The organism is Sinomonas soli (assembly GCF_054782415.1).
Map to the genome: position 1 here is coordinate 57,672 of NZ_BAAGSN010000011.1, position 400,810 is coordinate 458,481.

The 400,810-nt window shown below is 72.0% G+C and carries 368 protein-coding genes, 12 tRNA genes, 1 pseudogene and 1 riboswitch (1 of these 382 running past the window's edge); of the genes and pseudogenes, 131 read left to right on the top strand and 250 right to left on the bottom strand.

What is annotated here, in order from left to right:
* Together recO and ACYVKZ_RS10060 are read left to right on the top strand one after the other, a co-directional pair.
* Window positions 1–15: the 3' portion of a DNA repair protein RecO gene (gene recO / locus ACYVKZ_RS10055; protein ID WP_460992070.1), read on the top strand. 750 nt of this gene lie to the left of the window's left edge; the window shows 15 of its 765 coding nt (coding positions 751–765); its start codon lies beyond the left edge, outside the window; its stop codon occupies window positions 13–15.
* A gap of 70 nt (window positions 16–85) precedes the next feature.
* The gene (locus ACYVKZ_RS10060) at window positions 86–904 is read left to right on the top strand and encodes an isoprenyl transferase (RefSeq protein WP_460992447.1); all 819 of its coding nucleotides are present in this window, start codon (window positions 86–88) and stop codon (window positions 902–904) included.
* Here the strand turns inward: ACYVKZ_RS10060 and ACYVKZ_RS10065 are convergent.
* Window positions 901–1,881, bottom strand: coding sequence for an alpha/beta hydrolase (locus ACYVKZ_RS10065; protein WP_460992072.1), 981 nt, complete (start codon window positions 1,879–1,881; stop codon window positions 901–903). The two genes, ACYVKZ_RS10060 and ACYVKZ_RS10065, sit on opposite strands and share 4 nt — an antisense overlap.
* A 64-nt stretch (window positions 1,882–1,945) precedes the next feature.
* Here ACYVKZ_RS10065 and ACYVKZ_RS10070 point away from each other — a divergent pair, with 64 nt between their 5' ends.
* On the top strand, window positions 1,946–3,028 hold the full coding sequence (locus ACYVKZ_RS10070) for a quinone-dependent dihydroorotate dehydrogenase (protein ID WP_460992074.1): 1,083 nt from the start codon (window positions 1,946–1,948) through the stop codon (window positions 3,026–3,028).
* A gap of 134 nt (window positions 3,029–3,162) precedes the next feature.
* On the opposite strand, the gene ACYVKZ_RS10075 is transcribed toward ACYVKZ_RS10070, so the two are convergent.
* Complete coding sequence (locus ACYVKZ_RS10075) at window positions 3,163–3,747, bottom strand: DUF3043 domain-containing protein (protein ID WP_460992076.1); 585 nt, start codon at window positions 3,745–3,747, stop codon at window positions 3,163–3,165.
* A 105-nt stretch (window positions 3,748–3,852) separates the two neighbouring features.
* Here ACYVKZ_RS10075 and ACYVKZ_RS10080 point away from each other — a divergent pair, with 105 nt between their 5' ends.
* The 6 genes from ACYVKZ_RS10080 to ACYVKZ_RS10105 all read left to right on the top strand — a co-directional run bounded on the left by ACYVKZ_RS10080 (window position 3,853) and on the right by ACYVKZ_RS10105 (window position 9,921).
* Window positions 3,853–5,259 (top strand): M20/M25/M40 family metallo-hydrolase, encoded by a 1,407-nt coding sequence (locus ACYVKZ_RS10080; RefSeq protein ID WP_460992078.1) that lies wholly within the window; start codon window positions 3,853–3,855, stop codon window positions 5,257–5,259.
* A 118-nt stretch (window positions 5,260–5,377) separates the two neighbouring features.
* A complete protein-coding gene (gene erpA / locus ACYVKZ_RS10085) occupies window positions 5,378–5,743 on the top strand; it encodes an iron-sulfur cluster insertion protein ErpA (protein WP_066497818.1) in 366 nt (121 codons plus the stop codon).
* Window positions 5,744–5,955: 212 nt separating this feature from the next.
* Window positions 5,956–6,813: an aa3-type cytochrome oxidase subunit II gene (gene ctaC, locus ACYVKZ_RS10090; RefSeq protein ID WP_460992080.1), complete on the top strand. Its 858-nt coding sequence runs from the start codon at window positions 5,956–5,958 to the stop codon at window positions 6,811–6,813.
* Window positions 6,814–6,818: 5 nt separating this feature from the next.
* Window positions 6,819–8,543 (top strand): aa3-type cytochrome oxidase subunit I, encoded by a 1,725-nt coding sequence (ctaD, locus tag ACYVKZ_RS10095; RefSeq protein WP_460992082.1) that lies wholly within the window; start codon window positions 6,819–6,821, stop codon window positions 8,541–8,543.
* Entirely contained in the window at window positions 8,540–8,941 is a 402-nt protein-coding gene (locus ACYVKZ_RS10100; RefSeq protein WP_460992084.1) for a cytochrome c oxidase subunit 4, read from the top strand. The genes ctaD and ACYVKZ_RS10100 overlap by 4 nt, the downstream gene beginning before the upstream one ends.
* A 242-nt stretch (window positions 8,942–9,183) precedes the next feature.
* Window positions 9,184–9,921: a GntR family transcriptional regulator gene (locus ACYVKZ_RS10105; RefSeq protein WP_307007789.1), complete on the top strand. Its 738-nt coding sequence runs from the start codon at window positions 9,184–9,186 to the stop codon at window positions 9,919–9,921.
* A gap of 106 nt (window positions 9,922–10,027) precedes the next feature.
* Here ACYVKZ_RS10105 and qcrB read toward each other — a convergent pair whose 3' ends face one another.
* The 4 genes from qcrB to ctaE all read right to left on the bottom strand — a co-directional run bounded on the left by qcrB (window position 10,028) and on the right by ctaE (window position 14,349).
* Window positions 10,028–11,710: a cytochrome bc1 complex cytochrome b subunit gene (gene qcrB / locus ACYVKZ_RS10110; RefSeq protein ID WP_460992086.1), complete on the bottom strand. Its 1,683-nt coding sequence runs from the start codon at window positions 11,708–11,710 to the stop codon at window positions 10,028–10,030.
* Complete coding sequence (gene qcrA / locus ACYVKZ_RS10115) at window positions 11,707–12,753, bottom strand: cytochrome bc1 complex Rieske iron-sulfur subunit (RefSeq protein WP_460992088.1); 1,047 nt, start codon at window positions 12,751–12,753, stop codon at window positions 11,707–11,709. Before qcrA ends, qcrB begins: the two co-directional genes overlap by 4 nt.
* Window positions 12,754–12,851: 98 nt before the next feature.
* Entirely contained in the window at window positions 12,852–13,637 is a 786-nt protein-coding gene (qcrC, locus tag ACYVKZ_RS10120) for a cytochrome bc1 complex diheme cytochrome c subunit (protein WP_307007730.1), read from the bottom strand.
* A gap of 73 nt (window positions 13,638–13,710) precedes the next feature.
* Window positions 13,711–14,349 carry an aa3-type cytochrome oxidase subunit III gene (gene ctaE, locus ACYVKZ_RS10125; RefSeq protein WP_460992091.1) on the bottom strand — a complete coding sequence of 213 codons (639 nt, stop codon included), beginning with the start codon at window positions 14,347–14,349 and terminating at the stop codon, window positions 13,711–13,713.
* 179 nt (window positions 14,350–14,528) lie between these two features.
* Here ctaE and trpD point away from each other — a divergent pair, with 179 nt between their 5' ends.
* Window positions 14,529–15,605, top strand: a complete 1,077-nt coding sequence (gene trpD / locus ACYVKZ_RS10130; protein WP_460992448.1) for an anthranilate phosphoribosyltransferase — start codon at window positions 14,529–14,531, stop codon at window positions 15,603–15,605.
* A gap of 81 nt (window positions 15,606–15,686) precedes the next feature.
* Here the strand turns inward: trpD and ACYVKZ_RS10135 are convergent, their stop codons facing one another.
* Together ACYVKZ_RS10135 and ACYVKZ_RS10140 are read right to left on the bottom strand one after the other, a co-directional pair.
* Complete coding sequence (locus ACYVKZ_RS10135; RefSeq protein ID WP_307007728.1) at window positions 15,687–15,965, bottom strand: Lrp/AsnC family transcriptional regulator; 279 nt, start codon at window positions 15,963–15,965, stop codon at window positions 15,687–15,689.
* A gap of 39 nt (window positions 15,966–16,004) precedes the next feature.
* Entirely contained in the window at window positions 16,005–16,436 is a 432-nt protein-coding gene (locus ACYVKZ_RS10140; protein WP_460992093.1) for a DUF3054 domain-containing protein, read from the bottom strand.
* 150 nt (window positions 16,437–16,586) lie between these two features.
* Here ACYVKZ_RS10140 and ACYVKZ_RS10145 point away from each other — a divergent pair, with 150 nt between their 5' ends.
* The 3 genes from ACYVKZ_RS10145 to ACYVKZ_RS10155 all read left to right on the top strand — a co-directional run bounded on the left by ACYVKZ_RS10145 (window position 16,587) and on the right by ACYVKZ_RS10155 (window position 18,760).
* Window positions 16,587–17,063, top strand: a complete 477-nt coding sequence (locus ACYVKZ_RS10145) for a VOC family protein (RefSeq protein WP_460992095.1) — start codon at window positions 16,587–16,589, stop codon at window positions 17,061–17,063.
* Between the two features lie 118 nt (window positions 17,064–17,181).
* Complete coding sequence (locus ACYVKZ_RS10150; RefSeq protein ID WP_460992097.1) at window positions 17,182–17,547, top strand: YciI family protein; 366 nt, start codon at window positions 17,182–17,184, stop codon at window positions 17,545–17,547.
* Entirely contained in the window at window positions 17,540–18,760 is a 1,221-nt protein-coding gene (locus ACYVKZ_RS10155; RefSeq protein ID WP_460992099.1) for an RNA polymerase sigma factor, read from the top strand. Before ACYVKZ_RS10150 ends, ACYVKZ_RS10155 begins: the two co-directional genes overlap by 8 nt.
* 395 nt (window positions 18,761–19,155) lie before the next feature.
* On the opposite strand, the gene ACYVKZ_RS10160 is transcribed toward ACYVKZ_RS10155, so the two are convergent.
* The gene (locus ACYVKZ_RS10160) at window positions 19,156–20,460 is read right to left on the bottom strand and encodes a cytochrome P450 family protein (RefSeq protein WP_460992101.1); all 1,305 of its coding nucleotides are present in this window, start codon (window positions 20,458–20,460) and stop codon (window positions 19,156–19,158) included.
* Window positions 20,461–20,560: 100 nt separating this feature from the next.
* Window positions 20,561–20,722: a DUF4236 domain-containing protein gene (locus ACYVKZ_RS10165; protein WP_460992103.1), complete on the bottom strand. Its 162-nt coding sequence runs from the start codon at window positions 20,720–20,722 to the stop codon at window positions 20,561–20,563.
* A 150-nt stretch (window positions 20,723–20,872) separates the two neighbouring features.
* Between ACYVKZ_RS10165 and ACYVKZ_RS10170 the strand changes: the two genes are divergently transcribed.
* On the top strand, window positions 20,873–21,151 hold the full coding sequence (locus ACYVKZ_RS10170) for a DUF2277 domain-containing protein (RefSeq protein WP_460992105.1): 279 nt from the start codon (window positions 20,873–20,875) through the stop codon (window positions 21,149–21,151).
* A 10-nt stretch (window positions 21,152–21,161) separates the two neighbouring features.
* Here ACYVKZ_RS10170 and ACYVKZ_RS10175 read toward each other — a convergent pair whose 3' ends face one another.
* The 7 genes from ACYVKZ_RS10175 to ACYVKZ_RS10205 form a co-directional block, all read right to left on the bottom strand.
* Entirely contained in the window at window positions 21,162–23,531 is a 2,370-nt protein-coding gene (locus ACYVKZ_RS10175; RefSeq protein WP_460992107.1) for an ATP-binding cassette domain-containing protein, read from the bottom strand.
* Window positions 23,532–23,567: 36 nt separating this feature from the next.
* Complete coding sequence (locus ACYVKZ_RS10180) at window positions 23,568–24,626, bottom strand: LCP family protein (RefSeq protein ID WP_460992109.1); 1,059 nt, start codon at window positions 24,624–24,626, stop codon at window positions 23,568–23,570.
* 119 nt (window positions 24,627–24,745) lie between these two features.
* Window positions 24,746–24,922 (bottom strand): hypothetical protein, encoded by a 177-nt coding sequence (locus ACYVKZ_RS10185; protein WP_169803067.1) that lies wholly within the window; start codon window positions 24,920–24,922, stop codon window positions 24,746–24,748.
* 134 nt (window positions 24,923–25,056) lie between these two features.
* Entirely contained in the window at window positions 25,057–25,854 is a 798-nt protein-coding gene (locus ACYVKZ_RS10190; protein ID WP_460992112.1) for an SDR family oxidoreductase, read from the bottom strand.
* A 69-nt stretch (window positions 25,855–25,923) separates the two neighbouring features.
* Window positions 25,924–26,949: a PHP domain-containing protein gene (locus ACYVKZ_RS10195; protein WP_460992114.1), complete on the bottom strand. Its 1,026-nt coding sequence runs from the start codon at window positions 26,947–26,949 to the stop codon at window positions 25,924–25,926.
* Between the two features lie 2 nt (window positions 26,950–26,951).
* Window positions 26,952–27,905 (bottom strand): DMT family transporter, encoded by a 954-nt coding sequence (locus ACYVKZ_RS10200; protein ID WP_460992116.1) that lies wholly within the window; start codon window positions 27,903–27,905, stop codon window positions 26,952–26,954.
* A gap of 58 nt (window positions 27,906–27,963) precedes the next feature.
* Window positions 27,964–29,463 carry an arylsulfotransferase family protein gene (locus ACYVKZ_RS10205; protein WP_460992118.1) on the bottom strand — a complete coding sequence of 500 codons (1,500 nt, stop codon included), beginning with the start codon at window positions 29,461–29,463 and terminating at the stop codon, window positions 27,964–27,966.
* Window positions 29,464–29,553: 90 nt separating this feature from the next.
* On the opposite strand from ACYVKZ_RS10205, the gene ACYVKZ_RS10210 reads away from it, so the two are divergent.
* Genes ACYVKZ_RS10210 through ACYVKZ_RS10220 form a run of 3 tightly spaced genes read left to right on the top strand, consistent with a single transcriptional unit; the run spans window position 29,554 to window position 32,023 of the window.
* Window positions 29,554–30,441: a LysR family transcriptional regulator gene (locus tag ACYVKZ_RS10210; protein ID WP_307007705.1), complete on the top strand. Its 888-nt coding sequence runs from the start codon at window positions 29,554–29,556 to the stop codon at window positions 30,439–30,441.
* Window positions 30,442–30,459: 18 nt separating this feature from the next.
* Window positions 30,460–31,314, top strand: a complete 855-nt coding sequence (locus ACYVKZ_RS10215; RefSeq protein WP_460992120.1) for a hypothetical protein — start codon at window positions 30,460–30,462, stop codon at window positions 31,312–31,314.
* A 28-nt stretch (window positions 31,315–31,342) separates the two neighbouring features.
* Window positions 31,343–32,023: a peptide deformylase gene (locus tag ACYVKZ_RS10220; RefSeq protein WP_460992122.1), complete on the top strand. Its 681-nt coding sequence runs from the start codon at window positions 31,343–31,345 to the stop codon at window positions 32,021–32,023.
* Between the two features lie 8 nt (window positions 32,024–32,031).
* Here ACYVKZ_RS10220 and ACYVKZ_RS10225 read toward each other — a convergent pair whose 3' ends face one another.
* A complete protein-coding gene (locus ACYVKZ_RS10225; protein ID WP_460992124.1) occupies window positions 32,032–34,053 on the bottom strand; it encodes a S9 family peptidase in 2,022 nt (673 codons plus the stop codon).
* Between the two features lie 42 nt (window positions 34,054–34,095).
* On the opposite strand from ACYVKZ_RS10225, the gene ACYVKZ_RS10230 reads away from it, so the two are divergent.
* Window positions 34,096–34,944: a methyltransferase domain-containing protein gene (locus tag ACYVKZ_RS10230; protein WP_460992126.1), complete on the top strand. Its 849-nt coding sequence runs from the start codon at window positions 34,096–34,098 to the stop codon at window positions 34,942–34,944.
* Here the strand turns inward: ACYVKZ_RS10230 and yczE are convergent.
* Window positions 34,922–35,611, bottom strand: coding sequence for a membrane protein YczE (gene yczE, locus ACYVKZ_RS10235; protein ID WP_460992128.1), 690 nt, complete (start codon window positions 35,609–35,611; stop codon window positions 34,922–34,924). The two genes, ACYVKZ_RS10230 and yczE, sit on opposite strands and share 23 nt — an antisense overlap.
* Before the next feature lie 61 nt (window positions 35,612–35,672).
* On the opposite strand from yczE, the gene yczR reads away from it, so the two are divergent.
* From yczR to ACYVKZ_RS10255, 4 genes are all read left to right on the top strand, one after another.
* Entirely contained in the window at window positions 35,673–37,070 is a 1,398-nt protein-coding gene (yczR, locus tag ACYVKZ_RS10240; RefSeq protein WP_460992130.1) for a MocR-like transcription factor YczR, read from the top strand.
* A 114-nt stretch (window positions 37,071–37,184) separates the two neighbouring features.
* Window positions 37,185–37,649, top strand: coding sequence for an NfeD family protein (locus tag ACYVKZ_RS10245; protein ID WP_310076530.1), 465 nt, complete (start codon window positions 37,185–37,187; stop codon window positions 37,647–37,649).
* A gap of 30 nt (window positions 37,650–37,679) precedes the next feature.
* The gene (locus ACYVKZ_RS10250) at window positions 37,680–38,810 is read left to right on the top strand and encodes an SPFH domain-containing protein (RefSeq protein WP_460992133.1); all 1,131 of its coding nucleotides are present in this window, start codon (window positions 37,680–37,682) and stop codon (window positions 38,808–38,810) included.
* 149 nt (window positions 38,811–38,959) lie between these two features.
* Window positions 38,960–39,295 (top strand): RNA polymerase-binding protein RbpA, encoded by a 336-nt coding sequence (locus ACYVKZ_RS10255; RefSeq protein ID WP_307007688.1) that lies wholly within the window; start codon window positions 38,960–38,962, stop codon window positions 39,293–39,295.
* A 114-nt stretch (window positions 39,296–39,409) separates the two neighbouring features.
* Here ACYVKZ_RS10255 and ACYVKZ_RS10260 read toward each other — a convergent pair whose 3' ends face one another.
* From ACYVKZ_RS10260 to ACYVKZ_RS10345, 18 genes are all read right to left on the bottom strand, one after another.
* The gene (locus ACYVKZ_RS10260; protein ID WP_460992135.1) at window positions 39,410–40,147 is read right to left on the bottom strand and encodes a polyprenol monophosphomannose synthase; all 738 of its coding nucleotides are present in this window, start codon (window positions 40,145–40,147) and stop codon (window positions 39,410–39,412) included.
* A gap of 357 nt (window positions 40,148–40,504) precedes the next feature.
* Window positions 40,505–42,133, bottom strand: a complete 1,629-nt coding sequence (locus ACYVKZ_RS10265; protein WP_460992137.1) for an amidohydrolase — start codon at window positions 42,131–42,133, stop codon at window positions 40,505–40,507.
* 48 nt (window positions 42,134–42,181) lie between these two features.
* Window positions 42,182–45,142 carry a DEAD/DEAH box helicase gene (locus ACYVKZ_RS10270; RefSeq protein WP_460992139.1) on the bottom strand — a complete coding sequence of 987 codons (2,961 nt, stop codon included), beginning with the start codon at window positions 45,140–45,142 and terminating at the stop codon, window positions 42,182–42,184.
* Between the two features lie 26 nt (window positions 45,143–45,168).
* Entirely contained in the window at window positions 45,169–45,963 is a 795-nt protein-coding gene (gene tatC / locus ACYVKZ_RS10275) for a twin-arginine translocase subunit TatC (protein WP_460992449.1), read from the bottom strand.
* A 43-nt stretch (window positions 45,964–46,006) separates the two neighbouring features.
* On the bottom strand, window positions 46,007–46,288 hold the full coding sequence (tatA, locus tag ACYVKZ_RS10280; protein WP_460992141.1) for a Sec-independent protein translocase subunit TatA: 282 nt from the start codon (window positions 46,286–46,288) through the stop codon (window positions 46,007–46,009).
* A gap of 24 nt (window positions 46,289–46,312) precedes the next feature.
* Window positions 46,313–46,666, bottom strand: coding sequence for a hypothetical protein (locus tag ACYVKZ_RS10285; RefSeq protein WP_460992143.1), 354 nt, complete (start codon window positions 46,664–46,666; stop codon window positions 46,313–46,315).
* A 10-nt stretch (window positions 46,667–46,676) separates the two neighbouring features.
* Window positions 46,677–48,668, bottom strand: coding sequence for a helix-turn-helix transcriptional regulator (locus ACYVKZ_RS10290; protein ID WP_460992145.1), 1,992 nt, complete (start codon window positions 48,666–48,668; stop codon window positions 46,677–46,679).
* An 81-nt stretch (window positions 48,669–48,749) separates the two neighbouring features.
* Window positions 48,750–49,145: an FKBP-type peptidyl-prolyl cis-trans isomerase gene (locus tag ACYVKZ_RS10295; RefSeq protein ID WP_460992147.1), complete on the bottom strand. Its 396-nt coding sequence runs from the start codon at window positions 49,143–49,145 to the stop codon at window positions 48,750–48,752.
* A gap of 27 nt (window positions 49,146–49,172) precedes the next feature.
* Complete coding sequence (locus ACYVKZ_RS10300; RefSeq protein WP_460992149.1) at window positions 49,173–50,105, bottom strand: FKBP-type peptidyl-prolyl cis-trans isomerase; 933 nt, start codon at window positions 50,103–50,105, stop codon at window positions 49,173–49,175.
* Window positions 50,106–50,184: 79 nt separating this feature from the next.
* Window positions 50,185–51,561: a Pup--protein ligase gene (pafA, locus tag ACYVKZ_RS10305; protein WP_460992151.1), complete on the bottom strand. Its 1,377-nt coding sequence runs from the start codon at window positions 51,559–51,561 to the stop codon at window positions 50,185–50,187.
* 2 nt (window positions 51,562–51,563) lie between these two features.
* Window positions 51,564–52,271, bottom strand: coding sequence for a proteasome subunit alpha (gene prcA / locus ACYVKZ_RS10310; protein ID WP_460992153.1), 708 nt, complete (start codon window positions 52,269–52,271; stop codon window positions 51,564–51,566).
* Window positions 52,272–52,273: 2 nt separating this feature from the next.
* On the bottom strand, window positions 52,274–53,083 hold the full coding sequence (gene prcB / locus ACYVKZ_RS10315) for a proteasome subunit beta (RefSeq protein ID WP_460992154.1): 810 nt from the start codon (window positions 53,081–53,083) through the stop codon (window positions 52,274–52,276).
* Between the two features lie 7 nt (window positions 53,084–53,090).
* Complete coding sequence (locus ACYVKZ_RS10320; protein WP_307007666.1) at window positions 53,091–53,300, bottom strand: ubiquitin-like protein Pup; 210 nt, start codon at window positions 53,298–53,300, stop codon at window positions 53,091–53,093.
* A gap of 122 nt (window positions 53,301–53,422) precedes the next feature.
* Complete coding sequence (dop, locus tag ACYVKZ_RS10325; RefSeq protein WP_460992450.1) at window positions 53,423–55,009, bottom strand: depupylase/deamidase Dop; 1,587 nt, start codon at window positions 55,007–55,009, stop codon at window positions 53,423–53,425.
* Between the two features lie 60 nt (window positions 55,010–55,069).
* Complete coding sequence (arc, locus tag ACYVKZ_RS10330) at window positions 55,070–56,821, bottom strand: proteasome ATPase (RefSeq protein WP_460992157.1); 1,752 nt, start codon at window positions 56,819–56,821, stop codon at window positions 55,070–55,072.
* 180 nt (window positions 56,822–57,001) lie between these two features.
* Entirely contained in the window at window positions 57,002–58,006 is a 1,005-nt protein-coding gene (locus ACYVKZ_RS10335; RefSeq protein ID WP_460992159.1) for a tRNA (adenine-N1)-methyltransferase, read from the bottom strand.
* Window positions 58,007–58,057: 51 nt separating this feature from the next.
* Entirely contained in the window at window positions 58,058–59,206 is a 1,149-nt protein-coding gene (locus ACYVKZ_RS10340; RefSeq protein WP_460992161.1) for a site-2 protease family protein, read from the bottom strand.
* Complete coding sequence (locus ACYVKZ_RS10345; RefSeq protein ID WP_460992163.1) at window positions 59,203–59,949, bottom strand: HAD family hydrolase; 747 nt, start codon at window positions 59,947–59,949, stop codon at window positions 59,203–59,205. The genes ACYVKZ_RS10340 and ACYVKZ_RS10345 overlap by 4 nt, the downstream gene beginning before the upstream one ends.
* Window positions 59,950–60,007: 58 nt before the next feature.
* Between ACYVKZ_RS10345 and ACYVKZ_RS10350 the strand changes: the two genes are divergently transcribed.
* A complete protein-coding gene (locus ACYVKZ_RS10350) occupies window positions 60,008–60,910 on the top strand; it encodes a PAC2 family protein (protein WP_307007660.1) in 903 nt (300 codons plus the stop codon).
* A 55-nt stretch (window positions 60,911–60,965) separates the two neighbouring features.
* On the opposite strand, the gene mshC is transcribed toward ACYVKZ_RS10350, so the two are convergent.
* The 3 genes from mshC to ACYVKZ_RS10365 form a co-directional block, all read right to left on the bottom strand.
* Window positions 60,966–62,243: a cysteine--1-D-myo-inosityl 2-amino-2-deoxy-alpha-D-glucopyranoside ligase gene (mshC, locus tag ACYVKZ_RS10355; RefSeq protein WP_460992165.1), complete on the bottom strand. Its 1,278-nt coding sequence runs from the start codon at window positions 62,241–62,243 to the stop codon at window positions 60,966–60,968.
* 9 nt (window positions 62,244–62,252) lie between these two features.
* A complete protein-coding gene (locus ACYVKZ_RS10360; protein WP_460992167.1) occupies window positions 62,253–63,092 on the bottom strand; it encodes an undecaprenyl-diphosphate phosphatase in 840 nt (279 codons plus the stop codon).
* Between the two features lie 104 nt (window positions 63,093–63,196).
* Entirely contained in the window at window positions 63,197–63,484 is a 288-nt protein-coding gene (locus tag ACYVKZ_RS10365) for a hypothetical protein (RefSeq protein ID WP_460992169.1), read from the bottom strand.
* An 89-nt stretch (window positions 63,485–63,573) separates the two neighbouring features.
* Between ACYVKZ_RS10365 and ACYVKZ_RS10370 the strand changes: the two genes are divergently transcribed.
* A complete protein-coding gene (locus tag ACYVKZ_RS10370; RefSeq protein WP_066497726.1) occupies window positions 63,574–63,822 on the top strand; it encodes a DUF5703 family protein in 249 nt (82 codons plus the stop codon).
* Window positions 63,823–63,871: 49 nt separating this feature from the next.
* On the opposite strand, the gene ACYVKZ_RS10375 is transcribed toward ACYVKZ_RS10370, so the two are convergent.
* A complete protein-coding gene (locus ACYVKZ_RS10375) occupies window positions 63,872–64,570 on the bottom strand; it encodes a hypothetical protein (protein ID WP_460992171.1) in 699 nt (232 codons plus the stop codon).
* 331 nt (window positions 64,571–64,901) lie between these two features.
* Between ACYVKZ_RS10375 and ACYVKZ_RS10380 the strand changes: the two genes are divergently transcribed.
* On the top strand, window positions 64,902–65,642 hold the full coding sequence (locus ACYVKZ_RS10380) for an AfsR/SARP family transcriptional regulator (RefSeq protein ID WP_460992173.1): 741 nt from the start codon (window positions 64,902–64,904) through the stop codon (window positions 65,640–65,642).
* Window positions 65,643–65,714: 72 nt separating this feature from the next.
* On the opposite strand, the gene ACYVKZ_RS10385 is transcribed toward ACYVKZ_RS10380, so the two are convergent.
* Both ACYVKZ_RS10385 and ACYVKZ_RS10390 read right to left on the bottom strand, forming a co-directional pair.
* Complete coding sequence (locus tag ACYVKZ_RS10385; RefSeq protein ID WP_460992175.1) at window positions 65,715–66,908, bottom strand: chitinase; 1,194 nt, start codon at window positions 66,906–66,908, stop codon at window positions 65,715–65,717.
* Window positions 66,909–66,922: 14 nt separating this feature from the next.
* Entirely contained in the window at window positions 66,923–69,316 is a 2,394-nt protein-coding gene (locus tag ACYVKZ_RS10390; protein ID WP_460992177.1) for a bifunctional polysaccharide deacetylase/glycosyltransferase family 2 protein, read from the bottom strand.
* 407 nt (window positions 69,317–69,723) lie between these two features.
* On the opposite strand from ACYVKZ_RS10390, the gene ACYVKZ_RS10395 reads away from it, so the two are divergent.
* Window positions 69,724–70,998: a helix-turn-helix domain-containing protein gene (locus ACYVKZ_RS10395; RefSeq protein WP_460992179.1), complete on the top strand. Its 1,275-nt coding sequence runs from the start codon at window positions 69,724–69,726 to the stop codon at window positions 70,996–70,998.
* Window positions 70,999–71,024: 26 nt separating this feature from the next.
* Here the strand turns inward: ACYVKZ_RS10395 and ACYVKZ_RS10400 are convergent, their stop codons facing one another.
* Together ACYVKZ_RS10400 and ACYVKZ_RS10405 are read right to left on the bottom strand one after the other, a co-directional pair.
* Window positions 71,025–72,185 carry an acyl-CoA dehydrogenase family protein gene (locus tag ACYVKZ_RS10400; protein ID WP_460992181.1) on the bottom strand — a complete coding sequence of 387 codons (1,161 nt, stop codon included), beginning with the start codon at window positions 72,183–72,185 and terminating at the stop codon, window positions 71,025–71,027.
* A gap of 83 nt (window positions 72,186–72,268) precedes the next feature.
* Window positions 72,269–73,591: a M20/M25/M40 family metallo-hydrolase gene (locus ACYVKZ_RS10405; protein ID WP_460992183.1), complete on the bottom strand. Its 1,323-nt coding sequence runs from the start codon at window positions 73,589–73,591 to the stop codon at window positions 72,269–72,271.
* A gap of 168 nt (window positions 73,592–73,759) precedes the next feature.
* Between ACYVKZ_RS10405 and ACYVKZ_RS10410 the strand changes: the two genes are divergently transcribed.
* The 3 genes from ACYVKZ_RS10410 to ACYVKZ_RS10420 all read left to right on the top strand — a co-directional run bounded on the left by ACYVKZ_RS10410 (window position 73,760) and on the right by ACYVKZ_RS10420 (window position 75,257).
* A tRNA-Leu gene (locus ACYVKZ_RS10410) sits at window positions 73,760–73,843 on the top strand.
* Between the two features lie 179 nt (window positions 73,844–74,022).
* Window positions 74,023–74,106: transfer RNA gene (locus ACYVKZ_RS10415), tRNA-Leu, on the top strand.
* Between the two features lie 197 nt (window positions 74,107–74,303).
* A complete protein-coding gene (locus ACYVKZ_RS10420) occupies window positions 74,304–75,257 on the top strand; it encodes an alcohol dehydrogenase catalytic domain-containing protein (RefSeq protein ID WP_460992185.1) in 954 nt (317 codons plus the stop codon).
* Window positions 75,258–75,408: 151 nt separating this feature from the next.
* Here ACYVKZ_RS10420 and ACYVKZ_RS10425 read toward each other — a convergent pair whose 3' ends face one another.
* The 4 genes from ACYVKZ_RS10425 to ACYVKZ_RS10440 all read right to left on the bottom strand — a co-directional run bounded on the left by ACYVKZ_RS10425 (window position 75,409) and on the right by ACYVKZ_RS10440 (window position 80,778).
* Window positions 75,409–76,872 (bottom strand): HNH endonuclease, encoded by a 1,464-nt coding sequence (locus tag ACYVKZ_RS10425; RefSeq protein WP_460992188.1) that lies wholly within the window; start codon window positions 76,870–76,872, stop codon window positions 75,409–75,411.
* Window positions 76,873–77,069: 197 nt separating this feature from the next.
* A complete protein-coding gene (locus ACYVKZ_RS10430; RefSeq protein ID WP_460992190.1) occupies window positions 77,070–78,008 on the bottom strand; it encodes a MaoC family dehydratase in 939 nt (312 codons plus the stop codon).
* Window positions 78,005–79,435: a 3-oxoacyl-ACP reductase gene (locus ACYVKZ_RS10435; protein WP_460992192.1), complete on the bottom strand. Its 1,431-nt coding sequence runs from the start codon at window positions 79,433–79,435 to the stop codon at window positions 78,005–78,007. Before ACYVKZ_RS10435 ends, ACYVKZ_RS10430 begins: the two co-directional genes overlap by 4 nt.
* Before the next feature lie 20 nt (window positions 79,436–79,455).
* Window positions 79,456–80,778, bottom strand: coding sequence for an acetyl-CoA C-acetyltransferase (locus tag ACYVKZ_RS10440; RefSeq protein WP_460992194.1), 1,323 nt, complete (start codon window positions 80,776–80,778; stop codon window positions 79,456–79,458).
* 67 nt (window positions 80,779–80,845) lie between these two features.
* Between ACYVKZ_RS10440 and ACYVKZ_RS10445 the strand changes: the two genes are divergently transcribed.
* The 3 genes from ACYVKZ_RS10445 to ACYVKZ_RS10455 all read left to right on the top strand — a co-directional run bounded on the left by ACYVKZ_RS10445 (window position 80,846) and on the right by ACYVKZ_RS10455 (window position 84,165).
* Window positions 80,846–81,556 carry a TetR/AcrR family transcriptional regulator gene (locus ACYVKZ_RS10445; protein ID WP_460992197.1) on the top strand — a complete coding sequence of 237 codons (711 nt, stop codon included), beginning with the start codon at window positions 80,846–80,848 and terminating at the stop codon, window positions 81,554–81,556.
* Complete coding sequence (locus ACYVKZ_RS10450; protein WP_460992199.1) at window positions 81,553–83,637, top strand: acyl-CoA dehydrogenase family protein; 2,085 nt, start codon at window positions 81,553–81,555, stop codon at window positions 83,635–83,637. The genes ACYVKZ_RS10445 and ACYVKZ_RS10450 overlap by 4 nt, the downstream gene beginning before the upstream one ends.
* 84 nt (window positions 83,638–83,721) lie before the next feature.
* Window positions 83,722–84,165 carry an Hsp20/alpha crystallin family protein gene (locus tag ACYVKZ_RS10455; protein WP_460992201.1) on the top strand — a complete coding sequence of 148 codons (444 nt, stop codon included), beginning with the start codon at window positions 83,722–83,724 and terminating at the stop codon, window positions 84,163–84,165.
* 94 nt (window positions 84,166–84,259) lie between these two features.
* On the opposite strand, the gene glgA is transcribed toward ACYVKZ_RS10455, so the two are convergent.
* The gene (glgA, locus tag ACYVKZ_RS10460) at window positions 84,260–85,456 is read right to left on the bottom strand and encodes a glycogen synthase (protein WP_460992203.1); all 1,197 of its coding nucleotides are present in this window, start codon (window positions 85,454–85,456) and stop codon (window positions 84,260–84,262) included.
* Between the two features lie 169 nt (window positions 85,457–85,625).
* Between glgA and ACYVKZ_RS10465 the strand changes: the two genes are divergently transcribed.
* Window positions 85,626–87,011 (top strand): glucose-1-phosphate adenylyltransferase, encoded by a 1,386-nt coding sequence (locus ACYVKZ_RS10465; RefSeq protein WP_460992451.1) that lies wholly within the window; start codon window positions 85,626–85,628, stop codon window positions 87,009–87,011.
* 84 nt (window positions 87,012–87,095) lie between these two features.
* Window positions 87,096–88,559, top strand: coding sequence for an SDR family NAD(P)-dependent oxidoreductase (locus tag ACYVKZ_RS10470; protein WP_460992205.1), 1,464 nt, complete (start codon window positions 87,096–87,098; stop codon window positions 88,557–88,559).
* Between the two features lie 133 nt (window positions 88,560–88,692).
* On the opposite strand, the gene ACYVKZ_RS10475 is transcribed toward ACYVKZ_RS10470, so the two are convergent.
* The 4 genes from ACYVKZ_RS10475 to ACYVKZ_RS10490 form a co-directional block, all read right to left on the bottom strand.
* The gene (locus ACYVKZ_RS10475) at window positions 88,693–89,613 is read right to left on the bottom strand and encodes a hypothetical protein (protein WP_460992207.1); all 921 of its coding nucleotides are present in this window, start codon (window positions 89,611–89,613) and stop codon (window positions 88,693–88,695) included.
* 167 nt (window positions 89,614–89,780) lie between these two features.
* Window positions 89,781–90,632, bottom strand: a complete 852-nt coding sequence (locus tag ACYVKZ_RS10480; protein WP_460992209.1) for a transglutaminase family protein — start codon at window positions 90,630–90,632, stop codon at window positions 89,781–89,783.
* Window positions 90,629–91,555, bottom strand: coding sequence for an alpha-E domain-containing protein (locus tag ACYVKZ_RS10485; RefSeq protein WP_307006141.1), 927 nt, complete (start codon window positions 91,553–91,555; stop codon window positions 90,629–90,631). Before ACYVKZ_RS10485 ends, ACYVKZ_RS10480 begins: the two co-directional genes overlap by 4 nt.
* Before the next feature lie 72 nt (window positions 91,556–91,627).
* A complete protein-coding gene (locus tag ACYVKZ_RS10490; RefSeq protein WP_460992211.1) occupies window positions 91,628–93,184 on the bottom strand; it encodes a circularly permuted type 2 ATP-grasp protein in 1,557 nt (518 codons plus the stop codon).
* A gap of 135 nt (window positions 93,185–93,319) precedes the next feature.
* On the opposite strand from ACYVKZ_RS10490, the gene pepN reads away from it, so the two are divergent.
* Entirely contained in the window at window positions 93,320–95,959 is a 2,640-nt protein-coding gene (gene pepN, locus ACYVKZ_RS10495) for an aminopeptidase N (RefSeq protein ID WP_460992213.1), read from the top strand.
* Window positions 95,960–96,064: 105 nt separating this feature from the next.
* On the opposite strand, the gene ACYVKZ_RS10500 is transcribed toward pepN, so the two are convergent.
* The 5 genes from ACYVKZ_RS10500 to ACYVKZ_RS10520 all read right to left on the bottom strand — a co-directional run bounded on the left by ACYVKZ_RS10500 (window position 96,065) and on the right by ACYVKZ_RS10520 (window position 100,077).
* On the bottom strand, window positions 96,065–97,123 hold the full coding sequence (locus ACYVKZ_RS10500) for a lipoate--protein ligase family protein (RefSeq protein WP_460992214.1): 1,059 nt from the start codon (window positions 97,121–97,123) through the stop codon (window positions 96,065–96,067).
* A 98-nt stretch (window positions 97,124–97,221) separates the two neighbouring features.
* On the bottom strand, window positions 97,222–97,479 hold the full coding sequence (locus ACYVKZ_RS10505) for a type B 50S ribosomal protein L31 (RefSeq protein WP_307113937.1): 258 nt from the start codon (window positions 97,477–97,479) through the stop codon (window positions 97,222–97,224).
* A 135-nt stretch (window positions 97,480–97,614) separates the two neighbouring features.
* Window positions 97,615–98,448 carry a TrmH family RNA methyltransferase gene (locus tag ACYVKZ_RS10510; RefSeq protein WP_460992215.1) on the bottom strand — a complete coding sequence of 278 codons (834 nt, stop codon included), beginning with the start codon at window positions 98,446–98,448 and terminating at the stop codon, window positions 97,615–97,617.
* On the bottom strand, window positions 98,441–99,238 hold the full coding sequence (locus ACYVKZ_RS10515) for a sulfite exporter TauE/SafE family protein (RefSeq protein WP_460992216.1): 798 nt from the start codon (window positions 99,236–99,238) through the stop codon (window positions 98,441–98,443). Before ACYVKZ_RS10515 ends, ACYVKZ_RS10510 begins: the two co-directional genes overlap by 8 nt.
* Entirely contained in the window at window positions 99,238–100,077 is an 840-nt protein-coding gene (locus tag ACYVKZ_RS10520) for an ABC transporter ATP-binding protein (RefSeq protein WP_460992217.1), read from the bottom strand. Before ACYVKZ_RS10520 ends, ACYVKZ_RS10515 begins: the two co-directional genes overlap by 1 nt.
* Window positions 100,078–100,166: 89 nt before the next feature.
* On the opposite strand from ACYVKZ_RS10520, the gene serB reads away from it, so the two are divergent.
* Entirely contained in the window at window positions 100,167–101,048 is an 882-nt protein-coding gene (gene serB / locus ACYVKZ_RS10525; protein ID WP_460992218.1) for a phosphoserine phosphatase SerB, read from the top strand.
* A 134-nt stretch (window positions 101,049–101,182) separates the two neighbouring features.
* Here the strand turns inward: serB and ACYVKZ_RS10530 are convergent, their stop codons facing one another.
* Both ACYVKZ_RS10530 and ACYVKZ_RS10535 read right to left on the bottom strand, forming a co-directional pair.
* Window positions 101,183–101,926, bottom strand: coding sequence for an SDR family oxidoreductase (locus tag ACYVKZ_RS10530; protein ID WP_460992219.1), 744 nt, complete (start codon window positions 101,924–101,926; stop codon window positions 101,183–101,185).
* Between the two features lie 155 nt (window positions 101,927–102,081).
* Window positions 102,082–102,807 (bottom strand): beta-ketoacyl-ACP reductase, encoded by a 726-nt coding sequence (locus tag ACYVKZ_RS10535; RefSeq protein WP_460992220.1) that lies wholly within the window; start codon window positions 102,805–102,807, stop codon window positions 102,082–102,084.
* A 115-nt stretch (window positions 102,808–102,922) separates the two neighbouring features.
* Between ACYVKZ_RS10535 and ACYVKZ_RS10540 the strand changes: the two genes are divergently transcribed.
* The 4 genes from ACYVKZ_RS10540 to ACYVKZ_RS10555 are packed head-to-tail and all read left to right on the top strand — an operon-like array spanning window position 102,923 to window position 105,055.
* A complete protein-coding gene (locus tag ACYVKZ_RS10540) occupies window positions 102,923–103,447 on the top strand; it encodes a DUF3099 domain-containing protein (RefSeq protein ID WP_460992221.1) in 525 nt (174 codons plus the stop codon).
* A complete protein-coding gene (locus ACYVKZ_RS10545; RefSeq protein ID WP_460992222.1) occupies window positions 103,444–103,698 on the top strand; it encodes a hypothetical protein in 255 nt (84 codons plus the stop codon). The genes ACYVKZ_RS10540 and ACYVKZ_RS10545 overlap by 4 nt, the downstream gene beginning before the upstream one ends.
* Window positions 103,683–104,570 (top strand): SURF1 family cytochrome oxidase biogenesis protein, encoded by an 888-nt coding sequence (locus ACYVKZ_RS10550; protein ID WP_460992223.1) that lies wholly within the window; start codon window positions 103,683–103,685, stop codon window positions 104,568–104,570. Before ACYVKZ_RS10545 ends, ACYVKZ_RS10550 begins: the two co-directional genes overlap by 16 nt.
* A complete protein-coding gene (locus tag ACYVKZ_RS10555) occupies window positions 104,570–105,055 on the top strand; it encodes a YbaK/EbsC family protein (RefSeq protein ID WP_460992224.1) in 486 nt (161 codons plus the stop codon). Before ACYVKZ_RS10550 ends, ACYVKZ_RS10555 begins: the two co-directional genes overlap by 1 nt.
* A gap of 6 nt (window positions 105,056–105,061) precedes the next feature.
* On the opposite strand, the gene ACYVKZ_RS10560 is transcribed toward ACYVKZ_RS10555, so the two are convergent.
* The 5 genes from ACYVKZ_RS10560 to ACYVKZ_RS10580 all read right to left on the bottom strand — a co-directional run bounded on the left by ACYVKZ_RS10560 (window position 105,062) and on the right by ACYVKZ_RS10580 (window position 113,472).
* Complete coding sequence (locus ACYVKZ_RS10560; protein ID WP_460992225.1) at window positions 105,062–106,663, bottom strand: ABC-F family ATP-binding cassette domain-containing protein; 1,602 nt, start codon at window positions 106,661–106,663, stop codon at window positions 105,062–105,064.
* A gap of 43 nt (window positions 106,664–106,706) precedes the next feature.
* Window positions 106,707–107,645, bottom strand: coding sequence for an NrfD/PsrC family molybdoenzyme membrane anchor subunit (gene nrfD, locus ACYVKZ_RS10565; RefSeq protein WP_460992226.1), 939 nt, complete (start codon window positions 107,643–107,645; stop codon window positions 106,707–106,709).
* Complete coding sequence (locus tag ACYVKZ_RS10570; RefSeq protein ID WP_460992227.1) at window positions 107,642–108,460, bottom strand: 4Fe-4S dicluster domain-containing protein; 819 nt, start codon at window positions 108,458–108,460, stop codon at window positions 107,642–107,644. Before ACYVKZ_RS10570 ends, nrfD begins: the two co-directional genes overlap by 4 nt.
* Window positions 108,457–111,699, bottom strand: a complete 3,243-nt coding sequence (gene fdh, locus ACYVKZ_RS10575) for a formate dehydrogenase (RefSeq protein WP_460992228.1) — start codon at window positions 111,697–111,699, stop codon at window positions 108,457–108,459. The genes ACYVKZ_RS10570 and fdh overlap by 4 nt, the downstream gene beginning before the upstream one ends.
* A 108-nt stretch (window positions 111,700–111,807) precedes the next feature.
* The gene (locus ACYVKZ_RS10580) at window positions 111,808–113,472 is read right to left on the bottom strand and encodes a RecQ family ATP-dependent DNA helicase (RefSeq protein WP_460992229.1); all 1,665 of its coding nucleotides are present in this window, start codon (window positions 113,470–113,472) and stop codon (window positions 111,808–111,810) included.
* A gap of 131 nt (window positions 113,473–113,603) precedes the next feature.
* Between ACYVKZ_RS10580 and ACYVKZ_RS10585 the strand changes: the two genes are divergently transcribed.
* The 3 genes from ACYVKZ_RS10585 to ACYVKZ_RS10595 all read left to right on the top strand — a co-directional run bounded on the left by ACYVKZ_RS10585 (window position 113,604) and on the right by ACYVKZ_RS10595 (window position 116,156).
* Complete coding sequence (locus tag ACYVKZ_RS10585) at window positions 113,604–114,641, top strand: zinc-binding dehydrogenase (protein ID WP_460992230.1); 1,038 nt, start codon at window positions 113,604–113,606, stop codon at window positions 114,639–114,641.
* A 121-nt stretch (window positions 114,642–114,762) separates the two neighbouring features.
* Complete coding sequence (locus tag ACYVKZ_RS10590) at window positions 114,763–115,536, top strand: energy-coupling factor ABC transporter ATP-binding protein (RefSeq protein ID WP_460992231.1); 774 nt, start codon at window positions 114,763–114,765, stop codon at window positions 115,534–115,536.
* A complete protein-coding gene (locus ACYVKZ_RS10595; protein ID WP_460992232.1) occupies window positions 115,536–116,156 on the top strand; it encodes an energy-coupling factor transporter transmembrane component T family protein in 621 nt (206 codons plus the stop codon). Before ACYVKZ_RS10590 ends, ACYVKZ_RS10595 begins: the two co-directional genes overlap by 1 nt.
* Before the next feature lie 35 nt (window positions 116,157–116,191).
* Here the strand turns inward: ACYVKZ_RS10595 and ACYVKZ_RS10600 are convergent, their stop codons facing one another.
* Window positions 116,192–117,406 (bottom strand): thiolase family protein, encoded by a 1,215-nt coding sequence (locus ACYVKZ_RS10600; RefSeq protein WP_460992233.1) that lies wholly within the window; start codon window positions 117,404–117,406, stop codon window positions 116,192–116,194.
* Window positions 117,387–118,796, bottom strand: coding sequence for a class I adenylate-forming enzyme family protein (locus tag ACYVKZ_RS10605; protein ID WP_460992234.1), 1,410 nt, complete (start codon window positions 118,794–118,796; stop codon window positions 117,387–117,389). Before ACYVKZ_RS10605 ends, ACYVKZ_RS10600 begins: the two co-directional genes overlap by 20 nt.
* Window positions 118,797–118,861: 65 nt before the next feature.
* On the opposite strand from ACYVKZ_RS10605, the gene ypfJ reads away from it, so the two are divergent.
* Entirely contained in the window at window positions 118,862–119,767 is a 906-nt protein-coding gene (ypfJ, locus tag ACYVKZ_RS10610; RefSeq protein WP_460992235.1) for a KPN_02809 family neutral zinc metallopeptidase, read from the top strand.
* 109 nt (window positions 119,768–119,876) lie between these two features.
* Here ypfJ and ACYVKZ_RS10615 read toward each other — a convergent pair whose 3' ends face one another.
* Genes ACYVKZ_RS10615 through ACYVKZ_RS10635 form a run of 5 tightly spaced genes read right to left on the bottom strand, consistent with a single transcriptional unit; the run spans window position 119,877 to window position 124,593 of the window.
* On the bottom strand, window positions 119,877–120,206 hold the full coding sequence (locus tag ACYVKZ_RS10615) for a metal-sulfur cluster assembly factor (RefSeq protein WP_307006170.1): 330 nt from the start codon (window positions 120,204–120,206) through the stop codon (window positions 119,877–119,879).
* 39 nt (window positions 120,207–120,245) lie between these two features.
* Entirely contained in the window at window positions 120,246–121,022 is a 777-nt protein-coding gene (gene sufC, locus ACYVKZ_RS10620; protein ID WP_460992236.1) for a Fe-S cluster assembly ATPase SufC, read from the bottom strand.
* Between the two features lie 48 nt (window positions 121,023–121,070).
* Window positions 121,071–122,351 carry a Fe-S cluster assembly protein SufD gene (gene sufD, locus ACYVKZ_RS10625; RefSeq protein WP_460992237.1) on the bottom strand — a complete coding sequence of 427 codons (1,281 nt, stop codon included), beginning with the start codon at window positions 122,349–122,351 and terminating at the stop codon, window positions 121,071–121,073.
* Window positions 122,351–123,838 carry a Fe-S cluster assembly protein SufB gene (gene sufB, locus ACYVKZ_RS10630; protein WP_460992238.1) on the bottom strand — a complete coding sequence of 496 codons (1,488 nt, stop codon included), beginning with the start codon at window positions 123,836–123,838 and terminating at the stop codon, window positions 122,351–122,353. Before sufB ends, sufD begins: the two co-directional genes overlap by 1 nt.
* Complete coding sequence (locus tag ACYVKZ_RS10635) at window positions 123,838–124,593, bottom strand: helix-turn-helix transcriptional regulator (RefSeq protein ID WP_460992239.1); 756 nt, start codon at window positions 124,591–124,593, stop codon at window positions 123,838–123,840. The genes sufB and ACYVKZ_RS10635 overlap by 1 nt, the downstream gene beginning before the upstream one ends.
* 217 nt (window positions 124,594–124,810) lie before the next feature.
* Between ACYVKZ_RS10635 and ACYVKZ_RS10640 the strand changes: the two genes are divergently transcribed.
* Genes ACYVKZ_RS10640 through ACYVKZ_RS10650 form a run of 3 tightly spaced genes read left to right on the top strand, consistent with a single transcriptional unit; the run spans window position 124,811 to window position 127,409 of the window.
* Window positions 124,811–125,734, top strand: coding sequence for an ABC transporter ATP-binding protein (locus tag ACYVKZ_RS10640; RefSeq protein WP_460992240.1), 924 nt, complete (start codon window positions 124,811–124,813; stop codon window positions 125,732–125,734).
* Window positions 125,731–126,474, top strand: a complete 744-nt coding sequence (locus tag ACYVKZ_RS10645) for an ABC transporter permease (protein ID WP_460992241.1) — start codon at window positions 125,731–125,733, stop codon at window positions 126,472–126,474. The genes ACYVKZ_RS10640 and ACYVKZ_RS10645 overlap by 4 nt, the downstream gene beginning before the upstream one ends.
* A gap of 5 nt (window positions 126,475–126,479) precedes the next feature.
* A complete protein-coding gene (locus ACYVKZ_RS10650; protein ID WP_460992242.1) occupies window positions 126,480–127,409 on the top strand; it encodes a COX15/CtaA family protein in 930 nt (309 codons plus the stop codon).
* Window positions 127,410–127,508: 99 nt separating this feature from the next.
* Here ACYVKZ_RS10650 and ACYVKZ_RS10655 read toward each other — a convergent pair whose 3' ends face one another.
* Window positions 127,509–128,456, bottom strand: a complete 948-nt coding sequence (locus tag ACYVKZ_RS10655) for a heme o synthase (protein WP_460992243.1) — start codon at window positions 128,454–128,456, stop codon at window positions 127,509–127,511.
* A 431-nt stretch (window positions 128,457–128,887) separates the two neighbouring features.
* On the opposite strand from ACYVKZ_RS10655, the gene tkt reads away from it, so the two are divergent.
* The 6 genes from tkt to pgl all read left to right on the top strand — a co-directional run bounded on the left by tkt (window position 128,888) and on the right by pgl (window position 137,148).
* Window positions 128,888–131,020 carry a transketolase gene (gene tkt, locus ACYVKZ_RS10660; RefSeq protein ID WP_460992452.1) on the top strand — a complete coding sequence of 711 codons (2,133 nt, stop codon included), beginning with the start codon at window positions 128,888–128,890 and terminating at the stop codon, window positions 131,018–131,020.
* Between the two features lie 20 nt (window positions 131,021–131,040).
* On the top strand, window positions 131,041–132,162 hold the full coding sequence (gene tal, locus ACYVKZ_RS10665; RefSeq protein WP_460992244.1) for a transaldolase: 1,122 nt from the start codon (window positions 131,041–131,043) through the stop codon (window positions 132,160–132,162).
* Complete coding sequence (locus ACYVKZ_RS10670; RefSeq protein WP_460992245.1) at window positions 132,159–133,769, top strand: glucose-6-phosphate isomerase; 1,611 nt, start codon at window positions 132,159–132,161, stop codon at window positions 133,767–133,769. The genes tal and ACYVKZ_RS10670 overlap by 4 nt, the downstream gene beginning before the upstream one ends.
* 85 nt (window positions 133,770–133,854) lie before the next feature.
* Complete coding sequence (zwf, locus tag ACYVKZ_RS10675; protein ID WP_460992246.1) at window positions 133,855–135,414, top strand: glucose-6-phosphate dehydrogenase; 1,560 nt, start codon at window positions 133,855–133,857, stop codon at window positions 135,412–135,414.
* Window positions 135,411–136,352, top strand: a complete 942-nt coding sequence (locus tag ACYVKZ_RS10680; RefSeq protein ID WP_460992247.1) for a glucose-6-phosphate dehydrogenase assembly protein OpcA — start codon at window positions 135,411–135,413, stop codon at window positions 136,350–136,352. The genes zwf and ACYVKZ_RS10680 overlap by 4 nt, the downstream gene beginning before the upstream one ends.
* Window positions 136,342–137,148 (top strand): 6-phosphogluconolactonase, encoded by an 807-nt coding sequence (gene pgl / locus ACYVKZ_RS10685; RefSeq protein WP_460992248.1) that lies wholly within the window; start codon window positions 136,342–136,344, stop codon window positions 137,146–137,148. The genes ACYVKZ_RS10680 and pgl overlap by 11 nt, the downstream gene beginning before the upstream one ends.
* Window positions 137,149–137,246: 98 nt before the next feature.
* Here pgl and secG read toward each other — a convergent pair whose 3' ends face one another.
* The 13 genes from secG to ACYVKZ_RS10750 all read right to left on the bottom strand — a co-directional run bounded on the left by secG (window position 137,247) and on the right by ACYVKZ_RS10750 (window position 151,640).
* Entirely contained in the window at window positions 137,247–137,504 is a 258-nt protein-coding gene (gene secG, locus ACYVKZ_RS10690) for a preprotein translocase subunit SecG (protein ID WP_307006185.1), read from the bottom strand.
* A 59-nt stretch (window positions 137,505–137,563) separates the two neighbouring features.
* Window positions 137,564–138,376, bottom strand: a complete 813-nt coding sequence (tpiA, locus tag ACYVKZ_RS10695) for a triose-phosphate isomerase (protein WP_460992249.1) — start codon at window positions 138,374–138,376, stop codon at window positions 137,564–137,566.
* Between the two features lie 72 nt (window positions 138,377–138,448).
* Complete coding sequence (locus ACYVKZ_RS10700; protein WP_460992250.1) at window positions 138,449–139,693, bottom strand: phosphoglycerate kinase; 1,245 nt, start codon at window positions 139,691–139,693, stop codon at window positions 138,449–138,451.
* A gap of 41 nt (window positions 139,694–139,734) precedes the next feature.
* Window positions 139,735–140,742 carry a type I glyceraldehyde-3-phosphate dehydrogenase gene (gene gap, locus ACYVKZ_RS10705; RefSeq protein ID WP_460992251.1) on the bottom strand — a complete coding sequence of 336 codons (1,008 nt, stop codon included), beginning with the start codon at window positions 140,740–140,742 and terminating at the stop codon, window positions 139,735–139,737.
* 241 nt (window positions 140,743–140,983) lie between these two features.
* Complete coding sequence (locus ACYVKZ_RS10710; protein ID WP_373457990.1) at window positions 140,984–141,607, bottom strand: superoxide dismutase; 624 nt, start codon at window positions 141,605–141,607, stop codon at window positions 140,984–140,986.
* A gap of 124 nt (window positions 141,608–141,731) precedes the next feature.
* Window positions 141,732–142,712 carry a DNA-binding protein WhiA gene (gene whiA, locus ACYVKZ_RS10715; protein WP_307006192.1) on the bottom strand — a complete coding sequence of 327 codons (981 nt, stop codon included), beginning with the start codon at window positions 142,710–142,712 and terminating at the stop codon, window positions 141,732–141,734.
* A 43-nt stretch (window positions 142,713–142,755) separates the two neighbouring features.
* Complete coding sequence (locus ACYVKZ_RS10720) at window positions 142,756–143,802, bottom strand: gluconeogenesis factor YvcK family protein (protein WP_460992252.1); 1,047 nt, start codon at window positions 143,800–143,802, stop codon at window positions 142,756–142,758.
* On the bottom strand, window positions 143,799–144,722 hold the full coding sequence (gene rapZ / locus ACYVKZ_RS10725) for an RNase adapter RapZ (protein WP_460992253.1): 924 nt from the start codon (window positions 144,720–144,722) through the stop codon (window positions 143,799–143,801). Before rapZ ends, ACYVKZ_RS10720 begins: the two co-directional genes overlap by 4 nt.
* 13 nt (window positions 144,723–144,735) lie before the next feature.
* Window positions 144,736–146,664, bottom strand: a complete 1,929-nt coding sequence (uvrC, locus tag ACYVKZ_RS10730; protein ID WP_460992254.1) for an excinuclease ABC subunit UvrC — start codon at window positions 146,662–146,664, stop codon at window positions 144,736–144,738.
* A 79-nt stretch (window positions 146,665–146,743) separates the two neighbouring features.
* Window positions 146,744–147,394 (bottom strand): lysophospholipid acyltransferase family protein, encoded by a 651-nt coding sequence (locus tag ACYVKZ_RS10735; protein WP_460992453.1) that lies wholly within the window; start codon window positions 147,392–147,394, stop codon window positions 146,744–146,746.
* A gap of 8 nt (window positions 147,395–147,402) precedes the next feature.
* Window positions 147,403–148,101: an HAD hydrolase-like protein gene (locus ACYVKZ_RS10740; RefSeq protein WP_460992255.1), complete on the bottom strand. Its 699-nt coding sequence runs from the start codon at window positions 148,099–148,101 to the stop codon at window positions 147,403–147,405.
* Window positions 148,102–148,216: 115 nt separating this feature from the next.
* The gene (gene uvrA, locus ACYVKZ_RS10745) at window positions 148,217–151,096 is read right to left on the bottom strand and encodes an excinuclease ABC subunit UvrA (protein ID WP_460992454.1); all 2,880 of its coding nucleotides are present in this window, start codon (window positions 151,094–151,096) and stop codon (window positions 148,217–148,219) included.
* A 148-nt stretch (window positions 151,097–151,244) separates the two neighbouring features.
* Entirely contained in the window at window positions 151,245–151,640 is a 396-nt protein-coding gene (locus tag ACYVKZ_RS10750; protein WP_460992256.1) for a GntR family transcriptional regulator, read from the bottom strand.
* A gap of 36 nt (window positions 151,641–151,676) precedes the next feature.
* On the opposite strand from ACYVKZ_RS10750, the gene ACYVKZ_RS10755 reads away from it, so the two are divergent.
* Window positions 151,677–152,327, top strand: a complete 651-nt coding sequence (locus tag ACYVKZ_RS10755) for an MBL fold metallo-hydrolase (RefSeq protein ID WP_460992257.1) — start codon at window positions 151,677–151,679, stop codon at window positions 152,325–152,327.
* A gap of 5 nt (window positions 152,328–152,332) precedes the next feature.
* A complete protein-coding gene (locus ACYVKZ_RS10760; RefSeq protein WP_460992258.1) occupies window positions 152,333–153,241 on the top strand; it encodes an amidohydrolase family protein in 909 nt (302 codons plus the stop codon).
* Here the strand turns inward: ACYVKZ_RS10760 and ACYVKZ_RS10765 are convergent.
* Complete coding sequence (locus tag ACYVKZ_RS10765) at window positions 153,238–154,044, bottom strand: trans-aconitate 2-methyltransferase (RefSeq protein WP_460992259.1); 807 nt, start codon at window positions 154,042–154,044, stop codon at window positions 153,238–153,240. The genes ACYVKZ_RS10760 and ACYVKZ_RS10765 overlap by 4 nt on opposite strands.
* Window positions 154,045–154,078: 34 nt before the next feature.
* On the opposite strand from ACYVKZ_RS10765, the gene ACYVKZ_RS10770 reads away from it, so the two are divergent.
* From ACYVKZ_RS10770 to ACYVKZ_RS10785, 4 genes are read left to right on the top strand one after another with little or no spacing between them, the layout of a single operon-like run.
* Window positions 154,079–156,640, top strand: a complete 2,562-nt coding sequence (locus ACYVKZ_RS10770) for a DEAD/DEAH box helicase (protein WP_460992260.1) — start codon at window positions 154,079–154,081, stop codon at window positions 156,638–156,640.
* Window positions 156,641–156,650: 10 nt separating this feature from the next.
* On the top strand, window positions 156,651–157,175 hold the full coding sequence (locus ACYVKZ_RS10775; RefSeq protein ID WP_460992261.1) for a GNAT family N-acetyltransferase: 525 nt from the start codon (window positions 156,651–156,653) through the stop codon (window positions 157,173–157,175).
* 8 nt (window positions 157,176–157,183) lie between these two features.
* Window positions 157,184–158,536: an alpha/beta fold hydrolase gene (locus ACYVKZ_RS10780; protein ID WP_460992455.1), complete on the top strand. Its 1,353-nt coding sequence runs from the start codon at window positions 157,184–157,186 to the stop codon at window positions 158,534–158,536.
* A gap of 44 nt (window positions 158,537–158,580) precedes the next feature.
* Window positions 158,581–160,110 carry an HNH endonuclease signature motif containing protein gene (locus ACYVKZ_RS10785; protein ID WP_460992262.1) on the top strand — a complete coding sequence of 510 codons (1,530 nt, stop codon included), beginning with the start codon at window positions 158,581–158,583 and terminating at the stop codon, window positions 160,108–160,110.
* A 112-nt stretch (window positions 160,111–160,222) separates the two neighbouring features.
* Here the strand turns inward: ACYVKZ_RS10785 and ACYVKZ_RS10790 are convergent, their stop codons facing one another.
* The 3 genes from ACYVKZ_RS10790 to coaE all read right to left on the bottom strand — a co-directional run bounded on the left by ACYVKZ_RS10790 (window position 160,223) and on the right by coaE (window position 164,438).
* Window positions 160,223–161,629: an MFS transporter gene (locus ACYVKZ_RS10790; protein WP_460992263.1), complete on the bottom strand. Its 1,407-nt coding sequence runs from the start codon at window positions 161,627–161,629 to the stop codon at window positions 160,223–160,225.
* On the bottom strand, window positions 161,622–163,730 hold the full coding sequence (uvrB, locus tag ACYVKZ_RS10795) for an excinuclease ABC subunit UvrB (RefSeq protein WP_460992264.1): 2,109 nt from the start codon (window positions 163,728–163,730) through the stop codon (window positions 161,622–161,624). Before uvrB ends, ACYVKZ_RS10790 begins: the two co-directional genes overlap by 8 nt.
* Before the next feature lie 90 nt (window positions 163,731–163,820).
* Window positions 163,821–164,438, bottom strand: coding sequence for a dephospho-CoA kinase (gene coaE / locus ACYVKZ_RS10800; RefSeq protein WP_460992265.1), 618 nt, complete (start codon window positions 164,436–164,438; stop codon window positions 163,821–163,823).
* Window positions 164,439–164,497: 59 nt separating this feature from the next.
* Here coaE and ACYVKZ_RS10805 point away from each other — a divergent pair, with 59 nt between their 5' ends.
* Window positions 164,498–165,175, top strand: a complete 678-nt coding sequence (locus ACYVKZ_RS10805) for an IMPACT family protein (protein WP_460992266.1) — start codon at window positions 164,498–164,500, stop codon at window positions 165,173–165,175.
* A 226-nt stretch (window positions 165,176–165,401) separates the two neighbouring features.
* Here the strand turns inward: ACYVKZ_RS10805 and rpsA are convergent, their stop codons facing one another.
* The 5 genes from rpsA to polA form a co-directional block, all read right to left on the bottom strand.
* Window positions 165,402–166,865 carry a 30S ribosomal protein S1 gene (rpsA, locus tag ACYVKZ_RS10810; protein WP_460992267.1) on the bottom strand — a complete coding sequence of 488 codons (1,464 nt, stop codon included), beginning with the start codon at window positions 166,863–166,865 and terminating at the stop codon, window positions 165,402–165,404.
* A gap of 184 nt (window positions 166,866–167,049) precedes the next feature.
* Window positions 167,050–167,682: a polysaccharide deacetylase family protein gene (locus tag ACYVKZ_RS10815; RefSeq protein ID WP_460992268.1), complete on the bottom strand. Its 633-nt coding sequence runs from the start codon at window positions 167,680–167,682 to the stop codon at window positions 167,050–167,052.
* Window positions 167,679–167,957: a hypothetical protein gene (locus ACYVKZ_RS10820; RefSeq protein WP_460992269.1), complete on the bottom strand. Its 279-nt coding sequence runs from the start codon at window positions 167,955–167,957 to the stop codon at window positions 167,679–167,681. The genes ACYVKZ_RS10815 and ACYVKZ_RS10820 overlap by 4 nt, the downstream gene beginning before the upstream one ends.
* A gap of 164 nt (window positions 167,958–168,121) precedes the next feature.
* Window positions 168,122–169,462 (bottom strand): GNAT family N-acetyltransferase, encoded by a 1,341-nt coding sequence (locus tag ACYVKZ_RS10825; protein WP_460992270.1) that lies wholly within the window; start codon window positions 169,460–169,462, stop codon window positions 168,122–168,124.
* A gap of 53 nt (window positions 169,463–169,515) precedes the next feature.
* Window positions 169,516–172,164: a DNA polymerase I gene (gene polA, locus ACYVKZ_RS10830; RefSeq protein ID WP_460992456.1), complete on the bottom strand. Its 2,649-nt coding sequence runs from the start codon at window positions 172,162–172,164 to the stop codon at window positions 169,516–169,518.
* 133 nt (window positions 172,165–172,297) lie between these two features.
* Here polA and ACYVKZ_RS10835 point away from each other — a divergent pair, with 133 nt between their 5' ends.
* Window positions 172,298–172,858, top strand: coding sequence for a hotdog fold thioesterase (locus ACYVKZ_RS10835; protein WP_460992271.1), 561 nt, complete (start codon window positions 172,298–172,300; stop codon window positions 172,856–172,858).
* Here the strand turns inward: ACYVKZ_RS10835 and ACYVKZ_RS10840 are convergent.
* Window positions 172,843–173,382 (bottom strand): dihydrofolate reductase family protein, encoded by a 540-nt coding sequence (locus ACYVKZ_RS10840; protein ID WP_460992272.1) that lies wholly within the window; start codon window positions 173,380–173,382, stop codon window positions 172,843–172,845. The genes ACYVKZ_RS10835 and ACYVKZ_RS10840 overlap by 16 nt on opposite strands.
* Before the next feature lie 89 nt (window positions 173,383–173,471).
* Here ACYVKZ_RS10840 and ACYVKZ_RS10845 point away from each other — a divergent pair, with 89 nt between their 5' ends.
* Window positions 173,472–173,783, top strand: coding sequence for a hypothetical protein (locus ACYVKZ_RS10845; protein WP_460992273.1), 312 nt, complete (start codon window positions 173,472–173,474; stop codon window positions 173,781–173,783).
* 60 nt (window positions 173,784–173,843) lie between these two features.
* Here the strand turns inward: ACYVKZ_RS10845 and ACYVKZ_RS10850 are convergent, their stop codons facing one another.
* The 3 genes from ACYVKZ_RS10850 to ACYVKZ_RS10860 form a co-directional block, all read right to left on the bottom strand.
* Entirely contained in the window at window positions 173,844–174,068 is a 225-nt protein-coding gene (locus ACYVKZ_RS10850) for a hypothetical protein (protein WP_460992274.1), read from the bottom strand.
* A complete protein-coding gene (locus ACYVKZ_RS10855; RefSeq protein ID WP_460992275.1) occupies window positions 174,065–175,258 on the bottom strand; it encodes an inorganic phosphate transporter in 1,194 nt (397 codons plus the stop codon). Before ACYVKZ_RS10855 ends, ACYVKZ_RS10850 begins: the two co-directional genes overlap by 4 nt.
* A 161-nt stretch (window positions 175,259–175,419) precedes the next feature.
* A tRNA-Leu gene (locus tag ACYVKZ_RS10860) sits at window positions 175,420–175,501 on the bottom strand.
* Window positions 175,502–175,629: 128 nt separating this feature from the next.
* Here ACYVKZ_RS10860 and ACYVKZ_RS10865 point away from each other — a divergent pair.
* Complete coding sequence (locus ACYVKZ_RS10865) at window positions 175,630–176,211, top strand: ANTAR domain-containing response regulator (protein ID WP_460992457.1); 582 nt, start codon at window positions 175,630–175,632, stop codon at window positions 176,209–176,211.
* 94 nt (window positions 176,212–176,305) lie between these two features.
* On the opposite strand, the gene pyk is transcribed toward ACYVKZ_RS10865, so the two are convergent.
* From pyk to hisI, 10 genes are all read right to left on the bottom strand, one after another.
* Window positions 176,306–177,814 carry a pyruvate kinase gene (pyk, locus tag ACYVKZ_RS10870; RefSeq protein ID WP_307006221.1) on the bottom strand — a complete coding sequence of 503 codons (1,509 nt, stop codon included), beginning with the start codon at window positions 177,812–177,814 and terminating at the stop codon, window positions 176,306–176,308.
* 99 nt (window positions 177,815–177,913) lie between these two features.
* A complete protein-coding gene (locus ACYVKZ_RS10875; RefSeq protein ID WP_460992276.1) occupies window positions 177,914–179,374 on the bottom strand; it encodes a glutamate synthase subunit beta in 1,461 nt (486 codons plus the stop codon).
* Window positions 179,367–183,986, bottom strand: a complete 4,620-nt coding sequence (gene gltB / locus ACYVKZ_RS10880) for a glutamate synthase large subunit (protein ID WP_460992277.1) — start codon at window positions 183,984–183,986, stop codon at window positions 179,367–179,369. The genes ACYVKZ_RS10875 and gltB overlap by 8 nt, the downstream gene beginning before the upstream one ends.
* Window positions 183,987–184,482: 496 nt before the next feature.
* Window positions 184,483–185,289: a tryptophan synthase subunit alpha gene (gene trpA / locus ACYVKZ_RS10885; RefSeq protein ID WP_460992278.1), complete on the bottom strand. Its 807-nt coding sequence runs from the start codon at window positions 185,287–185,289 to the stop codon at window positions 184,483–184,485.
* Complete coding sequence (gene trpB / locus ACYVKZ_RS10890) at window positions 185,286–186,701, bottom strand: tryptophan synthase subunit beta (protein ID WP_460992458.1); 1,416 nt, start codon at window positions 186,699–186,701, stop codon at window positions 185,286–185,288. Before trpB ends, trpA begins: the two co-directional genes overlap by 4 nt.
* A 79-nt stretch (window positions 186,702–186,780) precedes the next feature.
* Window positions 186,781–187,623: an indole-3-glycerol phosphate synthase TrpC gene (gene trpC, locus ACYVKZ_RS10895; RefSeq protein ID WP_460992279.1), complete on the bottom strand. Its 843-nt coding sequence runs from the start codon at window positions 187,621–187,623 to the stop codon at window positions 186,781–186,783.
* Window positions 187,623–187,886, bottom strand: a complete 264-nt coding sequence (locus ACYVKZ_RS10900; RefSeq protein WP_307006226.1) for an HGxxPAAW family protein — start codon at window positions 187,884–187,886, stop codon at window positions 187,623–187,625. The genes trpC and ACYVKZ_RS10900 overlap by 1 nt, the downstream gene beginning before the upstream one ends.
* 70 nt (window positions 187,887–187,956) lie before the next feature.
* Window positions 187,957–188,595 carry a Trp biosynthesis-associated membrane protein gene (locus ACYVKZ_RS10905; RefSeq protein ID WP_460992280.1) on the bottom strand — a complete coding sequence of 213 codons (639 nt, stop codon included), beginning with the start codon at window positions 188,593–188,595 and terminating at the stop codon, window positions 187,957–187,959.
* On the bottom strand, window positions 188,588–190,198 hold the full coding sequence (locus ACYVKZ_RS10910) for an anthranilate synthase component I (protein WP_460992281.1): 1,611 nt from the start codon (window positions 190,196–190,198) through the stop codon (window positions 188,588–188,590). Before ACYVKZ_RS10910 ends, ACYVKZ_RS10905 begins: the two co-directional genes overlap by 8 nt.
* An 89-nt stretch (window positions 190,199–190,287) precedes the next feature.
* Window positions 190,288–190,683, bottom strand: a complete 396-nt coding sequence (hisI, locus tag ACYVKZ_RS10915; RefSeq protein WP_066497590.1) for a phosphoribosyl-AMP cyclohydrolase — start codon at window positions 190,681–190,683, stop codon at window positions 190,288–190,290.
* 101 nt (window positions 190,684–190,784) lie between these two features.
* On the opposite strand from hisI, the gene ACYVKZ_RS10920 reads away from it, so the two are divergent.
* The gene (locus ACYVKZ_RS10920) at window positions 190,785–191,429 is read left to right on the top strand and encodes a TIGR03085 family metal-binding protein (protein ID WP_460992282.1); all 645 of its coding nucleotides are present in this window, start codon (window positions 190,785–190,787) and stop codon (window positions 191,427–191,429) included.
* 43 nt (window positions 191,430–191,472) lie between these two features.
* Window positions 191,473–191,934 carry a hypothetical protein gene (locus ACYVKZ_RS10925; RefSeq protein ID WP_460992283.1) on the top strand — a complete coding sequence of 154 codons (462 nt, stop codon included), beginning with the start codon at window positions 191,473–191,475 and terminating at the stop codon, window positions 191,932–191,934.
* On the opposite strand, the gene hisF is transcribed toward ACYVKZ_RS10925, so the two are convergent.
* The 15 genes from hisF to ACYVKZ_RS11000 all read right to left on the bottom strand — a co-directional run bounded on the left by hisF (window position 191,931) and on the right by ACYVKZ_RS11000 (window position 203,751).
* On the bottom strand, window positions 191,931–192,704 hold the full coding sequence (gene hisF / locus ACYVKZ_RS10930; protein ID WP_460992284.1) for an imidazole glycerol phosphate synthase subunit HisF: 774 nt from the start codon (window positions 192,702–192,704) through the stop codon (window positions 191,931–191,933). The two genes, ACYVKZ_RS10925 and hisF, sit on opposite strands and share 4 nt — an antisense overlap.
* 13 nt (window positions 192,705–192,717) lie before the next feature.
* Complete coding sequence (gene hisG, locus ACYVKZ_RS10935) at window positions 192,718–193,563, bottom strand: ATP phosphoribosyltransferase (RefSeq protein ID WP_460992285.1); 846 nt, start codon at window positions 193,561–193,563, stop codon at window positions 192,718–192,720.
* Between the two features lie 79 nt (window positions 193,564–193,642).
* Entirely contained in the window at window positions 193,643–193,906 is a 264-nt protein-coding gene (locus ACYVKZ_RS10940; protein WP_307006235.1) for a phosphoribosyl-ATP diphosphatase, read from the bottom strand.
* Between the two features lie 99 nt (window positions 193,907–194,005).
* A complete protein-coding gene (gene ribH, locus ACYVKZ_RS10945) occupies window positions 194,006–194,479 on the bottom strand; it encodes a 6,7-dimethyl-8-ribityllumazine synthase (RefSeq protein ID WP_460992286.1) in 474 nt (157 codons plus the stop codon).
* 75 nt (window positions 194,480–194,554) lie between these two features.
* The gene (gene ribA / locus ACYVKZ_RS10950; RefSeq protein ID WP_460992287.1) at window positions 194,555–195,241 is read right to left on the bottom strand and encodes a GTP cyclohydrolase II; all 687 of its coding nucleotides are present in this window, start codon (window positions 195,239–195,241) and stop codon (window positions 194,555–194,557) included.
* Window positions 195,238–195,891 (bottom strand): 3,4-dihydroxy-2-butanone-4-phosphate synthase, encoded by a 654-nt coding sequence (gene ribB, locus ACYVKZ_RS10955; RefSeq protein ID WP_460992288.1) that lies wholly within the window; start codon window positions 195,889–195,891, stop codon window positions 195,238–195,240. The genes ribA and ribB overlap by 4 nt, the downstream gene beginning before the upstream one ends.
* Window positions 195,888–196,541, bottom strand: coding sequence for a riboflavin synthase (locus ACYVKZ_RS10960; protein WP_460992289.1), 654 nt, complete (start codon window positions 196,539–196,541; stop codon window positions 195,888–195,890). The genes ribB and ACYVKZ_RS10960 overlap by 4 nt, the downstream gene beginning before the upstream one ends.
* The gene (gene ribD, locus ACYVKZ_RS10965) at window positions 196,541–197,578 is read right to left on the bottom strand and encodes a bifunctional diaminohydroxyphosphoribosylaminopyrimidine deaminase/5-amino-6-(5-phosphoribosylamino)uracil reductase RibD (RefSeq protein WP_460992459.1); all 1,038 of its coding nucleotides are present in this window, start codon (window positions 197,576–197,578) and stop codon (window positions 196,541–196,543) included. The genes ACYVKZ_RS10960 and ribD overlap by 1 nt, the downstream gene beginning before the upstream one ends.
* 47 nt (window positions 197,579–197,625) lie before the next feature.
* Window positions 197,626–198,351 carry a nicotinamide riboside transporter PnuC gene (pnuC, locus tag ACYVKZ_RS10970; RefSeq protein ID WP_460992290.1) on the bottom strand — a complete coding sequence of 242 codons (726 nt, stop codon included), beginning with the start codon at window positions 198,349–198,351 and terminating at the stop codon, window positions 197,626–197,628.
* A gap of 75 nt (window positions 198,352–198,426) precedes the next feature.
* Window positions 198,427–198,567, bottom strand: a riboswitch (FMN riboswitch).
* 147 nt (window positions 198,568–198,714) lie between these two features.
* Window positions 198,715–199,380: a ribulose-phosphate 3-epimerase gene (gene rpe / locus ACYVKZ_RS10975; protein ID WP_460992291.1), complete on the bottom strand. Its 666-nt coding sequence runs from the start codon at window positions 199,378–199,380 to the stop codon at window positions 198,715–198,717.
* Window positions 199,381–201,003: an RsmB/NOP family class I SAM-dependent RNA methyltransferase gene (locus ACYVKZ_RS10980; protein WP_460992292.1), complete on the bottom strand. Its 1,623-nt coding sequence runs from the start codon at window positions 201,001–201,003 to the stop codon at window positions 199,381–199,383.
* Entirely contained in the window at window positions 201,000–201,920 is a 921-nt protein-coding gene (gene fmt / locus ACYVKZ_RS10985; protein ID WP_460992293.1) for a methionyl-tRNA formyltransferase, read from the bottom strand. The genes ACYVKZ_RS10980 and fmt overlap by 4 nt, the downstream gene beginning before the upstream one ends.
* Complete coding sequence (def, locus tag ACYVKZ_RS10990; protein WP_460992294.1) at window positions 201,917–202,513, bottom strand: peptide deformylase; 597 nt, start codon at window positions 202,511–202,513, stop codon at window positions 201,917–201,919. Before def ends, fmt begins: the two co-directional genes overlap by 4 nt.
* Before the next feature lie 73 nt (window positions 202,514–202,586).
* Window positions 202,587–203,573, bottom strand: a complete 987-nt coding sequence (locus tag ACYVKZ_RS10995; protein WP_460992295.1) for a cytochrome — start codon at window positions 203,571–203,573, stop codon at window positions 202,587–202,589.
* 103 nt (window positions 203,574–203,676) lie between these two features.
* Window positions 203,677–203,751: transfer RNA gene (locus ACYVKZ_RS11000), tRNA-Val, on the bottom strand.
* Between the two features lie 239 nt (window positions 203,752–203,990).
* On the opposite strand from ACYVKZ_RS11000, the gene ACYVKZ_RS11005 reads away from it, so the two are divergent.
* The 7 genes from ACYVKZ_RS11005 (at window position 203,991) to ACYVKZ_RS11035 (ending at window position 204,699) form a co-directional block, all read left to right on the top strand.
* A tRNA-Gly gene (locus ACYVKZ_RS11005) sits at window positions 203,991–204,063 on the top strand.
* 38 nt (window positions 204,064–204,101) lie between these two features.
* Window positions 204,102–204,172 (top strand) — tRNA-Cys (locus tag ACYVKZ_RS11010).
* A gap of 33 nt (window positions 204,173–204,205) precedes the next feature.
* Window positions 204,206–204,277, top strand: a tRNA-Val gene (locus ACYVKZ_RS11015).
* 23 nt (window positions 204,278–204,300) lie between these two features.
* A tRNA-Gly gene (locus ACYVKZ_RS11020) sits at window positions 204,301–204,373 on the top strand.
* A 49-nt stretch (window positions 204,374–204,422) separates the two neighbouring features.
* A tRNA-Val gene (locus tag ACYVKZ_RS11025) sits at window positions 204,423–204,494 on the top strand.
* A 23-nt stretch (window positions 204,495–204,517) separates the two neighbouring features.
* Window positions 204,518–204,590 (top strand) — tRNA-Gly (locus tag ACYVKZ_RS11030).
* 34 nt (window positions 204,591–204,624) lie between these two features.
* A tRNA-Val gene (locus ACYVKZ_RS11035) sits at window positions 204,625–204,699 on the top strand.
* 443 nt (window positions 204,700–205,142) lie between these two features.
* Here ACYVKZ_RS11035 and zapE read toward each other — a convergent pair.
* On the bottom strand, window positions 205,143–206,177 hold the full coding sequence (zapE, locus tag ACYVKZ_RS11040; protein ID WP_460992296.1) for a cell division protein ZapE: 1,035 nt from the start codon (window positions 206,175–206,177) through the stop codon (window positions 205,143–205,145).
* Window positions 206,178–206,448: 271 nt separating this feature from the next.
* Between zapE and ACYVKZ_RS11045 the strand changes: the two genes are divergently transcribed.
* The 3 genes from ACYVKZ_RS11045 (at window position 206,449) to ybaK (ending at window position 208,451) form a co-directional block, all read left to right on the top strand.
* Window positions 206,449–207,363: a sulfurtransferase gene (locus ACYVKZ_RS11045; RefSeq protein ID WP_460992297.1), complete on the top strand. Its 915-nt coding sequence runs from the start codon at window positions 206,449–206,451 to the stop codon at window positions 207,361–207,363.
* A gap of 97 nt (window positions 207,364–207,460) precedes the next feature.
* Window positions 207,461–207,934 (top strand): SufE family protein, encoded by a 474-nt coding sequence (locus tag ACYVKZ_RS11050; RefSeq protein WP_460992298.1) that lies wholly within the window; start codon window positions 207,461–207,463, stop codon window positions 207,932–207,934.
* Window position 207,935: 1 nt separating this feature from the next.
* On the top strand, window positions 207,936–208,451 hold the full coding sequence (gene ybaK, locus ACYVKZ_RS11055) for a Cys-tRNA(Pro) deacylase (protein WP_460992299.1): 516 nt from the start codon (window positions 207,936–207,938) through the stop codon (window positions 208,449–208,451).
* Window positions 208,452–208,538: 87 nt separating this feature from the next.
* On the opposite strand, the gene ACYVKZ_RS11060 is transcribed toward ybaK, so the two are convergent.
* Complete coding sequence (locus ACYVKZ_RS11060; RefSeq protein ID WP_460992300.1) at window positions 208,539–209,777, bottom strand: alpha/beta hydrolase family protein; 1,239 nt, start codon at window positions 209,775–209,777, stop codon at window positions 208,539–208,541.
* 112 nt (window positions 209,778–209,889) lie between these two features.
* Between ACYVKZ_RS11060 and ACYVKZ_RS11065 the strand changes: the two genes are divergently transcribed.
* From ACYVKZ_RS11065 to ACYVKZ_RS11110, 10 genes are all read left to right on the top strand, one after another.
* Window positions 209,890–210,381 carry a hypothetical protein gene (locus ACYVKZ_RS11065; protein WP_460992301.1) on the top strand — a complete coding sequence of 164 codons (492 nt, stop codon included), beginning with the start codon at window positions 209,890–209,892 and terminating at the stop codon, window positions 210,379–210,381.
* Between the two features lie 14 nt (window positions 210,382–210,395).
* Window positions 210,396–210,830, top strand: a complete 435-nt coding sequence (gene msrB, locus ACYVKZ_RS11070; protein ID WP_460992302.1) for a peptide-methionine (R)-S-oxide reductase MsrB — start codon at window positions 210,396–210,398, stop codon at window positions 210,828–210,830.
* A gap of 185 nt (window positions 210,831–211,015) precedes the next feature.
* Complete coding sequence (locus tag ACYVKZ_RS11075) at window positions 211,016–212,422, top strand: DUF6421 family protein (RefSeq protein ID WP_460992303.1); 1,407 nt, start codon at window positions 211,016–211,018, stop codon at window positions 212,420–212,422.
* Window positions 212,419–213,189 (top strand): SDR family NAD(P)-dependent oxidoreductase, encoded by a 771-nt coding sequence (locus ACYVKZ_RS11080; protein WP_460992304.1) that lies wholly within the window; start codon window positions 212,419–212,421, stop codon window positions 213,187–213,189. Before ACYVKZ_RS11075 ends, ACYVKZ_RS11080 begins: the two co-directional genes overlap by 4 nt.
* Window positions 213,190–213,241: 52 nt before the next feature.
* Window positions 213,242–214,342 carry a threonine aldolase family protein gene (locus ACYVKZ_RS11085; protein ID WP_460992305.1) on the top strand — a complete coding sequence of 367 codons (1,101 nt, stop codon included), beginning with the start codon at window positions 213,242–213,244 and terminating at the stop codon, window positions 214,340–214,342.
* A gap of 213 nt (window positions 214,343–214,555) precedes the next feature.
* Window positions 214,556–214,882 (top strand): alcohol dehydrogenase catalytic domain-containing protein, encoded by a 327-nt coding sequence (locus ACYVKZ_RS11090; protein ID WP_460992306.1) that lies wholly within the window; start codon window positions 214,556–214,558, stop codon window positions 214,880–214,882.
* Between the two features lie 295 nt (window positions 214,883–215,177).
* The gene (locus ACYVKZ_RS11095) at window positions 215,178–215,768 is read left to right on the top strand and encodes a DUF3000 domain-containing protein (RefSeq protein ID WP_460992307.1); all 591 of its coding nucleotides are present in this window, start codon (window positions 215,178–215,180) and stop codon (window positions 215,766–215,768) included.
* Window positions 215,769–215,823: 55 nt separating this feature from the next.
* Entirely contained in the window at window positions 215,824–217,209 is a 1,386-nt protein-coding gene (locus ACYVKZ_RS11100; RefSeq protein WP_460992308.1) for a ribonuclease D, read from the top strand.
* A gap of 108 nt (window positions 217,210–217,317) precedes the next feature.
* A complete protein-coding gene (locus ACYVKZ_RS11105) occupies window positions 217,318–218,532 on the top strand; it encodes a thiolase family protein (protein WP_460992309.1) in 1,215 nt (404 codons plus the stop codon).
* An 8-nt stretch (window positions 218,533–218,540) separates the two neighbouring features.
* On the top strand, window positions 218,541–220,688 hold the full coding sequence (locus ACYVKZ_RS11110; RefSeq protein WP_460992310.1) for a 3-hydroxyacyl-CoA dehydrogenase NAD-binding domain-containing protein: 2,148 nt from the start codon (window positions 218,541–218,543) through the stop codon (window positions 220,686–220,688).
* A 107-nt stretch (window positions 220,689–220,795) separates the two neighbouring features.
* On the opposite strand, the gene ACYVKZ_RS11115 is transcribed toward ACYVKZ_RS11110, so the two are convergent.
* From ACYVKZ_RS11115 to ACYVKZ_RS11170, 12 genes are all read right to left on the bottom strand, one after another.
* Window positions 220,796–221,410 (bottom strand): hypothetical protein, encoded by a 615-nt coding sequence (locus ACYVKZ_RS11115; protein WP_460992311.1) that lies wholly within the window; start codon window positions 221,408–221,410, stop codon window positions 220,796–220,798.
* A gap of 73 nt (window positions 221,411–221,483) precedes the next feature.
* Window positions 221,484–223,085: an ABC transporter ATP-binding protein gene (locus tag ACYVKZ_RS11120; RefSeq protein WP_460992312.1), complete on the bottom strand. Its 1,602-nt coding sequence runs from the start codon at window positions 223,083–223,085 to the stop codon at window positions 221,484–221,486.
* On the bottom strand, window positions 223,082–223,882 hold the full coding sequence (locus tag ACYVKZ_RS11125; RefSeq protein WP_460992460.1) for an energy-coupling factor transporter transmembrane component T family protein: 801 nt from the start codon (window positions 223,880–223,882) through the stop codon (window positions 223,082–223,084). Before ACYVKZ_RS11125 ends, ACYVKZ_RS11120 begins: the two co-directional genes overlap by 4 nt.
* Window positions 223,875–224,693, bottom strand: a complete 819-nt coding sequence (locus ACYVKZ_RS11130; protein WP_460992313.1) for an ECF transporter S component — start codon at window positions 224,691–224,693, stop codon at window positions 223,875–223,877. The genes ACYVKZ_RS11125 and ACYVKZ_RS11130 overlap by 8 nt, the downstream gene beginning before the upstream one ends.
* A 104-nt stretch (window positions 224,694–224,797) precedes the next feature.
* Window positions 224,798–225,808, bottom strand: a complete 1,011-nt coding sequence (locus tag ACYVKZ_RS11135) for a nucleoside hydrolase (protein WP_460992461.1) — start codon at window positions 225,806–225,808, stop codon at window positions 224,798–224,800.
* Window positions 225,809–225,882: 74 nt separating this feature from the next.
* Window positions 225,883–226,860, bottom strand: coding sequence for an aldo/keto reductase (locus ACYVKZ_RS11140; RefSeq protein ID WP_460992314.1), 978 nt, complete (start codon window positions 226,858–226,860; stop codon window positions 225,883–225,885).
* A 77-nt stretch (window positions 226,861–226,937) separates the two neighbouring features.
* Window positions 226,938–227,495, bottom strand: coding sequence for a hypothetical protein (locus tag ACYVKZ_RS11145; protein ID WP_460992315.1), 558 nt, complete (start codon window positions 227,493–227,495; stop codon window positions 226,938–226,940).
* Window positions 227,492–228,076 (bottom strand): DUF402 domain-containing protein, encoded by a 585-nt coding sequence (locus ACYVKZ_RS11150; RefSeq protein ID WP_460992462.1) that lies wholly within the window; start codon window positions 228,074–228,076, stop codon window positions 227,492–227,494. Before ACYVKZ_RS11150 ends, ACYVKZ_RS11145 begins: the two co-directional genes overlap by 4 nt.
* Before the next feature lie 38 nt (window positions 228,077–228,114).
* Window positions 228,115–230,103, bottom strand: a complete 1,989-nt coding sequence (gene dxs / locus ACYVKZ_RS11155; protein WP_460992316.1) for a 1-deoxy-D-xylulose-5-phosphate synthase — start codon at window positions 230,101–230,103, stop codon at window positions 228,115–228,117.
* 180 nt (window positions 230,104–230,283) lie between these two features.
* On the bottom strand, window positions 230,284–233,109 hold the full coding sequence (locus ACYVKZ_RS11160) for an aconitate hydratase (protein WP_460992317.1): 2,826 nt from the start codon (window positions 233,107–233,109) through the stop codon (window positions 230,284–230,286).
* A gap of 165 nt (window positions 233,110–233,274) precedes the next feature.
* Window positions 233,275–234,645, bottom strand: coding sequence for a class I SAM-dependent RNA methyltransferase (locus ACYVKZ_RS11165; protein WP_460992318.1), 1,371 nt, complete (start codon window positions 234,643–234,645; stop codon window positions 233,275–233,277).
* A complete protein-coding gene (locus ACYVKZ_RS11170; protein ID WP_460992319.1) occupies window positions 234,642–236,615 on the bottom strand; it encodes an APC family permease in 1,974 nt (657 codons plus the stop codon). The genes ACYVKZ_RS11165 and ACYVKZ_RS11170 overlap by 4 nt, the downstream gene beginning before the upstream one ends.
* A gap of 56 nt (window positions 236,616–236,671) precedes the next feature.
* On the opposite strand from ACYVKZ_RS11170, the gene ACYVKZ_RS11175 reads away from it, so the two are divergent.
* Both ACYVKZ_RS11175 and ACYVKZ_RS11180 read left to right on the top strand, forming a co-directional pair.
* Window positions 236,672–237,346, top strand: coding sequence for a potassium channel family protein (locus tag ACYVKZ_RS11175; protein WP_460992320.1), 675 nt, complete (start codon window positions 236,672–236,674; stop codon window positions 237,344–237,346).
* A complete protein-coding gene (locus tag ACYVKZ_RS11180) occupies window positions 237,343–238,074 on the top strand; it encodes a potassium channel family protein (RefSeq protein WP_460992321.1) in 732 nt (243 codons plus the stop codon). The genes ACYVKZ_RS11175 and ACYVKZ_RS11180 overlap by 4 nt, the downstream gene beginning before the upstream one ends.
* 65 nt (window positions 238,075–238,139) lie before the next feature.
* On the opposite strand, the gene ACYVKZ_RS11185 is transcribed toward ACYVKZ_RS11180, so the two are convergent.
* From ACYVKZ_RS11185 to dut, 5 genes are all read right to left on the bottom strand, one after another.
* On the bottom strand, window positions 238,140–239,456 hold the full coding sequence (locus tag ACYVKZ_RS11185) for a hypothetical protein (RefSeq protein ID WP_460992322.1): 1,317 nt from the start codon (window positions 239,454–239,456) through the stop codon (window positions 238,140–238,142).
* Between the two features lie 52 nt (window positions 239,457–239,508).
* A complete protein-coding gene (locus ACYVKZ_RS11190) occupies window positions 239,509–240,249 on the bottom strand; it encodes a DUF3159 domain-containing protein (RefSeq protein ID WP_460992323.1) in 741 nt (246 codons plus the stop codon).
* 1 nt (window position 240,250) lies between these two features.
* Window positions 240,251–240,568 carry a single stranded DNA-binding domain-containing protein gene (locus ACYVKZ_RS11195; protein WP_307006289.1) on the bottom strand — a complete coding sequence of 106 codons (318 nt, stop codon included), beginning with the start codon at window positions 240,566–240,568 and terminating at the stop codon, window positions 240,251–240,253.
* Window positions 240,561–241,286 (bottom strand): DUF3710 domain-containing protein, encoded by a 726-nt coding sequence (locus ACYVKZ_RS11200; RefSeq protein ID WP_460992324.1) that lies wholly within the window; start codon window positions 241,284–241,286, stop codon window positions 240,561–240,563. Before ACYVKZ_RS11200 ends, ACYVKZ_RS11195 begins: the two co-directional genes overlap by 8 nt.
* A 68-nt stretch (window positions 241,287–241,354) precedes the next feature.
* Entirely contained in the window at window positions 241,355–241,864 is a 510-nt protein-coding gene (gene dut / locus ACYVKZ_RS11205; protein WP_460992325.1) for a dUTP diphosphatase, read from the bottom strand.
* Window positions 241,865–241,957: 93 nt separating this feature from the next.
* On the opposite strand from dut, the gene ACYVKZ_RS11210 reads away from it, so the two are divergent.
* On the top strand, window positions 241,958–242,446 hold the full coding sequence (locus ACYVKZ_RS11210; protein ID WP_460992326.1) for a DUF3093 domain-containing protein: 489 nt from the start codon (window positions 241,958–241,960) through the stop codon (window positions 242,444–242,446).
* A gap of 67 nt (window positions 242,447–242,513) precedes the next feature.
* Here the strand turns inward: ACYVKZ_RS11210 and ACYVKZ_RS11215 are convergent, their stop codons facing one another.
* Window positions 242,514–242,813: a DUF4193 domain-containing protein gene (locus tag ACYVKZ_RS11215; RefSeq protein WP_066497506.1), complete on the bottom strand. Its 300-nt coding sequence runs from the start codon at window positions 242,811–242,813 to the stop codon at window positions 242,514–242,516.
* Between the two features lie 295 nt (window positions 242,814–243,108).
* Here ACYVKZ_RS11215 and sepH point away from each other — a divergent pair, with 295 nt between their 5' ends.
* A complete protein-coding gene (gene sepH, locus ACYVKZ_RS11220; RefSeq protein WP_460992327.1) occupies window positions 243,109–244,620 on the top strand; it encodes a septation protein SepH in 1,512 nt (503 codons plus the stop codon).
* A gap of 21 nt (window positions 244,621–244,641) precedes the next feature.
* Here the strand turns inward: sepH and ACYVKZ_RS11225 are convergent, their stop codons facing one another.
* The 4 genes from ACYVKZ_RS11225 to ACYVKZ_RS11240 are packed head-to-tail and all read right to left on the bottom strand — an operon-like array spanning window position 244,642 to window position 250,029.
* Window positions 244,642–245,313 carry a thymidine kinase gene (locus ACYVKZ_RS11225; protein WP_460992328.1) on the bottom strand — a complete coding sequence of 224 codons (672 nt, stop codon included), beginning with the start codon at window positions 245,311–245,313 and terminating at the stop codon, window positions 244,642–244,644.
* Window positions 245,306–246,544, bottom strand: coding sequence for an alkaline phosphatase family protein (locus ACYVKZ_RS11230; RefSeq protein WP_460992329.1), 1,239 nt, complete (start codon window positions 246,542–246,544; stop codon window positions 245,306–245,308). Before ACYVKZ_RS11230 ends, ACYVKZ_RS11225 begins: the two co-directional genes overlap by 8 nt.
* Window positions 246,545–247,234 (bottom strand): DUF5998 family protein, encoded by a 690-nt coding sequence (locus tag ACYVKZ_RS11235; protein ID WP_460992330.1) that lies wholly within the window; start codon window positions 247,232–247,234, stop codon window positions 246,545–246,547. It lies immediately after the preceding gene.
* Between the two features lie 53 nt (window positions 247,235–247,287).
* The gene (locus ACYVKZ_RS11240) at window positions 247,288–250,029 is read right to left on the bottom strand and encodes a bifunctional acetate--CoA ligase family protein/GNAT family N-acetyltransferase (protein WP_460992331.1); all 2,742 of its coding nucleotides are present in this window, start codon (window positions 250,027–250,029) and stop codon (window positions 247,288–247,290) included.
* 52 nt (window positions 250,030–250,081) lie between these two features.
* Here ACYVKZ_RS11240 and ACYVKZ_RS11245 point away from each other — a divergent pair, with 52 nt between their 5' ends.
* The 3 genes from ACYVKZ_RS11245 to ACYVKZ_RS11255 all read left to right on the top strand — a co-directional run bounded on the left by ACYVKZ_RS11245 (window position 250,082) and on the right by ACYVKZ_RS11255 (window position 253,789).
* Entirely contained in the window at window positions 250,082–252,607 is a 2,526-nt protein-coding gene (locus tag ACYVKZ_RS11245) for a DNA gyrase/topoisomerase IV subunit A (protein ID WP_460992332.1), read from the top strand.
* Window positions 252,608–252,741: 134 nt separating this feature from the next.
* Window positions 252,742–253,260, top strand: a complete 519-nt coding sequence (locus ACYVKZ_RS11250) for a DinB family protein (RefSeq protein WP_460992333.1) — start codon at window positions 252,742–252,744, stop codon at window positions 253,258–253,260.
* A gap of 13 nt (window positions 253,261–253,273) precedes the next feature.
* Window positions 253,274–253,789, top strand: a complete 516-nt coding sequence (locus ACYVKZ_RS11255; protein WP_460992463.1) for a DinB family protein — start codon at window positions 253,274–253,276, stop codon at window positions 253,787–253,789.
* A 75-nt stretch (window positions 253,790–253,864) separates the two neighbouring features.
* Here ACYVKZ_RS11255 and cydD read toward each other — a convergent pair whose 3' ends face one another.
* Genes cydD through ACYVKZ_RS11270 form a run of 3 tightly spaced genes read right to left on the bottom strand, consistent with a single transcriptional unit; the run spans window position 253,865 to window position 259,997 of the window.
* Window positions 253,865–257,278, bottom strand: coding sequence for a thiol reductant ABC exporter subunit CydD (cydD, locus tag ACYVKZ_RS11260; protein WP_460992334.1), 3,414 nt, complete (start codon window positions 257,276–257,278; stop codon window positions 253,865–253,867).
* A gap of 15 nt (window positions 257,279–257,293) precedes the next feature.
* Complete coding sequence (cydB, locus tag ACYVKZ_RS11265) at window positions 257,294–258,346, bottom strand: cytochrome d ubiquinol oxidase subunit II (RefSeq protein ID WP_460992335.1); 1,053 nt, start codon at window positions 258,344–258,346, stop codon at window positions 257,294–257,296.
* Window positions 258,347–258,359: 13 nt separating this feature from the next.
* Complete coding sequence (locus tag ACYVKZ_RS11270; RefSeq protein WP_460992336.1) at window positions 258,360–259,997, bottom strand: cytochrome ubiquinol oxidase subunit I; 1,638 nt, start codon at window positions 259,995–259,997, stop codon at window positions 258,360–258,362.
* Window positions 259,998–260,214: 217 nt separating this feature from the next.
* On the opposite strand from ACYVKZ_RS11270, the gene ACYVKZ_RS11275 reads away from it, so the two are divergent.
* Window positions 260,215–260,577, top strand: a complete 363-nt coding sequence (locus ACYVKZ_RS11275) for a BlaI/MecI/CopY family transcriptional regulator (RefSeq protein WP_460992337.1) — start codon at window positions 260,215–260,217, stop codon at window positions 260,575–260,577.
* A gap of 22 nt (window positions 260,578–260,599) precedes the next feature.
* Window positions 260,600–261,577, top strand: a complete 978-nt coding sequence (locus tag ACYVKZ_RS11280) for a M56 family metallopeptidase (RefSeq protein ID WP_460992338.1) — start codon at window positions 260,600–260,602, stop codon at window positions 261,575–261,577.
* Window positions 261,578–261,643: 66 nt separating this feature from the next.
* Here ACYVKZ_RS11280 and ACYVKZ_RS11285 read toward each other — a convergent pair whose 3' ends face one another.
* On the bottom strand, window positions 261,644–263,749 hold the full coding sequence (locus ACYVKZ_RS11285) for a DNA gyrase/topoisomerase IV subunit B (RefSeq protein WP_460992339.1): 2,106 nt from the start codon (window positions 263,747–263,749) through the stop codon (window positions 261,644–261,646).
* Window positions 263,750–264,047: 298 nt separating this feature from the next.
* Here ACYVKZ_RS11285 and ACYVKZ_RS11290 point away from each other — a divergent pair, with 298 nt between their 5' ends.
* From ACYVKZ_RS11290 to ACYVKZ_RS11305, 4 genes are all read left to right on the top strand, one after another.
* On the top strand, window positions 264,048–264,269 hold the full coding sequence (locus tag ACYVKZ_RS11290) for a DUF7455 domain-containing protein (protein WP_307006309.1): 222 nt from the start codon (window positions 264,048–264,050) through the stop codon (window positions 264,267–264,269).
* A gap of 254 nt (window positions 264,270–264,523) precedes the next feature.
* On the top strand, window positions 264,524–264,901 hold the full coding sequence (locus ACYVKZ_RS11295) for a hypothetical protein (protein ID WP_460992340.1): 378 nt from the start codon (window positions 264,524–264,526) through the stop codon (window positions 264,899–264,901).
* A gap of 5 nt (window positions 264,902–264,906) precedes the next feature.
* Window positions 264,907–265,062, top strand: coding sequence for a hypothetical protein (locus tag ACYVKZ_RS11300; RefSeq protein WP_460992341.1), 156 nt, complete (start codon window positions 264,907–264,909; stop codon window positions 265,060–265,062).
* A complete protein-coding gene (locus ACYVKZ_RS11305) occupies window positions 265,059–265,256 on the top strand; it encodes a hypothetical protein (protein WP_460992342.1) in 198 nt (65 codons plus the stop codon). Before ACYVKZ_RS11300 ends, ACYVKZ_RS11305 begins: the two co-directional genes overlap by 4 nt.
* Before the next feature lie 85 nt (window positions 265,257–265,341).
* Here ACYVKZ_RS11305 and ACYVKZ_RS11310 read toward each other — a convergent pair whose 3' ends face one another.
* The 12 genes from ACYVKZ_RS11310 to ACYVKZ_RS11365 form a co-directional block, all read right to left on the bottom strand.
* A complete protein-coding gene (locus ACYVKZ_RS11310; protein ID WP_460992343.1) occupies window positions 265,342–265,821 on the bottom strand; it encodes a hypothetical protein in 480 nt (159 codons plus the stop codon).
* Window positions 265,822–266,052: 231 nt separating this feature from the next.
* Window positions 266,053–269,133 (bottom strand): phage tail tape measure protein, encoded by a 3,081-nt coding sequence (locus ACYVKZ_RS11315; protein WP_460992344.1) that lies wholly within the window; start codon window positions 269,131–269,133, stop codon window positions 266,053–266,055.
* Window positions 269,130–269,411 carry a hypothetical protein gene (locus ACYVKZ_RS11320; protein ID WP_460992345.1) on the bottom strand — a complete coding sequence of 94 codons (282 nt, stop codon included), beginning with the start codon at window positions 269,409–269,411 and terminating at the stop codon, window positions 269,130–269,132. Before ACYVKZ_RS11320 ends, ACYVKZ_RS11315 begins: the two co-directional genes overlap by 4 nt.
* Before the next feature lie 130 nt (window positions 269,412–269,541).
* The gene (locus ACYVKZ_RS11325; RefSeq protein ID WP_460992346.1) at window positions 269,542–269,730 is read right to left on the bottom strand and encodes a hypothetical protein; all 189 of its coding nucleotides are present in this window, start codon (window positions 269,728–269,730) and stop codon (window positions 269,542–269,544) included.
* Window positions 269,727–269,927: a hypothetical protein gene (locus ACYVKZ_RS11330; RefSeq protein WP_460992347.1), complete on the bottom strand. Its 201-nt coding sequence runs from the start codon at window positions 269,925–269,927 to the stop codon at window positions 269,727–269,729. Before ACYVKZ_RS11330 ends, ACYVKZ_RS11325 begins: the two co-directional genes overlap by 4 nt.
* Window positions 269,924–270,082 carry a hypothetical protein gene (locus tag ACYVKZ_RS11335; RefSeq protein WP_460992348.1) on the bottom strand — a complete coding sequence of 53 codons (159 nt, stop codon included), beginning with the start codon at window positions 270,080–270,082 and terminating at the stop codon, window positions 269,924–269,926. The genes ACYVKZ_RS11330 and ACYVKZ_RS11335 overlap by 4 nt, the downstream gene beginning before the upstream one ends.
* Before the next feature lie 52 nt (window positions 270,083–270,134).
* Complete coding sequence (locus ACYVKZ_RS11340; protein ID WP_460992349.1) at window positions 270,135–270,470, bottom strand: hypothetical protein; 336 nt, start codon at window positions 270,468–270,470, stop codon at window positions 270,135–270,137.
* Window positions 270,467–270,889 carry a hypothetical protein gene (locus ACYVKZ_RS11345; protein ID WP_460992350.1) on the bottom strand — a complete coding sequence of 141 codons (423 nt, stop codon included), beginning with the start codon at window positions 270,887–270,889 and terminating at the stop codon, window positions 270,467–270,469. The genes ACYVKZ_RS11340 and ACYVKZ_RS11345 overlap by 4 nt, the downstream gene beginning before the upstream one ends.
* Before the next feature lie 3 nt (window positions 270,890–270,892).
* Window positions 270,893–271,705 (bottom strand): hypothetical protein, encoded by an 813-nt coding sequence (locus tag ACYVKZ_RS11350; protein ID WP_460992351.1) that lies wholly within the window; start codon window positions 271,703–271,705, stop codon window positions 270,893–270,895.
* Entirely contained in the window at window positions 271,695–271,859 is a 165-nt protein-coding gene (locus ACYVKZ_RS11355) for a hypothetical protein (protein WP_460992352.1), read from the bottom strand. The genes ACYVKZ_RS11350 and ACYVKZ_RS11355 overlap by 11 nt, the downstream gene beginning before the upstream one ends.
* 431 nt (window positions 271,860–272,290) lie before the next feature.
* Entirely contained in the window at window positions 272,291–272,443 is a 153-nt protein-coding gene (locus tag ACYVKZ_RS11360; RefSeq protein ID WP_460992353.1) for a hypothetical protein, read from the bottom strand.
* Between the two features lie 239 nt (window positions 272,444–272,682).
* Window positions 272,683–273,360 carry a recombinase family protein gene (locus ACYVKZ_RS11365; RefSeq protein WP_460992354.1) on the bottom strand — a complete coding sequence of 226 codons (678 nt, stop codon included), beginning with the start codon at window positions 273,358–273,360 and terminating at the stop codon, window positions 272,683–272,685.
* Window positions 273,361–273,956: 596 nt separating this feature from the next.
* Here ACYVKZ_RS11365 and ACYVKZ_RS11370 point away from each other — a divergent pair.
* Window positions 273,957–274,673, top strand: a complete 717-nt coding sequence (locus ACYVKZ_RS11370; protein ID WP_460992355.1) for a hypothetical protein — start codon at window positions 273,957–273,959, stop codon at window positions 274,671–274,673.
* 75 nt (window positions 274,674–274,748) lie between these two features.
* On the opposite strand, the gene ACYVKZ_RS11375 is transcribed toward ACYVKZ_RS11370, so the two are convergent.
* On the bottom strand, window positions 274,749–274,907 hold the full coding sequence (locus tag ACYVKZ_RS11375) for a hypothetical protein (RefSeq protein ID WP_460992356.1): 159 nt from the start codon (window positions 274,905–274,907) through the stop codon (window positions 274,749–274,751).
* A gap of 44 nt (window positions 274,908–274,951) precedes the next feature.
* Between ACYVKZ_RS11375 and ACYVKZ_RS11380 the strand changes: the two genes are divergently transcribed.
* A complete protein-coding gene (locus ACYVKZ_RS11380) occupies window positions 274,952–275,494 on the top strand; it encodes a hypothetical protein (RefSeq protein WP_460992357.1) in 543 nt (180 codons plus the stop codon).
* A 5-nt stretch (window positions 275,495–275,499) separates the two neighbouring features.
* On the opposite strand, the gene ACYVKZ_RS11385 is transcribed toward ACYVKZ_RS11380, so the two are convergent.
* The 13 genes and pseudogenes from ACYVKZ_RS11385 to ACYVKZ_RS11445 form a co-directional block, all read right to left on the bottom strand.
* Window positions 275,500–275,811, bottom strand: coding sequence for a hypothetical protein (locus ACYVKZ_RS11385; protein ID WP_460992358.1), 312 nt, complete (start codon window positions 275,809–275,811; stop codon window positions 275,500–275,502).
* Window positions 275,808–276,029, bottom strand: coding sequence for a hypothetical protein (locus ACYVKZ_RS11390; protein WP_460992359.1), 222 nt, complete (start codon window positions 276,027–276,029; stop codon window positions 275,808–275,810). The genes ACYVKZ_RS11385 and ACYVKZ_RS11390 overlap by 4 nt, the downstream gene beginning before the upstream one ends.
* Window positions 276,026–276,205 carry a hypothetical protein gene (locus ACYVKZ_RS11395; RefSeq protein WP_460992360.1) on the bottom strand — a complete coding sequence of 60 codons (180 nt, stop codon included), beginning with the start codon at window positions 276,203–276,205 and terminating at the stop codon, window positions 276,026–276,028. The genes ACYVKZ_RS11390 and ACYVKZ_RS11395 overlap by 4 nt, the downstream gene beginning before the upstream one ends.
* A 36-nt stretch (window positions 276,206–276,241) precedes the next feature.
* Complete coding sequence (locus ACYVKZ_RS11400) at window positions 276,242–276,625, bottom strand: hypothetical protein (protein WP_460992472.1); 384 nt, start codon at window positions 276,623–276,625, stop codon at window positions 276,242–276,244.
* Between the two features lie 402 nt (window positions 276,626–277,027).
* Window positions 277,028–277,279, bottom strand: a pseudogene (locus tag ACYVKZ_RS11405) (helix-turn-helix domain-containing protein); the annotation flags it as partial.
* A gap of 252 nt (window positions 277,280–277,531) precedes the next feature.
* Entirely contained in the window at window positions 277,532–277,795 is a 264-nt protein-coding gene (locus ACYVKZ_RS11410) for a hypothetical protein (protein ID WP_460992361.1), read from the bottom strand.
* Window positions 277,792–277,995, bottom strand: coding sequence for a hypothetical protein (locus ACYVKZ_RS11415; protein ID WP_460992362.1), 204 nt, complete (start codon window positions 277,993–277,995; stop codon window positions 277,792–277,794). The genes ACYVKZ_RS11410 and ACYVKZ_RS11415 overlap by 4 nt, the downstream gene beginning before the upstream one ends.
* A gap of 114 nt (window positions 277,996–278,109) precedes the next feature.
* Entirely contained in the window at window positions 278,110–278,544 is a 435-nt protein-coding gene (locus tag ACYVKZ_RS11420; RefSeq protein WP_460992363.1) for a hypothetical protein, read from the bottom strand.
* Entirely contained in the window at window positions 278,541–279,446 is a 906-nt protein-coding gene (locus tag ACYVKZ_RS11425) for a tyrosine-type recombinase/integrase (RefSeq protein ID WP_460992364.1), read from the bottom strand. Before ACYVKZ_RS11425 ends, ACYVKZ_RS11420 begins: the two co-directional genes overlap by 4 nt.
* 115 nt (window positions 279,447–279,561) lie before the next feature.
* A complete protein-coding gene (locus ACYVKZ_RS11430; RefSeq protein ID WP_460992365.1) occupies window positions 279,562–280,854 on the bottom strand; it encodes an RNA polymerase sigma factor in 1,293 nt (430 codons plus the stop codon).
* 303 nt (window positions 280,855–281,157) lie between these two features.
* Window positions 281,158–282,516 (bottom strand): DUF4192 family protein, encoded by a 1,359-nt coding sequence (locus ACYVKZ_RS11435; protein WP_460992366.1) that lies wholly within the window; start codon window positions 282,514–282,516, stop codon window positions 281,158–281,160.
* A gap of 91 nt (window positions 282,517–282,607) precedes the next feature.
* Window positions 282,608–283,921, bottom strand: coding sequence for an MFS transporter (locus ACYVKZ_RS11440; RefSeq protein WP_460992367.1), 1,314 nt, complete (start codon window positions 283,919–283,921; stop codon window positions 282,608–282,610).
* 9 nt (window positions 283,922–283,930) lie between these two features.
* Window positions 283,931–285,004, bottom strand: a complete 1,074-nt coding sequence (locus ACYVKZ_RS11445) for a proteasome assembly chaperone family protein (RefSeq protein WP_460992368.1) — start codon at window positions 285,002–285,004, stop codon at window positions 283,931–283,933.
* Between the two features lie 238 nt (window positions 285,005–285,242).
* Here ACYVKZ_RS11445 and ACYVKZ_RS11450 point away from each other — a divergent pair, with 238 nt between their 5' ends.
* The 5 genes from ACYVKZ_RS11450 (at window position 285,243) to ACYVKZ_RS11470 (ending at window position 291,336) form a co-directional block, all read left to right on the top strand.
* Window positions 285,243–286,772 (top strand): leucyl aminopeptidase, encoded by a 1,530-nt coding sequence (locus tag ACYVKZ_RS11450; RefSeq protein WP_460992369.1) that lies wholly within the window; start codon window positions 285,243–285,245, stop codon window positions 286,770–286,772.
* Between the two features lie 261 nt (window positions 286,773–287,033).
* Complete coding sequence (lpdA, locus tag ACYVKZ_RS11455; protein ID WP_460992370.1) at window positions 287,034–288,416, top strand: dihydrolipoyl dehydrogenase; 1,383 nt, start codon at window positions 287,034–287,036, stop codon at window positions 288,414–288,416.
* A 51-nt stretch (window positions 288,417–288,467) separates the two neighbouring features.
* The gene (sucB, locus tag ACYVKZ_RS11460) at window positions 288,468–290,252 is read left to right on the top strand and encodes a 2-oxoglutarate dehydrogenase, E2 component, dihydrolipoamide succinyltransferase (protein WP_460992371.1); all 1,785 of its coding nucleotides are present in this window, start codon (window positions 288,468–288,470) and stop codon (window positions 290,250–290,252) included.
* Between the two features lie 139 nt (window positions 290,253–290,391).
* A complete protein-coding gene (locus tag ACYVKZ_RS11465; RefSeq protein ID WP_460992372.1) occupies window positions 290,392–290,772 on the top strand; it encodes a hypothetical protein in 381 nt (126 codons plus the stop codon).
* A gap of 135 nt (window positions 290,773–290,907) precedes the next feature.
* Window positions 290,908–291,336, top strand: coding sequence for an OsmC family protein (locus ACYVKZ_RS11470; protein ID WP_460992373.1), 429 nt, complete (start codon window positions 290,908–290,910; stop codon window positions 291,334–291,336).
* A 109-nt stretch (window positions 291,337–291,445) separates the two neighbouring features.
* On the opposite strand, the gene ACYVKZ_RS11475 is transcribed toward ACYVKZ_RS11470, so the two are convergent.
* Both ACYVKZ_RS11475 and ACYVKZ_RS11480 read right to left on the bottom strand, forming a co-directional pair.
* Window positions 291,446–294,985 (bottom strand): S41 family peptidase, encoded by a 3,540-nt coding sequence (locus tag ACYVKZ_RS11475; RefSeq protein ID WP_460992374.1) that lies wholly within the window; start codon window positions 294,983–294,985, stop codon window positions 291,446–291,448.
* 75 nt (window positions 294,986–295,060) lie between these two features.
* A complete protein-coding gene (locus tag ACYVKZ_RS11480) occupies window positions 295,061–296,773 on the bottom strand; it encodes a protein kinase domain-containing protein (RefSeq protein ID WP_460992375.1) in 1,713 nt (570 codons plus the stop codon).
* Between the two features lie 109 nt (window positions 296,774–296,882).
* Here ACYVKZ_RS11480 and lipB point away from each other — a divergent pair, with 109 nt between their 5' ends.
* The 3 genes from lipB (at window position 296,883) to ACYVKZ_RS11495 (ending at window position 299,440) form a co-directional block, all read left to right on the top strand.
* Window positions 296,883–297,572, top strand: coding sequence for a lipoyl(octanoyl) transferase LipB (lipB, locus tag ACYVKZ_RS11485; RefSeq protein ID WP_460992464.1), 690 nt, complete (start codon window positions 296,883–296,885; stop codon window positions 297,570–297,572).
* On the top strand, window positions 297,569–298,579 hold the full coding sequence (lipA, locus tag ACYVKZ_RS11490) for a lipoyl synthase (RefSeq protein WP_460992376.1): 1,011 nt from the start codon (window positions 297,569–297,571) through the stop codon (window positions 298,577–298,579). The genes lipB and lipA overlap by 4 nt, the downstream gene beginning before the upstream one ends.
* Before the next feature lie 120 nt (window positions 298,580–298,699).
* Complete coding sequence (locus tag ACYVKZ_RS11495; protein WP_460992377.1) at window positions 298,700–299,440, top strand: DUF4191 domain-containing protein; 741 nt, start codon at window positions 298,700–298,702, stop codon at window positions 299,438–299,440.
* Window positions 299,441–299,549: 109 nt separating this feature from the next.
* Here the strand turns inward: ACYVKZ_RS11495 and ACYVKZ_RS11500 are convergent, their stop codons facing one another.
* The gene (locus ACYVKZ_RS11500; protein WP_460992378.1) at window positions 299,550–299,984 is read right to left on the bottom strand and encodes an RDD family protein; all 435 of its coding nucleotides are present in this window, start codon (window positions 299,982–299,984) and stop codon (window positions 299,550–299,552) included.
* Window positions 299,985–300,261: 277 nt separating this feature from the next.
* Between ACYVKZ_RS11500 and glnA (ACYVKZ_RS11505) the strand changes: the two genes are divergently transcribed.
* Window positions 300,262–301,686 (top strand): type I glutamate--ammonia ligase, encoded by a 1,425-nt coding sequence (gene glnA, locus ACYVKZ_RS11505; protein WP_307006324.1) that lies wholly within the window; start codon window positions 300,262–300,264, stop codon window positions 301,684–301,686.
* A gap of 112 nt (window positions 301,687–301,798) precedes the next feature.
* On the opposite strand, the gene ACYVKZ_RS11510 is transcribed toward glnA (ACYVKZ_RS11505), so the two are convergent.
* The 3 genes from ACYVKZ_RS11510 to glnA (ACYVKZ_RS11520) are packed head-to-tail and all read right to left on the bottom strand — an operon-like array spanning window position 301,799 to window position 306,555.
* Complete coding sequence (locus tag ACYVKZ_RS11510) at window positions 301,799–302,125, bottom strand: cupin domain-containing protein (protein WP_460992379.1); 327 nt, start codon at window positions 302,123–302,125, stop codon at window positions 301,799–301,801.
* A 44-nt stretch (window positions 302,126–302,169) separates the two neighbouring features.
* Window positions 302,170–305,205: a bifunctional [glutamine synthetase] adenylyltransferase/[glutamine synthetase]-adenylyl-L-tyrosine phosphorylase gene (locus ACYVKZ_RS11515; protein WP_460992380.1), complete on the bottom strand. Its 3,036-nt coding sequence runs from the start codon at window positions 305,203–305,205 to the stop codon at window positions 302,170–302,172.
* 9 nt (window positions 305,206–305,214) lie between these two features.
* Window positions 305,215–306,555, bottom strand: coding sequence for a type I glutamate--ammonia ligase (glnA, locus tag ACYVKZ_RS11520; RefSeq protein WP_307006328.1), 1,341 nt, complete (start codon window positions 306,553–306,555; stop codon window positions 305,215–305,217).
* Window positions 306,556–306,632: 77 nt separating this feature from the next.
* Between glnA (ACYVKZ_RS11520) and panB the strand changes: the two genes are divergently transcribed.
* On the top strand, window positions 306,633–307,517 hold the full coding sequence (panB, locus tag ACYVKZ_RS11525) for a 3-methyl-2-oxobutanoate hydroxymethyltransferase (RefSeq protein WP_460992381.1): 885 nt from the start codon (window positions 306,633–306,635) through the stop codon (window positions 307,515–307,517).
* A gap of 2 nt (window positions 307,518–307,519) precedes the next feature.
* On the opposite strand, the gene ACYVKZ_RS11530 is transcribed toward panB, so the two are convergent.
* Entirely contained in the window at window positions 307,520–307,708 is a 189-nt protein-coding gene (locus ACYVKZ_RS11530) for an SPOR domain-containing protein (protein WP_066497450.1), read from the bottom strand.
* Between the two features lie 65 nt (window positions 307,709–307,773).
* On the opposite strand from ACYVKZ_RS11530, the gene map reads away from it, so the two are divergent.
* Complete coding sequence (map, locus tag ACYVKZ_RS11535) at window positions 307,774–308,652, top strand: type I methionyl aminopeptidase (RefSeq protein ID WP_460992382.1); 879 nt, start codon at window positions 307,774–307,776, stop codon at window positions 308,650–308,652.
* 41 nt (window positions 308,653–308,693) lie between these two features.
* The gene (gene ppgK / locus ACYVKZ_RS11540; RefSeq protein ID WP_460992383.1) at window positions 308,694–309,497 is read left to right on the top strand and encodes a polyphosphate--glucose phosphotransferase; all 804 of its coding nucleotides are present in this window, start codon (window positions 308,694–308,696) and stop codon (window positions 309,495–309,497) included.
* Between the two features lie 88 nt (window positions 309,498–309,585).
* Here ppgK and nrdR read toward each other — a convergent pair whose 3' ends face one another.
* The 26 genes from nrdR to dinB form a co-directional block, all read right to left on the bottom strand.
* Window positions 309,586–310,059 carry a transcriptional regulator NrdR gene (gene nrdR, locus ACYVKZ_RS11545; RefSeq protein WP_460992384.1) on the bottom strand — a complete coding sequence of 158 codons (474 nt, stop codon included), beginning with the start codon at window positions 310,057–310,059 and terminating at the stop codon, window positions 309,586–309,588.
* Between the two features lie 111 nt (window positions 310,060–310,170).
* A complete protein-coding gene (gene hisD / locus ACYVKZ_RS11550; RefSeq protein ID WP_460992385.1) occupies window positions 310,171–311,553 on the bottom strand; it encodes a histidinol dehydrogenase in 1,383 nt (460 codons plus the stop codon).
* Window positions 311,554–311,562: 9 nt separating this feature from the next.
* On the bottom strand, window positions 311,563–312,126 hold the full coding sequence (locus ACYVKZ_RS11555; RefSeq protein ID WP_460992386.1) for a hypothetical protein: 564 nt from the start codon (window positions 312,124–312,126) through the stop codon (window positions 311,563–311,565).
* A complete protein-coding gene (gene dnaE / locus ACYVKZ_RS11560; protein WP_460992387.1) occupies window positions 312,119–315,652 on the bottom strand; it encodes a DNA polymerase III subunit alpha in 3,534 nt (1,177 codons plus the stop codon). Before dnaE ends, ACYVKZ_RS11555 begins: the two co-directional genes overlap by 8 nt.
* A 94-nt stretch (window positions 315,653–315,746) precedes the next feature.
* Window positions 315,747–316,673: an RluA family pseudouridine synthase gene (locus ACYVKZ_RS11565; RefSeq protein WP_460992388.1), complete on the bottom strand. Its 927-nt coding sequence runs from the start codon at window positions 316,671–316,673 to the stop codon at window positions 315,747–315,749.
* Window positions 316,666–317,256 carry a signal peptidase II gene (gene lspA / locus ACYVKZ_RS11570; protein WP_460992389.1) on the bottom strand — a complete coding sequence of 197 codons (591 nt, stop codon included), beginning with the start codon at window positions 317,254–317,256 and terminating at the stop codon, window positions 316,666–316,668. The genes ACYVKZ_RS11565 and lspA overlap by 8 nt, the downstream gene beginning before the upstream one ends.
* A 74-nt stretch (window positions 317,257–317,330) precedes the next feature.
* Entirely contained in the window at window positions 317,331–317,981 is a 651-nt protein-coding gene (locus tag ACYVKZ_RS11575; RefSeq protein WP_307006338.1) for a DivIVA domain-containing protein, read from the bottom strand.
* 136 nt (window positions 317,982–318,117) lie between these two features.
* The gene (locus ACYVKZ_RS11580; RefSeq protein WP_307006340.1) at window positions 318,118–318,405 is read right to left on the bottom strand and encodes a YggT family protein; all 288 of its coding nucleotides are present in this window, start codon (window positions 318,403–318,405) and stop codon (window positions 318,118–318,120) included.
* A gap of 13 nt (window positions 318,406–318,418) precedes the next feature.
* Window positions 318,419–318,934, bottom strand: a complete 516-nt coding sequence (locus ACYVKZ_RS11585) for a cell division protein SepF (RefSeq protein WP_307006341.1) — start codon at window positions 318,932–318,934, stop codon at window positions 318,419–318,421.
* Between the two features lie 81 nt (window positions 318,935–319,015).
* Window positions 319,016–319,726 carry a YggS family pyridoxal phosphate-dependent enzyme gene (locus ACYVKZ_RS11590; protein ID WP_460992390.1) on the bottom strand — a complete coding sequence of 237 codons (711 nt, stop codon included), beginning with the start codon at window positions 319,724–319,726 and terminating at the stop codon, window positions 319,016–319,018.
* Window positions 319,719–320,444: a polyphenol oxidase family protein gene (locus ACYVKZ_RS11595; protein ID WP_460992391.1), complete on the bottom strand. Its 726-nt coding sequence runs from the start codon at window positions 320,442–320,444 to the stop codon at window positions 319,719–319,721. Before ACYVKZ_RS11595 ends, ACYVKZ_RS11590 begins: the two co-directional genes overlap by 8 nt.
* On the bottom strand, window positions 320,441–321,673 hold the full coding sequence (ftsZ, locus tag ACYVKZ_RS11600; RefSeq protein WP_307006344.1) for a cell division protein FtsZ: 1,233 nt from the start codon (window positions 321,671–321,673) through the stop codon (window positions 320,441–320,443). The genes ACYVKZ_RS11595 and ftsZ overlap by 4 nt, the downstream gene beginning before the upstream one ends.
* A gap of 249 nt (window positions 321,674–321,922) precedes the next feature.
* Window positions 321,923–323,038 (bottom strand): cell division protein FtsQ/DivIB, encoded by a 1,116-nt coding sequence (locus ACYVKZ_RS11605; RefSeq protein ID WP_460992392.1) that lies wholly within the window; start codon window positions 323,036–323,038, stop codon window positions 321,923–321,925.
* Entirely contained in the window at window positions 323,028–324,443 is a 1,416-nt protein-coding gene (gene murC, locus ACYVKZ_RS11610; protein ID WP_460992393.1) for a UDP-N-acetylmuramate--L-alanine ligase, read from the bottom strand. The genes ACYVKZ_RS11605 and murC overlap by 11 nt, the downstream gene beginning before the upstream one ends.
* Window positions 324,440–325,588, bottom strand: coding sequence for an undecaprenyldiphospho-muramoylpentapeptide beta-N-acetylglucosaminyltransferase (murG, locus tag ACYVKZ_RS11615; protein ID WP_460992394.1), 1,149 nt, complete (start codon window positions 325,586–325,588; stop codon window positions 324,440–324,442). Before murG ends, murC begins: the two co-directional genes overlap by 4 nt.
* A gap of 2 nt (window positions 325,589–325,590) precedes the next feature.
* Window positions 325,591–326,988 carry a putative lipid II flippase FtsW gene (gene ftsW, locus ACYVKZ_RS11620; protein ID WP_460992395.1) on the bottom strand — a complete coding sequence of 466 codons (1,398 nt, stop codon included), beginning with the start codon at window positions 326,986–326,988 and terminating at the stop codon, window positions 325,591–325,593.
* Between the two features lie 3 nt (window positions 326,989–326,991).
* The gene (gene murD, locus ACYVKZ_RS11625; RefSeq protein WP_460992396.1) at window positions 326,992–328,584 is read right to left on the bottom strand and encodes a UDP-N-acetylmuramoyl-L-alanine--D-glutamate ligase; all 1,593 of its coding nucleotides are present in this window, start codon (window positions 328,582–328,584) and stop codon (window positions 326,992–326,994) included.
* Entirely contained in the window at window positions 328,581–329,690 is a 1,110-nt protein-coding gene (gene mraY / locus ACYVKZ_RS11630; protein WP_460992397.1) for a phospho-N-acetylmuramoyl-pentapeptide-transferase, read from the bottom strand. The genes murD and mraY overlap by 4 nt, the downstream gene beginning before the upstream one ends.
* A gap of 1 nt (window position 329,691) precedes the next feature.
* Window positions 329,692–331,191: a UDP-N-acetylmuramoyl-tripeptide--D-alanyl-D-alanine ligase gene (locus ACYVKZ_RS11635; protein WP_460992398.1), complete on the bottom strand. Its 1,500-nt coding sequence runs from the start codon at window positions 331,189–331,191 to the stop codon at window positions 329,692–329,694.
* Window positions 331,188–332,873 carry a UDP-N-acetylmuramoyl-L-alanyl-D-glutamate--2,6-diaminopimelate ligase gene (locus ACYVKZ_RS11640; protein WP_460992465.1) on the bottom strand — a complete coding sequence of 562 codons (1,686 nt, stop codon included), beginning with the start codon at window positions 332,871–332,873 and terminating at the stop codon, window positions 331,188–331,190. The genes ACYVKZ_RS11635 and ACYVKZ_RS11640 overlap by 4 nt, the downstream gene beginning before the upstream one ends.
* Window positions 332,874–332,979: 106 nt before the next feature.
* Entirely contained in the window at window positions 332,980–334,764 is a 1,785-nt protein-coding gene (locus tag ACYVKZ_RS11645; protein ID WP_460992466.1) for a peptidoglycan D,D-transpeptidase FtsI family protein, read from the bottom strand.
* A gap of 157 nt (window positions 334,765–334,921) precedes the next feature.
* Window positions 334,922–335,566 (bottom strand): hypothetical protein, encoded by a 645-nt coding sequence (locus ACYVKZ_RS11650; RefSeq protein ID WP_460992399.1) that lies wholly within the window; start codon window positions 335,564–335,566, stop codon window positions 334,922–334,924.
* Window positions 335,563–336,564: a 16S rRNA (cytosine(1402)-N(4))-methyltransferase RsmH gene (gene rsmH / locus ACYVKZ_RS11655; protein WP_460992400.1), complete on the bottom strand. Its 1,002-nt coding sequence runs from the start codon at window positions 336,562–336,564 to the stop codon at window positions 335,563–335,565. The genes ACYVKZ_RS11650 and rsmH overlap by 4 nt, the downstream gene beginning before the upstream one ends.
* A gap of 154 nt (window positions 336,565–336,718) precedes the next feature.
* Entirely contained in the window at window positions 336,719–337,150 is a 432-nt protein-coding gene (gene mraZ / locus ACYVKZ_RS11660) for a division/cell wall cluster transcriptional repressor MraZ (RefSeq protein ID WP_307115059.1), read from the bottom strand.
* A 577-nt stretch (window positions 337,151–337,727) separates the two neighbouring features.
* Window positions 337,728–338,087, bottom strand: coding sequence for a DUF3040 domain-containing protein (locus tag ACYVKZ_RS11665; protein ID WP_307006355.1), 360 nt, complete (start codon window positions 338,085–338,087; stop codon window positions 337,728–337,730).
* Window positions 338,088–338,300: 213 nt separating this feature from the next.
* Complete coding sequence (gene dinB / locus ACYVKZ_RS11670) at window positions 338,301–339,509, bottom strand: DNA polymerase IV (protein WP_460992467.1); 1,209 nt, start codon at window positions 339,507–339,509, stop codon at window positions 338,301–338,303.
* Window positions 339,510–339,642: 133 nt separating this feature from the next.
* Between dinB and ACYVKZ_RS11675 the strand changes: the two genes are divergently transcribed.
* Window positions 339,643–340,221 carry a hypothetical protein gene (locus tag ACYVKZ_RS11675; RefSeq protein WP_460992401.1) on the top strand — a complete coding sequence of 193 codons (579 nt, stop codon included), beginning with the start codon at window positions 339,643–339,645 and terminating at the stop codon, window positions 340,219–340,221.
* A gap of 18 nt (window positions 340,222–340,239) precedes the next feature.
* Window positions 340,240–341,349 carry a polyprenyl synthetase family protein gene (locus ACYVKZ_RS11680; protein ID WP_460992402.1) on the top strand — a complete coding sequence of 370 codons (1,110 nt, stop codon included), beginning with the start codon at window positions 340,240–340,242 and terminating at the stop codon, window positions 341,347–341,349.
* A 98-nt stretch (window positions 341,350–341,447) separates the two neighbouring features.
* Here ACYVKZ_RS11680 and ACYVKZ_RS11685 read toward each other — a convergent pair whose 3' ends face one another.
* On the bottom strand, window positions 341,448–341,801 hold the full coding sequence (locus tag ACYVKZ_RS11685; RefSeq protein ID WP_066497409.1) for an Rv2175c family DNA-binding protein: 354 nt from the start codon (window positions 341,799–341,801) through the stop codon (window positions 341,448–341,450).
* A gap of 210 nt (window positions 341,802–342,011) precedes the next feature.
* Here ACYVKZ_RS11685 and ACYVKZ_RS11690 point away from each other — a divergent pair, with 210 nt between their 5' ends.
* Both ACYVKZ_RS11690 and pknB read left to right on the top strand, forming a co-directional pair.
* Window positions 342,012–343,172: a lytic transglycosylase domain-containing protein gene (locus ACYVKZ_RS11690; protein ID WP_460992403.1), complete on the top strand. Its 1,161-nt coding sequence runs from the start codon at window positions 342,012–342,014 to the stop codon at window positions 343,170–343,172.
* A gap of 76 nt (window positions 343,173–343,248) precedes the next feature.
* Window positions 343,249–345,219: a Stk1 family PASTA domain-containing Ser/Thr kinase gene (gene pknB, locus ACYVKZ_RS11695; protein WP_460992404.1), complete on the top strand. Its 1,971-nt coding sequence runs from the start codon at window positions 343,249–343,251 to the stop codon at window positions 345,217–345,219.
* Between the two features lie 40 nt (window positions 345,220–345,259).
* Here the strand turns inward: pknB and ACYVKZ_RS11700 are convergent, their stop codons facing one another.
* Window positions 345,260–346,654 (bottom strand): class II 3-deoxy-7-phosphoheptulonate synthase, encoded by a 1,395-nt coding sequence (locus ACYVKZ_RS11700; RefSeq protein WP_460992405.1) that lies wholly within the window; start codon window positions 346,652–346,654, stop codon window positions 345,260–345,262.
* A gap of 34 nt (window positions 346,655–346,688) precedes the next feature.
* Window positions 346,689–347,411, bottom strand: coding sequence for a lysophospholipid acyltransferase family protein (locus ACYVKZ_RS11705; protein WP_460992406.1), 723 nt, complete (start codon window positions 347,409–347,411; stop codon window positions 346,689–346,691).
* A gap of 97 nt (window positions 347,412–347,508) precedes the next feature.
* Between ACYVKZ_RS11705 and ACYVKZ_RS11710 the strand changes: the two genes are divergently transcribed.
* Both ACYVKZ_RS11710 and ACYVKZ_RS11715 read left to right on the top strand, forming a co-directional pair.
* Window positions 347,509–348,270 (top strand): alpha/beta hydrolase, encoded by a 762-nt coding sequence (locus ACYVKZ_RS11710; protein WP_460992407.1) that lies wholly within the window; start codon window positions 347,509–347,511, stop codon window positions 348,268–348,270.
* Window positions 348,267–348,842 (top strand): hypothetical protein, encoded by a 576-nt coding sequence (locus ACYVKZ_RS11715; RefSeq protein ID WP_460992408.1) that lies wholly within the window; start codon window positions 348,267–348,269, stop codon window positions 348,840–348,842. Before ACYVKZ_RS11710 ends, ACYVKZ_RS11715 begins: the two co-directional genes overlap by 4 nt.
* A gap of 10 nt (window positions 348,843–348,852) precedes the next feature.
* On the opposite strand, the gene ACYVKZ_RS11720 is transcribed toward ACYVKZ_RS11715, so the two are convergent.
* Window positions 348,853–349,887, bottom strand: a complete 1,035-nt coding sequence (locus ACYVKZ_RS11720; RefSeq protein WP_307006365.1) for an ROK family glucokinase — start codon at window positions 349,885–349,887, stop codon at window positions 348,853–348,855.
* A gap of 139 nt (window positions 349,888–350,026) precedes the next feature.
* On the opposite strand from ACYVKZ_RS11720, the gene ACYVKZ_RS11725 reads away from it, so the two are divergent.
* Window positions 350,027–351,847: an AMP-dependent synthetase/ligase gene (locus tag ACYVKZ_RS11725; protein WP_460992409.1), complete on the top strand. Its 1,821-nt coding sequence runs from the start codon at window positions 350,027–350,029 to the stop codon at window positions 351,845–351,847.
* 113 nt (window positions 351,848–351,960) lie between these two features.
* Here the strand turns inward: ACYVKZ_RS11725 and ACYVKZ_RS11730 are convergent, their stop codons facing one another.
* Together ACYVKZ_RS11730 and ACYVKZ_RS11735 are read right to left on the bottom strand one after the other, a co-directional pair.
* A complete protein-coding gene (locus ACYVKZ_RS11730; RefSeq protein ID WP_460992410.1) occupies window positions 351,961–353,313 on the bottom strand; it encodes a MinD/ParA family ATP-binding protein in 1,353 nt (450 codons plus the stop codon).
* Window positions 353,314–353,461: 148 nt separating this feature from the next.
* Window positions 353,462–356,863, bottom strand: a complete 3,402-nt coding sequence (locus ACYVKZ_RS11735; RefSeq protein WP_460992411.1) for a pyruvate carboxylase — start codon at window positions 356,861–356,863, stop codon at window positions 353,462–353,464.
* A 221-nt stretch (window positions 356,864–357,084) separates the two neighbouring features.
* Here ACYVKZ_RS11735 and ACYVKZ_RS11740 point away from each other — a divergent pair, with 221 nt between their 5' ends.
* The gene (locus tag ACYVKZ_RS11740) at window positions 357,085–357,909 is read left to right on the top strand and encodes a ParA family protein (RefSeq protein WP_460992412.1); all 825 of its coding nucleotides are present in this window, start codon (window positions 357,085–357,087) and stop codon (window positions 357,907–357,909) included.
* A 116-nt stretch (window positions 357,910–358,025) separates the two neighbouring features.
* On the opposite strand, the gene ACYVKZ_RS11745 is transcribed toward ACYVKZ_RS11740, so the two are convergent.
* The 5 genes from ACYVKZ_RS11745 to gcvH form a co-directional block, all read right to left on the bottom strand.
* Window positions 358,026–358,619, bottom strand: coding sequence for a MerR family transcriptional regulator (locus tag ACYVKZ_RS11745; protein WP_460992413.1), 594 nt, complete (start codon window positions 358,617–358,619; stop codon window positions 358,026–358,028).
* Window positions 358,620–358,858: 239 nt separating this feature from the next.
* Window positions 358,859–359,359, bottom strand: a complete 501-nt coding sequence (locus tag ACYVKZ_RS11750) for a bifunctional nuclease family protein (RefSeq protein WP_066497392.1) — start codon at window positions 359,357–359,359, stop codon at window positions 358,859–358,861.
* Window positions 359,359–360,084, bottom strand: a complete 726-nt coding sequence (gene ftsR / locus ACYVKZ_RS11755; protein ID WP_460992414.1) for a transcriptional regulator FtsR — start codon at window positions 360,082–360,084, stop codon at window positions 359,359–359,361. Before ftsR ends, ACYVKZ_RS11750 begins: the two co-directional genes overlap by 1 nt.
* Before the next feature lie 11 nt (window positions 360,085–360,095).
* The gene (locus ACYVKZ_RS11760) at window positions 360,096–360,581 is read right to left on the bottom strand and encodes an FHA domain-containing protein (RefSeq protein ID WP_307115022.1); all 486 of its coding nucleotides are present in this window, start codon (window positions 360,579–360,581) and stop codon (window positions 360,096–360,098) included.
* A 33-nt stretch (window positions 360,582–360,614) separates the two neighbouring features.
* Entirely contained in the window at window positions 360,615–361,001 is a 387-nt protein-coding gene (gene gcvH / locus ACYVKZ_RS11765; protein WP_307008337.1) for a glycine cleavage system protein GcvH, read from the bottom strand.
* A gap of 179 nt (window positions 361,002–361,180) precedes the next feature.
* Between gcvH and ACYVKZ_RS11770 the strand changes: the two genes are divergently transcribed.
* Window positions 361,181–362,101 carry an Fpg/Nei family DNA glycosylase gene (locus ACYVKZ_RS11770; RefSeq protein ID WP_460992415.1) on the top strand — a complete coding sequence of 307 codons (921 nt, stop codon included), beginning with the start codon at window positions 361,181–361,183 and terminating at the stop codon, window positions 362,099–362,101.
* Between the two features lie 20 nt (window positions 362,102–362,121).
* On the opposite strand, the gene ACYVKZ_RS11775 is transcribed toward ACYVKZ_RS11770, so the two are convergent.
* The 12 genes from ACYVKZ_RS11775 to ACYVKZ_RS11830 form a co-directional block, all read right to left on the bottom strand.
* Window positions 362,122–362,697 carry a dienelactone hydrolase family protein gene (locus ACYVKZ_RS11775; RefSeq protein ID WP_460992416.1) on the bottom strand — a complete coding sequence of 192 codons (576 nt, stop codon included), beginning with the start codon at window positions 362,695–362,697 and terminating at the stop codon, window positions 362,122–362,124.
* Window positions 362,698–362,753: 56 nt separating this feature from the next.
* Window positions 362,754–363,803 (bottom strand): LLM class flavin-dependent oxidoreductase, encoded by a 1,050-nt coding sequence (locus ACYVKZ_RS11780; RefSeq protein WP_460992468.1) that lies wholly within the window; start codon window positions 363,801–363,803, stop codon window positions 362,754–362,756.
* 89 nt (window positions 363,804–363,892) lie between these two features.
* Window positions 363,893–363,969: transfer RNA gene (locus ACYVKZ_RS11785), tRNA-Pro, on the bottom strand.
* A 135-nt stretch (window positions 363,970–364,104) separates the two neighbouring features.
* A complete protein-coding gene (gene betT / locus ACYVKZ_RS11790) occupies window positions 364,105–366,345 on the bottom strand; it encodes a choline BCCT transporter BetT (RefSeq protein ID WP_460992417.1) in 2,241 nt (746 codons plus the stop codon).
* Between the two features lie 195 nt (window positions 366,346–366,540).
* Window positions 366,541–368,091, bottom strand: a complete 1,551-nt coding sequence (der, locus tag ACYVKZ_RS11795) for a ribosome biogenesis GTPase Der (protein WP_460992418.1) — start codon at window positions 368,089–368,091, stop codon at window positions 366,541–366,543.
* Window positions 368,092–368,125: 34 nt separating this feature from the next.
* Window positions 368,126–368,941, bottom strand: coding sequence for a (d)CMP kinase (cmk, locus tag ACYVKZ_RS11800; protein ID WP_460992419.1), 816 nt, complete (start codon window positions 368,939–368,941; stop codon window positions 368,126–368,128).
* A complete protein-coding gene (locus ACYVKZ_RS11805) occupies window positions 368,923–370,023 on the bottom strand; it encodes a prephenate dehydrogenase (RefSeq protein ID WP_460992420.1) in 1,101 nt (366 codons plus the stop codon). Before ACYVKZ_RS11805 ends, cmk begins: the two co-directional genes overlap by 19 nt.
* Before the next feature lie 9 nt (window positions 370,024–370,032).
* Complete coding sequence (locus ACYVKZ_RS11810) at window positions 370,033–371,046, bottom strand: pseudouridine synthase (RefSeq protein WP_460992421.1); 1,014 nt, start codon at window positions 371,044–371,046, stop codon at window positions 370,033–370,035.
* 113 nt (window positions 371,047–371,159) lie between these two features.
* Entirely contained in the window at window positions 371,160–371,717 is a 558-nt protein-coding gene (gene scpB, locus ACYVKZ_RS11815; protein ID WP_460992422.1) for an SMC-Scp complex subunit ScpB, read from the bottom strand.
* Window positions 371,704–372,570, bottom strand: coding sequence for a segregation and condensation protein A (locus ACYVKZ_RS11820; protein WP_460992423.1), 867 nt, complete (start codon window positions 372,568–372,570; stop codon window positions 371,704–371,706). The genes scpB and ACYVKZ_RS11820 overlap by 14 nt, the downstream gene beginning before the upstream one ends.
* Window positions 372,557–373,468 carry a ParA family protein gene (locus tag ACYVKZ_RS11825; protein WP_460992424.1) on the bottom strand — a complete coding sequence of 304 codons (912 nt, stop codon included), beginning with the start codon at window positions 373,466–373,468 and terminating at the stop codon, window positions 372,557–372,559. Before ACYVKZ_RS11825 ends, ACYVKZ_RS11820 begins: the two co-directional genes overlap by 14 nt.
* 237 nt (window positions 373,469–373,705) lie before the next feature.
* The gene (locus tag ACYVKZ_RS11830; protein WP_460992469.1) at window positions 373,706–375,091 is read right to left on the bottom strand and encodes a cation:dicarboxylate symporter family transporter; all 1,386 of its coding nucleotides are present in this window, start codon (window positions 375,089–375,091) and stop codon (window positions 373,706–373,708) included.
* A 133-nt stretch (window positions 375,092–375,224) separates the two neighbouring features.
* On the opposite strand from ACYVKZ_RS11830, the gene ACYVKZ_RS11835 reads away from it, so the two are divergent.
* From ACYVKZ_RS11835 to ACYVKZ_RS11850, 4 genes are all read left to right on the top strand, one after another.
* Window positions 375,225–376,874 carry a sensor histidine kinase gene (locus tag ACYVKZ_RS11835; protein WP_460992425.1) on the top strand — a complete coding sequence of 550 codons (1,650 nt, stop codon included), beginning with the start codon at window positions 375,225–375,227 and terminating at the stop codon, window positions 376,872–376,874.
* Window positions 376,871–377,596: a response regulator gene (locus ACYVKZ_RS11840; protein WP_460992426.1), complete on the top strand. Its 726-nt coding sequence runs from the start codon at window positions 376,871–376,873 to the stop codon at window positions 377,594–377,596. Before ACYVKZ_RS11835 ends, ACYVKZ_RS11840 begins: the two co-directional genes overlap by 4 nt.
* Window positions 377,597–377,668: 72 nt before the next feature.
* A complete protein-coding gene (locus tag ACYVKZ_RS11845; protein ID WP_460992427.1) occupies window positions 377,669–377,875 on the top strand; it encodes a hypothetical protein in 207 nt (68 codons plus the stop codon).
* 225 nt (window positions 377,876–378,100) lie between these two features.
* The gene (locus ACYVKZ_RS11850; RefSeq protein WP_066497363.1) at window positions 378,101–378,304 is read left to right on the top strand and encodes a cold-shock protein; all 204 of its coding nucleotides are present in this window, start codon (window positions 378,101–378,103) and stop codon (window positions 378,302–378,304) included.
* Window positions 378,305–378,429: 125 nt separating this feature from the next.
* Here ACYVKZ_RS11850 and ACYVKZ_RS11855 read toward each other — a convergent pair whose 3' ends face one another.
* Both ACYVKZ_RS11855 and ACYVKZ_RS11860 read right to left on the bottom strand, forming a co-directional pair.
* Window positions 378,430–379,275, bottom strand: coding sequence for an NAD-dependent epimerase/dehydratase family protein (locus ACYVKZ_RS11855; protein ID WP_460992428.1), 846 nt, complete (start codon window positions 379,273–379,275; stop codon window positions 378,430–378,432).
* 82 nt (window positions 379,276–379,357) lie between these two features.
* Window positions 379,358–379,933 (bottom strand): NADPH-dependent FMN reductase, encoded by a 576-nt coding sequence (locus ACYVKZ_RS11860; RefSeq protein ID WP_460992429.1) that lies wholly within the window; start codon window positions 379,931–379,933, stop codon window positions 379,358–379,360.
* Window positions 379,934–380,030: 97 nt separating this feature from the next.
* Here ACYVKZ_RS11860 and ACYVKZ_RS11865 point away from each other — a divergent pair, with 97 nt between their 5' ends.
* Window positions 380,031–380,549, top strand: a complete 519-nt coding sequence (locus ACYVKZ_RS11865; protein ID WP_460992430.1) for a MarR family winged helix-turn-helix transcriptional regulator — start codon at window positions 380,031–380,033, stop codon at window positions 380,547–380,549.
* A gap of 9 nt (window positions 380,550–380,558) precedes the next feature.
* Window positions 380,559–381,968 carry a DUF1731 domain-containing protein gene (locus tag ACYVKZ_RS11870; RefSeq protein ID WP_460992431.1) on the top strand — a complete coding sequence of 470 codons (1,410 nt, stop codon included), beginning with the start codon at window positions 380,559–380,561 and terminating at the stop codon, window positions 381,966–381,968.
* A 17-nt stretch (window positions 381,969–381,985) separates the two neighbouring features.
* Here ACYVKZ_RS11870 and ACYVKZ_RS11875 read toward each other — a convergent pair whose 3' ends face one another.
* Genes ACYVKZ_RS11875 through ACYVKZ_RS11885 form a run of 3 tightly spaced genes read right to left on the bottom strand, consistent with a single transcriptional unit; the run spans window position 381,986 to window position 386,323 of the window.
* Window positions 381,986–383,821: a gamma-glutamyltransferase family protein gene (locus ACYVKZ_RS11875; RefSeq protein ID WP_460992432.1), complete on the bottom strand. Its 1,836-nt coding sequence runs from the start codon at window positions 383,819–383,821 to the stop codon at window positions 381,986–381,988.
* 15 nt (window positions 383,822–383,836) lie between these two features.
* Window positions 383,837–384,379: an acyl-CoA thioesterase gene (locus ACYVKZ_RS11880; protein WP_460992433.1), complete on the bottom strand. Its 543-nt coding sequence runs from the start codon at window positions 384,377–384,379 to the stop codon at window positions 383,837–383,839.
* A 33-nt stretch (window positions 384,380–384,412) separates the two neighbouring features.
* Entirely contained in the window at window positions 384,413–386,323 is a 1,911-nt protein-coding gene (locus ACYVKZ_RS11885; protein WP_460992434.1) for a propionyl-CoA synthetase, read from the bottom strand.
* Window positions 386,324–386,506: 183 nt separating this feature from the next.
* Here ACYVKZ_RS11885 and ACYVKZ_RS11890 point away from each other — a divergent pair, with 183 nt between their 5' ends.
* Genes ACYVKZ_RS11890 through ACYVKZ_RS11905 form a run of 4 tightly spaced genes read left to right on the top strand, consistent with a single transcriptional unit; the run spans window position 386,507 to window position 390,790 of the window.
* Window positions 386,507–387,148, top strand: coding sequence for a GntR family transcriptional regulator (locus tag ACYVKZ_RS11890; protein ID WP_460992435.1), 642 nt, complete (start codon window positions 386,507–386,509; stop codon window positions 387,146–387,148).
* 20 nt (window positions 387,149–387,168) lie between these two features.
* A complete protein-coding gene (locus ACYVKZ_RS11895) occupies window positions 387,169–388,689 on the top strand; it encodes an MmgE/PrpD family protein (protein ID WP_460992436.1) in 1,521 nt (506 codons plus the stop codon).
* Window positions 388,689–389,606: a methylisocitrate lyase gene (gene prpB / locus ACYVKZ_RS11900; protein WP_460992437.1), complete on the top strand. Its 918-nt coding sequence runs from the start codon at window positions 388,689–388,691 to the stop codon at window positions 389,604–389,606. The genes ACYVKZ_RS11895 and prpB overlap by 1 nt, the downstream gene beginning before the upstream one ends.
* Window positions 389,607–389,638: 32 nt before the next feature.
* Entirely contained in the window at window positions 389,639–390,790 is a 1,152-nt protein-coding gene (locus ACYVKZ_RS11905) for a bifunctional 2-methylcitrate synthase/citrate synthase (protein WP_460992438.1), read from the top strand.
* 38 nt (window positions 390,791–390,828) lie between these two features.
* Here the strand turns inward: ACYVKZ_RS11905 and ACYVKZ_RS11910 are convergent, their stop codons facing one another.
* The 10 genes from ACYVKZ_RS11910 to ACYVKZ_RS11955 all read right to left on the bottom strand — a co-directional run.
* Window positions 390,829–391,311 (bottom strand): 8-oxo-dGTP diphosphatase, encoded by a 483-nt coding sequence (locus tag ACYVKZ_RS11910; protein WP_460992470.1) that lies wholly within the window; start codon window positions 391,309–391,311, stop codon window positions 390,829–390,831.
* A 28-nt stretch (window positions 391,312–391,339) separates the two neighbouring features.
* The gene (xerD, locus tag ACYVKZ_RS11915) at window positions 391,340–392,320 is read right to left on the bottom strand and encodes a site-specific tyrosine recombinase XerD (RefSeq protein ID WP_460992471.1); all 981 of its coding nucleotides are present in this window, start codon (window positions 392,318–392,320) and stop codon (window positions 391,340–391,342) included.
* Window positions 392,321–392,352: 32 nt separating this feature from the next.
* The gene (locus tag ACYVKZ_RS11920; RefSeq protein WP_307008384.1) at window positions 392,353–393,036 is read right to left on the bottom strand and encodes an NUDIX domain-containing protein; all 684 of its coding nucleotides are present in this window, start codon (window positions 393,034–393,036) and stop codon (window positions 392,353–392,355) included.
* A 4-nt stretch (window positions 393,037–393,040) separates the two neighbouring features.
* A complete protein-coding gene (locus tag ACYVKZ_RS11925; protein ID WP_460992439.1) occupies window positions 393,041–394,810 on the bottom strand; it encodes a CTP synthase in 1,770 nt (589 codons plus the stop codon).
* Window positions 394,811–394,871: 61 nt separating this feature from the next.
* A complete protein-coding gene (recN, locus tag ACYVKZ_RS11930; RefSeq protein ID WP_460992440.1) occupies window positions 394,872–396,620 on the bottom strand; it encodes a DNA repair protein RecN in 1,749 nt (582 codons plus the stop codon).
* Window positions 396,617–397,636 (bottom strand): NAD kinase, encoded by a 1,020-nt coding sequence (locus ACYVKZ_RS11935; protein WP_460992441.1) that lies wholly within the window; start codon window positions 397,634–397,636, stop codon window positions 396,617–396,619. The genes recN and ACYVKZ_RS11935 overlap by 4 nt, the downstream gene beginning before the upstream one ends.
* On the bottom strand, window positions 397,633–398,475 hold the full coding sequence (locus ACYVKZ_RS11940; protein WP_460992442.1) for a TlyA family RNA methyltransferase: 843 nt from the start codon (window positions 398,473–398,475) through the stop codon (window positions 397,633–397,635). The genes ACYVKZ_RS11935 and ACYVKZ_RS11940 overlap by 4 nt, the downstream gene beginning before the upstream one ends.
* Window positions 398,476–398,477: 2 nt before the next feature.
* A complete protein-coding gene (locus ACYVKZ_RS11945; RefSeq protein WP_460992443.1) occupies window positions 398,478–398,648 on the bottom strand; it encodes a hypothetical protein in 171 nt (56 codons plus the stop codon).
* Window positions 398,649–398,698: 50 nt separating this feature from the next.
* The gene (locus tag ACYVKZ_RS11950) at window positions 398,699–399,679 is read right to left on the bottom strand and encodes an HAD-IIA family hydrolase (RefSeq protein ID WP_460992444.1); all 981 of its coding nucleotides are present in this window, start codon (window positions 399,677–399,679) and stop codon (window positions 398,699–398,701) included.
* A 1-nt stretch (window position 399,680) separates the two neighbouring features.
* Window positions 399,681–400,810, bottom strand: a 1,130-nt coding sequence (locus tag ACYVKZ_RS11955; RefSeq protein WP_460992445.1) for a tetratricopeptide repeat protein, incomplete at its 5' end; no start/stop codon positions are given.

Sequence of the window (400,810 nt, forward strand, 5' to 3'; positions counted from 1 at the left end):
CCCGCCGATCCCTGACAGCCGGCCGAGCGGCGTCGTCCGCGGCCGAGAAGACGCCCACAACCCGACCCGGACGGTGACCGCCCTCGTGACCCCCCTCTCCCCGCGACGCACCCGCACGGGCCGCCCGGCCCCTGCCGCGCCCTTCCCGCACCCCTCGGGCGCGACCCCGCCCGCCATCCCGCGTGAGTTCGTGCCCCGGCACGTCGCGATCGTCATGGACGGCAACGGCCGCTGGGCCAACCAGCGCGGCCTCCCGCGCATCGAGGGGCACAAGGCCGGGGAGCCGGCGCTGCTGGACGTCATGGCGGGCGCGATCGAGCTCGGCATCGAGTACGTCTCCGTGTACGCGTTCTCCACCGAGAACTGGAAGCGCTCGCCCGAGGAGGTGCGGTTCCTCATGGGGTTCAACAAGGACGTCCTGCGGCGCCAGCGCGACACTCTGGACTCGTGGGGCGTGCGCATCCGCTGGGCAGGGCGGCGGCCCCGCCTCTGGGGCTCGGTGATCAAGGAGCTCGAGGAGGCCGAGGCGTACACCCGCGAGAACACGGTCTGCCACCTGACGATGTGCGTGAACTACGGGGGCCGGGCCGAGATCGCGGATGCCGTCGCGGCGATCGCCCGCGACGTCGAGGCCGGCCGCCTGCGCGCGAGCAGCGTCGGGGAGAAGACCATCCAGCGATACCTCGATGAACCGGACTTGCCGGACGTGGACCTGTTCCTGCGCAGCTCGGGCGAGCAGCGCCTGAGCAACTTCCTGCTGTGGCAGTCGGCGTACGCCGAGATGGTGTTCCTCGACACGCTGTGGCCGGACGTCGACCGGCGGACCCTCTGGGAGGCCGTGGAGATCTACGCGCGGCGCGACCGCCGCTATGGGGGCGCGGTCGACCGGGCCCCACTGGGCTAGCCGGTCTGCCAGCCGAGCTGTTCGAGCCAGCGCCCCAGTCTGCCGTAGGCCTCGTTGCGGACGGGCGCGGGGGAGAGCAGCACATCGTGCAGGCCGCCCTCCACGAGCGCCTCGTCGAGCTGCACGCAGAGCTCCGCAGCCGCCCGGCGCATGGGCGCGATGGAGAGCACCGCGTCCCGCTCGCGCATCCGCTCCCGCCACACCGGCCCGACGTCCGAGGTGGTGGAGGCGAGCAGCAGGGACGGCAGCTCGATCCGCGGCCCCGACCGCAGGAGGCGCTGCCCCTGGAGGACGCCATGGAGCCACCCCACCCGCACGGGGAAGGCGTTGCGCGGGCGCAGGTCCTCGCGGAGCTCCCACTCGCCCCCGGCCTCCTTCGCGACCGCGCGCCAGAAGTAGCCGCGGGACGGCAGGGGAAGCTGCTGCCGCGGCCACCGCAGCGACGCCGGGCGCAGGGCGGCCTCCAGGACCCGGCCGGCCGCCGCACCGCCGTGCGCGACGAGCCACGGGCTGCTCAGGACGAGCCCGGTGAGCTGCTCCCCGGACCGCTGCGCGTACAGCGCCGCCGCGAGGCCGCCTGTCGAGTGCCCCATGAGCACCGGCCGTGTGCCCGAGTCGGCGTAGACCGCGGCAACCGCTGCGTCCAGGCTCTCGAGGTAGTGCTCGGCCGAACCGACGAATCCGGGCATCTCGCCTCCCGCCAGGCTCCGCCCGTGCTCGGGAAGGTCGAGGGCGTAGAACCGGTAGCCGCGGGCAGCGGCGAAATGGGCGAGTTCGAGGTTGAAGAAGTAGTCGCTCCAGCCGTGCACGTACAGCAGCGCCCCCTCCGCCGGCCGCGGGGCCGGGCCTCCGGGGCCCGCTGTTCCCTCCGCCGGGTCGAACCTGATGAGCGTGCCGAGCTCGCCGTGGCGCCCGCGGCCGAGCGGGGCCGACTCGACACCGCGGCCCAGGAAGTCCTGGGTCCAGTGGAGCGGCATGGGGCCTCCTGATCGTGGCGTCAAGAACGAGAGTAGAGAGCAGCGGGCATGGGAGACTAGACCCATGCGCTTCTACCCCCTGTTCTTCCGTGCTGCCTTCTCCTGGATGGACGCCGAGCGGGCCCACCGGATTGGGTTCGGAGCGATCCGGGCTGTGCACTCCTGCGGGCTCGGCCGGGTCCTCGCCAGGTACACGGCGCCTGCGCCGTCGCTGCGGACCGAGGCCCTGGGGCTCGCCTTCCCCTCTCCCTTCGGCCTCGCGGCTGGCTTCGACAAGGAGGGCCGGGGGATCGAGGCCCTCGCCGAGCTGGGCTTCGGGCACATCGAGGTCGGCACCATCACCGGGCAGGCGCAGCCGGGCAATCCGCGGCCGCGGCTGTTCCGCCTCATCGAGGACCGCGCTGTCGTGAACAGGATGGGCTTCAACAACGACGGCGCCGCCGCCGTGGCACCCCGCATCGCCGCCGCGCGGGCCGCCCTCGAGGCGCGCTACGGCGCGGGCCGGCCGGTCATCGGGGTCAACATCGGTAAGACCAAGGTCGTGGAGCTCGAGGACGCCGCCGACGACTACCGCGTCAGCGCGCGGGCACTGGCCCCGGTGGCGGACTACCTGGTGGTGAACGTCAGCTCGCCGAACACGCCGGGGCTGCGCCTCCTGCAGAGCGTCGAGACCCTGCGGCCGCTCCTGGCCGCGGTGCGCGAGGAGTCGGAGGCGGCCGCGGGCCGCCGGGTGCCGCTGCTGGTGAAGATCGCCCCGGACCTCTCCGACGCCGACGTCGACGACGTGGCCCGGCTTGCGCTCGAGATGGGGCTCGACGGCATCATCGCCACCAACACCACCATCTCCCGGGACGGCCTCGCCAGCCCCGCCGAGGCCGTCGACGCCGCGGGCGCGGGCGGCCTCTCGGGCGCCCCGCTCAAGGTCCGCTCCCTCGAGGTGCTGCGCCGCCTCAAGGCCGCGGTGGGGGACCGGCTCGCCCTCGTCGCGGTGGGCGGGGTGGAGACTGCGGACGATGTCCGCGAGCGCCTCGACGCCGGCGCCACCCTCGTCCAGGGCTACACCGCCTTCCTCTACGAAGGGCCCTTCTGGGCGGCGGCCGTCAACCGCGGCCTCGCCCGCCGGCCCGCCCCCGCACGGACGCGCTGACCCCCAGCCTGGGCCGCGCGCGCCGGGTCCGGACCGGGAGACGGACGACGGCGGCGCGGCACCTGGGTGGGTGCCGCGCCGCCGTCGTGGTCAGGGCTGCCGGGGAATGCCCCGCAGCTGTGGGGCCCGGGCCGTCAGGCCGGGTACTGGCCGCGCTTCGCGAGCGCCTTGGGCAGCCGCAGCGGACGGAACTGCAGGGCCCGCATGCTGCCGTACCACACGGTGCCGCGCTCGACGTCGCCGAACTTGGCCTGCAGCGCGCGCTTGAGGCGGCGGGAGAGCCAGAAGGTGTCCACGAACACCAGGAGGAAGACGATCCAGAAGGCCCCGAGGATGAACACCTGGGCGGCGGCGGCCTGCGGGACGATGAACGAGATGACCACGAAGGCGAGGGCCGCGAACATCAGGTACTCGCCGAGGTTGAAGCGCGCATCGACGAAATCACGGGCGAACCGCTTCTGCGGGCCCCGGTCGCGGAACGGCATGTTCCGCTCGTCGCCGGTCTCGAGGGCCCGGCGCACGCGCTGGCGCTCCTCGACGGCGGCCTGCCGCTCGGCGGCCCTGGAGGCCTTGCGGTCCGTGGGGACGAGGGGACGCCGCCGCGCCGCCTCCTGGTCTCTGCGCCTCGGGGTCGGGGTCCCCTTGCCCACGACCGGGACCTGGGGCTCGGCGGGCTGCGGGGTCGTCTCGGCAGCTGGCTCGTTCTTGCGTCCAAACACCCTCCAAGGATAGCGGCCGGTGCCGGGTGCGGCCGCCGCGGACGCCCCGGCCCCGGGGACGTGCCGCCCATTGATGGGGGAGGGGCTCCCTTGTAATGTCAAGCCATGCCTTCACATCTACCCCAGCCCGTGCCCGCCGCCGACGTCGCAGCGCTGCGGGCCGCCGTCGGCCGCCGCTTCGCCGACACCGTCGCCGAGCTGACCCGGCTCGTCGCGATCCCCGGGATCGCGTGGCCGTCCTTCCCGCCCACCGAGATCGAGCGCAGCGCCGAGGCCGTGCTCGAGCTCGTCCGCGGCGCCGGCATCCAGGACGCCGAGATCCTCCGTGCGCCCCGCCCCGACGGTACCGAGGGCGGCCCCGCCGTCGTCGCGCGGCACCCCGCGAAGCCCGGCCAGCCCACGGTCCTGCTCTACGCCCACCACGACGTGCAGCCGCCGGGGGACCTGGACCTCTGGGACACCGAGCCGTTCACGGCCACGGAACGCGACGGGCGGCTGTACGGCCGGGGGAGCGCGGACGACAAGGCCGGCATCCTGGTCCACCTCGCCGCCTTCCGCGCCGTCTCCGAGGTCCTCGCCGACAGGCTCGGGATCGGCGTCACCCTCTTCATCGAAGGCGAGGAGGAATTCGGTTCCCCGTCCTTCCGCTCATTCCTCGAGGCGCACCGCGAACGGCTCGCAGCGGACGTGATCGTCGTCGCCGACTCGAGCAACTGGGCGGTCGGCCAGCCCGCGCTCACGGCGAGCCTCCGCGGTCTCGTCGACGGCACGTTCGAGGTGGCCGTGCTCGACCACTCGGTCCACTCCGGCGTGTTCGGCGGCCCGATCCTCGACGCGCCCACCATCCTCGCCCGGCTGATCGCCACGCTGCACGACGACGCCGGCAACGTCGCCATCGAGGGGCTTGTGGCCCACGACGACGCCGACCTCGACTATCCCGAGGAGCAGTACCGGCAGGACGCCTCCGTGCTGGAGGGGGTGCGCCTCGCGGGGACGGGCAGCATCGCCGCCCGGCTGTGGCGCCGGCCCGCGCTGTCCATCATCGGCATCGACGTCCCCGCCGTGGACGTCGCGTCCAACACCATCCAGGCCCGGGCGCGCGCCAAGTTCAGCCTCCGCCTCGCCCCCGGGCAGGACCCGGACGCCGCGATGGACTGCGTCCGCGAGCACCTCGAGGCCCATGTGCCGTTCGGCGCCCACCTCACGTTCACACCCAAGGAGAAGGGCAGCGCGTACCAGGCCGACACCGGCTCCGCGGCCGCTGGCACCGTCCTGTGGGCGCTCGGCGAGGCGTGGGGCACGCCTGCGGTCCACACCGGCATGGGCGGCTCGATCCCGTTCATCGCAGACCTCAAGGAGATCTTCCCCGCCGCCGAGGTCCTCATCACCGGCGTCGAGGACCCCGACTCGCGGGCCCACAGCGCCAACGAGTCGCTCCACCTCGGCGACTTCGAGAAGTGCATCGTGGCGGAGAGCCTGCTCCTGGCCGGACTGCACCGCGACGGAGTGTGAACTCGCCCTCAGAGGGTTGGCAGGGCCTGCCGCCTCGGTCGTAGCATGGAGGGAAGGCCCAACGAGGCCGGGCGGGCACTCCGCCGGCCACGCCGGACGGCACGAGAGAAGGTACGGAATGAGCACTGCAATCAATGAGCCGGCCGAGGCCCTGGCCTCGCACGAGGTGCAGCTGACCGAGGTCGCGGCCGGGAAGGTCCGCAGCCTGCTGGAGCAGGAGGGACGCACTGACCTGCGCCTGCGTGTCTCGGTCCAGCCCGGGGGCTGCTCGGGACTCATCTACCAGCTGTACTTCGACGAGCGCCTCCTGGACGGCGACGCCGTGCGGGACTTCGACGGCGTCGAGGTGGTCGTGGACAAGATGAGCGTGCCGTACCTCGCGGGCGCCACCATCGACTTCGAGGACTCCATCTCGAAGCAGGGCTTCACGATCGACAACCCCAATGCGCAGGGCTCGTGCGCATGCGGTGATTCCTTCCACTGAGCCGCTTCGGGCACGGCGTCGGCCGCGCCTCGACAGGACTGCCAACGGTCCCGTCGGGGCGCGGCCGACGCGTCTGCGGGACATGTGGGATATTGGCCGATGTTCGCTGTAAGCTCTACACCGAGTAGTAAAACTATGTCGCCCGGTCGCGTGCACGGGAGCTCGTCTGCCGTGCTGCCACCGGAGAGAAGCACCAAGAGGAAGGGCCGTCTGTGAGGTCGCAGAACCGAACCAGCAGGCAGCGCGCACGCATCATCACGGTCTCGGCAGTAGCCGCGGCCGGCGCGCTCGCGCTGTCTGGATGTTCACCCGAGGTCCAGCGTGGCTGGCTACCCACTGATCGGGATACCACGAGCAATACGCCGATCCTGACGGACCTCTGGGTGAATTCCTGGATTGCGGCCATGGCCATCGGCTTGATCACCTGGGCCCTCATCCTCTGGTGCATCGTCGCGTACCGCCGGCGCAAGGGCACGACGGGCTTCCCCCGCCAGACGAGCTACAACCTGCCGCTCGAGATCTTCTACACGGCGATCCCGCTGTTCCTCGTCTTCACGTTCTTCTACTTCACTGACCGTGACCAGCGCGCGATCGACACCCCGAACGCGAACCCGGACGTGACCGTCAATGTGGTCGGCAAGCAGTGGTCCTGGGACTTCAACTACAAGCAGGGCGGCGTCGTCAAGGACGACGTGCACGAGGCCGGCACCCAGGCGCAGCTGACGGGCCAGGCGATCGACCTCAACACGCTGCCGACCCTCTACCTGCCGGTCGGCAAGTCGGTGACCGTCGAGCTCACCTCCCGCGACGTCATCCACTCGTTCTGGGTCCCCGCGTTCCTCCAGAAGCGCGACATGATCCCGGGCAAGCCGAACTACATGTACTTCACGCCGCAGAAGGAAGGCACCTACGACGGCAAGTGCGCCGAGCTCTGCGGCGAGTACCACTCGGAGATGCTGTTCCGCGTGAAGGTCGTCTCCGAGGCGGAGTTCCAGGCGCATCTGGCGGGCCTCGACAAGGGCCTCCTGGACACGAAGTACGACCGCAACCCTAACCAGAACCAGAAGTAGGGACCATGGCTACCTATACCCAGTCGCCTTCTGCCGGTGCTGTAAGCGCACCGGTGGTGCCGACGTCCAAGGGGCGCATCGTCGTCAACTGGATCACCTCGACCGACCACAAGACCATCGGGTACATGTACCTGATCGCGTCGTTCGTGTTCTTCTGCCTCGGCGGCGTGATGGCGCTGCTCATCCGCGCGGAGCTCTTCGAGCCGGGCATGCAGATCCTGCAGACCAAGGAGCAGTACAATCAGCTGTTCACGATGCACGGCACGATCATGCTGCTCATGTTCGCGACCCCGCTCTTCGCGGGCTTCACGAACGTGATCATGCCGCTGCAGATCGGCGCCCCCGACGTCGCGTTCCCGCGTCTGAACGCCCTCGCGTTCTGGTTCTTCCTCTTCGGCTCCACCATCGCGACCGCCGGCTTCATCACGCCCCAGGGCGCCGCCTCGTTCGGATGGTTCGCCTACGCACCGCTGTCGAACACGACGTTCACGCCGGGCGTGGGCGGTGACCTGTGGGTCTTCGGGCTCGCGCTCTCGGGCTTCGGCACCATCCTCGGCGCCGTCAACTTCATCACCACCGTGATCTGCATGCGCGCCCCGGGCATGACCATGTGGCGCATGCCCATCTTCACGTGGAACGTGTTCATCACCTCGATCCTGGTGCTGATGGCGTTCCCGCCGCTCGCCGCGGCCCTGTTCGGCCTCGGAGCGGACCGTCGGTTCGGCGCCCACATCTTCGACCCGGAGAACGGCGGCGCCATCCTCTGGCAGCACCTGTTCTGGTTCTTCGGCCACCCCGAGGTGTACATCATCGCGCTGCCGTTCTTCGGCATCGTCTCGGAGATCTTCCCGGTCTTCAGCCGCAAGCCGATCTTCGGCTACAAGGGCCTCGTCTTCGCGACCATCTCCATCGCGGCCCTCTCGGTCAGCGTGTGGGCACACCACATGTATGTGACCGGCGCGGTCCTGCTCCCGTTCTTCTCGTTCATGACGATGCTGATCGCGGTGCCGACCGGCGTGAAGTTCTTCAACTGGATCGGCACGATGTGGCGGGGCTCGCTGACCTTCGAGACGCCCATGCTGTGGAGCCTCGGCTTCCTCATCACGTTCCTCTTCGGTGGCCTCACGGGCATCATCCTCGCGTCGCCGCCGCTGGACTTCCACGTCTCGGACACCTACTTCGTGGTGGCGCACTTCCACTACGTCGTCTTCGGTACGGTCGTGTTCGCGATGTTCGCCGGGTTCTACTTCTGGTGGCCGAAGTTCACCGGCAAGATGCTCAACGAGCGTCTCGGCAAGATCCACTTCTGGCTGCTCCTCATCGGCTTCCACGGCACCTTCCTGATCCAGCACTGGCTGGGCGTCATGGGCATGCCGCGCCGCTACGCCGACTACCTCCCGCAGGACAACTTCACCTGGATGAACCAGTTCTCCACGATCTTCTCCTTCGTGCTGGGCGCTTCGCTGATCCCGTTCTTCTGGAACGTGTACATCACGGCACGCCACGGCAAGAAGGTCCTCGTGGACGACCCGTGGGGCTTCGGCGGATCGCTCGAGTGGGCCACCTCCTGCCCGCCGCCGCGGCACAACTTCACGTCGCTGCCGCGCATCCGTTCCGAGCGTCCTGCGCTTGACCTCCACCACCCGGAGCTCTCGAGCGTTGGAGCAGTCCAGCACGCGGGGGCAACCGCCGCCGTCGCGGCCGCCGACCGTAAGGACACCGCCAAGTGAAAATCGAGACGATGATCTTCGCGATCGTGGGGCTGTTCTTCCTGCCCGTGGCGATCGTCTATGGGTTCATGACCCACTGGACCGAATGGGTCGGCATCATCGGCCTCCTGCTCGCGTTCGGGCTGGGCGTCATGATCAGCTCGTACATCATGGTCACGGGTCGCCGCGTCGGACTCCGTCCCGAGGACCGCGAGGATGCCGAGATCCACGAGGGTGCTGGCGAGCAGGGCCACTTCAGCCCCTGGAGCTGGTGGCCGCTGGTCCTGGGCGCCTCGGCGGCGATCAGCTTCCTCGGTGTCGCAGTCGGCTGGTGGATCCTCTTCATCGGGGCGGGCATCGCCATGGTCGCCCTCGTCGGCTGGGTCTTCGAGTACAGCCGCGGAGACCACGCGCACTGAGCTCGCTCGGCCTTCACGCCGGTGGCCGGCACCCTCACGATGAGGGTGCCGGCCACCGGCGTTTCTGCCCTCGGCCGAGAGCGTGGGGCGGCGTGCGCGCACGCCGTGGGCGTGTGTCAGGATTGAAGCGCGACACGTGCCGCCCGCCCCTGCCGGGGCACGCGGCCCCGCGGCTCACGAGGAGGACTGTGCACAACGCCGAGGGCATCGACGGCGAGCTCGACCGCTCGTCGAAGACCGCCATGTACATCCAGCTGCGGGAGATCCTCCGTTCGCATATCGCCGTGAAGCTCGCTCCCGGCGCGCCGCTGCCGTCCGAGCGGGACCTCTCGCTGCGCTTCGGCGTGGCCCGGATGACGGTGCGCCAGGCGATCGATGCGCTCGTGGCGGAGGGCGTGCTGGACCGCATCGTCGGGCTGGGGACGTTTGTCAGCCGCCCGAAACTCGACCTCCAGATGAAGCTCACCTCCTATTCGGAGGAGATGCAGCGCCGTGGAATGGTCCCGGACGCCAAGGTCCTCAGCTTCGAGCAGATCGGCGCCTCCGCCTACCTCGCCCGGGAGCTCAAGGTCGACGAGGGCACCCCAGTGGTCCGCTTCCGGCGGCTCCTGCTGGCGGACAAGGAGCCGATGAGCGTCGACGAGAACTACATCGTGGCCAGCCGGGTCCCCGGCTTCACCGACGGCCCGCCGCCCAACTCGCTCTACCAGGTGCTCAGCGAGAAGTACGGCCTCGTCATGGAGTGGGGGGAGGACACCATCGAGGCGACTGCTGCCTCCCCGTCCACAGCCCGCCTCCTCAACGTCGAGATGGGCTCGCCGCTTCTGAAGATCCAGCGCCATGCCTACGTCTCGAAGTCGATCGTGGACTACTCGGTGTCCTACTACCGAGCTGACCGCTACAAGCTCTGGGTGCCGCTCCAGCGCCCGGGAGTCCGTACCCCCCGCAGCTACTCGCCGAAGCGTTTCCGCGCGCTCTGAGCCGCCCTGGTGGGCGCTCAGCCCCGCATCCGGGGAAGCGCACATATGGGAAGGACCCCGCACCATGATGGTGCGGGGTCCTTCCCCGTTGAGGAGGCTGCCAGCGTCAGTGGCTGATGCTCTTGGCCTCGTCGTGCGACTCGATCGCCTCGTGGTGCCCATGGGCATGGGCGGCCTCGAGCTCGGCAGGCGTCACGGGAGCGACGCGGTCCTCGAAGAACCACTTGGAGAGCTTCGCGCGGCGCTTCTCCTTGCGGTCCACGACACCCTTGGCGTTCGGCTGTGCCGGAAGGGCGTGCGGCGACTCGAAGCCCACCAGACGGTAGCGCTTGTATTCGTCGACCGGGGCGTGCACCTCGATGAACTCGCCGTGGGGGAGCCGGACAATACGGCCCGTCTCCCGGCCGTGGAGGGCGATCTCACGGTCCTTGCGCTGGAGCGCCAGGGCGATCCTCTTCGTGACCACGAACGCGATGATCGGGCCTGCGAAGAACAGCGCGCGGAGCCAGTAGGTCACATCGTTGAGCGCCACGTGGAAGTGGGTCGCGATGAGGTCGGAGCTGGCTGCAGCCCACATGACGCAGTAGAACGTGAACCCGGCCATGCCGATCGCGGTGCGCGTCGGGGCGTTCCGGGGACGATCCAGGACGTGGTGCTCGCGCTCGTCCTTGGTGATCCACCGCTCGATCCAGGGGTACGTGAACAGCACGGTGAAGACGATGCCGGCAGGGACGAGGGCGGGCAGGAGCACATTGAGCGTGAGCGTCTGGTCGAAGATCATGAACTCGAAGTGCTGCCGGTACCCGCCGATCGGCCCGAGGACGCCCGGCATGAGGCGCAGTGCGCCGTCGACCCAGCCGATGTACCAGTCCGGCTGCGTGCCGGCCGAGACGGGGGAGGGGTCGTAGGGACCGTAGTTCCAGATCGGGTTGATCGTGAAGGCCGAGGCCATCGCGGCGATCACGCCGAACACGATGAAGAAGAAGCCGCCCGCCTTGGCCGCGTAGACCGGGCCGAGGGGGTAGCCGACGACGTTGCCGTCGTTGCGGCCCGGGCCGGGGTACTGCGTGTGCTTGTGCACCACGACGAACATCAGGTGCATCGCCACGAACAGCAGGATCATCGCGGGGATGAGCAGGATGTGCAGCACGTAGAGGCGCCCGATGATGGCCGAGCCCGGGAACTCGCCGCCGAAGAGGAACATCGAGATCCAGGTGCCGATGATCGGGATGGACTTGATGACGCCGTCGATGATGCGGAGGCCGTTGCCCGAGAGCAGGTCGTCCGGGAGGGAGTAGCCGGTGAAGCCGGCTGCCATGCCCAGGATGAGGAGCACGCCGCCGATGACCCAGTTCATCTCACGCGGCTTGCGGAACGCGCCGGTGAAGAAGACGCGCAGCATGTGCACGCTCATCGAGGCCACGAACAGCAGGGCGGCCCAGTGGTGGACCTGGCGCATGAAGAGCCCGCCGCGCACCTCGAAGGAGATGTGCAGCGAGGACTGGTAGGCGACCGACATCTCCATGCCGCGCAGCGGCACGTAGGCGCCGGCGTAGTGCGTCTCCGCCATCGACGGATCGAAGAAGAACGTCAGGAAGGTGCCCGACAGCAGCAGGATGACGAAGCTGTAGAGGGCAACCTCGCCGAACATGAACGACCAGTGGTCGGGGAAGACCTTGCGGCCGAACTCCCGGACCACGCTCGACGCGCCGGTGCGCTGGTCGACGAAGCTGGCGATCCGGCCGACCTTGGTCGGCGGCTGATAGGTGGAGGCGGTAGTGCCGCTCACGAGTACTCACGCTCCCAGTAGCTAGGTCCAACAGGTTCGTGGAAGTCCGACGTGGCCACCAGGTAGCCGTCGGCGTCGACCTCGATCGGGAGCTGCGGAAGCGGACGGCTCGCAGGACCGAAGATGACCTCGCACTCGTGGGTGAGGTCGAAGGTCGACTGGTGGCACGGGCACAGCAGGTGGTGGGTCTGCTGCTCGTAGAGTGCCACCGGGCAGCCGACGTGCGTGCAGATCTTGGAGTACGCGACGATGCCGTTGTAGCTCCAGGTCTCGCGACCGGGCGAGATGTGCAGGTCCGTCGGGTTGAGGCGCATGAGCAGGACGACGGCCTTGGCCTTCTCGTTCAGCTTGCCCTCGGTGAGGTCGTTCAGACCCTCGGGAATGACGTGGAACGCGGAGCCGATGGTGACGTCCGAGGCCTTGATCGGCGTGCCGTCCGGGTCACGGGTGAGGCGGACCTTCTTGCCGTTCTTCGGGGCCCACATCGTGTGGCGCAGCTTGTCGTTCGCGTTCGGTCCCAGGTCGCCGAAGACGGCGAGGGCCGGGAGCGGGGCAAGCGCGAGCGCGCCGATGAGCGTGTTCCGGATGAGGGGACGGCGCTTGATGCCCGTCTCCTCGATGATGTCGTCGACGATCTTGACCGCGGCGACGCGGTCCTCCTCGGAGCTGATCGCGTGCCGCGACTCCGAGACCTCATGGTCGGGCATGAGCGCCTTGGCCCAGTGCACGATCCCCGTGCCGATGCCGAGCATGGCGAAGGTGGTGCCGAGGCCGAGCAGGATGTTCTGCAGGCGGATCGTCGGGATCGTCGAGTCGCTGCCCAAGTCGATGGCGAAGTACGCGACGAGGAACACGATGGTGCCGATCACCGAGATGATGAACAGAATCGTGACCTGGCGCTCAGCGCGCTTCGCAGCCCTGGGGTCGGTGTCAGCCAGACGGAGGCGGTGCGGCGGGAGTCCCGGATCCGCGAACTTCTCTGTCTGACCAGCCGTAGCTACGGCGCCCCCGGTCTGGGGAGAACCGTCACTATGGTTGCCCATATTTCCCCTCATCCTTCCTGGCCCCCGGCAGCCGGGGGACGATGTTCAAATCTATGCCGCCACTCGTTGGGCGGCCCATACTGCGATGCGCTGGCGCGTCAGGACGTGCGGGACGTGAGCCAGATCGTGAAGCCGATGATGACGCCGAGGCCAGCAACCCACACGAAGAGGCCCTCGGAGACCGGACCGAGCGAGCCGAGGGTGGCACCGCCGGGCGAGCCCTGGGTCTCGATCGTCTTGAGGAACGTGATGATGTCGCGCTTGCCCTCGGGGGAGATGTTGGCGTCGGAGAACACCGGCATGTTCTGCGGGCCCGTGGCCATGGCCTCGTAGATGTGCTTCTCGGTGACGCCCGCGAGGGACGGAGCGAACTTGCCCTGGGTCAGGGCACCGCCGGCCGCTGCCGCGTTGTGGCACATGGCGCAGTTGACGCGGAAGAGCTCGCCGCCGTGGGTGGCATCTCCCTTGTCATCGAGCATGGCCGAGTCCGGCAGGGCCGGCCCGGGGCCGAGCGAGGCGACGTAGGCCGCAAGCTGCTTGGTCTGGTCATCATTGAACTGCACCGGCTTCTTCTGCGCCTGCGGGCCGTTCATCTGCATGGGCATGCGGCCGGTGCCGACCTGGAAGTCCACCGCTGCTGCGCCGACGCCGACCAGCGACGGGCCGGCGGCCGTGCCGGAGGCGCCCATGCCGTGGCACGTGGCGCAGTTCGCCACGAAGAGCTTCTGCCCTTCGCTGACGTCCGACGCCGAGAAGCTGGTGTCCGCCTTGGCCTGATTGGCAGTGCTGAACATTGCGTACATTCCGCCGGTCAGCAGCAGCCCCATGACCAACAGTGCGATGACTGCCATCGGGTGACGCCGCTTCTGCGAGAGTGCCTTCACGAATCCGTTCCTATCCGTTTGCTGCCGCCGCCGTCCGGGCGCGGTCCGAAATCTGCTGCTGTGCTCCTGGGGACTACCTGAGGACGTAGATGACCAGGAAGAGCCCGATCCACACGACGTCCACGAAGTGCCAGTAGTACGAGGTGACGATGGCCGAGGTGGCCTCGTAGTGGCCGAAGCGCTTGGCCGCGAAGGCACGGCCGATGATGAACAGGAAGGCCACGAGGCCGCCCATCACGTGGAGGCCGTGGAAACCGGTGGTCATGTAGAACGCGGAGCCGTAGGCATTGGCATTCAGGGTCACGTGCTCCGCGGTGAGGTTCGCGTACTCAGTCGCCTGGCCGGCGACGAACCAGGCGCCCATGAAGAACGTGAGGATGAACCACTCCACCATGCCCCACTTGGCGAACGCGAAGAGGCCGCCGCTACGGCGGGGCTGGAGCCTCTCCGCCGCGAAGACGCCCATCTGGCACGTGAAGGAGCTCGCCACGAGGACGATCGTGTTCACGAGCGCGTAGGGGAAGTCGAGCTTGGCCGTCTCCTCAGCCCACAGGCCGCCCGAGGCGGCGCGCAGGGTGAAGTACATGGCGAAGAGGCCGGCGAAGAACATCAGCTCACTGGACAGCCACACCACGGTCCCGACCGAGACCATGTTGGGGCGATTCAGCGTGGGATGTGCCGGGGTTGTCGGGGCATGAGTCGCTGTCGTCACAAGGACATTATGTCTACAAACCTCGGGTTCGCCCAACGCGAACCGCACCTTCTGGGAACTTTTTCTACAAACCCTCGAAAACATGCGGATCCGCGGCCACGCGCGGGCTCGGCCCGTCTCATGGGCGGAGGTTTCGGCACCACTCGTGCGGGGTCGATAGCATCAGAGGCGTGAACACCGTGGCTTCCGGCAATGAATCTGCCCCTGGAGAATCTGCCCCTGTGACCGCGCCCACGTGGCGGTCCCTGATCGGCGCCCTCGTCGCGGGGCGCGATCTGAGCCAGGCCGAGACGGCCTGGGCCATGGACACGATCATGGCCGGTGACGCCACCGACTCCCAGATCGCCGGGTTCCTCGTGGGCCTGCGCGCCAAGGGGGAGACCGTCGACGAGCTCGCGGGCCTCGTCAAGGGCATGGTGGCCCGTGCCACTCCCATCACGGTCTCGGGGGAGAAGCTCGACATCGTGGGCACCGGCGGGGACCAGCAGAACACGGTGAACATCTCGAGCACGGCAGCGCTCGTCATGGCCGGCGCGGGCGCCAAGGTCGTCAAGCACGGCAACCGCGCCGCGTCGTCGTCCTCCGGCTCCGCGGACGTCCTGGAGGCGCTCGGGGTCCGGCTGGACATGGGCGTCGACCGCGTGGCGGCGGCCGCGGAGCAGGTGGGCATCACCTTCTGCTTCGCCCAGGTCTTCCATCCGTCGTTCCGGTACACCGCCGTGCCGCGCAAGGAGCTGGCGATCCCGACGGCGTTCAACATCCTCGGCCCGCTCACGAACCCTGCGCACGTGCAGGCCTCGGCGGTCGGGGCGGCGGATGCGCGGATGGCGCCGCTGATCGCCGGCGTCCTCGCCGAGCGCGGGAGCCGGGGGCTGGTGTTCCGCGGCGACGACGGGCTCGACGAGCTCACCATCACGACCACCTCGCGCGTGTGGGAGGTCCGGGACGGGGAACTCGCGGAGTCGGTCCTCGATCCGCTCGACCTCGGCATCCCGAGGGCGACGCTCGACGACCTGCGCGGGGGAGACGCTGCGCACAACGCAGAAGTCGTCCGCCGCACCCTCGCCGGCGACCGGGGCCCGGTGCGCGACGCCGTGGTGCTCAACGCAGCCGCTGGGCTCGTGGCCTACGACCTCTCCGCGGAGGGCCCGCTGGTCGAGCGGCTCGCCGCCGCAAAGCGGCGCGCCGAAGACTCGATCGACTCCGGCGCCGCGGCCCGGGTGCTCCAGGCGTGGGTGGACTTCACCCGCTCCTGATTCCCGCTCCTTCGGGCAGAACGGGGGCCGGGCCACATGGCCCGGCCCCCGTTCTCCACCCTGCTGGTGGCCCGCCTGGAGTCAGGACAGACCGAGGGAGAAGGCCGCGTCGAGGTCGTGCCGCGAGTACGCGCGGAACGCGATGTGGGTCGTCGTCTCGATGACGCCGTCGACCTTGGACAGCCGGTCGGCGACAACATCGGCGAGCTCCTCGTGCTCGCGCACGCGCGCGATCGCAATGAGGTCCCAGTCGCCGGTGACCGAGTACACCTCGCTGATGCCCGGGATCGCGGAGATCTCCTCGGCCACCTCGGGGATCTTCTTTGAGTCCGTCTGGATGAAGACGAATGCGGTGATCATGGTCCTCCGTTCGAAGAAGGGGCGTTCCCTGGATTCAGCCTAGTGCCCTGCCGCCCGGTGCCGGGCAGCCCGCACCCCGAGGGCAACGGCGCGCCATCCGATGAGTGCGACGCCGAGGACGCTCGCGGCCACGATGAGGAAGGGCACCGCCGTGCCCTGGCCGGTCACGGCCCGCAGCAGCATCCCGACCGCATAGGTGCCGAGCCAGGCCAGGACGCCGGCCGGCCACACGGACAGTGGCCTGCGGCGGACAAGGGGCACCGCCCAGGCGAGCGCAAGGCCCACGGCGAACGGCCACGCGGTGGCGAGTGCTCCGAGCACGGGATCGGCCTCGCCGTGGCTCGCACGTCCGGTGGCAGCGAAGGCGAGGACGATGACCGCGTCGGCGATGGCGGCCGCGATGCCCGGGCGGATCCCGGGGGCGCCGGCCCGGGGAGCCGAGGGCGCGGAAGAGGAAGGGGAGGGACGCATGCCTCCAGCCTACGCGCGGGAGGCGACCGGCCGGCGTCGTGCGTCCCGACCCCAGCGTGCGGGCGGTGCCGGCCCAGGCCCTTCCGCCCCGGCGCGGTGCGCGGAAGAATGCGGGGCAGCAGGGGACGCCCAGGATCGCCCGGAGGAAGCATGCCCGAGATGACCACCTGCCTGTGGTTCGACACGCAGGCAGAGGATGCCGCCCGGTACTACACGGGCATCTTCCCCCGTTCGCGCATCACGGGGATCGAGCGGTACGGCGAGGCCGGCCCGCGGGAGCAGGGGACGGTCATGACCGCCGCCTTCGAGCTCGACGGGCGGCCATTCCTGGCCCTCAACGGCGGACCGGAGTTCACCTTCACGGAGGCGGTCTCGATCCAGATCTTCTGCCGGGACCAGGACGAGGTGGACCACTACTGGAACGCGCTCACGGCCGACGGCGGCATGGAGAGCCAGTGCGGCTGGCTCAAGGACCGCTTCGGGTTCTCGTGGCAGGTCATCCCGACCCGCCTCGAGGAACTGCGCGCCGACCCGGACCGCGCCCGCGCGCAGCGCGCCTTCGCCGCCATGCTCTCCATGCGGAAGATCGTGATCGCGGACCTCGAGGCGGCAGCCGACGCCGGCTGAGCAGCTGCGCGGGCAACTCGCCGGACGCCCTTTCCGCCAGCCGTGTCGAAATCCGCCCCGGCCGTTCGTCCAGTAGCTGAGGGGCCGCACGGGCCCCCACAACAGGAGGCGAGAAGCCATGACCCAGTACCTGATCAGCATGTACCAGCCCGACGGCGTTGTGCCGCCGCCCGAATTCCTCGCGCCCATCATGGCCAGGCTCGCGCAGCTGACCGAGGACCTCAAGGCGGCGGGGGCCTACGTCTACGGGAACGGGCTCGCCGACGCCTCGTCCGCGACGGTACTGCGCGCGGACGGGGGAGAGGTGATCGTCACCGATGGGCCCTACCTCGAGGGCAAGGAGCACATGGGCGGCTTCGACATCATCGAGGCCCCCGACCTCGATGCGGCCCTCACCTGGGGGCGCCGGTTCGCCGAGATCACGGGCCTGCCGATCGAGGTCCGCCCCTTCGCCGGCGTCCCCGCGCCGAGCACGGGTGGCTGAGGCAGGGGACGGCGGGGCCGTCGCTGCCGTGTTCCGGGAGGAGTACGGCAGGGCGGTCTCGGTGCTCGTGCGCACCACGGGCGACCTCGGCCTCGCGGAGGACGCGGTGCAGGAGGCCTTCGCCGCGGCCGCCGAGCGCTGGGCCGCCGATGGCATGCCGGAACACCCCGGCGCGTGGATCATCACGACGGCGCGGCGACGCGCCGTCGACCGCTTCCGCCGGGAAGCGGCCCGCGGAAGCCGGGAGGCCGCGGCGTCAGCCCTCGCCGACGACGCGCCCCCATCGGAGCCCTTCGGCGACGAGCGGCTCGCGCTGCTGTTCGTGTGCTGCCACCCGGCCCTGGCCATGCCGGCCAGGGTGGCCCTCGCCCTCAGGATCATCGGCGGACTCACGACGGCGCAGATCGCCGCCGCCTTCCTGGTCCCCGAGGCGACGCTCGCCCAGCGGATCTCGCGCACCAAGGCCAAGATCCGCGACGCGGGCATCCCGTACCGGGTGCCGCCGGCCGACGAGCTCCCCGGGCGGCTCTCGGGGGTTCTCGCCGTGATCTACCTCATCTACAACGAGGGGTACTCGGCCGGGCTGGGGGAGCCGCCCGCACGGGCCGGGCTGTGCTCCGAGGCGGTGCGGCTCGCCCGCGTGCTGGTCCGGCTCCTGCCGGGCGAACCGGAGGCCGTCGGGCTGCTCGCGCTGCTGCTGCTGTCCGAGTCGCGGCGGATGGCGCGCTCCGGGCCGGGCGGGGTCCTCGTCCCGCTCGCGGAGCAGGACCGGTCGCTCTGGGACGCTGCGCTCATCGGCGAGGGCACGGCGCTCGTGCGGGAGTGCCTCGCGCGTGGCCGTCTGGGGCAGTACCAGCTCCAGGCGGCCATTCAGGCGGTGCATGCCGTGGCCGGATCGGCCGAGGCCACGGACTGGCGGCGGATCGTGAGGCTGTACGACCTGCTCGCTGAGGTGGCGCCGGGCCCGGTGGTGGCGCTCAACCGGGCGGTCGCGGTGGCCGAAGCCGAGGGCCCGGCGGTCGCCCTCGCGCTCGTGGACGGGCTCGGCCTCACGGGATACCACGTGTTCCACGCCGTGCGCGCCGACCTCCTCGCGAGGACGGGCCGCGGCGCCCAGGCGGCCGCCGAGTTCGCCCAGGCTGCCCGGCTGGCGCCGGGCGCAGGGGAGAGGGCCTATCTCGAGGCGCGCGGCAGCCGGCTCACCGGGACGTGACGGCCGGACCTGTGGCGGCTTCCCGGCGTGCGAACCGAACATGAACTCCCACCGGCAGATTCCGCCGCAGTTGACATAATCGACGGGCCCCGAAGAACGGGGCGCCCGCGCGGGGGCCCGAAAAACGTGAGAGGTACCTCTCGCCGATTTAGGGGTTTTCAGGGCTGCGCGCCGACCGGGGTCCCGGACGCCGCCGAGCGGGGCCCGACGCTGCCGAGCACCGGGGAGGCGGCGGAACGATGCAGCCGGTGCATACGGCAGCCCTCCGGACCATTAGTTGACATAATGTCGATTATCGGCGCACGAGTTGAGAGAGTGGAGCGATGCCGCGCCCAACGATTCCTCGTGCGTGCAACGCAGGCTGACGAGTCCATCGCTGCTCCAGTCCGTGGGTTTCAGTACGTCAGCGGCAGAGCATCGATTCCGCGCAAGGGGATGACTCTCTGGCGGATCTGATCGCCAGGGACTGCGAGTCGGAGATCCGGGCAGCGTCTGAAGAGCGTCCCGACGGCGATCCGGCCCTCGAGCCGGGCCAACGGCGCGCCCAGGCAGGCGTGCACCCCCTTGCCGAACGCCAGATGGCGACGGGCGTCCGGGCGGGCAAGGTCGAACCGGTCGGGGTCGGCGAACCGGACCGGATCCCGGTCAGCGGCTGCGAGGATCGGCAGCACCAGATCACCGCGCCGGACGTCGATCCCGCTCAGCTCGAGGTCTTCGAGGGCGTACCGCTCGCTGGCCAGTTCGGCCGGCCCCCAGCATCGCAGCGTCTCCTCGATCGCGCCGTCAACGAGGTCGGGGTCGTCGGCCAGGAGGGCCCGCTGATCCGGATGGGTGAGCAGGGCGTACGCGGCGGAGGCGATGAGGTTCACCGTGGTGACATGCCCGGCAAGGATCAGCAGGAAGATCATCGCCACCAGCTCGTCCTGGTCCAGGCTGTCGCCGTCCTGGGCGGCGTGCACCAGCTGCGTGAGCAGGTCCTCCCCCGGTGCGGCCGTCTTGGCTGCGACGAGCTCCCGTCCGTAGGCGGCGAATGCACGCATGCCGGCTCCCGTGCGCTCGTCGGGCTCCAGGCCGGAGCGGAAGAGATCATCGGTCCAACCGTGGACGCGGGTACGGTCCGATTCCGGGATGCCCAGGAGCTCGAAGATCACCGCAATGGGAAGCGGATAGGCGTAGGCGGACACGAGCTCGAGTCCCCGCCGCGGAGCGGTCTCGCGACGGGCTGCGGCCTCCGCCTCAGCGGTGTCGAGGAGGCGGTCGGCGATCTGCTGGATCCGCGGCGCCCACGCCGCGATCGCCCGCGCGGTGAAGCTCGGCTGCACCAGCTTGCGCAGCCTGGTGTGTTCGGGCGGGTCCAGCGAGAGCATGTTGCGCAGGAGCACGCGCGTCTCGGGCTCGTTCCCGCCGGGCATCGCCGCAAGGTCCTCAGCGGTGAACCCGATGCGCGGATCCACGCTGAGGCGTTCTTCGACCAGCGCTGCCACGGCGGCGTCGTATCCGGTCACCGCCCAGAGCGGGCGATCGCGGAGGGGCGCCGGCACCGACCCGAGCGTGCTGTCTGCGAGCAGCGCACGGTGGACAGGGCAGGCGGCACGCAGGGCCGCGTAGCGCTCGAAGGCGCGCTGGGGGAAGTCGGGGTCCCCCAGATCGAGCCGGCCGTCCTCCGGCACGAAGGCATCCGGTGCCGCTGCGTCGCCCATGATGACCAGTCCTTCCGCGTGCAGGGATTGCCCTGCCAGCGCACCGCCGCGCCGGGTGGACGAGTAGGGCCGAAGGTCCCGCGCACGCCCGACTGGCCCGTCACGGCCTCCAGGACAGGCCCTTGCCGAGCCTGATCCTGATCTTGCCGCGGCTGTTGACCGTCACCGGGCCGATCCGCCGGCTGACCGAGGCTCCGCTCTTGGAGATGTTCAGCCAGGTGTTCTTCCCGAGCTTCGCGGTCCTGCGGAAGATGAATCCCATGGTCTGTGCCCTTCCTCGGCGCTCCCCCGGCGACGAGTCCATCGCCTGCCGCCAGTGTCCCGCACCGGACCGACAGAACAGCCGACGGACACGGCACCCGGGCGTCGGTGCACCAGTGACCCAGGCGGCCCTGCCGCGTATCGTCGAGGCATGTGCCGGAACATCCACACCCTCCACAACTTCGAGCCCGCGGCCACCTCGGAGGAGGTCCACGCAGCGGCCCTGCAGTACGTGCGCAAGATCGCGGGCACCACGAGGCCGTCCAAGGCCAACCAGGACGCGTTCGATCACGCCGTCGCCGAGATCGCGCACATCACCGCGCACCTGCTCGACGATCTGGTGGCCACGACCCCGCCGAAGAACCGCGACGAGGAGGCGGCCAAGGCACGCGCCCGGGCCGAGCGCTCCGGGCGGTACGCTACGGCCTAGCCGAGGATGCCTACCGCCCGGCCTCCCGGCCCGCGGGCTGGGCCCCGACATATCTGGCGAGGTACTCCCCCGTCAGGGTCGACCGGCTCGCCACGAGGTCGGCGGGGGTGCCCTCGAAGACGACTCGGCCGCCGTCGTGCCCGGCACCGGGTCCGAGATCGATGATCCAGTCCGCGTGCGCCATGACCGCCTGATGGTGCTCGATCACGATCACCGACTTGCCGGCGTCCACGAGGCGGTCGAGCAGGCCGAGGAGCTGCTCGACGTCGGCCAGGTGCAGGCCGGTGGTGGGCTCGTCGAGGACGTAGACCGTGCCCTTCTCCCCCATCTGGGCGGCGAGCTTGAGCCGCTGCCGTTCGCCGCCCGAGAGCGTGGTGAGCGGCTGCCCGAGCGAGAGGTACCCGAGCCCGACGTCGGCCATCCGCGCCAGGATCCGGTGCGCGGCGGGGATCGCGGACTCCCCCGCGGAGAAGAACTGCTCGGCGTTCTCGACGGACATGGCCAGCACCTCGGCGATGTCCCGGCCGCCCAGCGTGAACTCGAGCACGGCCGGCTGGTAGCGCTTGCCCTCGCACTCCTCGCACGGCGTGGTGACCGTGTCCATGAAGCCCAGCTCGGTGTAGATCACCCCGGCGCCGTTGCACACCGGGCAGGCGCCCTCGGAGTTCGCGCTGAAGAGTGCCGGCTTGACGCCGTTGGCCTTCGCGAAGGCCTTCCGGATCGGCTCGAGCAGGCCCGTGTAGGTGGCCGGGTTGCTGCGCCGCGAACCCTTGATCGCGCTCTGGTCGATGGTGACGACGCCCTCGGCCGGCGCCACCGAGCCCTGGATGAGGGAGCTCTTGCCTGAGCCGGCGACGCCGGTGACGACGGTCAGCACGCCGAGGGGGATGTCGACGTCGACGTCCTTGAGGTTGTGCGTCGAGGCGCCGCGGACCTCGAGGCGGCCCTTCGGGGACCGCAGGGCGTCCTTGGTGCGCGCCCTGTCGTCGAGGTGCCTGCCGGTGCGGGTGCCGCTCCCCCGCAACGCCTCGACCGTCCCCTCGAAGCAGACCTCCCCGCCGGCGACGCCCGCGCCGGGCCCGAGGTCCACGACATGGTCCGCGATCTCGATCGCCTCGGGCTTGTGCTCCACGACGAGGACGGTGTTCCCCTTGTCGCGCAGTTGGAGGAGCAGTTCGTTCATGCGCTGGATGTCATGGGGATGGAGGCCGATGGTCGGCTCGTCGAAGACATAGGTGACGTCCGTGAGCGAGGAGCCGAGGTGGCGGATCATCTTGGTCCGCTGGGCCTCGCCGCCCGAGAGGGTCCCCGAGGGCCGGTCAAGCGAGAGGTAGCCGAGCCCGATGTCCACGAAGGAGTCGAGCAGGTGCTGCAGGCCCTTCAGCAGCGGCGCCACGGACGGCTCCTCGAGCGCGCGGACCCACGCGGCGAGGTCCGTGATCTGCAGGGCGCAGGCGTCGGCGATGCTGAGGCCCCTGATCTTCGACGAGCGCGCGCCCTCGGCGAGGCGGGTGCCGCCGCACTCAGGGCACGCCTGGAAGGTGATCGCCCGCTCGACGAAGGCCCGGATATGGGGCTGCATCGATTCGGGGTCCTTCGACAGCATCGACTTCTGGATCTTCGGGATGAGGCCCTCGTAGGTGAGGTTGATGCCCTCGACCTTGATCTTGGTCGGCTCGCGGCGGAGCAGGTCGTCGAGCTCCTTCTCCGTGAACTGCCCGACCGGCTTGTCCATGTCGAAGTACCCGGACCCGGCGAAGATGCGCCCGTACCACCCGTCCATGCTGTAGCCGGGGACCTTGAGCGCACCGCCAGCGAGGGACTTGGTGCCGTCGTAGAGGGCGGCCAGGTCGAAGTCGCTGACCTGGCCCGTGCCCTCGCAGCGCGGGCACATCCCGCCGACCACCGTGAAGGAGCGCTTCTCGGTGCGGCCGGTGGCCGTCCTGATCGCCCCGGCGCCGCTCACCGACGGGACGTTGAACGAGAACGCCTGCGGAGAGCCGATGTGCGGCTCGCCCAGCCGACTGAAGAGCATGCGCAGCATCGCGTTGGCGTCGGTCACGGTGCCGACCGTGGAGCGCACGTTGGCGCCCAGGCGCTCCTGGTCGACGATGATCGCGGTGGTGAGTCCCTCGAGGAGGTCGACGTCGGGGCGCGCCATGGTGGGCATGAACCCCTGGACGAAGGTGGAGTACGTCTCGTTGATCATGCGCCGCGACTCGGCAGCGATGGTCGCGAACACGAGCGAGCTCTTGCCGGAGCCGGAGACACCGGTGAAGACGGTGAGCCGGCGCTTGGGCAGCTCGAGGCTCACGTCCTTGAGATTGTTCTCGCGCGCACCCTGGACACGGATCACGTCGTGGGAGTCGGCAGCGTGCATGGGGCCAGTGTAGGCGGGAGCCGGGCCAGGAACCGGCTAGGAGAGGCCGTGGAGGGCGGCGTACTGCCCGAGGCTGTCGGTGGCGAGCGCCGCCGCCACGGCGGCGATTCCGGCCCGGTCCGCGATCACGATGGACTGCCCGTCAGGTGAGGTGCCCGTGCCGGACGTCGGCAGCGTGAAGAAGACGTCCGCCGACGGATCAACGTGCCGCAGCCCGAAGGCGAGAACGGGCAGGCCGTCTGCTCCGAGCCCCGGGTCCGTGACGAGGTGCGGGCCGGCGAGCCCGATCAGGGCGAGCACCCCGGTGGGGTTCCCCACGCGCCCCTGGGCGAGGAGCTCGGCGACAACGGAGCGGACGAAGGCCTGCTGGTCGCGCACGCGCTGGTAGTCGCCGTCGGGGAAGGCGTAGCGCTCGCGCACAAACTCGAGGGCCGCCTGGCCGTCGAGGTGGTTGATGCCCCGTGTGAAGGCGTGGCGGGTGCCGAACGTCGCGGTGAACGCGACCGGCACGTCGACGTCGACCCCGCCGAGTGCGTCCGTGATCGCCGTGAAGCCGGCGAAGTCCAGCAGGGCCCAGTGGTCGATGTGGACCGAGAGGATCGAGCCGACGGTCGCGGCGGCGAGCTGCGGCCCGCCGAGGGCGAGACTCGCGTTGATCTTGGATTCCCCGTGCCCGGGCACCGTCACCCACGTGTCGCGCATGATCGAGATCCCGAACAGCCGGCGGTGGTCAGCCTGGACGTGCAGGAGCATCATCATGTCGGCGCGCTGGTCGGCGGTGCCGCCGGAGGCGGCCTGGCGCGCGAGGGCGTCCCGGGCACTGCCCCGGATGTCGCTGCCGATGAGCAGGATGTTCAGGGGGCCAGGGCCAAGGTCGGGCAGCGAGGCGACAGCCGTCGGGCTGGCGCTCGCTGTCGGGCGCACCGAGGCGATGGCGGGCGCACCGGGCCCGGTACCCGGCGGACGGGTGAGCGCGAGCCAGCCGACGGCCGAGCCGACCAGCACGAGGAGCGCCGCGGCGGCGAGCAGCACGCGCGAGCGGGCGCGGCGCCGTCGTCGTGCGGCGCGGTCGCCTCCGGTGCCGGCTCCGGCCATGCCCCCACCGTCTCCCCCGGGCGGGCGGCCGCGGAAGTGCCATTGGCCCCGGCATGCAGGAGGCGCCGCCCCAGCTGTGCTGGAACGGCGCCCCTGTCAGGTCCTCCGAGGGGCTTCCCTCAGGCGAGGTCCCCGACGTGGACGGTGAAGACGTCCGGGCCGCTGCGGCTGACCTTGACGTGGTCGCGGTGCGCGCCGGCGAGCGTGGACACGTGCGAGATGGCCTCCTCGAGCGTGTGGTCGACGGTCGAGGGATCCCAGATCTTGAGGGTCACGGAGTGAGAGTCGAAAGTCATGCGCTGAATGCCTTCTCTGGTATCAGGGGTGGCCCTGGCAGCCTCCTCGTTGAGCCTGCCCCGCCATCATAGCTAGACCGGTACGCAGACGCAGCGCTTCTGTGATGCACCCGACACCCCTGCATTAGACCGGTCTACCCCTCGCGCCAGGCGTCGTCGGTGAGGTGGGACCCCGCCTGCGGGCCCATCTGCAGCATCCCGCCGTCGACCGTCCACGAGGCTCCCGTCACGTAGGCGGAGGCGGGCGAGGCGAGGAAGGCGATGACGGCCGCGACCTCGCGGGCGTCCCCGGGCCGGCCGAGTGGCACGCCCGGGCGGTGGACCGTGCGCGGGTCCTCGTCCTCCTGCCCCGTCATCGGCGTGGCGATCTCCCCCGGGGCCACGGAGTTGGCGGTGATCCCCTCGGCCCCGAGCTCGAGCGCCATGGTCTTGATGAGGCCGCCGAGGCCGTGCTTGGCGGCGTCGTAGGCGGAGGACCCCACGCGCGGCTGGTGCTCGTGCACGCTCGTGACGGCGATCAGGCGCCCCCCGGCGCCCTGGGCGACCATCCGGCGTGCGGCGCGCTGGAGGCACACGAAGGGTCCGTCGAGGTCGGTCGCGACGATCCCGCGCCAGCGCCCGTAGTCCATCTCGAGGAAGGGCACGTTGGCCCCCGTGCCCGCGTTGTTGACGAAGACGTCGAGCCGCCCGAGCTGGTCCGCGAGCGTGTCCACGGTGTCCGCGCAGCGCGGGGCGTCGGAGGCGTCGAACTGCTCGACGACGGCGCGCCGGCCGGCGGCGCGCACGGCGTCGGCGGTGCCCTCGGCGCCGTCCCGGTCAGTGTGCCAGGTGATGCCGACGTCGAGCCCCGCCTCGGCGAGCGCGACGGCGGTGGCCCGGCCGATCCCGGAGTCCGAGCCGGTGACGATGGCGGTGCGCGGTTCGAAGGGCATGGTGTTCCTCCTGCTGGTCGGCATGCCCCTCGCCTACCCGCGGGCGCGGTCGGCAAACCGCGCCGGCGGTCAGCGCCGCCTGCCGGTCCAGTCGAGCAGGTCCTCGAGCGGCCACGTCGTGACGATCCTCTCGGCCGGGACGCCGTTCGCCTCGGCGCGCGCGGCGCCGTACTGGAGGAAGTCCAGCTGGCCCGGCGCGTGGGCGTCGCTGTCGATGCTGAAGAGGCAGCCGGCGTCGAGCGCGGTCTGGATGAGCCGGTCGGGGGGATCCTGGCGCTCGGGACGCGAGTTGATCTCGACGGCGACGCCCGCCTCGGCGCACGCGGCGAACACCCGCTCGGCGTCGAACTGGGACTCCGGGCGCGGGCCGCGGCCTCCGCGCAGCAGGCGGCCCGTGCAGTGGCCGAGCACGTCCGTGTGGGGGTCCTCGACCGCGGCGAGCATGCGCCGCGTCATCGGGCCGGACTCCGAGCGCAGCTTGGAGTGCACGCTCGCGACCACGACGTCGAGGCGGCCGAGCAGCTCCGGCGTCTGGTCCAGGGCGCCGTCCTCGAGGATGTCCACCTCGATGCCGGTGAGCAGCCGGAATCCTTCCAGGTCGGGGGACGCGTTCGCCTCGGCCACGGCGTCGATCTGCCGACGGAGCCGTTCGGCGTCGAGCCCGTGCGCGATGGTCAGGCTCGGCGAGTGGTCGGTGAGGGCCTGGTACTCGCGGCCGAGCCAGCAGGCTGCCTCGGCCATCTCGGCCAGCGGGGAGCCGCCGTCGGACCAGTCGGAATGCGCGTGCAGGTCGCCGCGCAGCTGCCCGCGGATCCCCTCGCCGCCCTCGGCCAGGGGCGCCGCCGCCCGCTCCCTGAGCTCGGCGAGGTAGGCGGGGACGCCGCCGTCGACCGCCTCGCGGACCACCGAATAGGTGCGCTCGCCGATCCCCTTGACCCGCCGCAGGCTGCCGCCGCGTGCCCGCGAGGCCACCTCGTCCGGAGGCATCGCGGCCACGATGCCGGCGGCCGACCGGAAGGCCCTGACCCGGTAGGTCTCGGCCTGCTCTCGCTCGAGCCAGAACGCGATCTCGCGGAGTGCCCCGACAGGGTCCATTGCTATCCCTCCACCCTCGCCACGTCCGCGGGCGAACGACGCCGCCCCGCCAGCGCGGGGACGGGCACAGTGAGCACGGCGAGGCCCGCCACGATCAGCGCCATCCCCGCCCAGCCCGCGGGCGTCAGCCGCTCCCCCACCACCGCGACGGCGAGCACGGCGGCCACCACTGGCTCGGCCAGGGACGCCGTGGTGGCGACGCTGGCCGGGACGCGGGCCAGGCCCCAGCCGAACAGGAGGTAGCCGAGGAACATCGGCACGACGGCGAGGTAGGCGCCCACGGCGACGTTGCCCCAGGAGGCGAGGAAGGCCGCGCCGGTGAAGGCGAGCACCACGAGCAGCCCCAGCGCCGCGAGGGCGAACGTGGCCCCCACGGCGGCCCGGGAGCCGATGCCGGCCCGGATCAGCCGATGGCACGTGAACGAGTAGAGGGCGTACGACGCCGCGGCCGCGGCTCCGAGCGCGACCCCCGCCAGCGTCTGGGCTGCTCCGTGTGCCCCGGGCGCGCCGCCGGCCGCCCGGGAGAGGCACAGGAGCACTGCGCCGCTGATCCCGGCGGCCGCTCCTGCGGCCCACCGTCCGGAGAGGGGCCGCCCGTCCACGAGGCGCTCGAGCAGCGCGGCGGCGACGGGGGCGCCGCCGATCGACACGGCGGTGCCGACCGCGACGCCGGCGAGGCGCATCGAGGAGTAGAAGGTGAGCGCGTAGGCGAGCACAGCCGCTCCTCCCGCCGCGATGGCGGGCCAGGAGCGGACCAGCGTATGACGGTGCCGGGCAAGCTGCCTGTGGGCGGTCGCGGCGAGCAGGAGGCCACCGAACCCCATGGAGGCCGCGCCGACGGCGAGCGGCGTCACGGACGGGGCGAGCGCGGACGCCGTGCCGGTGGTGCCCCACAGCACGGACGCACCGAGCACGCAGGCGACGCCGAGCGCAGCGTCGCGGCGTGCACGGCTCACCTGGCACCTTCCGTTCGGGCGGGGCCGCTCCCGGAGCGGAGGGCCCGTGGCCCCCACGCTACGCCGCGATGACCGCGGATGTCGCCAGGACGGTGCCCTTCGCGTCGAGGGCCTGGACTGCGAGGTGCGCCGCCGCGGCCACAGCCGCATTCGTCTCGAATCCGCGCTTCTTCACGAGGGCGGCCTCGCTGAGCGTCTGGGGGCTGCTTCCCGTGAGGAACCTCCAGCTCGCCACCTCGGTCGCGCCGTTCCAGCTGGCGTAGGCCTGCATGGTGGAGCCGTTCCCCGTCACGACGGCGACGTCGGGCGGCGTCGTCGGCGTCGCGGACCAGACGTGGCGGTAGGCCCGGTAGCACCCGCCGCCGATCCCGGTGGCCTCGGCGACGGGAGTGCCGTCGGCCGTGAACTCGGTGGCGGCGGGGTCCGATCCCCACCCGACGAGGTAGTGGCCGTTGTCGAGGAACTGGACGTTCCCCATGGCGTTGCCGCGGTGGCCTCCGCGCTCGAGGGCGAGCCGGAGGGTGACCTTCCTGGCACCCTCGTCGACGGCGAGGATGAGGCCTCGGGAGGTGCCGGTGGTGCCGTCCTTGTAGTGGTTGTCGAACATGCTGATGAGGCCGCCGGGCCGCTGGCGGACGTCGTGCTGCCAGGCGAACGCCGCAGCATCGGGGATGGAGAAGTCGTTCCGGGCCCCGCCCAGCCGCCACCGCACCGAGCCGTCCGGGCCGACGAGGTACGCGGCGTGGGTGTGGCGGGCGGAGACGAGGTATCCGTCTGCGCGGCGGTCGACCGAGTTGACGTGGAACGGGTCGAAGGCCGTCGCTGCGCTCGCCCCGTTGGCCGTGGGGTCGTCGGCGGGCCTGACGAAGGACTCAGTGAGGCCGACGTGCTGGGAGGCCGTCCAGTCGAAGAGCACGGCCCCGCTCGCGACGTCGACCTCCTGGACGTGGCAGTCGTACATGTAGCCCGCTGCGGGGCCACCGAGCGGCGTGAGGTCGGCCTGCACCGTGGGGTACGAGGTCAGCAGCGCGGTGCCGGCGGGGGTGAGGGTGAACTCGTGGAGGTCGGCCTTGAGCCCGGCCCCGGCGGACACCTGGGCGATGGTCGTGTAGCCCGTATCCTTGATGACCCCCACCCCCTCGCCATGGCCGCCGATCCCCTTGCCCGACCAGTAGGTGAGGACCGTGTGGCCCCTGTACGTCTGCACGCGCAGGTCCGTGACGCCGGCGCCGGTGGGTTCCATCCAGACCGGCGCCCCGGAGTTGTCCATGATGAGGCCGTTCGTCCCGTGCCCCATCGGCCCGGTGAACAGCAGGCCAGGGGCCGTGGCCGCGGCGGTCCAGATGCTCACCCGGGGTGCGGTCAGCTTGGTGGTGGTGAAGGTCCGGTCTGGGAGTCCGGCGCCCGCGGAGGGCGACGGGCTGGGCGTGGGCGCGGCGGCCGCGGCGCTCGGCGGGAGGGGGAAGATGCTCGACCGGGCGACGCCCGCCCCGGCGAATGCACCGGCGACGGCGATCCCCGCGCCCTGGAGGAAGTGGCGGCGGCTGACCCTGATCATGCGTCCAGTCTAGGAATCGGTGCCTGTGCGCCATAGGGTTCCCAGCTGTGTCCCAGCTGAGCGCCGGACCGGGCACCATATGCTGGCGATATGTCTGTGCGGGATTGGGAGCTGCGGCACTACCGGTTCCTCGCGGCGCTCGCCGAGGAGGGCAGCATCGGCGGCGCCGCGCGCCTGATCGGTATGGCCCAGCCTAACGCCTCGCGCCTGCTTGAGCAGATGGAGCGCGAGGCCGGGTTCCCGCTCGCGCGGCGCACTCCCCGGGGGACGCAGCTGACGGACCGGGGCCGGGTGGTCGCGGGGCTGGCCGCCGAGGTCGTCGGCGCCGCGGAGAACGTGGGCCGGGCCGTCGGCGCGCTCGAGGGCGGCCGCGGGACCCTGCACCTGTGCGCGTCGCTCACGGTCGCCGAGCACCTGATGCCGGGGTGGCTGGCCGCGGCCCAGCAGCGGCTGCGCGGGGTGAGCACCACGCTCGACGTCGGGAACTCGGACGAGGTGTTCGACCGCCTCCGCTCCGGAGCCGCCGACCTCGGCTTCGTGGAGGGCCCGACGGTGCAGACGGGCTTCCGGTACCTGGACGTGGGGCGGGACGAGCTGGTCGTCGTCGTGCGCCCGGACCATCCGTGGGCGGCCGACGGCGAGGTGTCCCCCGCCGGGGTCGCCTCGGCGGGACTCGTGGTGCGGGAGCCCGGATCGGGGACGCGGCAGATCACCGACCTGGTGCTCGCCCCGCACGGTTCCGGTGAACGGTTCGAGGTCGGCAGCAACGCGGCGCTGGCGGCGAGCGTCGCGGCGGGGCTGGGGCCCGGGGTGGTCAGCCGGCTCGCGGTGCAGGCCGCGCTGCGGGGCGGACGCCTCGTCGAGGTGGCCACGCCCGGCCTCAAGCTCGGCCGCGTGCTGCGCGCGGTGTGGCGGGCGTCGGGGCCGCTCGATCCGGCCGCCGGTGACTTCCTGCGCGTCGTCGTGGGCCGGCACTAGCGGACGTACGCTGGGGGCATGCCCCGGTCAATGGCGGCCGTCCGGACGCTGCGCGCGCTCGCAGCGCTCGTCTGCGCCGCAGGCTGCTCGCCCGCGGCTCCCCCTGCCGCACCGGGGCGGGACGTGCCGGTCGCCGCCGCCGTCGACCAGTTCCGTGACGAGTACGCCGCGGGCTCCATCGTCGTCCAGCTCACCGACACCGGCACCGTGCCGCTCACGGTGGTCGAGGCCGAGCTCGCCGACCCGCGGTTCGTCGACGGCACGGCGTGGGCCGGCTCCGCGGAGCTCGCCGCCGGCCAGACCCTGAGCCTTCCCGCGGCGCTCGCGGCGGCCCGCTGCGGCGCGGGGGCGTCCGATGCCGCGCCCTCCGTCCGCCTCCGGCTCGCCGACGGTACGGAGCGCACGGTGGCCGCGGCCGACCCGCACGGGGTGCTGGTCCGGCTCCACGGGGAGCAGTGCTTCGCCCAGGAGGCCGCCCGCGCGGTCCGACTGCGGCTCGAGGACGCGCTCGCTGGGGGCACCACGGCCGGGACCGCCGTCCTCACACTCGTCGCAGACCCGCCGGCCAGCCCGTCCGGCGTGCCGCCTCGGACCGCCCTCACCTCGGTGGAGGGCACCACGCTCCTCGGCGAGGACCCTGCGCGGCCGTGGCCGCGCGCGCTCGTCCTGACCCCGGGGACGAGGATCGCGCTCGCGGTGCGACCGGCCCGCTGCGACCCGCACGCGGTGGCCGAGGACAAGGTCGGCACCCTCGTCCCCGTCGTGCTCGAGGTCGGAGGGGCCGCCGGGGTGGTGAAGGTGGCGGCCTCGCCCGCGCTGCGGGCGGCCCTCTACCGCTTCGTCGCCCGGGCCTGTGGCTGGCCGGCGGCCTAGCGCCACGCGCCCAGCCTAGGCTTGGCCCATGAGCACCCCATCCTCAGCCCACCGCCGCGCCGGGGCCCCGGAGAGCGACTGGACCGCGGCGCGCCTCGCCGAGGCGGCCGCCGAGCTCGTGGCCGCCGACGGCCCCCCGCCGATCGTGCAGGCGGGACACCCGGTCCTGCGGGCCCGGGCCGTCCCCTTCGAGGGCCAGCTCGACGCCGAGCTGCTCGATGCGCTGGTCCTCCTCATGCGCCGCACCATGCACGCGGCGCCGGGTGTGGGGCTCGCCGCGCCCCAGATCGGGCTCCCGCTGCGCCTTGCGGTCCTGGAGGACACGTGGGGCGCCGACGAGGAGGCGGCCCGTGCCCGCGACCGCGTGCCCCTGCCGTTCGTCGCCATGCTCAATCCGGCCTACGCGCCGCTCGGGGACGGGCGCGCGGGCTTCTACGAGGGCTGCCTCTCGGTGCGCGGCTACACCGCCGTGGTGCGCAGGGCCTCCGCCGTCCGGGCGCAGTGGACCGCACCGGACGGCAGCGCCCGCTCGGCGGACTTCACGGGCTGGCAGGCCCGTATCGTCCAGCATGAGACCGACCACCTCGCCGGGACCCTCTACCTTGACCGCGCGGAGCCCCGGTCGCTGTGCGCCAACGAGGAGTACACGGCCCGCTGGGCCCAGCCGACCCCGGAGCGGGCCGCCCGGGCCCTCGGCTTCTCGGCCTAGGCCGCCCGCTAGAGGTACTGCGCGAACCACCGCAGGATGTGCTCGAACCGCGCCCTGCGGTGGTGGGGCGTGCCCGCGCGGGAGAGCTCGTGGTTCTCGCCCGGGAACACCAGCAGCTCCGCGTCGACGCCGCCGAGCCGGAGGGCCGCGTAGTACCGCTGGGCCTGCTCGATCGGGCACCGCCAGTCCTCCTCGGAGTGCACCACGAGGGTCGGCGTGCGGACGTCGCCCACCCGGGCCATGGGGCTCTGCGCCGTCATGGCCGCCGGGTCCCACCCGGTGTACTCGCTCGCGAAGAACCACCCGATGTCGCTCGAGCCCACGAAGCTGACCGGGTCGAGGAAGCCTCGCTCGACCACTGCGGCCTTGAACCGGTGGTCGTGCGCGATCGTCCAGGCGGTGAGGTAGCCACCGTAGGAGCCGCCGAGGATGCCGAGCCGTCCCGCGTCGAGCTGGGGGAAGGCGGCGAGCGCGGCGTCGAGGAAGCCCAGGACGTCCTCGAGGTCCACCGTGCCCATGCGTCCGCGGATGGCGCGCGCGTGCTCCTCGCCGTAGCCGGCCGCCCCGCGCGGATTGCACATCACCACGGCGTACCCGGCGCCCGCGTAGACCTGGGCCTCGTCGAACCAGGCCCCGGTGTACTGCGCGAAGGGGCCGCCGTGGATCATGAGCAGTGTCGGGTGCGGCCCGTCTCCCTCGGGGAGCACCACCCAGCCGTGCACCTCGCTCCCGTCCGCGCTCGCGCCCGTGAACTCCCGGGGCGCGCGCGGCGGCGCCGCCGCGCGCAGGGGCGCGTTGACGTCGGTCAGCTGCTCCAGACCCCCGTCCTCGGTGAGCCGGTAGAGCTCGCCCGGCCCGTCGGCGTCGGCCGCGGCGAGGACGACGGCGCCGCGCGCCTCACCCGCGCCGGTCACCACGAGGGGACCGGACGTCAGCGGCTCGCGGCCGCCGTCGGGGGCGAAGGCGGTCAGCTGCACGGTCCCCCGCGCGCGGGCGAGGACGAGGGCCCGTCCGTCCGAGCTGACCTGCAGGGCCCCGGCGGCCTCGCCGAGGTCGTCTCCCTCCGCGGAGAGGCGGACCGTCGCGCCGTCGGCCGGGGTGTGCCAGAACAGGTGGGTCGCGCGTCCCACGAAGTCGGCCCCGGACTCGCCGAGCGACGAGGCCAGGACGAACACGCCAGAGCCGTCGGGCGCCTCCGCGGCCACGTCGACCGAGGCGGCGTCCGGGGTTCCGAGGTCGAGGGCCTCGCTCGCGCCGCCGGTGACGGGGGTGCGGACGGCCCGGCTGCCCAGGGTGTCGACGGCGGCGGGGTCGAAGCCGGACACGGTGTAGACCCAGGCGCCGTCGGCGCTGAAGCGCGGCTCGCTGTGGTCCACGCTGCCGTCCGTGAGCTGGCGGGCCTCCGGCAGTCCCTTCTGCGCGCCGTCCTGGCCGGCGGCGGGGCCCTGCTCCTTGGCGCCCTCCTCTGCCGCCGCCCGCCCGCGGGCGGCCACGAAGGGCTCCGCGTCGAGGGCGGGGACGTCGAGGATGAACAGGCGCGTGCGCTGGTCGCCGGTGTAGCCCACGCCGTTCATGCGGTAGTTCAGGTCGCGGATGAGCCGGGGGTCCTCGGCGCCTGCCGCCACGCCGTCGGTGGAGCCGTAGCGGCCGGGGTCGGGAACGCGCGCCGTGTAGGCGATCCGGGCGCCGTCCGGGGAGAAGGCGAACTGCGCCACGCCGAGCGGGGCGTCCGTGAGGACCCGCGGCTCGCCCCCGCGGGCGTCCACGATCGCCAGCTGCGGCCGGCCCGCGGGTGCGGCGCGCAGGAACCCCAGGACGGAGCCATCAGGCGAGTACTGCGGGGCGGTATCGCGGAAGCCCCGGGTGAGCAGCCGGGCGGCGCCGCTGTGCAGGGGCACCTCCCAGAGCTGGCCCACCGCGGCGTCGGCACGGAAGTCGGGCCGGGTCACCGCGACGGCGCAGTGGCCGGCGGCAGGGTGCACGGAGGGGGCGGACAGCGAGCGGACGAGGTCAAGGTGCGCAGGGAGCATGCGCCGAATCCTACGCAGGGGGACCCCGATACGATGGGAGGCATGCTCGCCGACGCCCTGGACCTGCTGATCTGCCCGCACTGCGGCGCCGACTGGGACGCGGCCGCCAGCAGTGCCAGGGCGCTGGTCTGCGCCGAGGGGCACCGCTACGACGCCTCGCGGCACGGCTACGTCAACCTCCTCACGGGCCGCCCGAGCCGCTCCACGCCGGACACGGCGGACATGGTCGCCGCGAGGGAGGCCTTCCTCGGAACCGGCCACTATGCGCCGATCGCCGAGGCGCTGGCAGGCGCGTGCTCGGCGCTGCCGGAGGACGCCGCGGTCCTCGACGCCGGTGCCGGGACCGGGTACTACCTGGAAGCGGTGCTCGAGAGGCTGGCCGCCGCCGGTCCCCGGCGTGCGCGCGCCGTCGCGCTCGACCTCTGCCCGCCGGCCCTGAGGCGTGCTGCACGGCTGGAGCGGGTCGCGGCGCTCGTCTGGGACCTGTGGAAGCCCCTTCCCGTGGCCGCGGCCGCGGTCGACGCCGTGCTCGACGTCTTCGCCCCGCGGAACCTCCGGGAGTTCGCACGCGTCACCCGGCCCGGGGGCCTCCTCGTCGCCGTGACGCCCCTCCCCCAGCACCTCGCCGAGCTCCGGGCCACGCTGCCCCTCCTGGACGTGCCGGAGGGCAAGGCCGAGGCCCTGGAACTGGCCGCCGCCGGGGACTACGAGCCCGTCTCGCGCACGCAGCTGTCCTTCGAGCTCGTCCTCAGCCCGGCCTCGGCGGCGGACCTGGCCCAAATGGGCCCGGCCGGCCACCACACCGAGCGCGCCGAGCTCGAGCGGCTCGCCGGGGCAGAGGATCTGGCCGCCACGGCGGCCGTCGAGCTCAGCGTGCTGCGGCGCCGCTGATCCCCTGGCCCGCGGGGGCGCGGCCGGCCTCCCGGACACGGGGTGGGTGCGGCCCGAGGTCCACCCGCAGGAGGCGCATGGCGGCCTGGATGAGCGGACCGATCCCGAAGGCGAACACCGCTGTGCCGATCCCGACCGTCCCTCCCAGAAGCCACCCGGCCAGCACCACCGTCAGCTCGATCGCGCAGCGCACCAGCCACACGGGACGGCCCGTGCGGGCCACGAGCCCGGTCATGAGGCCGTCGCGCGGGCCCGGGCCGAGCCTCGCGCCGATGTAGAGGGCCGAGGCGAGGGCGAGCAGCACGAGGCCGCCCACGAGGGCCGCGGACTGCCAGAGGAGGTGGAGCGCCCCGTCCGCCGGTGCGGGGATCCATGCCAGGCCGAGGTCGGCGAACACGCCGATGAGCAGGGTGTTCGAGAGCGTCCCCCAGCCCGGCCGCTGCCTCAGCGGGATCCATGCGGCGAGCACGAGGACGCTGACCGCCACCGTGGTCGCCCCGAAGCTGAGGCCGATACTGCGCGCCACGCCCTGGGAGAGCACATCCCAGGGAGAGGATCCGAGGCCCGAGCGCAGGAGGAGAGCGATGGCCACGCCGTACGCGGCGAGCCCCACGTAGAGCCGGACGAGCCGGATGGGCAGGCGGCGGCTGTCGAGAAATGCTTTCACGGGATCACCCTCCCGCAGTATTGGCATCATCCGACAGTGCCAATTCGGGTACCGTGGCCTTATGGTCACGGTCACACCCCAGAGGCTCGGGCGGATGCTGGGAGCACTGCCGGGCCACGGGCCCCTGTATTCAGAGCTGGCAGAGAGGCTCCGGCTCCTCGCCGTCGACGGCCGCCTCCCCGATGGGGTCCGGCTGCCGGCCGAGCGGGAGCTCGCGGCGGCGCTCGGGATGTCCCGCACCACGGTGGCCGGCGCCTACGCCCTGCTGCGTGAGCTCGGCTGCCTGCGCAGCGTCCGCGGCTCCGGAAGCTACGTGGTCCTCCCCGATCGTCCCGCGGGCGCCGCACCAGACGAGGCCGGCGTGCTGGACCTGACCAAGGCAGCGATGCCCGCAGCGAGCCCGGTGGCGGACTGCGTCCGCCGCGCCGCGGAGGCGCTCGGCCCGGAGCTGGCCCGCTCCGGCTATGAGGTCATCGGACTGCCGCGGCTGCGCATCGCGATCGCCGAGCACTATGCCGCACGGGGCGTCCCCACCGACCCGGACCAGGTGATGGTCACCACCGGGGTCCAGCACGCCATCGCCCTCGTGGCGCGCACCCTCCTCTCCCCCGGCGACCGCGCAGTGGTCGAACAGCCCACCTACCCGCACGCGATGGACACCCTCCTGGCCGCGCGGGCGCGGCTCGTGGCGCTGCCGGTCACGCCCGGCGGGTGGGACCTCGAGGCGGCGGCCGCCGCCTTCCGGGCAGCCTCGCCGGCGCTCGCGTACACCATGCCCGACTTCCACAACCCCACCGGCGTGAGCCTCGACCCGGCCGGGCGCGAGCAGCTCGCCCGGTTGGCCGAGCGGCACCGCACGGTCCTCGTCGCCGACGAGACGACGGCCCTGCTGGACATCAGCCGGGGGCCGCTGCCGCCGCTCGCCGCCTTCGCCCCGGCCTCGCTCACGCTCGGCGGGCTCGCCAAGCTCGCCTGGGGCGGCCTGCGGGTCGGCTGGATCCGGGCGCCGCGGGCCATGGTGGCCCGGCTTGCCCAGGCCAGGACCAGCCTGGACCTCGGCACGCCCGTGCTCGAGCAGCTCGTCGCGGCCGAGCTGCTCGAGTGCCAGGAGGTCCTCGTGGCCGAGCGGCGCCAGCGACTCGGTGAGGGCCTCGCCGGCCTGGCCGGGGCGCTCGCCGAGCACTTCCCCGACTGGACGTGGACCGCGCCCGAGGGCGGCATGTCCGTGTGGGCGGACTGCACCCCGCTGTCCTCGTCGCGGCTCGTCGTCGCGGCCCGCGCCCGGGGCGTGGCCCTGACCGCCGGACCCCGGTTCGGGATGGACGGCGCCTTCGAGCAGCGCCTGCGCCTGCCCTTCACGGCGTCGCCCCAGGAGCTGCGGCAGGCCGTCGCCGCGATCAGGGCCGCTGCCTCCGACGCCTCCGTGGGCCCGGCGAGGCCGCCCCTCGTGGCGGTCTGACCATCCTGCCGCTGGGCTGCCGCCCGGTTGCTGAACCGCAATCGGCCAGACGGCCCCGTGCAGGGTGCGCTGGGCTAGTGTGGGAGCACAGGGGCGTGCGCGAGGAGGGGCGGGATGGACTGGTTCGAACACAACGCCTGGATGGTGTGGCTCGTGCTCGCGCTCGTGCTGGGGGGCATCGAGATGCTCAGTCTGAGCCTCGTGTTCGTCATGCTCTCCGGCGGCGCGCTCGCCGCCCTCGTCACAGCGCTCCTCGGCGGCCCTGCCTGGCTCCAGGGTCTCGTCTTCGCGGCCGTGTCCGTGGCCATGATCGCGTTCGTCCGTCCCGTCGCCGTCAAGCACATGCGCCCCTCCATCGAGGATGTCCGCACCAACGTCGACCGCCTCGTCGGCGCGCCGGCCACCGTGGTCGAGCCGGTCGACTCCGCCCGCGGGCTGGTCAAGATCGGCGGCGACGTCTGGACGGCCCGCGCGGAGCGCGGCGAGTTCCTCCCGGGCGACGTCGTCAAGGTCGTCGCGATCGACGGCGCCACCGCCGTCGTGGCCCCCAGCGGCACCACGTCGCCCTACCGAAGCTAGGCACACCACTACCAGTCAAGGGGGAACACCATGGACGCCGGAAGCATCCTTCTGCTCGTGGTCGTCATCGTCGTCATCCTGTTCGTGGGCACAGTGCTCGGCCGCTCTGTGCGGATCATCCCGCAGGCGCGGGCCGGCGTCGTCGAGCGGCTCGGGAAGTACCAGCGCACGCTCAATCCGGGCCTGACGCTCCTCATCCCGTTCGTCGACAGGCTGCTGCCGCTGCTCGACCTGCGCGAGCAGGTCGTGTCCTTCCCCCCGCAGCCGGTCATCACCTCGGACAACCTCGTCGTCTCGATCGACACCGTGGTCTACTTCCAGGTGACGGACCCGCGTGCGGCGACATACGAGATCGCGAACTACATCCAGGCGGTCGAGCAGCTCACCATCACGACGCTCCGCAACGTCGTCGGCGGCCTCAACCTCGAGGAGGCGCTCACCTCCCGCGACCAGATCAACGGCCAGCTGCGCGGTGTGCTCGACGAGGCCACCGGCCGCTGGGGCCTGCGGGTCTCCCGCGTGGAGCTCAAGGCCATCGAGCCGCCGCACTCGATCCAGGATTCGATGGAGAAGCAGATGCGCGCCGAGCGTGACCGCCGCGCGGCCATCCTCACCGCCGAGGGCACCAAGCAGTCGGCCATCCTCACCGCCGAGGGCGAGCGGCAGTCCCAGATCCTCAAGGCCGAGGGCCAGGCCAAGGCCGCAGTGCTCAAGGCCGACGGTGAGGCGCAGGCGATCCAGAAGGTCTTCGACGCGATCCACCAGGGCAACCCGGACCAGAAGCTGCTCGCCTACCAGTACCTCCAGACCCTGCCGAAGATCGCGGAGGGCGGCTCGAACAAGCTGTGGATCATCCCCAGCGAGATCGGCGAGGCCCTCAAGGGCATCGGGGGCGTGCTCGGGAACGTGTCCCAGACAGGGGGCTCCGAGCGGGCACGGCCCGCCGGGGCCGTCGGTGCCTCGCCCGAGGAGTCCGCCGACCGGCTCGAGGAGGATGCCCGCGCCTTCGAGGAGGAGGCCGCCAAGCCCTCGGAGCTGGACGCCGAGGCCCAGGGGATCCTCCGCCACGGTGTCCACCGGGGCCTCGGGGCGCTCGAGGGCGATCCGGTCGGCCCCGTGGAGCCCGGCCCGCTCCCCGGCGAGGACGGGCCCCAGCACTAGCGCGGCGGCCGCCGCGCCCGGGACTCGCCTATAATGGGAGGTCGGTCAAGAGAGCGTGCAGACCGGTGGGTGGGAACACCGCTGCCCTGGCACGCGTTGGCATAGGGGTCGGGCCCCTTCCAGGTCCGGCAGAACGCGAGGGAGAAGAGATGAGCGACCGCAGCCTGCGCGGCATGCGCCTGGGTGCACAGTCCATGGAGACGGAGGCGGGCGTCGAGCCGGCACCGCGCCAGCGCGTCGAGTACCGCTGCGAGGACGGCGAGCAGGTGTTCGTCACCTTCTCGTCCGAGGCGGAGATCCCTCCGGTCTGGACCTCCAAGACCGGCAAGGAGGCGTTCCTGGTCGACGGAGAGCGTCCCACTGACACGAACGAGAAGGCTGTCCGCACGCACTGGGACATGCTCCTCGAGCGCCGCTCGATCCCCGAGCTCGAACAGATCCTGGCCGACCGCCTCGAGCTCCTGCGGAGCAAGCGCGGCGCCTGACGCCCGCACCGTCGCCGCGGGCGCGGCATCCGGCCGCACACACGACACAGGAGGAGGGCGGGAACCGTTCAGGTTCCCGCCCTCCTCCTGTGTCCGGGTGCGGCCGCCAGGCGCCTAGCGCTGCCGGCCGTGGCGTGTGAGCTGGGACCACCGCTCCCGCAGGCCCCAGCGGGTCACGTTGATCATGGCCTCGACGACGATGTTGCCGCTCATCTTGGAGCTGCCGAGCTCACGCTCCACGAAGGTCACGGGCACCTCGACCACGGAGAGGCCCATCTTGGCCACGCGCCAGGCGAGGTCGACCTGGAATCCGTAGCCCTTCGACTCGATCGAGTCGAAGTCGAGCTTCTCGAGTGTGGCGCGCCGGAAGGCGCGGTACCCCGCGGTGATGTCGCGCAGCCCGAGGCCGAGCATGAGGCGGGCGTAGGTGCTGCCGGTGCGGGAGATGAGCTGGCGGTAGAAGGGCCAGTTCACCACGGACCCGCCGCGAACCCACCGGGAGCCGATGACGAGGTCGGCGCCGTCCTCGACGGCGGACAGGAGCGCCGGGAGCTGCTCGGGCTGGTGCGAGCCGTCCGCGTCCATCTCCACGATGACGTCGTAGTTGCGCTCGAGGGCCCAGCGGAACCCGGCGATGTACGCCGCGCCGAGACCCTCCTTGCCGCGCCGGTGCATCACGTGCACCTGGGGATCCTCGGCCGCGATCCGATCGGCGAGGGCGCCGGTGCCGTCGGGGCTGTTGTCGTCCGCGACGAGGACGTCCGACGCCGGAACGGCCGCCCGCAGCCGGCCCAGGGTTCTGGGCAGCGAATCGAGCTCGTTGTACGTCGGAATGATCGTCAGGATGCGCACGAAGTGGGCCTTTCGGGGCGGGGTCGTCAAGCGCCTCGAAGGCGCAAGAGCCCATTATAGCCAGCCGATCCGGGCCGCTCGGGGATTCCGGGGAACAGACAAGCCCGTGCGTCTTCGGGCCAGTCGCGCGGGGCCGGCAGCTGGTCGGTCCCCCGGACTGTTTTCTACGGACGCACGGGCCTGTCGTGACGCCTAATCCCCCGAATGCTCGGTGAACCGGGCCCTACCGGGCAGTTCACACCCGTTGTCCTCGATCCTACGGGGTCATACTCACGTGTCAACCGTCTGTTCATCTGCGGTTTCTCGTGTTGCCGCCGATGAGGGCCGATCCCCGGAGGCTGCCGGGAGTCGCGTCGATCAGGCGCCCCGATGTCCGGGCGCCACGGCTCCGCTGCTGAACAGCTGGCGCCCCTCGTGCACCGTGAGGAGGCATTCGGGCAGCTGCTCTGTGTCCAGCGCCGGAAGCAGCGGGGTGCGGGCCCTCGGGTCGGTGCTCCAGGCCTGCACCCGCTCGTCCGCGACCTGCACCATGAGTTCGTCGGCGCGCCAGACTGCGAAGCTCGCGGGGGCGCCGGGGACCAACTGTCCCATCAGGGGGTTGGGGTGCCTGACGGCGCGCCATCCGGAGCGCGTGTGCCCGAGGAACGCTGCGCGGGCCGAGATCCGCTGGGACGGGTCCGAGTGCGTCAGGCACGCGCGGACGCTCTCCCACGGCGAGAGCGCGCAGACCGGCGAGTCGGAGCCGAAGGCCAGGGGGACGCCGGCCGAGTAGAAGCGGATGAACGGGTTCATCCCCTCGCGGCGGCGGCCGAGGCGCTGCTCGTACAGGCCGCCTGGGTGGCCCCAGGCGGTGTCGAAGAGGGGCTGGGCGCTCACCGTGACGGCATACTCGGCGAGGGCGGCGGCCTCGGCGTCGCCGGCCATCTCGACATGCTCGAGCCGGTGTCCGGCGGCGCGCACAGCGTGCTGCCCCACCCGCTCCGCTGCGAGCCGGAAGCCGTCGAGTGCGAGCTGCAGGCCGGCGTCGCCGATCACGTGGAAGCCTCCCTGGACTCCGATCTCCGACACGGCCGCGAGGTGGGCACCGATCTGCTCGGCCGTCAGGAAGGCCGTGCCGCGGTGGCCCGGGGCGTCGTCGTAGTCCGCTTCCAGCAGCGCGGTCCGGCTGCCGATCGAGCCGTCGATGTTCAGGTCGCCCGCGAGGCCGCGCACGGGGACCCCGAGGCCCTCGAGGACCGCCCGGGCCTCGTCCGGCGAGGAGACCGCCTGGCCCCAGTAGGCGATCACCTCCGGCTCCGAGGCGGTCCCACGGCCGAGGAGGAGCCTCAGGTCCTCGACGCCGCCCAGCTGGGGCGCGGCCTGTTCGACGAGCGCGACGTAGCCGCGGGAGGCGGCGTGGCGCAGCGCCAGCCGGTGCAGGCGCCCCAGCTCCTCCGGGGCGGACGGGCGCGTTCCGGCTCTGGCAGCGTGCAGCGCGTCGCCGACGACGAGGGCGGTCTCCCCGGCGGTGCCGCCGCCGGCGAGGTCCGGGGAGACGAGTGCCGAGTGGACGTCCACCCGCGTGAGGAAGGTGCGGCGTCGGCCGGCGGCCCGCGCGAGCTGCTCGGCGCCCGGCAGTGCGGGGTCAGCCCATCGGGATTCGTCCCAGCCGTGGCCGCGCAGCACGGCGTCGGCGGGCAGCCCCTCCGCCGCCCGCGCCACAGCGTCAAGCAGGTCCGCCGCCGAGGCGGCCGCGGAAAGGTCCAGCGAGGAGAGCGCGAGGCCGGTGTCCGCCACGTGCACGTGCGAGTCCACGAAGCCCGGCGCCACGAGTGCCCCGTCGAGGTCCACCACCGTCATCCGGTCGTCGGCGAGGGAGGCGGCCGCCTGCTCTGATCCGACCCAGGCGACGGTTCCGCCGTCCACCAGCATCGCCGAGGCGAACGGGTCGGCGGCGGAGTAGACCGAGCCGTTGCGGTACAGGGTGAGCGCGCGCTCCTCGGGCATGGATGGGTCCCCTTGCATCGTTCGCGGTGTCCTTGCTGGTGAGGTGTTCTAGTCGGAGAGCGTCGAGTACGCGACCACGCCGCGGCGCAGGAGGCCGATCGCCTCGTGGCACAGCCGCGAGAGCCGCCGGTCCGTCCCGGGCACGTCGGCGAGCTGGTCGAGCAGGTCGATGACCTGCCGGACCCACCGCACGAAGTCGCCCGCCGCGAGCTCGGTGCCCGAGAGGACGTTCTGCAGCTCGCGGCCGCGGGCCCACTTGTAGATGGGCCAGACGAGGCCGAAGTCCGGCTCGGACGTGTGCGGCAGCCGGTGCTGCTCCTCCGCGTCCTCGAGCTGGGACCACTCGCGTAGGACGACGTCGACGGCGACGTCGAGGGAGATGCTGGGCATCTTGGGCGTGAGGCCGCGCTCCTCGCGCTTCGCCTGGTACACGAGCACGCTCACGAGCGCGGCGAGCTCGGCCGAGTCCACGTCGTCGAAGGCGCCCTCGCGCAGCGCGAGGGCGGTGAGCATGTCCTTGTCGCCGTAGATGCGGCGCAGCTGCTGCCCGAAGGCCGTGACCTCTGGACCGGAGGCGCCCTGGGCCAGGGCCCCGTAGGACTCGAGGACCTCGCACACCCGGTCGAAGGTCTTCGCGATCGTATTGGTGCGTCCCTGGATCTGCTCGACCAGGCGGTCGGTCTCGCGGCGCAGCTTGATCCAGCGCTCGGCCCAGCGCGCGTGGTCCTCGCGCTCGGCACAGCCGTGGCACGGATGCGTGCGGAGCTGGCGGCGGAGATCGGTGATGCGCTTCTCGGTGTCCTGGTAGCCGCCCGCGAACGCGAAGTCCCGCCGGGACCGGCGTCCCTGGGCGCCCGCGTCGGGGCCTTCGAGGCGTGCCCGCTCGGTCGCGTGCCGCAGGGACGCAGCGAGGTCGCGGCGGTCCTTGGGCCTCTTCGCGTCGAAGTGCTTCGGGATCCGGATCCGCGCGATCGGCTCGAGGGGGCCGTCGACGTCGTGCAGGCCGATCCGGCGGATGTTCCGGTCGAAGGTGAGGACCTGCGGCCTCGGCTCGCGGCCGTTCGGGTCCGAGGTGAGCACCACCGCGCTGCCGGCGAGCCGGCCCTGCCCGATCTCCACGACGTCCCCCGGGGCGAGGCGGGCGAGCGAGTCCACTGTCATGGACCGCCGGGCGCGGCCCGCCTGACGGGAGGCTGCCTTCTCGGCTTCGGAGAGCTCATGCCGGAGCCTCGAGTACTCGGTGAAGTCCCCGAGGTGGCAGGTCATGGCCTTCTCGTAGCCGGCGAGCGACTCCTCGCGGCTGCGCACCTGCCGGGCGAGGCCGACCACCGAGCGGTCCGCCTGGAACTGGGCGAAGGAGCTCTCCAGGATCTCGCGTGCCCGCTCCCGGCCGAACTGCGCCACGAGGTTGATGCTCATGTTGTAGGTGGGCCGGAAGCTCGAATTCAGCGGATACGTGCGGCGGGAGGCGAGGCCCGCCAGGGCGGAGGGATCGAGCCCCGGGCGCCACTGGACCACCGCATGCCCCTCGACGTCGATCCCGCGCCGCCCGGCGCGGCCGGTCAGCTGGGTGTACTCCCCCGCGGTGATGTCGACGTGGGCCTCGCCGTTGAACTTCTCGAGCTTCTCGATGAGCACGCTCTTCGCGGGCATGTTGATGCCGAGGGCGAGGGTCTCCGTCGCGAACACGACCTTGACGAGCCCGGCGGCGAACAGCTTCTCGACCGTCTCCTTGAAGGTGGGCAGGAGGCCTGCGTGGTGGGCGGCCAGGCCCCGCTGGAGCCCCTCGCGCCAGGCCCAGAAGCCCAGCACCGGCAGGTCGGCGGGCGGGATGTCGGCGGCCGAGGCCTCGACCGCCGCCGTGATCTCGGCCTTCTCGGCGGGAGTCGTCAGGTCCAGGCCCGCATCGAGGCACTGCTGGACGGCGGCATCGCACCCGGCCCGGGAGAAGATGAAGTCGATGGCGGGCAGGAGTCCGCGGCGCTCGAGCGCCTGGACCATCTGGGGACGGCTTGCCCGTGTCCCCGGGAGCGGCGGCGCGTCGCCGGGCCGGCCGGTGCGCGGGGACTGCTTCTCGCCCCGCTGGCGCTCCTCGCGCCGGCGCGCGCGGCCGCCGTGCCCGAACCGGCCGCGGTAGAGCTGCTGCGACTCGCGGCGGCCGAGCTCGACGAGCTCCGGGTTGACCGCGGTGATCCCGGAGACGCTGGCCTCGGCACGGGGCACCGCGCCCGGCGGGGCCGACGGCGGCTCCCCCGCCTCGCGCGCCCCGGCGTCGCGGTCGTGGACGTCCGCGAGGGCCTCGAAGGACTGCCTCGTCGCGAACAGGTCCACGAGCTGCCGCCCCACGAGGACGTGCTGCCAGAGGGGCACTGGCCGGTGCTCGGAGACCACGATCTCCGTCTCGCCGCGGACCGTGTCGAGCCACGCGCCGAACTCCTCCGCATTGGAGACGGTGGCGCTGAGGGAGACGAGCCGGACGTCGCGCGGGAGGTGGATGATGACCTCTTCCCACACGGCCCCGCGGAAACGGTCGGCGAGGTAGTGGACCTCATCCATCACCACGTAGCCCAGGCCCGCGAGGGTGTCGGAGTCCGCGTACAGCATGTTCCGCAGGACCTCGGTGGTCATCACGACCACGGGCGCCTCGCCGTTGATGGTCGTGTCCCCGGTGAGGAGCCCGACCCGCTCAACGCCGTGGATGGCGCACAGCTCGGCGTACTTCTGGTTCGAGAGCGCCTTGATCGGCGTCGTGTAGAACGCCTTCAGGCCCTGCTGGAGGGCCAGGTGGATCGCGAACTCGCCGACGATGGTCTTGCCGGCGCCGGTGGGTGCCGCGACGAGGACGCCGCGTCCCGCCTCGAGGGCACGGCACGCCTCGACTTGGAACGGATCGAGGGGGAAGTCCACCGTGGCGGCGAAGGCTCCCAGTTCAGTCTTGGCCAACGCCCTGCGCCTCGCGTCCGCGGCGTAGCGTTCGGCCGGTGACAGGCTCTCGGCGGGGGTGGACATGGGTCCAGCCTAGTCCGCCGCAGGGGTCAGAGGTTCTCGAGGTCCGCCCTGGAGGTGGGGGTGTCCGCGATGGCGTCGGTCTCCGCCGCCACCTTCTCGATGCGCCGGGCCCGGCGCCGGTCGTTGGCCATGCACACCCCGATCGCGGCGAAGAACAGCCCCAGGAGCGGGATGGCGAGCATGAACATCGAGATCGCGTCCGCCCCGGGCGCCGCCACGGCGGCGAGGACGAACACGAGGAACACAGTGATGCGCCACGCCTTGAGGATGGTCCTGCCGGGCAGGATCCCGGCCATGTTGACCCCGACCAGGATGACCGGAACGAGGAATGCCACGCCGAGGAAGAGGAGCATGTGCGTGACGAAGTCGATGTACTCGCGCCCGTCGATCATGTTGGAGAAGCCCGCGGGCGTGAACTGCGTGAGCGCGCGCACCACCTGCGGCACCACGCTCCAGCCGACCCAGACGCCGGCGAGGAACAGGGGTACCGCGGCGACCATGAAGCCGAGCGTGTACTTGCGCTCCTTGGCGGTCAGCCCGGGCATGATGAACGCCCAGACCTGGTAGATCCAGACGGGGCTCGAGATGACCAGGCCGATCTGGATGGCCAGCTGGAGCTTGAAGTCGAACGGCGAGGCGATCGTGGAGAAGTTGACCGAGGAGAGCCCGCCGGTCTGGTGGGCGATGTTCTCGACCGGCTTCTCGAGCTCCCGGAGGATCGGGTCGTACAGGAACCAGCCGGCCACCGCGCCGACGGCCACACCGATGGCCGCCTTGATGAGCCTGTTCTTCAGCTCCCGCAGGTGCTCGAGGAGGGGCATCCGCCCCTCGGGGTTGGCCTTCCGCCCCTTCCCGGCGGCCACCTCAGGCGTGCGAGGAAGGACCGGCGTCCCCGTCGGCCCGGCCAGCGCCCTTCGGCGGGATGACCTTGCCCTCGACGGGCTGCTCGGCGCCGGAGGAGGCGGACTGGCCGGAGGCCGTGGTGTCCTTGCCGTCGTTCTTCATCTCCTTGACCTCGGACTTGAGGATGCGCATCGACTGCCCGAGGCTGCGTGCCATGGCCGGCAGCTTCGGAGCGGCGAACAGGAGCAGCGCCACGATGATGATGATGACGATGGGCCAGGGGCCATCGAAGAGTCGTCCCACGGGAATCCTTTCGTTGGTACAAGTCTAGTTGAGGCCGAGGTCGCGGAGGGACTGCGCCTGGCCCCGTTCGCGCCGCCGTGCCACCCGCCGGTCACGCCGGTCGAGGCGCCGCTGCTCGCGTCCCTGCTCGTACTCCTCGCGCAGGCGTTCCGGGTCGGCGAACACGGCACTGCCGGGGACGCGCACGACGGCGGCGGGGCCGGCGTCGTCCGTCGTCCCGCCTGCCGCGGGCCGCGCCGTGACCCGCTCGAGGTCCGCGGAGGCGCTGCGCAGGACCGCCATGCCCTTGCGGAACAGGTAGATCCCGCCCAGCAGGAGGACGACGAGGGTGCAGGCCACCAGGGCCACCCAGATGAGGATCCACGACCACCACGGCACGGGACCCAGCCTATCGGGTCGCCGCGGCGGCCCCGTACAGTGCCAGTGCCCGGTCGAACCAGGCTCGGGCGGCCTCGACGGCGGCGGCCGGGCCTTCCAGGGCCGCGGCGCCGCCGAACTGGGCGAGGAAGGAGGGCAGCCAGGCCAGGTCGAGGACTGTGAGGCGGACCCGGCGGCTTCCGTCCTCAAGATCCGTTCCGTCGTGGGCGTCGAAACTCGCCTCCGCCCAGCGGGCCTCGGGGGCGAGGCGCACCGTCACCTCCAGGTCACTCGGCCGGCGCATGAACAGGGATCCGTCCCCGGGCTCGAATCCCTCGGGCAGCGGCAGGGGCTCGGCCGCCTCCACCGCCTCGATCCGGTCGATGCGGAAGACCCGGCGGTCCCCGGCACGGTGGCAGTAGCTGTTGACGTACCACCGGTCAGCGTCGGAGAAGACCCCGAGCGGGTTGATGAGCCGTTCGGTGACCTCGTCCTTGGTCGGATTGAGGTACCGCAGCCGGAGGGTGCGGCCTGCGACGGCCGCCTCCGCGAGCACCGGGACGAGGTCCGCATTGTGCTGGGGCTCGGACCGCAGGTCCACCTCCGGCAGGGCCCGGCCGCCTTCGACCGCTGCCGCGCCGACCCTGTCGGCGAGGCGCAGGATGGCCTCGGCCGACGCCGCATCCGCGAGCGGCAGGAGGGCCTTGAGGCCGAGCTGCAGGGCCACGGCCTCTCCGGGGCTGAGCCGGCGGGGGCGCGAGAGCTCCTCGGCGTTCGCGACCGTCACGACGTCGTCGTCCACCGAGATCTCGATGTAGCTCTGGAAGCCGGCGGAGTCGATGGGACCGGCGTCCCTGAGGAGCTCGAGCTCGCGCAGCACGGCCTTCCGCGTCAGGCCGAACTCCTCGGCGATCTCCTGCACCGTGACGGGACCGGAGAGGAGGAACGGCACGAGGTCCATGAGCCGTTCGAGGCGCTCCTGGCCGGTGGTGATCCGACGGCCCGGCCTCTGTCCGGGCGTCTCGGCCGCTCCGTCGGACCCGATGGCCTCCCGGGCGCCGCGCAGCCGTCCGAGGACCTCGTCGATGAGGTCCTCGGGCCCGAGGACCTTCACCGCGTCGCCGAAGCCTGCGAGCCGCTCGGCGGCGACGGAGACGTCGCGGAAGGGGAACTCGCCGGCGTCCCAGCCGGAAGGCCCCGCGCCGGCCGGCTCCCAGTGCCGGCGGAGGTCCAGCGCGCGGTCCTCCGCGATGAGGAGGCTCGCCCGCCGCTCGGCGAGGGCGTCGAACCCGTTGAGGGCGTCCCGGACGGCGCCCTCACCGGGCGGTTCGAAGGTGCCGGGCTCCCCTGCGGCCACGGTGCCGTGGATGCGGGAGAGCCGGAAGACCCGCAGTCCGCCGCGGTCCAGGTCGTTGCCGGCGAGGTACCACTGCCCGTAGCGCTGGCCGAGCCCCCACGGCTGGACCCGCCGCCTGCGTGTCTCTCCCGTGCTGGTCGCGTGGTAGTCGAAGGTGACCTCGGCGCCGCGCGCCGCCGCGTCGGTCAGGGCCACCCAGTGGGTGTCGAGCCGCACCCGGGGCTGCACCTGCGACGGCGGCGTCTCGGGCAGGGCGCCCGCCGCCTCGAGCCGCCGGAGTGCGCGCTGCGCATCGGCGCCGGCCACCGCGTCGTCGCACGCGAGCGCGGCGAGGGCCAGCCATGTGGACTCCTCCGCGCTGAAGCGCTGGGGCGGCAGCCGGAAGCCCGCGGGGTCGATCCGGTATTTGGCGACCTCCTCGTCGCTCTCCATGCGCTCGTAGCCGATCTCCTCGAGGATGACCGCGCCCATGGCCCGCAGGTCCGCCTTGTCGCGCTCGAACTTGCGTAGGACGGCCTCGGTCTCGGAGTCGGCCTCCGCGGCGTCCGCGGAGAGCGGGGTGTGCCCGTAGACGTCCCGCAGGATCCTCTCGCGGGAGATCCCGAGCTCGGTGTGGAGCAGGGCGATGAGGAGGTTCAGCAGGCGCGAGGTCTTGGCTTCGGACACAGTGAAGAGCCTAGACCGAAACGGGCGGCGACCAGCCGAGGCTGGTCGCCGCCCGCAGTGCGCGCGCCGAGGGCGGCCGGGTCAGCGGACGCCGACGAGGTCCACGACGAAGATGAGGGCCTCGTTGGGCTTGATGGCCCCGCCGGCCCCACGGGAACCGTACGCGAGGTCGGAGGGTATCTCGAGCCGGCGGCGGCCGCCGACCTTCATGCCGAGCAGTCCCTGGTCCCAGCCCTGGATGACCTGGCCGACGCCGACGCGGAAGTCGAGCGGGGTGCCGCGGTTCCAGGAGGCGTCGAACTCCTCGCCGGTGGACCAGGCCACGCCGACATAGTGGGTCGAGACGGTGTCCCCGGCGACGACCTCGCGGCCGTCGCCCTCGATGAGGTCGACGATCTTGAGCTCAGCCGGGGTCTCGCCCTCGGGGAACTCGATCTCGGGCTTGCTGCGGTCGTACTGGCGCTGTCCGAAGGACATGGTGCCTCCTGAGGTGGATGTGGTGGGTTACTTGATGCCGAGGATGTCGACGACGAACACGAGGTCGCCCTTGGCCTGGCCCTGGCCCTGGTCCCCATAGGCCTGGGCCGCGGGGATCACGAGGAGCACACGCGAGCCGACCGTCTTGCCCGTGAGGCCCTTCGTCCAGCCGGGGATGACGCCCTGGAGGCTGAAGGTGGCCGGCTGGCCCTTGTCGTAGCTCGAATCGAACTTGGTCCCGTCGGAGAGGTTCACGCCGACGTAGTTGGCAACGATGGTGTCGCTGGCCTTGACCTTGTCCCCGTGGCCCGTGATGAGGTCCTGCGCGACGACGTCCTTGGGCTTGTCGGCACCCTTGACGTCGATCTGCGGGACGCCCTTGCCGTCCACGGAGACCTTGGGAAGGCCGGCCGGGAGGTTGGTCACCGCATCGCCCTCGGGCTTGCTGAGGGCAGTGGGGGTGTCCTTCACCGAGAGGATCTTGATCACGAGGAGGGTCGACGCCGCCGACTCCGGGTTCTCGCCGGCCGACTGGGCGGGGGTCGCGTAGGCGAGGTAGGAGCCGACCTTGGCCCCGACGAGGCCGTTGTACACGACCGAGCTGCCCTGCTTGAGCTGGTCGGAGAGCTCGACCTTCTCGGAGGTGCCCTTGCTGAAGGTGTCCTCGAGGACCGAGCCGTCACCGCCGTTGAGGGCCACGTAGCCGATCTCGACGGTCTGCCCGGCCTTCGCCGCGGGGCCGTCGCCGGCCTGGACCATCTTGATCGTCTCGTCCTTGACCGCGAGGGGCTTCGGGAAGTCGACCTTCGGCGCCTTGTCGCCGGGGGTGACCTTGAGCTGGTCGAGGGCTGCGACCTGCCCGGCGTTGGAGGGCGTGGGGTCCGAGGAGGACGGGGCTGAGCTGCCACAGCCGGCCACGAACAGGGCGAGCGGCAGCAGCAGGGCGATGAGACGGCGCACTGGTCAACTTCCTGTGGGGGATCCCGCCACGGGTGTGTGGCGGCGGACGGGCCGCGCGGGCCCCCACAAGCCTACCGGGTCAGCCTGTGAAGGGCCTGAGGCTGTCGAGCAGCTCGTCCACGCGGGGGTCCTCGTTGGCGAACGGGTCCTTGCACAGGATCGTGTGGTGGGCCCGGTCATTGAGCTTGAGGTGGACCCAGTCCACGGTGTAGTCCACGCCTGCGGCCTGGGCAGCCTTCACGAAGCGGCCCCGCAGGCGGGCCCGCGTGCTCTGCGGCGGGTTCGCGACGGCGCCCGCGATGGCCGCCTCGTCGACGACCCGGGCTGCAGCGCCGCGGCGCTGGAGCAGGTAGAACAGGCCGCGGTCCGGGCTGATGTCGTGGTAGGTCAGGTCGAGCTGGGCCACGCGGGCGGAGTCGAGGTCCACGTCGTGGCTGCTGCAGTAGCGGTCGATGAGCTTCTTCTTGATCGCCCAGTCGACCTCGGTGTCGATCGCGCGCGTGTCCTGCGACTCGACCGCCTCGAGAGTGCGCTGCCACAGGTCGAGGATGCGTTCGATGTGCGGGGTGTGGGCCCCGTTCGCCGCGACGAACTCCTGCGCCTTCTCGAGGTACATCTGCTGCAGGGCGAGGGCGCTCGACTGCTGCCCGTTCGCGAGGCGCACCGGGGCCTTGCCGGTGAGGTCGTGGGAGATCTCCCGGATGCTCCGGATCGGGTTCTCCATCCGGGCGTCGCGCATGATCGTGCCGGCCTCGATCATCCGCAGCACCAGGTCCACGGTGCCGAGCTTCATCATCGTGGTCGTCTCGGACATCGTCGAGTCGCCGACGATCACGTGCAGGCGGCGGTAGTGCTCGGCGTCCGCGTGCGGCTCGTCCCTCGTGTTGATGATCGGCCGGGAGCGCGTGGTGGCCGAGGACAGTCCCTCCCAGATGTGGTCCGCACGCTGGGAGAACGCGTAGACGGGGCCCTGGGCGGTGCGCAGCACCTTGCCCGCTCCGCAGAGCAGCTGCCGGGTGACGAGGAACGGAATGAGCACCTCGGCCAGGCGGGAGAACTCGGTGCGGCGGGGAATGAGGTAGTTCTCGTGGCTGCCGTACGAGTTGCCTGCCGTGTCGGTGTTGTTCTTGAAGAGGTAGACGCGGCCGTCGAAGCCCTCCTCCGCGAGGCGGTGCTCGGCCTCGGCAATGAGGTCGACGAGGATCCGCTCCCCCGCCTTGTCGTGGGCGACCAGCTGCGCCACGTCGTCGCATTCCGCGGTCGCGTACTCGGGGTGCGAGCCGACGTCGAGGTACAGGCGCGAGCCGTTCGCCAGGAACACGTTCGAGGACCTGCCCCAGCTGACGACCTTGCGGAAGAGGTACCGGGCGACTTCCTCCGGCGCGAGGGGACGGCCCTGGGGACTCGAGTAGGCGATGCCGAACTCGGTCTCTACTCCGTAGATGCGCCGGTCCATGCTCAGCCCTGCCGTTCCGCGCGGCCGTCGAGCATGCCCGCGAGCTCGTCCGGGCCGATCCGGCGGAAGGCGCGGCGCGCGCCGCGGGTCGACTCCGAGTCGCGGTCGAGGACTCCGACCTCGAGCGTGATCGGCTCGGTGCGGTCCTCGCGGAGCGCACGGGCGGCAAGCCGGATGGCCTCCGGGAAGTCTGCCTCGGCCGTCCAGCCGTCGATCACGCCCTCGGCGACGCGTTCGGCGGCGCCGCCCATCACCACGAAGCGGCGCTCGTCGGCGATGGACCCGTCGAACGTCAGCCGGAAGAGGTGGTCGCCCTCGACGTCGCTGCCGACCTCGGCCACGGTGAGCTCGACCTCGAAGGGCTTCTGTTCGGCGGTGAACACCGCGCCGAGGCTCTGGGCGTACACGCTCGCGAGGCCCCGGCCGGTGACGTCCTCACGGTCGTAGGAGTAGCCGCGGACGTCGGCGTACCGCACCCCGGCCTGGCGCAGGCTCTCGAACTCGTTGTACTTGCCAACGGCTGCGAAGGCGATCTTGTCGTAGATCTCCCCGATCTTGTGCAGCGAGGGGGACGGGTTCTCGGCCACGAGGGCGATCCCCTCCCGGCAGCTCAGGACGACGACGGAGCGGCCGCGGGCGATGCCCTTCCGGGCGAAGTCCGCCCGGTCCTTCATGAGCTGTTCGGGTGAGACGTAGAACTGCTGGGTCATGCTCAGGCCTCCCGTCCAGCGACACTGCGCTCCGCGATGATTCCGCTGGCGATGGCGGCCAGCTGCCGCTCGGCGACGCGCCGGCTCCCGAGGCGCGTGACCGTGTAGACCACGGGCCAGAGCTGCCGGACCGGATCGGGCCCTCCGGTGGCGGAGTCGTCGTCGGCGGCGTCGTAGAGCGCCTCGACGGCGACCCGCACGGCGTCGTCCTCGGCGAGGCCGGGGCGCCAGAGCTTCTTCAGGGCCCCGCGGGCGAAGACCGAGCCGGAGCCGACCGAATGGTGCTCGAGCTCCTCGTAGCGGCCGCCGGTCACGTCGTAGGAGAACAGGCGCCCCGCGGCCGTCTCGAGGTCGAAGCCCGCGAACAGGGGGATGGCAGCCAGCCCCTGGAGGGCCAGAGGGAGGTTGCCGCGCACCATCGCGCCGAGACGCGTCGCCTTGCCCTCGAGGCTCAGGAGGGTCCCCTCGATCTTCTCGTAGTGCTCGAGCTCGACCTGGAACAGGCGGGCGATGTCGATGGCGATGCCCGCCGTCCCCGCGATGCCGAGCACGGAGAAGCGGTCCGCTGGGAACACCTTCTCGATGTGCCGGCTGGCGATCATGCTCCCCATGGTCGCCCGCCGGTCCCCCGCCATGATGACGCCGCCGGCGAACGCGAGGGCCACGATCGTGGTGGCACGCGGGGCAGCCGCCGAGGCGTCGGCCGGCAGGCTCCGGTGGAAGGGGAGGAGGTCCGGCCGGGTCGCTGCCACGTGCTCGGTGAAGGATGAAGTGGCGGCGGACACGACACGCTCGGCGAGGAAGTCGTTCATCTGGGTCCTACTGCCCGCCCTTCTGGACGAACCCCCGCACGAACTCCTCGGCGTTGGTCTCGAGGACGCCGTCGATCTCGTCGAGGAGGTCGTCGACGCCCTGGGTGCTGGCGGTGTCCTGCGCCGCCGCGTCCGGTGCCGCGGGGGCCGGGACGTCGACCTCGACGGCCTCGTCCTCGCCCCGCGGCTGCGTGCTCTTCTGCTCCTGACCGGCCATGGCCGCCTCCTTGCGTCGGGCGCCGTGAGGGCGCCGGGTCTGGATCCTTCTGGTCCCTATACTGTCACCTTTCGGCCGCGTGTCACGGGTGGCGGCCGCGGTGTCGGACGCCCTGCCGCGCCCTACGTCCTGCGCTCCCCGAGCAGGGCCGCGAGGAAGTCCTCGATGCGGGCGTGCTCGTCGAACAGCCCCTGGGTCAGGGCCCTGGTCCCCCGCAGGGGCTCGCGGGTGGGGACCCGCTGGAGCCGGTAGCTTCCGGGGGTCGCGAAGACGACCGAGTCCCAGCTGGCGCTCACCACGGAGCCGGGGAACCGCTTGATGCTCGTGCCCCGGAACCAGGCCCGGGTGTCGGGCGGCGGTTCGGCGACGGCGGCGGTGACGGACCCGGCATCGACCAGGGTCTCGAGCGATCCCCGGGCCGCGAGCCGCAGGGCGATCCCCCGCTCGGGCCGCACGTCCGACCACTGGATGTCCACGAGGCCGAGGCGCGCGTCGCCCCACGCGAGGCCGTCCCGGGTGCGGTAGCCCTCGAGCACCCGCAGCTTCGCGAGCCATTCGACGTAGCCGGCGGCCGCGTCGCGGTCCCCTCCGAGGTCGGTGAGGGCCCGCTCCCAGCGGGCGAGGACCTCGGCGGTGTGCCCGTCGCCGCCGTCGGCGGAGGCAACGCCGGAGTCCGCCGCGAGCTTCGCCGCCGCCTCGAAGTACATCCACTGCAGCTCGAGCCCGGTGACGTGGCGGCCGTCGAGCAGGCGGACCTTCTCCCCCAGGGAGGTGTCGTGGCTGAGCCGGTGGAGGGCGGAGACGGGCTCGTGGACCTCCACCTGCGGTGCCCTGCCGGCCTCGATGAGGCTCAGGACGAGGGCGGTCATGCCGAACTTGAGGTAGTTCGCCACCTGGCTCACGTTGGCGTCCCCGATGATCACGTGGAGCCTGCGGTACTTGTCCGCGACCGCGTGCGGCTCGTCCCGCGTGTTGATGATGGGGCGGCGCATGGTGGTCTCGAGCCCCACCTCGGCCTCGAAGTAGTCGGCCCGCTGGCTGATCTGGTAGCCGGGACCCTTGCCGTCCTGCCCGAGGCCGACGCGCCCGGCGCCGCAGACGAGCTGGCGGGAGACGAAGAACGGGGTCAGCCCCCGGACGAGGTCGGAGAACGGCACCGAGCGCGGCACGAGGTAGTTCTCGTGCGAGCCGTAGGAGGCGCCCTTGCCGTCGGTGTTGTTCTTGTAGAGGTTGATGGGGCCGCGGGCCTGGTCCTCGGCGAGGGTGCGCACCGTGGCGAGGGCCACGGCGTCCCCCGCGACGTCCCAGAGGACGGCATCGCGGGGGTTGGTCACCTCGGGGCTCGAGTACTCGGGGTGGGCATGGTCGACGTACAGGCGGGCCCCGTTCCCTAGCACGAGGTTCATCAGCGCCGGCTCCTGGTCGCCGTCGAGCTCGATCTCCGCGGGCCCGTGGGCCAGTGCCACCGCCTCGGCGGTGAGGACGGGCTCGGCGTCCGTGAGCTGGTCCGGATGGGCCTCCGACCGCGCGACGGAGAAGCCCCGCGCGTCGCGCAGGGGCGTCTCGTCGGTGTAGTCCCACCCGGTCTCGGCGCGGCTCGCCGAGCGGGTCAGCCGCGCGTACGCGGCAATGACCTGCGAGGACAGGTAGGTGGCGTTGGCTCCGGGCGAGTTCGGCGCATGGATGCCGAACTCCGTCTCGGAGCCCATGACGCGCTGGGTTCCCCCGGCCGCGAGGCCGGGGCTCGGGTCGCTGCTCACTGCTCCCCCTTACAGGTACTGGCCCGTGCTGGGGGTCGTCTCGATGGTCCGGCCGGGCTCGGCGCCGCCCTTGCCCTGGACGATGGTCCGGATGTACGTGATGCGCTCGCCCTTCTTGCCCGAGATGCGCGCCCAGTCGTCGGGGTTGGTGGTGTTGGGCATGTCCTCGTGCTCGCGGAATTCGTCGGCCACGGCCCGCAGCAGGTGGTCCATGCGGAGGCCCTTGGCGCCGGTCATGAGCAGTTCCTTGATCGCGGCCTTCTTGGCGCGGTCGACCACGTTCTGGATCACGGCGCCGGAGTTGAAGTCCTTGAAGTAGAGGATCTCTGTGTCCCCATTCGCGTACGTCACCTCGAGGTACTCCGTGGACTTGTCCGTGGCGTACATCGCCTCGACGGTGCGCTGGATCATCGTGGCCACCGTGGCGCCGGGGTCCCCGCCGCACTCGGCGAGGTCCGCCGCGTGGATCGGCAGGTCCTCGGTGAGGTACTTCGAGAAGATGTCGGCGGCGGCCTCGGCGTCCGGGCGGTGGATCTTGATCTTCACGTCGAGCCGGCCCGGGCGGAGGATCGCCGGGTCGATCATGTCCTCGCGGTTGGAGGCGCCGATGACGATCACGTTGTCGAGCCGCTCCACGCCGTCGATCTCGCTGAGCAGCTGCGGCACGATTGTGGTCTCGACATCCGAGGAGACCCCGGTGCCGCGGGTGCGGAACAGGGAGTCCATCTCGTCGAAGAACACCACCACCGGGCTGCCGTCGGAGGCCTTCTCCCGCGCACGCGAGAAGATCAGCCGGATGTGCCGCTCCGTCTCGCCCACGTACTTGTCGAGCAGCTCCGGGCCCTTGATGTTCAGGAAGTAGCTCTTGACGTCCGCGCTGCCGGCGCGCTCCATGGCGCGCGCCGCGAGCGAGTTCGCCACGGCCTTGGCGATGAGGGTCTTCCCGCACCCCGGGGGGCCGTAGAGCAGGATGCCCTTGGGAGCCTTGAGTCCGTGTTCCCGGTAGAGGTCCGGGTGCAGGAACGGCAGCTCGACGGCGTCGCGGATCTGCTCGATCTGCGACGCGAGCCCGCCGATGTCCGCGTAGCTGATGTCCGGCACCTCCTCGAGGACGAGGTTCTCGACCTCCGACCGCGGCACCTTCTCCAGCGCGTACCCGGTCCGGTTGTCCACCGAGACGGCGTCGCCCACGCGGAGCCGCTCGAGCTGGAGGGGGCCCGAGAGCCGCAGCACGCGCTCCTCGTCGCCGCGGCCGATCACGAGCACCCGGTCCTGGCCGAGGAGCTCCTTGATCGTGACGAGCTCGCCGGAGCGCTCGTAGCCGAGCCCGGCAACGACCTCGAAGGCCTCGTTGAGGAGCACCTCCTGGCCCACGCTGAGCTCCGCCAGGCTCACGAGCGGGCTCAGGCCCACGCGCATCTTCCGGCCGCTGGTGACGACGTCGACGCTCTCCTCCGTCACGGCCGCGGACGCGCCGCCGGCGGGGCGCCTGCGGTTGAGCTGGACGATGCTGCCGAAGGAGTACGGGGGCTGGCCCTCATGCTCGAGGGCGGCCTTGAGGCGCACGATCTCCGCCTTGGCGGTCTTGAGCATCTCCGTCATGCGGGAATTGTTGCCCGTGGCGGCGGCGAGCTGACGGTCGACGGCGCGCAGCTTGTCCCGCAGCACGTTGATCTGGCGCTCGGCAATGCTCAGCTGCTCAGCCGGGGCCGACGGGGGCACCGCCTCGGGGCCGGTGCCGGGCTGTCCGTTCTCCACCATCGCAACCACGTCCTCTTCGATCCGTGCCGCCCATGCGGGCTGCCGGGGCGCCCGGCGCGGACGCCGGAGCCACTCCCCTCTTGCATCGACACTAGCGCGGCATGCACCTCACGTACCCCACCGACGGGCCTTGGAAACCGAACAGTTACATGGCGGTTCCGCAGCGTGGAAACGGGGTGGTCAGGACTCGGGGCTGCCGGCCCGGGCGTCCCGGGCGACGCGCCGGAGGCGCCGATCGGAGACCGTCTTCTCGCCGACCGACTCCGGCGTCCAGGCGTTGAGGTCCTCCTCGCTGAACTCCGCCTTGTTGCGCTTCTTGCGCACGAGCGGGGCGACGCCCTCGGCGAGGCGGCGGGTGGTCAGGAGGAAGCCGGTGTGGCCGACCATGCGGTGCTCGGGGCGGACTGCGAGGCCCTCGAGGTGCCATCCGCGCACCATCGATTCCCAGGCGTCCGGCTCGGTGAAGCGGCCGTCGGCGCGGATCGCCTCCGCGGTGCGGGAGAGCTGGGTCGCGGTGGCGACGTAGTTGATCCAGACCCCACCCGGGGCCAGGACGGTGGCGACGGCCTCGAGGCACTCCCACGGTGCCAGCATGTCCAGGACCACCCGGTCGACGCTGCCGGGCTCCTCCGCGGCGACGACCTCGTCCTGGAAGTCGCCGAGCGAGATCCGCCACGCCGGGTGCGGGCCGCCGAAGATGGTCTCGACGTTCCCGCGGGCGATGTCCGCGAACTCCTGCCGGCGCTCGAACGAGTGGAGGTAGCCGCGGTCGCCCACCGCCCGCAGGAGCGAGATCGACAGGGCCCCGGACCCGACGCCGGCCTCGACCACGCGCGCGCCGGGGAAGATGTCCGCCATCGTGACGATCTGGCCGGCGTCCTTGGGGTACACCACCGCGGCGCCGCGCGGCATCGACAGCACGAAGTCGGACAGGAGCGGGCGCAGCGCCTGGTACTGGTGGCCTGCGGTGTTCGTCACGACGGAGCCGTCCGGCCTGCCGATGATCTCGGAGTGGTTGAGGAAGCCCTTGTGCGTGTGGAAGGCGCCGCCCTCGGCGAGGGTGATGGTGTTCATCCGCCCGCGCTCGTCGGTCAGCTGCACGCGCTCCCCGGCGCGGAAGGGGCCTCGTCGGTACGCCGCACCGGTGGGTCCGTCCGCCGCGGCGGGCTGGGCGCTCAAGCTCATGGGGGTCCTCTCTGGTCCCGCCGCGTCGCGGCGGAACGGTGAAATGGGCTGCTACCTGGCCGGCCGCAGGGGCCGGCCGGAGATCACGGCGACGACGTCGCGCTGGCTCAGGAGCCCGGTGACCCGGCCGGCCGCGTCGACCACGGCGTACTCCGTGCCGGCGAGCTGCGCGAGGTACTGGATGAGCTCCTGGCCCGCCGCGGAGTCCGGGACGTAGGCGCCCGGGGCGAGGGCATAGCCGACGGCGGTCACCGGCGTCGTCGCCCTCGCGGGGGCGGGCACGCGCTCGATCGCCGACGGATCGACGACCCCCTGCGGCTTGCCGTCGGGTGAGCAGAGCACGACGGCGACGCCGGCCTCCGCGCCGGCCCGCACGGCCTCGTCGACGCTGGCGAAATTGGGGATCCCCACGGCCGGGCGCGCGAGGCGTCCGGCGACCACCTCGGGCAGGCGCGAGCGGAACCCGGCGTGCCGGATCGACGCGGAGGCGCCCTGCCAGAGGAAGACGGCGACGAGGAGGGTCACCATGGTGAAGGGCAGGTCGAGCTGCTGCCCCTGGGCGAGCGGCACCACGACTGCGAGGAAGACGATCCCCGCGACGATCGCGCGGCCGGTCCAGCCTGCGGCGATGGTGCCCTTCTCCTGCGAACCCGTGGCCTTCCAGACGGCGCTCTCGACGATGCGGCCGCCGTCGAGCGGCAGGCCCGGGAGCACGTTGAAGACGGCGATGAGGAAGTTCGCCCACATGAAGATGTTCACGAGGATGTCCGCGACGCCGGTGAGGTGGACGCCGAAGACGATCAGCCACGCGGCGCCCGCCAGCACGAAGTTCGCGGCGGGGCCGGCGAGGGCCACGGCGACCGAGCGCGCCGGCGTGGCGGTGAAGGCCTCGAACTGTGTGTGGCCGCCCCAGAGGTTGAGCACGATCTTCTGGCTGGGCCAGCCGAACGCGCGGGCCGTGAGGGCGTGGGCGAGCTCGTGGACGAGGACGGACAGCAGGAGGAGGACCGAGTAGGCGAAGGCCACGAGGTACGCGCCGATCCCGAGCTGCGGCTGGCGCAGCTGGAGCGTGGGGCCGTAGACGATGACCGTGAAGGCCGCGATGACGAACCAGGAGTAGGCGAGGACCACGGGCACGCCGGCGATCCGGCCGAGCGGGATTCCCTCGCGCCGGCCCCCGGACTCGTGGCTGCCGCTCATGCCGCACCGCCGGCCGTGGTGCCGGCAAGGGAGGCCGCCAGGGCCGCGGCGAGGTCGCGCGGTGTCCGTCCGGCGAGCGTCTCCCAGTGCGCCACCCCGAGGTGGACGGGCACGGCGAGGGCGTTCGGCACGACGACGGTGGCGAGTCCGGCGGCGTTGGAGGAGGTGGCGCCGGGGGTCGAGTCCTCGACGGCGAGGCACTCGGTCAGCGCGAGCCCCGGGAGGCCCTGCGCGAGCAGTTCGACGCCCCGGACGTAGGGCTCCGGGTCGGGCTTGCCGCGGCTCACCGAGTCGCCGGTGACGATGGCGGAGAACGTCCCCTCCGGGAGGTGGTCGACGATGCGGTGCGCCATGGGCTTCTCGGACATCGTCACGAGGGCGCAGTGGACGCCCTCGGCCCGCAGCGCCGCGAGGAGCTCCCGCGCGCCGGGACGCCACGGCACGGCTGCCCCGAGCTGCTCGACGACGCGCCCGGTGAGGGCGTCGATGATCTCGCGCACGCCCATCTGCACCCCGCCCTCCTGGAGCATGCGCGCGGAGGTGGTCAGTGCCTGGCCCACAAGCCGCATCGCCTGCTCGTGGGTCCACTCCCCGCCGAAGTGCTCGACGAGCTCGCGCTCCGCGGTGATCCAGTACGGCTCGGTGTCCACGAGCGTGCCGTCCATGTCCCACAGGACGGCTCGCAGCGGCTCGACACTGCCGAGGGCAGGGCTGGTGGCGGGATTCTCGGCCGGCAGACGCATATGCACCAGTCTAGGGTGCCGGCCGGGCCCGCACGGGCGCGCGCGTTAGTCTGGACCGATGAACGAGTTCGACGCCGATGCCCCGGCTCCCCACCCCGGCCTCTTCCCGGTTCCTGCCGAGGGCGAGCGGGTCACGGTGATGCTGGCCGCGTTCGAGGGCTGGAACGACGCCGGCGAGGCCGCGAGCGATGCGCTGCGCTACCTCCGGCGCGCCTTCGGGGCCCAGCGCGTCGGCTCGATCGACGCCGACGACTTCTACGACTTCCAGTTCACCCGGCCCACCGTGCGCCAGACCGGCTCGGGGCGCCGGCGGATCAAGTGGCCCACCACGAAGATCTCGACGGCGCGCGTGGAGGGCCATCCGGTGGACCTGGTGTTCGTCCAGGGCACCGAGCCCTCGTACCGCTGGCGGGCGTTCACGGACGAGCTGGTGGAGTACCTCGACGACCTCGAGGTCGACTACCTGATCGTCCTCGGCGCGCTCCTGGCCGATGTGCCGCACTCGCGGCCGATCCCGGTGACCGCCACCAGCGAGAACGACGACGTGCGCGAGCGCCTCAACCTCGAGGCGTCCCAGTACGAGGGGCCCACCGGAATCGTGGGCGTCTTCGCGGACGCCGCGGACCACCACGGGACCCCGACCGTGTCCGTGTGGGCGGCAGTCCCCCACTACGTGGCGCAGGCCCCCTCCCCGAAGGCCCAGCTCGCGATCCTGCACCGGATCGAGGAGCTGCTCCAGATCCCGCTCGACACGAACGAGCTCGCGGAGGACGCCGAGGCGTGGGAGCGCGGGGTGAACGAGCTCGCCACCGAGGACCCCGAGGTGGCCGCCTACATCCACCAGCTCGAGGAGGCCAAGGACACGGCCGACCTCCCCGAGGCCTCGGGCGAGTCGATCGCCCGCGAGTTCGAGCGCTACCTCAAGCGGCGCGGCAAGGACAACCCGCCGGCCGGCGGCTGAGGCCGGCTCCCCCGGCTGAGGCGGCCCAGTCGCGGCCGCCCCAGCTGCGGTCGGCCTAACCGAGGTCGACGCCGAGCAGCGCGTCGATCGCGGCGGCGGCCAGCGCGCCGTCGTCCGCGCTCGCGGAGCTGCCGGCGAGCGAGTCCTCGGCCCACTTGTCCACGGCGGCGAGGGCGCGCGGCGCGTCGAGGTCATCGGTGAGCGCGCCCCGGATCTCGCCCAGCAGGGGTTCCGCCGAGCCGGGCAGGGCACGGGCGACGGCGCGGCGCCAGGTCTCGAGCCGGCGCACCGAGGCGTCGAGCAGCTCGCCCGTCCACTCCCAGTCGGAGCGGTAGTGGTTGGCGAGGACCGCCAGCCGGATGGCTGCGGACTCGACGCCGGCGGCCCGCAGGGTGGAGACGATCACGAGGTTCCCGCGCGACTTGCTCATCTTCTCGCCGTCCAGGCCCACCATGCCGGTGTGGGCGAAGTGCCGCGCGAGCGGCACGTGGTGGAGGCTCCACGCGTGCCCGGCGCCCATCTCGTGGTGCGGGAAGGCGAGGTCGGAGCCGCCGCCCTGCACGGTGAAAGGGGCGGGCAGGAACTTCTGGGCGATCACGGTGCACTCGATGTGCCAGCCGGGACGGCCGGGGCCGAGGGTCCCGCCGTCCCAGTGGGGCTCGCCGAGCCTGGCCTCGCGCCAGAGGATCGGGTCGAGGGGGCTGTGCTTGCCGGGCCGCTCCGGGTCGCCGCCGCGCTCGCCGAAGATCTCGATCATCTCGGCCACCGTCAGGTGGGAGACCTCGCCGAGGCGCCACGCATCGGGGCTGTCGGCGCGGCGCGTCGCCTCGGTCACGTCGTAGTAGACGTCGCTGTCGGGCTCGCCCTCTGCGCCGGCGAGCTGGTAGGCGAGGCCCTCCGCGAGGAGCCGCTCGACCTCGGGGACGATCCACGGGATCGACTCAACGGCCCCGACGTAGTGGTCGGGGGCCAGGACGCGCAGGGCCTCCATGTCCGACTGGAAGAGGTTGATCTGCTGGTGGGCGAGGGTGCGCCAGTCCACGCCCGTCGCGTCTGCGCGCTCGAGGAGCGGGTCGTCGACGTCGGTGGTGTTCTGCACGTAGGCGACGGTGCTGCCTGCGTCGCGCCAGATGCGGTTGAGGAGGTCGAACGCGAGGTAGGTGGAGGCGTGGCCGAGGTGGGTCGCGTCGTAGGGGGTGATCCCGCACACGTACATCGATTGCTGAGGGGCCGTCGGAATCTCCACGGTGTCCCGCAGCCGCGTGTCGAAGAGCCGGACCGGGCCGGCCGAGCCGGGCAGCTGTGGGACGGGTGTCTGCCTCCAGGTTTTCACCTGACCACTCTAGTGCCCGGCCGTGATGACCCCGAATCCGAGCAGCACGTAGAGGGCCGCGCCCAGGCCGATGCGGTACCAGACGAAGAGCCGGTAGGAGTTGTTCGAGACGTACTTGAGGAACCAGCCGATGATGACGTAGCCGACCACGAAGGCCACCACGGTCGCGACGGCCGTCTCCCCGAGCCCGTACGGGCCGCCGTCGAACCCGCCCTTGAGCGACTTGAACAGCTGGTACAGGCCTGAGCCGAACACCGCGGGGATCGCGAGCAGGAAGGAGTAGCGGGCCGCGGCCTCGCGCGTGTAGCCCATCGAGAGGCCCGCCGTGATGGTGCCGCCCGAGCGGGAGACGCCGGGGATGAGGGCGAGGGCCTGGGCGAAGCCGTAGGCGATGCCGTGCCGGGTGCTGAGGTGGTCGAGGGTGCGGGCGTGCCGGCCGAGGGCGTCGGCCACGGCGAGGATGAGGCCGAACACGATCAGCGTGGTGGCCGTGATCCACAGGGAGCGGAGCACCGTCTCGATCTGGTCCTGGAACAGGAGCCCGAGCACCACGATCGGGATGCTCCCGAGGATCACGAGCCATCCCATCCGGGCGTCCGGGTCGCTGCGCGGCACCCGCCCGTTCAGCGAGCGGCCCCAGGCCCCGATGATCCTGACGATGTCCCGCCAGAAGTAGATGATGACCGCGGTCTCCGTGCCCAGCTGGGTGATCGCCGTGAAGGCCGCGCCGGGATCCTGGGCATTGGGCAGGAACTCCCCCACGATCCTGAGGTGGGCGCTGGAGGACACGGGGAGGAATTCCGTCAGACCCTGGACGAGCCCGAGGAACGCGGCTTCGAGGAGATTCACGCGTGCCACTCTACGTGGACACCCGCACCTTGCTGGGAATTCCCTGACAGCGGTGTCCCGGGGCTCAGCCGAGCGCGGCGGCGTGGCGGGTCGTCCGGGCCGCCCTACTCCTCCGCCTCGTCGTCGTCCTCGTCCTCTTCGTCATCGCCGTCATCGCCGTCATCGTCGTCGTCGTCATCATCGTCGTCGTCCGAGTCGAGGAGGTCGAGCGGCAGATCCTCGCCGTATGAGTCGTAGAGGGCGTCGGAGTACGCCTCGAAGGCGTCGGCGACCGCGAAGAAGGCGGCCTCGACCGCGGGGTCGTCGTCGCCGCGCCGCGAGGCTGCCGCGACGAGGTGCTCCTCCAATGCAGCCGTGAGCGAACCGAGGGCCACGCGCGGATCAATGCTCATGGTGCAACGGTAGTCTGAAACCATTGGGCGCGCCTAGGTACCCGGTCGGGCACCGGCGGGCGCGGCAGCAGCATGAGGAAGCGAGGGCCATGAAGGAGCGGATCCTCTCCACAACGCAGTCGCTCGCCGCGGGGGGCCGCCCCGCGGGACCGGGGCGGCAGTACGAGTACCTGGTCCTCTCGGTGGGGCCGGGAGACTCGCTCGCGGACGCCCGCCAGCGGGTGCGCGAGCACTCCGAGTACGGCCGCTGGGAGCTCGAGCGGAGCCGCCTGTACATGGGCGGGGGCCGTCAGTACTGGCTCCGCCGCAAAGTGATGCTGGTCGAGCGGACGGCGTAGCCGGGGCCCCCGGCACGTGCCGTCGGCTCTCGGAGCCCGGCGCGCGCTGTCACGAATGCGGGGCGACGTAGGGCAGCGGCACGTTGATCTTCCCGTGGTTGCGGGGAACGGTGATCCCGGGGGCCAGCGCATCGATCGTCCGGTCCGCATGGTCCAGGGCCGCGAGCACTCTGGCATAGTCGGTCTCGGAGTGGGTCACGTGCCAGGCATCGGCGGCCGTCTGGAACTCGCCCAGATCGCCCATGATCACGCTCCAGTCGTCCACCGGCTGGGGCTCGTTCCCGCCGTAGGCGTCGGCTGCGTCGCCGAACGCCGTCTGGGCGGTGGAGACCAAACCGCCCTGGCTCATGATGTTCCACCACAGCTCGTACCTGTCCGTCTGCTGCGCGAGCAGATACTGGTGGCCCTGATCGAGGCGGTCCCTGTACCAGTTGGCGCTCGTCTTCAGGATCGCGACCGCGCGGGCCGCCGGGCTCTGGAACTGGGACGGATCCGTGAGCGGCCCAACGGCGGCAGGGGCAGAGGTGTCCGTCGCGCTGGGTGAATCAGCCGACGTCGCCGACGGGCTCACCGCAGAGGCCGACGCCACGGGAGTGGGCTCGCCCTCTGCGCCGGGCCCGGTCGGGAGCGGCTGCGGCGTCCCGCACGCGGCAATGCCGAGGGAGCCTGCGAGAGCAGCGGCCAGCAGGCCGGCGCGCAGGGCGGAGGGCGGCCCGTTGGATACCGTGCCGGAGCGGCGCTTCCCCATGCAGACCTCCCTGGAACTGGCGTCCGGTGGACAGATAGTGCGCGCCCTCCCGGGGCGAGGTCAAGGGCCTTTCGCAGCCCTTCCGGGCGGCAGATCCGACCCGAGTAGTCGGCCGCGCGCGGGTGCGTACCGTTCGAGTAGTGGCCGCCCAGCAGCCCCCGCCCATTCGCGTGGACACCACTCGTGACCGCGGCGGAGCGGCGGTTGTCTACTGGAGCCGGGCCCCGAGTTTCACACACGGATGTGATGCGGGAACGGAGGGCCCGACGAGCCCGGGACGGCACCGGCCGACCTGGCTCCCGTGCTAGTCGGCGAAGGGGGTCGAGCATCCATGGTGGCGTGGGAACTGCATCTCTTGGGGTCCTGGGAGCTGCTCAGGGACGGCACTCCGCTGCCGATCGGCAGGCGCCAGCAGCGGCTCGTCGCCTCGCTGGCACTCATGGGCAGCCGCCCCCGCAGCTATCTCGCGGGGCTGCTGTGGCCCGAGAGCAGCGAGCACCAGGCCGCGGGCAATCTCAGGTCCTCCGTCTTCAAGCTCCGCCACCAGCTGCCGGACCTGCTGGACCGCAGCCTTGACCCGCTCCGGCTCGCCGACGGCATCATCGTCGATCTCGACCGGCTCCGCTGGGTGGCCCAGAAGGCGCTCTCTGGCGGCCTGCCGGGACCGGGCGCCGAGGACCTCCTCTTCGGCTCCGAGCTGCTGCCGGGGTGGTACGACGACTGGGTCATGTACGAACAGGAGCGTCTCCGCGGGCTGCGGGTGCTGGCGCTCGAGGCGATCGCCAGGAGCCATCTCGCAACGGGCAACTACGAGGCTGCGATCTCGGCCGCCCGGTATGCGGCCGCGCTCGAGCCGCTGCGCGAGTCGGCGCACAAGCTCATCAGCCGCGCCCAGACCGACAGCGGGAGCCGCGCGGACGCCCAGCGCACCCTGCTCGAGTTCCGGCGCAGGCTGTGGACCGAGATGGGAGTGGCCCCTGCCGAGCGGCAGGTGGTCAACCGCGGCCCGGCCGCCGCGCGCCCCCAGGCCGGATGGGCCGCGAGGGCAGGTGCCTCCCGTACCGAACGGTGAGTGCCGCCTCTGAAGCACGACGACGGCCGGTGCCTTCCCCGCGGAGGGCGCCGGCCGTCGTCGTGCTCCTTGTCAGGAGGACGCGGCAGCCGCGGGCGCTGAGGGCAGGAGGCCGGAGGAGAGCGCCGCTGCGAAGGCACCGCTGCTATGGGCCACGCCGCTGCAGGTGTCCGCGGCCTCGGGCGCGCCGGTGCCGTCCTGGCTCGGGCTCTCCCCCGGGGAGCAGGGGCGGTCCCGGTTGAGGGACCACATGGACAGGCGGGCGATCCCGTGGTCGTGGATGAACTTGTTCAGGCCCTGGGCCGCCTGGAGGTCGAACGTCTCCCCCTGGACGTCGTTGGCTCCGATCATCGGGGTGAGGCCGAGCTTCTGCCAGGCAGCATCCTCCTGGCCCTGCCCCAGACCGAACAGCTGCGCGAGCTGACCGTGCGTGCTGGTGGCAGCCTGGATCGAGGTCGCCAGCATCTTCTGGCCCGACGCGGGGCCCTCGTAGTCCATGGTCATGATGTTCACGCCCGCCACGTCGACGCCTCCGCGGAGCGTCTGGAGGACGACGGCGGACGCTTCGGCGGTCAGCCCCTGGGCCGTGACGGGCAGGGTCAGCCACACCTGGGGCATGCCCGCCGCGCCCACCTCGCCGGCGACCAGGCGCAGGGCCTGGGCGCGCCGTTCGGTCGCGTCGACGTCGGAGAGGTTCTTCGCCTCGATGTCGAAGTCGAGGACATCGGGGGCGTACCGGTCGATCACCTTCTTGTAGGCCTGCGCGAGCGCCTGCGCGTCCGGGCAGGCCCTCGCGAGCTCGTCGCCCGCGGCTCCCCCGAACGAGAGCGCCACGCCGTGTCCCTTCTGCCGCAGCCGGCTCACGCGCTGGTCGAGGTCCAGCTCGGCCGCTGCCCTGTCCAACGAGTACTGGCCGCCCCAGGACGGCTCGCACGGGTTGCCCGGGTCCGCGATGACGAAGGCGAGGACGGCCCTGCCGTCCGAGGTGGTGTCGTCGAAGGGGTAGAGCGGCTTCAGGGTCACGTCGGCATAGCCGCCGAACCACGGAGCGCTGCCGTGGGCGGACGACGAGGGCGAGGGCGACGCGGAGCCGGTTGGCGGTGCCGGGTTCCCCGCTGTCTGGCCGTCCGATGGTTGGGTACCGGCCCCACCGGTGGCGCCGGCCGAGCAGGAGGCGAGCGCCGTGCCCAGCGCCACGGCGGCGGCCAGGAGTTCCAGCTTGAGCAGGAGGAAAGGGGCTCTGGGCCGTGAAGACCGAGGGGCCATGGGTCAGACCGTGCTCATCGGTGGTCCTGGGACATCCTGGGCAGGGCTGCTTCCGTGGACAGCACGGTGGCGACAGCGGGCTTGCCGGCGCGGGGCTTCTCGCGCGCCGGTGCCTGGACGGTCTGGCTCGCCGCCGGCGACGAGGGGACCTGCACACTGTTGGTCCGCTCGGGCCGGTACCAGCCGACCATGCGGCCGCGTGCGGCGTGCAGCAGCGACCCGTAGAGAACGTAGGCCCGCAGCGGCTCGTAGATGAGCCTGTAGACCGGCACCATGAGGAGGTGGCGCGGGCTCTCGCGGACCATGACCACGGCCACGGTGGAGATGACCAGATGGGCCCCCGCCACGAAGGCTGCGAAGATCGCGATCGGCGCCCACTGCCCCTGGGCCAGGATGATGCCCGCCACAATGAAGGTCATGGGCATGAACAACAACGGGATGAGCACCGAGATCAGTGCGTAGGGCATGCTCACGAGTCCCAGCACCCCATACCGGGGGTTGAACAGCATGCGCCGGTGCTTGTACAGCGCCTGGATGTTGCCGTAGGTCCACCGGAGGCGCTGCTTGGCCAGGCCCTTGAGGGTCATCGGCGCCTCCGTCCACGCGACGGCCTTGTTCTCCTGCACAATGCCGTATCCGAGGCCCTGGATGGTCAGGGTGAGGTCGGAGTCCTCGGCCAGCGTGTCATGCGAGTAGCCGCCCGCGCGGACGAGCGCCTCCCGCCGCCAGGCGGCGCAGGCCCCCGGCACGATCGAGATGGCGCCGACGGCGCCCTCGGCCATCCTCGTGACGCAGATGCCCGAGATGTACTCGAGGGCCTGCCAGGCCGTGACAATGTTGTGCCGGTTGCCGACCTTCACGTGGCCGGCGACGGCGCCGAGCGGCTTCTTGTGCGACGGGTCCAGGAAGTGCCGGGCGAACATCCTGATCGTCTTCGGCTCGAAGATCGTGTCGCCGTCGAGCGTGACGATGACCTCGCCGCGGGAGTGGGCAATCCCGTTGTTGCTCGCCGCAGACTTGCCGCCGTTCGGCTGGTCCACCACCCGCAGCTGCGGCCAGGAGCGGGCATACTCCCGCAGGATGGCCAGGGTGCGGTCGGTCGATCCGTCGTTCACTGCCACGACCTCGAAGGCCGGATAGTCGCTGGCCCGGAGCGCATCGAGGGTCTTGGTGACCACGGCTTCCTCGTTGAAGACCGGGAGGATCACGCTCACGAAGGGGAGCTGGGCGTCGGGGAAGGCGTCCCACCGCTTCCGGTGCTGCCGGCCGTTGGAGATGAGGGCGAGGATCACGTACAGGACGGACATGATGCTGAGCGAGCCGATCCCGAACCAGAAGAGCCACGAGATCACGATGTCCGGGACGAGGGTCACCGAGGCCGCGACGGCGACCGTCGTCAGGTCGTCGGCATTGGGCGTGATCTTCTGGGGCAGCTCCTGCGGCGTGAGCAGAGGTGCCAGCGTCGTGAAGGTGTAGCCCTCGGCCTTGGCCTTGGTGATGAAGTCCTTGAGCATGTTGACCGTGGCCTGGCGGTCGCCGCCGCCGTCGTGCATGAGGACCACGTGGCCCCTGCCGTCCAGCTGCGGGGTGGGGACGGGCACGCCCGGAGGGTACGTCCAGTCCTCCGTGTCGAGGTCGAAGTCGACATGGATGTACCCGAGCTGCTGGGCCTGGAGGACCCCGACGGGGTTGCCCTGCGGATTGCCCTCGGGAAGGCGGAAGATGCGCGACGCATAGCCGGTGAGGCCGCGGATGAGATGGTCGTTGCCGATCAGCTGCTCCCGATTGATGACGTCGGGGTTGTCCGAGAAGCTCGCATGCGTGAGGGTGTGGTTCCCGACCATGTGGCCCTCGCGGACCTCCCGCTGGACCAGCTCGGGATAGGTGGACATGTTGTAGCCGACGTTGAAGAAGGTCGCGGGGACCTTCTCCTGGGACAGCAGGTCCAGGAGCGCTGGAGTGTTGCGCGGATCGGGGCCGTCGTCGAACGTGAGGATCAGCTGGTGGTCCTCCGGGACCCCCCAGTTGTCGATGACGTAGTGGCTGTACTCGATAGTGGACGCCTCGTCCGGAGTCGCCTCTCGGAAGATGGTGTTGCTGAAGGGGTCCTTGAGGTAGACGTGCCGGCCGACGCGCTGGACGACCTCGATCCTCTGGAAGATGCCGTTCGGATCTCCGACGACGGGGATGCTCTCCGAATCGTCCTGGGCCAGCAGCTGGCGCGGGTACGACGGGTCGCTGTTCTGGGAGACGGCCCACAGCGGCGCCATGGCACTGGGCAGGATCCACACGAGCGGGACGGTCAGGACGATGAGCACCGTCACGAGGGTGCCCAGCACCCGCGACCACCGGTTTCCGCTCGGGTCGAAGAAGACGGGCTTCCCTGCGCCGGGTTGCGGACGTCTCATGGAGGAACCCCCAAGAAGTAAGGCAGCACGGTTGGATTGGGGAGGGCCCTCGGCGCGTGCACTGCACGCCCCGGAGTGAACTGGCTGTCCGGTCTCCCAGGTGGCCCGGTGAGCTTTTGGCTCCGTAGAAGGAGTAGAGCGGGAGGGCCGTTGCGTCGCCGTTATCGCTCGGGGGCAGGGGTGTCCGCTCGGCTCCGGCAGCCGATAACGCGTGCGCAACGGGTGCTGGGATTCACTCGTCTGCGATAGCAGGGGGGACCGGGAATGGCCCGTCGTCGAGCCGTCCGGAGAGGAGCCATCGCGGAGGCAGGGCGGGAGCGGAACCGCCGGCCCCGCTCTCGTGCCCGGTGCCCTCGGAGCACCCTGTCTCAGAAGAGGTACAGCTGATGGGGATCGAATTCGGAAGGATGCTCCGGACCGAACGCCTCCGGCGCGGACTCACCCAGGCACAGTTGGGCGAAGGCGCCTACGAGCCGAGCTACATCTCGATGCTGGAGACCGGCCGCCTCGAGCCCTCGGCGCAGGCGATCCAGGAGCTCGCGGGACGGCTGGCCAGCGCACCCCACGCCATGCCGTGGTGGAGCGGGCCGCCCATGGCCGGGGAGGCCGAGTACGTCTTCTCGAGCCTGTGCGCGCAGGCGGCCTGCGACGTCCGCGAGTACGCGCGGGCCTCGTCCCACGCCGCGATTGCAGCGCGTCTGGCCCAGGAAGGGTCGGACACGTCCGGCTGGTGGGAGATGACCTTCATCCAGGCCGAATGCCTCATGCGGGAGGGCCGGCTCACGAGGTCCCTCCGTACGGCGCGCGACCTGCTCGAGCACTCCGCGCTCGCCGGCGACCGGGAACTCGAGGCCCGCGCCCACCAGCTCTACGCCGAGATCTGCCACCGCCACGGGCGGCTCGAGGCCGCGGTCGAGCACGCCCACCGCGCCACCGAGCTCTCCGAGGGCCTCCCGGCCCGCTCCGCGACCCGCGTCGCGTCGCTGTGCACGCTCATCCACGCGCTCGCGGACAGCGGCAGGACCGAGGCGGCGTGGGAGTGGTGCGCGAACCTCGGTGCGCTCGTGGCGAAGGCCGCCATGGACCGCCTGGTCTGCCGGGCGGAGTGGGTCATCGGGAAGGTCGCCTTCGTGCGGTCCGACGAGGCCGAGGGGGTACGGCACCACGACCGGGCCGCCCAGTTCCTGCTGGCCCTCGAGGACATCGAGCTATGGGCCTGCTTCAACAGGAGTGCTGCGGCGGCGCGGCTCGATGGAGGCATCCTCGGCCCGGACACCATCACGGCGATCGAGCGCGCCGAATTGGCGCTTGCTATCGCTGGCGGCAGCGATGCTGACCAGCTCGAGACCGCACTGGTCCGTGCCCGGTGGCTCTACCTGACCGGGCAGCTGGCGCAGTCGGCCCAGATCCTCCAGGGCGTCCACCGAGAGAGGAACCTCCTCGGCCCGCACGTCACGGCGGAGGCGTGCCTCCTGTACGGGCAGTGCCTGAAGGACCTCGGCCAGGACGACGAGGCGCTGCGGGCCCTCGAAGAGGCGCACGAGCAGTTCAGGTACGCGGGCATCCCCCTCAAGGCCGAGCGGGCCAGGGAACGGATCCTCGAGCTCCGGCAGTCCGCGCACGGCCAGGCCGACGCCCCTCAGGCCGTCCCAGACCCCGTCGGGCCCGTGGGCGCCGGATAGCCGGGTCCCTGGAGCTGCCCGGCCGGCTAATCCTCGAGCGGCCCCAGGAGGTTCGTCGCGACGGTCGAGTGCGCCGACTCGGGATCGGAGGGGTGGTAGAGGCCCGCGAGGACGTCCCGGTACAGCCGTTCGAGCTCGTGCCCGCGGAAGTAGCCGCCGCCCCCGCCCACGCGCATCGCGCCGTCCACCACGGCCTTCGCGGTCTGGGTGGCGCGGTGCTTGAGGCCGCTCAGGTGCCGGAACCAGGCGCTCCCCCGGTCCGCCCCAGCGTCCAGGTCCGCGGCCACGGCGTCGAGCTGCGGGAGGATCGAGTCGACGGCCATGGCGAGCTCCGCAATCTGCCACCGGATGTCCGGGTCCTGGGAGTAGGGCCGGCCACCGCTGCGGTGCGAGCGGCGGCGGTGGGCGGCGTCGACCGCGAGGTCCAGGGCCCGCTCGGCGATGCCGGTGTACACGGCCGCGAGCAGCGTCTCGAACACCGCGAAGATGCCGAACACGAGCAGGTCGGGGTGCGGGCCCACCGGCAGCCGGCGCACAATCCTGTCAGACGGCGCCACGGCGCCCTCAAGGATCGTGGTGCGCGACTGGCTCGCGCGCATGCCGAGCGTGTTCCAGTCGTCGAGGTGCCGCCAGCCCGGCCGGTCCCGGCGGATGAAGCCCCACACGAGGGCAGGCTCCTCCCCTGTCGTGTCCTTGCCGAACGTCCCCATGCGGGTCCAGGCCGGAGCGAGGCTCGTGAAGACCTTCGTACCCGTGAAGCTGTAGCCGCCGTCGGGCTGCGGGACGGCCTCGGTCACGGAGTCGAAGAGCACGGCGTCGTTGCCGGCCTCCGAGACGCCGAAGGCGAACACCTCCCCCGCGGCCGCCTCGTCGAGGACGAAGGCGAGGCTCGCGTCCCCCCGATCCGCCAGTACCTTCGCCACGCCGGTCCACACGAGGTGCATGTTGACGGCGAGGGCTGTCGCGGGCGCGGCCTGGGCGAGGCGCCGCTGGAGACGGACGACGTCGGCCACCCCGCCTCCCAGCCCGCCCTCGCCCTCTGGGACGAACGCCTTCAGGTACCCGGCCGCGACGAGGGCGTCCAGGTCCTCCTGGAAGAACTCGTTGCGCTCGTCGTAGCCGGGCGCGCGCGAACGGATCTCCTCCAGGAGCCCGTCGGTCAGCACTGCGGCAGGGTCAAGGGCCACGCTGCTCCCCCTCCTCTTGTTGTGGGGTCTCTGGCAGACCGTTGCGGGGTCTCTGGCAGACCGTTGCGGGGTCTTCGGCGCGGTCAGTACGTGGTCAGCAGGCGGCGCAGCACGCGCGCGCCGAACTGCAGCGAGTCCGCGGGGACCCGCTCGTCCACGCCGTGGAACATGGCGGGGAAGTCCAGCTCGGCCGGGAGCCGGAGCGGTGCGAAGCCGTAGCCGGTGATGCCGAGCCTGCTCAGCGACTTGTTGTCGGTTCCGCCGGAGAGCGTGTACGGCAGCACCACGGCGTCCGGGTCCTCGGCGGCGAGGGCGCCGACCATCGCGTCGACGAGGGGCCCCTCGAACGGGGTCTCGAGGGAGACATCGTGGTGGATGTAGCTGAAGTCGACGCCGTCGCCCGCGAGTTCCTTGAGCTTGGCCAGGACGAGCTCGTCCTGGCCGGGGAGCGTCCGGGTGTCGACGCGGGCCTCGGCGGTGCCGGGGATGACGTTGTCCTTGTAGCCGGCCTTGAGGACGGTGGGGTTGGAAGTGTTCTGGAGGGTGGCACCGACGAACCGGGCCACCGTGCCGAGCTCCTTGAGGAGGATCTCCGGGTTCTCCGGATCGAACTCGACCCCGGTGAGCTCGGTGACGCCGTCGAGGAACCGCCGCGTGGTGTCGGTCAACTCGATGGGCCAGGTGTAGTCGCCGATGCGGGACACGGCCCGCGCCAGCCGCGTCACGGCGTTGTCATCGTTGACCTGGGATCCGTGGCCGGCGCGGCCCTGCGCCTTGAGGCTCAGCCAGCCGAGGCCCTTCTCGGCGGTCTGGAGGAGGTAGGCCCGCTTGCCGCCGATCTGGGCCGAGAAGCCGCCCACCTCGCTGATGGCCTCGGTGGCGCCGTCGAACAGCTCAGGCCTGTTGTCGACGGCCCAGCTCGCCCCGTAGGCACCGCCGGCCTCCTCGTCGGCGAACATGGCGATGACGAGGTCCCTGCGCGGCCGGGTGCCGGTGCGCTGCATCTCGCGGACCACGGACAGGATCATGGCGTCCATGTCCTTCATGTCCACGGCGCCGCGGCCCCAGATGAGACCGTCCTTGAGCTCGGCCGCGAAGGGGTCGACGCTCCAGTCCTCCTTCTGGGCGGGGACCACATCGAGGTGGCCGTGGACCACGAGGGCTCCGGCGCTCGGATCCGTGCCCTCGAGGCGCACCACCACGCTCGCCCGGCCCGGCGCGGACTCGAACAGCTCCGGCTCGAGCCCGACCTCGATGAGGAGGCCGGCGGTGTACTCGGCCGCGGCCCGCTCCCCCGGCCCTGAGCCGTCTCCGAAGTTGGAGGTGTCGAAGCGGATGAGGTCCTGGCAGATCCCCACCACCTCGTCCTCGGCGGTGGTCTGGCCCTGGGCGGCATGGTCGGTCATGGGTCCTCCTCAGCGTCTCCGGTGCTCCCAGCCTAGCCCTGCGCCCCTGCGGGCCCTGTGCGCTGGGGCCGCAGGCGCCGATTTCGGCTTGGGACGTGGATCGTGTAGAGTCTTTCTCGCTGCCCGGGAGGGAAACGAGTGATCGCTTCGCTTCCGAGGTTGCTGCCTGCGCGGGTGGCGGAATGGCAGACGCGCTAGCTTGAGGTGCTAGTGCCCGAATAGGGCGTGGGGGTTCAAGTCCCCCTCCGCGCACAGATGGAGCCCCGGTCTTCTGACCGGGGCTCTTCGTGTCTGTCCGGGTGGTCTGGCCGCCTTCTCACTGGCCTGTCCGCTCCGCCCCGCGTGCGCGCAGCAGGGACTGGAATGGTGTATGGTTATATACCGCTGCCGAGGACGGAAACCGTGGTTTCCGAGGTCTTCGGAGGCTGCCTGCGCGGGTGGCGGAATGGCAGACGCGCTAGCTTGAGGTGCTAGTGCCCGAATAGGGCGTGGGGGTTCAAGTCCCCCTCCGCGCACAGACGGAGCCCCGGTTTTCTTGACCGGGGCTCCTTGCTTTTAATCCGGGCGGCAGGGATTGCCCCTGTACGTGATCGACGGGGCGCTTCGCCGCGCCCAGACGCGGCCTCCACCGGGCGTAGGATCCGGAGTGTCCCCGCCGAGTGCGTACCGGCGCCCGACGAGGGCCCGACGAAGGCACTCGAAGGAGATTTCCATGAAGGCATGGCAGTTCACCGGCACCAATCGTCCGCTCGAGCTCAACGAGGTCCCGGAGCCCCACGCCGGTCCCGGCCAGGTGGTCGTCGACGTCAAGGCCGCAGGCGTCTGCCACTCGGACGTCACCGCGATCGATGATCCAGGCTGGATGCCCCTCTTCCCCGTCCTCCCCCGCACCATGGGCCACGAGAACGCCGGGGTCATCGCCGAGGTGGGCGAGGGCATGGAGCAGTGGAGCGTGGGCGACCGCGTGGGACTTGCCCCCGTGATGGCCGACGGCGACGCCCTCGGCTACGGCCAGTGGGACGGCGGCTTCGGCCCCAAGCTCCTCGCCACCTCGGACAACCTCGTCAGGCTCCCCGACGAGGTCCCGTTCGATCTCGGCGCGATGGCCACCGACGCCGGCCTCACGTCCTATCACGCGATGATGGCTGCCGGCGGGGCCAAGGCCGGGATGAAGGTCGGAGTGATCGGGCTCGGCGGCCTCGGGTACATCGGCGCACGCGTGGCCGTGCTGACGGGCGCCGAGGTCTACGGAGCCGAGATCAACCCGGAGACGCAGAAGCTGTCCGAGGAGATCGGGCTGGCGGGCGTGGCCGACTCGATCGAGGCGTTCAAGGACAAGAGGCTCGATCTCATCGTCGACTATGCGGGCTTCGGCACCACCACCGCTGCCGCGGTCGAGACCCTCGGCGAATTCGGCACCCTCGTGCAGGTCGGTATGGGGCGGCTGGAGGCGACCATCAACACGTACCCGGTGATCATCAACCAGCTCACCATCAAGGGCTCGAAGTCGGGCACCCGGGAGGACCTCGAGGGGATCTACGAGCTGATGAAGACGGGCAAGCTCAATCCGCCGATGAATCTGATCACCCAGGCGGACATCCCCGGCGCGGTCGACAAGCTCCGGGCGGGCGGCGTGGTCGGCCGGTTCATCGCCATGTACGAGTGATCGCCCTGTCCGTGATCGCGCTCTCGGAGTAGGTTCCAGGCCGCCGCGCGCACGACGGCGCCGCTCGCCCCGGGTGGGCCGGCGCCGTTGCGTTTCCTCCACCTTCGTAGAGGCGACGCCGCCGGGCGCCGCCTGACGCCTGCTGGCCGCCTCACGCGGCCGTGTGGAAGACGTACTCTCCGCCGGGGAACTCGACCCTGTGGCCGATCAGCTCCCGCGTCCCGGGCAGCGGGGGCGCGGTCGATCTGTACCGGTGCCCGGTCGGCGTGGTGACCGGGACGGTATGCCGGATCGCCGGCGTGGTCGCGTGTCCCCAGCCGGGTGCTTCCTTCGCCTGATTGCAGTGTTCGCACAGGCCCTGTCCGTTGACGGCGCTGGTGGGGCCGCCTCGTGCCGCCGCGATGACGTGGTCGTGATGGCGGATCGGGGCATCGCACCAGGGGTTCCGGCAGGTGTGGTCCCGCAGGGCAATGAAGTCTTTGAGCCCCGCCAGGAACGCCCGGAACCTCGATTCGAGGGCCGTCATCGATCCAGTGGCGGGTGACGCGTAGACACGACGGAGCGTCGCGTCCGGGGAGGCGAGGACGAGGTCCCGGGCGATCTGGGCCGGCAGGACTCCAGAGCCCGCGAGCGCGGCGGGTTCCGGTGTTCCGCCGATCAGGGCGGCGTCTGACATCACGAGGTTCACAGCGATCCGGATGTTCCCGGCGCTGCCCTGCCCGGTGAGCCGTTCGACGAGCGTGTCCGCCATGGCCTGGTCCCTGGTTCGGCCGTGGCCATCCTGCGGGGTGCGCGGGCCGCCGGCCGGCGCCTGAGTGCAAGAGGTCCGGGCAGAATCAGCGGCGGCGCACAGGGCCTTGTAGGCGGCCACCGTCTGGGCAGCGGGAAGCAGGCAGGACAGCACCGCCATGGAATCCGGGGCGGGCCTGAGCCAGACGCGGCGCTCCGCGACAGCCCGACGGGCCCGCTTCACTGCGGCCGCAGGATCGAGCCGCTGCGCGTGGGCCCGTGCTTCGGCGGCGAGCTGCCGGTCGCCGACACCACCCCGCGCGTAGGCGGGTACGAGCGCCTCGTAGACGCGGGCCCGGTCCCCGGCCTCGAGGCAGGCGGTCTCGCGGGCCACCAGCGTGGCGCGCCACTCGTTGATCCGGCCGGCCGCGAGCGCGTTGAGGGTGTGCGGCATCTCGTGAACGAGGGCTTTGGCGAGCCCCAGGAGCCGGCCGCCCCGCGAGGGTGATTCGCCGCGCGCCAACGCGATCGTCTGCCCTGCCTCGGTCGAGGGATCGACGACCCGCGGTCGTATGCCCTCGGCTTCTCCGAACTCCACCGACGAAGACTCAGCCTCATCGCCACCCGCACGCCTCTCGCGGATGCGCGTCTCGAGCAGGACGCTGTAGCGGGCCTGGCTCGCCGCGGCAGCGGCCTTCAGCCGTTCCAGGGCCCCGATCCGCTCGAGGAGCTCCGTCTCGTCCAGCTGCAGATCATCGTCACCGACCGGCCCGAGCGCCGTGGCCCAGACTCCGGTGGCCGCAGCGCTCGGCGATCCACTCCCCACGGCCACGAGGACCTCGGCGATGAGCCGCGAGAGATCGGCCGCATCCTGTGGCCCTCCCACTGCTACCGGCCCCCCGCCGCTGATTCGAACATAGTTTCGATTCTATAGAACGAGCGCTCATCCGCCCAGCCCTGGGGAGGGCCAATGGCACGGCTCTCAGGACAACGGCGCCGCCCGCCCCAGAAGGAGGACGGGCGGCGCCGTGTCGGGACGAACGCGGTGGCGACCACGCGCCGTCGTACGCCAAGCCACCAGCCTCAGGCGAGCCGCGACACCGACCCGACGAAGTGCCGCCGGCCGGACTTCGCGTGCCACCCCACGAACTCCGACCGCTCCCACGCGCCCTCGCCGTCCACCGAGTCCGAGATGTTCAGCGCCACCCGCGCGGGCAGGAACACCGGCGCCTCGAACGCCACGTCCCACACGAACGCGTCGCCCTTGGCGGGCCCCACCTCGGCCAGCGCGCGGGAGGCGGTGTACATCCCATGGGCAATGGAACGCCGCATCCCGAGCGCCCGCGCCGAGATCGAGCTCAGGTGGATCGGATTGAAGTCCCCGGAGACTGCCGCGTACTCGCGCCCGGTCTCGGACCCGAGCCGCCACAGGGCCGTGGGCAGCGGCGCGCGGAAGTCCTCGCGGGCGCCGTTCGCGAGCGGCTTGTCCACGCCCGGCAGGAACACGCCCTTGGCGAGGTAGGTCGAGACCCCGCGCCACACGGGCTCCCCTCCCCCGCCGTGGGCCCCGCCGCGGCGCACCTCGGCCACGACGTCCACCTGCGTCCCGGCCCGGTGCCCCGTGAGGTTCTCGGCCCAGGCCATCACGTCGAGCTCGTCGGCGTAGGAGATCGGCTCGCGGTACTCGATGCGGTTGCGCAGGTGCACCATGCCCAGCAGGGGCAGCGGGAAGTCCTCCCGCCCCATGAAGCTCATCGCCACCGGGAAGGCGAGCGCGTGCACGTACCCGGCGGGCACCACGTCCCGCGCCGAGTCGCCGAGCAGGTGCTGGTACTCGGTGACCTTGGCGAGGTCCGGACGCACGACGGCGGCGTGGTGCCGGGCGGCGGGCAGCCTCGGGGCGGTCTTCCGCGGCGCGACGAGGGCCCGGGCCGCCTCGGCGGCGGCGGCGACGTAGAGCTTGGACAGGGACGGGACCTCGGTGAGCTCGACCGTCTCGATCCCCCGTGCCGGCGCGCTCACTGCCCCACCAGGTTCTGCCCGCACACCCGCAGCACGTTGCCGGAGATGCCCCCCGCCGCGTCGGAGGCGAGGAACGCGATCGCCTCGGCCACATCGAGCGGAAGCCCGCCCTGCTGGAGCGAGTTCAGGCGCCGGGCCACCTCGCGGGTCGCGAAGGGGATCTTGGCCGTCATCTCGGTCTCGATGAACCCAGGGGCCACGGCGTTCGCCGTCCCGCCGGAGGCGGCGAGCCGGGCCGCGGTGGAGCGGACCATCCCGATGACGCCGGCCTTCGAGGCCGCGTAGTTCGTCTGGCCGCGGTTGCCCGCGATCCCCGAGGTGGACGCGACCGAGACGATGCGGAACCCCTCGCCCAGCCGGCCGGAGCCGAGCAGCGCGTCGTCGATGCGCAGCTGGGCCGCGATGTTCACGGCGATGACCGAGTCCCAGCGCCCGGCGTCCATGTTGGCCAGGAGCTTGTCCCGGGTGATGCCGGCGTTGTGCACGAGGATGTCGAGGGCGCCGTGCCGGCCGAGGGCGTGCTCGAGGATCCGCTCGCCGGCCTCGGGCTTGGTGATGTCGAGCTGGAGGGCGGTGCCGCGGACCTCGTTGGCGACCTTCGCGAGGGAGTCGCCGGCCGCGGGCACGTCCACGACGACGAGCCGGGCCCCGTCGCGGGCGAGGGTCCGCGCGATGGCCGCGCCGATCCCCCGCGCGGCCCCGGTGACCACTGCAACCTTTCCGGCGAGGGGCTTCTCGGGATCTGCGGGCAGCTCCCCCTTGGCCGTGCCGACGGTCAGGAACTGGCCGTCGACGAAGGCGGACCGCCCGGAGAGCAGGAAGCGCAGCGCCCCGAGCGCGCTGGGGGCGTCCGCCCCGACGCCCTCGGCGAGCAGGATGCCGTTGCCGGTCGCACCGCTGCGCAGCTCCTTGGCCAGCGAGCGCAGGATGCCGTCCACGCCGGCCCGGGCGGCGGCGAGCGCCGGCTCGTCCGCGGAAGAGGACCGCCGCGAGACCGTGACGACGCGCGCGTTCGGGGCCAGCGAGCGCAGGGCGCGGCCGGCGGCGAGGATCGGCGCGGACAGGTCCTCGGGCCGGGCCACCGTGTCGAGCGCGAGCACGATCCCGCCGAGCTTCGCCCCCGCTCCCCTCCCGGTGCCGGCCGAGGCGGCGGGCGAGGCGGACGACGCCGGCGAGGCACCGGCGTCGTGCGTCCCACCGTCGGCGGGGACCACGGCGGGGACCCTGAGCACCTCGACGTCCCAGCCCTTCAGCGCCGTCTCGAGGGCGTCCGCCCCGGCGCCGGCGCCGATGAGCAGGACGGGCCCGGGCACGAGCGGCGCGCCTGGCTCGTAGCGGCGCAGGGCCACGGGCTGCGGGAGCCCGAGGCGCTTGGCGAGGTCCCGGCCCCAGCCGCGCGAGACGAAGTCGGTGTACTTGTCAGCCATCCCTGTCCCCTTCCCCTGCCTCAGCGTCCCTCGAGGACGGCGACGACGCCCATGCCGCCGGCCGCGCAGACGGAGATGAGCCCGCGGGCCGGCCGGCCGAGGTCGCCGGCGGCGGTGCGCTCGTGGAGCTGCTTGGCCAGGCTCGCGACGATGCGGCCGCCGGTCGCGGCGAAGGGGTGGCCGGCGGCGAGCGAGGAGCCGTTGACGTTGAGCTTGGCGCGGTCCACCTTGCCGAAGGCGCCGTCGAGACCGAGGCGCTCGCGGCAGAAGTCGGCGTCCTCCCACGCGGCGAGGGTCGCGAGCACGGTGCCGGCGAAGGCCTCGTGGATCTCGAAGTAGTCGATGTCCTCGAGCGTCAGGCCGAGGCGGCCGAGCAGGCGCGGCACCGCGAACACCGGCGCCATGAGGAGGCCGTCCTTGCCGTGCACGAAATCCACGGCCGCGGCCTCGCCGTCCACGATGTCGGCGAGGATGGGAAGGTCTCGCTCGGCGGCCCAGTCCTCGGAGGCGAGCAGCACGGTCGAGGCGCCGTCTGTGAGCGGGGTCGAGTTCCCCGCGGTCATGCTGGCCCCGGAGCCGAGCTGGCGGCCGAAGACCGGCGAGAGCTTGCCGAGCTTCTCCATCGAGGTGTCGGCGCGCAGGTTCGAGTCCTTCGTGAGGCCGCGGTACGGGGTCACGAGGTCGTCGAAGAATCCGCGCTCATAGGCCGCGGCCAGGTTGCGGTGGGACGCGAGCGCCAGCTCGTCCTGGGCCTCGCGGGTGATGCTCCACTGTTTGGTGGTCAGGGCCTGGTGCTCGCCCATGGACAGGCCGGTGCGGGGCTCGTTGGTGCCCGGCGCCATGGGCGCGAGGTCCTTGGGGCGCAGCTTCGAGACGGCCTTGAGCTTCTGCTGGAGGGTCTTGGCGCGGCTGAGCTCGAGGATCACATCGCGCAGGCCCTCGCTGACCACGATCGGGGCGTCCGAGGCGGAGTCGACGCCGCCGGCGATCGCCGAGTCGAGACGGCCGAGCTTGATCTTGTCCGAGAGCTGGAGGACGGTCTCGAGGCCTGTCGCGCAGGCCTGCTGCACGTCGTAGGCCGGGGTCTCCGGGCGCAGGGCCGAGCCGAGGACGGACTCCCGGGTGAGGTTGAAGTCGCGGCTGTGCTTGAGGACCGCGCCCGCGGCGACCTCGCCGATCTGCTCGTCCTGCAGGCCGAAGCGGGCCACGAGCCCGTCGATCGCGGCGATGAGCATGTCCTGGTTAGAGGTCCGGGTGTAGGCGCCGTTGGCCCGCGCGAACGGGATGCGGTTGCCGCCGACGACGACGGCCTTGCGGATGCCGGGCGAGGAAGAGGTGGGCATAGCGTCCTCCGGTCGAGAGCTGTGATCTGAATTACCGATACCTAGCGTACCTGATACGCTGAGTACCGTGAACCAATCCACCGCGAATGACGCCGCGCCCTCACCCGGCGTCGACGGCCGCACCGCACGCTGGGCGAGCCACCGCGAGGAACGGCGGGCCGACCTCGTCCGCGCGGCGCGCCGGGCCGTGCACCGGCTCGGCCCGGACGTGCCCATGGAGGACATCGCTGCCGCGGCCGGCACGTCGAAGTCCGTCTTCTACCGGTACTTCCGGGACAAGGCCGGCCTGCAGGCCGCCATGGGCTCCCTCGTCCTGGCGCAGATGCAGGAGCGCATCGGAGCAGCGGCCGCCGCCGCGCAGACGCCCTACGAGGGGCTGCGGGCCATGGTCGCCGCCTACCTCGGCATGGCCGCGCGCTCGCCGCACGTGTACGAGTTCGTCACGCGGGTCCCGGCGGACCCGGACCGCGCCTTCGGCAGCTTCTTCGATGCCGTGGGGTCGATGATCCAGGCCCCCATGGCCCGGTACCTCGGCCCCGCCGCCTCCGCGACGCTCGACTACTGGCCCCCCGCCGCGATCGGCCTCGTCCGCGCCGCCGGCGAGCGCTGGCTCACCGCCGCGCCGTCCGACCACAAGCCCTCCCTCGACGACATGGCAGGCCTGATCGCCGACTGGCTCTTCGCGGGAATCGCCGCCCAGGCGGCCGTTCCCGTCGGATCAGCCGCCGACGCCGACCGCAGGCAGGCCCCACCCCTTCCACCACAGGAGACACGATGACCCACCAGACCACTGGCCTCTCCACCTCCCCCTCCGCCTCCGCCGAGGCGGAGACGGACGTTGCCGACCTCGAGCAGTCGCCGAAGATCGACGTCGCCGCGCTGGGCGATCTGCTGCTGGGCACCTGGGCCGACGTGCGCCGGCAGGCGCGCGAGCTCGCCGCCCGCCCCGAGCTGCACAAGCTCGAGGGACTGACCCACACCGAGCACCGCGAGCGCGTCTTCGGCCAGCTCAAGTACCTCGTGGACCACCGCGCCATCCAGCGGGCCTTCCCGAAGGCGCTCGGCGGGGAGGACAACCACGGCGGCAACATTGCCGGCTTCGAGGAGCTCGTCACGGCCGACCCGTCGCTGCAGATCAAGTCCGGCGTGCAGTGGGGCCTGTTCGGCGCCGCCGTCCTGCACCTCGGCACCACCGAGCACCATGCCAAGTGGCTCCCGGACATCATGGACCTCACGGTGCCGGGCGCCTTCGCCATGACCGAGATCGGCCACGGCTCCGACGTCGCGAGCATCGGCACCACCGCCACCTACGACCCTGAGACCGGCGAGTTCGTCCTCAACACCCCGTTCCGGGCCGCGTGGAAGGAGTACCTCGGCAACGCGGCCAAGGACGGCATCGCCGCCGTGGTGTTCGCCCAGCTCATCACCCGCGGCGTCAACCACGGCGTCCACGCCTTCTACGTCCCCATCCGCGACCCCCAGACCAAGGAGTGCCTGCCCGGCGTCTCGAGTGAGGACGACGGCATCAAGGGCGGACTCAACGGCATCGACAACGGCCGGCTGGCGTTCGACCACGTGCGCATCCCGCGCACCAACCTGCTCAACCGCTACGGGGACGTGGCGGAGGACGGCACCTACAGCTCGCCCATCGCCACCCCGGGCCGGCGCTTCTTCACGATGCTCGGCACCCTGGTGCAGGGCCGCGTCTCGCTCGACGGCGCCGCCGTCGCCGCCTCCAAAGTGGGCCTCACGGCCGCCATCCGGTACGCCGCCGAGCGCCGCCAGTTCAACGCCTCCTCGGACACCGCCGAGGAGGTGCTGCTGGACTACCAGCGCCACCAGCGCCGCCTCTTCCCCCTGCTCGCCGCGACCTACGCGATGAGCTTCGCCCACGAGGAGCTCCTGGCGAAGTTCGACGGCGTGTTCTCCGGCGCGCAGGACACGGACGAGGACCGGCAGGACCTCGAGACGCTGGCCGCGGCCCTCAAGCCCCTGTCCACGTGGCACGCGCTCACCACGCTCCAGGAGTGCCGCGAGGCGTGCGGGGGCTCCGGGTTCATGATCGAGAACCGCTTCGCGTCCCTGCGCGCGGACCTCGACATCTACGTGACCTTCGAGGGCGACAACAACGTGCTGCTGCAGCTCGTGGCCAAGCGGCTCCTGAACGACTACGCCAAGGAGTTCCGCACGATGAACGTCGGGGCGCTGGCGAAGTTCGCGCTCGGGCAGGCCCGCGGCGTGGCCCTCAAGACGGGCCTGGGCGCGGTGGCGCAGTTCGTGGCCGACTCCGGCCGCGCGCAGCGCTCCGCCCTCGCGCTGCGCGACCCCGACATGCAGCGGCTCCTGCTGGCCGAGCGGGTCCAGACCATGGTGGCGCAGGCCGCGCAGGCCCTCGCCGGGGCCACCAAGCTCCCCCAGGCCGAGGCCGCCGCCCGCTTCAACGCCCACCAGAACGAGCTCATCGAGGCCGCCCGCGCCCACGGCGAGCTGCTCCAGTGGGAGGCATTCACCGAGGCCCTGGAGAAGGTCGAGGACCCGGGCACCCAGCAGATCCTCACCTGGCTGCGCGACCTGTTCGGCCTGACCCTCATCGAGGCGCACCTCGAGTGGTACCTCATGAACGGACGGCTCTCCATGCAGCGCGGGCGCACCGTGGGCGAGTACATCAACCGGCTGCTCGCCCGGCTGCGCCCGCACGCCCTCGACCTGGTCGAGGCGTTCGGCTACACGCAGGACCACCTCCGGGCCACCGTCGCGAGCGGAATCGAGGCCCGCCGGCAGGAGGAGGCCGCGGCCTACTACGCCGCGCAGCGCGCCTCGGGCGAGGCGCCCGCCAAGGAGAAGGACCTCAAGAAGTAGGTCCCTTCCCCCTCCCCGCGGCCGGGTCTAGCCTGAAGGCAGGACCCGGCCGCACCGGTGCCCGGGGCACGTCAGGAGGAATCCATGGTCGAGGGATGGGGCCGCAGGGGCCCGTGGGACATGATGCCGGAGGGCATGCGCAGGTTCGGGTTCCCCGAACAGTTCAAGCGCTTCGTCGACGAGTGGGAGACGACGTGGCTGCGCACCGAGCAGTTCCGCGACGGCGACTACCTCGTGGTGCGCGCCGAGCTGCCGGGGATCGACCCCGAGCGGGACGTCGAGGTCACGGTCCAGGACTCGACCCTCTCGATCAAGGCCGAGCGGCGCGAGGACACGGCCAACCGCACCAGGGGCGGGTACCGCAGCGAGTTCCGCTACGGCTCGTATGCGCGGACCGTAGACCTCCCGCGCGGCGCGCGCGGCGAGGACGTCAGGGCGAGCTACCACGACGGCGTCCTCGAGGTGCGGGTTCCCGTCGCCCCGGAGGCCGGGCCCGGGCCCACCAAGGTCAACGTGAGCCGGGACTGAATCCCGACGCCACGGCTGCAGGCACAGCGACGGCGGCGACGCTCCCCTCGCGGGGTGCGCCGCCGCCGTCGTGCGCTCGCTTCTCGCCTCCAGCCTACGCGAGTACCGACCGGTAGACCTCGAGGGTGGTCTCGGCGATGCTCTCCCACGAGAAGTTCGCCTCGGCCCGGACGCGGCCGGCCTCGCCCATGGCGCGGGCCCTGTCCGGGTCGGCCACGACCTCGGTGAGCGCCGCCGCGAAGTCGGCCACGAACTTCTCCGAGTCCAGCGGCGTGCCGGTACCGTCGCTGACCTGCTCGATCGGGACGAGCAGGCCAGTGTTGCCGTGGTCGACGACCTCGGGGATCCCGCCGGTGGCGGTGGCCACGACCGCCGCGCCGCACGCCATGGCCTCGAGGTTCACGATCCCGAGGGGCTCGTAGATGCTGGGGCACGCGAACGCCGTCGCGTGGCTGAGGACCTGGATGAGCTCGGCGCGCGGGAGCATCCGCTCGATGAGGACCACGCCCTCCCGCTCGGCGCGCAGGCCGTCGATCAGCGCGGCCGTCTCGGCCGCGAGCTCCGGGGTGTCCGCGGCCCCGAGGCAGAGGACGAGCTGGACGTCCGCGGGGAGCTTCGACGCCGCGCGCAGGAGGTATGGCACGCCCTTCTGGCGCGTGTTGCGGCCCACGAACACGACCGAGGGCTTCGCCGGGTCGATCCCGAGGCCGGCCAGGTGCTCGGTGCCCTCGTCGCGGCCCCACAGCGAGACGTCGATGCCGTTGTGGACCACCTTGACCTTCGCCGGGTCCACCTCCGGGTAGCAGCGCAGGATGTCGGCGCGCATGCCGTGCGAGACGGCGATGATGGCATCCGCAGCCTCATAGGCCGTCTTCTCCACCCAGGACGAGAGGCGGTAGCCGCCACCGAGCTGCTCCGCCTTCCACGGGCGGAGGGGCTCGAGGCTGTGCGCCGAGAGCACGTGCGGGATGCCGTGCATGAGCGAGGCGAGGTGTCCCGCCATGTTCGCGTACCACGTGTGCGAATGGACGAGGTCGGCGCCGGCGACGTCGGGCACGATGCCGAGGTCGATCCCGAGGGTCTGGAGCGCGGCGTTGGCGTCGGAGAGGTACTCCGGGACCTGGTACGAGGTGACCGCCGCCCCGTTGACCTCGGCCTCGCGGGGGGCTCCGAAGGCATGGACATGCAGGTCCACCTCCCGGGCGAGGACCCTGCTGAGCTCGGCCACATGCACCCCAGCGCCGCCGTAGATCTCCGGGGGGAATTCCTTGGTCACAATGTCGATTCGCACGGTTTCAACGTAGTCGGTCATTGGAACCTGAACTAGTGTGAAGGGGACCGCGTTTCGCATCCGCGGAGGCCGGGAAAACTGGTCTTGAACGAGAGATGACGGGGGTTGCGCAGTGGCAGCGAAGAAGGTATTAGCGATCGTCCTCGCAGGTGGGGAGGGCAAGCGGCTGATGCCCCTGACGGCTGACCGGGCCAAGCCCGCAGTGCCGTTCGCCGGAGGGTACCGGCTCATCGATTTCGCGATGTCGAATCTCGTGAATTCCGGCTACCTGCAGATTGTGGTGCTGACGCAGTACAAGTCGCACTCCTTGGACAGGCACGTTTCAGAGACGTGGAGGCTCTCCCCCCAGCTGGGCAACTACGTGGCGTCCGTGCCCGCCCAGCAGCGCGTCGGGAAGAGCTGGTTCCTGGGCAGCGCCAACGCGATCTACCAGTCCCTGAACCTCATCTACGACGCCCAGCCCGAGATTGTGGTCGTGGTCGGCGCCGACCACGTGTACCGGATGGACTTCGAGCAGATGGTGGCCTCGCACGTGGCCTCCGGCGCCAAGGCGACCGTTGCCGCGGTCCGCCAGCCGCTGGACATGGCCAACCAGTTCGGCGTCATCGAGACGGACTCCTCCAAGCCGTCCATGATCTCCGCGTTCGTCGAGAAGCCGGCAACGACGCCGGGGCTGCCCGACGATCCCGAGCAGTTCCTGGCCTCGATGGGCAACTACGTCTTCGACGCCGATGCCCTCGTCGAGGCGCTCAAGAGCGACGCCGAGCGGCTCGACACGAAGCACGACATGGGCGGGGACATCATCCCCTACTTCGTGGACCGCGGCGAGGCAGGCGTCTACGACTTCACCAAGAACGAGATCCCGGGTGCCACGGAACGCGACCGCACCTACTGGCGCGACGTCGGCACCCTGGACTCGTTCTACGACGCCCACATGGACCTGATCTCCCCGCTGCCGGTGTTCAACCTCTACAACTCCCGGTGGCCGATCTACACCCACCAGAGCGTCTCGCCGCCGGCGAAGTTCGTCCGCGGCGAGGGCGGCACCGTCGGCATCGCGCTCGACTCCCTCGTCTCCAGCGGCGTGGTCATCACCGGCGGCATCGTCGAGGGGTCCGTGATCTCGCACGACGTCCGGGTCAACTCCGCCGCGCGCGTCCTCGACTCGGTCATCATGGACGGAGTCCAGATCGGGGCCGGGGCCGTGGTGAACCGGGCCATCGTCGACAAGAACGTCGTGGTGCCCCCGGGCGCGACAATCGGGGTGGACGAGAAGCTCGACCGGCGCCGCGGCTTCGAGGTGACCGCCTCGGGGATCACGGTCCTCGCCAAGGGCCAGCTCGTCCCCGAGCCCGACGCGGACGAACGCCGCCTCGCCGCAGCCTGGCTGTCGAAGATGCCGACCGCCCTCGAGGACGTCGCCGCGGAGATGCCCGAGGTCGCCGAGAAGATCCAGGAGCGTCACGCCACGGCCGCGGCCCAGGCCGCCGCCGGTGACGGCATCGCCGACGGCGCGTCCTCGCCGTCGTCCGCGTCCCGCCGCTCCGCGGTCTGAACCGCCCGCGCCAACCTGGCCGACGGCGCGGGGCCCGCAGCCCGGGCCCCGCGCCGCTGCGCGCGCACCGTAGAATGGGAAGCCATGAGCTCCCCTGATATGCCCGCCGAACTGACCCCTGAGGAGATCCAGGCCGCCCTCAAGGTGCTCGGCACGATCCACACGTACGACGAGGAGCACCCGGACTACGTGGCCGTGCGGCGCGCCACGGGCAAGATGTTCAAGGCGCACCGCCGCTTCACGCGCACCCAGAAGCGCGATGCGATCGCCGAGGCGGACAGGGCCGTCATCGCGCAGACCGCGACCGCCGCGCCGGACCGGATCGACGACGAGACGAAGGGCAACAAGCTCGCATCCTCCGCGACCGGCGAGATCGCGGGGCACCTCCTCCGCTCGCGGCCGTGCTACATCTGCAAGCAGCACTACACCCAGGTGGATGCGTTCTACCACCAGCTGTGCCCCGAGTGCGCCGCCATGAGCCACGCCAAGCGCGATGCGCGCACGGACCTGACGGGGCGGCGGGCGCTGCTCACCGGCGGCCGGGCGAAGATCGGCATGTACATTGCCCTGCGGCTCCTCCGCGACGGCGCGCACACCACCATCACGACCCGCTTCCCGAAGGACGCAGCCCGCCGGTTCGCCGCGATGGAGGACTCCGCCGAGTGGCTCGACCGGCTCACGATCGTGGGCATCGACCTGCGCGACCCGTCCCAGGTCATCTCGCTCGCTGACGCGCTCGACGCCGCGGGGTCGCTCGACATCATCATCAACAACGCCGCCCAGACGGTGCGCCGCTCCGGGAACGCGTACAAGCCCCTTGTGGACGCCGAGTCCGAGCCGCTGCCGGCGGCGCTGCTCCCGGGCAACGGGGGTCCCGAGCTGCTCACGTTCGGGCACGCGCACGACAAGCACCCGCTCTCGATCGCGGGGTCCGTGGCCGAGCACCCTGCGCTCGCGGGCGACGCCGTGACCGCCCTCGCGCTCTCGACCGGCTCCGCGTCGCTGGACCGGATCGCCGCGGGGACCGCGATCGACGCCGGCGGCCTAGTTCCGGACCTCGCGGCGATCAATTCGTGGACCCAGGTCGTGGACCAAGTGGACCCGCTCGAGATGCTCGAGGTGCAGCTGTGCAACGTCACGGCGCCGTTCCTCCTCGTCTCGAGGCTGCGGCCCGCCATGCGACGTTCGACCGCGCGGCGCAAGTACGTGGTCAACGTCTCCGCGATGGAGGGCCAGTTCGGGCGCAAGTACAAGGGGCCGGGGCACCCGCACACGAACATGGCCAAGGCGTCCCTGAACATGATGACCCGCACGTCCGCTGGCGAGATGTTCGAGACGGACAGGATCCTCATGACGGCCGTCGACACGGGCTGGATCACCGACGAGAGGCCGCACTACACCAAGGTGCGGCTCGCCGATGAGGGCTTCCACGCGCCGCTGGACCTCGTTGACGGCGCCGCCCGCGTGTACGATCCGATCGTCATGGGCGAGGCAGGGACCGATCTGTACGGGGTGTTCCTGAAGGACTACCGGCCCAGCCCGTGGTGACCTGGGCTCACTTCTGCTCCTGGGCGGCTGCGCTCCGCTGAGCCTCTGCCCCGTTGAGGGGTCTCTGGCACCCGCCTGAGGGGTCTCTGGCACCCGCTTGAGGGGTCTCTGGCAGTCGGCGAAGTGCAGCGACTCAGGCCGCTCTTGCCGCCAGGAGAATCCTCAGCTCGCGCCGCACACGGGCGAAGTCATCGTGCAGATCCTCGGCCCCCGCGTAGATGAGGCCCCAGCCCCTGCGCCGGAAGGCGGTATCCCGGCGCGCATCGCTCAGTCGCTGCTGAGGCTCCTGATGGTGGACGCCTTCGTAGTGGATGCCGATGCGTTCTCGATGGTAGCCAATGTCAGCCGTAGGCGATCTCAGGTCGTCCGGGTTGAGCTTGATCTGAAGCTGCGGCTCTGGGAACCCGTGGGCCACGAGACTGAGCCTCAGCATGGTCTCCGGCACGGAGTCGGAGCCGACCCGCATGTCAATGAGGGCTTCTTTGCACTTCCCGACCCCTTTGACCTTCGGATGCGCCCTGAGAAGCCGGGCGAGGGACGCCTTCGTCTCGTAGGGAGCACTGCGGCCCTCGAACTCCGGCCGAGGACTTCGGATCAGCTGGTCGCCGAGCGCAACCAACGAGGCGACGCTCAGTTCATGACCCAGGTCCAGCCACGTCCGGCCCCGACTCGTCAGCCGGATCCCCTCGCGGACCACCACCTCCCCCTCGAGGATCCGCACTCGATGCCCCACCACCTTGGGCCGCCGGACCCTCGGCAGGTGGGACGGCTTGCTCAGGTGAACGCACGAGTGGTCGTCCATCCAGGGCGGTAGCCACAGACCATCCAACGCACCCGCCGTGCGATGCGACGCCCAGGCATCCGGGTTGAGGTCAAGATGCGCGCGAACCAAGCTGTCCAGAACGGGCGGACCGGCGTGGGGAACGAAGATTCCGCGACTGATCTGACGGATGTCCTCGATCCGCAGGTCCGCTGCGCTGAGACCGCGGGCCTTCGCCTCACTTGCGGAGAACGGCCGCAGGATGAGGCTCTCGCGGGGCGTCTGTCCACTCATGGCCCCATGCTGGCACAAGTCCTCGAGGAGGATCTCAAGTTATCCACAGGCGGCCGCCACAGACCCCACAACCGGGCGCCACAGACCCCACAACCCGGCGCCAGAGACCCCACAAACGGGGGCGGGGCAAGCGGGGGCGGGGCAAGCGCGGCGCGGGAGGGGTTGGGTCAGGCGAGGCGGGTGATCTCCACGCCGACGTCGAGGTGGGAGCCGCCGCCGCCCGAGAGGATGCCCTTGAGCGGGGGCACGTCCCGGTAGTCGCGTCCGCGGGCCACGGTCACATGGAAGTCGCCGGCCGGCTTGTGGTTGGTGGGGTCCCACGAGCGCCACTCGCCGTCCCACCACTCGAGCCACGCGTGGGACTGGCCGGCGACGACCTCGCCGATGTCCGCGCTCGAGCGCGGGTGCAGGTAGCCGGAGATGTAGCGGGCGGGGATGCCGAGGCTGCGCAGCGAGCCAATCGCGAGGTGTGCGAGGTCCTGGCAGACCCCCTCGCGCTGGTTCCAGGCCTGCTCGGCGTCCGTCGTCACGGCCGTGGAGCCGGGCCTGTAGCGCATCTCGCCCCGCAGCCAGTCGAACACGGCGTGGGCGGCGCGGTGCGGGTCGAGGCCGTCGACGATCCCCGGGAGCGTCCCGAGGACCTCGTTCCCTGGGCCGGACAGCCGGGACTGCGGCAGCCAGTCGCTGAACTGGTCCTCGAGCTCGGGGCTGCGCAGCCGGTCCCAGGCGACGATGTCGCCCTCGGCCGGCACGCGCTCGACCCGGTGCACCTCGACCGTGGTCGAGGAGACGACCTCGAGGAACTCGTGCGGGAGCTGCATGTCGAAGGCAGTCACGCGGGTGCCCCAGTAGTCCTTGTAGGAGCTCACCGCGGCCTGCGTGGGGGTGACGCGGACCTGCGACTCGAGCACCACCTGCTGCGGCTCGGTCAGCGGCGTCATGCGCGCCTCGTTGTACGAGAGGGTCACGCGCCGGTTGTACCGGTACGCGGTGTGGTGCAGGATCCTCAGCCTGGTCATGAAACCTCTCCCACCCAGGCCTGCTCGTCGGCCCTGTTGAAGTACTTGCGCGAGACCGCGTCGGACGTCTGGGCCACGGCCTTCTGGACCCGTTCCATGTGCTCGGGGAGCTCGACCATCAGGTCGTCCGTGCGGTGGAACTCGAGGAACGTGCGGGCCTGGCCGACGATGCGGCGCGCGTCGTTGATGAACCCAACCCGGGTGTCCGAGGGGTCGAGCTTCGCGAGCGCGTCGTCGGCGTCGCGCAGCGCGTACACGATGGAGCGCGGGAACAGCCGGTCCATGAGGAGGAACTCGGCGGCGTGGCGCTCGTCGAAGGCGGTGCGGCGGGTGCGCAGGAACGACTCGTACGCGCCGGCGCAGCGGAGCATGTTGACCCACGACATCCCCGCCGTGTGCACCTCGCGGGTCGAGAGCATGCGCGCGGTCATGTCCGCCCGCTCGAGCGAGCGGCCCAGCACGAGGAACAGCCAGCCCTCGTCATGGCTCATCGTGGTGTCGGCGAGGCCGCGGACCATCGCCGTGCGCTCGAGGACCCAGTTGCAGAAGCGGTAGGTGCCCACCACGTCCTTGCGGTGCTGGCTGAGGCCGTAGTACGTGGTGTTGAGGCACTCCCACAGGCTCGAGGAGACGGTCTCGCGGGCGCGCCGGGCGTTCTCGCGCGCGGCCGCGAGCGAGCCGGCGATGCTCGTGGCGTTCGTGCGGTCGAAGGCGAGGGACTGGAGCAGGTCTGGCAGCCCGAACTCGTCCGCGTCGGACCGCGAGCCCATGACGCCGAGGAGCTCCTGGGCGACGCTGCGCTGGTCGGCGGCGGGCAGGTGGTTGAGCCTTTCGAGGTGCACGTCCAGGATGCGGGCAGTGCCGTCGGCCCGCTCGACATAGCGGCCGATCCAGAACAGGGATTCAGCGATGCGGCTGAGCACGTCGTCCTCCTCGAGGGGTCGTGGTGCGGGCGGGAATGGAGCTGGCGGGGCTGGCCGGCCGACGGCGCAAGGTCACTGCTGCTGCTCGGCCTGGCGGTCGCGCCAGTTGCTCTCGACCGGCCACACGCTCGTGCGCTCCCGAATGCTGATCGAGTGCCGGGGCTCCGCCTCGACGGGGACGTCCGGGGACTGGGCGAGCACCCACGTGTCCTTCGACCCGCCGCCCTGGCTCGAGTTGACGATGAGGGAGCCCTCCTTGAGCGCCACCCGGGTGAGACCGCCGGGCAGGACCCACACGTCGTCGCCGTCGTTGAGCGCGAACGGGCGCAGGTCGACGTGGCGCGGCCCGAAACGGTCTCCGGAGAGCGTCGGGACGGTGGAGAGCTGCAGCACGGGCTGGGCGATCCATCCGCGGGGATCGGCGAGGACCCGCTTGCGGAGCGTGTCCAGCTCCTCGCGCGTGGCGCTCGGGCCGATGACAAGGCCCTTGCCGCCCGAGCCGTCGACGGGCTTGACGACGAGCTCGTCGAGGCGGTCGAGGACCTCCTCGCGCGCGTCGTCCTCCTCGAGCCGGTAGGTGTCCACATTGGCCACGATCGGCTCCTCGCCGAGGTAGTAGCGGATCAGGTCCGGGACGTAGGAGTAGACGAGCTTGTCGTCCGCGACGCCGTTGCCCACGGCGTTCGCGATCGTGACGCCGCCGGCCCGGGCCGCGTTGACCAGGCCGGGGCAGCCGAGCATCGAGTCGGAGCGGAACTGCAGCGGATCGAGGAAGTCGTCGTCGATGCGCTTGTAGATGACGTCCACGCGCTGCTCGCCCGCCGTGGTGCGCATGTACACGCGGTTCCCGCGGCAGATCAGGTCGCGGCCCTCGACGAGCTCCACGCCCATGAGGCCGGCGAGCAGGGTGTGCTCGAAGTACGCCGAGTTGTAGACGCCGGGGGTCAGGACCACCACGGTCGGCTCCTCCACGCCGGCGGGGGCGGTCTTGCGCAGGGTCGAGAGCAGCCGGCGGGGGTATTCCTCGACGGGGCGGATGGGCTGCTGGCTGAAGACCTCGGGCAGGCCCTTGGCCATGGCTCGGCGGTTCTCGAGCACGTAGCTCACGCCGGAGGGGACGCGGACGTTGTCCTCGAGGACGCGGAACGTGCCGGCGGCGTCGCGCACGATGTCGATGCCCGAGATGTGCACCCGGACCCCGCCCGCGGGCTCGAAGCCGTGCACCTGGCGGTGGAAGTGCTTGCTCGTGGTGATCAGCCGGCGCGGGACCACGCCGTCGGCGACGACTGCCATCTTCGAGTACACGTCGTTGAGGAACGCCTCGAGGGCGCGGACGCGCTGGGCGACGCCCCGCTCGAGGACGTCCCACTCGCCGGCGGAGATGATGCGCGGGACGAGGTCGAGCGGGAACGGCCGCTCCTCCCCCGCGTAGTCGAACGTGACCCCCTTGTCGAGGAAGGTGCGCGCCATCGAATCGGCGCGGGAGGTCACGTCGGTCAGGTCGAGTCCCGCGAGCGCCTGCGCGAGATGGCCGTAGCTGGGCCGCGCCGCCTGGCGGGGGGCGAACATCTCGTCGTACGCGCCGGTACGTTCGGCGGCGACGGAGTAGTCCTCGAAGAGATCCGACATAGGGAACAGCTTTTCACCAATCCGGCCCGGGCGCATATCGGGTCCCCGGACCCGGCGATTTCGGCCTGGCGCCTGCCCTCCACTGCCCCGTCCGGGCGCGGTGGGCGCCGGCCGGGGCATGGTTGAATGGGCCGTGTGCCAACTCACAACCTGAGCCGCGACGAGGCCGCCGGGCGCGCTGGGCTGCTCGCCGTCGAGTCGTACCACGTCACCCTCGACCTCCGCGCTGCGGCCGATCCCGCCGCCACGGCCTTCCCGACGACGAGCGTCATCGAGTTCCGCGCCGTGGCCGGCGCAGAGACCTTCGCGGACTTCCTCGGGGAGTCCGTGGACCGCCTGGTCCTCAACGGACGCACCCTCGATCCGGCCTCCGCCTACGACGGCGCGCGGATCCTCCTCACGGGCCTGGCCGACCACAACCGGCTCGAGGTCGCCGGGCACGCGCGGTACTCGCGCAGCGGCGAGGGCCTCCACCGCTTCGTGGACCCGGCCGACGGCGAGACCTACCTGTACACCCAGTGCGAGCCCGCGGACGCCCGCCGGTACTTCGCCAACTTCGAGCAGCCCGACCTGAAGGCTGGCTTCGCGTTCACGGTGCTCGCGCCGTCGTCGTGGGTGGTCAGCGCGAACGGCGGGGCGACGGCGGAGGCCGTCCCGCTCGACGACCACCCCGCCGCGGCGCGCTGGGAGTTCGCCCCCACGCCTCCCATGCCCACCTACCTCGCGGCGGTGCTCGCCGGCCCGTACCACCGCGCGTCGGATGCCTGGACCGGGACGACGCGCGAGGGCGGGACCCTCACGGTGCCGCTCGCGGCCTACTGCCGGGCGTCCCTCGCCGAGCACTTCGATGCGGAACGGATCTTCGACCTCACCAGGCGCGGCCTCGATTTCTACCACTCGGTCTTCTCCCCCGCCTACCCCTGGGGCAAGTACGAGCAGGCGTTCGTGCCCGAGTACAACCTCGGCGCGATGGAGAACCCCGGGCTCGTGACCTTCACGGAGCAGTACGTGTTCGCCTCCCGCGCCGCCGACTCCCAGTACGAGGGCCGCGCCAACACGCTCCTGCACGAGATGGCGCACATGTGGTTCGGCGACCTCGTGACCATGCGCTGGTGGGACGACCTGTGGCTCAAGGAGTCGTTCGCCGAGTACATGGGCACCCTCGCCGTGGACCGGGCGACCGGCTTCAGGACGTCCTGGGTGAACTTCGCCAACCGGCGCAAGGCCTGGGCCTACCTCCAGGACCAGCTGCCCACGACCCATCCGATCGTCGCCGACATCACCGACCTCGAGGCCGCGGAGCAGAACTTCGACGGGATCACCTACGCCAAAGGCGCCTCCGTGCTCAAGCAGCTCGTGGCGTATGTGGGCGAGGACGCGTTCCTGGCCGCCGCCCGCGACTACTTCGCCCGGCACTCCTATGGCAACACGACGCTCGCCGACCTCCTCGGCGCGCTAGAGCGGTCCTCGGGGCGGCCCCTGCAGGACTGGGCCGCGGCGTGGCTCCAGACCGCCGGGCTGCCGGTGCTCGAGCCGCTCGTCGAGCACGCCTCGGAGGACGACGGCGGGCGGCTCGCCCGGGTGGCCATCCGGCAGCGTGCCACGGACCCGGTCACGGGAGCAGAGGCGCCGCGGCCCCACCGACTCAAGGTCGGCCTCTACTCGCGCACGGCCTCGGGGGCCATCGAGCGCTCGGCGAGCGTCGAGGTGGACCTGCCGGCCGACGCGTCCGGCGGCGTGACCGAGGTGCCGGAGCTCGCGGGGCGCCCGGTCCCCGATCTCCTCCTCGTCAACGACGAGGACCTGACGTACGCCAAGGTGCGCCTCGACCCGCGCTCGGAGGCGACCGTCCGGGACGCCCTCGGCGACATCGCGGACCCGCTCGCGCGGGCCCTCGCCTGGACGGCGCTGTGGCATGCCACGCGCGACGGCGAGACGCCCGCCGCGGACTACGTGCGCGCCGTCGAGCGCTTCGCGCGGGCCGAGACCACGGTCGGCGTGCAGCTGACGGTGCTCGACAACGCCCGGACCGCGATCGAGCGGTACACCCACCCGGAGGGCCGCGGCGCCCTGCGGGAGGACTACCTCGCGGTCGTCGCCCGCGCGCTGCGGGCCGCCGAGCCCGGCTCCGACCAGCAGCTCGCGTGGGCCCGGGCGCTCGCGGCGGGCAGCAGGCACGGCGGCGGGCAGCATGCGATGCTCCGGGCGCTCGTGGACGGCGCCGAGACACTCTCCGGCCTCGCCGTGGACCAGGACCTGCGCTGGTCCCTGTGGCAGGCCCTCGCCGCCCAGGGCCGCGCGACCGCCGCGGAGCTGGACGCGGAACTCGCCCGGGACCGCACCGCCAAGGGCAGCGTGGGGCACGCCCTCGCCATGGCGGCCCGGCCCGATCCCGCGGTCAAGGAGGATGCGTGGCGCGCCGCCGTCGACGGCCACGGACTCTCCAACGACCTCCTCGGCGCCACCGTCGCCGGCTTCATGCTCGGCCCGGAGGAGCTGCGGCAGCCGTTCCTGGACCGCTACTTCTCGATGCTCACACGGGTCTGGGAGGAGCGGTCGCAGGAGATCGCGACGCGCCTCGTCGACGGCCTCTACCCGGCGGGCTCGTCCCTCGCCCCGGGCCAGGACCCGCTGGAGCACCCGGTGCTCGGCCGCACGGACGCGTGGCTCGCCGAGCATGCCGAGGCGCCGGCGGCGCTGCGGCGCCTCGTCATCGAGGCCCGCGACCACCTGCACCGGGCGCTCGTGGCCCAGGCCCGCTCCCGGAAGGGCTGACCGCCCGGCAGGGCTGACCGCGTCGCAAGCCGGACCGCGGGGCGGACCTGCGCACGACGGCGACCACTCGCCGTCGTGCGCCCGCTCACCCCGGGCGCGGGCCGGCTACGGGACCCGGTGGAGCCACGCGCGGGTGGCGAACTTGCGCCCGGCGAGGGCGCGCGCGTCCGCGAGCGAGTCCTCGGACAGGGCGACGCGGCGGGCGCCGTAGCGGGCCTCGAAGGTGCCCATCATGGCCTCGAAGAGGTCCGCGCGGTCCATCCCCGTCTGCCGCTTGAGCGGGTCGACCCTCTTTTGCGCGCTCGCGATGCCCTTGTCGGAGATCTTCTCCCGCCCGATGCGCAGGACCTCGGTCATCTTCGCCGCGTCGATGTCGTAGCTCATGGTCACGTGGTGGAGCATCGCGCCGTTGCCGAGCCGCTTCTGCGCGGCGCCGCCGATCTTGCCTGCCTCCGTGGCGATGTCGTTGAGCGGCTTGTAGAACGCCGAGACGCCGACCTTGGCGAGGGCCTCCATGACCCAGGCGTCCAGGAACGGGTACGACTCCGCGAAGGAGAGCCCGTCCACGAGCGAGGTCGGCAGGTAGAGGGAGTAGGTGACGCAGTTGCCGGCCTCCATGAACATGGCGCCGCCGCCGGAGATGCGCCGCACCACAGTCACGCCGTGCTTCTCGACCCCCTCGGGGTCCACCTCGTTGCGGTAGGACTGGAAGGTCCCGATCACCACGGAGCGCTCGTCCCAGTCCCACAGGCGCAGCGTCGGACTGCGCCGGCCCTCTCCGACCTCGCGGGTCAGAACCTCGTCGAGGGCCACGTTCTCCGTGATCGTGAGCGTGCTCGGGGGGATGACCTCCCAGTCGTGGTCCGCCCACGTGGTCGCGTGGCCGAGGGCGCGGCGGACCGCGACCGCGACGGAGTCGGCGTCGAACCCGAACATCACGGCCGAGGGGCCCACGGCGTCCGCGATGGCCTGGCTGATGACTGTGTTCGGCGCGTGCGTGGAGAGGCCGACGAGGGCCTCGTTGATGTCCGCGAGGGCCTCGTCCGGCTCGAGGAAGAAGTCGCCGTTGATGCTCGCCCCGGTGATGACGCCGTCGTCGGCCGCGAGGTCCGCGACCACGAGCTTGCCGCCCGGAACCTTGAATTCACCGTGATAGTCCGCCACGGATCCAGCCTAGACCCGTTCCGGAGACGCCGAAGGCGCCGTCCCGGGGGACGGCGCCTTCAGCGTGGCAGCGGCCTGCGACTGGTGGACCAGTCGGGTCAGGCCTTCTTGCCGAAGTTCTTGAAGCGAGCGTTGAAGCGCTCGACGCGGCCGGCCGAGTCCATGATGCGCTGCTTGCCCGTGTAGAACGGGTGCGACTCGGAGGAGACCTCGACGTCGATGACGGGGTAGGTGTTGCCGTCCTCCCACTCGGTGGTCTTGTCGGAGGAGACCGTGGAGCGCGTGAGGAACTTCTTGCCGGAGGCGAGGTCGTTGAAGACGACGTACTCGTACGACGGGTGGATATCAGACTTCACAATAGGCCCTTTGCTTGCGCCCCTGGATTTTGCCAGAGGCCAGGTGTGAACGCCCTCCCGGTCGGAGGGCCAGCAGTCAATGGTACCAGCTCAGCGCCCGACGCAGCTCCCAGTCAGCGCGGGCGCAGCTCCCAGTCAGCGCGGGCGCAGCTCCCAGAACGCCACGGCGCTCGCGGCCGCGACGTTGAGCGAGTCCACGCCGGGCCGCATGGGGATCTTCACGGCGAGGTCGGCGGCCTCGAGCGTCTCGGGGGCGATGCCGGCGCCCTCGGTCCCGAGCACGAGCGCGAGCCGGTCGATCCGACGCGCGGCGAGCTCGTCGACGTCGACCGCGTCCTCGGCGAGCTCGAGGGCGGCGACGGTGAAGCCGAGGCGCCTGAGCTCCTCGACGCCGCCGGGCCAGGAGTCCAGGCGGCCCCACGGCACCTGGAAGACGGTGCCCATGCTCACCCGGATGCTGCGGCGGTACAGGGGGTCGCCGCAGCGGGGGCTGACGAGGACGGCGTCGATGCCGAGAGCGGCGGCCGAGCGGAAGATCGCGCCAACGTTGGTGTGGTCCACGATGTCCTCGAGCACGGCGACGCGACGGGCCCCGGCCAGGAGCTCGGCGACCGGCACCGGGGCCGGCCGGTGCATCGCTGCCATCGCGCCGCGGTGCAGGTGGAAGCCGGTGATCTCCTCGAGCAGCTCCGGCGGCCCCACGAACGCCGGCACGTCCGGGTGCGCCGCGAGCACGTCCGCGAGCCCGTCGAGCCACTTCTCGGCGAGGAAGAACGAGCGCGGCCGGTGCCCGGCGGCCAGGGCCCTCCGGAGCACGCGCGAGGACTCGGCGATGTAGAGCCCCTCTGCCGGCTCGCGCAGGAGGCGCAGGCGCACGTCGGTCAGGTCGGTGTAGTCCGCGATGCGCGGATCATCCGCCGAGTCGAGGCGGACGACCTGCCGCCCCTCCCCCCCCGGCGTCTCAGCCATTGACGAGCTTGGCGAGCAGGTTCACGAGCGCGACGATGCCGAGGATCACGATCACCGTCCGCAGCACCATCGGCTTCAGGCGCCGGCCGATGCCCGCGCCGAGGAACCCGCCGAGGGTGGAGCCGACCGCGATGAGCAGGACCACGATCCAGTTGATGCGGTCGAACGCGAAGAGGAGGTAGGCCACGGCGGCGACGAGGTTCACCACGAGGCTCAGGACGACCTTGATCGCGTTGGACTGCTGGAGCGTGCCGTGGAAGAAGATCCCGAGCACGCCCATGAGGAGCACGCCCTGCGCGGCCGTGAAGTACCCGCCGTACACGCCGATGAGGAACACCAGCAGGTAGAGGATGAACGGGACCTTCTGCAGGTCCGCCTGCTCGGGCGTGATGTGCTCGAGGGCCTGGCGCGCCTTGGCCCAGGCCGAGAGGCGGGGCTGGAAGATGACGAGCAGGATCGCGACGACGATCAGCACCGGGGCGACGAACCCGAACACGCTCTCCGGCAGGTGCAGGAGCAGGAACGCGCCGAGCAGGCCGCCCACGAGGGAGACCGGCACGAGCTTCAGGAGGGTGCGCTTGGCGCTCACGGCCTCGCGGCGGTACCCGTAGGCGCCGGAGAAGCCCCCGGCCACCAGGCCCATCGCGTTCGAGATGATCGAGTTGACGGGACTGTAGCCGAGGGCCACGAGGACGGGGAACGTCACGAGCGAGCCGGAGCCGACGATCGTGTTGATCGTGCCGGCCCACAGGCCCGCGAGGAAGATGAGGACGTCGCCCCAGAACCCCATCACGCGCCCGGGGCGGCAGCTGCGCCGGCGGAGGCCAGGCCCTCCGTGGCCGCGCCGTCCTTGGCCGTCGCGGTGTAGCGGCCGTCCTTGGCGCGCACGTCGAGCGGCAGGCCGAAGGTCGCGCTGAGGTTCTCCTCGGTGAGGGTCTCGGCGATGGGTCCGGCGGCCACGACCGTGCCCTCGCGCAGCAGGAGCGCGTGGGTGAAGCCGGGCGGCACCTCCTCGAGGTGGTGCGTGACGAGGACGACGACGGGTGCGGCGTCGTCCTGCGCGAGGTCCGAGAGCTTGTACACGAGCTCCTCGCGGCCGCCCAGGTCGAGGCCGGCCCCGGGCTCGTCGAGCAGCAGCAGCTCAGGGTCCGTCATGAGGGCACGGGCGATCTGCACGCGCTTGCGCTCGCCCTCGGAGAGCGAGGCGAAGACCCGTCCGAGGAGCGGACCCATGCCCCACTCGTTCAGGAGACGGAAGGCGCGGCGCTCGTCGTCCTTCTCGTAGCGCTCGAGCCACCGGCCGGTGACGCCGTACGCGGCGGTCACGACGACGTTGAGGACCTTCTCGCCCTCGGGGATCTGGTTGGCCAGGGCTGCGGAGGACAGGCCGATGCGCGGGCGGAGCTCGAAGACGTCGACCTTGCCCATCGTCTCGTCGAGGATGTCGACGCGGCCGCTGCTCGGGTGCAGCCGGGCCGCGGCCAGCGAGAGGAGTGTGGTCTTGCCGGCGCCGTTCGGGCCCAGGACCACCCAGCGCTCCCCCTCGTTCACCTGCCAGTCGATGCCGTCCAGCAGCTTCTTCGTCCCGCGGACGACGCTGACCCCAGACAGCTGGAGAACATTGCTCATGACCTCTGACACTAGTCCAGATACTTCGCCGTCGGCGAACCAACCCGGCCCGGCGCCGGCCGCGGGGGCGCTCGGTAGAATCAGGGCTTATGCCAGCACACTTCGCCGCAGTCCTCCATGCCGTCACGCTGACCGACGACGACGCGGCCTCGGCCGCCCGCGTCCTCGAAGGTGCGGGGGCCGCCGTCGGACCCTTCGAGCGCCCCGCCGAAGCGGACGGCCGCTACGCCGTGCTCACCGCGGACGTGAAGGTCGACGCCGGCCAGGCGGCGGCCGCGCGTGCCGCACTCGCGGGCCTGGGGTTCGCCGCGGCGCTCGTGCCGGCCGGGCTGCGGAAGGCCGAGCGGAAACTGCTCATCATGGACGTCGACTCGACGCTCATCCAGCAGGAGGTCATCGAGCTCCTCGCCGACTACGCGGGCAAGCGCGAGGAGGTCACAGCGGTCACCGAGGCCGCCATGCGCGGCGAGCTCGACTTCGCGCAGAGCCTGCACGCGCGCGTCGCGACCCTCGCGGGCCTCCCGGTGGATGTCATCGCGAAGGTGCGGGACGCCGTCGTGCTCTCGCTCGGTGCCGAGGAGCTGATCGGAGCGTTCCACGCGGCCGGCCACCTCGTGTGCGTGGTCTCGGGCGGCTTCGAGCAGATCCTCACCCCGCTCGCCGAGCGCCTGGGGCTGGACCACTGGCGTGCGAACGAGCTCGAGGTGGCCCACGGGAAGCTCACGGGCCGGGTGCTCGGCGAGGTGGTGGACCGGGCGGTCAAGGAGCGGATGCTGCGCGAGTGGGCCGGCCAGCACGGCATCCCGCTCGAGCACTGCATCGCCGTGGGCGACGGGGCGAATGACCTCGACATGCTCGCCGCGGCCGGCCTAGGGGTGGCGTTCAACGCCAAGCCGAAGGTCCGTGCGGAGGCCGACGCCGCCGTCGACCTTCCTTACCTCGACGTAGTGCGCCACCTCGCGCGAGTCTGACCCCACAACACAGCGCCAGAGACCCCACAACACAGCGCCAGAGACCCCACAACACAGCGCCAGAGACCCCACAACCTCGGGGAGGGGTTGTGGGGTCTCTGGCAGCTGCTTGCGGGGTCAGGCCCGGTGCGGGGTCAGGCCTGGAAGTGCTCGGCCCCGCCCACGTACTCGGTGTGGCCCGTCGGCACGTCAGCGGTGACCATCTTCGCGACCTCGGCCCCGAACTCCTCGACGGAGTACAGCTTTCCCGCGGCCTCGCGACGGGACGCGATCGCCCCCGGCGCGGCGCGCTCGAGCAGCGTGGCCGTGATGGTGCCCTCGATCATGTCGCCCGAGACGACCACGAACGTGATCCCCTTCTCCTCGAGCCACGGGACGAGCTCGCGCAGGGCGGTCTCGCCGGCCCGCTTGGACCGGGCCACGGGCTCGTAGGCGTCCATCGTCTGGACGCTGTCGATGAAGTGGGCCTGGTGGCTCGTCACGAACACGACGCGCGAGCCGGGCTTCATGCGCTCGGCGGCGGCCTTGAGCATCGAGACCTGGGCATCGCGGTTGAGCCGGAGCGCGTAGTCCTCGCCGAGGCCTGACTCCATGCCGCCCGAGGCGTTGAGCACCAGGATGTCGAGGGAGCCGAACGCGTCCACGGCCGCCTGGGCGAGGGCGTCGACGTCCGCCTCGTTCGTGAGGTCGCCGCCGACCGCGATCGCGCGGCCGCCCGCGGCCTCGATCTCGGCCACCACCTTGTTGGCGCGCGGCGCCTTCTGCCGGTAGTTGATGACGACGGCCGCGCCCTCGCCGGCGAGGACCTTGGCCGTCGCGGCCCCGATCCCCCGCGACGACCCCGTGACGATCGCCGTCTTGCTGTCCAGGACTCCCATGCGTGCTCCCCTTCGTCTGCGCCGGCCACTTTGTGTGACCCCGCCAAGTTTTCGGTGACTGCGCACCATCATGCCAGCCCAGAAGCGGACGGGCCGTTGTCGGATTCCTCCAACAACAGCCCGTGGCCCGCGCGCCGCGTGCAGCGAGGTGCAGCTCAGTGGCCCATGCCGAGGCCGCCGTCCACGGGGATGACCGCCCCCGAGATGTACCCCGCCTCGTCGCTCGCGATCCAGCGGACCACCTTGGCGACCTCGTCGGCGTCCGCGAACCGGCCTGCGGGCACGCGCGACAGGTAGTCCTTCTGGGTCTCCGCCGGCAGCTCCGAGGTCATGTCCGTCTTGATGAAGCCCGGCGCCACGACGTTCGCCGTGATGCCGCGCGAGCCGAGCTCGCGGGTCAGCGACCGTGCGAGGCCCACGAGGCCGGCCTTCGAGGCGGAGTAGTTGATCTGCCCGGGGGCCCCGTACAGCCCGGAGACCGAGGAGATGAGGATGACGCGGCCGTGGCGCAGGCGGATCATGCCCTTCGAGGCCCGCTTGACGACGCGGAAGGCGCCCGTGAGGTTCGTGTCGAGGACCGAGGTGAAGTCCTCCTCGCTCATGCGCAGCAGGAGCGTGTCCTTGGTGATGCCCGCGTTGGCCACGAGGACCTCGACCGGGCCGTGGGCCTCCTCGACGGCCTTGAAGGCGGCGTCGATGCTGGCCTCGTCGGTCACGTCCGCCTGGACCCCGAGGATGCCCTCAGGCAGCTCGGCGGCGGTCCGGTAGGTCACGGCGACCTTGTCGCCGTTCGCGAGGAACGCCTTGGCGATCGCGAGGCCGATGCCCCGATTGCCTCCGGTGACGAGGACGCTGCGGGGGGACGGTGCTTCCGGGCTCACTGGCGCTCCTAGGGAAGATGGGGGGACGCCGCTGGTCGGCGCCGGTTCAGGGTGCATCCTAGCCAAATTGGCCCGTACACGCGGTGGTGGGAGAATGGGCCTGCTTGGGAGTGTGATGACGAGAGAACGAGACGGCCGCGCGGCCAGCGACAGCGACGGCGAGTACGCCGTGGACGGTGCCGACGGCGCCCCTGAGGTCCACAGCATTACCTCGGCCGCGCCCGGACACAGCGTTGACATGCACCAGCGCATGGTCCGCTATGCGGTGGCCATGGGCATCCGCGTGGTCTGCATCGTGGCCCTGTTCTTCCTCGACGGCTGGTTCAAGCTCATCGCCATCGCCGGCGCGGTGTTCCTTCCGTGGGTCGCCGTGGTGATCGCCAACGCCCAGACCAAGGGCGAGGACTACGACACCGAGCTTATGGACCACATCGCCTACGGCGAGATCGATGCGGGCCGGCCCGCGGACGGCGGCGCCGGCGGCCCGACGCCGCACGGCGAGACGATCGTCGGGGAGATGGTCGACGACGAGCCGGGCGACGACGGGCGACCCGACCACGGGCCGGCCGACGACAGGCGCGACGCGCCCGCCCCGCCACCCCGGAACGGCTCCGAGCCCCCGGAGGCCGGCGCCGCATGAGCCTCTTCAGCCTCCTGCCTGGCGACCCCGAGCTCCCCCAGACCCCGGTCTGCTCCCGCAAGGGATGCCGGGCGCCCGCGCAGTGGCGCCTGCAGTGGAACAACCCCAAGATCCACACGCCCGAGCGCCGCAAGACGTGGCTGGCGTGCGCCGAGCACCGCGACTGGCTCGAGGACTACCTGCGCACGCGCCTGCTCTGGCGCGAGACCCTGCCGCTGACGGAAGCACCCTCCTCATGTACCGATTCCTGATCTCCCGGCGGTGGCTCACCTACCTCGGGCTCGCCATCGTCTTCGCGATCGCCTGCGTGCTGCTGAGCCGCTGGCAGATGGCCCGGCTCGACGAGGCCAAGGCGAACGTGGACCTCGTGACCCGGAACTACGACGCGCCGCCGGTCCCGTTCGCCCAGGCCGCCCCCGAGTTCGCTTCCCTGCCCTCCGGCAGCGAGTGGAAGCAGGTCGCGCTGCACGGGTCGTACGACACCGCCCGGACCCGTGTGGTGCGGAACCGGCCCAATTCGGGCCAGCCCGGCTACGAGGTCGTCGTCCCGTTCAGGGTCGACTCCGGCCAGACGGTGATCGTGGACCGCGGCTGGCTGCCGATCGGCAACAAGGAAGCCGGGCGGCCGGACTCCGTCCCGGCACCCCCCTCAGGCGAGGCGACCGTCGTCGTGCGGCTGCGCCCGAGCGAGCCGGCCCTGGACCGCGGCGCGCCGGACGGCCAGCTCGCCTCGATCGACCTGCCCGCGTACGCCCAGCAGCTGCCCTACCCCGTCCTCACGGGCGCCTACGGCATGCTCGCGAGCGAGAATCCCGCCCCGTCGCAGCCGGCCCCGGCCTCGCTGCCCAAGCCGGCGCCGGACGAGGGCATGCACCTCTCCTACGCGCTCCAGTGGCTCGCCTTCGCGGTGCTCATGTTCATCGGCTTCGGCTATGCGGCGCGCCAGCAGGCCCGCAACGACGCCATCGACGCCGCGGCGGAGGCCGCAGAGGCGCCCGATGCGTCCCCGGCCGAGGTCGCCGAGGCGGCGGCGCGGGCCGCACGCTTCGCGCCGCGCCGGAAGCGCAGGCCCACCGCCGAGGACGAGGAGGACGCCATCCTCGACGCGCAGGGCTTCCACTGATGCCGCACCACGCGGCCGGCGACCACGACGCCGTGGGGCGCGTCCGTGCCGCCCTCGTCGCCGCGGGGCTGGCGGACACCGTGCGGACGTTCGACGACGAGGTCCCCACCGCCGCGGCGGCGGCCGGAGTGCTCGGGTGCGACGTGGGCGCGATCGCCAACAGCCTCGTGTTCGAGCTCGACGGCGGACCGCTGCTCATCCTCGCGAGCGGCGCCGCGCGCGTCGACACGAAGCTCGTCGCCGAGCGGATCGGCTCGGCGGAGATCCGGCGCGCCTCGCCGGACTTCGTGCTCGCGCACACCGGCCAGCGCGTGGGCGGCGTGGCACCCGTGGGCCACCCAGCGCCGCTGCGCACACTGCTCGACACGCACCTTGCCGCGTATCCGGTTCTGTGGGCGGGCGCCGGGGACCACCGGTCGATGCTGTCGATCTCCTATGAGGACCTCGCCCGGGTCACCGGCGCGCGGGCCCTCGAGGTGCGGTAGGCGCCGTCAGGCCAGCGTGATGAGGTCCAGGTAGTCCGCGCTCCACAGGTCCTCGACGCCGTCGGGCAGGAGGACCACGCGCTCCGGGTTGAGCGCCTCGACCGCGCCCTCGTCGTGGCTGACCATGACCACGGCCCCCTTGTAGGTCTTGAGGGCGCCGAGGATCTCGCGGCGGCTCGCCGGGTCGAGGTTGTTGGTCGGCTCGTCCAGGAGCAGCACGTTAGCGCTCGAGGCGACGATCGTGGCCAGGGCGAGGCGGGTCTTCTCGCCGCCGGAGAGGACCCCCGCGGGCTTGTCGACGTCGTCGCCGGTGAAGAGGAACGAACCGAGGATCCCGCGGACGTCGGCATCGCCGAGGTGGTCCGGCGCCGCGCTGCGCATGTTCTCCAGGACCGTGCGGTCATGGTCGAGCGTCTCGTGCTCCTGGGCGTAGTACCCGACCTTGAGTCCGTGGCCCGGGACCACCTCGCCGGTGTCCGGGGTGTCGACGCCGGCCAGCATGCGCAGGAGCGTGGTCTTGCCCGCGCCGTTGAGGCCGAGGATCACGACGCGGGAGCCGCGGTCCACGGCGAGGTCGACGTCGGTGAAGATCTCCAGCGAGCCGTAGGACTTGGACAGCCCTTCCGCGGTCAGCGGAGTCTTGCCGCACGGTGCGGGCTCCGGGAAGCGCAGCGCGGCCACGCGGTCGGCTACCCGCTCGTCCGCGACCCCGGCCAGCAGGCGCTCGGCCCGCTTGGCCATGTTCTGGGCGGCAACGGCCTTGGTGGCCTTCGCGCGCATCTTGTTGGCCTGGTCGAGGAGCACCTGGGCCTTCTTCTCCGCGTTGGCGCGCTCGCGCCTGCGGGCGCGCTCGTCGGTCTCGCGCTGGGCGAGGTAGCGCTTCCAGCCCATGTTGTAGATGTCGATCACGGCGCGGTTCGCGTCGAGGTGGAACACCTTGTTCACGGTCGCCTCGAGCAGGTCGACGTCGTGGGAGATCACGATGAGGCCGCCCTGGTGCGCCTTGAGGAAGTCCCGCAGCCAGCCGATCGAGTCGGCGTCCAGGTGGTTCGTGGGCTCGTCGAGGAGGAGCGTGTCCGCGCCCGAGTAGAGGATGCGGGCCAGCTCGACGCGCCGGCGCTGGCCGCCCGAGAGCGTCCTGAGCGGCTGGTTCAGGATCCGGTCCGGGAGGGCGAGGTTCGCCGAGATGGCGGCCGCCTCGGCCTCCGCCGCGTAGCCTCCGCCTGCCAGGAACTCGGCCTCGAGCCTGTCGTACCGGGCCATCGCCTTGCGCTGGACCTCCGCGTCGTCGCTCGCCATGTCCGCCTGCGCGGTGCGCAGCTTGCGCACGACGACGTCGAGCCCGCGCGCCGAGAGGATGCGGTCGCGCGCGAGCTGCTCCATGTCCGGGGTCCGGGGGTCCTGCGGGAGGTAGCCGATCTCGCCGGCCCGGGTCACGGTCCCTGCCGCGGGCAGGCCCTCCCCCGCGAGCACGCGGGTGAGCGTCGTCTTGCCCGCCCCGTTGCGACCCACGAGCCCGATCTTGTCCCCCTTGTCGATCCGGAAGCTCACCTCGTCCATGAGGAGGCGTGCGCCGGCGCGCAGTTCGAGGTTGGAGACAGTGATCACTTCGGCAGGGGCCTTTCGGGGGGAGGCGGCCCGGACGTGGGCCTCATCCCATGGTATCGGCCCCGGCGGGGTCCTCCTGACGCGCCGCAAGCCGCTCCCGCTGGGGCACGACCACGTACTTCGGATCGAGGGTGGAGGCACGGCCGGCCTCGAAGATGCCGAAGCGGAGCAGCGCCGATCCCGCGGCCACGGCGAGGCCGCTCAGCGCGCTCACGGCGCGCGACGACCGGCCGCCGAGGGCAAGGCCGACGGCTCCGCCCACCGTGAAGGCCTTCGACAGCCGCAGCAGGGTGCCCGCGCGGCCCTCGTGGAAGGTCTCGGCGGAGAGCTTCCCGCTGCGTTCCATCGCGAGGCTCACCGCGGTCTCCACGGCCGCGCCGCCGATCGCCATCCGCCGGGCCGGGCCCGCCTCGGCCAGGGGCGCGAGGGCCGCCCCGAGGCCTCCCGCCGAGGCCGCCGCGGACCCTGCGAACACGAACGGCATCACGGCGTGGGCGTCATGCCACGTGGGCACCGCCGTGTCGGAGACGAGCACGGCGGTGTAGGTGGCGACGGCCGAGCCGGTCAGGGCCGCGCCGAGGCCGGCGGCCTTGCCCGCGCGCGGGAAGATCCCGAGGACGCTGGCGGCCGCGCTCGCCCCCGCGAGCGGCCCATAGGCGGAGAGGATCCAGGAGCCGACGCTCATGGGCGAGGTGGGCTTGGCGACCCGGAGCATGTTGACGAAGCGTTCCGGACGCCCCAGGTCGTGCACGAGGGCGACGACGGAGGCCGAGATCGCGGTGAGGGCGGTGAGCTTCGCGGCACGCTCGAGGCGGGGCCGGTCCGTGTGCTGGGCGCCCGCGGCCAGGACGGAGGACGCTCCCGCGAGGCCGCCGGCGAAGATGTAGCCGGCGATGTCCAGTGCCTCCCAGGTCGGTTCCTTGAGGATGGGGCGCCCGTAGTACGAGGTGAACTCCTCGGTGCGCCGGCGGCGCGGGCTCACTTGCGGCCTCCCCAGAACACGAGGGCGGCACCGGCCAGGAGGCCGGCGGCTGCGCCGGCGGCCCGCTTCCACATGGCCGGCAGGTCCCGCGTGGTCACGATCGGGTCGGGCGGGAGCCCGTAGGTCTCGGGCTCATCGAGCAGGAGGAAGAACGCGCCGTCGCCGCCCACGCCGTCCTCGGGGTCGCGTCCATAGAGCTGGGCGTTCTCCTCGCCGCGTTCGTGCAGCTCGGCGAGGCGGGCGTCCGCGCGTTCGCGCAGCTCGTCGAGCTCGCCGTACTGGATGGACTTGGTCGGGCACGCCTTGGCGCAGGCGGGCTCCTCCCCGGCCTCGAGACGGTCGTAGCACATGGTGCACTTGAAGACGCGGCCGTCGTCCTTGCGCTGGTCGATCACCCCGTAGGGGCATGCGGACACGCAGTACCCGCAGCCGTTGCACACGTCCTGCTGGACGACGACGGTGCCGTGCTCGGTGCGGAAGAGCGCCCCGGTGGGGCAGACGTCGAGGCACGCCGCGTGGGTGCAGTGCTTGCACACGTCGGAGGACATGAGCCACTTGACCCCATCGTGGCCGCCCGGGTCAGTCGCCGGGACCTGCTTCTCGATGAAGGCCACGTGGCGCCACGTGTCGGCACCGAGCGCCGAGGTGTTGTCGAACGACTCGCCCGTCAGCGTGAGGGTGGAGTCGGCCGGGACCTGGTTCCACTCCTTGCAGGCCACCTCGCAGGCCTTGCAGCCGATGCACAGGCTCGTGTCGGTGAAGAAGCCCTTGCGCGGGACGCCGACGGTGGGCATCCCCAGCGATGTGACGCTCATTTCCTGATTCCCTCCAGTCCGGTGCGCTCATCGATCCCCGCGCGTCGCTGATACTCCTCGACCAGGGCCAGCAGGTCCTTCCCGCGCGGCCTGCGGCCGGGCCGGATGTCCACCGTGAGGGCCTTGACCTCCTGGATGTGGACGTTGGGGTCCATGGCAATCGAGGAGAGCTCGTTCATCGAGTCGCCCTTGCTCAGCCCGTTCGGGCCCCAGTGGTACGGCATGCCGATCTGGTGGGCGGTCCGGCCGCCGACGGTGAGGGGCCTCATGCGGTCGGTGACGAGGACGCGGGCCTCGATGGCCCCCCGCGCCGAGACCAGCGTGGCCCAGCCCTTGTGGGTGAGCCCGCGCTCGGCAGCGAGCGCCGGCGAGACCTCGCAGAAGCTCTCCGGCTGCAGTTCGGCGAGGTAGGGCAGCCAACGGGTCATGGCGCCGGCGGTGAAGTGCTCCGTGAGCCGGTAGGTGGTCAGCACGTAGGGGTAGACGTCGGCCCCGGGCTCGCGGCCGCTGGGGTGGTACCGGTTGCCTTCGCGCAGAAGGAGCTTCCTCAGCGGGTTCCGGCCCTGCCCGTAGAGCTCATTCTCGAACGGTGACTCCTGCGGCTCGTAGTGCGTGGGGATCGGGCCGTCCGACAGCCCCGCCGGGGCGTACAGCCAGCCTCTGCCGTCTGCCTGCATGATGAACGGGTCCGTCCCGGAGAGGGCATCCGGCCCCCGGGCGCCTTCCGGCGGCCTGTAGCTCGGTGGCTTGGTGGGCTCGAAGTCGGGCACGTCGCCGCCGGTCCACTTGCCGGCGCCCTCGTCCCACCAGATGAGCTTCTTCCGCTCGCTCCACGGCCGCCCCTCGGGGTCGGCGGAGGCCCTGTTGTAGAGCTCGCGGCGGTTGGCGGGCCACGCCCAGCCCCATTCGAGGCCCGCGAGGGTCTGCTCCTGGTGGGGCTTGCGCCGAGCTGCCTGGTTGACGCCGTCGGCCCTGACGCCGCAGTAGATCCAGCATCCGCACGTCGTCGAGCCGTCGTCCTTGAGCTCCGTGTAGGCCGAGAGCGGCGAGCCGTCGGGGCCTGCCCCGTTGATCTCGGCGAGCACGCCCTCGGCGTCGGGCTCGTCGAGGGCGCCGCCGTGCGGATAGTCCCAGGTCAGGTCCAGGACCGGGCGGTCTGCCTCATCGTGCGACCCACCGAGGAGCGCCCGCACCCGATTGCCGAGGTGCCAGACGAACCAGAGGTCGCTCCGGCGGTCAGCCTCCGGCTCGACGGCCTGGTCCCGCCACTGGAGGAGGCGGTTGGTGTTGGTGAAGCTGCCGGCCTTCTCGGTGTGCGCGGCCGCCGGGAAGAAGAAGACCTCGGTGGCGATGTCCTCGGTCTTCAGCTCGCCGGTGGCGATCTCGGGGCCGTCCTTCCACCACGTCGCGCTCTCGATCTGGGAGAAGTCGCGGACCACGAGCCAGTCGAGGTTGGCCATGCCCATGCGCTGCAGGTGGGTGTTCGCGGAGCCCACGGCGGGGTTCTCGCCGAAGAGGAAGTAGCCCTTGCAGGTCCCCTCGAGCTGCGCCTCGACCGTGTCGTAGGTGCTGTGGCTTCCCGTGATCCGGGGCAGGTAGTCGAAGCAGTAGTCGTTCTCCGCCGTGGCCGCATCCCCCCACCAGGCCTTCAGCAGGCTGACCATGTAGGCGCGGGAGTTGCCCCAGAAGCCAGCCTGGGGCGAGTCCGCCTCGATGTAGGAGTCGAGGTCGAGGTGGTGCTCCGCGTGCGGGCTGGGGAGGTAGCCGGGAAGGAGGTCGTAGAGGGTCGGGATATCGCTCGAGCCCTGGATGCTGGCATGGCCCCGCAGCGCCATGATCCCGCCCCCGGGACGGCCGATGTTCCCCAGGAGCAGCTGCAGCACCGAGGCGGTGCGGATGTACTGCGTTCCGGTGGTGTGCTGGGTCCACCCCACCGCGTAGGCGAAGGCCGTGGTGCGTTCCCGGCCCGAGTTGGCCGTGATCGTCTCCGCGACCTCGCGGAACAGGTCCTGCGGGACGCCGCACACCCGCTCCACCATCTGGGGGGTGTAGCGGGAGTAGTGCCGCCTGATGATCTGGAACACGCACCGCGGGTCCTGCAGCGTCTCGTCCCGCTGCCATTCGCCCTGGACAGACGCGCCGCCGGAACCGTGCGACTGGGCGTGGGACGACCCGCCGACGGTGCTGCCGCCCTGGAAGTCGGAATCCCGCTCGCCGGACGACGGCGCGGCGTAGCCGCCCCGGTACTGCCACGAGTCGGTGTTGTAGGCGCGGTTCTCGGGGTCGAAGCCCGAGAAGAGCCCGTCGAGGTCCTCTGTGTCCTGGAAGTCCTCCGAGATGAGGGTGGCCGCGTTGGTGTACGCCACGACGTAGTCGTGGAAGTAGGCATCGTGCTCGAGCACCCAGTTGATCAGGCCGCCGAGGAAGGCGATGTCGCTGCCGGCCCGGAGGGGCACGAACGTGTCCGCCATGGCGCTCGTGCGGGAGAACCGGGGGTCGACGTGGATGATCTTCGCCCCGCGCTCCTTGGCCTCCATGACCCATTGGAAGCCGACCGGGTGCGCCTCGGCGAAGTTGGAGCCCTGGATGATGATGCAGTCGGCGTTCGAGAGGTCCTGCAGGTAGGTGGTCGAGCCGCCGCGGCCGAAGCTCGTCCCGAGGGCTGCCACCGTCGAGCTGTGGCAGACCCGGGCCTGGTTCTCGACCTGGACGATGCCCAAGGCCGTGAACAGCTTCTTGATGAGGTAGTTCTCCTCGTTGTCGAGCGTGGCGCCGCCGAGGCTCGCAATGCCGAGGGTGCGCCGGGTCCGCCGATCCCGGGCCTCCCACTCCCACGTGTCCCGCCGCGTGTCGACGACGCGCTGGGCGACCATGTCCATCGCGGTGTCGAGGTCGAGCCGTTCCCAGTCCCGGCCGTGCGGGCGGCGGTAGAGCACGTACTTCTCGCGGGAGTCGCCCGTGGTCAGCTGGAGCGAGGCGGACCCCTTGGGGCACAGTCTGCCGCGGCTGATGGGCGAATCGGGATGGCCCTCGATCTGGACGACCTTCTCGTCCTTGACGTAGACCTTCTGGGCGCACCCGACGGCACAGAAAGGGCAGACCGAGTCGACAACCCGGTCTGCCGTCTCGGTCCGCGCCCTGAGGTTCTCGGTGGCCCGCGACTTGGCCGCATGATGGCGGCCTGTCACGTCGTGTTCCAAGAACTGGCGCAGTACGGGCCACTCGAGCGGACGTGCCATGGGGAACCCCTCCCGGTCTCAATGCCGCCGCCGCGTGACCTGCGCCACGCAGCGCACGGGAGCCATAGTAGCCCCGCCCCCTCCATGCCCCGCCAGAGCCCGAGTCAATCAGGCATCTGGGATGCGGATGCGGACCAGCAGCTCCTCGTCTGCGTCGATGGCCGAGAGCGCGAGCTCCTTGTATCCGACGGAGTCGAACAGCACCGTGATCCTGTCCGGCTCGACGCCCATCACCAGGCCTTCGCCCCAGTCCCGGTGCCGGACCGGGTCCTGCATCGCCCAGCCCTCCGGGGCATCGGCCGCGCGCTCGCGGGCCTGCTGCAGGCTTCCGTCCTCCTCGCAGCGGTCGCAGTTGCCGCACCAGGACGGGGCGTCCTCGCCGAAGTAGTTGAGGAGCCACTGGCGGCGGCAGCCGTCGGTCTCCGCATAGCCTCGCGCCATCTCGATGCGGGAGGCGTCGACGCGCTGGCGGGACTCCTCCTCGGCGAGCGCCCGCTCGACCGCGCTCGGCGAGTCCACGCCGTCGGACGCGCGGTAGCCGGCCCGGCCCGCCTGGACGCAGCCGCTGCGCACGAGCAGGTTCAGGATGCGCGACTGCGCGCGCGGCGACAGCCCGGTGAGCTCCCCGAGGGCGCCCGCCCGGACCGGGCCGTGGGCGCGGACGGCCTCGAACACGCCCGCGACCTGCTCCCGGGGGGCGCGGCCGCCCACGAAGAACCGCCGGAGCCCGAGGTCTTCGGGCCGGTAGTGGAGGACCGCGAGGGCCGGGCCGCCGTCCCGGCCGGCCCTGCCGATCTCCTGGTAGTAGCTGTCCAAGGAGTCGGGGACGTCGGCGTGGACCACGTAGCGGACGTCCGGCTTGTCGATCCCCATGCCGAACGCGGTCGTGGCGACGACGACGTCGAGCCGCTCCCCGGCGCCGCCGTCGAGGAACCGTTCGTGGACTGCGGCGCGGTCTGCCGCAGCACGGCCGGAGTGGTAGGCGGCCGCAGCGATGCCCCGGTCGGCGAGCGCCGCCGCGATCTCCTCGGTCTCCCTCCGCGTGGCGACGTACACGAGGCCGGGTCCCTCGAGCGAGGCGGCCTGGTCGAGCACGGCGGCCCTCTTGTCGTCCTCGCTCGTGTGCCGCTGGACCCGGAGCCCGATCTCGGGCCGATCGAAGCTCTGGAGGAGGACCAGCGGGTCCGCCAGCCCGAGCCTGTCGACGATCTCGGCGCGCGTGTGGGGTGACGCGGTGGCTGTCAGGGCCACCGCCGGCGGGCTGCCCAGCCGGCGCCGCACCTCCCCCAGCACCAGATAGTCGGGGCGGAAGTCGTGTCCCCAGGCCGAGATGCAGTGGGCCTCGTCCACGACGAACAGCTTCGGCTCCAGGTCCGCCAGGCGCGCCACCGTCTCCTCGCGTGCGAGCTGCTCCGGCGCCAGGAAGACGAACCGGGCCCTGCCGTCTGCGAGGCGCTCCCAGGCCTCCCGCTCGGCGCGCGCCCGCACGGTCGAGTTGAGCACGACGGCGGCTCCGTCACCGAGGGCGGCCCCGAGGGCCCGGGCCTGCTCGGCCTGCAGCGCGACGAGGGGGCTGACCACCACGGTCACGCCCGGCCGGGCCGCTCCCGGGACCTGGTAGATCGCCGACTTCCCGTGCCCCGTGGGCATGACTGCCAGGACATCGCGGCCCTCGGCCGCGGCCCGGACCGCCTCGAACTGGCCCTCCCGCCACATGTCGATCCCAAAGGCCTCGCGGGCGATGCGCCGCAGCGCGCCGGTGATGTCCTCCATCCGCTCGCCCTACCCCAGGGGCGGCCCGGGGAAACGCCGGGCCGCGGCGTGAGACGATGCCGCTGGAACGGACGCGGCCGCCCCGGAGCCGCCCGCCACTGCAGATCAGGCCAGACCCGTCTAGGAGGACCATGCTCGCCATCGTCATGGAGGAGATCGCCGGACCGCTCGCTGTACGCGAGGTCGGCGAGCCCGAGGTGCCGGAGGGCGGCGTCGTCGTCTCGGTGGCCGCCACCGGGCTGTGCCGCAGCGACTGGCATGCCTGGGCCGGGCACGACGACATTGCGCTCCCCCACGTTCCCGGACACGAGTTCGCCGGGGTCGTCGCCCGGGTGGGCGCCGGCGTCACGAAGTGGCGCGTCGGCGACCGCGTCACGGCCCCCTTCGTCGAGGGCTGCGGGACGTGCACCTGGTGCCTGTCGGGGAATGCGCAGGTCTGCCCCGACCAGGAGCAGCCGGGCTTCACGCACTGGGGGTCCTTCGCCGAGCAGGTCGCCATCCACGCCGCCGACACCAATCTCGTCGCAATCCCCGAGGGCGTGGACTTCGAGGCGGCGGCGAGCCTCGGGTGCCGGTTCGCGACGGCCTTCCGGGCGCTCACCCGCCGGGCCCGCTGTGCGGCCGGCGAGTGGGTCACCGTGGTCGGGGCGGGCGGCGTGGGACTGAGTGCGGTCATGATCGCGAAGGCCCTCGGTGCCAGGGTCATCGCCGTCGACCGCAACGCGGGAGCGCTCGCCGCGGCCGCAGCGCTCGGCGCCGACCATGTCCTCGTGGCAGACGGCTCCGATGTCCCGGCCCGCGTGCACGCCCTCACGGGCGGGGGAAGCCAGGTCTCGATCGACGCGGTCGGCAGCGAGCAGACCTGCGCCGACGCCATCCTGAGCCTGGCCCGCCGCGGCCGGCACGTGCAGATCGGCCTCCTGCCCCCGGTGGACGGCCACCCCCGCGTCCCCATGGCGCGGGTGATCGCCTGGGAGCTGGACGTCTTCGGCAGCCACGGCATGGCCGCCGCCGACTACCCCGGCATGCTCGGGCTCATCGGCTCGGGTGCGCTGCGCCCCCAGGACCTCATCGAGCGGGTGGTCGGGCTCGAGGAGGCCGCCGCCCTGCTGCCCCGCTTCGATTCGGCGCAGGTTGCAGGCATCACGATGATCCGCCCCGGCCGTTAGGGGGCTTTGTAGCCACCCGCCAACACCGCGCCCGCGCGGATGGTGGGGCGCCGACAAAACGGGCCGGGGTCCCGCTCCGTAGCCTTCTGACAGGGCCCCATTCCCGCCGCCAGGAGGAACCTTGAGCCATCAGACGACCCAGCACGGACAGCGCAGCGGGATCGAGCTGGCCGACGTCAGCGTGGTCGTGCCCGTCGACGATCCCCTGCCCGGGTGCCCCGCCCACAAGGTGCTCCTCGACGGCATCGACCTCGCGCTCACCGAGGCGCGCATCGCCGTCATCGGCGCGAACGGCTCCGGCAAGTCCACGCTCCTGCGCCTGCTCAACGGGCTCGTCGCCCCCAGCACCGGGGCCGTGGCGGTGCACGGCCTCGACACGGTCCACGACGTCCGTGCCGTGCGCCAGCGCGTCGGGTTCGTGTTCACGGACCCGCTCTCGCAGCTCGTCATGCCCACCGGACGGGAGGACGTCGAGCTCTCGCTGCGGCGCCGGCATCGCGGGCGGCCCGAGCGCGCGGGGGCCGCGCAGGCGGTCCTGGACCGCTTCGGCCTCGGCCCGCTCGCCGACCAGAGCGTGCACGAGCTCTCGGGCGGCGAGCGCCAGCTGATGGCACTCGCCGCGGTGCTCGCGGTCGGTCCCGAGGTGCTCGTGCTCGACGAGCCCTCGACGCTGCTCGACCTGCGCAACCGCGAACTGCTGCGGCGCACGCTGGCCTCGCTCGGCGAGCAGGTCATCCTCTCCACCCACGACCTCGAGCTCGCGGCTGACGCCGACCGCGTGCTCGTGGTCGAGGACGGGCGGATCGCCTTCGACGGTGCACCGGGACCCGCCATCGGCTTCTACCGGCAGCTGTGCCTGCACGCGCCGGCCGGATCCGAGCGCGGAGGCGCCTGATGCGCCGCCCCGCCCCCGGGCTCCTCGCCGGCTACATCCACGGCGATTCCTGGCTCCACCGCACCCCGCTGGCGGCCAAGTTCGCCGGCGCGGTCGCAGCCGGCGCTGCCAGCTTCGTGCTCCTGGACTGGCGCGCCTCGTGCGCCGCGCTGGCGGCCGTGGTCCTCGCGTGGCTGTCGGCGGGCCTGGGCGTCCGCCGGCTCGCGGCCTCCTGGCGGCTCGTGCTTCCCCTCGCCGCCGTCCTGTTCGCCTTCCAGTGGTGGCAGCAGGGCCCCGCCGCGGCCGGGCGGATCGTGGCCAATCTCCTCCTGTGCTTCGTGGCGGCCGGACTGCTTACCGCGACCGTCCCGCTCCAGGACCTGCTCGACGCCGTCGCCTCCCTGGCACGGCCGTTCCGGCGCCTGGGCGCCGACCCCGAGAGATTCGCCCTCGCGATCGCGATCATGGTGCGCAGCATCCCCGTCCTGGCCGGATCGTTCGCAGAGGTGGGGGACGCCGCCCGCGCCCGCGGGCTCGAGCGCAGCGTGCGGGCCCGGACCGTGCCCGTAGTGCTCGCTGCCGTGGCCTACGCCCGGCGCACCGGCGATGCCCTCGCCGCCCGGGGACTCGGCGACGACTGAGCGCCGCCGGGACGGGCGCCGAGGAGTCCGGCCTGTCAGCGACCGCGCACGGTCGTGAAGAGCGCGGCGGTGCCGATGCCCCCGGCGGAGCTGATCATCGCCAGGCAGAGGGTCCCGTCCGGCAGGCTCTGGGCCCGGGCCAGGAGCCGGACCACGGAGACCGCGCCCGAGGCCCCGTAGGCGTGCCCGAGGGCGAGCGCGCCGCCCTCGGTGTTCAGGGCCCGATCCAGGTCCTCCCCGGTGAGACCGAGCCGGTCGGTGCACGCCAGGACCTGTCCCGCGAAGGCCTCGTTGAACTCGATCGCCCCGAGCTCCGCCGCCCGCACCCCGTGCCGGGCCAGGAGCTGCTCGGCGGCGGCCGCGGCCCCCAGGCCGAGGCGGCGCGGATCGACCCCCACGGTCTCGGCGCCGAGGAAGGCCAGCGCGGCCCGGCCCTCACGGGGCGCAGGGCCGCAGCCTGGGCCGAGCACGAGCGTGGCGGCGGCGCCGTCCGCGTCGCCGCAGGAGTTGCCGGCGGTCACGGTGCCCCCGGGCACGAACGCCGCGGGGAACCGGGCGAGCAGCCGGGCGTCGAGCCGGGGCCTCGGGCCGTTGTCCGCCGTGACCCAGTCCTCGGTGCCGGGAACGCGGACGGGGACCAGCTCGCCGTCGAACGCGCCGGACGCCGCCGCCCGGAGCGCACGCGCGTGGCTGCGCAGTGCGAAGTCGTCCTGGCGCTCGCGGCCGATGCCGCCTTCGCGGGCCACGGTCTCGGCGGCGAACCCCATGTCGGGATCAGACGGCTCGGCCGCTGCCGGGTCACGGGGGGCGTGCTGGGCGCGCCGGTAGAACTCCACGGAGCCGTCGGGGCGGCGCCGCCCGCGCACCGGGGCCGTGCTGACGGACTCCGCTCCCCCGGCGAGGTACGCGGCGCCCGCGTCGGCCTGCACGAGCCGGCAGGCGAGCACGATCGCATCGAGGCCCGAGCCGCACTGCCGGTCCACCGTGATGCCCGGCAGCCGCTCGGGCAGCCCGGCAGTGAGCGCGCCGAGGCGGGCGAGGTTGCCGCCACCGCCGGCGGCGTTGCCGACGACGACGTCGGCGAGGTCCCCGGGCTCCACCGCGGACCGGTCCACGACCCCACGCAGGACCGTCCCCAAGAGCTCGTGGACCGGCACGCCGGCGAGCTCGGTCCCGGCCCGGGCGAGCGGCGTCCGCAGCCCCTCGACGATGAGCGGGGCCCCCTCCGGGCTACGCGAGGCGGCGGGCACGCGGGTCCCCCTCGAGCACCCATCGCTGGAACTCGGTCCGGGAGAGCTTGCCGCGCTCGGTGACGGGCAGCTCGGCCAGCTCGACGTACTCGAGCGGGCGCTTCGCCGGGGCGAGGCGGCCCTCGAGTCCTGCCCGGAGCTGGAGCTGGCACAGCCCCGCGTGGGCCGGGACGATGCCGGCCACGATGCGCTGGCCGCGGACGTCGTCCGGGATCCCCGCGACGACGACCTCCGCGACGCCGGGGATCATGGCCAGGGCCGCCTCGACCTCGTGCGGGTACACGTTGTGGCCGCCGGTGTTGACCATGTCCTGGGTCCGTCCGAGGACGTGGAGCTCGCCGTCGGCGAGGAAGCCCTGGTCGCGCACCGTGCACCAGTCGCCGAGCCGGGTGAACGCGTTCCCGTCGTCGCCCCACACGTAGCCGTCGGAGACGAGGGCGCTCCGCACGCAGATGTTCCCGGTCCGGCCCTCGGGGACGGGCGCTCCGGAGTCGTCGAGGATGGCCACCTCGACGCCCTCGAAGGCACGGCCGACGCCGGTCCCCACCTCCGTCCCGGCGGTGCCCGGATCATGGCGGCTCGAGGCGACGAAGCTCAGCTCGGAGGCGCCGTAGTACTCCCACACGACGGCGCGCGGGGCCCAACGGCGCACCGCCTCGAGGGTGCGGCGGTCCAGCTTCTGGCCCGAGCACACCACGGCGGCCAGCCCGCTCGCGTCGACGTCCCCGGCCAGGCCGCGCTCGGCGAGGACCCGGAGCATGGTGGGCACGAGGACGAGGCGCGTGATGCCGCGCAGGGTGATCTCCGCATGCGCGTCCCCCACGTCGAACCCCGGCAGGGTGTGGAACGCCGCTCCGGCCCACAGGCATTCGGAGAGCGTGTAGAGGTTCAGGCTGGCCGAGAGCGGGCCGGGGGCGAGCACGCGGTCGCCGGAGGTGAGCCCGAACGCCGCGGCCGACGCCTCGAACGAGCGCGCCCACGACCCGCGGGAGCGGCTGAAGCCCTTCGGCACGCTCGTGGTACCCGAGGTGAGGCCCACGAGGAAGCTCGAGGCGGCGCTGCCGTCCCTGAGCTCCGCGGGCCCCAGGCGGCGCCGGACCGGGGCGCCCCAGCGGTCCGCCAGGCGCGCCTCGACGTCCCGGGCCAGCTCGTCAGACCAGATCGGGTCGAGCACCGCGCACTCGCGCTCGCCGGCCACCCCGGCCGCCCAGCGCACGGCGAAGTCCACGCTGTTGGGCGCGCGGAGCACCCCGGTGGGTTCACCAGAGGCGGCGAGCTCCGCGGCGGCGGCATGCAGCTGCGCCCAGGAGAGCCGCTCGGGCCCGCACACCACTGCGGGCTCATGAGGCTTCTCGGCGGCCCACCGCTCGAGCCGGTCCAGGAAGGGCATGGGGAAATCCTATCGGCGCGCCGGGGGCGCGGACCGGATCGTGACGCGGCGGCTAGCGTAGGTCCATGAGCTTCAACGAAGGCAGCCAACTGGACCCGTCCCAGGTCGAGGACCGGCGCGGCGGCGGTGGCGGGCTGGGCCGCGGGCCGCTGATCGGCGGCGGCGTGGGCGGGGCCCTCCTCGTGCTCGCGCTCACCCTCCTGGGGGTGAACCCGGGGCTCCTCGGCGACCTCACCGGCGGCTCCGGCCAGCCCGGGACGGCCGGGGGCCCGGCCAGCGTCGGCACGGGCCAGTGCCGCACGGGCGCCGACGCCGCACAGCGGCTCGACTGCCGCATCGTCGGGACGGTCAACAGCGTCAACGCCTTCTGGGCGGGCTACCTGCCGTCGCAGGGCGTCCGCTACACCCGGCCCAAGGCGGTCGTGTTCAGCGGGCAGACCTCGACCGCGTGCGGGCCTGCGACGACGGCCGTCGGCCCGTTCTACTGCTCCGGCGACGTCACCGCGTACTTCGACCCGGGCTTCTTCGACGAGCTCGTGACCCGGTTCGGGTCCTCGGGAGGGCCGCTGGCCCAGGAGTACGTGGTGGCCCACGAGTTCGGGCACCACGTCCAGGACCTCGTCGGCACCCTCGGCTACGCCCAGAAGGACCCGCAGGGACCCGAGTCCGGGAGCGTGCGCGTGGAGCTCCAGGCGGACTGCCTCGCCGGCATGTGGGCCCACCACGCGAGCACCACCGACGACCCCTCCACGGGCAAGCCGTACCTGCAGCCGATCACCCAGAAGGACGTCCAGGATGCGCTCTCCGCCGCGGCCTCCGTGGGAGACGACAGGATCCAGAAGTCCGCGACCGGCCGCGTGGATCCCGAGAGCTACACGCACGGGACGAGCCAGCAGCGCCAGACGTGGTTCATGCGCGGCTTCAGCGGCGGGGACCTCAAGCAGTGCAACACCCTCACCGGGCGCGTCTAGCGTCCTTCCGCCGGCTGGACGCACCACGGCGGCCGGTCGCCTTCCGCAGGGAAGGTGACCGGCCGCCGTCGAGCTTTCGCGGGGGCGGGCCCTGAATGGGCCCTCTGCCTCAGATGTTGAAGCCGAGGGCGCGCATCTGGTCGCGGCCGTCCTCGGTGATCCGCTCGGGACCCCATGGCGGCATCCACACCCAATTGAGGCGCCACTCGTCAACAACGCCGTCGAGGACCTTGCCGACCTGTTCTTCGAGGATGTCCGTGAGCGGGCATGCGGCGGTCGTGAGCGTCATGCTGATCAGCAGCGCCCCGTCCTCACCGTACTCGAGCCCATAGACGAGCCCCAGGTCCACGACGTTGACGCCGAGCTCGGGGTCGATCACGTCCTTGAGACGCTCCTCGACGTCCTCGAGCGATGTCGGTGCGGGCTGGATCTCTGTCATCACTGCCTTCCCAGTGTCGAAGTGGTGGCCGTGGCCGGGTCAGGCCGTGGCCGTCGCGGAGCCGGCGCCCGTGAGGAAGCGGTCGTAGCCCTCGTCCTCGAGGCGGTCGGCGAGCTCCGGGCCGCCCTGCTCGGCGATGCGGCCGTCCACGAACACGTGCACGAACTGCGGCTTGATGTAGCGCAGGATCCGCGTGTAGTGGGTGATGAGGAGGGTACCCATGTTGCCCTCGGCGTGGGCGCGGTTGACGCCCTCCGAGACGACCTTGAGGGCGTCGACGTCGAGGCCGGAGTCGGTCTCGTCGAGGATCGCGAACTTCGGCTTGAACAGCTCGAGCTGGAGGATCTCGACGCGCTTCTTCTCGCCGCCGGAGAAGCCCTCGTTGACGTTGCGCTGGGCGAAGTCCGCGTCGATGCGCAGCTGCTCCATGGCCGCCTTGACGTCCTTGGTCCAGTGGCGGATGGCCGGGGCCTCGCCGTCGATCGCGGTCTTCGCGGTGCGCAGGAAGTTCGTCATGGTGACGCCCGGGACCTCCACCGGGTACTGCATCGCGAGGAAGAGGCCCGCGCGGGCGCGCTCGTCCACGCTCATCGCGAGGACGTCCTCGCCGTCGAGCGTGATCGAGCCCGAGGTGACGGTGTAGCGCGGGTGGCCGGCGATCGTCGAGGCGAGGGTGGACTTGCCGGAGCCGTTCGGGCCCATGATCGCGTGGGTCTCCCCCGTCTTGACGGTGAGGGTGACACCCTTGAGGATCTCCTTGACGCCCTGCTCGGTCTCGATCGAGACGTGCAGGTCCTTGATCTCCAGTGTGGACATGTGTGTTCTCCTACTGCCCGGCGGGCCGGGCTGGCCTAAAGGTCGTTGTCAGTTCTCGCCGGCTTCGAGCTCGCGCTCGACGGCTTCGGTCAGGTGGTCCTCGATGCCCTGGACGCCGATCTTCTGGATGATCTCGTTCAGGAAGCCTCGCACCACGAGCCGGCGGGCCACATCCTCGGGGATGCCGCGCGCCATGAGGTAGAACAGGTGCTCGTCGTCGAAGCGGCCGGTCGCGCTCGCGTGGCCGGCGCCCTCGATGAGGCCAGTCTCGATCTCGAGGTTCGGCACGGAGTCGGCGCGGCAGCCGTCGGTGAGGACCAGGTTCTGGTTCTTCTCGTAGCTGTCGGTGCCCTCGGCCTGCTTCTGGATCAGCACGTCGCCGACCCACACCGCGCGAGCGTCCTTGCCCTGGAGGGCGCCCTTGTACAGGACGTTGGAGACGCAGTTGGGCTGGGCGTGGTCCACGTAGGTGCGGTGCTCGAGGTGCTGGCCGGCGTCTGCGAAGTAGAGGCCGTAGAGCTCGACCTCGCCGCCGGGGGCCGCGAACCGGGCCGTCGGGGTCATGCGGACGAGCGAGCCGCCCAGGCTGACGACGATGTGCTTCAGGTGCGCGTCGCGGCCCACCTTGACCTGCTGGCTCGAGGCGTGGACCGAGGTGTCGGCCCACTCCTGCAGGGTCACGAGCGTCAGGTCGGCGCCGTCCTCGAGGACGACCTCGACGTTCTCGGACACGACCGCCTCGCCGACGTGGTTGAGCACGACGACGGCTCGGGAGCCCTGCTCGGCGACCACGACGAGGTGCTGGGCGGCGGGGGCGGAGCCCGCCCCGGTCAGGGTCACGAGTACCCGCTCGGCCAGTTTGGCGCCCGCGGGCACCGTGACGACCGTGGCCTCGGTGAAGTGCGCCCACGCGTTGGCGGAGACGCGGTCCTCGGGGATGCCGGCCGAACCGATGCGGGCGTCGTCGCGGCCCACGGTCTCGACGCGGACCTGCTCGGGTCCCTCGACGGCGACGGCGGGGGCGGCGCCGTCGAGCGCCGCGCTGTGCAGCCCGCCGAGCCGCTTGAGGGGCGTGAAGCGCCACTCCTCCTCGGTGCCCTTCAGCGCGGGGAAGTCCTCGAGCCGGTAGGACGTCAGGCGCCCGGCGCGCGAGCTGTCGGGGATGCCGTAGCCCCCGCCGTGCGAGTGGGCCTTCGACGCTGCCCCGCCCAGCGGGGAGGCGACGGCCTCGACCGGGCTCAGGCTCTCGCCCTCCTCCGTGAGGCCGGGGATCGACGGGGTGCCGATGCGGGCCTTCTCTGTGGTCTTCTCTTCGGTCATCTCAGTCATCAGCCGACGGACCCTTCCATCTGCAGTTCGATCAGGCGGTTCAGCTCGAGGGCGTACTCCATGGGGAGCTCGCGGGCGATCGGCTCGATGAAGCCGCGCACGATCATCGCCATCGCCTCGTCCTCGGGCAGCCCGCGGGACATGAGGTAGAAGAGCTGCTCCTCGGACACCCGCGAGACGGTCGCCTCGTGGCCGAGCACGACGTCGTCCTCGCGGATGTCGATGTACGGGTACGTGTCCGAGCGCGAGACCGTGTCGACGAGCAGGGCGTCGCAGCGGACCGTGTTGGCGGAGTGCTTGGCCCCCTCGCGGACCTGGACGAGGCCGCGGTACGCCGCGCGGCCGCCGCCGCGGGCCACGGACTTGGACACGATCGAGGACTTCGTGTTGGGCGCGATGTGCACCATCTTCGAGCCGGTGTCCTGGTGCTGGCCCTCGCCCGCGAACGCGATCGAGAGCGTCTCGCCCTTCGCGTGCTCGCCCACGAGGTACACCGCCGGGTACTTCATGGTGACCTTCGAGCCGATGTTGCCGTCGATCCACTCCATCGTCGCGCCCTCGTGGCAGATGGCGCGCTTGGTGACGAGGTTGTAGACGTTGTTCGACCAGTTCTGGATGGTCGTGTAGCGCACGCGGGCGCCCTTCTTCACGACGATCTCGACGACGGCCGAGTGCAGCGAGTCGGACGTGTAGATCGGGGCGGTGCAGCCCTCGATGTAGTGGACGTAGGAGTCCTCGTCCGCGATGATGAGCGTCCGCTCGAACTGGCCCATGTTCTCGGTGTTGATGCGGAAGTAGGCCTGCAGCGGGATCTCGACGTGGACACCCTTGGGGACGTACACGAACGAGCCTCCGGACCACACGGCCGTGTTGAGGGAGGCGAACTTGTTGTCGCCCACCGGGATCACGGTGCCGAAGTACTCCTGGAAGAACTCGGGGTGCTCCTTGAGGGCGGTGTCCGTGTCGAGGAAGATCACGCCCTGGGCCTCGAGGTCCTCGCGGATCTGGTGGTAGACGACCTCGGACTCGTACTGGGCCGCGACGCCGGCCACGAGACGGGACCGCTCGGCCTCGGGGATGCCGAGCTTCTCGTAGGTGTTGCGGATGTCCTCGGGGAGGTCCTCCCAGGACTGCGCCTGCTTCTCGGTGGAGCGGACGAAGTACTTGATGTTGTCGAAGTCGATCCCGGACAGGTCGGCGCCCCACAGCGGCATCGGCTTGCGGTCGAAGTACTTCAGGCCCTTGAGGCGCGTCTCGAGCATCCACTCGGGCTCGCCCTTCTTGGCGGAGATGTCCCGGACCACGTCCTCGTTGAGGCCGCGGCGCGCGTTCGCGCCGGCGTCGTCCTTGTCGGCCCATCCGTACTCGTAGGTGCCGATCCCGTGGAGCTCGGGGTTCTTCTCCAGGATCTCCGCGATCACCGTTGACCCGGCGCCGGCCTGGCCCCCGGCCGTCGCGGCGCGGTTCTCAGCTAATTGATCCGTCATCACGGCCTCTCTTGCTGGTTGGTTGCGGTCTCCGCGCCGGGCAGCTTCAGCTGGCCCCGCCCGGTAGGTATGTGGGTCGTGCACACGTGGCCGCCCTGCGCAAGGGTGGAGAGCCTGCGGACGTCCACGCCGAGGAGGCGTGAGAACGCCGCCGTCTCACTGTCGCAGAAGACGGGGAACTCCGCGGCGAGCTGCTGCACGGGGCAGTGCCCCTGGCACAGCTGGACGCTGCCCAGATGGACCGGCAGCGGCGCCTTGCCCTGGACGGAGGCGGAGGAGGCCACGAAGCCGTCCGCCGTGAGCGCCTCGGCGAGGGCCCTGGCCCGCGCCGCGATGTCCTCGCCCGCCGCGTCCACGAGCGGCTGGTAGCGCCGCTCCATGGCGGCGAAGCGCTCGTGCGCGAAGTCCTCGACGGCGCCGGGGCCGCCGAGCTCGCCCAGCCGCTCGAGCGCCTTGCGGGCGATCGCCAGGTAGTCGTCGCCGATCGTGGACTGTCCCCTCGAGGTCAGCACGTACCGCCGGGCGGGCCGCCCCGCGCCGGCGCCGGACGTCGCGACGCGCTTGACCTCCACGACGCCGGCCCCGGTGAGGGCGTCGAGGTGGCGGCGGACCGCTGCGGGCGTCACGTTGAGCATCTCGCCCAGCTCGGCGGCGCTGACGGGCCCGTGCTCGAGGACCGCGCTCAGGACGCGGTCCCGCGTGCGGTCCTCAGCGTCGGCCCGGGCATCGGGCTTCGGGGAGGTCACGGAATACACAAGACAATCATTGCCTAATATGCCCCGGGTCTCCAGTAAGGAGATGCTTATCACGCCGTCGGCGGAAAATGCCCTCCCCGCGGGCGGCGTCCGCCGTCCACAGGGAACGCACTACTACCTTGCGTAGAATGGCCGGGTGCTACAGACCGGTACTCCCTGCCTCGAAATAGAAGGCCTGGTGAAGGACGTCGGCCCGCTCCCCTCTCTCGAAGGACGCATGAAGAGGGTGCTGGCAGGAGTCGACCTCACGGCGAACGCCGGTGAGATCACCGTGATCCTCGGCGTCAACGGCGCCGGGAAGACCACCACCCTCGAGTGCGCGCAGGGCCTCCAACGGCGCACCGCCGGCGTCGTCCGCCTCCTCGGCGAGGACCCCGAGAGGGCCGGCGCGGAACTGCGCGCCCGCGTGGGCATCATGCTGCAGGAGGGGGGCCTGCCCCCTGCCGCGCGGCCCCTGGCCCTGCTCGCACACGTGGCCGGCATGTACACGGACCCCCGCCCTGTCGACGAACTCGCGGAGCGGCTCGGGATCCACGAGTTCGCCTCCACCACGATCCGGCGGCTCTCCGGCGGGCAGAAGCAGCGGGTCGCCCTCGCCGCCGCGCTCATCGGACGGCCGGAGGTCGTCTTCCTCGACGAGCCCAGCGCCGGCCTCGACCCGCAGTCGCGCCAGCTCGTGGTGGACCTCATCGACGAGCTGCGCCGGGACGGGCTCGGCATCATCCTCACGACGCATCTCCTGGACGACGCCGAGCGGCTCGCCGACGTGGTCCACATCCTCGACCGCGGCCGGGTGGTCACGAGCGGGACCGTCGGCGAGATCCTGGCCGGCCGCGAGGGGACGCGCTCGCGGCTCACGCTGAGGGCACGGCCCGGGCTCGACCTCGCGCAGGCGTTCGCCGGCCGCTCGGGCCAGGGCCCCGACGTAGCGGTCGCCGAGGCCTCGGCCGGCCACTACACGGTCGACGGCGAGCTCACCCCCGCGGACCTCCTCGCCGTCGCGCAGTGGCTGCACGCGCGGGACATCATGCCGCAGTCGCTCGAGCTCGGCACCGCCAACCTCCAGGACGTCTTCCTCTCGATTGCCGCCGAGTCTGCCGCCGAGGACGAGGGCGCCCGGCCCGACGGGAGGGCCGCATGAGCGCCGCAGCGGGGCTCGCGCGCCGCGTGTGGCAGCAGGGCCGGTACGAGACGGGTGCGATGCTGCGCAACGGCGAGCAGCTGACGCTCATGGTCGTCCTCCCGCTGCTCGCGCTCGTAGGCCTCGCCGTGACCCCGGTGCTCGACGGGCTGGGGCCGAGCCGGATCGCAGTCGCCGCGCCCGGCGTGCTCGCCCTGTGCACCATGAGCGTCGGGTTCACCGGCCAGGGCATCGCGACCGGATTCGACCGCCGCTACGGCGTGCTCCGCTTCCTCTCGACCACGCCGCTGGGGCGCGGCGGCCTCATTGCCGGCAAGGTCCTCGCGGTCCTGGTGGTCCTCGCCGTCCAGGTCGTCGTCATCGGGGGCGTCGCGCTCGTCCTCGGCTGGCGGCCTGGAGCCGTCGGACTCCTCCTCGGGCTGCCGCTCCTGGCCCTCGGTGCGGCCGCCTTCACCGCGCTCGGCCTGCTCATCGCGGGCACGGCCCGGCCCGAGGCAACCCTCGCGGTCACGAACCTCGTCTGGATCCTCCTCGGCGTCCTCGGCGGGATCGTCCTGCCCGTCCAGCGGGTGCCCGCCGCGCTGGCCCCCGTGGTCGGCTTCCTCCCCTCCGGAGCGCTCGGCGACGCCGTGCGCTCGGCCTTCCTCGAAGGCTCCCTGAATGTCCCTGCCGCCGCCGTGCTCCTCGCGTGGACCGTGCTCGCCGGCGCCGCCGCCACCCGCTGGTTCCGATGGAGCTGAAAACCATGACAGATACCGCACTCACCCGCCTCACCGCCCGGCTGCCCCGGGAGGTGGACGGTCGCATCCGCGCCATGGCGATCGCCTCCCTGGTCGGGCAGATCGTGCTCATCCTCACCGGCGGCGCGGTGCGGCTGACCTCCTCCGGGCTCGGCTGCCCCACGTGGCCCCGCTGCACCGCGCAGTCGATCACCACCACCCCGGAGATGGGGATGCACGGGATCATCGAGTTCGGCAACCGCCTGCTGACCTTCGCGCTCATCGCGGTCGCCGTCGTCATGCTCGTGATGCTGTGGAACCTGCGCAAGGAGCGCAAGGACCTGTTCTGGCTCGCCCTCGGGCTCCTCGCGAGCGTCCCCGCGCAGGCGGTCATCGGAGGGATCACGGTGCTCACGCATCTGAATCCGTGGGTGGTGGGGCTGCACTTCCTCGTCTCGATGGCCCTCGTGGTGCTGTCGATGCTCCTCGTGAACCGGGCCTATGGGCGCACCGGCCGCTTCATGGACCGGGTGCACCCCGCACTGCCGGGCTCCATGGCGCCGGCCATGCTCGCCACGACCGTGGCCGCAGCCGCGGCCGTGGTCCTGGGCGTGACCGTCACCGGTGCCGGCCCGCACGCCGGGGACGCCAACGCGCCGCGCAACGGGCTCGACTGGGACCTCTTCTCCCACATCCACGCGGTTCCCGCCTACCTCGTCCTGTTCGGCGCCCTCTTCGCCGTCGTCGTCGCCCTCTCCCGGCGGATCCGCGGTGCCTTCCGCAACGGGGCGCTCGCGCTCCTCGGCCTGACGGTCCTGCAGGCGGCCCTCGGGATCACCCAGTACTACACGGGCATCCCTGCCCTCCTCGTCGCAGCCCACATGCTCGTCTCGGCACTGCTCATGGCGGCCGCCGTCAACGCGGCCGACGTCGCGCGGTACAGCCCCAAGGCGTAGCCCGCCGCCGCGCCGACACGCAGGAGGCCCGCAGCATCCGTGCTGCGGGCCTCTTCCGTGTCTGGAGGTGCTCGGCGGTGTCCGAAGGTGCCGGCCGGCTCAGCCCAGGAGCGGGCCCCCCACGAACGGGTCGACGGCGAGCGCGAGGAAGAGCAGCGTGAGGTAGCTGATGGAGCCGTGGAAGACCTTCATGGCCTTCTTGTCCTGGATCTCCTCGCGCTGGGCGCGGGCGTAGAGGGCGTGCGACTCGTACAGGAACCACGCACCGGAGGCGACGGCGGTGAGGGTGTAGACCCAGCCGGCGTGGCCGAGCGGGACGAGCAGCAGCGAGGCCATCACCATGGCCCAGGCGTACAGGACCACCTGCACGGCGACGATCTTGGCACCCGCGACGGCGCCCAGCATGGGCACCTGCGCGTTGCGGTAGTCCTCGCCGTACCGCATGGACAGCGGCCAGTAGTGCGGAGGGGTCCACAGGAAGATCACGAGGAAGAGGATGACGGCCGGCCACTCGATGGTGTTGGTGACGGCAGACCATGCGATGAGCACGGGGAAGCAGCCCGCGGCCCCGCCCCAGACGATGTTCTGGGCGGTCCTGCGCTTGAGGACGAGCGTGTAGACCACCACGTAGAAGAAGATCGCGCCGGCGCCGAGGACCGCCGAGAGCGGGTTGGCGCCGAACCACAGGATCGCGAGCGAGGCAATGCCGAGGACCCACGAGAAGACGAGCGCCTCCCGCGGCGTCACCTCTCCGGTCACGAGCGGGCGGTTCTCAGTGCGCCGCATGAGCCGGTCGATGTCCCGGTCGATGTAACAGTTGAAGGCGCCGGCGCTGCCCGCGGCGAACGCCCCTCCCACCAGGGTGGCGATGATGAGCCCAAGCGAGGGGAAGCCGCGTTCGGCGTAGATCATGGTCGGCAGCGTGCTCACGAGCAGCAGCTCGATGACGCGGGGTTTGGTGAGGGCGACGTACGCCTTGATCTTGCGGCGCAGGCCGAGCTTCGCTGGCCTGGACGGTGCGGTGGCGGGTGCGTCTGCTGTGCTCACGGATGCGCGACTCTTCTACTCGGGATCGTCGGCCCCCGCAAGGGGTGCTCGGGGACCGCCTCCATGATACCCGCCGCCCGTGCGCGCCCCGGCTGGCTCCGCACCCCCCCCGGGGGTGCGGCCCCGCGTGGGCGCGGAGCGTTCACAGAGCGGAATATCGGTGGCAATTTCCTGAAACACCTCTCCCCCGGCCACGACCCGTGGATAGTATGAATGCTGGATGCCCTGCTGCTGGGACGCGCCCCGCGACGATATGCCAGCCAGACCGGTGGCCGGATATGTGTAGGGAAAGGCGCATGAGGGCAGTAGGCAGACACCGACAAACGTTTCGATGGTGAACGGCTGGCAGGATGCATTGCAGGGCCCACCATTCGCGTGCCCCGTAGGCTCCCTGCCGCCAGCAATGGAGAGGGGCCGTGTACGTGCCTGCTGTGGATGTGCAAGAACTGACCTGGACCGACCTGGACCGCAAGGCCGTCGACACCATCCGCGTGCTCGCGGCGGACGCGGTGCAGAAGGTGGGCAACGGCCACCCCGGCACGGCGATGAGCCTGGCACCGGCCGCGTACCTGCTGTTCCAGAAGCTCATGCGCCACGATCCGGCGGACCCGACGTGGATCGGCCGCGACCGGTTCATCCTCTCCCCCGGGCACTCCTCCCTGACGCTGTACATCCAGCTGTTCCTGGCCGGCTACGGCCTCGAGCTGAAGGACCTCGAGTCGCTGCGCACGTGGGGCTCGCTGACCCCGGGCCACCCGGAGTACGGCCACACCAAGGGCGTGGAGATCACCACGGGCCCGCTCGGACAGGGCCTGGCCTCCTCGGTCGGGTTCGCCTACTCCGGCCGCCGCGAGCGGGGCCTCTACGACCCGCAGGCCGCCACCGGCGAGTCCCCGTTCGACCACACGGTGTGGGTCATCGCCTCCGACGGCGACCTGCAGGAGGGCGTGACCTCCGAGGCGTCCTCGCTGGCCGGCCACCAGGAGCTGGGCAACCTCGTGGTGATCTACGACGAGAACCACATCTCCATCGAGGACGACACCGACGTCGCCTTCACCGAGGACGTCCTCAAGCGGTACGAGGCCTACGGCTGGCACACCCAGCGCGTCGACTGGACCGCGACGGGCGAGTACAAGGAGGACGTCCCCGCTCTCTACGACGCCCTCGTCGCGGCCAAGGCCGAGACCGGCCGGCCCTCGATCATCTCCCTGCGCACCATCATCGGCTGGCCCGCCCCGACCAAGCAGAACACCGGCAAGGTCCACGGCTCGGCCCTGGGCGCCGAGGAGGTCGCGGCCCTGAAGGAGATCCTCGGCTTCGACCCGGAGAAGTCCTTCGACGTCGACCCCGAGGTCCTCGAGCACACCCGCAAGGCCGTCGAGCGCGGCGAGCAGGCCAAGGCCGCCTGGCAGGAGTCCTTCGACGCGTGGAAGGCCGCCAACCCCGACGCCGCGAAGCTGCACGAGCGGATCCAGGCGCGCCGCCTGCCCGAGGGCTGGGACGAGTCGCTGCCGGAGTTCCCGGCCGGCAAGGACGTCTCCACCCGCGCCGCCTCGGGCAAGGTCCTCAACGCGATCGGCCCCGTCCTCCCCGAGCTGTGGGGCGGGTCCGCGGACCTTGCGGAGTCGAACAACACCACGATCGAGGGCTCGCCCTCGTTCATCCCGGCCTCCCGCTCGACCCACGCCTGGGAGGGCAACCCCTACGGGCGCGTGCTCCACTTCGGCATCCGCGAGCACGCGGCCGCCGCGATCGTCAACGGCATCACCCTCGGCGGCAGGACCCGGGCGTTCTCCGGGACGTTCCTGATCTTCTCGGACTACCAGCGTCCGGCCATTCGCCTCTCGGCGCTCATGGGGATCCCGTCCACCTACGTGTGGACGCACGACTCGATCGGCCTCGGCGAGGACGGCCCCACCCACCAGCCGGTCGAGCAGCTCGCCTCCCTGCGCGCCATCCCGGGCCTGGACGTGGTCCGCCCCGCCGACGCGAACGAGACCGCCCAGGCCTGGAAGGCCATCCTCGAGCACACCGACCGCCCGGCCGGGATCGTGCTGACCCGCCAGAACCTCCCCACGTGGGAGCGCGGCCAGAACGGATCGGGCCAGAACGGATCGGGCCAGGGCGGCTTCGCCTCGGCGGCGAACGTCTCCAAGGGCGGCTACGTCCTCGCCGAGGCCCAGCGCGACGGCGCCGACGTCGCCCCGGACGTCATCCTCATCGCGACCGGCTCCGAGGTCCAGCTCGCCGTCGCAGCCCGCGAGGCGCTGGCCGCCGAGGGCATCGCGGCCCGGGTGGTCTCGATGCCGTGCGTGGAGTGGTTCGACGCCCAGGACGCCCAGTACCGCGAGTCCGTGCTGCCCGCCGCCGTCCGGGCGCGCGTCTCGGTCGAGGCCGGCCTGGCCCTGACCTGGCACCGCTTCGTCGGCGACGCCGGCCGCTCGGTCAGCCTCGAGCACTACGGCGCCTCCGCCGACTACAAGACCCTCTTCACCGAGTTCGGCATCACCGCCGAAGCGGTCACCGCCGCCGCCAAGGACTCCATCGCCGCCGCCGCGGCCTGATCCCCCGAGGAGCACCTCACATGACTACCCCTACCCAGGCCCTCTCCGACGCGGGCGTGTCCATCTGGCTCGATGACCTCTCCCGGCTCCGCCTCCAGGACGGCTCGCTGGCAGCGCTCATCTCCGAGAAGAACGTGGTCGGCGTGACCACCAACCCGACGATCTTCCAGGCCGCGATCACCAAGGGCCACGGCTACGACGCCCAGCTGCGCGAGCTCGTCGCGGACGGCGCCGACGCCGAGAAGACCGTCTTCGAGATCACCACGGCCGACGTCTCCGACGCCTGCCGGCTCTTCGCCCCCGTCGCCGAGGCCACCCGCGGCGTCGACGGCCGGGTCTCCATCGAAGTCGACCCGCGCCTGGCGTGGGACACCGCCGCCACCATCGCCGAGGCCAAGCGCCTGCACGCCAAGGTCGCCGAGCCGAACGTGCACATCAAGATCCCCGCGACGCTCGAGGGCCTCGAGGCCATCTCCGCCACGCTCGCCGAGGGCATCAGCGTCAACGTGACCCTGATCTTCTCCCTCACCCGCTACCGCGCCGTCATCAACGCGTTCATGACCGGCCTCGAGAAGGCCAAGGCTGCGGGGCACGACCTGTCCCAGATCCACTCGGTCGCCTCGTTCTTCGTCTCCCGCGTGGACACCGAGATCGACAAGCGCCTCGAGAAGATCGGCACCGAGCAGGCCACGGCCCTCAAGGGCAAGGCCGGGCTCGCCAACGCCCGCCTCGCCTACCAGATCTACGAGGAGGAGTTCACCACCGAGCGGTGGAAGCTCCTCGCCGACGCCGGCGCCCTCCCGCAGCGCCCACTGTGGGCCTCGACCGGGGTCAAGGACCCGGCCCTGCCCGACACCCTGTACGTCACGGGCCTCGTCGCCCCGGGCGTGGTCAACACGATGCCCGAGAAGACCCTCGAGGCGACCTTCGACCACGCCGAGGTCACCGGGGACACCGTGACCGGCACCTACGCCGAGGCCAACGCCCACCTCGACGCCCTCGCCGAGCTCGGCATCGACTACAACGACGTCGTCGCCGTCCTCGAGTCCGAGGGCCTGGACAAGTTCGTCGCCTCCTGGAACGACCTCCTCGCCGACGTCGAGCGCACCCTCTCCGAGACCGCCCACGGAGCCCGCGCATGAGCGCGCTGACCTTCGGGGCGACGGGCGCTGCCCGGGCGGCCGTCGACGCGCACGTCCCCCAGCTGGCGGCCGACGCCGTGGCCAGCCGCATCTTCGCCAAGGACGCCGCCCTGTGGGGCCCGGACGCGGAAGAGGAGTCGGGCAAGCGCCTGGGGTGGACGGAGGCCGCCACGGTCTCCCAGCCCCTCGTCGCCGAGATCACCGCGCTGCGCGACGCGTTCCGCTCCGAGGGCGTGGACCGGATCGTCCTGTGCGGCATGGGCGGCTCCTCCCTGGCGCCCGAGGTGATCGCGGGCACCGCGGGGGTCCCCCTCGTGGTCCTCGACTCGACCGATCCCGAGCAGGTCGCCGCGGCCCTCGCCGAGCGCCTCGAGAACACCGCCATCGTCGTCTCGTCCAAGTCCGGCTCCACGGTCGAGACCGACTCGCAGCGCCGGGCCTTCGAGGCGGCGTTCACGGCGGCCGGCATCGACGCGGCCTCCCGCATCGTGGTCGTGACCGATCCCGGCTCGCCGCTCGAGAGCGCCTCCCGCGAGGCCGGGTACCGGGCCGTGTTCAAGGCCGACCCGACAGTCGGCGGCCGCTACTCGGCGCTGACCGCCTTCGGCCTCGTCCCGGCAGGGCTCGCCGGCGTCGACCTCCAGGCGCTCCTCGACGAGGCCGAGGAAGCAGTGGAGCTCCTGCGGGACGACTCGGAGGAGAACATCGGCCTGCAGCTCGGGGCGGCCCTCGGCGGCACGGCCCCCCTGCGGGACAAGATCGTGATCGTCGAGGACGGCTCCGGCATCGCCGGCTTCGCGGACTGGGCCGAGCAGCTCATCGCCGAGTCGACCGGCAAGATCGGCCGCGGCGTCCTCCCTGTGGTCGCCGGCGCGGACGCCCCCGAGGTCACCTCGGGAGCGGAGGACGTGCTCGTCGTCCGGCTGGTCTCCGCGGACGGGGAGCCCTCGCTCGGGGCCAACGAGGCGGCGGTCGGCGGCTCGCTCGCCACGCAGATGCTCGTCTGGGAGTTCGCGACCGCCGTGGCCGGGCGCCTGCTCGGCATCAACCCGTTCGACCAGCCCGACGTCGAGGCGGCCAAGGCCGCGGCACGGGGACTCCTGGACGCCCAGCCGGAGCCCACGCCCGCGCTCTTCACCGAGGGCGCGATCGAGGTGCGCGGCGGCGACTGGCTCGAGGGTGCCTCGACCGTCGAGGAGGCGCTCAGGGCGCTGCTGTCCCAGCTCGGCTCCGCCGGCTACCTGAGCGTGCAGGCCTACCTCGACCGGCTCGCCTACCCGAAGCTCGAGTCGGTCCGCGACGAGCTCGCCGCGGCCACTGGACGCCCGACGACGTTCGGCTGGGGCCCGCGCTTCCTGCACTCGACCGGGCAGTTCCACAAGGGTGGGCCCGCCGTCGGCGTCTTCCTCCAGATCACGGCGGACGCCGAGCACGACGTCGAGATCCCCGAGCGCCCCTTCACCTTCGGGCGGCTCATCGCCGCGCAGGCCGCCGGCGACGCGCAGGTGCTGCGCGACCACGGGCGCCCCGTGCTGCAGCTCCATCTCACCGACCGCGCGGCAGGCGTCGCGCAGCTGACCGGTCTCATCTCGGCGCTCGCGCGCTGACGCCCACGAGCGGCCGGCCCGGACGCACCGGGTCGGCCGCTCGTGTCCGCTGCGCGGACCGCCTCCGATGGACTAGAAAGGCATCATGCCAGAGAACGACAACGGCGCGACCGGGACGAAGCGGCGCTCGAATCCGCTGCGCGACCCGCGCGACCGGCGCCTGAACCGCATCGCGGGGCCCTCGTCCCTCGTGCTCTTCGGGGTGACCGGCGACCTCGCGCGCAAGAAGCTCATGCCCGCGGTGTACGACCTCGCCAACCGCGGCCTCCTGCCCCCGAGCTTCGCCCTCGTGGGCTTCGCCCGCCGCGAATGGGAGCACGAGGACTTCGCGGAGGAGGTCAAGGCCTCCGTCAAGCAGTACGCCCGCACTCCGTTCGACGAGACCGTCTGGGCGCAGCTGAACGAGGGCGTCCGGTTCGTCCAGGGCTCCTTCGACGACGACGAGGCGTTCGAGAACCTCAAGACCACCCTCGAGGAGCTCGACGCGAAGCGCGGCACGCGGGGCAACCATGCGTTCTACCTCTCGATTCCCCCCAAGGCGTTCGAGCAGGTGTGCCGGCAGCTCTCCGACCACGGCCTCGCCCAGCCGGAGGAGGGGAAGTGGCGCAGGGTCGTCATCGAGAAGCCGTTCGGGCATGACCTGGCCTCGGCCCGCGCCCTGAACGACATCGTGGAGTCCGTCTTCCCGCCGGATGCCGTCTTCCGCATCGACCACTATCTCGGCAAGGAGACGGTCCAGAACATCCTCGCGCTGCGGTTCGCGAACATGCTGTTCGAGCCCATCTGGAACGCCAACTACGTGGACCACGTGCAGATCACCATGGCCGAGGACATCGGCACCGGCGGCCGCGCGGGCTACTACGACGGCGTCGGCGCGGCCCGCGACGTCATCCAGAACCACCTCCTCCAGCTCCTCGCGCTGACGGCAATGGAGGAGCCGATCTCCTTCAACGCGGACGACCTGCGCGCCGAGAAGGAGAAGGTCCTCGCCGCGGTGCGGCTGCCCGAGGACCTCTCGACCCATTCGGCCCGGGGCCAGTACCTGGGCGGGTGGCAGGGCGGCGAGCTCGTCAAGGGCTACCTCGAGGAGGACGGCATTCCCGCCGACTCGACGACGGAGACCTACGCCGCGATCCGCGTGGACATCCACACCCGCCGCTGGGCGGGCGTCCCGTTCTACCTGCGCGCGGGCAAGCGGCTCGGCCGCCGCGTGACCGAGATCGCCGTCGTGTTCAAGCGCGCCCCCAACCTGCTGTTCCAGGACCAGGAGGAGGCCGAGTTCGGGCAGAACGCCGTGGTGATCCGGGTCCAGCCCGACGAGGGCGCGACGATCCGGTTCGGCTCCAAGGTCCCGGGCACGCAGATGGAGGTCCGGGACGTGAGCATGGACTTCGGCTACGGGCACTCCTTCACCGAGTCCTCCCCCGAGGCCTACGAGCGCCTGATCCTCGATGTCCTCCTCGGCGAGCCCCCGCTGTTCCCCCGGCACCAGGAGGTGGAGCTGTCCTGGAAGATCCTCGACCCGTACGAGGAGCACTGGGACAGCACGGGCGAGCAGCCCGAACCGTACGAGCCGGGCAGCTGGGGCCCCCGCAGCGCCGACGAGCTCCTCGCCCGCGACGGACGCACCTGGAGGCGACCATGATCATCGACCTGCCGAACACCACGACGTCGAGGATCTCCAAGGAGATCACCAACCTGCGCCACCGGGGCGGCGTCGTCGCCCTCGGGCGCGTCCTCACGCTCGTGGTCATCACCAAGCACGGGTTCGAGGAGGAGGCGATCGAGGCCGCCAACCAGGCCAGCCGGGAGCACCCCTGCCGCATCATCGTGCTCGTCGACTCGGGCCAGGACGCGGCGGACCGCCTCGACGGGCAGATCCGGGTCGGCGGGGACGCCGGCGCCTCGGAGGTGATCGTGCTGCGCGGCTACGGCCGGCTGGCCGAGGAGAGCGAGTCGCTCGTCGCGGCGCTGCTCCTGCCGGACGCGCCGATCGTCGCCTGGTGGCCGCACGGCGCCCCGGACAACGCGAGCGCCACCTCGATCGGGTGCATCGCCCACCGCCGCATCACGGACTCGGGCAACGAGCCCGACCCCACCGCGGCGCTCTTCCACCTGCGTCAGACGTACCGTCCCGGCGACACGGACCTCGCATGGACGCGCCTGACGAACTGGCGCATCCAGCTGGCCGCCGCGCTGGACCAGGTCGACCCCGAGCCGGTCACCGCCGTCACGGTGGAGGGTGCCTCGGACTCGCCCAGCACCGTGCTGCTCGCCGCGTGGCTCGGGCTCACCCTCGACAGCCCCGTGACGATCGTGGCCGATCCGGCGGGCACCGGCATCCGGCGGGTCCGCCTCCGGCGCTCCACGGGGGACGTCCAGCTGCACCGGCCGGGGTTCACGGTCGCGGAGCTCACCCAGCCCGACCAGCCCACGCAGCGCATTGCCCTGCCGCGGCGCAGTCTGCAAGACTGCCTCACCGAAGAGCTGCGCAGGCTCGACCCGGACGAGGTCTTCGGCGAAGTCCTCACCTCCGGCCTGCCGCGCACGAACCTGAGGAGTGTGCAGCCGAGTGAGCGCTGATCCCCGTGTGAGCATCCATCCCGACTCCTCCGTGCTGCTGGCCGCGATCGCGGCCCGCCTGATCACGAAGCTCGTGGACACCCAGGACCGGTACGGCGAGGCGACGATCGTGCTCACCGGCGGGACGATGGGCATCGGCACCCTGCGCGCCGTCGCCGACTCGCCGGCGTGCCGCGCCGTCGACTGGTCGAAGGTCAACGTGTGGTGGGGCGACGAGCGCTTCGTCGAGGCCGACTCCCCGGACCGCAACACCGTCCAGGCGGACGAGGCGCTGCTCGGGAGGCTGGCGGTGGACCCGGCGCGTGTGCACCGCCCCGGCGCGGCGGGAGACTTCGCGACGGCTGACGATGCCGCGGCGGACTACGCCCGCAGGCTGGCCGAGGCCGCCTCCGCCGAGCACGAGTCCGAGCTGCCGGGCGGCGTCCGCGGGGTGCCCCGCTTCGACGTGCTGCTCCTCGGGGTGGGGCCCGACGCGCACGTGGCCTCCCTGTTCCCCGAGATGGCGGGGATCCGGGAGACCGAGCGCACGGTGGTCGGCGTCGAGAACGCGCCCAAGCCGCCGCCGTCCCGCATCTCACTGACGCTGCCGGCGATCAAGTCCGCGGACGAGGTGTGGATGCTCGTAGCCGGCGAGGACAAGGCCGGCGCCGTGGGCCTTGCCCTGGCCGGGGCGGGCGCCGTGCACGTGCCGGCCGCGGGAGCGAGGGGCCGGACGCGCACGCTCTGGCTCATCGACGCCGCGGCCGCCGCCAAGGTGCCCCAGGAGCTGGTCCGCAAGGAGCCGGCGTCGGCCTAGGGACGCGGGGCCGGGCGGGCCCATAGCTGATACGACGAGGCCGGGACCAGCGGATGCTGGTCCCGGCCTCGTCGTGCTGGGAAGGCGCGCTGCCCGGGTCAGGACGCCCCGGTGCTGGAGAAGCGCATGATGAGCCCGAGGGCGATGATCACCACGCCCCAGGTGATCCCCAAGATGATCGTGAAGCGGTTGAGGTTCCTCTCGGCGACACCGGAGGACGCCAGGCCGGAGGACATGCCGCCGCCGAACATGTCCGACAGGCCACCGCCGCGGCCCTTGTGCATGAGGATCAGCATGGTGAGCAGGAGGCTCGTGATGCCCAGGATGATCTGCAGGATGATCTGGAGTACTTCCACAGGTTTGCCTCGTGGCCTTCCGTCAGCTCTCGTACGTGGTCGCGGCGATGCCGACGCTGCTAGGCGCCCGCGTGGCTCTCGAACCTGACAATGCTAGCAAACTCGGCGACGTCCAGGCTCGCTCCGCCCACGAGCACGCCGTCGACGTCCTGCTCGGCGAGGATGGCCGCGGCGTTGGCCGCCTTGACCGATCCCCCGTACAGGAGGCGGGCGGCGCGGGCGGCCTCGTCGCCGAACAGCACGGCGAGCTCGGCGCGCAGGGCCGCGCACATCTCCTGCGCGTCGCCGGGGCCGGCGACCTCGCCGGTGCCGATGGCCCACACCGGCTCGTAGGCGACGACGAGCTGGGCGGCCTGCTCGGCCGTGAGGCCCTCGACGTCGGCCCGGAGCTGGGCCAGGGTGTGCTCGACGTGCGTGCCCGCCTGGCGGACCTCGAGCCCCTCGCCGACGCACAGGATCGGGACGAGCCCGTGCTTGTACGCCGCCTTGACCTTCGCGCCCAGGACCTCGTCTGACTCGCCGTGCACGGTGCGCCGCTCGGAGTGGCCCACGAGGACGTAGCGGCAGCCGAGCTTGGCGAGGAAGGCGCCGCTGATGTCGCCGGTGTAGGCGCCCGAGTCGAACTGGGAGAGGTCCTGGCCGCCGTAGGCGATGGCGAGGTCGTCGCCGGCCACGAGGGTCTGGACGCCGCGGAGGTCGGTGAACGGCGGGAACACCGCGACCTCGACGCGCGCGTAGTCGTGCTTCGCGTCATCGAGGGTCCAGGCGAGCTTCTGGAGCAGGGTGATGGCCTGGACGTGGTCCATGTTCATCTTCCAGTTGCCGGCGATGAGGGGGGTGCGCTCGAACGTGCCGTTCGCGGAGGTGGTCACGGGTGGCTCCTGACGAGGTGGTGGGGTGGGCACAGGGAGGCCCCGCCGCCGGGCGGCGGCGGGGCCGGGGGCTCAGGCTCCGAGGGCGGTCAGGCCGGGGAGCTCCTTGCCCTCGAGGTACTCGAGGCTCGCGCCGCCGCCGGTCGAGATGTGCCCGAACTGGGCATCGACGAAGCCGAGCGTGCGGACGGCCGCCGCGGAGTCGCCGCCGCCGACGACGGTCAGGGCGCCGGCCGCCGTCGCGTCGACGAGGCCCTGGGCGACGGCCTTGGTGCCCGCCGCGAAGGCCGGGAACTCGAACACGCCCATCGGGCCGTTCCAGAACACGGTCTTCGCCCCGGCGATCTCCTGGGCGAACGCCGCGGCGGTGTCGGGCCCGATGTCGAGGCCGATGCCGGCGGCACCGAAGGACGTGTCCTCGATCGCGTCGGCTGCGGCGACCTCGTGGTCGGCGTCGGCTCCGAACTTCGAGGCGACCACCACGTCGGTCGGGAGCACGAACTGGGTCCCGGCGGCCGCGGCGCGCGCGAGGTAGTCCTTCACCGTGGCGATCTGGTCCTGCTCGAGCAGGCTCGCACCGACCTTGTGCCCCTGGGCCGCGAGGAAGGTGAAGAGCATGCCGCCGCCGACCAGGAGCTTGTCCGCCTTGCCGATGAGATTGGCGATGACGGCGAGCTTGTCGGAGACCTTGGAGCCGCCCAGGACCACGACGTAGGGGCGCTCGGCGCCGTCGGTGAGGCGGCGGAGCACCTCGACCTCGGTCCGGACAAGCTCGCCGAGGTAGGCGGGCAGGACGCCCGCGATGTCGTACACGGAGGCGTGCTTGCGGTGCACGGCGCCGAAGGCGTCGTCCACGTAGGCGCCGTTGTCTCCGGTGAGGGAGGCGAGCTCGCGGGCGAAGGCGGCGCGCTCGGCGTCGTCCTTGCTCGTCTCGCGGGGATCGAAGCGGACGTTCTCGAGGACGAGCACCTGTCCGTCCTCAAGCGAGCCGGCGAGGGCCTTGGCGCTGTCCCCCACCGTGTCCTCGGCGCGCAGGACGGTGACGCCGGCGGCCGAGGCGAGCTCCGCCAGGCGGTCGGCGGCGGGCTTGATCGTGTACTTGGGGTCCGGGGCGCCCTTGGGCCGGCCCAGATGGGCCATCACCAGGACGCGGGCCCCGGCTTCGGCGAGCTTCTGGATCACGGGCAGGGAGGCGCGGACGCGTCCGTCGTCGGTGACGGTGGAACCGTCGAGCGGCACGTTCAGATCCGAACGGACCAGAACGTGCCGCCCACGGACACCATCGGCGAGCAGGTCGTCGAGAGTGCGTGCAGTCATGGACTCAGGCTATCCGAGTTCTTCGTGCGTTACGGCGCGGGTCAGAGCTTGGACGCGACGAGCTCGGTCAGGTCCACGAGGCGGTTCGAGTAGCCCCACTCGTTGTCGTACCACGAGACGACCTTGACCTGGTTGCCGATCACCTTGGTGAGGCCGGAGTCGAAGATCGACGACGCCGGGTCCCCGACGATGTCGGAGGACACGATCGGGTCCTCCGTGTAGGTGAGGAAGCCCGCGAGCGGGCCGGACTCGGAGGCGGCCCTGACCGCTGCGTTGACCTCGTCCTTGGTGACCTCGCGGGAGACCGTGACGGTCAGGTCGGTGGCGGAGCCGGTGGGGACGGGCACGCGGATGGCGTAGCCGTCGAGCTTGCCCTTGAGCTCGGGCAGGACCAGGCCGATGGCCTTCGCCGCGCCGGTCGAGGTGGGGACCATGTTGATGGCGGCGGCGCGGGCCCGGCGGAGGTCGCGGTGCGGGCCGTCCTGGAGGTTCTGGTCCGCGGTGTAGGCGTGGACCGTGGTCATGAGGCCCCGCTCGATCCCGAACGCGTCGTTGATGGCCTTGGCCAGCGGGCCGAGGCAGTTGGTGGTGCAGGACGCGTTGGAGATGATGTTGTGGTTGGCCGGATCGTAGATCGCGTCGTTGACGCCCATGACGATCGTGACGTCCTCGTCCGTGGCAGGGGCCGAGATGATGACCTTCTTCGCGCCCGCGGCGAGGTGCTTCTTGGCGCCCTCGGCCTTGGTGAAGAAGCCGGTGGACTCGATGACGATGTCCACGCCGAGCTCGCCCCACGGCAGGTTGGCCGGGTCGCGCTCGGCCAGCACCTTGATCTCCTTGCCGCCGACGACGATGATCCCCTCGCGGACCTCCACGGACTCGGAGAGGCGGCCGGTGATCGAGTCGTACTTGAGCAGGTGGGCGAGGGTCTCGGGGCTCGTCAGGTCGTTGACGGCCACGATCTCGAGGTCTGCGCCCTGGGAGAGAGCTGCGCGGAAGAAGTTGCGCCCGATGCGGCCGAAGCCGTTGATGCCAATTCGAGTGGTCACTCTGGTCGATCTCCTTGATGCTCAGTCGAGCATCCGCGAAGACTGCTCGAACTGTTAGACGGTCACCGCACGTCGTTGGGCAGAGATTTGCACAGGGAAAGGCCGACAGCCCAAGTCTCCATTGTCATGGCTGAAAGGCCGCACGGGCCTTTCCGGTCCCCATCCTACGGCGAAAGGGCCCGTCCGGGAACAGACGGACCCTTTCGCACTGAAAGTCACAAAATGTGACGCAGATCTCCGGTCAGGAGAAGGTGATGAGGCCCTTGGCGCCGGCGCGGGCGGCCTCGAAGCGGCGGGCCACGTCGGCCCAGTTGACGATGTTCCAGAAGGCCTTGACGTAGTCGGCCTTGACGTTCTGGTAGTCGAGGTAGAACGCGTGCTCCCACATGTCGAGCTGGAGGAGCGGGGTCGTCGCGACCGGAACGCCGTTCTGCTGGTCGTACATCTGCTCGATGACCAGGTTCCCACCGATGGGCTCGTAGGCGAGGATGGCCCAGCCCGAGCCCTGGATGGTCGTGGCGGCCGCCGTGAAGTGGCTGCGGAAGGCGTCGAACGAGCCGAAGAACTCGTCGACCGCGGAGGCCAGCTCGCCCTCGGGCTTGTCGCCGCCGTCCGGGGAGAGGTTGTTCCAGAAGATCGAGTGGTTGAGGTGGCCGCCGAGGTTGAACTGGAGGTCCTTCGAGAGCTTGGCGGCGGCCGCGCCGTCGCCGTTCGACCGCGCCTCGGCCATCTTCTCGAGGGCCGTGTTGGCACCGGCGACGTAGGCCGCGTGGTGCTTGTCGTGGTGGAGCTCCATGATCCGGGCCGAGATGTGCGGCTCGAGGGCGGCGTAGTCGTACGGGAGCTCTGGCAGTACGTAGGTCACAACATCCTCCATCGGTTGGCTCCCCGCGCGCGCTGGTCGCGGCACGCGGGCTGGTGACGGCTCCATCCTAAGCAGATGCGCCGGATGGGATACCGATCATTGCGGTACCCGCGACGGGGGACGGTCAACCGTCGAGCATCTCCGGCGTCACGTTGGCCTCGGTCCCGGGGACGCCCTCCTCGGCGGCCTTCTTGTCCGCCATGGCCAGGAGGCGGCGGATCCGGCCCGCGATCGCGTCCTTCGTCATGGGCGGGTCCGCGAGCCGGCCCAGCTCGTCGAGGCTCGCCTGCTTGTGGGCCACGCGCAGCTCGCCGGCGTAGCGGAGATGCTCCGGGACGTCGGTGCCGAGGATCTCCAGGGCCCGCTCCACGCGGGCGCCGGCCGCCACGGCGGCCTGGGCGGACCGGCGCAGGTTGGCGTCGTCGAAGTTGGCCAGCCGGTTCGCCGTCGCCCGGACCTCCTTGCGCATGCGCCGTTCCTCCCACGCCATGAGCGCGTCGTGGGCGCCCATACGCGTCAGCAGCGCGGCGATCGCGTCGCCGTCGCGCACGACGACGCGGTCCACCCCGCGCACCTCGCGCGCCTTCGCCGCGATCCCCAGCCTGCGGGCGGCGCCCACGAGGGCGAGCGCGGCCTCCGGCCCCGGGCAGGTGACCTCGAGGGAGCTCGAGCGCCCGGGCTCGGTGAGCGATCCGTGGGCGAGGAAGGCCCCGCGCCAGACTGCCTCCGCGTCCGCGGCGGAGCCATTGACGACCGTGGACGGCAGGCCGCGGACCGGGCGGCCGCGGTTGTCGAGGAGCCCGGTCTGGCGGGCGAGGGCCTCGCCGTCGCGCACCACCCGCACCACATACCGGCTCCCGCGCCGGAGCCCGCCCCCGGAGACGACGATGATCTCGCTGGGGTGCCCGTAGACCTCGGCGATGGCGGCCCGGAGCCGGCGCGCCGTGGCGGCGAGGTCCACCTCGGCCTCGATGACGATCCGCCCCGAGATGATGTGGAGGCCGCCGGCGAACCGCAGCATGGCCGAGACCTCCGCCTTGCGCTCGGAGGACTTCTTGACCGTCAGCCGCGACAGCTCGTCCTTGACGCTCTGGGTCAATGCCATGGCTGTCCTTCCTGCTCCCGCGGCGCCCGCACCGGACCCACGCTCAACGTCCCGCCGCGGGGGTCCCGCCCCCGGTGAAGACCTCATGGTACGCACCGGCCAGCCGGAGCGCGTCGTGCACCGGCCGTCGGCCGGAAGACCTCACTCTATCGAAGAGGACCTGCGCTCCGAGTTCCGCGGCGACCCGCTCGAACTCGCCGCGGTCCGCCACGGAGGCATGGTCCGCGATCACGGCGTCGACCCGGAACCCGGGGGCGACCCGCTGGAGGGCGCGGAGGTGGTCTGCCGCGCTCATCCCCGAGGTCTCCTTGGTGTCGACCGCGAGGTTCATGGTCAGGCAGCGGCGCGCCGGGGTGTCGACGAGGGCCTGGCGCAGCTGCGGCAGGAGCAGGTGCGGCAGGACCGAGGTGTACCAGGAGCCCGGACCGAGCACCACCCAGTCGGCGAGCTCGATCGCGCTGAGGGTCTCGGGGCACGCGGGGGCGTCGTCGGGCTCGAGCCGCACGTCCTCGAGGCGCCCGGCCACCGCGCACGCCGCCTGCCCGCGGATGGTCTCCACCCGCGTGGGGCCCCCGTGGGCGCCCCCGCCGGTGACAAGGACGTCGCCCTCGATGGTCAGGGGCACGCGGGACATCGGCAGCACCTGGCCCCGGGCACCGAGCAGGGCACCGGCCCAGCGCAGGCCGTCGACGACGTCCCCCAGCAGCTCCCACAGGGTGACGATGAGCAGGTTGCCCATGGCGTGGTTGTCGAGGCCGCTCGTGCCCGCCGGGGAGCGGAACCGGTGCTGCATGACGTCGCGCCAGGTCCTCCCCCAGTCGGTGTCGTCACACAGCGCGGCCAAGGCCATCCGGAGGTCGCCCGGGGGGAGGACGCCGAAGTCGGCCCGGAGGCGGCCGGAGGACCCGCCGTCGTCCGCGACGGTGACGACGGCGGTGAGCTCCGTGGTGAGCAGACGCAGGGCGGACAGCGAGGCGGCGAGGCCGTGGCCGCCCCCGAGGGCGACGACGGAGGGGCCCTTGGGCTTGCCGCCGTCGGTGCCCGCGCCGGGGCGGATGAGGGGCAGCGGCCCCGTGAAGAGCGTGCTCACTCGCGGCCGAGGTCCCGGTGCGCCGTGGTGACCGTGACCCGGGGCTGCTGGGCGAGGCGCTTGGAGATCTCCTCGGCGATCGCCACCGAGCGGTGCTTGCCGCCGGTGCAGCCGATGGCGATCGTGGCATAGTGCTTGTTCTCGCGGCGGTAGCCCGCCAGCACGGGCTCGAGGGCGTTCACGTACCGCTCGACGAACTCCTGCGCCCCGTTGGCCACGAGCACGTAGTCACGCACGTCCGGGTCGAGGCCGGTGTGCGGGCGCAGCTGGGGCACCCAGTGCGGGTTGGGGAGGAAGCGCACGTCGGCGACGAAGTTGGCGTCGGCCGGGAGCCCGTACTTGAAGCCGAAGCTCATGACGTTCAGCCGGACCGTCACCGGGCCCTTCTCCGAGAAGAGCTCGGTGATGGCCGTCGCGAGCCCGTGCACGTTGAAGTCGGAGGTGTCGAGGACGATCGTCGCGTGGTCCCTGAGCTCGCGCAGGAGGGTCCGCTCCTCGGCGATGCCGTCCGAGATGCGCCCGCCCTCCTGGAGGGGGTGGGGGCGCCGCCCCTGCTCGAACCGGCGGATGAGCACGTCGTCGCTCGCGTCGAGGAACAGCATGCGGTACTCCGTGCCGCTCGAGGCGAGCTGGGCGAGGGCATCGCGGATGTCGGCGAAGAGCGCCTTGCTGCGCACGTCCATGACGACGGCGAGCTTGGGGATCCGGTCCGGCGAGTGGCGCACGAGGTCGGAGAGGGTGCCGAGCAGCTGCGGCGGGAGGTTCTCCACGACGTACCACCCGTGGTCCTCGAGGGCGTTCGCCGCGGTGCTCCGGCCCGCGCCGGACATGCCCGTGACGATGAGCAGCTCGGACGCGGGCGGCCTGACCGGGGTCAGGTCTGTCTCGTGGCCGGCCTCGGCCGCGCTCGTCTCCGTCATGGTGCCAGCCTAGCTAAGACTCCACGATTTCGCCGGTGGCGTAATTGACCGCGGGTGCGGGCTGCTCCACGCCGTGGAGGCGGCCGTGGATGGCCGCCGCGAGGGACGGGCCCACCCCGTTCACATCCGTGATCTCGGTGACCGACGCTGCGCGGAGGCGCTTGAGCGAGCCGAAGTGGGCCAGCACGGCCTTCTGCCGGGCGGGGCCGAGCCCGGGGACCTCGTCGAGGATCGACGCGGTCATCGACTTCGCGCGCCGCTGCCGGTGGAACGTGATGGCGAAGCGGTGCGCCTCGTCGCGGATGCGCTGGAGCAGGTAGAGGCCCTGCGAGGCCCTGGGCAGGATGACGGGGAAGTCGCCCTCCGGGAGCCAGACCTCCTCGAGCCGCTTGGCGAGGCCCACCACGCGGACCTCGTCTCCGATGCCGAGCTCGGCGAGGGCCCGGACCGCGGCCGTCACCTGGGGCTGGCCGCCGTCCACCACGACCAGGTTGGGCGGGTAGGCGAACTTGCCGCTGTCCCTCTCCTCGACCGGCCGTTCGCGCTCGGCGAGGTAGTTGCGGAAGCGGCGGGTCAGGACGTCGTGCATCGCCGCCGTGTCGTCACGGGCGGCCTCGCCCGTGATCGTGAACTTGCGGTACTCGCTCTTCTTCGTCAGGCCGTCCTCGACCACGACCATCGAGGCCACGACGTTGGTGCCCTGGACGTGGGAGATGTCGAAGGACTCGATGCGCAGCGGCGGCTCGGGCAGCTCGAGGGCCTCCTGGAGCTCCTGAAGGGCGAGGGAGCGGGTCGTGATGTCCCCCGCGCGGCGGCTCTTGTGCAGCCGCAGTGCCTGGACCGCGTTCTCGCGCACGGTCCCCAGCAGGGCGGCCTTGTCGCCCCGCTGCGGCACCCGGACCTCGACGCGGGCCCCGCGCAGGCCCGTGAGCCACAGGCCGAGCTCGTCGGCGTCCTCGGGCATGACGGGGACGAGCACTTCCCGCGGGAGCCTCCCGTTCGTCTGCTCCTCGTCGCCGTAGACCTGCTGGAGCAGGTGCCCCACGAGGGCCTCGGGGGTGGTGTCCTCGACCTTCTCCACGATCCACCCACGCTGGCCGCGGATCCGGCCGCCGCGGACGTGGAACACCTGCACGGCGGCCTCGAGCTCGTCTTCCTCGACGGCGAAGACGTCCGCGTCGGTCTCCTCGGAGAGGACCACGGCATTGCGCTCGAACACCTTCCGCATGGCCACGATGTCGTCCCGCAGCCGCGCGGCGTTCTCGTAGTCGAGGTCGGCGACGGCGTCCGCCATCTTCCGCTCGAGCCCGGTGATGAAGCGCCGGGCCTCCCCGCCCATGAAGGCGCAGAAGTCGTCGGCGAGGGCCCGGTGGTCCTCCTCGCTGATGCGGCCCACGCAGGGGGCGGAGCACTTGTCGATGTAGCCGAGCAGGCACGGGCGTCCGCTCTGCTCGGCGCGGCGGAAGACGCCCGCGCTGCACGACCGCACCGGGAAGACGCGCAGGAGGGTGTCCATGGTCTCGCGGATGGCGCCCGCCGTGTAGGGCCCGAAGTAGCGGGTGCCCTTGCGCCGCTCGCCCCGCATGACCATGACCCGGGGGTACTTCTCCCCCATCGTGACCGCGAGGTAAGGGTAGGTCTTGTCGTCGCGGAAGGCGAGGTTGTAGCGGGGCCGGAACTCCTTGATCCAGGTGTACTCGAGCTGGAGGGCCTCGAGCTCGCTCCCGACCACCGTCCACTCCACGCTCGCGGCCGTGTGGACCATCGCATAGGTCTTGGGCAGGAGCGTCGCCGGCCGGGCGAAGTAGGAGGTCAGTCGCTGGCGGAGGTTCTTGGCCTTGCCGACGTAGATGACCCGCCCATGCGGGTCCCGGAAGCGGTAGACGCCAGGGTCGGTGGGGATGTCCCCGGTCCTGGGCCGGTAGCTCGCTGGATCTGCCACCGCTCCAGTCTAGGAGAGTCTGCGCGCCCTCCCGTCCGCGTGGCCGGGCTCGCGAGGGCGGGGTGCGGTGCCGCGCCCGCTAGTGCGCCGGCGGCTTGTTGTAGCCGGCAGCCCGCTCCTGGCCGCTGAGCGCCGCGATGGCGTCCATGATCTGGTCGGTGGCCTCGCGGCGCAGCGGCAGGGAGTGGTCCGGGCCGGTCTTCTCGAACCACAGGGGCTCGCCGACGCGCATCTCGAAGTGCTGGGGCCGGATGGCGTTCCTGCCGGCGGGCTGGAGGTTCTCCGTGCCGACGAGCCCGACCGGGACCACGGGGGCCCCGGTCGTGAGCGCGAGCCAGCCCACGCCGGTCCGGCCGCGGTAGAGGAGCCCGTCGCGGGAGCGGGTGCCCTCGGGGTAGATGCCGATCGCGTCGCCCTGGTCGAGGATGTCGAGCAGCGTCTTGAGCGCGGCCACGCTCGCGGCCTGCTCGCCGCGCTCCACCGGGATCGATCCCACGCCCTCGAAGAAGGCCTTCATGAGCTTGCCCTTGACGCCCTTGCCGGTGAAGTACTCGGCCTTCGCGAAGAACGCGACGCCGCGGGGCATGAGCGCCTGGATGATGACGGAGTCGAGGAAGGAGAGGTGGTTGGAGGCCACGATGAAGGGACCGCTCTCCGGGACGTTCTCCAGTCCCGTGACGGTGGGGCGGCAGAGGCCGCCGATGAGGCCCCGGATGCTCTGCCGGGTCATGGAGTAGATCAGCACGTGGCGGCCTCCGGTGCGCGGTGGAGCACGACGTCGATCGCCCGCCCGAGCTCGTCGGCGTCGCCGACCGCGGCGGCCAGGTCGAGGGACGCGAGTTCGCCCTCGGGCGCAAAGCCCCAGCGGACGCCGATGCAGGGAACGCCGTTGGCGGCCGCGCCGGCCGCATCGTGCCGCCGGTCCCCGATCATGACCGAGCGCCTGGGGCTGCCGTGGTTGGTCTCGAGGGCCGCCCGGACGATCCCGGCCTTCCCGTCCGTGGCGGGCGGGAGCGTCTCGTCGTCGGGCGCGCCGTGGATGCTGTGGAAGTGGACATCGAGGCCGTGGGTGCGCAGGAGGCGCTCGGCGAGGTTCTGCGGCTTCTGGGTGGCGACCGCGAGGTGCACGCCCTCGGCGCGCAGGCGGACGAGCAGCTCGGGGATGCCGGGGTAGGGCCGGCTCTGGCCCATCCCGTGCGAGATGTAGCGCTGCCGGTAGCTGTGGACGACCGCCGGGAGCGTCTCCTCGGGCACGTCGGCGAGCCGGTGCAGGGACTCCTGCAGAGGCGGTCCCACCATGCTCGAGAGGGTCTCGTCATCGGGGACGGGCAGGCCCTGGGCCCCGAGGGCGAAGGCGATGCCGCCGGTGATGCTCCCCGCCGGGTCGATGAGGGTTCCGTCCAGATCGAAGATCGCGAGCGCGGGGCTGTCAGTCACCGGGACAGTCTCGCACATCGTCTCCGCCGGACCGAAACCAACACCCGCATGCCATGAACGCCGCGGCATGGACCATCCGGTCCATGCCGCGGCGCTCATGTTCGGGCCTGGGTGGCTAACCTTCGCCGCCGAGGATCTCGGCGAGGAACGTGCCGGTGTAGCTGCCCTCCACCCGCGACACCTGCTCGGGCGTGCCGGTGGCCACGATGCGGCCGCCGCCCGAGCCGCCGTTCGGGCCGAGGTCGATGATCCAGTCCGCGCTCTTGATGACGTCGAGGTTGTGCTCGATCGTGATGACCGTGTTGCCCTTCTCGACGAGGGACTGCAGGACGAGGAGCAGCTTGCGGATGTCCTCGAAGTGCAGGCCGGTGGTCGGCTCGTCGAGGACGTAGGCGCTGCGCCCGTTGGAGCGCTTCTGGAGCTCGGCGGCGAGCTTGACACGCTGGGCCTCGCCGCCGGAGAGGGTCGTGGCCGGCTGCCCGAGCCGGACGTAGCCGAGGCCCACGTCGACCAGGGTGTTCAGGTGCCGCGCGATCGGGGTGAATGCCGAGAAGAACTCGGCGGCCTCGTCGATCGGCATGTTCAGCACGTCCGCGATGGTCTTGCCCTTGTAGTGCACCTCGAGGGTCTCGCGGTTGTAGCGGGCACCGTGGCACACCTCGCAGGGCACGTACACGTCCGGGAGGAAGTTCATTTCGATCTTGATGGTGCCGTCGCCGCTGCAGGCCTCGCAGCGGCCGCCCTTGACGTTGAACGAGAAGCGGCCGGGCATGTAGCCGCGGACCTTCGCCTCGTTCGTCTCGGCGAACAGCTTCCGGATGTGGTCGAACACACCCGTGTAGGTCGCGGGGTTGGACCGCGGGGTGCGCCCGATCGGGCTCTGGTCGACGTGGATGACCTTGTCGAGGTGCTCGAGGCCCTCGACGCGCGTGTGGCGGCCGGCCACCTGCTTGGCACCGTTGAGGCGGTTGGCGAGCACCTTGTAGAGGATGTCGTTGACGAGCGTGGACTTCCCGGACCCGCTCACGCCGGTGACCGCGGTGAGCACCCCGAGGGGGAAGGCGATGTCGACACCCTGCAGGTTGTGCTCGCGCGCCCCCACGACCTTGAGCTGGCGCTTGCGGTCCACCTTGCGGCGCTTGGCCGGGATTTCGATGGAGCGCCGCCCGGAGAGGTAGTCCCCGGTGAGGGACGCCGTGTTGGCCTTGAGGTCCTCGAGAGTGCCGGAGTGGACGACCTCTCCCCCGTGCTCGCCCGCGCCCGGACCGATGTCGACGATCCAGTCGGCCTCGTGGATCGTGTCCTCGTCGTGCTCGACGACGATGAGCGTGTTCCCGAGGTCGCGGAGCCGGGTGAGGGTCTCGATGAGCCGGCGGTTGTCGCGCTGGTGCAGGCCGATGCTGGGCTCGTCCAGGACGTACAGGACTCCGACGAGGCCGGAGCCGATCTGGGTCGCGAGCCTGATGCGCTGCGCCTCGCCGCCGGAGAGCGTTCCGGCCGCGCGCTCGAGGTTGAGGTACTCGAGCCCCACGTCGAGGAGGAAGCGGAGGCGCGCGTCGATCTCCTTGAGCACCTGCGCCGCGATCTGCTCCTCGCGCCGCGTGAGGTCGAGCGTGGCGAGGAAGGTCCTCGCCTCCTGGAGCGGCAGCCTGCTGACGTCGGCGATGGACCGCCCGCCGACCAGGACCGAGAGCGAGGCGGGGTTCAGCCGCGCGCCACCGCACTCGGGGCACGGGATCTCCCGCATGTACTCCTCGTACCGGTCGCGGGCAGAGTCCGACTCGGTCTCGAGGTGCTTGCGCTGGATGTAGGCGACGGCCCCCTCGAACCCGGTGCTGTACTTGCGCTCCCGGCCGAACCGGTTGCGGTACTGGACGACGACCTTGTGGTCCTTGCCGAACAGCACCGAGTCGCGGGCGTACTCCGGCAGGCTGTGCCACGGGGTGGTCATCGAGAAGCCCAGCTCGTCGGCGAGGCCCGCGAGGAGCCTCGTCCAGTACTCCTGGGTCGCCGTGCCCAGCGACCAGGGGGCGATCGCGCCCTCGGAGAGGCTCAGCTGCGCGTCGGGCACGACGAGGTCGACATCGACCTCGAGCTTGGTGCCGATGCCGGTGCACGCCGGGCAGGCGCCGAACGGGTTGTTGAAGGAGAAGGAGCGCGGCTCGATCTCGTCGATCGCGAGGGGATGCTCGTTGGGGCACGCGAGGTGCTCCGAGAACGCCCGCAGCCGCACGTCGTCGTCCTCGTCGAGGTCCACGAAATCGGCGAGGACGCGCCCCTCGGCAAGCCCGAGCGCCGTCTCCACCGAATCGGCGAGGCGCTGGCGGACGCCCTCCTTGACCACGAGCCGGTCGATGACGACCTCGATGGTGTGCTTGAACTGCTTGCCGAGCTTGGGGGGATCGGAGAGCTGCACGAGCGAGCCGTCGACCCGGGCCCGGGAGTAGCCCTTGGCGGCCAGCTCCTTGAACAGGTCCACGAACTCGCCCTTGCGGCCGCGCACCACGGGGGCGAGCAGCTGGAAGCGGGTGCCCTCCGGCATCTCGAGGAGCTGGTCGACGATCTGCTGCGGGGTCTGGCGGGTGACCGGCTCGTGGCAGATCGGGCAGTGCGGGCGCCCGACGCGCGCCCAGAGGAGGCGCATGTAGTCGTAGATCTCGGTGATCGTGCCCACCGTCGAGCGGGGGTTCTTGCTCGTGGACTTCTGGTCGATCGACACGGCCGGGGAGAGGCCCTCGATGAAGTCGACATCGGGCTTGTCCACCTGGCCGAGGAACTGGCGGGCGTAGGCGGAGAGGGACTCTACGTACCGGCGCTGGCCCTCGGCGAAGATCGTGTCGAAGGCGAGCGAGGACTTCCCCGAACCCGAGAGCCCGGTGAAGACGATCATCGCGTCGCGCGGCAGGTCCAGGCTGACGTTGCGGAGGTTGTGCTCGCGGGCGCCCTTGACGACGAGGCGGGACTGGTCGTGCGGCGTCAGGCTGTCCTGCAGCACGGCAGCGGCCGTGGCAGGCCCCGTCCGCTCGCCATCCAGGACGTTCTCCTGCTCGGACGTGGACTCGTTGAGTGTGGGCAGACTCTGCACCTGACTATGCTAGTGGACCGGATCGAAATTCGAAAATGTCTTCGATGTGACCTTGGGCTCACCCGGCCTGCGGGCGGTCCCTGGCGGCATAGGCCGCGGTGACCAGGGCGACCGCCTCGGCGAGCGAGCAGCCCCGCGCTGCCGCGGTGCCCGCGAAGGCCGCCGCGGCCGCCGCGAGCTCCTCGTCCCGCTGGCCCCGGGGGGCCACCGTGGTGCCTGCCCGCCCTGCCGTCGCGAGGACGCCGGCCTCCTCGAGTTCGCGGTAGGCGCGCGCCACGGTGTGGGGCGCGACCCCGAGCTCGCCCGCGAGCGCGCGCACCGACGGGAGCTTCGCGCCGACCCCCAGGCCGCCCTCGTCCACGAGCGCCAGGATGTGCCGGCGGAGCTGCTCGAAGAGCGGCACGGCCAGCTCCGCGTTGGGGCGCCACCACCCCGGGAAATCACCCACTGCCATTGGCCCAGCGTAGCGAAGCCGCCTAGGGTGGCGTCCATGAGCACCCTCGTGAAAGACCTCGGGCGCGTCACGGTGCGCCGGATCTCCGTCAGCGACATGGACAACAACGTCTACCTCATCACGGCGAAGGCCTCCGGGGCCCAGGTCCTCATCGACGCCGCCGACGACCTTCCGGCCATCCGCACCCTGCTCGCGGAGGGCGCGGCGGACGCGGACGCCCCCGCGAAGCTCGCCCTGATCGCGACGACGCACCAGCACTGGGACCACGTGCGCGCGCTCGAGGGGCTCGTCGAGGAGACGGGCGCCCCGGTCGCCGCCGGCCGGCAGGACGTGGCCGGGATCCCTGCCCCAGTGGGCGTGGTCCTCGACCACGGCGACGTGGGCACCTTCGACGGGTTCGAGCTCACCGCCGTCCACCTGCGCGGGCACACGCCGGGATCGATCGCCTATGTGCTGTCCGAGGCCGGCTCTGCGCCCCTCATCTTCTCGGGCGACTCGCTCTTCCCCGGCGGCGTGGGGAACACGCAGAAGGACCCCGACCGCTTCGCGCTCCTCTACGGCGACGTCGTCGAGCGCCTCTTCGGCGCCTACCCGGACGAGTCCGAGGTCCACCCCGGGCACGGGAAGCCCACCACGCTCGGCGCCGAGCGGCCGCACCTGGCCGAGTGGAAGGAGCGGGGCTGGTAGTCCGCATGCGCGCCGCTCCCGGTCCGGCCACGGACGCCGAGATCCCCGCCTACCTGGAACGCCTCGGCATCCCGGCACTCGCCGACGTCCACGTGCACTTCCTCCCCCCGACCATGCTGGAGAAGGTCTGGGCCTACTTCGATGCGGCGGAGGACCGGTACGGCTGGGCGTGGCCGATCGCCTACCGGGCCGACGAGGAGGAGCGCCTGCGGGTCGCGCGCAGCCTCGGAATGGCGGCGATCCCCGCGCTCACGTACGCGCACAAGCCGGGCATGGCCGCCTGGCTCAACGACTGGTGCGCCGACTTCGCCCGGCGGATCCCCGACGCGGTCCACTGCGGCACGCTGTACCCGGAGCCGGAGGCGGGCGACTACGTCGGCCGCGCGCTCGCGGCGGGGGCGCGCCTGTTCAAGGTCCACCTGCAGGTGGGCGGGTTCGGACCGGATGATCCGCTGCTCGAGCCGGCCTGGGCCCAGCTCGAGGAGGCCGGGGTGCCCGTGGTCATGCACGCGGGGTCCAGGCCGCTCCCCGGGGAGTTCACCGGGCCGCAGCGGGTCCGGGTCCTCCTGGACCGGCACCCCCGGCTCACCCTCGTGGTCGCGCACCTGGGCATGCCGGAGTACTGGGAGTTCGCCGACCTCGCGGCCGCCTACCCCAACGTGCACCTCGACACGACTATGTCCGCCACGGACTTCACCGAGCGGTTCGCGCCGCTCCCGGACGGCTTCCCGGACCGGCTCGCCGAGCTGGCGGACCGGGTGGTCCTGGGCTCCGACTTCCCGAACATCCCGTATCCCTACGCCCACCAGCTCGACGCGCTCGCGCGCCTGGGCCTCGGCGACGAGTGGATGCGCAAGGTCCTGTGGGAGAACGGCGCGCGGCTCCTGGGCCTCGGAGGGCAGGCCGGGGCCTAGTGCCGCCCGGGCCGGCGCCCCACGCAGAAGATCCGGCGGAAGGGGTAGACGGTCGTGAGGACCCCGTCCCGCTCGGACGAGGGGTACGCGTCGTAGAGGAGCTGGTTGTACTGCTCCTCGAACTGGGCGGCCTCGTCGGGAGAGAGCGCATCGAGCACCGGGCGCAGGCCCGTCCCGCGCACCCAGTTCAGGACGGCGTCCTCCCCGGTGAGCACCTGGCAGTACGTCGTCTCCCACACGTCTGCCTCCCACCCTGCGTCGAGCATGAGCCCGAGGTAGGTGCGCGGCTCGGACACGGGGTCGGTGTGGCGGAGCACCCCGCGCAGGCGGTGGTCCCACTGCGAGGACTCTGCCAGCTCGCGCATGAGGGCGTGGGAGGGGGCCGCGAAGTTGCCGGGCACCTGGACCGCCAGCCACGCGCCGGGCCCCAGCTGCTCGAGCCAGCGGCCCATGAGGCCCTGGTGGCCGGGCACCCAGTGGAGGGCGGCGTTCGAGACGACCACGTCGACGTCGTCCTCCGGCTCCCAGTGCAGGATGTCGCCCTGCCGGAACGAGAGCCGGTCGTGTCCCGCGAAGCGCGAACGGGCGGCGTCGAGCATCTCCTGCGAGCTGTCCAGCCCCTCCACGAGCGCGTCAGGCCAGCGCTCGGCGAGGGTGGCGGTGAGCTCGCCCGGACCGCAGCCGAGGTCGACGACGCGGCGGGGCGCCTCGGCCGCGATGCGTCCGGTGAGGTCGTGGAAGGGCCTCGAGCGATGGTCCCCGAAGGCGGTGTAGAGGGCCGGGTCCCACGTGGGCGAACTCATGGGACCACGCTAATCCGGATAGTCTGGGGGCGCCATGCGACTCGACACCCTGATCCCCGCGCCGTCCTCCCGCCCCGACTCCGGACAGTCCATGCCAGACGAGGTCTACGACGCGTTCGTCGGATGGGCGGAGGCCCGCGGGCTCTCCCTCTATCCCGCGCAGGAGGAGGCGGTGCTCGAGATCGTCTCCGGCTCGAACGTTATCCTCGCGACGCCCACGGGTTCCGGCAAGTCCCTCGTGGCCGTCGCCGCGCACTTCCACGGCCTCGCGACGGGCCAGCGCAGCTACTACACCGCGCCGATCAAGGCGCTCGTGTCGGAGAAGTTCTTCGCGCTGTGCGAGATCTTCGGCGCCGAGAACGTCGGCATGGTCACGGGCGACTCCTCGGTGAACCCGGATGCCCCGATCATCTGCTGCACCGCCGAGATCCTCGCCAACCATGCCCTCCGCCTCGGCGACGCCGCCGAACTCGGGCCGGTGGTCATGGACGAGTTCCACTTCTACTCGGACCCGCAGCGCGGCTGGGCCTGGCAGGTGCCCCTCCTCGAGCTCCCCCAGGCCCAGTTCCTCCTCATGAGCGCCACCCTCGGGGACGTGGCCCGCTTCGAGCGCGAGCTCACCGAGCGCACCGGGCGGACGACGACGGTGGTCGCCCACGCGGAACGGCCCATCCCGCTGCACTACTACTACGAGGAGAAGCCCGTCCACGAGACGCTCGAGGAGCTGCTCGCGACGAAGCAGGTCCCCGTCTATGTGGTGCACTTCAGCCAGCTCGAGGCGATCGAGCGGGCCCAGCAGCTCATGAGCGTGAACATGTGCACCCGCGAGGAGAAGGACCGGATCGCCGAGCTGATCGCCGGATTCCGGTTCGCAGCCGGCTTCGGCAAGGCCCTCAACCGCCTCGTGCGGCACGGCATCGGCGTCCACCACGCGGGCATGCTGCCCAAGTACCGCCGCCTCGTCGAGCAGCTCGCCCAAGCCGGCCTGCTCAAGGTCATCTGCGGCACGGACACCCTCGGCGTCGGCATCAACGTGCCCATCCGCACCGTCCTGCTCACCGCGCTGAGCAAGTTCGACGGCACCCGCACCCGCCACCTCAACGCCCGGGAGTTCCACCAGATCGCCGGGCGCGCGGGGCGGGCCGGGTACGACACGGCGGGGACCGTCGTCGTGCAGGCCCCGGAGCACGTCGTGGAGAACAACCGGGCCATGGAAAAGGCCCGGGCGAAGTTCGGCGACGATGCGCGCAAGCTCCGCCAGGTCGTGAAGAAGAAGCCGCCCGAGGGGTTCGTCTCCTGGGGCCGCCCCACGTTCGAGAAGCTCGTCGAGGCCGCCCCCGAGCCGCTGACCTCGAGCTTCACTGTGACCCACGCGATGCTCCTGAACCTCATGGCGCGGCCCGGCAATCCCTTCACGGCGGCGCACCGGCTCCTCACCGAGAACCACGAGCCCCGGCCCGTCCAGCTGCGCCTCATGCGCCGGGCCCTCGGCATCCTCCGCGAGCTCCTGGCCGCCGGAGTGGTCGAGCGGATCCCCGAGGACGAGCTCACCGACGCCCAGCGCGCGAGCGGGCACACGCTGCGGCTGACCGTGGACCTGCAGGAGAACTTCGCCCTCAACCAGCCGCTCTCCCCCTTCGCGCTCGCGGCGCTGGACCTCCTGGACCCGGAGTCGCCGTCGTACGCGCTCGACGTGGTCTCCATGATCGAGGCGACCCTCGAGAAGCCGCGGCAGATCCTCTCGGCCCAGCTCAAGCGCGCCAAGACCGAGGCGGTCGCCGCGATGAAGGCCGAGGGCATGGAGTACACGGAGCGGATGAACGCGCTCGACGCCGTCACCTACCCCGAGCCGCTCAAGGAGCTGCTCGAGGCCGCGTTCGAGACGTACCGCCGGCACGCGCCCTGGGTGGGCGACTTCGAGCTCGCGCCCAAGTCCGTGGTCCGCGACATGTACGAGCGGGCCATGGACTTCGGCGAGTTCGTCCAGTTCTACGGGCTCGCCCGCAGCGAGGGGATCGTGCTGCGGTACCTCACGGACGCGTTCAAGGCCCTGCGCCAGACGGTCCCGCAGGACGCGCTGCGGGAGGACCTCGAGGACCTCATCGCCTGGCTCGGCGAGCTGGTCCGCCAGGTCGACTCCTCGCTCCTGGACGAATGGGAGGAGCTCACGAGCGGCAAGGACCTGCACGCCCACGATGCGCCGCCCCCTCCCCCGCCGGCACTCACCTCCAACGTCCGGGCCTTCCGGGTCATGGTGCGCAACGAGCTCTTCCGCAGGGTCGAGCTCTTCGCCGACGAGGACTCCGACGCGCTCGCCGCGCTGGACAGCGAGGCGGGCTTCGGCGTCGCGGAATGGGAGAGCGCCCTGGACGGCTACTTCGACGAGCACGAGGACATCGGCACCGGACCGGATGCGCGCGGCCCGCAGCTGCTCATCATCGACGAGGGGCCCGGCGTGTGGCACGTGCGGCAGATCTTCGACGACCCCGCCGGGAACCGGGACTGGGGCTTCTCTGCCGACGTCGACCTGGCCGCGAGCGATGCGGCGGGCAGCGCCGTCATCCGTCTGACCTCCGTGGGGCGGCTCGGGGGCTAAGTTGGGAGGCATGAGCGTTTCCACCACCGCCCTCCTCCGGCCAGCCGAGGCCGCCGACATCCCCATCATCCTCGAACTCATCCACGAGCTCGCGGTCTACGAGAAGGAGCCGGACGCGGTCAAGAACACCGCCGAGGCCCTCACCGCGCAGCTCTTCGGCGAGAACCCGGCGATCTTCGCCCATGTGGTCGAGGACAGCGCCGGCGCCGGCTCGCCGGAGGTCATGGGCTTCGCCCTGTGGTTCCTCAACTACTCCACGTGGGAGGGCACCCACGGGATCTACCTCGAGGACCTCTACGTGCGCCCCGCCGCCCGCGGCCGGGGCTACGGGAAGGCGCTGCTGGCCGAGCTCGCGCGCATCGCCGTGGAGCGCGGCTACGCGCGCGTCGAGTGGGCCGTCCTGAAGTGGAACGAGCCCTCGATCGGCTTCTACCGCAGCCTCGGGGCCGTGCCGATGGAGGAATGGGACACGTTCCGCCTCACCGGCGGGGCGCTCGCGGAGTTCGGGGCCTCCGCCGCGGGGTCGGCGGGGTGAGCGCTACGGTGGGTGACCGGCGCCGCGGCGGCGCGGTGGCGGCGTCGTCCGCCCACCGCGTCCTCGGAGCGCACGCATTCCGCGGGATGCGCACCGTGGAGCACCTCTTCGCGGTGCCGCTGGACCACGGGCGCCCCGACGGGGAGCTGATCGAGGTGTTCGCCCGCGAGTACGTCTCCGCGGCCCACCCCGCCGACTCCGTGGAGCGCCTGCCGTGGCTCGTGTTCCTCCAGGGCGGCCCCGGCGGTCGGGGCGGACGCGTGACCGGCCTGAGCGGCTGGATGAAGGCCGCGGCGCGGGACTTCCGGATCCTCATGCTGGACCAGCGCGGCACCGGTCTCTCGACCCCCGCAGACCGGACCACGCTCCCCCGCCGGGGCGGCCCGGCCGAGCAGGCGGCCTACCTCGCACACTTCAGGGCCGACTCGATCGTGCATGACTGTGAGGCGGTCCGCCGCGAGCTCGGGTCGGGGCCGTGGACCGTGTTCGGGCAGAGCTTCGGCGGGTTCTGCACCCTCAGCTACCTCTCCTTCGCCCCGCAGGGCGTCCGGCGCGCGATCATCACCGGCGGGCTCGCGCCCCTGGACGGACCCGCCGAGCAGGTCTACCGCGCCACCTATGCGAGGGTCGCCGAACGCAATGCGGAGTACTTCGGCTGGTACCCGGACGACAGGGCACGGGTGGGCGAGGTCATGTCGCACCTGGGATCGGCCGACGAGCGGCTCGCGTCCGGCGAGCGGCTCACGCCCGAGCGGTTCCAGCTCGTCGGCAGCCTGCTGGGCGGCAACACGCGCGTGGACCAGCTCCACTACCTGCTCGAGGACGCCTTCACCCTCGGCGTGGGCGGCCCGCGCCTCTCCGACGGGTTCCTGGCCCAGGTGCACGCCCTCGTGACGCGGGCCCCGAACCCGCTCTACGCCGTGCTCCACGAGGCCATCTACGCCCAGGGCCAGGCCAGCGACTGGGCCGCGTGGAGGGTCCTGGAGGAGCATCCCGGATTCCGGCCGGACGCCGCGGAGCCGCTGCTGCTCGGCGAGATGGTGCTGCCCTGGTACTTCGAGCAGGACCCCGCGCTCGTGCCGCTCGCGGAGACCGCGCGGCTCCTGGCCGAGAAGTCCGACTGGGGCCCGCTGTACGATCCGGGCCGCCTCGCCGCGAACGACGTGCCGGTCGCCGCCGCCGTCTACCGCGACGACATCTTCGTGGACCGCGCCCTCTCCCTCGAGACGGCCGCCCGGGTCCGCGGAATCGACGTCTGGGAGACCGGCGACTTCCACCACGACGGGATCTCCGACGATGGCGAGGGCATCTTCGATCGCCTGCTGTCGATGGCCGATCCAGATCCCGCGCAGGGCGGGTGAGGGGGCCGCCGAGGAATGTCGGACCCCCGTGATGGGATCGCTCCATGGAGGGACACTGCGGTTCGGCGCACGACGGCGAGTGGTCGCCGCGGCAGGACCGTGCGCCGTGGTCACTCCCGCCGGAGGAGGCGGGCGATGATCCACGGGGCTGGGCGGAGGCATGGGACCCTGCTCCGGCCGGTGCTGAGGTCCTGACCGAGCCGGCTCGCCGGGCGGCCGAGCGGATATTCCGGGTGGACTCGCTCGTGGGCGGGCTCTCGGTGTGCCGGGCGATGGAGTCCCAGCTGCACGCCGACCGGGCCAAGGGCATCCGACGGATCGCGGTGCTGCTGGGCGCTGAATCGGCGGATCCGATGGAACGGCTCGAGGCCCCTTCGCTCACCGCGGCCGAGGTCGCCGCCGAGTTGTCACTGCCCGCACGCGCCGCCCGGGCGCTGGTCGCCGAGTGCCTGGCGCTTACGGAGCCGGTGGCCGAGCCTCTGCTCGCCGCACTCGACGACGGGCGCGTGGACCGGGAGCGGGCCAAGACTATCCTGGGCGCGGCGGCTCCGGTGCCCGAAGCAGCGGCCGCGGAGTTCATCGCTCGGGCTGTCCGCCTCGCCTCGGCGGACCGCTCGCCGGCCGAGGCTGCGGTCCGCGATGCGGTGCCATTATCGGTGCCGGCACTGCGGCGGTCCCTGCGGCGGCTCGCGGAGGAGTACTCCGCCGGCACCCTCGCCGCGCGGTCGCATGCGGCGCGCGAGCATCGTCGTGTCGAGATTGATCCCTGCGACGACGGGATGTGCTGCCTCACCGCTTATCTTCCGCTAGCCGACGGCGCCATGATCGACACCAGGCTGCAGGCCATCGCCCGCGCCCAGCGCCCCGACGACCCCCGAACCGCGGCCCAGAAGCGCGCGGACGCGTTCACGGGCCTACTCCTCGCGCCGGTGTCGGGAGGCGGCAGTGCGCCCTTGGATACGGCGGCGGAGGGGTCGAGGAACACGTCCGAGCCGCGCGGCGGCGTGCGCATGGAGATCGTCGTGACTGTCCCGTACGGCACCGTCCTTCCCTGCGCCGGTCCCGCTGCACCTGGCTCCGCCACACCCGGCTCCTCGGCGGCAGGGCTGACCCTGGCGGATGCTCCTGCTGAGATCCAGGGCTACGGGCTCGTCGATGCCGAGACGGCGCGGTCAGTGGCGGCCCACGCGGCCACGTGGGTGGGCGCTGTCGTCGATCCGGACTCCGGCGTCCCCCTGGGGCTCGGCCGCACCCGCTACACGCCCCCAGCCGCACTGCGCCGCTATCTCGCGCTCAGAGACACCTGCTGCACCTTCCCAGGGTGCGACGCCCCGCACCCGCGCACGGAGGCAGACCACATTCACGAGTGGTCACACGGCGGCAGCACAGATCCGGACAACCTCGCCCTTCTCTGCCCCGAGCACCACCGCCTCAAAACGCTCGGGCAGTGGACCGCGGAGCACGACGCCACGGCGGGCACGACGGTCTGGACCTCGCGCCTCGGCCGCACCCACATCACCCGCGGCAGACCCCCGGCACCACCGCCCCGGAAGGCGCTGCCTCCCCCGTTCTGAACTGCAGGAGGCCGGAAGAGCGCCGGCCGGTCCCTGCCCCGATCCGCGCGTTCCCTCTGGGGCTGGCCGGTCCGTCGGGCCGCGTCGGTCCGCGTGAGCGGCAAGCCGTCCGTCAGGCCGGGTCGAAGCGGCGGCGCCGCGCCATGGACCTCGTGACGGCGAGGGCGAGCACGGCGACGCTCAGGACACCGGCTGCCAGAGCGAGTCCCTCGAACCCGATGAGTGCCATCGCGACGCCCGAGAGGGCGCCGCCGGCGGCGCCCGCGAGGCCCATGGCGGTGTCGCTCGCGCCCTGCGCCTGGACCCGGTGGACCGGTTCCACGCTCTCCGCCAGCAGCGCGGAGCCGGCGATCGTCGCCGCCGACCATCCGAGCCCGAGCAGCACGAGGCCCACGGCAACGGCCGCAGGACTCGGCGCCCCGACGGCCGCGACGGCGACGGCGAGCACCAGCACGCCATGGCCGCCTGCGAGCACCCGGCGCCGGCCGTAGCGGTCCGAGAGCCACCCCATGACCGGGGAGAGCGCATACATCCCGGCGATGTGCAGCGAGATCGTGAAGCCGATGAGAGCGAACGAATCGGTGCTCACGTGGCCCTCGTGGCCCATGCCCGCCATGGCGCCGACGGTGACCTGTTGGAGGTGCAGCGGAGTCATTGACATGACCGAGACCATGACGGCATGGGCGGCCACGACTCCGACGACGCCGAGGACGGCGTCGGGCGATGTCCGGATGGCGTGCACGCCGCCCCTGAGCGCGGCGGCCCACGGTTGGCCGCCCAGGCGCGCCGACCGGGGGTGGCCCCCGTCGGCGACGCCTTCCTGGACGCCGGCGCGGCGCCGGGCCTCGAGCAGCGGGTCGGGGCGCAGGCCGAACAGCAGGATCACGGCGGCCAGGGCCATGCCGGCGACGGAGATGACGAACGGCCCGGCCGTCTCGGGCAGGTGGAGGGCTGTGCCGAGGGCGGCGCCCGGCCGGATGAGGTTGGGGCCCGCGACCGCGCCCACGGTGATCGACCAGACGACGAGCGAGAGGTCCCGGCCGCGGTGGGCCGCCCCGGCGAGGTCGACGGCCGCGAAACGCGACTGGAGGTTCACGGCTGTCCCCACCCCGAGAAGCGCCCCTCCGGCCAGGAGCAGCGCCAAGGACGAGGTGACGGTCGAGAGCACGACCGCGAGCGAGCCGGCCATTGCGAGGGCGAGTCCCGAGACGAGCGCGGTGCGGCGGCCCCTCGCGGCGGCTAGGCCTGCCAGGGGCAGCGCCGCGACCGCGGCCGTGAGGGTCAGGACGGTCGTCACCGACCCGGCCCACGCGTCGGAGCCGCCGTACTGGACCGCGAGCAGGGAGCCGATCGCGAGCGTCGCCCCGTTCCCGAGACCGCTCAGCAGCTGTGCGGAGGCCAGCACTCCCACGGTCCTGCGCTGCACCCGGCGGTGCGCTGGGGAGGCCGGCTCGGCCGTGCCCGGCTGTGGCGTGGCCGGGCGGGCGGTACCCGGCTCCGGCGCGGCCGGCTCAGGCATGTCCGGCCGCCTGCATCTGGCGCAGCTCCTTCTTCAGGTCGGAGACCTCGTCCCTCAGCCGGGCCGCGAGCTCGAACTGGAGCTCCGCGGCGGCGCCGTGCATCTGCTCGGTCAGCTGAGCGATGAGCCCGATGAGGTCCTCGGCAGGGGCGGCCGCGACCCCGTCCTTGCGGACGGTCTCCTGCCCGGCCGCGACGGCCCGGGCGGCGGAGTACCCGCGCTTGCCCTTGCCGTAGTCGAACTGCTTGATCAGCTTCTCGGTGTCCTGGTCCTCGCGTGCGAGCTGGTCGGTGATGTCGGCGATCCGCTTGCGCAGGGGCTGGGGGTCGATCCCCCGCTCCTTGTTGAACGCCATCTGGATCTCGCGGCGGCGATTCGTCTCGTCGATCGCCTGGGCCATGGAGTCGGTGATCTTGTCCGCGTACATGTGCACCTGGCCGGAGACGTTGCGCGCCGCGCGGCCGATCGTCTGGATGAGCGACGTCGCGGAGCGCAGGAAGCCCTCCTTGTCGGCGTCGAGGATGCTCACGAGCGAGACCTCGGGCAGGTCCAGGCCCTCGCGCAGGAGGTTGATGCCCACCAGGACGTCGAACGTGCCGAGCCGCAGTTCGCGCAGGAGCTCGACGCGGCGGAGGGTGTCGACGTCGGAATGGAGGTACTGGACCTTGACGCCGTGGCCGAGCAGGTACTCCGTGAGGTCCTCGGCCATCCGCTTGGTGAGGGTCGTGACGAGCACGCGCTCGTCCCGTTCGACCCGGTCGCGGATCTCGCCGAGGAGGTCGTCGATCTGGCCCTTCGTCGGCTTGACCACCACCTCGGGGTCCACGAGGCCGGTGGGCCGGATGATCTGCTGCACCACGCCGTCGGCCTTGCCGAGCTCGTACTTCCCGGGGGTGGCGGAGAGGTAGATGGTCTGGCCGATCCGCTCGAGGAACTCGTCCCACTTCAGGGGGCGGTTGTCCATGGCGGAGGGCAGCCGGAAGCCGTGCTCGACGAGGGTGCGCTTGCGCGACATGTCCCCCTCGTACATGGCGCCGATCTGCGGGACGGTCACGTGGGACTCGTCGATGACGAGCAGGAAGTCGTCCGGGAAGTAGTCCAGGAGGCAGTGCGGGGCGGTGCCGGGGCCGCGGCCGTCGATGTGCCGGGAGTAGTTCTCGATGCCGTTGCAGAACCCCATCTGCTGCATCATCTCGAGGTCGTAGGTGGTGCGCATGCGCAGCCGCTGGGCCTCGACGAGCTTGTTCTGCGACTCGAGCAGCTGCAGCCGCTCGGCGAGCTCGTCCTCGATGCCCTGGATCGCCTTGGCCATCCGCTCGGGTCCGGCGACGTAGTGGCTCGCGGGGAAGACGTACATCTCCGTCTCCTCGCGGATCACCTCGCCCGTGAGGGGGTGCAGGGTGTGGATCGACTCGATCTCGTCGCCGAAGAACTCGATCCGCAGCGCCTGCTCCTCGTACATCGGGATGATCTCGACCGTGTCGCCCCGCACGCGGAAGGTGCCGCGGTGGAAGTCCATGTCGTTGCGCACGTACTGCATCGCGACGAACCGGCGCAGGAGCGCGTCCCGGTCCATCTCCATCCCGCGCCGCAGGGTGACCATCCCGGCGACGTACTCCTCGGGAGTGCCTAAGCCGTAGATGCACGAGACGGTCGCGACGACGACCACGTCGCGGCGCGTGAGCAGCGCGTTCGTCGCCGAGTGGCGCAGCCGCTCGACCTCCTCGTTGATCGAGGAGTCCTTCTCGATGTAGGTGTCCGACTGCGGCACGTAGGCCTCGGGCTGGTAGTAGTCGTAGTAGGAGACGAAGTACTCGACGGCGTTGTTGGGCAGGAGCTCGCGGAATTCGTTGGCGAGCTGCGCCGCGAGGGTCTTGTTCTGCACCATCACGAGGGTCGGGCGCTGGAGCTTCTCGATCACCCAGGCTGTCGTGGCGCTCTTGCCGGTGCCGGTGGCGCCGAGGAGCACCACGTCCTTCTCCCCGTTCTGGATGCGCTCCGCGATCTCGGCGATCGCGGTCGGCTGGTCCCCTGCCGGCTGGTACTCGCTGATCACCTCGAAGGGCGCGACGACGCGGTTGATCTCCTGGGCAAGGCTCATGGTCCCAATCTACGCCGGGCAGCGGACAGCCGGTGTCCGCAGGGCGGCGCGATCGCCGTGGGCTGACACCGGGGCCCGGGGGGCCGGTGCTCAGCCCTCCCGGGCAGCCGCGGGCGCGAGCACCTCGTCCCAGAGCCGGTCCACGGCTGCACGCAGGGCGGGGAGGGAACCGGTGTTGGCCACCACGTGGTCGGCGGCGGCGAGGCGCTGCTCCCGCGTGGCCTGGGCGGCCATGCGGGACCTCGCCTCGGCCTCGTCCATCCCGTTGCGGGCGAGCAGTCTGGCCAGGCGGACGTCGTCCGGGGCGTCGACGACCACGACGACATCGAACGCGCCCGCCTGTCCGGTCTCCACCAGCAGGGGGATGTCCTGGACCACGACGGCGTGCGGGTCGGCGGCAGCGGCTTCGCCCGCGAGCTGCGCGGCACGGGCCCGCACGCGCGGATGGATGATCGCGTTGAGCATCTCCCGGCGGGACGGGTCGGCGAACACGACGGCGCCCAGTGCGGCGCGGTCGAGTGTGCCGTCGGGGGCGAGGATCCCGTCCCCGAACGCCTCGACGACCTCGGCGAGCCCGTCGCTGCCGGGCGCCACGGCCTCGCGCGCCAGGACGTCCGCGTCCACGATCACGGCCCCGCGCTCTGAAAGCCGGCGCGACACCTCCGACTTCCCCGCGGCGATGCCGCCCGTCAGGCCCACTCTCAGCACGGGACCAGCCTAGTGGAGCCGGGCACGCCCCGCGGCGCACGCCTCCTAGACTGGGGCCGGTGACCGATACGCCGAGCCATGCCACGACCTACACCACCGTCGACGGGGAGCACCGGCACGAGCTCGAGGTCAAGCGGTCGCGCTTCATCACGGTGCTGCGGCGGGTGGCGGCCGAGGACGAGGCCCGCGCCCTGGTCGCCGATCTGCGGCGCGAGTACCACGATGCCCGCCACTACTGCAGCGCGTTCGTCCTCGGCCCGGACCGCACGACCCAGCGCAGCAGCGACGACGGCGAGCCCTCGGGCACGGCGGGAATCCCGATGCTGGAGGCGCTCCTGCGGCGGCAGACGCACGACGGCGTCGCCGACCTCAGCGACGTCGCTGCGGTGGTCGTGAGGTACTTCGGCGGGATCCTCCTGGGCGCCGGCGGCCTGGTGCGGGCGTACTCGGAGTCGGTCTCGGCGGCGCTGGACACCGCCCCGCTCCTGAGCCGCCGGAGGCTCAGGCTCGTCGGGATCGACGTGCCGCATGCTGCGGCACCGCGCCTCGAGAACGAGTTCCGCGCCGCAGGCGTGCTGGTGGTCGGCACCGACTACGGCGCCGCGGGGGCGACGCTGCGGGTGGCTCTGACGGATACCGACGCCCACGCCGCGGAGTTCACGGCGAGGCTCGCCGCCCTGACGGCCGGGACTGCCGAGGCCGTGGGCCTCGGGACCTCGTGGGTCGATGTGCGCTGAAGCAGCGGGCCCAGAGCCGGGGTGCGCTGACGCTGGCGGGCCCGGGACGCTGAGGCGGGGGCGGGTGCTGGGGTTGAACCCGCCCCCGCAGCCACCGTAGGGACCAGGCCGGCAGCACCGTCAGGGGAAAAAGGCCCGGGGACGCGGCGAGGGCGGGCCCTGCCTGAGCAGGACCCGCCCTCGTCAGCGGTGTCGGTACCGACGGCCTAGGCGGCCGCGGTCACGATCAGTTGCCGGTCAGCTTCTCGCGGAGCGCGGCGAGTGCCTCGTCCGAGGCGAGCGTGCCGTGCTCGGTCGCCGGGGCCTCGGAGGAGTAGGTGGTCGGCGCCGCCTCGTGGCCGCCGGACGCGGCGACCGCGTCGTCGGCCAGGTGCTGCAGGACCTGCTTCTTGTGCGCCTCCCAGCGGGACTGGGCGTCGGCGTACTGCTGCTCCCACGCGGCGCGCTGCGTCTCGTAGCCCTCGAGCCACTCGTTGGACTCCGGGTCGAAGCCCTCCGGGTACTTGTAGTTGCCCTCCTCGTCGTACTCGGCAGCCATGCCGTAGAGCGCCGGGTCGAACTCGGTGGAGTCCGGGTCCACGCCCTCGTTGGCCTGCTTGAGCGACAGGGAGATGCGGCGACGCTCAAGGTCGATGTCGATGACCTTGACGAAGAGCTCGTCGCCCACAGAGACAACCTGCTCGGCGAGGTCCACGTGGCGGACCGCCAGCTCGGAGATGTGCACGAGGCCCTCGATGCCGTCCTCGACGCGGACGAACGCGCCGAACGGGACGAGCTTCGTGACCTTGCCCGGGACGACCTGGCCCAGCGCATGCGTGCGGGCGAAGGTCTGCCACGGATCCTCCTGGGTCGCCTTGAGCGACAGGGAGACGCGCTCGCGGTCCAGATCCACCTCGAGGACCTCGACCGTGACCTCCTGGCCGACCTCGACAACCTCGGACGGGTGGTCGATGTGCTTCCAGGACAGCTCCGAGACGTGCACGAGGCCGTCGACGCCGCCGAGGTCCACGAACGCGCCGAAGTTGACGATCGAGGACACGACGCCCGTGCGGACCTGGCCCTTCTCGAGCTTGTTGAGGAAGGAGGAGCGGACCTCGGACTGGGTCTGCTCGAGCCACGCACGGCGGGACAGGACCACGTTGTTGCGGTTCTTGTCGAGCTCGATGATCTTCGCCTCGAGCTTCTGGCCGATGTACGGCGCCAGGTCGCGGACGCGGCGCATCTCGACCAGCGAGGCCGGAAGGAAGCCACGGAGGCCGATGTCGAGGATGAGACCACCCTTGACCACCTCGATGACGGTGCCGGTGACGACGCCGTCCTCCTCCTTGATCTTCTCGATGTCGCCCCAGGCGCGCTCGTACTGGGCGCGCTTCTTGGACAGGATCAGGCGGCCTTCCTTGTCCTCCTTGGTGAGAACGAGGGCCTCGACCTGATCACCGACGGCGACGACCTCGGACGGGTCGACGTCGTGCTTGATGGAGAGCTCGCGGGAGGGGATGACACCCTCCGTCTTGTACCCGATGTCAAGGAGGACCTCGTCGCGGTCAACCTTGACAACGGTGCCCTCGACAAGGTCGCCGTCGTTGAAGTACTTGATGGTGGCGTCGACGGCGGCGAGGAACTCCTCGGGCGTGCCGATGTCGTTGATGGCGACCTGCGGCGTGGAGGAGGTCGTGGAGGTGATGGTCATGTAGTAGGGGCTCCGATGTGGATAGTTGGTCGGTCAGCCAGACACGTGCGGCCGCACGGACTCCGGCTGAAGTGTTGGTGGTGGTGCTGCGCACTACGCGCCCCACCAGTTTAGTTGGCAGGCTCAACACGGGTCAAAACGCCTCCGCGCGCGGCCGCCCCCGATTCTACCCGCGGAGCCGGCGCTATTCCCATGGCAGGCCGGCACGCGACAGCGTGGTGAAGGTGATCCCCATGCCCATCAGGCGCGGCAGTGCCGCCTCGTAGCCCGGGGCGGTCCCCCCACCCGGGTGGTTCATATGGCTGATCACGATGTCGCCGGCGCGCGCCCTGGCGACCTCCGTGGCGACCTGCGCGGGCGAGAAGGTCGCCCCGCCGTCGCCGTTGATGGAGAAATTCACGGGAACGAGGCCGACGGCGCGGACCACATCGGCCGCCACGTCGTCGTAGTAGGCGGTGCCCGGCCGGTACCAGGGCCCCGGGGCGTGGGCGAGTCCCTCGAGGTGCGCCCTGTTGGACAGGATCTCCTGGTAGACGGCGGCGACGGACGCGGTGCCCGGGATGCCGTAGGCGGCCCGGCCCGTGACCGAGAGCGGCCGATGGGCCGTGCCGTGGTCCGCGAGCTCGAACAGGGGGTCCGCGGCCAGTTCGGCGGCCGTCCCAGGGTTCGCGGCGATCCACCGGGCGTTGAGGAACAGGGTTGCGGGGACCCGGTGCTTCCTCAGGGTCCCGATGAGCCGGCCGTCGTACCCCGCGCAACCCGGGCCGCCGCAGGCATCGAAGGTGAGGGCCACTGATCCCACGGCGACGCGGGTCACGACGCCGGGGACCTGGAGCCCCCACGCGGCCGGCACGCGGCCGGCACGCGGCCGGCGAACTGGCGCTCGACCTGCTCGAGTGCGGGGCGCGGCCGCCGCGCAGGGCCGGTGGGGGCCGGGGCATCCTGCCGCGCGTGGGCCGGGACTGCCCCGGGGCCTGCGGCGATGGCCGCGCCCGCAGCCCTCGCACCCGCGGGCAGCGTCGACGCCGGCGCGGCGCAGGCCGCCAGTGCCAGGGCGGGGAGGGCGGTGAGCACACTGCGGCGCGCGAGCATGGACGCTCCAAGGGAGGAGGAACAAGGGGCGGGCTCGTCCCGGATGGCCCGACGACGTCCCGAGGGGAGGATACCCCCGCAGGACGGCGGCCGGGTGAACGCGCGGCCGCCGCCCGGCGTCGGGCCGTGCGGTGGGCCTCCCCCCGGCCGGCGGAACCCCGCGGCTAGAAGTGCGTGAGGCAGTGGGCCGCGCGCTCCACGGCGAGCATTCCGGCGAGCTCCGCAGCGGCTCCCGGCCGATGTTCCCCGACCTGGATGCGGCCGGCCTCCGCGAGCGTCACCGGGCTCACTCCGCCCACGTAGACCGAGGAGAGCTCGGCGATGTCCATGACGAGGTCGTCCTGCGCGGGGTCGTCGTCGCCGAGGCGTGTCACCCGGGCGGTGCCCGCCGTGGCCTCCGCCGGGGAGGACAGGCGGTACCTGCCGTCCGTGAACCCGAGCGGGTCGTGGACGCGGAGGACGAGGTCGCCGCCGTGCGCGAGCCTGCGGGCGGACAGCGCGGCCTCGACGTCGAGGATCCTCAGCCAGAGCATGTCCCGCACCGAGCCGGTCCTCACCACCCGCGGGTCCTCGAGGGCCCACACGAGGGGGTCGTCCACGGGCGCGTCCTCCCAGTCGACGCGCTCGATCAGATCGAGCGAGCCCAGGAAGTCCCACAGCCCGAGATAGGCCTCCGGCGTCGCGGCGACGAGGTCGCGCAGCGCCATGGTGGGCGGCTCCGTCTCCCAGCCGCGGAAGGCGTACGCCGCGTAGCCGTCGGGGGTGCCCTGCTCGTCGAGGTGGACCGCGACGCGGACTGCCTGGTCCGGGCCCCCGGTCTCGTCGTCCCACTGCCCCGCCGCCCGCAGCCGGTAGCGCTCCTGCCGGCCCAGCGAGCCCGGGATGGCGCGGTGGGCTCGGGCGAAGATCTCCGGGGCCAGCTCGAGCATGGCCGACGGCTCGGCGGCGACGACGCGGCCGCGCACGGGCGCCGCCAGCCGGAACCGCGGTCCCGTCTCAACGCTCACACTGCGCTCGTGGGTCGCGACGCCATAGCCGAAGCGCCGGTAGATGGAGGCCTCGGACGCCGTCAGTGCGGCGACCGGCACGCCGTCGGCCTTCGCCCGGGCGAGGTCCTCGGACATCAGGCGGCGGAGGAGCCCGCGGCGGCGGTGGTCCGTCCGGACGGTGACCGCGGTGACCAGGTGCGCCGGGACGAGCACCCCGTGGCCCACGTTGAGGGTCTTGCGGAAGGTGGCGAAGGTCGCTACGGGCCGGCCCGCGTCCAGTGCCGGGGCCGCGGCGGGCGCCGCCTCGTAGGCCCCGGTGAGCTCGCGGCCGTCGGCCACCGACGCCTCGGCGATCCGTGCCGTGAGCTCATCCCGCCCGGGCTTCTGGTAGAAGCCGTAGTGCACGGCCTCGATCCACCGCTCGGTCTCCGCGTAGTCCGACGACGACGCCGGCTGCGGCCCGAACCGCCGGATCTCGTAGTCGCCGCCGCGCATGGTCCCTGTCTCGGAGCTCATTGCCGGATTCCCCCTCGTGTCGGTGCAGCCTCGGGTCAGTGCAGCGCCGGGGCTCAGTGGCCGGCGTCGTTCCAGGTGCGTCCCACGCCGATCTGGACGTCGAGCGGGACGCTCAGCTCGGCGGCCGAGCCCATCTCCTGCTCGACGATGCCGCGCACGGCCTCCTCCTCGCCCGGGGCGACCTCGACGACGAGCTCGTCGTGGATCTGCAGGAGGAGCCGGGAACCGAGTCCGCTCTCCCGCAGCTGCCCCTCCACGCCGATCATGGCGCGCTTGATGATGTCCGCCGCCGAGCCCTGGATGGGCGAGTTCAGCGCGATCCGCTCGGCGAGCTCGCGGTGCACCCGGTTGGTGCTCGTGAGGTCCGGGAGGTAGCGGCGCCGGCCGAAGATCGTCTGCGTGTACCCGTCCTGCCGGGCCTGCTCCACCACGCCCCGGAGGTAGTCGCGCACGGCGCCGAAGCGGTCGAAGTAGTCCTTCATGAGGGTCCGGGCCTCGTCCACGGAGATCTCGAGCTGCTTGGACAGCCCGAAGGAGGACAGGCCGTAGGCGAGTCCGTAGCTCATGGCCTTGACCTTGGAGCGCATCTCGCTCGTGACGTCCGCGGGGGCCACGTGGAAGATCCGCGAGCCGACGAAGCGGTGCAGGTCCTCCCCCTGCCGGTACGCGTCGATGAGGCCCTCGTCGCCCGAGAGGTGGGCCATGATGCGCATCTCGATCTGCGAGTAGTCCGCCGACAGCAGTGACTCGTAGCCCTCCCCGGCGACGAACACGTCGCGGACCCGCCGGCCTTCCTCGGAGCGGATCGGGATGTTCTGCAGGTTCGGGTTGTTCGAGGACAGGCGGCCCGTCGCGGCGATGGTCTGGGCGTAGGTCGTGTGGATGCGGCCGTCGGCCGTGACCGCCTTCTTGAGCGTCTCGACCATCTGGCGCAGCTTGCTCGACTCGCGGTGGGCCATGAGCGCCTCGAGGAAGGGGTGCCCGGTCTTGTCGAGGAGTTCCTTGAGCGAGGCCGCGTCCGTCGTGTAGCCGGTCTTGATCTTCTTGGTCTTGGGAAGCTCGAGCTCCTCGAAGAGCACGGTCTGCAGCTGCTTGGGCGAGCCGAGGTTGACCTGGTGGCCGATCGCCTCGTAGGCCGCCGCGGCCGCCTGCTCGCTCGCCGTCCCGAGCTCCTCGAGCAGGGCGTCGATCTGGCGCTGGTCCACAGTGATGCCGGCCCACTCCATGTCGAGCAGCACGCGCGAGAGCGGCAGCTCCATGTCCTGCAGCAGCCCGCTCGCCCCGACCTCCTCGAGCTTGGGGGCGAGGGCCTCGTGGAGGGCGTGGACGACGGCGGCCTTCCGGGCGAGCGCCGCCGCGGCGGCCTCGGCTCCCTCGAGGTCGAGCGCGAGCTGTCCGCTCGCCGGCGCGCCGGCGGCGAGCTCGATGCCGAGGTGGTGCTGGGCCAGGTCCCCGAGCGCGTAGGAGCGGCGGTCGGGCTCGGCGAGGTAGCCGGAGATCGAGACGTCGTCCACGACCCCGGCGAGTTCGGCCCCGAGCCCGCGCAGGGCCTTCGCCGTCTCCTTGAACTCGGCGGTCGCCTTCGGCACGGAGGCGTCCGCGAGCCAGGCGGTGAGGGGGGCCGGGACTGCGGCCGCGTCGCTGGCGACCGGGACCACGACGGCGGCGGCCGCCGTCGCGAGCGCGACGGCCTCGGCGCGCGGCCGGGGCCCGGCGCCGTCGGTGCGGACCGCGACCGCGACCGGCTGTCCCCCCGCACCCTCGGCGAGGCCCGCGAGCGCGGCGGCCAGTTCGCCGTCGTCCGCCGGCACGGAGTGGGCCGGCACGTGGAAGGCGTCTGCGGTCTCCTCCGGGCCCTCCGTGCCGAAGACGTCGTAGACGCGGGCGCGCAGCGCCTTGAACTCGAGCTCGTCGAAGAGCGCCTCCACGGCCGCGCGCTCGGGACGCGGGTCGGCGAGGTCCTCGAGGGCAAGCGGCAGCTCGAGGTCGGTCAGGAGCCGGTTGAGCTGGCGGTTGCGCCGCACGGCGTCGATGTTCGCGCGGAGGCTCTCCCCCGCCTTGCCCTTGATCTCGTCGGCGTGCTCGAGCACGCCGGCGAGGCCCCCGTACTGGGTGATCCACTTCGCCGCGGTCTTGGGGCCGACACCGGGGACGCCGGGGAGGTTGTCCGCGGACTCGCCCACGAGCGCGGCGAGGTCGGGGTAGCGGGCGGGCGGGACGAAGTACTTCTCCTCGATCGCGGCCGCGTCCATGCGCGGGATGTCGCTCACGCCCTTGCGCGGGTAGAGGACGGCCACGTGGTCGTCGACGAGCTGGAACGTGTCGCGGTCGCCGGAGACGAGCAGGACCTCGAAGCCGGCGGCCGTGCCCTGCGCGGCGAGGGTGGCGAGGATGTCGTCCGCCTCGTGGCCGGGCAGCTCCATCGTGCGGACGCCGAGGGCCCCCATGACCTTCTTGATGTACTCGATCTGGCCGGCGAACTCCGGTGGCGTCGCGTTCCGGCCGCCCTTGTACTCGCTGTAGACGGCCTTGCGCTGCGTGGTCTCGTCGCTGACGTCGAACGCGACGGCGACGTGCGTGGGCTCCTGGTCCCGCACGAGGTTGATGAGCATCGATGTGAAGCCGTGCACGGCGTTCGTGTGCTGGCCCGCGGCGTTGACGAAGCTGTCCGCGGGCAGCGCGAAGAAGGCGCGGAAGGCCATGGAGTGGCCGTCCAGGACCAGCAGCCGCCCCTGCCGTCCCGCGGGGGCCCCGGCTGCTGCCGTCGGGGCGGCCGTGGGTGCAGGAGGGGCGAGGGTTTTGCTGGTTTCAGTCACGGGTGCCAGCCTAGTGGGCATGCAGGACAATTTCACCGCGATGGACCGGGCCCGGGCGGCCGAGGGCGACCCCCGCGCAGGGGCCGGACATGAGGGCGCAGCCGGGCCCGACGCCGCTGCCGAGCTCGAGGCCGCCGGCATCCCCGAGCGGCTGCGCCCGTGGCTCGCCGCCCGCGGCGTGGGGGCGCTCGTGGTCAAGATGGGGATCGTGTTCGAGGAGCTCACGGCGGAGCGCGCGGTCGCGACGATGCCGGTCGAGGGCAACACCCAGATCGCCGGGATCCTGCACGGCGGGGCCCACGCGGTGCTGGCCGAGACCCTGGGGTCGTTCGCGGCCTCGCTCCACGCGGGCGAGGGCCGTCACGCCGTCGGGGTCGACCTGAACGCCACCCACCATCGCGCGGCGGCGCGCGGCAGGGTCCGGGGCACGTGCACCGCGCTCCACCTCGGCCGCACCCTCGCGACGCACGAGATCGTCATCACCGATGAGGACGGCCGCCGCCTGTGCACCGCCCGCATCACGAATCTGCTCCGGGACGATCCCACGGGACCGAAGGCGCCGGGTCAGGCCCGCGCGTAGCGCAGCTCCACGGTCCCGCCCCGTTCGGCCACGCCCTCGAGCCGGAAGCCCGCGGGGACGCCGAGGGGTGTGCCGCCGAACAGGGGCACTCCCCCGCCGAGGGCCACGGGGACGATCGTGAGGACGATCCGGTCGATGAGCCCCGCCGCGAGGAACTCGCCGGCGAGGGAGCCCCCGCCGACGACGTAGACGTCCTTCTCCCCGGCATCCCGGCGGAGCTCGTCCGCGAAGGTGCCGACGTCCCCGCGCACGAGGACCACGTCGGCGCCGTCGTCCGTGCCGAGCTCGTGGTGGGTGAACACCCAGCAGGGCACGGCGTACGGCCAGGCGCCGGGCTGGTGCGCCCTGATCCACTCGTACGTCTCGCCGCCCATGACGACGCAGCCCACGCCGGACTCGAACGACCGGTACGACTCCCCCAGGCCCTCGACGTCGTTGAACCTCTCGAGCCAGTCGAGCCCGCCGTTGTCCTGGGCGATGTAGCCGTCGAGGCTGCTTCCCACGAAGTAGACGAAGTCAGACATGGCGCCCAGCCTAGCCACGGCCCGGCGGCTTTCCCAGAACCCGCCGCGGCGCGTGGACCTGGCCCGCGGGCGGCGCTAGCGTCGGGACCATGGATGCCGAGAACCCGAACGCCAGCAGCCCGTCCGCCGACCGCGCCCCGCACGAGGGCGGCTACGGCAGCCCGACCCCCGAGGAGGAGGTGCCCCAGGGGACCGCGGCCGGAGAGGCCGCGGGGCAGGACCAGACGGCCGCCGACTCCCGCGGCCAGGCCGACGAGGGGCTCGCAGAGCCGGAAGAGGCCCCCTCGACGGACGCCGACCTCGACGAGGGCAACACCGAGGACCACGGGCACCGGGAGTCGTTCTCCTCGGAGTCGGACGAGGACGGCTCGGGCCTGCCCGAGGGCGGCGAGCCCGCCTGACTCCCGCCGGGGCCCGGGGCGGCCGCGCCGCCCCGGGCCCCGGCGGAAGGGCGGGATGGCCTAGTGGAAGTACGGGATGACGAGGTAGACGCCGTACAGCACAGCGGCTCCGGCGAGCGCATAGCTCACGCCCGATCCGGTGCGGAGCAGGGCCCGGCGGCGCTGCCGCTCGGGGTCCCGTGCCTCGCTGCCGAGCCGGATGGCGAGCGAGAAGAACAGCACGATACTGCCCGCACCGAGGATGGTCGCGATCGCGACCACGACGAAGGCTCCCCAGTCGATCACCGGACTTCCCCCTTCTGACGGCGCTTGCGCTTGCGCGGGAACTCCACGGCGTCGCCCGCCTCCTCGACCTCGACGACGTTGCGGTGGCCCACCCGCTGGCGGTTGTTGAGGTAGAACATCCAGGCGATGGCGGCGACGCCGACCACGACGACCAGGATCACGCCGGGCGCCCCCAGCCCCATGAGCAGCGCGGCGGCGGCACCGACCACGGCGGCCGCAGGGAGCGTCAGGACCCAGCCGAGGGCGATCCGGCCCGCGGTGCCCCACTTCACGGAGGTGCCCCTGCGCCCCAGCCCGGACCCGATGACCGCGCCGCTCGTCACCTGCGTGGTGGACAGCGCGAAGCCGAGGTGCGAGGAGGCCATGATGGCAGCGGCCGTGCTGGACTCGGACGAGAACCCCTGGGCCGGGCGCACCTCGGTCAGGCCGGTCCCGACCGTCCTGATGATGCGCCAGCCGCCCGCGTAGGTCCCGACGGCGATCGCGGCCGCACAGGCGACGATGACCCAGGCCTGGGGACCGGTCCCCGGCTTCTGCAGGCCCCCAGAGATGAGGACGAGGGTGAGGATGCCCATCGTCTTCTGGGCGTCGTTGGTGCCGTGCGAGAGGGCGACGAGGCTCGAGGTGAACACCTGCCCGATGCGGAAGCCGCCCCTGCCCTGCCTGAGCTTCTCCCCGGTCTCGCTGTCCCGCCGCGCCGTCACGGCGTAGGCGATGCGGGTGCACAGCCATGCCGAGGCGCCGGCGATCAGCGGCGCGGCGACGGCCGGGAGGATCACCTTGGCGAACACGGTGCCGAAGTTCACGGAGTACAGCCCGATGCCGACGACGGCGGCGCCGATCAGGCCGCCGAAGAGCGCGTGCGACGAGCTCGAGGGCAGGCCGCGCAGCCAGGTGAACATGTTCCACAGCACGGCGCCGATCAGGCCGGCGAAGATGATCTGCGGGGTGATGTGCACGCCGTCGGCGCCCTCGCGGATGAGGCCGCCGGAGATGGTCTTGGCGACCTCGGTGGACAGGAAGGCCCCCACGAGGTTCAGCACCGCCGCGAGGGCGACCGCCTTGCGCGGGGTGATCGCCCCGGTGGCGATGGGGGTGGCCATCGCATTGGCGGTGTCGTGGAAGCCGTTCGTGAAGTCGAAGAAGAGCGCCAGTACGATGACCAGCACGATCATGGTGGTGATGTCCACCCGTCGTCCCCTCAGGTTGTGGTGAGGCTGATGCGCGACCCCGGTCACCATCTGTTCATCCGATGTTCGGCGCAGATCTGTTGACGGGCGGCGGGAATCGCTCCGGACCATCCTATACAGCGCCGGGCGCCCCGGCCGTGCCGGGGCGCCCGGCGCCCGGGTGCCCGAGGTGGGACTCGAACCCACACACCTTCCGATACCGCATTTTGAGGGCGGCGCGTCTGCCAATTCCGCCACTCGGGCCCAGGGCCTCCCCATGGCCTGCCCGTCCACTGTACCCGGTAGGATCTGAGGCAGGAACATCCGTCTGCCCCCAAGGAGCCAGCGTGTCAGACAAGACCCCCCAGACGGCGCCGGCCGCCGAGAAGGCGATCGCCGCAGCCCCCGCCCGCCGTGTCGTCGTGGCCGAGGATGAGACGCTCATCCGCCTCGACATCATCGAGATCCTCCGCGGGGAGGGCTACGACGTGGTCGCCGAGGCCGACAACGGGGAGCGCGCGGTGGAGCTTGCCGAGGAGCTCAAGCCCGATCTCGTCCTGATGGACGTGAAGATGCCCGTCATGGACGGCATCACGGCAGCCGAGAAGATCGTGAAGGCCCGCATCGCCCCCGTGGTGCTCCTCACGGCCTTCAGCCAGAAGGAGCTCGTGGAGCGCGCGCGGGACGCCGGAGCGATGGCCTACGTCGTCAAGCCGTTCACGCCCAATGACCTCGTCCCTGCCCTCGAGATCGCGCTCTCGCGCCACGAGGAGATCAAGGCGCTCGAGTCCGAGGTCACGGACCTCAAGGAGCAGTTCGCCACGCGCAAGCTCGTGGAGCGGGCCAAGAGCCTCCTCATCACCAAGATGGGCCTGACCGAGCCCGAGGCCTTCCGGTGGATCCAGAAGACCTCGATGGACCGCCGCCTGAGCATGCGCGAGGTCTCGGAGACCATCATCAACCAGGTCACCTGACCAGCGGCCGACACGCCACGAGGGCGGCACCCGGGATCCGGGTGCCGCCCTCGTGCTGTGGGAGCGCCGCCCGCGGAGCGGGCGGCGCGGCCCCCTAGAGCTTCTCGCGGCGGGGCTCGGTGGGCAGCGGCCAGGGGCCGACCTGCTCGCGTACCGGCGCCGGGGCGCCGTCGAAGGCCTGCCCGGCGTCGGCGACGTCGCCCACCTTGTGCACCCGGAGCATATTGGTCGAGCCGGCGACCCCGGGCGGGGAGCCAGCTGCGACCACCACGATGTCGTTGAGCTCGGCGAGGTCGGCCCGGAGGAGGTACTCGTCGACCTGGGCGATCATCTGGTCCGTGTGCGCGGCAAAGTCCACCATGCGGGGCTGGATCCCCCAGCACAGGCTGAGGGTGTTCAGCGTCGACGTCAGCGGCGTGAACGCGAAGACGGGCTTCTGCGGGCGCAGGCGGCTGAGGCGTCGGGCGGAGTCGCCGGTCTGCGTGAAGGTGCAGATGTACCTCGCGTCCAGCTGGTCCGCGATCGCCACCGCGGCCCGCGTGATCGCACCGCCGCGCGTCTTGGGCTGCGAGCCCAGCGGGGGAACCCGCTCGAGGCCGTGCTCCTCGGTCGATTCGATGATCTTCGCCATCGTCTGGACGGTCTCGACCGGGTAGGCGCCCACGCTGGTCTCGCCCGAGAGCATGACCGCGTCGGCGCCGTCGAGGACGGCGTTGGCGCAGTCCGAGGCCTCGGCCCGGGTCGGGCGCGGGTTCTCGATCATGGACTCGAGGACCTGGGTCGCGACGATGACGGGCTTGGCCCAACGGCGGGCCAGCTCGATCGCGCGCTTCTGCACGAGCGGGACCTGCTCGAGCGGGAGCTCGACACCCAAGTCACCACGGGCCACCATGATCGCGTCGAACGCGTCGATGATCTCGTGCAGCTGCTCGACGGCCTGCGGCTTCTCGATCTTGGCGATGACCGGGACCCTGCGGCCCTCCTCGTCCATGATCGCGTGCACGCGCTCGACGTCGCGGGCGTCCCGCACGAACGAGAGCGCCACGAAGTCGACGCCCCGCTTGAGCGCCCAGCGCAGGTCGGTCTCGTCCTTCTCGCTCAGCGCCGGCACGTTCACGGCCACGCCGGGGAGGTTGATGCCCTTGTTGTTGGACACCGTCCCCCCGACTGTCACCTCGGTGACGACCTTGACATCGTCGACCGCCGTGGCGCGCAGGGCGACCTTGCCGTCGTCGATCAGGAGGGCGTCGCCGACCTTCACGTCCTCGGTCAGGCTCTTCAGCGTCGTCGAGCAGATGTCCTTGGTGCCGGGCACGTCCTCGGTCGTGATCGTGAAGACGTCGCCGACGGCGAGCTCGTGCGGGCCGTCGACGAAGCGCCCGAGGCGGATCTTCGGACCCTGGAGGTCGGCCATGATGCCCACGGCCTTGCCGAGGTCCGCCGCAGCCTTGCGCACCGTCTCGTAGGTCTTGTCGTGCACCGAGTGGTCGCCGTGGCTCATGTTCATGCGGGCCACGTCCACCCCCGCCTTGATCACGGCGACGGTGTTCTCGTAGCTGGAGATGGCCGGTCCGAACGTGGCCACGATCTTCGCGCGTCTCATATACCTACCCTAGGTCTTGTCCGGTGGACAGCGGTTGCTGGGGATGTGAACAGCTGGGGAGGAGCGCGGCTCCCGGCGCGGGGCCGGGAGCCCCGCGCCTCACAGGACCGTGATGGCCCGATCGGACGGCGCGACGGGCGCCGGCAGGATGGTCGAGCCCATGAGGTGGCGGTCCACGGCTGCCGCAGCGGCGCGGCCCTCCGCGATCGCCCAGACGATGAGCGACTGGCCGCGGCCGGCGTCGCCCGCCACGAAGATGCCGGGCACCTCCGTCATGTAGTCGGCGTCGCGGGCGACGTTCCCGCGGTCGTCGAAGCCGGCCTCGACCTGCTCGGCGATGCCGGCAGGCTCGGCGCCGGTGAAGCCGAGCGCGAGGAGCACGAGGTCCGCGGGGATGATCCGCTCCGTGCCGGCCTTGGGCAGGCGGCGGCCGTCGACGTACTCGGTCTCGGCGACCTTGATGCCGGCGAGCCGGCCGTTCTCTCCCACGAACTCGACGGTCGAGGCGAGGTAGGTCCGCTCGCCGCCCTCCTCGTGGGCTGTGGCGACCTCGAAGAGGGTCGGGAACATCGGCCAGGGCTGGTGGGCGGGCCGCTCGGCCGGGGGCTGCTTGCCGATGGCGAGGGTCGTCACCGAGGCGGCCTGCTGGCGGTGGGCGGTGCCGATGCAGTCGGCGCCGGTGTCGCCGCCGCCGAGGATGACCACGTGCTTGCCCCGGGCGTCGATCTGGCCGGGCACGGTGTCCCCCGCGACTGCCCGGTTGGACTGCACGAGGTAGTCCATCGCGTAGTGGACCCCGTCGAGGTGGCGGCCGGGGATCGGCAGGTCGCGCGGCACGGTGGCGCCGGTCGCGATGACGACGGCGTCGTAGCGCCTGCGCAGCTGGTCCCAGCTGACGTCCTTGCCCACCTCGACGCCCGTGCGGAATCGGGTCCCCTCCGCCTGCATCTGGGCGAGGCGGCGGTCGATGACGTCCTTCTCCATCTTGAAGTCCGGGATGCCGTACCGCAGCAGTCCGCCGATGCGGTCGTCCCGCTCGTAGACCGCGACGGTGTGGCCGATCCGGGTGAGCTGCTGGGCGGCGGCCAGCCCGGCCGGGCCGGAGCCGACGACCGCGACGGTCTTGCCCGTGAGGCGAGCCGGCGGGAGCGGCTCGACCCAGCCGGCGTCGAACGCCTCCTCGGCGATCGAGACCTCGATCTGCTTGATGGTCACGGCCGGCTGGTTGATGCCGAGGACGCAGGCGCTCTCACAGGGGGCCGGGCAGAGCCGTCCGGTGAACTCGGGGAAGTTGTTGGTCGCGTGCAGCCGTTCCGAGGCGTCCTGGCCCTCGCCGCGCCGGGTGAGGTCGTTCCACTCGGGGATGAGGTTCCCGAGCGGGCACCCGTGGTGGCAGAACGGCACGCCGCAGTCCATGCAGCGGGAGGCCTGCCGGCGGAGGACGGTGCCCTCCTGCCGGGCCTCGTACACTTCCTTCCAGTCCATGATGCGGACCGGGACGGGGCGCCGCTGCTGCGTTTCACGCTGGCGCACTTTCATGAATCCGCGTGGGTCAGCCACCGGTCACCTCCAGGATGCGAGACCAAACTTCTTCGCCGTCCGGATCCAGGCCCTCCTCGAGGGCCGTCAGACGGGTCTGCAGCACCGCTGCATAGTCGCGCGGGAGGACCTTGGTGATCCTGGCCGCGGTGTCGTCGAAATTGTCGAGGAGCCGCTGGGCGTGGGCGGATTCGGTCTCCTCGATGTGCTTGACGAGCAGGTTCCGGACGATGTCGCGGTCCTCGTCGTCGAGCTCGATCAGCTGCAGGTCCCCGGAGTCGAGGGCCTGCTTGTTCACGCGGCTCGGCTTGAGGTCGAGCACGAAGGCGGTGCCGCCGGACATGCCGGCGCCGAAGTTCCGCCCGGTGCGTCCGAGGATGAGCGCCTGGCCGCCGGTCATGTACTCGCAGCCGTGGTCGCCGATGCCCTCGACGACGGCGGTCGCGCCGGAGTTGCGCACCAGGAACCGCTCGCCGACCTGTCCGCGGAGGAACAGCTCGCCGCCGGTGGCACCGTAGCCGATCACGTTGCCCGCGATCACGTTGTGCTCCGCGGGGAACACGTTGGTGCGGTCGGGCCGGACGATGATCCGGCCGCCGGAGAGGCCCTTGCCGACGTAGTCGTTGGAATCGCCGAACAGGCGCAGCGTGATGCCCGTCGGGAGGAACGCGCCGAGGGACTGGCCCGCCGTGCCGGTGAGCGTGACATCGATCGTGTCGGTGCCGAGGGTCTCGATGCCGAACGTCTTCGTGACGCGGTGGCCGAGCATCGTGCCGACCGAGCGGTCCGTGTTGACCACGGGCAGGCTGATCTTGACCGGGGTGCGGTCCGCGAGCGCCTCGGCGGCGAGCTCGATGAGCCTCACGTCGAAGTGCTTCTCGAGCTCGTGGTTCTGGCCGGTCGTGTTCCGCAGGGGCGCGTCCTCGTCGAAGTCGAGGCCGGCGAGGATCGGGGTCAGGTCCAGGCCCTCGGCCTTCCAGTGGTCGATCGCGTCCTTGGCCTCGAGGACCTCGGAGTGGCCGATGGCCTCCTCGATCGAGCGGAAGCCCAGACGGGCGAGGATCTCGCGGATCTCCTCGGCGATGAACTCGAAGAAGTTGACCACGAACTCCGGCTTGCCGGTGAAGCGGGCCCGCAGCTCGGGGTTCTGTGTCGCGACACCCACCGGGCACGTGTCGAGGTGGCAGACGCGCATCATGATGCAGCCGGAGACCACGAGGGCGGTGGTGGCGAAGCCGAACTCCTCGGCGCCCAGGAGGGCGGCGATGACGACGTCGCGGCCGGTCTTGAGCTGCCCGTCGACCTGGACGACCACGCGGTCCCTCAGCCCGTTGAGCATGAGCGTCTGCTGGGTCTCGGCGAGGCCGAGCTCCCAGGGCACCCCCGCGTGCTTGAGCGAGTTCAGCGGCGAGGCGCCGGTCCCGCCGTCGTGCCCGGAGACGAGCACGACGTCGGCCTTCGCCTTCGTCACGCCGGCGGCAACGGTGCCGATGCCCACCTCGGAGACGAGCTTGACGTGCACGCGGGCGCTCGGGTTGGCGCGTTTGCAGTCGTAGATGAGCTGGGCGAGGTCCTCGATCGAGTAGATGTCGTGGTGCGGCGGGGGCGAGATGAGGGCCACGCCCGGGGTCGAGTGGCGCGTGCGCGCCACCCACGGGTAGACCTTCTGGGCCATGAGCTGGCCGCCCTCGCCGGGCTTGGCGCCCTGGGCCATCTTGATCTGGATGTCGTCCGCGTTGGTCAGGTAGAGGCTCGTCACGCCGAACCGGCCCGACGCGACCTGCTTGATGGCCGACCGGCGCTCGGGGTCGAGCAGCCTGTCGACGTCCTCGCCGCCCTCGCCCGTGTTCGACTTGCCGCCGAGGCGGTTCATCGCGATCGCGAGCGTCTCGTGGGCCTCCTTGGAGATCGAGCCGTAGCTCATCGCCCCGGTGGAGAAGCGCTTGACGATCGAGGAGACCGGCTCGACCTCCTCGATCGGGAGGGCCGGGCGCAGGCCCTCCTTGAACCGCATGAGGCCGCGCAGGGTCATGAGGTTGCGGGACTGGTCGTCGATCCCCTCGGTGTAGGCCTTGAAGACATCGTAGCGGCGCTCCCGGGTCGAGTGCTGGAGCCGGAACACGGTCTCCGGATTGAACAGGTGGGGCTCACCGTCGCGGCGCCACTGGTACTCGCCGCCGCCCAGGAGGGGCCGGTGCGGCTGCTCGATGCCGGAGGGCGGGTAGGCCATCTCGTGGCGCGCCGCGACCTCGGCCGCGATCACGTCGAGGCCGACGCCGCCCAGCTGGCTGTGGGTGCCGGCGAAGAACTCGTCGACGAGGTCCTGCGACAGGCCGAGGGCCTCGAACGTCTGGGCCCCGCAGTAGGAGGCTACCGTCGAGATGCCCATCTTGGACATGATCTTCAGGACGCCCTTGCCCAGGCCCTTGATGAGGTTGTAGACGCCGTCCTCGGCGCTCACGCCCGGCAGCTCGCCGCAGCGGATGAGCTCCTCGACGCTCTCCATGGCGAGGTAGGGGTTGACCGCGGAGGCGCCGTAGCCGAGGAGGACCGCGACGTGGTGGACCTCGCGGACGTCGCCGGCCTCGACCACGAGGGCGGTCTTGGTGCGGTTGGCGCTGCGGAGGAGGTGGTGGTGGACCGCGGAGAGGAGCAGGAGCGACGGGATCGGGGCCCACTGCGCGTTCGAGTCGCGGTCCGAGAGGACCACGTACTGCACGCCGCGGTTGATCGCGCCGGAGACCTGCTCGCAGATCTCGGTGAGCCGGGCGCGCAGGGCGGCCTCGCCGCCGTCGGGCCGGTAGAGCCCGCGGATCTTGATCGCGATGCGGTCTCCCGCGTTCTCGCCGGTCTCGGAGACCATGTTGGCGATCTTCGCGAGCTGGTCGTTGTTGATCACGGGGAACGGCAGGACAACCTGCCGCTCCTTTACGCGGCCGGTGCCCAGGAGGTTGCCGTTGGGTCCGATCGCCCCGTTGAGGCTCGTCACGAGCTCCTCGCGGATGGCGTCCAGCGGAGGGTTGGTCACCTGGGCGAACGACTGCACGAAGTAGTCGAAGAGCAGGCGGGGGCGCTTCGACAGGACGGCGACCGGGGTGTCGGTGCCCATGGCGCCGATCGGTTCCGCACCGGTGCGGGCCATCGGCCCGACGAGGATGCGCAGCTCCTCCTGGGTGTACCCGAAGGTGCGCTGGCGCACGTTGACCGACTGCGGGGTGTGGACCACGTGCTCGCGCTCGGGGAGCTCGTCGAGGCGGATGACGTTGCCCTTGAGCCACTCGGCCCAGGGGTTGGTACCGGCGATCTCGGCCTTGACCTCCTCGTCGTCGATGATGCGGCCGGCCTCCGTGTCGACCACGAACATCTTGCCCGGCGAGACGCGGCCCTTCTTGACCACGTTGGCCGGCTCGACGTCGACCACGCCGACTTCCGAGGCGAAGACGACAAGGCCGTCCTCGGTCACCCAGTAGCGGCAGGGGCGCAGGCCGTTGCGGTCCAGGGTGGCGCCCACGAGGGTGCCGTCGGTGAAGGAGACGGCGGCCGGGCCGTCCCACGGCTCCATGAGGAGCGAGTGGTACTCGTAGAACGCGCGGCGGGCGGGATCCATGGAGACGTGGTTCTCCCACGCCTCGGGGATCATCATCATGATCGAGTGCGTGATCGGGCGGCCCGAGAGCCACAGCAGCTCCGCGACCTCGTCGAACGAGGCCGAGTCGGAGGCTCCCGGGGTGCAGATCGGGAACAGCTCCTCGGGCACATCACCGAGGAGGGGGCTGCTCAGCTGCGACTGGCGCGCGCGCATCCAGTTGCGGTTGCCCTTGACCGTGTTGATCTCGCCGTTGTGCGCGATCGTGCGGAACGGCTGCGCGAGCGGCCAGGACGGGAAGGTGTTCGTGGAGAACCGCGAGTGCACGATGGCGAGCTTCGTCGCGAAGCGCTGGTCGGACAGGTCCGGGTAGAACGGCTCAAGCTGGGCGGTGGTGAGCATGCCCTTGTACACGATGGTGCGCGAGGACAGCGACGGGAAGTAGACCCCGTACTTGTTCTGGGCGCGCTTGCGGATGCGCCACGCGCGGGCGTCCAGGTCGTTGCGGCCGAGATCTTCGCCGGTGGCCGAGGCCAGGAACGGCTGCTCGAAGCGCGGCATGCAGGCGCGCGCCATCGCGCCGACCAGCTCGCCGACCACGGGGACGCTGCGCCAGCCGAGGACCGCCAGGCCCTCGGCCTCCGCGAGCGACTCGATGCCGGCGCGGGCGGTGGCCGCCTCGCGGTCCTCGGTGGGGAGGAAGGCGATGCCGACGGCGTACTGTCCCGGGGCCGGGAGTTCGAAGTCGACGACGGCGCGGAAGAACTCGTCCGGGATCTGGCTCAGGAGGCCCGCGCCGTCGCCCGTGCCCTCGTCGGCGCCGACAGCACCGCGGTGCTCGAGCGCGCGCAGGGCGTGCAGCGCGGCGTCGACGATGTCATGGCCGGCCTCGCCGCGCAGGGTCGCGACGATCGCGAGACCGCAGGCGTCCTTCTCGGCGTCGGCGTTGTAGAGCCCCGAGGAGGGAGGCAGTGCGGCGAAGCGCTCGAAGGGCGAGATCACCGTCTCGGGCTCCTGCGCTGCGGCGCCGTGGGTCGGGTGAGTCATGACGTAACGTCCTTCCTCCTGGTCGATTCGCGACAGGGGACAACGTTGGCCCCGCAATGCTGGCCGCGGTGAGGGCACAGCAAGGCGCTGATTACTGGAATTGTATGGCCGGCCCGTACGGGGCGAAACGGCCCGCCGGCAGCACGGCAATACGCTGGCGTCCTCCCTGCGCTGTGCGGAAGGACCGGTTGGCCCACGTCATTGTGGGGGGACGAGCCGCCCGGGCGGTGGCCCGGTATGGAGCGGCCGCGGCTCCCCCCTGCCAGTCGGCCGGTCGGCTGCCGCAGGACTCGCGGGCGGCCTCAGGTGCGGGCCGCCGAGCGTTGGAGCCGTCTCGACTAGCCGCTAGACTACCACGCTGCCGCATGCCGAGACGGAAGTGTCCGGATGCCGGACTGAAGATGACGCGCGGCCGTCTCAGTGGGTGGAGGGGCCGCCGCGCTCCCCCGGGAGACCGGCGCGGCCGGCCCCTCATGGGGCGGCCGCGCCGGCCCGCTCAGGCCTGGGCGGCGGTGCGCGCGAGGCCGGCGCTCAGCTCGGCCGCGAGGGCGCCGACCGCGTCGGGGCCGCCGTCCCGCAGCGCGGCCACGAGCGCCGTGCCGACGATCACGCCGTCGGCGTAGGCGCCGATCTCGCGGACCTGCTCGGCGTTCGAGACGCCGAGCCCGACGCACACGCGGGGCGCGCCGGCCGCCCGGGCCGCGTCGACGACAGCCCGCGCCGCGGAGTCGACGGCGGTGCGGGCCCCCGTGACCCCCATGAGGGAGACGGCGTAGGTGAATCCGCGGGTCGCCGCGACGGTCTTGGCCATGCGCTCGGGGCTCGTGGACGGCGCGACGAGGAAGACCCGGTCGAGGCCGTACTGGTCGGAGGCCTCGAACCACTCCTCGGCCTCGTCAGGGACCAGGTCGGGCGTGATGAGGCCCGATCCCCCCGCCTCCGCGAGCCGTCGGGCGAAGTCGGCGACGCCCATCCGCATGACCGGGTTCCAGTAGGTCATCACGAGCACGGCAGTCCCCAGGTCCGCGGTGGCCTCCGTGACGGCCTTGACGACCTCGAACACGCTGGCCACATGGAAGCCCTTGGCCAGCGCCTCGGTGGTGGCCGCCTGGATGACGCTGCCGTCCATGACCGGATCGGAGTAGGGGATGCCGATCTCGATGATGTCGGCGCCGTTGCGGGCGAGGGCGATCGCGGCGTCGATGCTCTCCTGCACGCTCGGGTAGCCGGCGGGGAGGTACCCGACGAGGGCGGCGCGGCCCTCCGCCTTGGCCCTGTCGATGACGTCGGCGACCTTGCTCACGCGATGCCCTCCTCGGTGTCGTCCTGATCGCCGGCCTCGCCGACGGCGTCCTCTCCTGCATGTGCGACGGTCCCCTTGGGGCGGCGGGTGGACAGGGTGGTGCCCTTGACCTGCCCGTTCTCGTCCAGCATGCCGAACCACTCGGCGGCCGTCTGCACGTCCTTGTCGCCGCGGCCCGAGAGGTTCACGATCACGATCCGCTCGTGCGGGTCGCCGCCCTCCTCGGCGAGACGCTGGCCGACCTTGATGGCCCCGGCCAGCGCATGCGAGGACTCGATGGCGGGGATGATCCCCTCCGTGCGGCACAGGAGCCTGAAGGCGTCCATGGCCTCGGCGTCGGTGATCGGCTCGTAGGTGACCCGGCCGATGTCGTGCAGGTAGGAGTGCTCGGGACCGACGCCCGGGTAGTCCAGGCCCGCCGAGATCGACTCGGACTCCACCGTCTGGCCGTCCTCGTCCTGCATGAGGTACGTGCGGGCTCCGTGGAGCACGCCCGGGCGGCCGAGCGTGATGGTTGCGGCGTGGTGGCCGGTCTGGACGCCGCGGCCGCCGGCCTCGAGGCCGTACAGCCTGACGGACGGGTCGTCGAGGAACCCGTGGAAGATGCCGATCGCGTTCGAGCCCCCGCCCACGCACGCGCACACGGCGTCCGGCAGGCGCCCGGTCTGGGCGAGGATCTGCTCGCGGGCCTCCTCGCCGATCACTTCGTGGAAGAAGCGGACCATCGCGGGGAACGGGTGGGCACCCGCCGCGGTGCCGAGGAGGTAGTGGGTGGTCTGGACGTTGGCCACCCAGTCGCGCAGGGCGTCGTTGATGGCGTCCTTGAGCGTCTGCGAGCCGTTCGTGACCGGAACGACCTCCGCGCCTAGCAGCTGCATCCTGGCCACATTGAGGGCCTGGCGACGGCAGTCCTCGGCGCCCATGTAGACGACGCACTCCATGCCCATCAGCGCCGCCGCGGTGGCGCTCGCGACGCCGTGCTGGCCGGCGCCCGTCTCGGCGATGAGGCGCGTCTTGCCCATGCGCTTGGCCAGGAGCGCCTGCCCGAGGACGTTGTTGATCTTGTGCGAGCCGGTGTGGTTCAGGTCCTCGCGCTTGAGGAAGATCCGGACGCCCCCGGCGTGCTCGGAGAACCGCTTGGCCTCCGTCAGGAGTGACGGGCGGCCCGAGTAGTTGCGGTTCAGGTCGGCGATCTGGGCCAGGAACTCTGGGTCGGCCTTCGCCTTCTCGAACGTGTCGTCCAGCTCGTCGAGGGCGGCGATGAGCGATTCGGGCATCCATCGGCCGCCGTAGGATCCGAAGTACGGGCCCGGGGCGTGCCGCAGGCTGCCGGAGAGGAACTCCTCCGCCACGGCGGCCTCGGCCCCGGTCCTCGTCGTGTCGTCCCCGCTGCCGGGGCTGCCTGCTGGCATGGTCTCGCCCACCAGTCCTACCTTCCTTCCGGCGCCCGCCGTGGCTGCGCCGTGTCTCCTAGTGCGCTGTCTCCTGCTGCTAGTGCGCTGTCTCCTGCTGCGCCGCGAGTCGTCCGGCGATGGCCGCCGCGCCCGCGCGCTTGAAGTCCTGGATCCGCGCCAGGGGGTCACCGTGCGTCACGAGCGCCTCGCCCACGAGCACGGCCCCGGCGCCGAGGCCGGCGTAGTAGGCGATGTCCTCGGGGCCCTGCACGCCCGACTCGGCCACAGCGACCGCGCCCTCGGGGAGCCGGCCCGCGAGCCGTCCGAAGACGGTCCGGTCGACGTCGAGGGTCTTGAGGTTGCGCACGTTGACGCCGACGATGCGGGCGCCCGCGGCGGCCGCCCGGTCGATCTCCTCGTCGGTGTGGGTCTCGACGAGCGCGTTCATCCCCAGGGCGTGGGTGAGGTCGAGCAGACCGCGCAGCCGCGCGTCGTCGAGCGCCGCGACGATGAGGAGCACGAGGTCGGCCCCGTGGGCCCGGGCCTCGTGGACCTGGTACTCGTCGACGGTGAAGTCCTTGCGGAGCACCGGGATCGTGACGGCAGCGCGGACGGCGTCGAGGTCGGCCAGGCTGCCGTTGAAGCGGCGCTGCTCCGTCAGGACGCTGATCACCGAGGCGCCGCCATGCTCGTACTGGGCCGCCAGGGCCGCGGGGTCGGCGATGGCCGCGAGGGCGCCCTTGGACGGGCTCTTGCGCTTCACCTCGGCGATGACGCGCAGCTCCCCCGCCGGAATCCCGCCGCCGAGCGCCGCCCACGCGTCCAGGGCTGCGGGGCGCGCGGCCGCCGCGGCCTCGACCTCGGCGCCCGGGACCTGCCGGACCCGCTCCGCGAGGTCCTCGCGGACGCCGTCGATGATGTCGTCGAGGACCGTGGGCATCAGTGCTGGTTCTTGAGCTTGCTGCCGCCGACCCCGTAGCCCGCCTTGCGCATGGCCCAGCCGACGATCAGCCCGATCGCGATGACCACGACGCCGCCCCAGAAGACGGGGTTGGACGCAATGACGAAGCCGATGCACGAGACGATCGCGCCGATCATCATGACGAAGACGCACGTCCAGGCCGCGGGGCTGTTGCCGTGCCCGAGGTCCTCGCTCGACGTGACCTCGTTGGCGCCGGCCTGCGAACTGTGCGTGTTGCTCATCTCTTCTCCTCCATTGCGGTACTACGGCCATTCTGCCATCTCCGGCGTCGTGCAGACGCCATGTGGCGGCTCAGTCGGTCGGGTCCTCGCCGCGCGAGAGGCTGTCCCATCCATCGATGCCGTCGACGGCCCCGGCGCGGTCCGCGTCCGCTCCGGCGGCGCCGCGGGCGGTGCCGGCGGCCGGGGTGCGGCCGGCGTCGTACCGCGTGCGCAGCGGCCAGCGGCGGGCGGCGATGACGAGCAGGATCCCGGAGAGGGCCAGCAGCGCCCCGGCGGCCGCGGCAAGGGCCGGGTACGGGGTGAGCGCCACGGAGGCCTGGGACCCGGCCAGGCCGGTGGCCTGGGCGATCGACCCCTCGGCGGCGCCCCGCGGATCCGCCAGGACCGCGGCGCAGGCGGCGGCGACCCCGGCGCCGGCGAGGACGACGACGGCGCTCGCCACCGCGCGGCCGACCCGTCCCGCGACGGCGGCCGCGAGTGTGCCCGCGAGGCCCACGAGGGCGAGCGCCGAGACCGACGTCGCCGCCTTGCTGCCCTGCACGCTCAGGTGCGCCGTGCGCACCGCCGAGCCCTGCACCTCGGCGTCGACCCAGACCTGGGTGGTCGCGCCGAAGGCAAGGAGCGCGAAGGCGAGCGCCACGACGACCACGATCGGCTTCCTCGCCCACCGGGGCACGGGCCTGGGCGACCGCACAGACGTCTCAGCCACGGACGGTACCCGCCTCTGCGGCGTGCGCGGCGGCCCTCGAGGCGGCCTGCCGGGCTTCCCGGACGCCGGCCGCGGTCTGCGCGGGGCGCAGGGCGGAGGCAGTGTGGACGGCCCGCAGCGGGGCCGCGGCCTTGTTCACTGATTCCTGCGCCTCGGCGGCGGGGTCGGAGTCCGCGACGATCCCTCCCCCGGACTGCACGTAGGCCCTGCCGCCGCGCAGGAGCGCCGTGCGGATCGCGATCGCCATGTCCAGGTCGCCCGCGAAGTCGAAGTAGCCGACCACCCCTCCGTAGACGCCCCGGCGCACCGGCTCGACCTCGTCGAGGAGCCGCAGGGCACGCGGCTTGGGCGCACCGGAGAGGGTGCCGGCGGGGAAGGTCGCGGCCAGCACGTCGTACGCGCTGGCGTCGGGGCGGAGCTTGCCGTCCACGGTCGAGACGAGGTGCATGATGTGGCTGAACCGCTCGACCTCCATGAACTCGCTCACCTCGACCGTTCCCGGGCGGCACACCTTCGAGAGGTCGTTGCGGGCCAGGTCCACGAGCATGAGGTGCTCGGCCCGCTCCTTCTCGTCGGCGAGCAGCTCCTCCGCGAGGGCCTTGTCCGCCTCCACGGTCGCCCCGCGGGGGCGCGATCCTGCGATCGGGTGCGTCACGACCTGCTCCCCCGTGACCGTCACGAGCGCCTCCGGGGAGGAGCCGACGATCGAGTACTCGCGGCCCTCCGCGTCCTCGAGGCTGAGAAGGTACATGTACGGGCTCGGGTTCGTGGCGCGGAGCACACGGTAGACATCGAGGGGATCGGCGTCGCACTCGAGCTCGAAGCGGCGCGAGATGACGACCTGGAAGACTTCGCCGTCGTAGATGGCCCGCTTGCCCCGCTCGATCGCATCCAGATAGCCCTGTTCGGCCCATTGGTGGACGACCTTGTCCTGGTAGTCCCCGTTCGGGCCGAGGATGCTCAGGGCCGGAGCTGCCGGCTCGGCGAGGGCGGCGAGCATCCGCCGCAGCCTCGCGGTGGCGTCGTGCCACGCCTCGTCCACGCGCTCGTCGCTGTTGTCGAAGTTGATCGCGTTGGCCACGATCGTGAGGGTCCCGTCCACGTTGTCGTGGGCCACGAGGTCGGTGACCAGGTTCATGGCGAGCTCGGGCAGGTCGAGGTCGTCCTCGGGCGGGGAGACGAGCCGCTCCCAGCGGCGCACCGCCTCCCAGCCGACGAACCCGACCATGCCGGAGGTCAGCGGCGGCAGGCCTTCGAAGCGCTCGGTCTGCAGCGCGGCGACCGTCTCGCGCAGGGCCTCGAGCGGGTTCCCCGTGGTCGGGACGCCGACCGGGGGCTCCCCGATCCAGTGCGCCTGGCCGCCCCGGCTCGTCAGGGTGGCCCGGGACGCGGCCCCGATGAAGGAGTAGCGCGACCAGGAGCCGCCCACCGACGCGGACTCGAGCAGGAACGTCCCCGGCCGGCCCGCGGCGAGCTTGCGGTAGAGGCTGATGGGCGTCTCGGCGTCCGCGAGGACGCGCAGGTGCACGGGGACCACCCTGCGGTGGGCCGCCACGGCGCGGAACTCTTCGAGCGTGGGGCTGATCACTCCGAGGTCGTTCATGGGGTGCGGGCTTCGCTTTCGGGACGTGGGGTCGATGGGTTCCGGGGCGGGGCGGTCAGGCGCCGCGGGCGGCCAGGTGCGGGACCGGGTCAGGCGGCGGGGCCGACGACCGCGTCGAGCCGGCGGCCGTCGAAGCAGGTCCGGGTGCCGGTGTGGCAGGCCGCGCCGACCTGGTCGACACGGACGAGGAGCGCGTCGCCGTCGCAGTCGAGGTCGACCGACTTGACCCACTGGACATGCCCGGACGTGTCGCCCTTGCGCCAGTACTCCTGCCGGGACCGGGACCAGAAGGTCACCCTGCCGGAGGTGAGGGTGCGGTGGAGGGCCTCGTCGTCCATCCACCCGACCATGAGCACCTCGTGCGTGTCGTGCTGCTGGATGACGGCGGCGACCAGACCGGCGTCGTCTCTCTTCAGGCGTGCTGCCACGGCCGCGGGAAGCGCGCTGGCAGGGGCGTCGGCGGGCAGGGGCTTCTCTTCAGACATCCCCCCAAGTCTAGTCGTCCGCGCCGGGGCCACGCACCGGGGCGGCGCGCTCGCGAGGGCGGCCGGGCGCATCGCGCCCGCGCGTGCTAGTTTCGCCAGTGATGCACTTCGTAGAACCGTCGCGTGAAGTCCTGGCCGAGACGCTGCTCGCGGCCGGCCCCGACGCGCCCACGCTCTGCGAGGGCTGGAGGACCCGCCACCTCGCTGCCCACCTGTTCCTGCGGGAGCACAGCCCCCGCGTGGCCCTGGGACTGCTGATGACCTCGCGGGCCAGGACCTCCGACCAGGTCACGGACAGGCTCGCGGCCACCCTGTCCTCTGAGGCCCGCTACGCACGGCTCGTCGAGGACTTCCGGGCCGGTCCCCCGGCACTCTCCCCCCTGCGCCTCGGGCCACTCGACGAGGCCGCCAATCTGGCGGAGTTCTTCGTGCACACCGAGGATGTTCGCCGCGCCGGCGACCGCTGGGCGCCCCGCGCGCTCGACGGCGCGTACGCGGATGCCCTCTGGGACGAAGTGGTGCGGCGGGCCGCCTTCCTCTACCGCGGCGTCGACCTCGGGGTCGTGCTCGTGAGCACCCTCGGCCCTCGGCACGTGGCCAAGCGCGCCCCCGTCTCCGTGGCGATCGTCGGGGATCCGGGCGAGCTGCTCCTGCACGCCTTCGGGCGCCGCGCCCAGGCCCTCGTGACGTTCGAGGGCCAGCCGGACGCGATCGCGCTCCTGGACAGCGCCGACATCGGACACTGAGTCCCCTGCGCGAAGCGCAGCGGCGTGGTGGCAGGATGGAGCCATGACTGACTTCGAGCTCAGCTGGGACACCGTCGCACCGCTCTTCGCCGCGCTCGGCGACGACCGGGCGCTCGCCCCGCACGCCGGCGCCGGCCCCGCCGACGCCACCGTGCTGGCCATCGCGACCGGGGACGTGCCCCAGCCGCCGAAGCTGCCCGAGGGCGGCGGCCTCTCGGAGGCGCCGCTCGGCGAGTACGACGCCGTGGAGCTCACCGTCTGGGGCCGGCCGGCCGCGAAGGGGCTGATCGCCTTCGGCGACGGCGTGGCAGCGGTCGGCGGGTTCGAGTTCGCCGCGGACGACGCCGACGGACGGCTCGGTGCGGCGGTGGTCTCGGCCCTCGCCGAGGAGGCCTTCCTCGAGGGCGCCGAGTGGCTCGTCACCCTGGTCTCCGGGGATCCGGCCGAGGTCCCCGCGTACCTCGCCGAGGGCTGGCGCGAGGCCGCGAAGGTCAGCGCCTCCTAGCGGACCGGGTAGCCGGCCTCGCGGATCGCCGCCTTGACCTGGCCGATCATGTCGGCGGGGCCGAAGTGGAACATCGACGCGGCCAGGACCGCGTCCGCGCCCGCTGCGATCGCCGGGGGGAAGTGCTCGGGGGCGCCGGCCCCGCCGGAGGCGATGATCGGCACCTTGACGGCCGCGCGGATGAGGCGGATGAGCTCGAGGTCGAAGCCCTCCTTGGTGCCGTCGGCGTCGATCGAGTTGAGCAGGATCTCCCCCACGCCCCGGTCGGCGGCCTCCTTGGCCCAGGCGACGGCGTCGAGGCCCGTGCCGCGCCGGCCGCCGTGGGTGGTGACCTCGAAGCCGGAGGCGGTGGCCACGTCGTCCTGGACGCGCCGGGCGTCGACGGAGAGCACGAGGACCTGGGAGCCGAAGTGGCGGGTGATCTCGTCGATCACCTCGGGGCGGGCGATCGCCGCGGTGTTGATCGACGCCTTGTCCGCCCCCTCACGGAGGAGGCGGTCGACGTCGGCCACTCCCCGGACGCCACCCCCGACGGTGAGCGGGATGAAGACCTCCTCGGCGGTGCGCCGCACCACGTCGAACGTCGTCTGGCGGTCGGCGGAGGAGGCGGTGACGTCGAGGAACGTGAGCTCGTCCGCTCCCGCAGTGTCGTAGCGGTGGGCGAGCTCGACGGGGTCGCCGGCATCGCGCAGGTTCAGGAAGTTCACGCCCTTGACGACGCGGCCGGCGTCGACGTCGAGGCATGGGATGACGCGGACGGCAACACTCATGGCGGCCTCTCCCCTAGATGCGGCAGGCGTGGATGCTGCTGACCAGGATGGCGCGGGCGCCCAGGTCGTACAGCTCGTCCATGATGCGGTTGGTCTCGCGCTTGGGGACCATCGAGCGCACGGCAACCCACTCGGAGTCGCGCAGCGGCGACACGGTTGGCGACTCGAGGCCCGGCGTGAGCGCGGCGGCCTTCTCGACGAGGTCCTTGCGGATGTCGTAGTCCATGAGCACGTACTGGCGCGCCACGAGCACGCCCTGGAGCCGGCGGATGAGCACGTCGATCCCCGGGAGGGTGTGCCCGGGGCGGCCGATCAGGACCGCCTCCGACTGCAGCAGGGGCTCGCCGAAGACCTCCATCCCGGCGGCCTTGAGTGTGTTGCCGGTCTCCACGACGTCGGCGATCGCGTCGGCGACGCCCAGCCGGACCGAGGACTCGACGGCGCCGTCGAGGCGGACCACGTGGGAGGCAGCGATGCCGCGCTCGCCGAGGTAGCGGCGCACGAGGCCGTCGTAGCTCGTCGCGACGCGCTTGCCCTCGAGGTCCGCGAGGCTCGAGAACGTGCCGACGGGGCCGGCGAACCGGAACGTCGAGGCGGCGAAGCCGAGGGCGAGCAGCTCGTCGGCATCCACCTCGGCGTCGAGCAGCAGGTCACGCCCGGTGATGCCGACGTCGAGCGTGCCGTGGCCCACGTAGACCGCGATGTCGCGCGGGCGCAGGAAGAAGAACTCGATGTCATTGTCGGGGTCGACCATGACGAGTTCGCGCCCTTCTCGGCGCTGGCGGTAGCCGGCCTCGGCGAGCATCGACGAGGCGGCTTCGGACAGTGATCCCTTGTTCGGGACGGCTACACGGAGCATGGGGGGCTTTCTGGGTGTGGGGCTTCAGGCGGAGGCGGCCGTGCCGCGGTGGCCTGCCGTGGCCGGGCAGGTGCCGCGGCTACAGATGGCGGTAGACGTCCTGCAGCGAGAGGCCCTTGGCCAGCATGAGCACCTGGAGGTGGTACAGCAGCTGGGAGATCTCCTCGGCCGCTTCCTCGTCCGACTCGTACTCGGCGGCCATCCACACCTCGGCGGCCTCTTCGACGATCTTCTTGCCGATGCCGTGCACTCCGGACTCCAGTTCGGCGACGGTGCGCGATCCGGCCGGGCGCTTCTCGGCCTTCTCGCTGAGCTCGGCGAACAGTGTCTCGAAATCCTTCACGGCCTCAAGCCTACTGGAGAGCGGGACGCCGCCCGCACCGGCACCGGGTCTGTGACCGCCGATCTGTGACGAATCCGACAGCCCGGCGCGGGCGGCCGGCTACAGCGCGCGGAGCGTGGCGGCGGTCAGCAGCGCCGCCGTCGTCGCCTCGTGGCCCTTGTCCTCGCTCGATCCGGGAAGGCCGGCGCGGTCGATGCCCTGCTCCTCGGTATCGCACGTGAGGACGCCGAACCCGACCGGGACGCCGGTGCAGACGCTCACGTCGGTCAGGCCCACCGTGGCCGCCTCGCACACGTACTCGAAGTGCGGAGTGCCCCCGCGGATCACGACGCCGAGGGCCACCACGGCGTCGTGCGTCCCGGCGAGCCGCGCGGCGGCGACCGGGAGCTCGAAGCTTCCCGGCACGCGCACGAGGGTGGGGTCGGCGATGCCGGCCTCGGCCGCGGCGCGCAGGGCGCCGTCGACGAGCCCGTCCATGATCTGGGTGTGCCAGCTGGCAGCGACGACCGCGAGCCGGAGGCTGGCGAGGTCGGGGTTGTCGAGGGACAGTGTGGGGGCGCCGTGGCCGCTCATGCGATGGTCTTCCTTCGTCGGTGGTGCTCCGGTGGCCGGAGCGCTGGATGGGCCCGCGGGGGCGTGGGGTCGGGGTCAGTCGGGCTGGCCGATGGCCCGGAGGCCGGTGTGCTCGAGGTCGAGCCTGAGGAGGTGGTCCATGCGCTCCTTCTTGGTCCTGAGGTAGCGCAGGTTCTCGGCGCGGGAGGGCACTTCGGTGGGCACCATCTCCACCACGTGCACCCCGGCCTTGGCGAGGCGGTGCCTCTTGTCGGGGTTGTTGCTCAGGAGCCGGATGCTCGTCAGGCCCATCTCGGCCAGGATGAGCGCCGCCGCGGTGTAGGAGCGTGCGTCCACGGGCAGTCCGAGCTGCTCGTTGGCCTCGACCGTGTCGAAGCCGTCCTCCTGCAGCGCGTAGGCCCTGATCTTGTTGGCCAGGCCGATCCCCCGGCCCTCGTGCCCGCGGAGGTAGAGCAGCGTGCCGCCCTGGGCCTTGATGAGGCCGAGGGCGTACGCGAGCTGCTCGCCGCAGTCGCAGCGGTAGGAGCCGAAGACATCCCCGGTGAGGCACTCCGAATGGAGGCGCACCAGCGGGGCGGACCCGCCGGCCGGCGGCTCGGGCGAGCTCACGGCGAGGTGCTCGGCGCCCGTCGTCTCGTCCACCCAGGCCTGGGCGATGAACTCGCCGAACGCCGTGGGCAGCTTCACGACCGGTCCGCCGGAGACCGTGGCTTGAGGTGTGCCGTCCTGCTGCGCGGGGTGGTGCGGGGTGTTCGTGCTCATCCGTCTCCTCCTCGACCGCCCCGGAGGGCTGCCACGTGCGCTGCAAGGTCCTCGATCGAGATGAGCGGGCACCCGTGCTCGTCGGCGAAGGCCCGCAGGGCGGGGAGCCGCATCATCTCGCCGTCATCGTGGACCACTTCGGCGATCACCCCGACGGGGGCGAGGCCGGCGAGGCGGCACAGGTCGACGGCCGCCTCGGTGTGGCCCTGACGGACCAGTACACCACCGTCAACTGCACGCAGCGGGAATATATGCCCCGGCCGGGCGAAGTCGCCCGGGTCTGCCCCGGGGTCGGCGAGGGCGAGGACGGTGCGGGCCCGGTCGGTGGCGCTGATTCCGGTCGAGATGCCGGCCCTCGCGTCGCACGAGACGGTGTACGCGGTGCCCTTGGCGTCCTGGTTGTCCTCGACCATGGGCGGGAGGGCGAGGCGGTCGGCCGTCTCGGCGGGCAGCGGCACGCAGATGACACCGGACGAGTGGCGGATGGTCCAGCCCATGAGTGCCGGGGTGGCGTGCTGGGCCGCGAAGACGATGTCGCCCTCGTTCTCCCGGTCCTCGTCGTCGACCACCAGCACGGGGCGGCCGGCGCGGAGCGCGTCGAGGGCGGCCTGGACGGGCTCGAGCCTGATGTCCTCGGCGGTGCGGGTCACGGGCGGGCCTCCTCTGGCGTCGCGCGGGGCTGTTCCAGGGCGGTCTGGCCGAAGGACAGGAGCCGCGCGGTGTACTTGGCGAGGACGTCGACCTCGAGGTTCACGGGCGCCCCGACGGCCTTGTCGCCGAGGCCCGTCTCGGCGAGGGTCGCCGGGATGAGCCCGACCTCGAACCAGGGCTCCGGCTCTGCGGGACCGCTCACCGCCGTCACGGTGAGGGAGACGCCGTCGACGGCGATCGAGCCCTTCTCCGCGATGTACCGGGCGAGGTCCGCGGGCACGGCGAACCGGAGCCGGTTCCAGTTCTCGAGCGGCTCGCGCTCGAGGAGCGTGCCGACGCCGTCGACGTGCCCCTGCACGACGTGGCCGTCGAGCCGGCCGCCGGCGGGGACGCAGCGTTCGAGGTTCACCCTGTCCCCGGCGGCGAGGGCGCCGATCGTGGTGCGGGCGAGGGATTCCCCCATCACATCGACCGCGAACCGCGTGCCGTCGTTCGTGACGGCCGTGAGGCAGCATCCGTCGACGGCGATCGAGCCGCCGAGGGGCAGGTCCCGGGCGAGGGTGGGCGCGGTGAGGGTGAGGACGGCGCTGTCGCCCGAGCGCCGGACCTCCTCGACGGTGCCGCGTTCGGCGATGATTCCGGTGAACATCAGTGGGTCTCCTTCTCGGATGCGGTGGCGGTGGCGGCGGGGACGAGGTGCAGCCTGACGTCGGCGCCCAGGCGGCGGACAGCGCCGCCGTCGGACTCGTCCCAGTCCCAGTGCTGGGCGTCGGCGAGGGTGCGGACGCCCAGGTCCGCGACCGCGTTCTTCCCCGAGCCGAGGATGGTCGGTGCCTGGTAGACGATGAGCTCGTCGACGAGGCCGGCGGCGAGGAACGCCGCGATGATCCGCGCGCCGCCCTCGACCATGAGGTGGCGGACGCCGCGGGCGAACAGCGCCGAGAGGGCCTCGGCGGGATCCTGGGTGGGCAGGTGCACGAAGCGGCCGTCGGTGCCGCGGACCGCGGCGTCCTCGGGCACGGTGCTCAGCCCCATGACCGCGCGGAGGGGCTGGTGCGCCAGGAGGGCTCCGTCTTCCGCCCGGGCGGTGAGGCGCGGGTTGTCGACGGCGACGGTCTGGCTTCCGACGAGGATCGCGTCGATCCGCGCGCGGAGGGCGTGGTTGTCCGCGAGGGACTCGTCGCACGTGATCCACTGGCTGGTGCCGTCCTCGGCCGCGATGCGGGAGTCCAGCGTCTGGGCCATGTGGAGCGTCACGAAGGGCCGCCGGGCCGAGACCGCGGCCAGCCACCGGCGGTTGAGCTCCGCGGCCTGGGCGGCCCGCACCCCGGACGTGACGTCGATGCCTGCGGCGCGGAGGGTGGCGGCTCCCCCGCTCGCCACGTCGTGGGGGTCGTCGATCGCGTACACGACGCGGGCGACGCCGGCTGCGATGAGCGCCTGCGCGCACGGCCCGGTGCGGCCCGTGTGGTTGCAGGGCTCGAGGGTGACGTACATCGTCGAGCCGGTCAGGTCGATGCCCCGCTGGGCGGCCTGGGCGATCGCGTCCCCCTCCGCGTGGGCGGTTCCGGCGCCGCGGTGCCAGCCTCTGGCGAGGACCTCGCCGTCGGCCCCGACGGCGATCGCGCCCACGAGCGGGTTCGCCCCGCGCACGCCGCGGGCGGCCAGGGCGAGGGCGTCGTCCATGACGTCCGCATCGGCTGGCCGGGCCGCGGGAGCCACGTGCGCGGCGCTCACGCGGCCGCCGCCGCCGGCTCGCCGGCGCCCCGGCGCGCGGTCTGCCGGTGGGCCCGCGCCCAGACGAAGAAGCCGATGAGGGTGAATGCGCCGTAGAACGCGTACATGACAGCGCTGGCCACGTAGCCGGCGCTGAAGAGGAGCGGGACCCCGACGAGGTCGACCGCGACCCAGATGAGCCAGAACTCGGTCCAGCCGCGGGCCATCCCGTAGGTTGCCAGGAGCGAGCCCATGAACGTCCACGCGTCCGCCCACACCGGCGGGTAGGAACCCAGGGCAGAGAACAGCGGGGTGAGGGCGGCCGTGCCGGCGACCATGGCCAGCGCGAGACCGAGCCGGCTGCGCCTCCCGGCCCAGCGCGGCGCGATGGCGCCGGCAGACGCCGCGTGGTCACCCGCAGCCCCCTCGGATGCGCTGCGGCCGCGGTGCCACTGCACCCACCCGTACGCCGAGACGGCCAGGAACATCACCTGCCGCCCGGCCTGGCCGAACAGGGCCACGGACCCGACGCCGGACTCGGGGGCGAGCCCCACGGCCGCCCCGGCGAAGACCGTCAGGAGTACCAGATTGCCCGCGATTCCCACGGGCCACGCCCACACGCGGCGGGCCATCCCGCCGAGGGCGCTCGCGAGGCCGAACGCATTGCCGACCACCTCGCGGAGGAGGAGCGCGGATCCCGCCACCGGGATCTGCGCCGACAAGAGCCACTGCATGAAGTCCATCGCAACCATCCTTCCCTTCACCGCAGCGGCTCCGGGGTTGCGACAGAAGCGGTGCGCGCAGCGCACCGCAGACTGCACGTGCTTCTCCCATCCAGACTTTGACTGTCGGTGCCGGAATTCCACCGGCTCAACCGGCGTCCCGCTTGGAGTCAAGCGGACCGCCGGGTCGCGGACTATCACCGCCGGTTCGGACTTTCACCGACCCCGGAGCACGTTTTCGTTGGTTTCGGCCGCAGGCGGTGCTGTCCCAGCGACGACTCGCGTCATTGATGACAGTTCAACCAAACGGCCAGTGCCCATTGTGCCACAACGCCACGGCGGACGGCGCGGCGAGCGTCACACGGGGACTGCGGCCGGGTGGGCTCAGGCGCTCGCCGCGCCGTCGGCGAGGGACCTCAGCTTCTCGACGGCCGCGCCGGCGTCGTCCGCGCCGTAGACCGCGGAGCCTGCCACGAAGACATTGGCCCCGGCCTCGGCCGCACGCTCGATCGTCGAGAGGGAGATGCCGCCGTCGACCTGGATCGCGAGGCCCGTCCCGGCACCGTCCACGGCCTCGCGGGCACGCCGGATCTTGGGGAGCGTCACGTCGAGGAAGGCCTGCCCGCCGAAGCCGGGCTCGACGGTCATGATCAGCAGCATGTCCAGCTCCGCGAGCAGGTCGAGGTACGGCTCCACCGGCGTCGCCGGGCGCAGGGCCATGCCGGCCTTGGAGCCTCGGGCCCTCAGCTCGCGGGCGAGCTTGATGGGGGCGATCGCGGCCTCGGCGTGGAAGGTGACGGACGCGAGGCCGAGGTCCGCATACAGCGGCGCCCAGCGGTCGGCGTCGGAGATCATGAGATGGGCGTCGAGCGGGATGGGGCTGACGGCCTGGATCCGCTCGACCACCGGGAGCCCGAGCGTCAAGTTCGGCACAAAGTGGTTGTCCATGACGTCGACGTGGACGGCGTCGGCCGTGGCGATCCGGCCCAGCTCCGCCTCAAGGTTCACGAAGTCGGCGGACAGGATGCTCGGGTGGATGCGGCAGGTCACTCAGGTCTCCTTCGGCGGCGTGGCGCCCGGCAGCTTGCGGAACAGGGCGAGGAACATGGCGTCCGTCCCGTGGACGTGCGGCCAGAGCTGCGCCGTGCCTGCGTGCCCGGCGCCGAGGGGGCGCAGCGCGACGGCGTCGAGCGCGGCGCCGGCGTCGAGCAGTTCGATGTCCCGGCGCCGCTTCAGGGCATCGGCCACGACCACGGTGGTCTCGGCCGGATGCGGCGAACAGGTGATGTAGCCGACGACGCCGCCCGGCGCCGCCGCGTCGATGGCCGAGCCGAGGAGGGCGCGCTGCAGGGGGCCCAGCTCCGCCAGATCGGCCGGCGAACGCCGCCACCGGGACTCCGGACGCCGACGGAGCGCCCCGAGGCCGGTACAGGGCGCGTCGACGATCACGCGGTCGAAGACGCCGGGGCACTCGCGGCCGAGATCGCGTCCGTCGCCGGTGCGCACCTCCCAGACGGACCCGGGGACCGGGGCCAGTGCCTTGCGCACGAGCTCGGCCCGGTGGGGCGCAACCTCGTTGGCGAGGACGGTTGCACCCTGCTGCGCCGCGAGGGCGCCCAGCAGCGCGGCCTTGCCCCCGGGGCCGGCACAGAGGTCGAGCCAACGCTCCGGGCGCGCGCCATCGCCGGAGGCCTCCCCAGTCCCCGTCCGGCTGCTGCCCTCCATGGGGGCCGCGGCCACGGCCCGGGCCACGAGCTGCGAGCCGACGTCCTGGACCCGCAGGGTGCCCTGGCGGACGCCGGGCAGACGCCCGAGGTCCCCGCCTCCCGAGAGCACGGAATCCTCGACGAGCTCGCCTGGCTGGGCGCCCGCGTCGAGCGCCTCCTCGAGGTGGCCGAGGCCCGGGAGCGCGACCATGTTCACCACGGGCGCGGCGTTGTCGGCATCGAGGAGCTCGGTGATCTCCTCAACGGGGCGCCCGTGCGCCACGAGCGACTGCCGCAGGGCCCGGACGATCCAGGCCGGGTGCGCGTGGGCCAGCGCGTCCCGCTCGGTCGCGTCCGGCTGGGAGGCACTGAGCTCCGCGAGCCACTCGTCCGAGGTCTTCGCGCTCACGCGGCGGAGCACGGCGTTCACGAGCGAGGACGGTCCCGCGCCGACCGCGGCGCGGGTCAGGGCGACCGTCTGGTTGAGGGCCGCGTGCGGCGGGACGCGCATGGCGAGCAGCTGGTGGGTGCCGAGACGCAGGACGTCGAGGACCGCGGGATCGAGCTGGGACAGCGGGCGGTCGACGTTGAGGGCCAGGATCGCGTCGTAGGTGCCCTGGCCCCGCAGCGCACCGTAGGCGAGCTCGGTGGCGAAGGCCGCGTCGCGGCGGTCCAGCCGGTGCTTGCGGATGCTCTGGGGCATGACGAGGTTCGCGTACGCGTCGTCCCGCGAGACGGCGCGCAGGACCTCGAACGCCACGAGCCGGGCCGGGTCTGCCGCGCGGGAGCGCTGGCTCGGCGCCTGCGAGCTGAACTGCCGGGGGCCGCCCCGGCCCCGGTTGCGCTCGCGCCCGTGGGTGTCGCGCCGCGGCCCCGAACCCCCTCCCTCCGGGCGCCCGCGTCCGCCGGGCTCGCGCTCGGATTCTCCGCGGCGACCGGTTCCGCCCGGTCCTCGGCGGTCGCTCATCCGAGCACCGTCCCTTCGATGTTGCCGGCCCCGCGGGCCCAGTCTGCAGCTGCCATCATCTTCTTCCCCGCCGGCTGGACCCTCGTCAGTTCGAGGGCATGGGTTCCCGTGCCGACCACGGGGACCTTGCCGGCCCACGCGAGGTGTCCGGGCTCGAGGCCCTCCACGTCCGGCCGCATCCGGGGCGGCTCGAGCTTGAGCCGCTGTCCATCCAGAAGCGTCCATGCGCCCGGCTCGGGCGTGACGCCGCGCGCCCTGCGGTGCACGGCCAGTGCCGGCTGGGTCCAGTCGAGCCTCCCGTCCTCCAGTGTGAGCTTCGGAGCGAAGGTCGGCTCGCCGGCCTGCGGACGCGGCTCGAGCCGGCCGGCGTCGATGCCGGAGAGCGTCTGGCACAGCAGCTCGGCCCCGCTGACGGCGAGCTCGGCGAACAGGTCCCCGCTCGTCGCCCCGGGCTCCGGTGTCAGAGCGAGCGTCCCGTACACGGGTCCTGTGTCGAGGCCCTCCTCGAGCCGGAAGGTCGAGGCGCCGACCACCTCGTCCCCGTGGATGACCGAGTACTGCAGCGGCGCCGCGCCGCGCCAGGCGGGCAGGAGGGAGAAGTGCAGGTTGACCCAGCCGTGGGCGGGGACGGAGAGGGCCGACGGCGGGACGATGCCGCCGTAGGCGACGATGGCGGCCACGTCCGGCGACCACGCGGCCAGCTGGGCGACGACCTCGTCGGTGATGCGGGCAGCCCTGATGACCGGGAGCCCGAGCTCCTCGGCGCGGGCGGCGACCGGGGAGGGCGTGAGGATGCGCTTGCGGCCGAGCGGTGCGTCCGGGCGGGTGAGGACCCCGACGACCTCGAAGCCGGCGTGGACGATCCGGTCCAGGGAGGGGACCGCGACCTGCGGGGTGCCCGCGAAGAGCACTCTCATCGGCGCGGCCCGGCTCCGAAGGCCGACCCCGGTGCTGCCTGGCCGGCCCCGAACGCGGAACCGATGCGGGCTGCCCGCTTGCCCACGGTCTTGTCGACCTGGGAGCTGTAGTCGATCGAGCGGATGGCCCGGAGCGCGGCCCTGCGGTCATCGCCCTCGAGGCGGTCGGGGAACAGCACGCCGTCGAGGTGGTCGGTCTCATGCTGGGCGATCCGCGCGAGGAGGCCCTCGGCCTCGAACTCGATCGGAGCGCCGTGCGCGTCGGACCCCCGCACCACCGCGCGGGCACGCCGGCGGACGGGGAAGGCGACCCCCGGGATGCTCAGGCAGCCCTCGACCATGTCCTCCTGGAACTCGTCCGAGAGCTCGAGCACCGGATTGACGACGTGGCCCCGCACCCCGTCCATCTGGTAGGTGAAGACGCGCTGGCTGACTCCGACCTGCGGCGCGGCGAGGCCGGCGCCGTCGACGTCCTCCATCGTCTCGAGCATGTCCGCCACAAGCCGCCTGAGGCCGGGACCGAAGTCCGTCACCGGTTCGGCGACGGTGCGCAGCACTGGGTCGCCGATGATCCTGATGGGCAGGACAGCCATGGTCGGTGCCTTTCTGGTCGAAGTGGGTGCCGATCCGGTGCCGTGGGAAGGGCGCGCCCGGAGCGCCTCAAGTCTAGTGGCCGGGGGTGGCGTGGCCAGATACCGGAAGGTCGGGCACCGGAACGCCTTCAACCGGAAGGTCGGGCACCGGAACGCCTTCAACCGGAAGATCAGGGACGGGGCCGCCGGCGGGCGGCCGGGACGCCATGGCAGGGACGGGCGGCGGGGCCAAGGGCAGCAGGGTGCGGCCGGCGGAGGCCGCCTCCACCCGGGCACCCCACACGCGGCGCAGCTGGCAGAACGTGGACCACTGGTGCCGGCGCACCTCGGGATTGACGCGGACGGCCGCGTGCTCGGTCTCTCCCACCGCCACGGCGATGAGCAGGGGGTCCTCTCCGTGGGCCCAGGGCTCCCACGCACCCGCTTCGGCGTCGACAAGGCTTTCCTCGGCCTTCATCCCAGCCACGAGCTGCATGGCCACCTTGTTGTCGAGGGCCTTCACCCGGCCGTCCCTCGACGTGCCCTTGGTCTTGTAGTCGACGAGGCAGATGCGCCCATTGACCTTCGCCACGAGGTCCAGGGTGCCCGCGTACCCGAGGGAGTGGTTCCAGACGGTGAGCTCGGCGGCAACGGGTTCGACCCCGAAGGCCTGCCACCAGTGGTCCACGCTGCGGGCAAAGCCCTCTTCACCGTGCTCCTGCAGGGCCTGGAGCGTCTCCTCGAGGCGGTGCGGCCGGCCCAGCGCCTGCAGCGCCAGCTGCTCGGCGTAGCTGTGGACCCGGTCGCCGCGCTCGGCCGCCGAGCGCGCGTAGGCCTCGGAGGCGTCGACGGCAGTCCGCACGAGCCGCCGCATCCGGGAGGGGTCCGATGCCACGTCCCGGAGCTCCGGGTGGTCGGCAATGTGCTTGGCGGCCATGTAGCTGCGCCACCCGTCCAGCTCGACCGGCTGCTGGGCGATGACGGTGGTGATCGAGGGCACCGTCGGCGGTTCCTGGAACGAACGCCGGTACATGCGTCCGAACCCGTCAGGAGAGGCTGATGCGAGTTCAGGGGCTGTCATGCTGAAAGCCTTTCACGGGGGTCCGACAGTCTCGGTGCGCCGAGCGGAACTGGTGGCCCGTGCACAGAGCAAAGGACCCCCGGACACAGTCCGGGGGTCCTCATGGTGGGCGATACTGGGTTCGAACCAGTGACCTCTTCGGTGTGAACGAAGCGCGCTACCACTGCGCCAATCGCCCGTTCCCTGCCCGTCCGGTTTCCCGGCCCGAGCGCTTTACGACTCTAGCCCAGACGTGCCCCGCGTGCCAAATCAGTGCCGGATCCGTGGAGGCGGCACCTGACCGCAGACGGTGCCGCCGGATTTGTGCAATGAGCTCACGGTCCTATAGAGTCGTTACTCGTTGAAGCGGGCCTGAGGTCGGCGCACTGCACTCCGCGAGGAAGGCATGGCCGGGCATGGGTTTCGCGGAAAACCCCCGCGGACGTAGCTCAGTTGGTAGAGCACCACCTTGCCAAGGTGGATGTCGCGAGTTCGAGTCTCGTCGTCCGCTCGCAGGACACTGTCGAAGCATCATGCAGATGCCTACACGGTGGGGTGGCCGAGAGGCGAGGCAGCGGCCTGCAAAGCCGTATACGCGGGTTCGAATCCCGTCCCCACCTCGGTGGACACAACCTGCTCCCGCATGGGAGTGAGGGCGATTGGCGCAGCGGTAGCGCGCTTCCCTGACACGGAAGAGGTCACTGGTTCGATCCCAGTATCGCCCACGGAGGAGCACCAGCTCCCCCGCGCGGACGTAGCTCAGTTGGTAGAGCACCACCTTGCCAAGGTGGATGTCGCGAGTTCGAGTCTCGTCGTCCGCTCTCTTCCCGTTAAGCCCAGCTGGGCTCGGGAGGACACTTGAAGGGCCCCGGGCGATTGGCGCAGCGGTAGCGCGCTTCCCTGACACGGAAGAGGTCACTGGTTCGATCCCAGTATCGCCCACGGAGGAGCACCAGCTCCCCCGCGCGGACGTAGCTCAGTTGGTAGAGCACCACCTTGCCAAGGTGGATGTCGCGAGTTCGAGTCTCGTCGTCCGCTCTCTTCCTCCAGGGGAGCACAAGTGAACAGCCCCGGGCGATTGGCGCAGCGGTAGCGCGCTTCCCTGACACGGAAGAGGTCACTGGTTCGATCCCAGTATCGCCCACCATCGGCGCCCCCTCGTGGGGCGCCTTTCGTGTCTGCCCGCCTCCACCCGCGGATCCGCTGGCGTCCGCTCAGAGCGCAACCCCATTAGCGGGAAACCGGTTGGAAAGCCCTCGGTCCGTGGCTACGATCGAGCACAGCAGGGGCGATCTGGCCCCGGAGTCAGGAAAGGAGGTGGCCGTGTTCCTTCTCGACGACATGAAGGGCAAGGCTGAGGACCCCACCAATGACAGGACCGGCGGCAGAGCCGCCGAGAACGTCGTGGGAGTCCAGTAGGCCGCCTCGATCCTGTGAACGGCCTGGACACCGGGACATGGTCCCGCGCCAGGGCTGCTCCACCGGTCGAGCAATCGGCCTACGGCTGAGGGCTTCAGCCTGATCAGCCTGATCATCGTCACTGGGTGCCGGTACCGCCGCGAGGCGGGACCGGCACTTGGCGTCTGTGGGTCAGGACGGCTCGTGTGCCTGGCCCTCGCGGGCCAGGGCCGTCAGCCGCGACACGGCCCGGAAGTACTTCTTCATGTAGCCGCCCGCCATCATCTCCTCGGTGAAGAGCCGGTCGAACGGCACGCCGGAGGCGAGGATCGGGACGTCCCTGTCGTAGAGGCGGTCGGCAAGGACCACGAAGCGCAGCGCGGTGGCCTGCGACTCGATCGTGTGGACGTCCTTCCACACCACCCCGTCGATGCCGTCGATGAGCTGGCGGTACCGGCTCGGGTGGACCCCGGCGAGATGCTTCAGGAGGGCTCCGAAATCGTCGACGGCGACCAGACCGCCGTCGAACTCCGCATTCATCCGGGCGTCGAGCTCATGGTTCTCCAGGGGTGCGCGGGCGGCGGGGAGCCCCCGGTGGCGGTAGTCTTCCCCGTCGATCCGCACCACGTCGAACTGGTCGGCCAGCACCTGGATCTCCCGCTGGAAGTCGACCGCGGCGAACCGGCCCTCGCCGAGCGAGCCCGGGAGGGTGTTCGAGGTGGCCGCGAGCTTCACGCCGGCGTCGGCAAGCTCGCGCATGAGCCTCGACATGAGCACGGTGTCGCCGGGGTCATCGAGCTCGAACTCGTCGATGCACACGAGCTTGTACGAGCTGAGGGCGTCGACGGTCTTGCGGAACGACAGCGCCCCGACAAGGTTCGTGTACTCGACGAACGTGCCGAAGGCCTTCGGTCCGGGAGCGGCGTGCCAGAGCGAGGCGAGCAGGTGGGTCTTGCCGACGCCGAAGCCGCCGTCGAGGTAGATGCCGGCGCGGGTGGCCGGCTTGGAGCCGAAGAGCCGCGAGAGCAGGCCGCCGGCCGACGCGCCGATCCCGTCGCCGAAGGCCTCGAGTTCCTTCACGGCAGCGGCCTGGGTGGGCTGCGCCGGGTCCGGGCGGTAGCTCGAGAAGGACACCTCCCCGAACCGGGCGGACGGCCGCAGGCCGGTCAGGAGTTCCTCGACGGACACTCTGGGCGTGCGGGTGGTGAGGTGTTCGACAGTCGCCAAGGAATCCGTCCGTGGTCAAGGGGTCGGTGGGCCACCGGCCAGCTTACCGCCGCTGGCCGCTAAGCGGGCCACGGTGTGCCCGACCGCACAGGCGGGTGCGCCCCGTCCCGCCGTCGCGCATATTGCTCCGCGTGTCCTGGACCGCCACGGGTCGCGCCCGCTCCCCCGCGGGCGTGGCTACGCTGGTGGTGACCACTCAGGAGCGCGGCGGCCGCGGTCAGGCCCTCCCATCCGCCCGCGCGCCCTGGCTCAGCCGAGCGAAAGGCACACCATGAGCTACCCCGCCGACAGCAGCGAGAAGTTCGCCGCATACGCCCACCCAGAGCGCCTCGTGTCCACCGAATGGCTGGCCGAGCAGCTGGCCGCCGGTGCGGTCGGGACCGGCAGGCTCGCCGTCGTCGAGTCCGACGAGGACGTGCTCCTCTACGAGACCGGGCACATCCCCGGCGCCGTGAAGATCGACTGGCACACCGATCTGAACGACGAGGTCACCCGGGACTACGTGGACGGCGCCGGGTTCGCCGAGCTCCTCGGAGCGAAGGGGATCTCCCGCGACACGACCGTGGTCATCTACGGCGACAAATCGAACTGGTGGGCCGCCTACGCACTCTGGGTCTTCACGCTGTTCGGCCACGAGGACGTGCGCCTGCTCGACGGCGGCCGCGACAAGTGGATCGCCGAGGGCCGCGAGCTGACCACGGAGGCGCCGGCTCCCGCGCGGGCCGAGTACCCCGTCGTCGAGCGCAACGACGCGCCGATCCGCGCCTTCAAGGAGGACGTGCTCGCCCACCTCGGCAAGCCCCTCATCGACGTCCGCTCGCCCGAGGAGTACTCCGGCAAGCGCACCCACATGCCGTCCTACCCGGAGGAGGGCGCGCTGCGCGGGGGCCACATCCCGACCGCGGCGTCCATCCCGTGGGCACGGGCGGCCGCCGAGGACGGCACATACAGGTCCCGGCAGGAGCTCGAGGCGCTGTACCTCGGGGAGGCGGGGCTCGCGGCGGGCGACGAGGTCGTGGCGTACTGCCGCATCGGGGAGCGCTCGAGCCACACCTGGTTCGCCCTGAAGTACCTGCTCGGCTTCGACAGTGTGCGCAACTACGACGGCTCGTGGACCGAGTGGGGCAACGCGGTGCGGGTGCCGATCGTGAAGGGCGAGGACCGCGGCACCTGGCCGCTGAGCTGACGCGCGGCGCCCGGGCTGACGCAACCCGGTGTCACACGGGCCCCGCTGACGGCGAACGCGTGCCGTCCAGCGGGGCCGTGGGCTTAGGCTGGAGGAGATGAGCACGAACACCTTGCCCGCCGCCCTGGCGGAGATCGTCGAAGACTTCCAGGCCATCGAGGAGCGTGAGCGGCTCCAGCTGCTGCTGGAGTTCTCGCAGTCGCTGCCCGACCTTCCGGAGCGCTACCACGACCACCCCGAGATGCTGGAGCAGGTCGTCGAGTGCCAGTCGCCGCTGTTCATCTCCATCGAGACCGAGCAGGCCCCGGAGGGCACACCCTCCGCGGCAGGGCCCGTGGTCCGGCTGTTCTTCTCGGCTCCGGCCGAGGCTCCCACCACGCGCGGCTTCGCCTCCGTGCTCCACGAGGGGCTGGACGGCCTGACCGCCGCCGAGATCCTCGCCGTGCCGGACGACATGCCCGAGGAGCTCGGCCTCACCCGCCTGGTGAGCCCGCTGAGGATGCGCGGCATGGCGGCGATGCTCGGGCGCATCAAGCGCAAGGTGCGCGGGGAGTGCCCCCTGGGCGCCTGACGTGGCGAAGAAGGCGAAGGACTCCCAGGGCCCCGGCACCCCCGCCACGAAGGCCCTCGAGGCCGCCGGCGTGCCGTACACGGCACGCGCCTACAGCCACGACCCTGCCGTCTCGAGCTACGGGGCCGAGGCCGCCGAGGCGCTCGGCGTCGATCCCGGGCGCGTGTTCAAGACCCTGATGGTGGACGTCGCGACGGCCGGCGGGAGCACTCTGTGTGTGGCCGTCGTCCCCGTGACGGGAAGCCTCGACCTCAAGGCCGCCGCCGCGGCGTTCGGCGCGAAGAAGGCGGCGATGGCGGATCCCGCCGCAGCGGAGCGGCGCACCGGCTACGTCCGCGGGGGCATCTCGCCCCTCGGGCAGCGCCAGCCCTCCCCCACGGCCGTGGACGCCTCCGCCCTCGACCACCCGACCGTCCTCGTCTCCGGCGGCCGGCGGGGCTTCGACATCGAGCTCGCCCCCACGGACCTCGTGCGCCTCACCGGCGCGGTGGTCACGCGCCTCCGCTCCGGGGACTGACCCGCTCCCGGGAGGGGGCGGCACGGCACCGGCTGTGCCTCCCGGACCGCGGCCCGGAGCGCCGCGCGCCCGCAGCCGTTCGCGGCGTCAGACGGCCCCGCCCGGTGCCCTGCGCGGGGCGAGCACGTCGGCGAGCCAGGAGCGCACCACGGACTCCCACCGCTCGGGGTCGACGTTCCATTCCTTGGTGTGGCGGGCGTGCCGGAAGGTCTCGAGCGTCACCATCTCGGGATTGCGCTTCGCAAGTTCGAGCGAGGGCCCGACCGGGACGAAGTCGTCGTCGACGCTGTGCAGGACCAGGGTCGGCGTGCGCAGCTCGACGGCCCGGGTGACCCAGTCCATCGCCTTGAAGTCCAGCGGCGCGGCGAGGCCCGTCAGGCGCCGTCCCCACGGGCGTCCGAGGAGCAGCTGGCCCAGCCGGCCCACCCGGGACGGGATGCGGTTGAGCCGGGCCTGGTAGGCGAGGACGTCGACCCAGTCGACCACGGGCGCGTCGAGCACGAGCGCGCGCACGTGCTCACGCAGGAGGGACGAGTCGGCGGCGAGCAGGCTGATCGCCCCGCCCATCGACCAGCCGAAGAGCACCACGTCGCGGGCCCCGGCGTCGAGGGCGTACTGGATGGCGATCTCGACGTCGCGCCATTCGGTCATGCCGAGCCCGTAGCGCCCGTCCGGGGTGGCCGGCGCCTCGCCGTCGTTGCGGTAGGAGACCAGGAGCGAGGGCATCCCGAGGGCCTGCGCGGTCGGAAGCGCGCGCAGCCCTTCCCCGCGGGTCGCCCCACGGCCGTGCACCATGATGGCCCACGTGGCTCCGGGGGCGGGAACATACCAGGCGGGCCCGGGGCCGACGTCGAGCGGCAGCACGACCTCCTCGTACGCGAGGCCGAGGTCCGCGGGAGAGCTGTAGACGTACCCGCTCCAGCGGGCCCGGACCGCCTTGGTGAGGTCCCCCGAGTACTCGACCAGGACGGGCCGCGTCACGGTCGATTCCTCGGGCGCATAGTCGACGGGCGCCCCGAGGCGCACGTGTCCGGCACCGCCGTCGAAGAAGAGACTGTACTCCCCCTCCGCCCTCGTCTCTGGGGTCGCCCTCAGGATCACCCTGCGGGAGGGGCCCTCGCCCTGGACTGCCAGGACCTCCTGGTCCTCGGCCTTGATCCGTTCCGGGGTGACGATGCGGCGGGCGAAGTACGTCGCGAGCGCCGAGCTCGAGGCCGCGGCGGCCGAGGCGAGCCCCAGGGCAGCCCCGGCTCCGGCGAGCGCCCACACGGCACGGGGCAGCGGCTCGGACTCGGACGACGGGGCGTGGGCTGCTCGGGCGGGCATGTCCCCATTGTGGCAAAGGGCTCTGGGAGAAGCTGTGAGGCGACACCGCAGGCCGGACGCGGACGCGGGGCGCCTCTCCCGCTCCCGGCGAGCGCTGCCCTAGTCTGGGTCCATGAGCGCGCCGATCCTCATCCTGACCGAAGTCGCACTGGGCCCCAGCGAGCGCAAGGCCGTCGAGGGCCTCCTGAGCGGTGAGGCCGCGAAGATCGACGTCCTCGTCCCCGCGGGCCGCAAGCGCCGCCTCGTGGTCGACTTCCTCGACCACCTGTCCATGCTCGAGTTCAGCAAGGCCGTCGAGGGGCTCTCCGAGCAGCCCGCCGACCCCGCCGCACAGCGGTCCGCCGCGCAGGCCGCGCTGGATGCCTCGCTCGCCGCGCTCGAGGGGCTCGGGGCGGAGCTCGCCGGAACCATCATCGAGGGAGACCCGGTCCAGGCCCTGGCCGAGCAGGCCGCGGCCTCCGGCGCGGAGCAGGCCGTCGTGGTGACCCTGCCGCACGCGATCGAGGACACGTTCCACACCGACTGGGCCAACCTCGCCCAGCGCAAGCTCGGCATCCCCGTGCTCCACCTGTACGCCGGGACGGGATTCATCGGGGACTCCTGAGCGTTGGAGTGGACATGGACACCACCCCCACACCTGATCCGGGCCGGGCGCCGGCCACCCTCACCGAGGGCGAGTGGCGCGCCCGCCTCACCCCCGAGGAGTACCGCGTCCTGAGGCAGGCCGGCACCGAGCGTGCCTACACGGGCGAGTACTGGGACACCCACACCCAGGGGTCCTACCGCTGCCGGGCCTGCGGCGCCGAGCTCTTCACGAGCAGGACGAAGTTCGACTCGCACTGCGGCTGGCCCTCGTTCTGGGCGCCGCTGGCCGAGGGGGCGGTCGTGTACCTGCACGACCGGACGCTGGGCATGGACCGCATCGAGGTGCGGTGCGCCTCCTGCAACTCGCACCTCGGCCATGTGTTCGAGGGCGAGGGCTACGGGACACCGACCGACCAGCGCTTCTGCATCAACTCGATCTCCTTGACCCTCGTGCCCGACGGCGACTGAGCCTTCCGGGACCGTTCGCGTCTGGGCCGGCTGCTGGCGAGGGCCAGCGGCCGGCCCTCCTCGTTCGCGACAGCAGGGACCTGAGCACAAGAGTTTCTGATGCATCGCCACTTCCAGACCTCGGCCCCGCTTTCTCTCGCTACGCTCGGATCACACCCCGGCCCCTCACAGAGAGCGAGAGTGACATGTCCGCCACCGCCGCCGCGACCGCCGTCGCGTCCACCCCGAACCTGCCCGTCCAGGACGATCCGGCGTGGCACGCCCTCAAGGCCGCGGCCGTCGAGTTCCAGGGGCTGCAGGCTCAGGACGGCTCCGTGCCGGACGCGGCGGACCATGGGCGCGCCGCTGCCCTCGTCGAGACCATCACCGCAGCCGTGGAGGCGCTGGCCCCGCGCTTCCCGCACGACGCCGAGTACCTCCGCCTGCTCGGCGCCGACTTCCGCGCCTGGGCCGCGGGAGGGTTCGGCGTGCCCGACTTCCTGGACTCGCTGAGCGCCTTCCAGCCGCAGCAGCACCGCGTCGACGGGCTGGCGCACCTCGTGGTCTTCCCCATGTACACGCAGAACGGGAGCCGCAACCGGTACGTCGAGGCCGTCCTCGTCGAGGTGGTGTGGCCCGAGTTCGTCGCCGAGCTCGAGGCCGGCGAGTACAGCAACCGGCTCTTCGTGCCGATCCGCTTCCTCGACTTCACGCCCGGCTACACAACCAACTCGGCGGTGCTCTTCCCGGAGACCGTCGCCATGCGCGAGGTCCCGACCTTCACGTGGGGCGCCATCTTCGCCGACCGCGAGGCGGCCCGCTTCCGCCGCGTGCTCGACGCCGCAGCCAAGGTCACCAACCTCGAGCTGCCCGCGGACGCCGCCGAGCTCGTCACAGACCAGAAGCTCGCCCAGGAGACGTTCGTGATGTGGGACCTCATCCACGACCGCACCCACATGCGCGGCGACCTGCCCTTCGACCCCTTCATGATCAAGCAGCGCATGCCGTTCTTCCTCTACTCCCTCGAGGAGCTCCGCTGCGACCTCACCGCCTTCCGCGAGTCGGTCAAGATCGAGCGGGATCAGAAGGCGGCGCCCGAGGCGCGGCGCCACGCGAAGCTCGTCCAGTACGCGGTGATCTTCGACCGGATCTTCCGGTTCGCGATCACCGGCTCACGCGTGCGCAACTACGACGGGCTCGGAGGCCAGCTCCTCTTCGCCTGGATGCACCAGCACCACGTCCTCCACTGGACGGACACCAAGCTCGCGATCGACTGGGACCAGGTGCCCGAGGTGGTCAGCGCCCTCGGGGACGCCATCGACGAGCTGTACTGGCGTTCCATCGACCGGCCCAAGGTGGCACACTGGCTCGCAGCGTACGAGCTCGTCGCCGGGACCGTCACGCCGCACCCGGCCTCGGTGTGGGCCAAGGGCCCTGACGCCCTGCCCCTGACCGGGACGCCGCGTGAGATCACCGACCAGGTCCTCGACGACGAGTTCCCGCTTTCCATGTTCTACGAGGCACTGGAGAAGAAGATGCGCCCAGTCATCACCTCGACGGCCGGCATCACGGGCGAGACAGCCCTGTCGGCCGGGCCGGAGGCCGCCGCGTGACGCCCGCGCCGGAATCCGGCACGAGGGGCGCGGCCGTGGTCGTCGCGGGGGCCACCTCGGCCTCCGGACGTGCCGCCGTCCGCGCCCTGCGCGCCGCAGGCGCCACCGCGATCGCCGTAGGGTCCGACGCCGGCCGCCTCGCCGAGGCCTTCGGCGCACCGCCCACGGACGCCGGCGCGGGCGGGAACGCCGTTCCCCAGCACGTGTGCGACCTCGCCGACTTCGCCGCCACCGAGCGCCTCGCGGACGAGGTGCGGGACCGGTTCGGGCGCGTGGACGGCGTGATCCACCTCGTGGGGGGCTGGCGCGGCGGGGGCCCCTTCGCCGCGCAGAGCGATGCCGACTGGGACTTCCTGGCCCGGGGGGCGATCACCACGCTGCGGAACACGTCCCGGGCGTTCTTCGACGACATCGCCGCGTCCCCGCGGGGCCGGTTCGCGATGGTCTCCACGACGACGCTCGCCCGCCCCAGCGCGGCGAACGCCAACTACCAGGCCGCCAAGGCCGCCGCCGAGGCCTGGACCCGTTCCATGGCGCAGGGCCTCGCACTGGGCCAGTCCCAGCGCAAGGAGGACCCCGCGCCCCAGACGAGCGCCGCCGTCGTGCTCGCGGTGAAGGCCCTCCTCGACGACGCGATGCGCGCCGCAGCACCGGAGCGGAAGTTCCCCGGCTACACCCACGTGGACGTCCTGGCCGCGCGCGCGGTGGCCCTCTTCTCCGAGGACGCCGCCGAGCTCAACGGCGCCCGCCTCGACCTGACCGCCTGAGCCCGGCCTGGACGGCCGGGCACCCCGAGACCTGAAATGAGTGCGCCATACTGTGACTGTGACTTCCCCTTCTTCCTCCGTGCACTCCCCTGCCGCGCCCGCGGGCTGGCCGCTCCACGACGCCGCGGTGCGGGGCTTCGCCTCCGACAACTACTCCGGCGCCCACCCGGAGGTCCTCGCGGCCCTGGCCGCCGCCAACGGCGGCCACCAGGTCTCGTACGGGCAGGACGAGTACACCACGCGGCTCCAGGCCGAGATGGAGGCGCTGTTCGGCGAGGGCGTCGAGGCGTACCCCGTGTTCAACGGCACGGGGGCGAACGTCGTCTCGCTGCAGTCGCTCGTGCCGCGCTGGGGCGCCGTGGTGTGCGCGACGACGGCCCACATCAACGTGGACGAGAACGGCGCCCCCGAACGGGTCGGCGGCCTCAAGCTCCTCGGTGTCCCGACCCCCGACGGCAAGCTCACACCCGAGCTGATCGACCGTGAGGCATGGGGCTGGGGCGACGAGCACCGCGCCCAGCCGCTGGCCGTCTCCCTCACGCAGACGACCGAGCTGGGGACGCGGTACTCGGTCGGCGAACTGCGCGCCATCACGGAGCACGCCCACGCCCGCGGAATGAAGGTCCACATGGACGGGGCACGGCTCGCGAACGCCGCCGCCGGCCTCGGCGTCCCGGTGCGGGAGTTCACCTCCGATGCCGGGATCGACATCCTCTCCTTCGGCGGAACCAAGAACGGCATGCTCTTCGGCGAGTGCGTCGTGGCCCTGGACCCCGAGGCGGCCCAAGGACTGACCTACCTGCGCAAGATGGACATGCAGCTCGCCTCGAAGATGCGCTTCGTCTCCGCCCAGTTCCTGGCCCTGCTCGAGGACGGCCTGTGGCTGCGCTCGGCCGCCCACGCGAACGCGATGGCCGCGCGTCTCCGCGCGGCGGTGGAGGGGCTCGACGGCGTCGAGCTCACCCAGGCCACCGAGTCGAACGGGGTCTTCGCGATCCTGCCCGAGGGCGTCGCAAACAGGCTGCGCGAGCGGTTCCGCTTCTACGACTGGGACGCGGCGCGCCGCGAAGTGCGCTGGATGTGCTCCTTCGACACCACGGAGGACGACGTCGACCGCTTCGCCGAGGCCCTCCGGGAGGAGCTCGCGCGCTAGCCGCCCGGCCGCCGGCCCGGATCTGTGTGGGCCAGGCCCGGCCGCGGGCAGTACGCGGACCACGAAGGCAGTGGTCCGGCATGGCAGTGGCGATATCCGACTCGACGACGTTCCCGAGCCCACCCTCAGGGACCCCCACGACGCGATCGTGCGGATCACCCGCTCGGCGATCTGCGGCACCGACCTGCACATGGTGCGCGGCGCGATGCCCGGATGCGGGAGGGCACGGTCCTCGGCCACGAGGCGGTGGGCGTCGTCACCGAGGTGGGCGACGCGGTGAGCGGCTTGAGCCCCGGCGACCGGGCACTGGTCAACTCGACGATCTCCTGCGGGGCGTGCCGGTACTGCCGCAGGTGGCACACCGCCCAGTGCGACGTCGCGAACCCGAACGGCCCCCAGATGGGGACGAGCTTCTTCGGCGGCCCCGAGATGACCGGGCCGGTGGACGGCCTGCAGGCCGAGTACGCGCGCATCCCGTGGGCGCAGAACACCCTGCATCCGCTGCCGCGTCCGCGTTCAAGCAGGGCGCAGCGCGGGTGACCGTGGTCGACGGCGAGGAGACGCGCCTCGCCGTCGGAGTCGACGCGGAGCGTCCCACGCGCGGACCCGCGGCGGCGCCGAAAGAGCAGGCGGAGGTGTGCCGGCCAGTTCGACCCGACCGTGCTCATCACCGAGCACGAGCCGCTGGGCTCGGCCATCGGCGCGCACGGGGCGTTCGACCTGCGCGAGCCGGGCTGGATCAAGGTCGAGCTGGCCGCCACCCGGGGACGAGCGGCGCGGCCGCCCCGGCGTGCCGTTCCTGCCCGGGAAAAGGGCGCCAGCGTACTCTGGGACCGTGACCGCACTAGCACACCTGCCTGCGGACTTCTTGACAGCCCTCCGCTCCATGCGGAGCGCCACGGGCGCGCTCCGCCAGGGAGACTTCCGCCTCGAGGAGATCCCGGCACCCGCGAGGCTCGCTCCCTACGCCGTTGCCCTCGAGGCCGACGTCCGCGACGGGGACGAGGAGCTCGCCACCGGCCGCTTCATACTCCTCCACGACCCGGAGCCCCCCGCCGTCTGGGACGGGACCTTCCGCGTCGTGACCTACATCAGGGCTCAGCTCGAGCCTGAGATGGGCAACGATGCCCTCCTCGGCTCGGTGGCGTGGACCTGGCTCGTCGAGGCCCTCGAGAAGCACCACGCCCGCTACACCGCCGCTGGCGGGACGGCCACGCGAGTGCTCTCGGAGAGCTACGGGACGCTCGCCGACCGGCACGACACGATCGACATCGAGCTGCGCGCCTCCTGGACCCCGGACGGCCCGGACCTCCGTGACCACCTCGAGGCCTGGTGCGACATGGTCTCCACCTTCGCCGGGATCCCACCGCTGCCGGAGGGCGTGGCGGTGCTGCCGCGGCGCCGGCGCAGGGACGATCCCCGCTGAGCCGGCGTCGCTCGAGGCGGGCCGCAGCGGGCGGCGGCGATAGACTGGCGCCATCATGACCGCACAGCCCCACGACGCCACCGGGACGGGATCGGGCAGCGGACCCGACCAGGGCCCGGAAGCGACCCAGGTCCCCCCGCCCGCCACGACGACGCCGGAGAACATCCTGGTGGAAGGCTTCGGGGTGCCGGTCCCCGCGGTCATCCAGCTCGACGAGCCCCGCGACGGCGTTCCCCTCGTGATCTCGACCCAGGAGGGCCTGCAACGGGCCGCGGCGTCCCTCGCCCGGGGCACCGGGCCCGCAGGAGTGGACGCCGAGCGCGCCTCCGGATTCCGCTACGGCCAGCGCGCCTTCCTCGTCCAGATCCGCCGTGAGGGGTCCGGGACCTGGCTCATCGACCCGGAGCCCTTCGAGGACCTCGCCGTCCTGAACGACGCCCTCGCGGGGGTCGAGTGGATCATCCATGCCTCCACGCAGGACCTCCCCTGCCTCTCGGAGCTCGGCATGTGGCCGGACCGGCTCTTCGACACCGAGCTCGCGGCCCGGCTCGCCGGCCTCCCGCGCGTGGGGCTGGCCGCCGTCGTCGAACAGCTCCTCGGCTTCAGCCTCGCCAAGGAGCACTCGGCGGCGGACTGGTCGACGCGGCCCCTCCCCGAGCCCTGGCTGCGCTACGCGGCCCTCGACGTCGAGGTCCTCGTGGAGCTGCGGGACGAGCTCGCCGACCTGCTCGAGTCCCAGGGCAAGCTGGAGTACGCGGCCGAGGAGTTCGCGGCGATCCTCGCCGCCGGCGTGGCGGAGCCCAAGGCCGATCCGTGGCGGCGCACGTCCGGGCTGCACCAGATCCGCGACCGCCGCCAGCTCGCCGCCGTGCGCGAGCTCTGGCTCGAGCGCGATGCGCTGGCGGAGAAGCGGGACATCGCTCCCGGCAAGCTCATCCCGGACTCGGCCCTCGTCGCCGTGGCCCGGGAGATGCCCGCGACTGTGCCCCAGCTGCTCGCCACCAAGGGCTTCCACGGCCGCGCCGCCCAGCGCGAGGCGCCGCGCTGGCTCCGCGCCGTCGCCGCCGCCCGCCGCCTCGAGGCGGGCGAGCTGCCGCCCCTGCACCTGCCGAGCTCCGGCCCGCCCCCGCCGCGTGTGTGGGACGACCGCGACCCCGAGGCGGCCGCGCGGCTCAAGACGGCCCGGCCGCGGATCGCCGCCCGCGCCGAGGAACTCGGCATGCCCACCGAGAACCTCCTCACGCCGGACCACCTGCGCCGCGTCGCGTGGCGCCCGCCGGAGCCCCTCTCGCCGGACACGCTCGCCGACGCCCTGCGGGGCCTGGGTGCCCGGCCGTGGCAGCTCGCCGAGACCGTGCCGCTCCTGCTGGAGGCGTTCACGCACCCCCGTCCGCCCAAGGCGGCCGCCGGGGCCAGGACAGCAGCCTCCGGGCGCGACTGAGGGCCGGCTCCCGGGCCGACGGGGGTGCCGCCTTTGCAGACCAAGTTACTGCTCAGTAACATGACTGTGAGGGCGGTCACCGCCCGCCAGAGACCCAAGGAGCTGCCCATGTCCAGCAGGCACATCCGGGACGTCGTCTTCGTTGACGGCGTCCGCACCCCGTTCGGCAAGGCCGGAGAGAAGGGGATCTACCACGGCACGCGCGCCGACGACCTCGTCGTGAAGACCATCCGCGAGCTGCTGCGCCGCAACCCGTCCCTCCCGGCCGAGCGCGTGGACGAGGTCTCCATCGCCGCGACCACCCAGACCGGCGACCAGGGCCTCACCATCGGGCGCACGGCCGCGCTCCTCGCGGGCCTGCCCCGCTCGGTGCCGGGCTTCGCGGTGGACCGCATGTGCGCCGGCGCCATGACCGCCGTGACCGCCACGGCGAGCGGGATCGGCGTCGGCGCGTACGACGTCGTCATCGCCGGCGGCGTCGAGCACATGGGCAACCACCCCATGGGGCAGGGCGCCGACCCCAACCCGCGCTTCATGTCGGAGCGCCTCGTCGACCCGGCGGCCCTGAACATGGGCAACACCGCGGAGAACCTGCACGACCGCTTCCCCGCCATCACCAAGGAGCGCGCCGACGCGTACGCGGCGGCCTCCCAGGCCAAGCTCGCCGCCGCCTACGCCGACGGCAGGATCCAGCCCGACCTCGTGCCCGTCGCCACCCACCGCCCCGGCGAAGGGTTCGGCCTCGCCACCGCCGACGAGCCCCCTCGCCCCGGGACGACCGTCGAGGACCTCGCGGCGCTGCGCACCCCGTTCCGGCCGCACGGGCGGGTCACCGCCGGCAACGCCGCAGGGCTCAACGACGGCGCCACCGCCTGCCTCCTGACCTCCGCCGAGACCGCCGAGGAGCTGGGCCTCGCCCCGAAGATGCGCCTGGTCTCCTATGCATTCGCCGGCGTCGAGCCGGAGGTCATGGGCATCGGGCCGGTGCCGTCCACCGAGAAGGCCCTCGCCAAGGCCGGCCTCACCATCGCGGACATCGGCCTGTTCGAGGTCAACGAGGCGTTCGCCGTCCAGGTCCTCAGCTTCCTCGACCACTTCGGCATCGCCGACGACGATCCCCGCGTCAACCGCTACGGGGGCGCGATCGCCGTCGGGCACCCCCTCGCCTCCTCGGGCGTGCGCCTCATGACCCAGCTCGCGCGCCAGTTCGACGAGGACCCCGGCGTCCGCTACGGCATCACCACCATGTGCATCGGCCTCGGCATGGGGGGCACCGTCATCTGGGAGAACCCCCACCACGCCGACTACGGAAAGGGCGAGTGAACACCGCCATGACTGCCCAGTCCACCTTCGACGCGTTCTCAACGCTCGCCGCCCAGGTGCCCGACGAGATCGTCACCCACTCGCTCGTCAACGAGGTCGAGGTCCCCGCGGGCGGCAGGTCCTTCCGCATCGCCCTCATCACCCTCGACAACGGCCTGGACCACACGAAGCCGACTACCCTCGGCCCCCGGACGCTCATCGAGCTCGGTCGCACGCTCGAGGGCCTCCGCGACCGGGCCGCCGCCGGGGAGATCCACGCCGCCGCCGTCACGGGCAAGCCATACTTCCTCGTGGCCGGCGCGGACCTGACGACCGTCAAGACCCTGCGCGATCCGGCCGCGGGCGAGCAGATGGCCCGCCTCGGCCACGCTGCCTACGACCTGCTGGCCGACCTCGGCGTCCCCACGTTCGCCTTCATCAACGGCGTGGCGCTCGGCGGCGGCCTCGAGATCGCCCTCGCCTGCACCTACCGCACCGTCTCATCCGGTGCGCAGGGCATCGGCCTGCCCGAGGCCTTCATCGGCCTCGTCCCCGGATGGGGCGGCGTCTGGCGCCTCCCCCGGCTCACAGGGCCCGAGGCCGCCCTGAAGGTCATGATCGAGAACCCCCTGAACAACAACCGCACGATCGGCGGCCAGGAGGCGTTCCGGCTCGGTGTCGCGGACGCGCTCTTCGAACCGGCGGACTTCCTCGAGCGCTCGCTCGCCTGGGCCGCGTCCGTCCTCTCCGGCGGGACCGCCGTCGAGCGGCCGAACGCGGTCGAGCCCCGCACCAACCCTGCCGTCGCGGAGCGCTGGGCCGCCGCCGCAGCCGCCAGCAGGGAGTTCGTCTCCGCCAGGACCTCCGACGCCGCGCCTGCCCCCGGCAAGGTCCTCGACGTGTTCGAGGCCGGCGCCACGGCGACGCAGAAGGAGTCGGCGGAGCTCGAGGTCGCCGCCCTCACGGGGCTGATGCAGACCCCGCAGTTCCGCGACACGGTGTACGCGTTCCTCGACCTCGTCCAGAAGCGCGCCAAGCGGCCCGCCGGTGCACCGGACGCCAAGCTCGCCCGCCCCGTCACGAAGGTGGGCGTGGTCGGCGCCGGACTCATGGCGGCCCAGCTCGCGCTCGTCTTCGCCCGCCAGCTCAAGGTCCCGGTGGTCATGACCGACGTGGACCAGGCCCGGGTGGACAAGGGCGTCGGCCACGTGCACGGCGAGGTGGACCGGCTCCTGGCCAAGGGCCGGATCTCCCGCGACGCCGCGAACCGCACCAAGGCCCTCGTGACCGGCTCCATCTCGAAGGCCGAGTTCGCGGACGCGGATTTCGTCATCGAGGCCGTGTTCGAGGAGCTCTCCGTCAAGAAGCAGGTCCTCGCCGAGGTGGAGGCCGTGGTGAAGCCCGAGTGCATCCTCGCGACCAACACCTCCTCGCTGTCCGTGACCGCCATGGCGGAGGACCTCGCCCACCCCGAACGCGTGGTCGGGTTCCACTTCTTCAACCCCGTGGCCGTCATGCCGCTCATCGAGATCGTCCGCGCCCCCGCAACGGACGATGCCGTGCTCGCCACCGCCTTCGTCCTCGCCAGGGGCCTGAAGAAGACAGCGGTGCTGGTCAAGGACGCCGCGGCCTTCGTGGTGAACCGCGTGCTCCTGCGGCTCATGGGCGAGGTCACGGCGGCGTTCGACGAGGGCACCCCTGCCGAGGTCGCCGACCACGCCTTGGCCCCCATGGGCCTGCCGATGACGCCGTTCGTGCTCGCCGAGATGGTGGGCCTGCCGGTCGCCCAGCACGTCGCCGAGTCCCTCCACGCCGCCTTCGGCGACAGGTTCCACGTCTCGGCGAACCAGCAGGCGCTCATCGACGCCGGGGTCAAGGGCCTGTGGACGACCGGGCCGGACGGCCGGCGCGAGCTCCGGGCCGAGGCCCTCGAGGTGCTCTCCTTCGGGCAGTCCCCGTCCACGTCCGAGCAGGTCCTCGCACGCTGCCAGGACGCCCTCGCCGAGGAGATCGGGCTCATGCTCGCCGAGGGGGTCGTCGCCGGGCCCGAAGACGTGGACCTGTGCATGATCCTCGGTGCGGGCTGGCCGATGCACCTCGGCGGCATCACCCCCTACCTGGACCGGGTCGGTGCCTCCGAGCGGGTCAACGGGACACCGTTCCACCGGGAGTCCTGAGCGCCAGAGACCCCTCAACGCTGCGCCAGAGACCCCTCAACCGCTCCCACGGTTGCGGGGTCTCTGGCCGTCCGTTGCGGGGTCTCTGGCCGTCCGGTGCGGGGGGGTCAGGCGGGTGCGAAGCCCTCGGCCAGGAAGGCGCCCAGGCGCCCGTCGGTGCCGACGAGTGCGTCCTCGCCCGAGGCGGCCGCGAAGCACAGGGCGCCCGCCCAGGCGCTGCGGACCACGGCGCCGCCGTGGGTCCAGTACGACGCGACGCGCTGGCCGCCGGCCGTCACGTCGAAGCGCTCTGCCGCCACGGAGCGCCCCTCGGGGAGGTCCACGGGCTCGGCCGGCGACCGGCGGATCTCGGCGGGCGCAGGCAGCCCGTCCGGTGCTGCCTCCTCCACCCGCCGGTACGCGGCGCCCTCGCGGGCGGACGCGGCCAGCTGCGCGACGAGCAGGTACTCCCCGCTCGCCGGGAGGGTGTCGGGGCCGAGGTCGGTCTCCTCGCGGCGCGCGCCCTCCTCGAGGCCGCCCGGCTCCTGCCGGTACCGGAAGGCGTGCCAGGTCTCCCCGGACGGGGCGAGCCGCAGGAGGGACTCGGACGCGAAGAGGGTCCCCGCGCCGTCCTCGAACGCGACGCGGGTGGTGAGCAGCTCGCCGTCGAAGGTCCGGCACACGGCGCCCCGGTGCACGCCGGCCACCCAGAAGCCCTCCCAGCGCTCCCACGCTGCGCCCACGCGTCCTCCTCCTGCTTCCGGGCCGCCGCTGCCGCGCGGCCCGAGATCGACCCTACCGGAACCCGGTCGCACCTCAGGCGGGCACGAAGCGCCCCTCCTCGAGCGCGAGCACGCGGTGAGCGCGGCGCCTCGCCCAGGCGAGGGCATGGGTCGAGAGCACGACGCCGGCCCCCGCCTCCGCGGCCCGCGCCACGACCGCTTCGAGGCGGGCGAGAGCGGGCCCGTCCAGCCCCACCGTAGGCTCGTCGAGCAGGAGCACGCGCGGCCGGCGCGCGAGGACCGTCGCGAGCGCGAGCAGGCGCTGGGCGGAAGCGGGCAGGTCGTACGGGTGCGCCCCGGCGTCGGCGGCGAGGCCCACCGCCTCGAGCGCAGCGAGCGCGCGGGAGCGGGCAGCCTCCGCGTCCAGGCGGCGGCGCCCGGGCACCCGCAGGCGCAGCCCGAAGGACACCTCGCGCAGGGCCGTGCGCTCGAAGAGCTGGTCGCGGGGTTCCTGGAACAGGGTCCCCACCTGGTCCGCGACACGGCCGGCGGGGCTCCCCGCGATGTCGGCACCGGCGACGCGGACGCGCCCGGCCCGCGGACGCAGCAGTCCGGCGAGATGCCGCAGCGCGGTGGACTTTCCCGCGCCGTTGGGCCCGGTGAGGGCGACGATCTCGCCGGGGGCCACGGACAGGTCGGCACCGTCGAGGACGCGCCGCCCCGCGCCCGGGTAGGCGAAGGCGACCTGCTCGAGGGCCGCGAGCGGCCCCGCCGCTTCCGGGCGCTGGACCGGGCCGGAGCCCGCGGCGCGGGCCACATATCCCGGCTCGGCGGCCTCCTCCTCCCCCGGGTCGCGGGCGAGCACGCCCGAGGCGGCGAAGGAAGCGGACGCGAGGACTTCCGCCGGGGTCCCTTCGGCGGCGGTGGCCCCGGCGCGGAGGAGGACCCAATGGTCGGCGCGCCGGGCGATCGCGTCGGCGCAGGCCCCCGCGAGCACCACGGCGGCGCCCCTGGCCCGCTCGGCCGCGATGAGGCGCCAGAGGGCCGCGCTGCCCGCCGCGTCGAGGGAGGCCAAGGGGTCATCGAGGATGAGGACCGCGGGCTCGGCGATGATCGCGCAGGCGAGGGCGAGGCGGCGCTGCTCGCCCCCGGAGAGCCCGGCCGGATCCCTGCCGAGCAGGTGTCCGAGGCCCACCGCCTCGGCCGCGCGCGCGGTGCGCTCGCGCAGGGGCCCGCGCGGCACGGCCCGCTGCTCGAGGGCGAACGCGATCTCCTCGCCGACCGTCGCGGACGCGCCCGTCAGCAGGTCCGCGGGCCGCTGCGGGACGTAGGCGACGTGCTGCCCCCACGCTCCCAGGCGCAGCCGCGGATCGTCGGCGCGACCGCGGAACACCAGCCGTGCGGGACGTCCGCCCCCGCCCTCGGAGCCCGGAGGGGCCTCGGAGCCCGCGGCCCGCTGCCACGCCGCACCCGTGCCGAGCTCGAGGTAGCCGGCGAGGGAGTTCTGGCCGCCGGCGACGGCCCAGCCGGCGAGGACCCGGGCGAGCGTCGACGTCCCGCTGCCGGAGGCGCCCAGCACGGCCGTGAGGGTTCCCGGCCCGAGCGCGAGCCGGACGTCCCGCAGGACGGGCGGCCCGTCGTCGTACGCGAAGCGCTCCACGTGCGCCGAGAGCACGGGCGCGGCGGCCGCGCTCATCCCCCGCCGCCCGTCGCGGCGGCCGCACGGGCCACCCCGGGGACGAGGGCCGCGACCACGAGGGCGGCCGAGACGGCGACGAGGGCCCACCGCAGGGCGCGCTGGGCCGCCGAGTCGGGCTCGTCCACGTACGCGGTGCGGGGGCCGGGAAGCGCCTGGCCCCGCGCGTCGAGGGCCAGCGCGCGCTCCCCCGCCTCCTCCACGAGGGCGAGCACGAGCGGGACGGCCTGCAGCCGGGCTGCGAGGACACGGCCGCCGGGCCCGGGCCGGACCACAAGGCCGCGGGCTTCCTGCGCCTGGCGGATCCGGCGCATCCGGTCGGAGACGGTGGCCGCGAGGCCGAGGGCCGAGGCGAGCACGTAGCCGAGCTGCGCCGGGACCCGGCGCCGGACGAGGGCCGCCCGGAGCACCGCCACGTCGGCCCAGACCGAGAAGGCGAGCATCGTGCCGACGAGGGCCGCGGTCCGCAGCACGAACCCGGCGGCGTAGGCGAGCCCCTCGACCGTGACCCGGGCCGGGCCCCAAGCGGCGAGCACCGTGGCACCCTCGGGGAAGAAGAGCCCGTGGATCAGGAACGCCCAGAGCGCGAACGGCGCGACCACGACGGCCGCCGCGGCGGCGACGCGCCGCAGGGTGCCCGCACGGGCGGACAGGGCGGCCGCCACGACGAGCGCTCCGGCCCACACCGCCCAGTGGGTGGCCGCGAGGCACGCGAGCGCCCCCGTCCCGGCCAGGGCGAGCCCCGTGAGCGGATTGAGGCGGCGCCCGTCGGCGGGCGCCGCGGGATGCTCAGGCAGCGCGGGCCGCCTCGGCGGGGCCGCGCCGGGCGAGCACGCGGTGCGCCCGGACGAACTCGAATCGGGCCGTCGCGCGCCGCGGGAGCGCGTAGGCCAAGGCCGCCGCGACGACGAACGTGACGAGCTTGTCTGTCAGGTCGGAGGCGATCGAGCCCTTCACGACCGAGTCGACGAGGCTGTCCCCGGCGGCCCGGAAGACCGCGATCACGGCCCCGGTCGCGCCGGTGGAGGTCCCGCCGAACACCGCGACGGCCACCGTCGAGCCGATGACCGCCGCGACGGCGCCGGTGACGAGTCCGGCGACGGGGACCCACCAGAACCGCCGGACGGCCCCGATCCGCGCGGCGAGGCCGGCGAGGGCGCCGATGACCGCGGCCCCGGCGGCGAACGGGATGAGAGTCGGGTTGAAGAAGGACCACACGATGGTGCTCAGCAGCCCCGTGGCCGCCCCGGCCGCCGACCCGGCGAGGAAGCCGACGAGCACCGTGCCGATCGAGTCGAGGTAGATCGGCACGAGCGTGGTCCCGACGAACTGGCCGAGCACGATGTTCAGCACGAGGGCCACCGGGATGAGCGCGAGGGTCGTGGTGGGCAGGGTGGGCAGGATGCCCGCGAAGAGGAGGACGGCCGCGATGCCGTAGCCCGTGAGCGCCACGAGGGCTGCGGAGGCCGAGGGCGTGTCCACGGGCTCCGCGGGAGAGGTGGCCACGAGGTAGATGAACGTCGCGAGGATGGCGGCGGCCCCGAGGACGATGAGGACCGTCCTGAGCGGGGAGCGGCGCGGGGCGTCTTCTGTCAGGGGGTGCGACATGGCCAGGGCACGTCCTTCACGGATGCAGCGGTTGCGGAAAGTGGATTGCCTCCCGCCTATGTCACCTCGGCGGTCGCCGCCGGCCGGGCCGGGGCACAGAAATTCTAGCCCACCCGGCGCGCGAGGGCGCCGAGCGAGGCGATGAGCTCCGCGAACGCCTCCTCGGGGTGGTTGGCGCTCACGATGCGCGCCGAGGGGGGCTCCTCCCACAGGCCCCGGTAGTCGGCGACTGTGGTGCCCAGCAGGCGCGGCGCCCGAGTCTCCACGTGCACGGCGGCCGCCCGCGCGGCGTAGCGGGCCGTCCCGGCGGCCACGCTGGCGGCGAAGTAGTCGTGGATGTGCGCCACGTAGCCCTGGTCGTAGAGCCGGTGGAACTCGAAGTAGAAGCGCAGCATGTCGCTCACGTGCCGCACGAGCCGGTTCGAGGCGGTGGAGCGCTGCCCCTGGGGCTGGTCGGGGAGCACGAGCTCGGGCTCGCGGCAGCCGGCGGCCTCGGCCAGTGCGGCCAGGTGGCCGGGGTGCATCTCGATCCGTTCGGTGGTCTCGAGCGCGCACACGGTGGGCAGCCGGTCCGCGGGCTGGCCGGAGAACGCCGCGAACACCTCGGCGGCGGCGTGCGGGTCCACGTGCGTGTTCCACTCCGCCGTGGGCGTCGTGTTGCCCTGGTAGTAGTAGGCGCCGCCCATGATCACCACGTCCGCGAGCAGCTCGGGAAGGCGGGGCTCGGCCCGCAGGGCGAGGGCGAAGTTGGTCAGCGGGGCCGTGATGAGCGCCGTGAGCTCGCCCGGGCGCGAGCGGGCGGCCTCGACCCAGAGGTCGACCGCATCCCCGGCCTCAGGGGCCCGGCGCGCCGCGGGCAGCTCGGCATAGCCGATCCCCTGCGGGCCGTGCGTCTCCGGGGTCGTGACGAGCGGGACCTCGAGGGGCGTCCGCGCCCCGATCGCCACCGGCACGTCCGGCCGCCCGCACAGCTCGAGGAGGGCGAGGTTGTTCGCCGCGACCTGGTCGGCGTCGACGTTGCCCGGGGTGCTCGTGACGGCGACGAGCTCCACCTGCGGCTGGCTGCACAGGTAGAGCAGGGCGAGCGCGTCGTCGATCCCGGTGTCGCAGTCCATGAGGACCGCCCGGGGCGGACGGCCCGGCTCGTGGGCCACCGGGCGGGAGTTCTCGTGCACAGGCTGCGGTGCCCCTAGAACAGCGCGACGCGCGGCGTCTTGGGGAAGATCTCGTCGAGCTCGGCGAGGTCCTCGGCGCTCGGCTCCCACGAGGCCGCCTCGGCGTTCTGGCGGATCTGCTCGGGCCTGGTGGCGCCCGCGATGACGCTCGCGACCGAGGGCTGCGCGGCAAGCCACGAGAACGCGACCTCCAGCTCCGTCAGCCCGCGCTCCTCGGCGAACGCTGAGAACTTCTCGAGCTGGTCCCAGTCGGCGTCGTGGACGAGGTTGGTGCGGGTGTGGGACAGCCGCGAGCCCTCGGGGGCGCTCCCGCGGGAGTACTTGCCGGTGAGGAGGCCGTTCGCGAGCGGGAAGTAGGGCAGCACGCCGAGGCCGTACGCCTCGGCGGCCTCCGTGACCTCCAGCTCCGCGCGCCGGTCGAGGAGGTTGTAGTGGTTCTGGCTCGAGATGAACGGGGTGAATCCGCCCATGCGCGCCGTGAACTCCGCCTCGGCGATCTGCCAGCCGGTGCGGTTCGAATGCCCGATGTAGCGCACCTTGCCCTCGCGCACGAGGTCGTCGAGCGCCGAGAGGGTCTCCTCGATCGGGGTCTCGGCGTCCGGGGTGTGGTACTGGTACAGGTCGATCCAGTCGGTCCCCAGGCGGCGGAGGGAGGCCTCGACCGCGGTGCGGATATAGCGCCGCGAGCCGCGCGCGCCGAAGTCCCTGCCGTTCGCCCCGTGCATGTCCATGCCGAACTTCGTGGCGACGACGACGTCGTCGCGGCGGCCCTTGAGCGCCTTCCCGAGCATCTCCTCGCTCAGGCCGGGCCTGCGGCCGTAGACGTCGGCGACGTCGAAGAGGGTGATGCCGGCATCGATCGCGGCGTGGACGACGGCGTCAGTGCCCTCCTGCGTCTCGGTCGGGGTGTTGGCGCGGCCAAGGTTGTTGCACCCGAGGCCGACGGTCGAGACGGTCAGGCCGGAGTGGCCGAGGCGGCGGTAGTCAGTCATGGGGCCAGACTACCCGTGCCGCGCGGGTCGCCGGGTCCGGGGAGGGCGCCCGGGGCGGGCTCAGAGGGAGGGCGGGCTCAGAGGGAGAAGCCGCGCACGCCAGCGGGAGCGTGCTTGAGCTTGAAGGCATCCGGATCGCTCAGGGGGGCGACGGCGACCGAGAGCTTCGTGTAGTCGCTCGTGGCCTCGCGCAGGCACGTCTTCACCGCCGCCACCGCCTTCGCCGGGTCGACGCACGTCGCGAAGACGTTGAGCCGGCCGTTGCCGATGGCGCTGCCCTCGACCGTCCCGAGCCCGCGCCAGGCGAGGTGGGCCGAGAGGGCCTGCACGGCCTGCCGCTCGAGGGCCCGGTCCCGGTCGGTGCCCTCGGCCGTCTTGAGCGCGAACTGCGCCACGACGCGCCACAGGTCATCGTCGCCGATCGGGCCGTAGCCGTCCTGCCCGCACTGGGCAGCGAAGGCGGCCATGAGCCCCTCGGCGGCGGCAGCGTCGACGTCGTGCGTGGCCTCCGTCGCGGACTGGTGGCCCACCACCCCGTGGTTCACCACGAACTGGCCGCCGTCCTCGTCGTGCCACGCCTCCCGGAACTCGAGCGTGCCGTCGTCCCGGCGCCGGTAGACGCGCGCGTAGCTCATGGGTTCTCCTTCCGTCCCAACGCCATCCAGGCGTCGGCGATGCCGTCAAAGGGGCCGGTGCCCTCGAGCACGGCCCGGTGCAGCCGCGCGCATTCGGACCGGACGGCAGCGGCCAGCCCGTCCGGGTAGGCCATCGTGGCCGCGTGGTCCGCGAACTCGTCCTCGTCGTCGACGAAGACTCCGTGGTGGGCGGTGCGGATCACGTCCAGGTCCATGTCGACCATGTGGAACTCGACGACGCCGGGGTGTCCCTCCCCCGCCGGGGCGCCGATGCGGTGCCAGGCGAGGTCCCACGCGAGGTCCACGTACACGCGGAAGCCGCCGGGGTTGGTGTCGTCGTAGAAGGTCGCGGCATAGCCTCCCGCACGCGGGATGAGCAGGACCGCGTCCGAGCGGGTGTGGAGCGCGGCGCCGGGGCGGGAGATGAACTCGCCGCGCCCCTGGTACACCCACCAGCCGTGCTCGTCCTCGCCCAGCCCGACGCCGGGGACGACCCAGTGGGCGGTGCCGTCCCATTTGCGGTTCCGTGCGACGACGAGCTCTCCGGGCCGCGGCGCGTCGTCCGGCGCGGTCGGCTGGATCGGCCACGCTCCGCGGGCCGCTCCGGGCGCGGGCCCGCTCACAGCTTGGGGAGCGTGCCCGTGGTGGGGGCAGCCTGGCCGGGCAGCGGCCGCGCGAACGGGACCTTGGTCCCGAGGACCTGGGCCACGATGTCGTGCGCGACCTGCTGGGCCGTCAGGCCGACCCGCGCGAGCACCTGCGACCGCGACCCGTGGTCGAGGAACTCCACCGGGAGGCCGACCTCGTTCAGCGCCGTGTCCACGCCGACGGCGCGCATCTCCTGGCGGATCCTCGAGCCGACGCCGCCCGCGCGGACCCCGTCCTCGAGGCACACGACGATGCGGTGGCGGGCCGCGAGGCGGATGATGCTCCGCGGCACGGGCAGCACCCAGCGGGGGTCCACGACGGTGGAGCTGATCCCCTGGTGGTCCAGCCGCTGGGCGACCTCGAGCGCGAGGTCGCTCATGGCGCCGACGGCCACGAGCAGGACGTCGGGCCCGGCCTCGCCGTCGGCCTCGGCGTCGTGGCCCGTGCGGCCGAGGACGTCGACGCCGTCGTCGAGGCGCTCGAGCGCCTCCGTCTCGGCCCCGACGGTCCCCTTGGAGAAGCGCACGACCGTCGGGGCGTCGTCCACCGCGATCGCCTCGCGGAGCTCCTCGCGCAGGCGCGTCGCGTCCCGCGGCGCGGCCAGGTGCAGCCCGGGGACGCTCTGGACGAGCGCCATGTCCCACTGGCCGTGGTGGCTCGCGCCGTCGGGGCCCGTGACCCCGGCGCGGTCCAGCACGAGGGTGACGCCCGCCTTGTGCAGCGCCACGTCCATGAGGAGCTGGTCGTAGGCCCGGTTGAGGAAGGTCGCGTACAGCGCCACGACGGGGTGGAGTCCGCCGAACGCAAGGCCCGCGGCGCTCGTGACGGCGTGCTGCTCGGCGATGCCGACGTCGATCACCCGGTCCGGATGCCGCTGGGCGAACGTGGCCAGGCCGACCGGGATGAGCATGGCGCCGGTGATGCCGACGACGTCCTCGCGCTCGTCGGCGATCGCCGCGATCTCCTCGGCGAAGACCGACGTCCACGAGGGCCCGGAGCCGGGTCCTGTGGGCTGCCCCGTCTCGGGGTCGATCACGCCGACGGCATGGAACTGGTCGGCCTCGTGGTTGCGGGCCGGGGCGTAGCCGTGGCCCTTCTCGGTGATCGCGTGGACGATCACGGGGCCGGCGAAGTTCCTGGCCGTCGCGAGCGCCTCCTCGAGCGCGCGCTGGTCATGGCCGTCCACCGGGCCGACGTACTTGAGCCCGAGGTCCTCGAACATGCCCTGGGGGGCCCACCAGTCCTTGATGCCCTTCTTGGTGGCGTGCAGGCCCTTGTACACGAACTGGCCGACGGGGCCGCCGTTCTGCAGCCGCTTCTTGGCGACCTCGAGCATGCCCTCGTAGGCTGGCGCGGTGCGGACCTTGTCGATCGCCGTGCGCAGGGATGCGAGGTAGTCCGCAAGGCCGCCGACCGTCGGCGCGTACGAGCGGCCGTTGTCGTTGACCACGATCACGACGCGGCGGTCCTTGTCGGAGGCGATGTTGTTCAGCGCCTCCCAGGCCATGCCGCCGGTGAGGGCGCCGTCGCCGACCACGACCACGGTGTAGCGGTCGCCCTGGCCCGTGAGCCTGCGCGCGCGGGAGATGCCGTCCGCCCAGGACAGGGAGGAGGAGGCGTGCGAGGACTCGACGATGTCGTGCTCGCTCTCGGCGCGGGAGGGGTAGCCGGACAGGCCGCCCTCCTGACGGAGGGTGGAGAAGTCCTTGCGGCCGGTCAGGAGCTTGTGGACGTAGGACTGGTGCCCGGTGTCGAAGATGACGCTGTCGTACGGGGACCGGAAGGTGCGGTGGATCGCGAGCGTGAGCTCGACCACGCCGAGGTTCGGCCCGAGGTGGCCGCCGGTCTGGGCGACATTGCGGATCAGGAACTGCCGGATCTCCCCCGCGAGGTCCTCGAGCTCGGCGGGGCCGAGGCGGGCGAGGTCCTTCGGCCCCTCGATGGAATCCAAGATGCCCAAGGGCGACTCCTTGCTCGAAACGTGCACGAACCACTGTAACGCCTCCGGGCACGGGAGTGTTTCCCTCCCTACCCGCGCGTAAGGCCGGACATGGTGCAGGACCGGACACGGCGGAGGGCCCCACCGGATGGTGGGGCCCTCCTTGCTGCCGGCCCGCGCCGGTGCTGTCGCCGTGGGGCGTCAGCGCGCCGAGATCTGGCGCAGCACGTACTGCAGGATGCCGCCGTTGCGGTAGTAGTCCGCCTCGCCGGGGGTGTCGATGCGCACGACGGCGTCGAACGAGATCTCGCTCCCGTCCTCCGCCGTCGCGGTCACCTTCACGGTGGACGGGGTGGTGCCGTCGTTGAGGGCCGTGATGCCCTGGATCGAGAACACCTCGTTGCCGGTCAGGCCGACGGTCGCGGCGGACTCGCCCTCGGGGAACTGCAGCGGCAGGACGCCCATACCGATGAGGTTCGAGCGGTGGATGCGCTCGTAGCTCTCGGCGATGACGGCCTTGACGCCCAGCAGGGCGGTGCCCTTCGCGGCCCAGTCGCGCGATGACCCCGAGCCGTACTCCTTGCCCGCGATGACCACGAGCGGCGTGCCGGCCTTCTGGTAGTTCACGGCGGCGTCGTAGACGTAGGCCTGCGGGGCGCCCTCCTGCGTGAAGTCCTTCGTGAAGCCGCCCTCGACGCCGTCGAGGAGCTGGTTCTTGATGCGGATGTTCGCGAAGGTCCCGCGGATCATGACCTCGTGGTTTCCGCGGCGCGAGCCGTAGGAGTTGAAGTCCTTGCGCTCCACGCCGTGGGCCAGGAGGTACTGGCCCGCCGGGGTGTCCGACTTGAAGGAGCCGGCCGGGGAGATGTGGTCGGTGGTGACCGAGTCGCCGAGCTTGAGCAGCACCCGGGCGCCGTCGATGTCCCCGACGGGCTCCGGCTGCGCCTTCATGCCCTGGAAGTACGGGGGCTTGCGGACGTAGGTGGAGTCCTCCGCCCACTCGAAGGTGTCGCCGGTGGGCGTGGGCAGGGACTGCCAGCGCTCGTCGCCGTCGAAGATCGTCGCGTAGGACTTGGTGAACATGTCCTGGTCGATCGAGGCGTCCATGACTTCCTGGACCTCGTTCGGGTTGGGCCAGATGTCCTTGAGGAAGACGTCGTTGCCGTCACCGTCCTTCCCGAGGGGGTCGGACTCGAAGTCGAAGTCCATGCTCCCGGCCAGGGCGTAGGCGATGACGAGCGGCGGCGAGGCCAGGTAGTTCATCTTCACGTCCGGGTTGATCCGGCCCTCGAAGTTGCGGTTGCCCGAGAGCACCGCGGTCACGGCAAGGTCGTTGGACTGGATCGCCTCGGAGATCTCAGTCTCGAGCGGACCCGAGTTGCCGATGCAGGTGGTGCAGCCGTAGCCGACCGTGTAGAAGCCGAGCTTCTCCAGGTACGGCACGAGCCCCGACTTCTCGTAGTAGTCCGTGACCACCTTCGAGCCCGGCGCCACCGAGGTCTTCACCCATGGCTTGGAGACCAGGCCCTTCTCGACCGCATTGCGGGCGAGGACGGCGGCGGCCAGCATGACCGAAGGGTTGGAGGTGTTGGTGCACGAGGTGATCGAGGCGATCGTGACAGCACCGTGGTCGAGGTCGAACCGACGTCCGTCCTCCATCGACACGGAGACCGGGTTGGACGTCCGGCCGGCAGCACCGTGCGCCGCGGAGTACACCGGGGGCACGCGGTCCGAGTCCGTCACGTGGGAGGCACCCGTCGTGAAGGACGGCGCGTCCGACGCCGGGAAGGTCTCCTCGAGCGACTCGTCGAGGGAACCCGCGTCTGCCTCGTGGGCGACGTAGTTCAGCAGGTCGTTGCGGAACTCGTCCTTCGCCTCGGTGAGGACGATGCGGTCCTGGGGACGCTTCGGGCCTGCGATCGAGGGGACCACGGTCGAGAGGTCGAGCTCGAGGTATTCCGAGAAGCGCGGCTCGTGCGAGGGATTGTGCCAGAGGCCCTGCTCCTTCGCGTACGCCTCCACGAGGGCCACGTTCTCCTCGGGGCGGCCGGTGAGGCGCAGGTAGTCCAGGGTGACGCTGTCGATCGGGAAGATCGCCGCCGTGGAGCCGAACTCCGGGCTCATGTTGCCGATGGTCGCGCGGTTGGCGAGCGGCACGGCCGCGACGCCCTCGCCGTAGAACTCGACGAACTTGCCCACCACGCCGTGCTTGCGCAGCATCTCGGTGATCGTGAGCACGACGTCGGTCGCGGTCGCCCCGGCGGGGATCTCGCCGGAGAGCTTGAAGCCGACCACGCGCGGGATGAGCATGGAGACCGGCTGGCCGAGCATCGCGGCCTCGGCCTCGATGCCGCCGACGCCCCAGCCGAGCACGCCGAGGCCGTTGACCATCGTGGTGTGGGAGTCGGTGCCGACGAGGGTGTCGGGGTAGGCGCGCAGCTTGCCGTCGACCTCGCGGGTCATGACGGTGCGGGCCAGGTACTCGATGTTGACCTGGTGCACGATGCCCATGCCCGGGGGGACGACCTTGAAGTCCTCGAACGCGGTCTGGCCCCAGCGCAGGAACTGGTACCGCTCGCCGTTGCGCTGGTACTCGATCTCCATGTTGCGCTCGATCGCGCCGGCGTTGCCGAACACGTCGATCTGGACCGAGTGGTCGATCACGAGCTCGGCCGGGGCCAGCGGGTTGACCCGCGTCGGGTCGCCGCCGAGCTCCTTCACGGCCTCGCGCATCGTGGCGAGGTCGACGACGCAGGGCACGCCCGTGAAGTCCTGCATGATGACGCGGGCGGGGGTGAACTGGATCTCGGTGCTCGGCTGGGCGTTCTCGTCCCAGCCGGCCAGGGCGCGGATGTGGTCCGCCGTGATGTTCGCACCGTCTTCGGTGCGGAGAAGGTTCTCCAGGAGGACCTTGAGGCTGAACGGGAGGCTTTCGGCGCCTTCCACAGAATTCAGCCGGAAAATTTCATACTCGGTTCCGCCGACGTTCAGGACGCCTTTGGCTCCGAAGCTGTCCACAGTGCTCAATGCAGGACTCCTCTCGCAACACTGCCATCTTTGTCCCGGCCTCGCGGGCGGTGCTAGTTAGGCATGCCTAACCGCAGGGCCCTCCGCACACCGGGGCCATCGCCGCCCATCCTAGTTCGCGCAGGCCCGGCGGGCGATGGTTGCCCGCGGAGCGATGCCGCCGGCCTAGGCGCGTGGAGGCGTGAGCCGGGCGACGGTCTCGACGTGGTGCGTCATCGGGTAGAGGTCGAACGCCCGGAGGCCCTCGAGCTGCCACCCCGCCTTCCGGAACCAGCCGAGGTCGCGCGCGAACGACGCCGGGTCGCAGGCAACGTAGGCGATGGCCCGGGGCGCCGCCTCGACGAGCTGCTGCACCGCCTCCCGCCCCGCGCCGGCCCTGGGCGGGTCGAGGACGACGGCGTCGAACGCCCCCGCGCCGCCGTGCCGGCGCAGCACCCGCTCGACCCGTCCCTGCACGACGGCGACCTCGGGGCGGCGCTTGAAGGTGCGGCGCGCGTCGTGGCTCGTGCCGGGGGCGCCCTCGACTGAGAGGACATGCCCCGAGGGCCCTACGGCGTCCGCGAGGGGCGCGGTGAAGAGGCCCGCCCCGGCGTAGAGGTCGGCGGCCTGGCCGCCCGGGGCGAGCGCGCCGTCGAGCGCCTCGAGCGCCGCGGTGACGAGGGTCTCCGGGGCGCGCCGGTGGATCTGCCAGAACCCCTCCCCCGTCACGGTGTAGTGGCGGCCGAGGACGCGCTCGGAGACGGAGCCGCGGCCCCGCACGGTGAGGGGCGCCTTGCCGCCGTCCTGCCCGACCGCGCCGGCCGAGACCTCGGGCGCCAGGCGGGCGAGGATGTCGGTGAGCCGCGAGGGGGCCACCCCGTCGGCGAGGGTGAAGACGGCCAGCGGCGCGGAGCCGCACGCGGGGGCCGCGATCTCGAGCCGCTCGACGCCGTCGAGGTCGAGCTCCCACAGGCGCAGCCGGTTGATTTCCTCGGTCGCGAGCGGCATGGGGCCGACGGGGACGAGCGTCTCGGAGCGGTGGGCGTGCATCGCGAGCCGGCCCTCGGCGGTGACCGAGAAGCTGCAGCGCGTGCGCCACGCGAGGCCGGCGCCGTCGTCGTCCGAGCCCTCGCGGAGCGCGACCGGCTCGACCTCGACGTCCAGTTCGAGGCCGGCGAGCCGTTCGAGCTGCTCCCGGATCACCGCGGCCTTGAGCCGCCGCTGCTCGTCGAGGGCGATGTGGCCGAACTCTGCCCCGCCCACCGGGGGGCGCCCGGCGCGGTGGGCCAGGAGCGAGTCGGCGAGGTCCCACACGTGCTCGCGCCGGTGCGGCGAGGGCTCGAGCACGTCGACGACGTCGGCGCGCCAGAAGGTCGCCTCGGGTGCGGCGTCGGTGAGTTCGGCGCGCACGAGCTCGCCGGGCAGGCCGTGGCGGACGAACACGACCCTGCCCTCGTGTCTGGCCACCATGTGGCCGCCGTGGGCCACCGGCCCGAGGCGCAGCTCGAGGGTGCGGCCGGCGGCGTTCTCCTGCGCGGTTCCGGGGGACGTGGTCACAGCTCCTGCAGCCTCCTGGCTTCCTCACTCGACTTCAGCTGCCACGGGACCGAGGCCACCATGACGCCCGGCTCGAAGTGGAGCCGGGCCTTGATCCGCAGGGCGGTCTGGTTGTGCACGAGCTGCTCCCACCACTTGCCCACCACGTACTCGGGGATGTAAACGACGATCAGGTCGCGTGGGGAGTCCCGGCGCATGCCGCGGATGTAGTCCATGAGCGGGGTGATCGTCTCACGGTAGGGGCTCGCGAGCACCGTGAGGGGCACGGGGATCTCGAGCTTCTCCCAGTCCGCGACGGTCTGCGCGGTCTCCTCCGGGCTGATGTCCACCGTCACGGCGTCCAGCCTCGACGGCCTCGAGGCGCGGGCGTAGGCCAGCGCCCGCAGCACGGGCTTGCGGATATGGGAGACGAGCAGGACGGCGTGGACCCGGCTGGGCAGCGCGCGGGCCGAGGCGTCGTCGCCCACTGCGAGCTCGCGCGCGACGTTCGTGTAGTGGGCGTGGATGCTCCACATGATGAGGAAGATCACGAACATCGCCAGCAGCGCGATCCAGGCGCCGTGCTCGAACTTGGTGATGAGGACGATGACGAGCACGGTCGCCGTCATGGCGAACCCGATGCCGTTGATGATGCGGGAGCGCTGCATGCGCACCCGGACGCCGCGGTCCTTCACCCGCTTGAGCTCGCGCGTCCAGTGCCGGATCATGCCCAGCTGGCTGAGGGTGAACGAGACGAACACCCCGACGATGTACAGCTGGATGAGCCGGGTGACGTCGGCGTCGAACGCGACGATGAGCACGATCGCGCCCGCGGCGAGGGCGAGGACGCCGTTGCTGAACGCGAGCCGGTCGCCGCGGGTGCGCAGCTGGCGGGGCAGGTAGCCGTCCTGGGCCAGGATCGAGCCGAGCACGGGGAAGCCGTTGAAGGCGGTGTTCGACGCGAAGACGAGGATCACGCCGGTGGCCGCCACGACGATATAGAAGGGGATGGTGCCGCCGCCGAACACCGAGTCGGCGATCTGCCCGATGACCGGGGTCTGGATGTAGCTGCCGGAGAGCGGCTTGCCGTCGAGGAGGAGCTCGCTCGCGGGATCCTGCACGAGATGCACGTGGGTCGCGTTGGCGAGGAAGATGATGCCGGCGAGCATCGACGCGGCGACGGCCCCGAGCAGCAGGAGCGTCGTGGCGGCGTTCTTGCTCTTGGGCGGGCGGAAGTTCGGCACGCCGTTGCTGATCGCCTCGACGCCGGTCAGGGCGGCGGCGCCGGAGGAGAAGGCCCTCAGGAGCAGGAAGGCGCCCGCGATCCCCACGAGGCCCTGGTCGAACTCCGGCGAGGCCACGATGGTGAAGTCGGCGCTCTGCGAGGGGCGCAGCGTGCCCGTGAGCCACTGCACGAAGCCGACCGCCGTCATCCCGAGGATGGAGAGCATGAACAGGTAGGTCGGCACAGCGAAGACCGTCCCGGCCTCCCGGATGCCCCTCAGGTTCACGAGGGCGAGGACCACGACGGCGGCGACCGCGATGACGGCCTGCATCCCGTGGAGCGAGGGCACCGCGGTGGTCAGGTAGGACGCGGCGGAGGAGATGGACACCGCGACGGTGAGGACGTAGTCCACGAGGAGTGCGCTGGCGACGGTGAGGCCCGCGAAGCGGCCGAGGTTCTCGGTGGCGATCTCGTAGTCGCCGCCGCCCGACGGGTACGCGTGCACGTTCTGCCGGTAGGAGGCCACCACCGTGACGAGCACGAGCATGACGGCGATCCCGACCCAGGGCGAGAAGGACACGGCCGACACTCCGGCGAGCGCGAGGGTCAGGAGGATCTCGTCCGGCGCGTAGGCGACGGACGAGAGCGCGTCCGAGGCGAAGATCGGAAGCGCGATGCGCTTGGGCAGCAGCGTGTGCGTGAGCCGATCGTTGCGCAGAGCGCGGCCCACAATCACGCGCTTGACCGCATTGAGAATCGTCAGCACCCTGACACGTTATGCGACAACCGCGGGCGGTGTCATCGCGCGGTAGATTGGGGGCCATGGCGCACTACGTGATCATGGGCTGCGGGCGTGTCGGCGTGACACTGGCCCACACCCTCGAGGACTCCGGCCACTCGGTCGCGATCATCGACCAGGACGACCGCGCCTTCCGGCGCCTCCGCCGGACGTTCTCCGGACGCAAGGTCACGGGCATCGGCTTCGACCGAGACACGATGAAGCAGGCCGGCATCGAGGAGGCCTACGCCTTCGCCGCCGTCTCGAGCGGGGACAACTCGAACATCCTCGCCACCCGCGTCGCCAGGGAGACGTTCCACGTCCAGCACGTCGTGGCGCGCATCTACGATCCGGGCCGCGCCGAGATCTACCAGCGACTGGGCATCCCGACCGTCGCCGCCGTCCGCTGGAGCGCGGACCAGGTCCTGCGCCGGATCCTGCCGGAATCGGGCGTAGCCGGCGACTTCCGCGAGCCCTCGGGCCGGCTCGTCCTCTCGGAGGTCACCCTGGACCCCTCGTGGCTCGGGCGCCCGCTGGCCTCGATCGAGCGCGCGGCGGGGATCCGGGTCGCCTACATCACCCGCTTCGGCGAGGGCGTGCTGCCCACGCCGGCCACGGCGTTCCAGGAGGGCGACACCGTGCACGCCATGATGGACATCTCCGACGCCGCCGAGGTCTCCCGCATCCTGTCCGCTCCGCCCGCGAAGGAGTCCGAGTGAAGGTCATCATCGCAGGGGCCGGGAGCGTGGGCAGCTCGATCGCCCGCGAACTGCTGGCGCACCGCCACGAGGTCCTCCTCGTCGACCCCAAGCCCGAGGTGATCGGCCGCAGCGGCCTGCGCGGGGCGAAGTGGCTCATCGGCGATGCGTGCGAGCTCTCGACGCTCAAGGAGGCCCGGGTGGACGAGGCCGACGTCGTGGTGTCCGCCACGGGCGATGACAAGGTCAACCTTGTGGTCTCGCTGCTGGCCAAGACCGAGTTCGGTGTGGGCCGCACCGTGGGGCGGGTCAACAATCCGAAGAACGACTGGATGTTCGACGGCTCCTGGGGGGTCGACGTCGCGGTCAACACCCCGCGCCTCATGACGGCCCTCGTGGAGGAGGCCGTGGAGATCGGCGACGTGGTGCGCCTGCTGACGCTCCAGACCGGCGTCTCCTCCCTCGTCGAGTTCACCGTTCCGGCGGACTCGCATGTGGTGGGCCGCACCGTGGGGCAGATCGACTGGCCCGAGGACTGCACGCTCGTGGCGATCCTGCGGGACCAGAAGCCGCTGGCCCCGAGCCGCGACGACGTCGTGGACCACCGCGACGAGCTGTTCTTCATCTCCACGATCGCCGCGGAAGACGAGCTGCGGCGCCTGCTCGCCCCGCAGACGGAGTCGGCCGGCGAGGGCCAGGTGCGCCCGGCCGAAGCGGGCCAGGACGAGGACGACGCGTTCGACGGCTGAGTCTGTTTGGGCCCCGGCGCGTCGCCGCGCCCGTTCCCTCCTGGCTGTCCTGCTGACGCGAGCTGCTACCCGGCGGGCGCCGGCGGCACGGGCGGAACGGCGGGCGGAGTCCTCGGCGGCCGGGTGCCCCTCGGCGCCCTCGGCCCCCCGCGGACGAAGCGCCGGTACCCCACGAAGACCACGACGGCGACCGCCACCGCAAGCGCGACGAACACGACCCCCTGCTCCCCCGCGACCGCGGCCGGCGCCACCCCGGCGACGAGGGTGAGGAGCCCGCTGACGACGAGGGCGTTGCCCACAGCGGGCGTGCGGCGCTCGAGCACGAGGCTCGCCAGGAGGAGCACGACGGCGACGACCGTGGCGCTCAGGCTCACCGTGCGGAGCCAGTCCGCGGACGGCTCGGCGTTCTCGGGGGCCGGGTAGAACGCGAAGAAGCCGACGAAGAAGACCACGACGCTGAGCGCGCCGGCGGCTACCGGATGCAGCACGGCGAACACCTTCGAACCGGCCCGCGAGCCGCCCGCTGGGGCGCCCTCCGGGGACGGCCGCGTACCGGAGAGCCGGACGTGGCCCGCCGCGAGGGAGCCAAGGAAGCCGAGGACGCCGGCCGCGACCGAGGCCATCGAGGTCTTCGGGCTGATCGCACCCGCCGACGCCACGACCAGGGTGACGATCCCGCCGAGGAGCAGGGCGTCGGCCGGGATGGACGCCCTGTGCAGCAGCGCGAAGCCGCCGGCGACCAGCGCCGCAGCCGCCGCGGTGGCGATGAGGCCCGAGTCCCGCCCGTAGGCGGCCAGCACGTCCGGGTAGCCCGGACCGCTGTAGCCGGGCACGAGCGGGGGCGGGTAGAAGGCCTGCAGGCCGAGCGAGACGACCGTGGCCGCAAGGGGGGCGGCCGCGAGCGGGAAAAGGACAGCGAGGGCGGGCTCGTCCGCGGCCCGCTCGTGGTACTCCCCCGCGCGGCGGACGGGCAGCAGGCCGGACTGGCGCAGGGCCAGGGCTGCGAGCGCGAGGACCAGGCCGGCCCCCACCGCGGCGAAGGCGGGCGCGGAGGCCAGGCCGGGCCCGGCTCCCGAGCCCCGCGCGGCGGCGTAGAGGAGCGTGAAGACCCCGCCCAGCAAGAGGCCGTCTGCGAGCGCCGCGGCGCGCACAGGGAGGAGCGAGCCGGCGGCGAGCAGGACTGCGGCGAGCCCGGACAGGATCGCGGCCGCGACGCGCTCGTAGGTCTGGAGCGAGGCGATGTACGCCTCGTACGGGGCCTCGTAGCCTGGGGAGGGCGACTCGGGCTGCGGGTAGGCAGCCTGGAGGCCGAACCCCAAGAGGAGTGCCAGCAGCACGCCCAGGAAGACGGGGAAGACGATGCGCAGCGCCTTGTTCTCCACACTCCGACGCTACGCCGGCGGCGGGACCTGCCCTAGGGGCTTGTGTCCCGCCTCAGTCCGAGGCGGCCGGCTCGGCGGCCACCGGGCGCGTGATGAGCCACGCGACCCACAGGCCGAGGGCGTACAGCGGCACGCCCATGATGAGGCGCGTGGCCCCCAGGGCGACGAGCCCGCCGTCGCCCATCAGGTAGAGGGGAACCTGGACGAGCAGCCGCAGCCCCAGGACCGCGACCATGATCCACGTGCCGAGCCGGTACTGCCGCGCCCGCACGGGCTCCTTGCGCCAGTGCACGCCCTCGTTGCGGAGGAAGCCGAAGATGACGCCCATGAGCGGCCACTTCACGAGGATCGAGGCCACGAGCGCCACGATGTAGCCAGCATTCGTGAGGAAGCCCGAGAGGTAGAAGTTCTCGGCACGGCCGGAGAACACCGCGAGCGCGGCCGAGACGGCCACCCCGATGATCCCCGCGAAGGCCTGCGTGGGCGGCGTGCGCCCCACGAGGCGGATGACGACGAACGCCGCCGCCACCGCGAGGGACAGCACGGCGGCGAGGATGAGGTCCTGGACGAGGGTGAAGCAGACGAGGAAGACCAGCCCCGGCAGGATGCTCTCGAGGAGCCCGCGGACGCCGCCGGCGCTGCGGAGCACGTCGATGCGGCCGTCCTCGTGGCGGTGGAGGCCGGCCCTCGCGGCGTAGGCGCCGGCGAGGTCGGCGCCGGTGGGCACACGGCCGGGGCGCGGGCCGGGGCCCTCGTCGTCGCGGGGTGCGGCGGGGCCGGGTGCTGAGTTCACGTCAGTCCTCCTGGGCCAGGATCTCGTAGCGCGGGTTGTAGATGGTGGGGACGCCGTGGAAGTGGGCCAGCATGCCGGAGAAGCGCAGGCGCGTCCCGGCGTTGACCCCGCTGATCCGCCGGCGCCCGAGCCAGACGAGGCACAGGGCCGGCCCGCTGCCGGGCCGCTCGCGCTCGTCCTCGATGACTGCGGTGAGCCGCGGCGCCTCGTCGACGGGCACGAACGTGAGGGACCGTACGAGGCCTTCGCCGGAGACGAGGCCGCGTTCGGGGAGCCCGCCGAAGCCCTCGAGCCTCACGGGCGCGGTGGCCTCAGCCAAGATGGGTGGTCTCCGGTCCACGTTCCGGCGTGTGCGGGGCGTGCTGTCCATGGCCTGCGCCGTTCTCGTGCGGCGCGGCCTCGACCGGGATGCGCAGCGGGAGGAGCTCGCGCGGGGGCAGCGGGGACTCGCCGCGGTCCACGACCACGTGGCGGAAGAGGTCCTCGAGGGCGGCGGAGGCCTCGTGGCTCTCCGCGGCCTGGCCGCCGATCACTCCGCGCAGGAACCACCGCGGACCGTCAACGCCCATGAACCGGGCCGCGCGGTAGCTGCGGCGCTCGCCGGAGGCATCGGCAGGAAGCCGCGCGAGCAGCTCCGGGCCGAAGCTGCCCTCGACCTCCTCCACCATGCCGCCCTGGCTCGCGACCGACTGGGCGATCTGGGCGCGGATCTCGCCCCAGAGCCCCTCGGAGCGGGGCGCGGCGAAGGCCTGGAGCTGCAGGCTGGATCCGGCGAGGTCCATCGTGACGGCGACGACGCGCTGGGTGGCCTCCTCGAGCTCGAGGCGCAGCTGGAGGCCCTCGGTGGGCCGCACGAGGATCGAGCCGAGGTCCACGTAGCCGCTCTCGGTGCGCGCCTCGCTCGCATCGAACGGTCCCTTCTGGGCACGCCCGTAGCCGCTCTTGTCGGGCTCGGGACGCTTCTTCGTCAACTCCCCGAGGACCGAGGGGTCCTCGGAGGTCAGCTTGGCGTTCTTGCCGCGTCCGAACAGTGCCACACACACTCCTTTGTCTTGCCGGGTGTCCCGGCAGCCCGCTTCCGCCGAACGCCCGGTCGGGCGGGGCGCTAGGGGGCGGTGAATCCGCCCGTCGAGCCGAAGCCCCCCGAGCCGCGCACGGAGTCGGACAGGTCCGCGACGGGCACGAAGCGCGCATGTTCGACGCGCTGGATCACCATCTGAGCGATTCTATCGCCGCGGCGGAGGGCGATCGGTTCGGACGCGTCCGTGTTGAGCAGGGTCACCGCGATCTCGCCGCGGTAGCCCGCGTCCACCGTGCCCGGGGCGTTGACGACCGTGAGGCCGTGCCGCGTGGCGAGGCCCGAGCGCGGATGGATGAGGGCGACGTAACCGAACGGGAGTGCGATGCTCACCCCCGTGGGCACGAGCGCGCGCTCACCTGGGCCGAGCGTCACGTCCACGCGTGCCCGCAGGTCGGCTCCGGCGTCGCCGGGGTGGGCGTACGCGGGCGGCTCGAGGCCGTCGTCGAGCATCTTGAGCTGGACGTCGAGGGTCGGCGCCCAGGCCGGGGACTGGTCCGGGGCCGCGTGGTCGGGGGCTGTCTGCTGCGCGCTCACCCGTCAACTCTAGCGGGCCTGCAGCCGCTCCCCGGTGCCCGCGGACGGCCGGCGCTTTTGTCCTCGCGGGCGCCGGGGTGGAAAGCTTGACCCATGCCTGACGCCACGACGCCCGCCTCCGGGCCGAGCACCGCCGATCCCATCGTCTACTCCGAGAAGCTCTGGCCGGCCTGGTGGGTGTGGATCGTGGTCCTGGGCGTCTCCGGCGCGGGCATCCTGGTCTTCGCCCCGATCAGCATGGCTGCCGGGTACACGGGCGCGGCCGTGCTGCTCGTCATCCTCGCCGGAATCCTCGTGGCCTCGACGCCCGCCATCGTGGTCACGCGGACCTCCTTCCGCGCCGGCCGGGCCGTCCTCCCGCGGACCTTCACCGGCGCCGTGGAGGCGTTCGACGGCGACGAGGCCACAGCGGAGCGGGGCCCGCGCCTGAACGGGCTCGCCTACCTGTGCATCCGGGGCTGGATCCGCCCTGTGGTCCGCGTCGAGCTCACCGATCCGGAGGACCGCACGCCGTACTGGCTCGTCTCGAGCCGCCATCCGGACCGTCTGGTCGCCGCGCTCAGCGAAGTGCCGCGCCGCTGAAACGGAGGCGGCCCCGACGCCGTCGCGTCGGGGCCGCCTCGAGCGTGGCCGCCTGGAGCCGGAGGCATCAGCCTTCGCACTCCTTGCAGTAGAGCAGGCCGTTCTTCTCCCGGGCGATCTGGGAGCGGTGGCGGACGAGGAAGCACGAGGCGCACGTGAATTCGTCGGCCTGCGCGGGCAGCACCCGCACCAGGAGCTCCTCGCCGGAGAGGTCGGCTCCGGGGAGCTCGTAGCTGTCCGCCGCCTCCGCCTCGTCCTCGTCCACCGCAGCAGACTGCTTGTCGGTACGGCGGGACTTCAGCTCCTCGATCGAATCCTCGTTGAGCTCTTCCTCGTTCTTGCGCGGCGCATCGTAATCGGTCGCCATAATTCTTCGTTCACGCTCCGGTAGCTAGCCATGTCACGTGGCATCCCACGTAGTCCACTCCAACGCACTCGGCCCCCATTTTGTGCCCAGTGACGGGGAGATTGTTCCCGATGAGCAGGCAAAACGCCACTCAGCTCCGGAACATTCCCGACATGAGCGCTGCTCCCGGCTACTGCGCCGCGGCCCGCGCCGCGCCCGGGCGCCCCTTTTTCGCGGCACACCGGGAGCCTGCAGGCCTTCGGCGCCCGCGGATGGCACAGTTCTACTCAGACCTAGAGCAAGCTGGAGGGCGTCCATGCGGGAGCGAGCGCACGATCAGGCGGAAGAGCTGCGCCTCGTCGGGGTCCACGAGGACGGTGCACACCTCATCGTGAGCGCCGCGAACGGGGACATGTTCCGGCTGCCTCTCGACGAGGCGCTGCGCCGCGCCGTGGCCCGCCCGGCGCCCCAGCGTCCTGCGCCCTCCGGCGCCGACGGCGCCGGCATGACCCCGCGCCAGATCCAGGCCGAGATCCGCGCGGGCGCAACCGCCGAGGAGGTCGCGGCGTCCTCCGGCGTCCCGCTGGCCCGGGTGCAGCGCTTCGAGGGCCCCGTCCTGGCCGAGCGCGAGCACATGGCGCGCCGCGCGCAGGCGGTGGAGGTCCCGGGGCGGCTGCCCACCCAGGAGGCGCTGCGCGGACCCGCGGCCGACCGCGCGGTGACGCTCGGCGAGATGGCCGCATACCGGCTCTCGCTCCACGGCGTGCCGGCCGGGGCCGTCGAATGGGACTCCTGGCGCCGGCCCGACGGCCAGTGGACCGTGGTGGCCCGATTCGCCCTCCCGGAGGGCGCGCCGTCGTCCATCGGCGAGGAGCCGCCTGCCGTGTGGACCTTCCATCCCGGCCACCGGACGGTGGCCAATGCCAACCGGTGGGCGCAGCAGCTCAGCGAGCTCGAGCCGCTCGATGGGCCCGCTCCCCGCCGCCGGCTCGCAGCCGTCTCGGACCGCCCGTTCGACGTCGAGGCAGCCGAGGAGCACCCGGGCGGCGAGCTGGACCGCGAGGGGGAACTGCTGGACATGCTGCGCGCGCGCCGCGGCCAGCGGCTGGGTGTCGACGAGGACGGCGACGACGCCCTCGCGCTGCTCCTCACCCACGGCATCCCCGCGGCCCACCCGCGGTCGCCCGAGGCCGAGGAGCCGGAGCCCGAGGCCGCCCCGGCCGAGCACCGCAGGGCCGGCGAGCGGGAACGCGGTGCGTGGCAGGCCGCGGAACGGGACGAGGAAGCCGAGGACGACGACGGCGCCCCGGCTCCGCGCGGCGGCATCACCTCGCTGCTCTCCCGCCTCAACGTCCGCACGGTCCCGGAGGCTGATTCGCGGCTCGACCTGCGGCCGGGCGTGAGCACTGCCACCACGGAGATGACGGTCGTCCCATCGGCGCGGCCCTCGGGCGACGGTTCGCACGACGGTCCCGCCGACGGCGCGGCGGGGCGTGAGGACGGCGGCACGGCGCACACCGCTCCCCAGCAGCGGGACACGCCCCAGCAGGAGGAGGGGCCGGACCAGCCGGACTTCCCGCAGGAGGAAGGGCCGCACGGACCGGACAGCCGTCAGGACGCGGAACGCCCGCACGGAGAGGAGCGCCCGCACCGGCCGGAAGGCCTGCACGGAGCGGGAACCCTGGCCCGGGAGGCCTCACCCGAGGACCGGGAGCCGCCGCGTCCCGAGACCGGGGGCCAGGGCGAGCCCACGCGCAGGTCCTCGCGGCCCAAGCGGTCCTCAGTCCCCAGCTGGGACGAGATCGTCTTCGGCACGAAGGGCGACTGACCGGGCTCCCGCGGGCGGGCCCTAGTCGCCGAACGGGAGCAGCTGCTCCCCCTCCCCCATCACGGGCACGGACGCGGCCGTCTTCCCGGCCATGTAGTGGCGCCTGCACAGGGTCTCGTACTCCACCTCACTCCAGAGGCCCTCGTCGTCGGGCGTGCCACGGCCGGAGACGTCCGCCACGACCACCTGCTCCCCCGTCAGGACCATCTCGCCGCCCACGGTGCGGGCGTTGTGCGTCGCGCGACGCCCGCACCAGCACAGCGTCGGGACTTGGAGCGTCTCGATCCGGTCGGCGAGCTCCACGAGCCGACGCGAGCCCTCGAAGAGGCGCGCGCGGAAGTCCGTGCCGATCCCGAACGCGTACACGTCGACCTCAAGCTCGTCGACGACCCTGGCCAGCTCGTCCACCTGCTCGTGGCGGTAGAACTGTGCCTCGTCGCAGATGAGGTAGTCGACCTCCTCTGCACGGGTCCGCCGGGACACGACCTCGTTCCAGAAGCTCGACTCTGCCGTGACCTCGATCGCCGGGGTGCTCAGGCCCAGGCGGCTCGTGATGACGGCGCGCCCGGACCTGTCGTGGCTCGTGAAGAGGAGCCCCTTCCGGCCGCCAGCACGGTGGTTGTAGTCCATCTGCAGCGCGAGCGTGGACTTGCCGCTGTCCATGGTGCCGGTGAAGAAGACGAGCTCAGCCACGCCGCTGCCGCTTCCCGCGGACGCGTCCGCGCGCGGTGAAGGCCACGAGCGGGACCTGCCGCTCGGCCTTGGTCCACGAGCCGTGCTGGCCCACCATCTCGAACGCCTGCGGCCGGGCCCGCCGCCCGTCGTAGAGGGCCAGGTCGCCGTGGACCGCGACGATGAGGTCGCCGATCCGGGGATGGACCCTCTCGGAGACGACCGGGCCGAACAGGCCGTGCCCCACGGCCTCGGCCCGCGTGAGGATCCAGGCCTGGCTGCCGAAGCGCTCGCGCCATCGCGCGGCGACGGCCGCCACCGCGGACGCGTCCGGGGCCCCCTCCCCGTCGGCGCCCTCGAGGTGGAGGTGCACCATGCGCGGCTCGCCGGCGGTGTGCCGCACCCCCTCCGTCAGCTGGGGATCCGCCGAGATGTCGATCCGGCGGGCCGCGGCGACGTCGACCATCCCGTGGTCCCCGACGACGAGGACGAGCGTCCCCGGCGGGAGCTGGCCGTCGAGGCGGCGCAGGCACGCGTCGACCTCCTCGAGCGCCTCCTCCCATGCGGCGGAGGCGACGCCAAACTGGTGACCGGCCTTGTCGAGCTCGTTGAGGTAGAAGTAGGCGAGCATGCGCGGCCGCGCGGCCATGGCCTCGGCGGCGGCGGTCGTGCGCGCGTGCAGACTCACGGCACCGATGAACTCGCCGCCCCGGAGCGCGGCCCGCGTCATCGCGGAGCCCTCGAACTGGGGAAGGCTCACGGTGGCCACCGGGATCGCGGGATGGAGGCGCTCGAAGACGGTCGGGCAGGGCTGCCACCGCTGCGGGTCGACATCGGGGTCCCAGCCGTTGAGCTGGTTGACCACCCGGTCCAGGTGCGGGGCATAGACGTCGTAGCCGACCATGCCGTGCTGCCCCGGCGGGACGCCGGTGCCGAGGCTCGCGAGCGAGGCCGCAGTGGTGCTGGGGAACGCGGCGTCGAGCGTTCCCGGGACCGCCCCCTGGCCCTGGGCGAGCTTCTCGCGCAGGAAGGGCGTGTGCGCGGTGCGCCTGGACAGGAGGGTGCGGCCCAGGCCGTCCACCATGACGAGGCAGATGCGCACGGCGGCGGGGAGCCCGAGGGTGTTCTCGAACCCCTCGGCCCCGAGGGCCGCAGCGCAGGAGGGCAGAACATCCGCCACGGAGCGCGAGCCGAACGCGGGCGGGGGCGGAAGGGGCGGAGCGCCGGCCGCGGCGCCGGGGGCGGCCGTCATCTAGCGGCTGCCGTGGCCGCGCAGCGTCCGCGACGAGAACGCCGAGAGCCGGGGCCGCTGGGCCGCCTGGGAGGGGCGCGATCCGGTGTTCACCGCACGCAGGAGCCGCGCGAACTGCTTGGCGGCGTCGACCGCGCGGGGGCCGTCGGCGTCGGCGCTGATCCTGAGCACGATGTCCTCCTGCGCCATCGTGCCGGTGTAGCCGTGGTCGGCCTCGCATTGGGGGTCGCCGCATCCGGCCGGCACGATGTCCAGCCGCTGGCCGCCGCTCCACGAGATGGCGAGGGTGACCTCCCGGACCGGGTCGCCCGGGGCGTAGTCCGCCGGCTGGGCGTAGACGTAGGAGAGCACGACCGTGGCGATCTGGTCGACCGGCACGGACTCGGTGGACACCTGGGCCCCCATCTGGCTGCCGCTGTCGTCGAGCGGCGCCTCGTCCACGTGGGTGATCACGAGCATGTCCTCGGTCAGGACGAGCACGGTCACGTGCCGGCGGACCTCGGCCCGCTCGAAGTGGGTCTCCAAGTGTGTCAGGTGTGCGATCGCCGCCCGGCCGTCGAGGGCGTCGGCCACCACGTCGCCGACGAGCAGCGGGTAGAACCCCGTCCGCTCGAGCGCCGCGGTCAGCGATTCCCCCGGGCCTGGGACCCGGTGCTCGCCTGCAGGTGCCCCGGACGCGTTGTGGCTCATGGGCGCCATTCTCCCAGACCGGCGCCCGGCGTCCCAAAACCGGGACGCCGCGGTCACTGGGCGATGAGGGCGCGCCGGGCGCTGTCCATGCGCTGGGCGGCGTTGCCGATCCAGACCTGCGCCGAGAGCACGGTCAGGCCCCGGGAGCTCACCACCACGGGCTTGAGCTCGAGCAGCGACACCTCCGGGTGGCGGTCCTTCAGCAGCGAGACCCGTCCGATGAGGTCCTCGAGCGCGGGCACGTCCAGGGCGGGCAGGCCCTCGTGCCCGAACAGCTTCACGGAGGTGCGCGGCGAGCGGACGATGTCGTGCACGTCGCCCGTGGTGAGCGGGGTGATCCGGTGCGCCCAGTCGTCGAGGAGGGAAACGGCGTCGCCCGCGAGCCCGAAGGAGAGGACGGGGCCGAGGAGGGGGTCCTCGATCGCCCGCACCACGCACGCCTGCCCGAGCGGAGCCATGCGCTGCACCTCGAAGTGGCCGCCGCCGTAGGGGGCGAGGGCGCGCCCCATCTGCTCGAATTCGGCGCGGAGGTCGGCGGCGTCCCGGACGTCCAGGCGGACGGCGCCGAGGTCGAGGCGGGAGCGGAGGTTGTCCGCGGCGGACTTGATCGCCACCGGCCAGCCGAGGGCGTCCGCGGCCGCGACGGCCTCCTCGGCGGTCCCGACCGGCCGGGACGCGAGGACCGGGATGCCGTAGCAGCCCAGCAGCCGCGCGGCGTCGTCGCCCGAGAGCTGCACGAGCTCCGTGCCCTGCACGCCGGCGAGCCGGGCGCCGATGAGGGCCGCGGCGGCGCCGTCGTCCGCGTCGGCCTCGAACAGGGCGCCCTGGTCCCGGGCGAGCCACTCGCTGTAGCGGGTGACGGCGGCGAGCGCCGCCACGGCGTCGCCCGCGCTCGTGTAGCACGGGATGGCCGCCGGCCACTCCTCCGGCCGTTCGCCCACCCTGGGCGCGGGAAGGAGTCCCTCGGTGTCCGTCTGCCGGTCCAGCACCCCCGGGAACGCCGCGATGACGGCCTTCCCGAGCGGCTCCGCGGTCTCCGCGAGGGTCTGGGCGAGCGCCGGCACCCGCACGCCCGCCGAGGGCAGGAGGGCGACGACGACGGCATCCACGTCGTCGCGGGCTGCGGCCTCGCGCAGGCGCCGGGCCAGCTCGGGGAGCGCGAGCGACTGCCCCAGGGCGAGGTCGAGGTCGCCCTCGGCGCCGGTCACGGTCAGCCCCTCCCCCTCCGCGCTGTCCGCCACGACGCGGGCCAGGGCGAGGGAGTTGCTCAGGACGGCGACCCTCGGGCCGGCCGGCAGGGTCCCGACGGCGATCTGGGCGACGTCGACGAGCTGCTCGACCGTGCCGACGCGGATGACGCCGGACTGGCGCAGCACGGCGTCGAGCGCCCCCTGGGGGGCCTGGGTCGTGCGCACGGAGTGTCCCGGCGGGAGCCGCAGCCCGGTGACCTCGCTCTTGGCGACGATGACCGGCTTGCTGCGGGCGAGGCGGCGGGCGATGCGGGAGAACTTGCGCGGGTTCCCGAACGACTCGAAGTACAGGCCCACGGCGCTCGTGGCGACGTCGTCCTCCCAGTACTGCATGAGGTCGTTGCCGGAGACGTCGGCCCGGTTGCCCGCCGACAGCACGGAGGAGAAACCAAGGTAGCGGCGCTCGGCGGCGGCATAGAGCGCCACCCCGATGGAGGCGGACTGGCTGAACAGGCCGAGGCTGCCCTGCCGTGGCAGCCCGGGGGCGAGGGAGGCGTTGAGCCGGATGTCCGGATCCGTGTTGGCGATGCCGAGGGACTCGGGTCCGACCACCCGCATGCCGTGGGCCCGGGCGTGGCGGACGATCTGCCGCTGGAGCGCGAGGCCCTCCTCGCCGCGCTCGGCGAAGCCGCCGGAGGCGATGACCACGCCCTTGACGCCCGCGGCCGCGCAGTCGGCGACGACGCCCTGGACCTCGGCGTACGGCACGGCCACCACGGCGAGGTCCACCGGCTCCGGGACCTCCCCGATCCGCCCGTAGGCCATCATGCCGCCGAGCTCGAGCGCCTCGGGGTTGACGGCGTAGACGCTGCCCGCGAAGCCGCCTTCGACGATGTGCTCGAGCAGCTGGTAGCCCAAGGTCCCCCACGTGCGGCTGGCGCCGACGACGGCGACCGAGGAGGGGGCCAGGAGGCCCATGATGCTGCGCGCCTCGGCGCGGTGCTCGCGCGACTCCATGACGGCGCGCGACTTCTCCGTCGGGTCGATCTCGAAGGCGACGGAGACGACTCCGTCGTCGAAGTGCCGGGTGACGGCGTAGCCGGCCTCGGCGAAGACCGTGAGCATCTTGCGGTTCTCGGGCAGGACCTCGGCCGTGAACCGGCGGATGTGGTTCTCGCGGGCGGCGGCGGCGAGGTGCTCGAGCAGGATCGAGCCGATCCCCCGGCCCTGGTGCCTGTCGGCGATGTTGAAGGCGACCTCCGCCTCGGCCGGGTCCGTGAGGCGGTCGTAGCGGCCCACGCCGATGATCTCGTCGCCGATGGTGATGACCAGCGCGACCCGGTCGTGGTGGTCCACCTCGGTGAACCGCTTGAGTTCGCCGGGCGTGAGGCGCGCCTTGTAGCTGAAGAAGCGCAGGTAGATGGACCCCTCAGACTGGTGGGTGTGGAAGTCCTGCAGCGCCTGGGCGTCCTCGGGGCGGATCGGGCGCAGGTGGGCCGTGCCGCCGTCGCGCAGGACCACGTCGGCCTCCCAGCCGTGCGGGTAGGACGCGCCAGTGGTGGATGCGCGGGTCGAGGGTGCGCCGTCCGAGGCCGATTCCACCATAGGGTTAGCCTAGTTCAGCCCCCGCACCACCACACGAAGGACCCACGCTCTCTTGGCACGTCGACAGAACCCGCGCTCCTCCTCGGGGGCGGACATCCTCCCGGGCACCGACGACTTCGCGGAGAACATCACCGACATCGACGTTGCCGAGGAGATGGAGACCTCCTTCCTCGAGTACGCCTACTCGGTCATCTACTCGCGCGCGCTCCCGGACGCCCGCGACGGCCTCAAGCCGGTCCAGCGCCGCATCCTGTACATGATGAGCGACATGGGGCTGCGGCCGGACCGCGCCCACGTCAAGAGCGCCCGTGTGGTGGGCGAGGTCATGGGCAAGCTGCACCCGCACGGCGACGCCGCCATCTACGACGCGATGGTGCGCATGGCCCAGGGCTTCGCGCTGCGCCTGCCGCTCATCGACGGGCACGGCAACTTCGGCTCGCTCGACGACGGGCCGGCCGCTGCCCGGTACACGGAGGCCCGCATGGCGGCGGCCTCCCTCGCGCTCACCGGCGACCTGGACGAGGACGTCGTCGACTTCATCCCCAACTACGACGGCCAGCTCACCCAGCCCGAGGTGCTCCCGGCCGCGTTCCCCAACCTGCTGGTCAACGGCACCACCGGCATCGCAGTGGGCATGGCCACCAACATGGCCCCGCACAACCTCGTCGAGGTCATCGCGGCGGCCCAGCTGGTGATCGCCAACCCCGAGGCCACGCTCGAGGAGGTCATGGAGCTCGTGCCGGGCCCGGACCTGCCCTCGGGCGGCCGGATCGTCGGCCTCGAGGGTATCCGCGACGCGTACCGCACGGGGCGCGGCTCCTTCAAGACCCGCGCGAAGGTCTCCATCGAGCAGATCTCCGCACGGCGGACCGGCATCGTCGTGACCGAGCTGCCCTACATGGTGGGCCCCGAGAAGGTCATCGAGAAGATCAAGGACGCGGTCAACGCGAAGAAGCTCGCGGGCATCTCCGACGTCACCGACCTCACCGACCGCCAGCACGGGCTCCGGCTCGTGATCGAGATCAAGAACGGCTTCAACCCGCAGGCCGTCCTCGCCCAGCTCTACCGGTACACGCCGCTCGAGGACTCCTTCGGCATCAACAACGTCACGCTCGTGGACGGGCAGCCGCAGACCCTCGGGCTGCTCGAGCTCCTGCGCGTCTACGTGGGCCACCGGATCGACGTTGTGCGCCGCCGCACCGCGTTCCGGCTCCGCAAGCGCAAGGACCGCCTGCACCTCGTCGAGGGGCTCCTGGTCGCGATCATGGACATCGACGAGGTCATCCAGATCATCCGGACCTCGGACGAGGCCGCCGCCGCGCGCGAGCGGCTCATGTCGATCTACGACCTGACCGAGATCCAGGCGAACTACATCCTCGAGCTGCGCCTGCGCCAGCTCACCAAGTACTCCAGGATCGAGCTCGAGAAGGAGCAGGACGAGCTGCGCCGCGAGATCGCCGAGCTCGAGGCCATCCTCGGCTCGGACTCGCTCCTGCGCCAGCTCGTCTCGGGCGAGCTCGGCGAGGTGGCCGAGAAGTACGGCACTCCGCGCCGCACGGTGCTCCTGGAGCGCGACGACGCGCCCGCCCTCGGGAGCAAGGCCTCCGCCGCTGTCGCCGGCGCGTCCGGCGCGGCGAAGGGCAAGGCCGCGCCGCTCCAGCTCGAGATCGCCGACGAGCCCTGCTGGGCCCTCCTCTCGGCGACCGGCATCGTGGCCCGGACCGTGCACGCCGAGCCGCTCACCGAGGGCGGCCCGCGGGTGCGGCACGACGTCTTCCGGTCCGTGGTGCGCACGACGGCGCGCGGCGAGGTCGGTGCCCTGACCTCCGCGGGGAGGATGCTGCGCCTGCAGGTCGTGGACCTCCCCCAGCTCCCGCCCGCGTCCGGCCTGCCCAACATGGCCGGCGGCGTGGCCGCGAAGGACTTCCTCACGCTCGCCAAGGGCGAGGCGCTCGTGGCCCTCGTGCCGCTGGACGCGGTCGTCGCGATGGGCACCGCCCAGGGCGTGGTCAAGCGGGTCTCCCCCGACTACCCGCTCAATCGCGAGGACTGGGACGCGATCGCGCTCAAGCCCGGCGACGCGGTGATCGGGGCGGCCCCGGCGGCCGACGGCGATGTGCTGGTCTTCGTGACCGGCCAGGCCCAGCTCCTGCGCTACGACGCGTCCACCGTGCGCCCCCAGGGCCGCACCGCGGGCGGCATGGCCGGGATCAAGCTCGCCGCGGGCGACGCGGCCGTGTTCTTCGGCGTGGTCTCCGCCGCCGACGCCGAGGAGAGGGCCGTGGTCGTGACGATCGCGGCCGGCTCCGATGCGCTCCCCGGCACCTCGGCGGGCAGCGCCAAGGTGACCCCGTTCGCCGAGTACCCCGCCAAGGGCCGGGCGACGGCCGGCGTCCGCGCCCACCGCTTCCTCAGGGGCGAGGACCGGCTCATGCTCGCCTGGGTAGGCCGCGGCCCGGCGCGCGCCTCGTCCTCGGCGGGGGTGGCCCGCTCGCTGCCCTCGGAGTTCGGCCGCCGGGACGGCTCGGGGGTCACGCTCGCCCAGTCGGTGGACGAGGTCGGCCCCAGCTTCGCCTAGCTGCCGCCTCTCCCCCCACCCCCGTTTCGGGTACGCATCTCGTCGCCCTTTCGCGGTTTCGGGTACGCATCTCGTCGCCCTCGTGGCCTTCCGGGTACAGGCAGGGCGTCGGTGTGCGCCGTTAGACTGCAGCCATGGCGATCACCCCTGACCTGAAGGACTGGACCTGGGTCCTCGAACGGCCCTGCCCCGAGTGCGGGTTCGACGCGGACGCCCTCACGCCGCACGAGGTTGCGGCGCGGATCGACACGGCGCTGCCGCGCTGGGACGCCGTGCTCGGCCGCGCCGACGTGCGCGGGCGTCCGGACGAGTCCACGTGGTCCCCGCTCGAGTACGCCTGCCATGTGCGGGACGTGTTCGAGCTCTTCCGCGCCAGGCTGGGCCTCATGCTCGCCGAGGACGGGGCGGCCTTCGACGACTGGGACCAGGACGCCACGGCGCTCGAGAAGGACTACGCGCGCGCGGACCCCGAGGTGGTGCGGCCCCAGCTCGCGGAGCAGGGCGCCCGGGCCCGCGACGCGTTCGCCGCTGTTCCCGCTGAGGCGTTCGGCCGGCGGGGCCTGCGTAGCAACGGCAGCGCGTTCACCGTGGTGACCCTGTCCCGCTACTTCCTGCACGACGTCGAACACCACCTCCACGACGTGGCGGGCTGACGGCGTGAAGACGATGGAGCCGGCCCTGTTCGCCGCGCCGCTGAAGTCCCAGTTCGAGGCCTTCCTCGACGAACACCGTGCCGCCCTCGCCGCGAGCCTCGACGGGCTGACCGAGGCCGAGGCGCGGGCGGCCCTCGTGCCCTCGCGCACCACGCTCCTGGGCCTCGTGAAGCACGGGGCGTTCGTCGAGCGGGTCTGGTTCGACGAGGCCGTCACCGGCCGGACGCGCGCCGAGATCGGCATCCCGGCCACTCCGGACGATTCCTTCGTCCTCGCCCCGTCGGACACGATCGGCAGCGTCCGCGCGGACTACCTTGCGGCGTGCCGGGACGCGAGGCTGGCCACTGCGCCGCTCGGGCTCGACGACGTCGTCTCCGGGAACCGCCGCGGACCGCTGCCCCTGCGCTGGGTGTACCTCCACATGCTGCGCGAGCTCGCCCAGCACTGCGGGCACGCGGACATCCTGCGCGAGCAGGTCCTGGCCGCCCGCGCCGGCAGCCCAGCCACCCCGGGTCCGCCTGCCCGCTGAATCGGCTGCTTGACTCGATCAGCGCACAGCCGCCGGGTCAGCCCGCGTGCGCCGCATCAGCGCAGACCCGCCGGTTCAGCCCACCGGCACGGCGGTGCGCACCGCGCCCTGCGGGGCGGCGAGCCGCACGAGGACGTCCCCGGGCATCAGCTCCGTGGCGTGGTGGGTGACCATGACGACGGTCCTGTCCGCGAGCGCCTCGTGCAGGGCGGCCACGAGAGCGAGGCCGGATTCGGGGTCCAGGTGCGCAGTCGGCTCGTCGAGGAGCACTACCTCCGCGCCGGCGAGGAGGGTCCGCGCGACCGCGAGACGCTGTCGCTGCCCCCCGGAGAGGAACGCCCCGCGGCTGCCGATGCGCGCGTCGAGGCCGCCCGGCAGCGAGCGCACGTGCTCGAGGAGCCCGACCTTGGCGAGGACCGCTTCGAGCTCGGCGTCCGACGGCGCGTGGTCCCGGTCGCGGGCGACGGCGAGGTTCCCGCGCACGGTCGAATCGAAGAGGTGCGACTCCTGCGGGCACCACGCGACGGGACCGGCGACCTCGGCCGTGCCCGCCCGTGGGGCGAGGAACCCGGTGAGCAGCGCGAGCAGCGTCGACTTGCCGCTCCCCGAAGGCCCGGCGACGACGACCCAGTCCCCCGGGCGCGCCGTGAGGTCCAGGCCCGTCAGGACGTCGGGGCCGTCGGCCCAGCCCACGGTGACGCCGCGGAGTCCGAGGCCCGCGCCCCGTCCAGCGGCGCCCGGCTCGGAGGTGCCTGGGGATGCGGCACGCCGCCCGACCGCGTCCTGCACGGCCCGCTCCTCGGCCGCGACCCGGACGAGGGCGGCGCGGAGGGCCGGGAGCTGCTGGACCGCCGTGCTGGCGGCAGCGAGCGGCTCGGCGAGGGCGAGCTGGAGCAGGAGGACGGCCGCGGCGGTCGCGGCAGGGGTGCCCGCGGCCTGCGCGGCCCCCAGGGTCAGAGCGGCGGCGGTACCCGTCGCGGCGACGACGACCGCGCGCGCGAGCCCCTCCGCCGCCGCGCCCCGCCGCTCGAGGCGGGTGAGCGCGGCGTCTGCGGAGCGGATCGACCGCAGCACCGCCCCGTCGCGGGCGTTCGCCCTCAGATCCGCCCCGGCCGCCAGGGCCTGGCCCATCCGCGCGAGCAGGCCAGCCCGACCGGTCTGGACCCGGGCGGCCGCACGCCGGTCGGCCGCCCTCGCGACCGCGGGCGCCACGACCAGCGCGACGGCCACCGCCGCCGCCAGGACGGGCGTCTGGCCGGGCAGGAGGATCCCGACGGCCACCAGGGCGCCGGCCGCGACCAGGACCGCCGTGGTGATCGGCGCCAGGACGCGGGGCAGCTGGTCCCGCACCGACTCGGCGTCCCCGACGAGCGCCTCCAGGGCTGCCCCGGGCACGAGGAGCCTGCGCGCGGAGAGCCCCCGTACCGACAGGAGGGTCCACAGCCGCTCACGCAGCACGGTGAGCGTCGACAGGACGGCGGAGTGGAGGACGAGCCGCTCGCGGTAGCGCAGCACGGCCCGGGCGATCCCGAAGAACCGCACGCCGGTGATCGCGGTGAGCAGGTAGAGGATGGGCGGCTGCTCGCTCGCCCGCACGATCAGCCACCCGGAGAGGGTGGAGAGGGCGACGGCGGCCGCGGCCGCGCCCAGCCCGGCGAGCGCCGCCCGGGCGTAGGTGCCCGCGTCAGGGCGCAGCAGCGAGGCCAGGGTGCGCAGCCACGCCCCGCGCCGGACCGCCGCCGGGGCGGGCAGCACGCGGCGGGCGGGCGCGTCCGGCAACTCGGCGCGGAAGCGGGCCGAGGCCGCGGAGGACGACGGGGCGAGCTCGACGGTGCGGTCCGCGAGGGCCGCCGTGCGCGGCTCGTGCGAGACGAGCAGCACCGTGACCCGTCCTTCGAGCGCGGCGATGGCGCGCTCCACGAGGGCCGCGGACGCGTCGTCGAGGTGCGCCGTCGGCTCGTCGAGCAGGAGCAGGTCCGCCCCGTCGGCGACGCGGGCGAGCCCGCGGGCGACGGCGACGCGTCGCTGCTGGCCGGGGCTCAGCTCCGCCGGGTCCGCGGCGCCCAGCCCCCCGAGGCCGAGCCGCGCGAGGAGCTCCCCGACCAGCGGGCCGTGCTCCCCTGGCGCGGCATCCTCCCCCGCGGCCCCGGCGTAGAGCAGGAGCTCCGCGGCCACGGTGCGCTGGGTGAACTGCGGGTGCTGCGGGACCCAGGCCACCCGGCGTGGGTCGGGCCCGTGCACCGAGCCGTGCACCGCAGCCCCGGCGCCGTCGCGGACGAGGCCGGCGATGGCGGCCAGGACGGTGGTCTTTCCCGAGCCGCTCGGTCCAGCGAGCACGGTCACGCAACCGGCCGGGGCGGTGAAGTCCACCGGTCCGACGGCCCCGGCCGCGCCGTCGTACTGTACGGCGAGCCCAATGACGCGGACCACCGACGGTCCGGCCGCCTCGGGCACCCCCGGCGCGACGTCCCCGTCGCGGCGGCTGCCCGCGGACAGGAGCGCGGCACCCCGCGGGGCGCCGATGCGGGCGCGGGCCCGCCGCAGGGCCTCCGCGCCGTCCTCGCTCGCGTGGTGGGCGGTCCCCAGGTCGCGGAGGGGCTGGAAGCACTCGGGGGCGAGGATGAGCGCGAGGAGCCCGGCCTCGAGCGTCATGTCCCCGTGGACGAGGCGGATGCCGATGAATACGGCGACGACCGCCACGGAGATGGTCGAGATGAGCTCGAGCGCGAGGGCCGAGAGGAAGGCGACCCTGAGGGTGGCCATCGTCCGGGACCTGTAGGCGCGGGAGAGCTCGCCGAGAGCTCGTCGCTGCTCGGCGGCGCGGCCGAGGCCGACAAGCACGGGCAGCCCCTGGGCGAGCTCGACGAGGTGCGCGCCGAGCCGCAGGAGGGACTGCTGGGCCTCGGCGACGGCCTCGAGCGTGTGGCGTCCGATCAGGACCATGAACAGCGGCACGAGCGGGAGGGTGAGCACGAGGATGAGCGCGCTGACCCAGTCGGCCCCGAGGATGCGTGCGCCGACGAGGAGCGGCAGGACCGCGGTCTGGACGAGGGCGGGGAGGTACTGGGTGTAGAGCGCGTCGAGGCCGTCGAGGCCCCGGCCGGCGAGCACGGCGGTCGCCGCGGGCGAGGACGCGACCCGGGCTGCGCCGTCGTCCGCGGGATCCCCCGGGGAGGCGGAGGCCGGGGCGCCGCCGAGGCCCGCTTCGAGCAGCTGCGCGCGCAGCTCCTCCTTGACCCCCACGGCCGCCCAGCGCCCCACCGCCGAGGTGCCCCACTCCGCGGCGGCCCGGATCAGGACCCCGGCGGCCGCGGCGAGCGTGGACGCGGAGAGCGTCCCGGACTGCGCGGCCCCGGCAGCGAGCGCTGCGAGGCCGGAGGCGACCCCCTGGGCGACGAGGGCCAGGCCCACGGCCTTCGCCGCGGCGAGCACGCCCAGGAGGACGAGCGCGCGGCGGCTGGTCGGTCCCAGCGGGATGTCCGGCCTCATGCTGGTGCCCCTTCCCTAGGCTTGCTTGCCGCTGACCAGGCGCACCACGATCGCGGGCACCACGGAGTGCGCGGTGGGGATGCTGTCCACGCTCAGGCGGCGGCGGAAGACCCAGTACGTCCAGGTCTGGTAGGCGAGGACGAGCGGGAGACCGATCAGCGCGACGACTGTCATGAGCCCGAGCGTGTAGTCGGACGACGACGCGCTGGACACCGTCAGGCTGTTGGCCGGGTCGAGCGTCGAGGGCAGCACCACGGGGTAGACGGCCGAGAAGATGGCGGCGGCACCCGCGGCGAGCGTCAGGGCGAGCCCGATGAAAGCCCGGCCCTCGGAGCCGCGGCGTGCCAGCGCCCAGGCTGCGAGCGCCGCCGCGGCGGCGACGAGCGTCAGGAGCCAGCTCCACCATGCGCCCGTCCGCAGCTGGACCGCGACGACCCACGCCACGAGCGGGAGGATCGCGAGCGGGAGCCAGCGGACGAAGGCACCGTGGGCGCGGGAGCGGATGCCGCCGTCGGTCTTGAGGGCGATGAAGGCCAGCCCGTGCACGAGGGCGAACGCAACGACCGCCACCCCGCCGAGGACGGCGTACCAGGTCAGCCAGGCGAACGGGCCGCCGACCCGGTCGCCGTTGGCGTCCAGCGGCAGCCCCGTAGTCGTCAGGGCGAGCATCGCCCCAACGCAGAACGCCGCGACGGCGGAGCCGAGGGCCAGCGCCCAGTCCCAGGCGGCGCGCCAGCGGTCGGAGTGGACCTTCCCCCGGTACTCGATGGAGACGGCCCGGAAGATGAGCGCCACGAGGGCGAGCGTGAGCGGGAGGTAGAGCGCGGAGAAGAGGGAGGCGTACCAGCGCGGGAACGCGGCGAACGTCGCGCCGCCGGCGGTCAGCAGCCATACCTCGTTGCCGTCCCAGACGGGGCCGATCGTGTTCAGCAGCACGCGGCGCTCGCCCTCGCCGCGGGCGAAGAGCTTCATGTGCATGCCGACGCCGAGGTCGAAGCCCTCGAGGAAGAGGTAGCCGACCCACAGGACGGCGACCGCGCAGAACCAGACGGTGGGGAGGGTATCCATGGTGGTGATGCTCCTAGTAGGCGAAGGCCAGGACGTCGTCCGCGGGCTTGGCGTCGCCGGCGCCGCCGGCCGGGCCGCCGTCGTCGTCCGCCGGCGGCTCGGGCGGTGCCGCGTGGGCGAGCTCCGGCATGGCCGAGGCGACACCGCCGCGGGTGTAGGTCCACAGCAGCCGGACCTCGACGACCATGAGCGCGGCGTAGAGCAGGGTCAGGATGATGAGCGAGGTGAGGATCTCGCCGGCGCTGACCCCGGGCGAGACGGCCGCGGCGGTGAACATGAAGACCTGGTCGACGCTGCCCGCCATCGAGGGGTTGGGCGCGACGACGAACGGCTGGCGTCCCATCTCCGTGAAGATCCACCCGGCGGCGTTGGCGCCGAAGGGGGCGAGGATGCCGACGACGGCGAGGCGCATGAGCCAGCGCGCCTGCGGGACGGTGCCCTTGCGGGTGGCGATGAGCGCCGCGAGCGCCGCGAGGGCGGCGAGGGCGCCGAAGCCGATCATGGCCCGGAAGCCCCAGTAGGTGACCTCCATGACGGGGACGTACTGGATGGCCTCTCCGGCACGGTCCCCGTACAGCGGGTTGTCCGGCAGGTTGGTCCCGTAGGCCTTCTCGTACTCGGGGATAAGGGTGTTCACGCCCTTGACCTCGGTGGTGAAGTCGCCCTTGGCCAGGAAGGAGAGCAGACCGGGGACCTCGATGACGGCGGCGACGTCGCTGCAGTCGCGCGAGCCCACGTTGCCCACGGACAGGACGGAGAAGCCGGTGCCGTCGTGGCACGCAGCCTCGGCGGCCGCCATCTTCATGGGCTGCTGCTCGAACATGAGCTTGCCCTGGAGGTCTCCAGTGACGGCGGTGCCGGCGAAGGAGATCATGGCGACCACGGCGCCGATCCGCAGGGACTTGAGCCAGACCGCATGGTCGGTGCGGTCGCGTCCGGGGACGCCCGGCGCCTCGCCGACCACCACGCGCTCGCGCCGCCGGCGGCCGGTGCCCTGGATGACCTCGACCGTGTCGATCCCGTCGTGGCGCCGCTGCCACAGGTGGTACCAGGAGATGCCGAGGAGGAAGGCGCCGGCCACGCCGAGGGCGCCCATGAGGGTGTGCGGCACGGCGACCAGGGCCGTGTTGTTGGTGAAGACGGCCCACGCGTCCGTCATGACCGGATGCCCGTCCACCACCTTCACGCCGACGGGGTGCTGCATCCAGCTGTTGGCCACGATGATGAAGTACGCAGAGACCGCCGAGCCGATGACGGCGCACCAGAGCGCCGCGAGGTGCAGGCCGGGGCGGAGCTGCTTCCAGCCGAAGATCCACAGCCCGAGGAAGGTGGACTCGACGAAGAAGGCGAGCAGCGCCTCCATGGCCAGCGGGGCGCCGAACACGTCGCCCACGAACCGGCTGTACTCGCTCCACGCCATCCCGAACTGGAACTCCTGGACGATGCCCGTGGCCACGCCCATGATGAAGTTGATCAGGAAGAGCTTGCCCCAGAACTTGGTCATCCGCAGGAACTCGGTCTTGCCCGTGCGGTGCCAGACGGTCTGCAGCACCGCGACGACCAGTCCGAGGCCGATCGTCAGCGGCACCATCATGAAGTGGTAGACCGTGGTGATTCCGAACTGCCAGCGCGCTATCTCCAAAGCGTCCACGCATGCTCCCGGTTGCTCGTCCCGACTTCTACGTCTTGTAGAAACTCGACTTCTACAGAGTGTAGAACAGACCGCCCGGCAGGGCCAACGCACACCCATGTCCTGCTGTGAGCGAACGCGCGTGTGCAGGATCTCACCAGATGGGTTCTACCGTGCGTAGAATGGTTGAAGCACGCCAGAGGTTGGCGTGCCTGATGCATGTGAGGACTTGAAGACGATGGCTAGCCTGGGTGAGCTCGAGCGCTCGGTGATGGACCTGCTGTGGTCGGCCCCCGAGGCGTCCACCGCCAATGACCTGCGCGACCGGCTGGCCCTGGTCGAGGGCGAGGGCAAGGACCTTGCAGTCACCACCGTCCTGACGGTGCTGTCGCGGCTGGAGAAGAAGGGCCTCGTGGAGCGCGAGCGCGGGACCCGCCCGCACCGCTACCGTGCGGTCTCGACCCGCGAGGACCACACCGTCCGCCTCATGCACGAGGCCCTCGGTACCGCGACTGACCGCGAGGCCGTGCTCGCGCGGTTCATCGGCTCGGTGTCCGAAGCCGAGGCCGCCACGCTGCGCAAGCTCCTGGCCAGCGGCTGATCCACGCCGCCGGGGCGCGCGCGTGCTCGTGACCGCTTACCTCCTGGCGCTGCTGGCACTGCTGCTCGCGTGGCCCGTGCCGGTGGCGCTCTCGCGCGCCCAGTGGCCCGCGCGGTCCCCCTTCGCCGCGATGATGCTCTGGCAGTCGATCGCGCTCGCCGGCGGCCTGTCCATGATCGGCGCCATGCTCGTCTACGGCCTCTCCCCCCTCGGCGACAGCCTCGTCGCCGCGGTGCGGCGGGCCCTGAAGGTCGTGCTCGGCAACGAGACGCCCAACGAGCTGCACTTCTGGCACCTGTTCGCCCTCAGCGCCGCGGCCCTGCTCAGCGTGCACCTCGTCTTCACCCTGCTGCTCACCTACGCCCGGATCGTGAGCCAGCGGCGCCGCCACCGCGAGCTGCTGGCGCTCCTGAGCTCGCCGTCCGGCGCCCTCGAGCGCACCTGGGTCATCAGCCACCCGGCGCCCGTCGCATACTGCCTCCCAGGCGGGTCGCGCTCCGTCACCGTGCTCTCGGACGGCCTGATGGAGACGCTCGCGCCCGAGGAGCTCGACGCCGTCGTGAGCCACGAGCGGGCGCACCTCACCCAGCGCCACCACCTCCTCCTGTGGGCCTTCGAGGCCTGGCGCGCCGCGCTGCCCTGGCTGCCCACGAGCCGGCTCGCCCGGCAGGCGGTCAACTCGCTCGTGGAGATGCTCGCGGACGACGTCGCGCGGCGCACCGCCCGCGACGACATCCTCGTCCGTGCGATCGCCCTCGTGGCCGTCGGCGGCGAACCCGCCCCCGGCGCCCCGCCCGCAGCGGTCCCGGGCTCCGTGCCGGCACCGTCCGCCGCGTCGGGCGCGTTCGACACGGACGGCGTGGACATCGCCGGGCGCCTCAGCCGCCTGCTCACCCCGCGGCCCCCGCTGGGCCGCACCGCCACAGCCCTCGTGCTCGCAGCCAGCCTGCTGCTGATCGCGGTCCCGACGGTCCTGCTGATCGTTCCCGGCCTGTTCTGAGCCGCCGGTTCCGGGGCGCGCGTTCAGGGCCGCCGGCCCGGTTCGGGGCAGACGGCGGCGGGCCGCTCAGGCGTCGATCTGCTCGCGGTCGAGCTGCGCGCTCCCGGCGACGATGAAGTCCTTGCGGGGGGCCACCTCGGAGCCCATGAGCAGCTCGAAGATCTCCTCGGCCCGCTGGGCGCTCTCGATCGTGACGCGCCGCAGGCTGCGGTGGCGCGGGTCCATGGTGGTCTCCGCGAGCTGGTCTGCGTCCATCTCGCCGAGGCCCTTGTAGCGCTGCGGGGGCTCCTTGTACTTGCGGCCTTCCGCGTTGAGGCGGGCCAGGACGCGGTGCAGCTCGGCGTCGGAGTACGTGTAGACCATCTCGTTGGCCTTCGAGCCCGGGTTCACCACCTCGACCCGGTGCAGCGGCGGGACTGCGGCGAACACGCGGCCGGCCTCGACCATGGGCCGCATGTACCGGAAGAACAGCGTCAGCAGCAGCGTGCGGATGTGGGCCCCGTCGACATCGGCATCCGTCATGAGGATCACCCGGCCGTAGCGGGCTGCGGCGATGTCGAAGCTCCGGCCCGAGCCCGCGCCCATCACCTGGATGAGCGCGGCGCACTCGGCGTTCGAGAGCATGTCCCCCACCGAGGCCTTCTGCACGTTGAGGATCTTGCCCCGGATGGGCAGCAGCGCCTGGAACTCCGAGGAGCGGGCGTGGCGGGCGGTGCCGAGCGCGGAGTCGCCCTCGACGATGAAGAGCTCGGACCGGGCGGTGTCGTCGGTCCGGCAGTCGATCAGCTTGGCGGGCAGGGTCGAGGACTCGAGCGCCGTCTTGCGCCGCTGGGTCTCCTTGTGGACGCGCGCGGTGATGCGCGACTTCATCTCGTTGACGACCTTCTCCAGGAGCACCGAGCTCTGGTTCTTGTCGCCCCGCGCCGTCGAGGACAGCTTGGCGCCGAGCTCCTTCTCGACGACCTTGGAGACGATCTGGCGGACCGCCGGGGTCCCGAGGATCTCCTTCGTCTGGCCTTCGAACTGGGGCTCGGCCAGACGCACCGTGAGGACGGCCGTCATGCCCGCGAGGACGTCGTCCTTCTCGAGCTTGTCGTTGCCGGCCTTGAGCTTGCGGGCGTTCGTCTCGACGGCCTTGCGGAGCACCTTCAGCAGCGCCGCCTCGAATCCGGCCTGGTGGGTCCCGCCCTTGGGGGTGGCGATGATGTTGACGAACGTGCGCAGCGTGGTGTCGTAGCCGACCCCCCAGCGCAGGGCCACATCCACCTCGCACGAACGCTCCACCTCGGCGATCCGCGAGTGTCCGTGCTCGTCGAGGACGGGGACGGTCTCCGAGAAGCTGCCCGCCCCGTGGAGCCTCCAGACGTCCGTGACGGGGGCGTCGATCGCAAGGTAGTCGACGAACTCGGAGATGCCCCCGTCGTGGTGGAAGACCTCCTCGTGCGGGCCGTCGGCGCCGGGGGTCCCGGCCAGCCGGCGTTCGTCGCGGACCGTGATGCGCAGCCCCGGCACGAGGAAGGACGTCTGGCGCGCACGGTTGGCCAGGTCGTCGTAGGAGAACCGGGCGTCCGGGGTGAAGATCTGGGAGTCGGCCCAGTAGCGGATCCGCGTGCCCGTCACGCCGCGCTTGGCCTTGCCCGCGATATCGAGCACCGAGTCGTCGACGAACGGTTCGAAGGGAGCCTGTGGGCCCGGCTTCCCGCTGTCCCGGAAGCGCCCGGGCTCCCCGCGCCGGAAGGACATCTGGTACGTCTTCCCGCCGCGGTCGACCTGCACGTCCAGGCGGGACGACAGGGCGTTCACCACCGAGGCGCCCACGCCGTGCAGGCCGCCGGACGCCGTGTACGAGCCCCCGCCGAACTTGCCGCCGGCGTGCAGCTTCGTGAAGACGACCTCGACGCCGGACAGCCCGGTCTTCGGCTCGACGTCCACGGGGATGCCCCGGCCGTCGTCATGGACCTCGACCGAGCCGTCCGCGTGCAGGATGACTGCGATCTCGTGTCCGAATCCGGCGAGGGCCTCGTCGACCGAGTTGTCGATGATTTCCCAGAGGCAGTGCATGAGGCCGCGGGAGTCAGTGGAGCCGATGTACATGCCCGGCCTCTTGCGCACGGCCTCGAGTCCCTCGAGGACGGACAGATGCCGGGCGGTGTATTCAGAACTCGGTGTCACGCGCGCGGGACTCCTTCGGTGGTGCTGGAAGGCGGTAGGGCCGCAGGGGATGGTGCCGGACGGCGCCGGGGCGCCGCGCGGGAGGGCACGGCACAGCTTCAAGACTAGCGGCCCGGGCGCAAGGGCCCGGTCGGGACGCTCCGCGCGTGGCCGAACAGGTACCCGGAGCCGCCCTGGCGTTGCCGAACCGCAATACGCCCCGAGCGAAAGTTGCGCATTCTTGGCATCATCCGCCGCGAGGGCGGTGTTAGATGTAGTGACCGCGTAAGACCACCCGGTGAATGCTAAGGAGGCTGAGATGACTGCAGCACTTGCGGATCCCACCCTGACTGCCATCGATCGCTGCGACCGCTGCGGCGCCCAGGCCTATGTGCGAGTGGTCCTCGAGACCTCGGGCGGCGAGCTGCTCTTCTGCGCCCACCACGCGCGCGCCGTGGAGCCCACGCTGCGCCCGCTGGCCTCGGTGTGGCACGACGAGAGCAACCGTCTGACGGACAAGGCCGCGCTGGCCGAAGACTGAGCGTCCCCCGCGGCGGGACGCCGCTGGGCGCAGACGCAGGAGGGCCCGGACACCGATCGGTGTCCGGGCCCTCCTGCGTGCCCGCCGTGGGCGTTCCCGGTCCCCCCCGGGCCGCCCACGGCGCCTCAGTCGAGGTAGTCGCGCACTCTAGACGAGTGAACGCTGTGCGATTTACCGTCAGTTTCGGTAGTTCCAGCTATCCCGAGTGAGCGCTGTAGGGCGAAATATCTTGGACTGAGGCAGGAGCCGAGACCATGAGCAGCAGCACCCCAACCTTCACCCCCGGCGCCCGTGTAGCCCACCCCTCCTACGGGATCGGGCGGGTCACTGCGGCCGTCGACCACGAGACTGTCCGCGTGCGGTTCGACGATGGCCTAGAGCCCATCCTGCGGGCCGCCGACCTCGTGGTGCTTCCGCCGGAGGGGTTCGCGGAGCACCGGAGCGATGACGGGTCCATTTCGGACTTCGAGGCGCCAGTCGTCGAGCGGGACGGCTTCACTGTCACCCAGGTCTGGACGGAGGAACGGGGCGTCCAGGTCCGGGTCGAGCAGCGGCGGGAGTGGCTCGATCCTGACGAGGCCCGCGACCTCGCCCAGACCATCCTCGCGATCCTCGGCGAACAGGGCCGGTGAGTCCCGTGAAGAACCGCCGGACCGTGCACATGCGGACGCTGAGCGTGCGCGAACTCGCCGCGGTGGCCTTCACCGAGGGCGTGGCGTTCGACGCGCTCGTGGCGCGCCTGCTCTGGCGCCGCAATCCTGCCGGTGCCGCTCCCGAGGATGGCCGGTCATGACCCGCCGCCGGTCGCTCCGCTCGAACCTCTACCGCGCTGCGCGGATCCTCGGCGACGTCGAGGCAGTGCAGCGGGACGGGGCCGAGGGACTGGCCAAACGCGAGGCGCGACGTGCTGTCTACCGCGAGGAGGGCAGGCTCACGAACAGGCTTCTCCGGGCCGTCGGCCTGATGGGCCCGCGCCGGACCCGCTAAGAGGCGGCCAGACGCAATAAGAGGATCCGGATGACCGAATGGCCATCCGGATCCCTTTACGTCGTCATCGACGGCATGGACGTCGTTAGGAGCCCACTGCGTTGGACCCCTTCGCCGGGTAGTCCCACTCCCAGCCGATATCCGCCCCAGGCTGCGTGTACACGAGGGTGCCATTCCCAGGCGGGACGTCGAAGGCGATCTTCCCAGTAGCCTTCTCGCCCGGCCCCATGCTGCTTGGAAGCTGCTGAGCGGAATCGAGGCAGCCGAAGGAGACGACGCTGCCGTTGACCGTGGTGCCGTTCCCGGCGATGGCCTTCCATCCGAAGATGTTCAGATCCCAAGTCTTCATCGGAGTGCTGGCGAGGTCCGACGTCGTCTGGGCGTCGAACGTCACGATCACGATCTGGCCGTTCTTCGGCGTGGGCGCGTACTGGCCTGGGCAAGCCTTCGCAAGGTCGATGGACTTGGCAACGAAGGTCGCCACGGTCTTGCCGTTGTAGGTGACGCTGGCGGGCTGCCCGACCGCCTTGATGAGGTTCCCGCGGCTACTCTTGGGTCCGTCCACGGTCGTTGACGTCGGACTGGCGGAGGCACTGGCCGGGCCAGCGGCGGCGACGGTGGGGGCACTCGCCGGGGTGGCCTGCCCCGTACTTCCGCAACCGGCAATGAGCAGGGAGCAAAGGGCAGCGGCTGCGGCGATTTTCTTGTTCATGGCGTAATCTCCTAGAACTCCCCGGAGGTCGGGGCAACTCCCATCTTTATACACGTCCAACGCTGGATCGCCGTGGAGGCAGGGTCACCTCCGGATCTGGATACCTGCCAGGGCCAGTTCCTGCACGATCTGCTGGCCCATGAGGGTGGAGAGCTGCTGCACCGCCTGCGCGTCCCAGATGTTGTTGCCCGTGACCGCCACGTGGATCGTGATGCCGTCGCCGCCGCCGGGACCGGCGCCATCCGGGGAGATGACACGCTCGCGCTTGCCGGTGCCGTTCCAGACCGGAGTGAAGCCGGGTTCCAGCCAGCCGCCCGAGTCGTAGCCCACGTAGCCGCCGCCGTGCGCGACGGAGGCGACGCCGGGAACCGCGCCGATGCTGCCGTACCGCGACTGGATGTAGCGGATGGCGGCCGCGGCGTTGGCGACCGGGTCGAAGATGTTGTCCGGCAGGCTGGAGAGCCTGTAGGCCTCGAACGTGGCCCCGATGGTCTGCATGAGGCCGCGGGACGGGTCGCCGTTCTGGGCGTTGACGTCCCAGTTGTTCTGGGCGTTCGGGTTGCCGCCGGACTCGAACATGGCGATGGTCTCAAGCCCGTTGAGCCAGGCGTTGCCGGACACTCCAGCTGCGCCCATAGCGGCCTGTACCCATGCAGCGAGGTTGCCCGACACTGCGCCGGGCGCCCCGATGCTGGCCGCCGCGGTCGCCTTGGAGGCATCGTCCTTCTTCCCGAGGAACGCGAGGATGCCCTTCTCGGCCGTGTCCACGCCGTCCTGGAGGAGGGTGCCCAGCTTCCCGTTGCCGAGCCCGGGGATCTGCCCAAGGAGCGGCTTGACGACGGCGTCGAAGAGGCCGGAGACCGCTCCCTGGAGCCCGCCAGCGACAGCGCCCGTCACCGCGTTCCACGCGCCGGAGGCAACGTTCCCGATGGCTCCGAGGACGTCGCCGACAATTCCGCCATCGCCGAACCTGTTGCCGCCGCCGAGGCTCCCGCCGCCGCCGTACATGCGGTTGATGGCCGCGATGCCCGACGCCCCGCCGAGCGCCTGCACCGCCTGCGGGATCAGGACGCCCTCGCCCGGAGACAGCATGGCGTGCACGATGTCATTGCCGGGCGAGTAGCCGGGCACGACACCGCCGGTCGCGAACTTGCTGACGTCCACGGGGGCGAGCTGCGGGCCGCCGAAGGCGCCTGCGACTGTGTTCCACGCCTTGAGGAGTCCGTCGTCCCAGACGGTCTGCACGACGAACTTCACGGGCTCCGCGGCGACGCTCTTGAGCCCGTCCCAGGCCTTCTTGATGTCCTTGACCGCGGTGTCGAACCAGTCGCCCATCTTCCCGAGCGCGGTGCCGAGGGGGTCGAAGACGTTCTTGCTGACCCAGTCCCAGGCGTCCCCGATGGCCTTCTGGATACCGGCCCATGCCGGTTCGATGACCTTGTGCCAGAGCCAGTCGAAGGCTGGGCCGAGCTTGTTGTTGATGAAGTCGAGGATCGGCTGCACCACGTTGTCGTGCACCCAGCTCCACGCCGCGCCGATGGCTTGCTGGATGCCCTGCCAGACCGGCACGATGACGTTCTGCCACAGCCATGTCATGAGCGGTGCGATGACGTTCTGGAAGTAGTGGATGAGCGGCTGGATGACGTTCTGGTAGAGCCAGTTCCATGCTGTGCCGACGATGGAGACGATGCCGTCCCAGACGGGCTTGAACACTTCCTTCCACAGCCAGGTCGCGACGGTGGCGATGACCTTGAACGCCTTGTCCACGAAGTCCTTGAACCATCCCACGTGGTTGTAGGCGTAGATGAGCCCAGCGACGAGCCCGGCGATGGCGACGACGACGAGCGCGATGGGGTTGGCGTTCAGGACGATGTTGAGGATCGCCACGGCAGCCGTCAGTGCACCGAGCGCGCCCACGGCGATGAGGATGCCCGCGGCCAGATCCTTGTTGTGCGTCACCCATTGGAGGATCGGCTTGACGATCTTCATGACGACGTCGAGCGCCTTCTGGATGACCGGCAGGAGCGCCTGTCCGAGCGCGATGGAGGCGTCCTTGAACGAGGCCTCCAGCTTCTTCTGGGCGCCCTCGTAGGTGTTCGAGGCCTTCTCCGCGGCCTCGTGGGCGGACCCCGCCTCGTTGACCTTCTCGCTGTACTTGTCCCACGTGGTCGCGCCACCCTTGAGGACGCCGTCGAGCGCCCCGGCCGCCGATGCGCCGAACAGGGCCTTCTCGGCAGCCTGACGCTGCTGGTCGGTCATCCCGTTGAGCTTCGGGCCAAGCTCCTCGATGACCTTCTTCATGCCGATGAAGTGGCCGGAGGAGTCGTAGACCTCGACGCCGAGGGTCTTGAGTTCCTTCTTGGTCCCGGCGGAGCTGCCGAGGAGGGTCTGCATGGCCGTGTTGACGAGCATGATGCCGCGCTGGCCCGTGATGCCGTGGGAGGCCAGCTCCGCCATGAGGGTGCCGGTGTCGCCTAGTGACGGTGCAGCGACGCCGAGGCGGCCCTTGAGCCGGTCGACGGCCGTGGCCACAGCACCGACCCCCACCCCGGTCAGGCGCGAGGCGTTCTCCAGCACGTCCGAGGCCTTCGAGGCGTCGGCGACCTTGATGCCGTAGGCGACCATGACGTCCGCGAGGGACTTGGTCGTCGTGCCGAGGTCCGTGCCGGATGCCTCAGCGAGGTCGGAGGCGGTCTTCATGACGGTCAGGGAGTCGCTCGCGCTGAGCGCGTGCCCGTTGAGCAGCTCGAACTGCCCGGACACGGGCGCGAACGCCTCCATGAGCTGCTGGGCCGAGAACGTCGTGTCCCCGGCCGTGTTGAGGAACGCGGTTCCGACCTTCTCGGCGGCGGCCTGCGAGATGCCTGCGTGGGCAGCCAGCTTGGCCGTGGCCTCCTGGTACTGGCTAGCGGCCTCGATGGAGCGCTTGCCGATGTCGATGGCTGCGGCTGCCACGGCGCCTGCCGCGACGGCGGCCCCGAGGAGCTTGGGCGAGGACGAGTGGGCGGACTCCGCCAGTCGCTCCTGGCCGCCTGCGGCCTTCACGCCAGCGGCCTCGGCGAGCTTGCCGAATGCCTCCAGCTTGGACATGACGGTCTCGATGACCTCGGACGCCTTGTCCTTGGCCTCTACGGCCAGCAGGATCGTCTCGGTGGCAGTGCTCACAGACCCCTTTCGATGAATCGCCTGAGGTGGTTCCGGAAGGCTGCGTCCCGGCGCTTGGCCGCGAGCGTCAGGGCCGCGAGCCCGGCGTCCCCGGCGGCCTCGGCGGCGGCGCAGCGGGCGAGCAGCTCGGAGAGGGCGTGGGCCTCCCGTGCACGGGCGTCCGCGAACCGGCGCTCGCGGCGTGGCTTGTCTGGGCGGTCGGCAACCGTGCGGAACTTCCCGGCGAGGTCGGCCATGGAGGCCGCCTCCGCCGTGTAGTCGAGGTCGGTCGTGTTCATGGAGTCCTCCTGCTGCGGTCGTGCGGCGCCCCTCCACCTGGGCAACAATCCACGGAAGTCCGATGGAGGGGCGCCGGTTCCCGAGCGAGCCTCCGCAAAGCTGCACTCGGGGGTCTTCATGGGGCGGCCCTCAGCCAGCCTGTGAGAACGGGACGGCGGCGGCTCTGCCCGCTGTGAGCAGGGCGCGCCTGAATGCTGCGGCCATCTCGTCTCCGGAGGCCGTGCTGACGTGCATGACGGTGTGGTTCGGGATCGTCGCGGCCCCAGCCAAGGCCTGCCCGGTCAGGGCGTCGCGGTGGTCGATGTTGCTGGCGCTCACAGCCGCCGCCTCCTGGCCAGCACGGCCGCGCGGCCCTCGGCGTCGGACTTCTCCATCCGGGCGATGCGCTCGGCGACGGCCCGCTGCTCGCCGCGGACCGAGGCGACTTGTGCCTCGACGGCACCGAGGTGCTGCTTGCACAGGTCAGCTGCGATGCCGCTGGCGGCCTTGACGAGGTCGCTGTCGAATGCGTTCACAGGGCAACGCCTTCCGTGAGCTGCGCGGCAGCGACACGGCGGCGCAGCTCGGCGAGGTGGTCGTCGATGCCGACGGGGGCGTTCGCGGCGCTCGCCGAGACATGGGCGGCGAAGTCGAACGGTCGCTCGGCCCTCGGGTCTGGCAGTTGGGTCACAATCCTCCTAAGTGAGGTTTGAACTATCGGATTAAGGGGGTCGGTCGTTGGATCAGGGGCCTGCCACGGTGACGGTCGAGGACGACAGGGTCGCGTCCGCGCTCAGTGCGAGCAGCGACACGGCACGTCCTGCGATGGCGACAGCCCGCCCGCTGTAGAAGTCGGAGGTGATCGGCACGGTGACGGTCGTGCCGGATGCCACCACGGACTGCCAAGGCCCGGAGGATGGTTCGAGCACGAAGCTCGCGGGCCGGGCATCCGAGCCCAGGACGGGCACGTAGGCCGCGCCCCAGATCCGCGGGTCGGCCAACGCGGCGGCCACGAGGGAGGCATCGCCGGTCGTCGCGCACGAGACCGTGATCTGCTGATGGGTGGTGTTGGTCGTCATCTGTCTCTCCTTGGGGTTTCTGCCACGAGGTCCGCGGCCCGAAGTGGTCCGACGTAGCGGATCAGGAGGTCCATGCCGAGGCGCGACATCTGCGAGTCCCCGTGCTGGGCGAGCCGCACGTACTCGGCGACCTCCGCGTCCTCGATGGCCCGCTGGCGCTTCCGCACGCTGTCCTCCTGCTCGGGCGACGGGGCGCCGCACTCGTAGCAGGCCTCCCCGTCGTCAGGCGTCTCCAGCCCGCAGTGCTCGCAGACCCGTGCAGGCCGCGGCCCCTTGCTCGGGGGCTCCGGCTCGGCGCCCTTTAGCGCCGTCGTGAGGGTGCGGCCGTCGGGGAGAACCGTCGTCTTGGTCAGCTGCCCGTCGGGCGTCCGGACCACGCTGTAGTGAGCGCCGCTGTCGGGGTCGATGAACATGACCATGTCTCAGGCCTCCTGTCCCGCGAGGGCAGGCCTGCCGTACAGGAGCGCTTGGCGCTTGCCCTCCTCCTCGGCCGCGTACTCGGCGAGCAGGCGGTTGCCCTCGTCGACCATCCGCTCGGCCTCGGCGCGCGTCGGGCGCGGTGCTCGCTTCGGGGTCAGCTCCTCCAGCATGGCCGCCTGGAACGATGCCGGGTGGGCGGCGACCTGCTCGGCCGCGAAGTCCGGCAGGGCAGCGAAGACGTCGACCATGACCGCGGAGTCGGTCGGCTCCTGCTCGCCGTACTCGCCGTCGAGGATCCGGCAGACCTCCCGGCGGACGACCCAGTCGACGAGGATCCGCGCGACCTTGCCAGCGTGCTCGCGGGCGAAGTCGGATGCCTGCTGCTCGGCTGCTGCGAGCGCGTCGGCCGCGTCGGCTGCTCTGCGGGCCAGCTCCTCGCGGCGCGTGCGCGCGGCTTCGGCGATCTTCGCCTGGGCGGCATCGACCCGGTCCAGGGCCTTGAGCAGGGTCTCTGCGCTCGCCGTCAGAGCGAGGTCATTGGCGGCGGCCTGCTCGTCGGCCTGAGCGAGCAGGGAAGCCCGCTGGGAGTCGCGGAACTGCTGGTCCTGGTCCAACTGGCCGACGCGCTCGTCGGCGGCCGCGAGGACGGCCTGTGCGCCTTCGAGGGCGGCATGGGCGGCATCGACTGCCTTGGCGAGGGCGAGCTGGCGGCCGACCTCCTCGTGGGAGAGGGTCAGGCGGTAGTAGGCACGCTCGGGTGCGGGTGCCGGAGCGGCCTGCTCGGCGGTCTCGTCTCGGCGGCGCCTACTCCGCATCGCGGGCTCCCTCGGACGCGGCCAGCTGGCCCTCGGGGGTGCCGTAGGCGGACAGGACGGCGCGGCCGACGACAGCCTTGAGCAGTCGGCCCTCCCGCTTCGCCACGGCCTTGACGAGGTCGTAGGTAGGTCGGTCTACGTCGATGTGGGGCACAGCGCCCCTCCTCTCGGGCAAAAGGAAGACCCGGAGCCTCATGGCTGTCCGGGTCTGTCGGTGTTCAGGTTGTGGATGGCGTCGGCGGGAGTCGGGTCGGAGAATCCGAAGACCCTCCAGTAGTCGATCCGGTCCCAGCCGGATGCGGCGTCGCGCTTGGCGAGGCGCCGGGCGAGCCGCTGGCACTTCCCGCGGCTGATGGGGATGCCATGCTCGGCGGCGAACTCGGCGATGCGGCGCTCGTAGCCGGTGACTGTCGGGCGTGCGTCATCGCCCTCGTGTCTGCGTCCGGGGCGGACCTCGGAGCGGCTGGTCTCGGTGCCTACATGCCTCCTCGGGCTTTTCGGTCACCTTGAACTTAACTCCGATCACATGTCCTTAAAAGCGGTACAGCCGACCGGGTTTCGCGGAAAGTTCAGAGGCGGGCGCACTCAAGCGCCGGGCGCGTCCCCGTCGCGCTCCTCTTGGGCCTTGATCCCGTGGATGCGCGTCGCGAGGGCGTCGGCGAAGGCGTCCAGCTCCTCGTCGGTCATCTCGTCGACGGGCTTGCTCGGACGGAGGAAGAAGCGCTCACCTTCGGCCACGCCTCCATGGTCCCAGAAGGCGCAGCTGTCGAGCCCGCACGGGCCGATCTGAGAGCCTTGCACCGTTTGGGCGGCCATCCGGACCGGGGCGCCTCTTAGGGCCTCCGGAGGGCTCGCCTGGCCCGCGCGCGTTGGGCGCATATGCGGGGTCGGCTGACCCGCGCGCGATGCGTATATGTCGAAGGGGTAGTCGGTCAGTTCGCGCCTACCTAGATGGCACCCACCCCCCCGGTATCCGGTCAGCCCTTCCGAAGTTCAACGCCTCGCTGCGATTTGAGCACCGCCTGGATGCTGGAGGCGTGCCAGACCGAGCCACCGCGGGCCGTCGGCACGCCCTCCTCGGTCAGCTGCCTCGCTATGGCGGCCATCGTCGAGCCGCCCGAGCGCTCGGACAGGATCCTCTGGACGACGTCGTCGGGGAGTGTCTGAGGCCTTCCCATGCGCTCGCCTCTGGCCCGCTTGGCTGTCAGTGCTGCCCTCGTCCGGTCGGAGGCCATGTCTCGCTCAAGCTCCGCGAAGGCGAGGACGATGTTGGCGGCGAAGTTGCCCATCGTGGTCGTGGTGTCGAGCTGCATGTCGAGGACGACGACGCTCCAGCCCTTCGAGCGCGCATGGCGCAGCAGCGTCGCGCCGTCTGCCACAGAGCGCGATACGCGGTCCAGCTTGGCTGCCACGAGGATGTCGGCCTTGCCTGCGTCCAGAAGTGCTGTCGCCAGCTTGATGCCGGGCCTGTCCATCGACTTCCCGGAAACGCCAGCGTCCTCAATGAACTCGATGTCCCATCCGCGGCGTTCGGCCTCGGCCAGGATGGCGGATCGCTGGGCATCGAGCCCAAGGCCCGAGCGTGCCTGCTCGCCGGTCGAGACTCGCACGTAGCCGATTGCGCGGGGCGGCTGGTGCTTTGGGTCGGGGCTCATACTGCCATTTTATACGCTAAACGCTCGTATAGCGTATGCAGCGCTCTGCGATTTCATTCAGTCGAACATTCACTCGCCCCGATTGACACTCGTACTCTCACTTGTCTATTCGGAGGGTGACCCTCTCCCGGCGCCGCAGACCTGAGAGCGGCCCTCCCGCTTCGCGCGCGCGTCGTTCCAGCCAGCAGCGTTCAGAAGGACGACGACGAGGCTGGCTTTGCCAATTCCACCCAGAGCGAACGGGCTGCATTTTGAAAACGTGCTCTGGTTCCCAATATGGGAATTGGGGGCGGAAATCGCCGCTTCCACCCAGAAGGAAAGAGTGCAATCCCCTATGAGCGATACACAGCCGGTAGAGGTTCCCGCCGATTCCCAGCGCTGCAACTTCCAGAGCGTGGTCCCGTTGGTCAGTGGGCCGATGCCTGCCCGTTGCCGCCTGCCATTGGGCCATCCGGGAGGCGGCCACATGCCGCTGCTGCCCGGGACGCCGCACGTGGTGCTGCCGGAGCCCGGCGACTTCTGAGATGAGCAACGGCGGAGCCGCTTGGGCTGGGCTTCGCCGTTGCCGTCTGCCGCACGGCGGCTAGGATCCCGTTATGGGTTGGGGGAACTTCATGCGGGCGCCGCTGTCGTGGTGGGACGGTCCGGTAGATGCCTGGTCGCACTTCACACCGAGGATGGGCGGCGGTCCGTGGGAGCCGATGCCCGACGTGAGGGCCACCGGCGCCTACCGGAGGTGGCCGCTGCGCTTCCGGGATGCAGACGGTGTCCAGGAGCTGTGGAAGCGGCTCTACGAGTTCGCGGGAGAGGGCGGCCGGGTCACGGCACGCCCGAGCGGCGGCACTCCTGCCACGACGGTCAGCTCTCTGCTCGGGCAGCCCGAACGCGCGCTCACCGGCGGTGTCCGCTTCGAGGCCGAGAGGGCTCCCGAGCCGTCCGACGAGGTCGGCGTCCGAGGCCGCGCCCTCAGCGTCTCCGTCGACCTGCTCAGCGAGCCGGAGGACGTGAGGGCTTGGGAGGGCTTCCGGCCAGCCTTCGTGGTGATCCGGTCGTTCACGCCCGCTCAGCCGGGGCCGGACGACTACTACACGGCCGAGGCCCTCCGCGACCTGCTGGAGGAGCATTGCAGCCGGATGACGCTGTGGCAGCGCCGCCGAGCGGTGCCCGTCCTCACCAAGCGGACCGAGGCCGAGGTCCGGGCTGGTGCCCGCAAGCTGAGGCTCGGAGTGCTGGGCGGCATCGGGACGGCGGTCCTCGGCATTGCGTCGTCGGTGCTCGGGCCTGTGCTGGCCCGCTGGCTCGGAGTCGGCTGAGCAATGGATCCCGGACGCGACAGGAGCGCTCCGTCCCTGATGGGCGGGGCGCTCCTGCTGCGCTGCTGTGCGGCCCTACTGGCCGTCGTGAGGCCCGTCTGCTGCGAGGCCGCGGTATGGCCAGCTGCTGCGGCGCGCACGCCGCAGAGCCTGCTCGTGGGACGCGCTGGCGGCGGCCGCCTTCCGCCGCGCGAGCCTCTTCTTCACCCCTTGGTCGTGCTGCTGCTTCGACATGTCATCCTCCTGCGGGGTCCGTCTTGTACCTGTACATTGCATCCATGGGAACGATGAGGAAGTGGGCCGCCGCGGCGGCCACGGGCGGCGCTCTCCTGCTGACGGCCTGTGGCGGCGGGTCCCAGGCCTCCGGCAGCACGCCCAGCCCCACGCCGACGCCGAAGCCGACCACCTACGCAGGCGAGACCGCGTCCGCCATCGCGGCGGCCGTGCCGTCCTGCACGCAGGTCACTCAGGGCGACATCGGTGCCGGAGGGCCGGACCTGACCTCGACCGCGACCTGCGTGATCGGCGGCCGGACCGTCAGGTTCAACAGCTGGAACCTGGAGGACTCGGCATTCAAGCTGGAGCCCGTCCTCAAGGCGGACAAGGTGGAGCTGTACTACGCCTCCGGCACGGGCTGGACGGCGAACGTCGAGGACGGGCCAACGCTCCAGTGGCAGCTCACGAACAACGCCTCGGCCCTGTTGCAGGCCAGCTTCGCCCAGAAGACGGATCCCCCGCGCGACCTCCCCGGCGAGAAGGAGACCCTCCAGAAGGTCGCCGACGCCTTCGCGGGCTCGACGCTGAACCACTACACGCCCTGACCGCCTCACGGCTCGGCGTCCTCGTCCGATGGTCCAACCGGGTCGTCTGATTCGAGCCTCCGGAGCGCAGCGGACTGTTCGGAGCCGAGGATCCGGTCGATGACGTCCGCAAGCTCCGAGGCGAGGCGGTAGGCGCCGGGGAGGTCGAGGATGATCCTCGCCGAGCCGGAGACGAGGAACGCCACGCCGTCGGCCGCGGGGAGCTGGCCGTCGCTGGCGATCTTCGCGGGCCGGACGCAGGCGGTCATGGACTCGGTGTCGACGCGGGTGCGGTCGGCTGGCCTTGTCGCGATGACGGCGGGGCGGTGGCGGTTCATCGGTTCCTCTCGCTCTGCCGGTACACCTGGACTTCTGCTTCTGCGGCGGCGAGCTTCCGCCGGAGGTTCTCGGCCTCGCATTCGAGCGCCTGGACGCGGGCGGCGAGCAGCGCCGCGATGTGCTGGCAGACTCTCTTGGGCCGCTGGCTGAGCCATCTTGGCGGCACCCATGCCGGGGGAGGTCCGTAGGGATCGTGGGACGGGAGCGCCTGGGTCACTGCTGGGCCTCCTGTCCTTCGAGGCGCGCCCGGAGCTGGCGGTTCTCGATCTGGAGCCGCTCGTTGCGCTCGAAGTACCTCTCGCAGAGCCACATGAGCTGGAGCTTCGAGTAGCCGTTCTTCGCCAGCCACGCGGGCGGCCTGTAGTTCTCCTCATTGATCAGTTCAGCTCGCACATACCTCCTGGTGTCGGGTTCATCATGTGGGCGGGGTCAGAAGGGGACATCGACGATCATCCGCAGCGCGTCCCCGACTTTGTCGAGTTCTTCGGCTGTGAGGCTGCCGAGGCGGACGTCGCGCCCCAGGGTCTTCCGCAGGAAGTCCGCCCGCTCCGGATCGGCCGCATAGCCGCAGCACAGCAGGAGCGCGTTGAGTTCAGCGATGCGCTCGGCGTGCGGCATTCCGCCGTAGTTGTCCGCGGCGCCGTGCCGCTCGGCGCGAGGTCGACCGCTGATCCTGCCCCGCCGGTAAGGCAGATGACGTAGCCGCTCCTTCTCATCGGGATCGAGGGGCTCGTCGTCCGATGGCGGGATGTCCTGCCAGTCGTCGGGCACGCCACGGCTGAGCGAAGGTTCTCCATCGGCGGGATCCGGCACCGGCGGAAGGATGCATTGGGACTGGTGCCGTCGCACTGCCAGCGCTTCGCTCGCGGGGTCATTTCCAGGTGACGTACTCGCCTTGGACGAGGTTCCTGCATCCACAAGAGAAGGTGAGACGAAGGGCTGAGCAGGTCTTGAGCAGGTAGGTGGACGGTAGCGTCCGGTTGTGGTGCTCAAATCGTCCGGTTGTGGGTCTCCACAACCGGACGCTGCTGTCCGGTTGTGGAGGTCGTCCTGAGGTTCGCAACCCGACGCTGCCGTCCGGTTGTGCAACGGGACGCTGCTGTCCGGTTGTGCGGGCTGCTCCGAGGGATCGGGGATGGCGAGCCGATACCTGCTGGCGCGAGTCCCGCGCCCTCCGAGGTTCACCCCGCGGGCCTCCAGGACGATCAGTCCCAGCTGCTCCAGCTTCCCGAGGTGGTCGCTCACGCGACGAGTCGAGAGGCCGGTGTCGGCGGCAAGGCGGTCCAGTCCCGGATGCGCGTTCCTGCCCGTCTTCGCGTCGGCGTAGTCAGCGAGCGCCAGCGCCACGAGTCGGGTATGCGGGCGGAGGTCCGTGCGCTTCACGGCTGCCGTCCAGTCGAAGTACCGGACAGCACTGGCGCTGGACTTGTCTGGAGGACATGCGAACATGGAGTTGTCCGACCCCATGGACTTCTCGACGTCGCCCAGTTCTCCGGCTGGGCGACGTCTCTCGTTTCGGGCACTAGCTGCCACATACCTCCTGGGACGATGCCGAGGGCCGCAGGAGGGCTGCGACCCGGTCACGCTGCGCTGGTGTGAGGGGCGGCGCCTTCGCCACAACCGCGGCGACGTCGGCGGCTCTGCGCTCTTCGCGCCCTGCTGGGGTCGGTTTCTGTTCCACACCCCCGATGATGATGCCCGCCTGCTTCACCGGGCTGTTCACCGGCCCTGCTCCCCCGCCTTGCGCCGGGCCTTGGCCGACTGGAGGGCGAGTCGCTGGAAGTGGGCCTTTCGGAGGTGCTCTGCCCTGCGTGCGCGTTCAGTCGGCGCCAGGGTGCCGTCTGGGTCTGCCATCTTCTCGAACTTCGCCAAGAGTGCAGCTCGGGCTGGCGCTGTCCGCGCCGAGCGGTCCTCCGTCATCGCCCAGGACTCGTGGGCGGCGATCCTGGCGGCCATGCGGCGCTCCGAGGGAGTCGTGCTCATTCGGCACTCCCGGCGAGCAGGAGCGCGGCGATCCGCACAGTCTGCTCGGGTGTGAGCGGAGGATGTTCGGCAACGGCTCGACGGATGTGCTCTTCGAGGCGCTCGGCCTTGAGGCGTTGGTACAGCTCGGGCGGAACCGGCTGGTCGGGGAAGCGGTGCTTGTGCACCGCGATTTCACTTCGGGTCTTGGTCCATGACATGGACGGCGAACCTCCGGGCAAGGGGTAACGCCGACCTACTGCCTTCAATCGACCTGCCAGGGGCGTGTGACGCGAGCCCGAGAACGCGGCTAGAACCAGCTGACTACAACGATGTCATTCGAGAGAGCTGATGTCCAGCACACCGATCCCCTGTGCTGCGGTCTCGGCGCAGAGCAAGTCCAGCTTCTCGCCCGGGATTCTAGGGTTGGTCCGACACCTCTTGCAGGAGAAGGCAAAGGTGTTGCCCGTCTTGCCGTACCGGAAGCCGATGGATTCTCGCGCATTCCCCCGCCGCGTCGCACCGGACTTCAAGGGGTATGCGGTCCAGAGCACGAGTACGTCAAAGCCCCCGGGCTGCCCACCGCCCGGGTCGTTCTCGACGGCCGAGATGAAGCGCGGGAGGATGAGGCCTGCTTCCGCCTCCGGTGGCGGCTCCACAGGGCGGTCGTAGTCGAGGCGGACGCTGCACGGCTTGTGCTGGCCCCTGTTCGTGCACTGGAGCCGGATCAGGTAGCTTCCCCTCGGAAGCTCGGCCTCGCTCTCGCTCACAAGTCCCCCAGATTCAGCTTCCGGGCCTCCTCGGCCGCGCGCTCTGCCGCACGTGCCTTGGTATAGCGCTGGAGCATGTCGGGCCGGGTCCATCCTGCGACCGCCATGAGGCCGCCCTCCGAACCGCCTGCGGCGAGCCATCGGTGGGCGGCGGTGTGGCGGAGCTTGTGCGGGTGGAAGCCCTCGATACCGGCAGTGGCGGCACGTTCGCGCAGTGTCTTGTGCAGCCCGTCGTAGGAGAACGGCTTGCCGCGGTCACCCAGCCACAGCGCCGGGGTGCCTGCGAGGCGGTGCGATGCACGGGCACGGCGGTAGCGGTCGAGGGCGCGTGCAGTCTGCGGTCCGAACGGCACGACGCGCCCCTTGCCCCCCTTGCCGCGGCGGACGATGGCCGTTCCGTGGGCGAGGTCGACATCTTCGAGTGCGAGGTCGGCGCACTCCCCCGCCCGCGTGCCGGTCTCGACCATGAAGCGCACGATGGCCTCGTCGCGCCGGTCGCGCATGTCGGTTCCGGAGCACGCCTTGATGAGTGCCTTGAGCTGAGTGTCCGTAAGCGGCTCGATGACCTTCACATCGAGCTTGGGCGCCTTGAGGCCGAGCAGGCGATCCTCGGCAGCCTCGCCCTCTTCAAGCAGCCAGGTCGAGAATCGGCGGACCGCGAGCTGTCGGGACCGCACGGTCGACGGCTCGCGCCCGTCGTCGAGCAGCGCAGCCGTGAAGGCGTTGACCGTCGGGCGGTCGAGCACGGCCCTGCGCCCCTCTTCCTCGCAGAACGCGAGGAACGCCCGGACGCCGTCGCCGTAGCTCTTGATCGTCGCCGGGCTCTTGCGCTCGGCGCGGAGGGCCAGCTCCCACGAGGGCAGGAGGGAGCCCAGGTCGGGGTTGCGGGGCTCATCGAGCATGGCCCCAGTCTACTCTGATATCTGGACTAGGAGCGCTGTGCGGTGTTAAAATCTTCGCGTCAGGCCCGGAAATCCGGCCCTCACGTGGGAAAACACCGCACAGCGGCCTCTAGTCTCAGTCGAGGTAGTCGCGCAGGACCTGCGAGCGGGACGGGTGCCGCAGCTTCGACATCGTCTTCGACTCGATCTGCCGGATCCGCTCGCGCGTGACCCCGTAGACCTTGCCGATCTCATCGAGCGTCTTGGGCTGGCCGTCGGTGAGGCCGAAGCGCATGGCGACGACACCGGCCTCCCGCTCGGAGAGCGTGTCGAGCACGGAGTGCAGCTGCTCCTGGAGCAGGGTGAAGCTCACCGCATCAGCGGGGACCACCGCCTCCGAGTCCTCGATGAGGTCGCCGAACTCCGAGTCGCCGTCCTCGCCCAGCGGCGTGTGGAGGGAAATGGGCTCGCGGCCGTACTTCTGGACCTCGACGACCTTCTCCGGGGTCATGTCGAGCTCCTTCGCGAGCTCTTCCGGAGTGGGCTCCCGGCCGAGGTCCTGGAGCATCTGGCGCTGGACCCGTGCGAGCTTGTTGATGACCTCGACCATGTGCACCGGGATGCGGATGGTGCGCGCCTGGTCGGCCATGGCGCGGGTGATGGCCTGGCGGATCCACCAGGTGGCATAGGTCGAGAACTTGAAGCCCTTGGTGTAGTCGAACTTCTCGACCGCGCGGATGAGGCCCAGGTTCCCTTCCTGGATCAGGTCGAGGAAGAGCATGCCGCGGCCCGTGTAGCGCTTGGCGAGGGACACGACGAGGCGGAGGTTGGCCTCGAGGAGGTGGTTCTTGGCCCGCTCGCCGTCGTGGACGATCCGCTCGAGGTCGTGGCGGTACTGGGCGTCGTAGTCGGCGCCCTCCTCGGCCAGCTTGTGCTTCGCGAACAGGCCTGCCTCGATGCGCAGGGCCAGGTCGACCTCCTGCTCGGCGTTGAGGAGCGCGACCTTGCCGATCTGCTTGAGGTAGTCCTTCACGGGGTCGGCGGTGGCGCCGGCGCTCGTGACCTGCTGGACCGGGGCGTCGTCCTCGTCGGCGTCGGAGATGACGATGGCGGTGCCGGTCGTCTTCTCGTCCGCCTCGGCGGCCTCGCTCTCAGCAGCGATCTCGCCTTCGTCGGGAGCGGCGGAATCGAGGTCTTCCTCGACTGCCTCGTCCTCGGCGACGGCCTCGGTGGCCTTGGCGTCGGCGGCCTTGGCGCCGGCCTTGCCCTTGGCTGCCGGCGCGGCCGCCGTCTTCCGGGCGGGTGCCTTCGCCTTGGACGCGGCGGCCTTGGCCGAAGACCGCTTGGCCGGGCGCGCGGGGGCGCTCTTGGCCGAGCCGTTCTCCGCGATGGCCGTCTCGACGGTCTCATTCTCCGTGGGGGGCGTCACGATTACCTTCCTGCCGCAGTGCCAGTGATTGCCTGGAGGGCAACACCACTATGACCCTGTCAAGTCCGAACAACAGCCGAGGCTGCCTCTCCGAACCGAAGGGTCTGGTGATTACAACCCTTCCGCCACTGGATTCGTTCCCACTTCGGCGGGATGAAAACAATGCTCCGGAGCTCGGACCCAACCGGGTCTGGCGTCCATTCTCTCACGAAGAGGCCGCGCCGCCGACACGGCCGAACGTCATACGTCAGGCAGAAACCTGCAGCCGGAGTTCGGGAACCGCGGCGTGGCAGCGGACGGCGGCTACGCTGCCTCGCGGCGCCAGGCGGTGTCGCGGCGGCGCGCCCACCCGGCAAGTTCGCCCTGCTCGACGAGGCCGCGCAGCAGGAGCGCGAGCCGGTAGCCGGGGTCGGTGGAGAGGGCCCTCTCGAGGAACGCGAGGCAACGGCCGCCGCGGCCTCGCGCCCACTGCACCCAGGCGAGCACGGCGAGCGCGGGCGCGCGGAGCTCCGGCTCCTCCATCTGGGCCACGCCGAGCGCAATCCGCTCGAGCCGGGCGATCCGCTCCCAGGCGGGGGCCGCGCCCGTGGCGCCCATGAGGATCAGCCCGAACTCCGCCGAGGGGCCCGCCGGCGTCCCACCGGGAGCCTCCGCCCCGGCAGCGCGGCCGGCACCGTCCACGGCGCCGCGCTCCCCCGCGCGCACGCCCTCGGACCACAAGTCCAGCGCCGCGGCAGCCTCGGCGGCCGGGACTCCGCCGGGCAGCGCGGGCGGTGCCGCATGCACCTGTCCGGACCTCAGTCCCCGGGTGGCGGCGGTGCCGCGCCAGGCGGTGCCCGCATCAGCGGCGGAGGCCACGAGGACGGCGTCCCTCAGGGCCGGCCGCATGAGCGTGGCCGCGAGGAGCCGTACCCGTGCAGGGGCGGGGACGCGGGACTCGGACAGGACCTCGTCCCACGCCGCGAGGGCAGCGGTGAACACGAGCGGATCCCACCACCGGCCGGGGTCCTCCACATAGGCCTCGAGTGCGGCGGCCACGGCGGCCGGCGGCGGTTCGGGGCATGCCGCCTCCGGCTGGCCGGCGGGGCCGTAGGAGCTGCCCCGGTAGACCATCTCGGCCCCGATCCTGCCGGTCCTGAGGGCTGCGGTGCTCGCGCCCGGCCAGGGGCAGCAGGCCGTGTCGGGGCAGGTGACCGTGCGCCAGTGCTCGGGACCCACGATCCACGCCTCGAGCACGGGCACGCCCTCCTCGGCCAGCCGAGCCGCGACGGCATCGAGGACGTCGCGGTGCGGCGGAGCCTGGGGAACGGTCCAGGCTGCATGCGTGTACAGGGCGAGGACGGCGCCGACGCCCGCGTCGTGGGTGAGGTAGTCCGCCACGGTGTCCGCGAAGCGGCGCAGCGTGGCGGGCCGGACAGCTGCGCCCTTCGGACGCGCCGGGAGGTCGATGCGCAGCGTCGGCCCGAGGCGTCCGTCGGCGAGGGCGACCGCAACAAGGCTCTCCTCGGGCCACTCGCCCAAGGCATGGGGAACGTAGGCGAGGATGTCCTCGGCGCTACGGATGGTGACGGGCTCCTCCGGAGCCGCCGCGCCGGGGACGGCCGGGCCTCCTTCCGGGCGGCGGGGTGTGGGCTGCTCGACGGGGTGCTGGATGTCGTCCATGGAGCCAGTCTGTTCGGGGCGCTGCTGCGGGCGGCACCCCGGACCTGCGCCATGTGGACAACGTGCCCGTGCCGGCGCTGGGGAGGAGGAGTCAGCGGCGCCTGCGCGCCCTGTAGTCGGCCCAGACCTCCCTCAGGAGCGGGACGCGCACGTTCTGGGCGGCGAGGTCCCGGCGCACCTTCCGGCGCACCCGGACCAGGGCGAAGGCGCCCCCGGCCAGGACGAGGAGCTGGATCGCGAGCGCACCGCGGAAGGCGTCGAGGCTGTACACGCCCTGCGGCGAGAGGCCGAGGGCGTGCTCGAGGTCGAGGAGGTAGCCCACGAGGAACATCGTCAGCAGCGCCGCCACGAAGCCCCCGATGTTCACGATCCCGGTCGCGGTGCCCAGCCGGTGCGAGGGATTGAACGTCCTGGCGAAGTCGAATCCGATCATCGACGCCGGCCCCCCGAGGGCCAGGACCGCCACGAGGACGGCCATGAGCCACAGCGGCGCCCGCCCCGGGACCACGAGCACCGCGGTCCACGCCACCGCCGTGAGGGTGGAGATGCCGAGCACCAGCGTCGACCTGCGCAGCGGGTGCCGGGCGACGAACCTGCCCATGGGCGGGCCGGCGAGGATCGCGACGGCGACGAAGAAGGACATGAGCCCCGCGGCGACGGTCTGGTCGAACCCCTGGCCCGCGACCATGAAGGGGAAGCCCCACATGAGGGCGAAGACGTTGCCGCTGAACTGGACGGTGAAGTGGCTCCACATCCCCAGTCGTGTCCCCGGCTGGCGCCACGCAGCGGCGAGGAGGGCTCGCGTGCCCTCCGGGCTCTCGCTGTGCCCCGTGGTCGCACCCTCCGGCGCGTTGCGGAGGAGGGCGAGCACGAGCACGATCACCACGACGGACAGGCCGGCGAGGGTCATGAACGCGCGGGACCAGCCGGCGGCGTGCAGGAGTGCGAGGAACGGGATCACGCTCACGAGCTGGCCGAGCTGGCCGATCACGCCCGTGAGCTGGCTCATCAGGGGGGCGCGGCGCCCGTCGAACCACAGCGGCACGAGCCTGAGCACGGAGACGAACGTCATCGCGTCGCCCATGCCCACGAGCATGCGGCCGATGATCCCGGTGACGGTCGTCTCGGCCACCGCGATCTGGAGCTGGCCGAGCGCCATGAAGACCGCCCCGGCGGAGACCATGATGCGGCTGCCGAAGCGGTCCACGAGCAGCCCGACGGGGATCTGGAGCGAGGCGTAGACCACGAGCTGGAGCACCGTGAAGGCGGAGAGGACCGCACCGCCGGCATGGAACCGGTCCGCGGCCTCGAGGCCGACGACCCCGAACGAGGTGCGCTGGAGCACCGCCACCAGGTAGCCGAAGACTCCGATTCCCCAGACCACGTAGGCGCGCCAGCTGTTCACCCCACGATCCTAGTGCGGGGGCTCCTCGCCCTCGCTCCCCTCGCCGCGGGGCGCGTCGTCGGGCGCCTGCGGCGAGCTGCCGGCGGCGGGCGGCGCCCCGCCGTCGTCCGCGGCGCCGGCACCCCCGGCCTCCCCTGGTCCCACGGCGTCCTCGTCGCCGTGGGCGGCGAGGTAGGCCTCGACCGCGGCGCCGAGGTCCTCGGCCGTGGGCAGCTCGTCGGCCGAGCCGGCGAGGAGGGAGCGGCGGGGGACGTCGGCCGTGTGGTCGTCGAAGCGTTCCTCGAGCCCGGCGACCAGCTCGCGGATCTCCGCGGACGCCGCGACCTGCTCGGCCACCTGCCGCTCGACCTCCCGCGCCGCCTCGCGGAGCCGGTCGCTGGGCAGCATGAGGGAGGCGGCTGCCCCGAGGTGTTCGAGGCCCGTGACGGCGGCGGCGGGGTACTCGGCCTCGGCGAGGTAGTGCGGCACATGGACCACGAATCCCGTGACATCGTGCCCCGCTTCGATGAGGCGGATCTCCACGAGGTGCCCAACCGCTCCGGGGAACTCGACGACCGGCTTCCAGCGCGAGATGCCCTCGACGAGCTCCGGCCGGTTGCCGTGCACCGTGACGCCGAGCGGGCGGGTGTGGGGCACGGGCATCGGGATCGCGTGGACCCAGAGGGTCTGGCGCACCTCGAGCCGCTCGACGAGGCCGACGACGGCGCGCGCGAACCGCTCCCACTGCAGGTCGGGCTCGGGGCCGGCGAGGAGGAGGTAGGGGCGCCCGAGCCCGTCGTGCAGGCGGTAGAGCGCGAGCGCCGGTGCGTCGTAGTCCTCGAGGTGGTCCTCGACGAAGCGGATGCGGGGGCGGCGCGAGCGGTAGTCGAGCAGCTGGTCGACGTCGAACGCGGCGATCGCGCCGGCGCCCTGGACGGTGATCAGCTCGTCGATGATCTGGCGCACGGCGTGGCCGGCGTCGGCGAATCCGGTGAAGCCCATGATGAGCGGCAGCCCGCGCATGCTCTCGTCCCCGCTGAGCTCGAGGGCTGCGGAGTACAGGCCGGCGGGGTCCTGCAGGGGCCCGGACGCGGGGTCGATCACGGTGGCAGTCCTTCCTAGGCGTTCATCCGTCCAACACTCGGCGGCGTTCCATCATTCCACCTCGGCACCTCTGGCTCGGCACCCCGGTGCCGGCGCCCCGGTGCCGGCGCCCGTGCGCCGCGCCGCAGGGGACGACCCCGGCCGCCCTATTACGATCGGGAGCACCTGAAGCAACCGCACCACACCCGCCGGCGCAGACACGCGGCAGCGTGAGCCGTGCAGAATCGAGGCACCAGAAGTGTTCAGCAACAGCGAAGTCACCCTCCGGGCCGTGTCCAAGGACCTGCGCAAGACCCCCAGCGACGTCCTGGTGGTGGGGATCGCGCAGGGCCCGGACGGGCCGGTCCTCCTCGAGAATCCCCTGAGCGCACGCAACGCCGAGGCGGTGTCCTCGACGCTTGCCGCGCTGGGCGTCACGGGCGCCGCGGACCAGCTCCACCGGCTGCCCGGGCTGCCCGAGCTCGGCGCTCACGTGCTCGCCTTGGCCGGCGTGGGCAAGCTCGGGCCGGGTGCGGCCCCGAGCGCGGAGCAGCTCCGGCGGGCCGCTGGCTCGGCGGTGCGCCAGCTGGCCGGGAACGAGACCGTGGTGCTGGCCCTGCCGGCGGCGACCACTGCCGACTTCGCCGCGGTCGCCGAGGGCGCCGCCCTCGGCGCCTACTCCTACACGGAGCACAAGTCGGCCAACGGCGGCAGCCGCAAGGACAACGTGCGCACGGCGATCGTCTACAGCGCCCTCGCCGGCACTGCCGAGGCGGACGCCGCACTCGCGCGCGCGGCGGTCCTCGGAGCCTCGGTCAACGCGACCCGCACGCTCGTGAACATGCCCCCGAGCCAGCTTTACCCGGAGGCTTTCGCCGAGGCGGCCAAGGACCTCGCGAAGGGCCTTCCCGTCAAGGTCACGGTCTTCGACGAGAAGCGGCTCGCGAAGGAGGGGTTCGGCGGCATCCTGGCGGTGGGGCAGGGGTCGGCGCGGCCGCCGCGGCTGGTCAAGGTCGAGTACGTGCCCTCCCGGCCGTCCGGGGCGCGCAGCGTCCACCTCGTCGGCAAGGGCATCACGTTCGACTCGGGCGGCATCTCGATCAAGCCCGCGGCCAACATGGACCAGATGAAGAGCGACATGGCCGGTGCGGCCACCGTCCTGAACGCTGCCCTCGCGGCGGCGCGCCTGGGCCTGCCCGTGAAGGTGACCGCGTGGCTTTGCGTGGCCGAGAACATGCCCTCGGGCAGCGCGCAGCGGCCCTCCGACGTCATCACGATGCGCGGCGGCACCACGGTGGAGGTGCTCAACACCGACGCCGAGGGCCGGCTCGTCATGGCCGACGGCCTGGTCGCGGCGTGCGAGGAGAACCCGGACGCCGTCATCGACGTGGCGACGCTGACGGGGGCGGCCCTCGTGGCGCTCGGCACCCGCACCGCGGGGGTCATGGGCGACGACGAGGTGACCCGCCCGCTGCTCGACGCCGCCGCCGCGGCGGGCGAGCCCGCGTGGCCCATGCCGCTGCCCGAGGAGCTGCGGGCAGGCCTGGATTCCGCCACGGCGGACATCGCCAATGTCGGCGAGCGTCCCGGCGGAATGCTGACGGCTGCCATCTTCCTGAAGGAGTTCGTGGGCAGGCGCCCGGACGGCAGCACCGTGCCGTGGGCCCACCTCGACATCGCGGGACCGGCGTTCAACACCGGCTCGCCCTACGGGCACACCCCCAAGCAGGGCACCGGCTCCACGGTCCGCACGCTCGTGGGCTACCTCGAGTCCGCTGCCCGCCCGTGACGCCGCGCCGCCCGCAGCCCCGGCGGCTGCGGGCGGCCACTCTCTCGTAATTTCGCATCATGAAATTGAAAGTCCATGTAGCGAAAGTGCTAGAGTTCCCGTGACTCTTGACACAAGGCCGGGACAAACGTTCGGCGAAGGTGGAGCATAGTCGGTCGGGGATATAGGGTTTCCCTGATACCGGGCCTGCGCGGACCGCCGCAGGCAAACTGTCACATCCGACGGCGGAACACGCCGTCCACAAGGCGAGGGAGCGTCCACGTGGCCGAAGCGGCAACTGCGCACGAATTCGACATCTTGATCCTCGGCGGCGGAAGTGGCGGCTACGCCGCGGCGCTCCGCGCCTCGGAGCTCGGCTTCTCGGTCGGGCTCGTCGAGAAGGGCAAGCTGGGCGGCACGTGCCTGCACAACGGCTGCATCCCGACCAAGGCCCTCCTCCACTCGGCCGAGCTGGCCGACCATGCACGCGACGCCGGCAAGTACGGCGTGAACGTGACGCTGGACGGCATCGACATGAACGCCGTGAACGCCTACAAGGGCGGCATCATCGCGGGCAAGTTCAAGGGCCTCACGGGCCTCATCAAGTCCAAGGGCATCACAGTCATCGAGGGCGAGGGCCGCCTGACCGGCCCGAGCACGGTGACCGTGGCCGGCACGGACTACACGGGCAAGAACATCATCCTCGCCACCGGCTCCTACTCGCGCAGCCTCCCCGGCCTCGAGATCGGCGGACGGGTCATCACCTCCGACCAGGCGCTCGAGCTCGACTACGTGCCCAACAGCGTGATCGTCCTCGGCGGCGGCGTCATCGGCGTCGAGTTCGCCTCGGTCTGGAAGTCCTTCGGCGTCGACGTCACGATCGTCGAGGGCCTGCCCTCGCTCGTCCCCAACGAGGACGCCGCGATCGTCAAGCAGCTCGAGCGCGCCTTCAAGAAGCGCGGCATCAAGTTCAGCACCGGCACGTTCTTCCAGGGCGTCGAGCAGGACGAGAACGGCGTCAAGGTCACGCTCGTCGACGGGAAGACCTTCGAGGCCGACCTGCTCCTGGTCGCCGTCGGCCGCGGGCCGTCCACGGCGAACCTCGGCTTCGAGGAGGCCGGCATCACGGTGGACCGCGGCTTCGTCATCACCAACGAGCGGCTGCACACCGGCGTGGGCAACGTCTACGCGGTCGGCGACATCGTCCCCGGCGTCCAGCTCGCCCACCGCGGCTTCCAGCAGGGCATCTTCGTGGCCGAGGAGATCGCTGGCCTCAACCCGGTCGTGGTCGAGGACGTGAACATCCCGAAGGTCACCTACTGCGACCCCGAGATCGCCACGGTCGGCTACACCGAGAAGGCCGCCAAGGAGAAGTTCGGCGAGGACCAGGTGCAGACCCAGGAGTACAACCTCGCCGGCAACGGCAAGAGCTCGATCCTCGGCACGTCCGGCATCATCAAGGTCGTGCGCCAGAAGGAGGGCCCGGTGGTCGGCGTCCACATGATCGGCGCCCGCATGGGTGAGCAGATCGGCGAGGCCCAGCTCATCGTCAACTGGGAGGCCTACCCGGAGGACGTGGCCCAGTTCATCCACGCCCACCCGACGCAGAACGAGGCTCTCGGCGAGGCCCATCTGGCCCTGGCCGGCAAGCCGCTGCACGGCTGAGCCGACCCCGACACCATTCGCACGCAGAAGAATCAAGGAGCACGGGGACCCATGTCTGAATCCGTCAACCTTCCAGCCCTCGGTGAAAGCGTCACCGAAGGCACCGTCACCCGCTGGTTGAAGCAGGTCGGCGACCGCGTCGAGATCGACGAGCCCCTCGTCGAGGTCTCCACCGACAAGGTCGACACCGAGATCCCTTCTCCGGTCGCGGGCATCCTCGAGCAGATCCTCGTAGCCGAGGACGAGACCGCCGAGGTCGGCTCCCCGCTGGCGGTGATCGGCGACGGCGCGTCCGCGCCGGACGCCTCCGGCGAGCCCGCCGCCCAGGAGGCAGAGCAGGCGCCCGCCGCCGCCCCGGAGCCCGAGCAGGCTCCCGCACCGCAGGCCGAGGCGGCCGCCGCGCCGGAGCCCGCGGGCTCCTCCGCCGGCGCCCCGGCCGAGGGGCACGAGGTCACGCTCCCCGCCCTCGGCGAGAGCGTCACCGAAGGCACGGTGACCCGGTGGCTCAAGGCCGTCGGCGAGACCGTCGAGGTCGACGAGCCGCTGCTCGAGGTGTCCACCGACAAGGTCGACACCGAGGTCCCGTCCCCGGTCGCCGGCACCCTGCTCGAGATCCGCGTGCCCGAGGACGAGACGGCGGAGGTCGGCGCTGTGCTCGCGGTCATCGGCTCCGGTGCCCCGGCCCAGGCCGCCCCCGCCCCGGCTGCCGAGGCGCCCGCAGCCCAGGCACCCGCCGCTGCCCCGGCTCCGGCTGAAGCACCTGCCGCTGCACCTGCGGCTGCTCCTGCACCCGCAGCAGCCCCGGCACCGGCATCCGCCCCGGCCCCTGCGGCCGCCCCGGCACCGGCATCCGCCCCGGCAGCCACCGCCGCGCCGGCGCAGGGCGGCGAGTCGGGCTACGTGACCCCGCTCGTGCGCAAGCTCGCGAACCAGCACGGGATCGACGTGACCTCGCTGACCGGGACCGGCGTCGGCGGCCGCATCCGCAAGCAGGACGTCCTCGCCGCGGTCGAGGCCAAGAACGCCGCCTCCGCCCCGGCCCCCAGCGCCCCCGCCGCGGCGGCCCCGGCCCAGGCTGCCCCGGCCGCCGCCGCCAACGGCGCCGTCTCGTCGCTGCGCGGGACCACGGAGAAGGCCCCCCGGATCCGCCAGGTCATCGCCCGCCGGATGCGCGAGTCGCTCGACACCTCGACCCAGCTCACGCAGGTCCACGAGGTAGACATGACGAAGATCGCGAAGCTCCGCAACCGCGCCAAGGCCCAGTTCCAGGCCCAGAACGGCGTCAAGCTGACCTTCCTCCCGTTCATCGCGAAGGCCGTGGCCGAGGCGCTCAAGCAGCACCCGAAGCTCAACGCGGAGTACAACGAGGAGACCCAGCAGATCACCTACCACAACGCGGAGCACCTCGCGATCGCGGTGGACACGGACAAGGGCCTCCTCGTCCCGGTGATCAACAACGCCGGCGACCTCAACCTCGCGGGCCTGGCCGGGCGCATCGCCGATGTCGCCGCGCGCACGCGCAGCGGCAAGATCGGTCCGGACGAGCTCTCGGGCGGCACGTTCAGCATCACCAACATCGGCTCGGTCGGCGCGCTGTTCGACACGCCGATCATCAACCAGCCGCAGGTGGCCATCCTGGGCACCGGGGCGATCGTGAAGCGCCCGTGGGTCTCCCAGAACGCCGAGGGCGACGACGTCATCTCGATCCGGTCGATGATGTACCTCTCGCTCACCTACGACCACCGCCTGGTCGACGGCGCGGACGCGGGCCGCTTCCTCCAGACGCTGCGCGCGCGGCTCGAGGAGGGCTCGTTCGAGGCCGACCTCGGACTCTGAGGTACCTCCGGCAGAGCGCACGACGGCGCCCGCTCCCCTTTCCGGGGACGGGCGCCGTCCGCGTTTCGTTACCCACTTGGGACGCGCGCCGGGCCCGATCCGGCGCAGGCGGCACGCGCGCCGCCACTAGACTCGGGTCATGACTGTCGTCCTGAGCATTGTCGTCTTCCTGCACGTCGTCGGTGCAGCCATGATCGTTGGCCCGTGGATCGCGAACATGAAGAACCCCACGGTCGGCCCGCGGCAGTTCGACGGCGCGATGACCCAGCTCGTCACCGGCGTCATCCTGGTCGGGCTCATCACGATCCTGTCCAAGCAGGCAGACAGCGGCGTGGCGCCGCTCGACACGAACCTGTACATCAAGCTAACGGTGAAGTTCATCATCGCCGTGGTGGTGGGCGCCCTGGCCTTCGTGGGCAACCGCCGCCGCAAGGCCGGCGAGAGGGTCGCCCCGGGACTCGCCCACGGCGTCGGCGGCCTGGCGCTGCTCAACATCGCCATCGCCACGATCTGGCAGTAGCCTCCGCTGCTCCACACGGCCCCGCCGCCCCCGGTCACATTCGGAGGAGGCGGGGCCGTGTTGTGCCTAGGATGGGCGAGGACGGCGCACCCGACCGGCTGCGCCGCGGCACACCGACCACGGCAAGGAGCACACATGGCTACGATCCGCACCGCACACACCGTCTGGGAGGGCAACCTCTTCGAGGGCAAGGGGCAGACCACCCTCGACACCTCGGGCCTCGGCACGTACGACGTGACGTGGAAGGCCCGCAGCGAGGACGCGAACGGCAAGACGAGCCCGGAGGAGCTCCTCGCCGCGGCCCACTCGGCCTGCTTCTCCATGGCCTTCAGCAATGAGCTCGACGGCGCGGGCTTCAAGGCCGAGCGCATCGAGACCTCCTCCGCGGTCGGCTTCGAGCCCGGCAAGGGCGTCACGGGCAGCGAGCTCACCGTGACCGCCACGGTTCCCGGCATCTCCGAGGAGCAGTTCCAGCAAATCGCGGAGAAGGCCAAGGTCGGCTGCCCCGTCAGCCAGGCGCTCTCTGGGATCACCATCACCCTCAAGGCCACCCTCGAGTCCTGAGCCCCGCCCCGCTGACCCGGGCCGCGGAGTGCCCCGCGCCCGGGCAGCGAAAGGCCCCTCCCCGACCCCGGGGAGGGGCCTTTCCCGCGTCCGGGCAGTGCCGGGCGCCTCAGCCCTGGTAGGCCGGCTCCTTGAGGGCCGCCCCGCGGTCCTGGGGACGCGGGGGCAGCGGCGCCGGACGCACCGAGCGGTAGCCCTCGCGCGCCGGCGGCCGCTGGGTCGGGATCTCGACGAGCATCTCCTTGAGCACCCCGATGCCGTGCTCGAGCTGCGGGTCGATGCCGGCCGCGTACGCGTGCGGCGGGTAGGCCACCTCGATGTCCGGCTCCACGCCGAAGTTCTCGACGCCCCACCCGATGCCGCCCTCGAACCAGGTCGCGTAGCGCGGCTGGCTCACCGCGGTACCGTCCGCGAGCTTGAACCGGTTGTCGATCCCGATCACGCCGCCCCAGGTCCTCGTCCCGACCACCGGTCCGATGCCGCGCAGCTTCCCCACGGCCGTGATGATGTCGCCGTCGGAGCCCGCGAACTCGTCCGCGAGGATCACCACCGGGCCCCGGGGAGCGTGCCGCGGGTAGGTGCGGGGCTGCTCCCCACGGGGGACGCTCCAGCCGGTGACGCGCCGGCCGATCAGCTCGGCCACGAGCTGGGACGTGTGGCCGCCGCGGTTGCGGCGCACGTCCACCACGAGCGCGTCGAGGGCCGTCTCGGTATCGAGGTCGCGGTGGAGCTGGGCCCAGCCGCGCGCCCCCATGTCCGGCACGTGCAGGTACCCGAAGCGGCCCTCGGAGGCCTCGCGGACGAGCCGCCGGTTCGCCTGGACCCAGTCCTGGTACCGCAGCCGCTCCTCGTCGCGGAGGGGCACGACGGCGATCCGCCGGGTGCGCCCCGACGCCTCGCCGTGGGCCGCGCCGTTGAGCATCGTCAGCTCGACGACCTTGCCCGCGGCGCCGGCCAGCGCGGTCGCCGGCCCGGAGCCGGGACCGAGCCGGACGCCGTCGACCTCGAGCAGCCGGTCGCCCGGGCGGACGCCCGCCCCGGGCGCAGCGAGGGGCGAGGCAGCGAGCGGGTCGGAGGACTCGTTGGCGAGGACGCGGCGGACCACCCAGCCGCCGTCGAAGTCGAACTCCGCCCCGAGCCGGCCCTGTCCCCCGGCGCCGGGCTCGGTGACGGCCGGGGGCGTGACGTACGCGTGCGACGTGCCCAGCTCGCCGTGGAGTTCCCAGATGAGGTCGACGAGGTCATCGTGCGAGCCGAGCCTGTCCACGATCGGCCGATACCGGTCCCGGACCTCGTCCCAGTCCGCGCCGGCCATGTCTTCAGTCCAGAAGAAGTCGCGCTGCAGCCGCCAGGCCTCTTCGAAGGCCTGCGACCACACCGCCCTGGGGTCGAGCCGCACCCGGATGCGTTCGAGGTCCACCGTGACGTGTTCGGCGTGCCCGTCCTCGGCCGGCTTGTCGCTCGGCACGCTGTGGACCGTCCGGTCGCGCACGTAGACGATCCTCGTGCCGTCGCCGCTGAGCCGGTACGACTCCAGCGCCCCCACGAGCGTCGTCTCGTTCCCCGTGAGGAGGTCGAAGCGCTGCAGCGTCGGCGGGGCGTCCTTGTCCTCGGGCTTGGCCCTGCCCTCGCCGGTGGCGCCCGCGAGGTCGTGGGAGAGCCACAGCAGGGAGTCCTGCGCGGCCGCGAGGTGCGAGTAGTTGCCCTGGCGGACGGGCAGCGCGGTGACGCGGTGGCGGATCCCGTCGAGGTCGACGCGCACCTCGGCAGGCGCTGCCGACGGCGGCGAGGCCGCGCCGTCGTCCGCCGGGCGGCTCTGGGCGTCGTCCGCGAAGTCTGCCACGCGGGGCCCGAACGGGCCCGCCGTGGCCGCCGAGAGCGGGACGATGTACGGCTTGATGGGGCTCGGGAACGACAGGTCGAACGAATGGCCGTCGTATACCGGGTCGAAGCTGCGCCCGGAGAGGAACGCGAGGTACTTCCCGTCCGGCGTGAACGCGGGCGAGGCGTCCTGGAAGCGGCCATCGGTGACGTCGGCCACGCGGCCCGTGGCCCGCTCGGCGAGCCGGAGCTTGGAGCGCGAGCCGAACGCGGTCACGGGCTCGATCCAGGCCAGCCAGCGCGAATCCGGGCTCCAGGCCAGCTGGGCGACCATGCCCTCCCCGACGCTGCTGAGGGTCGTGGCCGTGCCCTGCGCGACATCGACGAGGTGGACGTCGCCGAACGCGGTGCCGACGGCGAGGAACTTCGCGTCGGGGCTGGGCACCAGCTCGACCGGACGGTGCGAAGAGGGCAGCGGGATGCGGGCCAGGCGCGGCAGGGAGTCCTCGTCCCCCGCTGCGGAGACGGCCGGGAGCTGGGCCGGCACCGCGTAGGAGCGCGGCGTGCGGGGCCCCGCGGAGGCCGGCGGCGCGGCAGCCGTCGCTGCCGCGTCCTGGCCGCCGGCGAGCGCGGAGACCGGCCGCGGCAGGCCGTCGGAGGCGGGGGCGGCAGCGTGCCCGGCGCTGCCGGCCTGCTCGACGAGCGCGGCGCCGCCCGCGGCGGGCGCGGCTGCGGTGCCCAGTCCCCCGAGGCGGCGCACGAACAGCCCCTCTTCGCCCTCGTGGTCCGCGACGAACGCGACGGCTCCGGAGCCCAGCGGCCGGGCGAGCCGTGCACGCACCCCCGGGGTGGCCTCGACGACGTGGGAGGGGCCGTCGCGGTGCGTGAGCCAGTGGACCGTGCCGTGGGACTCGACCACGCTGGCCCGTCCGTCGGGGGCCGGGACCACCTCGCCGAGATGGCGGCCGACGGCGAGGGGCCGGCTCCGGCGGGACGTCGAGGCCGAGGCGAGGGCGATCTCGAGCCGGCGCGGCTCGGCGTCGAGCGAGTCGAGGATCCACAGCTCGCCGGCGCTGTCGAAGACGACCCGGCGGCCGTCGGTGCTCGCGTGGCGGAGGTAGAAGCGGTCGGAGTCGGTGTGCCGGCGCAGGTCGGCCCCTGCCCGGTCGACCGAGTACAGGTTGCCCACGCCCTCGTGGTCCGAGACGAACGCGATGCGCTCCCCGACCCACAGCGGGTCTGCGAGGTTTGCGTCGAGGTCGGCCAGGAGGCGGCGGAACTCCCCGCCGCCGTCGGGATCGATCCAGAGCTTGCCCGCTGCGCCCCCGCGGTACCGCTTCCAGTGGGCGGGCTCGCGGGTCAGGACGCTTCCCACGACGACGGGCCGGTCGTCGCCGACCCGGGGGCCGAACGCGACCGAGTCCACGGGCCCGTAGGGGAGCTCCTCCAGCCAGCCGCCGTCGAGCGGCATGGTGTAGGCGTGCGTGTGGCGGGAGTCCGGCTGGTTGTGGGCGCTCGTGACGATCGCTCTGCCGCCGGGCTCGAAGCCGCGGACCCTCGTGGTCGCGTGGCCGAACCAGCTCAGCTGCCGGAAGCCGCCGCCGTCGACCTCGGCGGAGACGACCTCGGGGGCGCTGCCCTGCACCACGGTCCACACGACCTTGCTCCCGTCAGGGGCGAAGCGGGGATTGCGTGCAGGCAGCCCGAGCGAGGAGAGCCGCCAGGCGCGCCCTCCGGCGACAGGGGCGAGCCAGACGTCGTCCTCGGCGACGAACGCCACGAGGTCCCCGTGCACGTGGGGATAGCGGAAGTAGCTGGAGCCAGTCATCCTCCGATCATATTCACCGGCCCGGCCCCTCCCGGGCCGGCCACACCCGTGCGGGAGAGTGTGACGCACGCCGCATCAGGCGGGGCCGATCCGCGCGACCTTCCACCGCTGGCCGTCGTGCTCCAGGACGACCGTCAGCTCCTGGTCGCGGCCAGCGGGCCTCTCCCCGACGGTGGCCCCGGTCCGGTCCTTCACGGCGTAGCCGGTCGTGACCACCCGGACCCGCACCGCGGCGCTCCGGGAGCCCGCGGCCGGGTCCCCGGTGCCGGAGTCGAGGGACGCCGCGAGGACCCGGGCGCTGAAGCCCTCGAGCCGCTGGCCGCTGGCCTCGAGCCTGTCGAGGAGCCCGCGGTCCGCTGCGGCCGCCTCCGAGCCTGCGGCGTTGACCGCGGAGAGCATGCCGCGGTCGCGGCCGGCGATGGCCCTCGCCCGGATCTCCGACAGGGCCTGCACCGCCTGCACCGGGTCGGGGGCGGCGGCGCGGCGCCGGAGCTGCTCGGGCAGGGAATCCCACCCCACCACGACGGCCGTCTGGTCCGCGGCCGCAGGCTGATCGCCGCCCGGCGGGGCCGGAGGCCGGCTCCACCAGCCCGCAGCGACCGCGGCCACGACGAGCCCCGCGGCAAGCCAGAGGGCGGCCGCCGGAATCGGGCGCCGCCGCCTCGCCCCGGGGCGGCCGGCCGGCGCCGGGGCCGCCGCACGGGATGCGGACGCGGCATGGGCTCTCCGGCGGCGCTGGGGCCGCTGGAGGCGCGGGCGAGGGGGGCGGACTCTGGAATCGCGACGGGAGGGAAGGCCCAGGAGCGGGCGCCGGCGGGCCGGGGCGGCCTGGCGCCGGGTCATCAGCTCGGGCAGGACGGCGGCGTCGACGGCAGGGGCGAGGTCGACCGGCTCCGCCCGGCCGCTGCGGAGCACCGAGCGGGCGAGCTCCTCGGCCGAGGGCCGCTGGAGCGGATCGTCCCGCAGCGCCGCCTCGATCGCGGCGGCGAGTTCGGCCGGGACGTCCCGGACCATGAGGGACAGGGGCGGCCGATGCTCCGTCTGGACCGGCGGCTCGCCCGTGAGGGCATACCAGGCGAGCGCCCCGAGGGCGAAGACGTCGGCCGCGGCGGCGCGCGCCGCGGAGCTCCGCCCGGGACTCCCGACCGGGTCACCGCCCTCGGCCGCCGCGGTGCGACCCGCGGACGGGTCGGCGAAGCCGGCGGTGCCGGCCGCGCCTGCGCCGCCGTCGCCCACCATCCGGCCGAGTCCGAAGTCACTTAGCATGGGCCGGCCGTCGGCCGTGAAGAGGACATTCCCGGGCGAGACGTCCCCGTGCGCGGTCCCGTCCGCGTGCAGCGCGGCCAGGGCGCGGGCGATCGGGACCACGACGGTGATGCACTCCCCCACCGGAAGGCGGCCGCGGACGCGCACGAGGTGGCCCAGGGACCCTCCGGCGGCGTATTCGCTCAGCAGCGCGACCGCTCCGTCCGCCGCGCCCGCGGCAGGGACCGCCCGGTGGATCCCGAGGACGTGGTCATGGGGGCGGGCACGGGAGATCCTCGCCTCCCGCTGCGCGCGGGCGAGGACCTCGTCGGGGCCCAGGCCGGGGCCGGGGACGAGGAGCTTCGCCGCGAGCAGGCGCCCGGTGCCGGCCTCGCGGACGAGCCAGACCGGGCCCGCTGCGCCGCGGCCGATGGCGCGGAGCGTCTCATAGCCGGGCACGGCCGCCGGCTGGTCACGGGCGCCCGGCTCGGCGGCATCGTCGGCGGGCGGGCGGTCCGCCCCGGAAGGGCTGGCTGCGTCCATGGCCCCATGTCTACCGCAGATCGGGGCGGCCCGCAGAAGTTATCCACAGGCGGGGGCGGGTGCGAGGCTCGTCACACTCCCCCGCGCCGGGGCGGCCGCGCGGGCTAAGCTGGACCCCATGACTCTTGCGTTCACCCGGCTGGGGTTCGCGCCGGACTACGTCGGCTACACCGACGGCCTGGCCGCCCAGCGCAAGCTCCACGAGGACGTGGCGGCGGGTACCGCCCCCAGCACCGTCCTCCTCCTCGAGCACTCCCCGGTCTACACGGCCGGCAAGCGCACCGAGGACCACGAGCGGCCGCTCGACGGCACCCCCGTCGTGCCGGTCGACCGCGGCGGCAAGCTCACATGGCACGGCCCCGGCCAGCTCGTGGGCTATCCGATCGTGCGGCTCGCGGAGCCGCGCGGCATCCGCGCCTACGTGGAACTGCTCGAGGACGTCATGATCACCGTCATCTCCGAGTACGGCATCAAGGCCGAGCACGTCGACGGGCGCTCGGGCGTGTGGGTCCGTGCGGACGAGCGCGGCGGCGACCGCAAGATCGCGGCCATCGGCATCAGCGTGCACGAGGGCGTCACCGGCCACGGCTTCGCGATCAACTGCAGCAACAGCCTCGACCCGTACGCCCAGATCATCGCGTGCGGCATCACGGACGCGGGCACGACCACGATCTCGGCCGAATGCGGCCGCGAGGTCGGCCCGCTGGACATCATCGACCGGATCACCGAGGAGCTCTCCCGCCGTGCCGGCGAGTTCGTCGCCGTCGACACCGCGACCACAGAAGGAGCCCTGGCATGACGATCGCCCCCGAGGGCCGGCGGATGCTGCGGATCGAGCAGCGCAACGCGGCCGTGCCGGTCGAGCGCAAGCCGGACTGGATCAAGGCCAAGGTCCAGATGGGCCCCGAGTTCGTCCAGCTGAAGAACCAGGTGAAGAAGGAGGGCCTCCACACCGTCTGCGAGGAGGCCGGCTGCCCGAACATCTTCGAGTGCTGGGAGGACAAGGAAGCCACCTTCCTCATCGGCGGCTCCGAGTGCACCCGCCGCTGCGACTTCTGCCAGATCGACACCGGCCGGCCCTCCCCGCTGGACCGCTTCGAGCCGACCAAGGTCGCCCGCTCGGTCCAGTCCATGGGCCTGCGCTACGCCACCGTGACCGGCGTTGCCCGCGACGACCTCGAGGACGAGGGCACCTGGCTCTACGCCGAGACCATCCGCAAGATCCACGAGCTCAACCCCGGCACCGGCGTGGAGATCCTCATCCCCGACTTCTCCGGCAAGCCCGAGCACATCAGCGCGATCTGCGAGGCCGCCCCGGAGGTCTTCGCCCACAACGTCGAGACCGTCCCGCGCCTGTTCAAGGCCATCCGGCCCGCGTTCCGCTACGAGCGCTCCCTCGACGTGCTCACCCAGGGCCGCGACCACGGCATGGTCACCAAGTCCAACCTGATCCTGGGCATGGGCGAGACCCGCGAGGAGATCTCCCAGGCCTTGGCCGACCTGCACCAGGCCGGTTGCGACCTGATCACCATCACCCAGTACCTGCGCCCCTCCGAGCGCCACCACCCCGTGGAGCGCTGGGTCAAGCCCGAGGAGTTCGTCGAGCTGTCCCAGGAGGCCGAGGAGATCGGCTTCCTCGGCGTCATGAGCGGGCCCCTCGTCCGCTCCTCCTACCGGGCTGGCCGCCTCTGGGCCACTGCCATGCGCAAGAAGGGCCGCGAGATCCCACCCGCCCTGGCCCACATCCAGTCCTCCGGCACGACCCGGCAGGAGGCGGCGACCCTCCTCGCTGCCCGGCAGGGCTGATCCGCTCAGCACCCAGGGGCGTCCACTCACGGCAGTGGGCGCCCCTCTGCGTCCCCCCGCACCCGCAGGGCCGAACGGCCGCGGTGATCTCGGCGCGCGGTGACTTAGAATTGAGGGACTATGGCGAAGCGCACCGACACCTCCAGCACGCCCGCGGACAAGTCTCCCCAGGGCGGAGCTCCGAAGAAGGCGAAGAAGCCCAACGGCTTCCAGCAGTTCCTCCAGGTCTTCCAGATGACGCGGAGGGCCGACCCGAATGCCGTGTGGCTGATGCTGCTCGTGTTCCTCGGGGTGACGGCCGTGGGCCTGCTCGTCGGCTTCCTGCTCGACAACTGGGTCACCGGTCTCATCATCGGCATCCTGCTCGGTGTCCTCGGAGCCGTGTTCATCCTCAGCCGCCGGGCAGAGCGCGCGGCCTACGCCCAGATCGAGGGACAGCCCGGAGCCGCCGGCGCGGCGCTGAACTCCCTGCGGCGCGGCTGGGTCGTCGAGGAGCAGCCCGTCGCGGTGAACCCCCGCACCCAGGACGTCGTATTCCGGGCCATCGGGCGTCCGGGCATCGTCCTCGTCTCCGAGGGTCCGAGCGCCCGCGTCCGCCAGCTCGTCGACAGTGAGCGCAAGCGACTGGCCCGCATCCTGCCGAACGTTCCGGTGCACGTCATCGAGACCGGGCGCGACGAGGGCCAGACCCCCCTGCGCAACGTGGCGGCGAAGATGAACAAGCTCAAGCCGCAGCTGACCAAGACCGAGGTGGCTGCCGTGAGCAAGCGCATCGCCGCACTCGGCACGCGCCTGCCCATTCCCAAGGGCATCGATCCCACCCGGATGCGCCCTGACCGGCGTGCCATGCGCGGCCGCTGAGCCGCACCGCAGCACCACGGCAAAGGCCCCGGCAGCAATGCCGGGGCCTTCGTCGTCCCGCCCTGCGGCGGTGCTGCGGCGGTGCAGGGGCCGGGGAAGCCGGCCGTGGTCAGAGGCGGACGACGACGGTCCCTGCCGCCTTGTCGTGCGCGCCGCGCTGGTCGGGGTCGAAGACCACCGCCGGGATCACGAGGCACAGCAGGAGGGTGCGCAGGGCCGCGCGCGGGAGGCCCACAGGACCCCCGTCGAGCCGGCGGACGGTGAGGCCGGCGATGCGGTGTCCGAGCCCGTGGCCCACCAGGCCCACCAGGAGCACCTGCTCCACGGCGAACACGGCGAGGATGGTGAGCTGGCTTCCACCGAGGAAGGCTGCGGCGATCGCGTAGGAGGCGGCCCAGTCGATGCACAGGGCGAGCACCCGACGGCCGGGCCGGCCCACGGAGCCGGGCCCCGTGCGGGGCATTCCGAGGCGGCGTCCGGGGAAGTCGCCCTCGGCGAGCTGGGGCCCGCTGATCCAGGATCCGAGGTCTCTGCGGTCGATCACCTGTCCATTCTAGGCCGCGGTGCCGGACGGCGCGGGCCGCGGGACGGGGCTGCCCGCGGTGCCGGACGGCGCGGGGTCTGGCAGGGCGCCGCCGCTGCGGCTAGCGTTTACACGGGACAAGGCCCTGTAACCTCGCCGAAACAATGCCGACACGGACGGGAAATCCCCCGTTCGTACTGTGGGTGGCAGTTGCGTACGAGGCGCACCGTGGACGCGCAGTGACTGCGTGCCCGGTCGGCGCCGGCCCGACTGCCCCCACCCTGCCAAAGGAGTACAGATGTTCAAGTCTGCGGACGAAGTCCTCGCATTCATCAAGGACGAAGACGTCAAGTTCGTCGATATCCGCTTCACCGACCTGCCGGGCGTCCAGCAGCACTTCAACATCCCGGCCAAGACGGTCGACGAGGACTTCTTCGTCAACGGCCAGCTCTTCGACGGCTCCTCGATCCGCGGCTTCCAGGGCATCGCCGAGTCGGACATGCAGCTCATCCCGGACGTCACGACGGCGTTCGTCGACCCGTTCCGCGTCGAGAAGACCCTCGCCCTGAGCTTCTCCATCGTCAACCCGCGCACCGGCGAGCCGTACCACCGCGACCCGCGCGGCGTGGCCGAGCGTGCCGAGGCCTACCTCGCCTCGACGGGGATCGCCGACACCGCGTTCTTCGCGCCCGAGGCCGAGTTCTTCGTCTTCGACAACGTCCAGTTCGAGTCCTCCCCCCAGGGTTCCTTCTACAAGGTCGACTCCATCGAGGCGCCGTGGAACTCGGGCCGCGAGGAGGAGGGCGGCAACCTCGGGAACAAGACGCCGTTCAAGGGCGGCTACTTCCCTGTGGCCCCGGTCGACCACCAGGCCGACCTGCGCGATGCCATGTGCCTCGCCCTCGACGCCGCCGGCCTCGAGGTCGAGCGCTCGCACCACGAGGTCGGCGCCGCCGGCCAGGCGGAGATCAACTACCGCTTCAACACCCTCGTCCGCGCGGCCGACGACCTGCAGAAGTTCAAGTACATCATCAAGAACACCGCGCTCGAGTGGGGCAAGGCGGTCACGTTCATGCCGAAGCCGATCTTCGGCGACAACGGCTCCGGCATGCACTGCCACCAGTCGCTGTGGAACGGCAGCGAGCCGCTCTTCTACGACGAGAAGGGCTACGCCAACCTCTCGGACCTCGCCCGGTGGTACATCGGCGGCCTGCTCAAGCACGCGTCCGCGGTCCTCGCGTTCACGAACCCGACGGTGAATTCCTACAAGCGCCTCGTGAAGGGCTTCGAGGCGCCGGTCAACATGGTGTACTCGCAGGGCAACCGCTCCGCCGGCATCCGCATCCCGATCACGGGCTCGAACCCGAAGGCCAAGCGCATCGAGTTCCGCGCGCCGGACCCCTCGTCCAACCCGTACCTCGCGTTCGCCGCGCAGCTCATGGCGGGCATCGACGGCATCCGCAACCGCATCGAGCCGCCGGCCCCGATCGACAAGGACCTCTACGAGCTCCCCGTCGAGGAGGCCCGCGACATCCCCAAGGCCCCGGGCTCGCTCGAGGAGGCCCTCGAGGCGCTCGAGGCGGACAACGAGTTCCTCCAGGCCGGCGGGGTCTTCACCCAGGACCTCATCGACACCTGGATCGCGTACAAGCGCGAGAAGGAGATCATGCCGCTCTCGCTGCGCCCGAACCCCTACGAGTTCGAGCTCTACTTCGGGGTCTGATCCCGCACCTTCCGCGGTCCCTCCCGCACACGACGGCGCCCCTCGTCTCCCGCTGCCAGCCGGCGGGGAGGCGGGGGGCGCCGTCGTCGGCGGAGCCGGCCCGTGGGCCGCGTCAGCCGGTGACCGTGGTGAGGACGCCGGTGGCGTCGCCCTCGGCGGTGACGTCGTGCCGGGGGCCGGGCAGGACGGCGATCTGGCCCGGTCCGAGGCGAAGCTCCGCGTCGCCGGAGCGCACCACGAACGTCCCCGACAGGACGTGGAGCGTGGCCGCGGCGGGCTTGGCATGGTCGCCGAGGACCTGGCCGTCCAGGATGGCCAGCAGCGTGTGGCGCAGCGTCCCGTCGTGGAGCAGTGCGCGAGCGCTGCGCCCGTGCGGGCTCGTGCGCGCCCGCACGAGCTCCTCGGCTGCGGCGGCGGCGACATCGATCAGGGTGTGCATCGTCTCTTCCTTTCTCCGTGTGCCCGCCCGCCCGGGCCGGGCCGTCAGTGCTCGGGCGCGTAGAACCGCCGCTCGAACACCTGCCGGGCCCTGCGGGTGACGCTGAGGTAGTGCTGCTCGAGCGCGGTGGCCTGCCCGGGAGGATACCCGCACCACCGGGCGACCGCCTCGAGGTCCCGCCGCGACGTGGGCAGCAGGTCCGAGGCGCGCCCGCTCCACGCGACGTTCGCGCTGCGAACCCTGCTGGCCAGGCGCCACGCCTCCGCGAGGAGCTCGGCCTCCCCCGGCGGGATCAGGCCGAGGTCCGAGGCGGCCGTGAGCGCTTCCAACGTGCCCGTGGTGCGCAGCTGCGGGTGGCGGCGGGCGTGCTGGAGCTGGAGCAGCTGCACGAGCCATTCGACGTCGCTGAGGCCTCCGCGGCCCAGCTTGAGGTGCCGGGACGGGTCGGCGCCGCGGGGAAGCCGCTCGGCCTCGACCCGGGCCTTGATGCGCCTGATCTCGCGGACGTCGGAGGGCGCGAGCTCCTCGGGATAGCGGACGGAGTCCACGAGCTCCATGAAGTCGGCGGCCAGGGCGTCGTCGCCCGCGAGCGGCCGTGCCCGCAGGAGCGCCTGGGCCTCCCACACGAGCGCCCAGCGACGGTAGTACTCGGCGAACGAGTCGAGCGAGCGGACGAGGGGGCCGTTCTTGCCCTCGGGCCGGAGGTCGGTGTCCAGGGCGAGCGTGCGCTCGGCGAGGACCGGCGGCTTGAGCGGCTGCGTCAGGAGGGCGGAGAGGCTCCCGACGATCGCGAGGGCCTGGCGCTGCGCCGCCTCGGGGTCTGCCCCCGGGATGGGCCGGTGGACGAACACGACGTCGGCGTCGGAGCCGTAGCCGATCTCGCGGCCGCCCTGGCGCCCCATGGCGACGACGAGCACTCGGGTGAGCAGGCCGCCGTCGGCCGTCTCCGCAGCCCCCTCGGCGACCCGGAGCGCTCCGAGCACCGCGGCCTGGTCCGCGTCGGAGAGGGCGCGGCCCACGGCCTCGGTGTCGAGGATCCCGGCGCGGTCTGCGAGGGCCACGCGCAGGATCTCGCGGCGCCGGATGAGCCGCACGAGCCGCATGGCCGCGGGCGGCTCCGCGTGCCGGGAGAGCTTGGACTGGATCTCCTGCCACTGCGCCTCGAGCGGGAGCGGTTCGAGGTTGGAGTCGTCGCCGAGCCACTTGACGGACTCCGGCGAGACCTCGAGCAGGTCCGCGATGAGCCGGGAATCGGCCAGGACGTGGGAGAGCCGCTCTGCGGCCGCGGCCGAGTCGCGCAGGAGGCCCAGGTACCAGTGGGTGGTGCCCAGGGCCTCGCTGACGCGGCGGAAGGCGAGCAGGCCCCCGTCGGGGTCCACGCCCTCGGCGATCCATCCCAGCAGGACGGGCAGCAGCTGCCGCTGGAGCGCGGCCCGGCGGCTCACGCCCGCCGTGAGCGCCTCGATGTGCCGCATGGCGCCCTGCGGGTCCCTGTAGCCCAGGGCGGCCAGGCGGGCCTGGGCAGCCTCCGGCGTCAGGCGCGCCTCGTCCGCGCTCATGTGCGCCACGGTGTTCAGCAGCGGGCGGTAGAAGATCCGCTCGTGGAGCTCGCGGACGCTGCGCTTGGTGCGGTGCCAGGTCTCCAGGAGCTGCTCCGGGGAGGCCCGCCCGAGGTCGAGCACACCCTGCGTGGAGCGGGCGAGCGCCCGCAGGCCGTCCTCGGAGACCGGCATGAGGTGCGTGCGGCGGAGCTTGGCCAGCTGCAGGCGGTGCTCGAGCAGGCGGAGGTAGCGGTACGAGGAATCGAACTCGGTCGCCGCGCCGCGGCCGATGTAGCCGCCCGCGGCGAGCGCCGCGATGGCAGAGGTCGTGTCGCGCACCCGCAGCGACTCGTCCGTGCGCCCGTGGACGAGCTGGAGCAGCTGGACCGTGAACTCGACGTCGCGCAGGCCGCCGGCGCCGAGCTTGATCTGCCGGTCGGCCTCGGCCGCCGGGATGTTCTCGGTCACGCGGCGGCGCATCGCCTGGACGGACTCGACGAACCCGTCGCGCTCCGCGGAGGACCACACGAGCGGAGCCACGGCGGCCTCGTAGCGGGCGCCGAGCCCGGCGTCGCCCGCGATGTGCCGCGCCTTGAGGAGAGCCTGGAACTCCCAGCTCTCCGCCCAGCGGGCGTAGTAGGCGAGGTGGGAGTCCAGGGTGCGCACGAGCGGGCCGTCACGCCCCTCGGGCCGCAGGTTGGCATCGACCTGCCACAGCGCCGGCTCACGTCCCGAGGACCAGACGGCCTTGACCATCCCCGTGGCCAGGGCGGTGCCGATCGTCGCCGCGCGGGCGCCGTCCAGGGCACAGGCGCCGTCCGCCTCGATGACGTAGATGACGTCGACGTCGGAGATGTAGTTGAGCTCGCGGGCGCCGCACTTGCCCATCCCGATCACGGCGAGGGCGACGGCGGCGACGTCCACGCGCCCGAAGCTCGCCTCGGCCTCGGCCCGGGCCACTGCCAGCCCCGCCTCGAGCGCCGCGCCAGCGAGGTCGGAGAGCTCCGCCGCGGCCGTCGGCATGAAGTCGGTCGGGGACGCCGAGCCGAGATCCCGCAGGGCGAGCTCGCACAGGTGGCGCCGGTAGGCGATCCGCAGCGCCTCATAGGCCCCGGGCCCTGTGCTCGAGGCAACGGGGCGTGCCGACCGCGGGTCCGCGCCCACCGAGGCGAGCAGGGCCGCGCGGAGCTCGGCGGGGTCCGCGCCCGAGGGCTCCGCGGACAGTGGGCGCTGAAGCACGTCGAGGTGCTCGGGGCGCCGGATGAGGAACTCCCCGAGCGCCTCGGAGGCACCGAGCAGCCGGAACATCGGCTCGCTGCGCGCGGGACCCTCCTGGACGATCCGGCGCACCTCCGGCCGGCGCTCGATCAGGCGGACCAGGGCCAGGAGTGCGGAATCCGGGTCCGCGGCCAGCGCCAATCCCTCCAGCACCGTGGCCGGCTCGATCCCATCGAGCTCGCGCGCGGCGAGGAAGCGCTCGGCGCGCTCGGGGTCCGCAGACCCGAGCGCGATCAGGCGGCGCGTCAGGGACGGGGCCACGGCGTGCGCCTACAGGATGCCGAGGTTGCGGTGCAGTTCGTAGGGCGTCACCTCGAGGCGGTACTCGTTCCAGTCCTGCCTCTTGTTGCGCAGGAAGTACTCGAAGACCTGCTCGCCGAGGATCTCGGCCATCAGCTCCGAGTCCTCCATCGCGTTGACGGCGTCGTGGAGGCTCGCCGGCAGGGGCGAGTGGCCGAGCGCGCGGCGCTCGGCCGTCGTCAGGGCCGAGATGTCGTCCTCGGCGGCGGGCGGCAGCGGGTACTCTTCCTCGATCCCCTTGAGGCCGGCGCCGAGCAGCACGGCGTAGGAGAGGTAGGGATTCGTCGCCGAGTCGATGCCGCGGTACTCGATGCGGCCGCTCTGGGCCTTGCCCGGCTTGTAGAGCGGCACCCGCACGAGGGCCGAGCGGTTGTTGTGTCCCCAGCTGAGGTAGCTGGGGGCCTCTCCCCCGCCCCAGAGGCGCTTGTAGGAGTTGACGAACTGGTTCGTCACGGCCGTGAACTCGCTCGCGTGCCTCAGGATGCCCGCGATGAAGTGGCGGGCCGTCTTCGAGAGCTGGAACTCGGCCCCCGGCTCGTGGAACGCGTTGCTGTCGCCCTCGAAGAGCGAGAAATGGGTGTGCATGCCCGAGCCCGGGTGCGCCGAGAACGGCTTGGGCATGAAGGTCGCGTAGCTGTTCTGCTGGAGGGCCACCTCCTTCACGACGGTGCGGAAGGTCATGATGTTGTCCGCCGTCTGGAGCGCGTCCGCGTACCGCAGGTCGATCTCGTTCTGCCCCGGGCCGTTCTCATGGTGGGAGAACTCGACCGAGATCCCCACCGATTCGAGCATGTTCACCACGGTGCGGCGGAAGTCCTGGGCCACGCCGCCGGGCACGTGGTCGAAGTAGCCGCCCTGGTCCACGGGGATCGGGGCGCCGTCGGGGCCGAGCTGGTCGGACTCGAGGAGGTAGAACTCGATCTCCGGGTGCGTGTAGCACGTGAAGCCCATCTCGGCGGCGCGGGCGAGCGTCCGCTTGAGCACGTTGCGCGGGTCCGCCGGCGACGGCTCGCCGTCGGGGGTGAGGATGTCGCAGAACATGCGCGACGTCGGCTCCGTCTCGCCACGCCACGGGAGGATCTGGAAGGTCGAGGGGTCCGGCTGGAGCAGCATGTCCGATTCCGAGACCCGCGCGAGCCCCTCGATCGAGGAGCCGTCGAAGCCGAGGCCCTCCTCGAACGCGCCCTCGACCTCGGCGGGCGCGAGCGCCACCGACTTCAAGGACCCGACGACGTCGGTGAACCAGAGGCGGACGAAGCGGACGTCGCGCTCCTCGATGGTCCGGAGGACGAACTCCTGCTGACGGTTCATGGGATCTTCGCATCCTTACCGGTTGGGCCCTGCAACGCTTCCTCCACTCTACTGAAGCATCGACTAGTCTCATGCGTATGGCCCCCATGAGTCCCGACGCACCGCGTCACGACGAGCTGCCGGCGCCCTACGGGAGCGGGCCGGCGCCCGCGCCCCGGACCGGACGCACGCGCATCCACCACCTGGCGCAGGCCAAGGAGCGCGGAGAGCGCTTCGCGATGCTCACTGCCTACGACCAGTACACGGCGCGCATCTTCGACGAGGCCGGCATCGAGGTCCTGCTCGTGGGCGACTCCGCGGCGAACAACGTCTACGGGCACGAGACGTCCCTCCCCGTCACGGTGGACGAGCTGATCCCGCTCGCCCGCGCGGTCGCCGTCTCCGCCCCGCACGCGCTCGTCGTCGCCGACGTCCCCTTCGGCAGCTACGAGACCTCCCCCGCCCAGGCGGTCGCGACGGGCGTCCGCTTCCTCAAGGAGGGCCTCGCGCATGCGGTGAAACTCGAGGGCGGCGCCTACTACGCGGAGACCGTGCGGGCCATGGTCCAGGCGGGGATCCCCGTCATGGCGCACATCGGCTTCACCCCCCAGAGCGAGCATGCGCTCGGCGGCTACCGCGTCCAGGGCAGGGGCGACGCCGCCGCCCGCCTCATCGAGGACGCCAGGGCACTCGAGGCGGCCGGCGCGTTCTGCGTCCTGATGGAGATGGTCCCCGCGGACGCCGCGGCGGCGGTGGACGCCGCCGTCGAGGTCCCGACCATCGGGATCGGCGCCGGCAGCGCCACGACCGGCCAGGTGCTCGTCTGGCAGGACATGGCGGGTCTGCGCGGCGGCCCGGGCACGCGCATCGCCAAGTTCGTCAAGCAGTACGCGGATCTGCGTGGAACCCTCCTGGAGGCCGCGCGCGCGTACCGCGAGGACGTGCGGTCGGGGTCCTTCCCGGGCCCCGAGCACTCGTTCTGAGGTCAGTCCCGGTCGCTCCAGCCGTCGCCGTCGGCGTCCGAGGGATCCCAGGCGCGGTTGCGCTCCTTGACCTTCTCGAGGGCCTTCTCGGCCTCCGCGCGCGTCTTGTAGGGCCCGATGAGCTGCGTCCAGTCGCTCTGGGCGTCCTCCTCGACCTCGTGCGTGCGGACGTTGTACCAGTACTCGACCATCTCCAGGCCCCTCCCGGGCCTCCGTCATGAAGCCCCACGCTGCGCTCGACTAGTACACTCACCCTATGCCTTCTACCCCCTCCACGGCACCCCTGGGCACGCTTGTCCGCGGCACCCTGAGCCCGGTCCGTCCGGTCCCGGCGTCGATCCCGCGCCCGGAGTACGCGTGGAAGCAGGCCCCCGAGAAGTACACGGGCCCCAACGTGCTCACGCCCGAGCAGATCGAGAAGGTGCGGGCCGCGGGCCGGATCGCCGCCCAGGCCATCGTGGAGGTCGGCACGCACATCCGTCCGGGCGCCACCACGGACGAGCTCGACCGCGTGGGCCACGAGTTCCTCCTCGACCACGGCGCGTACCCCTCGACCCTCGGCTACCGGGGCTTCCCGAAGTCCCTGTGCACGTCGGTCAACGAGGTCATCTGCCACGGGATCCCCGACTCGACCGTCCTGGCGGACGGGGACATCATCAACATCGACATCACCGCCTTCAAGGACGGCGTCCACGGGGACACGAACTTCACGTTCCTCGTCGGGGACGTGGACCAGGAGTCGAGGCTGCTCGTGGAGCGGACGCAGGAGTCCCTCCGCCGGGGCATCAAGGCCGTCGCCCCGGGCCGCGAGATCAACGTGATCGGCAGGGCCATCAGCGCCTATGCGAAGCGCTTCGGCTACGGGGTGGTGCGGGACTTCACCGGCCACGGCGTGGGCGAGGCCTTCCACTCGGGGCTCATCATCCCGCACTACGACGCCGCCCCCGCCTACGGCACCATCATGGAGCCGGGGATGGTGTTCACGATCGAGCCGATGCTGACGCTCGGCGGGATCGAGTGGGACATGTGGGAGGACGACTGGACTGTCGTCACCCGCGACCGGAAGCGCACTGCCCAGTTCGAGCACACCCTCGTCGTCACCGATTCCGGCGCCGAGGTCCTCACGGTTCCCTGAACCACCCCTCCCCCACACGACCCGCGAGAGGCAGGCCGCGCATGGCAAAGAGCGAGAAGAAGAAGAAGTCCCGGGCAACCGCGATCGGCATCGACATCGGCGGCACGGGGATCAAGGGGGGAATCGTCGACCTCGCCAAGGGCAAGCTGGTCGGGGACCGCATCCGTGTCGACACCCCGCAGCCCTCCACCCCGGAGGCCGTGGCCGCCGTGGTGGCCCAGATCGTCGACGAGCTCGGCAGCCGGGAGGAGGCGCCCGACGCCGACAGCCCGGTGGGCGTCGCGTTCCCCGCCATCATCCAGCACGGCGTGGCCCGTTCGGCCGCGAATGTGGACAAGTCGTGGATCGACTTCGAGGTGGACAAGGCCTTCACCGACAAGCTCGGCCGGCCGGTCGAGGTGGTCAACGACGCGGACGCCGCAGGGCTCGCCGAGGTGCGCTTCGGCGCAGGGAAGGGCATCGACGGGACGGTACTCGTCATCACCCTCGGCACGGGCATCGGGTCCGCCTTCGTGTTCGACGGGCGCCTGGTCCCCAACGCCGAGCTCGGCCACCTCGAGATCGACGGCCACGACGCGGAGACGCGGGCCTCGGCTGTGGCGCGCGAGCGGGACGGACTCAGCTGGGAAGACTACTCCGTGCGGCTCCAGCGCTACTTCGAGCACGTCGAGTTCCTCTTCTCGCCCGAGCTGTTCATCGTGGGCGGCGGCATCTCCAAGCGTGCCGACGAGTACCTGCCGCTGCTGAAGCTGCGCACGCCGATCATCCCCGCCAAGCTGAAGAACGAGGCCGGGATCGTGGGGGCGGCACTCCAGGTCGCGATCCACCACAAGCTCGCGAAGTAGGCCACCCGCTCTCCAGCGGACGACGGCGAGGGGCCCCGGACAGCACGTCCGGGGGCCCTCGCCGTGGTCGCCGCAGCGCGGCCCTGCCTCAGCCGGCGGCCGAGTCGGGCGCGCCCTCCCGTTCGGAGCGGAGCACGCTGATGGCGGCCTCGAAGTCGGCGAGCGACTCGAAGTCCTGGTAGACGCTCGCGAAGCGCAGGTAGGCCACCTGGTCGAGCCTCTTGAGCGGGCCGAGGATCGCCAAGCCGATCTCGTGCGCCCGGATCTCGGCGGAGCCCGCCGCGCGGATGGTCTCCTCGACTTCCTGGGCCAGGAGCGCGAGGTCGTCGTCAGTCACGGGGCGGCCCTGGCACGCCTTGCGGACGCCGTTGATGACCTTGGACCGGCTGAACGGCTCCCCGGCGCCGGAGCGCTTGAGCACGGTCAGGCTTGTGGTCTCGAGGGTCGTGAACCGCCGGCCGCACTCGGGGCACTGGCGCCGGCGGCGGATGGCCGAGCCGTCATCCTGGAGGCGGCTGTCGACGACGCGGGAATCGGGATTGCGGCAGAACGGGCAGTACACGCAGTCCATCCTACTGAGCGCCGGGGCCCTCCCACAAGGCGTGACCACAACATGTAGTGCCGCTGACACTACGCGTTGGGGCTGAGGAGACGTCTGCCCGCGACCCGGGCGTCAGGCGCCGGCGAACCTCGCGTCGACCGCGTCGCCGTGCGCCGGCAGGTCCTCGGCGTCGGAGAGGCTGCGGATGTGCGCGGAGACGCCTTTGAGGGCCGCCTCGGAGTAGTCCACCACCTGGATGGCGCGCAGGAACGTCGTGACGTTCAGCCCCGACGAGAACGCCGCCGTGCCGGAGGTCGGCAGGACGTGGTTTGATCCGGCGCAGTAGTCGCCCAGGCTCACCGGGCTGTAGTCGCCGACGAACACGGCGCCGGCGTTGCGGATGCGGGCGGCGACGGCGGCCGCGTCGGACGTCATGATCTCGAGGTGCTCGGCCGCGTACGCGTCGCAGACGGCGATCCCGGCCTCGAGGTCGTCGACGAGCACGACGCCGGACTGCTCGCCGGAGAGCGCCTCGAGGACGCGGTCGCGGTGCTTGGTGCTCCCGGCGAGGACCGCGAGCTGCTCCCGCACGCGGTCCGACAGCTCCGGCGAGTCCGTGATGAGGACGCTGCCGGCCCGGGGGTCGTGCTCGGCCTGGCTGATGAGGTCCGCCGCGACGAGCTCCGGGCGCGCCCCGGCGTCGGCGAGGATGGCGATCTCGGTGGGGCCGGCCTCTGCGTCGATGCCGACGACGCCCTTGACGAGCCGCTTGGCGGTGGCCACGAAGATGTTGCCCGGCCCGGTCACGACGTCTGCGGGCTCGATCGCGGGCAGTGCCCCGGCGCCGTCGGGCGTGCCGACGGTGCCCGCGGGGATCCCGTAGGCGAACGAGACGATCGCCTGCGCGCCGCCGATCGCGTACACCTCGTCGATGCCCAGCAGGGCCGCGGCGGCGAGGATGGTCGGGTGGGGCAGGCCCCCGTTCTCCTTCTGCGGCGGGGACGCGAGCGCGATCGAGCCGACGCCGGCTGCCTGGGCCGGCACCACGTTCATGACCACGCTCGAGGGGTAGACCGCGAGGCCGCCCGGGACGTAGAGGCCCACCCGGTTCACCGGCACCCAGCGCTGGGTGACCGACGCGCCGTCGGCCGGGTGCACGGTGACGTCGGCGGGGACCTGCGCGGCCGCGAACGCCCGGGCGCGCGCGATCGACTCCTCGAGGGCGGCGCGCACGCTGGGATCGAGCCCCTCGAGGGCGGCGGAGATGGCCTCGGAGGGGACGCGCGGGTGGCGCTGCTCGACGCCGTCGAACTTCGCGGCCAGATCGGAGAGAGCCGCGAAGCCGCGGGACCGCACCTCGGCGATGATCCCGCGCACTGTGTCCTCCACGCCCGAGCCGTTCCCGGCCGCCAGGCGCGGGACCGCTGCCTTCAGCTCCGCGGGCTCGAGGGCATGTCCCCGCAGGTCGACGGTGCGGAAGGCGGGCGAGGCGGGAGTGGGGGCGGCGGAAGTCACCGCCCCAGTCTACCGGCGGCGCCCCGGCCGCTGCGCGGCCGCCGAGTCCGCTCCGTCGCGGGGCGGGACCCACCACAGGGTGGTGAAGGCGAGCACCGCGAGGGCGACGACGGCGGGCCAGACCGCGAGGGCGCTGAGGGCCTGCAGCCCGAACGCCGACTCGGCGACCGAGGGGCTGGCCCCGCGGGCCCCGAGCACGCGTCCGAGTCCCACGCCGGTCCCCCAGGCGGCGAGCGTGCCGAGCGTGCTCCCCGCCAGGGCCGACAGGCCCCGGTTCGGCAGGCCGGTCCGGCGGCGGCTGGCCGCGAGCCCGACGGTGATCGAGAGTCCGGCTGCCAGGCCGAGGGCGCTGAAGAGGAGGTCCCGCTCGTCCCAGGTCTGGTAGTCGGTCCCTGCGCCGTAGAACAGGCCACCGGGCGCCACGGCGACCCAGACGGTGCCCAGCACCAGGCCGCCCAGCAGCGGGTACACGCACCAGCGCACGAGGGACATCCGCTCCCGCCGGTCGGCGCGCTGCGCGTCCTGGGCCGCGGGCGTGCCGGGGTCCGCGCGCGTCTCCCCCGCCTCAGGCATCGAGGCAGGCCGGGCCGAGGAGGACCTTGAGGTCTCCGAACAGGGCGGGGTTGGGGTTGACCCGCAGGTGGACGCCGAGCCGCATCACCTCGATGCTGCGCGTGCCCTGGAGCCGGAGCTGGACCTCGTTGTGGCCGGGATGCGTCTTGAGGACGTCCCCGAGCTGGGTCACCACCCGTTCGGTCGCCTTGTGGGTGGGCATGCTGATGACCACCGGTCCTCCCGTGGCGTCCGAGAGGTCCGGGACCGTGAGCTCCATGGCGTTGAGCGCCACGTTGCCGTCGTCGCGGCGCTGGAGCCTGCCCTTGACCACGACGATGAGGTCCTCGGCGAGGATCGAGGAGATCGGGCCGTAGACCTGGCCGAAGAACATCACCTCGATCGATGCCCCCAGGTCCTCGATCTCGGCGCGGGCGTAGGCGTTGCCGCTGGCCTTGGCGATGCGGCGGGACAGGGACGTGATCATGCCCGCAATGGTCACGATCGACCCGTCGGCCGGGCCCTCGTCCGCAATGAGGGCGTTGATCCCGGTCTCGGCGTGCTGCGCGAGCACACCCTCCAGGCCCTGGAGAGGGTGGTCGGAGACGTAGAGGCCGAGCATGTCGCGCTCGAAGGCGAGCTTGTCCTTCTTCTCCCACTCGGGCAGGTCGGGGATCTCGACGGCGAGGCCGGCCGCCCCGCCGCCCTCGGCGTCGCCGAAGGCGCTGAAGAGGTCGAACTGGTTGTTCGCCTCGTTGCGCTTGAGCGTGATGACGGCGTCCACCGCCTCCTCGTGGATCATGGCGAGGGAGCGGCGGGGGTGGCCGAGCGAGTCGAACGCGCCGGCCTTGACGAGGGATTCGATGGTGCGCTTGTTGCACACCACGGCCGGGACCTTGGTGAGGAAGTCGGAGAATCCGGTGAAGGCGCCCTTCTCCTCCCGTGCGGCGACCATCGCATGGACCACGTTGGCCCCGACGTTGCGGACGGCGCCCATGCCGAAGCGGATGTCCTTGCCCACCGGGGTGAAGTTCAGCGACGACTCGTTCACGTCCGGCGGCAGGACGGTGATGCCCATGTGCCGGCACTCGTTCAGGTACATGGCCGACTTGTCCTTGTCGTCGCCGACGGACGTCAGGAGTGCTGCCATGTACTCGGCCGGGAAGTGCGCCTTGAGGTAGGCGGTCCAGTAGGACACGACGCCGTACGCGGCCGAGTGCGCCTTGTTGAAGGCGTAGTCCGAGAAGGGCAGCAGGATGTCCCAGAGGGCCTTGACCGCCTCGTCGGAGAAGCCTCGCTCGCGCATGCCGCCGGAGAAGCCCGCGAACTGCTTGTCCAGCTCCGACTTCTTCTTCTTTCCCATGGCACGGCGGAGGATGTCCGCCTGTCCGAGCGAGTAGCCGGCCACCTTCTGGGCGATGGCCATCACCTGCTCCTGGTAGACGATCAGGCCGAAGGTCGTGTCGAGGATGTCCTTGAGGGGTTCCTCGAGCTCGGGGTGGATCGGGGTGATCTCCTGCAGCCCGTTCTTGCGCAGCGCGTAGTTGGTGTGCGCGTTGGCGCCCATCGGTCCGGGCCTGTAGAGGGCCAGGACGGCGGAGATGTCCTCGAAGTTGTCCGGACGCATGAGCTTCAGGAGCGAGCGCATGGGGCCGCCGTCGAGCTGGAACACCCCGAGGGTGTCGCCGCGGGCCAGGAGCTCGTAGGAGGCCGCGTCGTCGAGCTCGAGGCGCTCGAGGTCCAGGTCGATGCCCTGGTTGAGCTTGATGTTGTCCAGCGCGTCCGTGATGATCGTCAGGTTCCTCAGGCCGAGGAAGTCCATCTTGATCAGGCCCAGGCCCTCGCAGGTCGGGTAGTCGAACTGCGTGATGACCTGGCCGTCCTGCTCGCGGCGCATGATCGGCACGATGTCGATGAGCGGGTGCGAGGACATGATGACGCCGGCCGCGTGCACGCCCCACTGGCGCTTGAGTCCCTCGAGGCCGGTCGCGGTCTCGAAGACGCGCTGGGCGTCCGGGTCGGTGCGCAGCAGCTCGCGCATCTCCTCGGCCTCGCCGTAGCGCTTGGCCTCGGGATTGTGGATGTCCGCGAGGGGCATGCCCTTGCCCATGACGTCCGGCGGCATGGCCTTGGTGAGCCGCTCCCCCACCGAGAACGGGTAGCCGAGCACGCGGGAGGAGTCCTTGAGGGCCTGCTTGGCCTTGATCGTGCCGTACGTGACGATCATCGCGACGCGGTCGTCGCCGTACTTCTCGGTGACGTACTTGATGACCTCCGAGCGGCGGCGGTCATCGAAGTCGACGTCGAAGTCGGGCATCGAGACGCGGTCCGGGTTGAGGAAGCGCTCGAAGATCAGCCCGTGGTCCAGCGGGTTCAGGTCGGTGATGCGCATGGCGTAGGCGGCCATGGAGCCGGCGCCGGAGCCGCGGCCCGGTCCGACGCGGATGCCGTTGTCCTTGGCCCAGTTGATGAAGTCCGCGACGACGAGGAAGTAGCCCGGGAAGCCCATCTGGGTGATGATCCCGATCTCGTACTCGGCCTGCTTCCGGACGGCGTCCGGGATGCCGGCGGGAAAGCGGTAGTGGAGGCCGCGCTCGACCTCCTTGACGAACCAGGACTCCTCGTTCTCCCCCTCCGGGCAGGGGAAGCGGGGCATGTAGCTGGCCTTGGTGTTGAATTCGACGTCGCACCGCTCGGCGATGAGCAGGGTGTTGTCGCAGGCCTCGGGGTAGTCGCCGAAGATCGCGCGCATCTCGTCCGGGGACTTGAGGTAGAACTCGTCCGCGTCGAACTTGAAGCGCTTGGGGTCCGCGAGCGTCGAGCCCGACTGGACGCACAGGAGCGCGGCGTGGCTCGAGGCGTCCTCGGCGTGGGTGTAGTGCAGGTCGTTGGTGGCCACGAGCGGGAGCCCGAGGTCCTTGGCGAGGCGGTACAGCTCGGCCTGGACGTTGCGCTCGATGTCGAGGCCGTGGTCCATGACCTCGCAGAAGAAGTTGTCGGCCCCGAAGATGTCGCGGAACTCGGAGGCCGCCTCGCGCGCCTCCTTGTAGAGGCCGAGGCGCAGCTTCGTCTGGACCTCCCCGGAGGGGCACCCGGTGGTCGCGATGATGCCCTTGCCGTAGGTCTGCAGGAGGTCGCGGTCCATGCGCGGCTTGTAGAGGTAGCCCTCGAGGGACGCCAGCGAGGACATCCGGAAGAGGTTGTGCATCCCCTGGGTGTTCTCGGCCCACATCGTCATGTGGGTGTAGGCGCCGGCGCCGGAGACGTCGTCGCGGCCGCCCTCGCCCCAGCGGACACGGGTCTTGTCCTGCCGCGCGGTGCCGGGCGTGAGGTAGGCCTCCACCCCGATCACCGGCTTGATCCCTGCGTCCGTGGCCTTCTTCCAGAAGTCGAACGCGCCGAACACGAAGCCGTGGTCGGTGGTGGCGAGCGCATTCATGCCGAGCTCCTCGGCATGGCTGAACAGGTCCCCGAGCCGCGCCGCGCCGTCGAGCATCGAGTACTCGGTGTGGTTGTGGAGATGGACGAACGAACTGCTGGAGGTCACCGACCCAGTCTAGGCGTCGCCGCCGGCAGCTCGGCGGAGGCACGACGGCGTCCTCCGGGCTGCGGACCCGGCGCGCCGCGGCGTGGGGCGCAGCTCAGACGCGGCCCTCGCGCAGGACGTCGATCGCGTACTGCAGGTCTGCGGGGTACGGGCTCACGGCCTCGACCCGCTCGCCGGTCCTCGGGTGCGCGAACGCGAGCCGGTAGGCGTGCAGCCACTGGCGGGTGAGGCCGAGGTCCGCGGCGAGCCGGGGGTCCGCCCCGTAGGTCAGGTCGCCCGCGCACGGGTGGTGGAGCGCCGAGAAGTGGACGCGGATCTGGTGCGTGCGGCCGGTCTCGAGGTGGACCTCGACGAGGCTGGCGCGGCCGAAGGCCTCGATCACCTCGTAGTGGGTCACGGACGGACGCCCGTCCTCGATGACCGCGAAGCGCCAGTCGTACCCCGGATGGCGGCCGATGGGCGCATCGATGGTCCCCTCGAGCGGGTCCGGGATGCCCTGGACCACGGCGTGGTAGACCTTCTCGACGGTCCGGTCCTTGAACGCCTGCTTGAGCGCGGTGTAGGCGAGTTCGGTCTTGGCCACCACCATGGCACCGGAGGTGCCCACGTCGAGCCGGTGCACGATGCCGGCGCGCTCGGGCGCGCCGGAGGTCGAGATCCTGTAGCCGGCGCCGGCGAGGCCACCGACCACGGTCGGGCCCACCCACCCCGGCGAGGGGTGCGCAGCGACGCCCACCGGCTTGTCCACGACCACGAAGTCCTCGTCGTCGATGAGGATCTCGAGTCCGTCCACCTTCTCCACCACCACTTCCAGAGGGTCCCGCGTCTCGGGCCGTTCGACGAGGAGTTCCTCGCCCGCGCCGACCTTCGCCGACTTCGCCACGGCCTTCCCGCCCGAGAGGACGTGGCCCCCGGCCAGGAGGGAGGCGGCCACGGACCGCGAGACCCCGAGGAGGGCGCCGAGCACGGCGTCGGCGCGTCCGCCCGCGAGGTCCTCGGGGACCACGAGGACCTCAGCCACGGTCCGGCTCCGCGCCTGGGCCGCCCGCGCCCTCGGCACCCGCCTCGGGCCCGCCTGCGTGCCGCTGGCGCGTCCCGTCGGGCGAGCGGCCCAGGAGCGTGAGCAGGCAGACCAGCACGACGCCGCAGACCACGGCGGAGTCCGCGACATTGAAGATGGCGAAGTGGGGCAGCGAGATGAAGTCGACGACGTGGCCCATGCCGAAGGAGGGCTCGCGGAAGAGGCGGTCGGTGAGGTTGCCCAGGGCGCCGCCGAGGACGAGACCCAGCGCAGCGCCCCACCACAGCGAGCGGACCCTGCGCGTGTAGACGATGATGCCGACGGCCACCACGGTCATGATGATCGTGAAGACCCAGGTGATGCCCTCGCCGATCGAGAAGGCGGCCCCCGAGTTGCGGATGTAGTACCACTGCAGCAGCGGCGGGAGGACGGGGATGCGCTGGCCCTCCACCATCGTGCTCGTCACCCACAGCTTGGTGAGCTGGTCACCGGTGTAGGCGACGGCAGCGATGAGGGCCAGGAGCACGACGGCGCGCCGTCGCCGCCGGAGCGGGACGGCGGGAACGTCTTCAGTAGTGTCCATGCTTCTTTCCGATGGCAGCGCGAGGCCGGCGCCCGCCGTAGGCGGCCGCCGGCCTCGATGGCTCACGCGGTGGATCAGACCTCGGCGTTGTCGGAGATCTCAGCCGTGGCCACCGACCCGCGCGACTCGAGGTCGCGCAGCTGGCCCTCGATGTAGGCCTTGAGCCGGGAGCGGTAGTCACGCTCGAAGCCGCGGAGCTGCTCGACCTTGCGCTCGAGCACCGAGCGCTGCTGCTCGAGGGCGCCGAGGGTCTTGCGGGACTTCTCCTGGGCGTCGTTGACGAGGCTGCTGGCCTCGATCTGGGCCTCGGCGATGATCTTGTCGCGCTGGTCGAGGCCGTCCTGCACGTGCTTGTCGTGCATCTGCTGCGCCATGGCGAGCAGGCCTGCAGCGGACTCGGCGACCGCGGTGCGGCCGTCGCCGCCCTGGGCGGGGGCCTTCGGCGCCTGCGCTGCGGGGGCCGGGGCGACCTCCTTGGCGGGCTCGGGCTTGGTCTCCTCGCGCACCTCGGCAGGCGCCGGCTTCTCGGCGGCCTGGGGGGCAGCACCCTGCTTGCCGGAGAGCTCGGCGACCTTCTTGCGGAGCTCGTCGTTCTCCTGGTTGAGGCGGCGGAGCTCGATCACGATCTCATCGAGGAAATCGTCGACTTCGTCCTGATCGTAGCCTTCGCGGAACTTGGTCGGCTGGAACCGCTTGTTGACAACGTCTTCTGGCGTCAGAGCCATCTGCTCACCTCATTGGTCTAATCGGTCAGGCAGCATCCGCCACCACGACTACCGTATCTTGAATTTGCTGGTGGATGCTCGGCACGCCGCCGCCGCGGCAGCGGGCGGGCACGAGCTGGGAGGACTGTGGGCGCCCCTAGGCGAGGCCTGCCACGATCGACATCGCGATCACGACCACGATGACGAGGACGATGAACGCCAAGTCGAGGCTCATCGCCCCGAGCCGGAGGGGCCTGAACCAACGCCGCGAGAGCTTCATAGGCGGGTCCGTCACCGTGTACACGGCGCTGGCAGCGACGAGCGCCGCACCCCGCGGCCGCCAGGACCGCGCGAACGACTGCACCCAGTCGAACACGAGGCGGGCGACGAGCGCGATGAAGAACAGCTCGAGCACGAGGTACAGGATGGCGAACAGGAAGCCCATGGCGCTGCGTGGCTCAGCTCTGGTTGAAGAATGTTGCCTGGTTGTCGGCGACCTTCTTGTCCTCGCCGAGGACCTCGATGGTCGAGGGCGAGAGCAGGAACACCTTGTTGGTGACGCGCTCGATGCTGCCGTGGAGCCCGAACACCAGGCCGGCCGAGAAGTCGACGAGGCGCTTGGCATCTGCCTCGCCCATGTCCGTCACGTTCATGATGACCGGAATGCCCTCGCGGAAGCTCTCGCCGATGACCTTGGCGTCGTTGTACGAGCGCGGGTGCACCGTGGTGATCTGGCGGAGTCCGCCGTCCTCGCGCACGGCCGCGGCACGCTTGATGGGAGTCACGGGAGCACGATACTCCTCCACCTCGGCCGGAGTCGCCTCGCGGGTGGCCAACGCCGTGCGGCGGTCCTCGCGCTCAGTGTGCACTGGCTGTTCCTCTTCCGTCCGTGCGTCGTGGGCCTCGGTCTCGAACTGCTCTTCGCCGTCCGCCAGGCCGAGGTAGATCATCGTCTTGCGCAGAGCGCCAGCCATGCTCGACTCCTGTCCTCGGGCCGCTGGGTGCAAACGCCAAAGCCGGGCCACTCGGCCCAGAAGGGCCCGACAGTGACGAAGCTACCCCACCGGCGGCCGCGGGCCGAGCACATCGGTGCCGATCCGCAGGTGTGTCGCACCTGCGGCGACGGCCGCCTCGAGGTCCTGGCTCATGCCGGCAGAGAGCATCGTCGCCTCCGGGAACGCCCGCCTCAGCCCTCCCCCGACCTCGGCCAGTCTGGCGAAGGCCTCCGCGGGGTCGGCCCCGAGCGGAGCCACCGCCATCACCCCGGCGAGGCGCAGCCCCGGCGAGCCGTCGATCAGCGCGCCGAGCTCCGGGACGTCCGCGGGGGCCGCTCCCCCGCGGCCCGAGGCCCTCGGGTCGAGGTTCACCTGGATCAGGCAGGCGAGGGGATCCTCGCGCCCCGCGGCGACGACGGCCCGCGAGAGCGCGGCCACAAGCTGGGGGCGGTCCACGGAGTGCACGGCCTCGGCGTAGCGGGCCACGCTCTTGGCCTTGTTGGTCTGCAGCTGGCCGATGAAGTGCCAGCGCAGGCCGAGGCCGGCGAGCTCGGCGGCCTTCGCCGCGGCCTCCTGGTCTCTGTTCTCGCCCACGTCCGTCACGCCCAGTTCGGCGAGGAGCCGGACGTCGGAGGCTGGGTGGAACTTGGTCACCACGATGAGCCGGGGCTCCTCGGTCCGCCCGGCCGCCTCACAGGCCGCGCGGATGCGCTCCCGGACCCGGGCGAGCCGGTCGGCGAGCTCCTCGCGGCGCCCCTCGCGATCAGCCATGGGACCAGACGAGCCCGGCGATCCGCCCGACGCCGGGGGCACGCCGGTGGGAGAAGAACTCGTCGTGCTCGTAGGTGCACGCCTCCGCCCCGCGGTGGACGGCCACGTCGGCCCGGGCGAGCTGGTCCCGCACCCCGGCCGGCAGGTCGAGGGCTGGCGTCCCCCAGCTGGTGGTCGCCGCCGTTCCAGGCACCGCGGCCTCGACCTCGTCGCGCAGCTGCGCCGGGACCTCGTAGCACGTCCCGCAGATGCTGGGACCGAGCCAGGCCTCGAGCCGGCGCGCGCCGGCCTCACGGAGCCTGGCGACCGCCTCGGGGACCACCCCGGCGACGAGGCCCGGGCGGCCGGCGTGGACGGCGGCGAGGGCGGGCCGGCCGTCGGCGAACTCGCCCACGAGCACCACGGGGACGCAGTCGGCCACCATGACGGCGAGGGGCGCGCCGCGCGAGAGGAGCGCGTCGGCGGTGGGCACGGAGTCTTCGCCGGCCCACGCTGCCTCGCGCCCGTGGACCTGGCTCATGTACTGGAAGGACGGGACCCCTGCGGCGGCGGCGAGGGCCGCCCGGTGGCGGCGGACGCCGTCGTCATCGCCCCCGACGTGGAACGCGAGGTTCCCCGCCGCGGCGCGCGTGAACGCGACGGTGACGCCGGGACGGACGTCCCGGCGCCACCAGAAGGGGCCTTCGGCCGGCGCGGCCGCAGCGGCGCCGCGGCTCACTTGAGGAAGTCGGGCACGTCGAGGTCGTCGTTGCGGTTGCCCGAGAGATCGGGCTCGACGACGGCGGGGAGCTCGACGTCGAAGCCGCCGTCGGCCGGCATGCCCGGGCGGCTCTGGCTCCACTGGCTCAGGCCTGCGTGCGCGGGGGCAGGCTGGCTCGGGCGCGGCGGGACGGAGGACTGCGGCGCGGCACCGTGGCCGGCGGGAGCAGCCGGGGCCGTCGGGGCCGCGGGAGCCTGCGCGGCGGCCGCCTTGGTGTCCTCGAGCGACGGCGAGGTCGCGCGGACGTCGTCGAACCCTGCGGCGATGACCGTGACGCGGGCCTCGTCGCCGAGCGCGTCGTCGATCACGGCGCCGAAGATGATGTTCGCCTCGGGGTGGGCGACCTCCTGGACGAGGCGGGCGGCCTCGTTGATCTCGAAGAGCCCGAGGTCGCTGCCGCCCTGGATCGAGAGCAGGACGCCGTGGGCGCCGTCGATCGAGGCCTCGAGCAGGGGCGAGGCGATGGCGAGCTCGGCGGCCTTGACGGCGCGGTCCTCGCCCCGGGCCGAGCCGATGCCCATGAGGGCGGAACCAGCGCCCTGCATGACGGACTTCACATCGGCGAAGTCGAGGTTGATCAGGCCGGGAGTCGTGATGAGGTCGGTGATGCCCTGGACGCCGGAGAGCAGGACCTGGTCGGCGGAGCGGAACGCGTCGAGGACGGAGACGTTGCGGTCGCTGATGGAGAGCAGGCGGTCGTTGGGGATGACGATGAGGGTGTCCACCTCGTCGCGCAGCGCCTCGATCCCGTTCTCGGCGCTCGTGGCGCGGCGGCGGCCCTCGAAGGTGAACGGCCGGGTGACGACGCCGATGGTCAGCGCGCCCAGGCTGCGCGCGATCCGGGCCACGACGGGCGCGCCGCCGGTGCCGGTGCCGCCGCCCTCGCCCGCGGTGACGAAGACCATGTCGGCCCCGCGGAGGACCTCCTCGATCTCGTCGGCGTGGTCCTCGGCGGCCTGGCGGCCGACCTCCGGGTTCGCGCCGGCCCCGAGGCCGCGGGTGAGCTCGCGGCCGACGTCCAGCTTGACGTCCGCGTCACTCATGAGCAGCGCCTGGGCGTCCGTGTTGATGGCGATGAATTCCACGCCTCGCAGACCGACTTCGATCATGCGGTTGACTGCGTTCACGCCACCGCCGCCAATGCCGACGACCTTGATGACGGCCAAGTAGTTCTGCGGTGCTGCCACGTTGAGTGTCCCTTGTTCGAAAGCCTGCTGGTTCTGCAAGAAGCCCGGAGTCCACAACCTTAACCTTCAAGTTGAAGGTTATAGTTATGTCAAGTAGCTCTTAGGAAGACGGTAGGGGGCGGCCTGAGGGCGTGCAACGACCGCCTTGGCGTGTCGCGCCACGTCCTCGGGGACACCCGTTCATTTCACCCACTCCACTGTGCCACACCCGCCCGGGGCACCCGGTCATCGCGTCGGTCATCGTCTCGGTCATCGTGTCACCGGATGGCGTGGCGTGCTGACGTCGAAGACCTGGACGGGGGCCTGCCCCTTCTGCGGCGTCGTGGAGGCCTTCATGAGGGCGGCCAGCACCTTGGCCTTGAGCTCCCTGTCGTCCGCGTTGCCCCACACGACGCTCCGGCCGTCCGCGAGCTTGAGCTGGACCGAGTCCGGGGACTGCGCCGACGCCGTGGCCAGCTGCGCGAGCACATCGGAGGGCAGCGCGGCGAGCACGGCGGTCACCGCCTTGAAGACCGCCTGGCCCATGGGCATCGCCGAACCGTCGATGACCGGAACGGCGTACTGGGAAATGTCGCGCGCCTCGCCCAGGACCACGCCGTCGCCGTCCACGACCAGGAGCTTCTGCCCCTGCTTGACGAGGGCCACGGGCACCCGTTCGACGACCTCGACCACGAGGGTCTCCGGCGGCACTGCGCGGGCCCGCACCGACTTCACCTGGACGAACTGGCCGAGCAGGCGGCCCACCTCGTCGGTGCCCACGGTGGCGAGCGGCTGCCCGCGCACAGGCGCGAGCGCGCCCTCGACCTGCTGCACGGCCAGCAGGTGGGTCCCCTGGACCGTGATCGAGCGGACGGCGACGAGCGGGGTGAACAGCAGCACGGCGAACAGCCCGGCGACGAGCGCTGCCGCGATCGCGGCGGCGAGCAGGAGCCGCCGCCGGCGCCGCCGGTGCGGCGGTTCGGGGAAGGCTAGGACGTCGGCGGACCCGTCCGCCGGGCCGTCAGGGTCCTGGGTGCTGCGCAGCCCGGCGAGCGTGGGCAGGTCGGAGAGCGCGGACCTGGGCCGCTTGGAGGGGGCCTGCGCGTCGTGCGCCGGCGCGGCATCCGCGGGCGGGGCGGCCGCACCGGTGTCGCCGGCGGAAGGGCCGGCTTCGGCCGAGCCGAGCAGGGTGACCTTGGGGCCGCTGCGGACGGTGACCCTGGCCGACGACGGGGGGCGGCCGGCGTCGTGCGCCGTCCCCGGCGATGCGGGCGGAGCGGGGCGCTCGCGCGAGGGCTGCTGGGGTTCCCTGCCCGGCCGCCCCCCCGCCGTGTCGTCCCGTCCCGGGACCCGCGGGACGCGGGGAATACGCCCGCTAGGAGCCATGGTGCGCCTCGGGGGCGGAGGGGCGGACGGAGAGGGCCTCGAGGAGCGCCGCACCCTGAGCCGTGACGTCACCGGCGCCCACGGTGAGCACGATGTCCCCGGGCGCAGCGGCCGCGGCGAGCTCCGCGACGGCGGCCGCCGGGTCCGGTCCGTACGCCCCCGCCGGCAGGTGCGCGGTGACGAGCTCGCTCGTGACGCCCGGGATCGGGTCCTCCCGGGCGGGATAGATGTCCATGACCCGCACAGTGTCCGCGGCGGACAGCGCCTCGGCGAACTGCGCACCGAACTCCCGCGTGCGCGAGAACAGGTGGGGCTGGAAGAGCACGTGGACGCGGTGGCCCCCTGCCACGGCCCGGGCCGCGGCGAGGGCGGCGCGCACCTCGGTGGGGTGGTGGGCGTAGTCGTCGAAGACCCGCACTCCCCCGGCCTCCCCCTTGAGCTCGAAGCGCCGTGCGGCGCCGGCGAAGTCGGCCAGCGACGCCGAGGCCAGGCCGGGGTCGGCGCCGGCGTCGACGGCGGCGGCGAAGGCCCCGGTCGCGTTCAGTGCGTTGTGCAGGCCGGGGACGCGCAGGGGCAGCGGGTGCACCCGGCCGTCCCAGCGGACCTCGGAGCCGGCGGGATCGAAGGACAGGCGCACGTCGGCGTCCTCCCCCGTGCCGTAGAGGAGCACCCGGGGAGCGCCCTCGCGCTCCCGGAGCCGCAGGCCCAGGGCCCGGGCCCCCGGGTCGTCGGCGCAGGCGAGGACGAGACCGTGGGCGGGCACGAGCGCGGCGAAGGCGTCGAAGGCGGCGTGCACGGCCTCGGCCGTGCCGTAATGGTCGAGGTGGTCTGCCTCGACGTTGGTGATGATCTCGGTCACCGGGCGGTAGTTGAGGAAGGACTCGTCCGATTCGTCGGCCTCGGCGACGAAGACGGCGTCCCGGCCGGCCGCGCCGTTGACGCCGAGGGCAGGCACGTTGGCCCCGATCGCGAAGCTCGGGTCGATCCCGGCGCCGCGGAGCATCCAGGTGGCCATCGACGTGGTGGTGGTCTTGCCGTGGGTGCCGGCGACGGCGATGACCCGGTCCTGGCCCATGGCCGCGGCGAGCGCCTCGGAGCGGTGGAGGACGCGCAGCCCGCGGGCGGAGGCCGCGACGAGCTCGGGGTTGTCCGGCCGGATCGCCGAGCCCCGCACGACCGTGTCTGCGTCCTGCAGGTTCGCAGCGTCATAGCCGACGGCGATCCGCGCTCCGAGCGCGGCGAGGTCCCCCATGACGGGCAGGTCCTTCGCGTCCGAGCCGCTCACGCTGACCCCGCGTCCGACCATCACGCGGGCCACGGCGGACATGCCCACGCCGCCGATGCCCACGAAGTGGACCTTGCCCAGGGACGCGAGCTCGGCTGTGTGCTGACTGGCGGCGCTCATGCGTGCGTTCCTTCCTGCAGTGCTGCGGCCTCGACCACCATGGCGGCCATGGACCGGTCCGCGTCCCGGACGCCGAGCCGCGCCGCCCGGCGGGACATCTCGGCCAGCCGCGCGGGGTCGGCCAGCAGTGGCAGGACCTGGTCGGCGAGCCATTCGGGCGAGAAGTCGGCGTCCTTGACCAGGAGGGCGGCCCCCGCCTCGACGAGGCCCCGGGCGTTGAGGGCCTGTTCGCCGTTGCCGATGGGCAGCGGGACGAAGACCGCGGGCAGCCCGACGGCGGCGACCTCGCAGACCGTGCCGGCGCCCGCCCGGCACAGGATCAGGTCCGCGGCAGCGTAGGCGGCCTCCATGGCGTCGACGAACTCCGTCTGGCGGTAGCCGGGGGCGCTGAGGGGAGCCCCGGAGGCGTCGGTGACGGTCTTCCCCCGGCCGGTGATGTGGAGGGTCTGCACACCGGCGCCGTCCAGGGCCGCGAGCGAGGCGGCGACGGTGCGGTTCAGGGCCGCGGCACCGAGGGAGCCGCCGGTGACCACGAGGGTGGTCTTCGCGGGGTCGAGGCCGAGGCCTGCGCGGGCGGATGCCCTGGCAGTGGAGCGGTTTAGCTCCGAGACCTCGCGGCGCATCGGCATCCCCACGGTGCGGGCATGGCGCAGTCGGGTGGCAGGGAACGCCTTGCCGACCCGGTGGGTGAGCAGGGCACCGACGCGGTTGGCGAGGCCCGCGCGAGTGTTCGCCTCGTGGACGACGATCGGGATGCGGAGGCGGCGCGCCGCGAGGTACATCGGGGTGCACACGTAGCCGCCGACGCCGACGAGGACATCGGCATCGGCGCGACGCAGGATCTCCTCGGACTGGCGCAGGGCGCGGGCGAACCGGAGCGGGAGCCGGAGGAGGTCAGCGCTGGGCCGGCGCGGGAGGGGCACGCGGTCGATCACCGCCAGTTCGAATCCCGACTCGGGGACGATCCTGGTCTCCATGCCCGCGGCCGTGCCGACGGCGAGGACCTTCGCCCCGGGAGCGGCCTCGACGACCGCCCGCGCGATCGCCAGGAGCGGGCTGATGTGCCCGGCGGTTCCGCCGCCCGCGAGCACGACGGACGGTCCCGGGGCGGGGACGGGGGTCCCGGAGGGATCCTCATGGGGCATGACTAGGTGCTGGCCTTCCGCTGGGTGTGATGCTGCGCCGTGGTGCCGCGCGGCGGTGGGGCCGCCGGTGCAGGCCGCGGGGCAGGTCGGGCCGCGGCCCTCCCCGCGGCCGCGGGCACCTTGGCGGCCCTCGGGGCCGGACGCCGGCCCGCGGTGCCCGGGCGGTCGCCCTGGGCCGCCGTGCGGCCGGGGCGCCGGGCCCGCACGGGGCGCATGTCCTCGCGGGCCAGGGACAACACTACGCCGATCGCGCAGAGGCAGCTCACGAGGGCCGAGCCGCCAGAGGAGATGAACGGCAGCGGGACGCCGATCACCGGGGCGATCCCCGTGACCATGGCCATGTTGATGGCGGCCTGGCCGAGGATCCACGCCATGATGGTGCCGCCGAGGATCCGCGGGAACAGCTCCGTCTGACGGGAGACGACGCGGAAGACCGCCACCGCGAGGACCGCGAAGAGGGCGAGGACGAGGAGGGTGCCGAAGAGCCCCAGTTCCTCTCCGAGCACCGCGAAGATGAAGTCGTTGTGCGCCTCGGGGATCCAGCTGTACTTCTGCCGGCTCTGTCCGAGTCCCACGCCGAGCCAGCCGCCCGAGGCGAGCCCCTGCAGCCCGTTCTGCACCTGGTAGCCGAAGTCGCCGCCGTCCGCCTTGCAGAAGTCGGGCTCCTGCCCGACCCAGTTGTAGATGCGGCACATGCGGTTGGGGCTCGTGACGGCGAGGGCGGCAGCGCCGACCACCACGAGCACGCCCGAGGCCACGAAGAGCTTGGTCGGCACCCCGGCGTAGAACAGGGCGGCGACCACCACGAGCAGGATGACGAGGGTGGTGCCGAGGTCATGGCCCCAGATGACGAGGCCGGCGATGCCGAAACCCACGGGGGCGACGGGGACGAGCGCGTGGCCCCAGCGGTCGAGCAGGTCCGCCTTCTTGTTCAGGATCGTGGCCATCCAGAGGGCGAGCAGGAGCTTGGCGAACTCCGAGGGCTGGAGGCTGAAGCCGGCGATGTCGATCCAGTTCCGGTTTCCGAGCACGCGCCGGCCGACCAGCTGGACGAGCACGAGCAGCACGATCGTGGTGCCGATTCCGGGCCAGGCGAGGCGCTTCAGCCATCGCACGTTGATGCGCGAGAGGACGAACATCCCCACGAGGCCCACGAGGCCGAACAGCGCCTGCTTCAGCGCCGCCGTGTAGGGGCTCTCACCCGCGGCGATGCTCTCGACGCTCGAGGCGGACAGCACCATCATGATGCCGATCGCCGTCAGCGCGAGGGTGGCGCCGAGGATGAGGAAGTAGCTCGTGCCGCTGCTGGCCGAGTCCGGCCGCGCGATCCGCCGCCAGAAGGCGAGCGGTGCGCGCAGGAACCGTGCGGGGGGCCGCTGCTCCTGGGCTGGACTCGCCATCTGCTACTCCTCGGTCGTCTCTCCCCGGTCCCTGCTGGGTCCGGCCCCGTCCCGGGCGAGCGCGTGCACCGCCTCGACGAACGCCGTCCCACGGTGGGCATACGAGTCGAACTGGTCCATGGACGCCGCGGCGGGCGCCATCAGCACGGTGTCCCCCGGCCCCGCGTGCTCAGCGGCGAGCCGGACGGCCGCGGCCATCACGTTGCTCCCCGCCAGGGCAGCGCCGGCGGACTGGTCCCCACCAGTCTGGCCCGGGTCGACGCGGTAGACGGGGACATTCGGTGCGTGTCGCGCGAGCGCCCCGGCGAGCTCGGAGCTGTCGCGCCCGATCAGCACGACGCCGCGGAGCCGGGGCGCGTGCTCGGCGACGAGCTGGTCGTAGCCCACGCCCTTCGCGAGGCCGCCGGCGATCCAGACGACGTGCCCGAAGGCGGACAGCGAGGCCGCTGCGGCATGCGGATTGGTGGCCTTGGAGTCGTTGACCCAGGCCACGCCTTCGATGTCCGCGACGGGCTGGATGCGGTGGTCGCCGGGCTGGTAGGCCTGCAGGCCCGCCTTCACGGCAGCGGGCTCGACGCCGTAGGCGCGCACGAGGGCGGCGGCCGCGAGGGCGTTGGCCACCATGTGCCTGGGCGCGACGGGTCCGAGATCGGCCAGCGCACCCAGTTCCGCGGCGTGGTCGCGGCGCTCCTCGATGAAGGCCCGGTCGACGAGGAGGCCCTCGACGACGCCGAGCATGCTCACGGCGGGGGTGCGGGTGGTGAATCCGACCGCCCGGCATCCCTCGACGACGTCCGCCTCCTCGACCATGCGCTCGGTCTCGATCTGCTCGGCGTTGAAGATGCACGCCTTCTGCGTGTTCTCGTAGACCTTCGCCTTGTCGGCGAGGTACGCCTCGTAGGAGCCGTGCCAGTCGACGTGGTCCTCGGCCACGTTCAGGACCACCGACGCCACGGGAGAGAGGGAGCTCGCCCAGTGGAGCTGGAAGCTCGACAGCTCCACAGCGAAGACGTCGTACTCGACCGGTTCCCGGATGGCGTCGAGGATCGGCGTGCCGACGTTGCCGACGGCGACGGCGGTCAGGCCGGCGGCGCGCAGCATCGACTCCGTCATGCCGACCGTGGTCGTCTTGCCGTTCGTCCCGGTGATCGCGAGCCAGTCGGCCGTCTTCTTGCCCCGCCGGGTCCGCACGCGCCAGGCGAGCTCGACGTCGCCCCACACCGGGATGTCCCTGCGTTCCGCCTCGGCAAGCATCGCCTGGTCCGGCCGCCACCCCGGCGACGTCACCACGAGTTCGGGCCACTCGCCGTCGACCTGCGGAAGGCGCGCCACCGCGTCCGGCCCGAGCAGGACGTCCTCGGCGCCGACGATCCGCAGGGTCTCTGCCTGGGCCTCGGCGCGCTCGGTGACGGAGGCGTCGACGACGACGACACGCGCGCCGAGCTCGATGAGGGTGTCGGCGGCCGCGAAGCCGGAGACGCCGATGCCGGCGACGACGACGCGCAGCCCGGACCAGTCAGCGTCCCAGGAGGTGAGGGAGGCGAGCCGGGCCGCGGTGGCCGAGTCAGGGGACGACTTCTCCGAGAACGATTTCACAGTCCAGCCACCCACTCTGCGTAGAAGACAGCCAGGCCCCCTGCGACGCAGAGCCCGGCGAGGATCCAGAAGCGGACCACCACGGTGACCTCGGCCCAGCCCTTGAGCTCGAAGTGGTGCTGCAGCGGTGCCATCTTGAACAGCCGTTTGCCCTTGGTCGCCTTGAAGTAGCCGACCTGGAGGATCACCGAGAGCGTGATGAGCATGAACAGGCCGCCGATGATGATGAGCAGCAGCTCGGTGCGGGAGAGGATCGCGAAGCCCGCGACGGCCGCGCCGATCGCCAGCGACCCCGTGTCCCCCATGAAGATCTTGGCCGGCGACGTGTTCCACCAGAGGAACCCGACGAGGGCCGCGCTCATGATGGCGGCCAGCAGCGCGAGGTCGAGCGGGTCCCTGGTCTCGTAGCACACGGACCCGATCACGCGGGCGGAGCCGCAGGCCTGGTTGCTCTGCCAGATGCCGATGATGGTGTAGGCGCCGAACACCATGATCGAGGCGCCCGCGGCGAGGCCGTCCAGGCCGTCGGTCAGGTTCACTCCGTTGCTGGCGGCCGTCACGATGAGGTTGGACCAGATCACGAAGAGGATGGCGCCCAGGACGGTTCCGCCGAACGCCAGGTCGAGCCAAGGGATGTCCCGCAGGAACGAGATGTGCGTCGACGCCGGGGTCAGGCCACGGTGGTCCGGGAACTGGAGGACCAGCAGGGAGAACGCGATGCCCACGAGGCCCTGCCCGATGAGCTTCGCCCGCGCGCTGAGGCCGAGGCTGCGCTGCTTGGTGATCTTGATGAAGTCGTCGAGGAAGCCGACGAGGCCCATGCCCACCATCAGGAACAGCAGCAGGGCCGCGGACGCCGTGGGGCTGGTGGCCCCGGGGTTCATGAGCCACGTGATGAGGTGCGTGAGGTAGTACGCCACGACCGAGGCCAGCACGAACACCGCGCCGCCCATGGTCGGGGTCCCGCGCTTGGTGTGGTGCGTCGTGGGGCCGTCATCCCGGATGAACTGGCCGTATCCGCGCTTGACGAGCAGGCGGATGAAGAGCGGGGTCCCCACGAGCCCGAAGAGGAGGGCGAGGCCGCCGCCGATCAGCAGTGCGATCACGTCAGCTCCGTTCCTGGATGTCCGCGGTGGCCGGCTGCTGCGCCAATGCTATCCGATCGCCCAGGGCACCCAGCCCGACGCCGTTGGACGACTTGACGAGGACGAGGTCGCCGGGGGCGAGCTCCTCCTCGAGCAGGGCGTAGGCCGCCTCGGCGTCCTCGACGAAGCTCGTCTCGTCGCCCCAGGAGCCCTCGTTTACCGCGGAGATGTACAGCGGGCGGGCCTCGCGGCCGACCACGACGAGCCGGTCGATGTTCAGGCGCACGACCAGGGTGCCGACGGCCGTGTGCGCGGCGATCGACTCGTCGCCGAGCTCGAGCATGGCGCCGAGGACGGCCCATGTGCGCCGTCCGCGGCCCAGGTCGGCGAGCGTCTGCAGCGCGGCGCGCATCGACTCGGGGTTGGCGTTGTAGGCGTCGTTGATGACCGTCACGCCGTCGGCGCGCTCGGTGCGCTGCATGCGCCAGCGGCTGCCCGGCCCCTGGGCCGAGAGCGACTCGGCGATCTGGTCGAGCGGGACGCCGGCCGCGTGCGCCGCGGCGGCTGCCGCGAGCAGGTTCCCCGTGTGGTGCGCGCCGATGAGGCGGCTGGCGACGTGGACCGGCGCCTGCGTGCCCACCGACAGCTCGAACACCGGGGAGCCGCCGGCATCGACCGACGCCCCATGCGCCGCGACGACGGTCCCCCGCTCGGCGTAGGCGAGCGCGGCCTCGGGGTGGGCCGTGAAGAAGACCGGCTGCGCCACGGTCCGGGACACCATGGCCCGCACGCGGGGGTCGTCCAGGTTGATCACGGCGGTGCCCTCGGGGGCGAGCGCCTCGACCATCTCGCCCTTGGCCTTCGCGATGTTCTCCACGCCGCCGAACTCGCCGGCGTGCGCCGTCCCGACGATCAGGACGACCCCGATGTCGGGCCGCACCATGTCTGCGAGGTAGCGGATGTGGCCGATGCCGGTGGCGCCCATCTCGACCACGAGGTAGCGGGTCGTGAAGTCCGCGCGGAAGACCGTGAGCGGCACTCCGACCTCGCCGTTGTACGAGCCCTGCGGGGCAACCGTCCCGACCGGCGTGGCCGAGCCGGCGGCGGTGGAGCGGAAGATTCCGGCCAGGAGGTCCTTGGTGGTGGTCTTGCCGGCGGAGCCGGTGATCCCGACGACCGTGAAGTCTTCGCCGCGCTCTGCCCGGGCCGCGCGGATCCGGGCCACAGCGGCGGTGGCCAGGGCGCCCATGGCGAGCACCGCGTCGGGGACCACGACGCACGGGTAGATGGAGCCGTCGTCGTCGGAGACCTCGCGCTCGCACAGCGCGAGGGTCGCGCCGGCGCGGAAGGCCGCGCCGACGAACGCGTGCCCGTCGGCGTGCTCGCCGGGCTTGGCCACGTACAGGGAGCCGGGGCCGGCCTCCCGTGAGTCGGTCACGACGGTGGTGGGGACGATGGCGGGGTCTGCGAGGAGGCGCCCGCCCGTGATCTCGGCGATCTGCGCCGCTGTGAACTCAATCATTGCGCATCGGACTCTAGTGCGTCGGCACCCGCTGAGGGGAATCCCGGGTGTTCCTGGACCAGGGGGCGGCCATGGTCGGCGAGGGCAGTGCGCAGTTCGAGCCGGTCGTCGAGCACGAGGTTCACTCCCTTGACCTCCTGGTAGGACTCGTGCCCTCTCCCGGCGACGAGGATCACATCGTCCTCGGCCGCGAGCGAGACCGCGTGGCGGATGGCCTCCGCCCGGGGCGCGACCTCGTCGATGCGGCGGCCGAGGCCGTGCTCGGCTGCCTCGGCGCGCGCCCCGGCGAGCACCTCCGACCGGATGGCGGCGGCGTCCTCGTCGTGCGGGTCGTCGTCGGTGACGACGACGATGTCGGCGCCGCGCGCGGCGACCGCACCCATGATGGGGCGCTTGCCCTGGTCCCGCTGGCCGGTAGCACCGAACACGACGATGAGGCGCCCGGGCCCCGGCGGGCGGACGGCGTCGAGCGCGCGCTCGAGGGCGTCGGGGTTGTGGGCGAAGTCGACGACGGCGGTGGGGGCCGTCCCGATCAGCTGCATGCGGCCCGGCACCTCGATGGTGAAGGGGTCGGTGTCGAGGGCCGTCTGGACGTCGCGGACCGTGGCGCCCGCGGCGAGGACGAGGAGCGCGGCCAGCGCCGCATTGGCCACGTTGAAGCCGCCGGGCAGGCCCGAGCGCACGCGCAGCACGGTGCCGTCGGTGCGGCGCAGCTCGAAGGCCGTGCCCACGCCGGACCGGCGGGGATCCACGACCGTCCAGTCCGCCGCGTCCGCCCCCTCCCCCGGCGCTGCGGCCTCGGTGCGGAGGGTGGTGACCGGGATCGGAGCCTCGGCCGCGAGGCGGAGGCCCCACGCGTCGTCGACCGTCACGACGGCGCGGGTGGCGCGCTCCGATGTGAAGAGCCGCGCCTTGGCCGCGTAGTAGTCCTCCATCGTGCCGTGGAGGTCGAGGTGGTCCTGGGTGAGGTTGGTGAAGCCGACGGCGTCGTAGCGGACCCCGTCGACCCGGCCGAACTCGATGGCGTGCGAGGAGACCTCCATGGAGGCCGCGTCCACGCCCTTCTCCCGCATCACCGCCAGGAGGGCGTGGACCTCCGGGGACTCGGGCGTGGTGAGCCGGCTCGGGATGGGCTCTCCCCCGGCCGAGATCTCGATCGTCCCGATGAGCCCCGTGCGGTGCCCCAGGGCGCGGAGGAGGGCATTGGCGAAGTACGTCGTGGTCGTCTTGCCGTTCGTCCCGGTGACGCCGAGCAGGGTCAGGGCCGCCGTGTTCCGGCCGCCGTGCGTGCCGTAGACGAGCGCCGAGGCGCCGCCCACCGCCGCGCGCGGGGCGTCCAGGACGAGGATGGGCACCTCGACGGACGATTCCGAGAGCGCCAGCTGCTGGGCCCCGTCGGGATCGGTCACGATGGCCACAGCGCCGGAATCCACCGCCTGGCGGGCGAAGTCGGCGCCGTGGCGCGAGGCGCCGGGCAGGGCGAAGTAGAGGTCGCCGGGGAGCACCGCGCGCGAGTCGATGGTCACGCCGGTCACTGCCGGCGCTTCCTCGAGGCCGTCCTGGGGCAGGCCGAGGAGCGCGGCGATCTCGGCGAGGGGCACCGGGTCGACGTGTGCCGGGCGTAGGGCCGGGGGACTGTCCTGCTGGGTGCCCCCCGGGGAGGCACTCCTGCCCGTGGGCATGGGCTGCTCGCTCACGTTCACCTTCATCGATCGGGATTCCAACTCTATAACGCCCGTTCCGGGCGCCGCCGTGGGGCGGCGCCCGGAACGGGCCGTCGTCACGTGCTCACTTGGCGTACTGGGGCAGCTTCGCGGGGGTCCCTGTGGACGGCGGCACGCCGTACTTGTGGAGCGTCTGGCTCATCACCGAGCGGAAGACGTCCGCGTTGCCGATGCCGAAGATGTCGCCCTTGGGCCGCTGGATCACGACGGCGACGATATAGCGCGGGTCCTCCATCGGTGCCATGCCGATCAGCGAGGACGTCACGCCGTCGTACCCTGGCACCCCGTCCTCCCTGGGGGCCTCCGAGGTGCCCGTCTTGGCGCCGACCCGGTAGCCATCGATGGCGGCGGGCTTGACCTCCCCCTCCGTGACGTCGCTCTCGAGCATCTGCTGGACCTGCAGTGCTGTGTCCTTGCTGACCACCTGCGTCGGCGGGGCCGTCTGCGGCGAGGTCGCGTGCCCGTTCTGGTCGATGTACCCGCTGATGAGACTGGGCTGGACCATGACGCCGTCGTTGGCGATCGCCTGGTACGCGCGGACGGTCTGCAGCGTGGACTGGGTCACGCCCTGCCCGAAGAGGATGGTGTACTGCTGGCGGCCGTCCCATTCCTGGGGAGTGTGCAGGACGCCCAGCGCCTCCCCGGGCAGGCCGACGTCCACCGGCTGGCCGATGCCGAACTTGGTGAACCAGTCGTAGCGCTGCTGCGGGGAGAGGGCCTTGCCTGCCATGACGGTGCCTGTGTTCATCGAGTAGCCGAGGATGCCCGCGAGCGTGCGCTGCTCCGTGCCGTGCGTGAAGGCATCCGCGAACGTCTGGCCGTCCACGGTGTAGGTGGGAGGGATCGTGTACTGCGAGAGGGGGTTGGCCTTGCCCTCCTGGATGAGCGCCGCCATGGTGATCGTCTTCTCGACCGATCCCGGCTCGTACGCAGCGGTGACGGCCCGCGCGCCGCGGTCCTTCGCTGCGGTCTTGCCGGGGTCGTTGGGGTCGACCGAGTTTGAGTCCGCCATGGCGAGGATGTGTCCGTTCTTCGCGTCCATCACGATCGCGATGCCCCACTCCGCGCTGTACTTGTCCGTCTGGGTCTGGATCGCCTGCTGGGTGAAGTACTGGAGGTCGGAGTCGATGGTGAGCTTGACGGTCTTGCCGTCCTGGGCCGGGGTGAGCTTGTCGGTGGCCACGGGGATGCGCAGGCCGTCGGCCCCGATCTCGTACTCGCGGGAGCCGTCCTGGCCCTTGAGCACGCTGTCCTGGGTCTGCTCGAGGCCGGCGAGGGCGGTGCCATCCGAGCCGACGAAGCCCACGAGGTTGCCGCCCACGGCGCCGTTGGGATACACGCGCTGGGTCACGCCCTCCGAGAGGATCCCGGGGAAGCCGATGGCCATGACCCGCGCCTCGGTGTCCGGAGTGACGTCGCGGGCCACGTAGTTGAAGGGCTTGTCGCCCGTGATGGCGGCGGCAACGTCGGCAGCGGGCTTGCCCACCGCGTCGGCGAGCTGCTGGACCGCTTGGTCCCGGGTGATCGTGACGATCTTCTTGGTGCCGTCCCCCGCGTCGACGCGCTGCTCGAGCTCGGTGAAGTCCTTGGATGAGGCGATGCGCTGGTCGACGGTGATGTTGTAGCGGACCACGCTCGAGGCGAGGACGGTCCCGTTCATGTCGACGATCTGGCCGCGTTCGGCCGGGAGCACCGTCTTCTGCAGACGCTTGCTCAGGGCCGCCTCCGCGAGGCCGCCCACGTCCATGCCCTGGACGAGCACGAGGCGGCCGCCGATGAGCATCAGCAGGGCGAGCATGGCCGCAAGGCCCAGACGGAGCCGGCTCGTGGCCCGGCGGGTGCGCCGCAGCGGCCCGTCATCGCCCTTGCGCGGGCCGCCGCGCGTCTGCCTGCCCTGTGTGTCGGTGCTCTTCGCTGCCACGTGTGTCCCTACGCTTCCCGATCTCCCTGCTGCTGCGCTCGGCCGCACCGGTCCCGCACTGGCACCGGGCCGCTGGGCCGCGAGGCTACTGGCCCGGCGTCTTCTGCGCGGGAGCCGGGATGGAGCCGCCGTGGAGGTCCACCTTCGCGGCGGGCTTGTCCGCCGGCTTGGCGGCCGGGGCGTTCGAGGCCGTGGAGGCCGCTGCCCCGGGCGCGAGTGCGTCCTTGGTCGTCGCTGCCGGCGCGGCGGAGAGCTGGCCGGGAACGGCGGGCGTCGCGATCGTGGCACCCTGGGGGGCACCCTTCTCCGCCGCCTTGGCATTGCCGGTCACCGCGAGCGTCTTCAGGTCGATCTGGCCATTGGACGTCGAGGCGACCATTCCATATTGTGCCGCCCGCGCGGCCAGATTCTGGGGAGCCTCGAAGTTCTGGACCTGCTGTGTCAGCTCCTGGTTCTGCTTCTGCAGGCTCAGCTGGTCGTTGCGCAGCTGCACGAGCTGGTACTGGCCGGTCGAGACGGACACATTGAGCACGAGCACGGCCAGCAGGGCAGCGGCGAGGACGCCGAGGCAGAAGATGGCGAAGGGAGCACGACGGCGCACGGGCGCCGTGCGGACCACCGACAGGGGCGCTCGGCGCGGCGCCGCGGACGGGGCGTCCCGCCGGGGTGCCGCCGTCGTGAGGGCGGACGTCCCGGCCACCGCCGCCTTCCGCTGTGCTGCTGCGCTCATGTTCCACTCCTTGCCCTGATGCGTTCCGCCGCGCGGAGGCGAGCCGAGGCTGCGCGGGGGTTCTCCGCGATCTCGGCTTCCGTCGGCACTTCTGTTCCCTTGGTGATGATCTTCAGTTCGGGTCGGTGCTCCTCGAGCTCCACGGGGAAGCCGGGAGGCGCCGTCGACCGGCTCCGGGACTGGAGGGCGGCCTTGACGATGCGGTCCTCGAGCGAGTGGTAGCTCATGACCACGATCCGGCCGCCGAGGGTGAGGGCGCCGATCGCCGCTGGGACGGCCCGCTCGAGCACGTCGAGCTCCTCGTTGACCTCGATCCGCAGCGCCTGGAAGGTGCGCTTGGCTGGGTGGCCGCCGGTCCGGGCAGCGGCCGCGGGGACCACCGCGCGGATCGCCTCGACGAGCTGGCCGGTGGTGGTGAAGGGCTGCTTCTGGCGCTCCGCGACGATGTTCTTCGCGATCCGGCCAGCGAACTTCTCCTCGCCCCACGAGCGGATGATCCGGATGAGGTCCTCGACGCTGTAGGTGTTGACGACGTCTGCGGCGGTCGGGCCGCGGCTGGTGTCCATGCGCATGTCGAGCGGGGCGTCGTAGGAGTAGGCGAATCCGCGCTCGCGCTCGTCCAGCTGCATCGAGGAGACACCGAGGTCCATGAGGATGCCGTCGGCTCCGGGCAGGCCCAGCTCCTCGAGCACCTCGGGGATCTCGTCGTAGACCGCGTGCACGAGGCGCGCGCGCTCCCCGAACGGGGCGAGCCGGGCGCCGGCGAGCGCGAGGGCCTGCTCGTCGCGGTCGATCCCGACCAGCGTCGCCGTCGGGAAGCGTGCGAGGATCGCCTCGCTGTGGCCGCCCATCCCGAGGGTCGCGTCCACCACCACGGGAGTCCGCCCCGCGGCGATCGCGGCCTCGACGCCGCCGGACAGCAGCGTGACGCAGCGTTCGAGCAGCACCGGGACGTGGCGGTCGGACGTGGGCCTGTCCTGCTGGTCGTCGTTCGGCATGGTCCACTCCTCCCGTGCATGCGTCTCGTCTGGAGCGGATGCTCCGGGTCCGGCTGGTCCAGATCCCCCTCCGCGCCGGTCTGCCGCCTGGCTCCGGGGAAGGTGAGCCAGGAAGCGTTGCGGGGCGGCTGGAGATCTCGGCCAGCCAGCGGGATCAGACGATCCCGGGTATGGCGTCGTCGTCGGTCTCCGAGAAGGCGGATTCCTTCTCGGACAGGTAGTCCTCCCAGGCCTGGGCGTCCCAGATCTCCGCCCGGGTCCCCACGCCGATCACGGCCAGGTCCCGGTCCAGGCCTGCGTACTTGCGCAGGTTCTGGGGGATCGTCACGCGCCCCTGCTTGTCGGGCACCTCGTCGGAGGCCCCAGACAGAAAGACCCGGAGATAGTCACGCGACTGACGCGAGGAGATAGGGGCTTCCCGCATCTGCTCGTGGACCCTCTCGAATTCCTTCTGGCTGAAGACGTAGATGCAGCGCTCCTGGCCCCGGGTCAGAACCAGCCCCTCGGCCAGTTCGTCTCGGTACTTCGCCGGGAGGATGAGTCGCCCCTTCTCGTCCAGACGCGGCGAATAAGTACCGAGCAACACCGGCACCACCACCCGTCTGCGCGAGGCTGAACGTCCCTATCCGCCACTTCCCTCCAACATCCCCCACTTTACTCCACAGTCCTCCCCCGTCAACGCGACACGGCCCCCATGTCGCACCATCTGTACAAGGAACTCCCCCGCGTTCATGCGGATCTCCGCCGTGGGGGCGCGGTGGAGGGCCGGTGGAGGGATGTGGGCATCCGGTGGGGCTCAGGGGCGGCCGGAGGGCACTGCGGCGGGCGGGGCTGGCCGCCGCGAGAGGCGCAGCCGGCCGCCGAGGGACCAGCGGGGAGCGAAGTGGAGCCCGGGGAGCGAAGTGGAGCCCGGGGAGCGAAGTGGAGCCCGGGGAGCGAAGTGGAGCCCGGGGAGCGAAGTGGAGCCCGGGGAGCGAAGTGGAGCCCAGGGAGCGGAGTGGAGCCCAGGGAGCGGAGTGGAGGAGCCCGTGGGGCGCCAGGACACGACTGTGCCCCGGAACCGTGGAGTTCCGGGGCACAGTCAGGCCGTCAGGCGGGGCGTGGCTCTGGAGTCGCTGGGGCGCCTCGACGCGGGGACCGGCACGCGGTCCGGGTGGGACGGGTCAGCTCTCGTCCCTGCGCCGCTCCTCCCACTGGGCCTCGAGCTTGCGGAGGAACCCACTGCTCGTCCGCTTCGAGCCGCCGGAGCGGAGGCGGCGCCCTGGCCGCCTGAGGGTTCCGTAGTAGACGCTCCCGCCCATCAGCAGGAAGCCGAGGACCCCCACGAAGATGTTCTGGATGCTCACTCCGACCAGGAGGACGAGGATGCCCGCGATGACGCCGAGGACCCCGAGCACAATGTGCTTGGTCGAGAACGTCTTGAGGGCATCGGCGCCCATGGAATCGGCGAACTTGGGGTCCTCTTCGTGGAGCTGCTTCTCAAGCTGCTCCAGCATCTTCTGTTCGTGCTCCGAGAGAGGCATGGCGACTCCTTCACGCATGCAGATGATGGACGGCCTCCATCATCTGCACCAACGCATTGAACCAGCCGCGGGTTCCCCTGACCGACGAGCCGCTGCGACCCGACCCCAGATGGACTTCCCAGCCGACTCACTGCACCCAATATTTCGAGGTTCCTTAAGGATATGACGTCCGGGTAGGTTCCAAAAGGGAGCCCGGTGCGTCGCGGGCGCCGCTCACTCCCGAGCGGTGTGCCCGTCCCGCTGGGGGCCGGTACTCCGCTCCCCGAGGAGGCGCGCCGGCCGGACCATGCCGGAGCCGAACCGCTCGGACACCCGGTCGAGGGCCTCCTCGGCCGTGCGCCAGTTGTCCTCGGTGCGGTCCAGGCTCAGCTGGCGGGGCGCGCCGGCCGACCGGGAGAGCCGTTCGCCCCGCAGGCCGATGAGCCGGACCGGAAGGGGCCGCGGGCCGAGGGCTGCGAGGAGCTGGCGCCCTGCGCTGTAGAGGTGCTGGGCGCTGTCGGTGGGAACAGTCAGGGTGTGCGAGCGCGCGAGGGTTGAGAAGTCCGAGTACCGGAGCTTGAGCGCGACCGTTCCCGCGGCGACCCCCTGGCCTCTGAGTCGTCCGGCGACGCGGTGGGCCAGCCGCAGGAGCTCGGCGTGCAGTGCGGCGTCCTCCGCGACGTCGACGGCGAAGGTCTCCTCCGCACCGATGCTCTTCTCCTCGCGTGCGGGCGTCACGGCCCGCCCGTCGATACCCCAGCTCAGGCGCTTGGCCTGCAGGCCGGTGGCGCCGAGCGAGCGCCGGAGGGTCGAGTCCGGCGTCTGGGCGAGGTCGCCGACGGTGTGGATCCCGAGGCGGGCCAGGACTTCCCGCGTCTTGCCTCCGATCCCCCAGAGCGCCCCCACGGGGAGCGAGTGGAGGAACGGCACCGTGTCCTCCGGGCGGACCACGAGCAGCCCGTCCGGCTTGGACCGGGTCGAGGCGATCTTGGCCACGAACTTGGTCGAGGCGACCCCGACCGAGGCCGTGATGCCCAGCTCCGACCGGATGCGGGCCTTGATCTGGGCGGCGATCTGCTCGGGCGCCGCGCCGAGGCGCCGCACGGCTCCGGAGACGTCGAGGAAGGCCTCGTCGACGCTCAGCGGTTCGACCAGGTCGGTGAAGTCCGCGAAGAGCCGCATGAGCTGCCGCGAGACCTCGTAGTAGAGGTGGTGCCTCGGCTCCACCACGATGGCACCGGGACAGCGCCGCAGCGCGATGAGCATCGGCATGGCGCTGCTGATGCCGAAGGCCCGTGCCTCGTAGCTCGCGGACAGGACCACGGACCGTTCCGCCGGGAATCCGACGATCACGCGGCGCCCCCGCAGCTCGGGCCGCTCGCGCTGCTCGACGGCGACGAAGAAGGCGTCCATGTCGACATGCAGGATCCCGCGGCGCCGCATCTGGCCCAGGGGCTCCTCGCCGGGGCCACCACCGTCCGTTCCCACCGGTCCATCGTAGGCGGCGGAGGCTCCGCGCCGGGCCACTAGACTGGGCGGGACCTTGCAGCAGAAACGAAAGGCAGACACCAGGCGCATGGCGAACATCACCGGGAGGAACCGACGGCTCGCAGGGGCCACCGCGCTCATGGCCACCGCGCTCGCGGTGGCGGGCTGCGGGGGCCAGACAGGGAGCGCGGCGCAGAGCCCGGCTCCGGCGGGCTCTGCAGCGGCCACCGCCTCGCCGTCGCCGTCCTCGACGGTGACCGGGCGGGCCACGGCGTCCGCCTCGGCCGCGAACGCCACCGTGAGCGCCATCGCGCCGGGCTTCCCGGCCCAGACGCTTCCGCTCATGCCCGGGGCCACGGCTCTCGCAACGAGTTTCGATGCCTCGGCGTCGCCCGCCGTCGCCTCCCTCGTCGCGGGCAGCAGCTCGGCCTCGGCCCCCGAGATGCTCGACTACTACACGAAGACCCTCACCGGCGAGGGGTTCACCGCCGTGCCGGCCGCGAGCGCCTCGTCGAGCACCTCGGCGTCGATGGCCGCCGCGGGGACCCTCGTGCGGGACTTCGTGCGCTCTAACGGCTCGGAGACCGCCACGGTCACGGTCGTCACCGCGAACAAGCAGGCGGTCGCGACCGTGGGCGTCTCGGTGGCGCCCTCGTCGCTGAAGTAGTCAGCGGACAGGGACACGGTGAACGAGCAGCGAGCCGGCGCCGGCGCGGGCGTCGAGGAGGAGCAGGCCCGCTACCGGGATGCCCTCGAGGCGGAGCTGCGCTCCTTCCTGGACCGCCAGCGGTCGGTGATGGCCGGGGTCTCGGCGGACGTCGCTGCCCTCATGGACGCGATCTCCGGCCTCGTCTCGGGCGGCAAGCGCCTCCGCGCGCTGCTCGGCTACTGGGGCTGGCGGGGGGCGGGCGGTTCCGAGCTCGCGGCCGAGCCGGTGCGCGCGGGGGCCGCCCTCGAGCTCTTCCAGGCCGCGGCCCTCATCCACGACGACATCATCGACCGCTCGGCCACCCGCCGCGGTGCCCCGAGCGTGCATGAGCGGTTCACGGCGCTGCACGCCAAGTCGGGCTGGGCGCTCGATGCAGCGCGCTTCGGCCACGCCGCGGCGATCCTCACCGGCGACCTCTGCCTCTCCTTCAGCGAGGAGGCCTTCACCGCGGTCGGGCCCGCGGCCGGGATCGGCACCCCAGGGCGCCGGATCTTCAACACGATGAGGGCCGAGGTCATGGCCGGGCAGTACCTGGACATCCTCGAGGAGGTCGCTGGTCCGACGCGCCCGAGGACGGAGGCGGTGGCCCGGGCGGGCACGGTGATCAGGTACAAGTCGGCGAAGTACTCCACCGAGCACCCGCTCGGCATCGGAGGGGCGCTCGCCGGAGCCGACGAGGCCCTGCTGGCGGCCTACTCCGCCTTCTCGCTCCCGCTCGGCGAGGCGTTCCAGCTCCGGGACGACGTGCTGGGGGTGTTCGGCGATCCGGCCGCCACGGGCAAGCCCGCCGGCGACGACCTCCGCGAGGGCAAGCGGACGATGCTCGTCGCGCTCGCGCTCGACACGGCCGACGGCGCGGCGGCGGCAGAGCTCGAACGCGGCCTCGGGCGGGGCGACCTCGACCTCGACGAGGTCGGCAGGCTGCGCGACATCATCAGCTCCACGGGCGCCCTCGACGCCACCGAGCGGCTCATCGACAGGCTGGCCGGGGAGGCGTTCAGTGCCCTCGCGCGACTGGACGTCGGCCCTGTGGTCAGCGCTGCGCTCGAGGCCCTCGGCAAGGCCGCGGTGCGGCGCGCCTCCTGACGGGCGGCGTGCCCTGAGGGACAGCTCGGGCCCCGGACCCGCTCCGCCTGGGCGGACCGGCTCCGGGGCCTGGACCCTGGCCTGCGCCGGGGGTCCGGCTACCAGGCCAGAATCTGGGCGCGTCGCCGGATCTCGGTCTTGCGGCCCTCGCGGAGCGCGTCGATGGGACGGCCACGGAGGGACTCGTCGGGCGTGAAGAGCCAGGCGATCAGCTCCTCGTCGCTGAAGCCGGCGTCTGCCAGGACGGCAATCGTGCCCTTGAGGCTGTCCACCACGTGGTCGCCGTCGAGGAACAGCGCCGGGACGGAGCGGATCTTCCGCTCGCCCACGCGCGCGGCGACGAGCGCGCGCTCGTCGATCAGGCCATGCACCTTGGTGACCGGCAGTCCCAGCCGCTCCGCGACGTCCGGGAGGGGCAGCCATTCAGACACCAGGTTCTCGATATCACTCACGCCACCAGCGTGCCACGGCCCGGGCCGCTCCACCTAGTCGGCGCAGGCAGCGGCGGGGCACCTCCGGCGCCTTGTACCTCGCGCCGAATCGTGAGAGATTCACATCGGTCACTTAAGTAACACCAGTCAAATTAATCACACAGGCACCATCACTGAATTTACAGCCGCCATCACACGAGTGACATCACCCCGGCTCAAGGAGGTCGACCGATGAGCACGTCCGGAAGCAGCGGGAGCGCTGCCGCCAAGCCCAGCTTTCCCCTCGTCGCGGCGACGACGGCGGTCCTCCCCGCCGTGGCCCTGTCCTCGCTCGCGCTCGCCGCGCCCGCCTCAGCTGCGCCCGTGGAGTCCGTCGCCCAGTCCGGCGCCCTCACAGGGGCCGGCGCGCGCACCGCCGTGCAGGCCGCCGTCGTGCCCGCGGCCGAGGTGCCCACGATGGTTCCGAGCCGGCTCGCCCCGGCCAAGGCCGGGCCCGGCCAGAAGTACACGGTGCGAGCCGGAGACACGGTGACCGCGATCGCCGGGCGATTCGGACTCAAGGTCCCCGACGTCCTGGCCCTGAACCACCTCACGCCGACCACGATCATCTATCCGGGCCAGCAGCTGCGGCTCACCGGCGGATCGGCCGCACACGGCTCCGCCGCGCCGTCGTCCTCTCCGGCGAAGCCCGCACAGGGGGCGAGCGCAGGCAGCTACACCATCCGGCCCGGCGACACCCTCTACGGGATCAGCGCCCGCCTCAAGGTGCCGCTGGGAAGCCTGCTGGCGGCCAACGGGCTCAGCCTCACGAGCATCATCTACGCGGGCCGGACCCTCAGGCTCCCGGCAGGGAAGGCCGAGCCGGCCGCCGCCATCACGCAGGCGTCCTCGGGTAAGCCCAAGCCGCTCGTGGAGGACACGTTCTTCGGCTTCAAGTACCCCGACGCCGTGGTCGCCTCCGCCAACGAGAACAAGCGACTCCTCAACGCCGCGCCGGTGCCGAGCAGGGCGGCGATGAAGCAGATCGTCGCCGACACGGCCCGCCGCATGGGCGTCGACCCGGCGCTCGCCCTGGCGGTCGCCTACCAGGAGTCGGGGTTCAGCCAGCGTGCCGTGTCCCCGGCAAACGCCATCGGGACCATGCAGCTCGTTCCCACGTCGGGGCAGTGGGCCTCCGACCTCGTGGGCCGCAGGCTCAACCTGCTCGACCCGCACGACAACGCCACCGCCGGGATCGCCATCATCCGTGCCCTCCTGCGGACGAGCAAGGACGAGGACACCGCGATCGCCGGCTACTACCAGGGCCAGTACTCCGTGGCGAAGCACGGCATGTACAAGGACACCAAGCAGTATGTGGCCGCGATCAAGGCGCACCGGAAGACCTTCAGCTGACGGCGCTGCCCCGCGGCCGCTCCGGGCCCCGGGGCGCCTCGGGCGTCCGCCGCGGGCGAGCGCTTAGGATCGTGGGGTGAACGGAAAGCTGAGCGATGGGCTCGTCGGATCGCTCGTCGGCGGCCGGTACCGCGTTGCCGCGCGCCTCGCCATGGGCGGCATGGCGACGGTCTACCTCGCCACCGACACGAACCTCGACCGGGACGTCGCCCTCAAGGTCCTCCATCCCCATCTGAGCCAGGACCCCGCCTTCGCCGAGCGCCTCGAGCAGGAGGCCAAGGCCGCGGCCCGGCTCTCCCACCCCCATGTGGTCGCGGTCCTCGACCGCGGCCATGACGGGGACGTCTTCTACCTCGTGATGGAGTACGTGCCCGGCCGCAACCTGCGCCAGCTGCTCGACGAGCACGGCGCCCTGGCACCGCGGCAGGCCCTCGCGCTCATCGACGCCGTGGTCGACGGGCTCGCGGCCGCCCACGCGGCAGGCCTCGTCCACCGGGACATCAAGCCCGAGAACGTGCTCCTGGGGGACTCGGGGCAGATCAAGGTCGCGGACTTCGGGCTCGCCCGGGCCGTCACCACCTCGACCACCAGCGGTGTCACGATGGGCACCGTCGCGTACATCGCCCCGGAGCTCGTCCAGCGCAGCGGGGGCGACGAGCGCAGCGACCTCTACTCGGTCGGAATCATGCTCTACGAGCTGCTCACCGGCCACCAGCCCTACCGCGGGGACCTGCCGGTCCAGGTCGCGATGCAGCACGCGACCCGCGATGTCCCTCCCCCGTCCGACCTCCTGCCCGGCCTCTCCCCCGAGCTCGACGAGCTCGTGCAGTGGGCGTGTGCGCGGGATCCGGAGGACCGCCCGGTGGACGCCGAGGCGCTCCTGGGCGAGATCCGGCACATCCGCACCCACCTCAGCGACGCCCAGCTGGACCTGCACGCGGCGCAGACCCAACACCTCCCCCATCCCGCGCCGGGGCACACCGAGATGCTCCCGGCCGGGCGCACCGAGGTGATCGCCTCCACCGCCCAGCGCACGAGCGTCATCCCCGCAGGCCCCGCCACGACGGCCCGCGAGCAGCGCCGCCGGGACCGCGAGGCCGCCCGCCGCACCGCCGCCGCGGCGGCGACCCCGACCCGGACGCTGGGGCCCGGACGGTCACGGCGCCGCGGGGCCCTCTGGGCCGCCGTCATCATCGTCCTCGCGGTCGTGGCCGCGCTGGCGGGTTGGTTCTTCGGCGTCGGCCCCGGCGCGGCGGCGACCGTCCCACCCGTCAAGGACCTCACCGTGGACCAGGCGCGGCCGCTCTTCGACCGGGCCGGGCTCTCCTTCTCCACCCAGGACGTCTTCGACGACACGGTCACGACCGGGCTCATCGTGGACTCCACGCCGCCTCCGGGGACCCAGATCCGGAAGTTCCAGGGCGTGAGTGTCCTCGTGTCCAAGGGCCCGCAGCTCTTCCCCCTCGAAGATCTCAGGGGCAAGTCCCTCGACGATGCGAAGGCGGCCATCACCGCGGCGAAGAACACCGTCGGCGCCGTCAAGGAGGCCTACGACGACACCGTGCCGGCCGGGATCGTCCTGTCCCAGGACCCCGGGTCCGGGACGCCTCTGCGCCACGGCTCCACCGTGGCACTGATCGTGTCCAAGGGCCCTCAGCCGATCCCGGTGCCCCGTGTGGTGGGCATGGCGCAGTCTCAGGCACTCGCCGCGCTGCGCGCCGCCGGGCTCGATCCCCAGGTCTCCTCCGACGAGGTCAACGACCGGACGATCCCCAAAGGCTCCGTCGCCGCCCAGGACCCCTCCCCCGGCGCAACCCTGACCAAGGGCGGCGCGGTCACGCTCACCGTGTCCAAGGGCCCCAGGATGGTGCACGTCCCCAGCTTCGTGGGCAAGCAGGTGGGCCAGGCCACCGATGCGCTCAGGCAGCTCGGGTTCGACGTCCGCGTCGAGAACATCCTCGGCGGATTCTTCGGCACCGTCCGTGCCCAGGATCCGGTGGACAAGGACGTGCCGGAGGGCAGCGTCGTCACCCTCACCGTCGTGTAGCGGGGCGCCGGCCTCGGCCGGCGCCCCGCCGCACACAGGATCAGGCCCGCTTGGAGAGCGCCCCCGCCACGAGGAAGGCCATCTCGAGGGACTGCATGTGGTTCAGCCGCGGATCGCACACCGACTCGTACCGGTCCTCGAAGGCCGCCTCATCGATCGGGTCGGAGCCGCCGAGGCACTCTGCGACGTCGTCGCCCGTCATCTCCATGTGCAGGCCGCCCGGGACCGTTCCGAGCGCCTGGTGCACATCGAAGAAGCCGCGGACCTCGTCCACGACGTCGTCGAAGCGGCGGGTCTTGTAGCCGTTGCGGCTCGTGACCGTGTTCCCGTGCATCGGGTCGGTGACCCAGAGGACCTGGGCTCCGGACGCCGTGACCTTCTCGACGACCGGGGGCAGCTTCTCGCGGATATTCTGGGCGCCCATCCTCGTGATGAACGTCAGCCGGCCCGGTTCGCGCTCGGGGTCGAGCCTGTCGATGAGCCGCAGGGCGTCGTCGCCCGTCGTCGAAGGACCGAGCTTGACGCCGATCGGGTTGCGCACGCGGGAGAGGTAGTCCACGTGGGCGTGGTCCAGTTCCCGGGTCCGCTCGCCGATCCAGAGGAAGTGCGCGGACGTGTCGTAGGGCAGGCCCGTGCGCGAGTCGATGCGCGTGAGCGCGCGCTCGTAGTCCAGCAGCAGCGCCTCGTGGCTCGCGAAGAACTCGACGCGCCTGAGCGCCTCGAAGTCGGCCCCGCACGAGTCCATGAACTTGATCGCGCGGTCGATCTCGCGGGCGAGCGATTCGTAGCGGGCGTGGGCGGGGTTCTCCGTGAACCCCTTGTTCCACGTGTGCACAAGGCGCAGGTCGGCGAAGCCGCCCTGCGTGAACGCGCGGATGAGGTTCAGGGTTGACGCCGAGGTGTGGTAGGCGCGGAGCATCCGGGCGGCGTCGTGCGCGCGGGACTCGGGCGTGAAGTCGTAGCCGTTGACGATGTCGCCGCGGTACGCCGGGAGGGTCACGCCGTCCCGCGTCTCCGTGTCGGAGGAGCGGGGCTTGGCGAACTGGCCGGCCATGCGGCCCATCTTGATCACGGGCAGCTGGGCGCCATAGGTCAGCACCACTGCCATCTGCAAGATGGTCTTCACACGCGCGCTGATCCGGTCCGCCGTGGCCGCCCCGAAGGTCTCGGCGCAGTCGCCTCCCTGGAGGAGGAAGGCCTCGCCGCGGGCTGCGGCCGCGAGCCGCTCGCGGAGCAGGTCCACTTCGCCGGCGAAGACGAGCGGCGGGAGGATCGACAGCTCCGCGATCGCCGCGCGGAAGACGTCCGGGTCCGACCAGGACGGCTGCTGCGAGATCGGCAGGGAGCGCCAGTTGTCGAGGCCGGGGTAGTCGGCGGCGCCGCTCTGTGCGGTGCTCGTGAATCGGGCCGCGGGCGATACGGAGAGATCAGTCACGGTCCAAGGCTATGCCAACAGCCCGGCGCCGCGCTTATGCGTCGGCCGGGGGCTCGCCCGCCCGCTTCTGCGCCGCCTCCTGCGCCAGTCTGGCCTTGACATCCGCGGCGTACGCGTCGACGTACTCCTGGGCGGACAGCTGCTGGATCTGGCGCATGATCCGGGTCGTGACCTCGCGCTGGACGGCCCGGTCGTCGGCCTGGCCGTAGAACTCGGAGAAGTCCATCGGCTGGCCGACGATGATGCCGACCCGCCGGATGGAGGGGATGCGCTGGCCGATCGGCTGGACCTTCTCCGTGCCGATCATGGCCACCGGGAGGACCGGCACCTGCTTCAGGAGCGCGAGCCGGGCCACGCCGACCTTGCCGCGGTACAGGCGCCCGTCAGGGCTGCGCGTCCCCTCGGGGTAGATGCCCAGCAGCCCCCCGCCCTCGAGGATCTGGGCGCCGGCCTCGAGGGAGGCCGCGGACGCCTCGCCGCCGGAACGGTCCATCGGCAGCTGGTTCGTGTAGCGGAAGAACGCCGCCGTCAGCCAGCCCTTGAGGCCGCGGCCGGTGAAGTACTCCTGCTTGGCGAGGAACACGACCGGACGGCGGACCATGAGGGGCAGGAAGATGGAGTCGGAGAACGAGAGGTGGTTCGAGGCCAGGATGGCCGCACCCCGCGCCGGGACGTTCACGAGCCCCTTGGTCCAGGGCCGGTACAGCAGCTTGACGAGGGGACCGATGAAGATCTGCTTGAGGATCCAGTAGACCACGCAGGTCCTTCCGCCGTGGGAGCGCGTTCCAGGCTTCACTGTAGTGTCCCGCTCCGGACTCGGCGCAACCGCCCCACACCGGTGCATAATGCTTGCCATGGACCCTTCCACCGTCGGCGTCGCCCTGAGCCACGGCTTCACGGGCGGGCTCGGCGGGATCGCGCCCTGGGCGGACGCGCTCCGGGGCGCCGGGTTCCGCGTCGCCACGCCCCTCCTCCCCGGCCACGGGACCTCCATCGAGGACCTCGCCGGCCGGTCGTGGCACGAGTGGTACGACGCCTACGAGGCCGCCTACCTCGAGCTCGCGCGCGAGTGCTCGGCCGTGGTCGCCGCCGGCCTGTCGATGGGCGGGGCGCTCGCGCTGCGCCTTGCCGCGCACCGCCCCGTGGCCGCCGTCAGCGTCGTCAACCCCGGGCTCGTGATCGACGACCCGCGCTCGCACCTCTCCGCCGTCCTGCGGCACGTGATGCGGACGGTGCCCGGCATCCGCAACGACATCAAGCTCGCCGGCCAGGACGAGGGCGCCTACGAGGCGGTCCCGGTCGCCGCGGCGCACCAGCTCAAGCTCCTGTTCCGGGACACGGTCGCCTCCCTGCCGCAGGCGAGCGCACCGCTGCAGGTGTTCCGCTCGACCGTCGACAGGGTCGTCACGAGCGAGCGCAGCATGGGCGCGATCGCCGCACGCTACGGCGGGGCGGACATCCGCATCGTCCGGCTCGCCAACAGCTACCACGTGGCGACCCTGGACCACGACGCCGAGACGATCTTCCGGGGCTCGGTCGCCTTCATCCGCGAGGCGGTCGACGCCGCGGGGTCGGCCGCCGCCAGCCGGAGCACGGACGCTGGGGATGCCGCGTGAACGGGCGCCCTGACCCCGACCGCCACGATCCCGCCGCGGACGACGACGCCTGGCGCGACCTCGTGGCCCGCCTCGGCGGATCCGCAGACGACCGTGCCGCGGGCCCCGCCCCCACCGAGCCCTCCGCGGCCGAGCGCGCCTCCGCCTCCAGCCCGCTGCCCGACCGGCCGACGCACCAGGACGGCCGCCCCGCGGGCCCGGACGAGGGCCTGTCCGCCCCCGGCGGCCGGGAGGACGACGCCGGGCCGGCCCGCTTCTCGCGGTACGACCCCCTCGGGATCGCTGGACCGCGCGGCCGCGGACCGGTCGGCGAGGAGCCGGAGGGGCTGCCGGGCGACTTCGTCCCCGACGAGCCCGCCCCCGTCCTGGCCGGGGCCGACCCGGTGGCAGTGCTCGCGTGGTGCGGCGCCCTCGGCGGCCCGGTGGGCCTACTGGTGTGCGCGCTCGCGTGGCGCACCGTCCCCGGCTACATGATCGTGCTGCTCGTCGCGGCCTTCGTGGCAGGGGTCGGGACGCTCATCATGCGCCTGCCGCGCAGCAAGGACGACGGAGACGACGGCGCCCGGATCTGAGGCGCCCCGCTCAGCGCGCCGAGCCGTGCGAGCGCAGGTGGACGCGGGAGAGGTCTGCCGCGCCGATGAGGCCGGCCTCGGGGCCGAGCGCCGCACGGACAATCCGCGCGGGCGGCCGGAAGCCGCGGCCGGTCAGGTTGCGTGCGAAGGCCCTGCGCGCGGGTGCCAGCAGCAGCTCCCCCGCGTCACAGAGCCCCCCGCCGATCACGAAGGTGCCCGGGTCGAGCGCCGCGGCGAGATTCGCGAGCCCGAGCCCGAGCCACTCGCCCACGTCCTCAATCAGCTCCCGCGAGGCGGCGTCGCCGGCCCGGGCGAGCTCGGTGACGATCGCGCCGGTGATCTGCTCGGGATCGCCGTCCACGGCGCGGAGGAGCTCCTGGGCGACCGGGGAGTTTGCGCGGGCCAGCTCGCGCGCTTCGCGTCCGAGCGCGTTGCCGGAGGCGTACTGCTCCCAGCAGCCGCGGTTGCCGCATTCGCAGCGGTGGCCGCCGGGCATGATGATCTGGTGGCCGAACTCGCCCGCGACGCCGTAGCGGCCGCGTTCGAGGTGCCCGGACATCACCATCGCTCCGCCGATCCCGGTGCCGAGCGTGATGCACACGAGCCGGCTCTCCTGGCGCCCGGCACCGAAGCGCCACTCGGCCCAGGCGGCGGCGTCGGCGTCGTTGGCGAGGTGCACCCGGCGGCGCAGGAGCGATTCGAGGTTCGCGCGGAGCGGTTCGTTGCGCCAGGCCAGGTGCGGGCTGAAGAGCACGGTCCCTCCGTCGAGGTCCATCCAGCCTGCGGCGCCGATCCCCACCGAGGCGATGCGGTGCTCGACGCTGAGCTCGTCGACGAGCTCGGCGATGACGCGCTCGACCTCGCGCGGGCGGGTGCCCGGCGTCGCCCGGCGCGCCCGCTGCAGCACGTGGCCGTCGGCGTCGACCACGCCTGCGGCGACCTTCGTGCCGCCGATGTCGATGCCGATCGCGAGGCCCCTCCGTCTCAGCCGCGGGTCGCGGGGCCGGAAGGTCGGGGCCAAGCGGGGTCTGCGCACGCTGGCCATTCTACTGGCGGCCCGGGACCGGGGGCCGCTATTGTTACTGACCAGTAGCATCAGCCGTGATCCAAGGCACACCCCGTTCAGTGCGCTTGGATATGGTTAAGCCGTCTCCCGCGCACCGGGAGGTACCGAAGGAGATATCGTGCGCGAAAAGTCCATTCCGCCCCTCGTCCCCGCCCCCGTCGCCAGGAACATCGCCGACTTCGTCATCGAGCAGGCCGAGAAGCCCTCGAACCCGCCCCTCTTCGCCCAGCGCGGAACCTCGGGCGCGTGGGAGGACGTGACGGCCAAGGAGTTCCGTGCCGAGGTGGAGCGGATCGCGAAGGGCCTGATCGCCGAAGGGGTCGCCCCCGGCGACCGCGTCGCCATCATGGCCCGGACCTGCTACGAGTGGAGCCTCGTCGACTTCGCCATCTGGTTCGCCGGCGCGGTGTCCGTCCCGATCTACGAGACCTCCTCCCCGAGCCAGATCGCCTGGAACCTCGGGAACTCGGGCGCGGTCGCCGCCTTCGGCGAGACCGCCCACCACGAGGACGCCATCCGCGCTGCCATCGACTCCGAGGACCTCGCCGCCATGCGGCATGTCTGGCAGCTCTCCCCCGCGGGCCTCGGCGCGCTCGCGGCTGCCGGCGAACGGGTCTCCGACGAGGAGCTCGAGGCGCGCCGCTCCGCCCCGACCCTCGAGTCGCTGGCCACCATCATCTACACCTCGGGCACGCTCGGGCGGCCCAAGGGGTGCGAGCTGACCCACGGGAACTTCGTGGCACTGTCCGAGAACGCCATGGCGGCGCTCGGCGAGGTCGTGGAGCCTGGGGCGAAGACCATCATGTTCCTGCCGCTCGCCCACGTGTTCGCCCGGTTCATCTCCGTCCTCGCCGTCGCCGCCGGCTGCCAGGTGGCGCACACCCCGGACATCAAGAACCTCCTGGCCGATCTGCAGGGGTTCGAGCCGAACTTCATCCTCGTGGTCCCGCGGGTGTTCGAGAAGGTCTACAACTCGGCGCTGACCAAGGCGGAGGACGGGGGCAAGGGCAAGATCTTCCACCGCGCTGCCGACATCGCCATCTCCTGGTCGAAGGCGCACGCCGACGGCGGCAGTCCCTCCCTGGGCCTGCGGCTGCAGCATGCCCTCTACGACGCGCTCGTCTACCGGAAGCTGCGCGCGGCCATGGGCGGCCACGTCAAGTACGCGGTCTCGGGCGGCGGCCCCCTCGGGGAACGGCTCGGCCACTTCTTCCACGGCATCGGCCTCCGCGTCCTCGAGGGCTACGGCCTCACCGAGACCACGGCCCCGATCTGCGTCAACACACCCTCCCTGGTCAAGATCGGCACGGTCGGCGCCCCCCTTCCCGGCAACTCGGTGCGGATCGCGGACGACGGCGAGATCCTCGCCAAGGGCGTCAGCGTCATGCGCGGCTACTACCGGCTCCCCGAGCTGCAGACCGAGACGTTCACGGACGGCTGGTTCCACACGGGTGACATCGGCGAGCTCGACGCCGACGGCTACCTGCGCATCACTGGGCGCAAGAAGGACATCATCGTCACGGCGGGCGGCAAGAACGTGGCCCCGGCGCACCTCGAGGACCAGATCCGCGCCGACGCGCTTGTGTCCCAGGTCGTCGTGGTGGGCGAGAACCGTCCCTTCATCGGCGCCCTCGTGACCCTCGACGAGGAGGCCCTGCCGGGCTGGCTCGAGCGGCAGGGGCTTCCCGCCGGGCTCTCCCTCGAGGACGCGGCCTCCCATCCGGGGGTCCTCGCCCATGTGCAGGCGATCATCGACCGCGCGAACGAGAGCGTCTCCAAGGCAGAGGCGATCAAGTCCTTCCGGGTGGTGCCGACCGACTTCACTGAGTCCTCGGGGCACCTCACGCCCTCGCTCAAGGTCAAGCGCGCGCAGGTCATGGCCGACTTCGGCAGCTACGTCGAGGACATCTACTCGGCGCCCAAGCCGAGCGTGGTCTGACCCGGCGCTCCAGCGCGAGGGCGGCGGCCCCGGCCCGTGCCGGGGCCGCCGCCCTGCCGTTGAGCCGCCCTGCCGTTGAGCCCGCCGCCCTGCCGTTGTGCCTGCGCTGCTGCTCAGTCGGTGAGCTGGTCCACGACCAGGCCGGCGAGCTCGATCGCCGCCTCCCGTGTGGCGGCCCCCAGCTTCGCGAACTCGATCTGCGAGCCCTCGGCGAGGTGCCGGTCGTGCGGGATCCGGACCACGTGGCCCACCCGGGTGCGGAAGTGCTCCTCGATCTCGTCCACGTTCACCCGGGTGCCATTGCCGGCGGAGACGTTGACCACGACGATCGCCTTGCGCACCAGGTCGTCCCGCCCGTGCGCCTCGAGCCATGAGAGCGTCTCGGAGGCGAGCCGCGCCTCGTCGACGCTGCCGCCCGAGACGAGCACGACGGCGTCGGCCTTCTCCAGCGTCCCCTGCATCACGGAGTGGACCATCCCTGTGCCGGAGTCGGTGAGGACGATCGAGTAGTAGCGGCCGAGGATGTCCGTGACGGCCCGGTAGTCGGCGTCGTTGAAGGCGTGCGCGACCATGGGGTCCGCGTCCGAGGCGAGGACGTCGAGCCGCGACCCCTCGCGGGCCGTGTAGTTGGACAGCTGGGCGAAGGAGTTCACCTCGAAGCGGTCCTTGACGAGCTGCCGGGCGGTATGGGACGCGCGGCCGGGGTTCCGGTCGGAGAGGGTGCCCCGGTCCGGGTTGGCGTCCATGGCGATCACCCGGTCCTCCCGCAGATCGGCGAGGGCCATTCCCAGCAGGGTCGTCACCGTCGTCTTGCCGACGCCGCCCTTGCGCGACAGGACCGGCACGTAGCGCGTCTTCTCCCCCAGCCGCACGGCGATCCGGTGCTCGAGCGCACGCTGCATCCGCACCGCATCCGAGTCCCCCACATTGACGTAGCCGAACGTCGCGAAGTAGAGCCAGCGCCGCCAGCCGCCCACCGGGGCGGCCGGGCTCTTGGCCACGAGGCGGTCGGAGGTCAGGGACGTGGCCGACTCCGGCCCCTCTGACCGCGACCGGCGCTCGCTCACGGCCGGTGCCCCGCCGCCAGCGTCGGCCTGCCCGGCGTCGGGCCCTTCCTGGACGGAGCCGCGGGGCTGGTAGCCGATCTCGGCCGAGGCCGCGGCCTCCCCGGGAACCGCGGCAGGATCGCCGGAGGCGGCCGCGGGCGGAACGGGCGCCGCCTGGGCGTCCGCGAGCCATCCAGCAGGGGGCGTCGACGGGGCCGGCGGCACCGACCCGAGATCGAGCGGCACGGACAGGATTCCGAGCGGGCTTCGGGCGGCGCCCGGGCCGGCGGCAGGCTCGGGGGCCTGCGCTCCTGCCGCCTCCTCCCCCGCGCCGTCCTCGGCCGGGGCGTCCTGGGTGGATTCCGGCTCGTCCTGGGACGGACTGCGCCGCGGTGCGGGCTTGGGCGTGCTGTCGCTCATGGCTCCCGTTCGCCTCGTGGGTGGTGAGGACGGCGGCGGTACGGACCACCGCCGTCCTGGATCGCGCCCAGTCTAGCGGCCGCCCCGCCTCCGCCCTGCGGGGCGGCGACGGGGCGGCGGGAGGGTCCGGGCACGGGACGGTCGGCGGCTACTCCGCGCCGACCACGAGCAGGAGGTCTCCGCCCTGGACCTGCTCGACGCCGGAGACGACCACGCGGGCCACCTTGCCGGCCACGGGCGAGGTGATGGCGGCCTCCATCTTCATGGCCTCGATGGTCGCGACGGAATCGCCGGCCTGGACGAGGTCGCCCTCCTTCGCCGTCACGGTCACCGCCCCGGCGAACGGGGCGGCAATGTGGCCGGGGTTGGTCGCATCCGCCTTCTCCGCCTGCTTGACGTTGCTCTGCACGGACCGGTCACGCACGACGACCGGGCGAGACTGGCCGTTCAGCGTCGCGATGACGGTGCGCATGCCCTTCTCGTCCGGCTCCGAGATCGCCTCGAGCTGCGCGATGAGCCGCACGCCCTTCTCGAGCTCGATGATGTGCTCGTGGCCTCGCTGGAGGCCGTAGAGGTAGTCCCGCGTATCGAGCACCGAGAGGTTGCCGTAGGCTTCCCTGTTCGCAAGGTAGTCCTTGGTCGGACCGGGGAACAGGAGCCGGTTCAGGGTGGCCCGGCGCGTGGCCGAGTCGCCCTGGAGCGCGGCCGAGTCCTCCGCCGAGAGCTTCTCCTCGCGCACCTTGACGGTCCGGCCCTGGAGGGCCTTGGTGCGGAACGGCTCCGGCCAGCCGCCGGGCGGGTCGCCGAGCTCGCCGCTGAGGAAGCCGATGACCGACTCCGGGATGTCGAACTTCTGCGGGTTCTGCCGGAACTCCTCGGGGTCCGCACCGAGCCCCACGAGATGCAGTGCGAGGTCGCCGACCACCTTGGACGACGGCGTGACCTTGACGAGCCGGCCGAGGATCCGGTCCGCGGCCGCGTACATGTCCTCGATGGCCTCGAACCGCTCCGCGAGGCCGAGGGCCATGGCCTGCTGGCGCAGGTTGGAGAGCTGGCCGCCCGGGATCTCGTGGTGGTAGACGCGCCCCGTCGGACCCGGAAGCCCGGACTCGAAGGGAGCGTAGACGCGGCGCACGGCCTCCCAGTACGGCTCGAGCGCGCTGACCTTCTCCAGCGAGATGCCCGTGTCGCGGGGGGTGTGGGCGAGCGCGGCCACGAGGGCGGACGCCGGAACCTGGCTGGTGGTGCCGGCCAGGGACGCCGAGGCGACGTCGACGGCGTCGACCCCGGCCTCGACCGCCGCGAGCAGGGTCGCGAGCTGGCCGCCCGCGGTGTCGTGCGTGTGCAGGTGGACGGGCAGGTCGAAGCGCTCCCGCAGGGCCCGCACGAGCTTGGCCGCCGCGGCCGGGCGCAGGAGGCCGGCCATGTCCTTGATCGCGAGGATGTGGGCCCCGGCGTCGACGATCTTCTGGGCAAGCCCGAGGTAGTAGTCGAGCGTGTACAGGTCCTCGGCGGGGTCGAGGAGGTCGCCGGTGTAGCACAGCACCACCTCGGCCACCGCGGTCCCGGTCTCGCGCACGGCCCTGATGGCGGGGGCCATCTGGTTCACGTCGTTGAGGGCGTCGAAGATGCGGAAGATGTCGATCCCGGTGGCTGCGGCCTCCTGGACGAAGGCGGCGGTCACCTCCTCGGGGTACGGCGTGTACCCGACCGTGTTCCGGCCGCGCAGGAGCATCTGGAGGCAGATGTTGGGGAGCGCCTCGCGCAGGGCGGCCAGCCGCTGCCAGGGGTCCTCGCCGAGGAAGCGGAGGGCGACGTCGTACGTCGCCCCGCCCCACGCCTCGACGGAGAGGAGCTCGGGCGTGAGCACCGAGACCGCCGGGCCGGCCGCGACGAGGTCCCGGGTGCGCACGCGCGTCGCCAGCAGCGACTGGTGGGCGTCGCGGAAGGTCGTGTCCGTCACCGCGACCGCGTTCTGCTCGCGCAGGGCCTTGGCGAATCCTTCCGGGCCGAGCTCGAGCAGCTTCTGGCGGGATCCGGCCGGAGCGTCGGCGAGGTCGACCTTCGGGAGCTTGTCCTGCGGGTCGGCATGGACCTTGAGCTCGCCATTGGGCTTGTTCACCGTCACGTCCGCGAGCCAGCTGAGCAGCCTGGTCCCCCGGTCGGCGGACGAGCGCGCCTTCAGCAGCTCGGGACGCTCGTCGATGAACGAGGTCGCGACGTTGCCGGCGACGAAGTCGTCGTCGTCGAGGACGGCCTGGAGGAAGGGGATGTTCGTGGACACGCCGCGGATGCGGAACTCGGCCAGGGCGCGGCGGGCGCGCTTGACGGCCGTGGCGTAGTCGCGGCCGCGGCACGTGAGCTTGACGAGCATCGAGTCGAAGTGCGGGCTGATCTCGGCGCCCTGGTAGACCGTGCCGCCGTCGAGGCGCACGCCCGCGCCGCCGGCGGAGCGGTAGCCGGTGATCTTGCCGACGTCAGGGCGGAAGCCGTTGGCCGGGTCCTCGGTGGTGATGCGGCACTGGAGCGCGGCGCCCTTGAGGTGGATCCGGTCCTGGGTGAGCCTGAGGTCCTCGAGCGTCTCGCCGGCGGCGATGCGCAGCTGGGCCTGGACGAGGTCGACGTCGGTGACCTCCTCGGTGACCGTGTGCTCGACCTGGATGCGGGGGTTCATCTCGATGAAGACGTGCTGCCCCGCGCGCTCTCCGACCGTGTCGACGAGGAACTCGACGGTGCCTGCGTTGACGTAGCCGAGGGCCTTGGCGAACTTGATGGCATCCGCGTAGAGGGCCTGCCGGATCGACTCGTCGAGCTGCGGGGCCGGGGCGATCTCGATGACCTTCTGGTGCCGGCGCTGCAGGGAGCAGTCGCGCTCGAAGAGGTGGACCACGTTCCCGTCGCCGTCGGCGAGGACCTGGACCTCGATGTGGCGCGGGCGCAGCACCGCCTGCTCGAGGAACACGGTGGGGTCGCCGAATGCGGCGTCGGCCTCGCGCATCGCGGCGCTGAGCGACTCCGGGAGGGCCTCGCGAGTGTCGACGCGGCGCATGCCGCGGCCGCCGCCGCCGGCGACGGCCTTGACGAAGATCGGGAAGCCGATCTCGTCCGCGGCCGCGATCAGCTCCTCGGGGTCCGAGCTGGGCGCCGAAGACTTGAGTACGGGGATGCCGGCCTCGCGCGCCGCGCGGAGGGCGTGGACCTTGTGGCCGGCCAGCTCCAGGACGTCGGCGGGGGGGCCGACGAAGGTGATGCCGGCCGCGGCGGCCGCGCGCGCCAGCTCCGGGTTCTCGGAGAGGAAGCCGTAGCCGGGGTAGATGGCGTCCGCGCCGGCCTCCTTGGCGACGCGGACGATCTCGTCCACATCCAGATAGGCCCGGACCGGATGGCCCTCCTCGCCGATGAGGTAGGCCTCGTCTGCCTTCTGCCGGTGGATCGAATTGCGGTCTTCGTGGGGGAACACGGCAACCGTCTTGGCACCGAGCTCGTAGCCCGCCCGGAACGCGCGGATGGCGATTTCACCGCGGTTCGCTACCAGAATCTTGGAGAACATGGGACTCCTGTTGTCGCAACGCAGGATTGACTAGGTGGTGCCTAGTGTCTATGCCAGCAAAGTAGCAGGGAATGGCTTGTGTCTTGAATCACGGATGTAACGTCTCGCCACGTGGACAAGGCAGGGGGCCGGACGCTCCCCGGCCGTGGCGTGGCGGGGGCGGCTGCCCGCTTCCCTTTAGGATGGAACGGTCGGCCAGCGGATAGATAGTGGATTCTCACGTGCAAGTAGTCAGCATCAGCAGCCTGAAGGGCGGGGTCGGGAAGACCTCGGTGACAACGGGGCTCGCGTCGGCCGCCCTCGCGGCCGGGATCCCCACTCTCGTGGTCGACCTCGACCCGCATGCTGACGCCTCGACCGCGCTCGGCGTCAATCCCGACCGCGAACTCGAGGTGGGGCGGCTGCTCAAGTCCCCCAAGCGGGTCTTCCTCGAGGACAACGCGGTGGCGAGCCCCTGGGTGCGGCGCGCCGCGGCGCTGAACGGCCAGCAGAACCGGGTGCTCAACGTGGCCTACGGCGGATCGCTGAGCGGCATCTACGATCGGCCCGACCTCGGCCGCAGGGATCTCCGCCGCCTCACCACCGTGCTCCACGGCCTGGAGGGCTACGGCCTGGTCCTCATCGACTGCCCGCCCTCGCTCAACGGCCTCACCCGGATGGCATGGGCTGCGAGCAACCGCGTGCTCCTCGTCGCCGAGCCGGGCCTGTTCTCCGTGGCGGGCACCGAGCGGACGCTGCGGGCCATCCAGCTGTTCAAGCAGGAGTACGCCCCGAAGCTCGCCCCCGCCGGCATCGTCGCCAACAGGGTCCGTCCCTCCTCCACCGAGCACGGCTACCGGCTCGAGGAGATGAAGCAGATGTTCGGTCCGCTCCTGCTGGACCCGCAGATCCCCGAGGTGGCCAACTGGCAGCAGATCCAGGGGGCGGCGCATGCGGTGCACCACTGGCCCGGCGAGGCGGCCCGCGGCACCGCGGCGCTGTACGACGAGCTGCTCGGCGCCGTCGTCAAGCAGGCCCGGGAGCTCCGCCCGCGGGTGGCGCGCTAGCTCCGCCGCCCGCACGCACAGCACAGACGTCGAGGGGCCGCCACCTGCAGGTGGCGGCCCCTCGACGTCTGTTCCCGGGTGCAGCTTCGCTCCCCCGGGTCGACGGGTCCGGCGGCTCAGCCCGTCCGGCGGGCGGCGCGGCGCTTGCTCAGCTCGTCCCCGGGAAACGTCTGGTCTGCGGCGTGTTCGCTCGGCAGCTCGGCGAGGCTCCCCTCGACCTCGCGCCATACGCGTCCAACGGCGATGCCGAAGACGCCCTGCCCTCCTTGGACAAGGTCGATCACCTCGTCGGCCGAGGTGCACTCGTACACCGAGGCGCCGTCACTCATGAGGGTGATCTGCGCGAGGTCCTCGACGCCGCGCTCCCGGAGGTGCCCGACGGCACTGCGGATCTGCTGGAGCGACACCCCGGTGTCGAGCAGCCGCTTGACCACCTTGAGGACGAGGATGTCGCGGAAGCCGTAGAGGCGCTGGGAGCCGCTGCCCGCAGCCCCGCGCACCGTGGGCTCGACGAGGCCCGTGCGGGCCCAGTAGTCGAGCTGGCGGTAGGTGATCCCGGCGGCCTTGCACGCGGTGGGGCCTCGGTAGCCGGCCTCCTCGTCCAGGGCGGGGAGGTCGTCGTCGAAGAGGAGGCCCTGAGTGCCGGTCGGCGTCTCGGTGCCGGTGCCGGAAATGTGCCTGAGATCTCCGTGCTCGCGCTGGGGACTCACTAAACCCTCCTTCACAGCTCCCCTGGGGGAAATCGCATCCTCCGCCAGGAAGCCTCGAAAGTGCCCCTCGTGTAATTACACTCGGGTCCACCCTCCAGTGTCACCTGAAGCTGTCGGGGAAGCAATGGGAGCTTGTCTCTAACGACGTTAGAACCGTCGGGGGTCGAAATCAAAGACATCGCCCCCGGCGGCCGGGGCGTGTCGGCTGCAGCCGCGCCGGGGGTGCCCGGCGGGACGGCTCATTCGTCGAAGTCCTCCGGCTCCACGTCGGCGAGGAACTCGCGGAAGCGGCGCATCTCGGTCTCCTCCTCCTCGGCGCTCGCGCCCTCCTCGGTCCCGTCGCTGCCCTCGGCGAGCTGGACCCCGGCCTCCTCGAGGACGGCGTCCGCGCACCAGATCCGGCAGTTGACCCGCAGGGCCACGGCGAGGGCATCGGAGGCCCGCGACTCGACCGTGGTCCCGTCGTCGAACCCGAGCTGCGCGTAGAACACGCTGTCCTCCACGGCCACGATGGTCGCGCTGACGATCTGCCGGCCGAGGCTGTGCACCACGCTCACGAGAAGGTCATGGGTGAGCGGCCGGGGGGGCACGACGTGCTGCTGGGCCAGGGCGATGGCGCTGGCCTCCGCGGTGCCGATCCAGATCGGCAGGTGCCGCTCACCGTGGGCCTCCTTCAGGAGGACCAGGGGCTGGTTGGACGGCAGCTCGATGCGGACTCCTACGACTTCTACCTCGATCATCAGCCATCCATCCTCGAGATCAGCCCGTGGACCAGTGCACGGTGCAGGGTCAGGAACAGCTCCCCGAGCTCGCGCGCCTCCTCGGCGGCCCGGACCCGCGAAGCGGGGTCCCGGCGCGACGCGCTCGGCGCCACGGCGCGCTCGATCAGTGCCACCTCCCGCTCCGCGGTGGTCTGGAAGGGCCGCAGGTGCCGGGGCTCGAGGCCGTGGTCCGCGAGGGCCACGCAGGAGCGGGCGACGGCGAGATCGTGCTCGTCGAACCGGCCGTCCTCGGCGCTGATGAGTCCGAACGTGGCCATGGCCTCGACGAGGGCAGCGCTCGCTCCCGACTCCGCCCGGAGCTGGGCCTCTCCCAGCGAGCGGGGGCGCGTCCCGCCCCATTGGGCCCCCGGCTCCTCGGGGACGGCGCGCGGGGCGATGCTCGCTCCGCCCGGAAGGCTCTCCGGCCGCTCACCGCGGTCGACCGCGTCGAGGTAGTCCTTGATGACCTTCAGCGGCAGGTACTGGTCGCGCTGCAGCGCCAGGATGAAGCGGAGGCGCTCGACGTCGCCGTCGCTGTACTGCCGGTAGCCCGAGGGCGTCCGGTGCGGCGCGATGAGGCCCTTGTCCTCCAGGAACCGGATCTTGGACGCGGTCATCGACGGGAAGTCCTCGGCCAGGGTGGCCAGGACCTCACCGATGTTCAGGGCCGCGGCCCCTTTGCGCTCAGGCTGAGCAGCTGCCATAGATCCGCCCCTCAGGCGGTAGGCCGCACCGGGCTCTGTGCGGGGCTGAGGTAGAAGGTGAGCCGGAACTTGCCGATCTGCACCTCCGAACCGTTGCGCAGGGCCACCTGGTCGACCCGGTCGTGGTTGACGTAGGTGCCGTTGAGGCTGCCCGCGTCGACAACCTCGAAGCCCCGGCCCACACGCCGGAACTGCGCATGACGGCGGGAGACGGTCACATCGTCGAGGAAGATGTCGGCGTTCGGGTGCCGGCCCGCCGTCGTGACGTCCGAGTCGAGCAGGAACCGTGCGCCCGCGTTGGGTCCGGCATGCGCGATGAGCAGCGCCGAGCCATAGGGCAGCGCGGCGACCGCCTTGGCCTCCTCGGCGCTCAGCGCGGGTGCGATCGTCGTGTCGGCATGGATCGGCGGCATGTGGATCGACGTCGTCTCCGACGCCGATTCCTGACGCTGCGTCACCTCGTCGGCGCCGACGTCCCGGCGCTCGTGGCTCACCATCAGTTCCTCCTGAACAGTCCCGGAATCAGACTTCTACCCTACCTGCTGCTCGTACTCGGCGGCACTGAGGAGGCTGTCCGTCTGCGCGTCGTCCGCGAGCCGGACCTCGAACAGCCAGCCCTCGCCGTAGGGATCGGAGTTCACGAGCGCCGGATCGGTGTCCAGGGCCTCGTTCCTCGCGACGACGGTCCCGCCCACCGGGGCGTAGATGTCGCTGACGCTCTTGGTCGACTCGACCTCGCCGACGACGCCGTTGGCGCTCACCTCGGTGCCGACCTCGGGCATCTGGACGTAGACCACGTCGCCGAGGGCATCCTGCGCGAAGTCGGTGATGCCGATGCGCACCACGCCGTCGCCCGGCTCGGCCGAGACCCACTCGTGCTCTGCCGTGTAGGACAGCTCGGCGGGGACGTTGCTCATGGGGCTCGCCTTTCGTCGACGTCGAGGCCTGCGGGCGTGCCCGGGTCGCCTCTGGGTGCGGTGTCGCTGAAAGTATAGGCACAAGGACCGGCGGCGGATTCGCCACGGCCCGCTGCGCCGGGCGCCGTTTCCTGCCACGATGGAGCACGAGCAGTCCATCGAGGGTCAGGAGGGGTCCCATGCCGGAGCTGCCCGAGGTCACGGCGCTGGCCGAGTACCTCGACCTGCGCCTTGCCGGGGCTGTCGTAGACCAGGTCCGGATCGGGGCCATCAACGCGCTCAAGACCGCGGATCCGCCGTACACCGCCCTCGTGGGACGGCGTGTCGACTCCGTGGGCCGCCGCGGCAAGTTCCTCGTCATGGTCACCATGCCGCCCTCCGCCGGCGATGGCGCGTCCCGCGGCGGCGGGGCGGACGACGCCGGCCCGCTCGCCGTCGTCGTCCATCTCGCCTTGGGCGGGTGGGTGCGGGTCACGGACCGCCTCCCCGAGGCCGCCCCGCCCCGGGGCAAGGGCTACGTCGCGGCGCGCTTCGGGTTCGTGCGGGACGGCGAGGAGACCGGAATCGACCTGACGGAGGCAGGGACCTGGAAGCGGCTCTCCGTGCACATCGTGCGCCGCCTCGAGGACGTGCCCGCCATCGCGGACCTCGGTCCCGAGCCGCTCGCGGAGGACTTCACGCTCGAGGCCTTCCGGAAGCTCCTGAACCACCGCAAGCAGGTCAAGGGCCTGCTCCGCGACCAGAAGACCATCGCCGGGATCGGCAACGCCTACAGCGACGAGATCCTGCATGCGGCGAAGATCTCTCCGTTCGCGATCGCCTCGACGCTCGACGATGCCTCCACCGCCCGGCTCTACGAACAGATGCGGCGGGTCCTCACGGAGGCCGTCGAGGAGGACCGGGGCCATCCCCCGGAGGAGCTCAAGGACGAGAAGCGCCGGATCATGCGCGTGCACCGGCGGGCGGGCGAGCCGTGTCCGGTGTGCGGGGACACGATCCTGGAGGTCTCCTTCGCGGACAGCGCGCTCCAGTACTGCCCCACGTGCCAGACCGGCGGGAAGCCGCTCGCGGACCGCCGCACCTCCAAGTTCCTCAAGTAGGCAGGAGGCGCGCGGCCGGCTCAGATGCGGTCGAGGAAGGCGAGGACGCGGTCCACCGCCAGCGATGCCGAAGCCGCGTCGAAGCCCGTCTGGCTCGAGTCGGCGAAGTAGTGGGCAGAGGACGGGTAGAGGAAGAGCTCTGCGTCCTGTGCCCCGGCGACGATCGCGCGGGCCGCGTCGACGTCGCCCTCCTCCATGAAGATCGGATCCTGTCCTGCCCCGTGGACCTGGAGGGGGACGCCGGCCGGCCACGGACCGCCGAACTCCTCGGCCGGCACACACGAATAGAAGAAGACCGCGCCGCGCGCTCCGGGGCGCGTCTGGGCGAGCTTCTGGGCCGGCAGCACGCCGAGGGAGAGGCCCATGTAGACGAGGTTCGCCGGCAGGGCCGACGCGGCACGCTCCCCGCGGGCCACGATCTCGCCGAAGCCGATCCCGCGGGCGTGCTCCACCCCCTCGTCGATGGTTGCGAAGGTCTTGCCCTCGAACAGGTCCGGCGTCGTCACGGTGTGCCCATTGCGGATCAGGGTCTCCGCGAGGGACGCCACACCGGGCGTGAGGCCGAGTGCGTGGTGGAACAGGAGGATGTCTGCCATGCCGCACACGCTAGCCGGAGCGCGCCCGGACGGCCAGCGGTGCGGCATCGGCGCGGTCAGGCGACCGGATCGCCCTCGACGGGGCCATCCGTGTTGGGCTTCCAGCCGAGGTCCGGGGCGACGAACCGGGCGAACGATTCCAGGATGTGCAGGTTGTAGTCGACCCCGAGCTGGTTCGGGATGGTCAGCATCACGGTGTCGGCGGCCATGACGGCCGAGTCGGCCCGCAGCTGCTCGACGAGGTCCTCGGGCTCGGCCGCGTAGGTCTTGCCGAAGGTGGACTGGAAGCCGTCGATGATGCCGATCTGGTCCGAGTCCGTGCGCCGGCCGAAGTACATCGCGTCCTTGGAGTTGACGATCGGGAAGATGCTGCGGCTGACGGAGACGCGCGGGGGCCGTGTGTGCCCGGCGTCCCTGTAGGCGGCCCGATAGGCATCGATCTGGTCCCGCTGGAGCTCGTGGAACGGCACCCCGGTGGCCTCGGTCAGCAGGGTGGAGCTCATGAGGTTCAGGCCGAGCCTTCCGGTCCACTCGGCCGTCGCGCGGGTGCCGCTCCCCCACCAGATCCGTTCGCGCAGGCCCGGAGAGTGGGGCTCAATCGGAAGGAGGGTCCCGGCCGGTGCCTGGCGCGGGTCTGCGGGCGCAATGCCCTCGCCGTCGATGGCCTTGAGGAACGTCTCGAAGTGGGCGCGGGCGAGGTCTGCGCCGCGGGGGTCCTCGGCCCTCGTGTAGCCGAAGGCCTCGTACCCGCGCAGGGCCGGCTCGGGCGAGCCGCGGCTGACGCCGATCGCGATCCGGCCGGCACTGATGATGTCGAGGGCCGCGAGCTCCTCGGCGAGGTAGAGCGGGTTCTCGTAGCGCATGTCGATCACACCGGTGCCGACCTCGATGCGCGCCGTCCTCGCTGCGATCGCGCTGAGGAGCGGCACGGGGGCGGCCTGCTGCGGCGCGAAGTGGTGGACGCGGAAGTAGGCGCCGTTCACTCCGAGCTCGTCTGCCCCGACGCCGAGGTCGACGGCCTGGCGGATCATGTCCGCCGCGCTGCCCGTCTGCGAGCCCCGCGCGGGGGCGTAGTGTCCGAACGAGAGGAATCCGAAGGCCTTCACAGGGGCGTCAACTGCATGCATGTGCATGCGTATTCCTCGGGAGGGAACGAGAAAGGGACCCGACCCGCGTCCGCGGATCGGATCCCTCCTGGTCGGGCTGACAGGATTTGAACCTGCGACCCCTTGACCCCCAGTCAAGTGCGCTACCAAGCTGCGCTACAGCCCGAACATCGCCCGCGCCCGACGCTCTCACGCCCGGCGAAGCAACCGCTCCAGCATATCCGACCGGGGCGCTCGGCGCGAATCGGGAAGGGGTCGGCGAGCCTCCCTCGCGGCGGCCCCGGGGCGCTGTAGGCGGCCGTCAGGTTCTGGGGCTTCCGGCGCCCTCAGGCAGGGCGGGGAGCTGCCCCGTGGTGAGCGCCGCCGGCGGCGTGAGCATCGAGGCGGCCGAGTGCTCGGCAGAGTAGGCGAGGAACGCCAGGTGCGCCTCGTAGCGGTCGAGGACGTCGTCGATCACCTGCTGCCGGCTCAGGCCCATGAGGTCGTACCCTTCGGAGCCGGTCTGGGTGAACACCTCCAGCCGGTAGTACGACTCCTCCTCCGGGTTCACACGGCCTCCGAACATCGGCACGGGCGCCTCGACGGCCGCGACCTCGTAGTGGAAGTCCCGCTCATGGTCGATGGCGACGGCGAGCGTGTGGCGGAGGATCCCTGTCCGCTCGTCGGGGAAGGTCCCCAGGCTCGCGTCGTAGCCCTGCGCGGCGAACTCTGCGGACACGTCCGTCAGGGCGGGCCGGACGGTCTTCTCCATGAACTGGGCCACGGCCCTGGCCGAGGGGTAGGAGCGCAGCCCTGCGATGCGCTGGCGCCAGCTCCGTTGAGGGACGGCGCCGCCGCGGGCGGCCGTCGTCCTGCCTCGGAGCACCTGCCCCTCGCGCTCGGCGCGTTCCATCCGCAGCGCCTTGGAGAAGGAGGCCATCACGAGGTAGGCGATGACCGTCACCGGCAGCGCGAAGACGAGCGTTGCGTACTCCATCGTCGCCACGCCGCCCGCCACGAGCATCGCCACGGTCAGCACCGCCGTCAGCACGGCCCAGAAGATGCGCAGCCACCTGGCCCCGTCCTGGCCCGGGTCGGGGATGGACGAGGAGAAGTTGGACATCACCATGGCCCCGGAGTTGGCGCTCGTGAGGTAGAACAGGAGGCCGGAGAGAGTCGCCAGTCCGATGAGGAACGGGGCTCCCGGGAACATCTCCAGCAGCGCGTACCAGCCCCGCTCCGGGCTCTCCATCGCCAGGTCGGCGAAGTCGAGATTTCCGCCCAGCACCTCCGAGAGTGCGCTGTTGCCGAAGATCGCGACGATGATGACGTCGCACAGCACCGGGGCGGTGACAGCCGCGATGACGAACTCCCGCAGGGTGCGCCCGCGCGAGATGCGGGCCAGGAACAGCCCGACGAACGGCCCCCAGGCGAGCCAGAACGCCCAGAAGAACAAGGTCCACGATCCCATCCATTCCGAGCCGCCGTCCTGGTAGGCGAAGGTCTGGAGCATGCGCTCGGGAAGGGTGGCGACGAACCGGCCGATGTTCTCCACGGTGCCGTTGAGGATGAACGAGGTCTTCCCCGTGACGAGGATGTAGAGCACCATCGCTGCCGCGCTCCAGAGGTTCAGCTCGGAGACGAGGCGGATGCCCTTGTCCACCCCGGAGGTGCAGGCAGCGATGGTCATGACGACCGCCACGACCACGAGCGCGATCTGGAGACCGAGGCCCTGCTCGAGCCCGAACAGCACGGAGAACCCGACGTTGAGGAGCACCACGCCGATGCCCATCGACGTGGCGACTCCGAACACGGTCCCGACGAGCGCGAAGACGTCGATGGCGTCCCCAATGGCTCCTTGGACGCGTCTGCCCAGGAGGGGGTAGAGGGCGGCCCGGATCGACAGGGGCATCCCCCACCGGTACGCGAAGTAGCCCATGGCCATGCCGAGCAGGGCGTACATGGCCCACCCGGCGATCCCGTAGTGGAACATCGTCCAGACCACCGCGTCCCGGGCGGCCTCCGGAGTCTGGCCGGCGCCCGAGGGCGGGGCCATGTACTGGGTGATCGGCCCGGTGACCGAGTAGAAGAGCATGTCGATGCCGACCCCGGCCGCGAAGAGCATGGCAACCCACGTGAACAGGCCGTACTGGGGACGGGAATGGTCGGGGCCCAGCCGGACGCCGCCTTCCTTGGACAGGGCGACCCAGAGGACGAAGACGATGACGACCGTCACGGTGAGCACGTAGAACCAGCCGACGTTCACGGAGACCCACCCCACCGCCGTGTGCATGGTGCCGGCGGCCTGGCCGGGGGCGAGGATGGCCCACAGGGAGAAGGCGAGGATGACCGCCGACGCGACGACGAGGACCCTCCAGCGGACCCGCGGGCCATGGCCGTCCGCAAAGTCTGCGGGGCCCCGGCGCAGTTCGGTGCTCGAGACGGGGGGTCTGCCCTCGCCTCCGCCGGTGCGGCGCCTCTCGGTGCCGCCAAGCCGGCTGCGCTCGATCGTCGCCGCCGGCGACTCCGCCTCTGGTCCGCTGAAATCCGCTGCTTCGGTCACTCATCCTCCTGTTCTGCGGCAGGACGGACCGAGGCGAGCGTGCGGGAGAACCTCCCAGATCTCAGGGGAACAAGGCGCGTGAGGTGCGTCGACCGCTGCGCGGGGACGTCCTACCGGCTCCTTCCACTGTAGCTCTTCCCGAGGACGACGCCGGCGGGCCGCCCGCGAGGGGCGGCCCGCCGGCGTCGTGCGGGGCTACTTCTTCTTCGAGCGGCGCTCGCGGACGCGCATGCTGATCTCGATGGGTGTGCCCTCGAAGCCGAACGTCTCGCGGAGCCGGCGGGTGATGAAGCGGCGGTAGCCGGGGTCGAGGAACCCGGTGGTGAACAGGACGAACTTCGGCGGCCGGCTCTGGGCCTGGGTGCCGAAGAGGATGCGCGGCTGCTTGCCCCCGCGCACCGGGTGCGGATGCGCGGCGACGAGCTCGCCGAGGAACGCGTTGAGGCGGCCGGTCGGGATGCGGGTGTCCCAGCCGGCGAGGGCCTTGTCGAGCGCGGGCACGAGGCGGTCGCGGTGCCAGCCGGTCTTCGCGGAGAGGTTGACGCGCGGCGCCCACTCCACGTGGGCGAGGTCCTTCTCGATCTCGCGCTCGAGCCAGCGGCGGCGCTCGTCGTCCATGAGGTCCCACTTGTTGAACGCGATGACGAGCGCGCGGCCGGACTCGATCGCGAGCGAGAGGATGCGCACGTCCTGCTCGGAGAGCACCTCGTCCGAGGCGAGGAGCACGACGGCGACCTCCGCCTTCTCGAGCGCGGCCTGCGTCCGCAGCGACGCGTAGTACTCGGCGCCCTGGGCCATGTGCTGCCGGCGGCGGATGCCCGCGGTGTCCACGAAGCGCCACGTCCGGCCACCGAGCTCGATGTACTCGTCGACCGGGTCCCGGGTGGTGCCCGCGAGCTCGTTCACGACGGAGCGCTCGGAGCCGGCGAGCTTGTTCAGGAGCGAGGACTTGCCCACGTTGGGGCGGCCGATGAGGGCGACGCGCCGTGGGCCCCCGGAGCGCTCGACGCCGGCGATGGCCGAGAACTCGGGCAGGACCTCGAGCGCGGCGTCGAGCAGGTCCGCCACCCCGCGCCCGTGGAGGGCCGAGACGGGGTACGGCTGGCCGAACCCGAGGCCCCACAGCATGGAGGCGTCGGCCTCCTGGGCGAAGTCGTCGACCTTGTTCGCCACCAGCAGCACGGGCTTCTTGGACTTGCGCAGCATGCGCATGACGGCCTCGTCGGTGGCCGTCGCCCCGACCGTGGCGTCGACGACGAACAGGACGGCGTCCGCCATGCTGACGGCGACCTCGGCCTGCTCGGCGACCATCGCGTGCAGGCCCTTGGCGTCGTGCTCCCAGCCGCCGGTGTCCACGAGCGTGAACTTCCGGCCGGTCCATTCGGCGGGGTAGGAGACGCGGTCGCGGGTGACGCCGGGGACGTCCTCGACGACGGCCTCGCGGCGGCCGAGGATGCGGTTGACGAGCGTCGACTTGCCCACGTTGGGGCGGCCGATGATCGCGAGGACGGGGTCCATCCGGGTCGGCGTGTCCGCGTCCCAGTCTTCGCCCCCGCCCGCGAGGAGGCGCGCGTCCTCCTCGTCCAGGTCGTAGTCGTCCAGGCCCGCGCGCAGGGTCGCCGCGCGCTGCTCCGCCTCGGCGTCGTCCATCGCGGCGAGGTGCTCGGCGACTTGATCGGCGCCCTCGGGCACGTACTCGTCGTTCCCGGCGGCGCCGGCGGTCCCGGTGTCCAGGGAATCGGTCATGGGGGTCTCCTTGAAGGGTGTCAGTGGGCCGGGCTCACGCGCCGGCCGGGCGGCTCACGGCCGCGTGCACGACGCCGAGGACGGCGTCGACGGTCTGGTCGAAGTCGAGGTCCGAGGAGTCGACGGTGTAGACGCCGTCGGCGGCCTGGGTGAAGCTGGCCACCGCGGAGTCCTTCGCATCCCGGGCGATGACCTGCTCGCGGAGTTCCTCGGCGTTCTGGGTGCCGCCGAGCTGGGCTCCGCGGCGGCGCATGCGGGCCTCCTCCGAGGCGGTGAGCAGGAGCCGCACCTCGGCGTCGCGCGCCACCACGGTGGTGATGTCCCGGCCCTCGACGACCATGCGACGGCCGTGGGCCGCGATGATCGCGCGCTGGCGGCGGATGAGCTCGTCCCGCACGCCGAGGTTGGTCGCAACGGCGCTCACCGAGGCGGAGATGCGGGGCTCGCGGATGGCCGCGGTCACGTCCGCGCCGCGCACGAGGACCCGATCCGTGGCGGGGCTCGTGCTCAGCTCGAGGTCGAGCCCCCGGGCGGCGGCCTCCACGAGGGCGCCGTCCGTAAGGTCCAGTCCGCGCTCGAGGCAGTCCCACGCGACCGCGCGGTACATGGCGCCGGTGTCGAGGTAGGCCAGCCGCAGCCGCCGGGCGACCTCCTTCGAGACGCTCGACTTCCCCGAGCCGCTCGGGCCGTCGATCGCCACGACGAGGGGCCGGCCGAGCCGCAGGGGCTCGGCGCCGGGGGCGGGCGTGTAGCGCACGGACGTGCCCTGTGCCGTGCTGAGGGAATGGAGCTCCGTCCCGGGCTGCATGCCGTGCTCCGTCTCCCGCTCGCTCATTGCAGTACCCGCCATCCGCGCTCCTCCAGTTCCGCCACCAGGGCGTCGTGCTTGCTCGGCAGCACCGAGATCTCCACCATGCCCACGTTCCGCCCCGACGAATGGTCGAGGCGGAGGTCTTCGAGGTTCACCCCGATCTCGCCGATCTCCGTCAGGAGCCGGGCGATCTGCCCGGGCCTGTCGTCGACGAGGACCGTGAGCCACGCGAACGCCTGCGGCGGCCCCCCGTGCTTGCCGGGGATCCGCGCCTGGCCCGCGTTGCCCTCGGTCATGAGCTGCGCCAGGTCGAGCCGGGCCCCCGGGGCTGTGGGTGCCTCGAGGGTACGGATGAGGCGTTCGACGTCCTCGCGCACACCGTACAGGTGCTCGACGATCCTGCCCGCATTCGCCCCGAGGATCTGCACCCACAGGCCCGGGTCGCTCGCCGCGATGCGCGTCGTGTCGCGCAGGCCGTTGCCGGCGAGGGCCAGCAGCCGCAGGTCCGTGCCCTGCAGGCGCGAGGCCAGCAGCGAGGACATGACCTGGGGCAGGTGGCTCACGAGGGCGACCGCCTCGTCGTGCTCGTCGGCGTCGAACTCGACGACGATGCCGCCGAGGTCGGAGCCGAGGGCCTTGGCGAGGCGGACCGCGCCGGGCTCGGACTCGGGCGCCGCGCAGACCACCCAGGGCATCGAGGTGAACAGCTCGCCGCGGGCGGCGACCGGGCCGGACTTCTCCCGGCCCGCCATCGGGTGCGTGCCGACGTAGCGGGCCAGGTCCGCGCCGCGGGCGCGCAGCCCGCGCACGATGGCGCCCTTGACGCTGGCGATGTCCACGACGGTGGCGTGCGGCCAGCGCGCAAGGGCGTGCGCGGCGACGTCGACGGCCACGTCGGGAGGCGTGGCCACGACCACGAGCTCCGGCTGGGCGCCGCGGTCCGCCTCGAGCTCGGCGACGGGGCGGCCCGCGCCGATGTCGACGGCGACGGCCTGGTTGGTGGGCGAGGTGTCCTCGAGGAAGACCGGGACGCCGCGGTGCTCGAGCCCGAGGCCGATGCTCGTCCCGAGCAGCCCGGTGCCGATGACGACGACCGGCCCGTGCAGGTGTGTTGCGGACATGCTCTCCCCCTACAGGCCGACGGCGGCCATGAGGTGCCCGATCTCCTGCTTGCCGAGCCGGCGGATCGTGCCCTGCTTCTGGTCGCCGAGCCCGATCGGGCCGATCTTGGCGCGCACGAGCCGCTGGACCGGGAAGCCCACGGCGTCGAACATGCGGCGCACGATCCGGTTCTTGCCGGAGTGGAGGACCACCTCGACGAGCACGAACCCGGGCGTGGAGTCCACGAGCCGGAACGAGTCGACCTTGGCGAGGCCGTCTTCGAGCTCGACGCCGCGGCGCAGCTGGGCGCCGATGCCCTGGGGCATGGGGCCGCGCACCTGCACGACGTACGTCTTGGGCACCTCGTAGGAGGGGTGCGTGAGGCGGTTGGCGAGCTCGCCGTCGTTCGTCAGGAGCAGCAGGCCCTCGGTGTTCGTGTCGAGGCGGCCCACGTGGAAGAGGCGCTCCGGCGAGCCGGGGCGCAGGTAGTCCGTGATGCACGGTCGGCCCTCGGGGTCATCCATCGTGGAGACCACGCCGCGGGGCTTGTTGAACGCCATGTAGACGAGGTGCTCGTCGGTCTGGACGCGGACCCCGTCGACGTGGATGACGTCGGTCTCGGGGTTCACCCGGGTGCCGAGCTCGGTCACGATCTGCCCGTTGACCTCGACGCGGCCTTCGGCGATGAGCTCCTCGCACACCCGGCGCGAGGCGACGCCCGCGTTGGCCATGACCTTCTGCAGGCGCACGCCGTCCTCGGCCATCTGGGCCCGGGTGCGCGGCTCGTGCGCCGGCAGGGCGGCCGGCTGCCTGCGGGCCGCGCCCTGGCCGGCCTTGCCCACCGGGCCGAGGCTCCTGCCGAAGCGCTCGTTCGCGAAAGGCGCAGCGCCCGTCCCCTTGGGGGTGGGGCGGTCGCCGCGTTTGCGCTGCCCGCCCTTCGGGGCGCCCTTGGCGCCTCCGCGCGCCGCGCTGCCGCGCGCGCTGTTCCTGCGGGGGTTGTTGTCCCCGTTGCGTGGTGAACCCTGGCGTCCCGCCTGTGCCATAACCAATGCCTCTGCAGTATGAAGCAGCCCCTCCGGGGCTGCGTTGGTGGTAGAAAGTGGGCGAACGCCCCCGTCAAGGATACCGGATCGGCCCTCCGGGGCCGCCCGGGGCCTCAGAACGAGGCGTCGATCCCGCCCAGCTCGTCGAGCCCGGGCAGGTGCGGCGAGAGCTTGGGCAGCTCGGCGGCGGAGCCGATCCCGAGCCTTTCCAGGAAGTACGACGTCGTCCGGTACAGGATCGCTCCCGACTCGGGGTCGGTGCCGGCCTCCTCGACGAGGCCCCGGGCCACGAGGGTCTTCACCACGGAGTCGACGTTGACCCCCCGGATGGCCGCGACGCGCGAGCGGCCCACCGGCTGGCGGTAGGCGATGACGGCGAGGGTCTCGAGCGCGGCCTGGGTCAGGCGGGCGGTCTGGCCCTCGAGCACGTACCGGGACACGATGTCCGCGTACTCGGGGCGCGAGTAGAACCGCCATCCGCCGGCGACGGCGCGGAGCTCGAATCCCCTTCCCTGCGTCGCGTACTCGGCGGCGAGCTCCTCGAGCGCGCCCTCCGCCTCCTGCTGGGGCACCTCGAGGGTGGCCGCGAGCTCGGCCGCGCTGATCGGCTCGTCGACGACCATGAGCACGGCCTCGAGGGCCGCGCGGATCGCCGGATCAGCCTGCTGCATGCTGTCCCTCCCTGTCCGGGGCATCCCCGTACTCCTCGCTGACCCGCTCGGCGCTCCAGTCCTCCCCCGCGGCCCACCGCACGCTCAGTTCGGCGAGCGGCGCCGCCTGCTCGAAGGCCACGGCCCGGTCGCGGAAGAGCTCCAGCAGGGCCAGGAAGCGGGCCACCACGACAAGCCGTGTCTCGGCGTCGGCCGTCAGCGCGCGGAAGCTCAGGGGCCCTGAGCCCTGCAGCCGCAGGCCGATGAGCTCGGCCTGCTCGCGCACGCTCACCGGCGGCGCATGGAGGTGCGCGGTCCCGACCTCGCTCGGCGGGGCCTCCTTGGGTGCGAAGGCCTTCGCTGCGAGGGCGGCGAACTGCTCGGGCGTGTGCCGCCACACGAGCTCGGGCAGCAGGGCGGCGAAGGCCGGCTCGAGGGTCACTGAGCGCGGGAAGCGGCGCGCCTCGGCGTCGAGCGTCGCGGCGAAGATCCCGGCGATCTCCTTGAAGGCGCGGTACTGCAGGAGACGGGCGAAGAGGAGGTCGCGGGCCTCGAGCCGGGCCACGTCCTCCTCGTCCTCGACCGTGCCCTGGGGCAGGAGCCTGGCGGCCTTGAGGTCGAGGAGGGTCGCGGCGATGACGAGGAACTCGCTGGCCTCGTCGAGCGCCCAGTCCTCTCCCCTGGCCTGGAGCGCCCGGGTGTAGGCGATGAAATCGTCGGTGACGGTCGCCAGGGCCACCTCGGTGATGTCGAGGCGGTGCTTGGCGATGAGTCCGAGCAGGAGGTCGAACGGGCCGGTGAAGTTCTCGAGGCGGACCTCGAAGCCGCCCGCGCCCGGCGCGGAGTCGGCCGGCTGGATGTCAGGGAGCTCCACCGCGGGCCACGAGCTCGCGGGCGAGGCTGCGGTACGCCTCGGCACCCGGGTGGTTGGACGCGTACCGGGTGATCGGCTCCGCGGCGACCGTGGCGTCGGCGAACTTGATGGTCCTCTTGATGACGGTCTCGAAGACCTTGTCGCCGAACGCCTCGACGAGGCGGGCGAGCACCTCGCGGCTGTGCAGCGTGCGGGCGTCGTACATGGTGGCGAGCACGCCGTCCACGACGAGGCGCGGGTTGAGGCGGTCCTGGACCTTCTCGATCGTCTCGACGAGCAGGGCCACGGCGCGCAGCGCGAAGAACTCGCAGATGAGCGGGATGACCACGCCGTGCGCGGCGGTGAGCGCATTGACGGTGAGGAGGCCGAGGGAGGGCTGGCAGTCGATGAGGATGACGTCGTACTCGTCCTCGACCTTGCGCAGCGCGCTCGCGAGGACCTGCTCGCGCGCCACCTCGGTGACGAGCTGCACCTCGGCGGCGGAGAGGTCGATGTTGGCCGGGAGGAGGTCCACGTTGGGCTCCTCCGTGCTGCGGATGGCCTGGCGGACGTCCACGTGGCGGTCCATCATCACGTTGTAGACGGTGGTGTCGAGCTCGTGCGGGTTGATGCCGAGCCCGGCGGAGAGGGCGCCCTGGGGGTCGAAGTCGACGAGCAGGACCTTCCGGCCGTACTCCGCGAGCGCCGCGGCCAGGTTGATGGTCGAGGTCGTCTTGCCGACCCCGCCCTTCTGGTTGACCATCGCGATGATGCGGGCCGGTCCGTGCGAGCTCAGGGGCGCGGGGACCGCGAACGTGTGCAGGGGCCGGCCCGTGGGTCCGAGCTCCACCGCGCCCTCCGTGCCCTCGAGGGAGCCGGAGATGCCGTCCAGAGTCGCTGCGCTCTGTTCTGTGCTCACGTGTCCATCCACACTTTCGATCTCGTTGGCGGCGATTCGCATGCCTACGGCGTCCTTGGCTCACCAGCCTACACACGGGCGACATGCATTGTGCGGACCTTGACAATCGGCCCCCGGCGCGCCTCACCCTCAACTGGAACTTCAAGGTTCGCGGTCCCGGAGGCGAGCACGACGGCGGGCGGGCCACCCGTGGAGGCGGGCCGCCCGCCGTCGTGTGCGGCATCCGGCAGCGGCCGGTCAGGCGCGGACGAGCTCCTCCTCGGCTCCGGCCCCCGTGGCCCCGACCTCGGCCTCGCCGCCCTCGCCGTGGCCGTGCCCGGCGATCATGGTGGTCTCGTCGAACGGGAGGCGGCCGGAGAGCACCTCGGTCGCCTGGGCGGCGTCGATCTCCTTGGTCCAGGTCCCCATGAGGACCGTGGCCACCGCGTTGCCGGTGAAGTTGGTCAGGGCGCGGGCCTCGGACATGAACCGGTCGATGCCGACGATGAAGGACACGCCGCCCACGAGCTGCGGGGCGTGGGCCTGGAGGCCGCCGGCGAGGGTGGCGAGGCCGGCGCCGGAGACGCCCGCGGCGCCCTTGGAGGCGATGATCATGAAGATGAGCAGCCCGATCTGCTCGCCGAGGGCGAGCGGCTGGCCCATCGCGGTGGCGATGAACAGGGAGGCCATCGTCAGGTAGATCGCGGTGCCGTCGAGGTTGAACGAGTAGCCCGTGGGCACGGTGACGCCGACCACGGGCTTGGAGACGCCGAGGTGCTCCATCTTGGCGATCAGGCGCGGCAGGGCGGCCTCGGAGGAGGACGTCGAGACGATGATGAGGTACTCGCGGCCGAGGTACTTCATGAGCTTGAAGATGTTCACGCCGGAGACGACCTTGAGGACCGTGCCGAGGACCACCACGATGAACAGGATGCAGGTGATGTAGAACGCGATCATGAGCGTCGCGAGGCTGAGGACTGCCTTCCAGCCGGTGGCGCCGACCACGGCGGCGATCGCGCCGAACGCGCCGATGGGCGCGACCCACATGATCATGATGAGGATCCGGAAGACGAGGGCCTGCGCCTGGGCGATGAAGTCGAGCAGCAGCCGGCCGGTCTTGCCCATGCGCTGGAGCGCGAAGCCCACGAGGAGGGCCACGAAGAGGGTCTGGAGGACGTCGCCGGCGGTGAGCGAGGAGAGCAGGGACTTGGGGATGATGCCGAGGAGGAAGTCCGTGGTGCCTGCCGACTCGGTCGCCTTGTAGGTGGCGTCCTTGAGGTTGAGGCCCTGGCCCGGGTGGACCAGGTTGCCCACGACGAGGCCGATGCCGAGCGCGAACGTGCTCATGACCATGAAGTAGAGCAGGGCGAGGCCGCCGACCTTGCCGACGGTCTTGGCCTTCGCGATCGACCCGATGCCGAGGACGATCGTGCAGAAGATGACCGGGGAGATCATCATCTTGATCAGGGCCACGAACCCGTCGCCGAGCGGCTTGAGGTTCGCGGCGAACCCGTCCTTGCCCGGGAACATGAGGCCCACGGCCACGCCGAGGACCACCGCGATGACGACGGCGATGTAGAGCCAATGGGTGCGGTCGACCGACTTCTTCTTCGCGGGCGCCGCATCGGGTGCCGTAGGCGACATTGCCACGGAGTGCTCCTTCGTTGATACCTTGACTTCTGGCCCGGGTGGGCCGGTTCACACTCCACTGTGGATGACGCTGTGACAGACCTCACCGTTGCGGTCATATTGGTCACTGGGAGGAGGAGAGGAGCCGATGCGCCCGCTGAGCCTCGCAGCCCGGATGCTCTGGACCCTCGTGCTCGCCGTCATCGTGCTCACGGGCTTCATGGGGACGGCGATGTACGTCGACGCCCGGGACCAGACGCACGAGCAGGCCGGGCGCCGCACCCTCGCCGTGGCCTCGGCCCTCGCGGACAGCCCGTTCGTGGTGGACGCGGCCCGGCGCGCCTCCGCCGTCAACCCCACCACCGCCCTCCAGCCGTACGCGATGGAGGTGATGGCCGACGCGGGCCTGGACTTCATCACGATCATGGCCCCGGACCGGACCCGGTGGACGCACCCGGACCCCACCCAGATCGGCGGCAAGTACATCGGCAGCATCGACCAGGCGCTCGCCGGGCACCCGTTCACCGAGGAGGTCGAGGGGACCCTTGGACCCTCCGTGCGCACCATCGTGCCGATCAGGGACGGCGGGAAGGTCATCGGCATGGTCGCCGCCGGCGTGACGGTGAGCGCCATCGAGGTCGCCGTCGCCGGCCGGCTGCCCGCGCTCCTGGCGATCGCCGCCGCCGTGCTCGCCCTCGGCTCCCTCGGCTCGCTCGGCGTGGGGCGGTACCTCAAGCGGGTCACGCGCGGCTACGGGCCCGAGCAGCTCGGCCAGCTCTTCGCCTACTACGAGTCGGTGCTGCACTCGGTGCGGGAGGGGGTCCTCCTCGTGGACGCCAAGGGGCGCGTGGTGATCCGCAACGACCAGGCCTCCCGCCTCCTCGGCCTGCCGGAGGAACCGGACGCGGACGACGCCGGCCCCCGCGCCCCGCGCGGGCGCCGCCGCTCCCTCTCCGCGCCGCCCGCCCTCAGCCGGCTCGGCGTCCCGGAGAGCCTGCGCGAGCTGCTCGCGAGCGGGCGGACGGCGCGCGACGAGATCCATGTGACCGACGAGCGCGTCCTCGTGGTGAACCAGGAGCCCGCGGTGTCGCAGGAGGGCCGGCGCAGCCGCGTCCTCGGCTCGGTGGCGACGCTGCGGGACCAGACGGAGATCGAGGCCCTCGGCAACGAGCTCGAGACGATGCGCACCCTGTCCGACGCGCTCAGGAGCCAGACCCACGAGCACGCCAACCGGCTGCACACCATCGTCTCGCTCCTCGAGCTCGGGCAGACGGACCGGGCCCTGGCCTTCGCGACCGAGGACCTGCGGCTGAGCCAGTCGCTGGCCGACGAGCTCGTCGTCTCGATCGACGAGCCCGTCCTCGCCGCCCTCATCATGGGCAAGGCGGCCCAGGCGAACGAGCGGGGGGTCCGGTTCGACGCCGAGGCCACCGCGTCCCTGGCCGGGGCGGGGCTCGCGGCGGCCGACCTCGTGACCATCGTCGGCAACCTCGTCGACAACGCCATCGACGCCGCCGCTGCGGCGGACGCCCCGCGCTGGGTCTCGCTCGAGATCGCCGAGCACGGGACCTCACTCGTGATCGAGGTCGCCGACTCGGGGCCCGGCGTCCCCGGCGGCGAGGCGGAGAAGATCCTGCGCTACGGGTACTCGACCAAGCCCCATGCCGGCCACGGCCGCGGGCTCGGCCTCGCCCTCGTGAAGCGGTCCGTCGAGCGGCTCGGCGGCACCCTGTCCATCACGGGCGGGGCGGGGGCCGTGTTCACGGTCGAGATCCCGCGGAAGGAGGCCGCGCCGTGAGCGGGCCGAGGCCCCGAGGCGGCGCTGCCCCGGGTATCCGGGTGCTCGTGGTCGAGGACGAGCCCATCGCTGCTGCCGCGCACGCCGCGTACGTGGGCCGGGTCCCGGGGTTCGTCCACGCCGGGACGGCGCACGACGGCGCGTCGGCCCTGCGCCTGGCCGGGGAGCTGGCGGCCGCAGGCGAGCCGGTGGACCTCGTCCTGCTGGACATGAACCTGCCCGACCTGCACGGGCTGGACGTCGGGCGGCGCATGCGGGCGGCGGGCCATCCGGTGGACATCATCGCGATCACGGCGGTGCGCGAGCTCCCGGTGGTGCGCCGGGCGATCTCGGTCGGCGTGGTGCAGTACCTCATCAAGCCGTTCACCTTCGCCGCGTTCGCCGAGCGGCTCGAGCACTACCGCGCCTACCGGGAGGCCCTCGCGGACGGCGCGGGCCCGGCGTCCCAGGCTGCCGTGGACGAGGCGCTCGCCGTGCTCCGCACCCCGGTCGCCAGGCCCCTGCCCAAGGGCCTCTCGGCGGGGACACTCGAGGCGATCCGCGACGTCCTCCGGGCCAAGGACGCGCCGGTGTCCGCCTCGGAGGTGACCGAGGCCGTCGGCGTCTCACGGGTGACGGCCCGGAGGTACCTCGAGCACCTCGCAGAGACGAAGGAGGTCACGCGCTCGGCCCGGTACGGCGCGCCGGGGCGTCCCGAGAACGAGTACCGCTGGACCGGCTGAGTGCCGCCGCGGAGGCCCTGTCGCGAGCGGCGCAAGCGGCCTAGATTTGATGCAGGAACAGCGAGAGGACGCATGATGACCCACAGCCTCGACTTCGGCAACACCGAGGACGATGACCTCACCGAGCCCCTCGACGGCCGCGACAGCCAGGCCCCGGAGGGGTCGAGCGACAATCCGGAGACCATGGACGAGCTCGACCCGCTCCACGATCCGCGCCGGATGATCGAGCTCGACTCCGAGGAGGAGGAGAACCCCGACGTCGAGCTCGGCATCGACTGACCGACCGGGCCAGGAACAGGCCACGCAGAAATAGGTCCTGCGTGGCGCTCGCACCGGCGGCCGCGCTCCTGTACCGTTGTACCTGTAGTCGTTGTGTTTCACGTTGTGCCTGTACGGCTCCTGCCTCCACCGGATGGCCAGGGCGGTGCGTGCTAGCGGTTTTACGAACACCGCTGCATATCAGGTCCCGACCGTCGGGACCTGCACCGACCCCGAAGGGCAGTCATGACAACCGGCACCGTCAAGTGGTTCAACAGCGAAAAGGGCTTCGGCTTCATCGCCCCCGACGACAACTCCGCTGATGTGTTCGTTCACTTCAGCGCCATCGAATCGAACGGCTACCGCGAGCTCCTCGAGGGCCAGAAGGTCGAGTTCGAGACCCAGCAGGGCCCCAAGGGCCTCCAGGCCGCCAAGGTCCGCCCGCTCTGATTCCAGGACGCCCCGCACGGGGCGTCTGTGGGCAGTGAGCCCGAGAGGGCCGGCAGCGATTCGCTGCCGGCCCTCTCGGCGTCTCGGGACCCGGCCGGGGCGGCCCGGCCGGGCGTCGGATCCTCCTAGACGTGGTCCCGCCAGGAGTGGCGCGGGTCGTACCCGAGCAGCCTGCGGGCCTTGTCGATCCCGAGCAGGGTCTCGTGCTCGCCCAGGCCCTCCCGCACCTGGACGCCGGGGAAGACCTCGGCGGCCAGCGAGGCGGAGCTGCGCGACATGACCGTGTCCGCCGCGGCGATGATGTACGCCTCGAAGCCCGGCCTGGCAGACTCGAGGGCCCTCTCGACGGCCTGCGCGCCGTCGCGGGCGTCGATGTAGCCCCACAGGTTCCACTTGCGCTGCAGCGGGTCGGCGTCGAACGACGGGAACGCGGCGTAGTCCTCGGGCACCATGACGTTGGAGAACCTGAAGGCGCTGATGCTCAGCTCCGGGTCCCAGCGGCACAGCTGGATCGCCATCTGCTCCTCGAGGTGCTTGACGAGCGAGTAGGTGCTCTCGGGCCGGGCCGCGTACTCCTCGTCGACCGGGATGTAGGGCGGCGGGGTGTCGAAGGGCAGGCCGAGCACGGTCTCGCTCGAGGCGTAGGCGATCCGCTTCACGCCCGCCCGCCTCGCCGACTGGAACACGTTGTACGTGGCCAGCATGTTGTTGCGGAACGTCGCGGCGTCCGGGACGAGCCCGGGTGCCGGAATCGCGCCGAGGTGCACGACGGCGTCGATCCCGGCATGGCGGTCGTCGACACCGAGGAAGGCGTCCACCACCTGGCCGTAGTCGGTGAGGTCGGTGCGGATGAACCCGGGGTCCCTCTCCCCCGCCACATCGAGGCTCCACACGCGGTGGCCCGCCTCGCGCAGGTGCGTCAGGACCACCCGCCCCAGCTTCCCGCTTCCTCCGGTGAGCACGATCTCCATGGACTCCCCTTCCCGTGCGGCCCGTGTGGCCACTGCCGACCATCCTTGTCCGGTTGGGCCGCGGCCGCCACCCCTGTCCGCGTCAGAGCACGGCGGCCCCGGCACGGACGGACTCGAGGGCCTTGGTCCAGGTCACGAGCTGCTCCAGCATCGGATCGACCGAGGCGGCCTGCATCTCGGTCGGGACGAAGGCCGAGAAGTTCTCGAAGTCGCCGAAGAGCGAGAACATGCCGGTCTTCTGCACGTGCGCGATCTGGAGTTCGGAGAGGATCCCGCGCAGGTGCTCGACGGCGCGGACGCCGAACGCCGAGCCGTAGGAGACGATCCCCGCGGCCTTGTTGGCCCACTCCGCATTGAGGTAGGACAGCGCGTTGGCCAGGGCCGGGGCCACCGAGTGGTTGTACTCGGGCGTGACGAAGATGAAGCCGTCGAACTCGTCGATGCGGGCCGAGAATTCCTTGGTCGCCTCGTTGCTGTACTGCTGGTAGCCCGCCGGGACCGCCTCGTTGAGGAGCGGGAGGTTGAAGTCAGCGATGTCCACGAGCTCGAACTCGACCTCGGGCTGGCGCTCCTGGGCGCGCGCGAGCACCCACTCGGCGACCTGGAGGTTGTTGCGGCCCGGACGCGTGCTGCCGGTGATGACGGCGATCTTGCTCATATGCTCTCCTTGTTGACGCATCAATCAAAACTTGATGGTTCAACTACAGCATGCGCATAATTGATGTGTCAAACATCTGGGGACCTGAGGAGACGCTGTGAGCACCCACACCACGGCAGGGCCGCACTGGCTCGACGAACGCGAGAAGGACGTCTGGCTGGCCCTGCGCCGGCTCGTGTGGGGGCTCACCCCCGCCATCGACAGGCAGCTCACGAGGGACTCGCGGCTGTCCGGACCCGAGTACTCGGTGCTCGCGACGCTCTCGGAGTGCCCCGACGGCGTGCTGCGCTCCGGGACCGCCGCGCAGGAGCTCGGTTGGGAGCGCAGCCGCCTCTCCCACATCCTGCGGCGCATGGAGGCCAAGGGGCTCGTCCACCGCAGCTGCTCCGCAGACGACGCCCGCGGCCAGGACGTGACCCTCACCGAGGCAGGGAGGGCCGCGATCACCGAGGCGGCACCCGGCCACGTCGAGTTCGTCCGGCGCGTCGTCTTCGACCCGCTCACCCCCGACCAGCAGGACGTGCTCGGGCAGGCATGCCACCGGATCGCGGAGGCCATCGCGGGGGCCGAGGGCGGGCCCGAGGCCTCCGCCGCGTCGCGGTACGGCGGCCAGTAGACTGCACGGATGACCTGGCATCGCACGGCATCCCAGTGGTTCCGACTCCCGGCCGGCCCCCTCTGGGAGGTGCTCTCCGAGGTGCGGCGGTGGCCGGAATGGAACCCCGCGGTCGGTGAGGCCGGACTGGGCTCCGCGCTCGCGGAGGGCACCCGGGGCCACTATGCACCCGCCCAGCGGGTCCTCGGGGCCCTGCACCGGCGCACCGCTCCCGGGTTCACCGTCACCCAGGTCGATCCGGGCCGCAGGCTCGTGCTCCGCCAGCCCCAGCCCGGGGGCGGCCAGGAGATCGAGTGGTCGCTCCAGGAGCGGGACGGCGGAACGCTCTTCACCCAGCGCGTCGCGATCGACGGCCCGCTCGCGCAGCAGTTCGGCCTCACGGCGGGCGAGCCCCTCGTGCGCGGCTTCGCGGAGCAGTGCGCGCGCCTGTACCGGCTCGCGGCCCCTGCCGGCGACACGGACGACACGGCCGACGACGCGGCGCGGCCCCCGCTCACCGTCCTCGCCGGCGGCACCGGATACCTCGGCACGCTGCTCGCGGCGGACCTCCTCTGCTCGGGGCACGAGGTGGCCCTCCTCACCCGGTCCCACCGGCCGGGGCCCTTCCGGCAGATCCTCTGGGACGGGCGCAGCCAGGGTCCCTGGAGCGCCGAGCTGGGCGGCGCCGGGAGGCTCGCCCTCGTCAACCTCAGCGGCGTGAGCCTCGACAGGCCGGGCACCGAGGCGAACCTCGCGCTGCTCCGCGACAGCCGGGTCGCGCCCACGCGGGCCCTCGTCGAGGCGAGCCAGACCTGGTCTCGGCCGGTGGAGCGCTGGGTACAGCAGAGCGCCGTCGGCATCTACGGCGACTCGCAGGAGCCGATGGACGAGCGGGCCGCTCCCCCGTCCGACGCGCCCGGCCTCGCGGCCGTGGTGCGCGACTGGGAGGCCGCGTTCGATCCGTCCGCCGCGGCCCGGGCGACGGTGCTGCGCACGGCAGTGGTGCTGGACCGCGACGCCGCGGTGCTGTCCCGGCTCACCGGTCCAGCGCGGCTCGGGGCCGGCGGCCACCTCGGCACGGGCGAGCAGTGGTTCAGCTGGATCCACGCGGCCGACTGGCTGCGGGTCGCCCGTGCGGCCCTGGGCCTGCCGCCCTCGGCGGGCGAGGCGCCGGTGGAGCTCCCCGACGGCGTGGTGAACGCCACCTCGCCGCAGCCGGTGCAGAACCGCGAGCTCATGGCGCACATCCGGGAGTTCGTGGGCGTTCCCGTCGGCATCCCGGCCCCGGCAGGGCTGCTGCGCGCGGCCGCCGGCGTCCTGCGCACCAACCCCGACCTCGCCCTCGACAGCGTCCGGGCCGTCCCCGGTGTGCTCAAGGACGCCGGCTTCGACTTCCGCTACCCCCAGCTCGCGGCGGCCTTCCGCGAGATGTCCGCCTAGCCCGGCGCCCGCGGGGGTCAGCGCCCGACGGCGTACCCGGCCATCCCCCGCGGGTTCGCCCCGGCGCGCAGCACTCCCGTGGCGGGGTCCCGGGCCACCGCGCACAGCCGCCCGATCTCCCAGTCCCCGGCCACGCCGACCCGGTGGCCCCGCCGCCGCAGCCCCTCCACGACGTCCGCCCCGAACCGCCCCTCGAGCAGGGCCACGCCGGGCTGGTGCTCGTGCGGGTAGAAGCTCGAGGGCGAGTGGACGGAGTGGAACCCCGGCGCGTCGATCGCCTCCTGGAGCCCGGCTCCCCGAAGGGTCACGTCGAGGAAGAAGTGCGGCTGCCACTGGTCCTGCTGGTCGCCGCCGGGCGACCCGAAGGCGAGCACGGCCTCCCCGCCGCGCAGGGCCAGGGAGGGCGAGAGCGTGGTGCGCGGCCTGCGCCCCGGCGCGAGGGTGTTGGGCAGGCCCTCCTCGAGCCACGCCATCTGGAGGCGGGTGCCGAGCGGGAACCCCAGCTCGGGGATGACGGGCGAGCTCGAGAGCCAGCCGCCGCTGGGGGTCGCCGACACGAAGTTCCCCCAGCGGTCGACCACGTCGACATGGACGGTGTCCGTCCTGGCCCTCCCGTCCGCCGCCGGCAGGCCGCCCGAGGCAGCCTCCTGCAGCGCCCGCACGGCATTGGGCTCCCCCAGCCCGTTCACCCCGGCCGCGTCGAAGCCGCCCCGCACCACGAGGTCGGGCAGGCGGGGCGCCCTGCCGTCCGGCGAACCGGGGAGCAGCTCGAGTGAGGCCGTCCTGCCGATGAGGGCCGCCCGCTGGGCGGCGTACTCGGGCGAGAGCAGCTCCGCGGCCGGCACGCCGGGCCCGTCGCCGTACCATGCGTCCCGGTCCGCGAGCGCGAGCTTGGTCGCCTCGAGCACGGTGTGGACGTAGCCCTCGGTGCCCGGGGCGAGAACTCCCTCGCCGAAGCCGGGGACCGCGTCCAGGATCGCGAGCTGCTGCAGGAAGGCGGGGCCCTGGCTGAAGAACCCGCACTTGTGCACGGTCCAGCCGCGGAAGTCGAGGGAGACCGTCGGCTCGTAGTGGGGACGCCACGCGGCGAGGTCCGCCGCGGTGATGAGCCCCGCGTGCGCGTCGCCGCTCGAGTCCCGCTGCGGCGTGCGGCAGAAAGCGTCGATCGCCTCGGCGACGAAGCCGTCCGTCCACTCATGGACGGCGGCGCCGATCGCCTCCGCGCGGCCTGCGCCGCCGGCGCCCGCGCGGGACTCGGCTTCGAGGAGCCGGTGCCAGGTGCGGGCGAGGGCGGGGTTGCGCAGCAGGCTGCCGGCCACGAGGGGCTGCCCGTCGGGGGCGTACACGGCAGCGGAGGAGGGCCAGTGGCTGCGGAAGTGGGGCGCCATGCGCTCCAGGACGGCGGCGAGGCGGGCCGCGACGGGGAGGCCGTCCTCGACCACCGCCAGCGCCGGCGCGAGGACCTCCGCGAGGGCCAGGGTGCCGTGGTCGGCCAGGAGCGTGAGCCAGCCGAGGGTCGATCCAGGGATGGCGGCGGCCAGGAGCCCCGTGCCGGGCACGTGTCCGAGGCCGAGCGCCCGGAACGCCTCCGGCGTCGCCGCGGCGGGGGCGGGGCCCTGTGCGCTCAGGACGCGCGGCGCCTGCCCCGGCTCGGCGAAGATGAGGGTCATGTCGCCGCCCGGGCCGTTCTGCTGCGGCTCGGCGGCCTGGAGCGCGAAGCCGGCGGCAGCGGCGGCGTCGAACGCGTTGCCCCCGCGCTCGAGCATCGCCATGCCTGCCTGCGCGCCGATCCAGTGGGTGGCCGAGACCATGCCGAAGGTGCCGGCAAGCTCCGGCCGCGTCGTGAAGTCCATCACCCCACGCTAGCCCTACCAGAGGTGGGGGGCGGGGCGGCGCGTGCTGGGCAGGGCATTCTCCTCGCGCCAGCGGTGGAGGAACTCGGGCAGCACGAGGTCGGCGGGCGGCCGGCCGGTCCCGGCGAAGATCTCCTCGTTGGCCACCGGCCCGGACTTCGAGACGAGGCGCGTGGCGAGGTAGGCGCGGGCGTAGATCTCCCCGCCGGCCACCATGCGCTGCTCGAAGAAGATGGCCCTCTCGTCGAAGCCGATGATCCTGGTCTCGATGGTGTAGGCCTGCCAGAGGGTCAGCGACCTGCGGAACGTGATCGTCTCGAGGTTCACCACCGGGCTCCAGCCGCGGGCGCGCATGCGGTCCCAGACCCCGGCGCGCACCATGAGGTCGAACCTGCCGAGGTCCATGAGCGAGAAGTACATGCCGTTGTTGACGTGCAGGGCGATGTCGATGTCGGTGGGGAGGACGCGCAGCTTCAGCGACGAGGTCCCCCACAGGCTCAGCGAGGGCCGTCGGCGCGAGGTGACCAGGAGCAGCAGGGTGCGCAGGAGCAGGTGCATGCCGCCATGTTACCGGTCGGTAACCCGTGCTGGTCAGCCGGCACGGAGCACGGGGACGAGGCGCTCGATCACCTCCGGGTCCTCGATGGTGGAGGGCACCGTGTACTCCTCGCCGTCGGCGATCTGCCGCATGGTCTTGCGCAGGATCTTCCCCGAGCGGGTCTTGGGCAGGGCGTCGACCACGAGGGCCTGCTTGAAGTCGGCCACGGCGCCGATCTGCGAGCGCACGAGCGCCACGAGCTCGGCGGCGAGGGCCTCCTCCGACACTTCCGTCCCGGCCTTGAGCACCACGTAGCCCACGGCCCGCTGGCCCTTGAGGCTGTCCCTGAGGCCGATCACGGCGCACTCGGCGACCGCCGGGTGTCCTGCGAGCACCGCCTCGATGGCTCCCGTGGAGAGCCGGTGGCCAGCGACGTTGATGATGTCGTCGGTGCGGCCCATGACGAACACGTACCCGTCCGCGTCGCGGTAGCCGGAGTCGCCCGTGGCGTAGCAGCCGGGGAAAGCGCTCAGATAGGAGGAGATGTAGCGCTCGTCGTTGTGCCAGAGGGTGGTGAGGGTGCCGGGCGGCAGCGGCAGGCGCAGGACGATGTTGCCCTCCTCGCCCGCCTCGACCGGCTCCCCGGCCCCGTCGAGGATGTCGAGGTCGTAGCCGGGCATCGGAACCGACGGCGACCCCGCCTTGAGCGGGAGCTCCTCGAGTCCGCGCGGGCTGCCGCAGATGGCCCATCCGGTCTCGGTCTGCCACCAGTGGTCGATCACCGGGACCTTGAGCTTCTCCCCCGCCCAGCGGTAGGTCTCGGGGTCGAGGCGCTCGCCGGCGGCGTAGAGGCGCTCGAGCGTGGAGAGGTCGTAGCCCGCGAGGAGCGCGGCCTCGGGGTCCGCCCGGCGGATGGCCCGCAGGGCGGTGGGCGCCGTGAAGAGGACCTTGACCCGGTGCTCCGCCGCCACGCGCCAGAACGCCCCGGCGTCCGGGGTGCCTACCGGCTTGCCCTCGTACAGCACGGTCGTGGCCCCGGCCAGGAGCGGTCCGTAGACGATGTAGGAGTGGCCCACGACCCAGCCCACGTCCGAGGCCGTCCACATGACCTCCCCGGGCCCCACGCCGTAGAGGTTCTTCAGGGTCCAGGCGAGCGCGACCGCGTGGCCGCCGTTGTCCCGCTGCACCCCCTTGGGGGTCCCGGTGGTCCCGGAGGTGTAGAGCACGTAGAGGGGGTGGGAGGCCGCGACCGGCACGCAGTCCGCGGGCTGGGCGGCCCGGAGGGCGGCGTCGTAGTCCTCCCAGCCGGGATAGTCCGCGAGCTGGTGCGCGAACCCGGGGCGGACCTTGACGAGGACGGGGACCTGCGGCATCTCCGCGATCTCGAGGGCCTCCGCGACCGCCGGCAGGTATTCGACGCGGCGGCTCGGCTCGATGCCGCCGCTGGCCGTCACGACGAGCGCGGGCCGCGCGTCCCTGATCCTCGCGGCGAGCTCCCGCGGGGCGAATCCGCCGAACACCACCGAATGGACCGCTCCGAGCCGCGCGCACGCCAGCATGGCGACGACGGCCTCCGGGATCATCGGCATGTAGATGACGACGCGGTCCCCGGTCCCGACGCCGCGGGCGGCCAGGGCGCCCGCGAACCGGGCCACGAGGTCTGTGAGCTGCGCATAGGTGAACGTGGCCTTGGTCCCGGTCACTGCCGAGTCGTAGACCAGGGCTGCGGCGTCCCCGCGGCCGGCCTCGACGTGGCGGTCCAGGGCGTTGTAGGCCGTGTTGAGGGTTCCGCCCGGGAACCACCGGTAGAGCGGGGGCTCGGAGCCGTCCAGGGCTGCCGTGGGCTCCTCCACCCAGTCGACGGCCTGGGCGGCATCGAGCCAGAAGGCCTCGCGGTCCGCCAGGCTCCGGCGGTACGCCTCGGCATACGGTCCCGTCCCCTGCATTCCTGTTGCCTGGGTCATGGCAGCTCTCCTCACTTCCTCGTGATGAGGCCAGCGTAGGGCAGCGGTCCGCGGACGACAAGGGTTCTGTATACATTGAGCAGGCAAAAACGCCCTGCTGGCCTTGATTTCCTCGGATGGTCCTGTCAATGTATACATAAGCGCCGATGGGCGGACACCATGCGGAGGCCGGAGAGGAGAGCCGTGAAAGCCAGCGATCGTGCCTACGCCTCACTGCGCGAGGACATCGTGGAATGGCGGCTGCCTCCCGGGACGGTGCTGGGCGAGGTCGAGCAGTCGGAACGCCTCGGGGTCTCGCGCACCCCGCTGCGCGAGGCCCTGGCACGCCTCACCGCGGAGGGCCTCGCCTCGGCCCAGCGAGGCCGCGGCGTGGTGGTCAGCGACATCTCCCTGGCCCACATCGACGAGCTGTTCGAGCTGCGGGAGGCGCTCGAGGCGAAGGCGGCCGCGCTCGCGGCGCTGCGCGGTGACCCTGAGCGGTTCGCCGGGCTGCGCGACCGGTTCGCGGCGGCCCCAGCCCTCCTGCACGACGAGGATCCGCAGCGCCAGCAGTACTACGCCCTCGCCGCCGAGCTCGATGCGGCGATCGACGACTCGATCGCCAACTCCTACCTTGCCCAGTCGCTCGAAGGCCTGCGCGTCCACCTGACCAGGGTGCGGCGGCTGGCCAAGGATGACGCGGCCCGCCTGAGGCAGGCGGCCTCGGAGCACGCCGCCATCGCCGGGGCGATCGCGGACGGCAATGCCCACCTCGCGGCCGCTGCCACCGCCGTCCACCTCAGCAACAGCCTGCACCACATCAAGAACACCCACCCGCTTCCCTAAGCCCCACCGAAAGGTCAGCCATGGTCGAGATGCACAAGGTCCGCGTCTACAAGAGCGAGGAGAACCTCCCCCGCGAGGACCAGCTCGCGCACAAGATCGCCGCGGTCGCCGCCGACCCCGTGGAGGTCTCCGACGAGGTCGCGGAGATGATCATCAACCGGATCATCGACAACGCCTCGGTCGCGATCGCCTCGCTCAACCGGGGACCCATCATCGCGGCGCGGGCGCAGGCGCTGGCCCACGCGCCGTCGTCCGGGGGGAAAGGATCCCTCCTCTTCGGCGTCACCGACCGGGTCTCCCCCGAGTGGGCCGCGTGGGCCAACGGGGTGGCCGTCCGCGAACTCGACTACCACGACACGTTCCTCGCCGCCGAGTACTCCCACCCGGGCGACAACATCCCGCCGGTCCTCGCGGTCGCCCAGCACGTCGGCTCGACCGGCCGGGACCTCATCCGCGGCATCGCCACCGGCTACGAGATCCAGGTGGACCTCGTGAAGGCGATCAGCCTGCACAAGCACAAGATCGACCACGTCGCCCACCTGGGCCCGTCCGCGGCCGCGGGGATCGGCACACTGCTCGGCCTCGACATCGAGACGATCTTCCAGGCCGTGGGCCAGGCGCTGCACACCACCACGGCGACCCGGCAGTCCCGCAAGGGCGAGATCTCGACCTGGAAGGCCCACGCCCCGGCGTTCGCCGGCAAGATGGCCGTCGAGGCCGTGGACCGCGCCATGCGGGGCCAGACCTCCCCCGTGCCGATCTACGAGGGCGAGGACGGGGTCATCGCCTGGATGCTCGACGGCCCCGACGCGGCCTACGAGGTCCCGCTGCCCGCGCCCGGCGAGGCGAAGCGCGCGATCCTCGACACCTACACCAAGGAGCACTCCGCCGAGTACCAGGCCCAGGCTTGGATCGACCTGGCCCGCAAGCTCCACCGCGAGCACCCCGAGGCGACAGACCCGCAGAACGTGGCCAGCATCCTCATCAGGACCAGCCACCACACCCACTACGTGATCGGCTCCGGCGCGAACGACCCGCAGAAGTACGACCCGACGGCCTCGCGCGAGACCCTCGACCACTCGATCCCCTACATCTTCGCCGTGGCCCTCCAGGACGGCGCGTGGCACCACGTCGACTCCTACTCCCCCGAGCGCGCCGGCCGGGCCGACACGGTGGCCCTGTGGCACAAGGTCACCACGGAGGAGGACCCGGAGTGGACGCGCCGCTACCACTCCCTCGACATCGCCGAGAAGGCGTTCGGCGGCTCCGTGGCCATCACGCTCGCCGACGGGACCGTGATCGAGGACGAGATCGCCGTGGCGGACGCCCACCCGCTCGGCGCACGCCCGTTCGGCCGCGAGCAGTACATCGCGAAGTTCAGGACCCTGGCGGCCGAGTCGGTGGCCCCGGAGGAGATCGAGCGCTTCCTCCACGCCGTGCAGCGGCTGCCCGAGCTCGGCGCCGGAGAGCTGGACGCGCTCAACATCGTCGCCAAGGAGGGCGTGATCGACCTCGCCTCCGCCCCGAAGGGACTCTTCTGATGCTGTACTCGACGACCACCCCCGAGCAGAAGCGCGCCACGCTGCGCGAGATCCTCGGCTCGGGCACCCTGCAGCAGTTCCCGGGCGCCTTCAGCCCGCTCTCCGCGCGGCTCATCGAGGAGAAGGGCTTCCCCGGGGTCTACATCTCCGGCGCGGTCCTGGCCAACGACCTCGGTCTGCCGGACATCGGGCTCACCACACTCACGGAAGTCGCCACCCGCGCCGGGCAGATCGCGCGGATGACCGACCTGCCCGCCATCGTCGACGCCGACACCGGGTTCGGCGAGGCGATGAACGTGGCCCGCACCGTCCAGGAGCTCGAGAACGCCGGCCTGGCCGGGATGCACATCGAGGACCAGGTCAACCCGAAGCGCTGCGGCCACCTCGACGGCAAGGCGGTCGTGGACCTCGACACGGCGCTCCAGCGCGTCCGGGCCGCCGCCGACGCCCGCCGCGACCCCAACTTCCTCATCATGGCCCGCACCGACGTCCGAGCCACCGGCGAGGGGGCGGCGGGTCTGGCGGCCGCCGTCGAGCGCGCGAAGGCCCTCGTCGAGGCGGGGGCGGACGCGATCTTCCCCGAGGCCATGGCCAGCCTCGAGGAGTTCAAGGCCATCCGCGACGCCGTGGACGTTCCCGTGCTGGCCAACATGACCGAGTTCGGCAAGAGCCGCCTGTTCACCGCCGAGGAGCTCGCCGGTGTGGGGATCAACCTCGTGATCTACCCGGTGACCCTGCTGCGCATGGCCATGGGCGCCGCGGAACGTACGCTGGAGAGCATCCGGGCGGACGGCACCCAGGAGGCCCAGGTGGCGAACATGCTGACTCGCTCCCGCCTCTACGAGCTGGTTGACTACGAGGCGTACAACCGTTTCGACACCGGCGTGTTCAACTTTCAGGTTCCCGGCCGATACTGAGGCCACGGGGCCATTGACGAAGGAGTCCTGCGATGACACAGGTGCCCAACACCGAAGAGATCAAGAAGGGCCTTGCCGGCGTGGTGGTGGACTACACCGCCATCTCGAAGGTGAACCCTGAGACCAACTCGCTCCTCTACCGGGGCTACCCGGTGCAGGAGCTCGCCGCCCGCTGCAGCTTCGAGGAGGTCGCCTACCTTCTGTGGCACGGCGAGCTGCCCACCCCCGAGCAGCTGGCGGAGTTCGAGGCGCGCGAGCGCTCCGGCCGGGCCCTCGACCCGCTCCTGAAGCGGCTCATCGACGAGCTCCCTGCCACGTGCCACCCCATGGACGTGTGCCGGACCGCGGCCAGCGTGCAGGGCGCGCGGCACCCCAAGGCCGGGGACAACTCCCGCGAGGCCAACCTGGCCAAGGCCCTCGAGCTGTTCGCCGCGATGCCGGCGGTCGTGGCCTACGACCAGCGCCGGCGGCGCGGACAGGACGTGGTGGAACCGCGCGACGACCTCGGCTACTCCGCGAACTTCCTGTGGATGGCCTTCGGCGAGGAGGCCGCCCCCGAGGTGGTGCGGGCCTTCGAGGTCTCGATGATCCTCTACGCCGAGCACTCGTTCAACGCCTCGACCTTCACCGCCAGGGTCGTCACCTCGACCCTCTCGGACCTCCACTCGGCCGTGACGGCCGCGATCGGCGCCCTCAAGGGCCCGCTCCACGGCGGCGCGAACGAGGCCGTGATGGAGACGTTCGAGGAGATCGGCATCCGCACGGACGAGACGCACGAGCAGGCCAAGGTCCGGGCCAAGGCTTGGATGGACGAGGCGCTCGCCGCCAAGAAGAAGGTCATGGGGTTCGGCCACCGCGTCTACAAGCACGGCGACTCCCGGGTTCCCACCATGAAGGCCGCCCTCGACGACCTGATCGCCTTCTACGGCCGGCCCGAGGTCCTGGGCCTGTACGACGGCTTGGAGCAGTCGATGGACGAGGCCAAGGGCATCAAGCCGAACCTGGACTACCCGACGGGCCCGGCGTACCACCTGATGGGCTTCGACATCCCCACCTTCACGCCGCTGTTCGTGGCCAGCCGGATCGTCGGCTGGACCGCCCACGTGATGGAGCAGCTCGAGAGCAACTCGCTCATCCGCCCGCTCTCGGCCTACAACGGCCCGGACGAGCGCCACCTGGACTGATCAGCCCCGCGGAGCGCCCTCTCGGGGGCCCTCGAGGATCACCGGCCGAGGACAGCGAAACGGAACACCGTCTCGTTGTCCTCGGCCATTTCCACGTAGAAGTCCGCGACGGTGCCGGCCAGGACCAGGGGCAGCCAGTGGTCGGCGTCCTGCCACATCCCCTCGACTGGCAGGGCCTCGACCGGGTACCACAAGGGCTCGATCTCCTCGCTCTCGCCGACCTCCCCGTCCCAGACGGCCGCGGTGAACATGGTGCACTCCATGTCCCACGCGGGCCGGGCGGGGAAGCGGAAGTCGACGGTGCCGGCAGGCACCAGCACGGCGAGGTCGAGTACGACGCCGGCTTCCTCCTCGAGCTCGCGCACGGCCGCCTCCGCCGGGGTCTCCCCCGGTTCGACGTGGCCGCCGAGGCCGACGATCTTGCCCTGGCCGAAGCCGCGCTTCTTACGGCCGAGCAGGACCTCCCGGCCCGCCGCGGTCTCGCGCAGGAGGAAGCACAGCGCCACCGGCGCGCCCATCAGGCCGCCCCTCGCGCCCGGGCGCCGGCGCTCATCCGCGGGCCCTCGGGTGGGCGGCGGCGTAGACTTCGCGCAAGGTGTCCGCGGTGACGAGCGTGTACACCTGGGTGGTCGTCACCGAGGCGTGCCCGAGCAGCTCCTGGACCACGCGGACATCCGCGCCGCCCTCGAGGAGGTGGGTGGCGAACGAGTGGCGCAGGGTGTGCGGCGAGACGTCGCGGTCGATCCGGGCCCTCTCGGCCACGTCCTTGAGAATGGTCCAGGCGCTCTGCCGGCTCAGTCGGCCGCCGCGGGCGTTGAGGAAGAGGGCGGGGGTGCCACGTCCCTTCGCCACGAGGGCCGGACGGCCGCGGACGATGTACGCGTCGAGCGCGCGTGCCGCGTAGGAGCCGATCGGCACGAGGCGCTCCTTGGAGCCCTTGCCGAAGAGCCGGACCACCGCGGGACCGCCGTCGCCCGCCTCGAGCCGCAGGTCGTCCACGTCGAGGCCCACGGCCTCGCTGATGCGCGCCCCGGTGGCGTAGAGGAACTCGAGCAGGGCCCGGTCGCGCAGGCCCGGGGGCGTGTCGGCCGAGGCAGCCTCGAGGATCCGGGTGACCTCGTGCACGGTGATGGCCTTGGGAAGCCGCTGCCCGGCGAGCGGCGGGTGGACGTCCGCTGCGGGGTCGTCCGGGGTGGTGCCCTCGAGGGCCCAGAAGCGGTGGAGGCCGCGGACGGCGACCACCGTCCTCGCCGCCGAGCGCGCGGTCAGCGGGCTGCCGCCGTCGGCCCCGTCGCGCAGCGCCTGGGCGAAGGCGCCGACGTGGCCCCGCTCGACGCCGCGCGGCGAGCCGACGCCCTGCCCGGCGAGGTAGGCGCCGTAGCGGGCGAGGTCCCGGCGGTAGGCGGCCAGGGTGTTCGCGGCGAGGCCGCGTTCGACGGCGAGGTGCCGGAGGTAGTCCTCGACGGCGCGGGCCAGCGCCGGGGGGACCTCCGGCGCCGGCGGGGCGACGGGGGCGGGCGCTGCGGCCAGCGTGGGTTCGGGTGCCTGCACGGCGGCGCAGCTCAGCGCTGGGCCGGGTGGGCCGGCCAGGGGCTGTCGCCCGGCCGCAGCGAGGCGTAGCCGCTGCGCCGTGCCGCGTCCGCGGCCAGCACCGCCACCACGGCGCTGGGGTTGTGGAGCCGGCCCGAGAGCACGGCCTGCACGGCGTCGTCGAGCTCTACCCAGACGAACTCGATCTCCGCCTCCTCGTCAGTGCGCTCGTGCCGGTCGGCATGCGGGATCTCCGTCAGCCCCTGGGCGAGGAAGATCCGGATGGCCTCGCTCGAGGATCCCGGGGAGGTGAAGAACTCGGCGAGGATGTGCCACTCGGAGGCGGTCAGGTCCGCCTCCTCGGCGAGCTCCCGCGAGGCCGCGTCGAGGGCGTGCTCGCCCTCGACGTCGAGCAGCCCGGCGGGGATCTCCCAGAGGTCCATCCCGACGGGGTGGCGGTACTGGCGCAGCAGCAGGATGCGGCCGTCCTCGTCCATGGGGAGGATGGCCACGGCCCCGGGATGGTCGATGTAGTCCCTCTGGAGGGTGCCGGCGCCGTCTGCCAGCTCGAAGGCATCGCTGCGGACGTCCCAGATGCGCCCGCGGTAGACCGTCTCGGAGGACAGCACGCGCCGCGGGCTCAGGGCATCCTCGACTTCCGAGGCGCGGTGGCCGGACGTCGGATCGCCGTGCGCCCCCGGCGCGTGCGTGCCCACGGCGCTACTTGCCCTTGCCCGCAGCGGCTGCGGGGGCCCCAGCCGAGTCGGCCGTGCCCGTCTGGCCGCGGCCCTTGGGGGCCGCAGGGCCGGCCTGACGCTCGAGCGCGGCCTTGACGAGCCCCACGAAGAGCGGGTGCGGACGCGTGGGCCGCGAGCCGAGCTCGGGGTGCGCCTGCGTTGCCACGTAGTACGGGTGCACGTCCTTGGGCAGCTCGACGAACTCGACGAGCTTCCCGTCCGGCGAGGTGCCGGAGAAGACGAGGCCCTTGGCGGCGATCTGCTCGCGGTAGGCGTTGTTCACCTCGTAGCGGTGGCGGTGGCGCTCGGCGACCTTCGTGGTGCCGTAGGTCCCCGCGACGACGGAGCCCTCGTCGAGGACCGCGTCGTAGAGGCCGAGGCGCATCGTGCCGCCCAGATCGCCCTTGCCTTCGACGATGTCGAGCTGCTCCGCCATGGTCGCGATGACCGGGTACTTCGAATCGGGCTCGAACTCGCTCGACGAGGCGCCTTCGAGCCCCACGACGTTGCGCGCGTACTCGATGACCATGCACTGCAGGCCGAGGCAGAGGCCCAGCGTGGGCAGGCCCGTCTCACGGGCGAGCGTCAGGGCGCCGAGCTTGCCCTCCAGGCCGCGGATGCCGAAGCCGCCGGGCACGAGGATCGCATCCACGCCGGCGAGGGCCTTCTTGGCTCCGGCCGGCGTCTGGCACTCGTCCGAGGGGACCCAGCGGATGTTGACCTTGGCGTCGTTCGCGAAGCCGCCGGCGCGCAGGGCCTCGGTGACGGACAGGTAGGCGTCCGGCAGGTCGATGTACTTGCCGACGAGCGCGATCTCGACCTGGTGCGCGGGGTGGTGGACCACCTCGAGCAGCCGGTCCCACTTGGTCCAGTCGACGTCCTTGAACGGCAGGTCCAGGGCACGCACGATGTACGAGTCCAGGCCCTGGGCGTGCAGCACCTTCGGGATGTCGTAGATGCTCGGGGCGTCGGGGCAGCTGATCACCGCGTCGGTGTCGACATCGCACATCCGGCCGATCTTGTCCCGCATCGCGTCGGGGATCTCGCGGTCCGAGCGGATGACGATGGCCTCAGGCTGGATGCCGATCGAGCGGAGGGCCGCGACCGAGTGCTGGGTGGGCTTGGTCTTGAGCTCCTGGGACGGGCCGATGTACGGCACGAGTGAGACGTGCACGAAGAAGACGTTCGTCCGGCCCACGTCCTGGCGGACCTGGCGCGCCGCCTCGAGGAACGGCTGGGACTCGATGTCGCCCACCGTGCCGCCGATCTCGGTGATGATCACGTCCGGGGCATTCTCACCCTCGGAGGGCAGCCGCATGCGCCGCTTGATCTCGTCCGTGATGTGCGGGATCACCTGGACGGTGTCGCCGAGGTACTCTCCGCGGCGCTCCTTGGCGATCACGGTCGAGTACACCTGGCCGGTGGTCACATTGGCCGAGCCGTCGAGGGACTCGTCGAGGAAGCGCTCGTAGTGGCCGATGTCGAGGTCGGTCTCCGCGCCGTCCTCGGTGACGAAGACCTCTCCGTGCTGGAAGGGGTTCATCGTGCCCGGGTCCACATTGAGATAGGGATCGAGCTTCTGCATCGTGACCGAGAGGCCGCGGCCGCGCAGCAGGTGGCCGAGGCTGGACGCCGTCAGGCCTTTCCCGAGCGAGGAGGCCACGCCACCGGTGACGAAGATCTGCTTGGTCGTCTTGGCGGAGTCTGAAAAACGGGAATGAGTTCGCTGCACCACGGAATTCGAGCTTATCACCGATTCAGGCGCGGGCCTCCCGCCGCCGGGCGTGTCCCCGCACGTCCCGCGGCCGGGGCCCTCACCCGGCCGCGGCGGCCCTCGAGGACTGGGCGTCCTCGAGGAGCTCGAGGGCGTGTGCGCGGGCGCTGGCGGAGTCCTCCTGGCCGGCCAGCATGCGCGCGAGCTCCACCACGCGCTCGGACTCGTCCAGGACCCGCACATCGCTCGAGGTGACGCCCGCGACGCCCTCCGCCGAGCGGCCCGAGGCCACCGAGGTCTTGATCACGGTGATGTGCCGGTCCGCGAACGCCGCGACCTGGGGCAGGTGCGTGACGACGAGCACCTGGACGTGGCGGGCGAGCATCGCGAGCCTGCGTCCGATCTCGACCGCGGCGCGGCCGCCCACTCCCGAGTCGACCTCGTCGAAGACGAACGTGGGCACCGGGTCCACGGCGGCCAGCACCACCTCGATCGCGAGCATGACGCGCGAGAGCTCGCCGCCGGAGGCGCCCTTGCCCAGCGGGCGCGCGGGGGCGCCCGCGTGCGGCTGCAGGAGGATCGCCACGGTGTCGGAGCCGTCGGGTCCGAGCTCTCCGGTCTCCTCGACCTCGACCTTGAGGGCCGCGTCCGGCATGGCGAGCGCCGTGAGCTCCTCGCTGACGCGCTCGGCGAGCTCCACGGCGGCGGCCCGGCGCAGGGCCGTCATCTCGCCGGCGAGCTCCTTCAGGCGTGCCTCATCCTCGGCGATCTGGGCCGTGAGGGACTCGATGCGCCCGTCGTCGTCCTGGAGCTCGAAGAGGCGGGCCTGGCCCGCTTCGGCCCACGCGATGACCTCCTCGAGCGTGGGTGCGTACTTGCGGGTCAGGCCGCCGAGCGCGGCCCTGCGCTCCTCAACCTCGGCCAGGCGCCCCGGCCCCTCGGTGTCGAGCGAGGCTGCGTAGCTGGCGAGCTCCTGGGCGATGTCCGCGAGGGCGTAGCCCACCTCGGCGAGCCTCTGGGCTGAGGCGCCCAGCGCGGCGTCGTGCTCGGCGACATGCTCGAGTGCGCGGCGGGCGCCGTCCACGAGGGTGGTCGCGTCGGCCACCTCGCTGAAGTCCTCGGCCACGATGGCCTCGTGGGCCTCCTGCGCGGCCAGGCGCAGCGCCTCCGCGTTGGAGAGCCGCTCGGACTCCGCCTTGAGGGCGGCGTCCTCCCCGGGCTCGGGATCCACCTCCGCGATCTCGGCCAGGGCGGCGCCCAGCGACTCGGCCTCGCGGATCCGCTCGCGCGAGGAGGACGTGAGCTCCTCGAGCTCCCGCCGGGCCGCGGTCCACGCGGCGTAGAGGGCGGAGTAGGCGGACTGGGTCTCGGCGAGCGGGCCGCCGGCGAACGTGTCGAGCGCGCGGCGTTGGGCTGCCGGTCCCTTGAGGCGCAGCTGCTCGGACTGGCCGTGGATGACCACGAGCTGGGAGCCGACCTCGGCCAGCGCGCCCACGGGCGCGGAACGCCCGCCGACGTGGGCGCGGCTGCGGCCGTCCGAGCCGACGGTGCGGGCCAGCAGGAGCTCGGCGGCGCCGTCGTGCTCCTCGACGTCCGCACCCGCCTCCTCGGCGCGCACGACGGCGGCGTGGCCGGGCTCGAGCTTCACGGTCGCCTCCGCGACCGCGGACTTCGCCCCGGTGCGCACGGCGCCGGCGTCCGAGCGGCCGCCGAGCAGCAGCCCGAGCGCGGTCACCACCATCGTCTTGCCCGCGCCGGTCTCGCCCGTGACGACGCTCAGGCCCGGGCCGAGCGGCAGGGCCGCGTCCGTGATGACACCCAGGTCGCGGATTCTCAGTTCCTCGATCATGCGTGCTCCTCGCTGGCTGCCTCGGTGCCGTCGACGTCCCCGGCGGCGCGCTGGGCCCAGGCCACGGGCGGGACCTCAGGGACCATCGGCCCGGGCTCGGCGAGCGGGGCCCCGGCGGCGGGCCCTCGCCAGCCGTGGATGGGCAGTTCGAATTTGCGCACCAGGCGCGCCGAGAACGGGGTCGTGCTGATCCTCGCGAGCCGGACCGGCAGGGGCGACTTCGTCACCTCGACGCGGGAGCCCGGCGGCAGGTCGACGGACCGGCGCCCGTCGCACCACAGCACCGCGGCGGCGTCGGTGCGGCCCAGGATCTCGACCGCGAGGGTGGAGCGCGGGGAGACGACGAGGGGCTTGGCGAAGAGGGCGTGCGCGCTGATCGGAGCGATGAGGAGGGCCTCCACCTCGGGCCAGACGACGGGGCCGCCGGCCGAGAACGCGTAGGCCGTGCTGCCGGTCGGAGTGGCGAGCACGATCCCGTCGCACCCGTAGGAGGTGAGCGGCTTGCCGTCGACCTCGGTGACGACCTCGATCATCCGCTCCCGGTTGGCCTTCTCGATCGCCGCCTCGTTGAGGGCCCAGGTGTGGGCGATCTTGGTGCCGTGCTGCCACACGGTCACGTCGATGGTCATGCGCTCCTCGACGGAGTAGCTCTTGGAGGCGATCCACTGGACGGTCTGGGCCAGGTCGGCCCGCTCGCTCTCCGCGAGGAATCCGACGTGCCCGAGGTTGACCCCGAGCAGCGGGACGTCGACGTGGCGGACGAGCTCGGCCGCGCGCAGGATGGTCCCGTCGCCGCCGAGCACCATGACGAGTTCGACGTCCTCGAGCTGGACCTCCTGCCCGAGGACCTCGGTGGGGTGGTCGAGGCCGTCGAAGCGGGCTTCGAGGTGCGCCTGCTGCCCGGCGGGCATGACCGGGGACAGGCCCGATCCGTACAGCTGGGCCGAGGCCTCGCGGGCGGCGAGCATGGAGTCCTCGCGGCCCAGGTGGGCAAGGAGCAGAACACGGCGGGTCACGCGGGCGCCTCCTGGGGGTCGGTGGCAGGCCAGTGGGCGGCGACCCACTGTGCGGGATCCTCCCCTGGCGATACGGGGTGGCCGGCGGAGCCCGCGGCGTGGTCGCCGGGGCGTGCGAGCCAGAGGAAGTATTCGAGGTTGCCGTCCTGGCCGGGCAGCGGGCTGCGGGCGAGGCCGCACAGGGCCAGCCCCTCGCGGGCCGCCGCCTCCGCGACGGCGGTGACCGCGCGGCGTCGTTCGCCGTCGGAGCTGACGACGCCGGTCCGGGCCAGCCGCTCCCGGCCCACCTCGAACTGCGGCTTGACCATCAGCAGGAGGTCCCCGCCGGCCTCGGTGCACGCGGCGAGGGCCCCGACCACGAGGGTGAGGGAGATGAAGGAGAGGTCGGCGACCGTCAGGGCCGCGGGGCCGCCGATCTGGTCGGGGCCCATATCGCGGACGTTGAGGCCCTCGTGGACGCGGACGCGAGGGTCGTGGCGGAGCGCGTCGACGAGCTGCCCGTGCCCGACGTCGACGGCCACGACCTCGGCCGCACCGGCCTGCAGCAGCACATCCGTGAAGCCGCCCGTCGAGGCGCCCGCGTCGAGGCAGCGCCTGCCGGCCGGGCCGATGCGGGGAAAGGCGGCCAGCGCGCCGGCGAGCTTGTGCCCTGCCCGGCTCACATAGCGGTCGTGCTCGCTCGCGGCGACGCTGATGTCCGCGTGCTCGTCGACCGGCTGGGAGGGGCGGGCGGCCGGGGCGTCCGCGACGCGCACGGCGCCGCTGGCGATCAGCTTCGCGGCGTGCGTGCGGGACCGCGCCAGCCCACGGTGGACGAGTTCGAGGTCGAGTCGGGCCACCGCTACTCCGCCGGCTCCGTGTCGAGGATCTCGGACAGCGCCGCGTGGAATGCATCGAAGGCGTCGGCCTGCTCGGCGAGCGGGCGGCCGGCGGCGGCGTCCAGCGCCGCGAGGGCGGCGTGGGCCTCGGGCAGCGCCGGGGCCGTCGCGGCCGTCTGCGGATCCTCGCTCATGCGTCCAGCTTAGCGAGACTCGGCGGCGGCTCGGCTCAGGCTCCGCTCCGTCAGTGTGCCCAGCGCAGCTCGGGGGCGGTCCTCTCCTCGGCCTCGGGCAGCGCGGCCCACCACGCGGCGCAGGCGGCGCGCCAGGCGTCCAGATCCTCGCGGGACCCGGCCACCTCGACGACTTCGCCGTTGGTGCGCGCTGACGAGGCGCCGACGTGCCAGGCGCCTCCGGAGGCGACGGGCTCGGGGTACGGGCGGAAGAGGTCGTCGAGCGTCCGCAGGATATAGGTGGGCCGCTCCGCGTGGCGTGCGCCGAGGATGGACTGCTCGGTGTCCACCCCGGTGAGCACCACCGCGGTCGCGAAACCGGCGCGGTTTCCGCCCAGGATGTCGGTGTCGAGCCGATCGCCCACCACGACGGGGCGGCGCGACCCGAGCCGCTCCGCCGCCGCGAGGAACAGGGGCGCTTCCGGCTTGCCGGCGACCAGCGGCTCGCGGCCGGTGGCCGCGCGCACCGCGGCGACGAGCGTGCCGTTGCCGGGCGCCATGCCGCGGGCCTGCGGGATGGACATGTCCGTGTTGGTCGCGATCCAGACCGCGCCGGCGGCCACGGCATAGGCGGCCTCGGCCAGGTCCCGCCAGCCGAGGTCCGGGCTGAAGCCCTGGATCACGGCGGCGGGGTCCTCCTCGGCGGAGCGCACCGGAGTCAGCCCGCGCAGCTCGACCTCGCGGGCAAGCGCGGCGCTCCCGGTGACGAGGACCCGGGTTCCGGCGGGCACCTGCTGCGCGAGCAGCGACGCGCCCGCCTGGGCCGAGCTCACCACGTCGTCGTCCCGGGCGGGGGCGCCGAGCTCGCGCAGGTGGGCGGCGACCTCCGCCGGCGAGCGGGAGGCGTTGTTCGTCACGTACCCCAACCGGACCCCGCGCGGGGCGAGCGCCTGGAGCGCCTCGACCGCACCGGGGATGGCATGCGGGCCGGCGTAGACGACGCCGTCCAGATCGGACAGGACGGCGTCGAAGGCCTCGATGAGCTCCGCCATGCTACGCCCGGTCGTCCTCGCTGCCGGGCGCCTGCTCGTCTGCGGGGGCCGGCTCGCTGGGGCCGTCTGCCGCGGCCTCGGCGTCGGCGGTCTCGGCGGGCGTCTCGTGGATGCCGATCTCGTCCTCGGCCAGGCCCGTCTCCTCACCGCTTACCCCGGCCGCGTCCTCGTCCGACGGCGAGGGGGCGGCGTCGTCATCCGTCGCGCCCTCGCGCTCCTCGTCGGCGTCGCCGCGGGGCGAGGCGGCGGCCGACTTGGCGCGGCGCTCCTCGTCCTCGCGACGCTGCTCCTCCTCGTCCCAGCCGAGGTCCACGATCTCGGGCTCCTCGTACTCGCCGACCCCGAGCGCCTTCTCCGCGACGCCGATCTGGCGATACCACTTGGAGGCCTCGGAGGCGCGCCCGGCGGCGGAGAGCGCGTCGGCGTACGCCTCGAAGAGGCGCGGGCTGAAGGAGAACGCCCGGTTGATGTCGAGCTGCGGGATCTCGAGCTCTGCCACGGCGCCGGCGTGGTCGCCCATGTCCGACCGCGCGCCCGAGGCCACGATGGCGAGCTCGGCCTTGTTGGCGTTGTCGAGCATGTTCCGCTCGTCCGAGTGGGCGAGTTCGAGGGCCTTCTCGGGCCGGCCGAGGCCACGCTCGCAGTCCGCCATGTGGGCCAGGTGGATGCTCGAGCCCGTGATCCGGCGGAACGTGCGGAACTCGCGGAGCGCGTCGTCGTAACGGCCCGCGGCATAGGCGGTCATGCCGACGGCCTCGCGGACGGCGCCGATGCGTCCGCCGCGCCGGCTGGCGGCGAGGGCATGCTGGAATGCGGCCTCGGGGTCATCGTCGATCAGGCGTCCGGCCATGACGAGGTGCTTCGCGACCCAGTCGCTGTTGTTGCCTTCGAGGGTCCGCAGCTGACCGATCGTGCCGCGGTCGAGCTCGCGCCCGGTCACATCCGGGTCGATCTCCGGGGACCGCTCGCGGTCCGGGCGGTTCGAGACCCGCAGGTCTCCGGCGTTATGCGGGCGCTCGTCATGGCCCCCGGGCCGCTCGTCGCGGTCGAAGCGCCGGGGCCCACGGTCGTCACGCTGGAACGGACGACGCTCACCACGGTCGTCACGCTGGAACGGACGACGCTCACCAC

Coding starts and splice junctions, on each gene's coding strand:
- ACYVKZ_RS10250 (WP_460992133.1), top strand. CDS start 37,680: ATGGACGCCGGAAGCATCCTTCTGCTCGTGGTCGTCATCGTCGTCATC.
- ACYVKZ_RS11130 (WP_460992313.1), bottom strand. CDS start 224,693: ATGTCGCACCCCCTGACAGAAGACGCCCCGCGCCGCTCCCCGCTCAGG.
- ACYVKZ_RS10390 (WP_460992177.1), bottom strand. CDS start 69,316: ATGAGACGTCCGCAACCCGGCGCAGGGAAGCCCGTCTTCTTCGACCCG.
- ACYVKZ_RS10845 (WP_460992273.1), top strand. CDS start 173,472: ATGGATGCCGAGAACCCGAACGCCAGCAGCCCGTCCGCCGACCGCGCC.
- prpB (WP_460992437.1), top strand. CDS start 388,689: ATGCTGTACTCGACGACCACCCCCGAGCAGAAGCGCGCCACGCTGCGC.
- rpsA (WP_460992267.1), bottom strand. CDS start 166,865: ATGACCATCACCTCCACGACCTCCTCCACGCCGCAGGTCGCCATCAAC.
- ACYVKZ_RS10605 (WP_460992234.1), bottom strand. CDS start 118,796: ATGCCCTTCCTGGACCGGCTCGAGCGGTGGGCCGCCGAGAAGCCTCAT.
- msrB (WP_460992302.1), top strand. CDS start 210,396: ATGGACACCACCCCCACACCTGATCCGGGCCGGGCGCCGGCCACCCTC.
- ACYVKZ_RS10455 (WP_460992201.1), top strand. CDS start 83,722: ATGGTCGAGGGATGGGGCCGCAGGGGCCCGTGGGACATGATGCCGGAG.
- uvrB (WP_460992264.1), bottom strand. CDS start 163,730: ATGAGCCTTGCCCAGGAGATCAACCGCGTCGTCGCGCCCTTCGAGGTG.
- gcvH (WP_307008337.1), bottom strand. CDS start 361,001: ATGAGCAACGTCCCCGCCGAGCTGTCCTACACGGCAGAGCACGAGTGG.
- ribD (WP_460992459.1), bottom strand. CDS start 197,578: ATGGACGACGCCCTCGCCCTGGCCGCCCGCGGCGTGCGCGGGGCGAAC.
- map (WP_460992382.1), top strand. CDS start 307,774: ATGCCTTCTACCCCCTCCACGGCACCCCTGGGCACGCTTGTCCGCGGC.
- murG (WP_460992394.1), bottom strand. CDS start 325,588: ATGCCCCATGAGGATCCCTCCGGGACCCCCGTCCCCGCCCCGGGACCG.
- ACYVKZ_RS10175 (WP_460992107.1), bottom strand. CDS start 23,531: ATGCACGCTGCCGACTCCCACGACGTGATCCGTGTCCAGGGTGCGCGC.
- ACYVKZ_RS11320 (WP_460992345.1), bottom strand. CDS start 269,411: ATGAACACGACCGACCTCGACTACACGGCGGAGGCGGCCTCCATGGCC.
- ACYVKZ_RS10335 (WP_460992159.1), bottom strand. CDS start 58,006: ATGAGCTTGAGCGCCCAGCCCGCCGCGGCGGACGGACCCACCGGTGCG.
- ACYVKZ_RS10065 (WP_460992072.1), bottom strand. CDS start 1,881: ATGCCGCTCCACTGGACCCAGGACTTCCTGGGCCGCGGTGTCGAGTCG.
- cmk (WP_460992419.1), bottom strand. CDS start 368,941: ATGGCGGGTACTGCAATGAGCGAGCGGGAGACGGAGCACGGCATGCAG.
- ACYVKZ_RS11415 (WP_460992362.1), bottom strand. CDS start 277,995: ATGTCATGGACCAAGACCCGAAGTGAAATCGCGGTGCACAAGCACCGC.
- sepH (WP_460992327.1), top strand. CDS start 243,109: ATGCGGGAGCGAGCGCACGATCAGGCGGAAGAGCTGCGCCTCGTCGGG.
- ACYVKZ_RS10170 (WP_460992105.1), top strand. CDS start 20,873: ATGTGCCGGAACATCCACACCCTCCACAACTTCGAGCCCGCGGCCACC.
- ACYVKZ_RS11065 (WP_460992301.1), top strand. CDS start 209,890: ATGAGCGCGCCGATCCTCATCCTGACCGAAGTCGCACTGGGCCCCAGC.
- ACYVKZ_RS10545 (WP_460992222.1), top strand. CDS start 103,444: ATGAGCCTCTTCAGCCTCCTGCCTGGCGACCCCGAGCTCCCCCAGACC.
- ACYVKZ_RS11510 (WP_460992379.1), bottom strand. CDS start 302,125: ATGCACACCCTGATCGATGTCGCCGCCGCCGCAGCCGAGGAGCTCGTG.
- ACYVKZ_RS11580 (WP_307006340.1), bottom strand. CDS start 318,405: ATGGGCTTCCTGTTCGCCATCCTGTACCTCGTGCTCGAGCTGTTCTTC.
- ACYVKZ_RS11770 (WP_460992415.1), top strand. CDS start 361,181: ATGCCGGAGCTGCCCGAGGTCACGGCGCTGGCCGAGTACCTCGACCTG.
- ACYVKZ_RS10515 (WP_460992216.1), bottom strand. CDS start 99,238: ATGGGGTTCTGGGGCGACGTCCTCATCTTCCTCGCGGGCCTGTGGGCC.
- ACYVKZ_RS10140 (WP_460992093.1), bottom strand. CDS start 16,436: ATGCGTCCCTCCCCTTCCTCTTCCGCGCCCTCGGCTCCCCGGGCCGGC.
- ACYVKZ_RS10230 (WP_460992126.1), top strand. CDS start 34,096: ATGCTCGCCGACGCCCTGGACCTGCTGATCTGCCCGCACTGCGGCGCC.
- ACYVKZ_RS11230 (WP_460992329.1), bottom strand. CDS start 246,544: ATGACGGCCGCCCCCGGCGCCGCGGCCGGCGCTCCGCCCCTTCCGCCC.
- ACYVKZ_RS10900 (WP_307006226.1), bottom strand. CDS start 187,886: ATGAGCAACACGCACAGTTCGCAGGCCGGCGCCAACGAGGTCACGTCG.
- ACYVKZ_RS11640 (WP_460992465.1), bottom strand. CDS start 332,873: ATGCCCACGGGCAGGAGTGCCTCCCCGGGGGGCACCCAGCAGGACAGT.
- cydB (WP_460992335.1), bottom strand. CDS start 258,346: ATGGATACCCTCCCCACCGTCTGGTTCTGCGCGGTCGCCGTCCTGTGG.
- ACYVKZ_RS11720 (WP_307006365.1), bottom strand. CDS start 349,887: ATGGCCAGCGTGCGCAGACCCCGCTTGGCCCCGACCTTCCGGCCCCGC.
- ppgK (WP_460992383.1), top strand. CDS start 308,694: ATGGCAAAGAGCGAGAAGAAGAAGAAGTCCCGGGCAACCGCGATCGGC.
- ACYVKZ_RS11475 (WP_460992374.1), bottom strand. CDS start 294,985: ATGACTGGCTCCAGCTACTTCCGCTATCCCCACGTGCACGGGGACCTC.
- ACYVKZ_RS11950 (WP_460992444.1), bottom strand. CDS start 399,679: ATGGCGGAGCTCATCGAGGCCTTCGACGCCGTCCTGTCCGATCTGGAC.
- lspA (WP_460992389.1), bottom strand. CDS start 317,256: ATGGACACTACTGAAGACGTTCCCGCCGTCCCGCTCCGGCGGCGACGG.
- ACYVKZ_RS11090 (WP_460992306.1), top strand. CDS start 214,556: ATGCGGGAGGGCACGGTCCTCGGCCACGAGGCGGTGGGCGTCGTCACC.
- pnuC (WP_460992290.1), bottom strand. CDS start 198,351: ATGGACTTCATGCAGTGGCTCTTGTCGGCGCAGATCCCGGTGGCGGGA.
- ACYVKZ_RS11175 (WP_460992320.1), top strand. CDS start 236,672: ATGGCGCACTACGTGATCATGGGCTGCGGGCGTGTCGGCGTGACACTG.
- murC (WP_460992393.1), bottom strand. CDS start 324,443: ATGAGCGCCGCCAGTCAGCACACAGCCGAGCTCGCGTCCCTGGGCAAG.
- ACYVKZ_RS10775 (WP_460992261.1), top strand. CDS start 156,651: ATGAGCGTTTCCACCACCGCCCTCCTCCGGCCAGCCGAGGCCGCCGAC.
- ACYVKZ_RS11110 (WP_460992310.1), top strand. CDS start 218,541: ATGACTGCCCAGTCCACCTTCGACGCGTTCTCAACGCTCGCCGCCCAG.
- lipA (WP_460992376.1), top strand. CDS start 297,569: ATGACGATCGCCCCCGAGGGCCGGCGGATGCTGCGGATCGAGCAGCGC.
- trpC (WP_460992279.1), bottom strand. CDS start 187,623: ATGCCCACGGTCCTCGACGACATCATCGACGGCGTCCGCGAGGACCTC.
- ACYVKZ_RS10350 (WP_307007660.1), top strand. CDS start 60,008: ATGAACGAGTTCGACGCCGATGCCCCGGCTCCCCACCCCGGCCTCTTC.
- ACYVKZ_RS10245 (WP_310076530.1), top strand. CDS start 37,185: ATGGACTGGTTCGAACACAACGCCTGGATGGTGTGGCTCGTGCTCGCG.
- ACYVKZ_RS11375 (WP_460992356.1), bottom strand. CDS start 274,907: ATGTCGAAGCAGCAGCACGACCAAGGGGTGAAGAAGAGGCTCGCGCGG.
- ACYVKZ_RS11105 (WP_460992309.1), top strand. CDS start 217,318: ATGTCCAGCAGGCACATCCGGGACGTCGTCTTCGTTGACGGCGTCCGC.
- ACYVKZ_RS10470 (WP_460992205.1), top strand. CDS start 87,096: ATGAGCTCCCCTGATATGCCCGCCGAACTGACCCCTGAGGAGATCCAG.
- ACYVKZ_RS11240 (WP_460992331.1), bottom strand. CDS start 250,029: ATGGTGGAATCGGCCTCGGACGGCGCACCCTCGACCCGCGCATCCACC.
- ACYVKZ_RS11470 (WP_460992373.1), top strand. CDS start 290,908: ATGGCTACGATCCGCACCGCACACACCGTCTGGGAGGGCAACCTCTTC.
- ribA (WP_460992287.1), bottom strand. CDS start 195,241: ATGAGCACGAACACCCCGCACCACCCCGCGCAGCAGGACGGCACACCT.
- ACYVKZ_RS11850 (WP_066497363.1), top strand. CDS start 378,101: ATGACAACCGGCACCGTCAAGTGGTTCAACAGCGAAAAGGGCTTCGGC.
- ACYVKZ_RS11665 (WP_307006355.1), bottom strand. CDS start 338,087: ATGCCTCTCTCGGAGCACGAACAGAAGATGCTGGAGCAGCTTGAGAAG.
- rsmH (WP_460992400.1), bottom strand. CDS start 336,564: ATGCCGAACGACGACCAGCAGGACAGGCCCACGTCCGACCGCCACGTC.
- tal (WP_460992244.1), top strand. CDS start 131,041: ATGACTACCCCTACCCAGGCCCTCTCCGACGCGGGCGTGTCCATCTGG.
- ACYVKZ_RS11690 (WP_460992403.1), top strand. CDS start 342,012: ATGAGCACGTCCGGAAGCAGCGGGAGCGCTGCCGCCAAGCCCAGCTTT.
- ctaD (WP_460992082.1), top strand. CDS start 6,819: ATGGCTACCTATACCCAGTCGCCTTCTGCCGGTGCTGTAAGCGCACCG.
- ACYVKZ_RS10435 (WP_460992192.1), bottom strand. CDS start 79,435: ATGGCTGACAAGTACACCGACTTCGTCTCGCGCGGCTGGGGCCGGGAC.
- ACYVKZ_RS10365 (WP_460992169.1), bottom strand. CDS start 63,484: ATGAGCATTGATCCGCGCGTGGCCCTCGGTTCGCTCACGGCTGCATTG.
- ypfJ (WP_460992235.1), top strand. CDS start 118,862: ATGAGCTTCAACGAAGGCAGCCAACTGGACCCGTCCCAGGTCGAGGAC.
- ACYVKZ_RS10920 (WP_460992282.1), top strand. CDS start 190,785: ATGCACTTCGTAGAACCGTCGCGTGAAGTCCTGGCCGAGACGCTGCTC.
- ACYVKZ_RS11215 (WP_066497506.1), bottom strand. CDS start 242,813: ATGGCGACCGATTACGATGCGCCGCGCAAGAACGAGGAAGAGCTCAAC.
- ACYVKZ_RS10840 (WP_460992272.1), bottom strand. CDS start 173,382: ATGTCTGACTTCGTCTACTTCGTGGGAAGCAGCCTCGACGGCTACATC.
- ACYVKZ_RS10385 (WP_460992175.1), bottom strand. CDS start 66,908: ATGGCCCCTCGGTCTTCACGGCCCAGAGCCCCTTTCCTCCTGCTCAAG.
- ACYVKZ_RS10320 (WP_307007666.1), bottom strand. CDS start 53,300: ATGGCCGGTCAGGAGCAGAAGAGCACGCAGCCGCGGGGCGAGGACGAG.
- ACYVKZ_RS11855 (WP_460992428.1), bottom strand. CDS start 379,275: ATGGAGATCGTGCTCACCGGAGGAAGCGGGAAGCTGGGGCGGGTGGTC.
- ACYVKZ_RS10190 (WP_460992112.1), bottom strand. CDS start 25,854: ATGCCCTTCGAACCGCGCACCGCCATCGTCACCGGCTCGGACTCCGGG.
- ACYVKZ_RS11590 (WP_460992390.1), bottom strand. CDS start 319,726: ATGGCTGATCGCGAGGGGCGCCGCGAGGAGCTCGCCGACCGGCTCGCC.
- ACYVKZ_RS10595 (WP_460992232.1), top strand. CDS start 115,536: ATGCGCCGCCCCGCCCCCGGGCTCCTCGCCGGCTACATCCACGGCGAT.
- dinB (WP_460992467.1), bottom strand. CDS start 339,509: ATGCGGCGCCGCGGGATCCTGCATGTCGACATGGACGCCTTCTTCGTC.
- ACYVKZ_RS10345 (WP_460992163.1), bottom strand. CDS start 59,949: ATGCGTCTGCCGGCCGAGAATCCCGCCACCAGCCCTGCCCTCGGCAGT.
- ACYVKZ_RS11340 (WP_460992349.1), bottom strand. CDS start 270,470: ATGACGACCAACACCACCCATCAGCAGATCACGGTCTCGTGCGCGACG.
- tatC (WP_460992449.1), bottom strand. CDS start 45,963: ATGCCCCTCCTCGAGCACCTGCGGGAGCTGAAGAACAGGCTCATCAAG.
- ACYVKZ_RS11480 (WP_460992375.1), bottom strand. CDS start 296,773: ATGGACGCAGCCAGCCCTTCCGGGGCGGACCGCCCGCCCGCCGACGAT.
- ACYVKZ_RS10450 (WP_460992199.1), top strand. CDS start 81,553: ATGACCCACCAGACCACTGGCCTCTCCACCTCCCCCTCCGCCTCCGCC.
- ACYVKZ_RS10820 (WP_460992269.1), bottom strand. CDS start 167,957: ATGCTCGCGCGCCGCAGTGTGCTCACCGCCCTCCCCGCCCTGGCACTG.
- ACYVKZ_RS10925 (WP_460992283.1), top strand. CDS start 191,473: ATGACTGACTTCGAGCTCAGCTGGGACACCGTCGCACCGCTCTTCGCC.
- fdh (WP_460992228.1), bottom strand. CDS start 111,699: ATGGCACGTCCGCTCGAGTGGCCCGTACTGCGCCAGTTCTTGGAACAC.
- ACYVKZ_RS10135 (WP_307007728.1), bottom strand. CDS start 15,965: ATGATCACCGCATTCGTCTTCATCCAGACGGACTCAAAGAAGATCCCC.
- hisG (WP_460992285.1), bottom strand. CDS start 193,563: ATGCTCCGTGTAGCCGTCCCGAACAAGGGATCACTGTCCGAAGCCGCC.
- ACYVKZ_RS10735 (WP_460992453.1), bottom strand. CDS start 147,394: ATGACCCGGCAGAGCATCCGGGGCCTCATCGGCGGCCTCTGCCGCCCC.
- ACYVKZ_RS11585 (WP_307006341.1), bottom strand. CDS start 318,934: ATGGCTGGCGCTCTGCGCAAGACGATGATCTACCTCGGCCTGGCGGAC.
- ACYVKZ_RS10980 (WP_460992292.1), bottom strand. CDS start 201,003: ATGAGCGACCGCCGAGGACCGGGCGGAACCGGTCGCCGCGGAGAATCC.
- ACYVKZ_RS10615 (WP_307006170.1), bottom strand. CDS start 120,206: ATGACAGAGATCCAGCCCGCACCGACATCGCTCGAGGACGTCGAGGAG.
- polA (WP_460992456.1), bottom strand. CDS start 172,164: ATGGCCTTCCGCGCCTTCTTCGCGCTGCCCGCGGACAGCTTCGTCAAC.
- ACYVKZ_RS11555 (WP_460992386.1), bottom strand. CDS start 312,126: ATGCCTGAGGCGGGGGAGACGCGCGCGGACCCCGGCACGCCCGCGGCC.
- ACYVKZ_RS10770 (WP_460992260.1), top strand. CDS start 154,079: ATGCGACTCGACACCCTGATCCCCGCGCCGTCCTCCCGCCCCGACTCC.
- ACYVKZ_RS10150 (WP_460992097.1), top strand. CDS start 17,182: ATGACCCAGTACCTGATCAGCATGTACCAGCCCGACGGCGTTGTGCCG.
- arc (WP_460992157.1), bottom strand. CDS start 56,821: ATGGTGGAGAACGGACAGCCCGGCACCGGCCCCGAGGCGGTGCCCCCG.
- ACYVKZ_RS11810 (WP_460992421.1), bottom strand. CDS start 371,046: ATGGCACAGGCGGGACGCCAGGGTTCACCACGCAACGGGGACAACAAC.
- ACYVKZ_RS10395 (WP_460992179.1), top strand. CDS start 69,724: ATGCTCCGGACCGAACGCCTCCGGCGCGGACTCACCCAGGCACAGTTG.
- ACYVKZ_RS11845 (WP_460992427.1), top strand. CDS start 377,669: ATGATGACCCACAGCCTCGACTTCGGCAACACCGAGGACGATGACCTC.
- ACYVKZ_RS10440 (WP_460992194.1), bottom strand. CDS start 80,778: ATGCCCACCTCTTCCTCGCCCGGCATCCGCAAGGCCGTCGTCGTCGGC.
- ACYVKZ_RS11880 (WP_460992433.1), bottom strand. CDS start 384,379: ATGCACCTGCTCCTGCGCACCCTGCTGCTCCTGGTCACCTCGCGCCGA.
- sufC (WP_460992236.1), bottom strand. CDS start 121,022: ATGTCCACACTGGAGATCAAGGACCTGCACGTCTCGATCGAGACCGAG.
- prcB (WP_460992154.1), bottom strand. CDS start 53,083: ATGAACGACTTCCTCGCCGAGCGTGTCGTGTCCGCCGCCACTTCATCC.
- ACYVKZ_RS10510 (WP_460992215.1), bottom strand. CDS start 98,448: ATGGCTGAGACGCCGGGGGGGGAGGGGCGGCAGGTCGTCCGCCTCGAC.
- ACYVKZ_RS11425 (WP_460992364.1), bottom strand. CDS start 279,446: ATGCTCGATGAGCCCCGCAACCCCGACCTGGGCTCCCTCCTGCCCTCG.
- ACYVKZ_RS10550 (WP_460992223.1), top strand. CDS start 103,683: ATGTACCGATTCCTGATCTCCCGGCGGTGGCTCACCTACCTCGGGCTC.
- ACYVKZ_RS10080 (WP_460992078.1), top strand. CDS start 3,853: ATGCCTTCACATCTACCCCAGCCCGTGCCCGCCGCCGACGTCGCAGCG.
- ACYVKZ_RS10375 (WP_460992171.1), bottom strand. CDS start 64,570: ATGGGGAAGCGCCGCTCCGGCACGGTATCCAACGGGCCGCCCTCCGCC.
- ACYVKZ_RS10160 (WP_460992101.1), bottom strand. CDS start 20,460: ATGGGCGACGCAGCGGCACCGGATGCCTTCGTGCCGGAGGACGGCCGG.
- ACYVKZ_RS11435 (WP_460992366.1), bottom strand. CDS start 282,516: ATGGACGACATCCAGCACCCCGTCGAGCAGCCCACACCCCGCCGCCCG.
- ACYVKZ_RS10185 (WP_169803067.1), bottom strand. CDS start 24,922: ATGACTTTCGACTCTCACTCCGTGACCCTCAAGATCTGGGATCCCTCG.
- ACYVKZ_RS10215 (WP_460992120.1), top strand. CDS start 30,460: ATGCCCCGGTCAATGGCGGCCGTCCGGACGCTGCGCGCGCTCGCAGCG.
- ACYVKZ_RS10265 (WP_460992137.1), bottom strand. CDS start 42,133: ATGCCCGAGGAGCGCGCGCTCACCCTGTACCGCAACGGCTCGGTCTAC.
- ACYVKZ_RS11050 (WP_460992298.1), top strand. CDS start 207,461: ATGAGCACGAACACCTTGCCCGCCGCCCTGGCGGAGATCGTCGAAGAC.
- ACYVKZ_RS11255 (WP_460992463.1), top strand. CDS start 253,274: ATGGAGCCGGCCCTGTTCGCCGCGCCGCTGAAGTCCCAGTTCGAGGCC.
- ACYVKZ_RS10405 (WP_460992183.1), bottom strand. CDS start 73,591: ATGACCGACCATGCCGCCCAGGGCCAGACCACCGCCGAGGACGAGGTG.
- ACYVKZ_RS10790 (WP_460992263.1), bottom strand. CDS start 161,629: ATGCCTGAGCCGGCCGCGCCGGAGCCGGGTACCGCCCGCCCGGCCACG.
- ACYVKZ_RS10995 (WP_460992295.1), bottom strand. CDS start 203,573: ATGACAGCCCCTGAACTCGCATCAGCCTCTCCTGACGGGTTCGGACGC.
- qcrA (WP_460992088.1), bottom strand. CDS start 12,753: ATGGGCAACCATAGTGACGGTTCTCCCCAGACCGGGGGCGCCGTAGCT.
- ACYVKZ_RS10225 (WP_460992124.1), bottom strand. CDS start 34,053: ATGCTCCCTGCGCACCTTGACCTCGTCCGCTCGCTGTCCGCCCCCTCC.
- ACYVKZ_RS11045 (WP_460992297.1), top strand. CDS start 206,449: ATGAGCTACCCCGCCGACAGCAGCGAGAAGTTCGCCGCATACGCCCAC.
- ACYVKZ_RS11835 (WP_460992425.1), top strand. CDS start 375,225: ATGCGCCCGCTGAGCCTCGCAGCCCGGATGCTCTGGACCCTCGTGCTC.
- ACYVKZ_RS11135 (WP_460992461.1), bottom strand. CDS start 225,808: ATGGACTGCGACACCGGGATCGACGACGCGCTCGCCCTGCTCTACCTG.
- ACYVKZ_RS11605 (WP_460992392.1), bottom strand. CDS start 323,038: ATGGCTCCTAGCGGGCGTATTCCCCGCGTCCCGCGGGTCCCGGGACGG.
- ACYVKZ_RS11870 (WP_460992431.1), top strand. CDS start 380,559: ATGACCTGGCATCGCACGGCATCCCAGTGGTTCCGACTCCCGGCCGGC.
- ACYVKZ_RS10585 (WP_460992230.1), top strand. CDS start 113,604: ATGCTCGCCATCGTCATGGAGGAGATCGCCGGACCGCTCGCTGTACGC.
- hisI (WP_066497590.1), bottom strand. CDS start 190,683: ATGTCTGAAGAGAAGCCCCTGCCCGCCGACGCCCCTGCCAGCGCGCTT.
- ACYVKZ_RS11210 (WP_460992326.1), top strand. CDS start 241,958: ATGCCTGACGCCACGACGCCCGCCTCCGGGCCGAGCACCGCCGATCCC.
- ACYVKZ_RS10370 (WP_066497726.1), top strand. CDS start 63,574: ATGAAGGAGCGGATCCTCTCCACAACGCAGTCGCTCGCCGCGGGGGGC.
- ACYVKZ_RS10835 (WP_460992271.1), top strand. CDS start 172,298: ATGCAGGACAATTTCACCGCGATGGACCGGGCCCGGGCGGCCGAGGGC.
- ftsW (WP_460992395.1), bottom strand. CDS start 326,988: ATGGCGAGTCCAGCCCAGGAGCAGCGGCCCCCCGCACGGTTCCTGCGC.
- serB (WP_460992218.1), top strand. CDS start 100,167: ATGCCAGCACACTTCGCCGCAGTCCTCCATGCCGTCACGCTGACCGAC.
- ACYVKZ_RS11530 (WP_066497450.1), bottom strand. CDS start 307,708: ATGGTCGAGTACTGGTACAACGTCCGCACGCACGAGGTCGAGGAGGAC.
- ACYVKZ_RS11945 (WP_460992443.1), bottom strand. CDS start 398,648: ATGAGCGAGGATCCGCAGACGGCCGCGACGGCCCCGGCGCTGCCCGAG.
- ACYVKZ_RS10540 (WP_460992221.1), top strand. CDS start 102,923: ATGACGAGAGAACGAGACGGCCGCGCGGCCAGCGACAGCGACGGCGAG.
- ACYVKZ_RS10340 (WP_460992161.1), bottom strand. CDS start 59,206: ATGAGCGGCAGCCACGAGTCCGGGGGCCGGCGCGAGGGAATCCCGCTC.
- sufD (WP_460992237.1), bottom strand. CDS start 122,351: ATGACTGAGATGACCGAAGAGAAGACCACAGAGAAGGCCCGCATCGGC.
- trpB (WP_460992458.1), bottom strand. CDS start 186,701: ATGCCAGCAGGCAGCCCCGGCAGCGGGGACGACACGACGAGGACCGGG.
- ACYVKZ_RS11060 (WP_460992300.1), bottom strand. CDS start 209,777: ATGCCCGCCCGAGCAGCCCACGCCCCGTCGTCCGAGTCCGAGCCGCTG.
- ACYVKZ_RS11775 (WP_460992416.1), bottom strand. CDS start 362,697: ATGGCAGACATCCTCCTGTTCCACCACGCACTCGGCCTCACGCCCGGT.
- ACYVKZ_RS10555 (WP_460992224.1), top strand. CDS start 104,570: ATGCCGCACCACGCGGCCGGCGACCACGACGCCGTGGGGCGCGTCCGT.
- ACYVKZ_RS10490 (WP_460992211.1), bottom strand. CDS start 93,184: ATGTCGGATCTCTTCGAGGACTACTCCGTCGCCGCCGAACGTACCGGC.
- ACYVKZ_RS11350 (WP_460992351.1), bottom strand. CDS start 271,705: ATGCGGAGTAGGCGCCGCCGAGACGAGACCGCCGAGCAGGCCGCTCCG.
- ACYVKZ_RS11305 (WP_460992342.1), top strand. CDS start 265,059: ATGACCCGCCGCCGGTCGCTCCGCTCGAACCTCTACCGCGCTGCGCGG.
- ACYVKZ_RS10825 (WP_460992270.1), bottom strand. CDS start 169,462: ATGAGCTCCGAGACAGGGACCATGCGCGGCGGCGACTACGAGATCCGG.
- ACYVKZ_RS10700 (WP_460992250.1), bottom strand. CDS start 139,693: ATGACTGCACGCACTCTCGACGACCTGCTCGCCGATGGTGTCCGTGGG.
- ACYVKZ_RS10255 (WP_307007688.1), top strand. CDS start 38,960: ATGAGCGACCGCAGCCTGCGCGGCATGCGCCTGGGTGCACAGTCCATG.
- glnA (WP_307006328.1), bottom strand. CDS start 306,555: ATGAACCGTCAGCAGGAGTTCGTCCTCCGGACCATCGAGGAGCGCGAC.
- ACYVKZ_RS10520 (WP_460992217.1), bottom strand. CDS start 100,077: ATGAGCAATGTTCTCCAGCTGTCTGGGGTCAGCGTCGTCCGCGGGACG.
- ACYVKZ_RS10210 (WP_307007705.1), top strand. CDS start 29,554: ATGTCTGTGCGGGATTGGGAGCTGCGGCACTACCGGTTCCTCGCGGCG.
- prcA (WP_460992153.1), bottom strand. CDS start 52,271: ATGACCCAGCAGTTCTACGTCTCACCCGAACAGCTCATGAAGGACCGG.
- ACYVKZ_RS11750 (WP_066497392.1), bottom strand. CDS start 359,359: ATGATCGAGGTAGAAGTCGTAGGAGTCCGCATCGAGCTGCCGTCCAAC.
- erpA (WP_066497818.1), top strand. CDS start 5,378: ATGAGCACTGCAATCAATGAGCCGGCCGAGGCCCTGGCCTCGCACGAG.
- ACYVKZ_RS11805 (WP_460992420.1), bottom strand. CDS start 370,023: ATGTCCGCAACACACCTGCACGGGCCGGTCGTCGTCATCGGCACCGGG.
- ACYVKZ_RS11465 (WP_460992372.1), top strand. CDS start 290,392: ATGACTGTCGTCCTGAGCATTGTCGTCTTCCTGCACGTCGTCGGTGCA.
- ACYVKZ_RS10420 (WP_460992185.1), top strand. CDS start 74,304: ATGAAGGCATGGCAGTTCACCGGCACCAATCGTCCGCTCGAGCTCAAC.
- glnA (WP_307006324.1), top strand. CDS start 300,262: ATGTTCAAGTCTGCGGACGAAGTCCTCGCATTCATCAAGGACGAAGAC.
- der (WP_460992418.1), bottom strand. CDS start 368,091: ATGACCGATTCCCTGGACACCGGGACCGCCGGCGCCGCCGGGAACGAC.
- ACYVKZ_RS10640 (WP_460992240.1), top strand. CDS start 124,811: ATGAAGAGGGTGCTGGCAGGAGTCGACCTCACGGCGAACGCCGGTGAG.
- sucB (WP_460992371.1), top strand. CDS start 288,468: ATGTCTGAATCCGTCAACCTTCCAGCCCTCGGTGAAAGCGTCACCGAA.
- ribH (WP_460992286.1), bottom strand. CDS start 194,479: ATGAGCGGCCACGGCGCCCCCACACTGTCCCTCGACAACCCCGACCTC.
- ACYVKZ_RS11380 (WP_460992357.1), top strand. CDS start 274,952: ATGGGAACGATGAGGAAGTGGGCCGCCGCGGCGGCCACGGGCGGCGCT.
- ACYVKZ_RS11905 (WP_460992438.1), top strand. CDS start 389,639: ATGACACAGGTGCCCAACACCGAAGAGATCAAGAAGGGCCTTGCCGGC.
- ACYVKZ_RS11675 (WP_460992401.1), top strand. CDS start 339,643: ATGGCGAACATCACCGGGAGGAACCGACGGCTCGCAGGGGCCACCGCG.
- pyk (WP_307006221.1), bottom strand. CDS start 177,814: ATGAGACGCGCGAAGATCGTGGCCACGTTCGGACCGGCCATCTCCAGC.
- ACYVKZ_RS11345 (WP_460992350.1), bottom strand. CDS start 270,889: ATGGTCATGTTCATCGACCCCGACAGCGGCGCTCACTACAGCGTGGTC.
- ACYVKZ_RS10270 (WP_460992139.1), bottom strand. CDS start 45,142: ATGTCCACCCCCGCCGAGAGCCTGTCACCGGCCGAACGCTACGCCGCG.
- ACYVKZ_RS10220 (WP_460992122.1), top strand. CDS start 31,343: ATGAGCACCCCATCCTCAGCCCACCGCCGCGCCGGGGCCCCGGAGAGC.
- ACYVKZ_RS11075 (WP_460992303.1), top strand. CDS start 211,016: ATGTCCGCCACCGCCGCCGCGACCGCCGTCGCGTCCACCCCGAACCTG.
- hisF (WP_460992284.1), bottom strand. CDS start 192,704: ATGAGTGTTGCCGTCCGCGTCATCCCATGCCTCGACGTCGACGCCGGC.
- ACYVKZ_RS11365 (WP_460992354.1), bottom strand. CDS start 273,360: ATGAGCCCCGACCCAAAGCACCAGCCGCCCCGCGCAATCGGCTACGTG.
- rapZ (WP_460992253.1), bottom strand. CDS start 144,722: ATGACGGAGACGAGCGCGGCCGAGGCCGGCCACGAGACAGACCTGACC.
- ACYVKZ_RS11895 (WP_460992436.1), top strand. CDS start 387,169: ATGGTCGAGATGCACAAGGTCCGCGTCTACAAGAGCGAGGAGAACCTC.
- ACYVKZ_RS10205 (WP_460992118.1), bottom strand. CDS start 29,463: ATGATCAGGGTCAGCCGCCGCCACTTCCTCCAGGGCGCGGGGATCGCC.
- ACYVKZ_RS11885 (WP_460992434.1), bottom strand. CDS start 386,323: ATGACCCAGGCAACAGGAATGCAGGGGACGGGACCGTATGCCGAGGCG.
- whiA (WP_307006192.1), bottom strand. CDS start 142,712: ATGGCATTGACCCAGAGCGTCAAGGACGAGCTGTCGCGGCTGACGGTC.
- ACYVKZ_RS10645 (WP_460992241.1), top strand. CDS start 125,731: ATGAGCGCCGCAGCGGGGCTCGCGCGCCGCGTGTGGCAGCAGGGCCGG.
- def (WP_460992294.1), bottom strand. CDS start 202,513: ATGGCTGTCCTGCCCATCAGGATCATCGGCGACCCAGTGCTGCGCACC.
- ACYVKZ_RS11735 (WP_460992411.1), bottom strand. CDS start 356,863: ATGTTCTCCAAGATTCTGGTAGCGAACCGCGGTGAAATCGCCATCCGC.
- sufB (WP_460992238.1), bottom strand. CDS start 123,838: ATGACGGATCAATTAGCTGAGAACCGCGCCGCGACGGCCGGGGGCCAG.
- ACYVKZ_RS11710 (WP_460992407.1), top strand. CDS start 347,509: ATGGACCCTTCCACCGTCGGCGTCGCCCTGAGCCACGGCTTCACGGGC.
- fmt (WP_460992293.1), bottom strand. CDS start 201,920: ATGAGAGTGCTCTTCGCGGGCACCCCGCAGGTCGCGGTCCCCTCCCTG.
- ACYVKZ_RS11235 (WP_460992330.1), bottom strand. CDS start 247,234: ATGAGCCACAACGCGTCCGGGGCACCTGCAGGCGAGCACCGGGTCCCA.
- ACYVKZ_RS11875 (WP_460992432.1), bottom strand. CDS start 383,821: ATGGACTTCACGACGCGGCCGGAGCTTGCCGGCACCTTCGGCATGGTC.
- ACYVKZ_RS11730 (WP_460992410.1), bottom strand. CDS start 353,313: ATGAGCGACAGCACGCCCAAGCCCGCACCGCGGCGCAGTCCGTCCCAG.
- ACYVKZ_RS11295 (WP_460992340.1), top strand. CDS start 264,524: ATGAGCAGCAGCACCCCAACCTTCACCCCCGGCGCCCGTGTAGCCCAC.
- ACYVKZ_RS10910 (WP_460992281.1), bottom strand. CDS start 190,198: ATGAACGACCTCGGAGTGATCAGCCCCACGCTCGAAGAGTTCCGCGCC.
- ACYVKZ_RS10070 (WP_460992074.1), top strand. CDS start 1,946: ATGCGCTTCTACCCCCTGTTCTTCCGTGCTGCCTTCTCCTGGATGGAC.
- ACYVKZ_RS11290 (WP_307006309.1), top strand. CDS start 264,048: ATGACTGCAGCACTTGCGGATCCCACCCTGACTGCCATCGATCGCTGC.
- ACYVKZ_RS10960 (WP_460992289.1), bottom strand. CDS start 196,541: ATGTTCACCGGAATCATCGCCGAACGCGGCACCGTCGAGGAGGTCCGG.
- panB (WP_460992381.1), top strand. CDS start 306,633: ATGGCCCCCATGAGTCCCGACGCACCGCGTCACGACGAGCTGCCGGCG.
- dop (WP_460992450.1), bottom strand. CDS start 55,009: ATGGGCTCCGAGACGGAGTTCGGCATCCATGCGCCGAACTCGCCCGGA.
- zwf (WP_460992246.1), top strand. CDS start 133,855: ATGCCAGAGAACGACAACGGCGCGACCGGGACGAAGCGGCGCTCGAAT.
- ACYVKZ_RS10165 (WP_460992103.1), bottom strand. CDS start 20,722: ATGGGATTCATCTTCCGCAGGACCGCGAAGCTCGGGAAGAACACCTGG.
- ACYVKZ_RS10580 (WP_460992229.1), bottom strand. CDS start 113,472: ATGGAGGACATCACCGGCGCGCTGCGGCGCATCGCCCGCGAGGCCTTT.
- ACYVKZ_RS10760 (WP_460992258.1), top strand. CDS start 152,333: ATGCGCGCCGCTCCCGGTCCGGCCACGGACGCCGAGATCCCCGCCTAC.
- scpB (WP_460992422.1), bottom strand. CDS start 371,717: ATGCAGCAGGCTGATCCGGCGATCCGCGCGGCCCTCGAGGCCGTGCTC.
- ACYVKZ_RS11145 (WP_460992315.1), bottom strand. CDS start 227,495: ATGAGCTACGCGCGCGTCTACCGGCGCCGGGACGACGGCACGCTCGAG.
- ACYVKZ_RS11140 (WP_460992314.1), bottom strand. CDS start 226,860: ATGACTGACTACCGCCGCCTCGGCCACTCCGGCCTGACCGTCTCGACC.
- ACYVKZ_RS11385 (WP_460992358.1), bottom strand. CDS start 275,811: ATGAACCGCCACCGCCCCGCCGTCATCGCGACAAGGCCAGCCGACCGC.
- ACYVKZ_RS10785 (WP_460992262.1), top strand. CDS start 158,581: ATGGAGGGACACTGCGGTTCGGCGCACGACGGCGAGTGGTCGCCGCGG.
- recN (WP_460992440.1), bottom strand. CDS start 396,620: ATGATCGAGGAACTGAGAATCCGCGACCTGGGTGTCATCACGGACGCG.
- ACYVKZ_RS10750 (WP_460992256.1), bottom strand. CDS start 151,640: ATGGCAGTGGGTGATTTCCCGGGGTGGTGGCGCCCCAACGCGGAGCTG.
- ACYVKZ_RS11120 (WP_460992312.1), bottom strand. CDS start 223,085: ATGAGCGCGGCCGCCGCGCCCGTGCTCTCGGCGCACGTGGAGCGCTTC.
- ACYVKZ_RS10380 (WP_460992173.1), top strand. CDS start 64,902: ATGGTGGCGTGGGAACTGCATCTCTTGGGGTCCTGGGAGCTGCTCAGG.
- ACYVKZ_RS10145 (WP_460992095.1), top strand. CDS start 16,587: ATGCCCGAGATGACCACCTGCCTGTGGTTCGACACGCAGGCAGAGGAT.
- ACYVKZ_RS11830 (WP_460992469.1), bottom strand. CDS start 375,091: ATGTCGCCTACGGCACCCGATGCGGCGCCCGCGAAGAAGAAGTCGGTC.
- ACYVKZ_RS10670 (WP_460992245.1), top strand. CDS start 132,159: ATGAGCGCGCTGACCTTCGGGGCGACGGGCGCTGCCCGGGCGGCCGTC.
- ACYVKZ_RS11275 (WP_460992337.1), top strand. CDS start 260,215: ATGGCTAGCCTGGGTGAGCTCGAGCGCTCGGTGATGGACCTGCTGTGG.
- ACYVKZ_RS10650 (WP_460992242.1), top strand. CDS start 126,480: ATGACAGATACCGCACTCACCCGCCTCACCGCCCGGCTGCCCCGGGAG.
- ACYVKZ_RS10475 (WP_460992207.1), bottom strand. CDS start 89,613: ATGAGTGGACAGACGCCCCGCGAGAGCCTCATCCTGCGGCCGTTCTCC.
- ACYVKZ_RS11760 (WP_307115022.1), bottom strand. CDS start 360,581: ATGGTGAGCCACGAGCGCCGGGACGTCGGCGCCGACGAGGTGACGCAG.
- ACYVKZ_RS10480 (WP_460992209.1), bottom strand. CDS start 90,632: ATGACCAGGCTGAGGATCCTGCACCACACCGCGTACCGGTACAACCGG.
- ACYVKZ_RS11635 (WP_460992398.1), bottom strand. CDS start 331,191: ATGATTGAGTTCACAGCGGCGCAGATCGCCGAGATCACGGGCGGGCGC.
- ACYVKZ_RS11100 (WP_460992308.1), top strand. CDS start 215,824: ATGACCGCACAGCCCCACGACGCCACCGGGACGGGATCGGGCAGCGGA.
- ACYVKZ_RS11575 (WP_307006338.1), bottom strand. CDS start 317,981: ATGGCTCTGACGCCAGAAGACGTTGTCAACAAGCGGTTCCAGCCGACC.
- ACYVKZ_RS11860 (WP_460992429.1), bottom strand. CDS start 379,933: ATGAGCAAGATCGCCGTCATCACCGGCAGCACGCGTCCGGGCCGCAAC.
- ACYVKZ_RS11650 (WP_460992399.1), bottom strand. CDS start 335,566: ATGAGCGCAGCAGCACAGCGGAAGGCGGCGGTGGCCGGGACGTCCGCC.
- ACYVKZ_RS10465 (WP_460992451.1), top strand. CDS start 85,626: ATGCCCCTGACGGCTGACCGGGCCAAGCCCGCAGTGCCGTTCGCCGGA.
- ACYVKZ_RS10680 (WP_460992247.1), top strand. CDS start 135,411: ATGATCATCGACCTGCCGAACACCACGACGTCGAGGATCTCCAAGGAG.
- yczR (WP_460992130.1), top strand. CDS start 35,673: ATGGTCACGGTCACACCCCAGAGGCTCGGGCGGATGCTGGGAGCACTG.
- ACYVKZ_RS10180 (WP_460992109.1), bottom strand. CDS start 24,626: ATGGCCGGAGCCGGCACCGGAGGCGACCGCGCCGCACGACGACGGCGC.
- ACYVKZ_RS10755 (WP_460992257.1), top strand. CDS start 151,677: ATGAGCACCCTCGTGAAAGACCTCGGGCGCGTCACGGTGCGCCGGATC.
- ACYVKZ_RS10765 (WP_460992259.1), bottom strand. CDS start 154,044: ATGAGTTCGCCCACGTGGGACCCGGCCCTCTACACCGCCTTCGGGGAC.
- ACYVKZ_RS11250 (WP_460992333.1), top strand. CDS start 252,742: ATGGCGATCACCCCTGACCTGAAGGACTGGACCTGGGTCCTCGAACGG.
- cydD (WP_460992334.1), bottom strand. CDS start 257,278: ATGAGGCCGGACATCCCGCTGGGACCGACCAGCCGCCGCGCGCTCGTC.
- pafA (WP_460992151.1), bottom strand. CDS start 51,561: ATGGACCGGCGCATCTACGGAGTAGAGACCGAGTTCGGCATCGCCTAC.
- ACYVKZ_RS11370 (WP_460992355.1), top strand. CDS start 273,957: ATGGGTTGGGGGAACTTCATGCGGGCGCCGCTGTCGTGGTGGGACGGT.
- ACYVKZ_RS10195 (WP_460992114.1), bottom strand. CDS start 26,949: ATGGACCCTGTCGGGGCACTCCGCGAGATCGCGTTCTGGCTCGAGCGA.
- gltB (WP_460992277.1), bottom strand. CDS start 183,986: ATGACTCACCCGACCCACGGCGCCGCAGCGCAGGAGCCCGAGACGGTG.
- ACYVKZ_RS10570 (WP_460992227.1), bottom strand. CDS start 108,460: ATGAGCGTCACATCGCTGGGGATGCCCACCGTCGGCGTCCCGCGCAAG.
- ACYVKZ_RS10295 (WP_460992147.1), bottom strand. CDS start 49,145: ATGTCCTTCGGACAGCGCCAGTACGACCGCAGCAAGCCCGAGATCGAG.
- ftsR (WP_460992414.1), bottom strand. CDS start 360,084: ATGGCAGCTGCTCAGCCTGAGCGCAAAGGGGCCGCGGCCCTGAACATC.
- ACYVKZ_RS10530 (WP_460992219.1), bottom strand. CDS start 101,926: ATGGGAGTCCTGGACAGCAAGACGGCGATCGTCACGGGGTCGTCGCGG.
- ACYVKZ_RS11495 (WP_460992377.1), top strand. CDS start 298,700: ATGGCGAAGCGCACCGACACCTCCAGCACGCCCGCGGACAAGTCTCCC.
- ACYVKZ_RS11410 (WP_460992361.1), bottom strand. CDS start 277,795: ATGAGCACGACTCCCTCGGAGCGCCGCATGGCCGCCAGGATCGCCGCC.
- ACYVKZ_RS10105 (WP_307007789.1), top strand. CDS start 9,184: ATGTACATCCAGCTGCGGGAGATCCTCCGTTCGCATATCGCCGTGAAG.